This is a genomic window from Streptomyces sp. RKAG293 (assembly GCF_023701745.1).
In the GTDB taxonomy this organism is placed as follows: Bacteria; Actinomycetota; Actinomycetes; order Streptomycetales; family Streptomycetaceae; genus Actinacidiphila.
In genome coordinates this window covers 5109090-5566212 of the sequence record NZ_JAJOZB010000001.1, presented here as the reverse complement: position 1 = coordinate 5566212, position 457123 = coordinate 5109090, and the positions used below count along the sequence as shown (strand labels likewise).

The 457123-nt window shown below is 70.7% G+C and carries 426 protein-coding genes, 4 tRNA genes, 3 rRNA genes, 7 pseudogenes and 2 riboswitches (2 of these 442 only partly in view); of the genes and pseudogenes, 157 read left to right on the top strand and 283 right to left on the bottom strand.

Annotated elements, in window-relative coordinates:
* The 7 genes from pstA to LNW72_RS24955 all read right to left on the bottom strand — a co-directional run.
* Positions 1-1223, bottom strand: partial view of a phosphate ABC transporter permease PstA gene (gene pstA, locus LNW72_RS24980; RefSeq protein WP_250977415.1) — the 5' portion only. Its footprint begins 79 nt before the window's first position; only the first 1223 of its 1302 coding nucleotides appear in the window; its start codon is at positions 1221-1223; the stop codon falls past the left edge of the window.
* 10 nt (positions 1224-1233) lie between these two features.
* Positions 1234-2256, bottom strand: a complete 1023-nt coding sequence (gene pstC, locus LNW72_RS24975) for a phosphate ABC transporter permease subunit PstC (RefSeq protein ID WP_250977414.1) — start codon at positions 2254-2256, stop codon at positions 1234-1236.
* A 92-nt stretch (positions 2257-2348) separates the two neighbouring features.
* Positions 2349-2762, bottom strand: a complete 414-nt coding sequence (locus LNW72_RS24970; RefSeq protein WP_250977413.1) for a hypothetical protein — start codon at positions 2760-2762, stop codon at positions 2349-2351.
* Between the two features lie 176 nt (positions 2763-2938).
* On the bottom strand, positions 2939-3259 hold the full coding sequence (locus LNW72_RS41730) for an NUDIX domain-containing protein (RefSeq protein WP_308402148.1): 321 nt from the start codon (positions 3257-3259) through the stop codon (positions 2939-2941).
* A gap of 3 nt (positions 3260-3262) precedes the next feature.
* On the bottom strand, positions 3263-3481 hold the full coding sequence (locus tag LNW72_RS41725) for a hypothetical protein (RefSeq protein ID WP_308402026.1): 219 nt from the start codon (positions 3479-3481) through the stop codon (positions 3263-3265).
* 5 nt (positions 3482-3486) lie between these two features.
* The gene (locus LNW72_RS24960; RefSeq protein WP_250977412.1) at positions 3487-4608 is read right to left on the bottom strand and encodes an NAD(P)-dependent oxidoreductase; all 1122 of its coding nucleotides are present in this window, start codon (positions 4606-4608) and stop codon (positions 3487-3489) included.
* An 88-nt stretch (positions 4609-4696) separates the two neighbouring features.
* On the bottom strand, positions 4697-5152 hold the full coding sequence (locus LNW72_RS24955; RefSeq protein WP_250977411.1) for an ATP-binding protein: 456 nt from the start codon (positions 5150-5152) through the stop codon (positions 4697-4699).
* Positions 5153-5301: 149 nt separating this feature from the next.
* On the opposite strand from LNW72_RS24955, the gene LNW72_RS24950 reads away from it, so the two are divergent.
* Complete coding sequence (locus LNW72_RS24950; RefSeq protein ID WP_250977410.1) at positions 5302-5844, top strand: UTRA domain-containing protein; 543 nt, start codon at positions 5302-5304, stop codon at positions 5842-5844.
* A 3-nt stretch (positions 5845-5847) separates the two neighbouring features.
* Entirely contained in the window at positions 5848-6609 is a 762-nt protein-coding gene (locus tag LNW72_RS24945) for a GntR family transcriptional regulator (protein ID WP_250977409.1), read from the top strand.
* A gap of 26 nt (positions 6610-6635) precedes the next feature.
* Here the strand turns inward: LNW72_RS24945 and LNW72_RS24940 are convergent, their stop codons facing one another.
* Positions 6636-7277 carry a PH domain-containing protein gene (locus tag LNW72_RS24940; protein ID WP_250977408.1) on the bottom strand — a complete coding sequence of 214 codons (642 nt, stop codon included), beginning with the start codon at positions 7275-7277 and terminating at the stop codon, positions 6636-6638.
* A gap of 348 nt (positions 7278-7625) precedes the next feature.
* Here LNW72_RS24940 and deoC point away from each other — a divergent pair, with 348 nt between their 5' ends.
* The 4 genes and pseudogenes from deoC (at position 7626) to LNW72_RS24920 (ending at position 12654) form a co-directional block, all read left to right on the top strand.
* Positions 7626-8618 carry a deoxyribose-phosphate aldolase gene (gene deoC / locus LNW72_RS24935; RefSeq protein WP_250980300.1) on the top strand — a complete coding sequence of 331 codons (993 nt, stop codon included), beginning with the start codon at positions 7626-7628 and terminating at the stop codon, positions 8616-8618.
* A 5-nt stretch (positions 8619-8623) separates the two neighbouring features.
* The gene (locus LNW72_RS24930; protein ID WP_250977407.1) at positions 8624-10054 is read left to right on the top strand and encodes an aldehyde dehydrogenase family protein; all 1431 of its coding nucleotides are present in this window, start codon (positions 8624-8626) and stop codon (positions 10052-10054) included.
* Positions 10047-10951, top strand: a pseudogene (locus LNW72_RS24925) (aldehyde dehydrogenase). Before LNW72_RS24930 ends, LNW72_RS24925 begins: the two are co-directional and overlap by 8 nt.
* 188 nt (positions 10952-11139) lie before the next feature.
* Positions 11140-12654, top strand: a complete 1515-nt coding sequence (locus tag LNW72_RS24920) for a hypothetical protein (RefSeq protein ID WP_250977406.1) — start codon at positions 11140-11142, stop codon at positions 12652-12654.
* Here the strand turns inward: LNW72_RS24920 and LNW72_RS24915 are convergent.
* Entirely contained in the window at positions 12607-12999 is a 393-nt protein-coding gene (locus LNW72_RS24915; protein ID WP_250977405.1) for a hypothetical protein, read from the bottom strand. The genes LNW72_RS24920 and LNW72_RS24915 overlap by 48 nt on opposite strands.
* A gap of 203 nt (positions 13000-13202) precedes the next feature.
* Between LNW72_RS24915 and LNW72_RS24910 the strand changes: the two genes are divergently transcribed.
* Positions 13203-13853 (top strand): uridine kinase, encoded by a 651-nt coding sequence (locus LNW72_RS24910; protein ID WP_250977404.1) that lies wholly within the window; start codon positions 13203-13205, stop codon positions 13851-13853.
* Positions 13854-14058: 205 nt separating this feature from the next.
* On the opposite strand, the gene LNW72_RS24905 is transcribed toward LNW72_RS24910, so the two are convergent.
* Complete coding sequence (locus LNW72_RS24905) at positions 14059-14832, bottom strand: SigE family RNA polymerase sigma factor (protein ID WP_250977403.1); 774 nt, start codon at positions 14830-14832, stop codon at positions 14059-14061.
* A gap of 233 nt (positions 14833-15065) precedes the next feature.
* Here LNW72_RS24905 and LNW72_RS24900 point away from each other — a divergent pair, with 233 nt between their 5' ends.
* The 5 genes from LNW72_RS24900 (at position 15066) to LNW72_RS24880 (ending at position 18741) form a co-directional block, all read left to right on the top strand.
* On the top strand, positions 15066-15743 hold the full coding sequence (locus LNW72_RS24900) for a response regulator transcription factor (protein ID WP_187144990.1): 678 nt from the start codon (positions 15066-15068) through the stop codon (positions 15741-15743).
* Positions 15740-17236, top strand: coding sequence for a HAMP domain-containing sensor histidine kinase (locus LNW72_RS24895; RefSeq protein ID WP_250977402.1), 1497 nt, complete (start codon positions 15740-15742; stop codon positions 17234-17236). The genes LNW72_RS24900 and LNW72_RS24895 overlap by 4 nt, the downstream gene beginning before the upstream one ends.
* A 5-nt stretch (positions 17237-17241) precedes the next feature.
* A complete protein-coding gene (locus tag LNW72_RS24890) occupies positions 17242-17898 on the top strand; it encodes a hypothetical protein (RefSeq protein ID WP_250977401.1) in 657 nt (218 codons plus the stop codon).
* Positions 17899-17951: 53 nt separating this feature from the next.
* Complete coding sequence (locus tag LNW72_RS24885) at positions 17952-18449, top strand: VanZ family protein (protein WP_250980299.1); 498 nt, start codon at positions 17952-17954, stop codon at positions 18447-18449.
* 91 nt (positions 18450-18540) lie between these two features.
* Positions 18541-18741 carry a PspC domain-containing protein gene (locus LNW72_RS24880; protein WP_250977400.1) on the top strand — a complete coding sequence of 67 codons (201 nt, stop codon included), beginning with the start codon at positions 18541-18543 and terminating at the stop codon, positions 18739-18741.
* Here the strand turns inward: LNW72_RS24880 and LNW72_RS24875 are convergent.
* The 3 genes from LNW72_RS24875 to LNW72_RS24865 all read right to left on the bottom strand — a co-directional run bounded on the left by LNW72_RS24875 (position 18725) and on the right by LNW72_RS24865 (position 21197).
* The gene (locus LNW72_RS24875; protein ID WP_250977399.1) at positions 18725-19447 is read right to left on the bottom strand and encodes a hypothetical protein; all 723 of its coding nucleotides are present in this window, start codon (positions 19445-19447) and stop codon (positions 18725-18727) included. The genes LNW72_RS24880 and LNW72_RS24875 overlap by 17 nt on opposite strands.
* A 131-nt stretch (positions 19448-19578) precedes the next feature.
* Complete coding sequence (locus LNW72_RS24870) at positions 19579-19926, bottom strand: ATP-binding protein (protein ID WP_250977398.1); 348 nt, start codon at positions 19924-19926, stop codon at positions 19579-19581.
* Positions 19927-20030: 104 nt separating this feature from the next.
* A complete protein-coding gene (locus LNW72_RS24865; protein ID WP_250977397.1) occupies positions 20031-21197 on the bottom strand; it encodes an adenosine deaminase in 1167 nt (388 codons plus the stop codon).
* 100 nt (positions 21198-21297) lie between these two features.
* On the opposite strand from LNW72_RS24865, the gene LNW72_RS24860 reads away from it, so the two are divergent.
* A complete protein-coding gene (locus LNW72_RS24860) occupies positions 21298-22074 on the top strand; it encodes an alpha/beta hydrolase (RefSeq protein ID WP_250977396.1) in 777 nt (258 codons plus the stop codon).
* Between the two features lie 4 nt (positions 22075-22078).
* Here LNW72_RS24860 and LNW72_RS24855 read toward each other — a convergent pair whose 3' ends face one another.
* Together LNW72_RS24855 and LNW72_RS24850 are read right to left on the bottom strand one after the other, a co-directional pair.
* Entirely contained in the window at positions 22079-22459 is a 381-nt protein-coding gene (locus tag LNW72_RS24855; RefSeq protein WP_250977395.1) for a DUF6247 family protein, read from the bottom strand.
* A 317-nt stretch (positions 22460-22776) separates the two neighbouring features.
* Positions 22777-23763 (bottom strand): LysR family transcriptional regulator, encoded by a 987-nt coding sequence (locus LNW72_RS24850; RefSeq protein WP_250977394.1) that lies wholly within the window; start codon positions 23761-23763, stop codon positions 22777-22779.
* A 92-nt stretch (positions 23764-23855) separates the two neighbouring features.
* On the opposite strand from LNW72_RS24850, the gene LNW72_RS24845 reads away from it, so the two are divergent.
* Positions 23856-25199, top strand: coding sequence for an MFS transporter (locus LNW72_RS24845; RefSeq protein ID WP_250977393.1), 1344 nt, complete (start codon positions 23856-23858; stop codon positions 25197-25199).
* Between the two features lie 166 nt (positions 25200-25365).
* On the opposite strand, the gene LNW72_RS24840 is transcribed toward LNW72_RS24845, so the two are convergent.
* Complete coding sequence (locus LNW72_RS24840; protein ID WP_250977392.1) at positions 25366-25794, bottom strand: ATP-binding protein; 429 nt, start codon at positions 25792-25794, stop codon at positions 25366-25368.
* Positions 25795-26057: 263 nt separating this feature from the next.
* On the opposite strand from LNW72_RS24840, the gene LNW72_RS24835 reads away from it, so the two are divergent.
* Together LNW72_RS24835 and LNW72_RS24830 are read left to right on the top strand one after the other, a co-directional pair.
* The gene (locus tag LNW72_RS24835) at positions 26058-26942 is read left to right on the top strand and encodes a helix-turn-helix transcriptional regulator (protein WP_250977391.1); all 885 of its coding nucleotides are present in this window, start codon (positions 26058-26060) and stop codon (positions 26940-26942) included.
* Positions 26943-26947: 5 nt separating this feature from the next.
* Positions 26948-27166, top strand: a complete 219-nt coding sequence (locus tag LNW72_RS24830) for a DUF397 domain-containing protein (RefSeq protein WP_250977390.1) — start codon at positions 26948-26950, stop codon at positions 27164-27166.
* Positions 27167-27309: 143 nt separating this feature from the next.
* On the opposite strand, the gene LNW72_RS24825 is transcribed toward LNW72_RS24830, so the two are convergent.
* The 11 genes from LNW72_RS24825 to LNW72_RS24775 form a co-directional block, all read right to left on the bottom strand.
* A complete protein-coding gene (locus tag LNW72_RS24825; RefSeq protein ID WP_250977389.1) occupies positions 27310-28587 on the bottom strand; it encodes a thymidine phosphorylase in 1278 nt (425 codons plus the stop codon).
* An 11-nt stretch (positions 28588-28598) separates the two neighbouring features.
* Entirely contained in the window at positions 28599-29063 is a 465-nt protein-coding gene (locus LNW72_RS24820) for a cytidine deaminase (protein ID WP_308402024.1), read from the bottom strand.
* Positions 29060-30337 carry an ABC transporter permease gene (locus LNW72_RS24815; RefSeq protein ID WP_374117319.1) on the bottom strand — a complete coding sequence of 426 codons (1278 nt, stop codon included), beginning with the start codon at positions 30335-30337 and terminating at the stop codon, positions 29060-29062. The genes LNW72_RS24820 and LNW72_RS24815 overlap by 4 nt, the downstream gene beginning before the upstream one ends.
* Positions 30334-31446: an ABC transporter permease gene (locus LNW72_RS24810; RefSeq protein ID WP_250977388.1), complete on the bottom strand. Its 1113-nt coding sequence runs from the start codon at positions 31444-31446 to the stop codon at positions 30334-30336. The genes LNW72_RS24815 and LNW72_RS24810 overlap by 4 nt, the downstream gene beginning before the upstream one ends.
* Positions 31443-33008 carry an ABC transporter ATP-binding protein gene (locus LNW72_RS24805; protein ID WP_250980296.1) on the bottom strand — a complete coding sequence of 522 codons (1566 nt, stop codon included), beginning with the start codon at positions 33006-33008 and terminating at the stop codon, positions 31443-31445. The genes LNW72_RS24810 and LNW72_RS24805 overlap by 4 nt, the downstream gene beginning before the upstream one ends.
* 183 nt (positions 33009-33191) lie before the next feature.
* On the bottom strand, positions 33192-34226 hold the full coding sequence (locus LNW72_RS24800; RefSeq protein WP_250977387.1) for a BMP family ABC transporter substrate-binding protein: 1035 nt from the start codon (positions 34224-34226) through the stop codon (positions 33192-33194).
* A 153-nt stretch (positions 34227-34379) separates the two neighbouring features.
* A complete protein-coding gene (locus tag LNW72_RS24795) occupies positions 34380-35513 on the bottom strand; it encodes an amidohydrolase (RefSeq protein ID WP_250977386.1) in 1134 nt (377 codons plus the stop codon).
* 321 nt (positions 35514-35834) lie between these two features.
* Positions 35835-36950 carry a hypothetical protein gene (locus LNW72_RS24790; RefSeq protein WP_250977385.1) on the bottom strand — a complete coding sequence of 372 codons (1116 nt, stop codon included), beginning with the start codon at positions 36948-36950 and terminating at the stop codon, positions 35835-35837.
* 92 nt (positions 36951-37042) lie between these two features.
* Positions 37043-37993 carry an N-acetylneuraminate synthase family protein gene (locus LNW72_RS24785; protein WP_374117318.1) on the bottom strand — a complete coding sequence of 317 codons (951 nt, stop codon included), beginning with the start codon at positions 37991-37993 and terminating at the stop codon, positions 37043-37045.
* A complete protein-coding gene (locus LNW72_RS24780) occupies positions 37990-39279 on the bottom strand; it encodes an acylneuraminate cytidylyltransferase (RefSeq protein ID WP_250977384.1) in 1290 nt (429 codons plus the stop codon). The genes LNW72_RS24785 and LNW72_RS24780 overlap by 4 nt, the downstream gene beginning before the upstream one ends.
* A gap of 23 nt (positions 39280-39302) precedes the next feature.
* Positions 39303-40619: a DUF6716 putative glycosyltransferase gene (locus tag LNW72_RS24775; protein ID WP_250977383.1), complete on the bottom strand. Its 1317-nt coding sequence runs from the start codon at positions 40617-40619 to the stop codon at positions 39303-39305.
* A 187-nt stretch (positions 40620-40806) separates the two neighbouring features.
* Here LNW72_RS24775 and LNW72_RS24770 point away from each other — a divergent pair, with 187 nt between their 5' ends.
* The 5 genes from LNW72_RS24770 (at position 40807) to LNW72_RS24750 (ending at position 46167) form a co-directional block, all read left to right on the top strand.
* On the top strand, positions 40807-41790 hold the full coding sequence (locus LNW72_RS24770; protein WP_250977382.1) for a glycosyltransferase family 2 protein: 984 nt from the start codon (positions 40807-40809) through the stop codon (positions 41788-41790).
* On the top strand, positions 41790-43160 hold the full coding sequence (locus tag LNW72_RS24765) for an alpha-2,8-polysialyltransferase family protein (protein ID WP_250977381.1): 1371 nt from the start codon (positions 41790-41792) through the stop codon (positions 43158-43160). The genes LNW72_RS24770 and LNW72_RS24765 overlap by 1 nt, the downstream gene beginning before the upstream one ends.
* Positions 43157-44302: an acyltransferase gene (locus tag LNW72_RS24760; RefSeq protein WP_250977380.1), complete on the top strand. Its 1146-nt coding sequence runs from the start codon at positions 43157-43159 to the stop codon at positions 44300-44302. Before LNW72_RS24765 ends, LNW72_RS24760 begins: the two co-directional genes overlap by 4 nt.
* Before the next feature lie 80 nt (positions 44303-44382).
* Positions 44383-45912 (top strand): FAD-dependent monooxygenase, encoded by a 1530-nt coding sequence (locus LNW72_RS24755; protein ID WP_250977379.1) that lies wholly within the window; start codon positions 44383-44385, stop codon positions 45910-45912.
* A 123-nt stretch (positions 45913-46035) separates the two neighbouring features.
* Positions 46036-46167 carry an SCO1431 family membrane protein gene (locus tag LNW72_RS24750; protein ID WP_138352233.1) on the top strand — a complete coding sequence of 44 codons (132 nt, stop codon included), beginning with the start codon at positions 46036-46038 and terminating at the stop codon, positions 46165-46167.
* Between the two features lie 38 nt (positions 46168-46205).
* On the opposite strand, the gene LNW72_RS24745 is transcribed toward LNW72_RS24750, so the two are convergent.
* Positions 46206-47804: a methylmalonyl-CoA mutase family protein gene (locus tag LNW72_RS24745; RefSeq protein WP_250977378.1), complete on the bottom strand. Its 1599-nt coding sequence runs from the start codon at positions 47802-47804 to the stop codon at positions 46206-46208.
* A 221-nt stretch (positions 47805-48025) separates the two neighbouring features.
* Between LNW72_RS24745 and LNW72_RS24740 the strand changes: the two genes are divergently transcribed.
* Entirely contained in the window at positions 48026-48916 is an 891-nt protein-coding gene (locus LNW72_RS24740; protein WP_374117317.1) for a L,D-transpeptidase family protein, read from the top strand.
* Between the two features lie 37 nt (positions 48917-48953).
* Here LNW72_RS24740 and LNW72_RS24735 read toward each other — a convergent pair whose 3' ends face one another.
* The 3 genes from LNW72_RS24735 to LNW72_RS24725 all read right to left on the bottom strand — a co-directional run bounded on the left by LNW72_RS24735 (position 48954) and on the right by LNW72_RS24725 (position 53204).
* Entirely contained in the window at positions 48954-51275 is a 2322-nt protein-coding gene (locus LNW72_RS24735; protein WP_250977376.1) for a HEAT repeat domain-containing protein, read from the bottom strand.
* 366 nt (positions 51276-51641) lie between these two features.
* The gene (locus tag LNW72_RS24730; RefSeq protein ID WP_250977375.1) at positions 51642-52616 is read right to left on the bottom strand and encodes a hypothetical protein; all 975 of its coding nucleotides are present in this window, start codon (positions 52614-52616) and stop codon (positions 51642-51644) included.
* A gap of 9 nt (positions 52617-52625) precedes the next feature.
* The gene (locus LNW72_RS24725; RefSeq protein WP_308402022.1) at positions 52626-53204 is read right to left on the bottom strand and encodes an RNA polymerase sigma factor; all 579 of its coding nucleotides are present in this window, start codon (positions 53202-53204) and stop codon (positions 52626-52628) included.
* 164 nt (positions 53205-53368) lie between these two features.
* Between LNW72_RS24725 and LNW72_RS24720 the strand changes: the two genes are divergently transcribed.
* Complete coding sequence (locus LNW72_RS24720; protein WP_250977373.1) at positions 53369-54154, top strand: DUF4253 domain-containing protein; 786 nt, start codon at positions 53369-53371, stop codon at positions 54152-54154.
* A 15-nt stretch (positions 54155-54169) separates the two neighbouring features.
* Here the strand turns inward: LNW72_RS24720 and LNW72_RS24715 are convergent, their stop codons facing one another.
* On the bottom strand, positions 54170-55696 hold the full coding sequence (locus LNW72_RS24715) for a glycoside hydrolase family 20 protein (protein ID WP_250977372.1): 1527 nt from the start codon (positions 55694-55696) through the stop codon (positions 54170-54172).
* 152 nt (positions 55697-55848) lie between these two features.
* On the opposite strand from LNW72_RS24715, the gene LNW72_RS24710 reads away from it, so the two are divergent.
* From LNW72_RS24710 to LNW72_RS24690, 5 genes are all read left to right on the top strand, one after another.
* On the top strand, positions 55849-56379 hold the full coding sequence (locus tag LNW72_RS24710; protein WP_250980294.1) for a 2-oxo-4-hydroxy-4-carboxy-5-ureidoimidazoline decarboxylase: 531 nt from the start codon (positions 55849-55851) through the stop codon (positions 56377-56379).
* A gap of 256 nt (positions 56380-56635) precedes the next feature.
* On the top strand, positions 56636-57016 hold the full coding sequence (gene sdhC / locus LNW72_RS24705) for a succinate dehydrogenase, cytochrome b556 subunit (RefSeq protein ID WP_138352242.1): 381 nt from the start codon (positions 56636-56638) through the stop codon (positions 57014-57016).
* Between the two features lie 2 nt (positions 57017-57018).
* Positions 57019-57486 (top strand): succinate dehydrogenase hydrophobic membrane anchor subunit, encoded by a 468-nt coding sequence (locus LNW72_RS24700; RefSeq protein WP_250977371.1) that lies wholly within the window; start codon positions 57019-57021, stop codon positions 57484-57486.
* Between the two features lie 27 nt (positions 57487-57513).
* Entirely contained in the window at positions 57514-59268 is a 1755-nt protein-coding gene (sdhA, locus tag LNW72_RS24695) for a succinate dehydrogenase flavoprotein subunit (protein ID WP_250977370.1), read from the top strand.
* Positions 59268-60050: a succinate dehydrogenase iron-sulfur subunit gene (locus LNW72_RS24690; RefSeq protein WP_250977369.1), complete on the top strand. Its 783-nt coding sequence runs from the start codon at positions 59268-59270 to the stop codon at positions 60048-60050. The genes sdhA and LNW72_RS24690 overlap by 1 nt, the downstream gene beginning before the upstream one ends.
* A gap of 66 nt (positions 60051-60116) precedes the next feature.
* On the opposite strand, the gene LNW72_RS24685 is transcribed toward LNW72_RS24690, so the two are convergent.
* Positions 60117-61049 carry a hypothetical protein gene (locus LNW72_RS24685; RefSeq protein ID WP_250977368.1) on the bottom strand — a complete coding sequence of 311 codons (933 nt, stop codon included), beginning with the start codon at positions 61047-61049 and terminating at the stop codon, positions 60117-60119.
* 235 nt (positions 61050-61284) lie between these two features.
* Here LNW72_RS24685 and LNW72_RS24680 point away from each other — a divergent pair, with 235 nt between their 5' ends.
* Positions 61285-63420 carry a M4 family metallopeptidase gene (locus LNW72_RS24680; protein WP_250977367.1) on the top strand — a complete coding sequence of 712 codons (2136 nt, stop codon included), beginning with the start codon at positions 61285-61287 and terminating at the stop codon, positions 63418-63420.
* Between the two features lie 123 nt (positions 63421-63543).
* Here LNW72_RS24680 and LNW72_RS24675 read toward each other — a convergent pair whose 3' ends face one another.
* Together LNW72_RS24675 and LNW72_RS24670 are read right to left on the bottom strand one after the other, a co-directional pair.
* Positions 63544-64392, bottom strand: a complete 849-nt coding sequence (locus tag LNW72_RS24675) for a carboxymuconolactone decarboxylase family protein (RefSeq protein WP_250977366.1) — start codon at positions 64390-64392, stop codon at positions 63544-63546.
* Between the two features lie 29 nt (positions 64393-64421).
* Positions 64422-64973: a MarR family transcriptional regulator gene (locus LNW72_RS24670; protein ID WP_250977365.1), complete on the bottom strand. Its 552-nt coding sequence runs from the start codon at positions 64971-64973 to the stop codon at positions 64422-64424.
* A gap of 77 nt (positions 64974-65050) precedes the next feature.
* Between LNW72_RS24670 and LNW72_RS24665 the strand changes: the two genes are divergently transcribed.
* Positions 65051-66313, top strand: a complete 1263-nt coding sequence (locus tag LNW72_RS24665; protein WP_250977364.1) for an MFS transporter — start codon at positions 65051-65053, stop codon at positions 66311-66313.
* A gap of 7 nt (positions 66314-66320) precedes the next feature.
* Here the strand turns inward: LNW72_RS24665 and LNW72_RS24660 are convergent, their stop codons facing one another.
* Both LNW72_RS24660 and LNW72_RS24655 read right to left on the bottom strand, forming a co-directional pair.
* Positions 66321-67766, bottom strand: coding sequence for a HAMP domain-containing sensor histidine kinase (locus tag LNW72_RS24660; RefSeq protein WP_250977363.1), 1446 nt, complete (start codon positions 67764-67766; stop codon positions 66321-66323).
* Positions 67767-67957: 191 nt separating this feature from the next.
* Positions 67958-68659 carry a response regulator transcription factor gene (locus LNW72_RS24655; protein ID WP_250977362.1) on the bottom strand — a complete coding sequence of 234 codons (702 nt, stop codon included), beginning with the start codon at positions 68657-68659 and terminating at the stop codon, positions 67958-67960.
* Between the two features lie 180 nt (positions 68660-68839).
* Here LNW72_RS24655 and LNW72_RS24650 point away from each other — a divergent pair, with 180 nt between their 5' ends.
* The 4 genes from LNW72_RS24650 to LNW72_RS24635 all read left to right on the top strand — a co-directional run bounded on the left by LNW72_RS24650 (position 68840) and on the right by LNW72_RS24635 (position 73697).
* A complete protein-coding gene (locus LNW72_RS24650) occupies positions 68840-71563 on the top strand; it encodes an MMPL family transporter (RefSeq protein ID WP_250980293.1) in 2724 nt (907 codons plus the stop codon).
* Positions 71564-71744: 181 nt separating this feature from the next.
* On the top strand, positions 71745-72155 hold the full coding sequence (locus LNW72_RS24645; RefSeq protein ID WP_250977361.1) for a hypothetical protein: 411 nt from the start codon (positions 71745-71747) through the stop codon (positions 72153-72155).
* A gap of 5 nt (positions 72156-72160) precedes the next feature.
* Positions 72161-72790, top strand: coding sequence for a DCC1-like thiol-disulfide oxidoreductase family protein (locus LNW72_RS24640; RefSeq protein ID WP_250977360.1), 630 nt, complete (start codon positions 72161-72163; stop codon positions 72788-72790).
* A gap of 133 nt (positions 72791-72923) precedes the next feature.
* A complete protein-coding gene (locus tag LNW72_RS24635; protein ID WP_374117419.1) occupies positions 72924-73697 on the top strand; it encodes a TetR family transcriptional regulator in 774 nt (257 codons plus the stop codon).
* Here LNW72_RS24635 and LNW72_RS24630 read toward each other — a convergent pair.
* Both LNW72_RS24630 and LNW72_RS24625 read right to left on the bottom strand, forming a co-directional pair.
* Positions 73683-74981, bottom strand: coding sequence for a metallophosphoesterase (locus tag LNW72_RS24630; protein ID WP_250977359.1), 1299 nt, complete (start codon positions 74979-74981; stop codon positions 73683-73685). The two genes, LNW72_RS24635 and LNW72_RS24630, sit on opposite strands and share 15 nt — an antisense overlap.
* Positions 74981-75295, bottom strand: coding sequence for an SCO4848 family membrane protein (locus tag LNW72_RS24625; protein WP_250977358.1), 315 nt, complete (start codon positions 75293-75295; stop codon positions 74981-74983). Before LNW72_RS24625 ends, LNW72_RS24630 begins: the two co-directional genes overlap by 1 nt.
* 138 nt (positions 75296-75433) lie before the next feature.
* On the opposite strand from LNW72_RS24625, the gene LNW72_RS24620 reads away from it, so the two are divergent.
* Positions 75434-76693 carry a D-alanyl-D-alanine carboxypeptidase family protein gene (locus LNW72_RS24620; RefSeq protein ID WP_374117316.1) on the top strand — a complete coding sequence of 420 codons (1260 nt, stop codon included), beginning with the start codon at positions 75434-75436 and terminating at the stop codon, positions 76691-76693.
* Positions 76694-76754: 61 nt separating this feature from the next.
* On the opposite strand, the gene LNW72_RS24615 is transcribed toward LNW72_RS24620, so the two are convergent.
* Genes LNW72_RS24615 through LNW72_RS24600 form a run of 4 tightly spaced genes read right to left on the bottom strand, consistent with a single transcriptional unit; the run spans position 76755 to position 79731 of the window.
* Positions 76755-77687: a YihY/virulence factor BrkB family protein gene (locus LNW72_RS24615; RefSeq protein WP_250977357.1), complete on the bottom strand. Its 933-nt coding sequence runs from the start codon at positions 77685-77687 to the stop codon at positions 76755-76757.
* Positions 77688-77721: 34 nt separating this feature from the next.
* The gene (locus tag LNW72_RS24610) at positions 77722-78213 is read right to left on the bottom strand and encodes a GtrA family protein (RefSeq protein WP_250980290.1); all 492 of its coding nucleotides are present in this window, start codon (positions 78211-78213) and stop codon (positions 77722-77724) included.
* Positions 78214-78224: 11 nt separating this feature from the next.
* Positions 78225-79196 (bottom strand): decaprenyl-phosphate phosphoribosyltransferase, encoded by a 972-nt coding sequence (locus LNW72_RS24605; RefSeq protein WP_374117315.1) that lies wholly within the window; start codon positions 79194-79196, stop codon positions 78225-78227.
* Positions 79189-79731 carry a phosphatase PAP2 family protein gene (locus tag LNW72_RS24600; RefSeq protein WP_250977356.1) on the bottom strand — a complete coding sequence of 181 codons (543 nt, stop codon included), beginning with the start codon at positions 79729-79731 and terminating at the stop codon, positions 79189-79191. The genes LNW72_RS24605 and LNW72_RS24600 overlap by 8 nt, the downstream gene beginning before the upstream one ends.
* A gap of 250 nt (positions 79732-79981) precedes the next feature.
* On the opposite strand from LNW72_RS24600, the gene LNW72_RS24595 reads away from it, so the two are divergent.
* Together LNW72_RS24595 and LNW72_RS24590 are read left to right on the top strand one after the other, a co-directional pair.
* A complete protein-coding gene (locus LNW72_RS24595; RefSeq protein ID WP_250977355.1) occupies positions 79982-81346 on the top strand; it encodes an FAD-binding oxidoreductase in 1365 nt (454 codons plus the stop codon).
* Between the two features lie 80 nt (positions 81347-81426).
* Complete coding sequence (locus tag LNW72_RS24590; RefSeq protein WP_250977354.1) at positions 81427-82182, top strand: decaprenylphospho-beta-D-erythro-pentofuranosid-2-ulose 2-reductase; 756 nt, start codon at positions 81427-81429, stop codon at positions 82180-82182.
* A 46-nt stretch (positions 82183-82228) separates the two neighbouring features.
* Here LNW72_RS24590 and LNW72_RS24585 read toward each other — a convergent pair whose 3' ends face one another.
* Positions 82229-82813: a 2'-5' RNA ligase family protein gene (locus LNW72_RS24585; RefSeq protein WP_250977353.1), complete on the bottom strand. Its 585-nt coding sequence runs from the start codon at positions 82811-82813 to the stop codon at positions 82229-82231.
* 184 nt (positions 82814-82997) lie between these two features.
* The gene (trpS, locus tag LNW72_RS24580) at positions 82998-84011 is read right to left on the bottom strand and encodes a tryptophan--tRNA ligase (RefSeq protein WP_250977352.1); all 1014 of its coding nucleotides are present in this window, start codon (positions 84009-84011) and stop codon (positions 82998-83000) included.
* 180 nt (positions 84012-84191) lie between these two features.
* On the opposite strand from trpS (LNW72_RS24580), the gene rocD reads away from it, so the two are divergent.
* Positions 84192-85397 carry an ornithine--oxo-acid transaminase gene (rocD, locus tag LNW72_RS24575; RefSeq protein ID WP_250977351.1) on the top strand — a complete coding sequence of 402 codons (1206 nt, stop codon included), beginning with the start codon at positions 84192-84194 and terminating at the stop codon, positions 85395-85397.
* A gap of 174 nt (positions 85398-85571) precedes the next feature.
* Positions 85572-86417 carry a hypothetical protein gene (locus LNW72_RS24570; RefSeq protein WP_250977350.1) on the top strand — a complete coding sequence of 282 codons (846 nt, stop codon included), beginning with the start codon at positions 85572-85574 and terminating at the stop codon, positions 86415-86417.
* On the opposite strand, the gene LNW72_RS24565 is transcribed toward LNW72_RS24570, so the two are convergent.
* A complete protein-coding gene (locus LNW72_RS24565; RefSeq protein ID WP_250977349.1) occupies positions 86414-86800 on the bottom strand; it encodes a carboxymuconolactone decarboxylase family protein in 387 nt (128 codons plus the stop codon). The two genes, LNW72_RS24570 and LNW72_RS24565, sit on opposite strands and share 4 nt — an antisense overlap.
* Positions 86801-86935: 135 nt before the next feature.
* Here LNW72_RS24565 and LNW72_RS24560 point away from each other — a divergent pair, with 135 nt between their 5' ends.
* Positions 86936-88390 (top strand): PLP-dependent aminotransferase family protein, encoded by a 1455-nt coding sequence (locus LNW72_RS24560; RefSeq protein WP_250977348.1) that lies wholly within the window; start codon positions 86936-86938, stop codon positions 88388-88390.
* On the opposite strand, the gene LNW72_RS24555 is transcribed toward LNW72_RS24560, so the two are convergent.
* The 6 genes from LNW72_RS24555 to LNW72_RS24530 form a co-directional block, all read right to left on the bottom strand.
* A complete protein-coding gene (locus LNW72_RS24555) occupies positions 88391-89341 on the bottom strand; it encodes a hypothetical protein (protein WP_250977347.1) in 951 nt (316 codons plus the stop codon).
* 13 nt (positions 89342-89354) lie between these two features.
* Positions 89355-89927, bottom strand: a complete 573-nt coding sequence (locus LNW72_RS24550) for a hypothetical protein (protein ID WP_250977346.1) — start codon at positions 89925-89927, stop codon at positions 89355-89357.
* Positions 89924-91531: a hypothetical protein gene (locus tag LNW72_RS24545; protein WP_250977345.1), complete on the bottom strand. Its 1608-nt coding sequence runs from the start codon at positions 91529-91531 to the stop codon at positions 89924-89926. The genes LNW72_RS24550 and LNW72_RS24545 overlap by 4 nt, the downstream gene beginning before the upstream one ends.
* 190 nt (positions 91532-91721) lie before the next feature.
* A complete protein-coding gene (locus LNW72_RS24540; RefSeq protein ID WP_250977344.1) occupies positions 91722-92711 on the bottom strand; it encodes a malate dehydrogenase in 990 nt (329 codons plus the stop codon).
* 181 nt (positions 92712-92892) lie between these two features.
* Positions 92893-93333, bottom strand: coding sequence for a DUF3017 domain-containing protein (locus tag LNW72_RS24535; RefSeq protein WP_250977343.1), 441 nt, complete (start codon positions 93331-93333; stop codon positions 92893-92895).
* Positions 93323-94189 carry a bifunctional methylenetetrahydrofolate dehydrogenase/methenyltetrahydrofolate cyclohydrolase gene (locus LNW72_RS24530; RefSeq protein WP_250977342.1) on the bottom strand — a complete coding sequence of 289 codons (867 nt, stop codon included), beginning with the start codon at positions 94187-94189 and terminating at the stop codon, positions 93323-93325. The genes LNW72_RS24535 and LNW72_RS24530 overlap by 11 nt, the downstream gene beginning before the upstream one ends.
* A 205-nt stretch (positions 94190-94394) precedes the next feature.
* Between LNW72_RS24530 and LNW72_RS24525 the strand changes: the two genes are divergently transcribed.
* Positions 94395-95027: an RDD family protein gene (locus LNW72_RS24525; protein WP_250977341.1), complete on the top strand. Its 633-nt coding sequence runs from the start codon at positions 94395-94397 to the stop codon at positions 95025-95027.
* Positions 95028-95082: 55 nt separating this feature from the next.
* Here LNW72_RS24525 and purH read toward each other — a convergent pair whose 3' ends face one another.
* A complete protein-coding gene (purH, locus tag LNW72_RS24520) occupies positions 95083-96645 on the bottom strand; it encodes a bifunctional phosphoribosylaminoimidazolecarboxamide formyltransferase/IMP cyclohydrolase (RefSeq protein ID WP_250977340.1) in 1563 nt (520 codons plus the stop codon).
* Positions 96642-97265 carry a phosphoribosylglycinamide formyltransferase gene (gene purN / locus LNW72_RS24515; protein WP_138359403.1) on the bottom strand — a complete coding sequence of 208 codons (624 nt, stop codon included), beginning with the start codon at positions 97263-97265 and terminating at the stop codon, positions 96642-96644. Before purN ends, purH begins: the two co-directional genes overlap by 4 nt.
* 241 nt (positions 97266-97506) lie before the next feature.
* On the opposite strand from purN, the gene LNW72_RS24510 reads away from it, so the two are divergent.
* Positions 97507-98232 carry a hypothetical protein gene (locus tag LNW72_RS24510; RefSeq protein WP_250977339.1) on the top strand — a complete coding sequence of 242 codons (726 nt, stop codon included), beginning with the start codon at positions 97507-97509 and terminating at the stop codon, positions 98230-98232.
* A 536-nt stretch (positions 98233-98768) separates the two neighbouring features.
* Here the strand turns inward: LNW72_RS24510 and LNW72_RS24505 are convergent.
* Positions 98769-100334, bottom strand: a complete 1566-nt coding sequence (locus LNW72_RS24505; protein WP_250980288.1) for a DUF6350 family protein — start codon at positions 100332-100334, stop codon at positions 98769-98771.
* 809 nt (positions 100335-101143) lie between these two features.
* Here LNW72_RS24505 and LNW72_RS24500 point away from each other — a divergent pair.
* Positions 101144-102028, top strand: coding sequence for a hypothetical protein (locus LNW72_RS24500; protein ID WP_250977338.1), 885 nt, complete (start codon positions 101144-101146; stop codon positions 102026-102028).
* 127 nt (positions 102029-102155) lie between these two features.
* Here the strand turns inward: LNW72_RS24500 and sucD are convergent, their stop codons facing one another.
* The 5 genes from sucD to LNW72_RS24475 form a co-directional block, all read right to left on the bottom strand.
* Positions 102156-103040: a succinate--CoA ligase subunit alpha gene (sucD, locus tag LNW72_RS24495; protein ID WP_250977337.1), complete on the bottom strand. Its 885-nt coding sequence runs from the start codon at positions 103038-103040 to the stop codon at positions 102156-102158.
* 19 nt (positions 103041-103059) lie between these two features.
* On the bottom strand, positions 103060-104235 hold the full coding sequence (sucC, locus tag LNW72_RS24490) for an ADP-forming succinate--CoA ligase subunit beta (protein ID WP_250977336.1): 1176 nt from the start codon (positions 104233-104235) through the stop codon (positions 103060-103062).
* 210 nt (positions 104236-104445) lie between these two features.
* Positions 104446-105639 carry a VWA domain-containing protein gene (locus LNW72_RS24485; protein WP_250977335.1) on the bottom strand — a complete coding sequence of 398 codons (1194 nt, stop codon included), beginning with the start codon at positions 105637-105639 and terminating at the stop codon, positions 104446-104448.
* Positions 105636-107993, bottom strand: coding sequence for a DUF5682 family protein (locus tag LNW72_RS24480; protein WP_250977334.1), 2358 nt, complete (start codon positions 107991-107993; stop codon positions 105636-105638). The genes LNW72_RS24485 and LNW72_RS24480 overlap by 4 nt, the downstream gene beginning before the upstream one ends.
* Positions 107990-109105, bottom strand: a complete 1116-nt coding sequence (locus tag LNW72_RS24475; RefSeq protein WP_250977333.1) for an AAA family ATPase — start codon at positions 109103-109105, stop codon at positions 107990-107992. Before LNW72_RS24475 ends, LNW72_RS24480 begins: the two co-directional genes overlap by 4 nt.
* 127 nt (positions 109106-109232) lie before the next feature.
* On the opposite strand from LNW72_RS24475, the gene LNW72_RS24470 reads away from it, so the two are divergent.
* Positions 109233-110549 (top strand): SWIM zinc finger family protein, encoded by a 1317-nt coding sequence (locus tag LNW72_RS24470; protein ID WP_250977332.1) that lies wholly within the window; start codon positions 109233-109235, stop codon positions 110547-110549.
* A 54-nt stretch (positions 110550-110603) separates the two neighbouring features.
* Positions 110604-112220, top strand: coding sequence for a DUF5691 domain-containing protein (locus LNW72_RS24465; RefSeq protein WP_250977331.1), 1617 nt, complete (start codon positions 110604-110606; stop codon positions 112218-112220).
* A gap of 52 nt (positions 112221-112272) precedes the next feature.
* On the opposite strand, the gene LNW72_RS24460 is transcribed toward LNW72_RS24465, so the two are convergent.
* Positions 112273-112686: a cobalamin B12-binding domain-containing protein gene (locus tag LNW72_RS24460; protein WP_138352976.1), complete on the bottom strand. Its 414-nt coding sequence runs from the start codon at positions 112684-112686 to the stop codon at positions 112273-112275.
* A gap of 302 nt (positions 112687-112988) precedes the next feature.
* On the opposite strand from LNW72_RS24460, the gene LNW72_RS24455 reads away from it, so the two are divergent.
* Both LNW72_RS24455 and LNW72_RS41720 read left to right on the top strand, forming a co-directional pair.
* On the top strand, positions 112989-113900 hold the full coding sequence (locus LNW72_RS24455; RefSeq protein WP_250977330.1) for a triacylglycerol lipase: 912 nt from the start codon (positions 112989-112991) through the stop codon (positions 113898-113900).
* 128 nt (positions 113901-114028) lie between these two features.
* Positions 114029-115576, top strand: coding sequence for a M23 family metallopeptidase (locus LNW72_RS41720; RefSeq protein ID WP_250977329.1), 1548 nt, complete (start codon positions 114029-114031; stop codon positions 115574-115576).
* Between the two features lie 54 nt (positions 115577-115630).
* Here LNW72_RS41720 and pcrA read toward each other — a convergent pair whose 3' ends face one another.
* A complete protein-coding gene (gene pcrA, locus LNW72_RS24445; RefSeq protein WP_250977328.1) occupies positions 115631-118084 on the bottom strand; it encodes a DNA helicase PcrA in 2454 nt (817 codons plus the stop codon).
* Between the two features lie 234 nt (positions 118085-118318).
* Positions 118319-118493: riboswitch (cyclic di-AMP (ydaO/yuaA leader) on the top strand.
* Between the two features lie 6 nt (positions 118494-118499).
* Here pcrA and LNW72_RS24440 point away from each other — a divergent pair.
* From LNW72_RS24440 to LNW72_RS24400, 9 genes are all read left to right on the top strand, one after another.
* On the top strand, positions 118500-119648 hold the full coding sequence (locus LNW72_RS24440) for a C40 family peptidase (RefSeq protein WP_250977327.1): 1149 nt from the start codon (positions 118500-118502) through the stop codon (positions 119646-119648).
* Between the two features lie 204 nt (positions 119649-119852).
* A riboswitch (cyclic di-AMP (ydaO/yuaA leader) is annotated at positions 119853-120018 on the top strand.
* Entirely contained in the window at positions 120016-121068 is a 1053-nt protein-coding gene (locus LNW72_RS24435) for an NlpC/P60 family protein (RefSeq protein WP_308402019.1), read from the top strand. It overlaps the preceding riboswitch by 3 nt.
* Before the next feature lie 4 nt (positions 121069-121072).
* Positions 121073-122068, top strand: a complete 996-nt coding sequence (locus LNW72_RS24430) for a DUF4129 domain-containing protein (protein ID WP_250977325.1) — start codon at positions 121073-121075, stop codon at positions 122066-122068.
* Positions 122065-122550: a hypothetical protein gene (locus LNW72_RS24425; protein ID WP_250977324.1), complete on the top strand. Its 486-nt coding sequence runs from the start codon at positions 122065-122067 to the stop codon at positions 122548-122550. Before LNW72_RS24430 ends, LNW72_RS24425 begins: the two co-directional genes overlap by 4 nt.
* A gap of 190 nt (positions 122551-122740) precedes the next feature.
* Positions 122741-123766, top strand: coding sequence for a MoxR family ATPase (locus LNW72_RS24420; RefSeq protein ID WP_250980287.1), 1026 nt, complete (start codon positions 122741-122743; stop codon positions 123764-123766).
* On the top strand, positions 123763-125178 hold the full coding sequence (locus LNW72_RS24415; protein ID WP_308402018.1) for a DUF58 domain-containing protein: 1416 nt from the start codon (positions 123763-123765) through the stop codon (positions 125176-125178). The genes LNW72_RS24420 and LNW72_RS24415 overlap by 4 nt, the downstream gene beginning before the upstream one ends.
* A complete protein-coding gene (locus LNW72_RS24410) occupies positions 125175-125798 on the top strand; it encodes a hypothetical protein (RefSeq protein WP_250977323.1) in 624 nt (207 codons plus the stop codon). The genes LNW72_RS24415 and LNW72_RS24410 overlap by 4 nt, the downstream gene beginning before the upstream one ends.
* Before the next feature lie 293 nt (positions 125799-126091).
* Complete coding sequence (locus LNW72_RS24405) at positions 126092-127165, top strand: C40 family peptidase (protein WP_250977322.1); 1074 nt, start codon at positions 126092-126094, stop codon at positions 127163-127165.
* 270 nt (positions 127166-127435) lie between these two features.
* Positions 127436-127939 (top strand): hypothetical protein, encoded by a 504-nt coding sequence (locus LNW72_RS24400; RefSeq protein ID WP_250977321.1) that lies wholly within the window; start codon positions 127436-127438, stop codon positions 127937-127939.
* A 60-nt stretch (positions 127940-127999) separates the two neighbouring features.
* On the opposite strand, the gene LNW72_RS24395 is transcribed toward LNW72_RS24400, so the two are convergent.
* Entirely contained in the window at positions 128000-128671 is a 672-nt protein-coding gene (locus LNW72_RS24395; protein WP_250977320.1) for a response regulator transcription factor, read from the bottom strand.
* Entirely contained in the window at positions 128668-129948 is a 1281-nt protein-coding gene (locus LNW72_RS24390; protein WP_250977319.1) for an ATP-binding protein, read from the bottom strand. Before LNW72_RS24390 ends, LNW72_RS24395 begins: the two co-directional genes overlap by 4 nt.
* 187 nt (positions 129949-130135) lie before the next feature.
* Between LNW72_RS24390 and LNW72_RS41260 the strand changes: the two genes are divergently transcribed.
* Positions 130136-131440, top strand: a complete 1305-nt coding sequence (locus LNW72_RS41260; protein ID WP_285369724.1) for a PspC domain-containing protein — start codon at positions 130136-130138, stop codon at positions 131438-131440.
* Positions 131441-131559: 119 nt separating this feature from the next.
* Here the strand turns inward: LNW72_RS41260 and LNW72_RS24380 are convergent, their stop codons facing one another.
* From LNW72_RS24380 to guaA, 3 genes are all read right to left on the bottom strand, one after another.
* Positions 131560-132105 (bottom strand): DoxX family protein, encoded by a 546-nt coding sequence (locus tag LNW72_RS24380; protein ID WP_250977318.1) that lies wholly within the window; start codon positions 132103-132105, stop codon positions 131560-131562.
* Between the two features lie 139 nt (positions 132106-132244).
* On the bottom strand, positions 132245-133063 hold the full coding sequence (locus LNW72_RS24375; RefSeq protein ID WP_250977317.1) for a class II aldolase/adducin family protein: 819 nt from the start codon (positions 133061-133063) through the stop codon (positions 132245-132247).
* A gap of 138 nt (positions 133064-133201) precedes the next feature.
* Complete coding sequence (gene guaA, locus LNW72_RS24370) at positions 133202-134797, bottom strand: glutamine-hydrolyzing GMP synthase (protein ID WP_250977316.1); 1596 nt, start codon at positions 134795-134797, stop codon at positions 133202-133204.
* Positions 134798-135104: 307 nt separating this feature from the next.
* On the opposite strand from guaA, the gene LNW72_RS24365 reads away from it, so the two are divergent.
* Both LNW72_RS24365 and LNW72_RS24360 read left to right on the top strand, forming a co-directional pair.
* Positions 135105-135416, top strand: coding sequence for a chorismate mutase (locus LNW72_RS24365; protein WP_250977315.1), 312 nt, complete (start codon positions 135105-135107; stop codon positions 135414-135416).
* Positions 135417-136040: 624 nt separating this feature from the next.
* The gene (locus LNW72_RS24360) at positions 136041-137039 is read left to right on the top strand and encodes an LPXTG cell wall anchor domain-containing protein (RefSeq protein ID WP_250977314.1); all 999 of its coding nucleotides are present in this window, start codon (positions 136041-136043) and stop codon (positions 137037-137039) included.
* Positions 137040-137120: 81 nt separating this feature from the next.
* Here the strand turns inward: LNW72_RS24360 and LNW72_RS24355 are convergent, their stop codons facing one another.
* From LNW72_RS24355 to LNW72_RS24325, 7 genes are all read right to left on the bottom strand, one after another.
* A complete protein-coding gene (locus LNW72_RS24355; protein ID WP_250977313.1) occupies positions 137121-138908 on the bottom strand; it encodes a GMC family oxidoreductase in 1788 nt (595 codons plus the stop codon).
* 61 nt (positions 138909-138969) lie between these two features.
* Positions 138970-140580 carry a succinic semialdehyde dehydrogenase gene (locus tag LNW72_RS24350; protein ID WP_250977312.1) on the bottom strand — a complete coding sequence of 537 codons (1611 nt, stop codon included), beginning with the start codon at positions 140578-140580 and terminating at the stop codon, positions 138970-138972.
* 131 nt (positions 140581-140711) lie between these two features.
* Positions 140712-142331: a serine/threonine-protein kinase gene (locus LNW72_RS24345; protein ID WP_250977311.1), complete on the bottom strand. Its 1620-nt coding sequence runs from the start codon at positions 142329-142331 to the stop codon at positions 140712-140714.
* Positions 142332-142460: 129 nt separating this feature from the next.
* Positions 142461-144428, bottom strand: coding sequence for a protein kinase (locus LNW72_RS24340; protein ID WP_250977310.1), 1968 nt, complete (start codon positions 144426-144428; stop codon positions 142461-142463).
* A 116-nt stretch (positions 144429-144544) separates the two neighbouring features.
* The gene (locus LNW72_RS24335; protein WP_250977309.1) at positions 144545-146449 is read right to left on the bottom strand and encodes a serine/threonine-protein kinase; all 1905 of its coding nucleotides are present in this window, start codon (positions 146447-146449) and stop codon (positions 144545-144547) included.
* Between the two features lie 71 nt (positions 146450-146520).
* Entirely contained in the window at positions 146521-148167 is a 1647-nt protein-coding gene (locus tag LNW72_RS24330) for a serine/threonine-protein kinase (RefSeq protein ID WP_250977308.1), read from the bottom strand.
* A gap of 26 nt (positions 148168-148193) precedes the next feature.
* Positions 148194-149900 (bottom strand): glycerol-3-phosphate dehydrogenase/oxidase, encoded by a 1707-nt coding sequence (locus tag LNW72_RS24325; protein ID WP_250977307.1) that lies wholly within the window; start codon positions 149898-149900, stop codon positions 148194-148196.
* Between the two features lie 221 nt (positions 149901-150121).
* Here LNW72_RS24325 and LNW72_RS24320 point away from each other — a divergent pair, with 221 nt between their 5' ends.
* Complete coding sequence (locus LNW72_RS24320) at positions 150122-151378, top strand: nucleotide sugar dehydrogenase (RefSeq protein WP_250977306.1); 1257 nt, start codon at positions 150122-150124, stop codon at positions 151376-151378.
* A gap of 144 nt (positions 151379-151522) precedes the next feature.
* On the top strand, positions 151523-152128 hold the full coding sequence (locus tag LNW72_RS24315; RefSeq protein WP_250977305.1) for a hypothetical protein: 606 nt from the start codon (positions 151523-151525) through the stop codon (positions 152126-152128).
* Between the two features lie 119 nt (positions 152129-152247).
* Here the strand turns inward: LNW72_RS24315 and LNW72_RS24310 are convergent, their stop codons facing one another.
* The 4 genes from LNW72_RS24310 to LNW72_RS24295 all read right to left on the bottom strand — a co-directional run bounded on the left by LNW72_RS24310 (position 152248) and on the right by LNW72_RS24295 (position 156555).
* The gene (locus LNW72_RS24310) at positions 152248-153369 is read right to left on the bottom strand and encodes a GuaB3 family IMP dehydrogenase-related protein (RefSeq protein ID WP_250977304.1); all 1122 of its coding nucleotides are present in this window, start codon (positions 153367-153369) and stop codon (positions 152248-152250) included.
* A gap of 114 nt (positions 153370-153483) precedes the next feature.
* Positions 153484-154986: an IMP dehydrogenase gene (gene guaB / locus LNW72_RS24305; protein ID WP_250977303.1), complete on the bottom strand. Its 1503-nt coding sequence runs from the start codon at positions 154984-154986 to the stop codon at positions 153484-153486.
* Between the two features lie 113 nt (positions 154987-155099).
* Positions 155100-155729 (bottom strand): sigma-70 family RNA polymerase sigma factor, encoded by a 630-nt coding sequence (locus tag LNW72_RS24300; RefSeq protein WP_232484674.1) that lies wholly within the window; start codon positions 155727-155729, stop codon positions 155100-155102.
* A 214-nt stretch (positions 155730-155943) separates the two neighbouring features.
* On the bottom strand, positions 155944-156555 hold the full coding sequence (locus LNW72_RS24295; RefSeq protein WP_003948568.1) for a response regulator transcription factor: 612 nt from the start codon (positions 156553-156555) through the stop codon (positions 155944-155946).
* A 508-nt stretch (positions 156556-157063) separates the two neighbouring features.
* Between LNW72_RS24295 and LNW72_RS24290 the strand changes: the two genes are divergently transcribed.
* The gene (locus tag LNW72_RS24290) at positions 157064-157372 is read left to right on the top strand and encodes a WhiB family transcriptional regulator (RefSeq protein WP_138352947.1); all 309 of its coding nucleotides are present in this window, start codon (positions 157064-157066) and stop codon (positions 157370-157372) included.
* 232 nt (positions 157373-157604) lie between these two features.
* Here the strand turns inward: LNW72_RS24290 and LNW72_RS24285 are convergent, their stop codons facing one another.
* Positions 157605-158510 (bottom strand): LysR family transcriptional regulator, encoded by a 906-nt coding sequence (locus LNW72_RS24285; protein WP_138352946.1) that lies wholly within the window; start codon positions 158508-158510, stop codon positions 157605-157607.
* Between the two features lie 84 nt (positions 158511-158594).
* On the opposite strand from LNW72_RS24285, the gene LNW72_RS24280 reads away from it, so the two are divergent.
* The 5 genes from LNW72_RS24280 (at position 158595) to LNW72_RS24260 (ending at position 162861) form a co-directional block, all read left to right on the top strand.
* Complete coding sequence (locus LNW72_RS24280; RefSeq protein WP_250977302.1) at positions 158595-159674, top strand: aminotransferase class V-fold PLP-dependent enzyme; 1080 nt, start codon at positions 158595-158597, stop codon at positions 159672-159674.
* A 298-nt stretch (positions 159675-159972) separates the two neighbouring features.
* Positions 159973-160638 carry an MOSC domain-containing protein gene (locus LNW72_RS24275; RefSeq protein WP_250977301.1) on the top strand — a complete coding sequence of 222 codons (666 nt, stop codon included), beginning with the start codon at positions 159973-159975 and terminating at the stop codon, positions 160636-160638.
* Positions 160639-160648: 10 nt separating this feature from the next.
* The gene (locus LNW72_RS24270; RefSeq protein WP_250977300.1) at positions 160649-161299 is read left to right on the top strand and encodes an MOSC domain-containing protein; all 651 of its coding nucleotides are present in this window, start codon (positions 160649-160651) and stop codon (positions 161297-161299) included.
* Positions 161300-161308: 9 nt separating this feature from the next.
* A complete protein-coding gene (locus tag LNW72_RS24265) occupies positions 161309-162082 on the top strand; it encodes an SDR family oxidoreductase (RefSeq protein WP_250977299.1) in 774 nt (257 codons plus the stop codon).
* 77 nt (positions 162083-162159) lie between these two features.
* The gene (locus LNW72_RS24260; RefSeq protein ID WP_250977298.1) at positions 162160-162861 is read left to right on the top strand and encodes an ester cyclase; all 702 of its coding nucleotides are present in this window, start codon (positions 162160-162162) and stop codon (positions 162859-162861) included.
* Between the two features lie 96 nt (positions 162862-162957).
* Here LNW72_RS24260 and groL read toward each other — a convergent pair whose 3' ends face one another.
* Both groL and groES read right to left on the bottom strand, forming a co-directional pair.
* Positions 162958-164583 carry a chaperonin GroEL gene (gene groL, locus LNW72_RS24255; RefSeq protein WP_250977297.1) on the bottom strand — a complete coding sequence of 542 codons (1626 nt, stop codon included), beginning with the start codon at positions 164581-164583 and terminating at the stop codon, positions 162958-162960.
* 107 nt (positions 164584-164690) lie between these two features.
* Positions 164691-164999: a co-chaperone GroES gene (gene groES, locus LNW72_RS24250; protein WP_138352939.1), complete on the bottom strand. Its 309-nt coding sequence runs from the start codon at positions 164997-164999 to the stop codon at positions 164691-164693.
* A gap of 228 nt (positions 165000-165227) precedes the next feature.
* Between groES and LNW72_RS24245 the strand changes: the two genes are divergently transcribed.
* The gene (locus tag LNW72_RS24245) at positions 165228-166403 is read left to right on the top strand and encodes a class I SAM-dependent methyltransferase (protein ID WP_250977296.1); all 1176 of its coding nucleotides are present in this window, start codon (positions 165228-165230) and stop codon (positions 166401-166403) included.
* Between the two features lie 117 nt (positions 166404-166520).
* Positions 166521-168071 (top strand): serine/threonine-protein kinase, encoded by a 1551-nt coding sequence (locus tag LNW72_RS24240; protein WP_250977295.1) that lies wholly within the window; start codon positions 166521-166523, stop codon positions 168069-168071.
* A 4-nt stretch (positions 168072-168075) separates the two neighbouring features.
* Here the strand turns inward: LNW72_RS24240 and LNW72_RS24235 are convergent, their stop codons facing one another.
* From LNW72_RS24235 to tsaB, 5 genes are read right to left on the bottom strand one after another with little or no spacing between them, the layout of a single operon-like run.
* Positions 168076-168918, bottom strand: a complete 843-nt coding sequence (locus LNW72_RS24235) for a polysaccharide deacetylase family protein (RefSeq protein ID WP_250977294.1) — start codon at positions 168916-168918, stop codon at positions 168076-168078.
* A 9-nt stretch (positions 168919-168927) separates the two neighbouring features.
* A complete protein-coding gene (locus tag LNW72_RS24230; RefSeq protein ID WP_250977293.1) occupies positions 168928-169179 on the bottom strand; it encodes a hypothetical protein in 252 nt (83 codons plus the stop codon).
* A complete protein-coding gene (gene tsaD / locus LNW72_RS24225; RefSeq protein WP_250977292.1) occupies positions 169179-170297 on the bottom strand; it encodes a tRNA (adenosine(37)-N6)-threonylcarbamoyltransferase complex transferase subunit TsaD in 1119 nt (372 codons plus the stop codon). The genes LNW72_RS24230 and tsaD overlap by 1 nt, the downstream gene beginning before the upstream one ends.
* The gene (gene rimI, locus LNW72_RS24220; RefSeq protein WP_250980285.1) at positions 170290-170805 is read right to left on the bottom strand and encodes a ribosomal protein S18-alanine N-acetyltransferase; all 516 of its coding nucleotides are present in this window, start codon (positions 170803-170805) and stop codon (positions 170290-170292) included. The genes tsaD and rimI overlap by 8 nt, the downstream gene beginning before the upstream one ends.
* Positions 170806-170822: 17 nt before the next feature.
* A complete protein-coding gene (gene tsaB, locus LNW72_RS24215) occupies positions 170823-171485 on the bottom strand; it encodes a tRNA (adenosine(37)-N6)-threonylcarbamoyltransferase complex dimerization subunit type 1 TsaB (protein ID WP_250977291.1) in 663 nt (220 codons plus the stop codon).
* 185 nt (positions 171486-171670) lie between these two features.
* Here tsaB and LNW72_RS24210 point away from each other — a divergent pair, with 185 nt between their 5' ends.
* Positions 171671-172228 (top strand): hypothetical protein, encoded by a 558-nt coding sequence (locus tag LNW72_RS24210; protein ID WP_250977290.1) that lies wholly within the window; start codon positions 171671-171673, stop codon positions 172226-172228.
* A 64-nt stretch (positions 172229-172292) separates the two neighbouring features.
* Here LNW72_RS24210 and LNW72_RS24205 read toward each other — a convergent pair whose 3' ends face one another.
* The 7 genes from LNW72_RS24205 to glmS all read right to left on the bottom strand — a co-directional run bounded on the left by LNW72_RS24205 (position 172293) and on the right by glmS (position 179519).
* Positions 172293-172505 carry a hypothetical protein gene (locus tag LNW72_RS24205; RefSeq protein ID WP_250977289.1) on the bottom strand — a complete coding sequence of 71 codons (213 nt, stop codon included), beginning with the start codon at positions 172503-172505 and terminating at the stop codon, positions 172293-172295.
* 184 nt (positions 172506-172689) lie between these two features.
* Positions 172690-173265: a tRNA (adenosine(37)-N6)-threonylcarbamoyltransferase complex ATPase subunit type 1 TsaE gene (tsaE, locus tag LNW72_RS24200; RefSeq protein ID WP_250977288.1), complete on the bottom strand. Its 576-nt coding sequence runs from the start codon at positions 173263-173265 to the stop codon at positions 172690-172692.
* Positions 173266-173295: 30 nt separating this feature from the next.
* A complete protein-coding gene (locus LNW72_RS24195; RefSeq protein WP_250977287.1) occupies positions 173296-174528 on the bottom strand; it encodes an alpha/beta hydrolase in 1233 nt (410 codons plus the stop codon).
* A 10-nt stretch (positions 174529-174538) separates the two neighbouring features.
* Positions 174539-175696, bottom strand: a complete 1158-nt coding sequence (gene alr / locus LNW72_RS24190) for an alanine racemase (protein ID WP_250977286.1) — start codon at positions 175694-175696, stop codon at positions 174539-174541.
* Positions 175697-175799: 103 nt separating this feature from the next.
* Entirely contained in the window at positions 175800-177269 is a 1470-nt protein-coding gene (locus LNW72_RS24185; RefSeq protein ID WP_250977285.1) for an NAD(P)H-hydrate dehydratase, read from the bottom strand.
* A gap of 37 nt (positions 177270-177306) precedes the next feature.
* Positions 177307-177675 carry a holo-ACP synthase gene (locus LNW72_RS24180; protein WP_138352926.1) on the bottom strand — a complete coding sequence of 123 codons (369 nt, stop codon included), beginning with the start codon at positions 177673-177675 and terminating at the stop codon, positions 177307-177309.
* On the bottom strand, positions 177672-179519 hold the full coding sequence (gene glmS / locus LNW72_RS24175; RefSeq protein ID WP_250977284.1) for a glutamine--fructose-6-phosphate transaminase (isomerizing): 1848 nt from the start codon (positions 179517-179519) through the stop codon (positions 177672-177674). The genes LNW72_RS24180 and glmS overlap by 4 nt, the downstream gene beginning before the upstream one ends.
* Positions 179520-179617: 98 nt before the next feature.
* On the opposite strand from glmS, the gene coaA reads away from it, so the two are divergent.
* A complete protein-coding gene (gene coaA / locus LNW72_RS24170; protein WP_138352993.1) occupies positions 179618-180613 on the top strand; it encodes a type I pantothenate kinase in 996 nt (331 codons plus the stop codon).
* A 75-nt stretch (positions 180614-180688) separates the two neighbouring features.
* Here the strand turns inward: coaA and glmM are convergent, their stop codons facing one another.
* The 4 genes from glmM to LNW72_RS24150 all read right to left on the bottom strand — a co-directional run bounded on the left by glmM (position 180689) and on the right by LNW72_RS24150 (position 185098).
* Complete coding sequence (glmM, locus tag LNW72_RS24165) at positions 180689-182047, bottom strand: phosphoglucosamine mutase (protein ID WP_250977283.1); 1359 nt, start codon at positions 182045-182047, stop codon at positions 180689-180691.
* Between the two features lie 117 nt (positions 182048-182164).
* Positions 182165-182713, bottom strand: coding sequence for a 30S ribosomal protein S9 (gene rpsI / locus LNW72_RS24160; RefSeq protein ID WP_250977282.1), 549 nt, complete (start codon positions 182711-182713; stop codon positions 182165-182167).
* A gap of 42 nt (positions 182714-182755) precedes the next feature.
* Entirely contained in the window at positions 182756-183199 is a 444-nt protein-coding gene (gene rplM / locus LNW72_RS24155) for a 50S ribosomal protein L13 (RefSeq protein ID WP_250977281.1), read from the bottom strand.
* Positions 183200-183478: 279 nt separating this feature from the next.
* Positions 183479-185098, bottom strand: coding sequence for an ABC-F family ATP-binding cassette domain-containing protein (locus tag LNW72_RS24150; RefSeq protein ID WP_250977280.1), 1620 nt, complete (start codon positions 185096-185098; stop codon positions 183479-183481).
* Between the two features lie 124 nt (positions 185099-185222).
* On the opposite strand from LNW72_RS24150, the gene LNW72_RS24145 reads away from it, so the two are divergent.
* Positions 185223-186455 (top strand): hypothetical protein, encoded by a 1233-nt coding sequence (locus LNW72_RS24145; protein WP_250977279.1) that lies wholly within the window; start codon positions 185223-185225, stop codon positions 186453-186455.
* Between the two features lie 46 nt (positions 186456-186501).
* Here the strand turns inward: LNW72_RS24145 and truA are convergent, their stop codons facing one another.
* The 32 genes from truA to rpsJ all read right to left on the bottom strand — a co-directional run bounded on the left by truA (position 186502) and on the right by rpsJ (position 204492).
* Entirely contained in the window at positions 186502-187347 is an 846-nt protein-coding gene (gene truA, locus LNW72_RS24140; RefSeq protein WP_250977278.1) for a tRNA pseudouridine(38-40) synthase TruA, read from the bottom strand.
* A 106-nt stretch (positions 187348-187453) separates the two neighbouring features.
* Complete coding sequence (rplQ, locus tag LNW72_RS24135; RefSeq protein ID WP_138352919.1) at positions 187454-187972, bottom strand: 50S ribosomal protein L17; 519 nt, start codon at positions 187970-187972, stop codon at positions 187454-187456.
* 152 nt (positions 187973-188124) lie between these two features.
* Entirely contained in the window at positions 188125-189147 is a 1023-nt protein-coding gene (locus tag LNW72_RS24130) for a DNA-directed RNA polymerase subunit alpha (RefSeq protein ID WP_033177813.1), read from the bottom strand.
* 117 nt (positions 189148-189264) lie between these two features.
* Positions 189265-189891: a 30S ribosomal protein S4 gene (gene rpsD / locus LNW72_RS24125; RefSeq protein ID WP_138352918.1), complete on the bottom strand. Its 627-nt coding sequence runs from the start codon at positions 189889-189891 to the stop codon at positions 189265-189267.
* 26 nt (positions 189892-189917) lie between these two features.
* On the bottom strand, positions 189918-190322 hold the full coding sequence (rpsK, locus tag LNW72_RS24120; protein ID WP_138352917.1) for a 30S ribosomal protein S11: 405 nt from the start codon (positions 190320-190322) through the stop codon (positions 189918-189920).
* Between the two features lie 99 nt (positions 190323-190421).
* Positions 190422-190802: a 30S ribosomal protein S13 gene (rpsM, locus tag LNW72_RS24115; protein ID WP_138352916.1), complete on the bottom strand. Its 381-nt coding sequence runs from the start codon at positions 190800-190802 to the stop codon at positions 190422-190424.
* Between the two features lie 173 nt (positions 190803-190975).
* Positions 190976-191089: a 50S ribosomal protein L36 gene (gene rpmJ / locus LNW72_RS24110; protein WP_003956441.1), complete on the bottom strand. Its 114-nt coding sequence runs from the start codon at positions 191087-191089 to the stop codon at positions 190976-190978.
* Between the two features lie 59 nt (positions 191090-191148).
* Complete coding sequence (gene infA / locus LNW72_RS24105) at positions 191149-191370, bottom strand: translation initiation factor IF-1 (protein ID WP_014047798.1); 222 nt, start codon at positions 191368-191370, stop codon at positions 191149-191151.
* Between the two features lie 181 nt (positions 191371-191551).
* Entirely contained in the window at positions 191552-192388 is an 837-nt protein-coding gene (gene map / locus LNW72_RS24100; protein ID WP_250977277.1) for a type I methionyl aminopeptidase, read from the bottom strand.
* Positions 192389-192478: 90 nt separating this feature from the next.
* The gene (locus tag LNW72_RS24095; RefSeq protein ID WP_250977276.1) at positions 192479-193138 is read right to left on the bottom strand and encodes an adenylate kinase; all 660 of its coding nucleotides are present in this window, start codon (positions 193136-193138) and stop codon (positions 192479-192481) included.
* Positions 193138-194451, bottom strand: coding sequence for a preprotein translocase subunit SecY (secY, locus tag LNW72_RS24090; RefSeq protein ID WP_250977275.1), 1314 nt, complete (start codon positions 194449-194451; stop codon positions 193138-193140). The genes LNW72_RS24095 and secY overlap by 1 nt, the downstream gene beginning before the upstream one ends.
* A gap of 316 nt (positions 194452-194767) precedes the next feature.
* The gene (gene rplO, locus LNW72_RS24085; RefSeq protein ID WP_138352912.1) at positions 194768-195232 is read right to left on the bottom strand and encodes a 50S ribosomal protein L15; all 465 of its coding nucleotides are present in this window, start codon (positions 195230-195232) and stop codon (positions 194768-194770) included.
* Position 195233: 1 nt separating this feature from the next.
* Positions 195234-195416 (bottom strand): 50S ribosomal protein L30, encoded by a 183-nt coding sequence (rpmD, locus tag LNW72_RS24080; protein WP_138352911.1) that lies wholly within the window; start codon positions 195414-195416, stop codon positions 195234-195236.
* Positions 195416-196018 carry a 30S ribosomal protein S5 gene (gene rpsE, locus LNW72_RS24075; RefSeq protein ID WP_138352910.1) on the bottom strand — a complete coding sequence of 201 codons (603 nt, stop codon included), beginning with the start codon at positions 196016-196018 and terminating at the stop codon, positions 195416-195418. The genes rpmD and rpsE overlap by 1 nt, the downstream gene beginning before the upstream one ends.
* A 43-nt stretch (positions 196019-196061) precedes the next feature.
* Positions 196062-196445: a 50S ribosomal protein L18 gene (rplR, locus tag LNW72_RS24070; RefSeq protein WP_138352909.1), complete on the bottom strand. Its 384-nt coding sequence runs from the start codon at positions 196443-196445 to the stop codon at positions 196062-196064.
* A gap of 2 nt (positions 196446-196447) precedes the next feature.
* On the bottom strand, positions 196448-196987 hold the full coding sequence (rplF, locus tag LNW72_RS24065) for a 50S ribosomal protein L6 (RefSeq protein ID WP_138352908.1): 540 nt from the start codon (positions 196985-196987) through the stop codon (positions 196448-196450).
* A gap of 21 nt (positions 196988-197008) precedes the next feature.
* A complete protein-coding gene (gene rpsH / locus LNW72_RS24060) occupies positions 197009-197407 on the bottom strand; it encodes a 30S ribosomal protein S8 (RefSeq protein ID WP_138352907.1) in 399 nt (132 codons plus the stop codon).
* 219 nt (positions 197408-197626) lie between these two features.
* Positions 197627-197812: a type Z 30S ribosomal protein S14 gene (locus tag LNW72_RS24055; protein ID WP_073492416.1), complete on the bottom strand. Its 186-nt coding sequence runs from the start codon at positions 197810-197812 to the stop codon at positions 197627-197629.
* A gap of 2 nt (positions 197813-197814) precedes the next feature.
* Positions 197815-198372 carry a 50S ribosomal protein L5 gene (gene rplE, locus LNW72_RS24050; protein WP_138352906.1) on the bottom strand — a complete coding sequence of 186 codons (558 nt, stop codon included), beginning with the start codon at positions 198370-198372 and terminating at the stop codon, positions 197815-197817.
* The gene (gene rplX, locus LNW72_RS24045; protein WP_138352905.1) at positions 198372-198695 is read right to left on the bottom strand and encodes a 50S ribosomal protein L24; all 324 of its coding nucleotides are present in this window, start codon (positions 198693-198695) and stop codon (positions 198372-198374) included. Before rplX ends, rplE begins: the two co-directional genes overlap by 1 nt.
* Before the next feature lie 3 nt (positions 198696-198698).
* Positions 198699-199067, bottom strand: coding sequence for a 50S ribosomal protein L14 (rplN, locus tag LNW72_RS24040; RefSeq protein WP_073492414.1), 369 nt, complete (start codon positions 199065-199067; stop codon positions 198699-198701).
* Between the two features lie 106 nt (positions 199068-199173).
* A complete protein-coding gene (gene rpsQ, locus LNW72_RS24035; RefSeq protein ID WP_138352904.1) occupies positions 199174-199458 on the bottom strand; it encodes a 30S ribosomal protein S17 in 285 nt (94 codons plus the stop codon).
* Complete coding sequence (rpmC, locus tag LNW72_RS24030) at positions 199458-199685, bottom strand: 50S ribosomal protein L29 (protein ID WP_138352903.1); 228 nt, start codon at positions 199683-199685, stop codon at positions 199458-199460. Before rpmC ends, rpsQ begins: the two co-directional genes overlap by 1 nt.
* Positions 199685-200104, bottom strand: coding sequence for a 50S ribosomal protein L16 (rplP, locus tag LNW72_RS24025; RefSeq protein WP_138352902.1), 420 nt, complete (start codon positions 200102-200104; stop codon positions 199685-199687). Before rplP ends, rpmC begins: the two co-directional genes overlap by 1 nt.
* Positions 200105-200108: 4 nt before the next feature.
* Positions 200109-200948 carry a 30S ribosomal protein S3 gene (rpsC, locus tag LNW72_RS24020; protein WP_138352901.1) on the bottom strand — a complete coding sequence of 280 codons (840 nt, stop codon included), beginning with the start codon at positions 200946-200948 and terminating at the stop codon, positions 200109-200111.
* On the bottom strand, positions 200948-201295 hold the full coding sequence (gene rplV / locus LNW72_RS24015) for a 50S ribosomal protein L22 (protein WP_138352992.1): 348 nt from the start codon (positions 201293-201295) through the stop codon (positions 200948-200950). Before rplV ends, rpsC begins: the two co-directional genes overlap by 1 nt.
* Positions 201296-201338: 43 nt before the next feature.
* On the bottom strand, positions 201339-201620 hold the full coding sequence (gene rpsS / locus LNW72_RS24010) for a 30S ribosomal protein S19 (RefSeq protein WP_138352900.1): 282 nt from the start codon (positions 201618-201620) through the stop codon (positions 201339-201341).
* 12 nt (positions 201621-201632) lie between these two features.
* A complete protein-coding gene (rplB, locus tag LNW72_RS24005; protein WP_138352899.1) occupies positions 201633-202469 on the bottom strand; it encodes a 50S ribosomal protein L2 in 837 nt (278 codons plus the stop codon).
* Between the two features lie 39 nt (positions 202470-202508).
* Complete coding sequence (gene rplW / locus LNW72_RS24000) at positions 202509-202844, bottom strand: 50S ribosomal protein L23 (RefSeq protein ID WP_250977274.1); 336 nt, start codon at positions 202842-202844, stop codon at positions 202509-202511.
* The gene (rplD, locus tag LNW72_RS23995) at positions 202844-203521 is read right to left on the bottom strand and encodes a 50S ribosomal protein L4 (RefSeq protein WP_138352897.1); all 678 of its coding nucleotides are present in this window, start codon (positions 203519-203521) and stop codon (positions 202844-202846) included. Before rplD ends, rplW begins: the two co-directional genes overlap by 1 nt.
* Positions 203522-203525: 4 nt before the next feature.
* Positions 203526-204170 (bottom strand): 50S ribosomal protein L3, encoded by a 645-nt coding sequence (gene rplC / locus LNW72_RS23990; RefSeq protein ID WP_164297319.1) that lies wholly within the window; start codon positions 204168-204170, stop codon positions 203526-203528.
* A 13-nt stretch (positions 204171-204183) separates the two neighbouring features.
* A complete protein-coding gene (gene rpsJ / locus LNW72_RS23985; RefSeq protein WP_138352895.1) occupies positions 204184-204492 on the bottom strand; it encodes a 30S ribosomal protein S10 in 309 nt (102 codons plus the stop codon).
* A gap of 480 nt (positions 204493-204972) precedes the next feature.
* Between rpsJ and LNW72_RS23980 the strand changes: the two genes are divergently transcribed.
* On the top strand, positions 204973-206553 hold the full coding sequence (locus tag LNW72_RS23980) for a N,N-dimethylformamidase beta subunit family domain-containing protein (protein ID WP_250977273.1): 1581 nt from the start codon (positions 204973-204975) through the stop codon (positions 206551-206553).
* A gap of 28 nt (positions 206554-206581) precedes the next feature.
* Here LNW72_RS23980 and LNW72_RS23975 read toward each other — a convergent pair whose 3' ends face one another.
* On the bottom strand, positions 206582-207601 hold the full coding sequence (locus tag LNW72_RS23975) for a hypothetical protein (protein ID WP_250977272.1): 1020 nt from the start codon (positions 207599-207601) through the stop codon (positions 206582-206584).
* Entirely contained in the window at positions 207598-208896 is a 1299-nt protein-coding gene (locus LNW72_RS23970) for an MFS transporter (protein WP_250977271.1), read from the bottom strand. Before LNW72_RS23970 ends, LNW72_RS23975 begins: the two co-directional genes overlap by 4 nt.
* Before the next feature lie 129 nt (positions 208897-209025).
* Here LNW72_RS23970 and LNW72_RS23965 point away from each other — a divergent pair, with 129 nt between their 5' ends.
* A complete protein-coding gene (locus LNW72_RS23965; protein WP_250977270.1) occupies positions 209026-211119 on the top strand; it encodes a PIG-L family deacetylase in 2094 nt (697 codons plus the stop codon).
* Between the two features lie 109 nt (positions 211120-211228).
* On the opposite strand, the gene tuf is transcribed toward LNW72_RS23965, so the two are convergent.
* The 14 genes from tuf to LNW72_RS23895 form a co-directional block, all read right to left on the bottom strand.
* Positions 211229-212422 (bottom strand): elongation factor Tu, encoded by a 1194-nt coding sequence (gene tuf / locus LNW72_RS23960; RefSeq protein WP_250977269.1) that lies wholly within the window; start codon positions 212420-212422, stop codon positions 211229-211231.
* Between the two features lie 180 nt (positions 212423-212602).
* Positions 212603-214738, bottom strand: a complete 2136-nt coding sequence (gene fusA / locus LNW72_RS23955; RefSeq protein WP_250977268.1) for an elongation factor G — start codon at positions 214736-214738, stop codon at positions 212603-212605.
* A 38-nt stretch (positions 214739-214776) separates the two neighbouring features.
* Positions 214777-215247: a 30S ribosomal protein S7 gene (rpsG, locus tag LNW72_RS23950; RefSeq protein ID WP_138352889.1), complete on the bottom strand. Its 471-nt coding sequence runs from the start codon at positions 215245-215247 to the stop codon at positions 214777-214779.
* 2 nt (positions 215248-215249) lie between these two features.
* The gene (rpsL, locus tag LNW72_RS23945) at positions 215250-215621 is read right to left on the bottom strand and encodes a 30S ribosomal protein S12 (protein ID WP_138352888.1); all 372 of its coding nucleotides are present in this window, start codon (positions 215619-215621) and stop codon (positions 215250-215252) included.
* Between the two features lie 292 nt (positions 215622-215913).
* Positions 215914-216444, bottom strand: a complete 531-nt coding sequence (locus LNW72_RS23940; protein WP_308402015.1) for a DUF1707 and DUF4190 domain-containing protein — start codon at positions 216442-216444, stop codon at positions 215914-215916.
* A 140-nt stretch (positions 216445-216584) separates the two neighbouring features.
* Positions 216585-220484 carry a DNA-directed RNA polymerase subunit beta' gene (locus LNW72_RS23935; protein WP_250977267.1) on the bottom strand — a complete coding sequence of 1300 codons (3900 nt, stop codon included), beginning with the start codon at positions 220482-220484 and terminating at the stop codon, positions 216585-216587.
* Between the two features lie 95 nt (positions 220485-220579).
* Entirely contained in the window at positions 220580-224065 is a 3486-nt protein-coding gene (rpoB, locus tag LNW72_RS23930; RefSeq protein WP_250977266.1) for a DNA-directed RNA polymerase subunit beta, read from the bottom strand.
* 535 nt (positions 224066-224600) lie between these two features.
* A complete protein-coding gene (rplL, locus tag LNW72_RS23925; protein WP_250977265.1) occupies positions 224601-224978 on the bottom strand; it encodes a 50S ribosomal protein L7/L12 in 378 nt (125 codons plus the stop codon).
* Positions 224979-225063: 85 nt separating this feature from the next.
* Positions 225064-225624 (bottom strand): 50S ribosomal protein L10, encoded by a 561-nt coding sequence (gene rplJ, locus LNW72_RS23920; RefSeq protein WP_250977264.1) that lies wholly within the window; start codon positions 225622-225624, stop codon positions 225064-225066.
* Positions 225625-226043: 419 nt separating this feature from the next.
* A complete protein-coding gene (gene rplA, locus LNW72_RS23915) occupies positions 226044-226766 on the bottom strand; it encodes a 50S ribosomal protein L1 (protein ID WP_250977263.1) in 723 nt (240 codons plus the stop codon).
* Positions 226767-226843: 77 nt separating this feature from the next.
* On the bottom strand, positions 226844-227278 hold the full coding sequence (gene rplK, locus LNW72_RS23910) for a 50S ribosomal protein L11 (protein WP_250977262.1): 435 nt from the start codon (positions 227276-227278) through the stop codon (positions 226844-226846).
* A 145-nt stretch (positions 227279-227423) separates the two neighbouring features.
* Positions 227424-228338, bottom strand: coding sequence for a transcription termination/antitermination protein NusG (gene nusG / locus LNW72_RS23905; protein ID WP_250977261.1), 915 nt, complete (start codon positions 228336-228338; stop codon positions 227424-227426).
* Positions 228339-228409: 71 nt separating this feature from the next.
* Positions 228410-228688 carry a preprotein translocase subunit SecE gene (secE, locus tag LNW72_RS23900; protein WP_138352880.1) on the bottom strand — a complete coding sequence of 93 codons (279 nt, stop codon included), beginning with the start codon at positions 228686-228688 and terminating at the stop codon, positions 228410-228412.
* 97 nt (positions 228689-228785) lie between these two features.
* Positions 228786-228858: transfer RNA gene (locus tag LNW72_RS23895), tRNA-Trp, on the bottom strand.
* A gap of 182 nt (positions 228859-229040) precedes the next feature.
* On the opposite strand from LNW72_RS23895, the gene LNW72_RS23890 reads away from it, so the two are divergent.
* Both LNW72_RS23890 and LNW72_RS23885 read left to right on the top strand, forming a co-directional pair.
* Positions 229041-230279, top strand: coding sequence for a pyridoxal phosphate-dependent aminotransferase (locus tag LNW72_RS23890; protein ID WP_138352879.1), 1239 nt, complete (start codon positions 229041-229043; stop codon positions 230277-230279).
* Positions 230280-230395: 116 nt separating this feature from the next.
* Positions 230396-231415, top strand: a complete 1020-nt coding sequence (locus LNW72_RS23885) for an adenosine deaminase (RefSeq protein WP_250977260.1) — start codon at positions 230396-230398, stop codon at positions 231413-231415.
* Between the two features lie 109 nt (positions 231416-231524).
* Here the strand turns inward: LNW72_RS23885 and LNW72_RS23880 are convergent, their stop codons facing one another.
* From LNW72_RS23880 to LNW72_RS23840, 9 genes are all read right to left on the bottom strand, one after another.
* A complete protein-coding gene (locus LNW72_RS23880; RefSeq protein WP_250980283.1) occupies positions 231525-232688 on the bottom strand; it encodes a hypothetical protein in 1164 nt (387 codons plus the stop codon).
* Positions 232689-232871: 183 nt separating this feature from the next.
* Positions 232872-233927, bottom strand: a complete 1056-nt coding sequence (locus LNW72_RS23875; protein ID WP_250977259.1) for a UDP-N-acetylmuramate dehydrogenase — start codon at positions 233925-233927, stop codon at positions 232872-232874.
* Between the two features lie 165 nt (positions 233928-234092).
* Complete coding sequence (locus LNW72_RS23870) at positions 234093-235559, bottom strand: MFS transporter (RefSeq protein WP_250977258.1); 1467 nt, start codon at positions 235557-235559, stop codon at positions 234093-234095.
* A 114-nt stretch (positions 235560-235673) separates the two neighbouring features.
* Positions 235674-236276 (bottom strand): TetR/AcrR family transcriptional regulator, encoded by a 603-nt coding sequence (locus LNW72_RS23865; protein WP_250977257.1) that lies wholly within the window; start codon positions 236274-236276, stop codon positions 235674-235676.
* Positions 236277-236367: 91 nt separating this feature from the next.
* Positions 236368-236802, bottom strand: coding sequence for a MaoC family dehydratase (locus tag LNW72_RS23860; protein ID WP_250977256.1), 435 nt, complete (start codon positions 236800-236802; stop codon positions 236368-236370).
* Positions 236803-236807: 5 nt separating this feature from the next.
* The gene (locus LNW72_RS23855) at positions 236808-237260 is read right to left on the bottom strand and encodes a MaoC family dehydratase N-terminal domain-containing protein (protein ID WP_250977255.1); all 453 of its coding nucleotides are present in this window, start codon (positions 237258-237260) and stop codon (positions 236808-236810) included.
* A gap of 163 nt (positions 237261-237423) precedes the next feature.
* On the bottom strand, positions 237424-237588 hold the full coding sequence (gene rpmG, locus LNW72_RS23850; RefSeq protein ID WP_004571794.1) for a 50S ribosomal protein L33: 165 nt from the start codon (positions 237586-237588) through the stop codon (positions 237424-237426).
* 93 nt (positions 237589-237681) lie between these two features.
* Positions 237682-237754 (bottom strand) — tRNA-Met (locus tag LNW72_RS23845).
* Positions 237755-237799: 45 nt separating this feature from the next.
* Positions 237800-237872 (bottom strand) — tRNA-Thr (locus LNW72_RS23840).
* 284 nt (positions 237873-238156) lie between these two features.
* Between LNW72_RS23840 and LNW72_RS23835 the strand changes: the two genes are divergently transcribed.
* Entirely contained in the window at positions 238157-239428 is a 1272-nt protein-coding gene (locus LNW72_RS23835) for an amidohydrolase family protein (RefSeq protein WP_250977254.1), read from the top strand.
* Between the two features lie 137 nt (positions 239429-239565).
* Entirely contained in the window at positions 239566-240228 is a 663-nt protein-coding gene (locus LNW72_RS23830) for an SDR family oxidoreductase (RefSeq protein WP_250977253.1), read from the top strand.
* 81 nt (positions 240229-240309) lie between these two features.
* Here the strand turns inward: LNW72_RS23830 and LNW72_RS23825 are convergent.
* Positions 240310-240391, bottom strand: a tRNA-Tyr gene (locus LNW72_RS23825).
* A 185-nt stretch (positions 240392-240576) separates the two neighbouring features.
* Between LNW72_RS23825 and LNW72_RS23820 the strand changes: the two genes are divergently transcribed.
* Positions 240577-241065 carry a YajQ family cyclic di-GMP-binding protein gene (locus tag LNW72_RS23820; protein ID WP_138352869.1) on the top strand — a complete coding sequence of 163 codons (489 nt, stop codon included), beginning with the start codon at positions 240577-240579 and terminating at the stop codon, positions 241063-241065.
* 95 nt (positions 241066-241160) lie between these two features.
* Here LNW72_RS23820 and LNW72_RS23815 read toward each other — a convergent pair whose 3' ends face one another.
* Positions 241161-241955 carry an AraC family transcriptional regulator gene (locus LNW72_RS23815; RefSeq protein ID WP_250977252.1) on the bottom strand — a complete coding sequence of 265 codons (795 nt, stop codon included), beginning with the start codon at positions 241953-241955 and terminating at the stop codon, positions 241161-241163.
* Positions 241956-242025: 70 nt separating this feature from the next.
* On the opposite strand from LNW72_RS23815, the gene LNW72_RS23810 reads away from it, so the two are divergent.
* Together LNW72_RS23810 and LNW72_RS23805 are read left to right on the top strand one after the other, a co-directional pair.
* Complete coding sequence (locus LNW72_RS23810) at positions 242026-242883, top strand: phytanoyl-CoA dioxygenase family protein (RefSeq protein ID WP_250977251.1); 858 nt, start codon at positions 242026-242028, stop codon at positions 242881-242883.
* Complete coding sequence (locus LNW72_RS23805; protein ID WP_250977250.1) at positions 242880-243221, top strand: hypothetical protein; 342 nt, start codon at positions 242880-242882, stop codon at positions 243219-243221. Before LNW72_RS23810 ends, LNW72_RS23805 begins: the two co-directional genes overlap by 4 nt.
* A 44-nt stretch (positions 243222-243265) precedes the next feature.
* Here LNW72_RS23805 and LNW72_RS23800 read toward each other — a convergent pair whose 3' ends face one another.
* From LNW72_RS23800 to LNW72_RS23745, 12 genes and pseudogenes are all read right to left on the bottom strand, one after another.
* The gene (locus tag LNW72_RS23800) at positions 243266-243658 is read right to left on the bottom strand and encodes a YccF domain-containing protein (RefSeq protein WP_250977249.1); all 393 of its coding nucleotides are present in this window, start codon (positions 243656-243658) and stop codon (positions 243266-243268) included.
* Positions 243655-244514, bottom strand: a pseudogene (gene htpX / locus LNW72_RS23795) (zinc metalloprotease HtpX). Before htpX ends, LNW72_RS23800 begins: the two are co-directional and overlap by 4 nt.
* A 117-nt stretch (positions 244515-244631) precedes the next feature.
* Entirely contained in the window at positions 244632-246275 is a 1644-nt protein-coding gene (locus LNW72_RS23790) for an NADH-quinone oxidoreductase subunit N (protein WP_250977248.1), read from the bottom strand.
* The gene (locus LNW72_RS23785) at positions 246275-247843 is read right to left on the bottom strand and encodes an NADH-quinone oxidoreductase subunit M (protein WP_250977247.1); all 1569 of its coding nucleotides are present in this window, start codon (positions 247841-247843) and stop codon (positions 246275-246277) included. The genes LNW72_RS23790 and LNW72_RS23785 overlap by 1 nt, the downstream gene beginning before the upstream one ends.
* Positions 247844-247846: 3 nt before the next feature.
* Entirely contained in the window at positions 247847-249844 is a 1998-nt protein-coding gene (locus LNW72_RS23780; RefSeq protein WP_250977246.1) for an NADH-quinone oxidoreductase subunit L, read from the bottom strand.
* Positions 249841-250227 (bottom strand): NADH-quinone oxidoreductase subunit NuoK, encoded by a 387-nt coding sequence (gene nuoK, locus LNW72_RS23775; protein WP_250977245.1) that lies wholly within the window; start codon positions 250225-250227, stop codon positions 249841-249843. The genes LNW72_RS23780 and nuoK (LNW72_RS23775) overlap by 4 nt, the downstream gene beginning before the upstream one ends.
* The gene (locus LNW72_RS23770; RefSeq protein WP_250977244.1) at positions 250227-250790 is read right to left on the bottom strand and encodes an NADH-quinone oxidoreductase subunit J; all 564 of its coding nucleotides are present in this window, start codon (positions 250788-250790) and stop codon (positions 250227-250229) included. The genes nuoK (LNW72_RS23775) and LNW72_RS23770 overlap by 1 nt, the downstream gene beginning before the upstream one ends.
* Positions 250787-251410, bottom strand: a complete 624-nt coding sequence (locus LNW72_RS23765) for an NADH-quinone oxidoreductase subunit I (RefSeq protein WP_250980282.1) — start codon at positions 251408-251410, stop codon at positions 250787-250789. The genes LNW72_RS23770 and LNW72_RS23765 overlap by 4 nt, the downstream gene beginning before the upstream one ends.
* Positions 251407-252369 carry an NADH-quinone oxidoreductase subunit NuoH gene (nuoH, locus tag LNW72_RS23760; RefSeq protein ID WP_250977243.1) on the bottom strand — a complete coding sequence of 321 codons (963 nt, stop codon included), beginning with the start codon at positions 252367-252369 and terminating at the stop codon, positions 251407-251409. The genes LNW72_RS23765 and nuoH (LNW72_RS23760) overlap by 4 nt, the downstream gene beginning before the upstream one ends.
* Positions 252366-253427 (bottom strand): NADH-quinone oxidoreductase subunit C, encoded by a 1062-nt coding sequence (locus LNW72_RS23755; protein ID WP_250977242.1) that lies wholly within the window; start codon positions 253425-253427, stop codon positions 252366-252368. Before LNW72_RS23755 ends, nuoH (LNW72_RS23760) begins: the two co-directional genes overlap by 4 nt.
* Entirely contained in the window at positions 253424-254083 is a 660-nt protein-coding gene (locus LNW72_RS23750) for an NADH-quinone oxidoreductase subunit B family protein (RefSeq protein WP_250977241.1), read from the bottom strand. The genes LNW72_RS23755 and LNW72_RS23750 overlap by 4 nt, the downstream gene beginning before the upstream one ends.
* Positions 254074-254442: an NADH-quinone oxidoreductase subunit A gene (locus tag LNW72_RS23745; protein WP_138359465.1), complete on the bottom strand. Its 369-nt coding sequence runs from the start codon at positions 254440-254442 to the stop codon at positions 254074-254076. The genes LNW72_RS23750 and LNW72_RS23745 overlap by 10 nt, the downstream gene beginning before the upstream one ends.
* A gap of 190 nt (positions 254443-254632) precedes the next feature.
* Between LNW72_RS23745 and LNW72_RS23740 the strand changes: the two genes are divergently transcribed.
* From LNW72_RS23740 to LNW72_RS23720, 5 genes are all read left to right on the top strand, one after another.
* Positions 254633-255853: a sensor domain-containing protein gene (locus LNW72_RS23740; RefSeq protein WP_250977240.1), complete on the top strand. Its 1221-nt coding sequence runs from the start codon at positions 254633-254635 to the stop codon at positions 255851-255853.
* 104 nt (positions 255854-255957) lie between these two features.
* On the top strand, positions 255958-257271 hold the full coding sequence (locus tag LNW72_RS23735) for a sensor histidine kinase (protein WP_250977239.1): 1314 nt from the start codon (positions 255958-255960) through the stop codon (positions 257269-257271).
* A gap of 250 nt (positions 257272-257521) precedes the next feature.
* Complete coding sequence (locus tag LNW72_RS23730) at positions 257522-258181, top strand: response regulator transcription factor (protein ID WP_308402147.1); 660 nt, start codon at positions 257522-257524, stop codon at positions 258179-258181.
* Between the two features lie 324 nt (positions 258182-258505).
* Entirely contained in the window at positions 258506-260443 is a 1938-nt protein-coding gene (locus LNW72_RS23725; protein WP_250977237.1) for a 2-oxoacid:acceptor oxidoreductase subunit alpha, read from the top strand.
* Positions 260436-261536 carry a 2-oxoacid:ferredoxin oxidoreductase subunit beta gene (locus LNW72_RS23720; protein WP_250977236.1) on the top strand — a complete coding sequence of 367 codons (1101 nt, stop codon included), beginning with the start codon at positions 260436-260438 and terminating at the stop codon, positions 261534-261536. The genes LNW72_RS23725 and LNW72_RS23720 overlap by 8 nt, the downstream gene beginning before the upstream one ends.
* A gap of 171 nt (positions 261537-261707) precedes the next feature.
* On the opposite strand, the gene LNW72_RS23715 is transcribed toward LNW72_RS23720, so the two are convergent.
* Positions 261708-262124: a helix-turn-helix domain-containing protein gene (locus LNW72_RS23715; RefSeq protein WP_138357539.1), complete on the bottom strand. Its 417-nt coding sequence runs from the start codon at positions 262122-262124 to the stop codon at positions 261708-261710.
* Positions 262125-262243: 119 nt separating this feature from the next.
* Here LNW72_RS23715 and LNW72_RS23710 point away from each other — a divergent pair, with 119 nt between their 5' ends.
* The 9 genes from LNW72_RS23710 (at position 262244) to LNW72_RS23670 (ending at position 269186) form a co-directional block, all read left to right on the top strand.
* Positions 262244-263101: an SDR family oxidoreductase gene (locus tag LNW72_RS23710; RefSeq protein ID WP_250977235.1), complete on the top strand. Its 858-nt coding sequence runs from the start codon at positions 262244-262246 to the stop codon at positions 263099-263101.
* Positions 263102-263251: 150 nt separating this feature from the next.
* Positions 263252-264199: an EamA family transporter RarD gene (gene rarD, locus LNW72_RS23705; RefSeq protein WP_250977234.1), complete on the top strand. Its 948-nt coding sequence runs from the start codon at positions 263252-263254 to the stop codon at positions 264197-264199.
* 86 nt (positions 264200-264285) lie between these two features.
* Complete coding sequence (locus tag LNW72_RS23700) at positions 264286-265047, top strand: class I SAM-dependent methyltransferase (protein WP_250977233.1); 762 nt, start codon at positions 264286-264288, stop codon at positions 265045-265047.
* 161 nt (positions 265048-265208) lie between these two features.
* Positions 265209-265397 (top strand): hypothetical protein, encoded by a 189-nt coding sequence (locus tag LNW72_RS23695; RefSeq protein ID WP_250977232.1) that lies wholly within the window; start codon positions 265209-265211, stop codon positions 265395-265397.
* A complete protein-coding gene (locus LNW72_RS23690; RefSeq protein ID WP_250977231.1) occupies positions 265394-265702 on the top strand; it encodes a hypothetical protein in 309 nt (102 codons plus the stop codon). Before LNW72_RS23695 ends, LNW72_RS23690 begins: the two co-directional genes overlap by 4 nt.
* Positions 265702-266190 carry a hypothetical protein gene (locus LNW72_RS23685; protein ID WP_250977230.1) on the top strand — a complete coding sequence of 163 codons (489 nt, stop codon included), beginning with the start codon at positions 265702-265704 and terminating at the stop codon, positions 266188-266190. The genes LNW72_RS23690 and LNW72_RS23685 overlap by 1 nt, the downstream gene beginning before the upstream one ends.
* On the top strand, positions 266187-267164 hold the full coding sequence (locus LNW72_RS23680; RefSeq protein WP_250977229.1) for a hypothetical protein: 978 nt from the start codon (positions 266187-266189) through the stop codon (positions 267162-267164). The genes LNW72_RS23685 and LNW72_RS23680 overlap by 4 nt, the downstream gene beginning before the upstream one ends.
* 10 nt (positions 267165-267174) lie before the next feature.
* Positions 267175-268266: a serine hydrolase domain-containing protein gene (locus LNW72_RS23675; protein ID WP_250977228.1), complete on the top strand. Its 1092-nt coding sequence runs from the start codon at positions 267175-267177 to the stop codon at positions 268264-268266.
* Positions 268267-268628: 362 nt separating this feature from the next.
* Entirely contained in the window at positions 268629-269186 is a 558-nt protein-coding gene (locus LNW72_RS23670; protein ID WP_250977227.1) for an NAD(P)H-dependent oxidoreductase, read from the top strand.
* Positions 269187-269299: 113 nt separating this feature from the next.
* On the opposite strand, the gene LNW72_RS23665 is transcribed toward LNW72_RS23670, so the two are convergent.
* From LNW72_RS23665 to LNW72_RS23655, 3 genes are all read right to left on the bottom strand, one after another.
* Positions 269300-270199, bottom strand: a complete 900-nt coding sequence (locus tag LNW72_RS23665; RefSeq protein ID WP_250977226.1) for an ABC transporter permease — start codon at positions 270197-270199, stop codon at positions 269300-269302.
* Positions 270186-271223 (bottom strand): ABC transporter ATP-binding protein, encoded by a 1038-nt coding sequence (locus tag LNW72_RS23660; protein WP_250977225.1) that lies wholly within the window; start codon positions 271221-271223, stop codon positions 270186-270188. Before LNW72_RS23660 ends, LNW72_RS23665 begins: the two co-directional genes overlap by 14 nt.
* A gap of 66 nt (positions 271224-271289) precedes the next feature.
* Complete coding sequence (locus tag LNW72_RS23655) at positions 271290-272579, bottom strand: DUF2092 domain-containing protein (protein WP_250977224.1); 1290 nt, start codon at positions 272577-272579, stop codon at positions 271290-271292.
* A gap of 502 nt (positions 272580-273081) precedes the next feature.
* Between LNW72_RS23655 and LNW72_RS23650 the strand changes: the two genes are divergently transcribed.
* The 3 genes from LNW72_RS23650 (at position 273082) to LNW72_RS23640 (ending at position 275039) form a co-directional block, all read left to right on the top strand.
* Positions 273082-273678, top strand: a complete 597-nt coding sequence (locus tag LNW72_RS23650) for a hypothetical protein (protein ID WP_250977223.1) — start codon at positions 273082-273084, stop codon at positions 273676-273678.
* A 114-nt stretch (positions 273679-273792) separates the two neighbouring features.
* A complete protein-coding gene (locus tag LNW72_RS23645) occupies positions 273793-274284 on the top strand; it encodes a sigma-70 family RNA polymerase sigma factor (RefSeq protein WP_250980281.1) in 492 nt (163 codons plus the stop codon).
* Complete coding sequence (locus LNW72_RS23640; RefSeq protein WP_250977222.1) at positions 274281-275039, top strand: zf-HC2 domain-containing protein; 759 nt, start codon at positions 274281-274283, stop codon at positions 275037-275039. The genes LNW72_RS23645 and LNW72_RS23640 overlap by 4 nt, the downstream gene beginning before the upstream one ends.
* A gap of 70 nt (positions 275040-275109) precedes the next feature.
* Here LNW72_RS23640 and LNW72_RS23635 read toward each other — a convergent pair whose 3' ends face one another.
* Both LNW72_RS23635 and LNW72_RS23630 read right to left on the bottom strand, forming a co-directional pair.
* Entirely contained in the window at positions 275110-277110 is a 2001-nt protein-coding gene (locus tag LNW72_RS23635) for a CocE/NonD family hydrolase (protein ID WP_250977221.1), read from the bottom strand.
* 70 nt (positions 277111-277180) lie between these two features.
* The gene (locus LNW72_RS23630; protein WP_285369705.1) at positions 277181-278734 is read right to left on the bottom strand and encodes a peptide MFS transporter; all 1554 of its coding nucleotides are present in this window, start codon (positions 278732-278734) and stop codon (positions 277181-277183) included.
* A 150-nt stretch (positions 278735-278884) separates the two neighbouring features.
* Between LNW72_RS23630 and LNW72_RS23625 the strand changes: the two genes are divergently transcribed.
* Complete coding sequence (locus LNW72_RS23625) at positions 278885-279904, top strand: polyprenyl synthetase family protein (protein WP_250977219.1); 1020 nt, start codon at positions 278885-278887, stop codon at positions 279902-279904.
* Between the two features lie 77 nt (positions 279905-279981).
* On the opposite strand, the gene tgmC is transcribed toward LNW72_RS23625, so the two are convergent.
* The 5 genes from tgmC to LNW72_RS23600 all read right to left on the bottom strand — a co-directional run bounded on the left by tgmC (position 279982) and on the right by LNW72_RS23600 (position 283562).
* The gene (gene tgmC / locus LNW72_RS23620; RefSeq protein WP_250977218.1) at positions 279982-281130 is read right to left on the bottom strand and encodes an ATP-grasp peptide maturase system methyltransferase; all 1149 of its coding nucleotides are present in this window, start codon (positions 281128-281130) and stop codon (positions 279982-279984) included.
* Positions 281120-282058, bottom strand: coding sequence for an ATP-grasp ribosomal peptide maturase (gene tgmB / locus LNW72_RS23615; RefSeq protein ID WP_250977217.1), 939 nt, complete (start codon positions 282056-282058; stop codon positions 281120-281122). Before tgmB ends, tgmC begins: the two co-directional genes overlap by 11 nt.
* A 34-nt stretch (positions 282059-282092) precedes the next feature.
* Positions 282093-282344 carry a putative ATP-grasp-modified RiPP gene (tgmA, locus tag LNW72_RS23610; protein ID WP_250977216.1) on the bottom strand — a complete coding sequence of 84 codons (252 nt, stop codon included), beginning with the start codon at positions 282342-282344 and terminating at the stop codon, positions 282093-282095.
* A gap of 163 nt (positions 282345-282507) precedes the next feature.
* Positions 282508-282702, bottom strand: coding sequence for a DUF397 domain-containing protein (locus LNW72_RS23605; RefSeq protein ID WP_250977215.1), 195 nt, complete (start codon positions 282700-282702; stop codon positions 282508-282510).
* Positions 282703-282713: 11 nt separating this feature from the next.
* Positions 282714-283562, bottom strand: coding sequence for a helix-turn-helix transcriptional regulator (locus LNW72_RS23600; protein ID WP_250980280.1), 849 nt, complete (start codon positions 283560-283562; stop codon positions 282714-282716).
* 273 nt (positions 283563-283835) lie between these two features.
* Between LNW72_RS23600 and LNW72_RS23595 the strand changes: the two genes are divergently transcribed.
* On the top strand, positions 283836-284300 hold the full coding sequence (locus tag LNW72_RS23595) for an ATP-binding protein (RefSeq protein WP_250977214.1): 465 nt from the start codon (positions 283836-283838) through the stop codon (positions 284298-284300).
* A gap of 63 nt (positions 284301-284363) precedes the next feature.
* On the opposite strand, the gene nuoN is transcribed toward LNW72_RS23595, so the two are convergent.
* From nuoN to LNW72_RS23525, 14 genes are read right to left on the bottom strand one after another with little or no spacing between them, the layout of a single operon-like run.
* Positions 284364-286010 (bottom strand): NADH-quinone oxidoreductase subunit NuoN, encoded by a 1647-nt coding sequence (nuoN, locus tag LNW72_RS23590; RefSeq protein WP_250977213.1) that lies wholly within the window; start codon positions 286008-286010, stop codon positions 284364-284366.
* Positions 286007-287602 carry an NADH-quinone oxidoreductase subunit M gene (locus LNW72_RS23585; protein ID WP_250977212.1) on the bottom strand — a complete coding sequence of 532 codons (1596 nt, stop codon included), beginning with the start codon at positions 287600-287602 and terminating at the stop codon, positions 286007-286009. Before LNW72_RS23585 ends, nuoN begins: the two co-directional genes overlap by 4 nt.
* Before the next feature lie 6 nt (positions 287603-287608).
* The gene (gene nuoL / locus LNW72_RS23580; RefSeq protein ID WP_250977211.1) at positions 287609-289504 is read right to left on the bottom strand and encodes an NADH-quinone oxidoreductase subunit L; all 1896 of its coding nucleotides are present in this window, start codon (positions 289502-289504) and stop codon (positions 287609-287611) included.
* Positions 289505-289516: 12 nt separating this feature from the next.
* Positions 289517-289816, bottom strand: coding sequence for an NADH-quinone oxidoreductase subunit NuoK (gene nuoK / locus LNW72_RS23575; RefSeq protein WP_138357554.1), 300 nt, complete (start codon positions 289814-289816; stop codon positions 289517-289519).
* Positions 289813-290652 (bottom strand): NADH-quinone oxidoreductase subunit J, encoded by an 840-nt coding sequence (locus LNW72_RS23570; protein WP_250980279.1) that lies wholly within the window; start codon positions 290650-290652, stop codon positions 289813-289815. Before LNW72_RS23570 ends, nuoK (LNW72_RS23575) begins: the two co-directional genes overlap by 4 nt.
* Entirely contained in the window at positions 290652-291275 is a 624-nt protein-coding gene (nuoI, locus tag LNW72_RS23565; RefSeq protein WP_250977210.1) for an NADH-quinone oxidoreductase subunit NuoI, read from the bottom strand. The genes LNW72_RS23570 and nuoI overlap by 1 nt, the downstream gene beginning before the upstream one ends.
* A complete protein-coding gene (gene nuoH / locus LNW72_RS23560) occupies positions 291268-292596 on the bottom strand; it encodes an NADH-quinone oxidoreductase subunit NuoH (protein ID WP_250980278.1) in 1329 nt (442 codons plus the stop codon). Before nuoH (LNW72_RS23560) ends, nuoI begins: the two co-directional genes overlap by 8 nt.
* A 26-nt stretch (positions 292597-292622) precedes the next feature.
* A complete protein-coding gene (locus tag LNW72_RS23555) occupies positions 292623-295112 on the bottom strand; it encodes an NADH-quinone oxidoreductase subunit G (RefSeq protein WP_250977209.1) in 2490 nt (829 codons plus the stop codon).
* A complete protein-coding gene (gene nuoF / locus LNW72_RS23550; RefSeq protein WP_250977208.1) occupies positions 295109-296449 on the bottom strand; it encodes an NADH-quinone oxidoreductase subunit NuoF in 1341 nt (446 codons plus the stop codon). Before nuoF ends, LNW72_RS23555 begins: the two co-directional genes overlap by 4 nt.
* Positions 296446-297321, bottom strand: coding sequence for an NADH-quinone oxidoreductase subunit NuoE (gene nuoE, locus LNW72_RS23545; RefSeq protein ID WP_250977207.1), 876 nt, complete (start codon positions 297319-297321; stop codon positions 296446-296448). The genes nuoF and nuoE overlap by 4 nt, the downstream gene beginning before the upstream one ends.
* Positions 297318-298652, bottom strand: coding sequence for an NADH-quinone oxidoreductase subunit D (locus LNW72_RS23540; RefSeq protein WP_138357560.1), 1335 nt, complete (start codon positions 298650-298652; stop codon positions 297318-297320). Before LNW72_RS23540 ends, nuoE begins: the two co-directional genes overlap by 4 nt.
* Positions 298652-299386 carry an NADH-quinone oxidoreductase subunit C gene (locus LNW72_RS23535; protein WP_138357561.1) on the bottom strand — a complete coding sequence of 245 codons (735 nt, stop codon included), beginning with the start codon at positions 299384-299386 and terminating at the stop codon, positions 298652-298654. Before LNW72_RS23535 ends, LNW72_RS23540 begins: the two co-directional genes overlap by 1 nt.
* Complete coding sequence (locus tag LNW72_RS23530; protein ID WP_138357562.1) at positions 299383-299937, bottom strand: NADH-quinone oxidoreductase subunit B family protein; 555 nt, start codon at positions 299935-299937, stop codon at positions 299383-299385. Before LNW72_RS23530 ends, LNW72_RS23535 begins: the two co-directional genes overlap by 4 nt.
* A gap of 18 nt (positions 299938-299955) precedes the next feature.
* Complete coding sequence (locus LNW72_RS23525) at positions 299956-300315, bottom strand: NADH-quinone oxidoreductase subunit A (RefSeq protein WP_164296559.1); 360 nt, start codon at positions 300313-300315, stop codon at positions 299956-299958.
* Between the two features lie 595 nt (positions 300316-300910).
* Between LNW72_RS23525 and LNW72_RS23520 the strand changes: the two genes are divergently transcribed.
* From LNW72_RS23520 to LNW72_RS23510, 3 genes are all read left to right on the top strand, one after another.
* Positions 300911-301795 (top strand): C40 family peptidase, encoded by an 885-nt coding sequence (locus LNW72_RS23520; protein ID WP_250977206.1) that lies wholly within the window; start codon positions 300911-300913, stop codon positions 301793-301795.
* A gap of 308 nt (positions 301796-302103) precedes the next feature.
* Positions 302104-302412, top strand: coding sequence for a helix-turn-helix transcriptional regulator (locus tag LNW72_RS23515; RefSeq protein WP_250977205.1), 309 nt, complete (start codon positions 302104-302106; stop codon positions 302410-302412).
* 879 nt (positions 302413-303291) lie between these two features.
* A complete protein-coding gene (locus LNW72_RS23510) occupies positions 303292-303642 on the top strand; it encodes a hypothetical protein (RefSeq protein ID WP_250977204.1) in 351 nt (116 codons plus the stop codon).
* Positions 303643-303681: 39 nt separating this feature from the next.
* On the opposite strand, the gene LNW72_RS23505 is transcribed toward LNW72_RS23510, so the two are convergent.
* The gene (locus LNW72_RS23505) at positions 303682-303879 is read right to left on the bottom strand and encodes a DUF397 domain-containing protein (RefSeq protein ID WP_250977203.1); all 198 of its coding nucleotides are present in this window, start codon (positions 303877-303879) and stop codon (positions 303682-303684) included.
* An 11-nt stretch (positions 303880-303890) separates the two neighbouring features.
* Positions 303891-304781: a helix-turn-helix transcriptional regulator gene (locus LNW72_RS23500; RefSeq protein ID WP_250977202.1), complete on the bottom strand. Its 891-nt coding sequence runs from the start codon at positions 304779-304781 to the stop codon at positions 303891-303893.
* A gap of 222 nt (positions 304782-305003) precedes the next feature.
* Here LNW72_RS23500 and LNW72_RS23495 point away from each other — a divergent pair, with 222 nt between their 5' ends.
* Together LNW72_RS23495 and LNW72_RS23490 are read left to right on the top strand one after the other, a co-directional pair.
* Positions 305004-305435: an ATP-binding protein gene (locus tag LNW72_RS23495; protein ID WP_250977201.1), complete on the top strand. Its 432-nt coding sequence runs from the start codon at positions 305004-305006 to the stop codon at positions 305433-305435.
* Between the two features lie 82 nt (positions 305436-305517).
* Positions 305518-306021, top strand: a complete 504-nt coding sequence (locus tag LNW72_RS23490; protein ID WP_250977200.1) for a peptidylprolyl isomerase — start codon at positions 305518-305520, stop codon at positions 306019-306021.
* Between the two features lie 79 nt (positions 306022-306100).
* Here LNW72_RS23490 and LNW72_RS23485 read toward each other — a convergent pair whose 3' ends face one another.
* The 7 genes from LNW72_RS23485 to LNW72_RS23455 all read right to left on the bottom strand — a co-directional run bounded on the left by LNW72_RS23485 (position 306101) and on the right by LNW72_RS23455 (position 314553).
* The gene (locus LNW72_RS23485; protein WP_250977199.1) at positions 306101-307387 is read right to left on the bottom strand and encodes a geranylgeranyl reductase family protein; all 1287 of its coding nucleotides are present in this window, start codon (positions 307385-307387) and stop codon (positions 306101-306103) included.
* Between the two features lie 113 nt (positions 307388-307500).
* On the bottom strand, positions 307501-309501 hold the full coding sequence (locus LNW72_RS23480) for an MSCRAMM family adhesin SdrC (RefSeq protein WP_250977198.1): 2001 nt from the start codon (positions 309499-309501) through the stop codon (positions 307501-307503).
* A gap of 253 nt (positions 309502-309754) precedes the next feature.
* A complete protein-coding gene (locus LNW72_RS23475) occupies positions 309755-310453 on the bottom strand; it encodes a demethylmenaquinone methyltransferase (protein WP_250977197.1) in 699 nt (232 codons plus the stop codon).
* 127 nt (positions 310454-310580) lie between these two features.
* On the bottom strand, positions 310581-311840 hold the full coding sequence (locus LNW72_RS23470; protein ID WP_250977196.1) for an ABC transporter permease: 1260 nt from the start codon (positions 311838-311840) through the stop codon (positions 310581-310583).
* A gap of 14 nt (positions 311841-311854) precedes the next feature.
* The gene (locus LNW72_RS23465) at positions 311855-312562 is read right to left on the bottom strand and encodes an ABC transporter ATP-binding protein (RefSeq protein WP_308402012.1); all 708 of its coding nucleotides are present in this window, start codon (positions 312560-312562) and stop codon (positions 311855-311857) included.
* The gene (locus LNW72_RS23460) at positions 312552-314150 is read right to left on the bottom strand and encodes a peptidoglycan-binding protein (protein ID WP_250977195.1); all 1599 of its coding nucleotides are present in this window, start codon (positions 314148-314150) and stop codon (positions 312552-312554) included. The genes LNW72_RS23465 and LNW72_RS23460 overlap by 11 nt, the downstream gene beginning before the upstream one ends.
* Complete coding sequence (locus LNW72_RS23455) at positions 314143-314553, bottom strand: hypothetical protein (protein WP_250977194.1); 411 nt, start codon at positions 314551-314553, stop codon at positions 314143-314145. Before LNW72_RS23455 ends, LNW72_RS23460 begins: the two co-directional genes overlap by 8 nt.
* 134 nt (positions 314554-314687) lie before the next feature.
* Between LNW72_RS23455 and LNW72_RS23450 the strand changes: the two genes are divergently transcribed.
* The 3 genes from LNW72_RS23450 to LNW72_RS41715 all read left to right on the top strand — a co-directional run bounded on the left by LNW72_RS23450 (position 314688) and on the right by LNW72_RS41715 (position 316760).
* A complete protein-coding gene (locus tag LNW72_RS23450; protein WP_250977193.1) occupies positions 314688-315092 on the top strand; it encodes a peptidase inhibitor family I36 protein in 405 nt (134 codons plus the stop codon).
* Between the two features lie 109 nt (positions 315093-315201).
* Entirely contained in the window at positions 315202-316191 is a 990-nt protein-coding gene (locus LNW72_RS23445) for a hypothetical protein (protein WP_250977192.1), read from the top strand.
* A 53-nt stretch (positions 316192-316244) separates the two neighbouring features.
* Positions 316245-316760 (top strand): helix-turn-helix transcriptional regulator, encoded by a 516-nt coding sequence (locus LNW72_RS41715; RefSeq protein WP_308402011.1) that lies wholly within the window; start codon positions 316245-316247, stop codon positions 316758-316760.
* Positions 316761-316855: 95 nt separating this feature from the next.
* On the opposite strand, the pseudogene LNW72_RS42130 reads toward LNW72_RS41715, so the two are convergent.
* Positions 316856-316960: pseudogene (locus tag LNW72_RS42130) on the bottom strand (hypothetical protein); the annotation flags it as partial.
* The gene (mqnC, locus tag LNW72_RS23430) at positions 316961-318148 is read right to left on the bottom strand and encodes a cyclic dehypoxanthinyl futalosine synthase (protein ID WP_138355183.1); all 1188 of its coding nucleotides are present in this window, start codon (positions 318146-318148) and stop codon (positions 316961-316963) included.
* Positions 318149-318500: 352 nt separating this feature from the next.
* On the opposite strand from mqnC, the gene LNW72_RS23425 reads away from it, so the two are divergent.
* The 5 genes from LNW72_RS23425 (at position 318501) to LNW72_RS23405 (ending at position 326768) form a co-directional block, all read left to right on the top strand.
* A complete protein-coding gene (locus tag LNW72_RS23425; protein ID WP_250977190.1) occupies positions 318501-320642 on the top strand; it encodes a fibronectin type III domain-containing protein in 2142 nt (713 codons plus the stop codon).
* A gap of 37 nt (positions 320643-320679) precedes the next feature.
* Positions 320680-321672 carry a MoxR family ATPase gene (locus LNW72_RS23420; protein WP_250977189.1) on the top strand — a complete coding sequence of 331 codons (993 nt, stop codon included), beginning with the start codon at positions 320680-320682 and terminating at the stop codon, positions 321670-321672.
* Positions 321672-322874, top strand: coding sequence for a DUF58 domain-containing protein (locus LNW72_RS23415; protein ID WP_250977188.1), 1203 nt, complete (start codon positions 321672-321674; stop codon positions 322872-322874). Before LNW72_RS23420 ends, LNW72_RS23415 begins: the two co-directional genes overlap by 1 nt.
* Positions 322871-325150: a transglutaminaseTgpA domain-containing protein gene (locus LNW72_RS23410; protein WP_250977187.1), complete on the top strand. Its 2280-nt coding sequence runs from the start codon at positions 322871-322873 to the stop codon at positions 325148-325150. Before LNW72_RS23415 ends, LNW72_RS23410 begins: the two co-directional genes overlap by 4 nt.
* 91 nt (positions 325151-325241) lie before the next feature.
* Positions 325242-326768: a serine/threonine-protein kinase gene (locus LNW72_RS23405; protein WP_250977186.1), complete on the top strand. Its 1527-nt coding sequence runs from the start codon at positions 325242-325244 to the stop codon at positions 326766-326768.
* A 42-nt stretch (positions 326769-326810) separates the two neighbouring features.
* On the opposite strand, the gene LNW72_RS23400 is transcribed toward LNW72_RS23405, so the two are convergent.
* From LNW72_RS23400 to LNW72_RS23385, 4 genes are all read right to left on the bottom strand, one after another.
* Positions 326811-328424: a serine/threonine-protein kinase gene (locus LNW72_RS23400; RefSeq protein ID WP_250977185.1), complete on the bottom strand. Its 1614-nt coding sequence runs from the start codon at positions 328422-328424 to the stop codon at positions 326811-326813.
* Between the two features lie 97 nt (positions 328425-328521).
* A complete protein-coding gene (locus tag LNW72_RS23395) occupies positions 328522-328818 on the bottom strand; it encodes a WXG100 family type VII secretion target (RefSeq protein WP_250977184.1) in 297 nt (98 codons plus the stop codon).
* Between the two features lie 85 nt (positions 328819-328903).
* On the bottom strand, positions 328904-329557 hold the full coding sequence (locus LNW72_RS23390; RefSeq protein WP_250980276.1) for a hypothetical protein: 654 nt from the start codon (positions 329555-329557) through the stop codon (positions 328904-328906).
* A 20-nt stretch (positions 329558-329577) separates the two neighbouring features.
* Positions 329578-329853, bottom strand: coding sequence for a hypothetical protein (locus LNW72_RS23385; protein WP_250977183.1), 276 nt, complete (start codon positions 329851-329853; stop codon positions 329578-329580).
* A 247-nt stretch (positions 329854-330100) separates the two neighbouring features.
* Between LNW72_RS23385 and LNW72_RS23380 the strand changes: the two genes are divergently transcribed.
* Positions 330101-334510 carry an FtsK/SpoIIIE domain-containing protein gene (locus LNW72_RS23380; protein ID WP_250977182.1) on the top strand — a complete coding sequence of 1470 codons (4410 nt, stop codon included), beginning with the start codon at positions 330101-330103 and terminating at the stop codon, positions 334508-334510.
* 89 nt (positions 334511-334599) lie between these two features.
* Here the strand turns inward: LNW72_RS23380 and LNW72_RS23375 are convergent, their stop codons facing one another.
* The gene (locus LNW72_RS23375) at positions 334600-335451 is read right to left on the bottom strand and encodes a menaquinone biosynthesis protein (RefSeq protein ID WP_250977181.1); all 852 of its coding nucleotides are present in this window, start codon (positions 335449-335451) and stop codon (positions 334600-334602) included.
* A 256-nt stretch (positions 335452-335707) separates the two neighbouring features.
* Between LNW72_RS23375 and LNW72_RS23370 the strand changes: the two genes are divergently transcribed.
* Positions 335708-335911: a cold-shock protein gene (locus LNW72_RS23370; RefSeq protein ID WP_250977180.1), complete on the top strand. Its 204-nt coding sequence runs from the start codon at positions 335708-335710 to the stop codon at positions 335909-335911.
* Positions 335912-335983: 72 nt separating this feature from the next.
* Here LNW72_RS23370 and LNW72_RS23365 read toward each other — a convergent pair whose 3' ends face one another.
* Entirely contained in the window at positions 335984-337978 is a 1995-nt protein-coding gene (locus LNW72_RS23365) for a long-chain fatty acid--CoA ligase (RefSeq protein ID WP_250977179.1), read from the bottom strand.
* A 116-nt stretch (positions 337979-338094) separates the two neighbouring features.
* Here LNW72_RS23365 and LNW72_RS23360 point away from each other — a divergent pair, with 116 nt between their 5' ends.
* Both LNW72_RS23360 and LNW72_RS23355 read left to right on the top strand, forming a co-directional pair.
* Positions 338095-339120, top strand: coding sequence for an AraC family transcriptional regulator (locus LNW72_RS23360; RefSeq protein ID WP_250977178.1), 1026 nt, complete (start codon positions 338095-338097; stop codon positions 339118-339120).
* Between the two features lie 166 nt (positions 339121-339286).
* Positions 339287-340507, top strand: coding sequence for a lipase family protein (locus tag LNW72_RS23355; RefSeq protein ID WP_250977177.1), 1221 nt, complete (start codon positions 339287-339289; stop codon positions 340505-340507).
* A gap of 111 nt (positions 340508-340618) precedes the next feature.
* Here LNW72_RS23355 and LNW72_RS23350 read toward each other — a convergent pair whose 3' ends face one another.
* Both LNW72_RS23350 and LNW72_RS23345 read right to left on the bottom strand, forming a co-directional pair.
* Positions 340619-342520: a long-chain fatty acid--CoA ligase gene (locus LNW72_RS23350; protein WP_374117314.1), complete on the bottom strand. Its 1902-nt coding sequence runs from the start codon at positions 342518-342520 to the stop codon at positions 340619-340621.
* 178 nt (positions 342521-342698) lie between these two features.
* Positions 342699-344009 carry an acetyl-CoA C-acetyltransferase gene (locus tag LNW72_RS23345; RefSeq protein ID WP_250977176.1) on the bottom strand — a complete coding sequence of 437 codons (1311 nt, stop codon included), beginning with the start codon at positions 344007-344009 and terminating at the stop codon, positions 342699-342701.
* Positions 344010-344092: 83 nt separating this feature from the next.
* Between LNW72_RS23345 and LNW72_RS23340 the strand changes: the two genes are divergently transcribed.
* Both LNW72_RS23340 and LNW72_RS23335 read left to right on the top strand, forming a co-directional pair.
* Positions 344093-345406 (top strand): 3-oxoacyl-ACP reductase, encoded by a 1314-nt coding sequence (locus LNW72_RS23340; RefSeq protein WP_250977175.1) that lies wholly within the window; start codon positions 344093-344095, stop codon positions 345404-345406.
* Between the two features lie 60 nt (positions 345407-345466).
* On the top strand, positions 345467-346414 hold the full coding sequence (locus LNW72_RS23335) for a MaoC family dehydratase (protein WP_250977174.1): 948 nt from the start codon (positions 345467-345469) through the stop codon (positions 346412-346414).
* Here LNW72_RS23335 and LNW72_RS23330 read toward each other — a convergent pair.
* Positions 346377-346970: a TetR/AcrR family transcriptional regulator gene (locus LNW72_RS23330; protein WP_250980274.1), complete on the bottom strand. Its 594-nt coding sequence runs from the start codon at positions 346968-346970 to the stop codon at positions 346377-346379. The genes LNW72_RS23335 and LNW72_RS23330 overlap by 38 nt on opposite strands.
* Before the next feature lie 220 nt (positions 346971-347190).
* Between LNW72_RS23330 and LNW72_RS23325 the strand changes: the two genes are divergently transcribed.
* The 3 genes from LNW72_RS23325 to LNW72_RS23315 all read left to right on the top strand — a co-directional run bounded on the left by LNW72_RS23325 (position 347191) and on the right by LNW72_RS23315 (position 349372).
* Positions 347191-347736, top strand: coding sequence for a DUF1707 and FHA domain-containing protein (locus LNW72_RS23325; protein WP_250977173.1), 546 nt, complete (start codon positions 347191-347193; stop codon positions 347734-347736).
* A 48-nt stretch (positions 347737-347784) separates the two neighbouring features.
* Positions 347785-348267, top strand: coding sequence for a hypothetical protein (locus tag LNW72_RS23320; RefSeq protein WP_250977172.1), 483 nt, complete (start codon positions 347785-347787; stop codon positions 348265-348267).
* A gap of 367 nt (positions 348268-348634) precedes the next feature.
* Positions 348635-349372, top strand: coding sequence for a DNA-binding protein (locus LNW72_RS23315; RefSeq protein WP_250977171.1), 738 nt, complete (start codon positions 348635-348637; stop codon positions 349370-349372).
* Between the two features lie 169 nt (positions 349373-349541).
* Here the strand turns inward: LNW72_RS23315 and LNW72_RS23310 are convergent, their stop codons facing one another.
* From LNW72_RS23310 to LNW72_RS23280, 7 genes are all read right to left on the bottom strand, one after another.
* Positions 349542-350075: an NUDIX hydrolase gene (locus LNW72_RS23310; protein WP_250977170.1), complete on the bottom strand. Its 534-nt coding sequence runs from the start codon at positions 350073-350075 to the stop codon at positions 349542-349544.
* A gap of 138 nt (positions 350076-350213) precedes the next feature.
* Positions 350214-351539: a dicarboxylate/amino acid:cation symporter gene (locus LNW72_RS23305; RefSeq protein WP_250977169.1), complete on the bottom strand. Its 1326-nt coding sequence runs from the start codon at positions 351537-351539 to the stop codon at positions 350214-350216.
* A 201-nt stretch (positions 351540-351740) separates the two neighbouring features.
* Entirely contained in the window at positions 351741-352028 is a 288-nt protein-coding gene (locus LNW72_RS23300) for a DUF4229 domain-containing protein (RefSeq protein WP_138355162.1), read from the bottom strand.
* Between the two features lie 29 nt (positions 352029-352057).
* Complete coding sequence (locus LNW72_RS23295; RefSeq protein WP_250977168.1) at positions 352058-352576, bottom strand: GNAT family N-acetyltransferase; 519 nt, start codon at positions 352574-352576, stop codon at positions 352058-352060.
* A gap of 118 nt (positions 352577-352694) precedes the next feature.
* A complete protein-coding gene (gene mqnE / locus LNW72_RS23290; RefSeq protein WP_138355160.1) occupies positions 352695-353858 on the bottom strand; it encodes an aminofutalosine synthase MqnE in 1164 nt (387 codons plus the stop codon).
* A 75-nt stretch (positions 353859-353933) separates the two neighbouring features.
* The gene (locus LNW72_RS23285; protein ID WP_250977167.1) at positions 353934-354389 is read right to left on the bottom strand and encodes an Lrp/AsnC family transcriptional regulator; all 456 of its coding nucleotides are present in this window, start codon (positions 354387-354389) and stop codon (positions 353934-353936) included.
* 93 nt (positions 354390-354482) lie between these two features.
* Positions 354483-355157, bottom strand: a complete 675-nt coding sequence (locus LNW72_RS23280) for a UbiX family flavin prenyltransferase (RefSeq protein WP_250977166.1) — start codon at positions 355155-355157, stop codon at positions 354483-354485.
* A gap of 223 nt (positions 355158-355380) precedes the next feature.
* Between LNW72_RS23280 and LNW72_RS23275 the strand changes: the two genes are divergently transcribed.
* Positions 355381-355917 carry a rhomboid family intramembrane serine protease gene (locus LNW72_RS23275; protein ID WP_250980273.1) on the top strand — a complete coding sequence of 179 codons (537 nt, stop codon included), beginning with the start codon at positions 355381-355383 and terminating at the stop codon, positions 355915-355917.
* A gap of 166 nt (positions 355918-356083) precedes the next feature.
* Positions 356084-357214, top strand: a complete 1131-nt coding sequence (locus LNW72_RS23270; RefSeq protein WP_250977165.1) for a hypothetical protein — start codon at positions 356084-356086, stop codon at positions 357212-357214.
* Positions 357215-357308: 94 nt separating this feature from the next.
* Here LNW72_RS23270 and mqnP read toward each other — a convergent pair whose 3' ends face one another.
* Together mqnP and LNW72_RS23260 are read right to left on the bottom strand one after the other, a co-directional pair.
* Positions 357309-358232, bottom strand: coding sequence for a menaquinone biosynthesis prenyltransferase MqnP (gene mqnP / locus LNW72_RS23265; RefSeq protein WP_250977164.1), 924 nt, complete (start codon positions 358230-358232; stop codon positions 357309-357311).
* Positions 358229-359689 (bottom strand): menaquinone biosynthesis decarboxylase, encoded by a 1461-nt coding sequence (locus LNW72_RS23260; protein WP_138355154.1) that lies wholly within the window; start codon positions 359687-359689, stop codon positions 358229-358231. Before LNW72_RS23260 ends, mqnP begins: the two co-directional genes overlap by 4 nt.
* An 88-nt stretch (positions 359690-359777) precedes the next feature.
* Between LNW72_RS23260 and LNW72_RS23255 the strand changes: the two genes are divergently transcribed.
* Positions 359778-360056, top strand: coding sequence for a PLD nuclease N-terminal domain-containing protein (locus tag LNW72_RS23255; RefSeq protein WP_250977163.1), 279 nt, complete (start codon positions 359778-359780; stop codon positions 360054-360056).
* 55 nt (positions 360057-360111) lie between these two features.
* Here the strand turns inward: LNW72_RS23255 and ccsB are convergent, their stop codons facing one another.
* The 7 genes from ccsB to hemL all read right to left on the bottom strand — a co-directional run bounded on the left by ccsB (position 360112) and on the right by hemL (position 368047).
* Complete coding sequence (gene ccsB / locus LNW72_RS23250; protein ID WP_250977162.1) at positions 360112-361185, bottom strand: c-type cytochrome biogenesis protein CcsB; 1074 nt, start codon at positions 361183-361185, stop codon at positions 360112-360114.
* The gene (locus LNW72_RS23245; protein WP_250977161.1) at positions 361182-362993 is read right to left on the bottom strand and encodes a cytochrome c biogenesis protein ResB; all 1812 of its coding nucleotides are present in this window, start codon (positions 362991-362993) and stop codon (positions 361182-361184) included. The genes ccsB and LNW72_RS23245 overlap by 4 nt, the downstream gene beginning before the upstream one ends.
* 3 nt (positions 362994-362996) lie before the next feature.
* Positions 362997-363683, bottom strand: a complete 687-nt coding sequence (locus LNW72_RS23240) for a cytochrome c biogenesis protein CcdA (protein WP_250980272.1) — start codon at positions 363681-363683, stop codon at positions 362997-362999.
* Between the two features lie 52 nt (positions 363684-363735).
* Positions 363736-364347: a TlpA disulfide reductase family protein gene (locus tag LNW72_RS23235; RefSeq protein WP_250977160.1), complete on the bottom strand. Its 612-nt coding sequence runs from the start codon at positions 364345-364347 to the stop codon at positions 363736-363738.
* A 139-nt stretch (positions 364348-364486) separates the two neighbouring features.
* Positions 364487-365773, bottom strand: coding sequence for a hypothetical protein (locus tag LNW72_RS23230; protein ID WP_250980271.1), 1287 nt, complete (start codon positions 365771-365773; stop codon positions 364487-364489).
* A 256-nt stretch (positions 365774-366029) separates the two neighbouring features.
* Positions 366030-366713 (bottom strand): histidine phosphatase family protein, encoded by a 684-nt coding sequence (locus tag LNW72_RS23225; protein ID WP_250977159.1) that lies wholly within the window; start codon positions 366711-366713, stop codon positions 366030-366032.
* 26 nt (positions 366714-366739) lie between these two features.
* A complete protein-coding gene (gene hemL, locus LNW72_RS23220; RefSeq protein ID WP_250977158.1) occupies positions 366740-368047 on the bottom strand; it encodes a glutamate-1-semialdehyde 2,1-aminomutase in 1308 nt (435 codons plus the stop codon).
* A 106-nt stretch (positions 368048-368153) separates the two neighbouring features.
* On the opposite strand from hemL, the gene LNW72_RS23215 reads away from it, so the two are divergent.
* Positions 368154-368723, top strand: coding sequence for a hypothetical protein (locus LNW72_RS23215; protein ID WP_250977157.1), 570 nt, complete (start codon positions 368154-368156; stop codon positions 368721-368723).
* A 120-nt stretch (positions 368724-368843) separates the two neighbouring features.
* Positions 368844-369167, top strand: coding sequence for a hypothetical protein (locus LNW72_RS23210; RefSeq protein ID WP_250977156.1), 324 nt, complete (start codon positions 368844-368846; stop codon positions 369165-369167).
* A gap of 82 nt (positions 369168-369249) precedes the next feature.
* Here LNW72_RS23210 and LNW72_RS23205 read toward each other — a convergent pair whose 3' ends face one another.
* The 3 genes and pseudogenes from LNW72_RS23205 to LNW72_RS23195 form a co-directional block, all read right to left on the bottom strand.
* On the bottom strand, positions 369250-370551 hold the full coding sequence (locus LNW72_RS23205) for a family 10 glycosylhydrolase (protein ID WP_250980270.1): 1302 nt from the start codon (positions 370549-370551) through the stop codon (positions 369250-369252).
* Positions 370552-370560: 9 nt separating this feature from the next.
* Positions 370561-371106, bottom strand: a pseudogene (locus LNW72_RS23200) (polysaccharide deacetylase family protein); the annotation flags it as partial.
* A gap of 94 nt (positions 371107-371200) precedes the next feature.
* A complete protein-coding gene (locus tag LNW72_RS23195) occupies positions 371201-371968 on the bottom strand; it encodes a polysaccharide deacetylase family protein (RefSeq protein ID WP_250977155.1) in 768 nt (255 codons plus the stop codon).
* 112 nt (positions 371969-372080) lie between these two features.
* Here LNW72_RS23195 and LNW72_RS23190 point away from each other — a divergent pair, with 112 nt between their 5' ends.
* Together LNW72_RS23190 and LNW72_RS23185 are read left to right on the top strand one after the other, a co-directional pair.
* Positions 372081-372953, top strand: coding sequence for a polysaccharide deacetylase family protein (locus LNW72_RS23190; protein WP_250977154.1), 873 nt, complete (start codon positions 372081-372083; stop codon positions 372951-372953).
* 240 nt (positions 372954-373193) lie between these two features.
* Positions 373194-373358, top strand: coding sequence for a hypothetical protein (locus LNW72_RS23185; protein WP_250977153.1), 165 nt, complete (start codon positions 373194-373196; stop codon positions 373356-373358).
* A gap of 36 nt (positions 373359-373394) precedes the next feature.
* On the opposite strand, the gene LNW72_RS23180 is transcribed toward LNW72_RS23185, so the two are convergent.
* Entirely contained in the window at positions 373395-374366 is a 972-nt protein-coding gene (locus LNW72_RS23180) for an esterase family protein (protein WP_250977152.1), read from the bottom strand.
* A gap of 287 nt (positions 374367-374653) precedes the next feature.
* On the opposite strand from LNW72_RS23180, the gene LNW72_RS23175 reads away from it, so the two are divergent.
* Positions 374654-375769, top strand: coding sequence for an esterase family protein (locus LNW72_RS23175; RefSeq protein WP_250977151.1), 1116 nt, complete (start codon positions 374654-374656; stop codon positions 375767-375769).
* A 396-nt stretch (positions 375770-376165) separates the two neighbouring features.
* Here LNW72_RS23175 and LNW72_RS23170 read toward each other — a convergent pair.
* A pseudogene (locus tag LNW72_RS23170) lies at positions 376166-376789 on the bottom strand (glycosyltransferase 87 family protein); the annotation flags it as partial.
* Positions 376790-377237: 448 nt separating this feature from the next.
* Here LNW72_RS23170 and LNW72_RS23165 point away from each other — a divergent pair.
* Together LNW72_RS23165 and LNW72_RS23160 are read left to right on the top strand one after the other, a co-directional pair.
* Positions 377238-377993: an SDR family oxidoreductase gene (locus LNW72_RS23165; RefSeq protein WP_250977150.1), complete on the top strand. Its 756-nt coding sequence runs from the start codon at positions 377238-377240 to the stop codon at positions 377991-377993.
* A 210-nt stretch (positions 377994-378203) separates the two neighbouring features.
* Positions 378204-378404 (top strand): annotated as a pseudogene (locus LNW72_RS23160) (hypothetical protein); the annotation flags it as partial.
* A gap of 87 nt (positions 378405-378491) precedes the next feature.
* Here the strand turns inward: LNW72_RS23160 and LNW72_RS23155 are convergent.
* The gene (locus tag LNW72_RS23155; protein ID WP_250977149.1) at positions 378492-379685 is read right to left on the bottom strand and encodes an RtcB family protein; all 1194 of its coding nucleotides are present in this window, start codon (positions 379683-379685) and stop codon (positions 378492-378494) included.
* A gap of 196 nt (positions 379686-379881) precedes the next feature.
* Here LNW72_RS23155 and LNW72_RS23150 point away from each other — a divergent pair, with 196 nt between their 5' ends.
* The 3 genes from LNW72_RS23150 to LNW72_RS23140 all read left to right on the top strand — a co-directional run bounded on the left by LNW72_RS23150 (position 379882) and on the right by LNW72_RS23140 (position 382887).
* The gene (locus LNW72_RS23150) at positions 379882-380679 is read left to right on the top strand and encodes a hypothetical protein (RefSeq protein ID WP_250977148.1); all 798 of its coding nucleotides are present in this window, start codon (positions 379882-379884) and stop codon (positions 380677-380679) included.
* A 101-nt stretch (positions 380680-380780) separates the two neighbouring features.
* Positions 380781-381470 carry a DUF3558 family protein gene (locus tag LNW72_RS23145; RefSeq protein ID WP_250977147.1) on the top strand — a complete coding sequence of 230 codons (690 nt, stop codon included), beginning with the start codon at positions 380781-380783 and terminating at the stop codon, positions 381468-381470.
* A 106-nt stretch (positions 381471-381576) separates the two neighbouring features.
* The gene (locus tag LNW72_RS23140; RefSeq protein WP_250977146.1) at positions 381577-382887 is read left to right on the top strand and encodes a DUF2637 domain-containing protein; all 1311 of its coding nucleotides are present in this window, start codon (positions 381577-381579) and stop codon (positions 382885-382887) included.
* 55 nt (positions 382888-382942) lie between these two features.
* Here LNW72_RS23140 and lysS read toward each other — a convergent pair whose 3' ends face one another.
* Positions 382943-384694, bottom strand: a complete 1752-nt coding sequence (gene lysS / locus LNW72_RS23135) for a lysine--tRNA ligase (protein WP_250977145.1) — start codon at positions 384692-384694, stop codon at positions 382943-382945.
* 93 nt (positions 384695-384787) lie between these two features.
* On the opposite strand from lysS, the gene argS reads away from it, so the two are divergent.
* A complete protein-coding gene (gene argS / locus LNW72_RS23130; protein WP_250977144.1) occupies positions 384788-386548 on the top strand; it encodes an arginine--tRNA ligase in 1761 nt (586 codons plus the stop codon).
* Positions 386549-386613: 65 nt separating this feature from the next.
* Here argS and LNW72_RS23125 read toward each other — a convergent pair whose 3' ends face one another.
* Entirely contained in the window at positions 386614-387549 is a 936-nt protein-coding gene (locus LNW72_RS23125; protein WP_250977143.1) for a hypothetical protein, read from the bottom strand.
* A 202-nt stretch (positions 387550-387751) separates the two neighbouring features.
* Between LNW72_RS23125 and LNW72_RS23120 the strand changes: the two genes are divergently transcribed.
* Together LNW72_RS23120 and LNW72_RS23115 are read left to right on the top strand one after the other, a co-directional pair.
* Positions 387752-388576, top strand: coding sequence for a helix-turn-helix transcriptional regulator (locus LNW72_RS23120; protein WP_250977142.1), 825 nt, complete (start codon positions 387752-387754; stop codon positions 388574-388576).
* Complete coding sequence (locus LNW72_RS23115) at positions 388573-388812, top strand: DUF397 domain-containing protein (protein ID WP_250977141.1); 240 nt, start codon at positions 388573-388575, stop codon at positions 388810-388812. Before LNW72_RS23120 ends, LNW72_RS23115 begins: the two co-directional genes overlap by 4 nt.
* A gap of 7 nt (positions 388813-388819) precedes the next feature.
* Here LNW72_RS23115 and hemB read toward each other — a convergent pair whose 3' ends face one another.
* The 7 genes from hemB to LNW72_RS23080 form a co-directional block, all read right to left on the bottom strand.
* Positions 388820-389815, bottom strand: a complete 996-nt coding sequence (gene hemB, locus LNW72_RS23110) for a porphobilinogen synthase (RefSeq protein ID WP_250977140.1) — start codon at positions 389813-389815, stop codon at positions 388820-388822.
* Between the two features lie 285 nt (positions 389816-390100).
* Entirely contained in the window at positions 390101-391717 is a 1617-nt protein-coding gene (locus tag LNW72_RS23105; protein ID WP_250977139.1) for a uroporphyrinogen-III synthase, read from the bottom strand.
* Positions 391714-392703, bottom strand: coding sequence for a hydroxymethylbilane synthase (hemC, locus tag LNW72_RS23100; protein WP_250977138.1), 990 nt, complete (start codon positions 392701-392703; stop codon positions 391714-391716). Before hemC ends, LNW72_RS23105 begins: the two co-directional genes overlap by 4 nt.
* The gene (locus LNW72_RS23095; protein ID WP_250977137.1) at positions 392700-394025 is read right to left on the bottom strand and encodes a glutamyl-tRNA reductase; all 1326 of its coding nucleotides are present in this window, start codon (positions 394023-394025) and stop codon (positions 392700-392702) included. The genes hemC and LNW72_RS23095 overlap by 4 nt, the downstream gene beginning before the upstream one ends.
* On the bottom strand, positions 394022-394732 hold the full coding sequence (locus LNW72_RS23090) for a redox-sensing transcriptional repressor Rex (RefSeq protein WP_138355129.1): 711 nt from the start codon (positions 394730-394732) through the stop codon (positions 394022-394024). Before LNW72_RS23090 ends, LNW72_RS23095 begins: the two co-directional genes overlap by 4 nt.
* 132 nt (positions 394733-394864) lie before the next feature.
* Entirely contained in the window at positions 394865-395599 is a 735-nt protein-coding gene (locus LNW72_RS23085; protein WP_250977136.1) for a 3'-5' exonuclease, read from the bottom strand.
* A gap of 88 nt (positions 395600-395687) precedes the next feature.
* Positions 395688-395969, bottom strand: a complete 282-nt coding sequence (locus tag LNW72_RS23080; RefSeq protein ID WP_250977135.1) for a glutaredoxin family protein — start codon at positions 395967-395969, stop codon at positions 395688-395690.
* Between the two features lie 128 nt (positions 395970-396097).
* On the opposite strand from LNW72_RS23080, the gene LNW72_RS23075 reads away from it, so the two are divergent.
* The 3 genes from LNW72_RS23075 to LNW72_RS23065 all read left to right on the top strand — a co-directional run bounded on the left by LNW72_RS23075 (position 396098) and on the right by LNW72_RS23065 (position 399632).
* A complete protein-coding gene (locus LNW72_RS23075) occupies positions 396098-397006 on the top strand; it encodes an HAD-IB family hydrolase (RefSeq protein ID WP_250977134.1) in 909 nt (302 codons plus the stop codon).
* Positions 397007-397372: 366 nt separating this feature from the next.
* The gene (locus LNW72_RS23070; RefSeq protein WP_138355125.1) at positions 397373-398167 is read left to right on the top strand and encodes an ECF subfamily RNA polymerase sigma factor, BldN family; all 795 of its coding nucleotides are present in this window, start codon (positions 397373-397375) and stop codon (positions 398165-398167) included.
* Between the two features lie 232 nt (positions 398168-398399).
* Entirely contained in the window at positions 398400-399632 is a 1233-nt protein-coding gene (locus LNW72_RS23065; protein ID WP_250977133.1) for a DUF5667 domain-containing protein, read from the top strand.
* Between the two features lie 85 nt (positions 399633-399717).
* On the opposite strand, the gene LNW72_RS23060 is transcribed toward LNW72_RS23065, so the two are convergent.
* The 11 genes from LNW72_RS23060 to LNW72_RS23010 form a co-directional block, all read right to left on the bottom strand.
* Positions 399718-400944 carry a lysophospholipid acyltransferase family protein gene (locus LNW72_RS23060; RefSeq protein WP_250977132.1) on the bottom strand — a complete coding sequence of 409 codons (1227 nt, stop codon included), beginning with the start codon at positions 400942-400944 and terminating at the stop codon, positions 399718-399720.
* A 26-nt stretch (positions 400945-400970) separates the two neighbouring features.
* Positions 400971-402014: an NAD-dependent epimerase/dehydratase family protein gene (locus tag LNW72_RS23055; protein WP_250977131.1), complete on the bottom strand. Its 1044-nt coding sequence runs from the start codon at positions 402012-402014 to the stop codon at positions 400971-400973.
* 225 nt (positions 402015-402239) lie between these two features.
* The gene (locus LNW72_RS23050) at positions 402240-402338 is read right to left on the bottom strand and encodes a 30S ribosomal protein bS22 (RefSeq protein ID WP_003948845.1); all 99 of its coding nucleotides are present in this window, start codon (positions 402336-402338) and stop codon (positions 402240-402242) included.
* Positions 402339-402453: 115 nt separating this feature from the next.
* The gene (locus LNW72_RS23045) at positions 402454-402666 is read right to left on the bottom strand and encodes a helix-turn-helix domain-containing protein (RefSeq protein ID WP_164297503.1); all 213 of its coding nucleotides are present in this window, start codon (positions 402664-402666) and stop codon (positions 402454-402456) included.
* A gap of 128 nt (positions 402667-402794) precedes the next feature.
* Entirely contained in the window at positions 402795-403610 is an 816-nt protein-coding gene (locus LNW72_RS23040; protein ID WP_250977130.1) for a phosphatase, read from the bottom strand.
* A gap of 124 nt (positions 403611-403734) precedes the next feature.
* A complete protein-coding gene (locus LNW72_RS23035; protein WP_250977129.1) occupies positions 403735-404910 on the bottom strand; it encodes an acetoin utilization protein AcuC in 1176 nt (391 codons plus the stop codon).
* A complete protein-coding gene (locus LNW72_RS23030) occupies positions 404879-406078 on the bottom strand; it encodes an MFS transporter (protein ID WP_250977128.1) in 1200 nt (399 codons plus the stop codon). Before LNW72_RS23030 ends, LNW72_RS23035 begins: the two co-directional genes overlap by 32 nt.
* A gap of 55 nt (positions 406079-406133) precedes the next feature.
* Positions 406134-406778: an HAD family hydrolase gene (locus tag LNW72_RS23025; protein WP_250977127.1), complete on the bottom strand. Its 645-nt coding sequence runs from the start codon at positions 406776-406778 to the stop codon at positions 406134-406136.
* Between the two features lie 80 nt (positions 406779-406858).
* Positions 406859-406975, bottom strand: a 5S ribosomal RNA gene (gene rrf / locus LNW72_RS23020).
* Between the two features lie 78 nt (positions 406976-407053).
* A 23S ribosomal RNA gene (locus tag LNW72_RS23015) occupies positions 407054-410177 on the bottom strand.
* Between the two features lie 290 nt (positions 410178-410467).
* A 16S ribosomal RNA gene (locus tag LNW72_RS23010) occupies positions 410468-411990 on the bottom strand.
* The 16S, 23S and 5S rRNA genes sit together here, the layout of an rRNA operon.
* An 832-nt stretch (positions 411991-412822) precedes the next feature.
* On the opposite strand from LNW72_RS23010, the gene trpS (LNW72_RS23005) reads away from it, so the two are divergent.
* Entirely contained in the window at positions 412823-413812 is a 990-nt protein-coding gene (gene trpS, locus LNW72_RS23005) for a tryptophan--tRNA ligase (RefSeq protein WP_250977126.1), read from the top strand.
* 71 nt (positions 413813-413883) lie between these two features.
* Here trpS (LNW72_RS23005) and proC read toward each other — a convergent pair whose 3' ends face one another.
* The 3 genes from proC to LNW72_RS22990 all read right to left on the bottom strand — a co-directional run bounded on the left by proC (position 413884) and on the right by LNW72_RS22990 (position 416421).
* A complete protein-coding gene (gene proC / locus LNW72_RS23000) occupies positions 413884-414693 on the bottom strand; it encodes a pyrroline-5-carboxylate reductase (protein WP_250977125.1) in 810 nt (269 codons plus the stop codon).
* 115 nt (positions 414694-414808) lie between these two features.
* Positions 414809-415624 (bottom strand): ABC transporter permease, encoded by an 816-nt coding sequence (locus LNW72_RS22995; RefSeq protein WP_250977124.1) that lies wholly within the window; start codon positions 415622-415624, stop codon positions 414809-414811.
* Positions 415621-416421 (bottom strand): ABC transporter ATP-binding protein, encoded by an 801-nt coding sequence (locus tag LNW72_RS22990; RefSeq protein ID WP_250977123.1) that lies wholly within the window; start codon positions 416419-416421, stop codon positions 415621-415623. The genes LNW72_RS22995 and LNW72_RS22990 overlap by 4 nt, the downstream gene beginning before the upstream one ends.
* A 197-nt stretch (positions 416422-416618) precedes the next feature.
* Here LNW72_RS22990 and LNW72_RS22985 point away from each other — a divergent pair, with 197 nt between their 5' ends.
* A complete protein-coding gene (locus LNW72_RS22985) occupies positions 416619-417080 on the top strand; it encodes a hypothetical protein (RefSeq protein WP_138354139.1) in 462 nt (153 codons plus the stop codon).
* A 15-nt stretch (positions 417081-417095) separates the two neighbouring features.
* Here the strand turns inward: LNW72_RS22985 and LNW72_RS22980 are convergent, their stop codons facing one another.
* From LNW72_RS22980 to LNW72_RS22955, 6 genes are all read right to left on the bottom strand, one after another.
* Complete coding sequence (locus tag LNW72_RS22980; protein WP_250977122.1) at positions 417096-417854, bottom strand: class I SAM-dependent methyltransferase; 759 nt, start codon at positions 417852-417854, stop codon at positions 417096-417098.
* A 52-nt stretch (positions 417855-417906) separates the two neighbouring features.
* Positions 417907-418455, bottom strand: coding sequence for a hypothetical protein (locus LNW72_RS22975; RefSeq protein ID WP_250977121.1), 549 nt, complete (start codon positions 418453-418455; stop codon positions 417907-417909).
* Positions 418456-418592: 137 nt separating this feature from the next.
* Positions 418593-420434, bottom strand: a complete 1842-nt coding sequence (gene ilvD, locus LNW72_RS22970; protein WP_250977120.1) for a dihydroxy-acid dehydratase — start codon at positions 420432-420434, stop codon at positions 418593-418595.
* Positions 420435-420584: 150 nt separating this feature from the next.
* Positions 420585-421262 (bottom strand): TetR family transcriptional regulator, encoded by a 678-nt coding sequence (locus tag LNW72_RS22965; protein ID WP_250977119.1) that lies wholly within the window; start codon positions 421260-421262, stop codon positions 420585-420587.
* Positions 421259-422071 carry a sugar phosphate isomerase/epimerase gene (locus LNW72_RS22960; RefSeq protein WP_138354157.1) on the bottom strand — a complete coding sequence of 271 codons (813 nt, stop codon included), beginning with the start codon at positions 422069-422071 and terminating at the stop codon, positions 421259-421261. The genes LNW72_RS22965 and LNW72_RS22960 overlap by 4 nt, the downstream gene beginning before the upstream one ends.
* Before the next feature lie 109 nt (positions 422072-422180).
* Positions 422181-423149: a Ppx/GppA phosphatase family protein gene (locus tag LNW72_RS22955; protein ID WP_250977118.1), complete on the bottom strand. Its 969-nt coding sequence runs from the start codon at positions 423147-423149 to the stop codon at positions 422181-422183.
* A gap of 89 nt (positions 423150-423238) precedes the next feature.
* Between LNW72_RS22955 and LNW72_RS22950 the strand changes: the two genes are divergently transcribed.
* Positions 423239-424048, top strand: coding sequence for a hypothetical protein (locus LNW72_RS22950; protein ID WP_250977117.1), 810 nt, complete (start codon positions 423239-423241; stop codon positions 424046-424048).
* A 180-nt stretch (positions 424049-424228) separates the two neighbouring features.
* Here the strand turns inward: LNW72_RS22950 and LNW72_RS22945 are convergent, their stop codons facing one another.
* Positions 424229-425881 (bottom strand): hypothetical protein, encoded by a 1653-nt coding sequence (locus LNW72_RS22945; protein WP_250977116.1) that lies wholly within the window; start codon positions 425879-425881, stop codon positions 424229-424231.
* A gap of 192 nt (positions 425882-426073) precedes the next feature.
* On the opposite strand from LNW72_RS22945, the gene radA reads away from it, so the two are divergent.
* Both radA and disA read left to right on the top strand, forming a co-directional pair.
* Entirely contained in the window at positions 426074-427459 is a 1386-nt protein-coding gene (gene radA, locus LNW72_RS22940; protein WP_250977115.1) for a DNA repair protein RadA, read from the top strand.
* Positions 427460-427560: 101 nt separating this feature from the next.
* Positions 427561-428685 carry a DNA integrity scanning diadenylate cyclase DisA gene (gene disA / locus LNW72_RS22935; RefSeq protein WP_250977114.1) on the top strand — a complete coding sequence of 375 codons (1125 nt, stop codon included), beginning with the start codon at positions 427561-427563 and terminating at the stop codon, positions 428683-428685.
* A 71-nt stretch (positions 428686-428756) separates the two neighbouring features.
* Here disA and LNW72_RS22930 read toward each other — a convergent pair whose 3' ends face one another.
* Positions 428757-429578 carry a hypothetical protein gene (locus tag LNW72_RS22930; protein WP_250977113.1) on the bottom strand — a complete coding sequence of 274 codons (822 nt, stop codon included), beginning with the start codon at positions 429576-429578 and terminating at the stop codon, positions 428757-428759.
* A gap of 132 nt (positions 429579-429710) precedes the next feature.
* Between LNW72_RS22930 and LNW72_RS22925 the strand changes: the two genes are divergently transcribed.
* The 5 genes from LNW72_RS22925 (at position 429711) to LNW72_RS22905 (ending at position 433833) form a co-directional block, all read left to right on the top strand.
* A complete protein-coding gene (locus tag LNW72_RS22925; protein ID WP_250977112.1) occupies positions 429711-430607 on the top strand; it encodes an A/G-specific adenine glycosylase in 897 nt (298 codons plus the stop codon).
* A gap of 178 nt (positions 430608-430785) precedes the next feature.
* A complete protein-coding gene (locus tag LNW72_RS22920; RefSeq protein WP_138354128.1) occupies positions 430786-431316 on the top strand; it encodes a SigE family RNA polymerase sigma factor in 531 nt (176 codons plus the stop codon).
* Complete coding sequence (locus tag LNW72_RS22915; protein ID WP_250977111.1) at positions 431304-431912, top strand: hypothetical protein; 609 nt, start codon at positions 431304-431306, stop codon at positions 431910-431912. The genes LNW72_RS22920 and LNW72_RS22915 overlap by 13 nt, the downstream gene beginning before the upstream one ends.
* A complete protein-coding gene (gene cseB, locus LNW72_RS22910; RefSeq protein ID WP_138354127.1) occupies positions 431905-432588 on the top strand; it encodes a two-component system response regulator CseB in 684 nt (227 codons plus the stop codon). The genes LNW72_RS22915 and cseB overlap by 8 nt, the downstream gene beginning before the upstream one ends.
* Positions 432589-432594: 6 nt before the next feature.
* Positions 432595-433833 carry a HAMP domain-containing sensor histidine kinase gene (locus tag LNW72_RS22905; protein WP_250977110.1) on the top strand — a complete coding sequence of 413 codons (1239 nt, stop codon included), beginning with the start codon at positions 432595-432597 and terminating at the stop codon, positions 433831-433833.
* Between the two features lie 71 nt (positions 433834-433904).
* On the opposite strand, the gene LNW72_RS22900 is transcribed toward LNW72_RS22905, so the two are convergent.
* Positions 433905-435491: an MDR family MFS transporter gene (locus tag LNW72_RS22900; protein ID WP_250977109.1), complete on the bottom strand. Its 1587-nt coding sequence runs from the start codon at positions 435489-435491 to the stop codon at positions 433905-433907.
* Between the two features lie 178 nt (positions 435492-435669).
* On the opposite strand from LNW72_RS22900, the gene LNW72_RS22895 reads away from it, so the two are divergent.
* Positions 435670-436245: a TetR/AcrR family transcriptional regulator gene (locus LNW72_RS22895; protein ID WP_138354125.1), complete on the top strand. Its 576-nt coding sequence runs from the start codon at positions 435670-435672 to the stop codon at positions 436243-436245.
* A 39-nt stretch (positions 436246-436284) separates the two neighbouring features.
* On the opposite strand, the gene LNW72_RS22890 is transcribed toward LNW72_RS22895, so the two are convergent.
* Positions 436285-436989, bottom strand: coding sequence for a M23 family metallopeptidase (locus LNW72_RS22890; protein ID WP_250977108.1), 705 nt, complete (start codon positions 436987-436989; stop codon positions 436285-436287).
* 480 nt (positions 436990-437469) lie between these two features.
* Here LNW72_RS22890 and LNW72_RS22885 point away from each other — a divergent pair, with 480 nt between their 5' ends.
* Positions 437470-437814 carry a trypco2 family protein gene (locus tag LNW72_RS22885; protein ID WP_250977107.1) on the top strand — a complete coding sequence of 115 codons (345 nt, stop codon included), beginning with the start codon at positions 437470-437472 and terminating at the stop codon, positions 437812-437814.
* Positions 437815-437819: 5 nt separating this feature from the next.
* The gene (locus LNW72_RS22880; RefSeq protein WP_250977106.1) at positions 437820-441107 is read left to right on the top strand and encodes an NACHT domain-containing protein; all 3288 of its coding nucleotides are present in this window, start codon (positions 437820-437822) and stop codon (positions 441105-441107) included.
* Positions 441108-441192: 85 nt separating this feature from the next.
* Here LNW72_RS22880 and LNW72_RS22875 read toward each other — a convergent pair whose 3' ends face one another.
* The gene (locus LNW72_RS22875; protein WP_250977105.1) at positions 441193-443727 is read right to left on the bottom strand and encodes an ATP-dependent Clp protease ATP-binding subunit; all 2535 of its coding nucleotides are present in this window, start codon (positions 443725-443727) and stop codon (positions 441193-441195) included.
* Positions 443728-444156: 429 nt separating this feature from the next.
* Here LNW72_RS22875 and LNW72_RS22870 point away from each other — a divergent pair, with 429 nt between their 5' ends.
* A complete protein-coding gene (locus LNW72_RS22870; protein ID WP_250977104.1) occupies positions 444157-444738 on the top strand; it encodes an SCO3374 family protein in 582 nt (193 codons plus the stop codon).
* Here LNW72_RS22870 and LNW72_RS22865 read toward each other — a convergent pair.
* The 10 genes from LNW72_RS22865 to LNW72_RS22820 all read right to left on the bottom strand — a co-directional run bounded on the left by LNW72_RS22865 (position 444669) and on the right by LNW72_RS22820 (position 452467).
* Complete coding sequence (locus LNW72_RS22865) at positions 444669-445007, bottom strand: Lsr2 family protein (protein WP_138354121.1); 339 nt, start codon at positions 445005-445007, stop codon at positions 444669-444671. The two genes, LNW72_RS22870 and LNW72_RS22865, sit on opposite strands and share 70 nt — an antisense overlap.
* A gap of 122 nt (positions 445008-445129) precedes the next feature.
* On the bottom strand, positions 445130-445648 hold the full coding sequence (locus LNW72_RS22860) for an amino-acid N-acetyltransferase (protein ID WP_138354120.1): 519 nt from the start codon (positions 445646-445648) through the stop codon (positions 445130-445132).
* Between the two features lie 9 nt (positions 445649-445657).
* Positions 445658-446053, bottom strand: a complete 396-nt coding sequence (locus LNW72_RS22855; RefSeq protein WP_138354119.1) for a BlaI/MecI/CopY family transcriptional regulator — start codon at positions 446051-446053, stop codon at positions 445658-445660.
* Positions 446054-446092: 39 nt separating this feature from the next.
* Positions 446093-446272: a hypothetical protein gene (locus LNW72_RS22850; protein WP_138354118.1), complete on the bottom strand. Its 180-nt coding sequence runs from the start codon at positions 446270-446272 to the stop codon at positions 446093-446095.
* Positions 446273-446286: 14 nt separating this feature from the next.
* Complete coding sequence (locus LNW72_RS22845) at positions 446287-447018, bottom strand: hypothetical protein (RefSeq protein ID WP_250977103.1); 732 nt, start codon at positions 447016-447018, stop codon at positions 446287-446289.
* Between the two features lie 90 nt (positions 447019-447108).
* Complete coding sequence (locus LNW72_RS22840) at positions 447109-447906, bottom strand: type III pantothenate kinase (protein ID WP_250977102.1); 798 nt, start codon at positions 447904-447906, stop codon at positions 447109-447111.
* Between the two features lie 7 nt (positions 447907-447913).
* Positions 447914-448951, bottom strand: a complete 1038-nt coding sequence (nadC, locus tag LNW72_RS22835) for a carboxylating nicotinate-nucleotide diphosphorylase (RefSeq protein WP_250977101.1) — start codon at positions 448949-448951, stop codon at positions 447914-447916.
* Positions 448948-450711: an L-aspartate oxidase gene (locus LNW72_RS22830; protein WP_250977100.1), complete on the bottom strand. Its 1764-nt coding sequence runs from the start codon at positions 450709-450711 to the stop codon at positions 448948-448950. Before LNW72_RS22830 ends, nadC begins: the two co-directional genes overlap by 4 nt.
* Entirely contained in the window at positions 450708-451571 is an 864-nt protein-coding gene (gene panC, locus LNW72_RS22825) for a pantoate--beta-alanine ligase (protein ID WP_250977099.1), read from the bottom strand. Before panC ends, LNW72_RS22830 begins: the two co-directional genes overlap by 4 nt.
* Positions 451568-452467, bottom strand: a complete 900-nt coding sequence (locus tag LNW72_RS22820; protein ID WP_250977098.1) for a Rossmann-like and DUF2520 domain-containing protein — start codon at positions 452465-452467, stop codon at positions 451568-451570. The genes panC and LNW72_RS22820 overlap by 4 nt, the downstream gene beginning before the upstream one ends.
* Before the next feature lie 186 nt (positions 452468-452653).
* Between LNW72_RS22820 and LNW72_RS22815 the strand changes: the two genes are divergently transcribed.
* Positions 452654-453787: a beta-eliminating lyase-related protein gene (locus tag LNW72_RS22815; protein ID WP_250977097.1), complete on the top strand. Its 1134-nt coding sequence runs from the start codon at positions 452654-452656 to the stop codon at positions 453785-453787.
* Positions 453788-453842: 55 nt separating this feature from the next.
* Here the strand turns inward: LNW72_RS22815 and LNW72_RS22810 are convergent, their stop codons facing one another.
* Positions 453843-454046, bottom strand: a complete 204-nt coding sequence (locus LNW72_RS22810; RefSeq protein ID WP_250980494.1) for a hypothetical protein — start codon at positions 454044-454046, stop codon at positions 453843-453845.
* On the opposite strand from LNW72_RS22810, the pseudogene LNW72_RS22805 reads away from it, so the two are divergent.
* A pseudogene (locus tag LNW72_RS22805) lies at positions 453997-454200 on the top strand (ArsR/SmtB family transcription factor); the annotation flags it as partial. The gene LNW72_RS22810 and the pseudogene LNW72_RS22805 overlap by 50 nt on opposite strands.
* A gap of 92 nt (positions 454201-454292) precedes the next feature.
* Here the strand turns inward: LNW72_RS22805 and LNW72_RS22800 are convergent.
* The 3 genes from LNW72_RS22800 to cdgB form a co-directional block, all read right to left on the bottom strand.
* Positions 454293-454982: a response regulator transcription factor gene (locus LNW72_RS22800; RefSeq protein ID WP_138354110.1), complete on the bottom strand. Its 690-nt coding sequence runs from the start codon at positions 454980-454982 to the stop codon at positions 454293-454295.
* 90 nt (positions 454983-455072) lie between these two features.
* Positions 455073-456275 (bottom strand): histidine kinase, encoded by a 1203-nt coding sequence (locus tag LNW72_RS22795; protein WP_250977096.1) that lies wholly within the window; start codon positions 456273-456275, stop codon positions 455073-455075.
* A gap of 249 nt (positions 456276-456524) precedes the next feature.
* Positions 456525-457123 carry the 3' end of a diguanylate cyclase CdgB gene (gene cdgB / locus LNW72_RS22790; RefSeq protein ID WP_250977095.1) on the bottom strand. 1033 nt of this gene lie beyond the right edge of the window, so only the last 599 of its 1632 coding nucleotides appear in the window; its start codon lies off the right edge, out of view; the stop codon is at positions 456525-456527.

Sequence of the window (457123 nt, the reverse complement as noted above, 5' to 3'; positions counted from 1 at the left end):
TCGGCCTGTTTCTCGGCCCGTGCGGCGAACCGGGCCGCGTCGCGGCGCGAGGCCAGCACGCGGCGGTGTTCCTGGCGGCGGGTCAGCCGGCCGGGGCCGCGCCCGCCGATCACCCGGGCGGCGACGAACAGCAGCAGGACGAGCGCCATCAGCACCGCGGCCGTGCCGAATCCGCGGGCGATCATCGTCGGCTCGGGCGACTTGATGAACTCGAACGTGGCCAGCGGCAGCGAGATCTGCGGCCCCGACAGCGGATCGGTGTTGGTGACGGCGGTGAAGCCGGCGGTGAGCAGCACCGGCGAGGTCTCGCCGATGCCGCGCGCGGTGCCGAGGATCACGGAGGTGGTGAGCCCGGATCTGGCGGTGGGCAGCACCACGTGCCACACCGTCCGCCAGCGCGAGGTGCCGAGCGCGTACGCGGCTTCGCGCAGCGGGCCCGGCACCAGCCGGATGACGACGTCGGCGGCGCGGATGATGATCGGCAGCATCATCACGGAGAGCGCGAGGGCGGCGGCCAGTCCTGAGCGGTCGAGACCGAGGGTGAGGATCGCGGTCGCGTAGATGAACAGGCCCGCGACGATCGACGGCAGGGCCGTCATCGCCTCCACGATGGTCCGCACGAAGCGGGCGAACCGGCCCGGCACCTCGTTGAGGAACACCGCGCACAGCAGCCCGGTCGGGACGGTGACCACCAGCGCGATCCCGATCTGTTCCAGCGTGCCGGTGATCGCGTGCAGGATGCCGCCCGCCGACAGCGGGTCGAGCGGCCCGGCCGACGCCATGTCCTGCGTGTAGAAGTTCAGGTGCGGCAGCGCCTTGCGGCCCTCCCACAGGGTGTAGACGACGACGAAGGCGAGCGCGGCGAGCATCAGCAGGCCCAGGCTCTGGGCCAGGACGGCCGCCACCCGGTCGCGGACGGCGGGACCGTCCTCGTCGAAGGAGACCAGCAGCGCGTACAGCCCGAGGAAGAGCCCGTACGCGATCAGCGTGAAGCCGAGCCCGCCGCTGAACGGCAGCAGCCGGGTGAAGAGCAGCGCGGTGATACTCAGCGAGGCCGCCGCGGCGCCCAGCACCGCGTACACATCGGTGGCGCGCAGCAGCGCGAGCCGGCGGCGCGGCTCGCGGGGGCTCTCGGCGGCGGGAGGCGTCGGGGGAAGGGTGGTGCGCGGGGAGTTCCGGGCACTCATGGCGCTGTCTCCGCGCGGCGGGGCGACGAGGGTCATCGGGCCTTCCTCAGGAGTCGCTGGCCGCGCCGGAGCGGCTGCGGGCGACGATCGACGATGCGGCGAAGTTGACGACGAGGGTCATCAGGAAGAGCGCGAGGCCCGCGGCCATCAGCGCGGACATGCCGAACTCGCTGGCCTCGCCGTACCGCAGGGCGATCAGCGAGGAGACGGAGCTGGAACCGTTCTGCAGGATGTGCGGCTGGACGGCGAAGACCGGCGAGATGATCAGGTACACGCCGATGGTCTCGCCGAGCGCCCGGCCCAGGCCCAGCATCGTGCCGCCGATCATGCCGCCCTTGCCGAAGGGCAGCACGACGCTGCGGATCATGCCCCAGCGCGTCGCACCCAGCGCGTAGGCGCCCTCCCGCTCCCCGACCGGCGCCTGCGAGAAGACCTCACGCATCACCGAGCAGGCGATCGGCGCGACCATCAGCGCGACGACGATGCCCGCGACGAACGTGGAGGAGGTGTAGACGGTGGCGGTCGCGAGCGGATCCGACGGGTCGGCGCCGTCGACCTTGAACAGCGGGAACCAGCCGAAGTACCGGGCGATCCAGCGCGCCGTGCCCAGCACGTGCCCCTGGAGGAAGAACAGCCCCCACAGCCCGTAGACCACCGAGGGCACGGCGGCCATCAGGTCGACCAGACTGATCAGCGTCTGCCGCAGCCGGGGCGGCGAGTACTCGCAGATGTAGAGCGCCGTGCCGATGGCGAGCGGTACGGCGAAGCAGATCGCGACGAGCGCGATGAGCACGGTGCCGGTGAGGACGGCCGCGATGCCGAAGTTCCCGGCGTCGGGCTCCCACGCCTCGGTGGTGAGGAACGAGAAGCCGGCCTTCGACAGCGCTTGCCACGCCCGGTAGAGCAGGAACCCGCCGACCAGCAGCATCACCGCCAGCACGAACCCCCCACCGCCCCGGGCCACCGCGCGGAAGACACGGTCGGGCAGCCCGGGATCCGCGTGCAGCCGCCTCGGTACATCCTCGGCGGCGGCTGCCGCGGGTGGTCGGTCATGCGGTTCCGTTGTCACATGGCTGACGTTCACGGGGTGCGGTGGACGCGTGCGCAAGCCGATGTGAACGAGGGGCCCCGTAGAGGCAACTTCGGTTCACCCGGCGCCACTTACCGAACTTCGACCCCTTCGGAGGCGTCCTCCGTGGGGTGCGCGGATGTCTCCGCGGCACCGATCTCGGAAAGCAGCGCGCGGAAGCGGTCGTAGGCGGTCTGACAGGTCGAGTGCCGCTCGTAGGCCCGCGACGAGACGGCCACCGGCTGCCCGTCCGCACCGCGCAGCCGCCACACCCAGCCGTTGCTGTCGGCGGCGTGCTGCACTCCCCCGGGCAGCCCCTCCGACCCGGCGCACAACCGCTGGAACGCCCGCAGGCACTCCCCGTAGTCCGGGTAAGCGGTTGCGCCGACCGCCACCGTCCGCCCGTTCTGGGCGGTGAGCCGCCAGGAGTGAAATCCCTCGTCGTCGATGTCTATCCGACAGCGCGCACCGACCCCGGCCGCGCCCCCCATGTCCCCTGCTGCCATCCCCCACCCCTGCTGGCCGTCTCAAGGAAGGCTGCATATGCGGCAGACATGCAGCACACGCAATGTAATGAGACTGCGCAGACAAAGGGCGTACTCACAGGAGCACCACAGCATGCCTTCACCACGAAGTTGCCCCTCGTTCACCCCACCCGAGCAAGCGCTCTCCGCCGCCCGGTTCAGCGGATCCCGGAGCGGACCCGCTGACGAAGCCGCTCGTCGGCAAGGGTCAGCGCGTCACGCCAAGCGAAGTCGGTCACCTCTTCGACCTGGAGTTCCCTCACATCGGCCGCGGTACGGAAGAGGAACCGGAAGTCGATGTGCTGGTGGCCGGGTTCACCTTTGGCGTCGTTGGCCGGGATCGGATGAGTGTCGATATGAACGGGCCGGCCGCTGACCGAGGTGACCGATTCCCTGGCGATACCCGTCTCTTCGGTGAGTTCCCGCAGTGCCGCGTCATGCAGCGTGGCGTCCTGCGGTTCGAGGTGGCCGCCGGGCAGCAGTCACTTGTCCAGAGCCAGGTGGTGAATGTGCAGGACCTCACCGCCCTGGTTGAGGAGAACCGCGCCGGCCGTGGCATGCCCGCGGAACTCCTTGCGGCTGCTGAGGTCGGCCCCGTCGTCGAGCAGCCCGAGCACGACGGACAGCGCGTCCTTCTCCTCAGGATGTGCGTCGAGGTACGCGTCGACTGTGGCGCGGATGTGTTCGGACGTGATGGCCAAGTCGATCACCTGTTGAAGTAGTTGAGCCAGATCGCCGCGATGGCGGCGCGGTCGGTCGCGCTGACCTCGTGCATACCGGATTCGAGGTCACCGCGGGTGAGCATCCTGATGGCCGCCAGGATCTCGGCCTGTACCAGGAAGATGAAAGGCCCCACGCTGGCGCCGTGCAGAAAGTTGACGGCGTTGCCGCCGTTGGCCAGATAGAAGTAGTGGCCCGTGGTCCGGTAGCGGGTCACGTGCTCGCTCACCGTCGCTCGTGTGTAGACGTCCGGTAGTCCGAGCAGTTCCAGTTCATCCTCACTGCTGGTCACGGTGGCGACGTACGCTCCATTGCGCAAATGCGGGAAGTCCTCCCCGCGTAACGAGATCGCGCCCGTGGCGCAGAGCACCAGCACTGCCCCGTTCAGCGCGCTCTCACGGTCCCGGGCGACGGCGAAGCCCTGAGAAAGCGCCTGGGTCCGTCGGACAGGGTCGATGTCGAAGACGGTCACATGAACGCCCTTGGACTGCAGCAGGCGGGCAATGCTTGATCCGAGCTTGCCGAACCCGATCACGAGGGCCGGCCGCCCGTGCAGGATGTCGCCGCGCCCGCGCATCACCGCCTCGGTGGAGAAGACCACGGACTGGCCGACGAGGAAGTCTTCGGGGTCCTTCAACGGTGAGCGGGCGACCGAGACGACCGGGCACGGCAGTTTGGCCAGATCCTCGTACCTCCGGTGTCCGTTCTCGGTGTCCTCGATCACCCCGACGAGACGACCGGAGAAGCGCTCCTGGAGATGCGGAATCGTCGGAGCGAAGTAACCACCGACATCAAGGAGCGCGACCGTCTCTCCTGCGGCCCGTGACTCGAAGTACTCCAGCGCGCTGTCGGCGACCGCGAACACTTCTCGGGAGAGAACGTCACAGGCGAAGCTCCGCTCCACCTCTCGCCGGGCCGAATGATTCACGGACTTCGGCTTGGGCAGCACAGCACGTAACCGGGACATCGCGCCCACCGCCCGCACGAACGCGGGCCTCTCGGGCAGCAGGTGCGTCACCAGGAAGGACGTCGCCAAGTCGTCCGGGGCGAACCGGGCGGCAATCTTGGCGAAGTAGGCGTCCAGGCGAGCTCGTTCGAAGGATTCCATGGCAGCCTCGATCAATTCGGGTGGGGTGGGTACGAGCTGGATACGTCGCCGGGGCAGAGCGTCAGGCTCGGGTACGCGGTCAGGCGTCCTATGCGGATCGGCCGCAGTCGTCGCCCGTCGGCTCCGCCGTGGATTCGGCCCTGAATCGCGACCAGACGACCTTGCCGATCGGTTCGTGCTCCTCGACGCCCCAACCGTCCGACAGCTCATCCACGATGTGCAGCCCCCGCCCGGAGACATCCGTACCGATGGAACGCCGAAGGTGCGGCACTGTCTTGCTGCTGTCGTGGACCTCAATGCGGACCCATCCGCCGACAGCGGCCACTCTCACGAGGAATCCGCGGCCGGGGGCAGCACCATGCGTGAGGGCATTGGAGGCGAGCTCCGACACACAGAGCCGCACATCGTCGGTTCGTCCTGTCAGGCCCCAGGCCACCAGAGTTGTGGTGGCGAAGTCGCGGGCTATGGCGATCGATGCCGGCACAGCGTCGAAGAATCGTTGCGCAGTCCCCGACGGGACGGGCTCGGAATGCATTGGGTCCATCGATCCCCCTGCAGCAGTGCCTCGCAAGGGTGTTGCGAAGCTCACAGCAAACCTTAAGGCGAATCGACTTAAGGTTGCAAGATGTCAGCAACCCCGCCTCCACGGTCCCTGGCGATACGTTGGAGGTCCGCCGATGGAAGGGATGGCCCTTGACGAACGAGGAATGGGAGAGCGAATCCACGCGGTACTTGACCCCTCGCGGGCAGGGCCGGTCGGACGCGTGGACGGAGGAGGCCGCAGAGAACAACCGTCGCGGTGGGCAGCGACTTCTCTCCGCGGGGATGGTCGTACCTCCACCTGAAGTCGCCCGGGCCCTGCGCCTCCCGGAGGGCGAGCAGGTGGTCGTACGACGACGCCTGATCCTGCTCGATGGCCTGCCCGTGGAGCTCGCGGACTCGTACTACCCGGCCCGCATCGCGGCCGGCACCGAGCTCGCCGAGCAGAAGAAAGTGCCTGGAGGAGCGGTCACGCTGCTCGCCCGGCTCGGCCACGTGGCGGGCCGCGTCGAGGAAGCGGTCACCGCACGTATGCCCACCGAAGCGGAACGGGAAGCTCTTCAACTCGGCGAACAGGACCCGGTGATCCTCCTGTCGCGGCTTATCCTCTCCGGTGACGATCAACCGATGGAGGCCTGCGTGATGACCATGACCGCAAGCGATCGCGTGCTGCGCTACCGGCTCCGGCTCGGCTGACGCATGCCCCACTGGAACGACACCCGGCCCGCCCATCAGCAGATCGCCGCGGAGCTGCGCGACCGGATCATGGCGCGCCGTTTGGAGCCGGGCAGCAAGCTGCCCTCCACGCAACAGCTGATGACCGAGTTCGGCGTGGTCGGCACGACCGTCCAGAAGGCGCTCCAGATCCTGAAGGCCGAGGGCTTCGCCGTCGGGCAGCCCGGAAGAGGGGTCTTCGTCCGCGAGCGGCCGAACCACACCATCGTCCCGGCCTCGTACATCGCCCCGTCGGAGAGCGGCGCGCCGTATCGGTGGATGGAGCGGGCGGCGGCCCGTTCGCGGACCGGAGCGACCCGGATTCTCGATGTCGCGGAGGTTCCGGCCCCACACGATGTCGCCGAAGCGCTCGGGCTGGCGGACGGCGGGACCGCCGTACTCCGGTCCCGGCTCATGCTGCTCGACGACGAGCCGGCGGAGCTCGTGCGCTCCTATTACCCGGTCGAACTGGCCCGCGGCACTCGTCTCACCGACCGCCGGCGCATCCCCGGTGGATCACCGACGCTCCTCGCCGAGCTGGGGCTTCCACCCCGGGAGTTCGTCGACCGGGTCTCGGCGCGTCCCCCGACGTCCGAGGAGTTCACCGTGCTGGAGCTGCCGGCCGAGGTGTGCGTGCTGCGCACTTTCCGGGTCGTCCACTCCGACGGGGGCCGGCCCATCGAGGTCTCCGTGATGGTGAAGGCAGGCCACCTGTACGAGCTCGAATACCGCCTGCCCGTGCTCTGACCACCGGCCATCGGAACGACCCGGGGTCAGCCGATGGCGAGGAGGACGGCCAGGACGATGGCGCCGGTCACGATCGGGGCGATGACCTCGTAGGCCCAGCGGACGCTGACCTCGCCCTGGGCGCCGGGCTTGGCGGCGTTGGTTTCGGCGAGGTCGCGGAGTTCGTCGACGGCCTGGTCGGACCAGGCGCGGGCCGGGACCTCCGGGGCGTTGAGGAGGGAGGACTGCCGGGCCGTCGCGGTGGCGGCGCGGGCGGTCTGGCGGGCTACGCGCTTGCGGGCGCGCAGGGAGACCGGGATCGCCCAGAGCTGGAAGCGCTGACCGCCCGCGACGACCTCGGTGGAGTAGCCGGCCCGCAGGTGTTCCACGGCCGCCCACGGCACGGTGATCGTCCGGAACGGGTTGCGGATGCGGAGCCGTTCCTCGCCCGCGTAGACGGCGGGCCGGATCGTGAAGGCCGCCAGCAGGGGCAGCGCCGCCAGGAGCCCGGCGAGGGTCAGCCACGGGGTGCGTCCCGAGCCGTGGAACACCGCGTCGCCGCCGAGCCACAGGGACAGCGCGATCAGCAGCACGCCGGTGACGATGCCGGCCACCGACCGGTAGGAGCGGTCGTCGTACTTCGGCCGGTCGGGCTGCGGGGTCGGCGTGGGGTCGTCGGAACTCGTCATAAGGCCCGATTCTGCCTGACGGGTGCCGCGCGACCGGTCGCGCACAGGTTGCGGTACGGCATCGGGATAGATCGGTACGGCATCGGCGTGGATCGGGGAGGACTGAGCGGCGGAAGGAAATGGGGACGGCCACCCTGCCCGACACCGGTAGGAAAGGGGCCGGCCACCCCGTCCGGCCGCCCCCTCCGCCCTTGCGGCGCGGGCCCTGTGGGTCCGCAGCCCCCATGACCGGCACCGCGGGCCGAGGCGCCCGCCCGCCCCACCCAGGACGGCCCCGGGTGTGGCGAACGCATCAGGGGGGTGGTGGTGACAGGTCGCTACGCGCGTAGATATGCTCATGTGGTGACCATGCCCACTGTTCCCGCTTTCGGCCCAGAAGCCGCGGCCCGGCTGGCGACGATGGCGGACGTGACCGCCTCGGACACCGCACTCCGCCGCTTCCTCCACGGACTGCCCGGTGTCGATGCCGTCGGCCTCGAAGCCCGCGCCGCCATGCTCGGCACCCGTTCGATCAAGACGACGGCGAAGTCCTACGCCATCGACCTGGCGATCTCCATGATCGATCTGACCACGCTCGAAGGCGCGGACACCCCCGGCAAGGTCCGGGCTCTGTGCGCCAAGGGCATCCATCCGGATCCCACCGACCGCACGGCCCCCAAGGTCGCCGCGATCTGTGTCTACCCGGACATGGTGAAGACCGCGAAGGAGGCACTGCACGGAACCGGCATCAACGTCGCCTCCGTCGCCACCGCCTTCCCGGCCGGCCGCACCGCGCTGCCGGTGAAGCTCGCCGACACCGCTGACGCGGTGGCCGCGGGCGCGGACGAGATCGACATGGTCATCGACCGTGGCGCCTTCCTCTCCGGCCACTACCTGCAGGTCTTCGAGGAGATCCGCGCCGTCAAGACCGCCTGCCGGCGGCCGGACGGATCGACCGCCCACCTCAAGGTGATCTTCGAGAACGGCGAGCTGGCGACGTACGACAACATCCGCCGCTGCTCCTGGCTCGCGATGCTCGCGGGCGCCGACTTCATCAAGACCTCGACGGGCAAGGTCGCCGTCAACGCGACCCCGCCGAACACGCTGCTGATGCTGGAGGCCGTCCGCGACTTCCGCGACGCGGTGGGTGTACAAGTGGGAGTGAAGCCGGCCGGCGGCATCCGCACCACGAAGGACGCCATCAAGTACCTGGTGATGGTCAACGAGACGCTCGGCGAGGAGTGGCTGTCCCCGCACTGGTTCCGATTCGGTGCGTCCAGCCTGCTCAACGATCTGTTGATGCAGCGCCAGAAGCTCAGCACCGGGCGTTACTCCGGTCCCGACTACGTGACGGTGGACTGACCGACATGGCATTTGAATACGCACCCGCACCCGAGTCCCGCGCGGTCGTCGACATCGCGCCGTCGTACGGGCTCTTCATCGACGGCCAGTTCTCCGATGCCGCCGCCGGCAAGGTCTTCAAGACCGTCTCGCCCTCCTCCGAGGAGGTCCTCTCCGAGGTCGCCCAGGCCGGGGCCGAGGACGTGGACCGGGCGGTGAAGGCGGCCCGCAAGGCGTTCGAGAAGTGGTCCGCGCTGCCCGGCGCCGAGCGCGCCAAGTACCTGTTCCGGATCGCCCGCATCGTCCAGGAGCGCTCCCGCGAGCTGGCCGTGCTGGAGTCGCTGGACAACGGCAAGCCGATCCGCGAGACCCGCGACACCGACCTGCCGCTCGTCGCCGCGCACTTCTTCTACTACGCGGGCTGGGCCGACAAGCTCGGCCACGCCGGCTACGGCGCCGACCCGCGCCCGCTGGGCGTGGCCGGCCAGGTCATCCCGTGGAACTTCCCGCTGCTGATGCTCGCGTGGAAGATCGCCCCGGCGCTCGCCGCGGGCAACACGGTGGTGCTCAAGCCCGCCGAGACGACCCCGCTCAGCGCCCTGTTCTTCGCGGACATCTGCCGCCAGGCCGGGCTGCCCAAGGGTGTCGTCAACATCATCACGGGCGACGGCGCCACCGGCGCGGCGCTCGTGGAGCACCCGGACATCAACAAGGTCGCCTTCACCGGCTCCACCGAGGTCGGCAAGGCCATCGCCCGGTCCATCGCCGGCACGGACAAGAAGGTCACGCTGGAGCTGGGCGGCAAGGCCGCCAACATCGTCTTCGACGACGCGCCGGTCGACCAGGCCGTCGAGGGCATCGTCAACGGCATCTTCTTCAACCAGGGGCACGTCTGCTGCGCCGGCTCCCGCCTCCTGGTCCAGGAGTCCGTGGCCGAGGAGGTGCTGGACGCGCTCAAGCGCCGGATGCAGACGCTGCGCGTCGGCGACCCGCTGGACAAGAACACCGACATCGGCGCCATCAACTCCGCCGAGCAGCTGGCCCGCATCACCGAGCTCACCGAGGCCGGCGAGGCCGAGGGCGCCGATCGCTGGGCCCCGGCCTGCGACCTGCCGTCCGCCGGCTTCTGGTTCCGCCCGACGCTCTTCACGAACGTCACCCAGGCGCACCGGATCGCCCGCGAGGAGATCTTCGGCCCGGTGCTGTCCGTGCTGACGTTCCGCACCCCGGCCGAGGCCGTCGAGAAGGCCAACAACACGCAGTACGGCCTGTCGGCCGGCATCTGGACGGAGAAGGGCTCGCGCATCCTGTGGATGGCGAACCAGCTCCGCGCGGGCGTCGTCTGGGCCAACACGTTCAACAAGTTCGACCCGACCTCGCCCTTCGGCGGCTACAAGGAATCGGGCTTCGGCCGCGAAGGCGGCCGTCACGGCCTGGAGGCGTACCTCGATGTCTGAGAAGTCCGAGAAGTCCGAGAAGACTGAGAAGTCCGAGCGGCTCAGCGTTTTCAAGACGTACAAGCTTTACGTCGGGGGCAAGTTCCCCCGCAGCGAGAGCGGGCGGGTGTACGAGGTGACCGACTCCAAGGGCAACTGGCTCGCGAACGCGCCGCTGTCGTCGCGCAAGGACGCGCGGGACGCGGTCGTCGCCGCCCGCAAGGCGTTCGGCGGCTGGTCGGGCGCGACCGCGTACAACCGCGGCCAGGTGCTCTACCGCGTCGCCGAGATGCTGGACGGACGGCGCGAGCAGTTCGCCACCGAGGTCGCGGCCGCCGAGGGCATCTCCAAGGCCAAGGCCGTGGCGCAGGTGGACGCGGCCGTCGACCGCTGGGTCTGGTACGCGGGCTGGACCGACAAGATCGGCCAGATCGTCGGCTCGGCGAACCCCGTCGCCGGACCGTTCTTCAACCTCTCCACCCCGGAGCCGACCGGCGTCGTGGTCGTCCTCGCCCCCAGGCGTCGTCGTTCCTCGGTCTGGTCTCGGTGATCGCCCCGGCCATCGCCACCGGCAACACGGTGATCGTCGTGGCGAGCGAGAAGTCGCCGCTGCCCGCGCTGGCGCTGGGCGAGGTGCTCGCCACCTCGGACCTGCCCGGTGGTGTCGTCAACATCCTGTCCGGGCGGACGGCGGAGATCTCCCCGTCGCTCGCCTCGCACCAGGACGTCAACGCGATCGACCTGACGGGCGCGGACGACGGCCTGGCGAAGGATCTGCAGATCGCGGCGGCCGACAACATGAAGCGCGTCCTGCGCCCCCGCGGCGCGAAGGACGGCGACTGGTCCGCCGACCCCGGCCTGGACCGCCTCAAGGCGTTCCTGGAGACGAAGACCGTCTGGCACCCGATCGGCGTCTGACCGGCCTGCGATCAACCCCGGACGGAGACCTCGCTCACGCCGGTGCTCACGCTCGTGTGAGCAAGGTCTCCGCCCACCGGCACCCCTCGCGGGGCAGGCTTGACCCGCGGGGGGTGTTGCGTTTCAGGTACCTGTCCACCGCGCCGCCGCGTCCCCCCGCGTCAGTGCGCCACCGTCGGAGGATCCCTGTGTGGGACGGCTTCACCGGGGTTCTTCCCTATGTCGCCTTCAGCGCGTTCCTGTGCTTCCTGGTGCCGTCCGTCCCGGTGTGGCTCGGGCGCCGCAAGGTCCGCGCGGTCGCCGCGGGCCGGCCGATACGGATCCGCAGCCGGCTGCGCGTCGACGAGCCGCCGTCCGCATCCCCTGACACCCGCCCGTCCAGCACGTCCGAGCGCGGCGAGCTGGTGGTGCTGCCCGGCGGGCCGCTGTACTTCCTGTCGCCGGACGGCCCGCCGCTCGAACTGCCGCCCGGCGGCACCCTCGAACGCACCCTCTATGCCCGCGCCGGCTCCGCGCCCGGCTCGGGCCGCCGGATCGTGCGGACCGCGCTCGTCCACCGCACCCCGTCGGGCGGCAGCCTGCGCGTCGAGACCGCCCGCGGCGACAGCCGCGCCCTGCGGGCCGCCCTCCAGGCGCCCGCCACCGGCCGGCCGGCCCCGCGCGCCCTGCCGGCCCGGCTGCCGGTCTGGTGCGCCGTCCTGGCCGTCCTGGCGCTGCTCGGTGCCGTGCCGGTGGCCTCGATCGCCGTGTTCGGCCAGCGGGTCACCGCCCATGTCACGTCGAACACCGGGGACGACTACTGCGGGGTCGGCTGGGCCGACCCCTGGGACGGCTCCCGCAGGGACGCCGAGGTCGACTGCATCCGGGCGGACGACGGGCACTACCGGCGCGGCGAGCCCATCGACGTCGTCGCCCTGCCCCGGCCGCTGCGCGGCAACGCCTTCGACACCGACAGCCTGCCGATCCTCGGGGTGCTCTGCGCCGCCGAACTGCTGGTGAGCGCGCTGGGGTTCGGGCTCTCGCAGCTGCGCTGGAGCCGCCACTGGCGGCCCTCGGAGGCCGTCCCCGCCACCGTCACGAAGCCCGAGCGGCCCGAACGGCCGTCCACCGACCCGGTGCTGTCACTGGCCCGGCCCCTCGACCGGCTGCTGGCCCGCCGTCTCCATCTGCCGCCGGACTTCCACGACTCGCCCTGGTGGCGGGTTTCCGTACTGCGGAAGCTGGCCATCCGTGACGGCGTCTCGTTCGGCGGTCTGACGCTCCTCGGCCTGGCCCTGGTGCTGCTGCGCGACCTGGGGACCCACGACAGCGACGCCACCGTCTGGATCGTCGTGACGGCGCTCACCGCCCTGGGGGCAGCCGCGCGCGTCGTGCACCGCGCCGTGCAGGCCACCCGCGTCGTCCGCACCCTGCTGCGCGCCGTCCGCTCCGGCGACCCGCAGGAGGTCCGCTACGCCCTGCTGTACGTCGCGGAGGCCGCCGACACCAGCTGTCTGTGCCCGGAGGACGCCGACGGCCGGCGCGCGGAAGTGGCCGTCGCGACGGCCTCGATCGGCATCGCGATCCCGGCCGCGGCCGTGCCGAAGGCCAGAACCGGAACGGAAGCGGCGACCGGACCCGGCCCGCAGGGGGCGGCGTACGTGGAGGAGGGTTCCTCAGCCGGGCAGGAGCCCGGACAGCTGGCCCACGAGCGGCAGCTCTGACACCGAGTCCCCCTGGGAGAGCGGCCCGGTCACGGCGCCCGTCGACACCGGCTTGAAGTCCGCCACCTGCGGGGCGACCACGTTGTCCAGCGGGTCCGTGCCGGTGTTCGCCAGCGGGTTGATCGTCAGGTGCTTGACCGGGCCCAGCGCGTACCCCAGGGCCGAATCGGAGCCCACCGTCGAGCCGACGGCCGAATCGGAGCCGAGGGCCGAGTCGGTGAGGGCCGGCGCCGAGCTGGCCGACGCCGAGCCGCTCGCCGCGAGGGCGGCGGCCGCCGCGGCCACGGTGACGGTGGCCGCGGTGCGCAGCAGGGAGTTCAGCTTCGGACGGGCGTGCTTCGGCATGGCCACCTGCTTGGCATAGAAGTGCGGTGATCTGCTGGAACTCTGGTGGAACACGGCACGGGGACGTGTCCCGGCGACACTTCACGGCGCGGCACCGCGAAGGATCGCCATTCGACTACACAAGGTAGTTGGACGAGTGCACAGCGTCCAAACCTCCGACCAGGGGGTCACCCGGTCGGCGCAATGCCGCACACTGTTCTCTCGTGAGTTCCTCTCCGTCCACCGCGCGTGTGATCCTGCTGGCCGGCCCTTCCGGGTCCGGCAAGTCGTCCCTGGCCGCCCGTACCGGACTGCCGGTGCTGCACCTCGACGACTTCTACAAGGAGGCCGACGACCCGACCCTCCCCCAGCTGGCGCACGGCGCCGGCACGGACTGGGACTCGGCGCTGTCCTGGGACGCGGACGCGGCGGTGACGGCGATCGGCACGCTGTGCGCGACCGGGAGCGCCTCGGTGCCCGAGTACGACATCGCGTCGAGCTCCATCACCGGCGAGATCCACGTCGAACTGACCGGCTCCCCCCTCTTCGTCGCCGAGGGCATCTTCGCGGCCGACATCACCGACCGGTGCCGCGAACTGGGGCTGCTGGCGGACACCCTGTGCCTGCGCGGCCGTCCGGCCGTCACGGCCTGGCGGCGGTTCCGGCGTGATCTGGCCGAGGGCCGCAAGTCGGTGACGGTCCTGCTCCGCAGGGGCTGGCGGCTGATGCGCGGCGAGCGGGCGATCGTGGCCCGGCAGACGGCCCTGGGCGCCTACCCGTGCGGCCAGGACGAGGCACTGCGCCGGATCACGGCGCTGCCGTTGTCCGCACCGCGCGGGGCGGACCGGCCGACCGACATACCGGTGGACGCGTAACCGACCAGGCAAAGAACAGGTGCGGGACCACGCAGTCCCCCCGGACTGCCCAGCCCCGCACCCACCGCGCTCCCCCGACCGCGGCTTTTCCCCCGTACCCCCCGGTTTTTCCCCCGCTCCCCGTTCCCCCGTATCCCCCGTTCCCCCCGCTTCCCCGTTCCCCCCACCGGTCCCCCGACCGGCGTTCTGTGGACGGTCCGGATCGTCAGGCCACCAGCTCGCCGAACGACTCCTCCTCGTCGCGGCCGAAGCTCAGCGCCTCGTCCTCGCGCATCCGGCGCAGCGAGCGCCAGATGCTGCTCTTCACCGTGCCGACGCTGATGCCGAGGATGTCGGCGATCTCCGGGTCGGTGCGGCCTTCGTAGTAGCGGAGCACCAGCATGGTGCGCTGGGTCTCGGGAACCTTGGCCAGCGCCTGCCACAGCACGGCGCGCAGTTCGGTGCCGCCCATCGCGTCCGACTCGCCGACCGTCTCCGGCAGTTCCTCGGTCGGGTACTCGTTGAGCTTGCGGCGGCGCCAGGCGCTGATGTGCAGGTTGGTCATGGTGCGGCGCAGGTAACCGCCGACGGCCGCCTTGTCGCTGATCCGGTCCCAGGCGCGGTAGGTGGAGAACAGGGCGCTCTGCAGCAGGTCCTCGGCCTCGTAACGGTCACCGGTCAGGTGGTAAGCGGTGGCGTAGAGGGAGGCGCGGCGCTCCTTGACGTAGGCGGTGAACTCCGCCTCCGCCAGGCTGTCGTGCCGCGGTGCCGGAATGGTGGCCGTGGCCGTGGCGGCCGGTGCACCGGCGCCGCCCTCGATCGCCGTCATGTACGGCGGCCGGTTGCGGGTCACCTGGCCGGTGCTCTGTGCCGTCTGTCGTCCGGTGCCGCGAGCGCACCCCCGTCCGTTCGCGGCACCGGACTTCCCGTCGTTCCGGCCGGCGGTGTGCTGGCGCGGCTGAAGGACTGCGGTGGTGGTGGTGCTGTGCAGTGCGTTCATGTCGCGCCCCCGTCGGTGGAACCGTCTTGGTGATATTCGGCGTCGGTCTCCGTGTGGATGCCGCTGCCTTAGGTCCATAAGACTGCCGGGCCAGTTTCATGGCGCTGTCCGCCGAGTGTCACAGGCCCGTCACAGAGACTTCCGGTACACGCAGAGTGAGCCGGAGGCCGATCCTTGAGGTGAGATCCCCCCGTGCTCGATACATGGGCTTCCGGTAGGTCACAATGACCGGCGTGCCTTTCCTGTTGCTTATCGAGGATGACGACGCCATCCGTACCGGCCTCGAACTCGGCCTGTCCCGCCAGGGCCACCGTGTGGTTGCCGCGGCGACGGGCGAGGACGGCCTGAAGCTGCTCAAGGAGCAGCGCCCCGACCTGATCGTGCTGGATGTGATGCTGCCGGGCATCGACGGTTTCGAGGTCTGCCGCCGGATCCGCCGCACCGACCAGCTGCCGATCATCCTGCTGACCGCCCGCAGCGACGACATCGACGTCGTGGTGGGGCTGGAGTCGGGGGCCGACGACTACGTCATCAAGCCCGTCCAGCCCCGGGTGCTCGACGCCCGCATCCGCGCCGTGCTGCGCCGCGGTGAGCGCGACAGCACGGACTCCGCGGCCTTCGGCTCCATCGTGATCGACCGTTCGGCGATGACGGTGACGAAGGACGGCGAGGATCTGCAGCTGACGCCGACCGAGCTGCGGCTGCTGCTGGAGCTGAGCCGCCGGCCCGGCCAGGCCCTGTCCCGACAGCAGTTGCTGCGGCTGGTGTGGGAGCACGACTACCTCGGTGACTCGCGGCTGGTCGACGCCTGTGTGCAGCGGCTGCGCGCGAAGATCGAGGACGTTCCGTCGTCACCGACCCTCATCCGTACGGTCCGCGGTGTCGGATACCGCCTGGACACGCCGCAGTGACGGACCGGTTCTTCGGCTGGGCCACCGGCCTGCTGCGCTGGACCAGCCTGCGGCTGCGGCTGGTCGCGGTGTTCGCCGCGGTGGCGCTGACCGCCGCGGTGTCGGCCTCCGGGATCGCGTACTGGCTGAACCGTGACGCGGTGCTGACCCGTGCGCAGAACTCCGCGCTCAACGACTTCCGCGACTCGCTGCAGCGCAACGCGGCCTCGCTGCCGGTCAACCCGCCGTGCGAGGGGCTGAAGGACGCCGCCGACGAGATGGGCGGCCCGGGCAGCTACGCGGTGCTGCTCATCGACAGGACCCCGGACAACGGGCCGTGCGCGGCGCCCTCCAGCCGGGACGTCTTCACCCTGGACGATGTGCCGAAGGCGCTGCAGGACGCGGTGAACACCCGGCACAAGCAACAGGACAACAAGTACCACCTGCACTGGCTGCGGATCTCGCTGCACGGCACGCCGTACCTGGTGGCCGGCGCGAAGATCATGGACGACGGCCCGACCGGCTACATGCTCAAGTCGCTGGACGCCGAACGCAAGGACCTCAACTCGCTGGCCTGGTCGCTGGGGATCGCCACGATGCTCGCGCTGATCGGCTCCGCCCTGCTGGCCCAGGCGGCCGCCTCCACGGTGCTGCGGCCCGTCCAGCGGCTCGGCGTCGCGGCGCAGCAGCTCGGCGAGGGACAGCTCGGCACCCGGCTCAAGGTGTCGGGCACGGACGAGCTGGCGGAGCTGTCCAGGACGTTCAACAAGGCGGCGGAGGCCCTGGAGACGCGGGTGGAGGAGCTGAGCGCGCGGGAGGCGTCGAGCCGCCGCTTCGTCGCCGACATGTCGCACGAGCTGCGCACCCCACTCACCGCGATCACCGCCGTCACGGAGGTGCTGGAGGACGAGGCCGACTCCCTCGACCCGATGATCGCGCCAGCCGTGCGCCTGGTGGTCAGCGAGACCCGCCGGCTCAACGAGCTGGTGGAGAACCTGATGGAGGTCACCCGCTTCGACGCGGGCACCGCACGGCTGCTGCTCGACGAGGTCGACGTGGCCGACATGGTGACCGCATGCATGGACGCGCGGGCCTGGCTGGACTCCGTCGAGCTGGACGCGCCGCGCGGCATCTTCGTGCGCCTCGACCCGCGCCGGCTCGATGTGATCATGGCGAATCTGATCGGCAACGCCCTCAAGCACGGCGGCTCCCCGGTCCGGGTGTCGGTGCGGACCGCCGAGGACCAGCTGGTCATCACCGTCGCGGACAACGGTCCCGGCATCCCCGAGGACGTGCTGCCGCACGTCTTCGACCGTTTCTACAAGGCGGACGCGTCCCGCGCCCGTTCGGAGGGCAGCGGGCTCGGCCTGTCGATCGCGATGGAGAACGCGCACATCCACGACGGCGACATCACCGCCGCGAACGCGCCGGGCGGCGGCGCCGTCTTCACCCTGTACCTGCCGGTGCGGCCCGCCGAGGCACTGCCCGACGGCGACGAGGACGGCCGACCGTGACGACCATGACGTCCCTCCTGAGGAACGGCGTCCGCTCCTCGCGGGCCCGTACGATCCGCACCGCCGCGCTGCTCGCGGCGCTCATCACCGCCACCGCCTGCGGCTGCGGCATCCGGACGACCACCGTGCCGGTGGACGCGGGACCCGCGCCCACCCGGGTGTCGTGCGCCGTGCCCCCGGCGACCGTCCCGCCGGAGACGCCCGGCGCCACCGTCGTGAAGGTGTACCTGGTGTGCAGCGCGCTGGCCGCGCAGGTCACCCGGACCGTCACCACCTCCGACATCAGCGGGGCGCGCCCCGCTCCGGTGAGCCGGCTGGCCGCCGCCCATGAGCTGCTCGGCCAGCTGCAGCGCCGGCCGTCGGCCGGGGAGGCGGAGGCCGGGTTCGCCACCGAGGTGCCCGGCAACCTGGGCATCACCGGCCCCAGGCCGGGTGATCCGAAGGACGCGCTGCGGCTGAACCTGTCGCTGGACGAACTGCCGTCCTTCGCGCTGGCCCAGCTGGTGTGCACCTTCACGGCCGCGCCCGGTGTCGGCCTCGCGGACCGCTCCGTACTGCTCGGCGGTCCGGATGCCGCGGACCCCGTCAAGCGCTACCTCTGCACGTCCGCACTGCGCACCAGGCCGGACGCGGCGGACACGGCGGGAACCGTCGTCAAGTGAATGGCGTCATTCCCCTCGTGCAGCCTGAAGCTCCGATCCTGAAGGCACGCGCGATGGGCCTGGTGCTCACCGCCGTGCATCTGTCCCTCGTCGGATGGCTGATGCTCAGGCCGCACTACGTTCCCTGGGTGTCGGCGCCCAATCTGCGACCCTTCGGCACCATCCACGCCGACCTGGCCATGAGCCCGTTCGAGGCCGCCCGGCGGATCCTCGCGGGGCTGCTGCTGCTCGCCCCGCTCGGTGTCCTGCTGCCGATGACGGGCGGCCGGATCCGCACCCCCGGGATCGGCTCCTTCGCCCGCACGGTCTTCGCCGGGCTGATGGTGTCGCTGTCCGTGGAGTTCCTGCAGACGGTGGTGCCGGGCCAGATCTTCGACATCGACGCGCTGCTGCTGAACACCGCGGGCGTCGCGCTGGCGTATCTGGCGGTCGTCCCCGCGGCCCGGCGGCTGCTGCGCCGCCGCGGGTTCGGTGCGCTCACCCGGAGCGGACCCCGGGCCCGGCCTCAGGGATCGTCCCCGACGACTCCCAGGGTCGGGATCGCCCCGTAGAGCGATGATTCGACGGGGTATGTACTCGTAGCGTTGGAGACATCGGAACACCGGAACCGTCCGGCATCCGACCTTCCGACAGGAGTACGAGATGAGCAGCCTCGCCCGCCCCAGCCACGGCCGCATGATCGGTGGCGTCTGCGCCGCGCTGGCCAACCGGTTCGGCACCTCCGCCACGACGATGCGGGTGATCTTCCTGCTGTCGTGCCTGCTTCCCGGCCCGCAGTTCCTGCTGTACATCGCCCTGTGGGTGATGCTCCCGGCGGAGAAGTCCGCTACCGCCGCTTGGTGACCGGCGCGCCCAGCTTCTTCAGCTGCGCGGTCACCACCGCGGCCGGCACGTCGTAGCTCTTCGCCAGGGTGACGTCCGCGCCGCGGAAGATGCTGACGGTCGAGCCGGTACGGATCACGACGAAGTCCTGCCGTGCGCCGCTGCCGCCCGCCGCGAAGCCGAGCGCGAACCGCAGATCGTCGTCGCCCAGCTTGAGCGCGGGGCGCGGGGCGACCGCCACAGGCACACCGGTGACGCCCCCGATGACCGGCTTGAACCCCGCCGCGCACGCGTGCACCGCGGTCCGCAGGGCCGTGACCGCCTTCTGCGCTCCCCCGCCGCCGTAGCCGGAGAGCGTGACGGTGACGCCAGCGCCGGGCATCTTCTGGCCGGCCGGGGCGAGCGCCCTCGGGACGGTCTCCTTGGCACCGGCCGGCGGACGCCCGGAGAGCAGATCGGCGAGCGGCTGGCACGCGCGCTTGTCGGCCACCGTCGCGTCGGCCGCCGCACCTGCGGCGTCGCCCGCGGTCACCGTGAAGCCCGGCACGTCCCCCGGCACGAGCGCCGTCCGCTCCAGCGCGGTGCGCGCGGGCAGCGCGGCCGGCGTGGTGGCGCCGGGCCCGGTGGAGGCCCCGGCCGTGTCGCCGCCGGCCGATCCGCTGCAGGCCGTGACGAGCAACAGCGGTGCGAGCAGCGCGAACCCGGCGATCTTCTGGGGAATGTGCACGCGCGGAGCGTAGCAAGAGCGACGGACCGTACTCCGCCGGGAAGGCAGGGTACGGCCCGTCGCCGCGTCACGATGCGCTGAGCGGTCGCTGGTCGGTCCGCGGCTGGGCACCGCGGGGTGGGTGTGGAGGGTCAGCCGAGCAGGCCGCCGGGCAGCGCGTTGCTGGAGATCGGGCCGGTCGGCAGCTGCTTGCCCCCGACCGGCAGACCGCCGAGGAGGCCGCCGACCGGGTCCTTCTGGGCCTCCGGCAGCGTGGAGCCGCTTCCGGTGAGCACCGTCTTGGTGGACTCGGTGGCCGTGCTGAGACCGGGCAGGGCGTCGGTGACCTGGCCGGTCGGCAGCTGGCCGGCCAGCTGGCCCACCGTGCCCAGGGCGTCGACGGCGGGGAGGGCGGCGGCCGAGGCGGAGCCTGCGGCAGCGGCGGCGAAGGCGACGCCGAGAGCGGCGGCACCAAGGGTCTTCATGGTTCGGGTCGTCATGGCTCCGGAACGTAGTCATGACATCACGAAGGGTGCAAGCGGGGAAAATATGTACGGGCGTGGCCGTAACCCGGGGGTCACGGCCACGCCCGAAGGTTTCCCGATCAGCCCTGCGGCGTGGCAGAACCGCTGGCCAGCGCCGGTGTGGCGGCGGCCTGCTGGAACAGCCACTCCGCCTTCAGTTCGGCGTATCCGGGCTTGATTACGTCATTGATCATCGCGAGACGTTCATCGAAAGGGATGAATGCTGATTTCATCGCATTGACCGTAAACCACTGCAGGTCATCGAGGGAGTACGCGAAAGCCTCGACCAGGTGCTCGAACTCACGGCTCATGCTCGTGCCGCTCATCAGCCGGTTGTCGGTGTTCACCGTGACCCGGAAGTGCAGCCGGCGCAGCAACCCGATGGGGTGCTCGGCGTACGAGGCGGCGGCCGCCGTCTGCAGGTTGGACGACGGGCACATCTCCAGCGGGATCCGCTTGTCGCGGACGTAGCTGGCGAGCGGGCCCAGCTTGACCGCACCGTCCTCGGCGACCTGGATGTCGTCGATGATGCGCACCCCGTGCCCGAGCCGGTCGGCGCCGCACCACTGCAGCGCCTGCCAGATCGACGGCAGCCCGAAGGCCTCGCCGGCGTGGATCGTGAAGTGGTTGTTCTCCCGCTTGAGGTACTCGAAGGCGTCCAGGTGCCGGGTGGGCGGGAAGCCCGCCTCGGCGCCCGCGATGTCGAAGCCGACGACGCCGTGGTCCCGGTAGCGGTTGGCGAGTTCGGCGATCTCCAGCGAGCGGGCCGCGTGCCGCATCGCGGTCAGCAGCGCGCCGACGCGGATGCGGTTGCCGTCCTCACGGGCCCGGCGCTCGCCCTCACGGAAGCCCTCGTTGACCGCTTCGACGACCTCTTCGAGGGTCAGTCCGGCTTCGAGGTGCTGCTCGGGGGCGTAGCGGATCTCCGCGTACACGACACCGTCGGCCGCGAGGTCCTCGGCACACTCGGCGGCGACCCGCACCAGCGCCTCGCGGGTCTGCATGACCGCGCAGGTGTGGGCGAACGTCTCCAGGTACCGCTCCAGGGAGCCGGAGTCGGCGGCCTCGCGGAACCAGGTGCCGAGCTTGTCCGGATCGGACTCGGGGAGACCGGTGTATCCGGTTTCGCGGGCGAGATCGACGATCGTGCCGGGGCGCAGCCCGCCGTCGAGGTGGTCATGGAGGAGCACCTTGGGCGCGCGACGGATCTGGTCCGGGGTCGGGGTGCTCGTTTTCTGGCTCTGCATTCACGAACGATACCGCCTACGCGCGTAGATCACCTCCCGGGACGGATTATTTTCCGCACGGACATGTAGCGCACACCCTTCCGTCTGCCATCGTTGGGCCATGGCTTCGCAAGCATTAACGGCGCGGGGTGCCCGGCTCGGCCGGCCGGTCGCGCCGGGACTCGTTCCCGCCCCACGGCGCGAGACCGCGGAGACGGTCCGCGCCGTCGTCCTCGTCCTCCCCGGCGGCGACGCCACCAGCACCCGCCGCCGCTCCCCCCTCGCCGCCGCCCTCATGTGGCCGCTCGCCCGCCACCTGGTGCGCGAGGGCCGGGCCGACGGTCTCGCCGCCCATGTCGTCCACTACCGCTACCGCGGCTGGAACGGCGGCAACGCCCACCCGGCGGAGGACGCCACATGGGCCGTCGGCGAGATCGTCCGCCGCTACGGCGATGTCCCGGTCTGCCTCGTCGGCATGGACATGGGCGCCCGCGCGGCCCTGCACGCGGCGGGCCACCCCGCCGTCAACTCCGTTGTGGCGCTGTCCCCTTGGCTGCCGCCCGGCGAGGAACCCGATCCGGTGAAACAGCTCATCGGCCGCCAGGTCCTCATAGCCCACGGCACCGACGACTTCGCCACCGATCCCGAGCTCTCCTACCTCCTCGCGGAACGCGCCAAGAAGGTCAACCGCGACGTCTGCCGCTTCGAGGTCCACACCGACGGCCACACCCTCCACCAACACCGCGCCGAAATCTTCGCCCTCACCACCGACTTCACCCTGGGCGCCCTCCTCGACCGCCCCTTCGCCCGCCCCATCGCGGACGCACTGGCGGCTCCACCGCCGCTGGGCCTGCGCATGCCACTCGCCTCCGGCTTCGGCCAGTCCCTCCGGGCGTGAGCGTTCACGCCTGGGGATCTGCCACGTCAACGTAGTTCTTGATCTCCCGCTCCACCTGCCGCAGCATCGCGCCGATCTCCGCAGTCGCCGCCCTCCGCGCGGCCCGCTCCTCGGACTCCGCGAAGATCCGCTCGCATTCATGCAACCGAGCTACACGGGCGGGGTAGCGGTTGATCGCCACCCACACCCCCCACTTCCGCAGGAAGGCATGCATGGGCGCCAGGCTGGAAGTCTGGATCGCCGTCTCCCAGGCGGTCCGCATTTCCCCTTCGAACTGGACCCCGTTGGGCAGACTGAGGTGATTCACTGCCACCCTCAGTGAAGCCTCCGTCAGTGGCGGCAGCGGGATGAGCGGCTCGTCATCCTCTGGGTATTGCGCGGTCACAGGTCCTCCTTCACAAGAGCCCAGCCGACGAAGCGACCAGAGCCTGACTTGCCGTTGCACGCTACCCGCCGAGGGTTCCGCACAGAGGCTCCGCGCCGCTGGGACTGCGGATGCCGCTGGCGTCAGGGCTCGGACAGTCCCTTCGGGCCTGACGCCTTCGCGCCGGGCCGCAGGGGCACGAGTGGTCGTGACGTGAGGGGGACGGGTCCGCAGGGGTGGGGTTTCGAAATGCTGCCGAGCTATTTGTGGGCGGCCACGCCCGTAAATAGTCGATTTCGAAGCCCCGCCCCGGAGGACCCGGCCCCCGCACCCCCCACCTACCGCGGCAGGAGCTGGCCCCGGCGCGACAGCAGGAACTTCTTGAACGCCGCCACCGGCGCCGTGTCCGGATGGCCGTCCAGCCACGCCACCCCGATGTACCGCACCGCGCGCGGCGCCGACACCGTCAGCTCGACCACGCCCGGCCGCGGCACCGCGGGCGGCGGCAGCAGCGCCACGCCCAGCCCCGCCGCCACCAACCCCCGCAGCGTCTCCGCCTCCTCGCCCTCGAACGCGAGCCGCGGCACGAAGCCCGCCTCGGCGCAGAGGTCGTCGGTGATCCGGCGCAGTCCGTAGCCCGGTTCGAGGGCGACGAACAGATCGCCCGCGGCCTCGTCGAGCCGGACCCGCTTGCGCGTCGCCAGCCGGTGGTCGGCGGGGACCACCAGCCGCAGCCGCTGCTCGTCGAGCCGCCGGACCACCAGGTCCGGGGCGTCGGGCGGCGGCGACGTCAGGCACAGGTCCAGCTCGCCGGCGCGCAGCCGCTCCAGCATCGCCTCCGCGTAGTTCTGCACCAGCTGGAACTGCACGCGCGGATAGTCCGCCCGGAAACCCCGCAGCAGGGACGGGACGGTCTCGGACCCGAGCGTGTGCAGAAAGCCGAACGCGACCTTGCCCGTGTGCGGATCGGCGTCCACCCGTACCGCCTCGGCGGACCGCTCCACCTCGCCGAGCGCGCGCTCGGCCGACGCCAGGAACGTGTGACCCGCGCGGGTCAGCTGGACGTTGCGGCCCCGGCGGGCGAACAGCGCGACCCCCAGATCCTGTTCCAGCCGGACCATGGCACGGCTCAACGTCGACTGCGGCATCCCGAGTTGCTGCGCGGCGCGCGTCACATGCTCATGCCGCGCCACAGCGGCGAACTGCGCGAGGCGGGGCGCCAGCACCGCCGCCCAGGACTCGCCGTCCAGGTCCGCGACGGTCGGCACCGCGACCGGCGGCCGCCCTGTTACGGAAGTGTCTTTTCCGTTGCGGGGCGATGACATCGACCCCGCTGACCTCTGCTCATGCGTCACAGCATCAATACTGCACCGTTTGTGCATTGGACGCATAAAAGTGGCGGTCCTAGATTCAAGGCATGCCTCCCGCCGATACGGAGGCGTCCGCCGCACAGCGCGCGGGCGCCTCTGCTCCGCCGTCCCCCGACACCACCGCCAAGCTCAGCCCCGGCAGCCCCGGCTACCGCCGCGCCAACTTCGCGCTCTTCGCCGCCGGTCTGGCCACGTTCGCGCTCCTGTACTCCACGCAGGCGCTGCTTCCCGCGATCTCCACCGACCTCGCGCTGACCCCCGCCCAGGCGAGCCTCACGGTCACCGCCACCACCGCCGCGCTCGCCATCGCGCTGCTGCCGGTGAGCGCGCTCAGCGAGAAGTACGGCCGTACGGCGGTCATGACCGCGTCCGTCTTCAGCGCGGCCCTCCTGGCCCTCGTGATCCCGTTCGCCCCGGACCTCACCACGCTCGTCGCGCTGCGCGCCGTACAGGGCGTAGCCCTCGCCGGCCTCCCCGCGACCGCCATGGCGTACCTCGCCGAGGAGATCCACCCCAAGGCGGTGGCCTCCGCGATCGGCCTGTACGTGGCGGGCAACAGCATCGGCGGCATGAGCTCGCGGGTGTTCTCCGGAGCGGTCTCCCAGGCACTCGGCTGGCGCACCGCGCTCTTCGTCGTCGGCCTCATCGCGCTCGCCTGCGCGGTCGCGTTCCGCCTCCTGGTCCCGCCGGCCCGGAACTTCCAGCCCGGCCCGGTCAACCCGGCCGCCCTCCTCCGCACCGTCACCGGCCACCTCGGCAACGCGCTGCTGCGCAGGCTCTACGCGATCGGCCTGCTCTTCATGGCCGTGTTCGGCGCGGTCTACACGGTCCTGGGGTACCGCCTGATGGCCGAGCCGTTCGGGCTCTCGCAGACCGCGGTCGGCCTGATCTTCCTCGTCTACCTGGTCGGGACGGCGGCATCGGCGGGCTCCGGCGTGCTCCTTGGCCGGGTCGGCCGGCGGGGGGCGCTGTACGTGGCGGTGAGTTTGGCGGCGGCCGGGCTTCTGCTGACTCTGTCGACGTCGCTGGTTCTCGTTCTGGCCGGGCTGGTGCTGATCACCGGTGGTTTCTTCACCGGCCACGCCGTGGCGTCGTCCTCCGTGAGCCGGACGGCGACGACGGGCCGGGCGCAGGCCTCGGCGCTGTACCTGACGGCGTACTACATAGGGAACAGCGTGGGCGGAACGGTGGGCGCGTCCGCGTTCCACGCGGCGGGCTGGGACGGAACGGTGGCTCTGAGTCTTTCGGCGCTGGTGGGGGTGGCGGGGATCACCCTGTACGCGACGCGGCGCGCTGTGCTTACTGCTCGGGCCGGTGGTGGGTCGGGCGCCGGGCCTTCCGGTGCAGGGGTCCGAAATCGACTATTTACGAGCCTGGCGGCTCACAAATAGCTCGGCAGCATTTCGGACCCCTACACCTCCAGCCCCGTCCCCCTTCCGTCCAAGCCACAGCGTCGGCTGAGCCCGGCACTCAGCCGACCGGGAACGATCCGGTCTCCAGCGTGATCCCGAACGGCGCGGGCAGCTCGATCGGATCGCCGAACTTCACCGCAAGGTCTCATCGGGGGTGCGTGCCGTCGGTGGTGAGCTGGGCCCAGACGAGTTTGCCGACGCCCTGGCGGGTGTTCACGCCCCAGCATCCGCGGGTGAGCTCCTGCACCAGCGCGAGGCCGCGGCCCCATTCGTCGTCCTCGGACGGCTGCCGCATCTCCGGGCGCTTCCCGTTCGCGTCATGCACCTCGATGCGCACGCCGCCCGCCAGTCGAATGACCCGCGTCTCGACCCGCCGCCCCGGCACCCGCCCGTGCACCACGGCATTCGTCATCAGTTCGGAGATGACGAGCACAGCCGGTTCGACGAGGCCTGCCAGCCCCCAGTCGTTGAGCGTTTCCTCCAGCAGGTGCCGGGCCTGGCCGACCGAGCGGGGTGAGGGCGCCCACCGCGTCGTCACCACGGCCGTTTCGCGGCTGCGCGGTACTTGTTGCATCGTCGTGCCTCCGTCATCCCGGAGCCGTTACTCTCGGCGAAGTCGTGCGTGCTCTATGTGAGCAACCGCATGCAAGCGTGGCACTCCCGGCGCTACGGTGATAGCGCTCCAGCGGAATTCTGCCGTCAACTTTTCGCGTGAACTTGCTTGTCCTACCAGGGAGTTCACACCCCACGACGACATCTCCCGCTGTGGCGCAGAAGGTTCCTTGCACGCGCGGAACCTTCCCCCACACACTGGAACACTGCGCGGAGGAGAAGCAGATGATCACAGACGTGGAGGCGGCAACGCCCGCTCTCTGCCGTCTCCAGTTAGGCAGCGAACTGCGCCAACTGCGGCTGGCCGCCGGCCTCAAGGGTGCCCAAGTGGTCAAGAAGCTGATCTGGAGCCCGTCGAAGCTCACCCGGCTCGAAACCGGGGAGAATTCGTCCGTCGAGACCCCTGATGTCATGGCCCTGTGCGAGATCTACGGAGCGGATCCGGAGACCCGGGCCCGGCTGCAGGGATACGCGGGCGTCACGAAGACGAAGAAGGACTGGTGGCTGACGCCGGAGTACCGGCCGGTCATCGGCCCCGGCTTCAAGGCGTTTCTGGACCTTGAGGCCACGGCGACCGCGCTCCAGAACTACGAGTCCGAGTTCGTCCCCGGTCTGCTCCAGACCGAGGCGTATGTGCGCGTGATCCACCAACGGGCCCACCAGGGGCGCTCCACCGAGGACATCGACCGTTTGGTGACCGTCCGGACCACCCGGCAGGCCGTTCTCAGCCGCCAGGGCTCGCCCCTGAAGTTCACCGCGATCATCAACGAGGCGGTGTTGCACCGACAGGTGGGCGATCCGCCCGTCATGCGTGATCAGCTGCGCCACATCATCGACGTGGCGGAGTCCCGGCCCAACGTGAACGTGCAGGTCGTCCCGTTCCGCGCTGGCGCCCACCCGGGAATGAACGGGTCGTTCTTCGTCATCCAGTTCCCCGAGCGGCTCGCGCTCAAGCCGATGGTCTACCTGGAAAACCTGGCGGACGCGTGGGTCAAGCGCGGCGATAGTGATGTCGAACGGTACGGAGACGCGTTCTCCGACCTCCGAGCCCTTGCCCCGGGACCACAGGAGTCCCTGAGCATGATCAAGGAAGCGATCAAGGAGCATTGATACCGATGACGACCAAGGCTGAAGCCCTCAACAGCGCCAACTGGTTCACGTCGAGTTACAGCAACGACCAGGGCGGCGCATGCGTCGAGGGCGCCCGCCTCGCTGACGGCTCGATGGCCGTCCGCGACTCCAAGGACCCGCACGGGCCCGCGCTCGTCTTCACCGCAGACGCCTGGCGGTCGTTCGCGGCCGCAGTCGGGTACGGCGAGTTCCCAGACGCCTGAGTACGGACGGAGGGGGACGGGGGCGGAGGGGGTGGGTTTCGAAATGCTGCCGAGCTATTTGTGGGCCGCCAGGCCCACAAATAGTCGATTTCGAAACCCACCCCCGGAGTCACCGGCCCCCGGCCGGTCCACGCACCCGCAGGTCAGGCGATCCGGTCCAGAACAATCGGCTTGGGCTCGAACGTCGCGCCCGGCGCACCCACCAAAATGCCCCCGTGCAGCGCCTCCAGCGCGTACGCGAACTTCTCCGGCGTGTCCGTGTGCAGCGTCATGAGGGGCTGGCCCGCCACGACGGAGTCGCCCGGCTTCGCATGAAGCTCAACGCCCGCGCCGAGCTGCACCACGTCCTCCTTGCGCGCGCGGCCCGCACCGAGGCGCCACGCCGCGATGCCGACGGCGTACGCGTCGAGGATCTCCAACACACCGCTCGTCGAGGCGTGCACGACGTGCTGTTCCCGCGCCACCGGCAACGTGGCGTCGGGGTCGCCGCCCTGGGCGGCGATCATGCGGCGCCAGACGTCCATCGCGGAGCCGTCCGCGAGGGCCTTCGCCGGGTCGGCGTCGGGGAGACCCGCCGCGTCGAGCATCTCGCGCGCCAGCGCCAGCGTCAGTTCGACAACATCCGCCGGGCCCCCGCCCGCCAGCACCTCGACCGACTCCCGCACCTCCAACGCGTTACCGGCCGTGAGGCCAAGCGGCGTGGACATGTCCGTCAGCAGCGCGACGGTGCGCACGCCGTGGTCCGTGCCCAGGCCGACCATGGTGGAGGCGAGCTCACGCGCGTCCTCGATCGTCTTCATGAAGGCGCCGGTGCCCACCTTCACGTCGAGCACGAGCGACCCCGTGCCCTCGGCGATCTTCTTCGACATGATCGAGGAGGCGATGAGCGGGATCGCCTCGACGGTGCCGGTGACGTCGCGCAGCGCGTACAGCTTCTTGTCCGCGGGGGCGAGGCCGTCGCCCGCGGCGCAGATGACCGCGCCGGTGCCGCGCAGCACGTCGAGCATCTCGGCGTTGGAGAGCGACGCGCGCCAGCCCGGGATGGACTCCAGCTTGTCGAGGGTGCCGCCGGTGTGGCCCAGGCCGCGGCCGGAGAGCTGCGGGACGGCCGCGCCGCAGGCTGCCACGAGCGGGGCCAGCGGCAGCGTGATCTTGTCGCCGACGCCGCCGGTGGAGTGCTTGTCGGAGGTGGGGCGCGGGAGCGAGGAGAAGTCCATCCGCTCACCGGAGTTGATCATCGCGGCGGTCCAGCGGGCGATCTCGGCGCGGTCCATGCCGTTGAGGAGGATCGCCATGGCGAGCGCGGACATCTGCTCGTCGGCCACGGCACCGCGCGTGTACGCGTCGATGACCCAGTCGATCTGCTCGTCGCTGAGGCGGCCGCGGTCGCGCTTGGTGCGGATGACGGAAATGACGTCCATGAGGGGTTTCCTTAGCGGTTCAGGTCTTCGGAGCCGAAGGCGTCCGGCAGGACTTCGCTCATCGGGACGACGCCGCGCGGCGTGTCGACGAGGAGGCCGGGGCCGCCGTTCTCCCACAGCAGCTGGCGGCACCGGCCGCACGGCATCAGCAGGTTGCCGCGCAGGTCCACGCAGGTGAAGGCGGTGAGCTTGCCGCCGCCGGAGGCGTGCAGCGCGGAGATCAGTCCGCATTCGGCGCAGAGCGCGACGCCGTAGGCCGCGTTCTCGACGTTGCAGCCGACGACGACACGGCCGTCGTCGACGAGGGCGGCCGCGCCGACCGGGAAGTGCGAGTACGGGGCGTAGGCCCGGGACATGATGTCCCGGGCCTGCTTCCGCAGGCCCTCCCAGTCGACGGAGTCGACGGTCCCGGAGCCGGCGCCGGCACTCGAGCCGGCGCCGGCAGCGTCGAAGCCCTCGGCAGGAGGATTCGTCACTTGCCCTGGCCCTTCCGGTACGGCTGGCCGTCGGCCGCCGGCATCCGCAGTCGCTGCGAGGCGAGTGCGAGCACCAGCAGGGTGACGATGTACGGCGTGGCACCGACGAGCTGGTCGGGCACCGTGTCCGTGAGGGAGTACCAGACCACCAGCAGCAGGGCGACGGCGCCGCCCACCACGGCCGGCAGGTACTTCTTCTGGTAGAGCCGCCAGGCGGCCAGCGCGGCCAGGCCGACCGCGAGGGCGAGCAGCAGGGCGTGCACGGTCTCGCCGCCGTTGCGCAGCTGGAGGCTGTCGGAGTAGCCGAACAGGCCCGCGCCCATGGCGAGCCCGCCGGGCCGCCAGTTGCCGAAGATCATGGCGGCGAGGCCGATGTAGCCGCGGCCGCCGGTCTGGCCCTCGTTGTAGATGTGCGAGGGGACGATGGCGAGGAACGCGCCGCCGAGGCCGGCGAGGCCGCCGGAGGCGATGACCGCCAGGTACTTGTACTTGTAGACGTTGACGCCCAGCGACTCGGCGGCGATCGGGTTCTCACCGCAGGAGCGCAGCCGCAGACCGAACGCGGTCCGCCACAGGACGAAGAACGTGGCCACGAAGAGCGCCGCGGCCAGGAGGGTGAGCGACGACAGGTCCGTGACGAGGCCGCCGATGATCCCGGCGATGTCCGAGATCAGGAACCAGTGGTGGCCTTCGAGGGTGTGCATCCAGTCGGAGAGGCCGGGGACGGTGAACGACTTGATGTCGTCCATCGGCGGCGACTGCTTGGGACTGCCACCCGCGGCCGCGGCCTTGCCCATGCTGAACCAGATCTTGGCCAGGTACTGGGTGGTGCCCAGCGCCAGGATGTTGATCGCCACACCGGAGACGATGTGGTCGACGCCGAAGGTCACGGTCACGACGGCGTGGATCAGGCCGCCGGCCGCGCCACCGAGGATGCCGGCGAGGACGGCGAGCCACGGGTTGGTCTGCCAGCCCGCCCATGCCCCGAAGAACATGCCGAGCATCATCATGCCCTCGAGGCCGATGTTGACCACGCCGGCCCGTTCCGACCACAGGCCGCCGAGGCCGGCGAGGCCGATCGGCACGGCCATGGTCAGGGCGCCGGAGATCTGTCCTGAGGACGTCATGTCGTTGGCGCCGGTGATGGCGCGGACGGCGGAGATGAGGACCAGCGCGCCCGCGATGATCAGCAGCACACGGGAGAACGTGAGCTTGGCGCGGATCTTCGCCGCGGGGCTCTTGGCGGTCTTGCCGGGGGTAGCCGTGGCGCTCACGCTGCCGCCTCCTGCTTGCTCTTACGGGCCTGGGCGGCGAGTTCTTCGCCGACCTTCTGTTGCTGGCGTTTGATGCCGTAGCGGCGGACGACCTCGTAGGCGACGACGACGCAGAGCACGATGATGCCCTGCATGACGCCGACGATCTCCTTGTCGTAGTCCTCGAACTCCAGCTTGTTGGAGGCGATTTCCAACCAGCCCCACAGCAGCGCGGCCAGCGCGATGCCGATCGGGTGGTTCCGGCCGAGCAGCGCCACGGCGATACCGGTGAAGCCGATACCGGCCGGGAACTCGGTGCTGAACTGGTGCGCGTCGTTGAGCAGCACCGGCATGCCGACGAGCCCGGCGATGGCGCCCGACAACAGCATGCTGGTGATGATCATGCGCTTGACGTCGACCCCGCTGGCCCCGGCCGCGGACTCCGACTGGCCGACCGTCCGCAGGTCGAAGCCGAAGCGGGTGCGGGAGAGGCCGAACCAGTAGAGGACGCCGACCAGGGCGGCGATGACGATGAAGCCCCAGATCGTGCCGTCCGTGCCCATGTCGAAGCCGAAGAAGTGGCCCGAGGAGGGGAGTTCCTTGGTGGAGACCGAGTTGGTGTCCGCGTGCAGCTGGGCGAGCCGGCCGGGGATCATGAAGTAGCCGATCACCGCGGTGGCGATGGCGTTCAGCATGATCGTGGTGATGACCTCGCTGACCCCGCGGGTCACCTTGAGCACACCCGCGATGCCCGCCCACATCGCACCGACGAGCATCGCGGTGAGGATGATCAGCGGGATCTGGATGAAGGAGGGCAGGTTCACCGCGCCGCCGACGACGGCCGCGAAGAAGGCCGCGAGGCGGTACTGGCCGTCGACGCCGATGTTGAACAGGTTCATCCGGAAGCCGATGGCCACCGCGATGCCGGCGAGGTAGTACGGCGTCGCCTTGTTGAGGATGAAGACCTGGCTGTCGCTCGTCAGGCCCTTGTCGAACATCACGTTGAACGCGTGGAACGGTTCCTTGCCGGTGGCCAGGAGCACGAGCGCGGTGAGGACGAAGGCGGCGACGATCGCGAGTACGGGCGCGGCCAGGCCGAGGATCAGCCGATCCTTGTCGAACTTCTTCATCGGTCCTCTCCTTCGGCGTCCGTGTGCTCGAGGTGGCCGGAAGCGGCGCCGGTCATGGCGGAACCCAGCTCCTCAGGAGTGATCGTGGCGGGGTCGGCGTCGGCGACCAGGCGGCCGCGGTACATCACCCGCAGGGTGTCGGACAGGCCGATCAGCTCGTCCAGGTCGGCGGAGATCAGCAGCACGGCGAGGCCCTCGCGGCGGGCCTGCCGGATCTGGTCCCAGATCTGCGCCTGCGCGCCGACGTCCACACCACGGGTCGGGTGCGCGGCGATCAGCAGCTTGGGCAGGTGGCTCATCTCGCGGCCGACGATCAGCTTCTGCTGGTTGCCGCCGGAGAGGGAGGCCGCGGTGACCTCGATGCCGGGCGTACGGACGTCGTACTCCTTGACGATCCGTTCGGTGTCGCGGCGGGCCGCGGTCAGATCCAGCAGCGCGCCGCGGCTGTTGGGCTTCTCGGTGACGTGGCCGAGGATGCGGTTCTCCCACAGCGTGCCTTCGAGGAGCAGGCCGTGCCGGTGGCGGTCCTCGGGGATGTACCCGATGCCGTCCTCGCGCCGCTTGCGGGTGGGGGCGGTGGAGATGTCGGCGCCGTCCAGGGTGATCACCCCGGCGTCGGGGGTCCGCATCCCCATGATGGCCTCGACCAGTTCGGCCTGGCCGTTGCCCTCGACCCCGGCGATGCCGAGCACTTCGCCCTTGTGGATCGTCAGGCCGACGTCGCCGAGCACGGTGCGCTCGACGCCCTCGGCGTCGACGGCGGCCAGCTTCAGCCCCTTGACCTCCAGCAGGACCTCGCTGGTCACCGTGGACTCGCGGGTCTCCGGCGACGGCAGTTCACTGCCGACCATGAGCTCGGCGAGCTGCTTGACGGTGACCGACTTCGGGTCGGCGTCGCCGACCGTCGTGCCGCGGCGGATGACCGTGATCGCGTCGGCGACCGAGAGCACCTCGCCCAGCTTGTGCGAGATGAAGATGATGGTCAGGCCCTCGGACTTGAGCCCGCGGAGGTTGGCGAAGAGCGCTTCGACCTCCTGCGGCACGAGGACCGCGGTCGGCTCGTCCAGGATCAGGGTGCGGGCGCCGCGGTAGAGGACCTTGAGGATCTCCACGCGCTGCCGGTCGGCGACTCCGAGGTCCTCGACGAGGAGGTCGGGGCGGACGCCGAGGCCGTAGGCGTCGGAGAGCTCCATGATCTTGGCGCGGGCCTTGCCGCCGATGCCGTGCAACTGCTCGGCGCCGAGAACGATGTTCTCCAGCACGGTGAGGTTGTCGGCCAGCATGAAGTGCTGGTGCACCATGCCGATGCCGAGCCGGATGGCGTCGGCCGGGGTGTGCAGGTCGGCCTTCTCGCCGTCGAGGGTGATGGTCCCCTCGTCGGGGCGCTGCATCCCGTAAAGGATCTTCATGAGGGTCGACTTGCCCGCGCCGTTCTCGCCGACCAGGGCGTGGACGGTGCCACGGAGCACGGTGATGTCGATGTCGCGGTTGGCGACGACGCCGGGGAAGCGTTTGGTGATGCCGCGGAGTTCGACGGCGGGGGGACTGCTGGACGCGTTGATGACGCACTCTCCTCGCGGGGCAGAGCGGAGCGATGGGGGTGAACGTATCGCGAGGATCGGACTCTACGCGCGTAGCGGCGCCAGATCCACAGTTGTCGCGGGATACATACGGCACGGTGGCCGCACAAGGCACGAGGCCCGGCAGGGAACGTCACGCTCCCTCGCCGGGCCTCGCGTCGGTGATCAGCTGGTCGGAGTCGTCCGGACCGTCAGCGTGCCGTCGGTGATCTTCTTCTTCGCGGCGTCGAGCTGGGCCTGGATGTCGTCGATGTAGCCACCGGAGGTGGCCAGGCCGACGCCACCCGCCTTGAGGTTGTAGATGTGCGTGCCGGTCAGCGGCTTGCCGTCCTTGACGCTCTTGATGACCTCGTAGACCGCACCGTCGACGTTCTTGACGGCGGAGGTCAGGATCGCGGTCTTCCACTGCGCCAGGCCCTTGTCCTGGTACTGGTCGCCGTCGACACCGATCGCCCAGGTGCCCTTCTTGCCCGCGACGGCCTCGATGGCGCCGGCGCCGGAGCTGCCCGCGGCCGCGTAGATCACGTCGATGCCACGGTCGAGCATGCCCTTGGCCTTGGCCTTGCCCTCAGCCGGCTTCGCGAAGCCGGAGAAGTCGCCGCCCTGGGTGATGTACTCGATGTCGACCGAGACGTCGGGCTTGGTGTCCTTGACGCCCTGCTGGTAGCCGGCCGCGAACTTCTTGATCAGCGTGGTGTCCACGCCGCCGATGAAGCCGACCTTGTTGGTCTTGGTCTTCAGCGCCGCGGCGACACCCGCGAGGTAGGAGCTCTGCTCCTCGGTGAAGTTGATGCTGTCGACGTTCGCGCCCTCGACCACGGAGTCGACGATCGCGAAGGTCGTCTTCGGGAACTTCTTCGAGACGGCCTTCACCGAGTCGGCATAGGCGAAGCCGACACCGATGACCGGGTTGTAGCCCGCACCGGCGAGGTCGTTGAGCTTCTGCTCGCGGTCCGCCTCGGTGTCGGTGTTCTTGGCGGTGAGCTCCTTGCTGCCCAGGCTGAACTCGGCCTTGGCCTTGTCCAGGCCCTTGGCCGCGGAGTCGTTGAAGGAGTGGTCGCCTCGGCCGCCGACGTCGTAGGCGATGCCTACGCCCTTGTCCTTGCTGTCGTCGGAGCTGCTGCTGCCACACGCGGTGGCAGTGAGGGCGAGGGCCGCGGACGCGACTCCCGCGGCAACGATCTTGGTAACCCGGCGCACGAGGGTCCCCTTCATTCGAAAGCGCCCCGTCCGGCGCTGGCTAAGCGGGAGCTTAACGCGCGTAGATGTCAGGTAAAGGCTGAATGAAGACCTGTTATCGGATCGACGCATTTCGGCCAGGTGAACCACCCGTGAGCGTCACGCCACCCACCGTCAGACCAGCAGCGCAGCCCCTGCGAGCAGCTCCGCGCCGATCACGACCGGGTCCTCGGCGTCCTCGGATTCACCCGGATGGACGCCGTGTCGCGGCGACCCGTCGGCGGGTCGCAGACCGAGCCGGGCGAGCGCGCCCGGCACCTGCTCCAGGTACCAGGCGAAGTCCGCGCAGCCGAGGCTCTGGCCGGTGTCCTCGACGGCGTGCGCACCGCGGCTCAGCGTCATCGCCTCGCGCAGCAGCTCCGTCGACTCCACCTCGTTGACGACCGGGGGGACGACGCGCTGGTAGCGGATCTCGCACTTCGCGCGGTACATGCCGGCCACCTGGTCGATCACCTCGTGCACCAGGTCGGGCGCGTCGTTCCAGGCCGCCAGGTCCAGGCAGCGGACGGTGCCCTCCAGCTCCGCGTGCTGCGGGATCACGTTGCAGGCGTGGCCGGCCTCGATGCGGTCCCACACGACCCGGACGCCGGAACGCGGGTCCATCCGGCGGGCCAGCACGGCCGGCAGCTCGGTGGCCATCTTGGCGGTGGCCATCACCAGGTCGGTGGTCAGATGCGGGCGGGCGCTGTGGCCGCCCGCGCCGTCGAGCTTCAGGACCAGCCGGCCGACGGCCGCGGTGATCGGGCCCTGTCGCAGGCCGATCCGTCCGGCGTCGGTGTCCGGGTCGCCGTGCACGGCGAGGATCCGGCCGACGCCCGCCAGCACCTCCGCCTCGATGGCGCCGAGCGCGCCGCCCGGGGCCGCCCCGTCCGCGGGCTGCAGGATCAGCCGCACCGTGCGCGGCAGCCGGCCCTCGCGTTCCAGGGCGGCGAGCGCCAGAGCGGCGCCGAGCAGCACCGCGTCGATGTCGCTGTGCAGTGCGAGGCGGGGGCGCGCGGGGTCGGTGGCGCCGATGTCACAGACGATTCCGGTCCCGCCGGGCAGTGCCCGCGGCCGTAGACCGTCCTGCTCCAGCCGGGCCAGCACGGCCGCGGCGGCGGCCCCGGCGTCGTGGGAGTCCGGCCGGCCCGTTGCGGGGCGGCGGCTCAAGTCCCTGCGGAACGCGATCAGTTCAGCACGCAGCCCGGCGGGCAGCGCGCCGGATGGCACTGCGGGTGAGTCGTTCACCTCCGACAGCGTAGGCCCCATGGGAGATCCTCCAGCGTTGATCGAGAGAAATTCATTCCTGTTGAAGGAGAAGAAATCACCCGATCGGCGCATACCCAATCCCTCTGGGGGGTATCACGGCCTCTTGGGCCTTCACCACCCATCCCATCCTCGCTCAACGATCCATCGATCGCGAGGCAACGGCTCCGGCGCAGGGGGTGTCCCGTGCCACACCGGGGTCCGGTGGCCCGGAGCGTAGGGGCGGGGCATCGCGGCCCGCTGGATCCGCCGGGCGGATCCGGGCCCGGGGCGGGCCCCTATGCCGTCGCCGTGGCGGAGGTCGGGCCGTCGCCGTGGCCGAGGTCAGGCCGTCGCCGTGGCGGAGGTCAGGCCGTGCAGGTCTCTGGCGGTGCCGGTGATGCCGGAGAGGAAGCCCTGCGCGCGGGGTGAGGCGGTGTGGGTGAGCCAGCCGTCGTCGATGTCGCGGACGACGACCTTGACCCCGGTGCCGGCCAGCGCGAGCGGCAGCGTGTGGACGACCGTGGAGGGGAAGCTGAGCACGGTGTGCCCGATCGGTCCCCGGCGTGCGACGAGTTCCAGCGGCAGGTCGGGGCGGACGATCTCCAGTCCGGTCTCGACGGCGAGCCGGTGCAGCTTGGCCGTGTCCTCGCGGCGGTGCGCGAAGTAGCGGGTGGCGCCGTGGGATTCGGCGAGGGCGGCGACCGCCGCGAGGTAGCGGTCGAGGTCGACGACCCCGGTCTCGACGAGGGACGTGCCGATGATGTCGGTGCCGGCGGTGATGCGCGGCGGTCCGAAGCGCGACCGCGTCCACGCGAACCGGTTGGCGCGCAGCGCCATCCCGGCCGGCGGTGTCGCGGGCATCGCGCTGAAGAGTTCGACGGTGCGGCGGCGGCCGGGGGTCAGCCGGCGGCGGGCGGCCGAGGCGAAGATCGCGAAGGCGGCGTCGACGGGCGACCGGCGGCCGGCGCGGTGCCAGCGCACCAGACGGCCGCCCCGGCTCAGGATCTCGGTGAACTCCATGGTGGCGGTGCCGTCGTCGACGACGGTGATCTCCCGGGTCCGGCACAGCGGCAGCAGCACCTGCACCAGCCGGGAGAACGGATCGCCGATGACGAGGTGGCGTACGCGCAGCAGCAGCGGCGCCAGGGTCATGGCGGTGCGCAGCAGGCCGAGCCGGTTGCTGCGGGCCTCGAACCAGCGGACGGTGACGCCGTCGTCCCGGGCGAGCTCCGCCATGCGGCGCAGCTGCCCGCGGCTCATCGGGTCGCGGGGCGAGAGCACCACGACGGTGAGCGGGCCGGTGACCGGGCCGCCGCCCGGGGCGGCAGGTGCCGCCCCGGGACGCGATGCGGCGACCGCGGTCGGGGGGTGTATGTGCGACCACTCCAGGACGTTGAGGAGTTGGACAGGGGACTCGACCAGTGCGAGCGGTCCCCGGCCGGATGCGGGCGCGGTCATCCCGGTGCTCCTCGTTCTCATGGTTCGCGGTGCCCTCGGGTCATGGGGGCGTGCGCGGGGCCCGGCCGCGTGGGCCGGGGTGGCGCGGTCCGTCAGACGGAGGCGGTGGCGCGGTCCGCGCCGGACGCCTCGGCCTCGGCGACGACGCCGGGGACGCGGCGGAGCTTCTTCATCGGGCCGAGCTCGCCCTCGTAGACCTTCTTGACGCCGTCGCCGAGCGAGGTCTCGATGATGCGGATGTCGCGGACGAGGCGCTCCAGGCCCTGGGACTCGACGGAGGCGGCCTGGTCGGAGCCCCACATGGCGCGGTCCAGGGTGATGTGGCGCTCGATGAAGACCGCGCCGAGGGCGACGGCGGCCAGCGTCGTCTGGAGGCCGACCTCGTGGCCGGAGTAGCCGACGGGCACGTTCGGGTACTCGGCCTGCAGGGTGTTGATCATGCGCAGGTTGAGCTCTTCGTGCTTCGCCGGGTACGTGGACGTGGCGTGGCACATCACGATGTTGTCGCTGCCGAGCACCTCGACGGCGTGCCGGATCTGCTTCGGGGTGGACATCCCGGTGGAGAGGATGATCGTCCGGCCGGTGGCGCGCAGCGCGCGCAGCAGGTCGTCGTCGGTGAGGCAGGCGGAGGCGACCTTGTGGGCCGGGAGGTCGAACTTCTCCAGGAACGCGACGGACTCGACGTCCCACGGGGACGCGAACCAGTCGATGCCGCGCTTGCGGCAGTAGTCGGAGATGGCGTTGTAGTCGTTCTCGTCGAACTCGACGCGGTGCCGGTAGTCGATGTACGTCATGCGGCCCCAGGGGGTGTCGCGCTCGATCTCCCACTGGTCGCGCGGGGTGCAGACCTCGGGGGTGCGCTTCTGGAACTTCACGGCGTCGCAGCCGGCCGCGACCGCGGCGTCGATGAGCGCGAAGGCGTTCTCCAGGTCACCGTTGTGGTTGATGCCGATCTCGCCGGTGACGTAGACGGGCTGCCCGGTGCCGATGTAACGGGTGCCGACCGGACGGAGGTTCTTCGGGGTCAGGGGGGTGCTGGTCACTGGGAGAGGTCCTTTGCGGAGAGAGGTGCTGAGGGGACTGCTGTGAGGGGTGCGTAAGGAGGGTCGGTAGGAGGGGCGGCCAGATTCGGGCCGAGGATCCACCCGGCGATCTCGCGGATCGCGCCGCGGCCGCCCGGGGTGGAGGTGATGAAGCGGGCCGAGGCCCGTACGACGTCGTGGGCGTTGGCCACGGCGACGGGCCAGCCGGCGAGCGCGAAGCAGGGAAGGTCGTTGACGTCGTTGCCGACGTACAGGACCCGCTCGGGGGCGATCGTCTGCTCCTCGCACCACTGCTTGAGGGCGAGGTCCTTGCGGGCGATGCCGTGGAGGACGGGCACCTGGAGCTTCCTGGCCCGTGCCGCGACGACCGGGTTGGTCTCCGAGGACAGGATCAGTACGGGCAGCCCGGCGCGGCGCAGTGCCGCGATGCCGAGGCCGTCGCCGCGGTGCACCGCGACGGTCTCCCGTCCCTGGGCGTCGACCAGCACCGTGTCGTCGGTCTGGGTGCCGTCGAAGTCGAGTACCACCGCGTCGATGTCGCCGAGGGTGGGGGTGGAGCCGGCGTCGAGGAGCGGCGCGAGGGCGCGGGCCCGGACGAGGTCGTCCGGCTCGTCGATCTCCAGGACACGGGCCGGATCGGTGCGCACCAGCGCGGTGCGGCCGAAGAACCGGTGGCCGGCGGCGCGGAAGCCGGGGGCGCGCATGGCGTACGCGGCGCCGGTCTCCAGCAGGTCCTGGGGTCGGTCCTGGCGGCGCGGGCGGGTGGCCTTGTCGTGGTTGACGCCGTGGCCGCCGTCGGCACCGTCCCCTTCGCGCCAGACGAAGCCGTGGAAGGGGGCGACGGTGTGCGCGGTGTCGGCGCCGTCCTCGATGACGGCGGCGGCGACGCCGTCGACCTCCTCGCGGGTGAGGAAGGGGCTGGTGCACTGCACGAGCAGGACGACGTCGACGGCGCCGCCGCGCATCGCCTCGTAGGCGTCCATCGCGTGCAGGACGGCGGCCTCGCTGCTCGCCGTGTCGCCCGCGATGGCCGCGGGCCGCAGGACGACCTCGGCGCCGGCGGCGCGGGCCGCCTCGGCGATGGCGGGGTCGTCGGTGGACACGGCCACGTCGGTGACGAGCCGCGCCGCGAGGCATTCGCGCACCGCCCGGGTCACCAGCGGGACGCCGCCGACGGGCGCGAGGTTCTTGCCGGGGACGCCCTTGGAGCCGCCCCGGGCGGGGATGACGGCGAGGACGCGGGCGCCCGCGGGGACGGGAGTGGGCGCGGACAGTGGGGTGGTCACGGGTGCTCCGGTCGGTCGGTTCGTCACAGCTGGCCCCAGCGGCGGATGACGGGCGCGACGCGCTGCACGCCCTGCCGGTAGGCGGTACGTGCGGAGTTGCGCGCCGCGTCCCGCAGCACCCGGCGCAGGGCGCTGGGCTCCCGCTCGGCGACCGCGCCGGGCAGCGGCTCGCCCTTGGCGTCGAGGCCGTGCCGGGCCAGCACGCCGGGCAGATAGCCGGGGGCGGTCAGCAGGGTGTAGTACGGCGCGGGCGGCGGCAGTTCGCCGGCCGCGGCAAGGGTGGTGACGCGCTCACGCAGGGCCCCGAAGGGGTCCTGCGCGGCGACCCCCTGGGCGGCGAGCCAGTCGGCGTCGGCCCGCGGGACGTGGCCCTCGTCGAGCTGGTCCCAGGAGGCGAAGCAGCCCGAGCCGAGGAAGTGGTGGTTGCCGAGGGCCTCGCGGATGCCGAGGTCGGTCAGGACGGCGGTGGGGATGGAGCGGTGCAGGGACTCCAGGGCCGCGGTGGAGCTGACGGTCACCAGGAGGTCGGTGCGGTCCAGCACCTCGCCCATGTGCCCGTAGACCAGCCGCAGGTTGTCGGGCGGGCCGAGCTTGGCGACGAGCTTCTGGTACGGGTGCTCCTCGATGTGCGTGGTGTGCTCGCCGGGCTTGCTGCGCAGCTTGACCAGCACCTCGCGCTCCGGGTGCCGCCGGGCGTGCTCCACCGCGCGGCGGGCCAGGTAGGTGCGGTCGGTGCGCCCTTCGGGTGCGGACGGCTGCACGGCGAAGGTGACGGTGAACGGCCGTTCGTCGGACGGCCGGTAGGGCGCGCCCTCCAGGAACGGCAGCGCGGTCTCGACGATGCCAGCGGTGTCCGCGCCGACACCCGCGTAGGTGTCGCGGAACCGCCGGGCGTCGTGCGCGCTGTTGGCGAGCACCACATCGGCGCCGGCCCGCAGCAGCAGGCCGTCGGCGAGCTTCTCGTAGACCACGCCGACGTATCCGGTGACGACCACCGGACGGTGGGCGCTGCCCTCCCAGGCGCGGGCCAGTCCGTGCAGCATGGCCTGGACGGTGCCGCCGACACAGGCGAGTACGACGACGTCACAGCCGCCCCCGGCGGCCCGGCCGTGGCCGGCCTCGGTCAGGAACTCGGCGGCGGTGACCTCGCGCATCGACTCCGCGGGTATGCCGATCTCGGCGAGCTGGCGGCTCGTCGGAGTGGCCCGGCCACGGAGCAGACGGGCATCGAGCCGGACATCGGGTGAAATACGGCGCGCTGTCAGCGCACCCCATTTCCAACGGGTGTCCGAATCGGCGAGAACGGTGATCCGCAACGGATCGGAAGAACTTTTCTGCACGACGCAGACGCTAGGAATCCGTTCCGAGCAGCGTTCCAACGTTGAGCCAACGGACGGTAAACAGCGTGCCGCGAATTGCCCAACCATGCTTAAGGGGCGGCTGCTTCATGGTCCCGACATGTGCCGTTCACCCGAGGGTCCGCGCAATGTCGGCCGCCGAGTCCGGTCGGCCCCTAACGTTCAGCAGGTGGTCAAGCTCTCCGTCATTGTGCCGTTTTACAACGTGCAGGCATTCGCACCCGACATGCTCCAAAGTCTTCGTGCGAACTCCCGTCCGGATTTCGAATTCATCCTGGTCGACGACCGTTCTACGGATGACACACCGAAAATCCTGGAGCGGGCGACACGCACCCTTCCCGGCTCCGTTCTCGTGGCGCGCGAGACCAATGGCGGCCTGGCCACCGCCCGCAACACCGGAATCGACGTGGCGCGCGGCGAGTTCCTCACCTTCCTCGACGGCGACGACTGGCTGGCCCCCGGCTATCTGTCCCAGCTGCTCGCGGCCATCGAGGAGCTCGGTACCGACTTCGTCCGTACCGACCATGTGCAGTGCACCGACCGGGTCCGCGTCATCACGCATGTGCCGCACGGCCGTCGCGGGGTGGTGCTGAACCCGCGCGAGGCGATCCTGCCCGCCGCCCGGCCGACCTCCGTCGACTATCCCTTCGCCTGGGCCGGGATCTACCACCGCCGGCTCGCCGACGCGGGGCTGCTGCACTTCCCCGACGGGCTGCGGACCGCCGAGGACCGGCCGTGGATCTGGCGGCTGCACCGGGAGGCGGCGTCCTTCGCGGTGGTGGGCCTGCTCGGGGTCTTCTACCGGCGCGGCATCGCCACCTCGCTCACCCAGATCGGCGATGTACGCCAGCTGGACTTCATCCGCTCCTTCGACCAGGTGCTCGCCGAGACCGCCGCCGACCGGGACGCGGACCGCTTCCTGCCGAAGGCGGTCCGCACCTACTGCGCGATCATCGCCCACCACCTCAACTCCATCGAACGCTTCGAACCGCAGGTCGCACGCCAGTTGAAGACGATGAGCGCCGCCGCCCTGAAGCGGATGCCGCAGGACATCCTCATGGAGGCGCTGGACTCGATGGGTGTCGACCGCAGCGTCCCGCTCCGCCGCCTGCGAAGGCGGCTCGCCTCCTCGACCGGGACGGTGGCCGCCTGATGGCCCGCGCACGCACCCAGATCCATGTGGCGTCGACGCTGTACGGCGCCGCCACCATCGCGGCCGCCCTGGACGCCGGGCTGTTCGGCCCCGCGGACCGGCGGCTGCTGCTGATCAGCAACAACTCCGCCGTTCCGGAGACCACGCCCGCCGTCGACGAGGCCCCCGGCTTCGGTGCGCTGCGCGGCAGGTTCGACCGGGTGCTGTCGTGGAACGAGACCATCGCGCCGATGCACCCCAGCGACTGGGCGCCGCGGCCGGAGGACGTCCCGATGTGGGAGCGGTATCTGCGGATGCTGTGGGACCTCGGTGACGACGATGTGGCACTGATCGTCGAGTCGATTCAGGTCAAGCCCGCCGCCGCGCTGGTCCGGCTCTTCCCGGCCGCGCCGATCGAGGTCTACGCGGACGGCCTGATGTCGTACGGCCCGACCCGCGACAAGCTCGAACCGCTGGTGACCACCCGCATCAACCAGCTGCTGCACCTCGACCTGGTGACCGGACTGCGGCCGCTGCTGCTGACCGAGTACGGCATCGAACCGCGGATCGTGCCCGCCGCGGAGTTCACCAAGGTGCTGGCGGAACTCGCCGACGCGAGCGGCGGGCAGGACGAGGCCGAGCTGTCCGCGGTCCCCGAGGACGCGGCGCTGCTGCTCGGCCAGTACCTGTCCGCGCTGGGGATCCTCACGGCCGCCGAGGAGGAGGAGCTGCACCTGCGGATGCTGCGCGGCGCGGCGGCCCTCGGGCACCGGCGGATCGTCTTCAAGCCGCACCCCATCGCGCCCGCGCACTGGTCGGAGCCGCTGGAGCGGGAAGCCGCCGCCCTCGGTGTGGAGCTGACCGTGCTGGACTCCCCCGTGCTGGCCGAGGTGCTGTACCAGCGGGCCCGTCCGGCGCTGGTGGTCGGCTGCTACTCGACGGCGCTGCTCACCGCCTCGGCGTTCTACGGGATCCCGGTGGCGCGGACCGGTACCGAGATGCTGCTGGAGCGGCTGTCGCCGTACCAGAACAGCAATCGCGTCCCGGTGACCATCGTCGACTCCCTGCTGCCCGATCTCGACGACGCCGAAGCCGTCCGCACCTGGTCCCCGCCGGCCCCCGAACGGATCGCCGGGGACCTCACGCCGCTGCTGCGCGCCGTCGGGTTCTGCATGCGGGCCGAGCTGTACCCGGAGCTGCGCGAGGAGACCGTCGCCTATCTGTCGAAGCAGCTGAACGCCCGTACCTGGCGGTACTTCAAGCGCCGCCGGCTCGCTTCGCTGGCCCTGCCGGGCGTGGTCCCGGCGCAGCTGGCGTTCCTGCCCCGCAATCCCCTGCTCCGTCGCGTCGCCCGCCGCGCACGCGCCTTGAAGAAGGCTGCCATCGGATGAGTCTCCAGCTCCAGCAGGTCACCGCTCAGGACCCCGCACCGGACGCGGTGGCGGCCGCCGCACCGCGGGCCGGCCGGCTGCGGGCGCTCGACGGGCTGCGGCTCGTGGCCGCGCTCATGGTGTGCTTCTACCACTACGCGGGGCGCGGCGGTGATGCCTGGAAGGCCTGGGGGCAGACGCCCGCACTGGTCTTCCCCGAGCTGTCGAAGGTGGCCGTCTACGGGCCGCTCGGCGTCCAGATCTTCTTCGTCATCAGTGGGTTCGTCATCTGCATGAGCGGCTGGGGGCGCACCCTCAAGGGCTTCGCGGTCTCCCGGGCGACCCGGCTGTACCCGGCCTACTGGGCGGCCGTCCTGCTGGTCACCGCCGTGTTCGCGCTGCCCGGCGTCGTCTGGAAGACGGTGTCGCCGAGCGATCTGCTCACCAACATGACGATGCTGCAGATGCCGGTCGGGGCGGACCGGGTGCTCGGTGTGTGCTGGACCCTGTGGGCGGAACTGCGCTTCTATCTGCTGTTCGCGCTGGCCGTCGTGTGGCCGGGCGCCACCCGCCGCCGGGTGCTGGCGTTCTGCGGGCTGTGGACGGTGGGCGCGGTGCTCGCCGACGCGTCGGGCGAGGCGTTCCTCAAGACCGTGCTGATGCCGGAGTACGCGCCGTTCTTCATCGGCGGCATCGGGATCTACCTGGTCTACCGGTTCGGCAACGACCCGCTGTCCTGGGGTGTCGTCGCGGTCGGCTGGCTGTTCGGCCAGCACTACGCCGTCAAGGGGCTGATACCGAACGCGCATGCCGCGCACGTCTTCCAGCACCGCTCCGAGTCGGTGATCATCCTCATCGTGACCCTCGGCTTCGCGGCGGTGGCGGCGGTCACCCTGCTGCCCCGGGTCACGGGCGTCGACTGGCGCTGGCTGACGACGGCGGGAATCCTGACCTATCCCTTCTACCTGGTCCATGAACACCTGGGCTGGGTCGTCATCTTCCAGCTGCACCAGCGCCTGCACATGCCGTCGTACGCGGTACTGCCGCTCACCGGCGCGTCGATGCTGGTGCTGGCGTGGCTGTTGCACCGGTTTGTCGAACGTCCGCTGGCGCCCCGGCTCAAGCGCTTTCTGACGATGGTCCCGAAAGCTCCCGTCCGCTGACCGCGCCCTGATGGATATGCCCAAGTACCGGTAGGGCGTGGGGTCTTGGAGCTCGGGCCCGACCGGTACACGCTGTCCGCATGGCACTCAACAGCGTCCAGGACGTGGACGTACTCATCGCCGGAGCAGGCCCCACCGGTCTGGCGCTCGCGGTCGACCTGGCCCGCCGGGGGATATCCGCCCGCCTCGTCGAACAGTCGGACCGGCTCTTTCCGGGATCCCGCGGCAAGGGCTTGCAGCCGCGCACCCTGGAGGTGCTCGACGACCTCGGCGTGATCGACGCCGTCATCGCGTCCGGCGGACCGTACCCGCTGATGATGGGCTGGCAGGACGACCGGCGGCTCGGCGAGTGGGACCTGCTGGAGCGCTTCGCGCCGACGCCGAGGTCCCCGTACGGCGAGGTCTGGATGCTCACCCAGTGGCGCACCCAGGAGATCCTCCACGAGCGGCTGCGGGAACTCGGCGGCGGCGTCGAGTTCGGGACCGCGCTCACCGGCATCACCCAGGACGATGACGGGGTCGACGCGGCGCTGGCCCTTCCCGACGGCACGGCGGGCACCGTCCGGGCCCGCTTCCTGGTGGCCGCCGACGGCGGGCGCGGCACCGGCCGCCGGGCGCTCGGCGTCGGGATGACCGGCGAGACCATCGACCCGCACCCGATCCTGATCGCCGATCTGCTCCTCGGCGGCATCGACCGCGACCACTGGCACGTCTGGCCCAAGGCGGCGGGCGGCACCGTCATGCTGTGCCCGCTGGCCGGCACCGACCACTTCCAGCTGCTCGCCCAGTACACGGACTCCGGCACCGAGCCGGACGGCTCCGTCGAGGGGATCCGCGCGCTCATCGCCGCCCGGACCCCGATCGGCGCCGAGCAGGTCCACGAGGTGCTCTGGTCCTCCGCGTTCCACCCCAGCGCGGCCATGGCCGACCGGTTCCGCGTCGGCCGGGTGTTCCTCGCCGGCGACGCCGCGCACATTCACTCGCCGGCCGGCGGGCAGGGCCTGAACACCAGCGTCCAGGACGCGTACAACCTGGGCTGGAAGCTCGGCCAGGTGCTGCGGCACGGTGCGGGGCACGGGCTCCTCGACAGCTACGAGGAGGAGCGGCTGCCGATCGCCGCCGACGTCCTGGGCCTCAGCACCCGGCTGCACGGCGCGACCCGTGACGGCGACGACACCGGCGCCCGGCAGCGCGGCACCGACACCCACGGCCTGGAGCTGAACTACCGCGGCGGGCCGCTCACCCGGGAACTCCGGCCCGCCGCACTCCCCGGGGGAACGCTGCCCGAGGAGGCGCCGCGCGCGGGCGACCGGGCCCCGGACGCGCCGCTGGCCGGCGGCGGCCGGCTCTTCGACCTGTTCCGCGGCCCGCACTTCACCCTGCTCGCCCTGGGGACCGCCCAGCTGCCGCCCGGCCTGGGGGCGGACCCGGAGGCGGACCCGGGCCTGGTGCACGCGCACCGGATCGACGACGCCCCGGAGCACGGCGCGAACAGCGCGTACGCGGTCTACGGCGACGGCCTGTTCGTCGTCCGTCCCGACGGCTATCTCGGCCTGGCCACCGAGGATCCGGCCGATGTGGCCGGGTACCTCGCCCGCTTCACCGGCTGACCCTGCGGTGAAATGGGTCACGATCCGCCATAAAGGTGAGTTTGCCCCTGTACAGCGGGCGAAAGGCCCCCGCATCCTGGGCAGCTGCGGGGGGCTTCTCATCGGCGGACGACAGGACTGGCAATGGCGGAGATCGCAGCGGCGCGTACCGGTACCGGCGGGCCCCAGGAGGGCCGGAAGATCGTCGAGCACATCGTCGGCTGGACGCTCTGCATCGTCGTGGCGATGCTGATCACGCAGCTCCACCTGCTCTGACCGGCGGCCGGTCCGCTGAGCACGGCCGGCCGGCCGGCTCAGAACGCGTCGGTCGGGACGTACGTCCCCCAGACCTCGCGCAGCGCGTTGCAGACCTCCCCGACCGTGGCCCGCGCGCGCAGCGCGTCCTTCATCGGGTACAGGACGTTGTCCGTGCCCCGGGCCGCCTCCTGCAGCTCCGCCAGCGCCGTGTCGACGGCGCCCTGGTCCCGGGTGGAGCGCAGCGTCGCCAGCCGCGCGGCCTGCTGGGCCTCGATGGCCGGGTCGACGCGCAGCGGGTCGTACGGATCCTCCTCGTCGAGCTGGAAGCGGTTCATGCCGACCACCACGCGTTCGCCCGCGTCCTGCTCCAGGGCGATGCGGTACGCGCTGCGCTCGATCTCGCCCTTCTGGAAGCCGTGCTCGATCGCGTTGACGGCGCCGCCCAGGTCCTCGACCTTCCGCATCAGGTCCAGCGCGAGGGCCTCGACCTCGTCGGTCATCGTCTCGACCACGTAGGAGCCCGCGAACGGGTCGACGGTCGCGGTCACATCGGTCTCGTAGGCGAGCACCTGCTGGGTGCGCAGCGCCAGCCGGGCCGACTTGTCGGTGGGCAGCGCGATGGCCTCGTCGAAGGAGTTGGTGTGCAGCGACTGCGTGCCGCCGAGCACCGCCGCCAGGCCCTGGATGGCGACGCGGACGAGGTTGACCTCGGGCTGCTGCGCGGTGAGCTGCACGCCGGCGGTCTGGGTGTGGAAGCGCAGCATCTGCGACTTGGGGTTCTTCGCGCCGAACTCGTCCCGCATCACCCGCGCCCAGATCCGGCGGGCGGCGCGGAACTTCGCGACCTCTTCGAGGATGGTCGTGCGCGAGACGAAGAAGAACGACAGGCGGGGCGCGAAGTCGTCCACGTCCATGCCCGCGGCGACGGCGGTGCGGACGTACTCGATGCCGTCGGCGAGCGTGAAGGCGATCTCCTGCGCGGGCGAGGCGCCGGCCTCGGCCATGTGGTAGCCGGAGATCGAGATCGTGTTCCACTTCGGGATCTCGGTGCGGCAGTACTTGAAGATGTCGGCGATCAGCCGCAGCGACGGCTTCGGCGGGAAGATGTACGTGCCGCGCGCGATGTACTCCTTGAGCACGTCGTTCTGGATGGTGCCGGTCAGCCGGTCGGCCGGGACGCCCTGCTCCTCGCCGACGAGCTGGTACATCAGCAGCAGCAGCGCGGCGGGTGCGTTGATCGTCATCGACGTGGACACCTTGTCCAGCGGGATGTTCCCGAAGAGCACCTTCATGTCGTCGACGGAGTCGATGGCGACGCCGACCTTGCCGACCTCGCCGCTGGAGATCTTCGCGTCCGAGTCGTGGCCCATCTGCGTCGGCAGGTCGAAGGCGACGGACAGGCCCATCGTGCCGTTGGCGATCAGCTGCTGATAGCGGGCGTTGGACTCGACCGCCGTGCCGAACCCGGCGTACTGCCGCATGGTCCAGGGCCGGCCGGTGTACATGGACGGGTAGACGCCGCGGGTGAACGGGTACGCGCCCGGCTCGCCGAGCTTCTCCGCGGGATCCCAGCCGTCGAGCGCCGCGGGCCCGTAGACCGGCTCGATGGGCAGTCCACTCTCGGTGGACCGGGCGGTGTCCGTCTCGCGCGCCATGGTTCACGCCTCCGCATCAGTGTCGCATTACTGGTGGGTAATATCCTGTCTCCGGCACGGACTGTAGTTGCGGGCATGCGAGCCGTGGAGGGGCCCGGGCTGGGACCTTCCTCACAGTCCGGTCTCTCCGATGTCACGAAACAGTCTTGCTCCGGATCCGTGCAACTGCACGGGCGGGTGGAGTGTCTAGCCGGGTAACTGCAGATTCTGGGGGGCAAAGGGTGACTGTCTTGCGTACGAAGAGAACTCCGATAGCGATCGTGGTGGCCGCTCTGGCGGCAGCGGCTCTGGTGGGCTGCGGCCCGCAGGACAAGCCCACCTCGGGCGCCAAGCCGACGCCTGCCGCGTCGACCACCGCGAGTCCCACCGACTCCGCGAGCCCGAGTGACTCACCCTCGCCCTCGGCGTCGAGCTCGACATCGGCCTCGCCCTCCACGACCCCCAGCGCTTCCGCGACCACGTCCAAGCCCCCGGTCGTGCCCGCCGTCATGAAGCAGGGCTCCACCGGCACGCAGGTCCGTGAGCTGCAGGCCCGGCTGGGCCAGCTCAACCTGTTCAGCCGTACGCCCACCGGCACCTACGGCTCGGTCACCGCGAACGCCGTGAACGACTTCCAGGAGCGTTACGGCCTGCCGATGACCGGCAGTGTCTCCGCGCAGACCTGGACCAAGCTGCGCGGCGTGACCAAGCAGCCGACGCACGCGGCGATGTACCCGCCCACCACCCAGCCGGCCAGCGCCAAGCTCGACCCGCGCTGCATGACCGGCCGCGTGCTGTGCATCAGCAAGACCTCCCGGTCGCTGTCCTGGGTGATCGACGGCAAGGTGCAGACCACGATGGACGTGCGCTTCGGCTCCCAGTACACCCCGACCCGCGAGGGCCAGTTCAAGGTGGACTTCAAGAGCCGTGACCACGTCTCGACGATCTACCACACGTCCATGCCGTACGCGATGTTCTTCAGTGGCGGCCAGGCCGTGCACTACTCGTCCGACTTCGCGGCCCGCGGCTACGCCGGCGCCTCCCACGGCTGTGTGAACGTGCGCGACAAGGCCGCCATCGCCTCCCTCTTCAACCAGGTCAAGGCCGGCGACAAGGTCGTCGTCTACTGGTGACCCCGGGCCGGCCTGACGTGAGGTCCGTCCACAGGACCTAGTGGCCGCCGTCCACGACGGGCTCTGTTCCGGATATCCGGGACAGGGCCCGTCGGCATGCCCGGAGCAGTTTCTCGTCGGCGCACACATCGAGCGTGCCGTAGTGGTCGCCCTCGTTGTTGTGCCGGCGGACGGCCGCCAGTTCGTCGCGCAGCAGCGGGGCGGCGCCGGCCGCGGCCGGACCCAGCTCCGCGAGACAGCCGGCGATGACCGCGCGGGTGTGCACGTTCTCCGCCCAGGCGGACCGCAGGACCGGCAGCACAGGACCGGCCTCGCCGGAGACCCGCCACAGCGCGACCGCGGCGTCCACCCGCATCCACACCGCGGGGTCCGCGAGCAGCTCCCGCAGCCGCGGCGCCGCACCGGCCGCCGCGGGGCCCAGCTCGCCGAGCGCCTCGGCCGCCGAACGCCGGGTGTGCGGGCTGTCGCTGTCCAGGTGCGCGAGCAGCACCGGCAGGACCGCGGGGTTCCGCTCGATCGCCCAGAGCGCGGACGCGGCCTCCAGCGCGATACAGGAGCCGGGGTCGGCCACCAGCGCGCGCAGATCGGGCAGCGCGTCGCGGGCCGCGTCCCCGAACCGGGCGAGCGCGCGGATCGCCGAGCACAGCAGCCAGTCCCGGCGGGCCTTCGGCGCCCCGCGCAGAATCCGCAGCACCTCGGGGAACGCCTCGGCGGCCGCGATGGCTGCCACTCCCCTGAGCAGCGGCTCCGCCTGGTCGTACGCCTCCTCGTCGTTCAGCGTCACCTCGGCGAGCCGGCGGCGCAGCAGGGGTGCGAGCGGCACCGCCGCCGCGCCCAGGTGCTCGATGGCGAACCCCAGGTCCTGGGGTATGTCGGGCCGGTCAAGGGCCGAGGCCAGCGCGGGCAGCGCCCGCGGGTCGCCCAGCCGGGCGAGGGTCTTGACCATGCCGCCGAGGCTCGGCCGCCCCTGCGACCACTCCTGGACCCAGCTCCCGGGATCCGCCGCGACCGCCGCGGCGAGGGCGTCGGCGGCGGGTGCGGCCAGTTCGTACAGGTTCTCCAGCACCGAGGCGGCCCCGTCGCGCAACCGCTCCTCGGGGTCGGCGAGCTGCTGCCCGAGCAGCACGACCAGCTCCTCGTACGGGCCGCGCCAGCCGCGCACCAGGCCGCCGCTCATCCACACGGCGTCGATCCGCCGGCCCCAGTCCGGGCTGCGCAACTGGTCGATGACGAGCGCGAGGCGGTCGGCGACCCGGTCGTCGAGCGCGGTGTGCAGCGTACGGAGCAGGTCGGCGGCCCAGGGCGCGGAGCGGCCCGCCTCGGCCCGCTCGCGCAGCTCCCGCAGATGGCCGACGAAGGTGGCGGGCACCTGGCGCTCGGCGGACACCTCCAGGGAGGGCCGGCTGCCCGCCTCCTCGCCGCGCACCGCGCGGAGCAGGGCGACGGCGGTCGGCACGATGTCCGCCGGCAGCCGTTCGGGCGCGCAGCGGGCGAGTTGGGCGAGCGCGGCCAGCCGCAGCCCCGGGTCGGCGGAGAGCGACCGGCCGTCGGACGAGCGGTCGGCGGGGCCGTCGACGCGGTTGCCGGCGAGCCGGACCAGCCAGTCGGCGGCCTCGGCGGCCGGGCCGCCCGGCCGCAGCGCGAGAGTGCCGACGGCCTCGACGAGGGCCAGCCGGGTCTCCGTGTCCCGCTCCACCGGCAGCCGGTCGCGCAGGACGTCGAGTATCCGCGCGGTCTCCCCGTGCAGCGCGCCGAGCGCCACCGGGACCGCGCGCCGCACATCGGGATCGGGGTCCGCGACGAGCTCGGTGAAGACTTCCGCCTGGGCCCGGACGGCGGTGACGGCCATCGCGTAGTTGGCCCGCCAGGCGGCCGCCTCCCCGTCCTCGGCGGCCGCGGCCCCCTCGGCGTCCAGCAGGCCGAGGATGTCCCCGTCGTCCAGGGCGTCCGCCGCGTCGCCCCGCCCGCCGGAACCGGCGACGGGAGCGTTTCCGGAACCGTCCCCCAGCGCGCTCCACGAACCTCCCGCGACCGGGCCCCCGGCCTCGATCACGATCTCGTCCAGGTACTCCTCCGCGACCTCGTCGCCGCCCCCGATGCTGGTCAGCAGGACGACGATCCGGCCCCGGTCCCGCACCGCCGGATCCGCCACCAGCTCGAAGAGAAAGGGAATGCAGGCGAGCGTCGAGTCGTACACATCGCCCTGGTGATGAACGGCCCCGTACATCGCGTCGAGGGCGGCCTCCCGCTCCCCCGCGTCCGTAGAGGCCAGCCCCCGCAGAAGTTCGGGGACCTCCTCCGCCGATCCGTAGGCATGCCCCATAGCCGCCCAGTCGATCTCGTACAGTCCTGCCAACATGGCGTACCTCCCCCGGTTTTGCTCTCCCAACCGAGTCTGCACCACGGCACGGACATTCGGCCGGGAGTTATCGGCCGTCCGGCAGGACCCGCCACCGGCCGCCGCCGACCGCCACCGGCCACTTCCGGCCACCGCCGTGGAACGCCCGGCGGGCGCGGCCGGGTAGGGGGAATGCACCCGGCCGCGCCCTGGGCGCGGACCCACCCGGCACGGGGAGCACCGGGGTCCGCCGGGCCGATGACCAGTCGACCCATTACTTAAAGCGTCAACCAGCTGGAAAGTGTCACCGGCCTCCTCCGGGCCCGCAGGTCAGACGGTCCGGAGACGCGGGAATACGGTTGCCGCAGAACCGGCGGAACCTAGGGCCTAGTCGTGCCGGCCGTCGCCCTTGCCGTGACCGCCGCTCGTGCCACCCGACTTGCCGCCGTCAGCGTTTCCGGCACCGCCGGATCCGGACAGGTAGGCGGCGGCCAGTACCCGCGCGCAGTACTTCGGTACGTCCCGCTTGCTGCCCGCCGCCGCCACCAGCCGGTCGGACGACGCGTCGTCCAGCCGTCCGCCCGCCTTGATGTAGGCACGGCACAACTCCACGTTCTGCCGGTCGCGTTCCCCGTGCGTCCCCTGGGGTGCGAGCGAGTGGGAGGACGGCGGCGGCGTCGCGGACGGGTTCGCGGGCGAGGCCGGCCGGCCGGGGGACGGAGTCGTCCCGTGCCCCGGTTCCGACGACGCGCCCTTTCCGGGCGGCGAGTCCGCCGTCCCGCCGGTGAGCGGTGAGGACCCGCCGTCCGGGCCCGCGGTGCCGGAGCCGTCCGGCGTGGCGGAGCGCGGGGTGCCGTCGTGCACCGGCGCGGAACCGACGTTGTCGCCGTCGAACGGCAGCGGCAGGAGGCCGGGACTCGCGGCGAGTACCGCGGCGCACAGGGCCATGGCGACCACCAGCGCGCCGGCCGACGCCTTCAGGGACTTCGGCGCCCCCGCCGTCCTTACGGTCCGCCCGGCCCTGGCGGTCAGTGCCGGGCCCGGCACGGTGCCCGGCCGGCCCAGCCGGACCACCGACAGGAAATCGGAGTCCCCTGAACCCTGCTCGGCACCAGCGCCGGAACCTTCCAGGGGGCCCGCCTCCGGAGCCGCGTCGCAGCGCGTCAGGAATGCGGCGACCGCCGCCTCCTCGCGCTCCGGATCGGCCGCCGCCGGCGCGGCTGCGGCCGTCAGCAGCCGGGCCAGCCGGGCCGCCGCGGCACCGCCGGACATGACGGACTCGCCGCGCAGGAGCCGCTCCGCGGCCTCCTCGTCGAGCCAGTCGTCGTCACGATGTCCGTCGCATCGCCGGTTTTCCGTCATCTCATATCCTCAAAGCGTCTTCGCCGCCGAAAACGTCACACCCGCGGTGCGGCTCTCGTCGTCCAGCAGTTCCGCGAGCCGGCGCAGCCCCCGGTGGGTGGCCATCCGCACCGACCCGGCGCGCTTGCCCAGCACCTGCGCCGCGGTGCTGGCGTCCAGCCCCATGACGACCCGCAGCAGGACCGCCTCGGCCTGTTCGCGCGGCAGTGTCGCGATGGCCGCGAGCGCGCGGTCGGTGGCCACCGCGTCCAGGGCCTCGCCCGCGGTGTCGGTGTGGGCCGGCATGTGCAGCAGGGCGTCGACACCGGCCGCGGTGACCGGCCGGCGGCTGCGCGCCCGCAGGTGGTCCAGCGCCCGGTTGCGGGCGATCCGAGCGGCCCAGCCGCGCACCGCGTCGCCGTCGCCGCTGAAGCCCGGCAGGTCGCGGGCGATCTGCAGCCACGCCTCCGACGCCACGTCCTCGGCCTCCGCCGGTCCGACCAGGGTCCTCACGTACTGCAGCAGTTGTGGCTGCACCGCCCGGTACAGCACCCGGAACGCGGCGTCGTCGCCCTCCTGCGCGGCACTGACCGCGGTCCCCAGATCCACCGCTCGCTCCACCCCCTCGAACACCCGCACCATCCTGCCCCATCGCCGCGGTGACACTTCCGGCGCCCGCGACGCTGTAATAGACGGCGGCCGGGGACGCTCCTGTGGGGGGAGGCGGCCCCCGGCCGTCTCAGCTCGTGCCCCCACACCGATGGAGCCCACCGATGCCCCTGGCCCGTCTCCCCGACGGCCTTCCGCCCGGCCGGTTCCTGCCCGGTGACTCCCCCGGGTTGTGGCTCTCCTACGAACCCGTCGTCGCTCCCGGCCGGCTCTGGGCCCGCTTCCAGGCACAGCAGGACGAAACGGGCTGGTGCCCGGTCCTCATGGCCTGGCCGTGCGCGACGGGCCGCGGCCACCGCACCGAGGACATCGACGGCGTGGACGTCGAAGCCACGATGACTGATTCCTGGCGGTCGTACCAGGATTTGCGCTCATTGCGGCCGCCGCATCCGGCGATCGACGAGGTCCGGCCCGCGGACGTCGCCCTGCTGCTCGACGACCCGGGCCCGCCGTTCACCCGCTGGCCCGGCCTCGCCCGCACCTCCCCCGCGCACCCGGGGCCCCCGCCGGACGCGGTCGCCCGCCAGACGGTGGGTCAGATGCTGCACTACTTCACCACCCGCTTCATCGCGCACATCGCGCTGGTCCCGACCCGCCGCAGCGCCGACGTCCCGGCCCTCCTCGGGTGGGAGTCCGACGCGCCCGCCCTGGAGTTCTCCGCGCTGCTGCGCACCTGGGAGACGCGGTTCGGCGCCCGCGTCATCGGCTTCGAGGGCTCCTCCGTCTTCCTCTCCGTCGCCTCCCCGCCGCTGACGTCGGAGCACGCCGCGCACGTCGCCCTCGAACACGTCCTCACCGGCGCCTCCCACCTCAACGACGGCACCTTCCCCTTCCCCGACTACGCGGAGGCGCTGAGAGGTGAGCGGCTGTGGTCCTTCTGGTGGGACTGACAACGGGAGAACCTGTCAGCCCACTTTGTCGGCCAGCGCCTTGAAGGCCGGCCAGGAGAGGGGCGGCGTCCCGGGGTACCAGAGCTTCTGCGCCACCGCGTTCAGCGGGAGCCGGATGCCCCGCGCCACCTCGTCCTGCGACTGCGCGTCCGCCTGGTCGCACCAGACGGCGAACCGGCCGCCGAGCACCCGGTCGGGCGTCGCCAGCGAGGGGGCGACCGCGCTGGTGCCGCGCAGGACGGCGGGGGTCCACTCCTTGTAGATGCGCTCGCCGGTCGGATAGGTGAAGTCGTTCGGCTCGCCGAGCACGTAGTAGAGGTACTCGTCGTTGAGGTTGACGACCTTGCGGCCGGCGTCGAGGTACTCCTGCGGCTCGCGGGCGCCCAGCTCCTTCCCCGTCCAGTACTCGACCTCGCGGTCGCGGTCGGGCACGGCGCGCGGGGTGGAGATGAATCCGTCGTTCCACGCCTTGGTCCGCTTGCCGAACTTCTTCGCCACCGCCTCGCGGTCGTTGAGCCAGCGGGTCGTCGCCTCCGCGACGGTCCCGCCCGGCGGGACGAGCTGCGGGTACGAGGTCTCCGGGTCGCTGACGACCAGCGCCTGGTACTCGTCGCCGCCCAGGTGCCAGTACGGGCCGGGGAAGAGCGGCGCGAACTCCCGGGTCAGATCGTCGACCATGCGGGCCGAGGCGGCCTTCGAGATGTCGATCGCCCCGGGCAGCGCCCTGCCGGAGGCGTTGAACAGCTGAAGGTCCGGGTGCGCCCTGATGACGGCGCCGAGGTGCCCGGGGCTGTCGATCTCCGGGATGACGGTGACGTGGCGCTGCGCGGCGAGGTCGATGATCGCTCTGAGGTCCGCCTTGCTGAGATGGTCCCGCGACACGATCTCCGGGTGGCTGCTGCTCTCGATGCGGAAGCCCTGGTCGTCGCTGAAGTGCAGATGCAGCTGGTTGAGTTTGAGGTCGCCGAGCTGCCGGATCCGGTCCTCGATCCAGTCGCGGGTGAAGGGCTTGCGCGCGATGTCGAGCAGCAGGCCGCGCTGCGGCCGGTCCGGGGCGTCCTTGATGACGCCTTCGGGCATCCCGGTGCCGGCGCGCAGCGTCTGCAGGAGGGTGCGGGTGCCGTAGAACGCCCCCGCGTCGGTGGGCGCGTCGATGGTGACCTGCCCGTTCCGTGCGGTGAGGACGTACGACTCGTTCACGTCGGCGGCGTTCTTCGTGGTCCCGGCGCCGGGACCGTCGATCCGCAGCGTGATGTCCCCGGTCCCGGCCGGCCCGTCCCCGTCGCCCTTGGCGTCGTCGAACCCGAACGGGACCTGCAGCTGTCCGGCGAGCAGCCGCGCCTCGTCCTCGGCGGCGCTGCCGCGGCCGGCGCGGACCCGGGTGCCCGGACCGAGGTGGAAGACGCCGGATCCGGCCGGCTGGAAATCCCGCACCGAGGGGATGACCGGCAGTGTCCGGGGCGCCGGTGCCTCGTTGGGTGTGCCGACGGCCGGTGTGAGTGCGGCGAGCGACAACGCCAGCCCTGCCCAGATTTTCCCCATACCGGACGTTATGGCAGATCATCCCCGTTCGCTCGTCCACTTCGTGACATATTTCGATCCCGTACGGGTGAAATCCACTCATCCGTCGGACGGAGTCGAACAAGCCCCACTAACGTGTAACGCTTCCCCGCTTTTCCGACAGGAGTTCAGCGCTGTTCCCCGACACTCCGGCCCAGGGGCCCGTCCTCGCCGCCGGGCTCGCCCGGCTCAACGAGGCCCCCTTCGGCGCTGCGGAAGCCGCCCTGCGCGACTGCTGCGGAAGCCACCGCTGGGCCCGCCGGATGGCCCTGCACCGCCCGTACCCGGATCTTGAGTCGCTACTCGCGGCGGCCGACGAGGCGGCGTACGACCTCACCCCCGGCGACCTCTCCGAGGCGCTGGCCTGCGAGGCGGCCACCCCGCTGCCGCACCGCGGCGGCCTGGCCACGCACACCGCACTGAGCGCCGCGCAGGCCGCGTACGAGAACAAGTTCGGCAACGTCTTCGTCATCGCCCTCAAGGGCGACGACCCGGCCAGCCTCCTCAACCAGGTGCTGACCGGAATCCGCGCCCGGCTGGCGAACGACGAGGACGAGGAACGGGTCGTCACCGCCGACGAGCTGCGCCGCATCACCCGGGCGCGGCTCGCCCGGCTGGTCGCGGAACGATCGAACGCGCAGAGCACGGCGGAACTGCACCGCTAGCTCCGCGGAACACCACCTCCGCAGGCGTCTGCGCCCGTACGCCCACCGGCCTTTGACCCTTACGTCCGGTCGCCCGTTCATTCGTAGGTTCCCCCAGACGTTCACCCAGTCGTGCGGGATCAATCACACCTGGCCTACCCGGGCATACGGAGCCGACAACGCGTCGCTACGATGGCCAGGGCCGGTGGACCGTACCCGGCCGGGCCCGTCCGACACCGAAGCCGGCTGGCCCCAAACCGCTCCCGGAGGGTTTTCCGTGCCGGCAGGAACGCTGTACCGCGGCCGGGAAGGCATGTGGTCATGGGTGGCTCATCGAGTCACCGGTGTCCTCATTTTCTTCTTCCTGTTCGTCCATGTCCTCGACACCGCACTCGTGCGGGTCTCCCCCGAGGACTACGACAAGGTCGTCGCGACCTATAAGACCTGGCCTGTCAGCCTGCTGGAGTACGGCCTCGTAGCGGCCATCCTCTTCCACGCTCTCAACGGGCTGCGCATCATCGCCGTCGACTTCTGGTCCAAGGGCCCGAAGTACCAGAAGCAGATGCTGTGGTCCGTCCTCGGCGTCTGGATCGTGCTGATGATCGGGGCCATCTACCCGGTTCTCGGGCACGCCGCACGCATTCTGTTCGGGAGCTGAGCATGTCTACTGACTCCGTGGAGCTCAGCTCCTCCAGCACCTCGTTCGACCCGGACAACCCGGCGCCGCTCATCGAGGCGCCGCGCGCCCGCACCAAGCGCTCTCCGCGTGCCACCCGCACCAACTTCGAGCTGTACGGCTGGCTGTTCATGCGCCTGTCCGGTGTCGTGCTCGTCGTCCTGGTGCTGGGCCACCTGCTGATCCAGCTGGTCCTCGACGGCGGCGTGACCAAGGTCGGCTTCGCCTTCGTGGCCGGCCGCTGGGCCTCGCCGTTCTGGCAGGGCTGGGACCTGGTCATGCTGTGGCTGGCCATGCTGCACGGCGGCAACGGTCTGCGCACCGTCATCAACGACTACGCCGAGCAGGCGAACACCCGGTTCTGGCTGAAGACGCTGCTGTTCACCGCAACGGCGTTCACGATCGTGCTCGGCACGCTGGTGATCTTCACCTTCGACCCGAACATCCGCTAGGCCAGGGACGGACAGGGAAACAACCCCATGCAGATCCACAAGTACGACACCGTCATCGTCGGCGCCGGCGGCGCCGGAATGCGCGCGGCCATCGAGTCGACGAAGCGCAGCCGCACCGCCGTGCTGACGAAGCTCTACCCGACCCGCTCCCACACCGGCGCCGCCCAGGGCGGCATGGCCGCCGCCCTCGCGAACGTCGAGGAGGACAACTGGGAGTGGCACACCTTCGACACGGTCAAGGGTGGCGACTACCTGGTCGACCAGGACGCCGCCGAGATCCTGGCGAAGGAGGCCATCGACGCGGTCCTCGACCTCGAGCGGATGGGCCTGCCCTTCAACCGGACGCCCGAGGGCAAGATCGACCAGCGCCGGTTCGGCGGGCACACCCGCAGCCACGGCGAGGCCGCCGTGCGCCGCGCCTGCTACGCGTCGGACCGCACCGGCCACATGATCCTCCAGACGCTCTACCAGAACTGCGTCAAGGAGGGTGTGGAGTTCTTCAACGAGTTCTACGTCCTGGACCTGCTCCTCACCGAGGTCGACGGGGTCCAGCGGACCGCCGGCGTCGTCGCGTACGAGCTGGCCACCGGCGAGATCCACATCTTCCAGGCGAAGGCCGTCATCTTCGCCTCCGGCGGCACCGGCAAGTTCTTCAAGGTGACCTCCAACGCGCACACCCTGACCGGTGACGGCCAGGCCGTCGCGTACCGGCGCGGGCTGCCGCTGGAGGACATGGAGTTCTTCCAGTTCCACCCGACGGGCATCTGGCGCATGGGCATCCTCCTCACCGAGGGCGCCCGCGGCGAGGGCGGCATCCTCCGCAACAAGGACGGTGAGCGCTTCATGGAGAAGTACGCGCCCGTCATGAAGGACCTCGCCTCCCGCGACGTCGTCTCGCGCTCCATCTACACCGAGATCCGTGAGGGCCGCGGCTGCGGTCCCGAGGGCGACCACGTCTACCTCGACCTCACGCACCTCCCGCCGGAGCAGCTGGACGCCAAGCTGCCCGACATCACCGAGTTCGCGCGGACGTACCTCGGCATCGAGCCCTACACGGACCCGATCCCGATCCAGCCGACCGCGCACTACGCCATGGGCGGCATCCCCACCAACGTCCAGGGCGAGGTGCTGAGCGACAACACCACCGTCGTCCCGGGCCTGTACGCCGCGGGCGAGGTCGCCTGCGTCTCGGTGCACGGCGCCAACCGCCTCGGCACCAACTCGCTGCTCGACATCAACGTCTTCGGGCGCAGGTCGGGCATCGCGGCCGCCGAGTACTCGGCGACCACGGACCACATCGAGCTGCCGGCGGACCCGGCCTCCCGGGTCGTCGCCCAGGTCGAGGGCCTGCGCAACAACACCGGCACCGAGCGGGTCGCGGACATCCGCAAGGAACTGCAGGAGTGCATGGACACCAACGTGATGGTGTTCCGTACCGAGCAGACGATCAAGACGGCCGTCGAGACGATCGGCGCCCTGCGCGAGCGCTACAAGAACGTGTCCGTCCAGGACAAGGGCAAGCGCTTCAACACCGACCTGCTGGAAGCCATCGAGCTGGGCAACCTGCTCGACCTGGCCGAGGTCATGGCCGTGTCCGCGCTGGCGCGCAAGGAGTCCCGCGGCGGTCACTACCGCGAGGACTACCCCACCCGCGACGACGTCAACTTCCAGCGGCACACCATGGCGTACCGCGAGACGGACTCCGCCGGCAACGAGTCGATCCGTCTCGACTACAAGCCGGTCGTGGTGACCCGCTACCAGCCGATGGAGCGTAAGTACTGATGAGCACCCCGACGCTCGACAAGTCCTCCGGACACTCGGAGGCCCTGGACGCCGCCGAGGCCGCCGCCGGTCACCTGATCACGGTCACGATGCGGATCCGCCGGTTCAACCCGGAGGTCTCCGACGCGGTCGATTGGGTCGACTACCAGTTCCCGATCGATCCCAAGGAGCGCGTCCTGGACGCCCTCCACAAGATCAAGTGGGAGCTGGACGGCACGCTGACGTTCCGGCGTTCCTGCGCCCACGGCATCTGCGGTTCGGACGCCATGCGCATCAACGGCCGCAACCGGCTGGCGTGCAAGACCCTGATCAAGGACCTCAACCCGGAGAAGCCGATCACGGTCGAGCCCATCAAGGGCCTGACGGTCCTGAAGGACCTGATCGTCGACATGGACCCGTTCTTCCAGGCCTACCGCGACGTCATGCCCTTCCTGATCACCAAGGGCAACGAGCCGACGCGCGAGCGTCTGCAGTCCGCCGAGGACCGTGAGCGCTTCGACGACACCACCAAGTGCATCCTGTGCGCCGCGTGCACGTCGTCGTGCCCGGTGTTCTGGAACGACGGCCAGTACTTCGGCCCGGCCGCGATCGTCAACGCGCACCGCTTCATCTTCGACTCGCGCGACGAGGGCGGTGAGCAGCGGCTGGAGATCCTGAACGACAAGGACGGCGTCTGGCGCTGCCGCACGACGTTCAACTGCACCGACGCATGCCCCCGCGGCATCGAGGTCACGAAGGCCATCCAGGAAGTGAAGCGCGCGCTCATCACGCGCCGTTTCTAGGACGTCCCGCAGCTGAGGGCCCTCTCCGCCACGGCGGACGGGGCCCTCGGCCGTTCCCGCTCGCGGTTACTCCCACTCCCAGCGCAGCGCCTGGAAACCGGGCTGCGGGTCCTCGACGGAGAACAGCGCCCGGCCCGACGCGCTGATCCAGACCGGTTCGACCGCGGGCAACGGGCCGCCGCCGGTGGTACCGACGCAGCGGTGGCTGCGGAACGGGACGGCGTCCGGGTGGAACTGCACTTCGAGCGTGTAGAGCCGGACGGGCACCGGAAAGCCGCGCCCGCACTCGGTGGTGCGGGCGCCCACGGTCGGCATGCGGTAGGTGTACTCGACGACCTCGGTCTCACCCTTGCCGAGCACCCGGTCCAGCAGCAGTTCGGCGACGACCAGTGGTACAGAGCCGTCGATCCGGACCCGGCCGGGGCGGGCGTTGCGCACCCCGGTGAGGACGGGCAGCTCCCGGGCCGGGTCGTCGCCGCGGGTGATGATCATGCAGCGGTCCACCCGCTCGCGCTCGGCCCGCAGGACCATGGTCGTCGTCCAGGTCCGCTCGCAGCCGTTCGCGTCGATCTCGTACCGGTCGTGCACCGCCAGCCGGGCGAGCCCGTCGTCGGTGGAGCCCATCTCGCCGAGCAGTCCCGGCAGGCTCTCGTACTCCTGCCAGAGGCGGGCGGCGTCGAGGTTGGCGGGCGGGCGGTTGACCCAGCGGCCGCGCGGGCGCTGCGGTCCGAGCAGGGAGACCAGGGAGTCGGAGGGGAGGGCGAGCAGCTCCTCCAACAGGCGTACGGCCTGCCGGGACTGGGGGCGCTCGGGCCGGCTGCGGCCGCGGCGCCAGTAACTGAGCGTGGTGACGCTCACCTGGACGCCCCGGGTGTCGAGCCGGTGCCGGATACGTTCCATGCTGAGTCCGCTGGCCCGGACGGCGGCGTCGAGGGCGGCTTCGAAGGGGCCGGTGCGCAGCGCATCGGCGATTTCTGGAGGCAGCGGTCTATAGGTCACAGGGGGTGGTCATCCGTCCTGCGTGCCGGGTGTGGGGGAGGCACATGTTAGCGACCGGCCGGGAAACGGCCGGTGACGCGCATCACGCTGTGAACAGTCTTACCCAAAGATTTAGCGTTCACAGACGTTGCACAGCTTGTGGGAGATGCTTTAACGAGTTGTTGTAACTCCCGCAATTAAACAGAGTTGGGAGTCCGTTGCCCCGGGTCATCGGCCGCCGCCATGCTCCCTGGCCATGAAACGATCTGTACTCGCCAGCACCCTCACCCTCGCGGTCAGCGGGCTCCTGATAGCCGGGGCGGGCACCCCCGCCAGCGCCGCGAAGAACCCCCGGCCCATCCCGCCGAAGGCGAGCGAAGCTCAGGCACTGCGCGACGCGAACTCCGCCGTCGCGGCTCACCCGCAGCTGGTCAAGGCCGGCGCTCACGACGTGTTCACGTCACGCGACGTGACCGTCGACGCCGACGGCTCGCGCCATGTGCACCTCGACCGCACCTACCAGGGCCTGCCGGTCCTGGGCGGCGACGTCGTCGTCCACTCGGCTCCTGACGGCACCGCGCGCGACGCCTCGCTGACGCTGGCGGCGCCGCTGAACCTGTCGGTCACGCCGAAGATCACCGCCAAGCAGGCCATCGCCACGGCCGCCAAGAAGTTCAAGGGCGTCAAGCACGGCAGCACGGCCCAGCTGGTGGTCGACGCCACCACGGCCACGCCGACGCTGGTCTGGCAGGTCGTCACCAACGGCACCGCCCCCGACCAGTCGCCGAGCCACCTGCACGTCCTGGTGAACGCGCAGACCGGCGCCGCCGGCCAGTCGTGGAACAGCTTCATCAGCACGGTCGCCGCGGGCCGGACCCAGGCGACCGCGCCCGCCACGTCCGTCGCGGGCGCCGCCGCCTCCGGCACCGGTCACGGCTACCAGGTCGGCGACGTCACGCTGGGCACCACCAGCGTCAGCGGCGGCTACCAGCTGCTGGACCCGACCCGCGGTAACGGGGAGACGCGGGACGCCCAGAACAAGACCGTCCTCAACGACTCGCCGCCGGCCGGCTGGGGCGCCGCGTTCACCGACACCGACAACGTCTGGGGCGACGGCACCCTCAACAACCGCGCCACCGTCGCCGTCGACGCCCACTACGGCATCCAGGCCACGTGGGACTACTACAAGAACGTCCACGGCCGCAACGGCATCAAGAACGACGGTGTCGGCGCCCGCTCCTTCGTCCACTACGGCGTCAACTACGGCAACGCCGGCTGGGACGACGACAGCTTCTCCATGATCTACGGCGACGGCGAGGTGGGCGACAAGCCGTTCACCGAGCTGGACGTGGCCGGCCACGAGATGAGCCACGGCGTCACCGCCGCGACCGCCGGCCTGAACTACTTCGGCGACGCGGGCGGCCTCAACGAGTCCACCAGCGACATCTTCGGCACCCTGGTCGAGTTCAACGCCAACAACCCGGCGGACAAGCCCGACTACCTCATCGGCGAGAAGATCAGCTCCACGCCGCTGCGGTACATGGACGACCCGAAGAAGGACGGCGTCTCGCAGTCCTGCTGGACCACCGGCACCAAGAACCTCGACCCGCACTACTCGTCGGGCGTCGGCAACCACTTCTTCTACCTGCTGGCCGTCGGCTCCGGCTCCTCCTCGTACGGCAACAGCCCGACCTGCGGCGGCGCTCCGGCCGTCACCGGCATCGGCAACGCCGACGCGGGCAAGATCTGGTACCGCGCGCTCTCCACGTACATGACGGCCGCCACCGACTACCCGGGCGCCCGCACCGCGAGCATCAAGGCCGCCAAGGACCTCTTCGGCGGCACCAGCGCGCAGTGCGCCGCGGTCGAGAAGGCCTGGACGGCAGCCGCCGTCGCCGCGACCTCCACCACCTGCGGCGGCACCGGCACCAACCCGCCGACCGGCACCAACCTGCTGGCCAACCCGGGCTTCGAGTCGGGCGCGACCAGCTGGACGCAGACCAGCGGCGTGATCACCAACGCCACCGGCGCCCACGCCGGCTCGTACTTCGCCAAGCTGGACGGCTACGGCACCACGCACACCGACACCCTGTCCCAGTCGGTGACGGTCTCCGCCACGGCGGCGGCCCCGAAGCTCAGCTTCTGGCTCGGCATCACCACCAAGGAGTCCGGCTCCACGGTCTACGACACCCTGAAGGCCCAGGTCGTCTCCGGCACCACGACGACCACGCTGGCCACGTACTCCAACGCCACCCCCGGCGGCTACGCCCAGCGCACGCTCGACCTCTCCGCCTTCAAGGGCAAGACGGTCACCATCAAGTTCGTCGGTGCCGAGGACTCCTCCCTCGCCACCAGCTTCCTGATCGACGACACCGCCGTCACCAACGGCTGACCCACCTGCCCCCCACGGGGTGGCGGCCCGGACGGAACGGCATAGGCCTTCCGCCCGGGCCGCCGCCGTTTCCGCGTCCGGCGGGCGGGCGGGCGAGCGGCGGGCACCTGACGAACGGCGCGTTCAGTGCTCCGGGTCGTTCTCCGCTCGGTCGGCGAAGACCGCGCGGGCGGCGGCGATGGCGTTGAGGGCGGCGGGGAAGCCTGCGTAGCCGGCCATCTGGGTGATGATCTCGACGGTCTCGTCCTCGGTGCCGCCGACGTTGAGGAAGCCGTGGATGTGGACGCGGAGTTGGGGGTCGGCGGTGCTCAGGGCGGTGCACATGGCGACGCTGGCGAGTTCGCGGGACTTGAGGTCGAGGCCGGTGCGGGAGTAGATGTCGCCGAAGGCGTACTCGATCAGGTAGCGGGCCAGGTCGGGGGCGATGTCCTCGAGGGAGGCGACGACCGCCTCGCCGGCGTGGCCGTCGATGCGGGCCAGCGCCTCCAGGCCGCGCTCGTAGCGGGTGGTGCCCGGCTCGCTGGGGGTGGCCGGGGCGACGGGGCCGGCGTCCGTGTCGCCGGGCTCCTTGCGCGCGGCGAACGCCTCGCGGGCGACCGTGAGGGCGTTGAGGGCGGCCGGGAAGCCGGCGTAGACGCTGGCGTGGATGAAGGTCTCCACGATCTCCCGCCGGCTGATGCCGATGTTGAGCGCGCCGTCGACGTGGAAGCGCAGCTGCGGGGCCGCGTTGCCCATCGCGGCGAGCGCCGAGATGGTGGCCAGCTGGCGCTGCGGGAGGGTCAGGCCGGGGCGGGAGATGATGTCGCCGTAGCCGAACTCGACGGTGAACCGGGCCAGGTCGGGGGCGATGTCGGCGAGGCTGTCGAGGACGGCGGGCCGCTCGGTGCCGGCGATCTGCTGCAGTACCGCGAGGCCGCGCGCGTAGCGCTCGGAGGGGGCGTCGGCGGCGGTGTTCTTGTCTGTGGTGGCCATGGCATCGAACGTACGGGTTGGAGTGAGCTCTAACGCAAGCTTTGTACGTCCTCCGCCGCCAGCAGGATCCGGCGGAGCAGGTCGGACAGCGTCCGGCGTTCGTCGGCGTCGAGCGCGCCGAGCAGCCGGTACTCCTCGTGGCCGAGCACGTCCATCGAACCGAGCCAGGTCGCCCGGCCCTCCTCGGTCAGTTCGATGTCGACCCGGCGGCGGTCCGTCGCGGAGGGGGTGCGGCGGACGAAACCGCGATGGGCGAGCGTGTCGAGCCGGCCGGTGACGGAGGCGGGCGCCATGTCCAGGTCGTTGGCGAGCTCGGAGGGGCTGGCCTTGCCGCCGCGGCCCGCGAGCGCGTGCAGGGTCTCGAACTCGTGCCGCTGGAGGTCGTAGTCGGCGAGCGACTGGTCCCGGAAGCGGCGCAGGTGGTGGGCGATCATCTTCATCCGGGTGACCGCGCCCTCGATGTCGGGGTCGAGGTCGGGGAGGACGGGCAGCCAGCGCTCGACGTGCTCGTCGGTCCGGTCCCGGCCGCGGTCCTGGCCGCCACCGCCACCGCCACTGCCACTGCCGTCGCTAGGGCTCATGCCGTCACTCTACGCCCGTTCCGTCGGCATCGAATTATTCGTTGACGAAAGGTTCGGCACCGAAATACATTCTCCGCGTGACCCTACCGACGCCCGCGCCACCCACGCACCCCCTCCGGCTGCCCGCCTTCCGCCTGCTCTTCATCGGCCGCACCCTGTCCGCCCTCGGCGACGCCGTCGTCCCCGCCGCGCTGGCCATCGCCATCACCCGGGCCACCGACGGATCGGCCACCGCGCTCGCCGTCGTCCTCGGCTGCTCGATGGTCCCGAAACTGCTGCTGCTCCCCCTCGGCGGCGTGTTCGGCGACCGCTTCGACGTCCGCAAGGTCGCCCTGGCCACCGACCTCGTCCGGTGCGCCGCCCAGCTCTTCGTCGGCGCCGAACTCATCGGCAGCGACCCGCAGCTGCTCCACATAGCCGCCGCCGAGGTGGTCGGCGGCATCGCCTCCGCGTTCGCCATGCCGACCGCCTCACCGCTGATCACCGGCACCACCGAAGGACCGGAACGGCAGAAGGCCAACTCCCTGATGGCCGCGGCCCGCAACGCCGCCTTCTTCGGCGGGCCCGGCGTCGCCGGGCTGCTGGTGTTCACCGCGGGGCCCGGCTGGGCCTTCGTGCTGGACGCGGCGACCTTCGCGGCCAGCGCGGCGCTGCTGACCGCGATCCGCGTCCGGCGCACGCCCATCCCCCGCCGCTCGATGCGCGCCGACCTGGTCGAGGGCTGGTCCGAGGTGCGGTCCCGTGACTGGTACTGGACGAGTCTGATCGCGCACGCCACCTGGAACGGCGCCGCCGCGGTCCTCGCCACCCTCGGACCGATCGTCGCCCGCGACCGGCTCGGCGGGGACGACGTCTGGATCTACCTGCTCCAGGCGGGTACCGCGGGCCTGGTCGTCGGGTCCCTGCTGGCGAGCCGCGCCAAGCTCTCCCGCCCCGTCCTGGTGGCCAACCTCGGCCTCGCGACGTACGCACTGCCGCTGATCCTGCTCGCGCTGGCCGCGCCCGCCCCGCTGCTCATCGCCTCCTACGGCCTCGCCCTCTGCGCGCTCGGCTTCCTCAACCCGGTCTGGGAGACCACCGTCCAGCAGGCCGTCCCGGCCGGGGTGCTGGCCCGCGTCACGTCCTACGACTGGCTGCTCTCGCTGGCCGCGATGCCGGTCGGCTACGCCGCCGCGCCGCTCGCCGCCAACGCGTGGGGAACGGCGACCCCGCTGGCGGTCGCGGCCGGACTGGTGGCGGCCGCCTGCCTGGGGACGGCGCTGGTGCCGGGGGTGCGGCGGGTCGGCCGGACGCCCGTAGCCGCCACGCCACCGGTCCCCTCGACCGCCGGCCGGGCCTGAGCGGGCTCTAACGTCCCGGAACCGCGTCGCTCTCCACCACGAGTTCGGCCGGCCGGGCCGACGGGAGGGTGACATGGACCGTGAGGCCGGTGCCCGGGGCCGTGTCGAGGCGGACCGAGCCGTGATGGGCGTCGACGGCGGCCTGCACGATCGACATGCCGAGGCCGGCGCCACCGGTGTCCCGGGCCCGGTCGGGGTCGGCGCGGAAGAACCGGTCGAAGGCGCGGGCGGCGTCCTGCGGGGAGAGGCCGGGACCGGAGTCGGTGATCCGCAGCAGGACGTCCTCGTCCCGGCGGACGACCTCCACGGTCACCGGGGAGTCCGCGGGGGTGTGCACACGGACGTTGCTGAGCAGGTTGCCGAGGATCTGCCGCAACTGCGCCTCGTCCCCCAGCACTTCCACACAGCCCGGCAGCACCAACGCGACGGGCCGCTGCGGCTGCTGCATGGCGAGATCGGCGATACCGTCCCTGACCAGCTGCGAGAGGTCGACGGGGCGCGGCGCGAGCGCCGGCCGGTCCTCCAGCCGGGCGAGGGCGAGGAGTTCGTCGACGAGGCGGCTCATCCGCAGCGCCTCGGCGGAGACCCGGGTCAGGGCACGGTCCTTCTCGTCGGGGTCGAGCATGCCCTTCTCGTAGAGCTGGAGGTAGCCGCGCACCGAGGCGAGCGGCGTGCGCAGCTCGTGGGAGGCGTCGGCGAGGAACTGGCGGAGCTGGGCGGTGGCGCGCTCGCTGCTGGTGAGCGCCGTCTCGATCTGCTGGAGCATGGCGTTGAGGGCCGCGCTGAGCTGCTCGACCTCGGTGCTGCCGTGCGAGGCGGTGGCGATCCGCCGGGAGAGGTCGCCCTCGGAGATGGCGGAGGCCGTCTCGACCATGTCCTCCAGCGGTTGCAGCCGCCGGCGGGCGGCGGTCAGCGAGCCCATGGCGAGCAGGCCGAGCAGCACGACGCTGTCGATGACCTCGACGATGAAGAGATGGCCGACCGCGCGCCGCACCCCGTTGAGCCGCATCCCCTTGACGACCATGGTGCCGTCGCCGAGCCGGGAGACCACCACCCGGTAGTAGCTGCCGCCGCTGTGCACGGTCGCGGCGTCCTTGGAGTCCGCGAGGGCCTTCGGGTCCGGCATGGCCGCCGCGAGACTGCGGCGCTCGTCGCCGAGGTTCGCCACGTTGCCCTCGCACACCGTGGAGATCCGGCCGTGCGAGTCGAGTACCAGGAAGAGGTCCTGGTCGAAGGCCTGGGCGACGACCTTGTTCCCGTCGTTGGTCTGCAGCATGCCGGCCATCGTGCACAGCTGCTGCAGCCCGCCACTGGTGAACGGCGTGGAGGACAGCGCCCTCTGGGAGGTCTTCAGCGAGTCGTCTATCTCGCCGATCAGCATGGTGTACATGCCGATGAGGCTGGCGGAGCCCGCCATCACCAGGCCGATGGCGAGGAAGGTGACATTGGCCATCGTGAAGCGCCCGCGCAGCGAGCGGGGGCGCGGCCAGAAACAGCGTTTGCCGTCCGGGCGCGGCTTTCCGCCGCCCCGTCCAGCGCCCCGTCCACCACCGATTCCAGCGCCGGTTCCACCGTCGTACGTGCCGTATCCGCGCCGCGATCCGGCGGCGCCCGCGCCGAACCCGAACGTCCCGAACCCGAGCCTCATGCCAGCGCCCGCAGCCCGTAGCCGATGCCGCGGCGGGTCTCGATCAGCGGCGGCCCGAGCCGGTCGAGCTTGCGCCGCAGGTAGCTGATGTACGTCTCGACGACGGTCGATTCGACGACCGTGTCGTACTGCCAGACGTGCTGCAGCAGTTGCTCCTTGGTGACGATCCGCCCGGCGTTGCGCAGCAGGTGCCGCAGCAGGTTGTACTCGGTGGGGGTCAGATCGACGGGCTCGCCGGCGCGGCGGACGGTGAACGTCGTCTCGTCCATCTCCAGGTCACCGTGGCGCAGCACCGGGTCGACGGCCTCCGGTTCGCGCCGGGTCCTGCGCAGCACGGCGTGCACCCGGGCGACGACCTCGTCCACACCGAACGGCTTGGTGATGTAGTCGTCGCCGCCGAGGGCGAGCCCGCCCACGACGTCGCGCGGCGCGTCCCGGGCGGTCACGAAGATCACCGCGAGGTCGTCGCGTTCGGCGCGCAGCGTGCGGCAGACCTCCCAGCCGTTGCCGTCCGGCAGCATCACGTCGAGCAGCACCAGATCGGGCCGGTGCTCGCGGGCGGCGATGACGGCCTGCCGGCCGGTGGCGGCGGTGTACACCGTAAAGCCGTGGTATTTCAGGGTAATTCGGAGAATGTCCGCGATGCCCGGCTCATCCTCGACAATCAGCACGGTGGCCGGGCTCTCTGGGTTCTCCATGACTCGATTATCAGCAGGGATGCCCCACAGACCCACTGGAGACAACTTGGGAGTTCCCTGAGAGATCCCGATTCACCTTGTGAACGCCCGGTCCTGACACAGAGGCTGAACAGACTGCGGGAGATCCAACTCCGGCGGTGGACGTCGGCAGCGAGTGAAGGAGCTGGGACCGTGGCCTCATTGGCACGATGGTGCTTTAGGCGCAAGTGGCTGGTGATCGGGTTGTGGGTGCTCGTCATGGCCGGCTTCGGCGGCGCGGGCGGCGCCGCCGGGAGCGCCTACGCCAACGTCTTCGAGCTGCCGGGTACCGAGTCCGCGCAGGTTCTGAAGCTGATGGACAAGGCCTTCCCCGCTCAGGCCGGTGAGACCGACAACGTCGTCTGGCACGTGGACCAGGGCTCCGTGCGGGACGCCGCGGTCCAGCAGAAGATGACCGCGACCCTGCAGAAGATCAAGAGCGGCGTCGCGGACGTCGGCACGATCGCGAGCCCGTACGCGCCCGAGGGCGCCGCGAAGATCAGCAAGGACGGCAGGACCGCCTACGCGGCCATCACCTTCACCAAGCTCGGCAACGAGCTGGACAAGGAGGAGGTGAAGAAGCTGGTCGACATCGTGCACGACGCGGGGGGCAGCGGCCTGGAGGTCGAGGCCGGCGGCCAGGCGATCCAGATGGCGGAACAGCCTCCGCAGGGGCTGAGCGAGCTGGTCGGTGTCGCGGCCGCGGCCGTCGTCCTCTTCCTCGCGCTCGGTTCGGTCTTCGGCATGCTGATGCCGATCATCACCGCGCTGTTCGCCATCTTCACCGCCTCGTCCGCGATCCTGCTGCTCAGCCACGGCATGGCGGTCGCCGACTTCGCACCGGTGCTGGCCATGCTCGTGGGCCTGGGCGTCGGGATCGACTACGCGCTGTTCATCGTCACCCGGCACCGCAAGGGCATCCTGCGCGGGCTGACCCCGGAGGAGGCCGCCGTGACGGCGGTCAACACCTCGGGGCGCGCCGTGCTGTTCGCGGGCGGCACGGTCTGCATCGCGCTGCTCGGCATGTTCGCGATGGGCCTGAGCTTCCTCAACGGCGTCGCCATCGCCGCCTCGCTGACCGTCGTCCTGAGCGTGGCCGCGGCCATCACCCTGCTGCCCGCGATGCTCGGCGTCCTCGGCAACCGCGTGCTCTCCCGCCGCCAGCGGCGCAAGCTGGCCGCCAACGGCCCGGAGGCGAAGCTGGCCACCGGCGCCGCCGCCCGCTGGTCGTCGTTCGTGGAGCGGCACCCGCGGGTGCTCTCCGTGATCGCGATCGCGATGATGGCCACGCTGGCCGTGCCGGTGCTCTCCCTGCGTCTCGGCTCCTCCGACCAGGGCAACAACAAGGACACGACGACGACCCGCAAGGCGTACGACCTCCTCGCCGACGGGTTCGGTGCGGGCTTCAACGGCCCGCTGACGATCCTCGCCGAAGTGAAGTCGGACACCGACAAGGCCGCCGTGCAGACCCTGGTCGGCAAGCTCAACGCGACCAAGGGCATCACCTTCGCCGCCGCGCTGCCGATGCAGCCGGGCGCCGACATCGCCGTCATCCAGGCGGTGCCGGACACGTCACCACAGGACAAGGCGACCTCGGACCTGATCGACCGGCTCCGCTCCGACGTCGTACCGGCCGCCGAAAAGGGCAGCACGATGCAGGCGTACGTCGGCGGCCAGACGGCGATGTACAAGGACTTCGCCTCGGTGCTGATGGGCAAGCTGCCGGTCTTCGTCGCGGTGATCATCGCGCTGGGCTTCGTCCTGCTGATGATCGCCTTCCGCAGCATCGTCGTTCCCCTGACGGCCGCGGTGATGAACCTGGCCGCCGCCGCCGCGTCCTTCGGCGTCCTGGTCGCGGCCTATCAGTGGGGCTGGGGCGGTGATCTGCTGCTCGCCAGCCGCGAGGGGCCGATCGAGGCCTTCCTCCCGGTGATCATGCTGTCGCTGCTCTTCGGCCTCTCCATGGACTACCAGGTCTTCCTGGTCAGCCGGATGCACGAGGAGTGGGTGCACACCAAGGACAACGCGCGGGCGGTACGGGTCGGCCTGGCCGAGACCAGCCGGGTGATCAACTCGGCGGCCGTCATCATGATCTGCGTCTTCGTCGCCTTCGTCCTCAACGGGGAACGCGTCATCGCGATGTTCGGCGTCGGCCTCGCGGGGGCGGTCGCGCTCGACGCGTTCATCCTGCGGACCGTGCTCGTCCCCTCGCTGATGCACCTGTTCGGCAACGCCAACTGGTGGCTGCCGGAGTGGCTCGACAAGCGGCTGCCGCACCTGGCGGTCGAAGGCGCGCCGGACGAAGCCCCCGACGCTGCCCCCGACGCTCCGGCAGCGGGTGTCGTCGTCCCGCTGCAGAAGGCCGGCGGCCCGTCCGTGCGCGGCACGGTCCGCGGGTCCTCAGGGCTGCCGATCCCGCGCTCGGAGCTCACCCTGATCGCCGCCGACGGCCGCCAGGTCGGCCGGATCACGGCGGAGGACGACGGTACGTACAGCCTGCCGACGCCCGGCAGCGGTTCGTACGTCCTGGTCGCCAACGCCGACGGGCACCACCCGCAGACGGCGAGCGTCATGACGTCCGACCGGCCGGTCGAGTGCGATCTTCGGCTCAGCGGCACCGGGACCCTCACCGGCACGGTGCGCACCGCGAACGGCGAACCCGTCGACGACGCGCGGGTCGTGCTCCAGGACGCGGACGGCAAGGAGGTCGGCGTCGTCCACACGGGCAAGGACGGCGGCTACGCCTTCGCCAACCTCTACCCGGGCCGCTACACCCTGCTGACGATGGGCTACCCGCCCTTCCCGGCCACGGTCACGGTGGGCAGTGGTGAGGACGGCGACGGCGACGACAACCTCGACCTGGAGCTGAGCCACTCGCGCGACTGAGCGGCTCCTCTCCCCTCTCGCCCAACCTCTCCGCCGAACGCCGGGCGGGCCTGATTCCTCAGGCCCGCCCGGCGTTTTCCGTTGCGCTGGAACTTGTGGTTGAACACGTTCAAAAAGAGGTCTAGAGTCATGTCCGTCAGAAGTTTTGAACACGTTCAAGTCTCTCGCAAAGGGATGGACCATGGACCTCACGGTCGTCGCGTACGTCGTCTACCTGCTCATCAGCATCGGGCTGACCATCTGGGTCGCGCGCACCCTCAGCACCAACGGGCGGGTCTTCCTCGCCGATGTGCTGCACGGCAACGAGAAGCTCGCCGACGCCGTCAACCACCTTCTGGTGGTGGGCTTCTACCTCGTCAACTTCGGATTCGTCGCCCTCTACCTCAAGGCCGCCGACGCGGTCGAGGACGCCCGCGGGCTCTTCGAGGCACTGTCGGTCAAGCTCGGGGTCGTCCTGCTCGTCCTCGGTGTCCTGCACCTCGGCAACGTCTTCATCCTCAACAAGATGCGCCGCCGGGGCATCATGGACAAGGAGCAGATCCCGCCGGTGCCGCCGCAGGGCTGGGCCACCCCCGCCACCCCGGCGCTCTGAACACCATGACCGCCGACGCCACGCACGCCGCGGGTGCCGCCCCTCAGGGGGCGGCGGTACCCGCACCGGCCCACCGGGACCCCCGCGTCCCGGTCCGCCGGCTGACCGTCCTGTACGACGCCGACTGCAGGCTCTGCACCTTCGTACGCGGCTGGCTCGCACGCCAGCGCCAGCTCGTCCCGCTGGACCTCGTCCCGGCCTGCTCCCCCGAGGCGCGCGGCCGGTACCCGGACCTCGACCACGCCTCGACCCTGAGCCGGATCACCGTCATCGGGGACCAGGGGCAGCTCTACACGGGCGACGCCGCCTGGATCGTCATCCTGTGGGCGCTCGCCGAGTACCGGCCGATGGCGCACCGCTTCAGCACCCCGGTCGGGGCGCCGCTCGCCCGTGCCGCGGTCCTGGCGGCCGCCAAGTACCGGGCGGCGACAACCCCGTACGCCGGCTGGGGCACCGCCCCGGACGACCGGGCCCCGGGCCCCGGTCCCGGTCCCGCCCAGAACGGCTGGGGACCGGCCAGGACCGCCTGGGCACCGCCCCGGACGGGCTGGGAGCGGGCCCAGTACCCCAGCACCGGAAGGCCGGTCATGCCGGCCCACGAGGACTGCGGCGATGCGTGTCGGCACGGCGGTTAGGCTCACCCTCGTGGAAGAAACTGACCGCCGCCCGTCCGACGACGCCGCCCCGGCCGCCGAACTGCCAGGCGGCCGGGCGCGACCGAAGACCGACAAGAGCGAGCTGACCCGGGCGCTCATCCTGGACACCGCGATGCGGATGTTCCAGGAACGGGGCTACAACAAGACGACGATGCGGGCGATCGCGACCGAGGCCGGGGTGTCGGTCGGCAACGCCTACTACTACTTCGCGTCGAAGGAATACCTGATCCAGGGCTTCTACGACCGGATGACACACGAGCACGCAGCCGACGCCCACGCCAAGATGGCCGGCGTCACCGACTTCTCCAAGCGCCTGGAGATCGCCCTCACCTCGTGGGTGGACTGCGCGGCGCCGTACCACGAGTTCGCGTCGCAGTTCTTCCGCACGGCGGCCGACCCGGACAGCCCGCTCAGCCCGTTCTCGAACGAGTCGCACCCGGCCCGCGCCACCGCCGTCGCCATCTTCGACGAGGTGCTGAACGGCTCGGACCTGGCCCCCAAGCTCGACGCCGAACTGGCCGAACTCCTCCCGGACCTGCTGTGGCTGCACCTCATGATCGTGGTGCTGTACTGGGTCTTCGACCGCACCGACGACACCGAACGCACCCGGAACTTCGTCAAGCGGTGCACCCCGCTGGTGGCGAAGGTCGTCAGCCTCTCCCGCTACCGGGTGTTCCGGCCGCTGGTCAGGGACGCCAAGGGACTCATCCACGACTTCATCCTGCCGACGTTCATCTCGGCCCAGAAGCCGTCGGGCGGGGGCGGGGACGCGAAGTCGTCCGGTATGGCCGGCGCCGAGGCTCCCGCGGCCGTGGAACCCGTCGCGAAGGCCCCCGTCAAGCGGGCGGCGAAGCGCGCCGCGAAGCGCGCGTCACGCGCGCAGTGACACCAGCTTCACGATGGTGATGTCCGACGGCGCCCCGACCCGCACCGGCGGGCCCCAGGCGCCCGCGCCGCGGGTCACGTACAACTGGGTGTCGCCGTACCGGTCGAGACCCGCCACCGTGGGGTTCGCCAGCTCCGCGATGTAGTTGCCCGGCCAGAGCTGGCCGCCGTGCGTGTGTCCGGAGAGCTGCAGGTCCACGCCGTGCTTCACCGCTTCGTGGATCATCACCGGCTGGTGCGCCAGCAGGACGGCGGCCCGGGTGCGGTCCCGGTCGCCGAGCGCCTTGCCGTAGTCCGGCGCGGCGTGGTGGTCCGCGCCGGAGATGTCGTTGACACCCGCGAGATCGAAGCCGGGCAGCTCCACACGGGCGTTCTCCAGCGGGTGCACGCCCAGTTCCCGGACGAAGTCGACCCACGGCGCCGCGCCCGAGAAGTACTCGTGGTTGCCGGTGACGAAGTACGAGCCGTGCCGGGACCGCAGCTGGGCGAGCGGCTCGGCGGCCGGCCCCAGATCGGCCACGGTCCCGTCGACCAGGTCGCCGACGATCGCCACCAGGTCGGGGCGGGCGCCGTTGATCGTGTCGACGATCCGCTGGGTGTGCGCCCGCCCCAGGATCGGGCCGAGGTGGATGTCGCTGACCACCGCGATCCGGTAACCGTCCGCCCGTGCGGGCAGCTTCGCGAGCGGCACGGTCACGTTCTTCAGCCGGGGGCCGCGCAGGACGCCGTACATGCCGTAGCCGACGGTCCCGGCGGCCGCGGCACCGGCCGCGACGGCGACGGTGCGGGCGACGAACTGCCGCCGGGTGGCGGCGGCGGGGTCTTCGGTTGCCGCGGGGACCGGCGGTGGAGCGGTCGGCGGGGATGCGGCCGAAGTTGCCGTCGCTTCCGGTGCTGGTGCCGTCGCCGTTGCCGTTGCCGGAACTGCTACCGGAACGGCTTCCTCCGGATTCCCCCGGGTCGCCGCCCGGCGGTCGAGTGCGCGCCGCAGCAGGGGCCGTACCGCCTCGCCCACCAGCAGCGCGAAGGTCAGATAGATCAGCACCGCGAGCCACAGGTAGCCCGGCCAGGCCAGCCACCGTTCGCCCGCCAGCGGCAGTGCACGGCCGCCGATCAGCGCGCCCAGGCTGATCAGCGGGAGGACGAAGGCGAGCACCGTCCCGATCCGCCGGTACCAGCCGCGGGGCGCCGACACATCGCGGACCAGGCGCCGCCACAGGTAGCGGTGCAGGACGGCGAAGAGCGCCAGGACGGCCAGCCCGCCCAGGACGAAGACGACGACCACTAAACGGCGGCCGTGTCGGAGGGGTGCCGCTCGGCCCCGGCGGCGGTACCGGCATCGGTCCCTGCCGGGGTCCCGGCGGCTTCGCGCTTCAGGACCCGCAGCGACCGCAGCCCGAGCGCGCCGATCGCCGTTCCCAGCAGGAACGAGGTGATCGCGAGCGTCAGATGCACCCAGAAGTACGCGGTCGGGGAGCCGTTGTCGAAGGCGAGCCCGCTGACGTCCTTCCACAGGTTCTTGACGAAAGTGGTCCAGACGATCCAGGACCACACACCGAACGCGACCAGGAACCAGGAGACGGGGCGGTTGAGCTTCATACCTCCAGTATGGAGACTCCCGCACGGCAACGGCCGACGGGGTCCGGATGGTTCCACGTCGGGGGCGTGCGAATCCTCACTCGTCCGCAGGACAACCGAAGGGCGCGCGTTCCGCCACCAGGACTGTACGTTCGCCTGGTGTCCAAGCCTGCACCCGTCTTCCGCCGTTCCCTGCTGGCCCTGTGCGCCGCCGCACTCGTGTCCGGCCCGCTCCTCGCGTCCCCTGCCCACGCGGACGGCAGAACGAAGGAGCCGGTGCCTCCGGCCACCATGTCGAAGGTCGGCGGCGACCGGCTCGGGGTGCCCGGCACCCAGGTGCAGCCGGACGCCGGCACCCCGCCGCTGCCGAAAATCACCGCGCGTTCGTGGATCGTCGCGGACGCGAAGACCGGTGAGGTGCTCGCCGCGCACAACGCGCACTGGCAACTGGCGCCCGCCAGCACCCTGAAGATGCTGTTCGCCGACACCGTGCTGCCCCGGTTCGAGAAGACCCAGCTGCACACGGTCGCCGACTCCGACCTGAGCGGCATGGGCGAGGGCAGCAGCCTCGTCGGCATCAAGGAGAAGCTCAGCTACACGGTCCACGACCTGTGGCTCGGGGTCTTCCTGCACTCGGGCAACGACGCCGTGCACGTCCTCGCCACGATGAACGGCGGCGTCGACAAGACCGTGCAGGAGATGAACGCCCAGGCCAAGGAGTTGCAGGCCGACGACACCCATGTCGTGTCGCCCGACGGGTACGACATGCCGGGCCAGGTCAGCAGCGCCTACGACCTCACGCTCTTCGCCCGGTCGGGGCTGAAGAACCCGGACTTCCGCGAGTACTGCGCGACGGGCAGCGCCCAGTTCCCCGGCGACTACACGAAGGACAAGGCGGGCAAGCCGACGAAGGTGCGCGGCACGTTCGGCATACAGAACACCGACCGCCTGCTGACCGGCGCCGACGGCGTGCGCCGCTACCCCGGACTGCTCGGCGTGAAGAACGGTTACACCACCAACGCGGGCAACACCTTCACCGGCGCCGCGGAACGCGACGGACGCACCCTGCTGGTCACCGTGATGCACCCGGCCGCGGGCAGCAGCGAGGTCTACAAGGAGACGTCCGCCCTGCTGGACTGGGGCTTCAATGCCGCCCCCACCGTGAAGCCGGTCGGCACCCTGGTCCCGACCCGGAGCGCCGCCAAGGCCAACCCTCCCGCCCCGGACACCAAGGGCCCCGCGCAGGCCACGGTCTCCGGCACGTCCAGCTCGCACGGCATGTGGACCTACGCCGGCATCGGCGCCGGCGCACTGGCCCTCATCGCCGCCGCCGTCCTGCTGGTACGCCGCCGCCGCACCACCCCGGCCCTGACCCTCCCGGACGACTCCCTCCCCTCCCGCCCCTCCCGGCGCAAGTAGCGCGCCGGAGCCACCGGCCGACCGGACCCGGACCGACGGCACCCGGACCGACGGGCCCGGTTCAGGCGGGGTGGACGGCTCCCGGGTGGTCTTCCGTGGGTTCCGGCTCGGTGGCGGGTTCCGGGGCGGCCGCCGCCTCCGGGTCGTCCTTGGGCGGGACCGCAGTCCAGGCGGCGCAGAAGAGGAGCAGCTTGGCCATGAAGTTGAACCAGAGCAGCAGGGCGACGGGGACGCCGAAGGCGCCGTACATGCTCTTGGCCGCGACGTTCTGCAGATAGCCGCTGAGGACCAGCTTGAGGATCTCGAAGCCGAAGGCGCCGATGAGGCCCGCGACGACGACCCGGCGGCGCGGGGGTTCGACGCCCGGCAGCAGGGTGAGCAGGACGACGATGAGCACGAAGTCCGCGACGACGGCGATGCAGAAGCCCGCGGCGGTGAGGACGAACCGGCCGGGGGTGCTGTGTTCGAGGCCGAGGTGGTCGGCGGCCCAGCCGACGGCGGCGGTCGCGAAGGCGGAGGAGGCCAGCGACACGATGGCGGCGGCGCCGAGGCCGAGCAGGATCCCGCCGTCCTTGAGCCGGCCGATGACCGGGTTCTCGTCCTCGTCGTCCTTCTCCCAGACCGCGCGCAGGCAGTCGCGGAGCGAGGCCACCCAGCCCAGGCCGGTGAAGAGCAGCAGCGCGCCGGCGATGAGGCCGACGGTGCCGGCGTTGTCGACCAGGCCGTTGATGTTCAGCTGGTCGGAGATGCCCGGGACCTGCTCGGAGACCTGCTTCTGGATGTCCTGGAGCTGCTCGTCGGAGAGCAGGGCCGCGCCGACCGCCGCGGCGACGGTGATCAGCGGGAAGAGCGAGAGGAAGCTGGTGAACGTGACGGCCGCGGCCAGCCGGCTCCAGTGCACCTCCTGGAGGTGCTCGAAGGAACGCCAGGCGTGGGTGCGCATCAGCCGGGCGATCCACGGGCCGATCCACCGCAGTCCCGTCAGCCACTCCATGCGATCCACTCCATGTCTGCGCGCCTACCCGCCGTCAGCGCGCGCATTCCCGGGGCGGGGCCGGGGACGGTCCCGGTCGTCCGAAGACGAAGGTCCTCGTCCCCCAGAACCGCAGCGCGGTGGCCAGTGCCATGCCGATGCCGGCGCCCGAGATCACGTCCGCGCGCGGGGTGGTGAGCCCGAGGAGGTAGTGCGACAGGGCCAGGCACAGGAGCTGTACCACCGCGCCCGCCACGTTGAACGCGAAGAAGATGCCGTACTGGCGGGCGCGGCTCACGGAGGGCGCGCGGCCGCGGTAGGTGCCCAGCGCGTTGCCGGCGTAGGCGACCGTGCAACCGGCGAGGAAGGACAGCGCCTTCGCGGTGAGCGGGCCGAAGCCGCCGGGGCCGCGCAGCCAGATGAACAGCCCGAGGTCGACGGCGTAGGCGGCGGCGCCGGCCAGCGCGAACCCGAGGATCTCGGAGCGCAGGGCGGACCCGGTGCCGCGCTCTGTGCCGCGCTCGGTCGCCTGCTCCGCCCCGCGCAGCGGCCCGTCCGTCACAGCTCGGCCACCGCGAGGGCGTAGAGCGCCGCCCAGCCCAGGGCGATGACGAGCATCGGGCGGTCGTGCAGCACCACGTCCTCCGGCGCGCCGGCCGCGCCCGCGTCGGCGAAGACGGCGTAGCGGAGCACGGAGAGGATGAACGGGATCATGGACAGCTGCCGCCAGGGCAGCGAGCCGGTGGCGGCGGCGCCGGTCTCCATCGCCCACATGCCGTACGCGAGGACCGCGACCCCGGCCGCGAGTTGCCAGACGAACCGCAGATAGCCGGTGGTGTACGCGGTGAGCAGGGACCGGGAGGCGCCGGCCTCGCCCTCGGTGCCGGACATCAGGATCAGTTCGGAGTAGCGCTTGGCGGCGACCATGAAGAGCGCGCCGAACCCCGAGGTGATCAGGAACCAGCGGGACAGGTCGATGTCGAGGGCGAAGCCGCCGGCCATGGCGCGCATGAGGAAGCCGGTGGTGACGACGACGAGGTCCACGACGAGGACGTGCTTGAGCCGCAGGCAGTACGCGAGCTGCATGACGAGGTACGCGGCGAGCAGTCCGGCGGTCGCCGCGTTGCACAGCACGTACGCGGCGACCGGTGCGAGGACGCCGAGCAGCGCGCCCGCCGCGTAGGCGACCGGCACCGGCAGCCGGCCGCTGGCGACGGGGCGGTGGCACTTGACGGGGTGCGCCCGGTCGGCGTCGGCGTCGCGTGCGTCGTTGACCAGGTAGACGGCGGACGCGCAGGCGGTGAAGAGCACGAAGACGATGCCGAGCTGGATCAGCCCGTGGTGCGACAGCAGCCGTCCGGCGGCGACGGGGGCGGCGAGCACCAGGCCGTTCTTGACCCACTGCCGCGGCCGGGCCGTTCGGACCAGCCCGCCCGGCAGGCCCGCCACGGTACGGAGCATCCCGGCGGCGGGGACGGCGCGCGGCGGCAGGGGTACGTCGTCGAGTACCACCGAGGTGGGCTCAGCCATCGAGTCCTCCGCCCCGCAGCGACCAGGCCCGGCCCATCCGGGCGGTGGCGGCGCCCAGCATCGCGCCCGCGGCGACATCGCTCGGGTAGTGCACGCCCACGACCAGGCGTGACGCGCACATCCCGGCGGCCAGCGGCGGGAACGGGCCGAACAGGCGGAACGGGCCCGGCAGCAGCGCGCCGAAGGCGACGGCCGCGGCGGCCGACGACGCCGCGTGGGAGCTGGGGAAGCTGTGCCGGCCCGCGGTGTTCACCAGGGGCCGCGCGCCGGGCAGTCGGGGGCGGGGGCGGCGGACGACCCGCTTGACGCCCATGCTCGCGACGTGCGCGGCGCCCACTAGGGCGGTGGCCCGCAGCCAGGCGCGGCGGCGCGACCGGTCCACGGACGCGCCCGCGAGCCCGGCGGCGAGCCACAGCGCGGCGTGCTCACCGCTCCAGGACAGGACCCGCGCGGTGCGGGCGACCCGCGGTCCTTCACCGCACCGCCGCAGTACGGTGAGCAGTCGGCGGTCCGCTTCTGACGCACGTCGGGACACACGCTCCGACGCACGTTCCGGCACTCGTTCCGGCACTCGTTCTGACGCAGGTTCGGGCGCACGTGACGCGGCGGAGTCCGGAGTTCGCACCGGCGGTTCTCCCTCGTTCGTGGTTCGCCCCCTCAGAACAAAAGGGACAATGAGTTAATATGCCCGCAATCTCCTTCTGACTCACCATCAGTCACCCGTTTCAGTGAGAGAACCGGCATATACGGGCAATCAACCCCTCTCGGGCGATACCGTCACCCGTATGCCTGCTCCCTCCGCCCTGACCACCCCCGTCTCCGGCTGGGGCCGCACCGCGCCCACCACCGCGCACGTGTTCCGCCCGCGCACCTACGAGGAGGCCGCGGAAGCGGTCCGCGACTGCGGGGGCCGCGGCGCCATCGCCCGCGGGCTCGGCCGGGCGTACGGCGACGCGGCGCAGAACGCCGGCGGCTCCGTCCTCGACATGACGGGCCTGGACCGGATCCACGAGATCGACGCCATCAACGGCCTGGTGGTCTGCGACGCCGGGGTGAGCCTGCACCGGCTGATGCAGGTCCTGCTGCCGCTCGGCTGGTTCGTCCCCGTCAGCCCCGGGACCCGCTACGTCACGGTCGGCGGGGCCATCGGCACCGACATCCACGGGAAGAACCACCATCTGTCGGGGTCGTTCACCCGCCACGTACGCGCCATCGAGCTGCTGACGGCGGACGGCGGCACCCGCCTCGTCACCCCCGAGGACGAGCCCGAGCTGTTCTGGGCGACGGCCGGCGGCATGGGCCTGACCGGCGTCGTGCTCGCCGCGACGATCCAGCTGCTGCCCGTGGAGACCTCGCTGATGAGCGTCGACACCGAACGCGCCACCGACCTCGACGACCTGATGGCCCGGCTGACCGCGGGCGATCACCGCTACCGCTACTCGGTCGCCTGGATCGACCTGCTCGCGCGCGGCGCGAAGACCGGCCGCGCCGTCCTGACCCGCGGCGACCACGCCCCCCTCGGCGCCCTGCCGCCGCGCGCCCGCCGCGCCCCGCTCGACTTCCGGCCCGGCCGGCTCCCGGGCGCCCCGAACTTCGTACCGGAAGGGCTGCTCGGCCGCGGCAGCGTCGGGCTGTTCAACGCCCTCTGGTACCACAAGGCGCCCCGCGAACGGCACGGCGAGCTGCAGAAGATCTCGACGTTCTTCCACCCGCTCGACGGGGTGCCGGACTGGAACCGGATCTACGGGCGCAGCGGCTTCGTCCAGTACCAGTTCGTCGTCCCCAACGGGCAGGAGAGCGCGCTGCGCCGCATCGTGGAGCGGATCAGCCGCCGCGGCATCCCGTCGTTCCTCGCCGTGCTCAAGCGGTTCGGCGAGGCCGACCCGGGCTGGCTGTCCTTCCCGATGGCCGGCTGGACCCTCGCCCTCGACATCCCCGCGACCATGCCGGGCCTGGCCACCTTCCTCGACGTCCTGGACGACGAGGTCGCCGCCGCCGACGGCCGCGTCTACCTCGCCAAGGACTCCCGGCTGCGCCCGGACCTGCTGCCCGGCATGTACCCGCGGCTCGACGCCTTCCGGCGGCTGCGCGCCGAGCTCGACCCCCGCGGGGTCTTCACCTCGGACCTCGCCCGCCGCCTCGCCCTCTAGGCCGTGTCCGACGATTCCCGCCCGGCCCGTCAGGCCGTCCCAGGCCCTCCAGGCCCGCTAGGCCCACCAGGAGCTCCGCAGTGAAAGACGCCTTCGGCACCCCCCAGTCGCTGCTGATCCTCGGCGGCACCTCCGAGATCGCGCTCGCCACCGCCCGCCGCCTCATCGGCCGCCGCACCAGGACCGTCTATCTGGCGGGCCGCCCCTCCCCCGCCCTCGACGCCGCCGCCGAGCACCTGCGGTCGCTGGGCGCGGACGCGCACGCCGTTCCCTTCGACGCGCTGGACACCGCGTCCCATGAGGAGGTGCTCGGCAAGCTCTTCACGGAGGGCGACCTCGACATGGTGCTGCTCGCCTTCGGCGTGCTGGGCGACCAGACGCGCGACGAGCAGGAGCCCCTGTCGGCCGTCCATGTCGCGCAGGTCAACTACACCGGGGCGGTGTCCGCGTCCCTGGTGTGCGCGAACGCGCTGCAACGGCAGGGGCACGGCTCGCTGGTCGTGCTGTCCTCGGTGGCCGGCGAGCGGGCCCGGCGGAGCAACTTCATCTACGGGTCGAGCAAGGCGGGCCTGGACGCCTTCACCCAGGGCCTCGGCGATGCGCTGCACGGCTCCGGTGTGCACGTGATGGTCGTCCGGCCCGGCTTCGTGCGCACGAAGATGACGGCGGGACTGCCGGAGGCGCCGCTGGCCACCACTCCCGAGGCGGTCGCGGAGGCCATCGAGACGGGTCTGCGGCGGCACGCGGAGACGGTGTGGGTGCCGGGCGCGCTGCGCTTCGTGATGTCGGCGCTGCGGCACGTGCCGCGCGCGCTCTTCAGGAAGCTGCCGGTCTGAGGGTCGGCGAGCTCTTCAGGGGACCAGGGGACCCGGGGGCCAGGGGTCAGGGAATCAGCGGGGCGTCATGGATGGCGCGGGCGCCCTGCTGGTGCGGAACGGCACCACAGGTGTCGACGCCGAAAGGGTATTCACGCATCTTCCGCCAGACCCCGTCCCCGCCCTGCTCGTACAGGGCGAATCCGGTGGCCGTCCAGGTCGCCTTGAAGTCCGCGAGCGCCGCGTGGGCCCGGTCCATCGCCTCCTCGGCGATGCCGTGGGCGACGGTCACATGCGGGTGGTACGGGAACTGCAGCTCGCGCACGACCGGCCCCGAGCGCACCTCGCCCTGCAGCTCGGTGCACTCACGGGTGCCGTCCGCCAGGTGCACGTAGACCACCGGGGACAGCGGGCGGAAGGTGTCCGTGCCGTCCAGCCGCATCGGGAACGGCCGGCCGGCCGCCGCGACCTTCGCGAGGTGCCGGCGCAGCGCGGGGAGGTCACCGGAGTCGATCTCGGTCGGCGGCAGCAGCGTGACGTGCGTGGGAATGGCGTACGCGGCCGGGTCGCCGAAGCCAGCACGCGCCTCCTGGAGCAGGCGGCCGTAGGGCTCCGGGACCGCGATCGAGACTCCGATCGTGCTGGTCCCCACTGCGTTCACCCCTCTTCCCCGGATCACGGGCGCCTCGCCGGCGCTGTTCGGTCTGCTCTCAGTGTGACGCGTAGGCGGGTCGCGCCGCGAGCGTCGTCGGACACACTCTGCCGGGACCTCGGACACTGGTACCGCCCCGGCCGGACCCTTCCGGTACGGCGCTGCGCCGGTGCTCCGGTGCGTTTCAGTGCTTCGCGGGCAGGAAGCCGATCCGGTCATACGCGCTGGCCAGGGTCTCGGCGGCCACGGCGCGCGCCTTCTCCGCACCCTTGGCCAGGACAGCGTCCAACGTCTCCGGGTCGCCCAGGTATTCCTGCGTGCGCTCCCGGAACGGTGTGACCCACTCCACAAACTGCTCCGCGAGGTCCGTCTTCAGCGCACCGTAGCCCTTGCCCGTGTACCGCTGCTCCAGTTCCGCGATTCCGGTACCGGTGAGAGTGGAGTAGATGGTGAGGAGATTGCTGATGCCCGGCTTGTCCTTCTCGTCGAAGCGCACCACGGTGTCGGTGTCGGTGACCGCGCTCCGGATCTTCTTCGCCGAGACCTTCGGCTCGTCGAGCAGGTTGATCAGGCCCTTCGGGGACGACGCCGACTTGCTCATCTTCGCCGTGGGGTCCTGGAGGTCGTAGATCTTCCCGGTCTCCTTGACGATGTGCGGCGCCGGGATGGTGAACGTGTCGCCGTAGCGGCTGTTGAAACGCGCCGCCAGGTCGCGGGTCAGCTCGACGTGCTGCCGCTGGTCCTCACCGACCGGCACGGCGTTCGCCTGGTACAGCAGGATGTCCGCGACCTGCAGGATCGGGTACGTGAACAGGCCGACGGTCGCCCGGTCCGCCCCCTGCTTCGCCGACTTGTCCTTGAACTGCGTCATCCGGCCGGCCTCGCCGAAGCCGGTCAGGCAGTTCATCACCCAGCCGAGCTGCGCGTGCTCCGGCACGTGGCTCTGGATGAAGAGCGTGCAACGGTCCGGGTCCAGGCCCGCGGCCAGCAGCTGCGCCGCCGCGAGGCGGGTGTTGGACCGCAGCTCGGCGGGGTCCTGCGGCACCGTGATGGCGTGCAGGTCCACAACCATGTAGAACGCGTCGTGGGTCTCCTGGAGCGCCACGTACTGGCGGATCGCACCCAGGTAGTTCCCCAGGTGGAAGGAGCCTGCGGTGGGCTGGATACCGGAGAGCGCGCGCGGACGGTGGTTGGCCATGCCGCCATTCTCTCAGGTCCCCCGGCCCCGATCATCCCCCTCCCCGACACCGCCGGGGAGGCGCGCCCCGAACAGCGGACGCCGCAAGGTTTCATCGCATTGCGGCCGACCGACGATAGAAAGGGGCGTCACCCCGCCCCGAGGCAACAACTCCCGACGCACCACGAACGGAGCACGTACGTGACGACAACGGACACCAGCATCGCCGCCGCAGAGGCCCACAGCGCGCACAACTACCATCCGCTGCCGGTCGTCGTCGCCACCGCGGAAGGCGCGTGGATGACGGACGTCGAAGGCCGCCGGTACCTGGACATGCTGGCCGGCTACTCGGCGCTCAACTTCGGGCACGGCAACCGGCGGCTGCTCGACGCCGCCAGGGCCCAGCTCGACCGTGTGACGCTGACCTCACGCGCCTTCCACCACGACCGGTTCGCCGACTTCTGCACGCAGCTCGCCGAGCTGTGCGGCATGGAGATGGTGCTGCCGATGAACACCGGCGCCGAGGCGGTCGAGACGGCGGTCAAGACCGCCCGCAAGTGGGGCTACAAGGTGAAGGGCGTCCCGGACGGACGCGCGAAGATCGTCGTCGCGGACGGCAACTTCCACGGGCGCACCACCACGATCATCAGCTTCTCGACGGACGAGGAGGCGCGGGCCGACTTCGGGCCGTACACGCCCGGGTTCGAGATCGTTCCGTACGGCGACCTCGCCGCGATCGAGGCGGCCGTCGACGAGCACACGGTCGCCGTCCTGCTGGAGCCGATCCAGGGGGAGGCGGGGGTGCTGGTGCCGCCGCCCGGCTATCTGGCGGGCGTGCGGGCGCTCACCCGGGAGCGGAACGTCCTGTTCATCGCCGACGAGATCCAGTCGGGGCTCGGACGGACCGGCCGCACCTTCGCGTGCGAGCACGAGGGTGTCGTGCCCGACATGTACGTCCTCGGGAAGGCGCTGGGGGGCGGTGTGGTGCCGGTGTCGGCGGTCGTGTCGTCCGCGGCGGTGCTGGGCGTCTACCGGCCCGGCGAACACGGGTCCACCTTCGGTGGGAACCCGCTGGCCTGCGCGGTGGCGCTGGAGGTCATCGCGATGCTGCGCACCGGCGAGTACCAGCAGCGCGCCACCGAACTCGGCGACCACCTGCACCACGAGCTCGGCCTCCTCACCGGTTCCGGCCCGGTCGCGGCGGTGCGGGGGCGCGGGCTGTGGGCGGGGATCGACATCGCCCCGGGGCACGGGACGGGGCGCGAGGTGTCGGAGCGGCTGATGGACCGGCGGGTCCTGGTGAAGGACACGCACGGGTCGACGATCCGGCTGGCGCCGCCGCTGGTGATCTCGAAGGAGGACCTGGACTGGGGGCTGGAGCAGCTGCGAGCGGTTCTCGCGGGCTGAGGTCCGCCCCGGCCGGTTCGTGGGTCGGGGGCCGGGCCCTCCGGGGCGGGGCTTCGAAATCGACTGTTTACGGGCGTGGCCGCCCACAAATAGCTCGGCAGCATTTCGAAACCCCACCCCTGCGGACCCGTCCCCCTCACGTCCAAGCGCCGCCTGCGGATCTAGGGTCAGCGCATGGTCGTGGGAATGCTCTGCGCGCTCGGCGCAGCCGTTTGTTTCGGGATTGCCTCGGTGTTCCAGGCCGTCGCGGCGCGGGCCGCCACGCCCGGGAGCGGGTCCGGGGTGGATGCCCGGCTGCTGATGCGGGCGCTGCGGCAGTGGCGGTACGTGGCCGGGCTCGGGCTCGACACCGCCGGGTTCGCGCTCGAGCTCGTGGCGCTGCGGGTGCTGCCGATCTACGCCGTCGGCGCCGCGCTGGCGGCCAGCCTGGCCGTCACCGCGGTCGCCGCCGCGCGGATGCTGAAGGTGCGGCTGAGGGGCGTCGAGTGGGCCGCGGTGGCCGCCGTGTGCGGCGGGCTGGGAATGCTGGGGCTCGCGTCGGGGCGGGAGGGCGACGGAGTCGGGAGCACCGCGCTGCGGTGGGGCGTGCTGGCCACCTCGTTCGCCGTGCTGGGGCTCGGCGTGATCGCCGGGCGGCTGCCGGACCGGGCGCGGGCCGCCGCGCTGGGATTCGGCGCGGGGATCGGGTTCGGGGTCGTCGAGGTCTCCGTGCGGCTGGTCGACGATCTGTCGCCGGGCGCCGTGCTCACCAATCCGGCGGCCTACGCGCTGCTCATCGGCGGCGGCGCCGCCTTCCTGCTGCTGACCTCGGCCCTGCAGCGCGGCTCGGTGACCGCCGCCACCGCCGGAATGGTGATCGGCGAGACCGTCGGGCCGGCCCTGGTCGGGGTGATCGCGCTCGGCGACCGCACCCGGCCGGGGCTGGCACCGCTGGCGTTCGCCGGCTTCGCGCTCGCGGTGCTCGGCGCGCTGGCCCTGGCCCGGTTCGGGGAGGGCGGCGCGCCGCCGGAGAGCGCTTAGCGGGCGGCGGGCGAGAGGCGGGTGGTGACGCCGATCCGGTTCCAGGCGTTGATGGTGATGCACATGGCGATCAGCCGGGCCAGCTCGGCCTCGTCGAACTGCCGGGCGGCCTCGTCGAAGACGTCGTCCGGGACGCCGTGCTCGCCGAGGCGGGTGACGGCCTCGGAGAGGGCGAGGGCGGCGCGCTCGCGGGCGGTGAAGAAGGGCGTCTCGCGCCAGACCCCGATGCCGTGGAGCTTCTGCTCGGACAGACCGAGCTTGCTCGCGTCGTGGGTGTGCATGTCCAGGCAGAAGGCGCAGCCGTTGAGCTGGGACGCGCGGATCTTGACCAGCTCGGCGACGACCGGGTCGAGGCCGTGGGCGGCGGCCTTGTTGAGCGCCACGATCGCCTCGTAGACGTCGGGGCGGCCTTCATCAGGTTGATGCGCTGGGCGGGAGCGGGGACGGGGGTCTGGTCGTTCGAAGTCATGGCTCCACGCTAAGCGGACAGTGGCCCCGTCGCATGGTCCACTTGGAGGATGAACGACTGGGCCATTTCCGGGGTCGACCTCCATCTGGACCTGACCGCAGGCACCGGTGCGCGGGCCGGTCTGGAGCGGGCGCTGCGCGAGGCGGTACGGGACGGCCGGCTCGCCGCGGGGACCCGGCTGCCGTCGTCGCGGGCGCTGGCCAAGGATCTCGGTCTGGCCCGCAACACGGTCGCCGACGCGTACGGCCAGCTGGTCGCGGAGGGCTGGCTGGCCGCCCGGCAGGGCTCCGGCACGCAGGTGGCGGGCAGTGCGCCGCCACCCCGCCCGGCCCGCCGCCGGGCCGTGCCCGAGCAGGCGGGGCTGCTGCTGCTGGGGAATCCGGCCGCCGACGGCTACCCGTACGATCTGCGGCCCGGCAGCTCCGACCTGTCGGCGTTCCCGCGCGGCGCCTGGCTCGCGGCGGCCCGCCGCGCCATGGCCGCGGCGCCCAACGAAGCCTTCGGCTACTCGGACCCGCGCGGGCGCCCCGAGCTGCGGGCGGCGCTCGCGGAGTATCTGGCGCGGGTGCGCGGGGTGCGGGCCGATCCGGAGCTGATCCTGGTCTGCACGGGGTTCGTCCAGGGGATCGGGCTGCTGGCCCGCGCGCTGCGCGACCGCGGCGCCCGCCGGATCGGCGTCGAGGAGCTCGGCTTCCCCGACACCCGCCGGATCCTGCGCACGGCGGGCCTCAGCACCGTCGAACTGCCCGTGGACAGCGGCGGCGCCCGGCTCGACGGGCTCGGCCCGCACGACCGCCCGGCGGCGGACGCGGTGCTGCTGACGCCGGCGCACCAGTTCCCGGCCGGCGCGTCGCTCTCGCCCGAGCGGCGCACCGCGGTGGTGGAGTGGGCGCGGGCCACCGGCGGGACCGTCATCGAGGACGACTACGACGGTGAGTTCCGCTACGACCGCCAGCCGGTCGGCGCGCTCCAGGGGCTCGCCCCCGGCCAGGTCGTCTACGCCGGGACCGCCAGCAAGAGCCTGGCGCCCGGCATCCGGCTGGCCTGGCTCGTCCTCCCGCCGACGCTCCTCGACGCGGTGGTGGCCGAGAAGCGGTCCGCGGACCGCCACTCCCCCGTCATGGACCAGCTCACGCTCGCCGAACTGATCCGCTCGGGCGGCTACGACCGCCATGTGCGACGGATGCGGCTGCACTACCGCGGGCGCCGCGACCGGCTGGTCGCGGCGCTCGCCGCGCACGCCCCCCGGGTGCGGGTGTCGGGCATAGCGGCGGGGCTGCACGCCGTCCTCGAACTGCCGCCCGGCTCAACGGCGATGAGCGACCTCGTCGCCCGCGCGGGCCGGGCGGGCCTCGCCCTCGCGGGGCTCGACGCCTACAACGGCCCGGCGGACGGTCCCGGCGCCCTGGTCGTCGGCTTCGGCACCCCGCCGGAACACGCCTTCAACGGCGCGCTCGACGCGCTGTGCGCGCTGCTCGCCGGAGCGACCGGCGACGGCCGCTGATCATCCGCCGGACGGGCAGTGGCCGGTCGTGCAGAACGACGACAGCAGGTTCCTGAAGACCTCCTGGTGCGCGGTCCAGTCACCGTCCGGGCCCGCCACCAGCAGCGCGTACTGGACGGTGCTGGGGTCGGTGAAGGCCTGGACGACGACGTGCCGGACGGTGCCGTCGGCACGGATGTAGCTGTATTCGAGCTGGGCGGGGTCGCCTGCACCCGATCCGAGCTGCTGCAATCCGATCCGGTGGTAGCCGGGGTTCTTCGACACCGTCACCTCCGTCGCCACCAGGGACTCGTACGGCGTCGTCTCGGGACCCCGCAGCGCGAACACCTGGATCAGGCTGTTGCCGTCCGCCGTCTTGTAGAAGACGCTGTCGCCCTCCGTGCTGCGCTGCCGGCCCTCGGGAACGTCCAGGGTGAAGCCGGCCGGGTCGGACGTCCGGACGTAACCGGCCGGCGCCGTGCTCCGGCCGTCCGTGCTCGGGCTGTACGAAGGCGAGTCGGTGGTCGACTCCGACGGGGTCCCCGGATCGGTCGTGCCGTCGGTCGGGCCGTCCGTCGACGGCTCGTCGAAGGGCGGTGAACTCGACCCGGGCTGGGCGCCCTTGTTCCCGTCCTGGTGGCGCAGCAGCGCCCAGCCGCCGAATCCGAGGCCGGCCACGAGCACCACGGACGCGACGACGGCCGTCAGCACGGTCGCGCGCGACCAGCCCGGCGGCGGTCCCGGTGGCGGGCCCGGGGGCAGGCCGGGCGGCGGGCCGAACGCGGGCCCCAGGACCGGTTCGTACCGCGTCGCGTCGTGCGTCGTCGGCCGGTAGACCGGCGGCGGCGGGTACACCGGAGGCTCGTAGGGCTCCTCCCGTGGGTACACCGGAGGCTCGTACGGCTCCTCCGGTGGCTGCCCGGTCTGTGGGCCCCGCACCCACTGCTGCCGGTCCGCGTCCCAATGGCTCATGTCGGCCCCCTCCTCATCCGAGCAGCTGGGCGATGGCCTGGACGACGGCGAAGGCCGACGCCAGTCCGCCGGCCGCGGTGCTGCCGCTGATCAACAGCGACCGCAGCCGCTCCAGCCGGCCGCGCTCGGCCCGCCCGGTCCGGTCGATCGCGCCCGCGACGTCCGCGAGCTCCCCCTCGACCTCGTCGAGACCATCGTCCTCCGTCCGGGCCAGCAACGGCAGTTGTGCGCGCAGGAGTCTGACGGCCGTCATCAGTTCGGGGGACGCGGAGATCAGCTGCCGTGACGCGTCGACGGCGCTAGCCTCCCGGCCGGCCGCGACCGCGCCGCCGGTCATCGTCCCGACGCTGATCCCGCCGGGGCCGGGCGGCGGCACCGCCGGGGCGGCCGCGGGACCGTCGTCCGGCGGGGGTGATCCGATCCGCTCGGAGCGGTCCTCGGCCGAGGACCGGTAGCCGCTGGCCACCGCCCCGCCCGACAGCCGCCCGACGGAGACCCCGCCACCGGCGTCCCGCGCGTCACCCGCCGCCGGCTCCGGTGCCTCGTCGTCCTCGGCGGGCTCGTGCCCGCCCCGGTCCGTCGTCATTTCCCGTCTCCCCCCGTCGTGTTGCGTGCCTGCGCCCCGCTGCCGGCGGCCACCGCGCCGCCGCTCATCGACCCGATGTAGACGCTGCCGTCGCTCACCTGCACGATCTGCTGCTCGAAGCGGTCCGTCTCGTACCCCTGGCCGCTCAGCGCGTCCCGCACCCCGCTCGCGATCCGGTCCTGGATCGTCTTCACGTAGCGGCTGATGTCCATCTCCTGGAAGAGCGAGACCTCCTGCGAACTGCCCATCTCCCGCACCGAGGTCGTGGGCCCGTCCGGCAGCGCGCGCTGCGCGTCGGCCAGCCAGGTCCTGAACACGGCCGTGAGCGTACGGACGCTGGAGACCGCGGCGGCGAAGCTGGCGGTGGGGCCGGTCAGCAGGGCGCGCACGCCGTCGCGGAGCACGTCCTCCGAGCCGCGCCCGGCGATCACGTCGACCGCCCGGTACTCCGGTCGGATCGGGCTCAGGATGTGCGGCGCGACCTCCAGGACGAGCATCCCGCCCTGGGTGTGCACCCGGACCAGCAGGGACACCACGACCTGCTCGTCCCAGGCGCCCACCCGGATCCGCAGGAAGTGCCGGCGGGCCTCGCCGCCCTCGTCGACCGCGTCGGCCAGGTGGCGGCTGACGACCTGCTGCTCGTAGGAGACCTCGCCGCGCGGCACCCCGACCGGCAGATAGACGAACTCCTCGATCTCCAGGTCCTTGAGCCGGTCCCTGCTGGTCTCGGCCGCCGACTGGCGCAGTGCTTCCAGCCGGGGCCGGATCAGCTCGATGATCGTGCGGCTGGTGAGCGGGGGCAGCTCCGGGTCCGCCGACGGCCGCCGCTTCAGCTCCAGCGCGAACGACCAGGGCTCGTACGGGGATCCCGCGCCGATGAACGGCCGGAAGGGGTCGTAGATGGTGAGCCCGGCGTGCTGCTCGCGCTCGATGGCCGCCCCGATGCGCCGGTAGGCGTCGCTGGTGGGCAGCTGGGCGCGGGGCAGGACGGCGAACCGCCCGCGGGCCAGTTCATGGCGCATCACGCCCGAGACATGGGCGCGGTGCATCCAGATCGGCACCACGAGCAGCAGCGGGAAGAAGACCGCCGGCCAGTCGGCCGCGCCGGTGGTGAAGAACACCGTCAGGGCGGCGATCCAGTAGACCGCCAGCAGCAGCCGCGGCCCGAGGGGCACCAGCTTGGTGAGCCGCCCGCGGCGGCCTATCAGGGCCTTGCGCAGGGTGGTGCGGTCCAGGGTGTAGACGGCGGTGCCCAGGCCGGTGGCGGCCCGCGCCGACCACAGCACCATGCACAGCAGCGCGTAGGCCAGCGCCCACGCCATCGGCAGACCCGGCACCGGACCGCCGGCGCCGAAGTCGACGGCGAGGAACAGCGCCCACCCGAAGAGCAGCAGCAGCGACGTCTGCACCTCCTCGCTGCGGGCGCGCAGCGCGTACGCCAGGACCGGGACGGCGTCGACGCCCAGCGACGGCGCGACCGGCCGCTCCTCGTGCTGGACCAGCTGCTCGATGACCTGGCTGCGGAAGTCGATGTCGAGATAGACCCCCGCGCACAGCAGGCGGGTGGCCTCCGTACGGGAGTCACGGTGCACGGGAACGGACATTCGGCCCCCGATCGTCGAACTCATGTCTGAACAACGCGAGTTGAGCGCAATCCGGAGTTCTCAGGATAAAGGACACGACCGCTGCCCGAATGGTTCCGGAGTCATATTCCCGTGCAACGCGACGGCCCGCCGCCGGTCCCTCTCGGGGACCGGCGGCGGGCCGTCGGGTGCTGTGCGTGAGGCGCTGGGCTCAGATGAGGCCGAGGGCGCGGACCGCGTCGCGCTCCTCCTCGAGCTCCTTCACCGAAGCGTCGATGCGGGCGCGGGAGAACGCGTTGATGTCCAGGCCCTGGACGATCTCGAAGGCGCCGTCCTTGGTGGTGACCGGGAAGGACGAGATCAGACCGGCCGGAACGCCGTAGGAACCGTCGGAGACGATGCCCATCGAGGTCCAGTCGCCGGCCGCGGTGCCGTTGACCCAGGTGTGCACGTGGTCGATCGCGGCGTTCGCGGCCGAGGCGGCCGAGGAGGCGCCACGGGCCTCGATGATCGCGGCGCCGCGCTTGGCGACGGTCGGGATGAAGGTGTCGGCGAGCCACTGCTCGTCGTTGACGACCTCGGCGGCGTTCTTGCCGGCGACCTCGGCGTGGAAGATGTCCGGGTACTGGGTCGCCGAGTGGTTGCCCCAGATGGTCAGGCGCTTGATGTCGGAGACCGTGGTGCCGGTCTTCTTCGCCAGCTGCGAGAGCGCCCGGTTGTGGTCCAGGCGGGTCATCGCGGTGAAGCGCTCGGCCGGTACGTCCGGGGCCGCGGCCTGCGCGATGAGCGCGTTGGTGTTGGCCGGGTTGCCGACGACGAGGACCTTGATGTCGTCCGCGGCGTTGTCGTTGATCGCCTTGCCCTGCGGCTTGAAGATGCCGCCGTTGGCGGAGAGCAGGTCACCGCGCTCCATGCCGGCGGTCCGCGGGCGGGCGCCGACGAGCAGGGCGACGTTCGCACCGGCGAAGGCGACGTTCGGGTCGTCGGTGATCTCGATGCCGCGCAGCAGCGGGAACGCGCAGTCGTCGAGCTCCATGGCGGTACCCTCAGCGGCCTTGAGACCCTGCGGGATCTCCAGGAGGCGGAGGTTCACCGGCACGTCCGAGCCGAGCAGATGGCCCGACGCGATGCGGAAGAGCAGCGCGTAGCCGATCTGGCCCGCCGCTCCGGTGACGGTGACGTTGACGGGGGTGCGAGTCATTGCCTTCTCCTGGCCTTTTCCTGCGGGAAATCTGGCCGCCCCGGCAGCGTCCCTAGCCCCGGAACGTGGGTCTCTCGGCATCAAGAGACCCGCCGTCAGGCTATCGCGCCACGGCGGAACAGTTGACCCGCCCCGGTGTGGCCCCGGTCACCGCCGCGCGATTTCCGGGCCGGCACCGGGATCAGCGCACCGAGAAGCGGATGATGTCCTCGAGGAACGGGACGTCCAGGATCGGATCCGGCTGCACCATCAGCGCCAGCAGCACGATGCCGGTACCGAGCACCACATACGTGATGACGTCGGTGAATCGGCTGCGCACGGCCAGCATGCCGACCGACGGCAGCGTGAACCGCAGCGCACCGCCCACCAGCAGCGCCGCGCCGACGAGCACCGTTCCCGCCCGGAAGTGATCGGCCGCGGTCAGCACCAGGCCGAGCGCGACCCCGCCGAGCACCACCAGGATCGGCCACTGCCGGGCCGGCGCGGAGGCGTCCCGGCCGGCCGCGCGGCCGCCGCCCTCGGGGCGGGCGGTGGTCCGCGTCCACAGCGCGTACCGGTGCGGCCGGGGAGCGGCCGCCGCCTCGCCCGCGGCCACCTCTCCGGGCTCCGGCTCAGCCGCCATGGCCCGCAGCCGCGCGCTCGGCAGCCTCGACGACATTGGCCAGCAGCAGCGCGCGGGTCATGGGGCCGACACCGCCGGGGTTCGGGGAGATCCAGGCGGCGACCTCGGCCACGCCCGGGTCCACATCGCCGACGATCTTGCCTTCGCCGTCGCGGCTGACACCGACGTCCAGCACGGCCGCGCCGGGCTTGACGTCCTCCGGCTTGACCAGGTGCCCGACTCCCGCCGCCGCCACGATGATGTCCGCCTGGCGCAGCAGCCCGCTCAGGTCGCGGGTGCCGGTGTGGCACAGCGTCACGGTGGCGTTCTCGCTGCGGCGGGTCAGCAGCAGGCCGATCGAGCGGCCCACGGTGATGCCGCGGCCGACGACGACCACATGCGCGCCGTTGATCTCCACCTTGTGGTGGCGCAGCAGCTGGACGATGCCGTTCGGGGTGCACGGCAGCGGGCCGGTCTCGTTGAGCACGAGGCGGCCGAGGCTCATCGGGTGCAGCCCGTCGGCGTCCTTCTCCGGGTCCATCAGCTCCAGGACCCGGTTGGTGTCGATGCCCTTGGGCAGCGGGAGCTGGACGATGTAGCCGGTGCACTCCGGGTTCGCGTTCAGCTCCCGGACGACCGCCTCGATCTCCTCCTGGGTGGCGGTGTCGGGCAGTTCGCGCTGGATGGAGCCGATGCCGACCTGCGCGCAGTCGCGGTGCTTGCCCGCGACATACCATTTGCTGCCCGGGTCCTCACCGACCAGCAGGGTGCCAAGACCGGGCACGATGCCCTGGGCCTTGAGCGACGCCACGCGGGACGTGAGATCGGACTTGATCGCGGCTGCGGTGGCCTTGCCATCGAGAATCTGGGCGGTCATGACCCCATCTTTCCGGATGGGGGGTCCCGCCGACGAATCCGGGCCTCGGATCGTTATCCGATCCCCGCCTCCGGCCGCGTCTTGACGCGCCCTTGACCCCGTGGCCGATCCGCCGCCACCGCGCGCCTTGCGCTGCCGCCACCGCGACCACGACGATGTGCCCCTCGTCCCCACGCTCCACGTCCCCGCTCGGAGGAAACCGCACGTGAGCTATCCGCCCGGCCCCAACAACCCTTACGGCCAGCCGCAGCAGCCGCCCCAGTCCCCGCAGGGGTACGGCTACCCGCAGCAGCCGCCGCAGTTCCCGCAGCAGAACCAGGGCCAGTACGGGTACCCGCAGGGCGGCCTGCCGCCGGGGATGCCGCCGCTGGCGAGCTGGGGCGCACGGGCCGGCGCCACGCTGCTGGACTTCCTGATCGTCGGCCTGGTGCCGACCGTCCTGCTCGCCGTGGGCTACATCAAGTTCCTCAAGGTGTTCGTCGACGCGGTCGACAAGTGCGACGCGGCCAACACCGACACCTGCCCCGTACCCCCCATGCCGGGCAGCTCCCTCGCGATGATCGCCATCGGCGGCATGCTGAGCCTCGCCGGCACCCTGTGGCTCTGCTACCGGGAAGGCTCCACGGGTCAGACCCCCGGCAAGAAGATCGCCGGCATCCACCTGCTGCGCGAGGCCGACGGCCAGGTGCTGGGCTTCGGGATGGCGTTCGTCCGCCGGCTGTGCCACGCCCTCGACGGGATGGCCTGCTACATCGGCTACCTGTGGCCGCTGTGGGACGAGAAGAACCAGACCTTCGCCGACAAGATCATGCACACCGTCGTGGTGAAGCGCCCGTAGAACGGCGACGGCCCGCACCCCCGAGGGGGTGCGGGCCGCTCCGCGTCTCCGCCGGTCAGTGGAAGAAGTGCCGGGTCCCGGTGAAGTACATCGTCACGCCGGCCTTCTTCGCCGCCTCGGCGACCAGCTCGTCACGGACCGAACCGCCCGGCTGGACCACGGCCTTGACGCCCGCCGCGAGCAGGATCTCCAGCCCGTCGGGGAACGGGAAGAAGGCGTCGGAGGCCGCGTACGAACCCCGCGCCCGCTCCTCGCCGGCCCGCTCCACCGCGAGCTTCGCCGAGTCCACCCGGTTGACCTGCCCCATGCCGACGCCGACGCTGGCGCCGCCCTTGGCGAGCAGGATCGCGTTGGACTTCACGGCGCGGCAGGCGCGCCAGGCGAAGGCCAGGTCCGCCAGCTCGGCGGCGTCCAGCGCCTCGCCGGTCGCCAGCGTCCAGTTCGCCGGGTCGTCGCCCTCGGCCTGCAGCAGGTCCTTGACCTGGACCAGCGCCCCGCCCTCGATCGGCCGGTACTCGCCCGAGCCGCTCGGCGCGTCCGCGCAGCGCAGCACCCGGATGTTCTTCTTGCGGGACAGCACCTCGACGGCGCCGTCCTCGTACGCCGGCGCGACGATGACCTCGGTGAAGATCTCCGCGACCTGCTCGGCGAGCTCCACGCTCACCGGACGGTTGACCGCGATCACCCCGCCGAACGCCGACAGCGGGTCACAGGCGTGCGCCTTGCGGTGCGCCTCCGCGACATCCGCGCCGACCGCGATCCCGCACGGGTTGGCGTGCTTGATGATCGCGACGCACGGCTCCGTGTGGTCGTACGCGGCCCGGCGCGCCGCCTCGGTGTCCGTGTAGTTGTTGTACGACATCTCCTTGCCGTGCAGCTGCTCGGCGCCCGCGAGGCCCTTGCCGCTGCCGTCGCTGTAGAGCGCGGCGGGCTGGTGCGGGTTCTCGCCGTAGCGCAGCACGTGCTGCCGGGTGAGGGCGACGCCGGTGAAGTCCGGGAACGGGCTCTCGTCGGCCGCGTACCCCTCGGCGAACCAGATCGCCACCGCCAGGTCGTACGACGCGGTGTGCTGGAACGCCTCGGCGGCGAGCCGCTTGCGCTGCGTCAGGTCGAACCCGCCGTCCTTGACGGCCGCGATGACGTCCGCGTAGTGCCCGGGGCTGGTGACGACCGCGACCGAGGGGTGGTTCTTGGCGGCGGCGCGGACCATCGAAGGCCCGCCGATGTCGATCTGCTCCACGCACTCGTCGGGCGACGCGCCCGAGGCGACCGTCTCCTTGAACGGGTACAGATTCACGACCACCAGCTCGAACGGCTCGATGCCGAGCTCGGCCAGCTGCCGCTGGTGGTCCTCAAGACGCAGGTCCGCGAGGATCCCGGCGTGCAGCTTGGGGTGCAGGGTCTTGACCCGGCCGTCCAGGCACTCCGGGAAGCCGGTGACGTCCTGGACCGGCGTGACGGGCACCCCGGCGGCGGCGATGCGCGCGGCGGTCGACCCGGTCGACACCAGTTCGACGCCCGCCTCGTGCAGTCCGCGCGCCAGCTCCTCCAGCCCGGTCTTGTCGTACACACTCACCAGCGCGCGGCGGATCGGCCGCTTCGTACCTTCGGCGCTCATGCCGGAATCAATACCTTTCGTCCCTCAATGCGATACCCGTCGCGAGCCAGCCGCCCCACGACGTCGACGAGCAGCCCTCGCTCGACTTCCTTGATGCGCTCATGGAGCGCTTCCTCCGTGTCATCCGGCTCGATGGCCACCACCCCCTGGGCGATGATCGGGCCGGTATCGACGCCGTCGTCGACGAAGTGCACGGTGCAGCCCGTCACCTTCGCGCCGTACGCGAGCGCGTCCCTGACGCCGTGGGCGCCCGGGAAGCTCGGCAGCAGCGCGGGATGCGTATTGACGAACCGTCCCCCGAACCGCGCGAGGAACTCCTTCCCCACGATCTTCATGAAGCCTGCCGAGACCACCAGGTCCGGCCGGTGTTCCGCCGTGGCCTCCGCGAGCGCGAGGTCCCACCCCGCCCGGTCGGCGTAGTCCTTCACCTTCACCACGAAAACCGGCAGCCCGGCCCGCTCCGCCCGCTCCAGACCGGCGATCCCGTCCCGGTCGGCACCGACCGCCACGATCCGCGCGCCGTACGCGGGATCGCTCTCGATGACATCGAGCAACGCCTGCAGATTCGTCCCGGAACCGGAGACGAGAACGACTAGACGAGCCGGGGTTTGCGCAGCCACTGGCGGGGCTCTCTCTCGAGACCGTGCGGATTTGGAGGATCGTATGAGCCGACGGATCCCGCGATTCGGGGAACCCTACGAGGCCGTCGGCCGTCAGCAACGATACCGGCACGCGAAGGTCCCCCCACGGGACGGGGGAGCGCGCGGACGGTAGCGTCTTCCGCAGGAACAGCAATCGCGCGCCCTGCGCGTGACGCATACGACATGAGGAGTCGACGGCAAGGGGATGGCGCTACCAATCATGAGCAGCGGACAGATCACTATCGCGCTGCGTGCGCCCGAGGGCGATCAGCAGGACAACCCGTTCGCCCCGCCGCCCGAAGGCGCCCCCGAACAGCCCTGGCAGCCGCGGCGCCCCGAAGGCACGCCCGAGGACGACGACAGCACCCCGCCGCCTCCGCCGCCGCCCGGCTGGGGCGGCCAGTGGAGCAACCAGCAGCCCGGCCGCCAGGACGGCTTCGGCAATCGCCCCAGCGGCCCCGAAACCCCGCCGCAGCCCACCGGCTCACGCTTCGACCCCACCGACCCCGCCCAGCGCCGCTCCCGCTACGCGCTGGTCTGCGGCGGCTGGGCCCTGATCTTCGCGATCCTGCACTGGACCGAGATCGGCCTGCTGCTCGGCGCCCTCGCCCTCTACTGGGGCATCAGCGCCCTGCGCATGAAGCCCGAGACCCGCGCCGCCGCCCGCGCCGAAGCGGCAGCGGCCCTCGCCGCGTCCGGCGCCGACACCCCCCGCCCCAACCCCTCAGCGAACCCCGCCTCCCAGCGGTCCTTCGCGGCGGCGGCCTGGAGCGGCATCATCACGAGCGCGGTCGCCCTGGCGATCGTCGCCGCGAGCTTCACCCTCCAGTTCGTCTACAACGACTACTACACCTGCAAGCGCGACGCCCTCACCGCCCCGTCGAGCGAATCCTGCAAGGACCTCCTCCCGAAGCCGGTCCGCTCTTTCCTGGGCAACGACGGGTAGCCCTCCGGACGGGCCCTTCCCCCCCCAACCTCCCGCCGGATGCCCCCACCTCTCGCCTGCCGGCGGGGGCGGGGTACGCCGCCGCCACCGCCACGCCTGCGGCGGGCTCTTCCCCACCCACCTGCCCTTTGCCCTACCGGCGGGGGGACGGGCGCTGCGCCCCGCGATACGCCCGTCGGCAGGGGTGAGGGCACATCGACACCCGCCCCACCGTTGCGCCTGCGGCGGGCTTTCCCCCACCCTCCCGCCCTTTCGCCTGCCGGCGGGGGTACGGGCGCTGCGCCCCGAGATACGCCTGCCGGTGGAAGCGGTCGGTGGCACATCGCCCCCCGCCCGCCCTTTCGCCTACCGACGGGACCGGACTCCTGCGGGCCCGCGGCCGGAGCGGGCTTGGCGCCCACCCCGGGGCTGTGACGTGAGGGGACCGGGGCCGGAGGGGTGGGGTTTCGAAATGCTGCCGAGCTATTTGTGGGCCGCCAGGCCCGTAAATAGTCGATTTCGAAGCCCCACCCCGCAGGACCCGGGCACCGACCCGCTCACTCCGCCGGCGGAACCACCGGCGGCACCACCGGCATCGGCGGCATTTCCGGAACCTCAGCCACCGACTCCGGCACCGGAACCGGCACCGGCACCGGAACCGGAACCGGAACCAGCACCGGCACCGACCGAGACCACGACCACCGCCACCGAAAAACCCCCCGCACCTTCCCCCACCGCTCCCCCCAAGACACCGGCTCCGCCGGAACCGGCACCCGCACATGCCACCACCGCACCCCCACCGCACCCGCCACCCCCACCACCAGCGTCCACCCCAGCGCCGCACCCCCCGCCGCCCACCACCTCGGCCCGAAGTCCGCGAGGACGGCCGAGCCCATCGGGCCCGCCGACCAGCCGGCGAGGAGCCCGGTGGCCGCGCCGCAGCCGAGGGCGGCGAGGGCGGCGACCAGCGCGGTGCGGGCGGGGCGCCAGGAGCCCGCCGCGGCGGCGCCGCCCACGAGCCAGGCCGCACAGAGTCCGGCCAGCACCGGAAGACCCAGCACCGCCCAGCTCAGCGGCGTCGCACCAGGCGCGGGAAGGGCCCCGAGCAGCGGAAAGTTCGGCACGGCATCAGGCCAGGAGGATCCGGGCCCCGGCCCGGACGCGCCCAACCCTGCCGGAGCCACGACACTCCCGGCGCCCACCGCGAACCCCGGCCCCAGCGCGTACGACGCACCCCACACGGCCATGTTCGGCACCAGCGCGAGAGCGACCAGCAGCACCGCACACCGCCCCGAGAGCGGAGCACTGAGCTGCGCGAACGAATGTCCGACCAATCGTTCATGCCAGACGAGCGAGGCCCCGCCCAGCAACGCGCCGCCCCCGACGAGCACGGCGGTGGAAGCGGCGGCGGCACGGAGGGCGGCCGGCAGACCGCCCGCCGGAAGCGTCAGCCAACGCGGCAGCGAGAGTTCGTCGAGCCACCGGCGTACCGCCCGGGGAAGCGCGACCGCAGGTCGCCCGCACCCGGACCACGCGCCGGCCCCGGCCGCGAGAACGGCCACGACCGGCAGATGGAGCAGCGCGCTGAGCGGATCGCTGCGCACCTGCCCGTAGGAGGTGTAGAGCACGGCGCCGACGCCGACCAGCAGATATCCGGCGACGAGCCAGCCCGCGGCGGCAGCCGCGACCCGAGGCTCCGTCGGCCCACCGGAACCACGGGAACCACGGGAACCACCGGAACCGTCACCACCCTCGACCGCCCCCTCCCCCTCCCCCTCGGGAGGAGAAACCGCATGGGCCGCGGCCCGGTACAGCAGCCACCCGGGCAGCACCGTGAGCAGCAGGGGCGTGACGCCGACCGGCGCGGGCAGCCCGGACAGCGTGTCGGTCCGCAACAGGCTCGCGCCGTGGGCCAGCAGCCACAGGTCGGCGGCGATCCGCAGGGCCCCGTCGAGGCCGCTGTCCGGGAACGGTGCGCTGATCCACAGGAAGAGAACGGTGACGGCGAGGGCCCCGAGCCCGAGACCGGCCGCGACCACCCCGCCACTGAACGCGGCGGCCGCCGCGGAGGCGCGGCGGGCGTCCGCGGCACGCTCGGGCAGGCTGGGGAAACCGTCCGTCATGTGGGTCACGTCGACCCATGGTGCCAAGAACACACCGATTTGAGCGGGTAGCGGGCGAACGCCCGTCGTGTCGCGCAATATGACTTTATGCGTCTTTTCACACAATCGTGCGTACGGGGATTCGAAGGCGGTCGGAGCGGCTGTGTGAGGTCGGGCACGTGACGGCGCGGAAGGCGGCGAAGCAGGCCTCTACCGCCAAGAAGGCCGCGAAGACGGTGAAGACCTCGGCCGAAGAACGTCCCAAGCGCGCCAGGACCCGCACACGCGCCGGCTCACCAGCGCCGAAGCCCCAGGCGAAGCCCCAGCCCAAACCGGAGCCCAAACCGCAGCCGAAGCCAGATCCCCGGTCCGAGTCCCAGCCCCGGTCCGAGTCCCAGCCCCAGCCGCCCCAGTCCCAGCGGTCCCCGTCCCAGCCCCGGCGCGCCTCTCCGTCCCCCACCCCACCTCCACCCCAGACGAACGCTCCCGAATCCTCACACCTCGTCACCCGTGCGGCCCGGCCCGCTGTTTCCCCGGTCGAGCCGGCTCCCATCGCGCCCCTCCCCGAGCGCCCGGAAGTCGCCGTCAAGCGCGCTCCCAAGCCGGTCAACACCCCCCAGCGGCGCGTGAAGCCACGCCCTCCGGCGATCCCCGTAGCGGCCGACCCGACGCCACCGCCACCGCCGGCGCCACCGCGGACACCGAAGCCCAAGCCGTCACCACCCCCGCCACCCGCACCGACCGCACCGCATCCACCGGTCGCACCGACCGCACCGACCGACCCCACGCCGTGGCCCGAGGCCGCCTTCGACCGTCTGTACACGCACAGCGTGAGCGGCATCGTGCGGCAGGTGGACCTGATCACCGGGAATCCCGGCTTCGCGCGGCATGCCGTGCACCGCGCGTTCGATCTCGCGTGGCAGCGGTGGCCGGAGGTCGCGGCGGATCCGGATCCGGTCGGCTGGGTGCGCGCGGCGGCGTACGAGTACGCGCTCGCGCCCTGGCAGCAGTGGGTGCCGGGGCGCCGTACGCATCCACGGGCCGCCGCGCGGACGCTGCGCGGCTCCGAACGGGACGGCGCGGTGCGGGCGGCCGTACTGCGGCTGTCGCCCTCGCAGCGGCAGGCGCTGGTGCTCTACGACGGGCTGGGGCTCGATCTGCCCGTGGCCGCCGCCGAGAGCGAGGCGAGCACGGTCGCGACGGCGAGCCGGATCACCCAGGCGCGGGCGGCGCTGAGCGCGGCCGTCCCGGAGCTGGGCGACGAGGCACCGGCGCGGCTGAAGGCCATCCTCGCGGACCCGGACCCGGAGCCTGCCCCCGGAACAGACCTCGGAACAGACCCTGGAGCGGGAACGGCCATCACTCCGGAGGTCCCGGAGGTCCCCGCCGCCCGGGTGCGCGATGCGAGCGAGCGCGGCGTGCGCCGCAGGACGCTGTCCGCGGTGGCGCTGACCGCGCTGATCGCCGGGGCGACGGGCGCCGCGCTGGTGGTGACGTACGACCGCGTCGGCGAACTGCCGCACCGTGCCCGGCCGACATCGGTGACCGCGCCGCCCTCCGCCACTCCGAGGCAGGGCGTGCCGGAGGCCGGCCGCATCGGCCGGCCGGGCCCCGCGAAGCCCACCCAGCGGACGACCGCACCCATGAAACCCGTCAAGCCCGTCAAACCCGCCGCACCCCCCGCACAAGCACCCCGGTTGCCCCCTGAGCGCTGAGAGGCACAGGGCCCCACCGGCCGCACAAAGCAAACGCGGGCCCGTCCCCCGAAGGGGACGGGCCCGCGTCGTCACGTGTGACGACCTCTCAGCCGTCAGCAGACGAACGGCCGTCAGCAGACGGACATCAGCCCGCGAGGATGGCGCGCGCCAGGCGAGCCGTCTCCGACGGGGTCTTGCCGACCTGGACGCCGGCGGCCTCCAGGGCCTCCTTCTTCGCCTGGGCGGTGCCCGACGAACCGGAGACGATGGCGCCCGCGTGGCCCATGGTCTTGCCCTCGGGGGCGGTGAAGCCCGCGACGTAGCCGACGACCGGCTTCGTCACGTGGGCCTTGATGTAGTCCGCGGCCCGCTCCTCGGCGTCGCCACCGATCTCACCGATCATGACGATCAGGTCGGTGTCGGCGTCCGCCTCGAACGCGGCCAGCGCGTCGATGTGGGTGGTGCCGATGATCGGGTCGCCACCGATGCCGACGGCGGACGAGAAGCCGAGGTCACGCAGCTCGTACATCATCTGGTACGTGAGCGTGCCGGACTTCGAGACCAGGCCGATGCGGCCCGGCTTCGTGATGTCGCCCGGGATGATGCCGGCGTTGGACTGACCCGGGGTGATGAGACCGGGGCAGTTCGGGCCGATGATGCGGGTCTTGTTGCCCTTGGCGCCGGCGTGCGCCCAGAACGAGGCGGAGTCGTGCACCGTGATGCCCTCGGTGATCACGACGGCCAGGCCGATCTCGGCGTCGATGGCCTCGACGACGGCGTCCTTCGCGAACTTCGGCGGCACGAAGATGACGGTGACATCGGCACCGGTCTTCTCGATCGCCTCGGCGACGGAGCCGAACACGGGCACCTCGGTGCCGTCGATGTCGACGCTGGTGCCGGCCTTGCGCGGGTTGACGCCGCCAACGATGTTGGTGCCGTCGGCAAGCATGAGCTTGGTGTGCTTCATGCCCGTGGCGCCGGTCATCCCCTGGACGATGACCTTGCTTTCCTTGGTCAGGAAAATAGCCATGGTGTGGTGACCTTGTCCCTTACTTCGCAGCCGCGAGCTCGGCGGCCTTGTCGGCCGCGCCGTCCATGGTGTCCACACGCTGCACGAGCGGGTGGTTGGCGTCGGTCAGGATCTTGCGACCCAGCTCCGCGTTGTTGCCGTCGAGACGCACGACCAGCGGCTTGGAGACGTTCTCGCCGCGCGAGGCCAGCAGCTCCAGCGCCTGGACGATGCCGTTGGCGACCTCGTCGCACGCGGTGATGCCACCGAAGACGTTGACGAAGACGGACTTGACGTCCGGGTCGCCGAGGATGATCTCCAGGCCGTTCGCCATGACCTCGGCGGAGGCGCCGCCACCGATGTCGAGGAAGTTGGCGGGCTTGACGCCGCCGTGCTTCTCACCGGCGTACGCGACGACGTCGAGGGTGCTCATGACGAGACCCGCGCCGTTGCCGATGATGCCGACCTCACCGTCGAGCTTGACGTAGTTGAGGTTCTTGGCCTTGGCCGCGGCCTCCAGCGGGTTGGCGGCGTCCTTGTCCTCAAGGGCCGCGTGGTCCGGCTGGCGGAACTCGGCGTTCTCGTCGAGCGAGACCTTGCCGTCGAGCGCGATGATCTTGCCGTCGCCGGACTTGATCAGCGGGTTGACCTCGACGAGGAGGGCGTCCTCCTTGATGAAGACGGTCCACAGCTTCTGCAGAACGTCGGCCACCTGGTCGGCGATCTCGGCCGGGAACTTGGCCGCGGCGACGATCTCGGCGGCCTTCTCCGGGGTGCAGCCCTCGTTGGCGTCGACCGGAATCTTGGCCAGCGCGTCCGGGTTCTCCTCCGCAACGATCTCGATCTCCACGCCGCCCTCTACGGACGCCATGGCGAGGAAGGTGCGGTTGGTGCGGTCCAGCAGGAAGGAGACGTAGTACTCCTCCGCGATGTCCGCGGTCTCGGCAAGCATCACCTTGTGGACCGTGTGGCCCTTGATGTCCATGCCGAGGATCGCGTCGGCCTTCGCGACCGCGTCTGCGGGGTCGGAGGCGAGCTTCACGCCGCCGGCCTTGCCTCGGCCACCGACCTTGACCTGCGCCTTGACGACCGCACGGCCACCCAGACGTTCGGTCACCTCACGAGCCGCCTCGGGCGTCTCGATGACTTCACCGGCCAGCACCGGTACACCGTGCTTGGCGAAGAGATCCCTCGCCTGGTACTCGAACAGGTCCACGCGCGTCCGTCCTTGGTGATCGCGGTTTGTTTTCTACGCGAACGTGCCGATACGGGAAGCGTGACTACGCGGTCACAAGGAGGGCGCACACGGTCACCGAAGTACGCGGCATGTCCGTCTCGCAGGTTATCCCCGTGGGACGTAGGTCCCTAAATCGCAGGTCACATGTGAGCGGTGAGAACGGTCACAGAGCGCGTTGTCAGGCTCGCGTCAGGCTTCTGGTACGGGCAGCGCCCGTTTCTCTATCGCGGCGGCCATCACCTCGGGAAACAGGTCCGGTGTGCAGGCGAAAGCGGGCGCTCCGAGCGCGGCCAGCGCGGCCGCGTGCTCGCGGTCGTAGGACGGCGCACCCTCGTCGGACAGCGCCAGCAGGGCCACGAACTGCACTCCCGCACCCTTCATGGCCGCCACCCGTTTGAGCATCTCGTCCCGGATCCCGCCCTCGTAGAGATCGCTGATGAGGACGACCACGGTGTCCGCCGGCCGGGTGAGCAGGGACTGGCAGTACGCCAGAGCGCGGTTGATGTCGGTGCCGCCGCCGAGTTGTGTGCCGAAGAGCACATCCACCGGATCGTCCAGCTGGTCCGTCAGATCGACCACCGCGGTGTCGAAGACGACCAGTTTGGTGTCGATGCTCCGCATCGAGGCCAGCACCGCCCCGAACACCGAGGCGTAGACGACGGAGGCGGCCATCGAACCGGACTGGTCGATGCAGAGCACCACGTCCTTCTTCACCGCCCGCGACGCCCGGCCGTACCCGATCAGCCGCTCGGGCACGATCGTGCCGTGCTCCGGGAGGTAGTGCTTGAGGTTGGCGCGGATGGTGCGGTCCCAGTCGATGTCACGGTGCCGGGGGCGGCTGATCCGCGCCGACCGGTCGAGGGCGCCGGTCAGGGTCGCGCGGGTGCGGGTGGCGAGCTTCTTCTCCAGGTCCTCGACGACCTTGCGGACCACGGCCCGCGCCGTCTCCTTCGTGGTCTCCGGCATCGCCTTGTTCAACGACAGCAGCGTGCCGACGAGATGGACGTCGGCCTCGACGGCCTCCAGCATCTCCGGCTCCAGCAGCAGCGCCGACAGCCCGAGCCGGTCGATCGCGTCCCGCTGCATCACCTGGACGACGGAGGACGGGAAGTACGTACGGATGTCGCCGAGCCACCGGGCGACCTGCGGCGCGGAGCCGCCGAGACCGGCCGCCCGGCCGCCCTTGCCGTCCGCGCCGCTGCCCCCACCTCCGTAGAGCGCGCCGAGGGTGCGGTCCATCGCCGCGTCGCGCCCGGTGAGTTCGCGGCCGGTCCCGTCGGCGGCCCCTCCGCCGAGCACCAGCCGCCAGCGGCGCAGCCGTTCATCGGCGGCCGTCGTCATGCCACCGGTCGTCGTGTCGTGGACCCGCGTGTCGTCGGTCATCCGTTCTCCCCCGTCGCGTCGAACCCGTCCCCTGGGTGCCCCAGCAGCAGCCGCAGCACCGGCAGCGCCGCCGCCACCCGCTCCTCGTCGAACCCGGCGCCGAAGCCCGGCACCGTCTCCCCCGCCGCGGTCTCGGGCCGGCCCGCGCCGCCGCGCCTGACGAGCTCGCCGACGGTGCGGCGGACACCGGACTCGAACTCGCCGAACGTGCGCCGCAGCAGCGGCAGTACGTCGTTGAACGCGGCGGCCGGTACCGCGGCGAGCCAGCAGTCGACCAGCGCGAGCAGCCGCTCGTCGTGGATGAGGAGCATGCCGCCGCCCGCCAGGAAGCCCTCCAGCCAGGCCGCGGCCTCGGCCGACGGCGTCCCCGGTGACAGGGCGAGCGCCATCAGCCGGGCGGCCGACTCCTCGTCGAGCCGTCCGTCGTCCATCAGCAGCCGGGTGGCGCTGCCGCGCAGCAGCCCCGGTATCGCCCCGTCGCGCTCGGCGATGCCCCGCAGCATCACCGCCCACCGGTCGAGGAGGCCGTCGGCCTGCAGGAGACCGATCGCCCGGTGCGCCGCCTCGGCGTGGCCGCGCATCTCGGCGGCGCCGTCCGCGTCCAGCCCGACGCAGGCGGGCGGCAGCCCGATGCAGACCCGCTCCGCCAGCCCCTCGGCGACCTTGTGGAGCGCCTCGGAGTCCGTACCGCGCACGTCGCCGTAACGGGCGGACCGTACGAGGGCGGGCAGCGCCCGGGCGAGATGGCCGACGTCGGTCTCCAGGGCGGCCCGGTCGGCCAGCACCGTCATCACCACCGGCAGCGCGTCCGGGAGCCCCGCCACCAGGCAGCGTTCGGCGAGCGCCGTCACGTCGGCGAGCGCGGCGGCGTGCACCGCCCCTTCCTCGGCCTTCGCCGTCGCCGCGGCGAGCAGCGTCGTGCCCCAGATCCCGGCCTCGGCGACCCGGATCGCCAGTTCCGGCTCCCAGCGCAGCCGCCAGCTCTCCCGGAACGTCCCGGTCCCGGCGCGCGAACGGACCTGCTTCCCCCAGTCGACGCCCAGCAGCCGCAGCCGGTGCAGCAGCCGGCTGCGGCCCGCGTCGGTCTCCTTGCGCAGGTCCAGTTCCAGCTCGCGTTCCAGCGCTTCTGGCTTGAGCCGCAGCCTGCGCTGTTCCCGGGTCAGGTCCCTGGCCAGCGGCACGGCGGGCGCGCTGTCCGGCACTTCGCCCAGGACGTCCCCCACGACGAGTCGGTCCCTGATCAGGGCGAGCGGTACGTCCGAGCCGTCGCACATGACCGCCCGTATCGCGTCCGTCGTCTCGCTCAGGCCGGCGAGCGGGCGGCCGCGCATGGCCGCGAGGGTGTCGGCGAGCCGCACGGCCTCGATGACATGCGCGGAGGAGACCGGCAGGTCCTCGGCACGGAGCAGCCCGGCGACCTTGGTCATCCACCGGGTGACGGGCCGGTCCCGCGCCCCGAACAGATGCCCGTACCAGCCGGGTGAGTCGATCCCCGCGCCGTATCCGCTGTGCCGCGACAGCCGCCGGTGCGTCCACGGCACCCACGTCATCTCGACCTTCACCTTGGGCAGCCCCTTGAGCAGCTGCCGGTCCGCGGTGGCGGTCGCCGGCCGGGCGAGCGCCGGGACGTGCCAGGCCCCGCAGACCACCGCGACCCGGTCGTGCGTCCGCCGGGCGTCCCGGATCCGCAGCCGCATATGGGCCTCGCGCGCCGGGTCGTCCTCCTGGCCGCCGTCGCCGTACATCTCGCGCAGCGCGCCCATCGCCTCGGCGAGCGCGGCGAACGGCGCCAGCGGGTCGTCACCGCTGCTGCTCCGGTGTTCGACCGCGTCCTCCCACCAGCGCTCCGGGTCGTCGTACCCGGCGGTTTCCGCGAGCACGGCCAGCGGGTCGATGCGCAGCGCCTGAGCCGCCTCGCCGCCGTCCGGCGATCCCTCCGCCGGAGCTTCGTCCTGCTGATCCGGTGTCGTGCGCAGGGCGAGGGAATGTGCGGCGGGCAGGTCGATGAAGGCGACCGGTACGCCGTGTCCTGCGGCCCACTGGATCGCCACCCATTCCGGCGAGAACTCCGCGAAGGGCCAGAACGCGGCCCGCGCCGGGTCGTCCAGGACGTGCGCGAGCAGCGCGACCGGCGGCCGCATGCCGTCCTCGGCGGCGAGCCCGACGAGCGGGTCGGCCTCCGGCGGCCCCTCGATCAGCACCGTCCCCGGCCGGTACGCGTCGAGCGCGGCGCGCACCGCCCGCGCGGAGCCGGGACCGTGGTGCCGCACCCCCAGCAGGGCGACCCCCGACGGCCCGCCGGCGGGCGGCACCGCGAGGGGTGCGGCGGGTGTCACGACGTCCGGCGTACTCATGCGCTCGCCTCCCGGCAGGCGCGGTAGAAGTCCTTCCAGCCCTCGCGCTCGCGCACGACCGTCTCCAGGTACTCCTGCCAGATCACCCGGTCGGCGGCCGGATCGCGGACGATCGCGCCGAGGATGCCGGCCGCGATGTCGCCCGCCCGCAGCACGCCGTCGCCGAAGTGCGCCGCGAGCGCCAGGCCGTTGGTCACCACCGAGATCGCCTCGGCCGTCGACAGCGTGCCGGACGGCGACTTCACCTTCGTCCGGCCGTCGGCGGTCACCCCGCCGCGCAGCTCCCGGAAGACGGTGACGACCCGGCGGATCTCGTCGGCGCCCTCGGGGACGGCCGGGAGGTCCAGCCCGCGGCCGAGCTGGTCGACCCGGCGGGTGACGATGTCGATCTCGTCCTCCGCCGAGGCGGGCAGCGGCAGTACGACGGTGTTGAACCGGCGGCGCAGCGCGCTGGACAGTTCATTGACGCCGCGGTCGCGGTCGTTGGCGGTGGCGATCAGGTTGAAGCCGCGGACGGCCTGGGTCTCCGACCCCAACTCCGGTATCGGCAGGGTCTTCTCGGACAGGATCGTGATGAGGGTGTCCTGCACATCGGCCGGTATCCGGGTCAGCTCCTCGACCCGGGCGATCCGGCCCTCGGCCATCGCCCGCATGACCGGGCTGGACACCAGGGCCCTGCGGCTCGGGCCGTTGGTGAGCAGCTCCGCGTAGTTCCAGCCGTAGCGGATGGCCTCCTCCGGCGTGCCGGCCGTGCCCTGGACCAGCAGCGTCGAGTCACCGCTGATCGCGGCGGCGAGATGTTCCGACACCCAGGTCTTGGCGGTGCCCGGCACACCGAGCAGCAGCAGCGCCCGGTCGGTGGCGAGGGTGGTGACGGCGACCTCGACGATGCGCCGGGGGCCGACGTACTTGGGCGTGATGATAGTGCCGTCGGGCAAGGATCCACCGAGCAGATAGCGGGCCACCGCCCACGGCGAGAGATTCCAACGGGACGGCCGCGGACGGTCGTCGGCCGCCGCGAGGGCCTTCAGTTCATGGGCGAAGGCCTCCTCCGCGTGCGGCCGCAGAGCACCTTCCGGAGCATCCTCGATGTCGGTGGGCATGACTGCCATGAATCCCCCTGTCCAGTGCCGCGGAACCCCTCGGTCCCGCGGTGATCTCCACCATGCACCACGCCACTGACAACGGGTGAAGCCGCAGGTCGGACGCATTGTCAGTGGCGGCACCTACGGTCGTGTCATGGAGGAACGGTGGACTACGGATCAGGTGCTGGCGCTCGCTCCTGACGCAGCGTCACGGAAGGCCGGGGCCAGGCTCGCGATGCCCGCGTCCTGGTCCGGTACGGGTACGGCGGAAGCCGCGGTGTGGGGCCTGTGCGCGGGCAGCGGCAGCAAGCCGTACCAGACGGTCGTGGACACGAAGGGCCCCGGTTACCAGTGCAGTTGCCCGAGCCGCAAGTTCCCGTGCAAGCACGCGCTCGGGCTGCTGCTCCTGTGGTCCGAGGCGTCGGGCGGGGCCGTCGGGCCCGCGGTGGCGCCCGATTGGGTGACCGAGTGGCTCGACAGCCGGCAGGAACGGACCAGGGCCGCCGCGGCCGGGCCGGCGAAACCCGCCGACCCGCAGGCCGCGCGGCGGCGGGCCGAGCGGCGCGCCCAGCGGGTGACGGCGGGTGTGACGGAGCTGGAGCAGCGGCTGACCGACCTGCTGCGCGGCGGTCTGGCCGGCGCCGACCGGGAGGGTTACCAGAAGTGGGACGAGATCGCGGCCCGGATGGTGGACGCCCAGGCACCGGGACTGGCCACCCGGGTCAGGGAGTTGGGCGCCGTCGCCGCCGGGGGCGGTGACTGGCCCTCTCGGCTGCTGGAGGAGTCCGCGCTGCTCCATCTGCTCACCCGCGGATACCTCGGCGAGCAGCGGCTGCCGGGCCCGCTGGCCGCCACGGTGCGCTCCCGCGTCGGGTTCACCACGGACACGGCCGAGCTGCTGGCCGGGCCCACCGTCCGGGACCGCTGGCTGGTGCTCTCCCAACTCGACACGTCGGACGACCGGCTGACCACCCGTCGGATCTGGCTGCACGGCGCCCGGTCCGGCCGGGTCGCGATGCTGCTCTCCTTCGGCGCCGCGGGCCGCGCACCGGAACTGGCGCTCCCGCTCGGGCTGAGCCTTGACGCCGAGCTCGCCTTCCACCCCTCGGCCCGGCCGCTGCGCGCCGTGCTCGGCGAGAGCCACGGCCCGGCCGCACCCGGCGCGGTACCGGCCGGTGTCCCGGTCGGCCCGGCCCTCGCCGCGTACGGGGCCGCCCTCGCGGACGACCCGTGGCTCGACGCCTGGCCGGTCGTCCTGTCCGGGGTCGTCCCGATACCCGGCTCCGATGCCGGCGGCTGGCAGCTCGCCGACGCCGACGGCCAGGACGCACTGCCGATCGCGGGCCGCGGCCCCTGGCGGCTCGCCGCCGTCTCCGGCGGCCACCCCGTCACGCTCTTCGCCGAGCTCGGCCACACCGGTGTCCGCCCCCTCACCGCCTGGGGCCCGGACGCCACCCCCGTCCCGTTGTAGGGCCTGACCGGGTCCGGGCCCAGGACGGGCGCCATCGAGGAGGAACGCGGAGGAATGATGAACGCCAGCTGGACCGACCTGGTCGGAAGCGCACTGCTCGGCACGGACCGCCGCAGACCGGCGGCGTCCGGGGGCCCGCACCCGGCCCTGGACCCGGCGACGGAGCTGCTCGACGCGGCGGCGATCGGCACCGTGAGCCGCCGCGCGGGCCTGCGGCCGGCCATGGCACGGGAGCGGCCGGTGCCCGCCGCGCCGGACGGGCGGCCGGTGCTGCCCGAGGCGGCACGCCGCAGGCTGGGGCTGCTGCTGGCGGACCGTTCAGCGGGCGGCGGCTCGTCGGGGAGACGCGGCACGACCCCCAACCTCGCCGAGCTGCTCCCGCAGTGGCTCACCGCGGCGGGGCGGTACGGCTATGCCGCGCCGCCCGCCCTGCTCCCCGACCTGCTGGACGCCGCCCGCGCCAGAACCGATCTGCGGGCCGACGCCCTGACGCTGGCCGGGCCCCGCGCGCTGTGGCTGGCGGAGCTGAATCCGGACTGGCGGTTCGCTCTGCGGGCCGGGGTCAGGGGTCTGGAGCCGGCGGCCGGGGATCCGGCGGCGATCCGGCAGCTGTGGGACGAGGGCCTGTTCGCCGAAAGGGTGGCGCTGCTGACCCGGCTGCGCGGCCAGGACGCCGGGGCCGCGCTCGCGCTGCTGCGGTCGACGTGGACCGGTGAGCGGGCCGAGGACCGGCTGATGTTCCTCGATTCGCTGCGCGCCGGGCTGTCACCCGCCGACGAGCCGTTCCTGGAACAGGCGCTGACCGACCGCAGCCGCAATGTCCGGGCGACCGCGGCCGAGCTGCTGTCCGCGCTGCCCGGCTCCGCGCTGGCCGCCCGGATGGCCGAACGGGCCCGCAGCTGCGTCTCGCTCGGCGCCGGGGAGAACGTGGCGGGGATCGGCGTCCTGGTGGAGGCGCCGTACGAGTGCGACGCCGCGATGGAGCGGGACGGTGTGGCCCCGCATCCGCCCAGCGGTCGCGGCGAGCGTGCCTGGTGGTTCGGTCAGCTCGTGGAGGCGGCGCCGCTGGCCACCTGGACCGTCCGGTTCGGCGGCCGGAGCCCCGAGGAGATCATCGCGCTGCCCGTGGCGGACGACTGGCAGCCCGATCTGCACGCCGCCTGGTGCCGGGCCGCGGTGCGCCAGCGCGACCCCGCGTGGGCCCGCGCCCTGCTCGGCCCCCCGCCGGCGCCCGCGGCACCGGTCGCGGCGGTCGGCGACCCCGCCAAGCTGCTCTCCATCCTGCCGGAGGAGGAGCGCGCGGAGTGGGTGGCCCGGTTCATCGCCACCCACGGCCTGTCCGAGGCGTTCCAGATGCTCGGCGTCTGCGCCGTCCCCTGGGCCGGGCCGCTGGGCCGGGCCGTGGTCGACGCGCTCGACATCGCGCGGGACGCCGGCAGCTATCCGTGGAGTTTCAGCGGGGTGATGGGCCTGGCCGAACGGTGTCTGGACCCGGCGGAGGCCGAGCGGCTCACCGTACTGACCGCCGCGACCGACGAACCGGACGACGGATCGCCCGGCGCGGGCAGCTACTGGGCGGAGGCGTTCCAGCGACTGGTCGGCACGCTGCGGCTGCGGGCCGTGATGCTCGCGGAGCTCGAACCCCCGGCGCCGGCCGCCCCGGCCTCATGATCCGGCCGGGGGGCGGAGCGGTGGGGGTTCCGGGAGCCGCCCCCGGGAGGGATCAGGCTTCGGCGCCCTGGCGGACATTGGCCCGGACCCAGGCCACGGCGTCGGTCGTGGGAGTACCGGGGGTGAAGATCTCGGCGACGCCGAGTTCCTTGAGGGGGGCGATGTCCGCCTCGGGGATGATGCCGCCGCCGAAGACCTTGATGTCCAGGGCGTCACGGTCCTTCAGCAGGTCGAGGACCTTCGCGAAGAGCGTCATGTGCGCTCCCGAGAGGATGGAGAGCCCGATCGCGTCGGCGTCCTCCTGGATCGCGGTGTCGACCACTTGTTCGGGGGTCTGGTGCAGGCCGGTGTAGATGACCTCCATACCGGCATCACGCAGCGCCCTGGCGATGACCTTGGCCCCGCGATCATGACCGTCGAGACCCGGCTTGGCCACCACCACGCGGATCGGACCGGACACTCCCATCACTGCCTCCATGACATTGCCGGCGTCATCGCCGGCCGAGCGGGACCTCAAGTGGGACCGAGTGTGAACGAACGTTATCTCCAGCATCCCGCACCGGACAGTTTCGCGGTGCGGAGCGAGGGGGAAATCACACGGTGGGACACGTTCGCGACACGTTGGGCCCGGCGCCGCCCTCCGTTCCACCGGAGGTGGCCGGCGGGTCCGATGCGTTCCCGGGGAGCCGGGGCCCGCTGTACGGCTCTCCGGACTAGGGCACACGGGGGACGGAGCTGTCTCCCGTCGTGCCGCACGGGAGGTGGGCCATGAGCGCCCTGTCGTTCGGAGCCGTCGCCACGGGCCGCTGGCTGCGCAGCACAGCGGTCATTCGCGCGGCGGTTTTCGAGCTCGTCATCCTGACCGGCCATCTCTTCCTCTATCCGACCGGCATCCTCCCCGAGCGCGACCGGCCCGGCCCCGGTCCCTCCACGGACACGGACACGGACACGGACGCGGACACCGACACAGATCCCCACAATCCCTCGCACACCGGCTCGCACACGGAAACGGATGCGAGTTCCGGTACGGCGCGACTGCGGGCCGTGGCGGCCGCACATCGTCCCGTTCTGCTGCTGCACGGCTTCGTCGATAATCGTTCGGTATTCACCCTTCTCCGCCGCTCCCTGCGAAAGCACGGCTGGACGCACGTCCAGGCTCTGAATTACTCCCCGCTGAGCTGCGACATCCGTACGGCCGCCGCACTGCTCGGCCGCCATGTCGAGCAGATCTGCGAACAGACCGGGCAGCGCCAGGTGGACATCGTCGGCCACAGCCTCGGCGGCCTGATCGCCCGCTACTACGTGCAGCGCCTCGGCGGAGACACCCGGGTCCGCACGGTGGTGACGCTGGGCACCCCGCACTCCGGCACCCGCGCCGTCCCGCTGCTGACGCCGCACCCGATCGTGCGGCAAATGCGCCCCGGTTCCGATCTCATGAACGAATTGACGGAACCGGCCCCCGGCTGCCGCACGCATTTCGTCGCCTTCTGGAGCGACCTGGACCAATTGATGATCCCGGTGGAAACCGCCCGCATCGACCATCCCGACCTGGTGGTACACAATGTGCAAGTCGCGGGAATCGGGCATCTCGCACTGCCGGTGCACGCCGCCGTGGCGGCCGGAATCCGGCAGTCGCTGACCGGCGAGGAGCTCGCGGTGGGCGCCGAGAACGCGGCATAGCCGTCGAATTCAATTCGAACACAACGCATTGTACGGATCCGGAACCTGCCGAAGATTGTCGCCGTCGGGGGTAGGGGGCTACAGTCACCGCTAATTCTCCTGCTGCCGAGGCGAAAGAGAAGTAGGCGGTGAACGATCGTCACCCGTCGGGGTACGCCCCCGACTACGGTGCTTACGGCTACGACCCCTATTCGACGGGCTCGTACCAGAACATCGGCACCACCTTCGCGGACGGCGATCCGCTCTTCGGAGCGATGACCGGCACCGCGGACACGGGCGCCACGGGCAGCTACGCGTTTGTCCCGCAGCCGGCGCAGCACGGCTACGACGCGTCCGTCCACGAGACGGGCAGCTACGACGCGAGCGGCTTCTGGCAGGCCCAGACCGGCAGCTACCCCACGTACCCCGAGCAGTCCCAGCAGCCGCACGTCCCGTCCCAGTCGCAGCCGCAGTTCCACCAGCAGGAACAGCAGCAGCCGCAGCAGAACTGGGACTCCGGCCAGTACCCGGCGTACGGCTACAACGCCCCCGGCCAGGACACCGGCAGCTACCCGACCGGCACCTACGACGCGATGTCCTGGGACACCGGCGTCCACACCGTGCCCGCGCAGGCCGCGCCCGTCGAGCACAGCTACACACCGGAGCCCGTACCCGGATACGCCGGCCCCTCGGCCGACGCACCGCACTACGGGAACGAGTACGGGAACGAGTACGGCGCCGACTACACCACTCAGTTCGCGTACGAGCCGGAACCGGCGCCCGCGCACGAGTCCGGACCCGACGCCGACCACCTCGGTCACGACCTGCACCTCGACCACGACCTGGACCCCGCACTCGACCTCGGCTCCGAGACCGGTTCCGAGACGGGCTCCGAGACCGGTTCCGAGACCGGTTCCGAGTCCGAGATCGACGTGGCCCACGTCCCGGCGGCCCCGCGCGGCGGTGGGAGCGGCTGCCGCCGCAAGCGGCCCGCGAAGCGCTCCGCGCTCCTGACCATCGCGGTACCGTCCGTCGCCGTCATGGGTGTGGCGGCCTGCGCCGCCGCGGCCATCAGCGATGTGCCCGGCGCCCATGCGACGACGAAGACCGAGGCCTCCGAGAAGACCGCCACGAACGCGCCCGTCTCGAAGCTCGACACCCAGCTCGCCGGAGTCACCTCCGACGCGGACGACTTCGCCACCCGCGCCAGCCGTACGCAGGAGCGGATCGACCTCAAGGACCGCGAAGCCGCCGCGAAGAAGGCGAAGGCCGACGCGGCGTCACGCAAGGAGGCCCTGCGGCCGAAGTTCCTGCTGCCGGTGTCGGCGCGCGGACTGAGCGCGTACTACGGCCAGTCCGGCGTCAACTGGATGGCGCTGCACACCGGCATCGACTTCCCGGTCGACACCGGCACTCCCGTGTCGGCCGTGACCGACGGCACCATCCGCACGCAGTGGAACAACTCCTACGGCAACATGGCCATAGTGACCGCCGCCGACGGCACCGAGACCTGGTACTGCCACCTCAGCAGCACCAAGATCCGCTCCGGCACGGTCAAGGCCGGCCAGGTCATCGCGTATTCGGGCAACACCGGCAACACCACCGGCCCGCACCTGCACCTCGAGGTCCGGCCGCACGGCGGTACGCCGATCGACCCGCTGCCGTGGCTGCTGGCGCACGGGCTCGACCCCCGCTGACAGCGCTCCCCCGACCCGCCTCCGGCCCTCGCCGGAGGCGCGCGAGCCCCGCCGTCAGAGCTTCTCGACCGGCGCGTACCGCAGCAGCAGCCGCTTCGGCTTCTCCTCGCCGAAGTCGACCGTCGCCTGCGCGTCGGAACCGGTACCGCTGACCCCGACGACGGTCCCGAGGCCGAACTGGTCGTGCGTGACCCGGTCCCCGACCGTCAGCGCGATCACCGGCCGGTCCGTCGCCCGCCGGGTCGCGAAGCCCTTGGGGCCCGCCTTGGCGCGCGAGGACGACAACGACGACGCGGCGGCGGACATCGCGGCCCCCGGCGCGGCCACCGGGCCGGTCCGCTTCCAGTCGATCAGCGTGGGCGGGATCTCCTCCAGGAAGCGCGAGGCCGGGTTGTACGAGGGCTGGCCCCACGCGCTGCGCATCGTCGACCGCGTCACGTACAGCCGCTCGCGCGCCCGCGTGATGCCGACGTACGCCAGTCGCCGCTCCTCCTCCAGCTCCTTGGCCTGGCCCAGCGCCCGCATGTGCGGGAAGACCCCGTCCTCCATGCCGGTGAGGAAGACCACCGGGAACTCGAGGCCCTTGGCGGTGTGCAGCGTCATCAGCGTTATGACGCCGCCCCCCTCCTCGTCGTCCGGGATCTGGTCCGAGTCGGCGACCAGCGCGACGCGCTCCAGGAACTCGGAGAGGGTGCCGGGCTCCGCGTCCTCGGCGGCGGCCCGCTCCTGCTCGAACTCCAGGGCGACGGCGGCGAGTTCCTGGAGGTTCTCGATGCGGGTCTCGTCCTGCGGGTCCGTGGAGGCCTGGAGCTCCGCGAGATAGCCCGTGCGCTCCATCACCGCTTCGAGGACGGTCGCGGGACCGGCCCCCGACTCGACGATGGTGCGCAGCTCCTCCAGCAGCTCGTTGAACTTCCTGACCGCGTTGGAGGAGCGGGCGGCCATGCCGTACGCCTCGTCGACCCGGCGCAGTGCCTGCGAGAAGGAGATCTTCTCGCGCAGCGACAGGGCGTCGATCATCGCCTCGGCCCGGTCGCCGATACCGCGCTTGGGCACGTTCAGGATCCGGCGGAGCGGGACGGTGTCCTCGGGGTTCGACAGGACGCGCAGGTACGCGAGGATGTCGCGGACCTCCTTGCGCTCGTAGAAGCGCACCCCGCCGACGACCTTGTACGGCAGCCCGACGCGGATGAAGACCTCTTCGAAGACACGCGACTGGGCGTTGGTCCGGTAGAAGACGGCGACGTCACCGGGGCGGGAGTCACCCGCGTCCGTCAGCCGGTCGATCTCCTCGGCGATGTACTGCGCCTCGTCGTGCTCGTGGTCGGCGACATAGCCCGTGATGATCGGGCCGTCGCCGGCGTCGGTCCACAGGTTCTTGGCGCGGCGGCCTGCGTTGCGCTCGATGACGGCGTTGGCGGCCGTGAGGATCGTCTGCGTGGAGCGGTAGTTCTGCTCCAGCAGGATCGTCGTCGCCTGCGGGTAGTCCTCTTCGAACTGCAGGATGTTGCGGATGGTGGCACCGCGGAAGGCGTAGATGCTCTGGTCCGCGTCACCCACCACGCACAGCTCGGCCGTGTGGTCGCCGGTGCCGACCAGCTCGCGCACCAGCGTGTACTGGGCGTGGTTGGTGTCCTGGTACTCGTCCACGAGGACGTGGCGGAACCGGCGCCGGTAGTGCTCGGCGACGTCGGGGAACGCCTGGAGCAGGTGCACCGTGGTCATGATGATGTCGTCGAAGTCCAGGGCGTTGGCCTCGCGCAGCCGCGCCTGGTAGAGCGCGTACGCCTCGGCGACGTGCTTCTCGAAGGGGTTCTCCGCCTGCCGGGCGTAGTCCTCCTCGTCGATCAGCTCGTTCTTGAGGTTCGAGACCTTCGCGCTGAACGCCTTCGGCGGGAACTGCTTGGGGTCGAGGTCCAGGTCCCGGCAGACGAGCGCCATGAGCCGCTTGGAGTCGGCGGCGTCGTAGATCGAGAAGCTGGAGGTGAAGCCGAGCTTCTTGCTCTCGCGGCGCAGGATCCGCACGCACGCGCTGTGGAACGTCATGACCCACATCGCGTTGGCGCGCGCGCCGACGAGGTCGCCGACGCGTTCCTTCATCTCGCCCGCGGCCTTGTTGGTGAACGTGATCGCGAGGATCTCGCCTGGGTGCACCCCGCGGGTGCCCAGCAGATGGGCGATGCGGTGCGTCAGCACCCGCGTCTTGCCCGATCCGGCGCCCGCGACGATGAGCAGCGGCCCGCCCGCGTGCACGACGGCGGCGCGCTGCTGCTCGTTCAGCCCCTCCAGGAGCTGCGCGGGGTCGACGACGGGGCGGGCGGCCCCGTCCCGGTAGTACGCGTCCCGGCCACCGTGCGGGGGCTCGTTGAAGCGCCCGCCGAAGAGGTCGTCCGCGGCATCGTCCGGCCGGTGCGCGGACCCGTGCTCCGGGGGCGGCGGGACGGATTCCGACGCGTGGTCGGGGGCCTGGAGGTCGGCCAGGAAGCTGTCGTCAAAGAGGCTGCTCATCGCTTCCCGAGTCTAGGCGCCCCCACTGACACCTCACACTCCGCTTGGCGGAGTCCGTCCGGACGTGGACCGGGCCTGAAAGATTCGTCACTCTCCGCGACCGGATCCGACCACCGAGCACAGATCACGAAATGGTTTCGGGCCTATCGGACACCGGTCTTCCCACCGGACACGAGAGTTGGCTACCGTGCCGGACCAGGCGGTCCGTCCTCCACCTCGGCAACACGCCGTCACGGACCGTCTCCGCTGAGTGCGGCCGAGAGGCCGCAGCCGGGGACCCACTGGCATCACTGGGGTGAATCGGTCCGCACGGGATGTTCCGCAGGGGACGTTCCGCACGAACCGTAGGGCGACCTTCCGACAGCCCGAACCCGACAGCTAACCCGGTAAGCGGTTTACGGAAGGATTTCCCGCCTTGGCGTCGCACCGCAAACCCCGCCCCGGCATACGCGCCGGCCTGCTCACCACGACCGGCCCCCGCGCGGCCGTCGGATTCACGGCGGCGGCACTGGCCACCGTCACCCTGCTGGGCGAGACCGCGAGCGCGGCGCCCGCGCAGCCGCAGCCGCCCTCCATCGAAGAGGTCCAGGCGAAGGTCGACGCGCTCAACCACGACGCCGAGGTCGCCACCGAGCGCTACAACGGCGCGAAGGAGCAGGCCGACCAGCAGAGCTCCAAGGTCGAGGCGCTGTTGAGCCAGGTCGCACAGCGGACCGAGTCGCTCAACGACGCGCGGCGCGTCCTGGGCCAGTACGCGGCCGCCCAGTACCGCAGCGGCGGCGTCGAGGGGACGAGCACGTTCCTGCTCTCCGCCGATCCGCAGCAGTTCTTCGACCAGACGCACCAGATGAAGCGGATGACCGGCAACCAGAAGGAAGCGGTCGAGAACTTCCGCACCCAGCAGGCCACGACGACGCAGAAGCGCACCGAGGCGGTGAAGAGCCTCGGCGCGCTGACCTCGGCGCAGACCAAGCTGCAGACGGAGAAGACCGCCGTCCGGCAGAAGCTCGCGGCGGCGCAGACGCTCCTCAACTCCCTCACCGCGCAGGAGAAGGCCCGGCTGGAGGCGCTGGTGGCCAAGAAGGAGGAGCAGGCTCGCAAGCTGGCCGCGGAGGTCGCCGCCAAGGAGAAGGCCGCACGGGAGGCCGCCGCCAAGGAGGCCGCGAAGACCGGCGCCGGGACGGGCACCGGCGGTTCGGGTTCGAACACCACCTCGTCGAAGGCGGCGAAGGCCATCGCGTTCGCCCGCGCTCAGCTCGGGGATCCGTACGGGTGGGGTGCGACGGGTATGGACTCGTGGGACTGCTCAGGGCTGACGCAGGCGGCCTGGAAGGCGGCCGGCGTCACCCTGCCGCGCACCACCTGGGACCAGGTGAAGGCCGGCGAGCGCGTCTCGATGTCGGACCTGCGGCCCGGCGACCTGATCTTCTTCTACGACGACATCAGTCATGTCGGCCTCTACATAGGGGACGGCAACATGATCCACGCGCCGCACACCGGCACGGTCGTCAAGATCGCACCGATCACCCAAATGCCGGTTTACGGAGCTTCTCGCCCGTCCTGAAGTTCACCGTCTCGAATGTCGCGGATCGACAGGCGGCCCGACAGGGCCCGACTGTCGGCCCGCCATTCGGACGGACGGTCACAATAGGTAAGGTAACGAAGCGATTTCGCTCACCTTCTGATGGAAACTTCCCAAGAGTCACTCAAGTTGACTACGGTGGCCCGCTAGGCAGCTCGTTCCACAAGCCGGCGCAGTGCCGACGGCGAGCTGCCTCCGCTGAATCCGACCGCGAGGCCGGAACCGGGGACCCACACGCAGGACTTGGGGTGAATCGGGGCGAACGTCCGCACAACGGACGTGAGCACCGTAGGGCAGCCTTCCATCGCCCGAACCCGTCAGCTAACCCGGTAAGCGGTCCACGGAAGGAATGTCTGCCTTGGCGTCGCACCGCAAACCGCGCCCCCGAATACTCGCCTCCACCGGCCCGCGTGCCGTGGTGGGCCTGACGACGGTGGCGCTGGCCACTGTGACTCTGCTGAGCGAGTCCGCGAGCGCCGCGCCCGCGAAGCCCTCCATCACCGAGGTCAAGGCGCAGGTCGACGACCTCCGCGAAAAGGCCGAAGCCGCCACGGAGCACGTCAACGCGGCGAAGGAGAAGACCGACCAGCAGCGCGCGAAGGCCGATCTGCTGCTCGCCGAGGTCGCGAAGAAGACCCAGAAGCTGAACGAAGCGCGGGAGACCCTGGGCCAGTTCGCCGCCGCCCAGTACCGCGAAGGCGGCGTCGACCAGACCACCGCCCTGCTGCTCTCCGACAACCCGGAGAAGTACCTTGAGCAGTCCCACCTCGTGGACCGTGTGTCGGCCACGCAGGAAGAGGCCATCAAGGAGTTCCGCACCCAGCAGGCGGCCGCGACGACCGAGCGCACCAAGGCCGCCGCGAGCGTCGCGGACCTCGCCGCCGCACAGACCAAGCTGGCCGCCGAGAAGAAGACCGCCGCGGCCAAGCTCGCCGACGCGCAGAAGCTGCTCAACAGCCTCACCGCCGAGGACCGCAAGAAGGTCGCCACGCTGGACACCCAGCAGTCCGGCAGCGCCGACAGCGCCAGCTACACGTACAACGGCCCCGCCAGCGGCCGTGCCGCGCAGGCCATCAGCTTCGCGCTCGCGCAGCGCGGCAAGGCGTACGTCTCCGGTGCCACCGGCCCGAACTCGTACGACTGCTCCGGTCTCACCCAGGCCGCGTACCGCTCGGCCGGCATCAGCATCAGCCGCACCACGTACACCCAGATCAACGACGGCACGCGCGTCTCGCAGTCCGAGCTGCGCCCCGGCGACCTGGTGTTCTTCTACTCCGGCATCAGCCACGTGGCCATCTACCTGGGCAACGGCGAGATCGTGCACGCCCCGCACCCCGGTGGCGTCGTCGAGGTCGGCAAGATGAGCTGGATGCCGTTCGCCGGCGCTGTGCGACTCGCCTGACACCTTGGCCCGGATCACCGGTCGGCCGGTCCTCCTGCTCGCCACCGCCGCGATCGGCGGTCCGGTCCTCGCGGCCGGTGCGCTGCGAGCGGGTGGCGGCCGGTCGGTGCTCGATCCGCCGGACGGCTCGGGCCCGCTCTCGTACCACGGCGGGTACCTTCTGCTGCTGGCCCTGGCGTGCGTGGTGGGCGGCGCGCTGCTCGCCGCGCGCTACCGCCGGGCCGTGCAGCACGTCGACAGCCCGGACCCGGTGGCCGAACGGCTCAAGGACGCGGCGCTCCTGCTGCTGACCGCCGCCACCGCGGTGGTGCCCGTCGCCGTGCTGCTGAGCCACCGGAGCAACCCGACCGGCACGGAGCCGCGGAACGACGCGAGCCTCCCCACGGAGACGGCGAGCGGGCCGCCCGCCACCGAGGCACCGGCGCAGCCGCCGTCCTCCACCGGGCAGGCGACCGCCGGTTCGTCCTTCGATCTGTTCCATCTGCTGCTCGTCGTCGGAGCGGTGCTGGCCGCGGTCGTGGTCGTCGTCGCGCTCGTCCGCTGGCTGCGCTGGTACCTGGCGGGCACGGCGGGACCCGGCCTCCAACTGATCCCCGGCAGCCCGGACACCGCCGAGAGCGCGCTGGCCGGCGCCGTCGACTCGGGGCGCCGCGCGCTGCACGGCGAGGACGCCCGTGCGGCGGTGATCGCCTGTTACGCGGCGATGGAGACCACCCTCGGCCGGTCCGGGGTCGCCCGGCTCGACTCCGACAGCCCCACGGACCTGCTGCACCGCACGGTCGCCGGCGGGACGCTGACCGGGACGGCGGCCGCGGACCTGACCCAGCTCTTCCGTGAGGCGCGGTACTCCAGCCACCCGATGGACGACGGCCATCTGCGGCGGGCCGGCGCCGCCCTCGACACGATCGCGGCCCAACTGGCCGCCGTGGAAGCCCCGGAGGCCGTGGCAGCCGTAGGAGTAGCGACCCCGGGCACCCGGGCCCCGGCGGGCGACCGGTGACCCCCGGCTCCACGCGCCACACGCTGCTCGTGCTCGGCACGGTCGCGGCCGGCACCGAGGCCGCCCTCGCCCTGGCCGGCGGATTCGCGGCGGCCGGCACCGGTGCGGTGCTCATCGCGGCGGTCGCCCTGCTCACCGCCCGCTACGCGACGGGCTTCGACTCCCAGGACCACGGCTACCGCAGACCGGTCCGGCTGCTGGGCAGCAGGACGCCCCGGCTGGGCGACTGGGGCCGCGCGGTCGCCCAGGGGATGTCGTCCGAGGACGGTTTCACCCACACCCTGCGACCGGGCCTCCAGCGGCTGTACGCGGCCCGGCTCGCCGAACGGCACGGGATCTCGCTGCGCGCCCAGCCCGACCGGGCCGCCGCCGTCGTCGGCCCCGAGCTGTGGCCCTGGATCGATCCCCGCCGGCCCGCCCCGGAGGGCACCATCCCGCCACAGGTCCTGCGGGCCGTCGTCGACCGTCTCGACGAGCTGTAACGGTGACCGACGACCCCCTTGGAACCACTGAACCGCCGAACGTCCTTCCAGGAGCACCGTGACGACCATTCAGCCGGCCCAGCCCCCCGTCGCTCAGCCCACCTCCGTTCAGCCCACTTCCGGTCGGGTACCCGCCCCTCAGGTTCCCGCTCAGGCATCCGCCGCTCAGTCCGCCACCGCGCCCCCGGTCCTGACGCCGCGCGAGGCCGGGGAACGCGCCCGCCGGGTGCTCACCGAGATCGAACGCGCCGTGGTCGGCAAGCCCGACTCCCTCGAACTGGTCATGCTCGGCGTCCTCGCCGGCGGCCACATCCTCATCGAGGATCTGCCGGGACTCGGCAAGACCCTGCTCGCCCGCTCCTTCGCCACCGCGCTCGGACTCGACTTCCGCCGGATCCAGTTCACCCCCGACCTGCTGCCGTCGGACGTGTCCGGAGCGCCCTTCTACGACCAGCGCAGCGGCGAGATGGTCTTCCGGCCGGGACCGCTCTTCACCCATCTGCTGCTCGCCGACGAGATCAACCGCACACCGCCCAAGACCCAGGCGGCGCTGCTGGAGGCGATGGCCGAGGCGCAGGTCTCGGTCGACGGCGTCACCCGGCGGCTGCCCGAGCCGTTCGTGGTCATCGCCACCGCCAACCCGATCGAGTACGAGGGCACGTACAGCCTCCCCGAGGCCCAGTTGGACCGCTTCCTGCTGCGCGTCAGGATGGGCTACCTCCCGCCCCGCGACGAGGCGTCGATGCTCCGCATCCGGCTCGACCGGGCCGCCCCCGAAGCCGTGCTCAACACCCTGAGCACGCCCGCCGAGGTGCTCGCCATGCGGGCCAGCCTGGAGAGCGTCGAGGTCGACGACGACCTGATCGCGTACGTCGTCGCCCTCATCGGCGCGACCCGTGCCCATCCGCAGATCCAGGTCGGCGCGTCACCGCGCGGCGGACTCGCGCTCGTACAGCTGGCCCGCGCCCGCGCGGTGCTCGACGGCCGTGACTACGTCACCCCGGAGGACGTGAAGGCCCTGGTCGTCCCGGCCCTCGCGCACCGCGTCACGCTGCGGCCCGAGTTGTGGGTGCGGCAGATCAACGCCGACGACGTCATCGCCGAACTCGCCCGGTCCGTACCGGCGCCGCAGACCCTGCCCGACGACCAGCGCTCCGACGACCGGCACTCCGAGGACCAGCAGGGCGCGTTCCGGCGGCCGGCAGCGCGGCCGTGACCGCGGGCCGACAGCCGCCGGGCCGGCCCGCCGCCCGCCCGGCCGCCGTCCCCGCACACATCGCGCGGGCGCTGGGCGGCCCACCGGACGCCACCGCCGACGAGGCGGCGGAACCGGCCGAGCCGCCGTCCCCGCCGCCACCCGGCTGGCGGGCCGGCGAACGCGCCCTGCGGCTGCTCACAGTGGCCGCCGTGGCGGCCGCCGCCGCGCTGCTCACCGGCCACGCGTGGCTGCTGGCGCTGGCCGCGGGCCCGGTGGTGCTGCTCGTACTGGCCGGACCGGGAGCGGTGACGGGAGCTGCGATGACGTCCGGCCGACCGAGCCGGCTGAGCGCCGCCGTCGAGACCGGACCGGGCCGCTGCTTCGAGAACGAGGACATCGCCGTCCGCGTCCGGCTCGACTTCGACGGCGCCGCGGGCTGGATCGACCCGGGCATCACCCTCGGGCCGGGCGTCGAGCTGACCTCGCTCGCCGTGGCCGGCCCGGTCGTCGAACTCGCCCTCACCGCCCGCCGCTGGGGCCGCTGGAGCCTGGGCACCGTCGATGTGGACGTCTACGACACCGGCGGGCTCGCCCGTCGCACCGTGCGGGCCGAACTCGGGGAGATCCAGGTCTTCCCGGTGCCCACCCAGGCCTCCCTCACCCCCATCCCGGTCCGGCTGCCCGACCGCCTCGGCGAGCACACCGCCCGGCAGAACGGCGACGGCATCGAGGTCGTCGGGGTGCGCCCGCACATCTGGGGCGAACGGCAGCGGCGCATCCACTGGCCCTCGACCACCCGGCGCGGCAGCATCCAGATCAACCAGTTCGCCGCGGAACGCACCGCCGACACCGTCGTACTGGTCGACGCGCTCGTCGACTTCATCGACCCCGCGACCAGGGCCTCGGGACTCGACGAGACGGTGCGCGCCGCGGCCGGCCTCACCCGCGCCTATCTGCGCAGCCACGACCGGGTCGGCCTGGTGTCGATCGGCGGCACGCTGCGCTGGCTGCAACCGGGCTCCGGCGGGGGCTACTTCTACCGGATCGTCGAGAGCGTGCTGGAGGTCCGCAAGGACCTCGGCTACTCCGTCCCCGCCCTCCAGCGCCTCCCCCCGCCCGCGCTGCCCCGCGGCGCGCTCGTCTACGCGATCACCCAGCTCGCCGACGAGCGGATCCTCGAGGTGCTGGGCGATCTCGCACAACGCGGCAACCCCCTCGTCGTCATCGAGATCCCGACCGGCGCCCCGTACATCGCGCCCGGCGACACCGTCGGGCACCTGGCCCGGCGGCTCTGGCTCGCCGACCGGGCGGCGATGCGGTTCGCGCTGCGGGAACGCGGCATCCCGGTCGTCGCCCAGTCGGCCGGCAAGAGCCTCGACCTCGCCCTCGCGCCGCTGCTCCGCACCCGAATCCAGGGCAGGACCCGATGACCCCTTCCCTGCCTCCAGAACCCGCCACGGTGTCCCCGTCCTCCGCCATGTCCCTCCCCCAGGTCCCGGTCTGGCCGGTGCGCGGCCTCGGTGTCGCGCTGGCCCTCGCGGCCTGCGACCCGGTCGTCACCAGCTCCCCCGGCATGGGCGACGTGCTGACGCCGCTCGCCGCGGTCGTGCTGGCCTGGTGGGCGGCCCCGCCGCTCGTCCGGCGCCCGGTCCAGTACTCGGCTCGCAAGACCGCGCTGCTGTCCCAGCACCGCAACACGGTCTTCGCCGTCGGCTGCGTCGGCCTCGCCGCGTTCAGCACGCCGCCCGTCTGGCTGGCGTCATGCGTCACGGCCCTGCTGCTGACCTATCTCCTCATCGTCGACGCCTGCGCCGCCGGCCCGGCGGGCATCCGCCAACTGCGCTCGCGCCACATCCCGCTGACCGCCTACGGCGCGAGCGGCCTGGTCCTCGTCGCCGCGTTCGCCCCCTCCGACGGCAGTGCCTGGGGCCCGGCGGTCGCGGCCGCCGCCGTGTGCGCCACCGCGTACGCGGTCGGGACGGCTCTGTGGCCGCGCAGGCCCCGGAGATCGAGCACGCCCCGTAGCAGGGACGAGTCGCCCACGGAGTGACAACTGCCCCAACGGTCAAGGCCGTTCGGCGAGTGGCCATTTCACCCGTCGAACACTGATCAATGACGATCACCCAACGGCCGATTGGGACCAGACCTGCTCTACGCCGTGCTCCTGCGCACCCGCCAGGTTTAGCGTCCTCCTCCAGGTGGCCGAACCCCACTGCCGTCGGACCCCGACAGCACGGCCACCCCCGCCGAAGATCCGGCGGTGTTCCGCTTCCCCGTGCGGACGCCGCCGGATCGAGGTCCCAGCAGGCGGGCACCCGCTAGGCACAAAGGAGTGACGGCCGCGTGGCGTCGCACAGAAAGCCCAAGCAGCGCTCACTCACCGGAACCACCGCACGAACCGCGGCCACCCTCGCCATGGCGGGAGCCGCGTCGGTCACCGCCTTCGGCGAGACCGGCCACGCCGACCCGCAGCTCAGCGTCGGCGAGGTCAAGACCCAGGTCGACGCCCTGTACGAGCAGGCGGAGCAGGCCACCGAGCAGTACAACGGCGCCAAGGAGGCGGCCGACGACGCCCGCGCCGACCTGGGCAGGCTCCAGGACGAGATGGCCCGCAAGACCGCCCGGCTCAACGTCACCCGCGACCAGATCGGCGCCATCGCCGCCGCGCAGTACCGCTTGGGGGGCATCGACCCGGCCATGCAGCTCGCCCTGGACTCCACCCCCGACACGTATCTCGAACGTGCCGCCCTCATCGACCAGGTGAGCGGCCGCGAGGCCGACATCCTGCGCACCCTCGGCGAACAGCAGCGGGAGATCGGCACGACGCACGACGCGGCGGACGCCAAACTCGCCGCCCTCAGCGAAGCCCAGACGAAGCTCGCGGAGCACAAGCGCACCATCGAGACCAAGCTCCATGACGCCCAGGTCCTCCTGGACCGCCTCACGGCCGCCCAGCGGGCCACTGCGGACGACGGCGGCGACGACACCGGGACGGCATCCGGCACTCAGCACGCCGACCGCTCCACCGACCGCGTCCCGATCGCCCCCGGCGGCATCCAGGCCCCCTCCGCCCGCGCCGCCCAGGCCGTCGCCTTCGCCTACAGCGCCCTCGGCCTCCCGTACGTCTGGGGCGCCACCGGACCGTCCTCCTACGACTGCTCAGGCCTCACCCAAGCCGCCTGGAAAGCCGCGGGCGTCTCGCTCCCCCGCACCACGTACACCCAGATCAACGCCGGCCAGCGCGTTTCCGAGTCCCAACTCCAACCCGGTGACCTGGTCTTCTTCTACTCCGGCATCAGCCACGTCGGCCTCTACATCGGCAACGGCCAGATGATCCACGCCCCCCACCCGGGCGCCCCGGTCCGCATCGCCCCGATCAACGAGATGCCCTTCTCGGGGGCGAGCCGGCCGTCATGAGTCCGGGACGATCGACCGGCTGACTCCTCGGGGCCGAGCACCCAGGCCCGACGCGGCGTGTCCGGGCTCGTACCACCGGCCGTGCGGGTGGTTCTGACAGTGACTCAGCCTGGGGTGCGCGGAAACCGTTCTTCCCTTGGGCCGCACGGAGATGTCCATCCGTCTGCGCGGGTCCGCGGCCCGGTCGCACCCGAATGGGCACTACCGGAGGGCTGTGACGTGCTGCTTCAGTGCCGTGTCCCCTTCAGCTCATTCCCAGGGAGTTTCCGCATGTTCCACCGTACGAAGCTGCGCAGCGCCGTGATCGGCGCCTGCACCGCCGCACTCGTAGTCGGCGCCGGCCTGTTCATCCTCCCCGCACAGGCTCAGGCACAGGCGCCCAGCCAGCAGGCGGTGTCCGCCGCGACCGCGCGGATGTCATCGCGCGCGGAAATGCAGGTCGCCAGCTTCTTCCAGGACTACCAGGACGCCGTGCAGGGCATCGAGCACGGCGGCAAGACCCCGGTCCAGGTCCGCGAGGAGTACCTCACCACCGAACTCGACGACGCACTCACCGCCTGGGCCTCCGAACACCAGACGGACCCGGTCCTGCGCAAGCAGGAGCTCCCCAAGACCTGGTCGACGACGGAGAGCACCAGCACCGCCACCCACACCAAGATCATCATTACTGAGCGGTGGGCCGACGGCACCAGCCAGGACGTCTGGTACCAGGTCCGACTCTCCGACATGGTCATCGACAGCCTCACGGACCCGACCCCGGCCCCGGCCGCCTGAGCCGTAGGCCCGCGCCCGCGCCGAGGCCGTTGAACCCGACGGCCTCGGACCCGCCGGCCCTCAGACCAGGCGCCGTGCCGTCGCCCATCGCGTCAGCTCGTGCCGGTTGGAGAGCTGCAACTTCCTGAGCACCGCCGAAACATGCGATTCGACGGTCTTCACCGAGATGAAGAGCTGCTTGGCGATCTCCTTGTAGGCGTAGCCGCGCGCGATGAGCCGCAGGACCTCGCGTTCGCGCACGGTGAGGCGGTCCAGGTCCTCGTCGACCGGCGGGGCGTCCGTCGAGGCGAAGGCGTCGAGGACGAAGCCGGCCAGCCGCGGGGAGAAGACGGCGTCGCCGTCGGAGACCCGGAAGATCGAGGAGACCAGATCCGGGCCGGTGATGGTCTTGGTGACATAGCCGCGCGCGCCGCCGCGGATGACGCCGATGACGTCGTCGGCGGCGTCGGAGACCGACAGCGCCAGGAAGCGGACGGGCCGCTCCGCGTCGCCCATGAGCGGTGCGCAGCGCCGCAGCACTTCGACACCGCCGCCGCCGGGGAGGTGCACGTCCAGGAGGACGACCTCGGGGCGGGTCGCGGTGATGACCGTGACGGCCTGGTCCACGTCGGCGGCCTCGCCGACGACCTCGACGCCCGTCCGTTCGGTCTCGCCGATCTCGGCCTGTACACCGGTCCTGAACATCCGGTGGTCGTCGACGAGCACGACCCTTACGCGTCGGTCCTCAGTCATGACGCCACCCTCTCCATTTCGAGTTCCACTTCCGTGCCCCCGCCCGGTGCGCTGCGCAGTCGCGCCTCGCCGCCGTTCCGCTGCATCCGGCCGATGATCGACTGCCGGACGCCCATGCGGTCGTCCGGCACCTGGTCGAGGTCGAATCCGGGCCCCCGGTCCCTCACGGACACGAAGACCTTGCGCTCCTCGACCTCGGCGTACACCTGAACCGCTTCGTCGCCACCGTACTTGGCCGCGTTCACCATTGCCTCGCGTGCGGCTGCCATCTGTGCGACCAGATTGTCGTCCAGCGGGCAGTCGCCGACGCAGACGACCTCGACGGGCACCCCGTGGGCGTCCTCCACCTCGGCGGCGGCCTTGCGTACGGCGTCGGCGAAGTTCGTGGGCTCGTCCTCCTTTCCCGTTCCCTCCGGCCGGTAGAGCCAGGCCCGCAGCTCACGCTCCTGAGCACGGGCGAGGCGGGCGACCTCGCGCGGGTCCTCGGCGTTGCGTTGGATGAGGGTGAGGGTGTGCAGTACGGAGTCGTGGACGTGCGCGGCGACTTCGGCACGCTCCTGAGCCCGGATGCGCATCAGCCGCTCGGCGGACAGGTCCTGGGTCAGGCGTACGAGGTACGGTCCGGCGATCAGTGCCACCCCGACCAGCACGGCGAGCGCCGCCTGCAGGATGCCGCCGAGGTGGCTGCCGGAACTGCGCACCACGAGGAAGCCGGTGACCCCGGCCCCGACCAGCAGCACGCCGGCGGCACCACGGGCGATCGGCCAGAACCGCTTGCCCTGGCTCATTTCGACCCAGCGGCTGCGGCGGGCGTTGTCGGCCTGCCGCCAGACGAGGGCGACGCCGAGGCCGATGACGAGCAGCGGCCAGATCGCCGCGTTGGCCGCGCCCAGGTTCAGGTTGCTGACGAGGACGCCGAGGCCGATGAACAGCGCGATGAGCGCAAGGATCTGGCCCTTGTCGGGCCGCCGCCCGGCCAGCCAGGACTTGGCGTCGCGCGGTTCCTTGGCCTCGCTCACCCCGCCGACGCCGAGCGGCACGAAGAACCAGAAGAGCGCGTAGAGCAGGATGCCGAGGCCGTTGAACGTCGCGAGCACCACGAACACCACACGCACCCACGACACCGGCAGCCCGAGGTGCCCCGCGAGCCCGCGCGCCACTCCGCCGACCATCCGGCCCTCGGAGCTGCGGTAGAGCTTGCGCGCCGGCGGGTCCGCCGGGTCGGGCGGCTTCAGGTAGGACGCGCCCGTCGCAGGAGCAGGGGTGGTGGCTGGCATACCCCGATCGTCACACGCCGGGGCCGCTCCGGGCATCAGGGTTCCTCCCGGAGGTCACCCTGACCCCCTGGGACCAGGGGCCCGGGTGCCCAGGGGCCCCACCGACCCGGCCCCTGGGGGTCGGCTCAGGGATCGGCCAGGGTTGCACCTGGTGCCGGAGAGCGGCCGGGGCCGCCACCATGGAGGCATGACGCAGGACAGCAGGCCGGCCTTCGAGGCCGAGGCCGACGCCACCCCGGACCTTCCGGACGCACCGGAACCCCCGGCCCGGCGCCGCATCGTTCGCAGCCGCCGCCGGGTGGTCGCGGGTGTGTGCGACGGCGCGGGCCGCTACTTCGAGCTCGATCCGGTGATCTTCCGGATCGTGCTGGCCGTGCTGTCGCTCACCGGCGGTATCGGCCTGATCGTCTACGGCATGGCCTGGCTGGTCATCCCGCAGGAGGGCGAGGACCAGAGCGAGGCGCACCGGATGCTGTCCGGCCGGGTCGAGGGGACGGCGCTGACCGCCGTGCTCGTCGCGCTGGTCGGCTGCGGCCTGTACGCGTCGATGCTCGGCAACGGCACCGACCAGGGGTTCTCGATCCTGCTGCTGGCCGCCGTGGTGGGTGCCGTCTACTGGTCGCAGCAGCGCCGCCGCGCCCAGCTCGACGGCGAGGCGAGCGCGGTGGCGGCCGGACCGGCCGCCGACGCCCCGCCGGCCGCGCAGGCGCCGCCGAGCCCCGTGACCCCGTCGTGGTGGCGCGATCCGCTGACCAAGGACTTCTCGGCCGGCGTCAGTAGCTCCACGGGCTACCTGTGGGGGCCGGACGACGGCCCGTACGAGGAGCAGGACCGCAAGGCCTGGCGGGCCAGGAAGTCCGCGGCCCGGCGGGAGTCGTCCTGGCTGGGCGTGCTGGCGTTCTTCGTGGCGCTGATGGCGGGCGCGGTCGGTACGGCGGCGTCCTGGCACGGGCACCCGCTCGGCACGGCACTGGAGATCGGGCTGGCGTCCGCGCTGGCCGTCTTCGGCCTGGCCTTCGTCCTCAGCGCCTGGACCGGCCGGGCGAGGGGCGGTACGGCCTTCTGGGCCGTGCTGACGATCGCGCTGCTGGTGGGCGCCGCCGCCGTCCCCAAGAGCATGACCACGGACTGGGCGACGACGGACTGGCGGCCGGTGGCCGCCTCCGAGGTCCAGACCCACTACGAGCAGGGCAGCGGGCACGGCCTGCTCGACCTGACCGCGCTGCCGCTCGGCGGGAAGACCGTCACGACCAAGTTGGAGGTCGGTGCGGGCCGGGCCGAGGTCCGGCTGCCGAGGAACGCCACCGTACGGCTCGACTACACGATGGGCTTCGGCGAGATTCAGCTCCCGGGCAAGGTCAACCACGGGGTGCGCATCCAGTCGGACGAGCACAGCCAGGTGGTCTTCGAACCGGACGCGGGCGTCCCGTCGACCGGCACGATCCAACTCGACGTCGAGGTGGGCGCGGGACAGCTGAGGGTGGTCCGGTGAAACGGCATGGATTCGAGCCCGCGTCCCTCGTGATGGGACTGGTACTGCTGGGCCTCGCGACGGTGTTCCTGCTGGACGCCGCCGGCGGCTGGGACCCGTCCCGGCCGCTGACGGTGGCCCTAGCGGCGGGCGGTCTGGCTTTCGCCGCGGTGACGTCGGTGATCAGCCGCCTGGTCCGGCGGCGGGAGCGGCGTGACGGCGGACCGGCGGCGTGAGGCGATGAGCCCGTCGGCGGACAGCAGCGGGGTCCCGGCGAGGACCAGCGGCAGCCAGGCCATCAGGTACACCAGGTCGTTGCCGTAGTAGTAGGGATCGGTGGCCCAGCTGACCGTCAGCCACAGGCTGAGCGAGATCGCGGCGCCGCCGAGCGCGGCGAGGCGGCCGAACAGGCCGATCAGGATGCCGATGCCGACGGCCAGCTCACCGAAGGCGATGGCGTACCCGAAGGCGTGCGGCGCCTTGAGCGCGAGATCGACCATCGCCGGGATCGCGGCGCTGTCGCGCACCCCGTGCAGGGTGCCGACCAGCGATCCCGGCGCGGAATCGGTGAAGAACACGGAGCCGGTGAGCTTGTCGAGCGACGCGTAGATGAAGGTCACGCCGAGGAAGATCCGCAGCGGCATCAGCGCATAGCGCGACGCGGCCTCCCGCCAGGTTCGGAGCATGATGTCCCGCCTCTCCCGCCGTACGCGTCCCCCCCAGGAATGGAAACGATTCTTCACGTACGGCTCTCTCATGGGGAGATACGTACACCGCTGGGATCCGACTCAGTTCCCGGCGAATCGAGCCGCGGCCGGACAGGTCCTAGCCGAAGAGATCGGGCTCGCTGCGCGAGATCTGCTGGTAGAGCGGCTGATAGTTGATCCAGGCGACGAGATCGTTGCCCAGCTGGCCACGGGTGTGGACGGCGCTCTCGTGGTCGATCAGCACCGGCTTCCCGGCCGCCCGGGCGGTCAGCTGCACCTGGCAGGACCGCTCCATCGTGATGAACCACCACGCCGCCGCGTCGACCGAGTCGCCGACCGTCAGCAGCCCGTGGTTGCGCAGGATGACGGCCTTGTGCGGACCGAGCGCCTCCGCGATCCGGCGGCCCTCCTCCTCGTCGACCACGACGCCCGTGTAGTCGTCGAACAGCGCGTGGTCCTCGTAGAACGCGCAGACGTCCTGGGTGATCGGGTCCAGCAGCTCCCCGAGCGACGACAGCGCCCGCCCGTACGTCGAGTGGCTGTGCGCGGCGGCGATCACGTCGGGGCGCGCCTGGTGCACCTGCGCGTGGATCGCGAAGGCCGCCTGATTGACGTGGAAGCGGCCCTCGACGACCTGGCCCGCGTGATTGACCAGGATCAGATCGCTGACGGTGACGAGCTTGAAGCTCATCCCGAACGGATTGACCCAGAAATGGTCGGTGAACTCCGGGTCGCGCGCCGTGATGTGCCCGGCCACGCCCTCCTCGAACCCGAACCGCCCGAACAGCCGCAGCGCGGCCACCAGCCGTTCCTTGCGGTGCTGCCGCTCGTCGTCGGTGGTGGTGAACGTCTGCGGCAGCGCGAAGTGCAGCTGCTCGGTGGGTATCGGCTGCGGCGGCGTGCGCCCTTGTGCGGGCTGCGGGAGGAAGTCGGCCATGCAGCGGAAGCTACCGCGCGGTAGGCGAGAAGAACAGAGTGCGGAGCGAGTCCGGGAACGACGGCGCCGCCCCTCCCAGCAGGCAGGAGGGGCGGCGCGGCGACCGTGCGACGACACGGCCCGGGGCTCAGCGGGAGGTCACTCCCACTCGATGGTGCCCGGCGGCTTGCTCGTCACGTCGAGGACGACGCGGTTGACGTCGGCGACCTCGTTCGTGATGCGGGTGGAGATCTTGGCGAGGACGTCGTACGGCAGCCGCGACCAGTCGGCGGTCATGGCGTCCTCCGAGGAGACCGGGCGCAGCACGATCGGGTGACCGTAGGTGCGGCCGTCGCCCTGGACGCCGACCGAGCGGACGTCGGCGAGCAGGACGACCGGGCACTGCCAGATCTCCCGGTCGAGGCCGGCCGCGGTGAGCTCCTCGCGGGCGATGAAGTCCGCCTCGCGCAGCAGGTCCAGGCGCTCCTTGGTGACCTCGCCGACGATGCGGATGCCCAGGCCGGGGCCGGGGAACGGCTGGCGCTGGACGATCTCCTCCGGCAGGCCCAGCTCCTGGCCGACCATCCGGACTTCGTCCTTGAAGAGCTGGCGCAGCGGCTCGATCAGCTCGAACTCGATGTCGTCGGGGAGCCCGCCCACGTTGTGGTGCGACTTGATGTTGGCGGTGCCGGTGCCGCCGCCGGACTCGACGACGTCCGGGTACAGGGTGCCCTGCACCAGGAAGGCGACGTCCTCGCCGGCCGCGCCCGCCTCGGCGACGAGCTCGGCCTGGGCCTGCTCGAAGACGCGGATGAACTCGCGGCCGATGATCTTCCGCTTGGTCTCCGGGTCGGTGACGCCGGCGAGCGCGGTCAGGAAGCGCTCCTCCGCGTCGACGACCTTCAGCTGCACGCCGGTGGCCGCGACGAAGTCCTTCTCGACCTGCTCGGACTCGCCCTTGCGCTGCAGCCCGTGGTCGACGTACACGCAGGTCAGCTGGGAGCCGATGGCCTTCTGCACGATGGCCGCGGCCACCGAGGAGTCCACACCGCCCGAGAGCCCGCAGATCGCGCGCTTGGTGCCGACCTGGGCGCGGATCGCCGCGACCTGCTCCTCGACGACGTTCGTCGTCGTCCAGTCCGGCGCGATGCCCGCGCCGCGGTACAGGAAGTGCTCCAGGATCTGCTGGCCGTGCGTGGAGTGCAGCACCTCGGGGTGGTACTGGACGCCGTACAGCTTGCGCGCGTCGTCCTCGAAGGCGGCGACCGGCACCACGTCGGTGGAGGCGGTGACGGCGAAGCCGGCGGGCGCCGCCGAGCACGCGTCGCCGTGCGACATCCACACGGACTGCTCGGTGGGGGTGCCCTCGAAGAGCGTCGAGCCGGGCTTGCTCACGGACAGCGCGGTGCGGCCGTACTCACGCGCACCGTTGTCGTCGACGGTGCCGCCGAGCGCCACCGCCATCAGCTGGAAGCCGTAGCACATGCCGAAGACCGGGACCCCGGCCTCGAAGATCGCCTTGTCGAGCGAGGGGGCGCCCTCGGCGTAGACCGACGACGGACCGCCGGAGAGGATGATCGCCTTCGGGTTCTTCGCGAGCATCTCGTCCACCGGCATGGTGCTGGGGACGATCTCGCTGTAGACCCGGGCCTCGCGGACGCGTCGGGCGATGAGCTGGGCGTACTGCGCTCCGAAGTCCACTACCAGGACGACGTCCGGGGTGTGGTCGGGGGCGGCTGGGGTCGCTGATGCCACGGGCGGCCTTCCGGCGTTATGTACGAGGGATCGGACCCTGATTCTACCGTTTCCACGAGGGCGCTCCCGTCTCACCATCCGGTCGGCGGCTGGCTACCCGGCGTGCCCGTCGCCATACTGGTCCGCATGTCCTCGAGCACGCACTCCGCGATCTTCGCGTTTACCTATGGCACCGGCTGGTCCGGCTGCCATGGTCGTGCTGCTTGAGCTACTGACAAGCGACTTCCCAGGCGCCCCGGACCTTTCGGTCCGGGGCGTCTGTCGTCTCCGGGCCCGGTCCGGCCCAGTCATCACAGGAGACCTCACGATGAGCACCCAGTCAGCAGCAGTCGCCACCGCCCCGGCCCCCGCCGAAACCGGAGCACGCACGGACGAGGCGGTGGCCCTCATCACGGGGGCGCGCGGCCGGATCGACGATCTCGACACCCGGATCATCGCGCTGGTCACGGAACGGATGGCCGTCTCGGCGGAGATCCAGCGGGCCCGCATCGGCTCGGGCGGCCGGCGGGTGAACCTGTCCCGCGAGATGGAGGTGCTGAACCACTTCAGTGATGAGCTCGGCCGGCCCGGGACGACCCTCGCGATGACCCTGCTGGAGCTGTGCCGCGGCCGCGTGTGACGTTTCTGCGGATCGCCCGTTCGGGCGGCATCACCCGTACGGCACGTGACCGGCCCGGGGGCCCCTTCGTTGGATGGGGTGTCCGTGCCAGCCAGGGGCGGTCGACCACAACCACGCGTGGACGAACAGGATGCCGCTCAGACGCAGCTGAGCGGGGTATCAATGCGGAGCGATGAGGCCTGCCCATTCGTGCGGCAGGCCGTGGGACCTCGCTCCGTGCTCCGTGACCGGGCAGCAGGGGACAGCTGCTCGGTCGCAACTCCAAAGAGGCGGTCGGCTCCCAGGACGCTGGGATCCGGCCGCTCTGCGAAACCCACCCTACTCATCCGCACCCCCGGAATCGTTCCTCCGACCCCCGATCGGAGTACGGCCTGTCCCGTCCCCATCGCCCGGCCACCCCTGCCGAAGCGGCATGACATACGTCACAGCGAAATCCCGGCAAGCGTGGGCAACTGCCAAAGTTTGCGCCGATCTGTCCGGTGCCGACCTCTCCCTCAGCGGTTCCGCGTTATCGAAATGGCACACCTCTCGGCTCTGACCTGGTCATACGATCAGCGCAGCCGTCCTGCGTGACCCCTCCCGCGGCGGCTTCTCCAGCTCTTTTTCAGACCCGAGAGGTCTCGCATGAAGCTCCGCCGCACTCTGGTGACCGTCGCCGCGACCGCTGTCATAGCGCCCGCCGCACTTCTCTCCGCCACCAGCGCCTTCGCCGACACCACGGTCCCCGGCGCTGACGCGTCCGCGACCGCCTCGGCCACCCCGGACGCCACCGCCACGCCGACGGCGACCCCGACGGCCACCCCGACCGCGACCGCCACGGCCACCGCGACGGCCACGGCATCGGCCAAGCCGACCACCTCGGCCACGCCGAGCCCCTCCAACTCGCCGACGGTCCCGACGACCCCGGGCAAGTGCACGGACACCAGCGACGGGTCCTCCGATGACCTGCCGGTGGACAAGACGTTCACCACGACCCTCAGTGGCCTGCCCTCGAAGATCGTCGCGGGCAGCGGCTGGCACGGCCTCACGATCGACATCGCGAACAACTCCGCCAAGAGCTACAAGCGCGTCGACTTCGGCGCCTTCGCCGCCGCTGCCAGCGGCAAGGACTTCTCGGACACCTCCCGGCACCTGAAGCTGGAGTTCAAGAACCCCGGCACCGGTGTCTGGCAGAACGTCTCGCTCAACGACACGAACCCGGACTTCGGCGGCCTGGGCTGGACCGATGTCCGCGCCCACGAGAAGTTCAAGCTGAGCCTGCGCATCGCGGCCGACGCCTCGACCCCCGCGGGCTTCGGCTTCGTGATCGCCATCGGCGCCTACGCCGACGGCAAGGGCGACTGCGTCTTCTCCAGCGGTAAGAACTTCTACGAGTTCAACATCCTGAAGGCCCACACCAAGCCGGGCCACGTGCCGGACTCCAAGCCGCAGACCGGTGGCTCGAAGCCGCTTCCCGCGGTGAAGCCCGCCAACACCACCCAGGTGACCCCGGAGGGCCGCCTGGCCGCGACCGGTTCCTCCTCCGCCATGCCGCAGCTCGCCCTCGCGGGCGGCGCGGCCGTCGCGGTCGGCGTCGGCGCGATGTTCGTCGTGCGCCGCCGCAAGGCCGGCTCCACCGTCTGAACCGTATGACCGGCTGAGTCCCGGAGCCGTGTGAAGGGCCGCACCCCGGTCGGGGTGCGGCCCTTCACGTGTCCGAGGGGGTCAGACCTGCTTCGGCGGGATCGGCGGCACGGGCAGCAGAGGCAGGCGCAGTGCGGCGAAGGCGTCCTCCGGGACGGCCGGGGTCCGCGGTTCCACCGCCGGCAGGCGTACGTAGGCCTCGCCCTGGGTGGGGCGGGTGTCCTCGTCGCCGTTGTTGGGCCAGAACGACATCGCCCGCTCGGCCTGGGCGGTGATCGTGAGCGACGGGTTCACCCCGAGGTTGGCGGAGACGGCGGCGCCGTCGACGACATGGATGCCCGGGTGCCCGTAGAGCCGGTGGTACGGGTCGATCACACCGTGCTCGGCGTCCTCGCCGATGGCGCAGCCGCCGAGGAAGTGGGCGGTCAGCGGCGTCCCCATGAGCTCGCCCACGTTGCTGCCCGCGAAGCCGTTGATCTCCTCGGCGATGAGCCGGGCGGCCTCGGCGCCCTCGGGGATGTGCTCGGGGTTGGGCGCGCCGTGGCCCTGCTTGGCGGTGAGCAGTCCCTTGCCCAGGCCCTTGGGCTTGCGGTACGTGGTCAGCGAGTTGTCCAGCGACTGCATGACCAGGCCGATGATGGTGCGCTCCGACCAGCGGCGGTTGGACAGCGAGCGCAACGTGAGCATCGGGTGGCGCGCGCAGGCCGCGGCGAAGGCGAGCGCCTTGGGGGCGCGGGTGTCGTGCGGGATCTGGAGGATGGTGAGGGCGCCCATGGAGTTGGAGCCCTTGCCGTAGCGGACCGGCTCGATGTGGGTGTTGGCGTCGGGGTGGATCGAGGACGTGATCGCGACGCCCTTGGTGAAGTCGACCTTCGCCGCGCCGTGCGCCTTGCGGTAGCGGCGGTTGTCGGTCTGGGCGCCGACCAGCGCCTCGGAGTTGGTGCGGGTGAGTTCGCCGAGCCGGGCGGAGATGCCGGGGAGTTCGCCCGCGTCGCGCATGGTGTGCAGCAGCGTCTGGGTGCCGTACGTGCCGGCGGCGACGACGATCTGCCGGGCGCGCAGCACGCGCCGCTTGCCCTTGCGCTTCTTGTCGGTCGGCGCGGTCGCGACGCGGTAGCCGCCCGCGGGGTCCTCGGAGAGGCCGACGACCGTCGTCATGGGGTGGATGACGGCGCCGGCCTTCTCGGCGAGGTGCAGATAGTTCTCGTTGAGGGTGTTCTTGGCGCCGTGCCGGCAGCCGGTCATGCACTCACCGCACTCGGTGCACGCGCGCCGCGACGGGCCGGCGCCGCCGAAGTACGGGTCGGCGACCTCGCCGCCCGGCTCGGCCTTCGCCTCGCCGCCGGCGTCCTGGCCGTCCCCGAAGAAGACGCCGACCGGCGCCATGTGGAAGGTGTCGCCGACGCCCATCTTCTCGGCGGCGGCCTTCAGATGCACGTCGGAGGGGGTGAGCGTGGGGTTGAGCCGGACGCCGAGCATGCGCTGGGCCTGGTCGTAGTACGGCTTGAGCTCCGCCTGCCAGTCGGTGATGTGGCCCCACTGGCGGTCGTCGAAGAAGGCCTTCGGCGGCACGTACAGGGTGTTGGCGTAGTTCAGCGATCCGCCGCCGACGCCCGCGCCGGCCAGCACGAGGACGTTGTTCAGCAGGTGGATGCGCTGGATGCCGTAGAGGCCGAGCGACGGCGCCCAGAGGAAGTTGCGGACGTCCCAGGAGTTCTTGGGCAGCGTCTCGCGCGTGAAGCGGCGCCCGGCTTCGAGGACGCCGACGCGGTAGCCCTTCTCCGTGAGGCGCAGCGCGGACACCGAGCCCCCGAAGCCGGAGCCGATGACGATGACGTCGTAGTCGTAGCCGGACAGGTCACGCGACACAGGTTCCTCCGTAGCGGATGTTGCCTTCGAACTGCCTTCACAAGCGCCGCCCTCGGTGGGATCAGCGCAGCCGGAACACCTTCATCGCGCGCAGCGAACGGCTCATGAAGGCGGCGTACTTCTCGTCGTCCATGCCCATCGACGGCGCCATCGGCAGCAGCCGCTGCGTCGCGACGGTCTGTGCCTCGGTGAACTTGAGGATGCCCTCGGAGCCGTGCCGGCGGCCGAGTCCGGAGTCCTTCATGCCGCCCATCGGGGCCTGGACGCTGCCGTACGCGGGGGCGTAGCCCTCGTTGACGTTGACGGTCCCGGAGCGCAGCCGGGCGCCGATGCGGCCGCCGCGGCGGGTGTCCTTGGTCCAGACGGACGAGTTGAGGCCGTACGGGGTGGCGTTGGCGCGCTCGACGGCCTCGTCCTCGTCGCGGAAGCGGTAGACGGAGACGACCGGGCCGAAGGTCTCCTCGGTGCAGACCGACATTGGCGACTCGACCCCGTCGAGGATCGTCGGCTCGTAGACGTAGGGGCCGATGTCCGGGCGGGCCCGGCCGCCGGTCAGGACGGTGGCGCCCTTGGAGCGGGCCTCGTCGACGTGCCGGCTGACGGTCTCCAGCTGGCGCTCGCCGGCCAGCGATCCCATGCCGGCGCCGAAGGCGAGGGCGGTGCCGAGCTTGAGCGCCCTGGTGCGGGCGGTGAACTTCTCCAGGAAGGCGTCGGCGACGGACTCGTCGACGAAGAGCCGCTCGATGGAGACGCAGAGCTGACCGGCGGAGGCGAAGCAGGCGCGGACGGCACCTTCGGCGGCCTTGTCGAGGTCGGCGTCGCGCAGCACCAGCATGGCGTTCTTGCCGCCGAGTTCGAGGGAGACGCCGATCAGCCGGGCGGCGGCGCGCTGGGCGACCTCGCGGCCGGTGCGGGTGGAGCCGGTGAAGGAGACGTAGTCGGCGTGCTCGACGAGCGCAGGGCCGATGACCGGGCCGTCGCCGATCACGATCTGCCACACGTCGGCGGGCAGCCCGGCCTCGATGAGCTGCTCGCGCGCCCACAGCGCGGTGAGCGCGGTCTCGGTGTCGGGCTTCATGACGACGGCGTTGCCTGCGGCGAAGGCGGGGAGCGCGTCACCGACCGACAGCTCGAACGGGTAGTTCCAGGGCGCGATCTGCCCGACGACGCCGCGCGGCTGGCGCAGCTCGACCACCTTGGTCAGGACGGGAACGGCACCGCCGTGGCCCTTGGGCCTGAGGTACGCGGGGGCCCGGCGCCCGTAGTGGCGGGCGGACATGACGACGGCCTGGACCTCTTCGTGGGCGTGCAGCCGGGCCTTGCCGGTCTCCAGCTGGATGAGGTCGAGGACCTCGCTCTGCCGGCTGAGCACCAGGTCGTGGAAGCGCAGCAGCACGGCGGCGCGCTGCCGTACCGGCGTGGCGGCCCAGGCGTGCTGGGCGGCGCGGGCCCGCTCGAAGGCGGTGCCGACCTCGTCAGGAGTGGCCTCCGGGAGGTCGGCGAGCTTCTCGCCGGTGAGCGGGGTGTGGTTGCTGGTGCGGCCGCTGCCGATGACGCCACGCGTGAGCCGCGCGACGAGGTCGGGGGTGACGACGTCCTGGGCTCCTCTGGCGGTGGTGGGTGCCGCCGGGTTGCCGTCGGTGGGGCGCGTGGTGCCGAGCGAGTCCGTCATATCGGCGAGATTACGGCTGATGGGCGCCTCTGGGTACCCATCAGTAGCTACTTTTCACCTGACGAGCACAATTAAGCCAGCAATCGCTGGCGCGATCTTGATTTCCGCAGCTCAGAGCATGCCCCGCCCGGTCAGCGCGGTGTGAACGTGTTCCGCGCCGTGTCAAAGGTCTGACGTCCCTGCTCCGACTTCTCCACCGGCGACGAGACCCAGATGTCGTACTGCCGGCCGTTCTCCGTCCAGCACAGGTCGAACGTCCGGCGCGCGCCACCGCCCGGGTAGCCGTCCCAGGTGAACTCCCAGAGCGCGGCCGGCCCGCCGTCCTTCGTCGTCCCGGTGACGAACCCGTCCCGGTACCCCTTGTACGCGCCGGCGCCCGCGCGGTGCTGCGCGGTCATCACCGCCATCGGGCCGTTCGGGTCCGGCTTCTCGTTGCGGACGCCGAACCGGAACTCCTTGCCGGGCGAGTAGTAGTAGATCCGCGGCGGATCGACCGACCGGTCGTAGCCGGTGGGGAGCACGACGGAGAAGCCCGACGTGTCGGTGACGGTACGGAATCCGGCCGGGACCGGGGTGGGGCTCGGGGTGACGGGCGGCGTCGTGTGCGGGGCCGACGGCGGCTGCGATGAGGGCTTCGTCGCGGTGTTCGCACTGCCGTCGGCACCGTTCATCGTCAGCACGGCGGCCGCCACCCCACCCCCGATGACCAGTGCGAGCAGCGCGCCCGCCAGTACTCCCCTGCGGGACTTCCGGCCCTTGGAGGACCCGGGGAAGGCGGCGGGGAACGGCGAAGGGGTCAGCGGCGGCGTCGGGTCCTGGGCCGGTTCCAGGACGGGATCCGGCGGGACCACGGTGTCCTGGGTGACGGTCGGGACGTGTCCCGTCTCCGTCGCCTCGCCGGTCTCGGCGTACGTGCGCAGCCACAGCTCCGCCGCCGGCGCTCCCATCCGGCGGCCGGTGTCACGTTCGAGCAGCGCGCTGACGACCGGCAGCAGCGGGCCCGCGCTCGCGGGCGGCCGGATCTCGTCGTAGACGACGGCGTGCAGCACCCCGCCGATCGAATCGCGGCGGAACGGCGAGTGCCCGTCGACGGACGCGCACAGCAGCACACCCACCGACCACAGATCGGACTCCGGCCCCGCCACCGCCCCGGACATCCGCTCCGGCGAGGTGTACTCGGGCGAACCGACGAACACCCCGGTCTCGGTCAGTGTCGTCGTTCCCGACACCCGCGCGATCCCGAAGTCGGTGAGCACGACCCGCCCGGTCTCCCGCTCGATCAGGACGTTCGCCGGCTTGATGTCCCGGTGCAGCACCCCGCGCTCGTGCGCGGCGTGCAGCGCGCCCGCCACCGCTGCGCCGATCCTGGCCGCCTCGCGCGGCCCCACCGGGCCGTCCTTGGCGAGCACGTCGGACAGCGAGCGGCCGTCGATCAGCTCCATCACGATCCACGGCCGGCCGTCCTGCTCGACCACGTCGTGCAGGACGACGACATGCGGGTGCCGGATCTGCGCCACACTCCGGGCCTCACGCAGCGCGCGGTCCCGGTACAGCTGCTGCTCGGCCTCGGACAGGTCCTCGTTGAAGTGCAGCTCCTTGACCGCGACCTGCCGGTCCAGCAACTCGTCGGTCGCCCGCCACACGGTGCCCATACCGCCGCGGCCCAGCCGCCCGGTGATCCGGTAACGGCCGGCGATCGGCCCGGGCATCCGCGGGGCCGAGGGCGCGGCGTATCCCCCGTCGTTCGCCATGCGCCCATCATGCCGCACGGGCCGGCGGCCTTGTCCGCGGACCGACAGGTCAACGGAACCGCTGCGGCAGCCGGCCTTCCTCCCACAACGCGTCCAGCCTGCGCAGAAACGCGTCGAAATCCCGCGCCGTCAGTCCGCCGGACGGTAGGTCTCGGCGGCCTTGTCGAAGATGCGCTGGACGTCGGCCCGTTGATCGTCCGGGCCGATCACCAGGACCAGGTGGTACCTGCCGTCCTGGAGCACCGCGAGATTGCGGGCGTAGACCTGGTGGCCGTTGCCGTCCCGCCAGCTGTACTCGCCCTCCGCCGCGGGCGATCCGCCCACATCGAGCGTCCGCAGCGCGCCGGCCGAGGCCCACTGCGAGGCACGGAACGGCGCCAGCTCGGGTTCGTTGGACTGGTACGCCATCGGGTCAGTGCCCGCGTCGGACGCCGCGTCGCGGCCGGGGACCACGATCAGCTGGAAGTCCCCGCCGGTGTACCGGACCTGGTCCTGGGCGTTCTTGCCCTGCCGCTGCCAGCCGGTGTGCACGGCGACCGCGAAGCCCGCGTCGTCCGTGCGCAGCGCGAAGTCGCCGCCGAGATCGGTGGCCGGCGGTGCGCTCGTCGCCGGGGGCCGGGTGGTGGGCGGCGGCTTCGCGGACGTCGGGGCGGTGGTCGGCGCCTTGCCGCTGGTCTTGTCGTCCGAGCCGGAGCCCGGCATCTGCGCCGGGACCGTCCGGGTCGTCGCACCTGCCTGGCTGCCGTCGTCGGTGGTGTTGCGCGGCATCATCACCAGCGCGTACACCACCACCGCGACCAGCAGGAGCAGCACGAGGATGAGCAGGCGGGCGCCCAGACTGCGCGGCGCCCGTTCCCTCGACGCCTTCTGCTGCGGCCCGTTCGTCCGGGTCGACTGCGCCTGGTTCACCTGCCGGGCCGACCGCTCCTGCTTCGCCCGCGCATGGCGCCGGTGGGTCGCCCCGGAGAGCCCCTCGGCGGAGGCGGAAGCGGCCGCCGCGGCCGCCGCGGACCTGCGGCGGCGGACCAGCTCGCCCCTGCGCCGGACGATCGGCAGCTTGCGGGGATCCGTCGGGACCGGCACCGTCCGCAGGCCCAGGTCGGGCTCGGGCGCGGACCGGATCAAGGAGCGCAGCCAGCCCTCCAGTTCGTCGAAGTCCGGGCGCTCCTCGGGGTCGGGGCGCAGCAGCGACTCGACGATGGGCCGCAGCGGTCCGCTCTCCTCGGCGAAGGCGGGCGGTTCCGCGCAGACCAGCTGGACGAGCTCCGGAGTGCTCTCCTCGGGAAACGGCGGGTGGCCCTGGACGCTGCGGAAGAGCAGCGAGCCCAGCGCCCACAGGTCGGCCGCGGGGCCGACGGGCGGCGCCAGCTGCCAGTTCTCATGGACGGGGGTGGCCTGTTCCGGCGCCCAGCGCTCGGTGACCGGGCCGACGACGGTGATGCGGGCCTGCCGGGCCCGCTCCTGCTCCAGCGCGGAGTCCGGTCCGCCCCAGCCGGCGCCGTTCCCTCCGGCCATCACCTCGGCCGGGACCGGGTCGTAGCCGCAGAGCGCCTCCTGCGCGGCACCGGCCGCCAGGCCGGACAGCATGGCGCGGCCGTCGTCGCAGACCAGGACGGTGCTGGCGGTGACGTTGCGGTGGGTCCAGCCGTAGGCGTGCAGGACGCGCAGCGCGACGAGCACGTCCGAGGCGACCTCGGCGGCGCGGTAGTGGCCGAGCCGCTTGTCGACGAGTAACGACGCGAGCGGCCGGGCGTTGACCAGCTCGCTGGCGATCCACAGGCTGCCGTCCTCGACGAAGATGTCGAAGACCTGCACCAGGCGCGGGTGATCGGGTATCGCGGCGGCGGCCCGCGCGGCGTCCAGCGCGCGCTGCGCGCTGTCGCTCGTACGGTCCTGGCCGTGGCCCGGCTGGTCACCGTACTGCCCCGGGCTCATCAGTTCCGCGCTGACGATCTCCGGCAGCAGTACCTGGCGGACCAGGACCTCCTGGCCGCTGTACGTGTCGAAGGCGCGCGTTTCGACCAGTTCGTACTCGTCCGCGGGTGGCCGGGGCAGGCGGTAGCGGTCGGCGAGTACGCGACCCGCGTATTCGTCCACGACGCCTCCCCAAAAGCGTCAGATCCGGTCCGGTCCGGATGCAATCTGGCTGCGGACAGTCCGCGAGCTTTCACGATACGTGCCGGAGGCATGCCTCGTGACCCGCTCTGCGCAGATCAGTTGGCCGGCTTGAAGGTGGCGAAGAACGTCTGGCGCATCTGCGCGATGGCGGGCGTGTCCCACTGGTCGGCGGGCGCGGAGAACATGATGGCGAAACCCTGGTGGTCGTTGACGACGAACCCGCGGTTCTGGACGCGACCCTTGATGCCGCCCTTCTCGGTCCGCTCGAAGATCCAGTCGGCGGCGGTGGGGTAGCCGTTGAAGGCGACATTGGCGATCGACAGCCGGTGGTAGCCACTGCTCGCGGAAGCCACCGAGCCTTCGTTCGCGAACCAGGCGGCCGCCGCGTTCTTGCCCGGCTCGTCGGTGAAGTCGATCTGCACACGCGGGAAGCCGCCGTCGGCGCTGAATATGAAGCTGTCGGCCCCCGCGCTGCCGGTCTTCTTCCAGCCCGCCGGCAGCGCGATCGAGAAGTGGCCCGCGGTCACGACGTTGAAGCCGGCCGGCACCTTGTTGTCCGTGCCCGCCGGCGGGTTCGCGGCGCCGCCCGTGCCCGCGGTGGTGCCCGCGGTCGTGCCGGCGGTGGTGCCCGCGCTCGTCCCCGCGCCCGGGTTCGTCGACGGCTGCTGTCCGGTGCCGCCGGGGCTCCCCTTCGGGGTGCCCGGTGTCTTGCCGTCGCCCACCTTGCCCGGGGCGGAGGACGCGGAACCCGGCTTGGAGTCGGGCGCGTTGTCGCCGTCCCCGCCGCTGGCCAGCGCGAAGCCGATCGCGGTGCCGAGGACGGCGAGGGCGACGGCGACGAGGGCGATGATCAGCACCCGGCGCGGTACGACATCGGTGATCGGCGCGCGCGGCGCCTTCGGCTTGGTGTCGGGCTCCCCCGGCTCCGCCGCCGGTCTCGGCTTCGCGGCCTTCGCCGCCTTGGCGGCGGTGGCGGCGGTGGCGGAGCCGGCGGCCGCGGCGGCGCCGCGCACCGAGCGCAGCGCGTTGCGGACCCTGGCCTGGTCGGCGGCGGCCTTGCGGGCGGCGGGCGGTGCGTCGGTCGGGGTGGGCTGCGGGTCCGGCGGCAGCGCGACGACGCGCGTCGCGGAGTTCCCCAGGTCCTCGGACGCCGGAGCGACCGGATGCTGCGGCGCGTTGGCGACGCGGGTGAGCAGGGTGCGGACGCCCGCGTCGTCCAGGCGCTCCGCCGGGTCCTTGATGAGCAGGCCGTGGATGGCGTCGGCGAGCGCGCCCGCGTTCTCCATCGGGCCGACCGGCTCGGTCATGACGGCGGTCAGGGTGGCGATGGCCGAGCCCTTGTCGTAGGGCGGGCGGCCCTCGACCGATGCGTACAGCAGGGCGCCGAGCGACCACAGGTCCGCCGGCGGGCCCGGCTTCTGGCCGCGGGCGCGCTCCGGCGAGATGTACGAGGGGGCGCCGACGAGCATGCCGGTCGAGGTGACGGAGGGGTCGCCGTCGATCTGCGCGATGCCGAAGTCGCTGAGCACGACGCGGCCGTCGTCGGCGATGAGGACGTTGGACGGCTTGACGTCGCGGTGGAGGATGCCCTCCTTGTGCGCGGCCTTCAGCACGTCGAGCACCACCAGGGCCACCTCGGCGGCGCGCTTGGGCGTCAGCGGGCCGTCCTCACGGATGGCGTCGGACAGCGAGCGGCCCTCGACCAGTTCCATGACGATCCACGGCCGGTCGTCCTCCTCGACGACATCGAACACGGTGACCGCGCCGGTGCCGCGGATCCGCGCGGTGGCCTTCGCCTCGCGCAGGGTCCGGGTGATCAGCCGGCGCTTCTCGTCCTCGTCGACATTTCCGGGGAAGCGCAACTCCTTGACGGCGACGGTCCGGCCGAGGGTTTCGTCCTCCGCGCGCCAGACCGTTCCCATGCCGCCCTTGCCGAGGACCTCGCCGAGCCGGTACCGGTCGGCGAGGAGACGTCCGTCGGTGCCTTGCGCCTGGCCCATGAATTCCCCTGCGGTCACTGGTGATGTGGGTCCCATCATCGCCGACCGGAGGCCCCGGAAGCGAACCCGGCTTACTGCGCGGACGGCCGGAAACCGGCCACGGCGTTGTCGAACACCGGCTTGTACTCGTCCCATTGGGACTTGGGAGCGGAAAGGTAGATGGCGTACTCGCGTTCGCCTTCCTTGCCGAATCCCAGATCTATGGCCCGATAGTCGCGTTTACTGCCTTTGAACGTGAACTGCCAAATGGCGGCGTTCTGTCCGAATACGGTCGTCGGCTGCATGCGCTCCTGGTGATAGCCGGCCAGGGTGTCGCGCACCTTGGTCTCCAGGGACTTGAAGTGCGCGAGGTGGTCGGGTCCCGCGTAGTCCAGGACGCTGAACTTGAGGCCCACGAGCCCGGTGGGATCGATGTAGTTGACCTCACCGTCCGCCACCGTGCGCCGCCAGCCCTTCGGCACCGGCACGGCGAAGCCCTTGGCGGCCTCGGTGACGAGCCGGTAGTTCTTCGGGAGCGGCGGCGGCTCCGCGGTCGTGGACGGCGAGGGGCTGGGCGTCGCGGTATCCGGCGGCGGGGTGTGCGTCTTGGACGCGGTGGGGCCGCCGCCGTCGTCCCGGAAGTACGCGAAGGCCGCGGTCCCGCCGCCCGCGACGGCGGCCGCGGTGAGCACCGCGACGACCCACCGGGCCCGGCGCCGCGGCCGGGGTGCGGCGGCCGGCGTGCCACCGGGAGGAGTCGTGGAGGCTTCGGGGACCGGCTCGGCGCCGTGGCCGACCGTCACCTGGGCGGTCGCGCGGGCGGGTTCGGCCGGCCGGCCGGATCCGGACCCGGCGGGCGTGACGGTGGTCGACGCGGTGCCGCCGCGCTCGAAGCGCGTGGTGTCCGTACCGGCGGCCGGCAGCCGCAGCAGCCGTTCGGCCTCCTCCGCCGACATCCGCTCGCGCGGATCCTTGGCGAGCAGCCCGGCGATGACGTGTTCCAGCGGCCCGGCGTTGGCGGCGGGCAGCACCGGGTCCTCGGAGATGGCGTACGCGGTCTCGATCGCGGTGTCCCGGCGGAACGGCGAGTTCCCCTCCACCGCCTGATAGAGCGTCGCACCCAGCGCCCACAGGTCGGCCTCCGGGCCGGGCGACTGGCCCTTGATGCGTTCCGGCGAGAGGAAGTCGATGGAGCCGATCAGCTCGCCGGTGCGGGTGAGCGTCGAGGTGCCGGACGCCTGGGCGATGCCGAAGTCGGTCAGCACCACGCGGCCGTCCCCGCCGAGCAGGACGTTGCCCGGCTTCACGTCGCGGTGCAGCACCCCGGCGCGGTGCGCGGCCCGCAGCGCGGCGACCATGCCGCGGCCGATCCGCGCGGCCTCCACGGGCGCCAGCGCGCCGTGTTTCTTCAGCGCTTCGCCCAGCGTCATGGACGGCACGTACTCCATGACGATGGACGGCAGGCCCTCGTCGTCCACCACGTCGTGCACGACGATGACGTTCGGGTGGCTGATCCGGGCGGCGGCACGGGCCTCCCGGCGGGTGCGCTCGAAGATGGTGGCCAGTTCGTCCTCGTGCAGATGGGGCTGCGGGGGATGCAGCTTCTTCACCGCGACCTGGCGGCCGAGCAGTTCGTCCTCCGCGCGCCAGACCGTGCCCATGCCCCCGCGGCCTATCCGCTCCACCAGCCGGTACCGGCCGGCCACGAGTCGCCCCGCCTCCGCGTGATCAGACACCATGCGCCCCTCTGCTCCCCCGTCGGTCCCTAGAGAGGCACGATATCCGGCGCGCCCAGCCGTGCCGCGTCCGCGGTCGTGTCGTCGGGCTGGCGCTGCGACTCGCGCTCCGCCTCGACGCGCTTCTGGTAGTGCTCGACCTCCTTCTCGATCTGCCCCTTGTCCCAGCCCAGGACGGGCGCCATGAGCTCGGCGGCCTCGCGGGCGCTGAGGGTGCCGCGGTCGAACGTCTCGATCGAGATACGGGTTCTGCGGGTCAGCACGTCGTCGAGGTGCCGGGCGCTCTCGTGCGACGCCGCGTACACGATCTCGGCCCGCAGATAGTCCTCGGCGGCGGGCAGCGCGTCCCCCAGCGACGGATCCTCCACGATGAGCTGCAGGACCTCCTCGGCGAGCGCGCCGTACCGGTTGAGCAGGTGCTCGATCCGGGCGACGTGCAGCCCCGTGCGGGCGGCGAGGCGGGCCCGGGCGTTCCACAGCGCGTGGTAGCCCTCGGCGCCGACCAGCGGCACCTCCTCGGTGATGCACTCCGCGACCTTGTGGTCCAGCCCGTGGACGGCCTCGTCCACCGCGTCCTTCGCCATCACCCGGTACGTCGTGTACTTGCCGCCCGCGACGACGACCAGCCCCGGCAGCGGGTGCGCCACGGTGTGCTCGCGCGAGAGCTTGCTCGTCGCGTCCGACTCACCGGCCAGCAGCGGCCGCAGCCCGGCGTACACGCCCTGGACGTCGTCCCTGGTCAGCGGGACGGAGAGCACCGAGTTGACGTGTTCGAGCAGATAGTCGATATCGGCGCTGGACGCGGCCGGGTGCGCCTTGTCGAGGTCCCAGTCGGTGTCGGTGGTGCCGACGATCCAGTGCCGTCCCCACGGGATCACGAAGAGCACGCTCTTCTCGGTCCGCAGGATCAGCCCGGACGACGAGTGGATCCGGTCCTTCGGCACGACCAGGTGGATCCCCTTGGACGCCCTGACGTGGAACTGTCCGCGTTCGCCGATCAGCGCCTGGGTGTCGTCCGTCCACACCCCGGTCGCGTTCACGACCTGCTTCGCCCGGACCTGGTACTCGCCGCCGCCCTCCACGTCCTGCACCCGGGCGCCGACCACGCGTTCGCCCTCCCGCAGGAAGCCGACCACCCGCGCCCGGTTGGCGACCTGGGCGCCGTACGCCGAGGCGGTCCTGACCAGCGTCGTGACGTAGCGCGCGTCGTCCATCTGGGCGTCGTAGTACTGCAACGCGCCGACCAGGGCGTCCTTCTTGAGGGCGGGGGCGACCCGCAGCGCGTGCTTACGCGTCAGATGGCGGTGCACGGGCAGCCCGCGGCCGTGCCCGGACGAGAACGACATGGCGTCGTACAGGGCGACGCCCGAGCCGGCGTAGAACCGCTCCCAGCCCTTGTGCTGCAGCGGGTACAGGAACGGCACCGGCTTCACCAGGTGCGGGGCGAGCCGCTCCAGCAGCAGGCCGCGCTCCTTGAGCGCCTCGCGCACCAGGGCGAAGTCGAGCATCTCCAGATAGCGCAGACCGCCGTGGATCAGCTTGCTGGAGCGGCTGGAGGTGCCGGAGGCCCAGTCCCGCGCCTCGACCAGGCCGGTCGACAGCCCGCGGGTCGCCGCGTCGAGCGCCGTACCGGCCCCCACGACGCCGCCGCCCACGACCAGGATGTCGAGCTCCTCGTCCGCCATCCGGGCGAGTGCCGCCTCGCGCTCGGCCGGGCCCAGTGTTGTCGTCCGCATTCGTGCCTCCTGTTGTGGAGCAGGTGCGTGCGCCCCGTCACTCGATAGTGACCGCCACAGGGGCCGACAGCCACCTTTGCAGACCCGGACACCCCCGGACCGGCGCCGGATCCGTGGACGAGTACCCCGGAGTTCCGGCGCGCCGTGCGGTCATATCAGCCTTATGTCTGGTTAGCCTGTTTTGAAGCCATTCGTGGCTGCTAGGGAGAGGACTGACCCCCATGCCCGCAGACCTCGCCGTCATCGGACTCGGCCGCGCCGGGATCCTCCTCGCCCAAGCGGCCGCCGCCGCCGGAATCGGCGTCATCGGATACGACGCCGACGAGAACACCGCCGCCGACATCAACGCCGGCCGCGTACCGGCCGGCTTCCTCGCCGCCGCCGACATCCGCCGGATGCTCGCCACCGGATTCCGCGCCACCTCCGACCCCTCCGTGCTCGGCCGGGTCAGAACCGCCGTGATCTGCGCCCCGACCCCGCTCGGCGCCGACCGCGCCCTCGACCTCAGCGCCGTGGCGGCCGCCGCACGGGCGCTCGCCACGCATCTGCGGGCGCACACCACCGTGGTGCTCGAATCCACCGCCTACCCCGGCACCACGGAGGAATTCCTCCTCCCGATCCTGGAGGAGTCCGGCCTGCGGGCCGGCCGCGACTTCCATCTCGCCTACTCCCCCAGCCGCGTCGACCCCGGCAGCCGGGACCACCACATCCCCAACACCCCCAAGGTCATCGGCGGTTACACCTCCGCCTGCACCGAGGCCGCCGCCGCGTTCTACGGACGCTTCGTCGAACGCGTCGTCCGCGCCCGCGGACTGCGCGAGGCCGAGACCGTCAAGCTGCTGGAAACCAACTACCGGCACGTCAACATCGCCTTCGCCAACGAGATGGCGGTCTTCTGCCACGACGTCGGCGTCGACCTGTGGGACGTCATCCGCTGCGCCGAGACCAAACCGTTCGGCTTCCAGGCCTTCCGGCCCGGCCCCGGCGTCGGTGGACCGGGCGTCGCCCTCGACCCCAACTACGTCGCCACCCGGGCCCGCACCCCCGGCTACCCGCTGCGCATCGTCGAGCTGGCCCAGGAGGTCAACGGACGCATGCCGCGCTACGTCGTCCAGCGCGCGGCCGCCCTGCTGAACGAACACGGCAAGTCACTGCGCGGCGCCCGCGTCCTGCTGCTCGGCGTCACGTACAAGGCCGACCTGGCCGACCAGGAGAACGCCCCCGCCCGCGAGATCGGCTCCCGTCTGATCGAACTGGGCGCCCAGATCTGCTACCACGACCCGTACGTTCCGGAATGGCGCGTCCTGGACCGGCCCATCCCCCGCGCCGACTCCCTCTGGGAAGCCGCCGCCGACGCCGATCTGACGCTCCTGCTGCAGCACCACCGCACCTACGATCTCCAAGGCCTCGCCGTCAAGGCCCAGTTGCTCCTCGACACCCGCGGCGCCACCCCGGTAGGAGCCGCGGCCCGCCTGTAGCGGACCGGTAGCGGTCACGTAACGGCCCGCTGAAACGTCTTGTCGCACTGTCATATCCGGCTGCTAGCCTTCGGGGCCATCGCTCGCACGCCACACTTCTGTGCTCTGTGCGATTTCAAACCTTCCAACCCCGGGGGACCCACCATGAGCCAGTCGTACCCACCGCCGCAGCCGCCGCAGGGCGGCAACCCCTACGGCCAGCAGCCGCCGCAGTACGGCGTCCCGCCGCAGGGTGGCAACCCGTTCGGCCAGCAGCCGCAGCAGCCGGGCGGCTTCGGCGGCGGCTACCCGCCCCCGGCCCCGCTGCCGCCGGCCCGCGACAATGTCGGGCTGGGCATCCTGGTGGGCTTCGGCGCGATGCTCGTGGTCGCCCTCGCGTACGGCGGCATCCTGCGGGCGCTCGCCAAGGACGACGGCAGCACCTACGAGATCCGCTACGTCGCGCTCGGCGTCGGTCTCCTGGTCGGCTTCCTCGTCGGCAAGACCGGTGGCCGCAACGTCCTGCTGCCGTTCTTCAGCATCGTGTTCGCGCTGCTCGCCGTCTTCCTGGGCGAGATCTTCGGCTCCGCCCTGATCGCCAGCCACTACGTCTCCCAGCAGGGCGGCGACCTGTCGCTGACAGAGATCTTCTTCCACCACTTCGGTGACCTGGTGGACGGTTGGAAGCACGACTTCGACTTCAAGCGCGCGATCGTCCTGATCTTCGCGGGCGTCGCCGCCTTCGGCGTCACCAAGCGCGTCGGGGACTGACCCGCAGGCAGCCTGTGACGCGAGGGGGCCCCGTCCCCCGACCGCACGACAAACGTGAAGGGGCCCGGACCGCTGCACCGCAGCGGTCCGGGCCCCTTCAACGTCAGACCGTCAGCACGTCAGCGACGATGCGCCGGCGAAACCGTCACCTCGACCCGCTGGAACTCCTTCAGGTCCGAGTACCCCGTCGTCGCCATCGAACGGCGCAGCGCCCCGAAGAAGTTCATCGAGCCGTTCGGCGCGTGCGACGGGCCGAGCAGGATCTCCTCGGTGGTGCCGGCCGTGCCCAGGTTCATGCGCTTGCCGCGCGGCAGCTCCGGGTTGACCGCCTCCATGCCCCAGTGGAAGCCGCGGCCCGGCGCGTCCGTGGCGCGGGCCAGCGGGGAGCCCATCATCACGGCGTCGGCGCCGCAGGCGACCGCCTTCGGCAGGTCGCCGCTGGAGCCGAAGCCGCCGTCCGCGATGACGTGCACGTACCGGCCGCCGGACTCGTCCATGTAGTCGCGGCGGGCGGCCGCGACGTCGGCGACCGCGGTCGCCATCGGCACCTGGATGCCGAGCACGGCGCGCGTGGTGTGCGCGGCGCCGCCGCCGAAGCCGACCAGCACACCGGCGGCACCGGTCCGCATCAGGTGCAGCGCCGCGGTGTACGTGGCGCAGCCGCCGACGATGACCGGCACGTCCAGCTCGTAGATGAACTGCTTCAGGTTGAGCGGCTCGTGCGAGCCCGAGACATGCTCGGCCGACACGGTGGTGCCGCGGATCACGAAGATGTCCACGCCCGCGTCCACGACGGCCTTGGAGAACTGCGCGGTGCGCTGCGGGGAGAGCGCGGCGGCGGTCACGACACCGGCGTCCCGCACCTCCTTGATGCGCTGCCCGATCAGCTCTTCCTTGATCGGCGCCGAGTAGATCTCCTGGAGGCGGGCGGTCGCGGCCGTCTCGTCCAGTTCGGCGATCTCCGCGAGCAGCGGCTCCGGGTCCTCGTACCGGGTCCACAGACCCTCGAGGTTGAGCACGCCCAGGCCGCCCAGGTTTCCGATGCGGATCGCGGTCTCGGGCGAGACCACGGAGTCCATCGGGGCGGCGAGGAAGGGGAGCTCGAAGCGGTAGGCGTCGATCTGCCAGGCGATCGAGACCTCCTTCGGGTCCCGGGTGCGGCGGCTGGGGACGACGGCGATGTCGTCGAATGCGTACGCCCTGCGGCCGCGCTTGCCCCGCCCGATCTCGATCTCAGTCACTGTTGGCCCTTCTTCGCTGGTCTACCCGCCCAGTATCCCCGAGCGGGCAAGCGGAAGCCCGCAGACCATCGGCCTGCGGGCTTCCGCTGACGTTCTCCCGCAGGTCAGCGCAGGTCAGCGCCCGTGATAGTTCGGCGCCTCGACGGTCATCTGGATGTCGTGCGGGTGGCTCTCCTTGAGGCCGGCGGAGGTGATCCGCACGAAGCGCCCCTTGGTCGCCATCTCGTCGATGCTGGCGGCGCCCACGTAGCCCATGGTCTGGCGCAGGCCGCCGACCAGCTGGTGCAGCACCGCGGAGAGCGGGCCGCGGTACGGGACCTGGCCCTCGATGCCCTCGGGGACGAGCTTGTCGTCCGAGGAGACCTCGGCCTGGAAGTAGCGGTCCTTGGAGTAGGACAAGCCCTGGCCGCGGGACTGCATCGCGCCGAGCGAACCCATGCCGCGGTACGACTTGAACTGCTTGCCGTTGATGAAGAGCAGCTCGCCGGGGCTCTCCTCGCAGCCGGCCAGCAGGCTGCCGAGCATCACGGTGTCGGCGCCGGCCGCGAGGGCCTTGCCGATGTCGCCGGAGTACTGCAGGCCGCCGTCGCCGATGACCGGGACGCCCGCGGCCTGGCAGGCCACCGCCGCCTCGTAGATCGCGGTGACCTGGGGGACGCCGATGCCTGCGACCACGCGGGTGGTGCAGATGGAGCCGGGGCCGACACCGACCTTGACGCCGTCGGCGCCCGCGTCGATCAGGGCCTGGGCGCCGTCACGGGTGGCGATGTTGCCGCCGATGACATCCACCGAGACGCTCGACTTGATCTTGGAGATCCAGCTCAGCGCGTTGCTGTTGTGACCGTGCGAGGTGTCCACGATCAGGAAGTCCACGCCGGCCGCGACCAGGCCCTGGGCGCGCTCCAGCGCCTCGGGGCTGGCGCCGACGGCCGCGCCGACCAGCAGCCGGCCCTCGGCGTCCTTGGCGGCGAGCGGGTACTTCTCGGCCTTGACGAAGTCCTTGACGGTGATCAGACCCTTGAGCCGGCCCTCGTCGTCGACCAGCGGAAGCTTCTCGATCTTGTGGCGGCGCAGCAGGCCGATCGCGTCCACGCCGGAGATGCCGACCTTGCCGGTGACCAGCGGCATCGGCGTCATGACCTCGCGCACCTGGCGCGAGCGGTCGCTCTCGAAGGCCATGTCGCGGTTGGTGACGATGCCGAGCAACTTGCCCGCGGCGTCGGTGACCGGGACACCGCTGATGCGGAACTTGGCACAGAGCGCGTCCGCCTCGGCGAGCGTCGCGTCCGGGTGCACGGTGATCGGGTCGGTGACCATGCCGGACTCGGAGCGCTTCACGAGGTCGACCTGGTTGACCTGGTCCTCGATGGACAGGTTGCGGTGCAGCACGCCCACGCCGCCCTGCCGCGCCATGGCGATGGCCATCCGCGCCTCGGTGACCTTGTCCATGGCGGCGGACAGCAGCGGGATGTTGACCCGGACGTTGCGGGAGATCCGGGAGGCGGTGTCGACCTGGTTCGGGAGCACTTCGGAGGCGCCCGGCAGCAGCAGCACGTCGTCGTACGTGAGGCCGAGCATCGCGAATTTCTCGGGTACCCCTGCGGCGTTCAGAGTCATGACACCTTCCCAATGGTCTTGCCCGGCGAGTTGTTCAATGCTAGTGGACTCCACGGGCATTCCCGGCGACGAAGCCGGGACCCCGGGGAGCACCACTGGCGCTGGGACGGGCTCTACGCGCTGAGACCTCGGGGATCGCCGCCGGTCGAAGCCTCCGCGGACTCCTCCGCGATGGCGCGCAGCCTGCTGAGGGCACGGTGCTGGGCGACCCGGACGGCTCCGGGCGACATCCCCAGCACCTGCCCGGTCTCCTCGGCGCTGAGGCCGACCGCGACCCGCAGCAGCACCAGTTCCCGCTGGTGCTCGGGAAGGTTGGCGAGCAGCTTCTTGGCCCAGGCCGCGTCACTGCTGAGCAGCGCGCGCTCCTCGGGGCCGAGCGAGTCGTCCGGCTTCTCCGGCATCTCGTCGGAGGGCACGGCGGTACTGCCCGGGCCGCGCATGGCGGCCCGCTGCAGATCCGCGACCTTATGGGCGGCGATGGCGAAGACGAAGGCCTCGAACGGCCGCCCCTGGTCGCGATAGCGCGGCAGCGCGCACAGCACGGCGAGGCAGACCTCCTGGGCGAGGTCGTCCACGAAGTGACGAGCATCACCGGGCAACCGGGACAAACGGCCGCGGCAATACCGCTCGGCCAACGGGTGCACCAGGGCCAGCAGGTCATGGGTCGCCTGCTCGTCACCATCGACCGCACGGCGGACGAGGGCGCCGAAGGCTGCGTTGTCGCCGTTGGCCTCGTCTCGCATCGGTCCATGGTGCATGGCCGCAGGACGTTCTGCCGCATCGCGTGAGTCCTTGTGCACCGAAGCGTTATGCGCGGGGGCGTCGGCCGCCTTCACGGCGTCCCCCCGCTGCCCCGCCCGCCGATCCCCGAGGAAGTCCATACGTCAAGCATGCGTCCTCGCTCGGGAAACCGGTACGAGCGGGGCGGCTCCACCCGTAAGCCCACCGCGCATGGCCCTAGCGGACCAGGCCCCAGCGGAACCCGAGCGCCACGGCGTGGGCCCGGTCCGATGCACCGAGTTTCTTGAACAGCCGCCGGGCGTGCGTCTTGACGGTGTCCTCGGAGAGGAACAGCTCGCGGCCGATCTCGGCGTTGGACCGTCCATGGCTCATGCCTTCGAGCACCTGGATCTCGCGCGCGGTCAGGGTCGGCGCGGCGCCCATCTCGGCGGAGCGCAGCCGGCGCGGGGCCAGCCGCCAGGTCGGGTCGGCGAGCGCCTGGGTGACGGTGGCCCGCAGTTCGGCGCGCGAGGCGTCCTTGTGCAGGTACCCCCGGGCACCGGCCGCGACGGCGAGCGCCACGCCGTCCAGGTCCTCGGCGACGGTGAGCATGATGATGCGGGCGCCCGGGTCCGCCGAGAGCAGCCGGCGCACGGTCTCGACACCGCCGAGGCCGGGCATCCGGACATCCATGAGAATGAGGTCCGAGCGGTCGGCGCCCCAGCGGCGGAGGACTTCCTCGCCGTTGGCCGCGGTCGTTACACGCTCGACGCCGGGCACGGTCGCGACCGCGCGGCGCAGGGCCTCTCGGGCGAGCGGGGAGTCGTCACAGACGAGGACGGAAGTCATGCCCGCCCTCCGCAGCTGAACCGCGTCACGTTGAGCCTCCAGGCTGTACGAAACTTCACCGTTGGGGCTGACGGCGTCGGGCACCTGCCCGAATCGTTCGTCCGCCAACCACTTCCGCACTCTCAACGACCCTCACTCGAAAGAGTTACGGAGTTTGGCTGCCATAGCCAGCACTCTACGTGAGGGAACGAATACGGATCAGCCGCATCGCAGGTCCAGAGGGCGCACTGGGATCGGACCCGGAAGCACTTCGCGCGCCCACTTGCCGGACACGCATCCCGCCGAACGGGTCCTATGTCGGAGTTTGCACTATTCGGATGCTCTTTGGCGCATTGCACGGTGTTCGCGGCTAAATTTGTGATGAGTCATATTTACATCTACTTAGACAGTAGATGTACGGTCGAGAGCACCTGGAGCGTGTCCAGCCGGCAGCGACCGGCCTCGGACGGTCCGGGCATCGACCGGACAGGACCCTGGCTCCTCAACACACCCTTCGAGGGGATGAGCAATGGCAGACTTCTCCCGCCTTCCGGGCCCGAACGCCGATCTATGGGACTGGCAGCTCGTCGCGGCTTGCCGCGGCGTCGACAGCTCCCTGTTCTTCCACCCAGAAGGCGAGCGCGGCGCCGCCCGAAGCGCCCGCGAGGCCTCCGCGAAGGAGGTCTGCATGCGGTGCCCGGTACGCGCGGAGTGCGCGACGCACGCGCTGGCCGTCCGGGAGCCCTACGGAGTGTGGGGCGGGCTGACGGAGGACGAGCGCGAAGAGATGATGGGCCGCTCGCGGCACCGGCTGCTCACCATGCAGCCGACGAACTGAAGAATCGTTTCTTCGGCGCGTCTTGGGCGCGTCTTCGGCGCGTCTCGCGCCTCTTCGGCGCCTATGGTGCGCGGCTTCCGCACTCGTCCGCGCGGCTTCCGCAGTTCTCCGCGCGGCTACGGGCACAGCTGTGCCTGCCGGGCCGGGCAGGGCAGGTGGCCGGGCAGGGCAGGTGGCCGGGCCGGGCAGGGCAGGGCAGGTGGCTGGGCAGGGCAGGTGTGACGCCCTGCACCTACCGCAGGCCCGCCCGCGCGAGCCGGCCGAGCATCATGTCCACGGCCGGCACATGGGCCAGGTCGGGCAGCGTGAGGGCCACCACCTCACGCTGCACGGCCGGAAGCACCTCCAGCACCGCGACGCCCTTGGGGCGCACCGCCTCCAGCGCCAGCTCGGGCAGCACCGCCACCCCGAGCCCGGCCGCGACCAGACCCACCACCGCCGGGTAGTCGTCCGTCGCGAAGTCGATGCGCGGGGTGAACCCGGCGCGCTCGCACACCTCCACCAGATGGCGGCGGCAGCGCGGGCAGCCCGCGATCCACTCCTCCTCCGCCAGTTCCTCGATGCGCACCGGCCGGTCCCCGGCCGCGAGCCGGTGCCCGGCGGGCACCAGGCCGACCAGCCGGTCGGTCAGCAGCGGCCGGACGACCAGGTCGTCCCACTGCTCCTCCGCCGGCGTCGGCAGATCCACGTACCGGAACGCCAGCGTGATGTCGCAGTCCCCCGCACGGAGCATCTCCACGGACTTCGGCGGCTCCGCCTCGACCAGCGAGATCTTCGTGCCGGGGTGCGCCGCGCGCATCCCCGCGACCGCGGTGGGCACCAGCGTCGAACTGCCCGACGGGAACGACGACAGCCGCACCCGTCCCGCGCGCAGCCCCGCGATGGCCGCGACCTCCTCCTCGGCGGCCGTCAGGCCCGCCAGGATCCCGGCCGCGTGCCGGACCAGCGCCTCGCCGGCCTCCGTCAGCCGCATCTCCCGGCCGGTCCTGATCAGCAGGGTGGTCCCGGCGGACAGCTCCAGCGCCTTCATCTGCTGGCTGACTGCGGGCTGGGTACAGCCCAGCTCCCGGGCGGCGGCGGAGAACGAACCGGTCCTGGCCACGGCGCGGAGCACCCTGAGATGACGTGCCTCGATCATCCTCCAACCATAAGCGATGCTTGGAGATACCTGGAAGTTATTGGTCGTGGACTTTGAGAGCGGAGCGCGGCAGGCTCAGGAGGCATGGACTCCCTACCGAACGCCGGGCCGGCCGGCGACGCGTTCTCCGCGATCGCGCCGGGCATCACGTACCTCAACACCGCCACCATGGGGCTGCCGCCCACCCGGACGGCCGAAGCCCTGCGCACCGCCGTCGACGACTGGGCCGCCGGGCGGCCGCCCCTCGACCGGTACGAGGCCGCGGTCGGCGCCGCCCGCGCGTCCTTCGCCCGGCTGCTGTCCACCTCCGTCGAACGGGTCGCCATCGGCTCGACCGTCTCCACGAGCGTCGGCAAGATCGCCGCGGCGCTGCCGTCAGGCGCCGAAGTGCTCGTCGCCGACGGCGACTTCAGCTCCCTGGTGAACCCGTTCGCCGGCCGCGGCGACCTGGCCCTGCGCTCCGTCCCGCTGGCCGGCCTGGCGGCCGAGGTGCGGCCGGGCACGGCGCTCGTCGCCGTCAGCGCCGTCCAGTCGGCCGACGGCCGCGTCGCCGACCTCCCGGCGATCCGCGCCGCGGCCGCCGCCCACGGCACCCGCACCCTCGTCGACGCCACCCAGGCGGCCGGCTGGCTCCCCCTGCGCGCCGACGACTACGACTACCTCGTCTGCGGCTCCTTCAAGTGGCTCCTCGGCGCACACGGCGTCTCCTTCCTCACCGTCCGCCCCGGCACGGAAGACGGCCTCTCCCCCGCGTTCGCCGGCTGGTACGCGGGGGACGACCCATGGGCCGAGTGCTACGGCCCGATCGCCCGACTGGCGACGACGGCACGGCAGTTCGACGCGTCGCCGGCGTACCTGGGATTCGTGGCGGTGGCGGAGTCGCTGACGCTGATCGAGGAGGTGGGGGTGGAGGCGATCTTCCACCACGACGTGTCGCTGGCTACGGCGTTCCGGGACGGGGTGGCGGAGTTGGGGTTCCCGGCGATCGGGGAGGGCGGGTCGGCGATCGTGTCGGTTCCGGGGTTGCCGGGCGGGGTGGCGGAGCGGTTGGTGGAGGCGGGGGTGGAGTTGGCGGCGCGGGCGGGGAGTCTGCGGTTCGCGTTTCACTTGTACAACGCGTCTGCTGATGTGGAGCGGGTGCTGGGGGTTCTGCGGGCGGGGTGACGGGGGTCGGGGGCCGGGTCCTCCGGTGGGGGGTTCGAAATCGACTATTTACGAGCCTGGCGGCTCACAAATAGCTCGGCAGCATTTCGAACCCCCCACCTGCGGCCCCGTCCCCCTCACGTCACAACCGGCCCGCAGGTGCCGATGTACGTCCGCCCCTGCCGGCAATGGGCGGGTGGGTGGGGAAAAGCCCGCCCGCAGGCGCAACGGTCTGCTGCGGCCCACGTACCCGCACCCCCGCCGGCAGGCGTGTGGCGGGGGCTGACGTATCCGCGTCCCCGGCGCATATCGTCGAAGGATGCTGCTGCTCTCTGTCAACGTCGGCCGGCCGCAGGCCAATCCCTGGAAGGGGATCGCCTCCACCGGCATCGACAAGCGTCCCGTGACCGGTCCGGTGGCCGTGGTGGCGCCCGGGGCCAAGGGGACCGGGGCCGTGGGGCTGGCCGGGGACCGGGTCTATGACGTGAAGCATCACGGGGGAAACGATCAGGCCGTGTACGCGTACGCCCGGGAGGATCTCGACGGGTGGGAGGAGGAGCTCGGGCGCGAGCTGCCCAACGGGGTGTTCGGGGAGAACCTCACGACGTCCGGGGTGGATGTGAACGGCGCGCTCATCGGGGAGCGGTGGCGGGTGGGGGGCGGGGTGGTGCTGGAGGTGTCGTGTCCGCGGATTCCGTGTGTGACGTTCGAGGGCTGGCTGGACCGGCCGGGATGGCTCAAGCGGTTCACCGCCGCCGCGGTGCCCGGGGCGTATCTGCGGGTCGTCTCGGCGGGCGAGATCAGTGCGGGGGACGCGGTGGAGGTCGTCGGGCGGCCGGAGCACGAGGTGACGGTCGCGCTGGCGTTCCGGGCGCTGACCGCCGAGCCGGAGCTGCTGCCGCGGCTGGTCGTCGCGGACGCGCTGCCCGCCGGGGATCTGGAGCGGATCCGCCGGAGGGTCGCCGGGCGGGGGCCGCGAACGTAAGGTGCTTTCCATGTCGCGACTCCTGTCACTCAACATCGGCCGTCTGATGGCCGTCGACTACTCGGACCGTGGGACGACCGGGATCGACAAACGGCCCGTCGACGGCCCGGTGGCGGTGGCCGACCCCGGGCCGCAGGGCGTGGCGGGCAGCGGTGTGGCGGGCGACGACATCATCGACCGGCGGTTCCACGGCGGGGACGACCAGGCCGTGTACGCGTTCGCGCGGGAGGATCTGGACCGCTGGGAGGGGGTGCTCGGGCGGGAGCTGCCCAGCGGGGTGTTCGGGGAGAACTTCACGACGGCCGGGGTGAAGGTCAACTCCGCGGTGATCGGGGAGCGCTGGCGCGTCGGTGAGGTGGTGCTGGAGGTGACCTCGCCGCGGATACCGTGCCGCACCTTCGCCGGGTGGATGGACGAGAAGGGGTGGGTCAAGCGCTTCACCCAGGACCGCCGGCCCGGTGCCTTCCTGCGGGTCGTCGAGCCGGGTGCGGTGCGGGCGGGTGACGGGATCACCGTGCTGTCGCGGCCCGATCACGAGGTGACCGTCGAGTTCCTGTTCCGGGCGATGACGACGGAGTCGGAGCTGCTGCCGCGGACGCTGGTGGCGATCGATCTGATCAACAGGTCGTACGCGGAATCGATCCGCAAGCGGCTCGGCTAACTTCATGGCATGACGACTTCACTGATCACCGGCTCGACGGCAGGGATCGGCGCCGCCTTCGCGCGCCGGCTCGCGGCTGACGGGCACAACCTGGTGCTGGTGGCCCGGGACGCCGAGCGGCTGCGTAAGCAGGCGGCCGAACTGCACGACCGGCACGGCATCGAGGCGGAGGTGCTCTCCGCCGATCTGTCGCGGGACGACGGGATCGCGGCCGTCGAGGCACGGCTCGCGGACCGGGCCCAGGCGGTGGATCTGCTGATCAACAACGCCGGGTTCGGCAACAAGGGGCGCTATCTCGAGGTCTCGATGGCCGATGAGCTGACCATGCTCAAGGTGCACTGCGAGGCCGTGCTGCGGCTGACGAGCGCGGCGGCGGACGGCATGCGGGAGCGGGGACGTGGCGGCGTGGTGAACGTCGCGTCGGTCGCCGCCTTCGTGCCGCGCGGGACGTACGGGGCGAGCAAGGCGTGGGTCGTGCAGTTCACGCAGGGCGCGTCGAAGGATCTGGCGGGGACCGGCGTACGGCTGATGGCGCTCTGCCCGGGCTTCGTACGGACCGAATTCCATGAGCGTGCCGGGATGGGGACGGACAACATCCCGGGCTGGATGTGGCTGGACGCGGACAAGCTGGTCGCGGCGGCGCTGAAGGACCTGGCTCGCGGCAGGACGCTGTCCGTGCCGGACCCGAGGTACAAGACGCTGATGGGCCTGGTGAAGCTGGCGCCGCGCGGCCTGCTCGGCGGGGTCACCTCCAGGACGGGCCGCAAGTACGGGCCGCAGTAGCCGCTGCCCGGCGGCAGCTGCGGAAGGCGCATTTCTTACTAAAATGGAGGTATTCCACCCGGCTCGGGAGGTACACCATGCATTTCACCCAGATCATCGACTTCAAGACCGAGCAGTTCGACGACATGAACCAGCTCATGGACCGCTGGGTCGAACAGACCAAGGGCAAGCGGACCGCGAGCCACAGCGTCATCGGCAAGGACCGCGCCGACGCGTCCCACTATGTCGAGATCGTGGAATTCCCGTCGTACGAAGAGGCGATGAAGAATTCCCAGCTTCCGGAGACGGAGCGGATCTTCCAGGAGATGGTGGCGCTCTGCGACGGGGTGCCCACGTTCACGGACCTGGACGTGGTCCGGGACGAGCAGCTCAACAAGGCGGCCTGCCGCCGGTTCTTCGAAGAAATCGCCAATGACGGCGATCTGGACGCCATCGACGAGATCTTCGCGGCCGGTTACCGCGATCACGACCCCGGCAAAGAGGCGGACACCGTGGGAACCGCAGCCCTGCGCGCGGACGTCGCCGGATACCGGGCGGGGTTCGACTTCCGGTTCACGATCGACGACCAGCTCGCCGAAGGGGACTGCGTGGCGAACCGGTGGACCTGGACCGCCACCCACGTCGCGGAGTTCCGCGGCATGCCGGCCACCAACCGGCAGGCCCAGATGACCGGCCAGACGGTCTTCCGGTTCCAGGACGGGATGATCGCGGAAGGCTGGTGGAACCACGACCTGCTCGGCCTGCTGACCAAGCTCGGCGTGATCGAAATGCCGCACTAGCGGGCGGTACCAGTAGCGGGTGGCACGGCGAAAGGCCCCTGCTCCCGCCGGGCGGCGGGAGCAGGGGCCTTCGTGCGACAGAGCGCGGCTACAACGTCAGTGCGAGTGGCCGTGGCCGCCGTGGCCGGCGTCGCCCTCGTCCTCGGCCGGCTTCTCGACGACCAGGGTCTCGGTCGTGAGCAGCAGGGCCGCGATGGAAGCGGCGTTCTCCAGCGCGGAGCGGGTGACCTTGACCGGGTCGATGACGCCGGCCTTCACGAGGTCGCCGTACTCGTTGGTGGCGGCGTTGAAGCCGTGACCGGCCTCCAGCTCCGCGACCTTGGCGGTGATGACGTAGCCCTCGAGGCCCGCGTTCTCCGCGATCCAGCGAAGCGGCTCGACGGCGGCGCGGCGGACGACCGCGACACCCGTGGCCTCGTCGCCGGTCAGGCCGAGGTTGCCCTCGAGGACCTTGACGGCGTGGACGAGAGCGGAGCCACCGCCGGAGACGATGCCCTCCTCGACCGCGGCGCGGGTCGCCGAGATGGCGTCCTCGAGACGGTGCTTCTTCTCCTTGAGCTCCACCTCGGTGGCCGCGCCGACCTTGATGACGCAGACGCCGCCGGCGAGCTTCGCGAGGCGCTCCTGGAGCTTCTCGCGGTCCCAGTCCGAGTCGGTGGCGGCGATCTCGGCCTTGATCTGGCCGACCCGGCCGTCGATCTCGGCCTTGTCACCGGCACCGTCGACGATGGTGGTGTCGTCCTTGGAGATGGTCACGCGGCGGGCGGTGCCCAGCAGGTCGAGACCGGCCTGGTCGAGCTTGAGGCCGACCTCTTCGGCGATGACGGTCGCACCGGTGAGGGTGGCGATGTCGCCGAGCATGGCCTTGCGGCGGTCGCCGAAGCCCGGGGCCTTCACCGCGACGGCGTTGAAGGTGCCGCGGATCTTGTTGACGACGAGGGTGGAGAGCGCCTCGCCCTCGACGTCCTCGGCGATGATCAGCAGGGGCTTGGACGCGCCGGCCTGGATGACCTTCTCCAGCAGCGGCAGCAGGTCCTGGATCGAGGTGATCTTGCCCTGGTGGATCAGGATGTACGGGTCGTCGAGGACGGCCTCCATACGCTCCTGGTCGCTGACGAAGTAGGGCGACAGGTAGCCCTTGTCGAAGGCCATGCCCTCGGTGAAGTCCAGCTCCAGGCCGAAGGTGTTGGACTCCTCGACGGTGATGACACCGTCCTTGCCGACCTTGTCCATCGCCTCGGCGATGAGCTCGCCGACCTGCTTGTCCTGGGCGGACAGCCCGGCGACGGCCGCGATGTCTTCCTTGCCCTCGATCGCGCGGGCGGTCTTCAGCAGCTCCTCGGAGACAGCCTTGACCGCGGCGTCGATGCCCTTCTTCAGGGAGGCGGGGGAAGCGCCGGCGGCGACGTTGCGCAGGCCCTCGCGGACCAGTGCCTGGGCCAGCACGGTGGCGGTGGTGGTGCCGTCACCCGCGATGTCGTTGGTCTTGGTCGCCACCTCCTTCACGAGCTGGGCGCCAAGGTTCTCGTACGGGTCGTCGAGCTCGACCTCACGGGCGATGGTGACACCGTCGTTGGTGATGGTCGGCGCGCCGAACTTCTTGTCGATGACGACGTTGCGGCCCTTGGGACCGATCGTCACCTTCACGGTGTCGGCAAGCTTGTTGACGCCACGCTCAAGGGCGCGACGGGCGTCCTCGTCAAACTTAAGGATCTTCGGCACTGCGTCCTACCTCGTCTTTTCCTCGTCAAAGACCAAACCCCGGGCGCCGGGTCAGTAGACACGGATACCCGGGGAAGGTCACGGCTGCTGCTAGTGGTGAAGCAGACCTACTTCTCGATGACCGCGAGAACGTCGCGGGCCGAGAGGACGAGGTACTCCTCGCCGTTGTACTTCACCTCGGTGCCGCCGTACTTGCTGTACAGCACGACGTCGCCGACGGAAACGTCGAGCGGAAGACGGTTACCGTCCTCGAAGCGGCCCGGGCCCACGGCCAGGACGACGCCCTCCTGGGGCTTCTCCTTGGCGGTGTCCGGGATGACCAGGCCGGAGGCCGTGGTCTGCTCAGCCTCGAGCGCCTGGACCACGATGCGGTCCTCGAGCGGCTTGATGGCAACCTTGCTGCTGGCGGTCGTCACGTTCCGACCTCCCCCTTCAAAGGGCTAACGGGAGTGTCTGTCTGGGTGGCGACCTGGTAGGCCCGTCGTCGCGGGTGCCGGACCTGCCCGTCGCTGTTGTGCTGGCACTCGGCAGTGCTGAGTGCCAGCACCGAGACTAGGACGGCTTTAGCACTCGGTCAAGCGGAGTGCCAACGGAGCGCCGCCGGAACGGTGCCGGACGCCTCCGGCCTGGAGGACAATCGAAGCGTGGATCTTGACGCGTTCTCCTACCTGCTGACCCCCGCCGGGCAGGCCCTGCTGGGGTCGCTGCGCGACTACGACCCCGCCCGCGAGCTGGCGGAGGCGACCCGGCTGCGGCGTGAACACCCCGCGGAACTGGTGTCGGCGGCGCTCGGCCAGGCCCGGCTGCGGCAGCGCGGGGAGGCGAAGTTCGGGGCGGACGCGTACCGGATGTACTTCACCCCCGTCGGGGTGGAACAGGCCACCCGCACCGAGGTGGCGGAGTACCGGGCGGAGTGCTTCAAGGCGCTGGGCGTACGGCGGCTGGCCGATCTGTGCTGCGGCATCGGCGGGGACGCCATCGCGCTCGCCCGGGCCGGCGTGGCGGTGCTGGCGGTCGACCGGGACCCGCTGACCTGCGCGGTCGCGCGGGCCAACGCGGAGTCGCTGGGCCTCGCCGACCTCATCGAGGTGCGCTGCGCCGATGTGACCGAGATCGCCACCGACGGCTACGACGCGGTCTTCGTGGACCCGGCGCGGAGGGGAGGGCGTGGGCGGATCTTCGATCCGGAGGCGTACTCGCCGTCGCTGTCCTGGGCAATCGGGGCGGCCCGCCAGGTGCCGGTGGCGGCCCTGAAGGTCGCGCCGGGCATCCCGCACGAGGCCGTCCCCGACGACGCCGGGGCGGAGTGGATCTCGTACCGCGGTGACGTGAAGGAGGCCGTGCTGTGGTTCGGGAAGAACCCCGGCTCGGTGAGCGCGACCCTGCTGCCGTCCGCGGGCACCCTGTGGACCGGCGCCCCGCTCCCCGACCCGCCGGCCGGCCCGGTCGGCCGGTACCTCTACGAGCCGGACGGCGCGGTGATCCGCGCGCACCTGGTCGCGGAGGTCGCGGAACAGGTCGGCGGGCGGCTGATCGACGAGACGATCGCGTACATCACCGCCGAGGAACTGCGCCCGACGCCGTTCGCGACGGCGTACGAGATCACCGACGTGCTGCCGTTCGGCCTGAAGAAGCTCAAGGCGCTGCTGCGGCAGCGCGGTGTGGGCGTCGCCGTCATCAAGAAGCGCGGCTCCGCCATCGAACCGGAGGAGTTGCGCAGGAAGCTGAAGCTGGAGGGCCCGCACTCCGTCACGGTCTTCCTGACCCGGGTGGCGGGCGCGCCGTCGATGCTGCTGGGCCAACCGGTCAACACCCCGTAGGACGGCCGGGGGACGCGCCGCGGGCCGACCGGTGTCCGGCGGCACCGGACATCGCCTGACGCGGCATCATCCGCGCCGATAACCTGCTGCCGAGGGCTGGTGAACCGGGGGGCCGGGATGGACGAACTGAGGCCGGACGACCCGCGCAGGGTCGGACCGTACGAGTTGCTGAAGCGGCTCGGCGCGGGCGGTATGGGCGAGGTGTACCTCGGCAGGTCGCGCAGCGGCCGGGCGGTCGCCGTCAAGCTCGTCCGGGCCGAGATCGCCGCGGATCCCGGCTTCCGCAGCCGGTTCCGCCGGGAGGTGGACGCGGCCCGCGCGGTGTCCGGCTTCTGGACGGCGTCGGTCGTGGACGCCGATCCGGAGGCGGACCGGCCCTGGGTGGCCAGCCAGTACCTGGAGGCACCCGACCTCGGGGTCCTGGTGCAGCGCGACGGGCCGCTGCCGGAGGCCGCGCTCAGGGCGCTGGGCGCGGGCCTGACGGAGGCGCTGGCGTCGGTGCACGCGGCCGGCCTGGTGCACCGCGACCTCAAGCCGGGCAACGTCCTGATGGTCGCCGACGGACCGCGGGTCATCGACTTCGGGATCTCCAAGGCGCTGGACGGCGCCACGATGCTCACCGGGACGGGCGCGGTGATCGGCACGGCGGGGTTCATGTCCCCCGAGCAGGCCGTCGGCGGGCGGGTGGGCACGGAGAGCGACGTCTTCTCGCTCGGCTCGGTCCTGGTGTTCGCGGCCACGGGCCGGGCGCCGTTCGGGACGGGGACGGTTCCGGCGCTGCTGTACCGCGTGGTGCACGACGAGCCGGACCTCGGCGGCGTGCCGGCCGCCCTGCGGCCGGTGGTCGCCGCCTGCCTCGCCAAGGACCCCCGGGAGCGCCCGGGGACGGATGCCCTGATCGACACGCTGACCGCCGCCCGCGAGGACCCGAGGGCGCACCGGCCGACCGTCGTCGCGCCGGCCGCCGCCCCACCGGCGACACCCGCCGCACCCACGCCCGCACCCGCCGTCGTCGCCTTCACCGCCGCCGCGCCGACCGCCACCGCGCCGCCGGTCGCGGCTCCAGCTCCGATGGCGGCTCCGGTCGCGGCCCCGGGCAGGTATGAACTCGCGCAGCGGGCACCGGTGTCCGGCGGCCTGGGCCTGGCGGGCAGTGCGGGGATCTTCACGATCGCGCTGGTCCTGTCCTCGGTGGCCGAGGTGGGCCTGATCGGCAACAAGGTGACCACGACGAGCCTCATCGTGGTCGCGCTGTTCACCACCGTCCTGACATGGGCGCTGCGCGCCCTGATCAGGGCTCGGCGCACGGCCGACGTCTCGGTCGGCCTGGACGCGGCCGGGCTGCGACTGCGGCACGGCGGCGCCGAATGGTCCCGGCCGTGGGCCGAGGTGCAGGAGGTCGCGCTTTTCCATGCCCATGGCGCAGCCGGGCGGCGCGGGTGCTTCCTCCTGCGGGCGACCGTTCCGGCCGGCAGCCTGCGGGCCGTCCCGCCGAAGGAGTTCGGCGTGAGATCCGGGTCCGTGGGCGTCACCTCCGCCACGGCGCGGCGCAGCGCGGGCCTCGTTCTGCGGCTGGACGCGGCCGGGGAGCGGAAGCTGTCCGCGGCGCTGGAGCGGTACGCCCGCCGCGCCTACCGGCAAGGGCCGGCGAGCACGGGCACGGGCTGACGGCTCAGACGTAGTCCTCCAGGCGCGCCACGGTGAAGCCCTGCTCGGAGATCATGCGCAGCAGGTTGGCGGTCATCTCCGTCATGGAGGTGCCCTTGAGCTCCGAGGGGCCGCGGAAGTGGGCGAGGATGATGTCGCCGGGGTGCAGTTTCTTGTCGGCGCGCTGGTACTGCATGCCCTTGATCTGCATGGACTCGCGCCACAGGATGAGCGCCTGGAGTCCGCAGGACTTCGCGGCGGTCTTGGTGGCCTCGTTCAGGTTGCCGTAGGGCGGCCGGAAGAGGCGGGGTGTGGTGCCGTACTCGGCTTTCAGCTTCGTCTGCTGGGTGCATATCTCGTGACGCTGGGCGGACTCCGACTCGGTCCGCAGGTTCGGGTGCGTCAGCGTGTGGTTCTGTATCGGGTTGCCGAGCTTCTGGAGCGGCTTGAAGTAGCCGTAGTCGCTCCGGATGATGTCGTCGGTCAGGAACATCGTGAAGGGGATCTTCAGCTCGCCCATCATGGTGACGAACTTCGGGTCCTTCTCCGCGCCGTCGTCGAAGGTGACGAAGACGATCTTCTCCTTGGTGGGGATGTCGCTGACCACCGGCGGCGTCCCGGAACCGGTCTTCACCGGCTTCACCTTGGGCGGCGCCGGAGCCGGCGCCATCGGCTTGATCTTCCACTTGCGGAACGCGGCGGCGGTGTCCGCGCCCTCGCCGGGCGCGGTGCTCCCGTCCGACGAGGGAGCGGCGGCAGGGCCCGTCCCGGAAGCGGCCGGTGCGGCCTTCGGCGAGGACGCGGCCGTGGAGCACCCGGTGACGAGCAGGAGACCGGAAACGATCAGTCCCGCCGCTTTTATGTGCATATGTAAGCCCTATGCTGTTCGTTCAAAACGCCATCTGTGTACTGAACGATGCAGAAAAGCGGCCGGGGGTTCCGCCAGCTCGGGCAACTCGGCCTCGTAGGGCGCGTCCCACCAGGTGATGACGAGCACCCGGTCACCGGGTGCGGAGAAGTGCTCGCGGCGCAGCGGGGCCGGTGCCAGCTGCTGGGCGCGGACCCATTCCAGCAGCTCGGCGCCCCGCCCCTCGGCGGCCCGCGCCTCCCACATCAGGGCGACGGTCATCAGTACAGGTTGTCCTTGCTCAGCTCGTGCACATGGTCGTGCGAGTGGGCGTGCTCCTCCGGGTGCGGGTGCGAGTGGCCCGGTACGGAGACCTCGGTGACGGGCAGTGAGGAGTCGGCCGGCAGGTCCCAGGTCGACGACGGCCGGTTGCGCGCCACCATCTCCGCGCCGAGCGCCGCGACCATGGCGCCGTTGTCCGTGCACAGTTCCCGGCGCGGCACCCGCAGCACGATGCCCGCGTCCTCGCAGCGCTCCAGCGCCAGCGAGCGCAGCCGCGAGTTCGCCGCGACCCCGCCGCCGATCATCAGGTGGTCCACGCCGTTCTCCTTGCAGGCCCGGATCGCCTTACGGGTCAGCACGTCCACCACCGCCTCCTGGAACGACGCGGCCACGTCCGCCACCGGCACGTCCACGCCGTCCCGGCGCTGCGCCTCGACCCAGCGCGCGACGGCCGTCTTCAGCCCGGAGAACGAGAAGTCGTACGGCGCGTCGCGCGGGCCGGTCAGGCCGCGCGGGAACCTGATGGCCTTCGGGTCGCCGTCGCGGGCGTGCCGGTCGATGGCCGGGCCGCCGGGAAAGCCGAGGCCCAGCACCCGGGCGACCTTGTCGAACGCCTCGCCCGCCGCGTCGTCGATCGTCGAGCCCAGCGGCCGCACATCACTGGTGATGTCCGGTGCGAGCAGCAGCGACGAGTGCCCGCCGGAGACCAGCAGGGCCATCGTCGGCTCGGGCAGCGGGCCGTGCTCCAGCTGGTCCACGCAGATGTGCGACGCGAGGTGGTTGACGCCGTAGAGCGGCTTGCCGAGCGCGTAGGCGTACGCCTTGGCGGCGCTCACGCCCACCAGCAGCGCGCCCGCGAGCCCGGGGCCCGCGGTGACGGCGATGCCGTCGAGGTCGCTCGCGGCGACCCCCGCCTCCTTCAGGGCGCGCTGGATCGTGGGGACCATCGCCTCCAGATGCGCCCGGCTGGCGATCTCGGGGACCACGCCGCCGTAGCGCGCGTGGTCGTCGACGCTGGACGCCACCGCGTCGGCGAGCAGGGTGTGCCCGCGGACGATGCCGACACCGGTCTCGTCGCAGGAGGTCTCGATGCCGAGGACAAGCGGCTCGTCAGCCATCAGTTGTGGTTCCTTGTACGGAGGAGGGTTCGGTCATACGCATCACGAGGGCGTCGACGTTGCCCGGTTGGTAGTAGCCCTTGCGGAAGCCGAGCGGCTCGAAGCCGAAGCGCTCGTAGAGCCGTTGGGCGCGGAGGTTGTCGACCCGGACCTCGAGCAGCACCTCGTGGCACTCGAAGGCGGTGGCCTGGTGCATCAGGTCGGCGAGCAGCCGGGCGCCGAGGCCGGTGCCCCAGTGGTCGCGGGAGGCGGCGATGGTCTGCACGTCGCCGGTCCCGGCGATCGCCGCGAGCCCCGCGTAGCCGACCAGCCGGCCGCCACCGCCAGTGTCTGCGGCAGCGTCCCCGGCGACCTCTCCGGCGACGTCCTCGGCCACGATGTAGTGCCTGGTGGCCAGCGGGTGCCGCGCGTCGGCCAGCTCGGACCAGAACATGCCGCGCGACCAGGCGTCCTCGGGGAAGAGCTCCAGTTCCAGCTCCATCACCCGGTCCAGGTCCCACCAGCGCATCTCGCGCAGTGTCACCGTCACTTGGGCAGGACCGCCTTGTAGCCGGCCGGCACCTGCGCGTCGGGCCGCCGCAGGTACAGCGGCAGCGGGGGCGCGAACTCCGCGCCCTCCGCGAGCCGTACGGCGCCGAGCGCGGCCAGCGCGCCGGCGGACTGGTGCTCAGGAGCCCGTACGTCCGTGAAGACCTCCGGGTACAGGGCTGCTCCCGCGCCGACGGCGGGCAGCCCCGCGACCCTCTGCGCGATATCGGCGGGACGGTCGACGGCGGGCTCGGTCACCCGCTCGCGCGGGCTGGCGTAGCGGGCCCAGTAGACCTCTTTGCGGCGGGCGTCGGTGGCCACCACGAAGGGGCCGCCGAGTCCGGCGAGACCGGCCGCGTACGCGATCCCGTCGAGGGTGCAGATGCCGTGCACGGGCACCCCGAGCGCGTCGCCGAACGCGGCGGCGGTCACCAGGCCGACCCGCAGCCCGGTGTACGGCCCGGGGCCGGTCCCGACGACGATGCCGGTGACGTCGCCGATCGCCGCCCCGGCCTCGCTCAGCACCCGGTCGACGGCCGGCATGAGCAGTTCTCCGTGCCGCCGGGCGTCGACGACCGTCGATTCGGCGAGCACCCGCCCGCCGTCGTGGAGCGCGGCGGTCACAGCGGGCGTAGCGGTGTCAAAAGCAAGCAGAAGCACGGTGACACCCTACGGCCCCGCCCCATCCCCCGGGCCGGCCGCGGCAGCGGTGGGGGCGGTGGCCCGGGCCACCGCACCGGTCACAACACCCGGCCGCCCGGCGCCCGCTCGCGCGGTCATCGGGCGGGCCCCGGCTGCTAACGTCGACCACAGCCCGCAAACCCCTCCGGAGGAGCGAACCAACCGTGCCAAGGATCGGGTCGGGGACCCTCGTGACAGGCCTCACCGCTGCCGCGCTCGCCGTCATCGCCGTACTGGCCGTCCAGGCCTCCGGTTCCGCGGCGGACCACCCCGTGACGGCCCGCCCCTCGAGCCCGGCCGCCACCGCCCCCACGGCCAAGGTGCCGCCGGTCACCAAGGTGCCGGCGCTGCCCGCGAACACCGGCAGCGGCAAGCGCGTGGTCTACGGCCTGGCGGCCAAGCGGGTCTGGCTGGTGAACGGCGCCAACAAGGTGCTGCGCACCTACGTCGTCGCGCCGGGCAGCGTCGATCCGACCCCCGGCCGCTACAAGGTCACCTCGCGCACCGCGCGCGGCACCGGCGGTGACGGGATCGCGATCGAGCACGTCGTGCGGTTCGCGACCGTCGGCAGCACCGTCATCGGCTTCAGCGCGGCGGTGGACGCCTCGATGCCCAGCCCGGACCCGCAGAAGAAGACCGGCGGCATCCGTGAGACGCCCGCCGACGGCGACGAGCTCTGGAAGCTCGCGGTGATCGACACGAGGATCGTCGTCGTCCGCTGATCGCTCACGCGATCAAGCGATCAAGGACGCGGATTCCACCGTACGAGTGAGTGGCGGCCGGCTGCTACGCGGCGTCGCGGCGTTCCCCGTCGTGCTCGTCCGGCGGGGTGGACACGGCCGTCGCCGCCGCGCCCGCGGCCAGCAGCTCGCTCATCGACGGCAGTGCGGGGATCGCGGGACGGGTGGGGACGGCGGGAACGCCGGGGACCACGGGGGCAGCCGGGACCGCGGGGACTGCGGCGGGCTTCGGCGCGTCCGAAGTGCCATGAGCCGGCATGCGTGCCTCCTGAGGGAATGTAGGCAGCCTCGACCAACATCTGCACTCCCATGCGACCACGCCGGGCCACCCGCGCGCAACATCTTCCCGACACGTTGTCGGAACGCCTCCCCGCCGGCTGGGCGCCGAGCTAGGGTCTGTCGTCTGGATCTCCGCGACGCCGCGGAGATCCAGACGACAGGCCCTAGCCGCCGAGCGGCGAAAGGTCCTGGTTGACCCAGCGCGGCCCGATACCGGTGACGGTCACCTCGCGCACGTCATCGACGTCGCTCTCGCCGTCGGCGTCGATGTCAGTGCCGGTGTCGGTGCCGTGGTGACCGGCCTCGCCGAGCGTCCGCGAGATGACGACCTGCAGCCGGGCCTCGGACAGCTCCTCGACCTTGCCCTCGCCCCATTCGACGACCACCACCGATTCGGGCAGCGAGACGTCGAGGTCCAGGTCCTCCATCTCGTCGAGCCCGCCGCCCAGCCGGTACGCGTCCACGTGCACCAGGGCGGGCCCGCCGCTGAGCGACGGATGCACCCGGGCGATCACGAAGGTCGGCGAGGTCACCGCCCCCCGCACCCCGAGGCCCTCCCCCAGGCCACGGGTCAGCGTCGTCTTGCCCGCGCCCAGTTCGCCGCTGAGCAGCACCAGGTCACCGGGAAGCAGCAGACCGGCGAGAGCCCGGCCCAACTCCCGCATACGGTCGGGGGTCCTGACCGTGAGACGGACGGATACGGGGTCGTCAGCGGTGCGCTGACCGTGCAGCGGTTCCATGTCCGCGAATGCTACGCGGCGTGGCGGACGCTATGCCTCCTGTGCCGCCTGCTGCGTCTCCGGGAGCAGCCCCAGTTCTCTGACCGTCAGCGGCAGCGGGGCCTGGACGGCGTCCGCCGCGCGGGCCAGCAGGGCGGCCAGATGGGCGTTCACCAGTTCCGGGTACTCCAGCATCACCAGGTGACCGGCGTTCTCGACGATCACCAGTTCCGCGGCCGGCAGCCGCTCCGCGATGTCGGCGCTGTGGTCGCTCGGTGTGAGCAGGTCCTTGTCCCCGGCCAGCACGAGCGCGGGCTTTCCGTCCAGGACGGCCAGCGCGTCCGCCTTCTCGTGCTGGATGAACGCCGGGTAGAACTCGGCGACGACGTCGATCGGCGTCCCCTCGATCAGCCGCTCGGCGAACCGGCCCACCGACGCGTCCACGTCGGAGGCGAACGAGTACCGCTTCACGATGCCCGCGAAGAGGTCCGCGGTGGCCCGCCGGCCGCGTTCCACCAGGTCGACCTGGGTGCCGAGGATCCGCAGCACGCCCGGCGCCAGCGCCCGGAACGCCCGCGCCCCGGCGGCCGGCAGCCCCATCGTCATGGCCGCCAGCTTGCCCGCGGACGTGCCGATGAAGGCGACCCCGGCCACCCGTTCCGTCACCAGCTCGGGGAACTGGTCGGCCAGCGCCATGATCGTCATGCCGCCCATCGAGTGCCCGACGAGCACCAGCGGCCCGTTCGGCGCGGCGGCGTCCAGCACCGCCTTGAGGTCACGGCCGAGCTGGTCGATCGTGGCGGGCTCGCCCGCGAGCTGGTCACGGCCGCGCTCGGAGCGCCCGTGGCTGCGCTGGTCCCAGTAGACGGCCCGGACGCTGCCGCGCAGGGCCGCGCGCTGGAAGTGCCAGGCGTCCTGGTTGAGGCAGTAGCCATGGCAGAAGACGACGGTGAGCGGCTGCGGCTCGGCCCCGCCGCCCCGCTTGAAGAGGCCCGTCCAGCCGCGCCGCTGCACCGTCACCGGCTGCTCCACGACGTCCTCGACCTCGTAGTACAGCTCGGTGCCGTCCTCCGCGGCCACCGAACCCGGTGTGCCGCGCAGCGCTCCGTACGGCCCGGCCGCGTCCAGCGCGAGCCGCGCCTTCCTGCGGATGCCCCGGCCGACCGTGAGCCGCTCCAGCGCGACGCCCGCGGCGGCGCCCGCCGCCACCACGCCGATCGCCGCACCGACGAAGCCGGCGCTCTTGCCGGCCCGCTCCCACTTCGCTCCGCTGTCCATGGTCATCGTGTTCCCGCTACTCCCCTGGTACGCGTCTCCCGTTGTCGACATAGACGCGCGGCACCCGGGTCCCGATCCGCGTGACGATCTCGTAGGCGATGGTGCCCGCGGCCAGCGCCCAGTCCTCCGCGGTCGGCTCGCCCCGGTCACCCGGCCCGAACAGTACTGCCTCGTCGCCCGGTTGGGCGGCGTCGCCCCCGAGGTCGACGACGAACTGGTCCATCGCGACCCGGCCGGCGACCGTCCGCCACTTGCCGGCGACCAGGGCGGGCCCCGAGCCCGACGCGTGCCGGGGGACGCCGTCCGCGTAGCCCAGCGGGACGAGCGCCAGGGTGGTCTCGCCCGGGGTGACGTAGTGGTGGCCGTAACTGACCCCGTGCCCGCCCGGCACCCGCTTCACCGACGCCAGCCGCGCGACCAGCGTCATCACCGGCCGCAGCCCGAAGTCGGCGGGGCCGCCGACCTGCGGCACCGGCGAGATCCCGTACATCGCGACGCCGGGACGCACCAGGTCGAAGTGCGACTCCGGAAGGGTCAGGGTGCCCGGCGAGTTCGCCATGTGCCGCACCTCGGGGTCGAGGCCGGCGGCCGCCGCGCCCGCCAGGGCGGTGTGGAACGCCGCCAGCTCGGCGGCGATCGACGGATGGCCCGGCTCGTCGGCGCAGGAGAAGTGCGACCAGATGCCGGTGACCTTGATCAGCCCGTCGGTCTCGGCCGCCCGTGCCGCGGCGGTCAGCTCCGGCCAGTCGGCCGGCTGGCAGCCGTTGCGGCCCAGGCCGGTGTCCGCCTTCAGCTGCACCCTCGCCGTACGGCCCGCCTCCCGGGCCGCCGCGCACACCTCGCGCAGCGCCCACAGGGCGCTCACCGTCACATCGATGTCGGCCTCGACCGCGGCGCGCCACGGGCCGCCGGGCGTCCACAGCCAGCACAGCAGCCGGCCGCCCACCCCCGCCGCGCGCAACGCCAGCGCCTCCTCGGGCGTGGCGGTGCCGAGCCAGGTCGCCCCGGCCTCCAGCGCGGCCCGCGCGCACGGCACCATGCCGTGCCCGTAGGCGTCCGCCTTGACCACGGCCATCAGCCCGGCGCCGGGGGCGCAGGCCCGCAGCGCCGTCACATTCGCCCGGAGCGCGGTCAGATCGATCTCCGCCCAGGCACGCATCGCAGTGTTGTCCATCGAGCCCAGTCTCTCAGGCCGGTGGCTCCGCCCCGCGCCTCCGCCCCGCGTGACCGGCGGAACGGGCCCGCGACCGGGCCGTCCTCCGGCGTGAGGACGGGGTTCAGCCGCCCGTCACCTGGCGCCAGGCGGCCGGAAGGGTGGCCGCGATGTCCTGGGCCGAGACGGGCGCGCCGACGCCGGCGGCGGAGCCCGAGGCCAGCCGGGCGGCCAGGCCGTGGAGGTGGGCGCCGACGGACGCGGCGTCGCGGGGGGTGAGGCCGGCGGCCAGCAGGGAGCCGGTGAGGCCGGACAGGACGTCGCCGCTGCCGGCGGTGGCGAGCCAGGACGTGCCGGTCGGGTTGACCCGCACCGGCACCGCCCGGTCGGGATCGGCCACCAGGGTCGTCGAGCCCTTGAGGAGCACCGTGGCGCCGTACTGCTCGGCGAGCTCCCGCACGGACGCCAGCCGGGCCGCCTCGACCTCCTCCCGGGACCGCCCGAGCAGCGCCGCCGCCTCACCCGCGTGCGGGGTGAGGACGGTGGCCGCGGTGCGCGCCCTGACCTGCTCGCGGGTGATCAGGCGCAGCCCGTCCGCGTCGACGAGGACGGGCACCCCGGACGCGAGGACGTCATCGACCGACCGCCGCGCCTCCGTGCCGTCGCCGAGACCGGGACCGACCACCCAGGCCTGGACGCGGCCCGCTTCTGACGGCGGGCCGGTCGTGACGAGCGTCTCGGGGAAGCGCGCCAGCACGGCTTCCGCGCCGTGCCCGGCGTACCGCACGGCGCCCGCGCCGCCGCGCAGCGCGCCCGCCACCGCGAGGACGGCCGCGCCCGGGTAGCGGTCCGACCCGGCGACCACGCCGACGACCCCGCGCCGGTACTTGTCGCTCTCGGTGGCCGGCACCGGCAGCAGCGCCGCGACCTCCGCGAACTGCAGGGCTTCGAGCGCCGGGGCCGGGAGATCGGGGCCGAGGCCGATGTCGATCAGGCGCGGGGCACCGGCGTGCCCGGCCGCCGGGTCGATCAGCAGGCCCGGCTTGTAGGTGCCGAAGGTGACGGTGACATCGGCGTGCACGACCGGGCCGGTGACCTCGCCGGTGTCGGCGTCGACACCGCTCGGCAGGTCCACGGCGACGACGGTGGCGCGGGAGTCGCGCGCGGCCCGCGCGAGCGGCACGGCCGCCGGCCGCAGACCGCCCTTGCCGCCGATGCCGACGATCCCGTCCAGGACGAGGTCGGCACGGCCGATCAGCGGCAGTGCCGCGGCGTCGTCGGCGGTCACCGTACGGCCGCCGGCGGCCTTCAGGTCCGCCAGCCCGCCGCCGTGCGTACGGTCCGGCGCGAGCAGCACGGCGGTGACGGCGGCCCCGCGCCGGGCGAGCCTGGCCCCCGCGTAGAGGGCGTCACCGCCGTTGTCACCGCTGCCGACGAGCAGGACGACGCGGGCGCCGTAGACCCGGCCGAGCAGCCCGGCACAGGCGGCCGCCAGCCCGGCGGCGGCCCGCTGCATGAGCGCGCCCTCGGGCAGCCGCGCCATGAGGGCGCGCTCCGCCGCCCGTACGGTCTCGACGGTGTGTGCGTGCCGCATCCGTTGTCCTCTCGTTTCCCGCCCGCGGGCGGACGGTTCACCCCTCGGCGATCACCACGGCGGAAGCGATCCCCGCGTCATGGCTGAGCGAGACGTGCCACCCCCGCACCCCCAGCTCCGCCGCCCGCCGGGCGACCGAGCCCGTGACGGTGAGCCGTGGCTGGCCGGTGTCCTCGGTCGTCACCTCGGCGTCCAGCCAGACCAGCCCCGCCGGGGCGCCGAGCGCCTTGGCGAGCGCCTCCTTCGCGGCGAAGCGGGCGGCGAGCGAGGCGATGCCGCGGGGTTCGCCGCCGGGCAGCAGCCGCTCGTTCCTGGTGAAGAGCCGGTCGGCGAGGCCCGGGGTGCGTTCCAGGGACGCGGCGAAGCGCTCGATCTCGGCGACGTCGATCCCGACCCCGATGATCATTCGACGGTCACCGACTTGGCGAGGTTCCGGGGCTGGTCGACCTCGTTGCCCCGGGCGGTGGCCAGCTCGCACGCGAAGACCTGCAGCGGCACGGTGGCCACCAGCGGCTGCAGCAGCACCGGGGTGCGCGGGATGCGGATGATGTGGTCCGCGTACGGGACGACCGCCTCGTCGCCCTCCTCGGCGATGACGATGGTGCGGGCGCCGCGGGCCCTGATCTCCTGGATGTTGGAGACGATCTTGTCGTGCAGCACCGACCGCCCGCGCGGCGACGGCACCACCACGACCACCGGCAGGTCCGGCTCGATGAGCGCGATCGGCCCGTGCTTGAGCTCGCCCGCCGCGAAGCCCTCGGCGTGCATGTACGCCAGCTCCTTGAGCTTCAGCGCGCCCTCCAGGGCCACCGGGTAGCCGACGTGCCGGCCCAGGAACAGCACGGTGTTCTTGTCCTTCAGCGAGCGCGCGAGCGCCCGCACCGGCTCCATCGTCTCCAGCACCTGCCCGACCTGGGTGGAGATCTCCGACAGCTCACGGATCACCCCGGTGATCTCGTCGCCCCACTTGGTGCCGCGCACCTGCCCCAGGTACAGCGCGACCAGGTAGCAGGCGACGACCTGCGTCAGGAACGCCTTCGTCGAGGCGACGGCGACCTCCGGCCCGGCGTGCGTGTACAGCACGGCGTCGGACTCGCGCGGGATCGTCGAGCCGTTGGTGTTGCAGATGGCGAGCACCTTGGAGCCCTGCTCACGGGCGTGCCGCAGCGCCATCAGGGTGTCCATCGTCTCGCCGGACTGGCTGATCGCGACGACGAGCGTGCGCTGGTCCAGGATCGGGTCCCGGTACCGGAACTCGCTCGCCAGCTCCACCTCGCACGGCATCCGCGTCCAGTGCTCGATCGCGTACTTGGCGATCATCCCGGCGTGGAACGCCGTCCCGCACGCGACGATCACGACCTTGTCGATCTCCCGCAGCATCCGGTCGGGCATCCGCAGCTCGTCGAGCGTCAGCCGGCCGTCCGTGCCGATCCGCCCCAGCAGCGTGTCGGCGACCGCCTTCGGCTGCTCGGCGATCTCCTTGAGCATGAAGTAGTCGTAGCCGCCCTTCTCGGCGGCCGAGACGTCCCAGTCCACGTGATAGGGCCGCACCTCGGCCGGCTTGCCCTCGAAGTCGGTGACGGTGACGCTCTCCCGGCGCAGCTCGACGACCTGGTCCTGGCCCAGCTCGATCGCCTCACGGGTGTACTCGATGAACGCGGCGACGTCCGACGCCAGGAAGTTCTCGCCCTCGCCGACGCCCACCACCAGCGGCGAGTTGCGGCGCGCCCCGACCACCACGTCCGGCTCGTCCGCGTGCACCGCGACCAGCGTGAACGCCCCGTCCAGCTGCCGGCACACCTGCCGCATCGCCTCGGCCAGGTCCGCCGACGAGGAGAAGTGCTCGGCGAGCAGATGCGCCACGACCTCGGTGTCGGTCTCGGACTCCAGCGCGTGGCCGCGCTCGGCCAGCTCCGCCCGCAGCGCGGCGAAGTTCTCGATGATGCCGTTGTGCACCACCGCGACCCGTCCGGCGTTGTCCAGGTGCGGATGCGCGTTCACATCCGTCGGGCCGCCGTGGGTCGCCCACCGCGTGTGCCCGATCCCGGTCCCGCCGGCCGGCAGCGGCTGCTGCTCCAGCAGCGCCTCCAGATTGGCGAGCTTGCCGGCTTTCCTGGCCGCGGCCAGACCACCGTCGGCCAGCACGGCGATACCCGCCGAGTCGTAGCCCCGGTACTCCAGCCGCCGCAGCCCGGCGACAACGACATCGAGAGCGGACCGGCCGCCCACATACCCCACGATTCCGCACATGCCCGCCACCCTATGGCCGTACCGGCCCGCCGTCCCAGAGGCCGTCCGGACGGGCCCTCGTGCCCCCCGAGGTGAACCGGGCGCGGCACGGCAGCACAATGGGGCGTGTGCCGACCACCGATCAGCAGCAGCGCCGACGCGCCGAGATCAGCCCCTACGTGGACCTCAGCCGCGCGGAGTGGAGCGCGCTGCGGGAGCGGACGCCACTGCCGCTGACCGCCGACGAGGTGGAGCGGCTGCGGGGCCTGGGCGACGTCATCGACCTGGACGAGGTCGTGGACGTGTACCTGCCGCTGTCCCGGCTGCTCAATCTGTACGTGGCCGCCCACAGCGGCCTGCGGGGCGCCCTGAACACCTTCCTGGGCGACGCGGGCAACGGCCAGGGCGAGCAGCCCGGCACCCCCTTCGTCATCGGGGTGGCGGGGAGCGTCGCGGTCGGGAAGTCGACCACCGCCCGTATTCTGCGCGCACTGCTGGCCCGCTGGCCCGAGCACCCGCGGGTCGAGCTGGTGACCACCGACGGCTTCCTGCTGCCCAACGCCGAACTGCACCGCCGCGACCTGATGTCGCGCAAGGGCTTCCCCGAGTCCTACGACCGGCGCGCGCTGACCCGCTTCGTCGCCGACGTGAAGGCGGGCAAGGACGAGGTGACCGCACCCGTCTACTCGCACCTGATCTACGACATCGTCCCCGGGGAACGCCTGACGGTGCGCCGGCCCGACATCCTCATCGTCGAGGGCCTGAACGTGCTGCAGCCGGCGCTGCCCGGCAAGGACGGCCGCACCCGCGTCGGCCTCGCCGACTTCTTCGACTTCAGCGTGTACGTCGACGCCCGTACCGAGGACATCGAGCAGTGGTACCTCGGCCGGTTCCGCAAGCTCCGCGAGACGGCGTTCCAGAACCCGTTCTCGTACTTCCGCAAGTACACGCAGGTCTCGGAGGCGGAGGCGATGGAGTACGCCCGGCTGATGTGGCGGACCGTCAACAAGCCCAACCTGCAGCAGAATGTGCTGCCGACGCGCAGCCGCGCCACGCTCGTGCTCCGCAAGGGCCCGCAGCACAAGGTCCAGCGGCTGTCGCTGCGCAAGCTCTGAACTCACCGTGAACGCGACGCGCGCCGCCCGCCCGGATTCCCGGGCGGGCGGCGCGCGTTCGGCTGTGGAGAGGTACTAGCCGAGGACGGACTTCACGACGTCGGCCAGCCGGCCCGCGACCGCGCGGGCGTGGTCGATGTCGGCGGCCTCGACCATGACGCGGACCAGCGGCTCGGTGCCGGAGGAACGCAGCAGGACCCGTCCGGTGGTGCCCAGTTCGCGCTCGGCCTCGGCGACCGCGGCCGCCAGCTCGGGAGCGGTGTTGACCCGGCTCTTGTCGACGTCCGGCACGTTCACCAGCACCTGCGGGAGCCGCTGCATGACGCCGGCCAGATCGGCCAGCGTGCGGCCGGTGGCGGCGACGCGGGCGGCCAGCATGAGGCCGGTCAGCGTGCCGTCGCCGGTCGTGGCGTGGTCCAGGATGATGACGTGGCCGGACTGCTCGCCGCCCAGCGCGTAGCCGTGCTCCTTCATCGACTCCAGCACGTAGCGGTCACCGACCGCCGTCTCGACGAGGTGGATGCCCTCGCGTTCCATCGCCAGCTTGAAGCCGAGGTTGGACATGACGGTGCCGACCACGGTGTTCTCCCGCAGCCCGCCCCGCTCGCGCAGGTCCAGCGCCAGCACGGCCAGGATCTGGTCGCCGTCGACCTCGTTGCCGTCGGCGTCGATGGCCAGGCAGCGGTCCGCGTCGCCGTCATGGGCGATGCCGAAGTGCGCGCCGTGCTCGACGACGGCGGCCTTGAGCAGTTCGAGGTGCGTGGAGCCGCAGCCGTCGTTGATGTTCAGACCGTCGGGCTGGGCGCCGATCGTGACGATCTCCGCGCCGGCCCGGGAGAACGCCTCGGGCGACACCCAGGCGGCGGCGCCGTGCGCCTCGTCCAGGACGATCTTCAGTCCGTCGAGGCGGTTCGGCAGCACGCCCATGAGGTGCGCGACGTACTGGTCGAAGCCCTCGGTGTAGTCCTTCACCCGGCCGACGCCGGAACCGGTCGGCCGGTCCCAGGGCTCGCCCGCGCGGTGCTCCTCGTAGGTCTTCTCGATGCGCTCTTCGAGCTCGTCGTCGAGCTTGTGGCCGCCGCGGGCCAGGATCTTGATGCCGTTGTCCGGCATCGCGTTGTGGCTGGCGGAGAGCATCACGCCGAGGTCGGCACCCAGCGCACCGGTGAGATACGCCACCGCGGGGGTGGGCAGCACACCGACCCGCAGGACGTCCACGCCCGCGCTCGCGAGGCCCGCCACGATGGCGGCCTCCAGAAACTCCCCCGAAGCACGCGGATCGCGCCCGACCACGGCCACCGGCCGATGACCCTGGAACGAGCCCGCCTCAGCCAGCACATGAGCCGCCGCGACGGACAGGCCGAGCGCCAGCTCGGCGGTCAGGTCCGCGTTGGCGACGCCGCGCACGCCGTCCGTGCCGAAGAGTCGTCCCACTGTTATTCCTCCGAGTATGGGAACCATGGGCGTTACCGACAGATATACGCCCTGGGCACTAAAAAGCGAACGCCCCGGAGGCGCACAAAGTGCCTCCGGGGCGAACGCCGAGCGTGATTAGCGCTTGCTGAACTGCGGCGCCTTACGGGCCTTCTTCAGACCGGCCTTCTTGCGCTCGACCGCACGGTCGTCACGCGTCAGGAATCCGGCCTTCTTGAGGGCGGCGCGGTTGTTGTCCGTGTCCGCCTCGTTCAGCGCACGGGCAACACCCAGGCGCAGCGCACCGGCCTGGCCGGAGATGCCGCCGCCACCGATACGCGCGATGACGTCGTAGCGGTTGTCCAGCTCGAGGAGCTTGAACGGCTCGTTGACTTCCTGCTGGTGCACCTTGTTCGGGAAGTAACCCTCAAGGGTGCGACCGTTGATCTTCCACTTGCCAGAGCCCGGCACGATGCGGACACGGGCGATGGACTGCTTGCGGCGGCCGGTGCCGGCTGCCGGCTGCGGGTCGCCGAAGCGGCCCGCGAGCGACTCGGAGGTGTACTCCTCCGGAGCGTCCGACTCCGAGGTGTACTCCGTAGGAGCCTCCTCGGACCCGAAGGCCTCAGCGGTCTCAGTGGTGTCGTCAGCCTCGACGACGGGGGCCTCGGTAGTGGTCTCAGCCACGATTCTCCTCAGATGCTTTCTGCTGGTAGCTGGTGGCCGGGACTACTGCGAGACCTGGCTGATCACGAACGGGACCGGCTGCTGCGCAGCATGCGGGTGCTCGGAGCCCGCGTAGACCTTGAGCTTCGAGAGCATCTGACGGCCCAGGGTGTTCTTCGGGACCATGCCCTTGATGGCCTTCTCGACGGCCTTCTCGGGGTTCTTGTCGAGCAGCTCGTCGTAGCGGACGGAGCGCAGACCACCCGGGAAGCCAGAGTGGCGGTAGGCCATCTTCTGGGACTTCTTGTTGCCGGACAGGTGAACCTTGTCGGCGTTGATGATGATGACGAAGTCACCGGTGTCAACGTGCGGGGCGTACACAGGCTTGTGCTTGCCCCGGAGAAGGTTCGCGGCCTGAGAGGCCAGACGGCCCAGGACAACGTCCTGCGCGTCGATGACGTGCCACTGGCGAGTTACATCGCCGGGCTTGGGGCTGAACGTACGCACGGTCGTAGCCTTCGCTTCTTCAGAGAGTGGAGTCCTGACAAGGCCACCCGGACGATCACGACAGCCCTGGCGGTACTCGGGGACGCAACCCGGTACTGCCGCTGGTGTTCGGCCCGGCGGACCGGCGTAAGGGCCTCTCACGTGAGAACGAGCAAGCCAATACGCATAACGAACTCGCAGAATACCCGGCTTCGACCGTACGGGTCAAAACGCGGCCCAATGCCCTGGTCAGGACCTTGTCGTCAGCCGTCCGTCACCTGACCGTCACCGCCCGCGGCCCTAGCGTTTGCGCTCCACCCGCCGCTCGTCCCAGACCGGCTCCGCCGACTCGCGGACGACACCGTCCGAGCCGAAGACCAGATAGCGGTCGAAGGAGCGGGCGAACCAGCGGTCGTGCGTCACCGCGAGCACCGTGCCGTCGTAGGCCTCCAGGCCCTCCTGGAGGGCCTCGGCGCTCTCCAGGTCGAGGTTGTCCGTCGGCTCGTCCAGCAGGAGCGCGGTGGTACCCGCCAGCTCCATCAGGAGGATCTGGAACCGGGCCTGCTGGCCCCCGGAGAGGCTGCCGAAGTTCTGGTCGCCCTGCCGTTCCAGTTCGTAGCGGCGCAGCACGCCCATCGCCCGGCCGCGGTCGTGCGCGTTCTCGGTCCACAGGATGTCGACCAGCGAGCGCCCCTCCAGCTCCGGGTGCGCGTGGGTCTGCGCGAAGTGGCCGGGCACCACCCGGGCGCCGAGCTTCCAGGAACCGGTGTGCCGGACGTCCTGGCCGGCCAGCAGCCGCAGGAAGTGTGATTTACCCGACCCGTTGGAGCCGAGCACCGCGACCCGCTCGCCGTAGTAGATCTCCAGGTCGAACGGCTTCATCAGGCCCGTGAGCTCCAGCCCCTGGCAGGTCACCGCCCGCACCCCGGTACGGCCGCCGCGCAGCCGCATCTTGATGTCCTGCTCGCGCGGCGGCTCCTGCGGGGCCCCCGCGTCCTCGAAGCGCTTCAGCCGGGTCTGGGCCGCGTGGTAACGCGACGCCATGTCCGGACTGATCGCGGCCTGCTGGCGCAGCCGGAAGACCATCTGCTTGATCTTGGTGTGTTCTTCCTCCCACCGGCGCCGCAGCTCCTCGAACCGCGCGAAGCGGTCCTTGCGCGCCTGGTGGTACGTGCCGAAGCCACCGCCGTGCACCCAGACGTCGGAGCCCGCGGGCCCCGGCTCGACGCTGACGATCCGCTCGGCGGAGCGGGCCAGCAGCTCCCGGTCGTGCGAGACGAACAACACGGTCTTCTTGGTCTGCGCGAGCTGTTCCTCCAGCCAGCGCTTGCCGGGCACGTCCAGATAGTTGTCCGGCTCGTCCAGCAGCAGCACCTCGTCGGTGCCGCGCAGCAGGGCCTCCAGCACCAGGCGCTTCTGCTCACCGCCGGAGAGCGTCTTGACCTCGCGCCACTGCGCCCGCTCGTACGGGACGCCCAGCGCGGACAGGGTGCACATGTCCCACATGTTCTCGGCCTCGTAGCCGTGCGCCTCCGCCCAGTCGCTGAGCGCGTGGGCGTAGGCCATCTGGGCCGGTTCGTCGTCCTGCGCCATGATCGCCAGCTCGGCCGCGTCCACGGCCTTCGCGGCCGTCCTGATCCGCGCCCGCGATACGGAGACCAGCAGGTCCCGGACCGTCCGGTCGTCCCGGACCGAACCCACGAACTGCGGCATGACACCGAGCCCGCCGCTGATGGTCACCGAGCCGCCGTCCGGCTTGAGCTCCCCCGAGATCAGCCGCAGCAGGGTCGTCTTGCCCGCGCCGTTCGCCCCGACCAGAGCGACCTTGGCGCCTTCTCCCACCCGGAACGAGACGTCGCCGAGCAGCACCCGTCCATCCGGAAGGTAGTACTCCAGGTGTGCCGCCTCTACATGTCCCATAGCTCAGGATTCTCGCCCCTGCCAGGGCCCCGGCCCAAACCGATTTCCAGCACCCGGACACCGGGGCCCCGGACCGCCCGGATCGGGCGTCCGCGTCACCCGTTCGCCGAATATGATGCGCGTCATGACTGATGGGCCCACGCCTCCCCACGACCCGCGCCAGGGCTTCACGGCGCCCACCCCGCCCGAGTCCGAGGGCGAGGGCCGGCGCGAGGTGCTGGAGGGGCGGGTCATCCCGTCCCGGCCGCTCCCCTACCAGGCCGGACCGCCCGCGGCGGGCGCCCCGCAGCCACCGCGGATACCCGGGGGCACCGCTCCCGACGGCACCGCCCCGCAGGCGCAGCCGGACCCGTACGGCCCCGGAGCGCAGGCCTGGCCCCCGGCCGGCGCCCAGCAGTCCGACCGGGACCGGCAGCAGCCCCAGCAGCCCGCGCAGGGCGGCCCCGACACACCGCAGGCTCCCGCCTGGGCCCCGCCGACGAGCGGCCTCGGCGCCGGCGGCGCCCCGCCGTCCTTCCCCCAGCAGTCGCAGGGCCCGGCGGCCGGCCCCGGCGCCTTCCCGCAGTCCCCGCAGACCAACGCCCCCGACTGGGGAGCACTCGCCGCGCAGCGCGAGGCCGCGGCGAAGCGCCGCAAGCTGTTCATGGTCGGCGGCGGAGCGCTCGCCGCGGTGGCCGTCGCGGGGATCGTGGCGGCCGCCGTCGTGGCGTCCAACAAGACCGACGGCAAGCCGAAGGCCGGCCCCACCACCACGGCGCCCTCCCAGCCGCTGCCGCCCGAGCCGTCGTTCTCCTCGGTCGCGCCGCCGCCCCCGAAGAACCCCCTCGACTACATCTCCACGGCCAAGAAGGACACCGCCCCCGTCAGCGCGGAGACCCTCTTCCCCGGCAAGCTCATGACGATCGCGGGCCGGACGTACACCAGGACCGCCGGCACCCAGACGACGAGCTGCGCCGCGGCGGCCACCGACGGCCTCGCGACGGCGCTGCCGCAGAACCACTGCCGCCAGGTGATCCGGGCGACGTACGTGCTGGGCGGCTCCGCGGTCACCGTCGGCGTCGCGGTCTTCGACGACAAGGCGCCGGCCCTCAAGGCCAAGGCCACCCCGCGGTTCCTGCTGCCGCTGAACGGCGGCGGAGTCAGTACGTTCTGCCACAACGTGTCCTGCTGGACGACCTCCAACGCGGTCGGCCGCTACGCCTACTTCACGATCTCGGGGCCGAAGAACGGCACGACCGCCACCGCCGCCGACACCGCCTCCAAGCAGGCCGGGACCGACGCGTCGAACTTCGCCTTCGAGCGGATCGTGCAGCGGGGCAAGGACGCCGCGGCGCGCGACACGGCCGCCGGGAACTAGGAAGACACGACCGGCGGGGTCCCTGGACCCCGCCGGACCCGGCCGCTCAGAGGCAGCCGGGCAGCGTCCGCAGATTGCGGGCCAGCAGGTTGCGGGCCGCGAGCTGGTCGTCCGCGGGGTAGCCGACCTCCTCCAGCGTCAGCCCGTGCGGGCGCACCACATTGACCGCGGAATTGCGGACCCCGCCGGCCAGCACCTCGCCGGGGAACTCCGCAGGCCGGTGCCCGTCCCCGACCAGCAGCATGGAGCCGACCAGCGCCCGCACCATGTTGTGGCAGAACGCGTCGGCCCGCACGGTCGCGACGGCGATCCCCTCGGGCGTGCGCTCCCAGTGCAGATCGAGCAGCTTGCGGATGGTCGTCGCACCCTCGCGCTTCTTGCAGTACGCCGCGAAATCGTGCTCACCGAGCAGCTTCCCGGCCGCCTCGTTCATGAGGTCCACGTCCAGCGGCCGGTCGTGCCACAGCACGTGCCCGCGCAGCAGCGGGTCGACCCCGGCCTGCTGGTCGCCGACCCGGTACGCGTAACGCCGCCAGATCGCCGAGAACCGGGCGTTGAAGGCCCGCGGGGCCACGGCGACCCGCCACACCCGCACGTCCTGCGGGAGCTTCCCCGCGAGCCGCCTGAGCAGCTTCTCGCCGTGCTCGGCCCACACGTCCTCGGCCAGGTCCAGGTGCGCGACCTGGCCGCGCGCGTGCACCCCCGCGTCCGTACGGCCCGCCACGGTCAGCGAGACCGGCTCCCGCAGCCGCATGACGGTCTGCAGCGCCGCCTCCAGGTCGCCCTGCACGGTGCGCCGGGTCCGCTGCTTCGCCCAGCCGGAGAATTCGGCCCCGTCGTACGACAGGTCCAGCCGCACCCGTACGAAACCGGGCTCCACCTCGTCGCTCACCGTGCGGTCCTCTCGTGCCGATGGTGCTGATCATGCCGTGCATGCGGAACGGGCCCGCCCCCAGAAGCTGGGAGCGGGCCCGTCCGTAGTACGCCGAACGCCTGGATCAGGCGTCCTTCGACTCCTCGTCGGCCTTCTCGGCCGGCTTGGCGTCCTCGACGACCTCGTCGGACTTCGCCTCGACGGCGTCGTCCTTCTTGAGGGTGTCTTCCTTCACCGCGCGCTTCGTCGCGGCTTCGGCCTCACCGGTGGCGGCCTGGGCCACGGTCAGGGCCTCGACCAGCTCGATGACCGCCATCGGGGCGTTGTCGCCACGACGGTTGCCGATCTTGGTGATACGCGTGTAGCCACCGGGGCGGTTCTCGTAGCGCGGGCCGATCTCCGTGAAGAGCGTGTGCACGATGCTCTTGTCGGTGATGGTGGCCAGCACCTGGCGACGGTTGTGGATGTCGCCCTTCTTCGCCTTGGTGATGAGGCGCTCCGCGACCGGACGCAGACGACGCGCCTTGGCCTCGGTGGTGGTGATGCGGCCGTGCTCGAACAGCGCCTTCGCAAGGTTCGCGAGCAGGTGACGCTCGTGCGCGGCGCTGCCGCCCAGACGGGCACCCTTGGCGGGCTGAGGCATGGTCTTTCTCCTTCTTTTCTGCACCGGCCGGATCAGGTACCGGTGTCAGTGTCCGACGGGCGTGTGCCTGCCAGAAGTCCTTGCCGAACCGCGCGGGGGCGGGGACCGGCGGGGTGAACCGCGGTCGCGCCCGCCTCCGCGACGGAGTCGGATCAGTACTGCTCGGTCTCCACGAAGCCGGCGTCCACGTCGTCGTCGGCGCCGAAGGCGTCGGCGGCGGCGGTGGGGTCGAATCCGGGCGGGCTGTCCTTGAGGGCCAGGCCCATGCCGGCCAGCTTCGCCTTGACCTCGTCGATCGACTTCGCACCGAAGTTGCGGATGTCGAGCAGGTCGGCCTCGGAGCGGGCGACGAGCTCACCCACGGAGTGGATGCCCTCGCGCTTGAGGCAGTTGTACGAACGAACGGTGAGCTCGAGCTCCTCGATCGGCAGCGCCAGATCGGCGGCCAGAGCGGCGTCCGTCGGGGACGGGCCCATGTCGATGCCCTCGGCGTCGACGTTGAGCTCGCGGGCCAGGCCGAACAGCTCGACCAGGGTCTTGCCGGCCGACGCCATGGCGTCGCGCGGGCGCATGGCCTGCTTGGTCTCGACGTCGACGATCAGCTTGTCGAAGTCGGTGCGCTGCTCGACACGGGTCGCCTCGACCTTGTACGTGACCTTGAGCACCGGGCTGTAGATGGAGTCGACCGGGATACGGCCGATCTCCTGGCCCTGCTGCTTGTTCTGGACGGCGGAGACGTAGCCGCGACCGCGCTCGACGGTCAGCTCCATCTCCAGCTTGCCCTTGGCGTTCAGGGTGGCCAGAACCAGGTCGGGGTTGTGCACCTCGACACCGGCCGGGGGCGCGATGTCGGCGGCGGTGACGACACCCGGGCCCTGCTTGCGCAGGTACATCACGACGGGCTCGTCGTGCTCCGAGGAGACGACGAGCTGCTTGATGTTGAGGATGACGTCGGTCACGTCCTCCTTGACGCCCGGCACGGTGGTGAACTCGTGCAGAACGCCGTCGACCCGGATGCTGGTGACAGCGGCGCCGGGGATCGAGGAGAGAAGCGTGCGGCGAAGGGAGTTTCCGAGGGTGTAGCCGAAGCCCGGCTCCAGCGGCTCGATCACGAACCGGGAGCGGAATTCGTCGACGACCTCTTCGGTCAGCGACGGACGCTGAGCGATAAGCATGATGTTCCTCCAGTCATCGGCATCCGCTATTTGATGCCGAGGGGTACTGCAAGGGTACGGGCGGTACGGCCCCAGGGGTCCCCCCGAGGTCGTACCGCCCGTATCGCTGAGCCACTACTACTTGGAGTAGAGCTCCACGATCAGCTGCTCCTGGACCTGCGTGTCGATAACAGGCCGCTCGGGCAGCGAGTGCACGAGGATCCGGAGCTTCGACGGGATCGACTCGAGCCACGCGGGCACGGTCTTCTCGCCGGCCTCGGCGGCAGCGACCACGAACGGGGTCATCTGACGCGAGGACTCACGAACCTCGACGATGTCGTTCACAGCCACGCGAGCCGACGGGATGTCGGTCTTGCGGCCGTTCACGGTGATGTGTCCGTGACGAACCAGCTGACGGGCGTGGTCACGGGACTTGGCGAAGCCGGCCCGGTAGACCACGTTGTCGAGACGGATCTCAAGGATGCGCAGAAGGTTCTCACCGGTCTTGCCGGACTTCTGGTTCGCTTCCTTGTAGTAGTTCACGAACTGCTTCTCGAGTACACCGTAGATACGGGCACACTTCTGCTTCTCGCGAAGCTGAAGGAGGTACTCGCTGTCCTTGGTGCGCCCGCGGCCGTGCTCACCCGGGGGGTAAGGACGGATCTCGATCGGGCACTTTGCGCTCTCGCACTTGCTGCCCTTGAGGAACAGCTTCTGCTTCTCCCGACGGCAACGCTTGCAGTCGGCCCCGGTGTAACGCGCCATATTGTCTTGTCTCCTACTTCAGGTGGTCAGACGCGGCGGCGCTTGGGCGGGCGGCATCCGTTGTGCGGAGTGGGGGTGACGTCCTGAATCGAGCCGACCTCGAGGCCAGTGGCCTGGAGGGAGCGGATCGCGGTCTCACGGCCGGAGCCGGGACCCTTGACGAAGACGTCGACCTTGCGCATGCCGTGCTCCTGCGCGCGACGGGCAGCCGATTCGGCGGCCATCTGCGCGGCGAACGGAGTCGACTTGCGCGAGCCCTTGAAGCCGACATGGCCGGCAGAGGCCCAAGCGATCACGTTGCCCGAGGGGTCCGTGATCGAGACGATCGTGTTGTTGAACGTGCTCTTGATGTGGGCGTGCCCATGAGCGACGTTCTTCTTTTCCTTGCGGCGCACCTTCTTGACTGCGCCCTGACGGCCCTTCGGAGGCATGTATTACTCCCGTGGAGGTGGTCGGTCCTGAGCGAACCGCTTTCTTCTGCGGAGATCCGGGGTCGCCCCCCGGCGGCACCGCAGTTGCGTCCGCTAGGACTACTTCTTGCCCGGCTTCTTCTTACCGGCGATGGCGCGACGCGGACCCTTACGGGTACGAGCGTTGGTGTGCGTGCGCTGACCGTGGACCGGAAGGCCACGACGGTGACGCAGACCCTGGTAGCAGCCGATCTCCACCTTGCGGCGGATGTCGGCCTGCACCTCGCGACGGAGGTCACCCTCGGTCTTGAAGTTGGCGTCCACGTAGTCGCGGAGCTTGACGAGGTCTTCCTCGGCAAGGTCGCGAACGCGGATGTCGGGGTTCACACCAGTGTTCTTCAGGGTCTCCTGGGCACGGGTGCGACCGATGCCGAAGACGTAGGTGAGGGCGATCTCCACGCGCTTCTCACGCGGGAGGTCAACGCCGGAAAGGCGTGCCATTCATGGCTCCTGTTGATTCGGAGGTCTTCCGCAGTACCGTTCCCGGCCGCCGTACGAGGTACGTTCCGGGTCCTCGGCCCCCGCCGAAGGTGTCGTCCCGGCGTACCGGGACGGGTGACTGCGTAATTACTGTGTGTGCGTCGCGGGAAGAACTGCGAGTTGCAGGTCGTGCGTCAGCCCTGGCGCTGCTTGTGGCGCAGGTTGTCGCAGATGACCATGACCCGACCGTGACGGCGGATCACCTTGCACTTGTCGCAGATCTTCTTGACGCTCGGCTTGACCTTCATGTGATGTCAGGTTCTCCGGGTCGTGCCATCGCCCCACGGGAGCGGGGCAGCAGCGAGATCTACTTGTAGCGGTAGACGATCCGTCCGCGCGTCAAGTCGTAGGGAGACAGCTCCACAACGACCCTGTCATCGGGAAGGATGCGGATGTAGTGCATACGCATCTTGCCGCTGATGTGCGCGAGGACCTTGTGACCGTTCTGGAGCTCTACCCGGAACATCGCGTTCGGGAGAGACTCGATCACGGTGCCCTCGATTTCGATGGCACCTTGCTTCTTGGCCACGCTTCGCCCTTCGAATCGGCTACCTTGATCGGCTCAGGTAAATCACGCAGACATGCGGGTATACATGAGCCGACGTGTCAGTCTACGGCAGGCACCCCGGAATGACGAATCCGGGGTAGATGCCCACGTTGGGTGATCGTTACTCCACCCGGCCCAACAGCATCCGACGACCCTCCGCGGCTCACGCCAGCGGGTCGGGGGCCGCCGTGATCCCGTACTCCGCCAGCTTCGCCTTGCCGCCGTCGACGGCGGTGAGCACCAGCGGGCCCTGCTCGGTCAGCGCGATCGAGTGCTCCCAGTGACTGGACCAGGACCCGTCGTCGCTCTTGACCGTCCACTCGTCCTCGAGGACGTGGGTGTGCGGGGTGCCGAGGGTGACCATCGGCTCGATGGCCAGGCAGACGCCCGGCACCAGCTTCATGCCCCGGCCGCGCTTCTTGTTGACGTAGTTCAGCAGATGCGGGTCCATGTGCATCTCGGAGCCGATGCCGTGGCCGCCGTACTCCTCGACGATGCCGTACTTGCCGGAGGCCGGCCGCGGCTGGCGGCGGATGTACCCCTCGATCGCCGCCGAGACGTCGGAGAGCCGGTTGCCCTTCTTCATCGCGGCGATACCGGCCCACATGGACTCCTCGGTCACCCGGCTCAGCTCGATGAGCTCCGGAGCGTGACCGGTGCCCACGAAGGCCGTGAAGGCCGCGTCGCCGTGCCAGCCGTCGATGATGGCGCCCGCGTCGATGGAGATGAGGTCGCCGTCCTTCAGGACGGTCTCCCGGTCCGGGATGCCGTGCACCACGACATCGTTGACCGAGGTGCAGATGTTGCCGGTGAAGCCGCCGTATCCGAGGAAGTTCGGCTTGGCACCGTGCTCGGCGATCACCTTCGCGGCGATCTCGTCGAGCTCCTTGGTGCTCACGCCCGGAACCGCGGCCTCGCCGCACGCCCGGTGGATGGCCGCGACGACCAACCCCGCCTCGCGCATCTTGGCGATCTGCTCCGGGGTCTTGATCTCGACCATGCCTGTGGCCCTCTCTGAAAAAGTCGTCACTCAAACAGTACGGCCGCGGTGCCACCTGGGCACCGCGGCCGACCTGTGTACGTGTGGGTACTACGCGCTCTTGTTGCTCTTCAGTGCGTCCATCGCCCGCTGGGTGACTTCCGCGACCGGACCGAGCGCCGAGATCGTCGCCACCAGGTCCTGCTGCTTGTAGTAGTCGATGATCGGCTCGGTCTCGCGGTGGTAGACGGCGAGGCGGTTGCGCACGGTCGCCTCGGAGTCGTCGTCCCGCTGGTAGAGCTCGCCGCCGCACTCGTCGCAGACGCCCTCGACCTTGGGCTGCTTGTACGTGATGTGGAAGGTGTGCGCCGAGTCGAGGCGGCAGGTACGCCGGCCGGCGATCCGCTTGACGACCTCGTCCTCCGGGACCTCCAGGTCCAGGACCCCGTCGAGCGCGATACCGCGCTCGACCAGATAGGCGTCGAGCGCCTCGGCCTGGTGCACGTTGCGCGGGAATCCGTCGAGCAGGAAGCCGCCCTCGGTGTCCGGCTCGTCAAGCCGGTCCTTCGCCATCCCGATGGTCACTTCGTCGGGCACCAGGTTGCCGGCGTCCATGTAGGACTTCGCCTGCTTGCCCAGGGCGGTGCCCTGGCTGATGTTCGCGCGGAAGAGGTCGCCCGTCGAGATGTGCGGGATCGACAGGTTCTTGGCGAGGAACGCAGCCTGCGTACCCTTGCCGGCCCCAGGCGGCCCGACGAGGACGATTCGCATCAGCGGAGGAACCCTTCGTAGTTGCGCTGCTGGAGCTGGCTCTCGATCTGTTTCACGGTCTCCAGGCCGACACCCACGATGATCAGGATGCTGGTCCCGCCGAACGGGAAGTTGGTGCTGCCGTTGAACAAGGCGATGGCAACGGTGGGAACGAGAGCGATGAGCCCCAGATACAGCGATCCCGGCCACGTGATCCTGTTCAACACGTAGCTCAGGTATTCAGCAGTAGGTCGACCGGCCCGGATACCCGGGATGAAGCCACCATACTTCTTCATATTGTCGGCGACTTCCTCGGGGTTGAACGAGATCGCGACGTAGAAGAAGGCGAAGAAGACGATCAACAGGAAGTAAGCGGCCAGGTAGGCGGGGTGATCGCCCTTGGTCAGGTTGACGCTGACCCACTGGGCCCACGGTGCTGTCGACCCGCTGAACTGAACGACAAGGGCCGGAATGTAGAGCAACGACGAGGCGAAGATGACGGGAATCACACCCGCCTGGTTCACCTTGAGCGGGATATACGTGGACGTTCCGCCGTAGGACCGCCGGCCGATCATGCGCTTCGCGTACTGCACCGGGATCCTGCGTTGCGCCTGTTCGACGAAGACCACAAGGGCCACCATCACCAGGCCGATCAGGATGACGACGAAGAACTCGAACCAGCCGCCCATGATCTTGCCGGAGCTCTTGATGGACCACAGGGCGCCCGGGAAGCCGGCCGCGATCGAGACGAACATCAGGATCGACATACCGTTGCCGATGCCGCGGTCGGTGATGAGCTCGCCGAGCCACATGATCATCACGGTACCGGCGGTCATCGTGACCACCATCGTGACGGTGGTGAAGATCGACTTGCTGGAGATGATGTCGTAGCGCTGGGTGCAGCTGGAGAAGAGGCTGCCGCCGCGGGCGGTGGCCACCAGGCCGGTGCCCTGCAGGATCGCCAGCGCCACGGTCAGGTATCGGGTGTACTGCGTGATCTTCGCGGTGCCCGCCTGGCCCTCCTTCTTGAGGGCTTCGAGGCGTGGGATCACCACGGTCAGCAGCTGCAGGATGATGCTCGCCGTGATGTACGGCATGATCCCGAGCGCGAAGATGGTCAGCTGGAGCAGTGCACCACCGCTGAAGAGGTTGACCAGGCTGAAGAGGCCCTGCCCGCCGCCCGCGTCCTTGATGCACGCGTTGACGACCTTGTAGTCCACCCCTGGCACCGGGACGTGCGCCCCGAGCCGGAACAGCACCATGATGCCCAGCGTGAACAGCAGCTTCTTGCGCAGGTCAGGCGTTTTGAACGCCTGGGCGAACGCGGTGAGCACGGTGCCTCCTGCACCTTCCGCGCAGCAGGGCGGAAGGGTCGGTCGAGATGGTCTGTCACGGACGGCGGATCACCGGCCGGGATGGGGCGCGAGGACAGTCTGCGGGCAGTTTCGCCAGTCGACCCAACGGACTCTAACAGCGCGTGGCGGTCCGTATGAAGCGCGTGTCTCCCCCAGTTGGCGATCGCCACCCGGTAGAGACACGACAGAGTCGTACTTGCGCGGTATGTCCTTGGGTGCCCGCTACCGAATCGGGCCCGTCCCTCCGAGGAGGAACGGGCCCGATTCAGTCGCTGTCAGCAGCAGTCGCCGAGACTCAGATGAGCTCGGTGACGGTGCCGCCGGCAGCAGCGATCTTCTCCTTGGCGGAGCCGGAGACGGCGTCAACCGAAACCTGCAGCGCCACGGTGATCTCGCCGGTGCCGAGCACCTTGACGAGCTGGTTCTTACGTACCGCGCCCTTGGCGACCAGATCGGCCACCGTGACCTCTCCACCCTCGGGGTAGAGGGCGGTGAGCTTGTCCAGGTTCACGACCTGGAACTCGACGCGGAACGGGTTCTTGAAGCCCTTGAGCTTCGGCAGGCGCATGTGGAGGGGCATCTGCCCACCCTCAAAGCGAGCCGGAACCTGGTAACGGGCCTTGGTGCCCTTGGTACCACGACCAGCGGTCTTACCCTTGGACGCCTCGCCACGACCCACACGGGTCTTGGCGGTCTTGGCACCCGGGGCGGGACGCAGGTTGTGGACCTTCAGCGGGTTCTGCGGGTTCTCAGCACCCATGTCAGTCAACCTCCTCGACCGTGACGAGGTGGCGGACGGTCTGGACCATTCCGCGAATCTCCGGACGGTCCTCCTTGACCACCACGTCGTTCAGGCGCTTGAGCCCGAGCGAACGCAGGGTGTCACGGTGGTTCTGCTTGCTACCGATGTAGGACTTGATCTGCGTGACCTTGAGGCGAGCCATCAGGCACCCACCCCGGCACGTGCACGCAGCAGAGCTGCGGGCGCGACGTCCTCCAGCGGCAGGCCACGACGGGCGGCGATCTCCTCGGGGCGCTGAAGGCCCTGAAGCGCGGCCACCGTGGCGTGCACGATGTTGATCGCGTTGTCCGAGCCGAGGCTCTTGGACAGCACGTCGTGGATACCGGCGCACTCGAGTACGGCGCGCACCGGGCCACCGGCGATAACACCGGTACCGGGGGAAGCAGGCTTGAGCAGAACGACGCCCGCGGCCTTCTCGCCCTGGATCGGGTGAGGAATGGTGCCCTGGATGCGGGGAACCTTGAAGAAGTTCTTCTTCGCTTCCTCGACACCCTTGGCGATGGCGGCCGGAACTTCCTTGGCCTTGCCATAACCGACACCGACGGTGCCGTCACCATCGCCCACCACGACCAGCGCGGTGAAGCTGAAGCGACGACCACCCTTGACTACCTTGGCGACGCGGTTGATCGCGACAACACGCTCGACGTAGGCGGTCTTCTCGGCCTGCTGGCCGTCCCGCCCAGACTTACGGTCACGCCGCTCGCCGCCACCGGCACCGCTGCCGCGGCGCTGGGGTCCAGCCATTGGAATTACCTCTCTTCGTTGATCCGCTAGCTGCGGGACGAACTCAGAACTCGAGTCCGGCTTCGCGGGCGGCGTCCGCAAGGGCGGCAATGCGCCCTGCGTACTGATTGCCGCCACGGTCGAATACGACAGTCTCAATACCCGCGGCCTTGGCACGCTCGGCCACGAGCTGGCCGACCTGCTTCGCCTTGGAGGACTTGTCGCCTTCGCCGCCACGGATGGACGGGTCGAGGGTCGACGCCGACGCGAGGGTGTGCCCCGCGAGGTCGTCGATGACCTGCGCCACGATGCCGCGGTTGGACCTGGTCACGACGAGACGCGGACGCGCCTCCGTGCCCGAGATCCGCTTGCGGACGCGGATGTGGCGACGCTTGAGAGCCGCGCCCTTGTAAGCCTTGCCCTTGGCGATTTTTACACCGTATGCCATGGCTACTTACCAGCCTTTCCGACCTTGCGGCGGATGACTTCGCCCGCGTACTTAACACCCTTGCCCTTGTACGGGTCGGGCTTCCGCAGCTTGCGGATGTTCGCGGCTACCTCGCCGACCTTCTGCTTGTCGATTCCCTCGACACTCAGCTTGGTCGGCGACTCCACCTTGAACGAGATGCCCTCCGGCGGCTCGATCACGACGGGGTGGCTGTAGCCCAGGGCGAACTCCAGATTGGAGCCCTTCGCCTGGACGCGGTAGCCGACGCCGTTGATCTCGAGCGCCTTGCTGTAACCCGCGGTCACGCCAGTGATCATGTTCGCCACCAGCGTGCGGGACAGGCCGTGCAGGGCCTTCGAAACACGCTCGTCGTTAGGACGCGACACGATGAGCGTGCCGGTCTCGTCCTTGGCGACATCGATCGGGGCAGCGACGGTGTGGGAGAGGGAACCCTTGGGGCCCTTCACCGAGACCGTACGGCCGTCGATGGTGACGTCCACGCCGGCGGGAACCGGGATGGGCAGCTTGCCGATGCGCGACATTGCAATGCCTCCTGTTCCCGATTACCAGACGTAGGCGAGGACTTCCCCACCTACGCCCTTCTTGCTGGCCTGCTGGCCGGTGAGGAGACCGTGGGACGTGGAGATGATCGCCACGCCCAGGCCGCCGAGCACCTTGGGCAGATTGGTGGACTTTGCGTAGACCCGAAGGCCCGGCTTGCTGATGCGCTTGATGCCGGCGATCGAGCGCTCACGGCTCGGACCGAACTTCAGCTCGAGGATGAGGTTCTTGCCAACCTCGGCATCCTCGACCTTCCAGCCGGTGATGTAACCCTCCTGCTGGAGGATCTCCGCGATGTGCGACTTGATCTTGCTGAACGGCATCACGACGTCATCGTGATACGCCGAGTTCGCATTACGCAGACGGGTCAGCATGTCTGCGATGGGGTCGGTCATGGTCATGAGTTGGCCCTAGGCCTCTCTCGCCGGGGTTTCCATTGCGCCATCCTTCTCCCCGAGCAATGTCGGGACGGGTGCGGCGCGGGGACCTACGGCGTAGTAAGTCGGTCATGGGCGCCAGGCGCCCAACCCCTCTACCTTACGGCAGCGGGAGCCGGGCTCCTGACGTCCAGATGCTTACCGAGAGTTCCTGGTCACCGGATTCCCCGAAGGGAACCGGATCTACCAGGAGCTCTTGGTCACGCCCGGCAGCTCGCCACGGTGAGCCATCTCACGAAGGCACACGCGGCAGAGGCCGAACTTGCGGTAGACAGAGTGCGGCCGGCCACAGCGCTGGCAGCGGTTGTAACCGCGCACAGCGAACTTGGGCTTGCGAGCGGCCTTAGCGATCAGAGCCTTCTTCGCCACGGTCACATCTCCTTGAACGGGAAGCCGAGGTGACGAAGCAGGGCACGACCCTCGTCGTCGTTGGTCGCCGTGGTAACCACGGTGATGTCCATGCCCCGGACCCGGTCGATCTTGTCCTGGTCGATCTCGTGGAACATGACCTGCTCCGTGAGACCGAAGGTGTAGTTGCCCCGGCCGTCGAACTGCTTCGGCGACAGGCCGCGGAAGTCACGGATACGCGGCAGTGCGAGTGACAGCACGCGGTCCAGGAACTCCCACATACGGTCACCGCGGAGGGTGACGTGGGCGCCGATCGGCTGGCCCTCACGCAGCTTGAACTGCGCGATGGACTTGCGGGCCTTGGTGACCTGCGGCTTCTGGCCGGTGATCGTGGCGAGGTCGCGAATCGCGCCCTCGATCAGCTTGGAGTCGCGGGCGGCGTCGCCCACACCCATGTTGACCACGATCTTGGTCAGACCCGGGATCTGCATGACGTTCTCGAAAGAGAACTCCTCGTGCAGCTTGCCCGAGATTTCCTCGCGGTAGCGCGTCTTCAGACGCGGCGTGGTGGTGGCAGTCATCAGATGTCCTCACCCGTCCGCTTGGCAACGCGGATCTTGTTGCCTTCGTCGTCGAAGCGGTAACCGACGCGGGTAACGACCTTCTTGCCGTCCTTCTCCACGATCAGCTGAACGTTGCTGATGTGAATCGGGGCCTCGGTCGTGATGATCCCACCGGTCTTGCTACCGCGGTCGGACTGGCCGGCCTTGGTGTGCTTCTTGACCCGGTTGACACCCTCGACGAGGACACGGCTCTCAGTGGGGTAGGCCACAATGACCTTGCCCTGCTTGCCGCGGTCCTTACCGGTGATGACCTGGACCAGGTCGCCCTTCTTGATCTTCATCGGTTACAGCACCTCCGGCGCGAGAGAAACGATCTTCATGAACTTCTTCTCGCGCAGCTCACGGCCCACCGGGCCGAAGATACGGGTGCCGCGGGGGTCGCCGTCGTTCTTCAGAATGACGGCGGCGTTCTCGTCGAACCGGATGTACGAGCCGTCTGCGCGACGGCGCTCCTTGACGGTCCGGACGATGACCGCCTTGACGACCTCGCCCTTCTTCACGTTGCCACCGGGGATCGCGTCCTTGACGGTGGCAACGATGACGTCACCGATTCCCGCGTAGCGGCGACCCGAACCACCGAGAACACGGATGCAAAGGATTTCCTTCGCACCAGTGTTGTCGGCGATCCGCAGTCGCGACTCCTGCTGGATCACGTCTATCTCCTGTTTGTCGCGTCGGTTCCCGGCGGGGGCTCCGTAAGTCGCCTTACGGAGCCCCGCCGAGCCTGACGGAACGGTCCTGAGGGGGAGCCCTCAGGGATTACTTGGCCTTCTCGAGGATCTCCACGACGCGCCAGCGCTTGGTGGCAGAGGTCGGCCGGGTCTCCATGAGGAGGACACGGTCGCCGATGCCGGCAGCGTTCTGCTCGTCGTGCGCCTTGAGCTTGTTGGTGCGCCGGATGACCTTGCCGTACAGGGCGTGCTTCACACGGTCCTCGACGGCGACCACTACGGTCTTGTCCATCTTGTCGCTGACCACAAGGCCCTCACGGGTCTTGCGGAAGCCGCGCTGCTCGGAGGTCTCAGTCACATTCTTCTCGCTCATCAGGCGCTCTCCACCGTCTCGATGCCCAGCTCGCGCTCGCGCATCAAGGTGTAGATCCGGGCGATGTCCTTGCGGACTACCTTGAGCCGGTTGTTGTTCTCGAGCTGTCCCGTGGCCGCTTGGAAGCGGAGGTTGAACAGCTCCTCCTTGGCTTCGCTCAGCTTGGCGAGGAGTTCCTCGTCGCCCAGCGTGCGCAGCTCGGTGGCCTTAGTGGTGCCGGCCGCCATCACGATTCACCTGCCTCGCGCCGCACAATGCGGCACTTCATCGGAAGCTTGTGGGCGGCGCGGGTGAGCGCCTCCTTGGCAACCTTCTCGTTCGGGAAGGACAGCTCGAACATCACCCGACCGGGCTTGACGTTCGCGATCCACCACTCCGGCGAACCCTTACCGGAACCCATGCGGGTCTCAGCAGGCTTCTTGGTCAGCGGACGGTCCGGGTAAATGTTGATCCAGACCTTGCCGCCGCGCTTGATGTGACGGGTGATGGAGATACGAGCGGACTCGATCTGCCGGTTCGTCACATAGGCCGGGGTAACAGCCTGCAGGCCGTACTCACCGAACGCGAGTTCGGTGCCGCCCTTGGCCATGCCCGAGCGCTTCGGGTGGTGCTGCTTGCGGTGCTTGACCCTGCGGGGGATCAGCATTGGGTCAGGCCTCCGTTCCGGGAGTGTCCGCAGCCGGAGCCTCGACAGCGGCGGGGGCCTCGGCCTTGGGAGCCGAACCGCCGTCCGTCTGGGGCTTACGGCCGCGGCCGCCGCGCTCGCCACCGCGGCGCTGCGGACGGTCGGTTCCACCGGCGCCGGGACCACGCGACGGGCGGTTGCCCGCACGGGCCGCGGCGTTGTCGGCGCGAACCTCTGCGATGTTCTTGACGTTGCCCTTGTAGATCCACACCTTCACACCGATGCGGCCGAAGGTGGTCTTGGCCTCGAAGAAGCCGTAGTCCACATTGGCGCGCAGGGTGTGCAGCGGCACACGGCCTTCGCGGTAGAACTCGGAGCGGGACATCTCGGCGCCGCCGAGACGGCCACCACACTGGATCTTGATGCCCTTGGCGCCGGCCTTCATGGTGCCCTGCATGCTCTTACGCATGGCACGACGGAAGGAGACACGCGAGGAGAGCTGCTCGGCGACGGCCTGGGCCACCAGCTGAGCGTCCATCTCGGGGTTCTTGACCTCGAGGATGTTCAGCTGCACCTGCTTGCCGGTCAGCTTCTCCAGGTCGCCGCGGATGCGGTCGGCCTCGGCACCACGACGGCCGATGACGATGCCGGGACGCGCGGTGTGGATGTCCACACGCACACGGTCACGGGTGCGCTCGATCTCAACCTTCGAGATGCCGGCGCGCTCCATGCCCTGCGTCATCATCTTGCGGATGGCGACGTCTTCCTTGACGTAGTCCTTGTACAGCTTGTCGGCGTACCAACGAGACTTGAAGTCCGTGGTAATTCCGAGCCGGAACCCGTACGGGTTAACCTTCTGGCCCATTACCGGGTCCCTTCCTTGCTGCTGACGACCACGGTGATGTGGCTGGTCCGCTTGCGGATCCGGTAGGCACGGCCCTGGGCACGCGGACGGAACCGCTTCAGGGTCGGACCTTCGTCGACATACGCCTCAGTGATGACGAGAGACTCGGCATCGGAGTGGTCGTAGTTGTGCGCGGCGTTGGCAATGGCGCTGTCAAGCACCTTGCCTACCGGCACGCTCGCGGCCTGCGGGGCGAAACGCAGGACCGCCTGAGCCTCCGTGGCATTCATGCCACGGATGAGGTCCACCACGCGGCGGGCCTTCATGGGCGTGACGCGGATGTACCGCGCCTGGGCCCTGGCTTCCATGGTTGTCCCTTCGGTGTCAGTCATAGTCTTCGCACTCCGCCGATCAGCGACGCTTCGTCTTGCGGTCGTCCTTGACGTGGCCGCGGAACGTGCGGGTCGGCGAGAATTCGCCGAGCTTGTGGCCGACCATGGACTCGGTGACGAACACCGGGACGTGGATCTTGCCGTTGTGCACCGCGATCGTGTGGCCCAGCATCGCCGGAATGATCATGGAGCGGCGGGACCAGGTCTTGATGACGTTGTGGGTGCCTGCCTCGTTCTGTACGTCCACCTTCTTGATGAGGTGGTCGTCGACGAAGGGCCCCTTCTTGAGACTGCGCGGCATCTAAACCTGCTCCTAGCGCTTCTTGTTCGTCTTGCGGCGGCGGACGATGTACTTGCTGCTTGCCTTCTTCGGCGAGCGAGTACGACCCTCCTTCTGACCCCACGGGGAGACCGGGTGGCGACCACCGGAGGTCTTACCCTCACCACCACCGTGCGGGTGGTCGACAGGGTTCATCGCGACACCGCGGACGGTCGGGCGGACGCCCTTCCAGCGCATACGGCCGGCCTTGCCCCAGTTGATGTTCGACTGCTCGGCGTTGCCGACCTCGCCAACAGTGGCGCGGCAGCGGACGTCGACCAGGCGGACCTCACCGGACGGCATACGAAGGGTGGCCATGGAGCCCTCCTTCGCCAGCAGCTGGACCGAAGCACCCGCGGAACGGGAGATCTTCGCGCCGCCGCCGGGACGCAGCTCGATAGCGTGGATGGTCGTACCCACCGGGATGTTGCGCAGCGGGAGGTTGTTGCCCGGCTTGATGTCGGCCGTGGGGCCGTTCTCAACCCGGTCGCCCTGGCTCAGCTTGGCCGGGGCAATGATGTAGCGCTTCTCGCCGTCTGCGTAGTGCAGCAGCGCGATGCGTGCGGTGCGGTTCGGGTCGTACTCAATGTGAGCGACCTTCGCCGGAACGCCGTCCTTGTCATGACGACGGAAGTCGATGACTCGGTAAGCACGCTTGTGACCGCCACCCTGGTGGCGAACAGTGATGCGACCCGAGCTGTTACGCCCGCCCTTGCTGTGCAGGGGGCGGACCAGCGACTTCTCCGGCGTGGACCGCGTGATCTCGACGAAGTCGGCGACGCTGGAGCCACGACGGCCCGGCGTCGTCGGCTTGTACTTGCGGATACCCATTTCTCAGTCCTCGTCCGATATCGGACGACACGGACTCCGTTAGGAGACCGGGCCGCCGAAGATGTCGATTCGGTCGCCCTCAGCGAGGGTCACGATGGCGCGCTTGGTGTCCTTGCGCTTGCCGAAACCGGTCTTGGTGCGCTTGCGCTTACCCTGCCGGTTGATCGTGTTGACCCCGGTGACCTTGACCGAGAAGACCGCCTCGACGGCCTGCTTGATCTGGGTCTTATTGCTGCCCGGCGCGACGATGAACGTGTACTTGTTCTCGTCTAGGAGCGCGTAGCTCTTCTCGGAAACCACCGGCTTGACCAGGATGTCACGGGGATCCGTGAAGGTCTTGCTGGTGACGACCGCGGCGATCTTGGTCTCACTCATCAGGCGTCGTTCCCTTCGAGCTCATCCTCGGAGGCAACGGCCTTGGCGGACGCGGCGGGACCCGCCACGAAACGCTCGAAGGCATCCTTCGTGAAGACCACTTCGTCGGAGACGAGCACGTCGTAGGTGTTCAGCTGACCGGCTTCCAGGATGTGTACCTGGGGCAGGTTTCGGGCGGACAGCCACGCGGCCTCGTCAGCGCGCTCGACGACCAGGAGCACGTTCTTACGCTCCGAGATCTTGCCGAACAGCGTCTTGGCGGACTTCGTGGAAGGCGTCGTGCCCTCGATCACGCCGGAAACGACGTGAATGCGGGAGTGACGCGCCCGGTCGGTCAGGGCGCCGAGGAGGGCGGCCCGGATCATCTTCTTCGGCGTCCGCTGGGAGTAGTCACGCGGCTTCGGACCGTGGACGACGCCACCGCCCGCGAACTGCGGAGCGCGGGTCGAACCCTGGCGGGCGCGGCCGGTGCCCTTCTGGCGGTAAGGCTTGCGCCCACCACCGCGGACCTCGCCGCGACGCTTGGTGCTGTGCGTGCCCTGGCGGGCGGCAGCGAGCTGCGCCACGACGACCTGGTGGATCAGCGGAATGCTGACCTTGGCGTCGAAGATCTCGGCGGGAAGCTCAAGGCTCCCGGTCTTGTCGCCCGCGGGCGACAGGATGTCAATGGTGCTCATATCCTCAAGCCCCCTTGGCCGCGGTACGGACCAGGATGAGGCCGCCGTTCGGACCAGGTACCGCTCCCTTGATGAGGAGCAGGCCCTTCTCCGCGTCAACGGCGTGGACGGTCAGATTCTGTGTGGTCACACGCTCTCCACCCATCCGGCCGGCCATCTTCATGCCCTTGAAGACACGACCCGGGGTGGCACAGCCACCGATGGAGCCGGGGGAACGGTGCTTGCGCTGAACGCCGTGACCGGCGCCGAGACCCTTGAAGTTGTGACGCTTCATGACACCGGCGAAACCCTTGCCCTTGCTGGTGCCGGTCACATCGACCTTGACACCGGACTCGAAGGTCGCAGCGGTGATCTCCTGGCCCAGCGTGTACTCGCTGGCGTCAGGCGTACGAAGCTCCACCAGGTGGCGGCGCGGGGTTACGTCGGCCTTGGCGAAGTGACCCTTGAGGGGCTTGTTCACCTTGCGCGGGTCAATCTCGCCGAAGGCGATCTGAACCGACTCGTAGCCGTCGACGTCGTTGGTGCGGACCTGGGTCACGACACACGGGCCGGCCTTGATGACGGTCACCGGCACAATGCGGTTGTTCTCGTCCCAGACCTGCGTCATGCCGAGCTTCTCGCCCAGGACGCCCTTAATGCTCTTAGCCATCTCGCGCGTCACCTCAGAGCTTGATCTCGATGTCGACGCCAGCCGGGAGGTCGAGACGCATCAGCGAGTCAACCGTCTTCGGCGTGGGGTCGAGAATGTCGATGAGCCGCTTGTGGGTGCGCATCTCGAAGTGCTCGCGCGCATCCTTGTACTTGTGCGGCGACTTGATGACGCAGTACACGTTCTTCTCAGTGGGCAGCGGCACCGGGCCTGCGACGTGCGCACCAGTACGCGTCACCGTTTCGACGATCTTCTTCGCCGACGAATCGATGACCTCGTGGTCGTACGCCTTGAGCCGGATGCGGATCTTCTGTCCCGCCATGGCTACTCCGTAGTCCTTTGTCTCGTAACGCTCTGGAACCCGGCAGGTACTGACTCTCCGCCGACCCACGCGGTCGGGCGTGTCGCACCCCTTCTCATAAATTTCCGCAAGCGGAAATCCCTCGGAGAAGGAAGCGCGGCGCTCTGACCGCAGGATGTGGTGAAAAATCCCACCGGGTGCCTGATCGGAACCGCACTAACGCTTCCCGGAAGATTCCCGTACGTCCGTCAGACCACCAAGAGGCGGATCATGACGACGAGTACTGTGGGACTCGCTTCCGGTCCTCCCGACGGGAGGCGCGCAGCATCGGCGCTCGACCGAGCAACTTGGCTAGTGTGCCATATGGGGCACACTCCACGCCAATCGAGCCGGTGACAGTACCACCTGGGCGGGCGGAGCAACCAAAGGCTCCCCCGGACGGTCCTCATCTGCGGAGTTCCCTGACATGGCGGGGACCCGTCGGACGAGAAAGAGTGTTCGTTGAAGAGGCTGCCCCGTCTGGTACTGCTCACGGTCGTCCTCGCGCTGTTCGCCGGCGCGTGCGGCACCCCCGGCGACGGCCCGGTGACCCCGCCCGCCAGGACCCCCAAGGCCGCACCGCCGCTCGACATGGACACCTGGTCGGTGACGGAGGAGAACCGGCGGCCCGGCAGCACCGGTTGGCGGCTGCGCGACCCGGGACCGTCCGACGCGATCGAGGGGTACGCCGACCATGTCAGCGTCACCTCAGGAGAATCGTTTCGGCTGTTCGTCTCCACCACCGCGAAGAGCTTCCACGTCGAGGCGTACCGGATGGGCTGGTACCAGGGGAAGCAGGGCCGCAAGGTCTGGTCGTCGGCCGCTCAGCACGGCGAGCGGCAGGCGGGCCCGAAGACGGTGCCCGGCATATACCTGATCAGCGCGCCCTGGAAGCCGTCCCTGACGGTGAACACCGAGAACTGGCCGCAGGGCAGCTATCTGCTGAAGCTCGTCTCCAGCCAGGGCCACGACCGCTGGGTGACGCTGACGATCCGCTCCACCTCCACCGTCGGCCGCACCGTGTTCGTGAACGCCGTCACCACCTGGGCCGCGTACAACAAGTGGGGTGGCGGCACCAACGTCTACGGCGACTCCCGCGGCACCTCGGGACCCGGCTACGCCAAGCGCTCGCGCAAGGCCAGCTTCGACCGGCCGTACGACGGCAAGGGCTCGCCCTTCAACTGGTACGAGCTGCCGATGCTCAGCATCGCGGAGCGGATGGGCATACCGCTCGCCTACGAGACCGACACCGACCTCGACAACTCGGCCGAGCTGTTCCGCGGCGCCCGCTCGGTGATCTTCCCCGGGCACGACGAGTACTGGTCGGCGGGGATGCGCGACAACACCCTCAAGATCCGCGACGCCGGCGTGAACATCGCCTTCTTCTCTTCCAACGCCGCCTACCGGCACATACGGCTGGAGCCCAGCTCGCTGGGCAAGGACCGCGTGGTGGTGGTCTACAAGGATCCGTCGGAGGACCCGATGATCCTCAAGGACCCCAGCCAGGCCACCCAGCAGTGGCGGCTGCCGCCCGACCCGCGCCCGGAGAGCGTCCTCACCGGCGTGCTGTACGAGTGCAACCCGGTCTACGCGCCGTTCGTCGTCACCGACCCGGACGCGTGGATGTTCCGCGGCACCGGCGCCAAGGCCGGCAGCAAGTACATCGGGCTGGTCGGCGTGGAGTCGGACCGGCTGATGGCCGGCGTCCCGGTGCCGCGCCCGATCCAGGTCGTCGGGGACTCCCCGCTGACCTGCCGCGGCGCGAAGACCCGGGCCAACGCCGCCTACTACACGGTGCCTTCGGGCGCCGGGGTCTTCGCCACCGGCACCATGAGCTGGGCCTGCAGCGTCTACGGCAACACCGGCTGCCGGGACCAGGGCGGCGAGCAGCGGGTGCCCGAGGCGTCCGGGGAGTTCGCCCGCCAGGTCTCCGAGAACATCCTGCGGGTCTTCGCCGCCGGGCCCGCCGGCCGCACGTACCCGGCGCGGGACAACTACGCCCGGTACGTCTCACCGCCCAGCACGATGTCCTTCGCCCACTAGAGCCCCGCTCCGGCCGGGCGGGGAGCGCTCAGCGCACCACGCTCGGCCCGTAGGCGCCCGACACCATCAGCTGCGGCCGGCCCGAACCGTCCGCGGGCTGCTTCCACACGTCGAAGGCGCTGCTGCCGGTCGGCAGGGAGTAGGCGATGGTGCGGTCGTCCAGCCAGTCGCCCTGGTCGTCCACGCTGCGGGTCTCGGCGAGCGCCGTCTCCCGCAGGGTCGCCAGGTCCAGCACGTACAGCCGCCAGGGCTTGGACGGGTCGTCGGAGACCTTCTTCTTGAAGACCAGCCGGGTGCCGTCAGGGGAGAGCGACGGGCACTCCACGTTCTGCCGCAGCACGGTCATCGTGCGGGCCGCGAAGTCGCCGCGGACCAGGAACGTGCCACCGCTGGAGGAGCTGCCCAGCGTCGCGTAGAAGGTGTTGTCGTCCTTCAGGAACGACACCCCCCAGAAGTTCCGGTCCGGCGGTGTGAAGTCCTTGCCGTCCCGGCGGACCTCGAACGTCTCCAGGGACGGCACCAGCGTGTCGGTGCGCGAGTCGTAGATGCCGGTGCGGGTGGAGAAGCCGGCCGAGGTGTACGAGTCCCCGTAGACGAACGCCGTCCAGGCCGCCATCCGGCCGTCGGCGGAGAGCCGGGCGCGGCTGGGCAGGCCGGGCAGCTGGATCCGCTTGAGCAGCTTCATACCGCTGTCGCGCAGCTCCGCGTAGTGGTGCACGACCAGGCCGTTCTGGCCGGCCAGACAGAGCAGCCGGCCGGCCGCCGCGTAACTGCGCTCACAGGCCTGTGTGTCGACCTTCCGGCCGCTGCCGGGGCTGCCGATCGGCACCTCGGCCAGCCGGCCGAAACCGGGGCCCTTGGCGGTGTCGCGGAATATCAGCCGGGCGCTGCCGCCCGGGGCGAGGTCGACGGCTCCGGCGACCGGGCGCACCCCCTCGCCGCCCTCGGCGCGGGCCTTGTCGCGCTGCAGGGCGTACACGGTGTACCCGATGGCCACCGAGGCCAGCACGGCCACGCACACCGCGAAGACTATGATCCGGTTCTTCATACGTCGGCCACCTCGGGGCCGTGGGCGGCACCCGGCCGCAGCAGCACCATGCACAGCAGCACGGCGGCCGTCAGAGCGACGGTGAATCCTTGAATGGTGTTCTCCGGGCCCCAGCGCATCCAGGCGGCGCCGAACGCCACGGAGGAGACGGAACGGCCCAGGGTCTGGGTGGTCTGCAGCACGGACAGCCCGCTGGTGCGCAGCTCCTCGGGGATCAGCGGCCCGGCGTGCGCCATCAGGACGCCGTCGGTCGCCGCGTAGAACAGCCCGTGCAGGGCCAGGACGACGAGGATCAGGGCGGTGCCCCGCAGGTCCAGGACGCCGCCGATCAGCAGATAGGCGGCGATCAGGCAGGCGTGCCCGGCCAGGAAGATCTTCCAGCGGCCGATCCGGTCGGCCAGCCCGCCCAGCGGCACCGCCGCCAGCAGGTAGACGCCGGTCGTGCCCAGCGGCAGCAGCGGGAACCAGGAGATCGCCAGGTCGGTGCGGTTCTGCAGCGCCAGGTAGACGAACGCGTCGGACACCGTCGCCAGGCCGAGCAGGCAGGCCCCGATGCAGGCCCGCCGGAACGACGCGTTGCCGAGCATCCCCAGCCCGGCGCGCAGCGAGACCGCGACCCGGGCGGTCTTCTTCCGCGTGAACGGATCCCGGACGAACAGCGCGAGGGCCACCACGCCGATCGCGCCGATGCAGAAGCTCACCACGAACACGGCGTCGTACGCGGTGCCCAGCGAGGTGCTCATCATCGACATCAGGGCGAAGGCGATGACCGGGCCGATGAAGGCGCCGACGGTGTCCATCGCCCGGTGCACGCCGAACGCCCGGCCCTGCGACTCCGGCGGGGTGGACAGCGAGATCAGCGCGTCACGCGGGGCGGTTCTGATCCCCTTGCCCGCCCGGTCGACGGCCATCATCATCCCGATGCCCGGCACCGAGGAGCCCACCAGGGGGAATCCCAGCTTGGTCACCGCCGACATGAGGTAGCCGGAGCCCGCCACGGCCTTGCGTGCGGTGAACTTGTCCGCGAGATAGCCGCCGACGATCCGCAGCAGCGCCGTCGACCCCGAGTACACGCCGTCCAGGAAGCCGAACTGCAGCATGCTCAGACCGAGTCCGGTGACCAGGTACACGGGAAGGACCGCGGTGACCATCTCCGAGGAGATGTCGGTGATCAGGCTCGTCATCCCGAGCGCGAAGACGTTCGCCGACACCAGACCGCGCAGTCCCCGGCGGCGGCCCGGCCGTTCGCCCTCGGACCGGGCCTTGTCGCTGGCCCGGGTCTCCGACAGATACACGCATCGCTCCCTTAACGCCCTGGTAACCCGACGGACCACCCTAGGTCAGCCGGCGTGCAGGTTTTCGCACGCAACCTCGGAGCCGTCCGAACGCTCCTATCTGTTGTGAGCGTCTCTACGAGGCGAAGGTTGTCCCGCAGGGAACTACTTGTCGCCACAGCCATAGCAACCGCGGCCGCCGCGGCCGGCTGCACCAGCACGCCGTCCGACGCGAAACCGGTCACCGGTTCCGACCCGAGCGCCGTCCAGGCCTACCGGCCCGGCGCCAAGCCGCTGCTCCTCCAGGTCCTCGCGCACCCGGACGACGACCTGTACTTCATGAACCCCGACACCCTGCACGCCGTGCGGAGCGGCGTGCCGGTGGTCTCGGTCTACGTGACGGCCGGCGAATCCGTGGGCGTGAACCACGCGCCGCGCACCCCCACGCCCAAAGCCAACCGGCAGGCGTACTCCTCCGCCCGCCACCAGGGGCTGCGCCAGGCGTACGCGACCATGCTCGGCCTCGACAAGTTCACTCCGTGGCGCCATTCCGCGCTGCGGCTCACCGGCGGTCTCACCGTCGAGCTCGACCAGCTGGCGAACGGCGAGCGCCGGGCCGATCTGGTCTTCGTGAACCTGTCGATGGGTGAGGGGAACCCGAACCTGATGGGACTCCCCCACCTCTGGGCGGTCCCCGGCATCACCCTGGACACCGTGGTGGCCACCGGCTCCCCCGTCGCACGGTCCACCAAGGTGAGCCACCGGACCCTGGTGGACTCGCTGGCCGCGCTGCTGGAGCGCTACCAGCCGACCCTCGTACAGACCCTGGACCCCGATCCCGACATCCAGGTGCACGACGCGGCCCACCACCAGAACAGCGACCAGAACGGCTACTCCGACCACCGCGACCACACACCCGCCGCGCTCTTCGCCTGGAAGGCGCTCGCCCAGTGGGTGGCCGACAGCGCCGAGGCGGACGGCGACGTGCCGCGGTTCGTGACCACCGCCTACCGCGGGTACTACAACCAGCGCTGGCCCCGCAATCTCCCGCAGTCCGTGGTCCGGGAGAAGAACCAGTACCTCCTCCCGTACGGCGGGGATCCGGACTGGGACTGCGGCAACGACGCCGGCTGCGGGGACTACGGCGTCGGCCAGAACACCCCGCTCACCAATCCGAAGGGCTGGGTGCGTTCCACCCACTACCGCTACTCCGGCGCCCGGCCCGCGGCGTTCGCCGGCGCCGACGGCCGGCTGGAGGCGTTCAGCGTGCTCGGCACCCGGGCCGTGCGCTGGCAGGAGAGCGCCGCCGGCAGCGGCCAGTGGAGCGATCCCCAGGACCTCGGCGGCGGGCCGCTGGCCCCCGCTCTGGCCGCCGTGAAGGACAGCACGGGCCGCCGGCTGCTCTTCGCCCTGCGGTTCTCCTCCCTGCAGGGCCAGGGCGGGCACAACTCACGCGAGATCGTCCTGCTGGAACAGAGCTCCCCCGACGGCGCGTTCCGGGCCTGGACCGGCATGGGCAACCCCGAGCGCACCGAGGACAACGGCCGCCGGATCGGCTGCCCGGTCGCGATGGCCACCCCCGACGGGCGGGTCCACCTCTTCGTCCGCAGCGCCGCCAAGGGCGTCTGGACCAAGGTCAGGGAGCCCGACGGGAAGTGGGGCGCCTGGCGCGACCTCGGCGGCGACGAGGTGCAGGACGGCCTGGCGGTGGTGCTCGACGGCCGGGCCCGGATCCACGTCTTCGCCGCCGGCCGCGACACCGTCCACCACTGGACGCAGCCCGCGCCCGGACAGCCGATGGCGTTCCAGGCGCTGAAGGGCATGCCGCAGCCCGGCGAGCCCCCGTCCGCGGCGCTCGCCCCCGACGGCTCCCTCACGGTCGCCTACCGGCGGCCGGTGACCGGGGAGTTGGTGCTGCGCACCGTCGACGGCACCGCGTCACGGGACAGCGTGCTGACCCCCGCCCAGCTGAGCGGGTACGGCGGCTACGCCGACGTCGCGGTCGGCGCCGCGCCGGCCCGCAGCGGGCACCGCGGCCTGCTGCTGCTCGGCAAGGAGCTCGACGGCACCGTCAAGCTCGTGGACACCACGCAGCCCGGCCGGCCGCTCAAGCGGCCGCCCTTCGCGCTCCCGGTCGGCACCCCCACGCTGCTGCACGGCCCCGACGGCCGGGCGTACGTCGTCGGCCTGGACTTCGCCGCGACCCCATGGGTCTGGCGGGCCGGGACGGAGTCCACGGCGTAGCCGCGGGGGACCCCTCCCCCGCGGAAGGTCCCAGGGAAAAGCCGAGGGCCCTGCCCCACCGCGAACGGTGGGGCAGGGCCCTCGGTGTGTTGCTCGCTAGAGCGTCAGATCACTTGGTGATCTTGACGACCTGGCCGGCGCCCACGGTGCGGCCACCCTCGCGGATGGCGAACTTCAGGCCCTCTTCCATGGCGATCGGCTGGATCAGCGCGACCGTCATGGCGGTGTTGTCGCCCGGCATGACCATCTCGGTGCCCTCGGGGAGGGTCACAACGCCGGTCACGTCGGTCGTCCGGAAGTAGAACTGCGGACGGTAGTTGTTGAAGAAGGGGGTGTGACGGCCACCCTCGTCCTTCGACAGGATGTAGGCCTGGGCCTCAAACTCGGTGTGCGGCGTGACCGTACCCGGCTTGATGATGACCTGGCCGCGCTCGACGTCCTCGCGCTTGATGCCACGGAGGAGCAGACCGACGTTCTCGCCCGCCTGGCCCTCGTCGAGCAGCTTGCGGAACATCTCGATGCCCGTGACCGTGGTGGTGGTCTTGGTCTCCTTGATGCCGATGATGTCGACAGTCTCGTTGACCTTGAGCACACCGCGCTCGATACGACCGGTGACGACGGTGCCACGACCGGTGATCGTGAAGACGTCCTCGATCGGCATGAGGAACGGCTTCTCGACGTCACGAGCCGGGGTGGGGATGTTCTCGTCGACAGCCTTCATCAGACCGAGAAGCTTCTCGCCCCACTCCTTGTCGCCCTCGAGCGCCTTGAGTGCGGAGACGCGGACGACCGGGAGGTCGTCACCGTCGAAGTCGTACTCGGAGAGGAGCTCACGGACCTCGAGCTCGACGAGCTCCAGGATCTCCTCGTCGTCCACCATGTCGGCCTTGTTCAGGGCGACGACGATGTACGGAACGCCGACCTGGCGGGCCAGGAGCACGTGCTCCTTGGTCTGCGGCATCGGGCCGTCGGTCGCGGCGACAACGAGGATGGCGCCGTCCATCTGCGCCGCACCCGTGATCATGTTCTTGATGTAGTCCGCGTGACCGGGGCAGTCGACGTGCGCGTAGTGACGCGACTCCGTCTGGTACTCGACGTGCGCGATCGAGATCGTGATACCGCGCTGGCGCTCCTCAGGAGCCTTGTCGATCTGGTCGAAGGCCGAGGCCTCGTTCAGGTCCGGGTACGCGTCATGCAGCACCTTGGTAATCGCCGCGGTCAGCGTCGTCTTACCGTGGTCGATGTGACCGATGGTGCCGATGTTGACGTGCGGCTTAGTCCGCTCGAACTTCGCCTTCGCCACTGGGGTCCTCCTGGGAGTGGTTCTGTACGCCTTGCTTCATCGGCGCCAGGTGATCTTTGCTGGAATGCGGGCTGCCGGGGCATCCGCCACGCTACTCGGGACCGAAGCCCTGTGGATTGTGGCGAATGCCCCGATGCCTGCTGTCAAGCCTAAGGGTTGAGCAACACTGCGAATTGAGCGCTACTCGCCCTTGGCCTTCGCGATGATCTCCTCAGCGACGTTCCGCGGAACCTCGGCGTAGGAGTCGAACTGCATCGAGTAGCTTGCGCGACCCGAGGTCTTGCTGCGGAGGTCTCCGACGTAGCCGAACATCTCCGACAGGGGCACGAGACCCTTGACGACACGGGCGCCGCTGCGCTCCTCCATGGCCTGAATCTGGCCACGGCGGGAGTTCAGGTCGCCGATGACGTCGCCCATGTAGTCCTCGGGCGTGGTGACCTCAACGGCCATCATCGGCTCGAGCAGTACGGGGCTCGCCCTGCGAGCACCCTCCTTGAACGCCTGCGAACCGGCGATCTTGAAGGCGAGCTCGGAGGAGTCAACCTCGTGGTAGCCACCGTCGAGAAGGGTGATGCGAACACCCACCATCTCGTAACCGGCCAGGATGCCGAACTTCATGGCTTCCTGTGCGCCCGCGTCCACCGAGGGGATGTACTCACGGGGGATGCGGCCACCGGTGACCTTGTTCACGAATTCGTACGAGGCGTCGCCGCCCTCGATGGGCTCCATCGAGATCTGTACCTTCGCGAACTGGCCGGTGCCACCAGTCTGCTTCTTGTGCGTGTAGTCGATCCGGTCGACAGTCTTGCGGATCGTCTCGCGGTATGCGACCTGGGGCTTGCCGACGTTCGCCTCGACGCGGAACTCGCGCTTCATGCGGTCGACGAGCACCTCGAGGTGAAGCTCGCCCATACCACCGATGATGGTCTGGCCGGTCTCCTCGTCGGAGTGCACCTGGAACGAGGGGTCCTCTTCAGCGAGACGCTGAATGGCGACGCCCAGACGCTCCTGGTCACCCTTGGACTTGGGCTCGATCGCGACCTGAATGACCGGGGCCGGGAAGTCCATGGACTCCAGGATGACCGGCTTCTTCTCGTCGCACAGCGTCTCACCGGTGGTGGTCTGCTTCAGGCCCATGACGGCGATGATGTCGCCGGCGCCCACGGCCGCGATCTCCTCACGCTTGTTCGCGTGCATACGGTAGATCTTGCCGATGCGCTCCTTCTTGCCCTTGACGGAGTTCAGCACCGAGGTGCCGGTCTCCAGGCGGCCCGAGTAAACCCGGACGAAGGTGAGCTTGCCGAGGTGCGGGTCGCTCATGATCTTGAATGCAAGACCGGAGAACGGCTCGTCCTCGGAAGGCTGGCGCTTCACGACGATCGAGGGGTCCTTGACGTCGTGGCCTTCGATGGCCTCGATGTCCAGGGGGGAGGGCAGGTAACGGACGACGGCGTCGAGCAGGGGCTGAACGCCCTTGTTCTTGAACGCGCTGCCACAGAACACCGGCGTGAAGGTCGGCTTGCCCTGGTGCTCCGAGTCGGTCGAGGCGATGGTGGCGCGACGGATCGCGGCCATCAGCTGCTCTTCGCTGGGCTCCTGGCCCTCGAGGAACAGCTCCATCATCTCGTCGTCGTGCTCCGCGATGGTCTCGAGGAGCTTGCCACGCCATTCCTGGGCGGCTTCGACGTGCGAGCTCGGGATGTCGACGGTGTCGTACATCTCGCCCTTGGTGGCCTCGGCGGACCACACCATCGCCTTCATGGCGACGAGGTCGACGACACCCTTGAAGTCCATCTCAGTGCCGATGGGCAGCTGCATGACCAGCGGAACCGCACCGAGGCGGTCCACGATCATGTCGACGCAGCGGTGGAACTCGGCACCGGTCCGGTCGAGCTTGTTGACGAAGCAGATGCGCGGCACGCCGTAGCGGTCCGCCTGACGCCAAACGGTCTCGGACTGCGGCTCAACACCGGCAACACCGTCGAACACCGTGACGGCACCGTCGAGGACGCGGAGCGAACGCTCCACCTCGACCGTGAAGTCGACGTGCCCCGGGGTGTCGATGATGTTGATCGTGTGATCGACATCGTTCAGCGGCCAGTGGCAGGTCGTCGCGGCCGACGTGATCGTGATGCCGCGCTCCTGCTCCTGCTCCATCCAGTCCATGGTGGCTGCGCCATCGTGGACTTCACCGATCTTGTAAGAGACACCGGTGTAGAACAGGATCCGCTCGGTGGTCGTCGTCTTGCCCGCGTCGATGTGGGCCATGATCCCAATGTTGCGGACCTTGGCCAGGTCAAGCGAAGTGGTGGCCATTAGGCTCAGTCTTCTCTCGGTCTCGATGTGGGTAGTGACTACCAGCGGTAGTGCGCGAAGGCCTTGTTCGACTCGGCCATCTTGTGCGTGTCTTCACGACGCTTGACCGAGGCACCGAGACCGTTGCTGGCGTCCAGCAGTTCGTTCATCAGGCGCTCGGTCATGGTCTTCTCACGGCGGGCGCGGGAGTAACCCACGAGCCAGCGCAGCGCGAGCGTGGAAGCACGGGCGGGGCGAACCTCGACCGGCACCTGGTAGGTCGCACCGCCGACGCGGCGGGACTTGACCTCCAGAGTCGGCTTGATGTTCTCAAGAGCGCGCTTCAGGGTGATGACCGGGTCGGTACCGGTCTTCTCCTTGAGGCCCTCGAGGGCGCCGTAAACGATCCGCTCGGCGGTGGAACGCTTGCCGTGCAGGAGGATCTTGTTGACCAGCGAGGTCACCAGAGGAGATCCGTAGACCGGGTCGATGATGACCGGGCGCTTCGGGGCAGGACCCTTACGAGGCATGCTTACTTCTCCTTCTTGGCGCCGTAGCGGCTGCGGGCCTGCTTGCGGTTCTTGACGCCCTGGGTGTCCAGGGAGCCGCGGATGATCTTGTAGCGAACACCCGGCAGGTCCTTCACACGACCGCCACGCACGAGCACGATGGAGTGCTCCTGGAGGTTGTGGCCCTCGCCCGGAATGTAGGCGGTGACCTCAATCCCACTGGTCAGACGCACACGGGCCACCTTGCGAAGCGCCGAGTTCGGCTTCTTCGGGGTGGTCGTGTACACACGCGTGCAAACACCGCGACGCTGAGGGGAACCCTTCAGCGCGGGTGTCATATTCTTCTTGACCTTGTCCTGCCGGCCGTTCCGGACCAGCTGCTGGATCGTAGGCACCGTTTCTCCGGTTTCTGTGTGCCGATCTCGATAAAACTAACCTGGGGCACCGACCCACGCGGTCGGGTGTGTCGCGGACCCCGCACGTCCCCGTGGAGCAGGGAACGTACGTATGTCGGGTGTCGCGGCCTCGGTGTCCCCGTGCGATATCGGTAACCTCCCGGCCAGAGGCTGGGGGCACGCGCAAGGACCCGGGCACACCCCAGGCACAAGGTCAGATCGTACCTATCGCATCGGCTCCGGTCAAAACAAATGCATCAGCGCAGGACACGCCGCCCGTCCGGGCCGGCGCTCAGCCGGAACCGGAGACCATGCCGAGCATCACGAAGAGCATGATCAGACCGAGGAAGCCGGACACGATCCAGCCCAGCACCAGGCCGGCGACCGCGAACCCGTCCCCCGCCTCGCCGCTGTGGCGGATCTCCTTGCGGGCCTTGTGCCCGAGGATCACCGCCGGGATCGCCGTCACGAGGGTGAAGGTGCCCGCCAGCCCGCACACGAACGAGGCGATGGCGGAGGTGTTCGTCCGCGGCGGGGCCGGCAGGAACGTCCGCGGCACATAGCCCATCGGCGGGGACAGCTGGGCCGACATCGGCGAAGGGCCCTGCGGGAGGTCCCGCACCAGCAGCTGCAACTCACCGTAGGTACGCGCCTGGTAGGCGGTGGACATCCGGTGCTCGTACTCCTGCTGCTGCAGCCGCCCCTCCGCGAACGCGGCCTTCAGCACGTCCACCGTGCGCTCACGGTCGGCGTCGGCCGCCAGCATGCCGGGCACCTGGCCGGACTGCGGCAGCCGCCCGTTGCCCCACGGATCGAGTGACACGCGCGACACCTCCCCGCCTAGGAATGGTCTCTCCATACTGACGGACGCACGGCGAGCGTGCGAAGTTCCGCGAAAAGCCGCAAGGCGGCCATCCCGGGAGGGGACGGCCGCCTTGCGGATCAGACTCTGTGGGACACGACTCAGCCGTTGTAGGGGCCGTAGTCGTAGTCCTCCAGGGGAACGGCCTGGCCGGAGCCGGTGCCGAAGGGCGAGTAGTCGATGTCGTCGTAACCGACGGCCGAGTACATCGCTGCCTTCGCCTCTTCGGTGGGCTCCACCCGGATGTTCCGGTAGCGGGCGAGGCCCGTACCGGCCGGGATGAGCTTACCGATGATGACGTTCTCCTTCAGGCCGAGCAGCGAGTCCGACTTGGCGTGGATCGCCGCGTCGGTCAGCACTCGGGTCGTCTCCTGGAAGGAGGCGGCCGACAGCCAGGACTCGGTCGCCAGCGAGGCCTTGGTGATACCCATCAGCTGCGGACGACCGGAGGCGGGGTGACCGCCCTCGGAGACCACACGACGGTTCTCGGTCTCGAAGCGGCCGCGCTCGACCAGCTCGCCGGGCAGCAGCTCGGCGTCGCCGGACTCGATGATCGTCACACGGCGGAGCATCTGCCGGATGATGATCTCGATGTGCTTGTCGTGGATCGACACGCCCTGGTTGTTGTAGACCTTCTGCACTTCGGCCACCAGGTGGATCTGAACCTGGCGCTGGCCGAGGATACGCAGCACGTCGTGCGGGTTGGTGGCACCCACGGTCAGCTTCTGGCCGACCTCGACGTGGTCGCCCTCGCCCACCAGCAGACGGGACCGCTTGGAGATCGGGTAAGCGATCTCCTCGCTGCCGTCGTCCGGGGTGACGACGAGCTTCTTCGTCTTCTCGGTCTCCTCGATGCGGACCCGGCCGATGGCCTCGGAGATCGGGGCGACACCCTTGGGGACACGAGCCTCGAAGAGCTCGACGACACGCGGCAGACCCTGCGTGATGTCGTCACCCGCCACACCACCGGTGTGGAAGGTACGCATCGTCAGCTGGGTACCGGGCTCACCGATCGACTGGGCCGCGATGATACCGACGGCCTCACCGATGTCCACCAGCTTGCCGGTGGCCAGCGAGCGTCCGTAGCAGAAGGCACAGGTGCCGACCGTGGACTCGCAGGTGAGGATCGAGCGGGTCTTGACCTGCTCGACACCGTGCTGGATCAGCTGGTCGATGAGCACGTCGCCCAGGTCCACGTTGGCCGGCGCGATCACCTTGCCGTCGATGACGACGTCCTCGGCGAGCATGCGGGCGTAGACGCTGGTCTCGACGTCGTCCGTCTTACGAAGGACGCCGTCCTCGCCGCGCGCACCGATCTGCAGCTTGAGGCCGCGCTCGGTACCGCAGTCCTCCTCGCGGATGATGACGTCCTGCGAGACGTCCACCAGACGACGGGTCAGGTAACCCGAGTCGGCGGTACGCAGGGCGGTGTCCGCGAGACCCTTACGGGCACCGTGGGTGGAGATGAAGTACTCCAGCACGGACAGGCCCTCACGGAACGAGGCCTTGATGGGACGCGGGATGGTCTCGTTCTTCGCGTTCGACACCAGACCACGCATACCGGCGATCTGACGCATCTGCATCATGTTTCCTCGGGCACCCGAGTCAACCATCATGAAGATGGGGTTCGTCTTGGGGAAGTTCGCGTTCATCGCCTCGGCAACCTCGTTGGTCGCCTTGGTCCAGATCGCGATGAGCTCCTGCGTGCGCTCGTCCTTGGTGATCAGGCCGCGCTCGTACTGCTTCTGGACCTTCTCGTCCTGCTCCTCGTACCCCTTGACGATGGCCTTCTTGGCCTCGGGGACGACGATGTCCGTGACGGCCACGGTGACGCCGGAACGGGTGGCCCAGTGGAAGCCGGCCGCCTTCAGGTTGTCGAGCGTCGCCGCCACGATGACCTTCGGGTACCGCTCGGCGAGGTCGTTGACGATCTCGGAGAGCTGCTTCTTGCCGACCGCGTAGTCGACGAACGGGTAGTCCTCGGGCAGCAGCTCGTTGAAGAGCGCGCGTCCCAGGGACGTCCGCAGCCGGAACGTGTCGCCGACCTGGTAACCCTGCTCGCCCTCTTCCTGGACGGGCGGGGTCCAGCCGCGCGGCGGGACGGTGCCGACCGGGAAGCGGATGTCGACCTTCGACTGCAGCGAGAGCTCGCGGTTGTCGAACGCCATGATCGCTTCGGCGGTGGAACCGAACGCCCGGCCCTCGCCGATGAGCACGCGCTCTTCCGGCTCGGTGGTGAGGAAGAACAGACCCAGCACCATGTCCTGGGTCGGCATGGTGACGGGACGACCGTCGGCCGGCTTCAGGATGTTGTTCGAGGACAGCATCAGGATGCGGGCCTCGGCCTGCGCCTCTGCCGACAGCGGCAGGTGCACGGCCATCTGGTCACCGTCGAAGTCCGCGTTGAACGCGGTGCAGACGAGCGGGTGGATCTGGATGGCCTTGCCCTCGACCAGCTGGGGCTCGAAGGCCTGGATGCCGAGGCGGTGCAGGGTCGGTGCACGGTTCAGCAGCACCGGGTGCTCCGCGATGACCTCTTCGAGGACGTCGTAGACGACGGTGCGGCCGCGCTCGACCATGCGCTTGGCCGACTTGATGTTCTGCGCGTGGTTCAGGTCCACCAGGCGCTTCATCACGAACGGCTTGAAGAGCTCCAGCGCCATGGCCTTCGGCAGACCGCACTGGTGCAGCTTGAGCTGCGGGCCGACGACGATGACCGAACGGGCCGAGTAGTCGACTCGCTTGCCGAGCAGGTTCTGACGGAAACGACCCTGCTTGCCCTTGAGCATGTCGCTCAGGGACTTCAGCGGGCGGTTGCCGGGACCGGTGACCGGGCGACCACGGCGGCCGTTGTCGAACAGCGCGTCGACGGCCTCCTGCAGCATCCGCTTCTCGTTGTTCACGATGATCTCGGGGGCACCGAGGTCAAGGAGACGCTTGAGGCGGTTGTTACGGTTGATCACGCGGCGGTACAGGTCGTTCAGGTCGGAGGTCGCGAAGCGGCCACCGTCCAGCTGCACCATCGGACGCAGGTCCGGCGGGATGACCGGGACGCAGTCCAGCACCATGCCGTTGGGCTTGTTGGTGGTCTGCAGGAACGCCGAGACGACCTTGAGGCGCTTGAGCGCACGGGTCTTCTTCTGGCCCTTGCCGGTACGGATGATCTCGCGGAGACGCTCGGCCTCCTCCTCGAGGTCGAAGGACTCGAGACGCTTCTGCAGCGCCGCGGCACCCATCGATCCGGAGAAGTACGTACCGAAGCGCTCGCGCAGCTCGCGGTAGAGCAGCTCGTCGCCCTCGAGGTCCTGGACCTTGAGGTTCTTGAAGCGGGCCCATACCTCGTCGAGGCGGTCGATCTCGCGCTGGGCGCGGTCACGGAGCTGCTTCATCTCACGCTCGGCACCTTCGCGCACCTTGCGGCGCACGTCGGCCTTGGCACCCTCGGCCTCCAGCTCGCCGAGGTCCGCTTCGAGCTTCTTCTGCCGGTTCTCGACATCGGAATCCCGGCGGTTCTCGACCTGCTGGCGCTCGACGGAGACCTGCGCCTCGAGGGAGGGCAGATCACGCGTACGGCGCTCGTCGTCGACCCACGTGATCATGTAGGCGGCGAAGTAGATGACCTTCTCGAGGTCCTTCGGGGCGAGGTCGAGCAGGTAGCCCAGCCGCGACGGAACGCCCTTGAAGTACCAGATGTGGGTCACGGGAGCGGCCAGCTCAATGTGGCCCATCCGCTCACGACGCACCTTGGCGCGAGTTACCTCGACGCCACAGCGCTCGCAGATGATGCCCTTGAAGCGGACACGCTTGTACTTACCGCAGTAGCACTCCCAGTCCCGGGTCGGACCGAAGATCTTCTCGCAGAAGAGCCCGTCCTTTTCCGGCTTGAGGGTGCGGTAGTTGATGGTCTCCGGCTTCTTCACTTCGCCGTGGGACCAGGTCCGGATGTTGTCCGCGGTGGCAAGGCCGATCCGCAGCTCGTCGAAGAAGTTGACGTCGAGCACTTGTCGTCAATCCCTCTTTCAGGGTCGAGTGTCAAACATGGTCTGAACGGTCCGGGGCGGCCGGGACTCCGGTGAGGGAGTCCCGACCAGGCCCGTCAGACCTCTTCGACGCTGCTCGGCTCACGCCGGGACAGGTCGATACCGAGCTCTTCCGCAGCGCGGAAGACATCCTCGTCCGTGTCGCGCATCTCGATGGACATACCGTCCGAGGACAGCACCTCCACGTTGAGGCACAGCGACTGCATTTCCTTGATGAGCACCTTGAAGGACTCGGGAATGCCGGGTTCGGGGATGTTCTCGCCCTTGACGATGGCCTCGTAGACCTTCACACGGCCGAGGACGTCGTCGGACTTGATCGTCAGCAGCTCCTGGAGGGCGTAGGCGGCACCGTATGCCTCAAGAGCCCACACCTCCATTTCACCGAATCGCTGGCCACCGAACTGCGCCTTACCACCCAGCGGCTGCTGCGTGATCATGGAGTACGGACCGGTGGAGCGGGCGTGGAGCTTGTCGTCCACCAGGTGGTGGAGCTTCAGGATGTACATGTAGCCGACCGAGATCGGGTCCGGGAACGGCTCGCCGGAGCGGCCGTCGAACATCCGGGCCTTGCCCGAGGGCAGCACCATCCGGTCGCCGTCGCGGTTCGGGATCGTGGCCTCGAAGAGGCCGGTGATCTCGTCCTCGCGCGCACCGTCGAACACCGGGGTGGCGACGTTGGAGCCCGGGGGCACCTTGTCGGCGCCGATGGACTCCAGCCGGCGGGCCCACTCGGTGCTGATCCCGGAGGTGTCCCAACCCTGCTGGGCGAGCCAGCCGAGGTGGATCTCCAGGACCTGTCCCGGGTTCATTCGGGACGGGACACCCAGCGGGTTGAGGATGATGTCGACCGGGGTGCCGTCCTCCAGGAACGGCATGTCCTCGACCGGCAGGATCTTCGAGATGACGCCCTTGTTGCCGTGCCGGCCGGCAAGCTTGTCACCGTTGTTGATCTTGCGCTTCTGCGCGACGTAGACGCGGACCAGCTGGTTCACGCCCGGCGGCAGCTCGTCGCCCTCTTCGCGGTCGAAGACGCGGACGCCGATGACCTTGCCGGTCTCGCCGTGCGGCACCTTCAGCGAGGTGTCGCGCACTTCGCGCGCCTTCTCGCCGAAGATCGCACGGAGCAGGCGCTCCTCCGGGGTCAGCTCGGTCTCGCCCTTCGGCGTGACCTTTCCGACCAGGATGTCGCCGGCGACGACGTCGGCACCGATGCGGATGATCCCGCGCTCGTCGAGGTCCGCGAGGACCTCCTCGGAGACGTTCGGGATGTCCCGGGTGATCTCCTCCGGGCCGAGCTTGGTGTCACGGGCGTCGACCTCGTGCTCCTCGATGTGGATCGAGGAGAGGACGTCGTCCTGGACCAGCCGCTGGCTGAGGATGATCGCGTCTTCGTAGTTGTGGCCTTCCCACGGCATGAATGCCACGAGGAGGTTCTTGCCGAGGGCCATCTCGCCCTCGTCGGTGGAGGGGCCGTCGGCCAGGACCTGGTTGGCGACGACGCGAGCGCCCTCGTCGACGACGACCTTCTGGTTGAAGGACGTGCCCTGGTTCGAGCGGCTGAACTTCGCCACCCGGTACGTGGTGTAGGTGCCGTCGTCGTTGGCGACCGTGACGTAGTCCGCGGAGACCTCCTGGACCACACCGTCCTTCTCGGCCTTGATGACGTCACCGGCGTCGACCGCGCAGCGGTACTCCATGCCGGTGCCGACCAGCGGGGCCTCGCTCTTGATGAGCGGCACCGCCTGGCGCATCATGTTCGATCCCATGAGCGCGCGGTTGGCGTCGTCGTGCTCGAGGAACGGGATCATCGCGGTCGCGACCGACACCATCTGGCGCGGCGAGACGTCCATGTAGTCGACGTCGGCGCCGGGGATGTAGTCGATCTCGCCGCCACGGCGGCGGACCAGGACGCGGGCCTCTTCGAAGTGGTTGTCGTCCGTCAGCGGCGCGTTGGCCTGCGCGATGACGAAGCGGTCCTCCTCGTCGGCCGTCAGGTAGTCGACGTCATCGGTGACGATGCCCTCGACGACCTTGCGGTACGGGGTCTCCACGAAGCCGAAGGCGTTGACCCGGCCGTAGGACGCGAGCGAGCCGATCAGGCCGATGTTCGGGCCTTCCGGGGTCTCGATCGGACACATGCGGCCGTAGTGCGACGGGTGAACGTCACGGACCTCGAAGCCGGCGCGCTCACGGGACAGACCACCCGGGCCCAGCGCGGACAGACGACGCTTGTGGGTCAGGCCCGACAGCGGGTTCGTCTGGTCCATGAACTGGGACAGCTGGCTGGTGCCGAAGAACTCCTTGATGGAGGCGACGACCGGCCGGATGTTGATCAGGGTCTGCGGCGTGATCGCCTCGACGTCCTGGGTGGTCATCCGCTCGCGGACGACGCGCTCCATACGAGCCAGGCCGGTACGGACCTGGTTCTGGATGAGCTCGCCGACGTTGCGCAGACGGCGGTTGCCGAAGTGGTCGATGTCGTCGGTCTCGACGACCAGGTTGCGGCCGTCCTCCCCGACGGTCTCGGTCTCACCGGCGTGCAGCTTGACCAGGTACTTGATGGTCGCGAGAACGTCGGCCGTGGTCAGCACGCCGGCGTCGAGCGGCTTGTCGCTGCCGAGCTTCTTGTTCACCTTGTAGCGGCCGACCTTCGCGAGGTCGTAGCGCTTCGGGTTGAAGTAGAGGTTCTCGAGCAGCGTCTGCGCGGCCTCGCGGGTCGGCGGTTCGCCCGGACGCAGCTTGCGGTAGATGTCGAGCAGCGCGTCGTCCTGGCCCTGGGTGTGGTCCTTCTCCAGGGTGGCGCGCATGGACTCGTACTCGCCGAACTCCTCGAGGATCTGCTCGGTCGTCCAGCCGAGAGCCTTGAGGAGCACGGTGACCGACTGCTTGCGCTTGCGGTCGATGCGGACACCGACCATGTCGCGCTTGTCGATCTCGAGCTCGAGCCAGGCACCGCGGGACGGGATGACCTTCGCCGAGAAGATGTCCTTGTCGGACGTCTTGTCGATCGAGGAGTCGAAGTAGACGCCCGGCGAGCGGACCAGCTGCGAGACAACGACACGCTCGGTGCCGTTGATGCAGAAGGTGCCCTTGTTGGTCATGAGCGGGAAGTCGCCCATGAAGACCGTCTGCGACTTGATCTCGCCGGTCTCGTTGTTGGTGAACTCGGCGGTGACGAAGAGCGGAGCGCCGTACGTGAAGTCGCGGTCCTTGCACTCGTCGATCGAGTTCTTCGGAGGCTCAAAACGGTGGTCGCGGAAGGTGAGCGACATCGACCCGGAGAAGTCTTCGATCGGAGAGATCTCCTCGAAGATCTCTTCCAGACCCGACTTCCTGGGGACGTCCTGGCCACTTTCCAGAGCCGCCTCGACACGAGCCTTCCACGCGGCGTTGCCGAGCAGCCAGTCAAAGCTCTCGGTCTGCAGCGCGAGGAGGTTCGGTACCTCGAGGGGTTCCTTGATCTTCGCAAAAGAGATGCGCAGCGGTGAAGTGCTGGCACCGTTGTTCGTATTGGCAGTCGAGGCGTTGCGCGAGGCGGCCAAGAGGGGGTCCTTCCGAGGGCTCGGACTCACTACGCGCATACCGGTGTCCGCCCCCGAGCACACGGGGATGTCCACAGACGGGACATCTCTTCATTCCGTGCTCAGGCTTGGGGCTGTCCCTGGTGACGGGCCAGGCTACAGCTAACAGGCAGCGCAAAGGGTCAGTGTAGCCACTCGGCACACTGATGTCCAGGCAGAGATTCGGAGTACCGAATCATTGCCCCCTCGCCACTGTTGTCGACCCGGTCTCGGCACCGGATCTGTGCTTGACGCTAGGCATTCCCGCATCGCGCTCGATCCATGCCTCGGACCCCGGATCGAACTTACGACGCGTCCTGAGAATTGCGCGCCGCGTCCGGTTCGTCAAGGCCCCAGCCCCCCGGAGATCCGCACGGCCCCCCTGGCCCGGCGGGGATGATCACCTTACCCCCGGGCGGCTACAGGCCCCCTGGAGGACCCCGGGAACGACCGAGGGCGGCCACCCTTTCGGGTGGCCGCCCTGCGGCTGTTCAGCCCCTTGTGGAGGGGCTGGGACTTACTTGACCTCGACGGACGCGCCAGCGGCCTTGAGGGACTCGGCAGCCTTCTCGGCGGCCTCCTTGGCGACCTTCTCGAGGACCGGCTTCGGAGCGCCGTCGACGAGGTCCTTGGCCTCCTTCAGACCCAGCGAGGTGAGCTCACGCACAACCTTGATGACCTGGATCTTCTTCTCGCCGGCGCCGGTGAGGACGACGTCGAACTCGTCCTGCTCCTCAGCGACCTCGGCGGCGGGGCCGGCGGGGCCCGCGACGGCGACCGGGGCGGCAGCCTTGACGTCGAACTTCTCTTCGAAAGCCTTGACGAAGTCAGAGAGCTCGATGAGGGTCAGGGTCTCGAACTGCGCGAGCAGCTCGTCCTGGGACAGCTTCGCCATGATGGCGTCCTTCCACTATTCGGCAGGTGCCGGGTGTACATGAAGGCGGGCGTGAGGCGCCCGCTGCGACCAGGGGGGCGGAGGGTTACTCCGCCACCTCGGCCTCGGCGGGAGCCGGCGTACCGGCACCGCCCTGCTCGACCTTGGCGCGAAGCGCGTCCGCGGTGCGGACGAACTCCGTGAGCGGGGCCTGGAAAGTCGCCGCGGCCTTGGCCATCGACGCCTTGATGCCACCGGCCACCTTGGCGAGCAGAACCTCGCGGGACTCGAGGTCCGCGAGCTTCTTGATCTCATCAGCGGTCAGCGCCTTACCGTCAAGGACACCGCCCTTGATGATGAGGTTGGGGTTGTCCTTGGCGAAGTCACGCAGACTCTTCGCCGACTCCACCGGGTCACCGGTGATGAAGGCAACCGCCGTCGGACCCGAGAACAGGTCGTCCAGCGTGCTGATCCCGGCCTCGTTGGCCGCGATCTTGGTCAGCGTGTTCTTCACCACGGCGTACTGAGCGTTCTCACCGAGCGAACGGCGCAGCGTCTTGAGCTGCGCCACGGTGAGACCGCGGTACTCGGTCAGCATTGCGGCATTGGAGCTGCGGAACTTGTCCGTCAGCTCGGCAACCGCAGCAGCCTTATCGGGCCTCGCCATGAGTCTCGGCCTCCTTCCGGGTGATTCGGACCGCACGGAAGGGGCTGGGCAACACGAACGCCCCGGCGCAGGCGCACGGGGCGTTACTCAACCAGAATGAATTCCAGGAGTTCTTCCACAGCAACCTGAGCGGGTCGTCCGCAGCTAGCGGATCCTTCGGCCGCCGCGCTCCTCAACGAGGGCACAGCAGCGACCAGCGGTCTTTGGCTTCTTCGGTAGCGTACGCGAACGGGTCGCGATACACCAAATCGCCTCAACGGGCCGCTCAGCGGCCGTACTCGGGCCGGAACGCCGGGTGGGGCGCCGGCGGCCCCGTCCGGGCGGGACAGGGGCGTACAGGCCCGGGACAGCTGACAGGCCGGGCCCCGCTCCGAAAGGAGCGGGGCCCGGCCCGAGTCGCGTACGCGGCGTCGTCAGAATCAGACGGCGGCCGGGTCCTCCTCGACGAGGAGGTTGCGGGTACGGCTCTGGTCCAGGGGGATACCCGGGCCCATCGTCGTGCTGATGACGGCCTTCTTGATGTACCGGCCCTTGGAGGCGGACGGCTTCAGACGAAGGAGCTCGTCCAGGGCCGCGCCGTAGTTCTCGACCAGCTGCGCGTCATCGAACGACACCTTGCCGATGATGAAGTGCATGTTCGAGTGCTTGTCGACGCGGAACTCGATCTTGCCGCCCTTGATCTCGGTCACGGCCTTGGCCACGTCCGGGGTCACGGTGCCGGTCTTCGGGTTCGGCATCAGGCCACGGGGACCGAGCACGCGGCCGAGGCGGCCGACCTTGCCCATGAGGTCCGGGGTGGCGACGACGGCGTCGAAGTCGAGGCGGCCCTTGGCCACCTCTTCGATGAGCTCGTCGGAGCCGACGATGTCGGCGCCGGCGGCACGCGCGGCCTCGGCACGGTCACCGGTCGCGAAGACCAGGACCCGGGCGGTCTTGCCGGTGCCGTGGGGGAGGTTCACGGTGCCGCGGACCATCTGGTCGGCCTTGCGCGGGTCCACACCCAGGCACATGGCGACCTCGACGGTCGAGTCGAACTTCGTCGCTGCGGTCTCCTTGGCGAGACGGACGGCCTCGAGCGGGGCGTAGAGCTTGTCCCGGTCGATCTTCGCGTCCGCAGCGCGGAGAGTCTTGCTGCGCTTCACTGCTGCTCCTCAATGGTGAGTGGAGTCGTGGTACGGACCGCGCGCGGCCCTTCCACAGACGTGCTTCGGGGTGGGTGTCAGCCCTCGACCGTGATGCCCATGGAACGGGCGGTGCCGGCGATGATCTTCGACGCGGCGTCCAGGTCGTTGGCGTTCAGGTCCGGCATCTTGAGGGTGGCGATGTCACGCACCTGAGCGGCGGTGAGCTTCGCGACCTTCTTGACGTGCGGCTCGCCGGAGCCCTTCTCCACGCCCGCGGCCTTGAGGATCAGCTTCGCGGCCGGCGGAGTCTTGGTGATGAAGGTGAAGGAGCGGTCGTCGTAGACCGTGATCTCCACCGGCACGACCATGCCACGCTGCGACTCGGTCGCGGCGTTGTAGGCCTTGCAGAACTCCATGATGTTGACGCCGTGCTGGCCCAGTGCGGGGCCGACGGGCGGGGCGGGGTTGGCCGCGCCCGCGTTGATCTGGAGCTTGATAAGCCCCGTGATCTTCTTCTTCTTGGGAGGCATTGCTCTCTCCGGGTCCTAGTGAGAGTTGTTTCGCCTGCTAACAGGCATACCGCACCACGATAACGGGTATCGCGGTGTGGCCTGAAACCAAACAGGCCAGACCGGCGATGAAATCCGGTCTGACCTGGTCGGACGTGTAAAAAACTCAGTTCTTCTGGATCTGGTCGAAGCTGAGCTCGACCGGGGTCTCGCGGCCGAAGATCTCGACGAGGCCCTTGATCTTCTTCGAATCCGGGTTGATCTCGTTGATCGTCGCCTGCAGCGTCGCGAACGGGCCGTCGGTGACGGTGACCGAGTCGCCGACCTCGAAGTCCAGCACCTGGACCTCGATCTTGCGGGCCGGACCCGTGCCGTCCGCGGCAGCGGCGGCCTCGGCGGCCGCCTCGACCTCGGGAGCGAGCATCTTGAGGATCTCGTCCAGCGTCAGCGGGTACGGGTCGTACGCGTTGCCCACGAAGCCGGTGACGCCCGGGGTGTTGCGGACGACGCCCCACGACTCGTTCGTCAGGTCCATGCGGACGAGCACATAGCCGGGAAGCTTGTTCTGCTTGACCGTCTTCCGCTCGCCGTTCTTGATCTGGGCTACTTCTTCCTGGGGCACTTCTGCCTGGTAGATGTAGTCCTCGACGTTCAGCGAGACGGCGCGCTGCTCCAGGTTGGACTTCACGCGGTTCTCGTAGCCGGCGTACGTGTGGATGACGTACCACTCGCCCGGCAGGGTGCGGAGTTCCTCGCGGAAGGCGGCGACCGGGTCGATCGGCTCCGGCTCCTCGACGGGCTCGGCGTCCTCGGCCAGCTCGGCGTCGGCCTCGGCAAGCACCGCGTCGGCCTCTTCGTCGACGACGGCCTCGGTCTCGCCGGTCTCGTCCTGGGCGTCCTCGGCGACTGCCGCACCGGTCTCGTCGATGACGTGGACGGCGGCCTGCTCGGCGGCTTCGCCCGCGGCTTCATCGGCAGCTTCGGCCTGGTCGATGTCGCCGTCGGCTGCCTCGACGATGTCGAGCGCAGTGTCGTCGCCCTCGACGGACTCGTCGGCGTCGTACACGTTCGGGTCAGACACGGTGACTGCTTCTTCCTGACTTCAAGGGGTGGAACATGCGGAAAGGCGCCGCAGGGGCGTCGTCCGCAGGATCATCCGAAGACGTACGAGACGAGCTTCGCGAAGCCAAAGTCAATCACGGACACAAGCCCGATGACGACGACAACGAAGACAATTACGACGCTCGTGTACGTCGTGAGGTCGTGACGCGAAGGCCAGACGACCTTGCGGAGCTCGGCGACGATCTGCCGGTAGAAGAGGCCGAGACGGGCCAGGGGGCCCTTCTTTCCGCGCTTACCTCCGCGGCGGGCCTTCTTGTCCTGGGATGCGTCAGGCTCAGGGACCTCGATGGAGTCCGTGATTTCAGTCACTCGTCTTCACCTGACTCCGGGTCGTGGCCATACCGCGCCCGTCGCGCGGTACGGCGAGTGCAATTACCTGCCCGCATCCTGGTGAGGACGCGTGTAGCAGGGCCGGAGGGACTTGAACCCCCAACCGCTGGTTTTGGAGACCAGTGCTCTACCAATTGAGCTACGACCCTTTGAAGACGCCCCTCAACGTACCGCAGTTCGCGAGAGGGCCATCGACGGATGAGTGTACGTGTTCACAGGCCGGTCGTCGAACGGCTCCGCCGCAGGCCCCGCCGTCCACTCCGTAAACACCGGGGTGTCCACTCCGCAAACCGCGGTGCCGGGGCGGTACGCCGTCTGGGAGCATGCACTCATGACCGCTGCCACTCCCCCCGTACAGTCCCCCTCCGACCGTCGGGTGTCGGCCCGCGTCGGGTCGATCTCCGAGTCCGCGACACTCGCCGTGGACGCCAAGGCGAAGGCCCTCAAGGCCGCCGGGCGTCCGGTCATCGGCTTCGGTGCCGGCGAACCCGACTTCCCGACCCCCGACTACATCGTCGAGGCCGCGGTGGAGGCGTGCCGCAACCCGAAGTTCCACCGCTACACCCCGGCCGGCGGGCTGCCGGAGCTCAAGGCCGCCATCGCCGCCAAGACGCTGCGCGACTCGGGCTACGAGGTCGACGCCTCCCAGGTGCTGGTCACCAACGGCGGCAAGCAGGCCATCTACGAGGCCTTCGCCGCGATCCTCGACCCGGGCGACGAGGTCATCGTCCCGGCGCCGTACTGGACCACCTACCCCGAGTCGATCCGGCTCGCGGGCGGCGTGCCCGTCGACGTCGTCGCGGACGAGACGACCGGCTACCGGGTGACGGTCGAGCAGCTGGAGGCGGCCCGCACCCCGCGGACGAAGGTCGTCCTCTTCGTCTCGCCGTCCAACCCGACCGGCGCCGTCTACAGCGCGGCCGACGCCGAGGCGATCGGCCGCTGGGCCGTCGAGCACGGCCTGTGGGTGCTCACCGACGAGATCTACGAGCACCTCGTCTACGGCGACGCGACCTTCACCTCGCTCCCGGCCGTCCTTCCCGAGCTGCGCGACAAGTGCATCGTGGTGAACGGCGTCGCCAAGACGTACGCCATGACCGGCTGGCGCGTCGGGTGGATGATCGCCCCCAAGGACGTCATCAAGGCCGCGACGAACCTGCAGTCGCACGCCACCTCCAACGTCAGCAACGTCGCCCAGATCGCCGCGCTGGCCGCGGTCTCCGGGAACCTGGACGCGGTCGCCGAGATGCGCACCGCCTTCGACCGGCGGCGGCAGACCATCGTGCGGATGCTGAACGAGATCGACGGTGTGGTCTGCCCCACTCCCGAAGGCGCGTTCTACGTCTATCCGTCGGTGAAGGAGCTGCTCGGCAAGGAGATCCGCGGCAAGCGCCCGGCGTCCTCGGTCGAGCTGGCGGCCCTCATCCTGGACGAGGTCGAGGTCGCCGTGGTCCCGGGTGAAGCCTTCGGCACCCCCGGCTACCTGCGGCTTTCCTACGCACTGGGTGACGAGGACCTGGTCGAGGGCGTCTCCCGGATCCAGAAGCTGCTCGGCGAGGCCCGCGACTGACCGCGCTCTTCCGACGGGCCCCCGGCTGCTGCCGGGGGCCCGTTCTTGTTTTCGGGCAAGCGCCCGTTCGGTGAAAGCGGTACCGGACAGCGTCACCCGTACGGCAGGATCTTCGGATGGCACGTGATGTCCGTCTGCTCCCCAAGGCCCATCTCCATCTGCACTTCACCGGCTCCATGCGGTCCGAGACCCTGCTGGAGCTCGCGGACCTGCACGGTGTGCACCTCCCCGAGGCGCTGACCTCGGGCGAGCCCCCGAAACTACGGGCCACCGACGAGCGGGGCTGGTTCCGCTTCCAACGGCTCTACGACAGCGCGCGCTCGTGTCTGCGCACCGCCGAGGACATCCAGCGGCTGGTCCACGAGGCCGCCGAGGAGGACGCCAGGGACGGCTCCGGGTGGCTGGAGATCCAGGTCGACCCGACGTCGTACGCACCCCGGCTGGGCGGCCTCATCCCGACCATGGAGATCATCCTGGACGCGGTGGCGACCGCCTCCCGGGACACCGGCGTGGGGATGGCCGTCATCGTCGCCGCCAACCGCATGAAGCACCCGCTGGACGCCCGCACCCTCGCCCGGCTCGCGGTGCGCTACGCCGACCGGGGCGTCGTCGGCTTCGGGCTGTCCAACGACGAGCGCCGCGGGCTCGCCCGCGACTTCGACCGCGCCTTCGCCATCGCCCGGGACGGCGGGCTGCTGGCCGCCCCGCACGGCGGTGAGCTCGCCGGGCCCAGCAGCGTCCGCGACTGCCTCGACGACCTGCACGCGGGGCGCGTGGGGCACGGCGTACGGGCCGCCGAGGACCCGCGGCTGCTGAAGCGGCTCGCCGAGCGGCAGATCACCTGCGAGGTCTGCCCGGCGTCCAATGTCGCGCTGGGCGTCTACGAGAAGCCGGAGGACGTGCCGCTGCGCACGCTCTTCGACGCGGGCGTACCGATGGCGCTGGGCGCCGACGACCCGCTGCTCTTCGGCTCCCGGCTCGCCGCGCAGTACGAGATCGCCCGGGACTCGCACGCCTTCACCGACGAGGAGCTGGCGGAGCTGGCCCGGCAGTCGGTACGAGGCTCGGCGGCGCCGCCGGAGGTACGGGAGCGGCTGCTGTCCGGCATCGAGGACTGGCTGGCGCTGCCGGCCTGACCCCCCGCCGGACGGCGTCCGCGGCCGCGCACCTGGACGCGGCCGAGCTGACCGTCGTCGCGGCGGCCTTCACCGTCGCGGCGACTGCCGGCGCTGCTGATAGCCGCCCTCAACGTCCTCGCATGGGAGCGGGTGCGCCGCGCCGGCTCCCTGTGCCGGCGGCGCGCCGGCCGCCCGCCCGGGATCTCGTCCGCTTCTTCAGGGGCCACAGCAGCACGTACGCCGCCGACACGGCCGCGAACGAGAGCCGGATCAGCCCCTGGGCCGACTCCGACGGGACCAGCAGCGCGCTCCCGTACAGCGAGAGCAGCGCGATCCAGCTCCACCAGGGCACCAGGCGGCGCTGCCCCACGGCGTCCCACAGCAGCGTCCCGAGCAGGATCGACGCGCTGTAGTACGTGTAGACGCTCGGGTCGAGGGCGATCCTGGCGTCCGCGCCGAGCAGCACGACGGCCGGCCAGCGGCCGCGCAGCACCGCCACCGTGCCGAGCCCGAGGCCCAGCAGGGCCTGCGCGGGACGGTCCCAGCCGGGGGTGACGGCGTCGGCCACCCCGAACCAGCGCAGTGCCGACGCGGGCTGGTTGGGGATCGCGAACTGCGCGGCGGCGGCCGAGCCGAGGTGGGTGACGTAGAACGGCAGCCAGGCCACCGCGACCAGGGCCACCAGCCAGCAGGCGGCGCGGCGCCAGTGCGCGCGGGGCAGCGCCAGCAGCAGCGGGAGGAAGGACAGCGCCCAGGGCTTGGAGTCCACGGCCAGTGCCAGCAGGATGCCGACGGCGGCCGGCCGGCCGCGGACCAGGGCGCGCACCGCCAGGGTGGTGAAGAACAGCGCCAGTACGTCGTCCAGGTGCGCGAACCGCACCGAGACCTCCACCCACATCGGGATGAAGGCCAGCCCGGCTATGAGCACCCGCTGCTGCAGCCGGCGGTGGTTGATGCCGGTCCCGGCGTAGAAGTCCGCGGCCGTGCGGCCCACCACGACCAGCATGTACAGGCCCAGGCCCGACATGAACGCCTCGGCCAGCCGCTCCCCCACTCCCGGCGGGAAGGGCTCGAAGAGCGCGGCGGTCAGAAAGCTGACCGGGCCGATCTGCAGCTCCGGGTGGTTCTGGTAGATCGCGAGCCCGCCGCCCGGCCCGCCGTCGGTCAGCAGCTGCCCGCCGGTCCTCAGGTAGTGCCAGGAGACGCCGCCGTTGCGGGAGGTGACCACGAACCAGCAGACGGTCCAGAGCGTGAGGGCCACGGTGTGCCGGCGGACGGGCCACCGGCCGATCCACGCCGCCGGCCCGTCGGTGGCTCCGGTCGCGGCCCTGCTCGTCCCCGCCCTGCGCACATTCCGCCCTTACCGTCAGCTTCCGTCAACGACCGTTCGCCGGGGCGGCAATTCCCTCGCTCGGACCTCGTCACCAGCCCGCGCGGAAACCGCCGGGAGGTCTCTCCGAGACTCTTCCCCGCCTCAAAGACGGGCTCCGACCATGACCGGTTCATTGACGAGCGTGACTCCGAAGGCGGATCGCACACCGTCGCGGACCTCACGGGCGAGGGCCAGCAGGTCCTCCGTCTTGGCCTGGCCGCGGTTGGTCAGCGCCAGGGTGTGCTTCCCGGAGATCCGGGCCGGGCCGTCCCCGTACCCCTTGGCGAACCCGGCGCGGTCGATCAGCCAGGCCGCGGACGTCTTCCGCAGGCCGTCCCCCGCGGGATAGGCGGGCGGTTCGGTGTCCGCGCCGAGCCGGTCGTGCACCCGGCTCACGAACTCCGCGAACTCCCGCTCCGTCAGGATCGGATTGGTGAAGAACGAACCCGCCGACCAGGTGTCGTGGTCGGCCGCGTCCAGCACCATCCCCTTGCCGGCGCGCAGCGCCAGCACCGTCGTCCTGGCGGTGGCCACCGGGACCCGGTCGCCGGCCTCGACGCCCAGGGCGCGGGCCACTTCCGCGTACTTCACCGGCGCCGACAGCCCGCCGGCGTCCTCCAGGCCGAAGCGCACCCGCAGGACGACGTACCGCTCCGGGTCGGCCTTGAAGCGGCTGTCGCGGTAGGCGAAGCCGCAGTCGGCGGCGGGGACCGTCACCGTCCCGCCACTGCGGCGGTCGTACGCGACGACCTCGGTGACGGTCGCCGAGACGTCCTGCCCGTACGCCCCCACGTTCTGGATCGGCGTCGCCCCGGCGGATCCGGGGATGCCCGCCAGGCACTCGACGCCCGCCAGGCCGGCCTCGACGGTCCGGGCGACCGCGTCGCTCCACACCTCGCCGGCCGCCAGTTCCAGCGCGGTGCCGTCGAGGGTGAAGCCGGTGGTGGCGATGCGCAGCGCGGTGCCGTCGAATCCGGCGTCCCCGATGACGAGGTTGCTGCCGCCGCCGATCACCAGGAGCGGCGTGCCGGCGCGGTCCGCCGTACGGACCACCTCGACGACTTCGGCGTCGGTGGTGGCCGTCACGAGGCGGGCCGTGGGGCCGCCGAGCCGGAACGTCGTCAGGGGGGCGAGGGGGGTGTCGTGGGTTACGTGCACGCCGTCCACCCTACGGGGACACCCCCTGGTGACCGGTCGGCCGGTCCCCAGGGGGTGTTCTCGGTGTTCTCGGTGTGCTCGGTGTTCTCGGTGTGCTCCCGGTGTGCTCGGTGCGCTCCCGGTGTGCTCCTCGCCGGTCAGGCGACGAGCGTGCTCTTCCGCCGGTCAGGCGACCGGCTCCAGGGTGCGCTGCGGCTGGGCGTCGGCCGGGGTGGCCGTCGCCTTGCGCCGCCTCGGGATGATCACCGCGGCGACCGACGCGAGGCCGACCGCGACCGCGCCGACCCACAGTGCGGGCACCAGGCCGTCCACGTAGCGGCCGGCGGACTCGTAGCCGCCCTGGGAGGAGAAGACGGAGGCGAGGATCGCGACGCCGAGGGCGCCGCCGAGCTCACGGAACGCGTTGTTGGCGCCGGAGGCTATGCCCTGTTCCTCGGGGCGCACGCTGGACATCACGACGTTGGCGGTGGGTCCGAAGTACATCGCCATCCCGATACCGCTGATGATCAGCGCGGGCAGTTGGGCCGCGTAGGAGACGTCCGTCGTGACGACGAGTGCGAAGTACGCGAGGCCCACGGCCTGGAGCGCCAGCCCGGCGGCGATGATCGGGCGGCCGCCGATGCGGTCGGAGAGGATGCCCGAGATGGGCGAGACGATCATCGGCATGGCCGTCCAGGGGAGCATCCGGACGCCGGCTTCCATGGGCGAGTAGCCGGACACGTTCTGCATGAACTGGCTCAGCAGGAAGATCGAGCCGAACATGCCCAGGAACATCAGCAGGCTGGCCGCGTTCACCGCGCTGAAGGCGCGGTTGCGGAAGAGCCGCATCGGCAGGATGGGGTGCGCGGCCCGGTTCTCGTAGGCGACGAACGCCACGATGAGCGCGGCGCCGGCGATCAGGCCGGTCAGGACGGAGGGGCTGGTCCAGCCGTCGGCGTTGCCGCGGATGAGGGCGTAGACGATGCCGAAGAGGCCGGCGCTGGCGAGCGCGGTGCCGGGGACGTCCAGCCGGGAGTTCGGGCCGCGGCTCTCGTTCAGGCGGAGCCGGGCGAGGGGCAGCAGGAGCAGCCCGATCGGCACGTTCAGCCAGAAGATCCACTGCCAGGAGAAGTGCTCGGTGAGGGTGCCGCCGATGAGCGGGCCGGTGGCGACGGCGAGACCGTTGACCGCACTCCAGATGCCGAATGCCATACCGCGGCGCTCCGGCGCGACGGTGGCGGAGAGCAGGGTGAGGGTCAGCGGCATCATGATCGCGGCGCCGACGCCCTGGGCGGCGCGGGCGGCGATGAGCTCACCCATGCCGGGGGCGAGCGCGGCGGCGGCGGAGGCCACGGTGAACAGCCCGAGGCCGACGGTGAAGAGCCGGCGGCGGCCGAACCGGTCACCGAGGGCGGCGCCGAACATCAGGAGGACCGCGAAGGTGAGGGTGTAGGCGCTCACCGTCCATTCGAGGTCTTCGAGCGCCCCGCCGAGGTCCTTCCGGATGGAGGGCAGCGCGGTGGTGACAACGAGGTTGTCGAGGCTCGCCATGAAGCCGGCGAGGCTGGTGATGATCAGGGCCCATACGGCGGTACCGCGCCGGGGTCCCTTCTCCTGTCCTGCCTCTTGCTGCTGGTGCTCCTGCTCCTGCATGACCCCTCCCGGGGATTAGTTATCAGTCACTAACTTATGCGGGTACACGTATGCGGCGATCTGCGCTGATCCTCTGCCGTCCGCCGGAGGCCCGGGCCCCGGCGGGCGGGGGTGTCAGGGGGCCGGCTCGGTCGGCCCGCTCGGCCCGGTCGGCTCCGCCTGCTCCGTCGACTCTTCGAACGGGAAGCCCAACCAGCAGCGGTCGTCCGAGGGGATCCCCAGCGACACCAGTGTGTTGATCAGCATCCCGGTCGAGAAGAACTTGTTCATCCACTCGTCGTCGAGACCGGTACGGGCGCGCACCATGTCCCACATGCCGAGCCACCGGCGGCGGACCAGCTCGGCCACGTCACCGTCACCCGACGCCGCGGCGGCGACGTAGAGCTGCATCTGCATGAGCAGGACATCACGGTCCTCCTCGATCATCTCGCCGTAGGCCTGCCCCATGGCCGCCAGCGCGTCCTCCCCCTCCAGGCCCTCCGCGGCCTGCTCGAAGGTGGAGATGGTGCGGTCGAAGCAGCGGTTCGCGGCGGCCTTGAAGAGATCCACCTTGGTGGGGAACAGCCGGAACAGATACGGCTGCGAGACCCCGACCCGGCGGGCGATCGCTTCTGTGGACGTTCCGAAATAGCCGCCCTTGGCGAACTCGGTCATCGCGGCACGGGTGACGCTCTCACGCCGGTCCTCCGCACTCATCCGCATGCTCGTCTTCGCCATGCCCCTAAGGTAGTGACCACTAACTAACTTCGTCAAGCAGAAAACGGGGGGACTTCCTTTCTGAGGAAGTCCCCCCGTTTTCGGAGTCTGCTCAGGCCAGTCGGACGACGGCGCGGGACAGGCCCAGCACCTTCTGGCCGGCGGCGGTGGCCACCAGGTCCACGCGGACCGTGCGGGCCTCGTCGTCCAGCTTGATCGCGACCTTGGCCGTGACCTCGATCACCGCGCCCTTGTCGTCGTCCGGGACGACGACGGGCTTCGTGAACCGCACGCCGTACTCGGCGACCGCACCCGGGTCGCCGACCCAGTCGGTGACCACACGGATCGCGGCGGCCATCGTGAACATGCCGTGCGCGATGACGTCCGGCAGTCCGACCTCCTTCGCGAACCGCTCGTTCCAGTGGATCGGGTTGAAGTCACCGGACGCACCCGCGTACCGCACGAGGGTGGCGCGGCTCACAGGAAACGTCTGCGCCGGGAGCTCGGTGCCGACCTCGACCTCGTCGTAGGAGATCTTCGCTGCCATCCGGATCACACCCCTTCCTGCGCGCGGGCCACGAGCATCGTGTACGCCGTCACGACATGCTCACCGTTCTCGTCGTGCACCTCACCGCGGACCGACAGGACGTCGTTCCCCGCGAGGGACTTGATCGAGTCGATGTGCGAGACGACCGTGAGCCGGTCCCCGGCCCGCACCGGGCGCGAGTGGACGAACCGCTGGTCGCCGTGGACCACCCGGCTGTAGTCCAGCCCCAACTCGGGGTCCTGGACGACCATGCCGGCCGCCTTGAACGTGATCGAGAACGCGAACGTCGGCGGCGCGATCACATCCGGGTGCCCGAGCGCCCTGGCGGCGTCGGGGTCGGTGTAGGCGGGATTGAGGTCGCCCACCGCTTCGGCGAACTCGCGAATCTTCTCCCGGCCCACCTCATAGGGGGCGGTGGGCGGATAGCTCCGCCCGACGAAGGACTGGTCCAGTGCCATCGGTACCTCCGGCTACGGGATGCTGATCAGGGTGGCGGTCATCATCATGGCGGGCGTGGTGACGACGCTGACGTCCGGGGTCTCATGCCGCGGGCGGGCGGATCAACGCCACGAGGCCGCCCCCAGAAATGGGGGCGGCCTCGTAGTGTGTTACGGCCTGTTGTTAGCGCGTTTCGCGGTGCGCGGTGTGCGCGTTGCAGCGCGGGCAGTGCTTCTTCATCTCAAGACGGTCCGGGTCGTTACGCCGGTTCTTCTTGGTGATGTAGTTCCGCTCCTTGCACTCCACGCAGGCCAGCGTGATCTTCGGGCGGACGTCGGTGGCGGCCACGTGAGTGCTCCTTGACGAACGGATGGGTACATGAACACAACGAGAGTAGCCGATTGAAGGACTAAACCCACAATCGACTACGACTACGCAGGGTAGCGGTGACCGGACTTGAACCGGTGACACAGCGATTATGAGCCGCTTGCTCTACCAACTGAGCTACACCGCTGCGATGAACTGACCTCCACCAAGCGGCGGGTGGCCGATCCATCAGAGCCCCAATGCGGAATCGAACCGCAGACCTTCTCCTTACCATGGAGACGCTCTACCGACTGAGCTATTGGGGCGAGCGAGGAAGACATTACACGGTCCGAAGCCGAAGGTGAAATCCATATCTCACGACACACTTCGGGCTCTTCCGTAGCTCTTCCGGGGCCCGTCCGGAGCTCGTTCCGACCCCCTCCGAGTGCGCCGCGAGGCTCCCCCGAGGAGCCCGCGGGACAGCCTCGATCGACCACGCCAGTACGACTATTGGCCTCCTCCCGGACCCTGCGTGAGCTGCCCCATAGGCTCGCCCCGTCCCTGCGTGATCTTGCCTCCCACCCGAGAGCCGCAGTACCGGAGGAGCGCGATGACCGAGAACCAGCGCGGCACCGCCGCCGAGACCACCACGCTGCTGCTGTGTGGTGCGCATCTCACCGACGGCCGCACGGTCGACGTGCGGCTGAGCGGCACCCGTATCGAAGCCGTCGGCACCGCCGGCAGTCTCACCGCCGCCCCCGACCACAGCGACGCCGACGGGACCCGCATCGACCTGCGCGGTTACCTGCTGCTGCCGGCACCCGCCGAACCGCACGCCCACCTCGACGGCGCGCTCACCGCCGACGCGAGCGTCGCCTCGGGCCCGCCCTCGTACGAACCCGAGGACGTGCAGCGGCGCGTCACCGAGGCCGCGCTCCTCCAACTCGGCCATGGCGCAACGGCCATCCGCACCCATGTCCGGATCGGCGACATCCAGGGACTCGGCACCCTCGCCGCCGTGCTCCAGGCCCGCCGCGCGCTGCGCGGGCTCGTCGATCTGCACGCCGTCGCCGTCCCCCGTCTCCTCACCGGCGTGGCCGGCGCCGACGGGCTCTCCGCGCTGCGCGACGCGCTCAAGATGGGCGCCGGCGTCGTCGGCGGCTGCCCCGACCTCGACCCGGACCCGAGCGGCTACGCAGAGGCCGTCCTCGCGGTCGCGGCCGAATTCGGCCTCCCCGTGGATCTGCACACGCAGGGTGACGATCCGGCCCGGCTGGCCCGGCTCGCCGCCATGGCCGGCGGGCTGCGCCCCGGCGTCGTCATCGGCCCCTGCAACGGCCTCGCCCGCCTCCCGCAGGCTGCCGCCACCCGCGCCGCGGGCCAGCTCTCCGCGGCCGGCGTCTCCGTGGTGGCCCTGCCGCAGGGCGGCTGCGGCGCGCTGGAGTCCTCCCGGCGCGGCGCGGCGGGGCTGCTCGCCCCGGTACGCGAACTGCGCGCGGCCGGCGTACGCGTCGCGGCGGGCAGCGGCTCACTGCGCGACCTGGCCAACCCCGTCGGACGCGGCGACCCCCTGGAGGCCGCCTTCCTTCTCACCTCCTACGGCGAATGCGGTGCGGCGGACGCCTACGACGCGGTCAGCGGCCAGGCGCGGGCGGTCCTGGGGCTGCCCGAGATCCGGGTGGAGGCGGGCTTCCCCGCCGAACTGCTCGCCGTACGCGGGGAACGGATCGAGGGCGTGCTCTCCCTCGCGTACAGCCGCATCGTCATCCACCGCGGCCGGGTGGTCTCCCGCACCAGCGCCGTCCGCGAGTACTGCGATTCGGCGACCACCGCCGCCCTCGACCTGCCCCGCCAGTCACGGAGCGACGGCGGCCTCGCCTGACGCCTTCTGACGATGCGCCAGCCCCCCGGGGCAGGCCGCCATCGCGAGCGCGACAGACGATTCCGGGCGTCACCCGATGGTGAGCCGTTCACGCCGTGCACGCGCGCGGGACGCCCGGCGGGCGTAGCGTCGCCATCATGCGCATTGTGATCGCAGGTGGACATGGAAAGATCGCGTTGCGGCTGGAGCGACTGCTCGCCGCCCGCGGAGACGACGTGGCGGGCATCATCCGCAAACCCGAGCAGGCCGACGACCTGCGGGCCGCCGGCGCCGAGCCGATCGTCTGCGACCTGGAGTCGGCCACCGTCGACGAGGTCGCGGCGGCCCTGCGCGGCGCGGACGCGGCCGTCTTCGCGGCGGGCGCGGGACCGGGCAGCGGCCCGGAGCGCAAGCACTCCGTCGACCACGCCGCGGCCGTGCTCTTCGCCGACGCGGCCGAGCGGGCCGGGGCCCGGCGCTACATCATCGTCTCGTCGATGGGCGCGGGAGCCGAGCCGGCCCCCGGCACCGACCCCGTCTTCGCCGAGTACCTGCGCGCCAAGACGGCGGCCGACGTCGACCTGAGCGCCCGCGAGAACCTCGACTGGACGATCCTGCGCCCGGGCGCCCTCACCGACGACCCCGGCACCGGCCGTGTCCAGCTGGCGGCCAGGACCGGCCGCGGCCCCATCCCCCGCGACGACGTGGCCGCCGTCCTCGCCGAACTCCTGGACACCCCGTCCACGGCCGGCCTCACCCTGGAAGTCATCTCGGGCCCCACCCCGGTCCCGGTCGCGGTGAAGGACATCTCCGGCAACTGACCCCGGACGAACCCCACCCGAACGAACGAAGAAGGGCCCCCCGATCCGCGTTTCCGCGGTCCGAGGGACCCTTCTTTACCGTGGCGGCGCCAGGGTTCGAACCTGGGTAGGCTGAGCCGGCAGATTTACAGTCTGCTCCCTTTGGCCACTCGGGCACACCGCCAGGGAAGCCGCCGCAGGTCACTTTTGAGGGTGGTCTGTGGCAACGACGTAAACGATACCTGATGCGCGGGGGTGGTTCGCCACCTGATGGATCAGTGTTCGGGGCGGGCGCGGTGGCTAGGCTGGGAGGGCGGCCCGGGGACGGGTCGCGGTACTGACGGATCACAGCCAAGGAGCCAACTCAAGATGGCCGACTCCAGTTTCGACATCGTCTCCAAGGTCGAGCGGCAGGAGGTCGACAACGCCCTCAACCAGGCCGCGAAGGAAATCTCGCAGCGCTACGACTTCAAGAACGTCGGGGCCTCGATCGACTGGTCGGGCGAGAAGATTCTGATGCAGGCGAACTCGGAGGAGCGCGTCAAGGCGATCCTCGACGTTTTCGAGACCAAGCTGGTCAAGCGGGGAATCTCGCTCAAGTCGCTGGACGCCGGTGAGCCGCAGCTCTCCGGCAAGGAGTACAAGATCTTCGCCTCGATCGAGGAGGGGATTTCGCAGGACAACGCCAAGAAGGTCGCGAAGATCATCCGTGATGAGGGCCCGAAGGGCATCAAGGCGCAGGTCCAGGGCGACGAGCTGCGGGTCAGCTCGAAGAGCCGGGACGATCTGCAGGCCGTTCAGGCGCTGCTGAAGGGCAAGGACTTCGACTTCGCGCTGCAGTACGTGAACTACCGCTGACCCGCTGGGGGGAAGCGGTGGAGTGGTGAAGTGGATGAGGGCGGCCGCCGGGACAATCCCGGTTGCCGCCCTCACCGCGTTTCTCACCGCGTTCCTCACCGCGTTCCGGAGCCGCCGTGCCCCGGCGGGCCCTGCCGGACGGCGCGTGGGGAGGCGCCGAGTTCGCGGCGGCAGGCCTTGTTGAAGGCCTGGAGGTCCGCGATGCCGACCGAGGTGGCGACGGCCGGGATGGAGAGCGTCGACTCGACGAGCAGATGCCGGGCGCGTTCCAGGCGGCGGCGCCGGATGTAGGTGACGACGGTGTCGCCGGTCGCGGCGCGGAACAGCCGGGTGAGGTGGTTGTGCGAGACGCCCGCCGCGCGGGCGATGCCGGGGACCGTCAGCGGGTCGGCGAGGTGCGACTCGATGTGCGCGATGGCGGCGGCCACGGCGGGGTGCGGGCCGTCGGACGCGGCGGGGGCCGTGAGGTGGGCGACGCGCCACAGGACGGCCCATATCTCGGCCGCCGTCCTGGCGGGGCTGCCGGGCTGGGCGGCCACCGCCTGCAGCATCAGGGCGGAGAGCATGGGCAGTTGTGCGCCCGCGTCCTGGATGACGGGGACGCTGCGGGGCTCGCCCGCCTCCGGGATGCGCAGATGGGCGTAGAGGTGTTCGGAACGGCCGCGGTAGCGGTATCTGACGGTCGCCCCGGGCGGGACGAGGCTGACGCGGCCGGGCCGGATGGCGTGCGGGGTGCCGTCGACGGTGAGGTCTGCCGTGTAGCGGTAGAGGTGCAGTTGCCACAGGTCCGGGAGCCGGAAGACATCGGTGTGGCCGGCGGGGCCGTGGACACCGACTCCGAGGTTCACCACCCGGGGTGGCTCGTCGAGGTGGAGGGCGACGGCATCCATGGTGAAAACGTACCAGTAGTGGTGAGTGTGACCCACGCGCTGCCAGGGGATTCCTCTTTACCGTTGCCGCATGGAAACCAGCACTGGGACCAGCACGGAGACCAGGAGCCTGTTGAGCTCCGTCCAGATGGCGCACTTCGTGGCGCACGGCTCGCTGCGCATGGACGCGGTCGTACCGGAGGAGATGAACGAGCGGGCGATGGGCGTCCTGGCGGCCGGGATACCGGAGGTGCCGTACGGGACGCCGCTGGAGGAGGCGTACGAGCGGGGGTCCTTCGCCCGCGACCTCGTCGAACTCCCGGTGGTGGCGGGAGCGTTGCGCAGCCTCGTGGGCCCCGGGCCGGCCGTCGACCATCACGCGGTGCACATCCGCCGGCCCCGGGACGGGCAGGCGCAGCCGCTGCACGCCGACGCGATCATCGACGTACGGCCGGACGCGTTCGACGTACAGCTCATGTACTACCCGCAGGCGGTGACGCTGGAGATGGGCGGCACGCTGAGCGTGCCCGGCAGCCATCTGCGGCGTACGAACGAGAGCGACACCGGCCGGTACCAGAACCTGCGCGGGCAGACCCGGCTGGTGTGCCCGGCCGGGACCGTGGTGTTCCTGCACCACGGGATCTGGCACGGCGGCCGGCGCAACGACAGCGACGTCCCGCGCTACATGTTCAAGATCCGGTTCAATCCGGTGGTGCGGCAGCTGCGGCTGTGGGACACCGGCGATCTCGCCGACCCGGCGGTCGCCGCCGAGCTGGGCACGCGCTTCCCCTGGTACGAAGCGGCCGCCGCCCGGCTGGAGTTCCACAACCGGATCAAGCTGTGGCGGGCGCTGACCGGCGACAGCACGTACGACCTGGACCACTGGATGACGCGCGTCGCCAACCGGCCGCAGCGCGTCGTCCCCGCATACCCGAGGAGCGAGGCATGAGCACCGTGGACACCGACACCGTGAAGGCCTTGAGCGCCACGAGCACCCTGCGGCAGCGCGTACTGGTGCTGTACCTGACCACGTCGGCGCTGGACTCCGAGGTCGTGGGGTGGTCCGCCTACGACGGGACGGGCGCCACGTCGCCGACCACCGGGGACGGCGACGAACCGCCGTACGGGACGGGGGTGGCCGCGCTGTGCGACGGCTGGCGGCTGTTCCAGGCGGCTCAGCTGATCCCGCCGTATCCCGGGCACGAGTACGACACCTCGTTCCTCAAGCACGAGTTCTTCTTCGAGAAGCTCGTCGACACCGTGGACACCATCGGCCAGGGCGGTTGAGGAGGCTGAGGGTCTGAGGGTCTGAGGGGAGCTGAGGCGGTCGCTCAGCGCGTGGCGAACGGCCGGTCGGTCGGGACGATCTCCCGGCCGAGCGGCACCAGCGAGAGCGGGATCATCTTGAAGTTCGCGATGCCGAACGGGATGCCGATGATCGTCAGGCACAGGGCGATCCCGGTCACGATGTGGCCCAGCGCCAGCCACCAGCCGGCGAAGACGATCCAGATGATGTTGCCGATGAGGGAGCCCGCGCCCGCGTCGTGCCGTTCGACGGTGGTGCGGCCGAAGGGCCACAGGGCGTAGTTGGCGATCCGGAAGGAGGCCACGCCCCACGGGAACGTGATGATGAGGATGCAGCAGATCAGGCCGGCGATGGCATAGGCCATCGCCATCCAGATGCCGCAGAGCACGAGCCAGATGATGTTCAGGATCGTCTTCATGGGCGGTGTCCTGCCATCTGTTCGAGGCGCGCGATGCGCTCGGCCATCGGGGGTGGGTGGAGAACAGTTTCGACGTGGTGCCGGGCCGGAACGGGTTCGCGATCATCATATGGCTGGCGGTCTCGAGGCGCGGCTCGGGCGGCAGCGGCAGCGCCTTGGTGCCCGCGTCCAGCTTGCGCAGCGCGCTGGCCAGGGCGAGCGGGTCGCCGGTGAGGCGGGCACCGGAGGCGTCGGCCTCGTACTCGCGGGAGCGGCTGACGGCGAGCTGGATGACGGAGGCGGCCAGCGGGCCGAGGATCATCAGCAGCAGCATGCCGAGGATGCCGGGTCCCTCGTCGTCGTTGGAGCGGCCGACGGGGATCAGCCAGGCGAAGTTGACGAGGAACATGACCACGGAGGCGAGCGCGCCGGCGACCGACGAGATGAGGATGTCGCGGTTGTAGACATGGCTCAGCTCGTGGCCGATCACGCCGCGCAGCTCGCGTTCGTCGAGGATCTGCAGGATGCCGTCGGTGCAGCAGACCGCCGCGTTGCGCGGATTGCGCCCGGTGGCGAAGGCGTTGGGCGCTTCGGTGGGTGAGATGTACAGCCGTGGCATGGGCTGGCGCGCGGCCGTGGAGAGCTCGCGGACCATGCGGTAGAGGGCTGGGGCCTCGAACTCGCTGACGGGGCGGGCGCGCATCGCGCGTAGAGCCAGCTTGTCGCTGTTCCAGTACGCGTAGGCGTTGGTGCCGATCGCGATGACGAGCGCGACGATGAGCCCCGTCCGGCCGAAGAAGCTGCCGATGACGAGGATGAGTGCGGACAGACCGCCGAGGAGTACGGCGGTCTTCAGCCCATTGTGCCGGCGGTGCACGGTGCGCCCTCCAAGGTGTGCGGCGAGGGAACCTTCTCCCCTCTTAGGAGAACCTCCTGTACTGGTCAACGCCACCGGAAGGCCGCTAGTTCCCTTGTGCACACGCCCTGGGCGGGGTCAGAGCAGCGCCCCCGAGGCGTAGCGGAGGACCAGCTGGGGGACGCCGGAGAGCACGATCCCGGCGATCGCGGTGAGGGCGATGGCGGCGGTGAGCGGGGCGGGCGCCCTGGTGGCGGGCAATCCCACGGCGACCGCACCGGCAACCGCACCGGCGACCGTTCCGGAGACCGTTGCGGTGCCTTCCGCGGCGCCGGTGTCCGTCGCCGGCCCGGCCTCCGGCTTCGCGAACAGGAGCGCGGTCCAGCGCAGGTAGTAGACGAGCGCGATGACCACGTTGACGGCCATGACGACGGCCAGCCAGACCGGTCCCGTACCGACGATCGACGAGAAGACCGCCACCTTGGCGAAGAGCCCGATGACGCCCGGCGGCAGCCCGGCCAGGCAGAGCAGGAAGAACGCCAGCGCGAGGGCCGTCAGCGGGCGGCTCGCGTAGAGCCCCCGGTAGTCGGTCAGGCGGTTGGCGGGGGCCGTTCGGGCGACGAGGGCGGCCACCGCGAAGGCGCCGAGGTTCACGGCCGCGTACATCAGGGCGTACGCCACGGTGGTGCCGATCTGGTGCTCCGGGTCGTCGGAGTACGCGGCGGCCGCGATCGGCACCAGGAGGTAGCCCGCCTGGCCGATGGAGGACCAGGCCAGCAGCCGGACCGCGCTGTGCGCGTACCCGGCGCGCTGGCGCAGCGCGGCGACGTTGCCGACCGTCATCGTCAGGGCGGCCAGTACGGCGACGACCGGGCCCCAGACGTCGGCGTACGGCTCGAACGCGATCACGGTGATGAGGATGAGGCCGGAGAAGCCCGCGGCCTTTCCGACGACGGAGAGGTACGCGGCGATCGGCAGCGGCGCGCCCACGTAGGTGTCGGGTACCCAGAAGTGGAAGGGCGCGGCGGCGAGCTTGAAGGCGAAGCCCACGAGGGTGAGGACCGCACCGACCTTGGCGAGCGTCGCGAGTTGCGGCTGTACGTCGCCGAGCCCGTCCGCGATGGACGCCAGGTGGAGGGTGCCGGTGGCGGCGTACACGAAGCTGACGCCGAGCAGGGTGACGGCGGTCGCCGCCACGGAGGAGAGGAAGAACTTCAGCGCGGCCTCGGAGGAGAGCCGGTCGCCGCGTTTGATGCCGACGAGCGCGAAGGCGGGCAGCGTCGTGACCTCGAGGGCGACGACCAGGGTCGCCAGGTCCCGGGAGGCGGGCAGCAGCGCGGCTCCGGCGGCCGAGGACAGCAGCAGGAACCAGTACTCGCCGGCCGGGTACTTCTCCATGTCGTGCATCGAGAGCAGCGCCGTCAGCAACGCGCCGCCGAGGACGAGGAGTTGGATGACGACGGTGAAGTGGTCGGCCGCGTAGGAGCAGTCACCGGCGTCGGTGGTGAGGCAGAACGTCTTGCGGTGGCCGGCCCGCAGCGGGCCCAGGGCCAGCCCGGCCAGCGCGAGGCCGGCGATGGTGACCCAGCCCAGCAGGGCCTTCTTCTCCTTGGGGAGGAAGAGGTCGGTGACCAGGACGACGAGCGCGACGGCCGCGGGGATCGCCGCCGGGGCGATGGCGATCCAGTCCACGGACTGCACGAGGGAGCCGACCGCGTCCGCCGCGAGCGTTCCGGTTCCATGGGAGGAGGCGGCATGGGAGCCGGTGACGGGGATGCTCATCAGCTGCCTCCGAGGAGCGAGCGCACGGCCGGGTCGGTGAGGCCGAGGAGGGCCGCGGGCCACAGGCCGGCGAGGACGGTGAGGGCGGCGAGCGGGGTCCAGGCGGCGAACTCGTAGCCGTGGACGTCGGACAGCACCGGCTGCCCGGACTCCGCGGTGCCCTTGTCCCCCATGCAGACGCGGCGCACGACGGCCAGCAGGTACGCGGCGGTGAGCAGGGTGCCGAACGCGGCGACCGCCGTGAACACCAGGTAGGTGGGGCGGCTGAGCCCGTCGGCGGGTTTGAAGGCGCCGAACATGGCGAGCATCTCGCCCCAGAAGCCGGCCAGCCCCGGCAGGCCGAGGGAGGCGACGGCGGCGAAGGCGAGCAGACCGCCGAGGCGGGGGGCCCTGCCGTACAGGGCCGCGCCGTTCTCCCCGGTGAGGCGGTCGAGGTCGCTCGTTCCGTAGCGGTCCTTGATGGCGCCGACCAGGAAGAACAGCAGGCCGGTGATGAGGCCGTGGGCGACGTTCGCGAAGAGCGCGCCGTTCACACCGGTGGGGGTGAGGGTCGCGATGCCGAGCAGCACGAAGCCCATGTGGCCGACGGAGGAGTACGCGATGAGGCGCTTCAGGTCGCCGCCGGCTCCCTTGCGGGCCAGCGCGAGACAGGCGAGGGACCCGTAGACGATGCCGACGACGGCGAACGCGGCCAGGTAGGGCGCGAAGGTGTGCATGCCGTCCGGGGCGACGGGCAGCGCGATACGGACGAATCCGTAGGTGCCCATCTTGAGCATCACGCCGGCCAGCAGCACGGAGCCGACGGTGGGCGCGGCGGTGTGGGCGTCCGGGAGCCAGCTGTGCAGCGGCCACATCGGGGCCTTGATCGCGAAGCCGATACCGATGGCGAGGACCGCGAGCAACTGCGTGGAGTGACTGAGCGACGACCCGTTGTCAGTGGCGAGTGCCACCATGTCGAATGTGCCCGCTTTCAGCCCGATGAGCAGCAGGCCGAGCAGCATGATCACGGAGCCGAGGAGGGTGTAGAGGATGAAGCGCAGCGAGGCCGCCTCGCGGCCGGCGCCGCCCCAGCGCGCGATGAGGAAGTACATCGGGATGAGGACGGTCTCGAAGGCCAGGAAGAAGAGCATCAGGTCCAGCACGGCGAAGGTGCTGAGGGTGCCCGCTTCGAGGACGAGGAGCAGGGCGACGAAGGCCTTGGGGGACGGGCCCGCGGGCATCTTGAAGTAGCTGTAGAGCGCGCAGAGGAAGGTCAGCAGCGCGGTCAGGACGAGGAGGGGGAGCGAGATGCCGTCGACGCCGAGATGGATGTGGATGTTGAGGGCGGGGATCCACGTGAGGTCGGTGCTGGCCTGCATCGTCGCCGGGTGGTCGTGGTCGAAGCCGGCCGCGAGGACGATCGCCAGGATCAGTACGGCGCCGGTGACCGTGACGCCGTGGCGGAGCACGGCCTGGTCCGGGTCACGCCCCCGGAGGCCGGGCGGTGCGGGGAGCAGGGCTCCGACGGCGCCGAGCAGGGGCAGGACGACGATGCCTGCGAGCACGTACTGGAGGGCGGTGTCGTTCACGGCTCACGCTCCGACGGCGACGAGGACGGCGAGTACGACGGCACCGGCCAGCAGCGCGCTGAGATAGGTCTGGACATTTCCGGTCTGGGCGCGCCGGACGGCCGCGCCGAGCAGGCGCGGCACCGCGCCCGCTCCCCGTACGTAGGTCTCGACGACCTCGCGGTCGAGGAAGCGGACGAGGTTCGCGGCGGCGAGCACCGGTCGGACGAAGAGCACCGTGTAGACGGCGTCGAGGTGGAAGCCGCTCGCCGCGTGGCGGTGCAGGCGGCCGAGGAGCAGCCGGCCAGGGTCGGCCGGGTCGTCGGACGACGCGATGTCGCCGTAGACGGCGGTGTGCGCGGCGATGGCGGTCGCCTCGGCCTCGGCGGGTTCGGCGCCGGAGTCGGCGCCGATCGCGCCGAGCGGGGCGGCGGACCGGCGGGCGGCACCGGCGGTCCAGGCGCCGTAGGTGACGAGGACGCCGACGAGGGCGAGGCCGATGCCGAGGACGGAGGTGAGGAGGGTCGGGGTGAGCTCGGTGCCGTCGAACCACTTCGGGAGGTCGAAGACCGACGGGACGAGGGCGATCATGCCGAACGCGACGCTGGGGACGGCGAGCACCCACAGGACGGCGTTCATGATCGCGGGCTCGCGGCCGTGGTCGGCGGCGCGCGGGCCGCTGCCCCGGAAGGCGAGCAGGAAGAGCCGGGTGGCATAGCCGGCGGTGAGCACGGCGGTGATCAGCCCGGCGGCCAGCACGGTCCAGCCGACCGCCGACGGCACGCCGTCGGTGTGGCCGCCGGAGGCGTGCTCGGCGGCGCGCAGCACCGATTCCTTGGAGAAGAAGCCGGAGAAGGGGGGCAGGGCGGCGAGGGCCGCCAGGGCGATTCCCATCGTCCACATGGCGTCCGGGGCGCGCTTGCCGAGGTCGCCCATGCGGGACATCGCGGACAGCGAGTTGGTGCCGGCCGCGTGGATGACCACGCCCGCGCCGAGGAAGAGCAGCGCCTTGAAGGCGCCGTGGGACAGGAGGTGGAAGACGGCGGCGCTGCGGTCGCCGACGGCGAGCGCGCCGGCCATGTAGCCGAGCTGGCCGATCGTCGAGTAGGCCAGTACCCGTTTGATGTCGTCCTGGGCGAGGGCCGCGAGACCCGAGCCGATCATGGTGACGGCGGCCATGACGGCGAGGACCGCCAGCGCGGCCGCGCTGGCGGTGAAGACGGGCAGCAGCCGGGCGACGAGGTAGATGCCGGCCGCGACCATGGTCGCGGCGTGGATCAGCGCGGAGACCGGGGTCGGGCCGGCCATCGCGTCGGGCAGCCAGGTGTGCAGCGGGAACTGGGCGGACTTGCCCGCGACTCCGGCGAGCAGCAGCAGCGCGACGATCGTCGGGTGCTGGAGCTGGCCGTGGGTGGCGGCGGTGAGGATCCCGTTGATGCGGAAGGTGCCCGCGTCGGTGGCGAGCGCGAAGACGCCGATGATGAAGGGGACGTCACCGAGCTTGGTGACGAGGAACGCCTTCATGGACGCCGCGCGGGCGACCTCGGTCTCCCAGTAGTGGCCGACCAGGAAGTACGAGCAGATGCCCATGATCTCCCAGCCGACCAGCAGCACCATCAGGTCGCCGGAGTAGACGACCAGGAACATGGCGGCGGTGAAGAGGGAGACCAGGGCGGCGTAGGAGGGGTAACGGGGATCGTCGCGCAGGTACGCCGTCGAGTAGAGCTGGACGCAGGTCGCCACGAGGCCGACGAGCACCGCGATCAGGACGGCGAAGCCGTCCAGGTGCAGGGCGAGGTCGATGGGGACCGAGCCGGTCGGGGTGAGCCGGGTCGCGGCGTCGGTGGGCGCGCCGCTGCCCTGCCGCACGGCGACGACCGCGGCCAGCACGAAGGCCGCCGCGGTCGGCAGTACGGCGAGCGGCCGGACGAATCCGGGGGCCCGCCGGCCCAGCAGCAGTCCGGCGGCCGCGCCGAGGAACGGGAGCAGGGGGACCAGCGCGGCAAGGGTCGTGAGGGTCACGCGGTGGCCTCTGCCTTCTCGTCTGCCGCCGCGTCCGGCGTGCTGCCCGCGCCGGCCGGACCGGTTCCGGCGAGGCCGTTCTCGGCGAGGTCGGTGAGCTTGTCGACGTCGGAGCTGCCGCGGTTGCGGTAGACGAGCAGCACGATCGCCAGGCCGATGCCGATCTCGGCGGCGGCGATGGTGATCGTGAAGAGCGTCAGCGCCTGGCCGGCGTGCAGGGTGTCGCGCAGCCAGACGTCGAACGCGACGAGGTTGAGGTTGACCGCGTTCAGCATCAGCTCGACGGACATCAGGACGAGGATCGCGTTGCGGCGGCCGAGGACGCCGTAGAGCCCGATGGAGAAGAGGAGGACCGCGAGCACGGCGGGATAGGCGAGGTGCATCAGCTCTCCTTGTCCTGGTCCTGGTTCTTGCGGGACAGCACGATGGCGCCGACGAGGGCGGCGAGCAGCAGCACCGACAGCGCCTCGAACGGCAGCACCCAGTGCTGGAAGAGGGTCTGCCCGGTGACCTTGGTGGAGCCCTGGACCGGACCGTCCAGATCGATCCACGTGGTGCGGAACGCGTCGACGACCACCCAGACCAGGGTGATCGCGGAGGCGGCCGCCACGGTGACCGCGACCCAGCGGTTGTCGGAGTCCGCGTCCGGGGAGCGGCCGATGGGCGCGCGGGTGAGCATCAGCCCGAACAGGATCAGGACCACGACGGAACCGACGTAGATCAGCACCTGCACCCAGGCGATGAACTCCGCCGTCAGCAGCAGGTACTCGACGGCGAGCCCGCCGAGCGCGACCACCAGCCACAGCGCGGCGTGCACCAGCTGCTTGGTGGTGACGGAGATCAGCGCGGCGCCGAGGGTCGCGATACCGACGAGGACGAAGGCGATCTCGACCCCGGTCGGGGAGAGGAATCCGGAAGGGGCCGCGGCGGCGGCTGCGAGGCTCATGCGCTGCTCTCCGGTGGTGCCTGCTCGGCCTGTCCCGCCTGTTCGGCCGACTGGGCCTGCTCGGCCTGTCCCGCCTGTTCCGCTTGCTGCGCCTGCTGCGCGGCGATGAGCTTGTCCGCCGCCTTGCGGGCGGCGGCGATCTCCTTGGGCTCCTCGGCACCGGGGTCGAGTGCCGGCGGGGCCGGCACCGTCCACATCCAGTCGCGGAGCTTGTCGCGCTCATGGGTCAGTTCGAGGATGTCCGTCTCGGCGTACTCGAACTCCGGCGTCCAGAACAGCGCGTCGAAGGGGCACACCTCGATGCAGATCCCGCAGTACATGCAGAGCGAGAAGTCGATGGCGAAGCGGTCGAGCACATTGCGGCTGCGCTCCCGCCCGCCGGGCGCGGTGGCGGGCGTCGTCTCCTTGTGGGAGTCGATGTAGATGCACCAGTCGGGGCATTCGCGCGCGCACAGCATGCAGACCGTGCAGTTCTCCTCGAACAGTGCGATGACGCCGCGGCTGCGCGGCGGCAGGTCGGGCTGCACGTCGGGGTACTGCGCGGTGACGGAACGGCGCGTCATCGCCTTGAGGGTGACGGCAAGGCCCTTGGCCAGGCCGTGGCCGGGAATGGGCATCAGGAGATCACCACCTTGACGACGCCGGTCAGCGCGATCTGCGCCAGGGCGAGCGGAATGAGGACGGTCCAGGCGAGCTTCTGCAGCTGGTCCTCACGCAGCCGCGGATACGTGACCCGGAGCCAGATGACGACGAAGGCGAGCACCGCGGTCTTGAGCAGCGTCCACACCCAGCCGACGCTGTCGGCCCACGGACCGTGCCACCCGCCGAGGAACAGCACGGTGGTCAGCCCGCACAGCACGACGATGCCCGCGTACTCCGCCAGCAGGAACAGCGCGAAGCGCAGACCCGTGTACTCGGTGTACGCGCCGAAGATGATCTCCGAGTCGGCGACCGGCATGTCGAACGGCGGGCGCTGGAGTTCGGCCAGGCCCGCGATGAAGAAGACGAGGGCGCCGATGATCTGCCACGGCGTCCACCACCACTGGTACGCGTCGACGATCCCGGGGAGCGAGAGCGTGCCCGCGGCCATCGCGACGGAGGCCGCCGCCAGCAGCATCGGCAGTTCGTAGGCCATCAGCTGGGCGGCCGTACGCAACCCGCCGAGCAGCGAGAACTTGTTGGCCGACGCCCAGCCGGCCATCAGCGAACCCAGCACCCCGATGCCCATCACCGCGAGCACGAAGAACAGCCCCGCGTCGATGGCCTGTCCCACGAAGCCGTTCGGGCCGACCGGAATGGCGATCAGCACCAGGAGATAGGGGAGCAGCGCGACGGCCGGCGCCAGCTGGAAGATCCGCCGGTCGGCCTCGGCCGGGACGATGTCCTCCTTCTGCGCGAACTTCACCCCGTCGGCGACCAGCTGGGCCCACCCGTGGAAGCCGCCCGCGTACATCGGGCCGAGCCGGCCCTGCATATGGGCCATCACCTTGTGCTCGGCCTGGCCGATGATGAGCGGGAACGTGAGGAAGACGACGAGAACGGCGACGAGCCGCAGCGCGACATCGAGGATGTCGTTCACGGGGTCGGTCCTCCCTCGGTGTCGGGGGTCTCCGGCGGGGTGGCCGGGGCGGGTTGAACGGGCGGAGCGGGCGGAGCGGTCTCAGCAGGCAGTGCGGGTTCCGCGGGCGGAGCGGTCTCCGGAGCGGGAGCCGTAGCCGGACCCGGAGCCGGTTTCTCGACCGGCGCGGGTTTCTCCGCCGGGGCCTGCTGCCAGGGGGCGTCGGGCTGGTCGCTCGCCGGGCGGGGCCGGCGGGCCGGCCGCTCGGCGGCAGCACCCGCACCCGCACCGGCAGCGGCCGCACCACGTGCGGCACCGGCCGCGCCCGCCGCACGCGGGGTGCGGGCCGGGCGGGCCGGGGCCGGCGGGAGCTGGCCCTTGAGCGGGCCCCATTCGTTCGGGTCAGGGACGCCCGGCGGGAGCATCGTCCGGCGCTTGGGCCCGCCGTGCTCCGATTCGCCCGGCTCCTTGGCGCCGGGCCACGCCTTGGCGACGCGGGCGGCGAGGACGAAGTCCTTGCGCAGCGGATGGCCCTCGAACTCGTCGGGGAGCAGCAGCGGCACCAGGTGCGGGTGGCCCGTGAAGTCGATGCCGAACATCTCGTGCGTCTCGCGCTCGTGCCAGCCCGCGCCAGCGAAGACGTCGACGGCGGTGGGCAGCACGGCCGCCGAGTGCGGGACCGTGGTGCGGACGAGCAGCCGCCGCACCATGCGGCCGTCGGCCGCGGCGCCGGGCAGCGACACCAGATGCGCGCAGACCCGGAAGCCCGCGGCGGCCTCGTCGACGGCGCTCAGCCAGTCGAAGTAGGTGCAGCCGAGCTTGTCCCTGGCGATCTCCAGCGCGGCGATCCACGAGCCGACCGGAACGTCCACGGTCAGCAGACCGAACGCCTCCACCGCCGTGGCCTCGGCCCCGAAGATCTCCGCCGCGCCACCGGGCAGCCACCCGACGGCCGGCTCGGCGGGAACGGGCGCGACAGCCGACGCTTCGCCTGCGGCCGCTTCGCCCGCGCCCGGCTCAACGCCCGGATCATTGCCCGGCTCTGCCTCCGACTCCGCACCCGGTTCCGGGGTCGTCATCGCTGGTCCTCCCCCGGCGTCGGCGGTGCGGCGATCAGCTTGCTGCTCAGGGCCGCCACGGACGGGCGGGCCACCGGGCCGTCGGCGTACCGGTCGGCGAGGGACTCGCGGGCGATCTTCTCCTGGAGCTTGAGGATCCCCTGGAGCAGCGCCTCCGGCCGCGGCGGGCAGCCGGGGACGTAGACGTCGACGGGGATGATCTGGTCGACGCCCTTGGTGACCGAGTACGAGTCCCAGTACGGGCCGCCGCAGTTGGAGCAGGCGCCGAAGGAGATGACGTACTTCGGCTCGGGCATCTGCTCGTAGAGCCGCCGGACGGCCGGCGCCATCTTGTCCGTGACGGTGCCGGAGACGATCATCAGGTCGGCCTGCCGGGGGCCGGGGGCGAACGGGATGACACCGAGCCGGATGAAGTCGTGCCGGGCCATCGACGCCGCGATGAACTCGATCGCGCAGCAGGCGAGTCCGAAGTTGAAGACCCACAGGCTGTAGCGGCGGCCCCAGTTCAGGATCACCTTCATCGGTTCCGGCGCGAGCCGGGCGAGGGTGCCCAGCCGGCGCGGCTCCGGCAGGTACTGGACCTCACTCCCGTCCGGCCCGGAAGCACCGGAAGCATCAGGACCGGACGTCGCGGGAGTCACAGGGGTCACGTCCATTCGAGGACGCCCTTCTTCCAGGCGTAGAGCAGGCCGACGGCCAGGAAGCCGATGAAGACGAACATCTCCACCAGCGTGGTCGCGCCGAATCCGGGCGCGGCGAAGACCGTCGCCCAGGGGAACAGGAAGATCGTGTCCACCGCGAAGATGACGTAGAGGAAGGAGTACACGTAGTAGCGGATCTGGGTGTGCGCCCAGCCCTCGCCGACGGGGTCGACCCCGCACTCGTACGTGAGCATCTTTTCCTGCGTCGGCACGACCGGCCGCAAAAGCCGCCCGGCGCCGAAGGCCACGGCCACGAAGAGCACCCCGACCACCGCGACCAGACCGACGACCGAGTAGCCGTGGAAGTAGTCCACGTCCGTCCGCCCCTCGTTCCCTCGTTGTCCAGCGATCCCAGTGGATCTTTAGACGATCTATACGGAGGGAGTCTAGGCCCTGACTTGAGCGCGGGAAGCGGCCGTGCAGGCCTCAGGGGGGTTAACCCCACCTTGTCCCGCCCTATGAACCCCATGGCGCTCCGGCCGCCCCTACCGGCAGGCTGGAAGCATGAGCCCGAGTCCTGCTGTCCCGACCTCCGCCGAACCCGCCCCGCTGCCGCCACCGCGGCTCGCGTACGGCGCGGTGACCTGGAAGGAAGTCGGGTACCTGCTGCTGAACCTGCCGATCGTGATCATCGGCTTCGTCTTCGTCGTGACGATGCTGGCGATCGGTATCGGGCTGTCGGTCACGGTGATCGGACTGCCCCTGCTCGCGGGCGGGCTCATCGGCTGCCGGCTGCTCGGCAGACTTGAGCGGGCGCGCGCCCGCGAGATGCTGGGGGTGGTGATCGACGATCCCCGGCCGCTGCGGCCGAGCACCTTCGGCTTCCTGCCGTGGCTGTGGGCGACGCTCAAGGACCCGGTCGCCTGGCGGCACGCGCTGTACTTCGCCATCCGGCTTCCCTGGGGCATCCTCACCTTCACCCTCACCTTCGCCTCGCTCTTCGTCGCCTGGCCCGCGCTCGGCTTCATCGCACGCGGGCTGACCACCGTGGACCGGGTGATGGTGCGGGGGCTGCTGCAACCGTCGGACGAGCTGGAGCAGCGGATCGCCGAGCTGGAGTCGGACCGCGGGGTCGTCGTCGACCACGCGGCGGCCGACCTGCGGCGCATCGAGCGCGATCTGCACGACGGGGCTCAGGCCCGGCTCGTCGCGCTGGCGATGGACCTCGGCCTGGCCAAGGAGAAGCTGCTGGAGGACCCGGAGGCGGCGGCCAAGATGGTGGGCGAGGCGCACGGCGAGGTGAAGATCGCCCTCCAGGAGCTGCGCGATCTGGCCCGCGGCATCCATCCCGCGATCCTCACCGACCGCGGTCTGAACGCGGCGCTGTCGTCGGTCGCCGCGCGCTGCACGGTGCCGGTCCAGGTCGGTGTCGACCTGAACGCCCGGCCCGCGGCGGCGATCGAGGGCATCGCGTACTTCACCGTGTCCGAGCTGCTGCAGAACATCAGCAAACACAGCGGCGCGCGCACCGCCGGCGTCGACCTGTGGCGTTCGCAGGATCGGCTGATGATCCAGGTCAGGGACGACGGGAACGGCGGAGCCGGAACCACCGGCGGTACGGGTCTCGCCGGGCTGACCGAGCGGCTCGACTCCGTCGACGGCCTGCTCGTGGTGGACTCCCCCGTCGGCGGCCCGACGACCATCACCGCGGAACTCCCCTGGCGCGACCGCGAGCAGGCACCGCCCAGGACCGGGTCCGCGCGCCAGGGCCACCTGGCGGGGTAGGGATATCCCCTCCCGAACACGCCGATCCGCACCATGGGCGGGAAAGCGCCGTTCGACCAGGCTGTATGTCATAGGGGAGCAGAAACCAGAGGACGGACGGAACCATGGCTTACGACTTTTCGCCGGCACCGCGCGAGCACCGCGTCCCAGCGGTGCTTCGCGCGCCGTTCGAGGCGAGGACCTGGCGTGAGTTGGCCTACCTGCTGCTGAACCTGCCCATGGGCATCCTCAGCTTCGTCTACGTGGTGACGATGCTCTCGGTCGGTGCCGGCCTCCTCATCACCTTCCTCGGACTGCCGGTCCTGGCCGCGGGCCTCGCGGGCTGCCGGGGCATCGGCATCATCGAACGGGCCCGGTCCCGCGCACTGCTGCGTCACGACGTGCCCGAGCCGGGCCCGGTCCGCGCCGCCAAGGGCGGCTTCATGGGGTGGCTCGGCGCACAGCTCAAGAGCGGCGTCTCCTGGCGGCACGCCCTCTACTGCTTCCTGCACTTCCCGTGGGCGGTCTTCAGCTTCTGCGTCTCGCTCACGTTCTTCTTCTACGGCTGGGGCTTCCTGACCTACCCGCTGTGGCGGTGGATCTTCCCCGTCTACCTCGGCCAGTCGGGGCTGCAGCTGTACGGCGACAAGGACGGCGGCGGCTGGTACCTGCACACCGCCGGCGACATGGTGCTCACCTCCAGCGTGGGCCTGGTCCTCGTCCTCGCCGCCCCGTGGATGTTCCGCGGCATGGCGCACGTCGACCGGCTGATGGTGTCGGGGCTGCTCGGCCCGTCGAAGCTGGCCACCCGGGTCACCGAGCTGGAGTCCGACCGAGGAGTCGTCGTGGACCACGCGGCGGCCGACCTGCGGCGCATCGAGCGCGATCTGCACGACGGCGCCCAGGCCCGGCTCGTCGCCCTGGCCATGGACCTCGGGCTGGCCAAGGAGAAGCTGCTGGAGGACCCGCAGGCCGCGGCCGTCATGGTGGGCGAGGCGCACGGCGAGGTGAAGATCGCCCTCCAGGAGCTGCGCGATCTGGCCCGCGGCATCCATCCCGCGATCCTCACCGACCGCGGTCTCGGCCCGGCCCTGTCGTCGGTCGCCGCGCGCTGCACGGTACCGGTGAGCGTGACCGTGGACCTGCCGGCCCGCCCGGTGCCCGCGATCGAGGGCATCGCGTACTTCACGGTCTCCGAGCTGCTGCAGAACATCAGCAAGCACAGCGGGGCCTCCAAGGCCCAGGTCGACATCTGGCGGTCCGCGGACCGGATGATGCTGTACGTCTCCGACAACGGCGTCGGCGGCGTCGACACCTCGGCCGGTTCGGGGCTGGCGGGGCTGATGGAGCGGCTGGACGCCGTCGACGGTGTGCTGGCCGTCGACTCCCCCGCCGGCGGCCCGACCCGGATCACCGCCGAACTCCCCTGGCGGGTGTGACACCCAGCGGGTTCCCCGGCACCGGCCGGGCCCGCCCCGGGCGTACCCGCCGCCCCTGGAACGCCCCGGTTTCCGCGCGACCTCCACCCGCTGGAACCGCCCCCACCCCACGCCCCTCGTCGCCGGCCGGACCCGGAAATCCTGATCCGTCCGGCGATTGGGGGCGGCAGGCTCCCCATCCCGGGTCCGGATACTGAAATGCTGGGGTGGTCACATCGAATGTGGGGGGCTGGAAAACGTGGGAGACAGGGTGCGGGTCGTCATCGCCGAGGATTCGGTACTGCTTCGGGAGGGCCTGACCCGGCTGCTGACCGACCGGGGTCACGATGTCGTCGCGGGAGTGGGCGACGCCGTGGCACTGATCAAGGTCATCGGAGAAATGGCGGACGAGGGCGATCTCCCCGATGTGGTGGTGGCGGACGTCAGGATGCCGCCCACCCATACGGACGAAGGTGTGCGGGCCGCCGTTCAGCTGCGCCGGGAGCATCCCGGGGTGGGTGTGCTGGTGCTGTCGCAGTACGTCGAGGAGCAGTACGCGACGGAGCTGCTGGCCGGCAGCAGCCGTGGCGTCGGCTATCTGCTCAAGGACCGGGTGGCGGAGGTCCGCGAGTTCGTGGACGCCGTGGTCCGGGTGGCCCAGGGCGGTACCGCGCTGGACCCCGAGGTCGTGGCGCAGCTGCTGGGCCGGAGCCGGAAGCAGGACGTTCTGGCGGGGCTCACGCCGCGCGAGCGCGAGGTGCTGGGCCTGATGGCCGAGGGCCGGACGAACTCCGCGGTGGCCGCTCAACTCGTGGTGAGCGACGGCGCGGTGGAGAAGCACGTGAGCAATATCTTCCTGAAGCTGGGGCTGGCACCGAGTGGCGGGGATCACCGGCGGGTGCTGGCCGTACTCACCTATCTCAATTCATGATCATCTGACAGAGTGTCAGATGCTGGCATGGCGCACCGGCCGTTCGGGCACGGCGCACCACACACCGGTACGGAGCAGCACGCACTGGCATTGAGTCCCACTCATGCGCGCGGTCGTAGAACTGAAGCACCACGCGACAGCGTCGTACGAGTGAGGGCTTGGGGGGCGATCGAACTGTGACACAACGTGGCAGAGAAAAGCTCAGCGCGACGTGCAGGAAGCGGTCAAACCCCAGGAAGGTGACCCTTACCCCCGTAGCATGTGGGTGGGATCAACGGTCATGACCGTGTCCGTGAGCCGCCGCCTCGAAGGAGGTCCGATTCAGTGACCAGCCAGGTCAGCAGCCCAGCCGTAGGACAGCCGCTGCTCGGTGAACAGCGCAAACCGGCCAAGGAGGTCCAGCGGCTGGACCGGGTGATCATCCGGTTCGCCGGGGACTCGGGTGACGGAATGCAGCTCACGGGTGACCGGTTCACCTCGGAGACGGCGTCGTTCGGGAACGACCTCTCCACGCTGCCGAACTTCCCCGCCGAGATCCGGGCACCCGCGGGAACCCTGCCGGGTGTGTCCAGTTTCCAGCTCCACTTCGCCGATCACGACATCCTCACGCCCGGCGACGCGCCCAACGTGCTCGTCGCGATGAACCCGGCCGCGCTGAAGGCGAACATCGCCGATCTGCCGCGCGGCGCGGAGATCATCGTCAACACGGACGAGTTCACCAAGCGGGCGATGGCGAAGGTCGGTTACGCGGCCAGCCCGCTGGAGGACGGCTCGCTGGAGGCGTACGCGATCCATCCGGTGCCGCTGACGAGCCTGACCGTGGAGGCCCTGAAGGACTCGGGGCTGGCGCGCAAGGACGCGGAGCGCGCGAAGAACATGTTCGCGCTGGGCCTGCTGTCGTGGATGTACCACCGGCCGACCGAGGGAACCGAGAAGTTCCTGCGGAAGAAGTTCGCGAACAAGCCCGATATCGCCGAGGCCAACGTCGCGGCGTTCCGGGCCGGCTGGAACTTCGGGGAGACCACCGAGGACTTCGCGGTCTCCTACGAGATCGCCCCGGCCTCCGCCGCCTTCCCGGCCGGCACCTACCGCAACATCTCGGGGAACCTGGCGCTGTCGTACGGCCTGGTCGCCGCGAGCAAGCAGGCCGACCTGCCGCTGTACCTGGGCTCGTACCCGATCACCCCGGCCTCCGACATCCTGCACGAGCTGTCGAAGCACAAGAACTTCGGCGTGCGGACGTTCCAGGCCGAGGACGAGATCGCGGCCATCGGCGCGGCGCTCGGCGCGGCGTTCGGCGGGGCGCTGGCCGTCACCACCACCTCGGGACCCGGTGTGGCGCTGAAGTCGGAGACCATCGGGCTGGCGGTGTCGCTGGAACTGCCGCTGCTGGTGGTGGCGATCCAGCGCGGCGGCCCGTCCACCGGACTGCCGACCAAGACCGAGCAGGCCGACCTGCTGCAGGCGATGTACGGGCGCAACGGCGAGGCGCCGGTGCCGATCGTGGCCCCGGCCACCGCCGCCGACTGCTTCGACGCCGCCATCGAGGCGGCCCGGATCGCCCTCGCCTACCGCACCCCGGTGTTCCTGCTGTCCGACGGCTACCTGGCCAACGGCAGCGAGCCGTGGCGGATCCCCGACATCGACGAACTGCCGGACCTGCGGGTGCAGTTCGCCACCGGCCCGAACCACACGCTGGACAACGGCGACGAGGCGTTCTGGCCGTACAAGCGCGACCCGCAGACGCTGGCCCGCCCCTGGGCGGTGCCCGGCACGCCCGGTCTCGAACACCGGATCGGCGGCATCGAGAAGCAGGACGGCACGGGCAACATCTCCTACGACCCGGCCAACCACGACTTCATGGTCCGCACCCGCCAGGCGAAGATCGACGGCATCGACGTACCGGACGTGGAGGTCGACGACCCGAGCGTCGTCGACGGACAGCCGCACGCCCGCACGCTGGTGATCGGCTGGGGCTCGACGTACGGTCCGATCACCGCCGCGGTACGGCGGATCCGGGCCGGCGGCGGCCAGGTCGCGCAGGCCCATCTGCGCCACCTCAACCCGTTCCCGAGGAATCTCGGAGAGGTTCTGAAGCGTTACGACAAGGTGGTGGTCCCCGAGATGAACCTCGGCCAGCTCGCCCACCTGCTGCGGGCGAAGTACCTGGTGGACGCCCGCTCGTACAACCAGGTCACCGGCCTCCCGTTCAAGGCCGAACAGCTCGCTCACGCCATCATGGAGGAGGGCGCAGATGTCTGAGGCAACCATCGCCGACCACCCCACGCCGGGGCTCCCGGCCCTGTCGTTGGTCCCCAAGTCCGACACCAAGCAGTCGATGAAGGACTTCAAGACGGACCAGGAGGTGCGCTGGTGCCCCGGCTGCGGTGATTACGCGGTCCTCGCCGCCGTCCAGTCCTTCATGCCCGAGCTGGGACTCGCCCGCGAGAACGTCGTCTTCGTCTCCGGCATCGGCTGCTCGTCGCGCTTCCCGTACTACATGAACACCTACGGGATGCACTCCATCCACGGCCGCGCCCCGGCCATCGCCACCGGACTCGCCTCGTCCCGGAGGGACTTGAGCGTCTGGGTGGTCACCGGCGACGGGGACGCGCTGTCCATCGGGGGCAACCACCTCATCCACGCGCTGCGCCGCAACGTCAACCTCAAGATCCTGCTGTTCAACAACCGGATCTACGGTCTGACGAAGGGCCAGTACTCGCCCACCTCCGAGGTCGGCAAGATCACCAAATCGACCCCGATGGGCTCACTGGACGCGCCGTTCAACCCGGTCTCGCTCGCCATCGGCGCCGAGGCCGGTTTCGTGGCGCGCACCATCGACTCCGACCGCAAGCACCTGCAGTCGGTACTGCGCGAGGCCGCCGCCCACCCGGGCACCGCACTCGTGGAGATCTACCAGAACTGCAACATCTTCAACGACGGCGCCTTCGACGCGCTCAAGGACCAGCAGACGGCGCAGGACGCCCTGATCCGGCTGGAGCACGGGCAGCCGATCCGGTTCGGCGCGCCGGCCGAGGACGGTCTGGGCTCCAAGGGCGTCGTCAGGGACATGGCCACCGGCGAACTCAAGGTGATCGACGTGACCGTGGAAGGGACGGCAGGGGTGCTCGTCCACGACTCCCACGCCGCGTCGCCCACCACCGCCTTCGCCCTGTCGCGCCTCGCCGACACGGACACGCTGCACCACACCCCCATCGGGGTGCTGCGCAGCGTCGAACGGCCGGTCTACGACGCCGACATGTCGGACCAGCTGGAGCGGGCCGTCGAGGAGAAGGGCAAGGGCGACCTCGCCGCGCTGCTCGCCGGCCAGGACACCTGGACGGTCGTCGGCTGACGACCGGCACACCACCGCACAGCACCACACCGGCACAGCGCCACACCAGCGCACCGGCACACGACGGAGCGGTCCACGCGGATGCCCGCCCGGGGAGTTCGACGACTCCCCCGGCGGGCATCGCCGTTCAGCGGGCCGGATCGTTCAGCGCTCGTTCGCGGGCCGGTTCGTTCAGCGCGCGGCGTCGTACGTCGCGCGCGCCTCGAACACGTCCGGCAGTGAGCCGCCGATCCAGCAGGCGAGCTCCCAGACGCGCCGCGCGGCGCCCTCACCGAGCGGGGTGAGGGAGTACTCGACGCGCGGCGGGATCACGGGGTACGCCTCGCGGTGCACGAAGCCGTCCCGCTCCAGCGCCTGGAGCGTCTGGGCGAGCATCTTCTCGCTCACCCCGCCCACCTGCCGGCGCAGCGCGCTGAACCGGTGCGTCCCGTCGATCAGCGCGGCGAGGACGAGCACGCCCCAGCGGCTGGTGACGTGCTCCAGCACCACCCGCGAGGGGCAGTCCGCAGAGAAGACGTCGGGAACATCCCGTGGGGGCCCACTGGCGACCAGCTGCTCCAGTGCACTGGGCTCGATACTTACGCTCATGGCAGTACCTTACCTCAAAGTGGGTACTTACGATTAGTTAGTGCAGGTCTTAGGGTGAGTGCATAAGCCGATCCGGCGCGGTCACCCGGCCGAGCCGCTATTACAGGGGAGCACTCACCATGAGCATCGTTGTCACCGGAGCCACCGGACAGCTCGGCCGCCTCGTCATCGACGAGCTGCTGGAGCGCGTGCCCGGCGACCGCATCGCCGCCGTGGTCCGCGACGCGGACAAGGCCGCCGACCTCGCCGCCCGCGGCGTCGAACTGCGGACGGCCGACTACAACAGCCCGGAGACGCTCAAGGCCGCCTTCCGCCCCGGCGACTCCGTGCTGCTGATCTCCAGCAACGATCTGCACGGCCGGGTGGCGCAGCACACCGCGGTGATCGACGCCGCCAAGGAGGCCGGGGTGGCCCGGCTCGTCTACACCGGCATCCTCGGCGGCCCCGAGGCGGACTTCCTGCTCGCGTCCGCCCACCGCGAGACGGAGCAGCTGATCCTCGCGTCCGGGCTGCCGTACACGTTCCTGCGCAACGGCTGGTACACCGAGAACTACACGGGCCGGCTCGACACGGTGCTGGAGCACGGCGCCGTCGTCGGCAGCGCCCGCGAGGGCCGGGTCGCCACCGCCGCCCGCCGGGACTACGCCGCCGCGGCCGCCGTCGTGCTGGCCGGGGACGGTCACGAGAACGCCGCCTACGAGCTGAGCGGCGACAGCGCCTGGACCCTGGCCGAGTACGCCGCCGAAGTGGCGAAGCGCTCCGGCAAGGAGATCGTCTACACCGACCTGCCCGCCGAGGACTTCCGCGCGCTGCTGACCGGTACGGGAATGCCCGCGGACTTCGCCGAGATCTTCGCCGACGTGGACGACGCGATCTCGCGCGGCCGCCTCGCCCTCACCACCGGCGACCTGGCCCGGCTGATCGGCCGCCCGACCACCCCGCTCACGGTGACGCTCGCCGAGGCGCTGAAGGTCTGACCCGCCCGCCGGCCGCACCGCTCCGACCTGCGGATCCCGGACCGGCATCTGTTAAGCCCCGCCTGTCATGACCGTTAAGCAAGACGGCCATGACAGGCGGGGCTCGTCGGCGCTACCTTCGAGCATTGGCGTCTGCCGGAGGAGCATCCGTTGTCGCAACCAGTGAACGAGCACCGCGCGGGCCTTGCGTACGGATTCGGCGCCTATGGACTCTGGGGCGCCTTCCCGCTCTTCTGGCCGCTTCTCGAACCCGCCGGAGCGCTGGAGATCCTCGCCCACCGGATGGTCTGGTCGCTCGCCGTCGTCGCGGTGATCCTGCTGGTCATGCGCCGCTGGGCCTGGATACCGGAGCTGCTGCGGCAGCCCAAGCGGCTCGGCCTGCTCGCGGTCGCCGCCACCGTGGTCTCGGTCAACTGGGGCCTCTACATCTGGGGCGTCAACTCCGGCCATGTCGTCGAGACCTCGCTCGGCTACTTCATCAACCCGCTGGTCACCATCGCCATCGGCGTCCTGGTGCTGCGCGAACGGCTGCGGCCGCTGCAGTGGACCGCGGTCGGCATCGGCGTCGCCGCCGTACTCGTCCTGGCCATCGGGTACGGGCGGCTGCCGTGGATCGCCCTCACCCTCGCCTTCTCGTTCGCCACCTACGGCTTCATCAAGAAGAAGGTCGGCATGGGCGGGCTGGAGTCACTGGCCGCCGAGACCTCCGTGCAGTTCCTGCCCGCGCTCGGCTATCTGATCTTCCTCGGCGCCCAGGGGAACGCCACCTTCACCTCCGAGGGCCCCGGCCACGCCACCCTCCTCATCGCCTGCGGCCTGGTCACCGCCGGCCCGCTCATCGCCTTCGGCGCCGCCGCCATCCGGCTCCCGCTCAGCACCATCGGGCTGCTGCAGTACCTCGCCCCGGTCTTCCAGTTCCTCCTCGGACTCGTCTACTTCCACGAGGCCATGCCGCCCGAGCGCTGGGCCGGCTTCGCCCTCGTCTGGGCCGCCCTCGTCCTCCTCACCTGGGACGCCCTGCACAACGCCCACCGCACCCGCACCGCGGCCCGCGACGCCGCGACGGCGATGGCGGCGAAGGCGTCGGCCCCGGCGTAACCCCGCCCGGTGCCCGCGGCGCGACCCGCCCGGCGCCCCGGGAAATCCGCTGGCCCGTGCCCTGGCGCGGTGTCAGGGTGGGGGGCATGATGCGCAGCTTCGAGGAACTGGTGGCCGAGGCCGAGACCGTGTCCGTCGACGGCTGGGACTTCTCCTGGCTCGACGGGCGGGCGAGCGAGGAACGGCCCTCCTGGGGGTACGCGCGGGCCATGGGTGAGCGGATGGCGCGGGCCACCGCGGCGCTGGACATCCAGACCGGGGGCGGGGAGGTGCTCGCCGGGGTGCCTCGGCTTCCGGCGCTGACGGTCGCCACGGAGTCCTGGCCGCCGAACGTCGCCAAGGCCACCGGGCTGCTGCATCCGCTCGGGGCGGTCGTCGTCGCCGACGAGGACGAACCGCCGCTGCCGTTCGGCGACGCGGCGTTCGACCTGGTGGTGAGCCGCCATCCGGTGACCACGTGGTGGAACGAGATCGCGCGGGTACTGCGGCCGGGCGGAACGTACTTCTCGCAGCAGGTCGGCCCCGCGAGCGTGTTCGAGCTCGTCGAGTACTTCCTGGGCCCGCTGCCCGCCGGGGTACGGCGCGGACGGCATCCGGACGACGCCCGGACCGCGGCCGAGGCCGCCGGGCTGGAGATCCTCGATCTGCGGATGGAGACCCTGCGCACCGAGTTCCACGACATCGGCGCGGTGATCTACTTCCTCCGGAAGGTCATCTGGATGGTCCCGGGCTTCACCGTCGAGCAGTACCGGACCGAGCTGAAGGCGCTGGACGAGCAGATCCGGACGGACGGATCTTTTGTCGCCCATACCACTCGTTTCCTCATCGAAGCCCGCAAAACCTTCTGACGCCGACGCATCCCGATACACCTTCGTCGTGCATCACGCATCCCACAATGACCCCAAATGGGTCATCTGCTGCAAATGGTGCCAACCGCCCATTCTCCTCGTACGGTAAGGGGGTTGAGCATCACTGGGAACAGTGGTGACGTCTATTTGAGGAGGCAACCATGCTTGCTCAGACCTTGCACTCACCCGTTGTCGCACCAGACCCGACGGCACTCGGCCTCGCGATGATGGAGCCCGAGACGGCCCTGAGCGATGCCCCGGTCTACTCGCCGCAGGCCATCGGCGGCGGGATCCTCCTCCTCGGGCTGCTGCTTTCGCCGTCGCAGCCGAAGGAGCCGAAGGACAAGTGAGCTCCGATCGGTCGCGGACGGCGTACGCCGACTCGGCGGCCGACCTGGCTCGCAGTGCCCTCGACGCCCTCCACGGCGCCGGGGGCACGGCCATGGTCGCCGCCCACGTCGAAGGAGCCGAGGACGGTGCGGCGGCGCTCGCCGCCGTCCGGGTCGTCGGGGCGGACACCTTCGCCCCCATCTGCTCACCGGCGCCGCCCTGCACCCCCTGGACGCGGCGGCCGTGGCACGGTCCTTCACCGTCCTCCCGCCCCCGCAGGGCGTTCCCCAGTCGCCGCCCGCCGGGCCGGCCGAGCCGTGGGTGATGGCATGGCGGGACTGGGCCACCGGATCGATGCTGGCGCGCTTCGCCGCGGAGGGCGCGGCGGCCGAGGTGGTGTCGCGGTACGCCGCGCGGCCGGCCGAAGCGCCGCTGCTCGCGCGGCGCGTCGGGCTCCGCCCGGCCGAGGCGCCGTCCCCCGGTCCCGCGCGTGACCTCGGGTGGGCCGAATGGTCCGTGCGGATGGGGCAGTTGTCCTCGCTGGCCCTTCCCGGTCTTGACGGACCCGTGCACGCGGCAGCCCGCCAGGCGCCGTTGGCGCTCGCGCGCGGTGCGACACGTTCGCTGCTGCGCCGCGACTACCCCACGGCGGCACGGATCGCCCGGTGGCTGGCGCTCCTCCAGCACGAGGGGGTGGCACTGCCCCTCGACCCCGTCCCGCTGGTCACGCATCTGCGGATGCTCGGCAACGGACCCCGGCTCGCCCTCGACACCGCGATCGCCGGCAACCTACTCGGACTGGAGCCCGTATGACGGCGTCGGTGACAGCGACCGCCCACCAGGTGAGCACGAAGGCACTGGGCTGGCTGCACGAACACCACCGGCGCGGCGCACTGCCGGAAGGCACCGGCACCGATGTCTCCGACCCTCCCGGCGTCTACAAGGCGATCGGCGAACTGGCCCTCGCCGCCTCCCTGGTGGTGCGCGAGTCCGTGTCCGGCGCGACCGGACTGCGGCAGGCCCGCGACATGATGGACCACGCCTGGGGGCAGTTCGGCGAGGGCGACCTGCTCTACGCGCGGCTGCTGGGGTACCCGCTCATGACGGACTCGCTGGAGACGTACGCGCACCTCGCCCGCGGCGGCTACCGCCATGAGCCGATGCAGCAACTGCTCCGGCAGATCACCGGATTGCGGTCGGTGCGCAGCGTGGAGCACCATCCCAACCGTGCCCTCGCCGTCGCCAACGCGGCGCGCGTCACCGGTCTCGAAGGCACCGGGCGGGCGGGTGACTGGGAGGAGCTGATCCGCGCCACCTGGCTCGGGAACACTCCGGAACCCTGGCTCATCGACTGGCTGACCGGCTACAGCATGACGCACACGGTCTTCCATGTGACCGACTGGGGACGCAGACCGGAGGACCTCCCCGACGACATCGGCGACTACCTCGCCGCGTGGCTCCCGGCCTGGATCGACATCTGGGCCGAGGTCGGCGAGTGGGACCTGCTGGGCGAGCTGATGATCGTCGGCAGCTGTCTGAAGGAGCCGTACCTCGACCCGGGGGCCTGGGAGCTGATGGCCGGCATCCAGCACGAGGACGGCCTGGTGCCACGCGACGCGTCCGCCGTCTCCGACGACCCCGACGACCGGTTCGCGGACCAGCAGCACACGGCGGTCGTCGCCGCGATCGCCGGCACCCTGGCGGTCTCCCGCACCCTCGACGGCGGTTCCGGCGGCGGTTCCGGCGGCGCTTCTCCCGACGCCGACGGCAGTCCGGTTCAGCCGTGACGCGGTGGCGATGACCCGGTGGGCGGCGGAGGCGGCCGCCCCGCTGCTCGGCACCCGTTCCGGGGCCAGTGGCACCGTCGTCGCCCTGCGGCTCGGTGACGAACGGGTGTTCCTCACCGAAGGACGTACGGCCCACGTCGGCGGCGACCCGGTCGACGCCGACACCCGGTTCGAAATCGGCTCGCTCACCAAGGTTCTGACGGCCCTTCTGCTCGCGGAGCAGGCGGCCCGCGGCGAGGTCGCCCATGACGATCCCGTCTCCCGCTTCCTGCCGCCCGGAACCGGTCCGCGCCCCCGCGGCGCGCCCATGACGCTGCTGCATCTCGCCACCCACACCTCGGGACTGCCGCGACTGCCGCCCGGCCTGCTGGTCTCCGGCCGCGCGCGCTGGCTGACCAATCCCTATGCCGCGTTCTCGCACGACGACCTGCTGCGCGCGGTGCGGCGCACCCGGCCGCGCTTCGAGCCCGGCTCCCGGTTGCGCTACTCCAACTTCGCCGTCGGCCTGCTCGGACACCTGCTGGTACGCGCCGCCGATGCCGCCGACGCCCAAGCCGCCGACCCCCATGGCACCGACGCCTACGGCACCGGCGCGGCCTGCTGCTACGAAAGCCTGCTCACCGCCCGGGTGTTGCACCCCCTCGGCCTGCTCAGGACGGACTGCGCCGACGGCCTCCCGCAGGCCACCGGCTACTGGCACGGCCGCGCCCGGCCCGCCTGGCGGATCCCGGGCCTGCCCGCGGCGGGGGCGGCGCGCTCCAGCGGACGGGACCTGCTCCACCTGCTGGACGCGCTGATCGACCCCGGCACGGCGGCCGGGCCGTCGTTGCAGGCCGGGCTCGCCGACGTGATCCGCCCCCGGCTCGCCGTCCCGCGCGGCACCCGGCGCCTCGGACTGATCTGGAACATCCAGCCGCGCCCCGGCCACGATCTCTACCACCACTCCGGCGGCACCCGCGGCTTCTCGTCCTTCGCCGGTTTCAGTCCGCAGTCGGAGGTGGCCCTCGTCGCCCTGACCAACACCGCTCCGGCCATGAACAGCACCTTCATCCAGCGCGCGTACGACGCACTGGGTGCACTGGCGCTCCTGCGAACCCGCTGACGCCTCCCACCGGATTCCGGCACCTTTCGGCGTGCTGAGCCAGTCGAGTGGCCATCAACCGGATACCTTCATCAGCGACATGGTGATTGGTGACAAATGTCTGGTACATCCCACTAGCATGTGAAGGAATGGATGCGCCTCCCGGGCGATTGATCACAACCTGTCCAGTCCGCCGACTCCGGGTCGCCACGAAGACCACCGCACCTCAGCGCGGCAGGGTCACGTTCAGCGGCCCGCAGATGACAGCATCTGCGGGCCGCAGCCCAACACCCCACCCACCTCCGGCCTCGTCCCATCCCCCTGCCGGTCCACATCGACCGAACGGCCTTGACGAGAATTACATGCGCGTGCAATAAATGCGTATGCACACTCAGCGGACGTTCCTCTTCGTTCTCGGCAGCCCTCGCGCGGACGGCAACACCGAACTGCTGGCGCGCCACGCCGCCGAACAACTGCCCCCCGGCGCCGAGCAGCAGTGGCTGCGGCTGGCGGATCTGCCACTGCCGGACTTCGAGGATCTGCGCCACGCGGGCGACGGCCGCTACCCGGCGCCCACCGGCCACGGCAAGGTCCTGCTGGACGCCACCCTGGGCGCGACCGACCTCGTGATCGCCTCGCCGCTCTACTGGTACAGCGTCTCGACCGCCACCAAGCGCTACCTCGACCACTGGTCGGGCTGGATGCGCGTACCGGGCGTGGACTTCAAGCCCCGGATGGCCGGACGCAAGCTCTGGGGCATCACCGCTCTGGCGGGGCAGGACCCCGCCGACGCCGACGCCCTCGCGGGCACGCTGGAGAAGACGGCGAACTACCTGACGATGGAGTGGGGCGGCGTGCTGACCGGCAACGGCAGCGAGCCCGGCGACGTACTGAACGACACCGCGGCGCTGGGCCGGGCGAAGGAGTTCTTCACGGAATGACGGTGCTCCGCGGAATGACGGTGCTCCGCGGAACGATGGTTGCTCCGCGGAACGATGGTTGCTCCGCGGCACGACGGTGCCGCACCGGGCGGCCCGGCCTCACCCGCCGAGGTTCACGCGCTGATGTCCCGCGAGGTGAAGCGCGCCCACGCGGCGGAGCCGAACACCGCCGCGTACAGCGCCTGCAGACCGAGGTTCTTGACGATGTCGTCCCAGTAGACCGGGGCTCGCAGAACGTCCGCGAAGCTCAGCCAGTAGTGCGGGAAGAGATACGGCTGGACCACGTGCAGCTGCGGGATCGTGTCCACGATCTGCACGGTGATCACCAGACCCACCGTCGCCGCCATCGCGCCGATACCGCTGTTGGTGAGGGTCGAGATGAACAGCCCGATCGCGGCGACGCCCACCAGCGAGGCCGCGACCAGCGCCGCGATCATCAGGGCGCGCAGCAGGCCGTCGGAGAACGAGATGGTCGTGCCCGACAGCAGCGTCACGTCCCCCAGCGGGAAGAACGCCGCGCCGACCGCCAGTGCCGCGCCCGCCACGACCAGCGTCGCCACCGCGCAGAAGACGGCCACGGCGGTGAACTTGGCGAGCAGCAGCCGGGTCCGGCCGGCGGGGGCCACCAGCAGATAGCGCAGCGTGCCGGAGCTCGCCTCGCCCGCGACGGAGTCACCGGCGATCACGCCGACCGCCATGGGAAGGAAGACCGGCAGGGTCGCGGCGAGCGACGCGAAGCTCAGGAACAGGCCGTTGTTGCTGACCTGCGAGATGAACGCGGGACCCGCTCCCTCTCCCCCGCCGCCGCCCCGGCCGGCCGAACCGCCGTCCCGGGTCTCGATCTTCACCGCGATCCCGACCAGCAGCGGCACGGCGGCGAGCACCGCCAGCAGCGCCACGGTCCGCCAGCGGCGGAAGACGATCGTCAGCTCGCTGCGGAACAGCCCCAGCGACCAGAGGGCGCTGCTCAGGGGGCGGACGACGGGGACCGCCTCGGCCTCAGCCCGCGACATCGAAGCCCTCCCCGGTCAGCGCCACGAACGCGTCCTCCAGCGAGGCCCGTTCGACCCCGAAGCCGCGGACCCGCACCCCGGCGGCCACCAGGGCCGCGTTGAGGTCCGCGAGGTCCAGCGGTTCCGCCGCTTCCGCCGATGTGGACCTTTCCGCCGCATCCGGCGGGTCGGGTGGCAGTTCGCCGGTGACCTTGTCGTCCAGGACGATCAGATCCGTCACGCCGTGCTCCTTGAGAATCCGTACCGCGTCCGCCGGATCGGGGGTCGTCACGGCGAGCCGGCCACGCGTACCGGCCGCCAGTTCCGCGACGGTCCCCTGGGTGATGAGCCGGCCGCGCGCCATGACGGCGACGTGCGAGCACACCTGCTCGATCTCGTCGAGCAGATGCGAGGAGAGGAACACGGTCGTGCCGTCGGCCGCCAACTCCCTGATCAGGGACCGGATCTCGCGCATGCCCTGCGGGTCGAGACCGTTCGTCGGCTCGTCCAGCACCAGCAGCTCGCGCGGTTGCAGCAGCGCGGACGCTAGGCCGAGCCGCTGCTTCATGCCGAGCGAGTACGCCCGGGCCTTCTTGCCCGCGGCGGCGGCGAGACCGACCCGGTCGAGCGCGTCCCCGACCCGCGCGGTGCGCGTGCGGGGGTCCGCCGTGGGATCGGCGGAGTCGTAGCGCACCAGGTTGTCGCGGCCGGAGAGAAATCCGTAGAGCGCCGGTCCCTCGATCAGCGCGCCGACCTTCGGGAGCACCGTGCGTCCGGCGCGCGGCATCGGACGGCCCAGCACCGCGGCCGTCCCGGCCGTCGGCTCGATCAGGCCCATCAGCATCCGGATGGTGGTCGTCTTGCCCGAGCCATTGGGCCCGAGGAAGCCGAAGACGCTGCCGCGCGGCACCCGGAGATCCAGGCCGTCCACGGCGAGCGTCCCCCGGTACTGCTTCGTCAGACCACGGGTCTCGATCACGGCCTCGACCACGGCCTCGGCATCGGCCGCGGTCCCGGGTCCGGCCGCGGCGGACGGCTCTTCCATCGCACTTCCTCTGCAGGAGGACAAGAGCCCGCCCGGCCGGTGACACGGCCGGGCGGACGAAGGGGCTTACTTGGCAGCCGAGTTGGCGGCCTTGAGCAGGGCGTCCTGGTTGACGGCACCGACGTACACGGTGCCGTTGTCGGTGATCAGGGCGTTGACGAGCCGGGTCGAGAAGACCGTGCCGGAACCGAACTTTCCGGTGACGTGCTTGCCGAAGCTGTCGATCAGCCCCTGCACGTTCTTGTCGTTCCGGCCGCGCCCGGACTGCGATCCGGCGTCGGACCCGGGCAGGGCGCCCTTGGGCACCTTGATCTCGGCGACCGAATTCCAGTCCGCGCCCAGGACGTTCAGGCCTTCGAGAGCGGCCGCGCCGTCCTTGTCCGCCCTCTTGTCGTTCAGCGCGGTCCGGTCGGCCTTGTCCTCCGTCACCTTGGCGCCCTTGGGCGGGGTGAACTGGAAGGTGCTCGCGTCGGGCTTGCCGAAGTCCACCTTGGTGAAGCCGATGTCGATCGCGGCCTTGCCACCGGTTTTCGGCGTCAGCGTGAACTTCAGCGGCACCCCGGTCGACGCGTCCACCGCGACACGGATCGTGCCGACCGTGGAGTCGCCGCCCTTGGGCTGGACGAGAAGCTGGTAGGCGTTGCGCCCGGCGACCTTCGCCGTGCCGTCCACGGAGACGGACGTGTTGGGGCCCGCCGCCTTGAGCGCCTGCTGGGCCGCGGCCTGCGGGGTGCTCGGGAAGTCGTCGGGCAGCTGCTTGGCGTGGTCCGTGCCGGCCTTGCCTGCGGACTTCGGCAGCGTCGAGTGGTACGCCTGGTTGGACGAGCTGTCGTACGCCCAGACCTGGTCACCGTTGTGGATGACGCTGTACTCGGCGGCCTTCTCGATGATCGAGACGCGCTGCTTGTCCGGTCCGTCGGCCGCGATGTGCAGCGTGTGGCTGCCGGCCAGCAGCTGGGTGAGCTGCGCCTTGGGGTCGGCGGCGGAACCGCTGCCCTTGCGGCCCTTGCCGCTGTCGTCGCCGCCCGCGCCGCCGAAGGGGCTGCCGCCGCCGGTGGCGCCGCCCAGGAAGGACGGCAGCCCGAGGTCTGTGGTGATCTTGACCGAGCCCGAGACCGTCTGGGTGTCGGACGCGGCTATCTTCGTCAGCAACTGCTCTGCCGTGATCTTCGGCAGATCGGGGTTACCGGAGTCGGCGAGCGCCGGGACGAGGCTGATGGTCGCCGCCGCCACCCCCGCCACCGCGACAGGGACCGCGTACCGCATCGCCTTGCGGCGACCTGGACCTCTGCCCTCTCCCCCGGTGTCTCCGGTGTCTCCCGCTTCCGGGACCTGCGTCGGTTGGATCCGTGCCATTGCGTTCCTACCTCCGTCGTCAGCGGCGGCCACGATGCCGTGCACTCGTCCACCTCTCGGGTCCATTGTCACCCGATCCGCCCCTGAGGTGGTGATATCAATCCCACCAAACCGGGAGCCCCAGCACATCAGCCGCCGGGAGCAACCCTGTGTACGCCCCCGGGATGACGAACCCCGAGGACGTACACGGGTCGGTGGAAGCCCCGGAGGTACCGGAGAGCCCGCCGGGGGCCCGTTTCGGAGGCATTCGGACCCCTTCAGCCGGGTTCGGCCGTCCCCCGGCGCTCAGGGGCAACCCTCACGTGCGGTGAGAATCACGGCTCGGACGTTGAGTCGGACGGGCACCGTTTGCGTATACCGCACAATCGCCAGTCCAGGGTGGGTTGTTGAGCGAATCTCCCAAAACTTTTTTCGCGGATCGTTGAGTGGGCCGGCGCGGCCGCTGCGTATGGAAGGACGCGAACGTCGCACCGTCCACGCACTGCCACCAGGGGGAACCGTCATGTCCAAGCCCATTCGCACCAGCCGTACCCGTCTCTTCGCCGCCTCCGGAATCGCGGTTCTGGCGCTCGCCGTCACCGCCTGCGGCCCGACGGACTCCGACGCGTCGGGCGCGCAGGACCAGCCCTCGACGCCGCCGGCCACCTCGCAGCCGGCCTCGCAGCAGCCCGCGGGACAGCCCGCGGCGCAGTTGCCCGCGCCCACCGGCGCCCTGATCGCGGCGAAGACCCCGGCCTTCGCCGCGATGGTCACCGACGACCAGGGCCGCACGCTCTACCGCTTCGACAAGGACACCGCGCACCCGTCGGCGTCGAACTGCGCGGGCGACTGCGCCGTCAAGTGGCCGCCGGCCCTCGCCAAGGACAGCGTGACCGTGACCGGCATCGACAGGAGCCTGGTGGCCACCGTCACCCGCGCCGACGGCAGCAAGCAACTCACCCTCGGCGGCTGGCCGCTCTACCGCTTCGCCAAGGACACCAAGGCCGGCGACACCCTCGGCCAGGGCGTCGGCGGAACGTGGTTCGTGAGCAGCCCGCAGGGCAAGAAGGCGGCGAGCGGCGCCGGCACGAGCACCGGCGGCGACACCTCCGGATACTGATCCGGATTCTGATCCGAATTCTGATCCGCTGTTGATCAATCCCCAGACGGTCTCGACCTGGAGGATCGGGTGCGGAAGGATTCGCCCGTGGCCACGGAACCGAGCGAAGAGCTGATGCGGACGCTCTACAAGGAGCACGCGGGACCCCTGCTCGCCTATGTACTGCGGCTGGTCGCGGGGGACCGGCACCGGGCCGAGGACGTTGTGCAGGAGACGCTGTTGCGCGCCTGGCGCAACAGCGACCAGTTGGAGCGCGCCACCGGATCCGTCCGTCCCTGGCTGGTGACGGTGGCGCGCCGGCTGGTCATCGACGGCCATCGCAGCCGGCAGGCCCGCCCCCAGGAGGTCGATCCCGGCCCCCTGGACCTGCTGCCGGCCCAGGACGAGATGGACAAGGTGCTCCGGCTCATGACCATCTCCGACGCGATGGCCGACCTGACGGCCGCCCACCGGCAGGTGCTCGCCGAGACCTATCTGCGGGGGCGCACGGTCGAGGACGCCGCCGCGGTGCTCGGCATACCCGCGGGAACGGTGCGGTCGCGGATCTTCTACGCGCTGCGCTCGCTCAAACTCGCGCTCGAGGAACGAGGAGTGACGACATCATGACGTCGCCGCAGGAGCAGCACGCGGACGTCGGGGCGTACGCCCTCGGACTCCTCGACGACGCGGACGCCACCCGGTTCGAGACGCATCTGGCCGGTTGTGAGCTCTGCATGGCCGAACTCGACTCGCTCGCGGGCCTCGAACCACTGCTCGCCGAGTACGCGGCGGCGACCCCCGACCCCGGCGCCTTCCTTTCCGTTCCCGACCGCTCCGATGACGCGCTGCTCGGCCGGCTGCTCGACGAGGTCGCCGAGGTCCGCGCCAGGACGCGGCGCCGCCGGATGGTCCTGGTCGCGGCCGCCGCCGTCCTGATCATCGGCGGCCCGCTGATCGCCGTCCAGGCCACCTCGGGCGACACGACCTCGGCGGTCGCCGACCATGCCCCCGGCGGGCCCGCCGAGGCCGCCTTCGATCTGATACCGGCCTCCGCCAAGGTCTCCGGCACCGACCCCGCCACCAAGGTCAGCGCCACCATCGGCGTCGAGAAGAAGGCCTGGGGCAGCCACGTCGTCCTGGAACTCGGCAACGTGAAGGGCCCGCTGCGCTGCAGCCTCGTCGCCGTCGGCAAGAACGGCGACCAGCAGACCGTCACCACCTGGGCGGTCGGCCCCTGGGGCTACGGCATCCCGGACAGCCCCCACGACACCGCGCGCACCCCCCTCTACATGCACGGCGGCGCAGCCATGCAGCCGAACGAGGTCGACCACTACGAGGTGCGGACCCTGGACGGCAGAACACTGGTGGACGTCAAGGCCTGAGATCCCCTCGCGGGGTCAGTACGGGGACGGCCGTCGAACGCTTCAGGCGTTCGGCGGCCGTTCGCCGTTTTCAGCCCGCCGTCCGCGGGATGCGGCGGTTCCAGGTGCGGTGGAAGACGGTCTCGTCGCCGGAGTGGCAGGTCACCTCGTTGAAGGTGACGAAGTGCGTGGCGTCCGCCTGGATCTCGGACCGGGTGTCGATGCTGACGTCCCAGCCCAGGTCCGGACGGCGCAGCCGGACGTGCCACAGGGAGCGGGTGGCGGCGGAGAGCGGGTCGCCGGATTCGATGCGGTAGGTCTCCAGGGCGTCCTCGGTGAATTCGAGGCCGTCGGGGTAGATCCGGGTACCGCCGTAGCGCGGGTCGACGTCCAACTGCCAGGCGCCGGTGGCGACATCGCGGGTGACGACCCGCTCGGGGCGCGGCTCGGGCGCGCCGGGGAAGACCACCGGGAGCGGCGGGGCCTGTTCCGGTTCCTCGAAGTGCAGCGGGATCGCGGACGGCGACGGGGCCCGGACCGGCAGGTCGAGCGCGCTTTCGGCGGCCTCGATGGTGAAGCCTGAGGCGTTCTCGGGCTGCGCGTGCGGCCAGATCCACGGCCAGTAGGCGGAGGACAGCGCGAGCCGGATGCGGTGGCCGTGCGGGAACGCGTGGCCGATGCCGTTGAGCTCGAACGTGATGTCCTCGGTCTCGCCCGGGGTCCACTCCACCGCCCGGTCCCGGCCGTGCCGCGCCAGGAGGTTGAGGACGCCACGGGTGACGAGCGTGGAGGAGCCGTCCGGTGCCACGTCGCAGACCCGGGCGATGACCTGGCCGCGCGGCGCGTCGCAGCGCAGCCGCAGCCGGACCCGGGGGCGACCGAGGACCTCGACGCGGTCGGTGAGCGGCGCGGAGTCGAAGCAGACCGAGCGGCCGTCCTCCTCGCGCTGCTCCGGCGGCAGGTCGGCGTCGTTGCCGAACGGGAAGAAACGGCCGGCGTCGACCCCGGTGTGCTGCGGGGAGTCGACCCGCACCGGGCCGCCGGGCAGCGCGTACGGCGTGTAGGTGACGGCGGGCGACGGCCAGCTGTCCTCACCGACCCAGCGGCCCGGCAGTTCCTCGTAGACCGTGGCCGGCGGGTGCGACTCGCTGATCCAGGCGCGCAACAGGGGATCGTCCATCACCCCCGTGGGCTTGTCCTTCAGCCAGTGGTCCCACCAGCGCAGCGTCTCCTGGAGGAAGCCGATGGCGGGCCCGGGCGGCAGGCCCCGGTCGGGGTACTGGTGGGACCAGGGGCCGATCAGCCCGCGGACGGGGGCGTCCAGCTGCTCGACGAGGCGCAGCACGGTGTCCCGGTACGGGTCGTGCCAGCCGCCGACGGCGAGGACGGCCGCCTTGACCGCGGAGTAGTCCTCGCACACGCTGCCGTGCTGCCAGTACGCGTCACGGCTCTGGTGGCCGAGCCACGTATGGATGAACGGATCGACGACTTCGAGCCGTTCCAGCCACATCTGCCGCCAGCTGTCACCGACCGCCGTGGGATCGGGCGGCCGGCAGACGAAGGCGAGCATCGTCGCGGCCCAGGCGTGCATGTCGACTGCGAGGACCGAGCCGCCCATGTAGTGCACGTCGTTGTCGTAGCGGTCGTCGGTGGAGCAGACGGTGACGACGGCCTGGAGGGCCGGTGGCGCGAGCGCGGCGATCTGCAGGCTGTTGAAACCGCCCCAGGAGATGCCGAACATCCCGACCCGGCCGGTGCACCAGGACTGCGCGGCCAGCCATTCGACGACCGCGACGCCGTCCGCCAGCTCCGCGGCGTCGTACTCGTCGCCCGGCAGCCCCTCGGAGTTGCCGTGGCCGCGCACGTCCACCCGCACGGAGGCGTAGCCGTGGCCCGCGTACCAGGGGTGCCGCTGCGAATCGCGCGGCGCCGTCCAGTCGTAGAGCCGGTACGGGAGGTACTCCAGCAGCGCGGGCACCGGTTCGTCGGCGTACGGCCGCCAGATGCGCGCGTACAGCCGGGTGCCGTCGGGCAGCGGGATCCGGACGTCCTCGACGAAGGTCGTGTAGGGGAATTCGGTACGGATGCGCATCGGCGAGGCTCCCTACGACGTCGGCGGCGGGTCAGTGGACGGAGTCGGTGGACGGGATCGGTGGACGGGTTCAGTGGACGGGGTGCATCGTGCGGCGCAGCCAGGGCGCGGCGGCGACCACCGCGAGCCCGGCGAGTACGGCGACGGCGCCGTTGACACCGAAGTAGGCGACGTTGGAGACCGTGCCGTAGACCTTCACGGTCTGTGCCTGGATGCCGTTGGCGAGGGCGAGCGACAGGAACCACAGCGCCATCGTCTGGCTGGCGAAGGCCCGGGGCGCGAGCTTGGTCGTGGCCGACATGCCGGAGGTCTCCAGCAGGATGTCGCCGAGCCCGAGCAGCAGATACGAGCCGACGATCCACCAGACGGCCATCTGGTACGTGTCGTCGCTGTGCCCGGACGTGGGCAGCACCATGAGCAGGAAGGACAGCCCGCCGAGGATCACCCCGAACGCGATCTTGTTGGACGCGTGCGGCTGCCGGGGCCCCATCCGCGACCACACCGCCGCGACGACGGGCGCGAGCGCGACCTCGAAAGCGCCGAGCGCGGAGGCGTACCAGCTCGCCGGGAAGTGGAAGCCGAGGATCTCCGTGCGGGCGTTGGTCGAGGCCAGCAGCATCATCGTCGAGTACGCCTGGAACAGGATGAAGTTGAATACCACGGACGCCAGGAACAGCACGACGTACGGGCGCAGCCGGCCGCGCTCCTCGTCGGTCACCCGGGGGCTCCGGAACATCACGGCGAAGTAGGCGACCGGCGCGATCACCGAGACCACCGTCAGGACGTCGACGAAGCGGTCCATCGTCAGCCAGCCGGCCAGCGCCAGCGCCGTGGCCAGGACGGCGACGGCGAGCAGCCCGGCGACGATCAGCCGGACGGCACGGCGCATGGCCCGAGGCGACAGCTCGAATTCGGCGGAGGCCTTGCGGCCGGCCAGGTGACGGCGGCCCGCGACGTACTGGATCAGGCCGAATGTCATGCCGATCGCGGCGGCCGAGAATCCCCAGTGCCAGCCCTTGTGGTCGCCGAGCCAGCCGGTGATCAGCGGGCCGAGGAAGGCCCCCACGTTGATGCCCATGTAGTACAGCGCGAAGCCGGCGTCCCGGCGCTCGTCCTCGGTGCGGTAGAGCTTGCCGACCATGGTGGCCACGTTGGGTTTCAGCAGGCCGGTGCCGGCGCTGATCAGCCCGAGGCCCGCCCAGGTCATGGCGGGGGTCGGGAAGGCCATCGAGTAGTGGCCGACGGCGATGAGGATGCCGCCCCACAGCACCGCCCGGTACGAGCCGAGGATGCGGTCGGCGAGCCAGCCGCCGCCGACCGAGACCAGGTAGACCATCGTTCCGTACGCCGCCGAGACGGAGGCGGCGGTGCCCGGGTTCATGCCCAGGCCGCCGCCGGCGACCGAGTCGGCGAAGTACAGGACGAGGATCGCCTGCATGCCCAGGAAGGAGAACCGCTCCCAGACCTCCAGGCCCGACAGCGTCAGCAGCCCACGTGGATGCCCGAAGAACGCGTGGTCGTCGGACGCGGGCGGCTCCGGATCGGCCGCTTCGTCGGTCAGCGTGTCGGTCACCGGCGGCCGGCCTCCCGATCGGTCGGAATAAAAGGCATCAATGCGGATCATATGAGGCAAGATCCCGAACGGCCTGATGTGGATGACCTGTCCCGGCCATATAGGGGCGATGCCCCGGCAAAGATCGAGAGGGGACCGGCTACGCTGCCCGTGTAAGCAGTGCCACCCCTCAGACGCATCTCAGCGAATGGAGTACCCCTCGTGAACGTCGTCGGGCCGTTCGGGTTGAGCGTGCGGGACGAGGCTCTCGAAGCCGACGTCCAGGCCGGGCTGTTTGCCGTGGAAGAGGGCCTCCTGGAGGCCACCAAGAGCGACGTCCCCTTCATCGCCGGCGCCGCGCGCCATCTGCTGCGGGCGGGCGGCAAGCGATTCCGGCCGCTGCTGGTGATGCTGGGCGCCCAGTTCGGCGACCCGCACGCGCCGGGCATCGTGCCCGCCGCGGTGGTCGTGGAGCTCACCCACCTCGCGACGCTTTACCACGACGACGTGATGGACGAGGCGGACGTGCGCCGCGGCGTCCCCAGCGCGAACGCCCGCTGGGACAACTCGGTGGCCGTCCTCACCGGCGACTTCCTGTTCGCCCGCGCCTCGCACATACTGGCCGACCTCGGCCCCGAGGCCGTCCGCGTCCAGTCCGAGGCCTTCGAGCGGCTGGTGACCGGCCAGATCCTGGAGACCGCGGGCCCGGCCGACGGCCGCGACCCCGTCGACCACTACCTCGACGTCATCAGCGGCAAGAGCGGCTCGCTCGTCGCGGTCTCCTGCCGCTTCGGGGCCATGATGTCCGGCGCGGACGAGTCGGTCGTCGACATCCTCACCCAGTACGGCGAGCGCATCGGCACCGCCTTCCAGCTCGCCGACGACATCCTCGACATCGCCAGCGACAGCCACGAGTCGGGCAAGACCCCCGGCACCGACCTGCGCGAAGGCATCCCCACCCTCCCGGTGCTCCATCTGCGCACCCGGGTCGCCGCGGCCAACGGCTCGGCCTCCCCGGCCGACCGCCACCTCTGCGACCTCCTCGCCGGCGACCTCACCGACGACCACCGGCACGCCGAGGCGCTGCGCCTGCTGCGCGCCCACCCCGCGCTGGAGCAGGCCCGCCGCGACACCGTCCGCTACGCCGACGAAGCCCGCGCCACCCTCGCCCCGCTCCCGGACTGCGCCGCGAAGCAGGCCCTGGAGGGCCTGTGCGACGCGGTGGTGTACCGCGCGGGCTGACCCCCCGCACCTTCGGCCGACAGAGCCGGACCTACTGCGGCCGATCAGCCGCACCGGCTTGACGGCCGCAGTTCCGGTCAGGCCGGCAGCCGCCAGGAGGGGCCCTCCGGATCACCCATCCAGACGGACTGCTGCATATCCGGCGTGACCGTCACACCGAAAGCGGACAGCGGCGGCGAGCCGGTCTTCTGCCACCCTGCGAGAGCCGTCTCCACCTGGTCCCACAGGCGCAGCGGCCCGTACTGATGGACGCTCCATCCGTCCCCGCTCGCCGCCGCCTCCGTCCAGGCCAGCGAGCCGGTCGCCACATCGAGGAGGGTGACCTCGTCCCCGGAGCCGAGCAGTTCGGCGGAGGGTGCCGCGAGCTGTGCGACGAGGTGGGCGGCCCGGTCGTCCAGCAGGACCGGGTTCACCCGGCTGGGGCGGACCTCCCCCTCGTGCCGGAAGAAGGTGGGGCGCGGCGGATGGCCGTGCGGGCGGGCGAGCATGTAGGAGATCGGTTCCCCGGTGAAGCTGCCTTGCGCGCCGCCGTCCTCACCGACGGTGAGGCGGAGCAGGCCTGACGCCATCATCCAGCCGCTGAGCGTGACAGCGATGGTGCCGCCGGCCCGCACCTGCCACAACCAGGAAGTCGGGATGGAACGCACGGAGCACGTGGCCACGAGGCGATCGAACTCCGTCTCCTCGTCGCGCCAGTCGAGTCCGTCATCGACGATCAACCGTGGGACGTAGCCGGCGGCGGCGAGATGTGCGGCAGCACGCGCGGCCAGTGCGCGGTCGACCTCGACCGAGGTGACGTGCTTCTCGCCCAGGCGATGACTCAGTAGAGCGGTCGAATAGCCCGTGCCCGTCCCGATCTCCAGCACCCGGTCCCCGTCCCGGATGCCCGCCGCCTCCAGTGTCCGGACGACCAGGGACGGAAGCGTTGACGAGGAGGTCGCGTCCCCCGCCGCGACAACTCCGGCACTCCAGTCGGCATCGGCGCCGTCGATCTGTGTCACCCAGGTGCTGTCCTCGTAAACGAGGGCCAGCCACTCGTCGTCTCCGATCAGCGCCTGAACGACCGGTTCCCATTCCGTTCCCCGTCGGCCCTGTCGCGCGCGGTAGAAGGCGCCGTCGAAGAACAACTCGCGGGGAACCGCCTCCACAGCCGCGCGCCAGGCGGGATCCACGGCAGGGAGCCGTCCGGCCAGAGCACTGCGGAGCTGTGCGGCGTCAACAGGCATGGGATTCTCCGGACCTCTGGAGCTGATCGGCGATGGCGGAGGCAATTCGGGCGGATATCGCCTCGGGGAACCATGCCCACTGCCCGTTCGGATTGCACTCGTACATCCACCACCGGCCATCGGTGTCGAGCCCGAAGTCAAAGGCGCCGAAGACCAGCCCGAACGCCTCAAGGAACGCGCGCACACCCTTTTCCACCACTCCGGGCGTCTCGACCAACCGGTAGGAGAGAGCGTCGTAGTCCCGGCGCCAGTCCAAGAACGAAGAGCCGTCGATCCGCGCGGCGAACAGTTCGTCGCCCACGATCGTCAGTCGCACATCGGCCAACTTGTCGACCCGCTGTTGGAAGGTATGCAAGGTCTGCGCCACGCCGGGGCCGATGTCCTCCGGAGGAACCTCTTCCACCCAGACCGTGTTGGCCCGGCCGTCATCGTCGACGAAGTCGGTACTGCGCAGCAGCTTGTAGACCACCGGACCGTGGTCCCGGGCGAACCGGCGGGCCCGATCCACATCGTTCGTCATGAGCGTCGGCGGCACCGCCAGGCCGCAGCGCGCCGCGACTGCCAGCCGCGCGGGCTTGTGCTCGGCATCCTGATTACGCCACGGATGGTTCACGTAGTGGGCGCCGCGCAGCGACCCCAGAATTCCGCCGAGGCCGTACCGGGACTGCTCGACGGACCAACGTGCCACCTGGTCGGACGCGTCGTGGCGGTACGGGCTCGGGCGCCGCCAGTACACGGACCGTACGCGTTCCAGATCCAGCACACGGCTGGCAGTCCGCACACTGCCGGCAGAGTTCCTGCAGCCGAACAGCGCATTCACCTGAACCGAAACGGGGAAGTCGCCGGGATCAAGACGGACCACCGGGACTTCCCGACGATTCAGCTCGGCGATCACGATGTCGGCGGTCGGGTCATCGAGCCGGGTCACCACGAGGACTGGGCAGGCGTCCCCGTGCTCCGCCTCAGTCACTGTCGCCGGACTGGTCACTGCCCTGATCAGGGGTGCCGTCAAGACTCGTCTTGGTCGACGTCTCCTTCGACGTCTCGGACTTCTTGTGCTGCGACCACGCCGAGATCTCGACACCGTCCGTATCCAGCCACCGCGCTCTCTGAGTACGGGTGTCCAGAACGATCCGAGGGGCCGGCGCCGGCGTGTCGCCGGGAAACGGTGCCATGCGGGTCAATCCCCATGGCATTGAGGCGCGTTCGGGCATCACGGCTCCTCGCGTTCTCGCATGCTGCGACAGTCGATTGATCGCTCTCCGTGACGCTAGCGTCACGGAGGTGACTGACACAAGAGGAGCGGCGCATGGATGTGCCGCCACGCCTCGTGCGGCTCGCCATGGATCAGCGAGGAAGCGCCCCGCGGACGGATGCTCAGAGCAGGTGGTCGAACTCGCCCGCCTTGATGCCGGACACAAAGGCGCGGAGGCGGGCAGGGGTGGTGCTGATCACCTCGTCGGGGCGGTCGCTCTCGCGGACGAGTATGCCGCCGAGGCCCATAGCAAGCTCAACGCAGTTACCGTTCCCCTCCGAAAAAGAGGACTTCTGCCATGTGATGCGTGTGACCATCGCCGGTTCTCTCACAATTCTTGTGCGATGTGATGGATGAGGTCTCTGGACTTTCCGATATCGAGGGCCATGCCCTCCACCGCAGCGTAGATGACCCGGTATTTGTCCAACTGGGCCTCGGCGTCCAGGAATACGGAACCCGCCACGCTGTCGAGCTGGACCGTGTCCAGTTCAGGGACCGCGCCGCAGGCATAGAGCATCCCCTGTGCCGATACCGCGAGTTCGGACGTGAACGGGATGACACGGATGGTGACTGAGTCCCACTCGGAAGCAGTGCTCAGGAAATCCAGCTGTTCGCGCGCCACCTTGCGCCCACCGAAGCGCATACGCAGGGCAGCCTCGTGGATGATCGCGCTGAACGGCAGCGGCGCCTCTCGCTCGAAAACGACGCGTCGGCGCACGCGGTGCTCGATTCGCGATCCGATCTCCTCGGAGGGGAGCGGGGGAACCACTGCTGCAAACATGGCGCGCGCGTAGTCTTCGGTCTGGAAAATTCCAGGGACCGTGACGGTCTGCACCGTACGCATGAGGGTCGCGTGATGCTCAAGCTCGGCGATGTCACGAAAGTCAGCCGGAAGGGCCTCCCGGTACTCGTCCCACCATCCCTTCCCGCGTTCGTCGGCCATGCCCACCAAGGCTGCGACCAAGTCCGCGTTCCCGGCCGAGTAGTGACTGGTGAGAATACGCACCCGGTCGCCGCTGACTCCCCAGCGACCGGACTCGATGTGGCTGATCTGAGCCTGATTCCCACCGAGTCGCTCCCCCGCCTCCCGGGCGGTCATCCCGGCATGCTCGCGGAGCTTGCGCAGCTCCGCCCCCAGGCGCCGCTGTCGCGCCGTGGGATAACTCCTCGGTGGCATCCGTTCATCTCCCTTGAAGGCAGGCCGGGCATATCGCATGGGCGTAGCGCGGCCTCACCGAACCCGCGCCAGCTTACGTCTCATGCTTGTGCCGTCTCATGCATGTGCCCTACCGTCTGTGTTGCTTCGATCACACCGGGGCGCAGGTGGCATCCCGCCGCTCGCACCCCTATTTTGCGCTGCCCGTAAGCCGGAAGTGCACCCCTTGCGATGAGGGGCGTGGCCACCGCACGTCGGCGCACATGCATCAGCCCTCCCGTTTCTGGAGATTCCATGATCACAACGAAACCCGTACCGCAACCACCTCACCCCGACGCCCCGTGGGACTACTGGCTCCAGATTCCGCATGACCTGCGTGGAGCGGGAGTTGCGCGCGGCACTTTGCGCTCCGTCCTCGACGCCCACGAACTGATCCCGTTGCTGGACACCTCCGCGCTGCTCACATCGGAGTTGGTCGCCAACGCTCTGGAGTACTCCGACGGTCCGGTGTCGTTACGACTCCACTGGCGGGCGGAGCGTCTGAGGCTCGCGGTGTGGGACAACAACCCGAAACCACCCGATTGCCTGTCCGTACGGGAGGACTCCGAGCGCGGTCGAGGGCTGTACCTGGTCGAGCTCCTCTCCGAGGAATGGGGTTACTACCTGACCGGGGAGGAACACTTCGGGCTGTCGGGCAAGCTGGTGTGGTGCGACGTGGCAGCCGGGAAAGCGGCCACCGTGTGGAATGCGCACTCGTGAGAGAACGCGAACGGCCGCCGAACGCCTGAAGCGTTCGACGGCCGTTTCCCGTGGTGCCGTTGGTCAGCGGACGAAGACGCCCGCCTTGTCGGCGAGGTCCAGGAAGTACTGCGGCATGACGCCCAGCACGAGCGTCACCGCCACGCCGATGCCGATGGCCGTGGAGGTCCAGGCGCTCGGGACGGCGACGGTGGGGCCGTCGGGCTTCGGTTCGCTGAAGAACATCAGCACGATGACGCGGATGTAGAAGAACGCGGCGATGGCCGAGGAGAGCACACCCACGATGACCAGCGGCATCGCGCCGCCCTGGGCCGCCGCCTTGAAGACCGCGAACTTTCCGGCGAAGCCGGAGGTCAGCGGGATGCCCGCGAAGGCCAGCAGGAAGACCGCGAAGACCGCCGCGACGAGCGGCGAGCGGCGGCCGAGGCCGGCCCAGTGGGACAGGTGGGTGGCTTCGCCGCCCGCGTCGCGGACCAGGGTGACGACGGCGAAGGCGCCGAGCGTCACGAAGGAGTACGCCGCGAGGTAGAAGAGCACCGACGAGACGCCGTCCGGCGTGGTGGCGATGACACCCGCGAGGATGAATCCGGCGTGCGCGATGGACGAGTACGCCAGCAGTCGCTTCACATCGGTCTGGGTGACGGCGACGATCGCGCCGACCAGCATCGTCAGGATCGCGACGCCCCACATCACCGGCCGCCAGTCCCAGCGCATGCCCGGCAGGACCACGTAGAGGAGTCGCAGCAGCGCGCCGAAGGCGGCGACCTTGGTGGCGGCGGCCATGAAGCCGGTCACCGGGGTCGGGGCGCCCTGGTAGACGTCCGGGGTCCACATGTGGAACGGCACGGCGCCGACCTTGAACAGCAGCCCCATCGCGACCATCGCGGTGCCGATGAGCAGCAGCGCGTCGTTGCCGGTGGTGGCGGCGAGCGCCGGGGTCATCTTGGCGGTGCCGTCGACGACGGCGGCGATGCCGGAGTACGAGACGGTGCCCGCGTACCCGTAGAGCAGCGCGATGCCGAACAGCAGGAAGGCCGACGAGAAGGCTCCCAGCAGGAAGTACTTCATCGCGGCTTCCTGCGACATGAAGCGCCGGCGGCGGGCCAGCGCGCAGAGCAGGTACAGCGGCAGCGAGAAGACCTCCAGCGCGACGAAGAGCGTCAGCAGGTCGGACGCGGCCGGGAAGATCAGCATGCCGCCGACCGCGAAGAGCAGCAGCGGGAAGACCTCGGTGGTGGTGAACCCGGCCTTGACCGCGGCCTTCTCGGCGTCGCCGCCGGGAACGGCGGAGCCCTGGGCGGCGAAGGAGTCGACCTTGCGGCCGTGCGCCTTCGGGTCGAGCCGGCGTTCGGCGAAGGTGAACACCGCGACCAGCCCGACCAGCAGGATCGTGCCCTGCAGGAAGAGCGCGGGGCCGTCGACGGCGACCGCTCCCATGGCCGCGACATGCGCCTTGGTGGTGCCGTAGCCCCTGGCCGCCAGGGCCACGACGGCGGCGAAGGCGGCGGCGAGGCCGATGACGCTGACCGCGATCTGCCCCAGGTAGCGGGACTTACGGGGCAGGAACGCCTCGACGAGGATCCCGACGACCGCTGCCCCGAAGACGATCAGGACGGGCGACAGCTGGGTGTACTCGATCTTCGGGGCGGGGATCTTGTCTGCGGCGGGGGCCGCCATTGTCCACAGGCTGTGGACGGCTGTTCCGCTCACTTGGTCGCCTCCAGCGCGGGCTTGGGGTCGGTCTTGTGCACGTCGGAGAGCGTCTGGCCGACCGCGGGATTGACGATGTCCGTGAGCGGCTTCGGGTACACGCCGAGGAAGAGCAGCAGCGCGATCAGCGGGACCACCACGGCGACCTCGCGGACCCGGAGGTCCCGCATTCCCTCGATGCCCTCCTTCACCGGCCCGGTCATCGTCCGCTGGTACAGGACGAGGACGTAGAGCGCGGCGAGCACGATGCCGACGGTGGCGATGATGCCGAGCGCCGGGTAGCGGCTGAACGTGCCGACGAGCACCAGGAATTCGGAGACGAACGGGGCGAGCCCCGGCAGCGACAGGGTCGCCAGTCCGCCGATCAGGAAGGTGCCCGCGAGCACCGGCGCCACCTTCTGCACCCCGCCGTAGTCGGCGATGAGCCGCGAGCCGCGCCGGCTGATCAGGAAGCCGGCCACCAGCAGCAGCGCGGCGGTCGAGATCCCGTGGTTGACCATGTAGAGCGCGGCGCCGCTCTGCCCCTGGGTGGTCATCGCGAAGATGCCCATGATGATGAAGCCGAAGTGCGAGATGGACGCGTAGGCGATCAGCCGCTTGATGTCGCGCTGGCCGACGGCCAGCAGGGCACCGTAGATGATGCTGATCACCGCGAGCACCAGGATCACCGGCGTCGCCCACTTGCTGGCCTCCGGGAAGAGCTGGAGGCAGTAGCGCAGCATCGCGAAGGTGCCGACCTTGTCGACGACCGCGGTGATCAGGACGGCGACCGGCGCGGTCGACTCCCCCATCGCGTTCGGCAGCCAGGTGTGCAGCGGCCACAGCGGCGCCTTCACCGCGAAGGCGAAGAAGAAGCCGAGGAAGAGCCACCGCTCGGTGGAGGACGCCAGGTCGAACTTGCCGGCCGCGCGCGCCTGGAGGATCTCCTGGAGCGAGAACGTGCCGTGGCCGAGCTGGTCGGCGCTGGCCGCGTACAGCCCGATGACGGCGGCCAGCATGACGAGCCCGCCGACCAGGTTGTAGAGCAGGAACTTCACGGCGGCGTACGAGCGCTGCTTGGCCGCCTCGTCGTCGCCGTGCTCGTGCGCCTGGTCCCCGAAGCCGCCGATGAGGAAGTACATCGGGATGAGCATGGCTTCGAAGAAGATGTAGAAGAGGAAGACGTCGGTGGCCTCGAAGGAGACCACCACCATCGCCTCGACGGCCAGGATCAGGGCGAAGAAGCCCTGGGTGGGCCGCCAGCGGCGGTTGGGGTTCTTGTCCTCGAGGGGGTCGGCGTCGTGCCAGCCCGCCGCGATGATGAACGGGATCAAGAGGGCGGTCAGCGCGACCAGCGAGACGCCGATGCCGTCCACGCCGAGTTCGTAGCGGACCCCGAAGTCCTTGATCCACGCGTGGGACTCGGTGAGCTGGTAGCGCTCACCGCCCGGTTCGAACCGGACGAGGACGATCACGGCCAGCACGAACGTCGCGACCGAGAAGCCCAGCGCCGACCACTTGGCGACAGTGCGCTTCGCGGCCGGTACGGCGGCGGTGGCGATCGCGCCGACCGCCGGGAGGGCGGCCGTGACGGTAAGGAGGGGAAAGGACATGAGTTATCAGACCGCCCTCATCAGGAGAGTCGCGGCGACCAGGACCGCCGTGCCACCCAGCATCGACACCGCGTACGAGCGGACATAGCCGTTCTGCAGCTTGCGCAGGCGGCCGGAGAGGCCGCCGACCCCGGCGGCGGTGCCGTTGACCGCACCGTCCACCAGGGAGTGGTCCAGGTAGACCAGGCTGCGGGTGAGGTGTTCGCCGCCGCGCACCAGCACGACGTGGTTGAAGTCGTCCTGGAGCAGGTCGCGCCGGGCGGCGCGGGTCAGCAGCGAGCCGCGCGGAGCGACGGCCGGCACGGCCTTGCGCCCGTACATCAGCCAGGCCAGGGCGACCCCGATGACCAGCACGACCATCGTGCCCGCCGTCACCGTCGTGGCGCTGAGGGGCGAGTGCCCCTCCTCGTGCCCGGTGACCGGCTCCAGCCACTTCAGGAAGGAGCTGTTCAGGCTGAACAGCCCGCCCGCGAAGACCGAGCCGAAGGCCAGCACGATCATCGGGATGGTCATGGACTTGGGCGACTCGTGCGGGTGCGGCTCGTGGCCTTCCGCGTCCGCCTCCCAGCGCTTCTCGCCGAAGAACGTCATCAGCATCACGCGCGTCATGTAGAACGCGGTGATCGCGGCGCCCAGCAGGGCCGCGCCGCCGAGGATCCAGCCCTCGGTGCCGCCCTTGGCGAAGGCCGCCTCGATGATCTTGTCCTTGGAGAAGAAGCCGGACAGACCCGGGAAGCCGATGATCGCCAGATAGCCGAGGCCGAAGGTGATGAACGTGACCGGCATGTACTTGCGCAGGCCCCCGTACTTCCGCATGTCGACCTCGTCGTTCATGCCGTGCATGACCGATCCGGCGCCGAGGAAGAGTCCGGCCTTGAAGAAGCCGTGGGTGACCAGGTGCATGATCGCGAAGACATAGCCGATCGGGCCGAGCCCGGCCGCCATGATCATGTAGCCGATCTGCGACATCGTCGAGCCCGCCAGGGCCTTCTTGATGTCGTCCTTCGCGCAACCGACGATCGCACCGAACAGCAGCGTGACCGCGCCGACCGTGACCACCGCGACCTGCGCGTCCGGGGCGCCGTTGAAGATCGCGCCGGACCGGGTGATCAGATACACGCCCGCCGTCACCATCGTCGCCGCGTGGATCAGGGCCGAGACCGGGGTCGGGCCCTCCATCGCGTCGCCGAGCCAGGACTGCAGCGGCACCTGGGCGGACTTGCCGCAGGCGGCGAGCAGCAGCATCAGGCCGATGGCCGTCAGCTTGCCCTCGCTCGCGTCGCCCGCGTGCGCCAGCACCGGCTGGAAGCTGAACGTGCCGAAGGTCGTGAACATCAGCATGATCGCGATGGACAGACCGACGTCACCGACGCGGTTGACGAGGAACGCCTTCTTCGCCGCCGTGGCCGCGCTCGGCTTGTGCTGCCAGAAGCCGATCAGCAGGTACGAGGCGAGGCCGACGCCCTCCCAGCCGACGTACAGCAGGAAGTAGTTGTCGGCGATGACCAGCAGCAGCATCGCCGCCACGAACAGGTTCAGATAGCCGAAGAAGCGGCGGCGCCGCTCGTCGTGCTCCATGTACCCGATCGAGTAGATGTGGATCAACGTGCCCACACCGCTGATCAGCAGCACGAAGGTCATCGACAACTGGTCGAGCTGGAAGCCGATGTCGGCCTGGAAGCCGCCGACCGGCACCCAGCTGAACAGGTGCGAGTACATCGTGCGGTCTTCGCCGCTCTTGCCGAGCATGTCGAAGAAGAGCACGGCGCCGATACCGAAGGACACCGCCGCGAAGAGCGTGCCGAGCCAGTGGCCGACACGGTCCAACCGGCGGCCGCCGGTCAGCAGGATCGCCGCGCCCAGCAGTGGTGCCGCGACGAGCAATCCGATGAGGTTCTCCACTGTCGCTACCCCTTACAGCTTCATCAGATTGGCGTCGTCGACCGAGGCCGAGTGCCGGGAGCGGAACATCGTCACGATGATCGCGAGCCCGACCACGACCTCGGCGGCGGCGACCACCATCGTGAAGAAGGCGATGATCTGGCCGTCGAGGTTGCCGTGCATCCGGGAGAAGGTGACGAACGCCAGGTTGCAGGCGTTCAGCATCAGCTCGACGCACATGAAGACGATGATCGCGTTGCGCCGGATCAGCACCCCGGCGGCGCCGATGGTGAACAGCAGCGCGGCCAGGTACAGGTAGTTGACCGGATTCACTTGCTCGCCTCCTCTGGCGCCGTGACCTCGGGCGCGGACCGTTCCAGCCAGCTCTCCGAGCGCTGTTCCAGCTCGGCGAGATCGGCCAGGGCCTCGTTCGACACATCACGGATCTGACCGCGGTCCCGCAGCGTGGCGCTGACCGACAGGTCCGAGGTGGTGCCGTCCGGCAGCAGGCCGGGGACGTCCACCGCGTTGTGCCGGGCGTACACACCGGGGGCGGGCAGCGGCGGCACCTGGGTGCCCGCGCGGACCCGCGCGATCGACAGCTCGCGCTGCGTGCTGCGCTCCTCGGTCCGCTCGCGGTGCGTCAGCACCATCGCGCCGACGGCCGCCGTGATCAGCAGCGCGCCGGTGATCTCGAAGGCCCATACGTACTTGGTGAAGATGAGCCGCGCCAAGCCCTCGACGTTGCCGCCCGCGTTCGCCTGGCCGAGGCCGGCGAACGAGTCGAGCGAGGCGTTGCCGATGCCCGCGATCAGCAGGATCCCGAAGCCGAGACCGCATCCCGCGGCCAGCCAGCGCTGACCCTTCAGCGTCTCCTTCAGCGAGTCGGCGGCGGTGATGCCGACCAGCATGACGACGAAGAGGAAGAGCATCATGATCGCGCCGGTGTAGACGACGATCTGGACGACGCCGAGGAAGTACGCGCCCTGCGCCATGTAGAAGACAGCCAGGATGATCATGGTTCCGGCCAGACAGAGCGCGCTGTGCACCGTCTTCTTGCTCAGTACCGTGCCCAGCGCACCCAGCACGGCGACGACCGCGAGGATCCAGAACTGGAACGCCTCCCCGGTGGACGTCGCGCCCACCGTGGCGGCGGTGAAGGTGGACATCATGCCTCGGCCCCCGTTCCCGCGGGCTTGCCGCCGCCGGGGGCGGCCACGGGCACCGCGTCCTCCGGCGGCTTCTCGCCCTTGGAGACCGCCACCTGGCGCTCGGTGCCGGGAGCGGCCTCCGTCACCAGACCGCGGTAGTAGTCCCCTTCGTCCATGCCGACGAAGATCGAGTGCGGTGCCTCGACCATGCCCTCGTCCAGGCCGGCGAGCAGCTGCTCCTTGGTGAAGATCAGCGACTCGCGGCTGCTGTCGGCGAGTTCGTACTCGTTGGTCATCGTCAGCGCCCGGGTGGGGCACGCCTCGATGCACAGCCCGCACAGGATGCAGCGGGCGTAGTTGATCTGGTAGACGCGGCCGTAGCGCTCACCCGGGGAGTAGCGCTCCTCCTCGGTGTTGTCCGCGCCCTCCACGTAGATCGCGTCGGCCGGGCAGGCCCACGCGCACAGTTCGCAGCCGACGCACTTCTCCAGCCCGTCCGGGTGCCGGTTGAGCTGGTGCCGGCCGTGGAAGCGCGGCGCGGTCGGCTTCTTCTCCTCGGGGTACTGCTCGGTCAGCCGCTTCTTGAACATGGCCTTGAAGGTCACGCCGAAGCCCGCGACCGGGCCCAGGAACTCAGGCATCGTCGGCCTCCTTGTCATTGTCCGGGGCGTCCGGGGCGCCGACGAGCTGCGGCTCGCCAAGACTGCGGCTGCGACGGCGCGGCACCGGTGGCAGCGTCTGCCCCGGCAACGGCGGTACGGGGAAGCCGCCCGCCATCGGATCGAACGGTTCCGGCGGTGCCGCGGCGGCTTCCGCCTCGTCCTTCTTCCGCCCGCGGTCGCGGAACACGTCGACCACGAGGGAGATCAGCAGCAGGCCGACGACGGCGCCGCCGACGTACAGCACGATGTCGCGCAGGCCGTAGTTCTCGTTCCGCATCGCCCGGACGGTCGCGACCAGCATCAGCCAGACCATCGAGACCGGGATGAGGACCTTCCAGCCCAGCTTCATGAACTGGTCGTAGCGCACCCGCGGCAGCGTGCCGCGCAGCCAGATGAAGAAGAACAGCAGCAGCTGGACCTTGATCGTGAACCAGAGCATCGGCCACCAGCCGTGGTTCGCGCCCTCCCAGAAGGTGCTGATCGGCCACGGGGCCCGCCAGCCGCCCAGGAAGAGGGTGGTCGCCACCGCCGAGACCGTCACCATGTTCACGTACTCGGCGAGCATGAAGAGCGCGAACTTGATCGACGAGTACTCGGTGTTGAAGCCGCCGACCAGGTCGCCCTCGGACTCCGGCATGTCGAACGGGGCGCGGTTGGTCTCACCGACCATCGCCACGATGTAGATCAGCAGCGAGACCGGCAGCAGCACCGCGAACCAGCGGTCGTGCTGCGCCTCGACGATCGCCGAGGTGGACATCGACCCGGAGTAGAGGAAGACCGCCGCGAAGGACAGCCCCATCGCGATCTCGTAGGAGATCATCTGGGCCGAGGCGCGCAGGCCGCCGAGCAGCGGGTATGTCGAGCCGGAGGACCAGCCCGCGAGCACGATGCCGTAGATGCCGACGGACGCGGTGGCCAGGATGTACAGGACGCCGATCGGGAGATCGGTGAGCTGCAGCGCGGTGCGGGTGCCGAAGATCGACACCTCGTTGTCGGCCGGGCCGAAGGGGATCACCGCGAAGGACATGAAGGCGGGGATCGCCGCGACGATCGGCGCGAGGATGTACACCACCTTGTCCGCGCGCTTGACGATGATGTCTTCCTTCAGCATCAGCTTGATGCCGTCGGCGAGCGACTGGAGCATGCCCCACGGGCCGTGCCGGTTGGGGCCGATGCGCAGCTGCATCCACGCCACGACCTTGCGCTCCCAGACGATCGAGAACAGCACGGTCAGCATGGCGAAGGCGAAACAGAAGACCGCCTTGAGGAGGACCAGCCACCACGGATCGGTGCCGAACATCGACAGATCTTCGGCGGAGAGGTTGTTCACTGGGCCACCTCCGTGGCAGCGGCGCCGACCTTGACGACCTGGCCGGGCAGCGCGCCGGTATCGCTGGCGACGCCCCCGCCCGTGGAGTTCAGCGGCAGCCAGACCACCCGGTCGGGCATCGGAGTGATGCGCAGCGGCAGCCGTACCGAACCTGCGGGTCCGGAGACCTCGGTGAGCGCGCCGTTGGCGAGCCCGGCCTCCGCGGCGGTCGCGGCCGACAGCCGCACCACCGCCTCGTGCCGGGTGCCGGCCAGCGCCTCGTCGCCCTCCTGGAGCTTGCCCTGGTCGAGCAGCAGCCGGTGGCCGGCGAGCACCGCCTCGCCCGCGGCGGGCACGGGCAGCGTCTTCGACGTCTCCAGCGGCTGCGAGGCGTGCGGCCCGTCGTACGGGGCGAGCCGGTTCAGTTCGGTGCGGGCGGCGCGGACGTCGCCCAGTCCGAGGCTGACGCCGAGCGCGTCGGCGAGCATCGTCAGGACCCGGGCGTCCGGCAGCTGGTGCCGGTTGACGACCTGGTCCGGCTTGATGGCCGCGTCGAACAGCCGCGCCCTGCCCTCCCAGTTGAGGAAGGTGCCGGCCTTCTCGGCGACCGCGGCCACCGGCAGGACGACGTCCGCCCGGTCGGTGACCTCGGAGGGCCGCAGTTCCAGGCTGACGACGAAGCCGACCGCGTCCAGCGCGAGCCGGGCGCGGGCCGGGTCCGGCAGGTCCGCGACCTCGACGCCGCCGACGACCAGCGCCGCCAGCTCGCCGTTCGCGGCCGCCTCGACGATCTGGCCGGTGTCCCGCCCGAAGCGGTGCGGGAGTTCGGCCAGGCCCCAGACCCGGGCGACCTCGTCGCGGGCCCGCGGGTCGGTGACCGGCCGGCCACCGGGCAGCAGCCCCGGCAGCGCGCCCGCCTCGACCGCTCCGCGCTCACCCGCGCGGCGCGGGATCCAGGCGAGCTGCGCGCCGCTCGCGGTGGCGAAGCGGATCGCCGCGGTCAGCGCGCCGGGCACGGCGGCCAGCCGTTCGCCGACCAGGATCACCGAACCGTCCGCGCGCAGCGCCTCGGCGGCCTTCTCGCCCGCCTCGTCGAGACCGACACCGCCGGCGAGCGCGTCCAGCCACTCGGGCTCGGTGCCGGGTGCGGCGGGCAGCAGCGTGCCGCCCGCCTTCGTCAGGCCACGGGTCGCGAACGGCGCCAGTGCGAAGGTCCGCTGGCGCCGCTTCTGGTTCGCTTTGCGAAGCCGGAGGAAGATCCCCGGAGCCTCCTCCTCGGCTTCGAGCCCGACGAGCAGGACGGCCGGCGCCTTCTCCAGCGTCGTGTACGTGATGCCGACGCCGTCCAGGTCCCGGCCGCGTCCCGCCACCTGCGAGGCCAGGAAGTCGGCCTCCTCGGCGCTGTGCACGCGGGCCCGGAAGTCGACGTCGTTGGTGTCGAGGGCGACCCGCGCGAACTTGGCGTAGGCGTAGGCGTCCTCGACGGTCAGCCGGCCACCGGCCAGGACCGCGGTGCGGCCGCCGGCCGCCGCGATCCCGGCGGCCGCGGCCGCCAGTGCCTCGGGCCAGCTCGCCGGCTCCAGCTCGCCGGTCTCCTTGTTACGGAGCAGCGGATGCGTGAGGCGGTCGGGCCGCTGTGCGTAACGGAAGCCGAAGCGCCCCTTGTCGCACACCCATTCCTCGTTGACCTCGGGGTCGTCGGCGGCCAGCCGCCGCATGACCTTGCCGCGCCGGTGGTCGGTGCGCGTCGCGCAGCCGCCCGCGCAGTGCTCGCAGACCGACGGCGACGACACCAGGTCGAACGGCCGGGACCGGAAGCGGTACGCCGCCGAGGTCAGCGCGCCCACCGGGCAGATCTGGATGGTGTTGCCGGAGAAGTACGAGGCGAACGGGTCGCCGTCGCCGATCCCGACCTGCTGGAGGGCGCCGCGCTCGATGAGCTCGATGAACGGGTCGCCCGCGATCTGCTCCGAGAACCGGGTGCAGCGCGCGCACAGCACACAGCGTTCCCGGTCCAGCAGCACCTGCGTGGAGATCGGCACCGGCTTCTCGTACGTGCGCTTCTTGCCCTCGAAGCGGGTGTCCGCCTGGCCGGTGCTCATCGCCTGGTTCTGCAGCGGGCACTCGCCGCCCTTGTCGCAGACCGGGCAGTCCAGCGGGTGGTTGATGAGCAGCAGCTCCATCACCCCGCGCTGCGCCTTCTCGGCGACCGGCGAGGTGAGATGGGTCTTGACGACCATGCCGTCGGTGCACGTGATCGTGCAGGACGCCATCGGCTTGCGCTGGCCCTCGACCTCGACGATGCACTGCCGGCAGGCGCCGGCCGGGTCGAGGAGCGGGTGGTCGCAGAACCGCGGGATCTCGATGCCCAGCAGCTCCGCCGCACGGATCACCAGGGTCCCCTTGGGGACCGAGAGCGCGACGCCGTCGATCGTGACGGCGACGAGATCCTCCGGCGGAACCGCCGCCTCTCCCCCTCCGGAGGGGGCAGACGTGGTGACTGTCATGCGTTCACCTCCAGGTGAGACGTTCCGGCGTCGGCCCATACGGTCGAGGCGGCCGGGTCGAAGGGGCAGCCCTTGCGCTCGATGTGCTCCTCGTACTCCTCGCGGAAGTACTTGAGGGAGGAGAAGATCGGGCTGGCGGCGCCGTCGCCGAGCGCACAGAAGGACTTGCCGTTGATGTTGTCGGCGATGTCGTTGAGCTTGTCGAGGTCGGACAGCTTGCCCTTGCCGGCCTCGATGTCGCGCAGCAACTGGACCAGCCAGTACGTGCCCTCACGGCACGGCGTGCACTTGCCGCAGGACTCGTGGGCGTAGAACTCCGTCCAACGCGTCACCGCCCGCACGACGCACGTCGTCTCGTCGAAGCACTGCAGCGCCTTGGTGCCGAGCATGGAGCCGGCGGCGCCCACGCCCTCGTAGTCGAGCGGTACGTCCAGGTGCTCGTCGGTGAACATCGGGGTCGACGAGCCGCCGGGGGTCCAGAACTTCAGCCGGTGGCCCGGCCGGATGCCGCCGCTCATGTCGAGCAGCTGGCGCAGCGTGATGCCGAGCGGGGCCTCGTACTGGCCGGGGCTGACGACGTGCCCGGACAGCGAGTACAGCGTGAAGCCCGGGGACTTCTCGGTGCCCATCGACTTGAACCACTCCTTGCCGCGCTGCATGATCGCGGGCACCGAGGCGATGGACTCGACGTTGTTGACGACGGTCGGGCAGGCGTACAGGCCCTCGACCGCCGGGAACGGCGGGCGCAGCCGGGGCTGGCCGCGGCGTCCTTCGAGCGAGTCCAGCAGCGCCGTCTCCTCGCCGCAGATGTACGCGCCGGCCCCGGCGTGGACGGTCAGCTCCAGATCGAAGCCGCTGCCCTGGATGTTCTTGCCGAGGTAGCCGGCCTCGTACGCCTCGCGCACGGCCTCGTGCAGCCGGCGCAGCACGGGGACGACCTCGCCGCGCAGATAGATGAAGGCGTGGTTGGAGCGGATCGCGTGGCAGGCGATGACCATGCCCTCGATGAGCGAGTGCGGGTTCGCGAACAGCAGCGGGATGTCCTTGCAGGTGCCCGGCTCCGACTCGTCGGCGTTGACGACCAGGTAGTGCGGCTTGCCGTCACCCTGCGGGATGAACTGCCACTTCATACCGGTCGGGAAGCCGGCGCCGCCGCGGCCGCGCAGTCCGGCGTCCTTCACGTACGCGATGACGTCGTCCGGCGGCATGGCGAGGGCCTTGCGCAGGCCCTCGTAGCCCTCGTGACGCCGGTAGGTGTCGAGCGTCCACGACTGCGGGTCGTCCCAGAAGGCCGACAGGACGGGGGTGAGCAGCTTCTCGGGCGACACGGTCATCATTTGCCCTCCTCGCTCTCAGGTCCTGCCGGGTTGGCGGGGTCCGACACGGCGGTCTCCTGCGGTGCGTCGTGCGAGCTGGCGTGCTCGGCGGGGCTGGGCTGCCCGGGGGTGCCCGACGGCGCGGCCGGGGTCTCGCCCTGCGGCGGTACGGACGACCGGCGGGCCGGCTGTCCGGCGCCCGCGGCGGGCAGTTCCTCGCCGCGCGACAGCCGCAGTCCCGCGAGCGAGGCGGGGCCGGCTCCGCCGGTGGCCTCGACGGCGCCGGGGCGCTCGTCGGGGAAGCCGGCGAGGATGCGGGCGGTCTCCTTGTACGTGCAGAGCGGCGCGCCACGGGTCGGCCGCACCTCGCGGCCGGCGATGAGGTCGTCGACCAGCCGCTTGGCGGAGTCCGGCGTCTGGTTGTCGAAGAACTCCCAGTTCACCATCACCACCGGCGCGAAGTCGCAGGCCGCGTTGCACTCGATGTGCTCCAGCGTGACCTTGCCGTCCTCGGTGGTCTCGTCGTTGCCGACCCCGAGGTGCTCCTTCAGCTCGTCGAAGATGGCGTCGCCGCCCATCACCGCGCAGAGCGTGTTGGTGCAGACCCCGACCTGGTAGTCCCCACTGGGCTTGCGCCGGTACATGGAGTAGAAGGTCGCGACCGCGGTGACCTCGGCGGTGGTGAGGTCGAGCTGCTCGGCGCAGAACCGGACGCCGGTGCGGGTGACGTACCCGTCCTCGGACTGCGTCAGGTGCAGCAGCGGCAGGAGCGCGCTGCGGCTGCCGGGATAGCGGGCGATGATCTCCTTCGCGTCCGCCTCCAGCCTGGCGCGTACATCGGCCGGATAGTCGGGCGCGGGCATCTGCGGGATGCCCAAAGACACGTCGGTCATCGGTCGACGCCTCCCATCACGGGGTCGATGGACGCCACGGCCACGATGACGTCGGCGACCTGGCCGCCCTCGCACATCGCCGCCATGGACTGCAGGTTGGTGAAGGACGGGTCGCGGAAGTGGACCCGGAAGGGGCGGGTGCCGCCGTCGCTGACGACATGCACGCCCAGCTCGCCCTTGGGCGACTCCACCGCGGTGTACGCCTGGCCCGGCGGAACCCGGAAGCCCTCGGTCACCAGCTTGAAGTGGTGGATCAGGGACTCCATCGAGGTGCCCATGATCTTCTTGATGTGGTCCAGGGAGTTGCCGAGGCCGTCCGGGCCGAGCGCGAGCTGCGCGGGCCAGGCGATCTTCTTGTCCTCGACCATCACCGGTCCTGGGGCCAGCTTGTCCAGGGCCTGCTCGACGATGCGCAGCGACTGCCGCATCTCCTCCAGGCGGACCAGGAAGCGGCCGTAGGAGTCGGCGGTGTCGGCCGTCGGGATCTCGAAGTCGTAGTTCTCGTAACCGCAGTACGGCTGCGCCTTGCGCAGGTCGTGCGGCAGGCCGGCGGCGCGCAGGATCGGGCCGGTGGCGCCGAGCGCCATGCAGCCGGCCAGGTCCAGGTAGCCGACCTCTTCCATCCGGGCCTTGAAGATCGGGTTGCCGGTGGCGAGCTTGTCGTACTCGGGAAGGTTCTTGCGCATCTTCTTCACGAGCTCGCGGATCTGGTCCACCGCGCCCGGCGGCAGGTCCTGGGCGAGGCCGCCCGGCCGGATGTACGCGTGGTTCATCCGCAGCCCGGTGATGAGCTCGAAGACGTCCAGGATCAGCTCTCGGTCACGGAACCCGTAGATCATGATCGTGGTGGCGCCGAGTTCCATACCGCCGGTGGCGATGCACACCAGGTGCGACGAGAGCCGGTTGAGCTCCATCAGCAGCACGCGGATGACGCTGGCCCGGTCCGGCACCTGCTCGGTGACGCCGAGCAGCTTCTCGACCGCGAGGCAGTACGCCGTCTCGTTGAAGAACGGCGTGAGGTAGTCCATGCGCGTCACGAACGTGGACCCCTGGGTCCACGTCCGGTACTCCATGTTCTTCTCGATGCCGGTGTGCAGGTAGCCGATGCCCGACCGGGCCTCGGTGACCGTCTCGCCGTCGATCTCCAGGATCAGCCGGAGCACACCGTGGGTGGACGGGTGCTGCGGCCCCATGTTGACGATGATGCGCTCGTCGTCGGACCTGCCGACCGTCTCGGCCAGCTCGTCCCAGTCACCGCCGGTGACGGTGAAGACCCGGCCTTCGGTGGTGTCGCGTTCTTCCGCCTGAGCGGGTGCGTGGTGAGTGCTCATCAGGAGTACGACCTCCGCTGGTCGGGAGCCGGGATCTGGGCGCCCTTGTACTCGACGGGGATGCCGCCGAGCGGGTAGTCCTTGCGCTGCGGGTGGCCGGGCCAGTCGTCCGGCATCATGATCCGCGTGAGGGCCGGGTGGCCGTCGAAGACGATGCCGAAGAAGTCGTACGCCTCACGCTCGTGCCAGTCGTTCGTCGGGTACACCGGGACGATCGACGGGATGTGCGGGTCGCTGTCGGGGGCGCTCACCTCCAGCCGGATCAGCCGGTTGTGCGTGATCGAACGCAGGTGGTAGACGGCGTGCAGTTCGCGGCCCTTGTCCTCGGGGTAGTTCACCCCGCTCACGCCCGTACAGAGCTCGAAGCGCAGCGCCGGATCGTCGCGGCAGGTCTTGGCGACCTGCACGAGGTGCTCGCGGGCGATGTGGAAGGTCAGCTCGTCGCGGTCGATGACGGTCCGGTCGATCGCGTTGGAGGGGAGCAGTCCCTGCTCCTCCAGCGCGCCCTCCAGCTCGTCGGCCACCTCGTCGAACCAGCCGCCGTAGGGGCGGTGGGCCGGTCCTGGCAGCCGGACGGTCCTGACGAGGCCGCCGTAGCCGGAGGTGTCGCCACCGTTGTTGGCACCGAACATGCCCTTGCGGTGACCGATGACCTCGCCGGCGTCGTCGCGCTGGCCGGGGAGGTTGTCGGTCTGCAGGTCGCGGTCGGGGTTGGTGCCGTTGGCGTCTGTCACCGCAGCAGCCCCTTCATCTCGATCAGCGGGAGCGCGTTGAGAGCGGCGGACTCCGCTTCGCGGGCCGCCTCCTCACGGTTCACGCCGAGCTTCTCGCCCTGGATCTTCTGGTGGAGCTTGAGGATGGCGTCCATGAGCATCTCGGGCCGGGGCGGACAGCCGGGCAAATAGATATCAACGGGGACAATATGGTCAACACCCTGCACAATGGCGTAATTGTTGAACATTCCACCCGAAGAAGCGCAGACCCCCATGGAGATGACCCACTTGGGATTCGGCATCTGGTCATAGACCTGCCGCAGCACCGGCGCCATCTTCTGGCTGACCCGGCCGGCCACGATCATCAGGTCCGCCTGCCGCGGCGAGCCGCGGAAGACCTCCATACCGAAACGGGCCAGGTCATAGCGCCCGGCCCCGGTCGTCATCATCTCGATGGCACAGCAGGCCAGGCCGAAGGTGGCCGGGAAGACCGACGCCTTACGCACCCAGCCCGCGGCGGACTCCACCGTGGTCAGCAGAAATCCACTCGGCAGTTTTTCTTCGATACCCATGCGTTGGCCCCTTGTCCCCTAGTCCCATTCCAGGCCGCCGCGCCGCCACACGTATGCGTAGGCGACGAAGACGGTGAGCACGAAGAGGAGCATCTCCACGAGCCCGAAAATCCCCAGGGAGTCGAACGTGACGGCCCAGGGATAGAGGAAGACGATCTCGATGTCGAAGACGATGAAGAGCATCGCCGTCAGGTAGTACTTGATGGGGAAGCGCCCGCCGCCGATGGGCTGCGGAGTGGGCTCGATGCCGCACTCATAGGCTTCCAATTTGGCCCGGTTGTACCGTTTTGGTCCGACGATCGAGGCCGTGATCACGGAGAAGATCGCGAAGCCGGCCCCGAGGCCGCCCAACACGAGGATGGGCGCATAGGCGTTCATCGTCCCCCGCTCCTTCCAGTCGCCGATGACTGCGTGGGGGTCCCCCCGCCGGGGGAGGGACCATGCGCTCGGGTCGTGTCCGGCTCACGAAGATCGCGTTCATGTGAAGATCGCGTCTATGTGAGGCAGTTCACAAGCCCAAGCCGCCTGCATCTTATGCCCGGCGGTCTGTGATCTGCGACACGGGGTGGGCCAACGGCTTTGTGATCTCCACCACCTGACGAATGATCATGAAGGCTGATGAGCGGTGATCTTGCACCGCATGCGGCACAAACAATCACTTGACGTCACATTCACTCGCGTTACCCCTGGTCACAGCGACGCGCGCATTATCAAGGCCCCCTCGCGGTAGGCAAATTCGCCCTGGACCGAATGGCGTGATAGCGACGGTCGCCCCCTTAGGGGTGAACGGGACGAAGGTCCCGCTGACGCACGTGAACCGACTCACGAGCGCTCCGCGGCGACTCCGGAACGAGTCGGACATATGGTCCTGGTGAGCAAGATCCAAATAAGGACATTCGACCGTGCACACGACAACTGTGTCGCATCCCACCTTTGTTGAACGGAACCGGCGCATCCTGATAGCCAGGACCACATGTCCCCAAACCTCATCCGGACGACCAAGTCCGAATCGCATATACGCCGCCGACGGCACGCCGCTCCCGGTAACCCGAACTGGGTCCGCCGGGCCGGAATCGTCGGCGGCGTCGTCAGTGCGCTCGCGCTCAGTGGCGCGGCCGCTCCGGCCATGGCCGATCACTCGAACCACACGCCCGCTCCGGTCGGAACCGCGACGACCGCCGAGCAGACGCCCGCACTGAGCACCACCGCCTCCGCCGCGCAGGCAGCCGCAGCCATCGACCAGACGGTCGTCCAGCTGAAGCTGCAGGCCGCCGAGGACAGCGCCGCCGCCGCGGCCAAGAAGGTCGCGGCCGCGACGAAGCAGGCCGAGCTGAAGAAGGCCGCCGACGCCAAGGCTGCCGCCGCCCAGGCCGCTGACGAGCGCGAGGCCGCCTCCCAGGCCGCGTCCCGCTCCTCGGAGCGCACGAAGCTCTCGGTGTCGTCCTCGTCCTCGTCGTCCGGCTCCTCGTCCTCGAAGGTGTCCTCCGCCGCCTCCAAGGCGAGCGGCAGCATCGCGAGCGTCATCAGCTTCCTGCAGGCCCAGGTCGGCAAGCCCTACGTCATGGGCGGCACCGGCCCGACCTCGTACGACTGCTCGGGCCTGGTCCAGGCGGCGTTCAAGACGATCGGCGTGGAACTCCCCCGCACCTCCCAGGAGCAGTCGAACAGCGGCACCCCGGTGTCCATCAGCTCCCTCCAGGTCGGCGACCTGGTCTTCTGGGGCGGCCAGGGCAGCGCGTACCACGTCGGCGTCTACATCGGCGGCGACCAGTACCTCGACGCCGCGAACCCGGAGACGGGCATCGGCGTCCACGACATGAGCTGGTCCACCCCGGACTTCGCCACCCGCGTGGCCTGACGTCCAACCCCCCAGCTCCCCCGCTTCCCCCCACGTAGGGCCGCCGTCCCCCGCTCGGGCCGGCGGCCCTTCCGTATGTACGAGTTTGGGGTTATACGGATTGAGTTGATACGTATTGATGCGAGTCGAAGTGGGATGAGGTGTGTGGGCCGGACCCCCGCAATGGGGAGTGCTGCGGACCGGCCCCGCTGACAGGCGCACAGCTGCCAGGACCCCCGCGCGCACCGGCCTTGAGCTGCACGGGAGCGGACAGTCTGTGACAGCGAGCATCATGGGCCTGTGAACGAGTCGTACGAGCGGGAGGCGTAATGGCAGGCCGGCACACCCGCTGGGTTCCCTCCAGTCTTGACGCGGAGGATCCCGAGCGGATCGCGATCCGAGAGTCCCTGGCGTTCGGCAAAGCGCTCTACGACCGACGCGTGGCCCTCAGCCTCAGCACGGCGGAGCTGGCGGAACGGGCCGGGGTGACACAGGACGCCATCGAGTGCATCGAAGAGGGTGGCACCGAGCCGACGATAATGCTGCTCCGTACGCTGGCCGCTGCATTGGACTCCGACGTTCGCCTCACCCCGGGACACGAACTAGGTTCGCTGTGGTTCGAGGCACACGCCGCGTAACGACCCCTGGGCCGGCGGTGGCTGAGCAGAGATCGCGGAGTGGTTCTTCTGCGGCGCTGCGCACCTTGACCGGGCGGAGGGGGAGGCACGGCGCTGCGCGCCCGCCAGCGCAGCGGTCCGCTGCGCGGCCCGGTGAAGCGGAGGGAGTCCGGTCCGCTGCGCTCCCCGAGCAGGACGGGGGCTCGGATGCGGACGGTGGGGCGGCTCGGCTTCGGGGCGGGGCGCGAGCTCCAGCCCGGGGCGCAGCGGGATGCCGATCGAGACCCGGCTCTCGAACCGCGCCACACCTTCAAAGCGATCAACCTGTGTGGCCGGACCCCCGCCATGTTGAGTTCTGGCCGACCTTAGTGCTCCGCAGCCCCCAAAGGACCGCTCCTCAGGGCCCGGAGGGCATACCCAGTCACACCAGCACCACATCGCGGCGAGGATGGCGGGCCAGAACTCCACCCCTGCACGGGCGCACCATTCGCGGGGCAGCGCTGTGCCGAACAACGACGCCGTCCCGCGATGGGCAGAGCGGGGGCAACCCCGCCAGGCCCACCCCTCGCAGAGCATCGCGAGCTCAACCGCCCGCTACGTGGCAAAGGGCAGCGCAGCGGACTGCCTCGCCGGCGAACACCACCCCCGGGGCCCCAGGGCCCCGCCCCGGCAAGGGGAGCGCAGCGAGCCGCTCTCGCTGGCAGGCGCGCAGCGCCGGGCCTCCCCTCCGCCCGGTCAAGGTGCGCAGCGCCGCAGAAGAGCACTCCGTGATCCCTTGCCTCAGCCACCGCACCGCCCGCAGCGGACCGCCCAACTTGGCACCGCTTGAAACCCAACCACCCGCTCCGCAGCAGATCGCGGGGTGGGAACCGGTGGGGTCGGCCGGTCGTCAAGCAGGGCATGCCTTCTGCTCTCGTGCTCGGTTTCGATCCGCTCGCAGTGCCAGGTATGGACGGGGGTGCCCTGCGCGCCCTCCTGGACAAGGAGCTGGCCCGTTTTGGCGATCACGCCATCGATGCGTCCATGGCGCTCATCGCGCCGGACGCATCCGCCGAGTCCATGGTCGTCGCCGCACTGTCCGAACGCGCCTGGGACGTCGTCGTCATCGGCGGTGGGATCCGCAAGCCCGAGCCCCTGCTGACGTTCTTCGAGCAGGTCGTGAACCTGGTCCGGCTGCACGCGCCCGGAGCCGCGATCGCGTTCAACGCCAGCGGCGGCGACAGCGTCGAGGCGGCCCAGCGGTGGCTGTGACCCCCGGCCCCCGCCCCCCGCCCCCCGGGATTGAGCCGATTACGACGGGCCGGCTTCGCCGGTCTTGATCGCGCGGAGGAACGCCGCCCAGTGGGCGGGGGTGGTGGTGAGGACCTCGCTGGGGCGGTCGCCCTCGCGGAACAGGATGCGGCCGGTGGGGTCCGCCGTCACTTCGAGGCAGCTGTCAGACATTCCCGTGCCACTGAAGCTCGACTTCTGCCATATCCGATCCGTCATCGATCTCCCCTTCACATGCGATAGAGCAGGTGCTGCACCAGCCCCAGGGAGTCCTTCCGCGCGTGGAACTTGGACTCGGGTTCGGGGTCGAGCGGTGGCAGAGCCACCGTACTCAGTTGTTCGAACGCCTCGGTGAACCGGGTCAGGTGTGCAGGATCCCCGAGATAGAGCGGAGCAACGGGATGCTCCAGGTGCACAGTTCCCAACTCGGGAGCGGATGAATCGAACAGAGCGAAGGGGGTTCCGAAGCCCGCCGGGTAGGTCTGGGCGGTGAAGGGCAGGATCTGGATCCCGACATGGGGCAGCCGCGACAGGTCCACGAGGTGCTCGATCTGGCGGCGCATGATCTCGGCGCCGACGAATTGCATGTGCAGCGCAGCCTCATGAATCACCATGTGCAGAACCAGCGGCGTATCGCCCTTGAGGATCTCCTGGCGACGGAGCCGGAAGTCGACGGCCCGGTCGAGCTCATCGGGACTGGCGTCGCGGTTGCCGATCTCGAACAGCGCACGCATGTACTCGGGCGTCTGCAGCAGGCCGTGCACGTACACCCACTCGAAGTTCCGGAGGGCTGTGCTGCTCGCCTCCAATTCGGCCAGATCGAGCACCGAAGCGGAGAGAGAATCCTGGTACTCCGTCCACCATCCCTTGCCTGTCGAGCGCCCCATCGCGACCAGCGCGTCGACCAGCGCCTGACTGTTGCAACCGTAGGCGTGCGCCAGCGCGCGTAGTTTCTCCTCGGGAATGGCGGTTCGGCCCATTTCGATGTGGCTCATGTGGGCGCGCCCCAGCCCGGCGAGGGCTCCGGCGTCGGTGGCGGACATGCCGCTCAGCTCGCGAAGCCTGCGCAGTTCCGCACCCAAGCGGCGTTGCCGTTGCGACGGGTTGGACCTCAGGCCCATCACTACCTCCTCGACGGATCATGGGCAGTCTGCCCGTCGGTCGGGGGCGCGGTCCACTCGTTCGGAGCAGTTCCGGCGATTGGGTTGCAATCGCTACACGTGGGTCTCTACCGTCAAGAATGACCAGCCCACCCCTTGCGAAACGGAAGCACCGCTTCTCCAGGGTGAATTGACCCTGCGTCAATACATTGAGGGCAACCGGACACCCGGAGGCATCACGTCATGCCAGGACCCGACTTTTCCCTAGTCTTCCCGCCCGACCCCGTCTGGGTGCGGTCCGCTCGTGAAGCCGTTCGTGCGCTCCTGCGGAGTGCGCGGCGGGACGATCTCACTGATACGGCGCTGCTGTTGACGTCCGAGGCCGTGACGAACGCGGTCAACGCGTGTCACAGCAGCGGCTGTTCGATACCCGTGACGCTTTCGGCCGAGTGGACCGGGCGCCGCACGGCGACCGACACCGACACCGGCCGCGACGCCTGCGAGACGCTGCGCGTCCTCGTGCACGACTTCGCGCCGGGGCTGCCTGCCGGGCGGGCGGCCGAGGGGGGTGACGAGTCGGGGCGGGGGCTGGCGCTCATCGGGGACTGTGCCACCGACTGGGGGGTGCGGCCGACCGACGCGGGGCCGGGGAAGTCCGTCTGGTTCGAGCTGTGAAAGGCCAGGTCAGAGCAGTTGTGACGCGTGCCGGACCCCCAGGAATCGGCCCATAGGGGCTCGGGGTGTCAGGATGGGGGGCATGACGATCAGCGTGTACTTCGACATCACCATCGATGACGCCCCCGCCGGGCGCATCACCTTCAACCTCTACGACGACGTGGCCCCCAAGACCGTGGAGAACTTCCGCGCGCTCGCCACCGGCGAGCAGGGCTTCGGCTACGAGGGGTCCTCGTTCCACCGCGTCATCCCGGGCTTCATGCTCCAGGGCGGCGACTTCACCCGCGGTGACGGCACCGGCGGCAAGAGCATCTACGGCGCGAAGTTCGCGGACGAGAACTTCACCCGCAAGCACACCAAGCCGGGCCTGCTGTCGATGGCGAACGCCGGGCCGAACACCAACGGCTCGCAGTTCTTCATCACCACCGTGGCGACGCCGCACCTCGACGGCAAGCACGTCGTCTTCGGCGAGGTCGCCGACCAGGCCAGCCAGGACCTGGTCACGAAGATCGAGGGCTACGGCTCCCGGAGCGGCAAGACCTCCGCGAAGGTCACCATCTCCGGTTCCGGAGTCGTCGGCGCCTGACCAGGCATGACGGACGCGCCGGGAGGGCGGGGAACCGCCTCCCGGCGCGCGTCGGCACCCACCTGCCAGGAGCCTCGCCTCAGGAGTTCGGGGCGACCTTGCTCAGGCCGTTGATGATGCGGTCCATCGCGTCGCCGCCGGTCGGGTCCGTGAGGTTGGCGAGCATCTTGAGGGTGAAGCGCATCAGGACCGGGTGGGTGAGACCGCGCTCGGTGATGACCTTCATGACCCGCGGGTTGCCGATGAGCTTCACGAAGGCGCGGCCCAGCGTGTAGTAACCGCCGTACGTCTCCTTGAGGATGCGCGGGTAGTTGTGCAGCGCCAGTTCGCGCTGGGCGGGGGTCTGGCGGGCGTGGGCCTGGACGATGACGTCGGCGGCGATCTGACCGGATTCCATCGCATAGGCGATGCCCTCGCCGTTGAACGGGTTGACGAGGCCGCCGGCGTCGCCGACGAGCAGCAGGCCCTTGGTGTAGTGCGGCTGGCGGTTGAAGGCCATCGGGAGGGCGGCGCCGCGGATGGGGCCGACCTGGTTCTCCTCGGTGTAGCCCCAGTCGGCGGGCATGGAGGCGCACCACGTCTTGAGGACCTCGCGCCAGTCCAGCTCCCGGAAGGCCTTCGACGAGTTGAGGATGCCGAGGCCGACGTTGCTCGTGCCGTCGCCCATGCCGAAGATCCAGCCGTAGCCGGGCAGCAGCCGGTCCTCGGTGCCGCGCTTGTCCCAGAGTTCCAGCCAGGATTCGAGGTAGTCGTCGTCGTGGCGGGGCGAGGTGAAGTACGTGCGGACCGCGACGCCCATCGGGCGGTCCTCGCGGCGGTGCAGGCCCATGTGCAGGGACAGCCGCGTCGAGTTGCCGTCGGCGGCCACGACCAGCGGGGCGTGGAAGGTGACCGGGGTCTTCTCCTCGCCGAGCTTGGCCTCGACGCCGATGATGTGGCCGGTGCGCTCGTCACGGATCGGGGCGCCGACGTTGCAGCGCTCGTGCAGCCGGGCGCCGGCCTTCTGGGCCTGGCGGGCGAGCAGCTCGTCGAAGTCCTCGCGCTTGCGGACGAGTCCGTAGTCCGGGTACGAGGCGAGGTCCGGCCAGTCGAGCTGGAGGCGGACGCCGCCGCCGATGATGCGCAGCCCCTTGTTGCGGAGCCAGCCGGCCTCTTCGGAGATGTCGATGCCCATGCCGACGAGCTGCTTGGTGGCGCGCGGGGTCAGCCCGTCGCCGCAGACCTTCTCGCGCGGGAACGCGGTCTTCTCCAGGAGGAGGACGTCGAGTCCCGCCTTGGCCAGGTAGTACGCGGTCGTCGAACCGGCGGGCCCGGCGCCGACGACGATCACATCGGCGCTGTTCTCGGACAGGGCGGTGTCGGTCACGGTGGGCTCTCCGGTCTCGGCGAGGGGTCTTGGCTCCTACCGAGTCTATGAGGCCGCCGCCCGGGTGCGGGCGGCGGCTCTCGGTGCGGGACGCTCCGAGCTCCCCGGGTTCCTCAGACGGCGCTGCTCGGGAGGCCGGCCGGGGAGTCCGACGGGCTGCCGAACGGATCGTCGGTCGGGGTCTCGGACGGGGTGTCGGAGGGGCTGTCGGAGGGGCTCGGCTCGTCGGACGTGCTGTCGGACGGGCTCGGCTCGTCGGACGGGCTGTCGTCGCCTGGGGACGGGGACTCGGCGCACAACTCCGTGCTGTCCCCGGAGGAGGCGGGCGCGGACGGGCAGGAGGACGGAGTCGCCGGCTTGTCGTCGTTCCGGTTGAACATGATCACGCCCGCGGTGGCCACGCCCCCGATCGCGAACGCGCCCAGCATGATCAGCCCGACCACGAGCAGCCGGTTGCGGGGCGCCCGGCCCGGCTTCCCGGCCGGGGCGTTGAGGTTCAGCAGCAGCTCGGGTTCCGTGAAACCGCCGGCCGACGGCGCGTCGTACGGCTGCCCGCCGTACGACGGGAGGTCCTGCGCCGGCACGTCCTGCGCCGGCACGAACCCCGGCTGTGAGGGCTGCGAAGGTTGCAAAGGCTGTGAGGGCTGCCCGTAGCCCGGCGGGTAGGCGGGCGGGTATCCGGGCGTGCCGCCCGGACCTCCCGCGCGCACCCGCAGGATGAACGTCACGGCGAGCACCCCGCCGAAGGCCCACAGCAGCCCGAAGAGCAGCGCTTCCGGAACGCTGGAGGCGGCCTCCACCGTCGCGGACCTGGTGCCCTCCGCGTACGTGCCCTTCGTGCCGCCGATCGCGATCAGCAGGACGAAGAGCCCCGCGTAGAAGCCGGCCGCCAGCCACTGCTCGCGCCGGTCGGCGCAGCGGCGGACGGCCACCACGCCGAGGATCAGCGCGCAGACCACACCGGCGGCGAGGGCGCCGGGAACGGCCCAGCCGTCACCGAACTTCCCCAGGTCGGAGAGGCCGAGCCGCTCGCTTTCGTAGCCGGATCCCGACCGGGTCGCTTCGACCGGCACTCCCCAGGCGAGGCCCAGGGCCGAGAGCCCCGCGTTCACGATCAGCAACGAGATGCCCATCCAGGACCCGTTGTCCATCTCGTCGGAGTGATCGGCCACGACGATCAGGACGATGAGCGCGCACCCGCCCACCCCGATGCCGAGCGCCAGGATCGCGGCCCGCAGGGCGCGGGTCGCGGCGGCCAGTCCCGGGCTGGTCGACAGGTGTCCGTCCAGCCGGTCGCGGCACAGCACGAACAGGCCCACCAGCAGGCTGAGCACGAAGGTCCACAGGAGCACGGTGAACGGGCCGGACGTGATGTCGATCCGGTCCCCGGACTCCCCGTCCGTCACCGTGAGACTCGGCTGGGCGACGAGCGCCAGGACGAGTGCGGCGGCCGTGCACACCGCCGCCACCCGGATCGCCGCCTCGGCGCCGGTCTGCGTGCGGCGCAGGTGGCGCAGGGCCAGGACGAGGGCGAGGGCCCACAGGATGGTGACCACCAGCGGCACGATCGACAGGGTGAAGGTGTCCTGGGTCGACGAGCGCAGGAAGGGGGCGGCGGTGCTGCCGTCGTAGTCGTCGGAGGACGAACCGCCGTCGCCCGGCGTGATCTTGGCGCCGAAGATGCCGCCGACGCCCTGGAGGACCATCGCGAGGTAGCCGCGCAGCCGGTCGCCGTAGCCGAGGTCGGCCTCGTCGGTCTGCCGGTTGGACTGCGTCGCCAGCAGTGCGGCCAACGCCAGCAGCACGGCGGTGGGCCACAGGCCCGCCTTGAGCGGTCCCGTCCAGTCGCCGGAGAAGGTGCGGCGCAGGAACAGGGCGATGGGCGAGGGCCCCTGCGGCACGGGGGCGTACGCGGTAGGGGCGTACGCGGTCGGGGCGTACGGCGGTGGCGCGTAGGCGGGCGGGGCGTAAACGGGCGGCCCGGACGCGGGCGGACCGTAGGGCGGCCCGCCGTACGTGGGCGGTGCGGTCGGCGGGGCCGGCGGCTGACCCGGAACGGGCGGCTGTCCCGGAACCGGCGGCTGTCCCGGGACGGGCGGCGCCTGGCCGCTCACCGGCGATTCCTGCCCCTCGGGCGGCGGCTCCTGCCCCTCGGCCGGCGGCCGCCCCGGTATCGGGGGCGCCCCCAGTTCACGGCCGCATCTCATGCAGAAACGTGCATCGTCCGACGACGCGTTGCCGCAGGCGGGGCAGAACGGCATGGGGCACTCCGGGTGTCGGGATCGTGTGTCGGGGAACGGCCGTCGGGGAACGGCCGTCCTCGTTCAGACCCCGGAGTTTATTGTCACCGACCTCACAACTGCCCGGTTATTGACCGATCTTCGCTGCCCTGTGCAGCGCGACGACACCGCCGGTGAGGTTGCGCCAGGCGACCTTGGCCCAGCCGGCCTCCTGCAGCCGGGAGGCGAGCGCGGCCTGGTCGGGCCAGGCGCGGATGGACTCGGCGAGATAGACGTACGCGTCCGGGTTGCTGCTCACCGCGGTCGCGACCGGCGGCAGGGCCCGCATCAGGTACTCGGTGTAGACGGTGCGGAACGGCTTGAACGTCGGGCTGCTGAATTCGCAGATCACGACGCGGCCGCCCGGCTTGGTGACGCGCAGCATCTCGCGCAGCCCGGCGTCCGTGTCGTGCACGTTGCGGAGCGCGAAGGAGATGGTGACCGCGTCGAAGACTCCGTCGGCGAACGGCAGCCTGGTCGCGTCGCCCGCCGTGAGCGGCAGGGTCGGGTGGCGCTTCTTGCCCTCGCGCAGCATGCCGACGGAGAAGTCGCACGGGACGACCTGGGCGCCCGCCGCGACGAAGGGCAGCGAGGAGGTGCCGGTCCCGGCACCGAGGTCGAGGACGCGCTCGCCGGGCCGGACGTCGAGGGCCTGCGCGACGGCCTTGCGCCACAGCCGGGCCTGGCCGAGTGACAGCACGTCGTTCGTCAGGTCGTACTTGGCGGCTACGTCGTCGAACATCGCGGCGACTTCGTGCGGCTGCTTTTCCAGGGAGGCTCGGGTCACGGGCCCATTCTCCACCCCGCGCCCGCCACTCCGGCCCGGGGTCGCCTGCGGACCGTCGTTTCCCCGCCGGATCAGCCGACGATTCCCCGCCGGTTCCCCGACGGTTCCCCGACGGATCAGCCGACGATCAGCGGCGGAGCGCCTCCGCCGGCTGGATGCGCGACGCCCGCAGGGCCGGGTAGAGGCCGGCGAGCAGCCCCGTGAGCAGCCCGATCACCGGGGCGGACGCGATCGTCAGCGGATGGACGACCGGCGTCCAGTCCCGTACGAGGGCGACGATCACGACCGTGAGGCCGCCGAGGCTGGTGCCCACCAGCCCGCCCAGCGCCCCCAGGGCGCCGGACTCGGCCAGGAACTGGGCGGTGATGTGCCGGCCCCGCGCGCCCAGGGCGCGGCGCAGCCCGATCTCGGCGGTGCGTTCCAGGACCGCGACCAGGGTCGTGTTGGCGATGCCGACGGCGCCGATGACCAGGCAGATCGCCGCGAGGAGGAGGAACAGCTGGTTGAGGTCGCCGGTGACGGTGCCGCGCAGCGTACGGGGGTCGGGCGGCGGGACGGCCTTCAGGTATTCGGGGTGGTCGGGGCGGAGCGCGGTGGGGGCCTCATGGGCGATCTGTCCGGCGGCGCCGACCCTGGTGGCGATCAGCATCCTGGCGTCGCCGCCCCTCGGCGGCCCCCAGACCCGCTCGGCGGTGGTGCGCGGCACGATCACCGACAGCAGGAAGTCCGCCTTGCGGCGGGTGTCGTCGATGATCCCGACCACGGTGAACGGCTGATCGCCGATGAAGACCGCCGGATACGTCTCCAGGGTGGTGATGCCGAGGCGGGCGGCGATGCCCGAGCCGATCACGGCGACCGGCTGCGCGCTCCGCGACAGGTAGCCGTCGTAGAGCCTGCCCTGCGCGAGGTGCGGGTCCGCCGCGAGGAGAGCGCCGGGTGACGCGGCGACGATGCCGATCTCCTCGCCGCCGGAGTCGGCGCCCACCGGCGAGGAGCGGACGGTGGAGCTGCCGGCCGGGTGCACCGTCCAGTACACGCCGGCGTGCTCCACGCCGCCGAGCCGGCCGACGCGTTCGTCGGCGTCGGCCGGGAAGGCGGGCCCGGCGAACGCGTTCTGCTGGACGCTGGTGTCCTCGACCGTCACCTCGGTCGCGGTGAGCAGGTCGAAGCGGGAGTCGATCTGCGAGGACGTGGTGGCCGTCAGCCCGAGGATCGCCACGAACGTGCCGACGCCGAGGACGGTGCCGAGCGCGGTGAGCGCGGAGCGGCCGGGGCGCTGCAGCATCCCGGCGAGCGACTCGGAGAACAGCTCGCGCAGCGGGAGGACGGACGGCTCGACGGGACGCCGCGCGCCCTTCCCGCCGGCCCCGCGCCACCGGAACCCCATGCCGGACCGGAACCTCACACCGTGGCCCGTTCGGTCAGCACGCCGTCGCGGATCGAGACGGTGCGCGCGCCGCGGGCCGCGACCAGCGGGTCGTGGGTGATGACGACGATCGTCATGCCGTCGGCGTGCAACTCGTCGAGCAGGCCCAGGATCGCGCCCGCGGTGGCGGTGTCGAGGTTGCCGGTCGGCTCGTCGCAGAGCAGCAGCGACGGCCGGGAGACCAGGGCGCGCGCGATGGCCACCCGCTGCTGCTCGCCGCCGGACAGCCGGGTGGGCGCGGCGTCCAGCCGGTGGCCGAGACCCACCCTGGCCAGCGCCTCGCGGGCCCGCTCGTGGGACGCGGCGCGCGGCACGGCGCCGTACAGCAGGGCGAGCCGGACGTTCTCCACGGCGCTGCGGTACGGCAGGAGGTGGAAGGACTGGAAGACGAAGCCGATGCGCCGGCCGCGCAGCGCGGTGCGGTCGGCGTCCTTGAGCGCGCCGGTGTCGATGCCGTCGAGCAGGTAGCTGCCGGAGGTGGGCACGTCCAGCAGGCCCACGATGTTCAGGAAGGTGGACTTGCCGGAGCCGGACGGGCCGACGACGGTCACGAACTCGCCCGCTCCCACCGTCAGATCGCAGGCGGTGAGCGCGGCGACCGGCGGCGGGCCGGGATAGGTGAGCCCCGCCTGACGCAGTTCGATGACCGCGGGGGCCTCGACCGCGGGGAGGTCAGCGACCACTGGACGCGTCCTTGGAGCCGGAGGCGTCCTTGGAGCCGGACGCTTCCTTGGACGGGCTTCCGGGGGAGGTGTCCCTGACCCCGGTGACGACCCGGTCGCCTTCCGCGAGCACGCCGTTCCCCAGCGGGACGACCTCCACGAAACCGTCCCCGGTGGTGCCCGGTCTGACCTCCACCCGGCGCTGCGCGCCTCCCTTCGCGACGACCGTGACGACCGTGACGACCGTGCGGCCGTCCGCGCCCGCCGAGATCGCGGTGACGGGGACGACGAGCGCGACCCCGTCCGTGGAGGCCGCCTCCACGGTCAGGCGGACGTCCTGACCCGCGAGTTGTGGATCCAGCGGGAGGTCGGGGCGGACCACCATCGGATATCCGCGCGGCCCGGCGGCCCCGCCCTGGTCCCGGTCCTGGCTCTGCCCCTGATTCTGTCCCTGGTCCTGGTCCTGCTGCTCCTCCGACGGCTGCCCCTGCGCCTGCCCGCCGTCGACGGACGTGGCGACCGAGGCCACCGTCGCCGCCGCGGTCACCCCGCTGACCTCCGACAGGATCTGGACCCGCTGCCCCGGCCGTACCAGGCCCTTCTGGTACTCCTGCAGCGTGCCCCGCACCACCAGCGCGCCGGCCGAGACGGTCATGACCGCGGCTCCCGACACCTTCGATCCCACGTGCGCGGGTATGGAGTCCACCCGGGCCGGAAAGCCGTCCAGGTAGACCACTTCGGCGGCCGGCAGCATCGGCCCGCCGGTGGCGAGGACCGCGGCGAGGTCCGTCCGCGCGCTGCCGAGATCCTCCCGGGCCCGCTGCACGGCGCGCTTCGCGGCCTTGCTGGTGGCGGGTTTCCCGGCCGGCGGATTGCCGGCCGGCGGATTGCCGGTCGTGGGGCCGCCGGTGCCGGGCTTCCCTGTCGGGGACAGGAACGGCTCGTTCGCCGCGTCCATCTCGTCCTGTGCGTCCTGCGCGTCCTGGAGGGCGCGTTCGGCCGCGGTCACCGCGTCCCGGGCCGCCTTCAGCGCCTCGCCGCCGTCCGCGTGGGCCGGCAGCGGGTCGTAGCCGATCGAGGCGTAGAACCCCGTCAGCGCCGCCTTCGTCCCGGGCCCGAAGGTCCCGGGCGGGTCGTCGCCCGACCGGTGGCCCAGTTCGCCGAGCGAGCGCTGCAGTTGGGCGACGTCGTCACCGGTCGCGCCGGGCTTCAGGTCCCGGTACACCGGCAGCGCGCCGCGCAGCGCGAACACCGGCCGCCCGGACACCTCCAGCAGCACCTTGCCGTCGGTCACCGTCGCGCGGGGGGCCACCAGCAGCTTCGTCACGACCGGTGTGGCGGCGCCCTCCCCCGCCGTGACGGAGGGCGAGACGTCCACCGACTGGCCGGCCCGCACCGTGCCGCGCAGGATCACCGAGTCCTTGAGGACCCGGCGCTCCACCGGCGCGGTCAGCAGGTCGGGAGCCGGCGCCGCACGCTCCGCTGCGGCCTGGGCGGGCGACTTGATGACCAGCGACGCCCCGGCGGCCGAGCCCGACAGCGCCAGCGCGCCCACCGCGACGGCGATCACCCAGATCCGGCGCCGTGCGAGGACCGGTGCGTCAGCCACCCTGGATCCCGTCGCCGCCGGACTTCGCCTGGCAGGTCTGCCAGATGGCGGCGGTGGACGGATCCTGCTTCAGGCGCTTCCCCAGCTCGGCCGGGTACTGGAACTCACCGGTCGCCGGGCTGGGGTCGGGATAGTCCGTGATCCCGTGCTCACGCATGCACTTCGTCTCCTGCCGCATCGCTTCCAGGAACGCCGCGGGGACCGGGTCGACCGTCGTGGTGTTGTTCTTGACCTGCTCGCTCCCGCCGGAGTTCCCTGGCGTCCCGGGCCCGGAGTCCACGGAACAGCCACCGGCGCCCAGCGCCGCGGCCAGCAGCGCGGGCAGCAGCAGCGGGATCGGGCGGTGGAGGGTGCGAGGGGTTCGGAACGGGGTACGGGACGGGGTCCGGTCTGCGCTGTGCACGATCGATCAGCGTAGCCGCGGTCGAACAGCCGCTCTACTGTCCCAAAGGACAGTAGATACAGCGACATTCCCTCTGGTCGCATAGTGCGCCGCCGTCGCGGCTTCACGCACCACGCATCAGGGAGGAACGCCGCATGACGCACGTCGACCGCACCACTCTCCGCCGCACTCTCGCCACGACCCTGGCCCTGGCCGCGCTCGGCACCGCCTCGCTCGTCTGCGCGGGACCGGCCGACGCGCTGGGCAAGGACGGCAACCTGGAGCCGGGCGAACTGGGCCTGTACTACGCCCAGAACCGCACCAACCTGCTGTTCGACCTGTTCTACGCGGGTAACAACTTCGCCGGTGACCGGTACGCCGCCAACTTCAGCATCTCGCCCAACGACAACACCGAGTCGTACTGGAACCGCGACGCGCAGACGTGGAGCGTCTGGACGGACGCGTACCGCGCCGGGGTGCACGGGTGGATCCCGGCGTACACGTGGAGCAACGCCAGCACCAACTTCAAGAACAAGATCTCGTCCGCCAACCCCGGCTGATCCGCGGCCCCGCCGCTCCGTCCGCACCGCGGGAGGGGGCGGCGGAGCCCGTGCGCCGACCCGCGCCGATCCGCGCCGCCCGCTCCCCCGCGTCCCCCGGAGTCCGCCGATGCCCAGCCGCCGTGCCGCCGCCCCCGCTGCCTGCCTCGCCCTGCTCGCCCTTCTCCTGACGGGCCTCACGGGCTGCGGATCCGCCTCCGGCGCGGGTTCCGCGGAGGCGAAGTCCGGTGCGCCGGGGGACCGGGCGGAGCCGGCGGTCGGCGCGACGCCCGCGCTCCTCGACAGCAACGGGCTGACGTTCCCGATGGACGACTACCTCGTCCCGGCGGAGCAGCGGCAGGAGTTGCAGAAGGCCCAGGACGTCCTCATCGACCAGTGCATGCGGCGCTACGGCTTCCGCTACACCGCACCGGCACCGGCCGTCGGCACGGACGTCTACGGCGAGAACGGCCGCCGCTACGGCGTGTCCAGCCCGTCCCTGGCCGCCAGGTACGGCTACGGCGACCCGCCGCAGCAGGCCCCGGTCCGCGCCCCGCGCCCGGCCAGGGGGACCAACGAGTCCCTCGTCCTGGACGGCCCGCCGGACCTGGACCCCAAGTCCCTCCCCGCGAACCTGGAGGAGGCGGAGAAGGCCAGGACCTCCGACAAGAACACCGGGGTCGTCAACGGCGTCAAGATCCCCGTCGCGGGCTGCACGGGCGAATCGGGGCTCAGGCTCTACGCGCCCGACGCCGCCGCCGTCGACATCACCTTCCCGCAGAACCTCAACGCCGAGGCCAACGAGCGCTCCCGGCAGGACTCCCGGGTGGTGCGGGTGATCCGGGACTGGGCGGCGTGCATGGCCGGGCACGGCTACCGCGTCCCGTCGCCGCTGGGGGTGCCGGCGGCGCTGGGTCTGACCGATCTGTCGGGTGCGCGGGCGGTCACCACCGCCACCGCCGACGTCGCGTGCAAGCAGCAGGTGAACCTGGTGGGCGTCTGGTACGCCGTCGAGTCCGCCTACCAGAAGGCGCTGATCGAGAAGAACGCGGAAGTCCTCAAGAACTTCAAGGATCAGCAGCAGGCGCGGATGCGCCTGGCCGATTCGCTGTCCGGTTGAGTCGGGCTGATATAGCCTTCCGTTGCTCAAGTCCAGGCTTCCGGGGGGAATCCGTGCATCTGCTCTGCCCGGTGTGCGAGGTCTGCGGGACCGGACTACGCGACGATCCCCACCCCCACGGCAGCGCGGTCCTGGCGGGGCTGCGGCTGATCCCCGATCTGACGGGCCGTGAGCACGAGGTGCTGATGAGCCTGCGGGACGGCGCCTCGAACCGGGAGCTCGCCGAGGAACTCGGCATCACAGAACGTACGGTGAAACTGCACGTCGCGAGCCTGCGCTTCAAGCTCGGCGGCGTCTCACGGCTGCAACTCAGCCTGATCGCGCTGGTGCACCACGCCCGCGGCGGTCATGCCCGCCGGTGCACGAGCCGTCCGCCGACCACGGTGGCCACACAGGCGCCGCCGGCGTCGAACACCGCCAGGTCCGCCCGGCCGCCGGGAACGAGCGCGGGCGGCACGGATCCGGTGGGCACCCGCGTCAGACCGCCGCGGGCGGCGGCGGCCCGCAGGGCGGGATCCGTCAGATACCCGTCCACGACCGCTGTCGCCCCGAGCCGCAAGAGGGCGTGAATCCGCTCCCGCGGACTCGGCGCGTCCGGTACCGGTGCCGCGTGCACCAGCGCGGGGCCCAGGGCCCCGTGCCATTCCCGCACCCTCGCCTGCGGAAACTGCACGCGTAGCTCATCGGCCGTGCCGACCGCCGTGATCCGGTCGCCGGAGACCGCGACCGCCCGTCCGGTGCCACTGTCTCCGCTGTGGATCGTGAGCATTCAGTTGGCGGCGAGCAGCTTCAGCTCGGGGTGCGCCGTGCCGCCCTCGATCGCCGTCGACGACAGGTGCGAGACGGCGTGGTCGTTGACCGGGTCGTTCGCCGGGTCGTCGTGCACGACGAGGTGCTCGTAGGTGGTCGCGCGCTGCGCGGGCACCCGGCCGGCCGAGCGGATCAGCTGGATGATCTCCATCCGGTTCGAGCGGTGCTTGGCGCCGGCCGAGGAGACCACGTTCTCCTCCAGCATGATCGAGCCGAGGTCGTCCGCCCCGTAGTGCAGTGAGAGCTGGCCGACCTCCTTGCCCACGGTGAGCCAGGAGCCCTGGATGTGGGCGACGTTGTCCAGGAAGAGCCGGGCGACCGCGATCAGCCGCAGGTACTCGAAGATCGTGGCCTGCGTCTGTCCCTTCAGCTTGTTGTTCTCCGGCTGGTAGGTGTACGGGATGAAGGCGCGGAAGCCGCCCGTACGGTCCTGCACGTCACGGATCATGCGCAGGTGCTCGATGCGCTCGGCGTTGGTCTCGCCGGTGCCCATCAGCATCGTGGACGTCGACTCGACGCCCAGGTTGTGCGCGATCTCCATGATCTCCAGCCAGCGCTCGCCCGACTCCTTGAGCGGCGCGATGGCGGTACGCGGCCGGGCCGGGAGCAGCTCGGCGCCCGCGCCCGCGAAGGAGTCGAGGCCCGCGGCGTGGATCCGCCGGATCGCTTCCTCGGCCGTCACCCCGGAGATGCGGGACATGTGCTCGATCTCGGACGCGCCCAGCGAGTGGATGACCAGCTGCGGGTACGCCTTCTTGATCGCGGCGAAGTGCTCCTCGTAGTACTCGACGCCGTAGTCCGGGTGGTGGCCGCCCTGGAACATGATCTGGGTGCCGCCCAGCTCGACGGTCTCCGCGCAGCGGCGCAGGATGTCCGCGATGTCGCGCGTCCAGACCTTGTCGCTCTGCGGCGCGGCGTAGAACGCGCAGAACTTGCACGCGGTGACGCACGAGTTCGTGTAGTTGATGTTCCGCTCGATGATGTACGTCGCGATGTGCTCGGTGCCCGCGTACCGGAGGCGGCGCGCGGCGTCGGCGGCCGACCCGAGGGCGTGCAGCGGGGCGGAGCGATACAGGTCCAGCGCCTCCTCCGGGGTGATGCGGCCGCCGGCGGCGGCGCGATCGAGGACGGCTGCGTAATCGCTCACCGGTGCTGTCCCTTCCGAAGGGGTACAAGACGGACCAGCTCAGCGTACGCCAGACCCCGGACGGGCCCCTGGCCGGGCCGCCGGGTGTCCGGAGCGTCACATGCTTGTCACGGGGTGCCCTGCGCCCCTGACATCGCCCTCGCGGGCCGGATAATCTGCAGTCTCAAGACAAATGCTCGGTGACGACGGCTTGTGGTGCGGGACGGGGTTGGATATGGCGGGGGCCGGATCGACGAGGGGACTGCGTCCGCGCAGGCTCAGCGAAGAGACACTCGCCGCGGCGCCGGCGCCGGGCCGCGGGGCGGTCCTGAGACAGCGCGCGGGCTCCGCCGCCACCACCCTCTGGGCGACGATGCGCCCCACCCGCAACCGCAGTACCGGCTATCTCGCGATCGGCGCGGTCGGCGCCCTCATCGCCACCTCCGTCGCGGTCGGGGTCGGCGCCGCGGGCTCGATCCCGCAGCTCGCGGACATCGGCGCCTGGCTGGGCAGCAGCGGTTCCGGCGAGGCCGCGCACGCCAACGGTCTGACGGGTGACGTGGACGGCAAGGTCAAGCTGCCGGGCATGAACGGCCACTCCGTGACGATCGCGCAGGACGGCAGGACCGTCCTCGTGCTGGACCGGAAGACCGGCAAGGTCGTCCGGATCGACCCCTCGCAGCTCACCGCCGAGCAGTCGACGAACTACGGCACCAGCGGACTGCAGCTCGTCTCCGGCGGCACGTACGCGTATGTGGTGGACGCCGCGAAGGGCACGGTCCAGCGGATCGACCCGGCGCTGACCACCCCGACCGGGGACAAGGTCCAGCTGGGCCCGGGGCTCGGCACCGCGGCCGTCGACTCGCAGGGCACGCTCTGGGTTCCGCAGCCCGCCAAGGGCACCGTCGTCCCGTTCGTGAACGGGGCGAAGAGCGCCGAGGTCAAGGTCGCCGCCCCGGACCACGACCTGGTCCTGACCCTGGCGCAGGGCCGGCCGGTGGTGACCGACCGGACGGACGCCGTCACCAAGGTGCTGACCGTCGCCGGTACCCAGCAGACCTTCAACCTGCAGGGCGGCATCAACGACTCCGCCCCGCTGAAGATCCTGGTGCCCGCCACGACCGACAGCCCGATGGTGCCGATCCTCGCCTCCGACAGCGGCGCGCTCGCGCTCGTCGACGTCACCAGCGGCCAGTCCATCAACGCCAAGGTCCCGATCCAGGGGCACGCGCTGGGCGCGCCGCAGGTGCTGGGCAAGAAGGTGTACATCCCGGACGGGACCACCGGCAGCCTGCTCGTCTACGACACCGCGACCTCGGCGTTCCAGGACTCGGTGAACGTGACGAGGAAGCCGGGCAACCTGGAACTCTTCGTCCGCAACGGCCTGCTGTGGGTCAACGACCAGAACAACAACTCCGCCGCCGTCATCAACGCGGGCGGCGACGTCCACACCATCGGCAAGTACACGGACAAGGTGCCGACGGCCCGGAAGAAGAACGACAAGCCCGTCGAGGACAACGTGCCGTCCTCCCGGCCGACCCACCAGGCGCAGCAGCCGACCCGCCCGGGCAAGGGCCAGGGCGGCAACACCCGGCCGCCGACCCAAGCGCCGGCCACCACGCCGCCGCCGACCCAGGCGCCGCCGGCCACCCCGACGAAGAACTGCGCCATCAACTGGGAGGCGGGCTGCCCCGAACCGCAGACCCCCGGCACCCCACAGGCCCAGTCAGGCGACGGTTCCATCACCCTGACGTTCCAGCCGGCCTCCGGGCTCACCCCCAAGCGCTATCTGCTCAAGGGGGTGGGCAGCGGCCAGACCGCGACGCCGTCCGAGGTCGGCCCGAACGGGCCCTTCACCTTCCAGGTCGACGGCGGCGCCTGCGGTACGGAGTTCAGCTACACGGTCGTCGCGGAGTACGCGGGCGGCGCGGCGAGCAAGGAGTCGAAGTCCTCGGCCCCGGTCCGCCCCTGTGTCGCCCCCGGCGCCCCGCAGAGCCTCAAGATCAGCGACAACGGCGGCGGGCACGGCGCGAAGGTCAGCTGGAAGGCGCCCTCGGGCGCGTCCGGTGTCACCTACAAGGTGACCTGGCCGGGCGGCAGCCAGTCGACGCAGAGCACCAGCCAGTCGGTCACCGGTCTGGAGAACAGCAAGCAGTACGACGTCTCGGTGAGCACCAGCAACGCGGCGGGCTCGGGCGCGGCCACGAGCGGCACGATCGACCTGACGCCGCCGGACGTGACGATGAACATCACGCACAACAGCAACGACCCGGACCCGCTGGCGATCCGCTCCGACCCCAGTACCCAGACCGGCACCCGGGCGGGCAAGTTCCCCTCGAACTACACCGGAGCCGTCACCGTGCACTGCCGGACGACGGGCAGCTCGGAGCGCCAGCCGTACGACAACGTCACCAGCAACGTCTGGGGCAAGATCTCGTCCGGCTACGGAAACGGCTACGTCGCCGACATCTACCTGGACTCACGCTTCAACTCCGCCGTCTGGGAATGCCAGTGACCCCTCCCCCCTCCCACAACCGAAGTGCGAGCACGTCATGAGCGTTCCCCCGCAGTACCAGCAGAACGACGCCGTCGCGCTCTTCGCCCAGTGCTTCCACGCGCTCGGGGACAACATCGAGCGGGTCGTCAAGGGCAAGCGCGACACCGTCGAGCTGGCGCTGACCTGCCTGTTCGCGGAGGGGCACCTGCTCATCGAGGACGTGCCGGGGACGGGCAAGACGACGCTGGCGCGCTGCCTGGCCGCGTCGATCGAGGCGAACTTCGCGCGGGTGCAGTTCACCCCGGACCTGCTGCCGTCCGACATCACCGGCGTGACGATCTACCGGCAGAACACCGGGACGTTCGACTTCCTGCCCGGCCCGGTCTTCGCGAACATCGTGCTCGGTGACGAGATCAACCGCGCCTCGCCCAAGACGCAGTCGGCGATGCTGGAGGTCATGGAGGAGCGCCGGGTCACCGCCGACGGCAAGACCCACCCGGTGCCGCGCCCCTTCATGGTGCTCGCCACGCAGAACTCCGTGGACATGGGCGGTACCTACGCGCTGCCCGAGGCGCAGCTGGACCGCTTCCTGATGCGCGTCACGGTCGGCTACCCGGACCACGCCTCGGAGGTCGCGGTGCTCACCGGCTCCGCCGCCAACACCTCGCCCGACTCCCTCTCGACGATCGCCACCTCGCACCACATCGCGGAGTTCATCCAGGTCGCGACGCAGGTGCAGGTCGCCGAGCAGCTCTACGACTACATCGTGCGGGTCGTCGCGGCGACCCGCACGCTGCCCGACGTCCGGCTGGGCGCGTCCCCGCGCGGATCCGTCGCGCTGCTGCGCGCCATCCGGGTGCGGGCCGCCTCCCAGTCGCGCGGCTACGCGCTGCCCGAGGACGTCAAGGCGCTCGCCGTGCACGTCCTCGCGCACCGGCTGATCCTGACCCCGGAGGCCGAGTTGAGCGGCCGTACCGGCGCGGACGTCATCGCCGAGGTGCTGGCGACGGTGCCGGTGCCGCAGGCGGCCGGCGGGGCGCGGATCTGATGCCCGCGGCCGACGCCACCGCCCGTTCGGGCGCCGGCCCGCTGTCCGCCACCGGCTGGGGCACCCTGCTGGCCGGTGCCGCCCTGCTGGCCGCCGGCTACGGGTACGGGTACGGAGAGGCCGCGGCGCTCGGGCTGACCTGCCTGGCCGCGGTCGTCACGGCCGTGGTCTGGACGGTGCCGAAGCCGCAACTGGCCGCGGAACGCCGGATCGCGCCGCGCAAGGTCGGCCGGGGCGACCGGGCGGACGGCATCGTCACGCTCACCAACACCGGCACCCGCACCCGGCGCGGGCTGCGCGCCACCGACATGTGCGGCGACCAGCCGCTCACCATGGACGTGCCGGTGCTGCGCGCGGGCGGCTCGCAGGAGCTGCACTACGCGCTGCCGACCGCCCGGCGGGGCAGGATCACCGTCGGCCCGCTGCGGCTGGAGCGCACCGACCCGCTCGGGCTCGCGCGCCGGATCCGTTCCTACGGCTCCGCCGACACCCTCGTCGTCCGGCCGCGCATCTGTCTGCTGCCGGTGCTGCCGTCCGGCAAGGCGCACCATGTCGAGGGCCCGACCTCGGACACCGCCGACGACGGGTCGCTGACCTTCCACGCGCTGCGTGAGTACGTGCTCGGCGACGATCTGCGCCGGGTGCACTGGCGGTCCACCGCCCGCACCGGCACGCTCATGGTGCGGCAGATGGTCGACGTGTCGCTGCCGCACACCACGCTGGTGCTGGACACCCGGCCCGGCGCGTACGTCTCGGACGACGACTTCGAGCTGGCCGTCGACGCGGCCGCGTCCATCGCGTACGCCGCCGCCCGCTCCAACTTCCCGGTGCACGTGCTCAGCGAGGCGGGCCCGATCCTGCACACCGACGGTTCCGGCAACGACGCCGACGCGCTCCTCGACCGGCTCGCGCTCATCGGCCGCTCCGACCGGAAGTCGGCCGCGTCGGCCTTCGACGGGCTGGAGCACCACCGGGGCGGCGGTTCGCTGGTCGTCGTCACCGGCACCGGCGACACCGACGGGCTGACGGCGCTCGGCCGGGTCAGACGGCGCTTCGACCGGGTGACGATGCTGCGCACCGGCCAGGACATGGCCGCGCCCGACGCGCAGGGCGTGTCCAGCGCCACCGTCGACGTACCGCAACTGCACATCGCGTCCCTGGACGCCCTGCTGGCCGGCTGGCGCTGGGAGGCGGTCCGTTGAGCGCCACCACGCGTCCCGCGCGCACCGCGCCGCTGCCGCCGCAGGGCGGCGGCCCGAACTGGGACTGGGCCGCGCCCGCGCCCACCGGGCCGAGCGCCGAACGTCCGAAGACCCCGGTCACGACCCGCGGCGACGGCCTCGGGCGCGCCCGCCGCCTGTGGTCGCTGCTGCCGGTCGCGGCACTGCTCGCCGTCTCCGGCCTGGGCTGGCACCGGGTGTTCAGCACCCGCGACCTGCTGCCGGTGCTCGCGGTGTCCGTCCTCGCGCCGATCGCCCTGTCCGCGCTGCTGTCGGGCGCCCTGTCCCGCAAGGGCCGCACCGGCCCGCTCTGGCCGTCCGTCCTGCTGACGGTCGCCGCCTGGACCGGCACGGTCTGGCTGACGATGTTCCGGGACGGCGGACCGCGCGCCATCTGGCCCGCGCTGCTCGACGCCCCGCACGCCGTCCTGACCACCATCCTTCCCGTCCCCGGCGAAGCGCGGCTGCTGGTGCTGCCGCACGCGGTGCTGTGGCTCGCCGCGTTCGCCTCCGCCGAACTGGCGCTGCGCACCCGCACCCCGCTGCTCCCGGCGCTGCCCGCGGTGCTCGCCTTCGGCTTCCCGCTGGTGCTCGGCGTGGACGGCCCGGGGTCCAACTACCCGGTGGTCGCCGCGCTGGCCGCGCTCACCGCGCTGCTGGCGCTGATCCGGTCGCGGGTGAGCCTGTCCGTCCGCGGGCTGGTGCTCGGGCTGCCGGTGGTTCTCGGCCTGACCCTCATCGCATCGCTGGCCGGGACCGGCCTGCCGGGGATGGGCGCCGCGTACGACCCGCGGGACGCGATCACCCCGCCCACCGTCCGTCCGGAGTCCATCAGTCCGCTGGACCAGGTCGCGGCGCTGATGCGCAGCGGCGACGCCAAGGTCTTCACCGTCCGCACCGCCGCCGAGACCAACTACCGGCTGGCGGTGCTGGACGCGTACAACGGCACCACCTGGTCCAGCACCGCCAAACTGGCCCGCACCGGCGGCCGGGTCCCCGCGGAACACGGCGTCGATCCGGGCAAGCGGCAGGAAGTCACCCAGCGCTTCACCGTCCAGTCGCTGCCCGGCATCTGGCTGCCGGCCGCCGACCGGCCCTCGGCCGTGACGCTGCCGGACCACACGGAACTGTCGGTGGACCCGGCCGCCGGTGTGCTGGCCACCGACCGGACGGCGCCCACCGGCTTCAGCTACACGGCCGTGTCCCAGCTGCCGGTCTACGACGTGCAGCGGCTGCAGTACGCGCCGGCCGCCGACGACCCGGCGCTCGTCGAACTCCCGCGCACCGACGCGGCCGACCAGCCGATCCCGTCCGTCGCGTCCTTCACGAAGATCGCCGCGAAGGCCACCGAAGGGAGCTCGTTCCCGTACGAGCAGGCCGTGAAGCTCGCCGACTGGCTGCGCGCGTCCTACCAGTTCGACCCGCGGGCCATCCCCGGCCACACCTACCGCGGCCTGGAGTTCTTCCTCACCGACGGCAAGCGCGGCACCTCCGAGCAGTTCGCCGCCTCATTCGCGGTGCTCGCCCGCACCCTGGGGCTGCCCTCCCGGGTGGTGGTCGGCTTCCGGCCCGGCACGAAGACCGGCGCCGACACCTGGCAGGTGACGGGCAAGGACGTACTGGCCTGGCCCGAGGTGGAGTTCAAGGGCATCGGCTGGGTCCCCTTCTACCCGACCCCGGGCACCACGTCGAAGGACGGCAGTTCGGTCGCCCCGGCCGGCCAGCCGAAGGACCGCAAGACGGTCGACCAGCAGATCACCGACCAGCCGCGGCCGTCCGCACCGCCCAAGGCCGCCGGCACCCCGCGGCCGACGGCCGCACCGGCCGCCGGCACCCCCTGGTGGATCTACGCCCCGGCCGGCGCCCTGCTGCTCGTCCTCGGCTATCTGCTCTACGCGGCCTGGCTGCCCTGGCGGCGGCGGGCCAGGCGGCGCGGCGCCGCCGACGTACGGCAGCGGGTGCTCGGCGCCTGGCAGCAGATCGTCGACCGGCTCACCGAGATCGGGCTGCCCGCCACCGGGGCGCACACCGCGGAGGAGGTCGCCGCGTTCGGGGCGACCCGGGTGGGCGGCGCCGCCGGCGAGCATCTCCCGGATCTCGCCCGCCTGGTGAACGAGGTCGGCTACGCCGGCCGCACCCCCGACCCGGCGTCGGCCGACGCCGCCTGGGCCCACTGCGACGCCATCGAACGCGTCGTGCTCCGCACCATCCCCAGACGCGACCGGATCGGCCGCGCGCTGCGGCTCCGGAGGGGTTGACCGCCTCCGGCCAGAGGGCGCATGCGCCGACCCGGCGGGCTGCGGGAGGCGGTAGGTTGTCGTGAGACGCGTGAGGCACGGGAGGACAACGGTGGACCGGACGCCGGGAAGGCGCGGGCAGGGCGCGACGGAGAACCCGGAGGGTGACGAGGGTTCCGTCGCCGTACCCCAGCAGACGTCGGCGGAGGGATACCGCCTCCCGCCGGGCTACAAGCTGCTCCGGCAGGCCGGCACCGGCCGCCACAGTTCCGTTCTGCTGTGCGCCGAGGAGGCGACCGGCGCCGAGGTGGCCGTCAAGCTGCTCGCCGTCACGGTCGACGACGAGAGCACCCGGCTCGCCGCGCACTCCGAACTCCTGTCCGCTGGCGCCGCCGCCCGGCACCCCTGCTCGGTGACCGTCGAGGACGCCGGCTTCACCGCCGACCACCGCCCGTACCTGGTGGAGCAGTTCTGCCGTGGCGGCAACGCGCAGGCGAAGCTCGCCAACTCCGGGCCGTTCCCCGTCGACGAGACGATCGTCATCGGCACCCGGCTGGCGCTGGCGCTGCACTCCGCGCACCGCCGCGGGGTGCTGCACCTGGACGTCCGCCCGGCGAACATCCTCTTCGACGAGAACGGTGACGCGCTGCTCGCGGACCACGGTCTCGCGCGGGTCCTGCAGCGCTCCGCGCCGCAACTGGGCGCGGTCTTCGACCCGATGTTCGTGCCGCGCGAGCTGTTCGGCTGGGAGAAGCCGGGCCCGGCGGCCGATGTGTACTCCCTCGGCGCGACGCTGTACGCGCTGCTCAACGGCGAACCGGCGTACGCGGACGCGGGCCGCACCTCGTGGTCCGCGCTCTACGCGGAGGTGCTGCGCGGCGAACTGCCGTACCCCGCCCACCGTCACGACATACCGGACCCGCTGCTGATCCTGGTCCGCAGGATGATGTCGGCGAACCCGGAAGGGCGCCCGCCGCTGACGGAGGTGCACCGCTCCCTGCGGTCGCTGCTGTCGCCGTCGGCCGCGACGAAGGTGCCGGCGCTGGAGCCGGAACCGGCGATGGAGTCGCCGCTGCCGGGCTGGGACCCGGCGGACGATCTGACGCCGGAGGAGCAGGCGGCCGTCGAACAGGCGGGCGCGCGGGCGCAGGACGAGGCCAAGCGGCAGTCGCGCAAGCGGCTGATCGCGGCGACCACGGCGCTGGTGGTGTTCGCCGCGGCGGCGACCACGGCCACGCTGGTGCTGCGCGACCGCAGCTCGAAGCCCCAGCCGAAAGCTTCCTCCAGCGCTTCCACGGCTCCCGGCCCGACGTCGAGCGCCGCCCCGGTGCAGGTGCCGGCGGACAAGCTGCCGGGTCTGATGCCGCAGAACGTGCAGGCCGTGAAGGCCAACGGAAATGTGCAGATCACGTGGAAGCCTCCGACGCAGGCCGCGCAGGTCGCCGGCTATGTCGTGCGGGCCGTGGTGCCGGGTGGCGGCGAGCCGCTGCAGAAGACGCCGAACGGCAATGAGCCCGCGGTGGTGTTCACGGCCGGGTCGGTCACGGCCGATACGTGCTACACCGTCAACGCGGTGATCTCGGTGGACGGGAAGTTCCAGTTCGCGCCGTCCAAGGAGCTGTGCAAGACGGCCGGCTGAGTACCGTTCGGCCCCCGCGGCGACCTGCGACCACTTGATCCTCTACTTGATCTTCTTCAGGTCGCCGCTGGGGTGGCCGGCCGCCGCGTCGTTGGTGGTGTAGGTCAACGTCAGGGCGTCCTTGAGGGTCAGCCGTTCCGCCGTGGCGCCCGGCGAACAGCCGCTCGTCGCGCCCGGATCACCGGCCGTCGAGTCGAAGACCAGCACCCTGGTGGTTGCGGACACCAGCTTCCACGTGCCTCCGCAGTGCAGGACTCCCAGCAGGTCCACGGTGCTCTCGGCGACGATCCCGCCGACCCGTCCCGCCTTGACGGTGACCGTCAGGACCCCGTTGGGAACGCCGTTGGTGGAGACGGTGCCGCCCTGCCACGTGCCGATGAACACGGCGGGCACGGACCCGGTGGCCGCGCCGGTGTCCGTGGCCGGGGTGCCGGTGGACGGGGTGCCGCTGCCCGGCCCGCCGCCGGCGGTACCGCCCGGCTGGTCCTCCGGCCGCAGCAGGACCACCACGGTCGCGGCGACGGCGGCGACCAGCAGCACGGCCACCGCGGCCAGCAGCCTGCGGCGCCCGCGGCGGACGGGAGGCTGCTCCGGCGCGGAACGCGCACCCGGGTTCGGGGCGCCCGGTACCGCGTCGCGCGGCCCCGACGTCTCCATGCCGAAGGAGTGCGAGGTCGCGGGCGGCGGCCCGAACGAGCCGTAGGCCGAACCGAGGTGCGCCCCCGCGGGCGTCACCTCGGAGCGCGTCGACAGCGGAGCCGCCTCCAGGTCCAGCAGTTCGACCATATGACGGCCGAGCTGCGCCATCAGCGGCCGGGAGAGCCAGCCCTGGCGCACCAGCGCGGCGGCCCCGTCGGGCGACAGCCGGGCCGCGAGCTGGGCGGGAGTGGGGCGGACGGCCGGGGCCTTGGCGAGGCAGGACTCCACCACGTCGCGCAACTCGGGTGGCACACCGTCGAGTTCCGGTTCCTCGTGGGCGACCTTGTAGAGCAGCGAGGCGGCGCTGTCGCCGCTGAACGGGCCGTGTCCGGTCGCCGCGAAGGCGAGCACGGCGCCGAGTGCGAAGACGTCGGAGGCCGCGCCGAGCGGCCGGGCGAGCACCTGCTCGGGCGACATGTAGCCCGGCGAGCCGACGACCACCCCGCTGCCGGTGACGGACGCGCCGGAGGCGTCCATGGCGCGCGCGACACCGAAGTCGATGAGCACAGGACCGTCCAGCGAGAGCATCACGTTGGACGGTTTGATGTCCCGGTGCAGCAGGCCGAGCCGGTGCACCGCGTCGAGCGCCTCGGCGAGCCCGGCACCCAGCGTCCGCACCCCGCTCGGCGGCAGCGGCCCGAACTCGGTGACGGCGTCGGCGAGGGTGGGTCCCGCGATGTAGCCGGTGGCGATCCACGGCACCGGCGACTCGGTGTCCGCGTCGAGCACCGGAGCGCTCCAGGCCGCGCCCACCAGCCGGGCGGCGTCCACCTCACGGCGGAAGCGGGTGCGGAACTCGGTGTCCTCGGCGAGCTCGGAACGGACCACCTTCACCGCGACCGTGCGCCCGCCGGGGCTGCGGCCGAGATAGACCCGGCCCATCCCACCCGCTCCGAGCCGTCCGAGCAGACGGTACGGGCCGATCGACGACGGATCTGTCGTAGCCAACGGCTGCATCAGAGCCTCCTCTGAGCGGAGTGTGCCCCCGGGCGGCGCCCGTGACGCACGATGCGCCGCAGCGGTGATCCGCTGCGGCGCATCCGTTGCCGCCCGATCAGTGGCCGAGGCCCTTGGCGAGCTCCTCGTCCGCGGACTGGAACGCGTGCGCGGCGCTCTCGAGGAACTTGCCCATGCCCTCAAGACCCTCGATGGTCTTGGTCGCACCGGTGTTGAACTCGGTGTACGACTGGTCGAACTGCTTCGAGGAACGGTCGGTCACATAGCCGCCGTTCACCAGGCCCTGAACAAACTTGTGCAGCGTGTTCAGCTTCTCGGTGATCTCGGCCTGGCCCGTCTTGAGCTTGCTGGCCGCGTCACGCATGTCCTGGTATGTAACGTTCACATTAGACATAGAGGAATACCTTCCATTGGCCTTGCCGCAGGGCCGACCCCCGTGGCCTTCGAGTCGCAGATTGATGTGATGGTCTGCGGAAGCCTCAGCTTACGGGTGAGGACGGCGCGGGTGCAGTCTGCGGTTCCCGGTAGCGGAACGTCGAGGTCACAGCGTCGAATACGTCGAAGAACGAGTCCGCGAGATCGAGGATCGGACTGCTGCAGGCGACCAGCGCGACCCGGTCCCCGCCGCCCGGCAGCGGGATGAATGTCTGCATCAGCACCGTGCGTACGGTTCTGCTGTCGCCGGGGATCTCGATGTCCTCGATCCCGTACGTACGGGCGGCGGCTCCGGTCTCCGGGATCTCCACCGTCGTCACCTTCCGCCACGCGTCCCCCTCGCGCCGGGCCGGCTTCTCCCGCAGCCCCGCGACGATCGACGCGGGATCCGTGGCCAGCAGTTGGCCCTCGGGCGTCCGCGCGCCGACCAGCGACACGGTGACGGACGCGGTCAGCGGCATCCCGCCGAAGTTCTGCGCCATGCAGCCGATGTACACCGCCCCGCTGTCGTACGCCTCACGCGCCGCCCTGCGCAGGAACTTGGCGAGCACGTCACGGTGCTCCCCGATCGCCGGGTTCTCCTGCACCCGCTGCGCCATCAGCTTGCGGATGCTCTCGTCCCGGCTGGCCGGGTGCAGGTCGAACTCCCACCATGTCATCGGCACGGTGAGCGAGAAGCCCTCCCGCTCGACCGGCATCACCCGCGGAGTCGCACTCACTACTTGTCGCCCTCACCCTTTGCCGCTTTCGCCAGGTCGTCGGCGAGTTGCTTGTCGGCCTTCCGGATCTCGCGCACCGCGGTGTTGGCCATCTTGGCCAGCCCCTCCAGGTGCCCGTCGATCTCCTTCCGGCCGTCCTTCCAGTTGTGCTCGAAGCTGTCCAGCGCGTCGGCGACCTTCCCGGAGCCGAGCTTCGCCTCGTAGGACTCGAAGAGCTTGCGCGTGCCGTTCATCGTGGTCCGTACGGCATCGAGGTTGGAGGCAAAATCCTCCAAACCGCCGAGATCCACCTTCAATCGGTCAGGACTACCCATACTTCCCCCGTCGGTTCTGCCGCCGCCCGCCGCTCACGGCTTCCGCGTCCAATGCCCGCCAATTCTCTCACTCTTGACCCACCGAGCGTCAGGACACCTTCTGCCATGGGCCCGGTTCCGGCCCATGCGGCCGGTGCGTTGTCGGGGACCTGTTGCATGATGGTCAACAGCAAATACCAGTAGTGCTCAGTGGTGCAGGGGGACGGCAGTGGAACTCCAGCTCAGCGTGATCGACCCGGTCCGTGACGACCGTGCGGACATGCTGGTCGACGCCGACCCCGCGGCGCCCGTCGGCGCGCTCGCGGCGGAGATCGGCCGGCTGCTCGGACGTCCGGACGACGGACAGGGCCCGCCCACCCTGCACATCAACGGCTTCCAGATCGACCCCGAGCTGAGCCTGGACGCCTCACCGGTGCGCGACGGCGCGGTGGTCAGCGTCGCCGCGCCGGACGCCTGCCCGGCGCCCGACGCCCAGGGGACGGTGGAAGTCCGGATCGTGGGCGGCCCCGACGCGGGCGGCGTGCACCGGCTCGGTCCCGGCGTCGCCGTCGTCGGCAGCGGGCCCGACGCGTGGATCCGGCTCAACGACCCGGCGCTGCCGCACTCCGCGGTGGAGGTGGACGTCGCGGTCGACGGGACGGTCACCGTCCACCCGTCCTTCGGCAGCTCCGCCACCATCGACGGCAAGCCGCTCAACGACGCGAGCCCCTGGCGGCCGCGCAGCGTCGTCGCCGCCGGACAGACCCTGCTGGAACTGAGCCTGCCGAGCTTCCCCGACACCGCGCTGAAGCCCTCGGAGGACGGCACCGGTCTCGACTACAACCGGCCGCCGCGCATCACCCCGCCGCCGCGGCCGACCAAATTCCAGCTGCCGAGCAAGCCCAAGCAGTCCGAGAACCGCCCCATGCCCTGGCTGATGGCGGTCGTGCCGCTGTTCGGCGCGGTGATCATGGCGATGATGATGCACCAGCCGCGCTTCCTCTTCATGGCGGTGCTCAGCCCGATCGCCATGGTCGGCAACTACATGAACGACAAGAAGCACGGCAAGAAGTCGTTCCGCCAGACCAACGCCGACTACGAGACGCACAAGGAGTCGATCGAGCGGCAGGCCCGCAAGGCCATGGCCGCCGACACCGCCGCCCGCCGCACCCAGGCGCCGGACCCGGCCGAGGTGCTGGTCGCCGCGACCGGACCGAGCCAGCGGCTGTGGGAGCGGCGGCGCTCCGACCCGGACTACGGGATGCTGCGCGTCGGCACCGGCACCCTCCCCACCGAGGTCCAGGTCGCGGACCCGGCCCAGGAGGAGCACAAGCGCAACGAGGCCCGGAAGCTGTCCGACGTTCCGGTGACCGTCCCCATGCAGCAGCACGGCGTGCTCGGCGTCGCCGGCCGCGGTGAACTGCCGCGCGCCATCGGCCGCTGGCTGGTGGCCCAGGCCGCCGCCCTGCACTCCCCCGCCGACCTGCAGATCTGCGTACTCACCGACCCCAGCGGCCGCGAGGGCTGGGAGTGGGTGCGCTGGCTGCCGCACGCCAGGGCCCGCGAGGGACAGTCCGCGCTGGCCCTGATCGGCACCGACGCCGACAGTGTCGCCCGCCGGATCAGCGAGCTGCTCGCCCAGGTCACCTCCCGCCAGGACGCGGCCCGCGAGGCCGGCTCCCAGCCCAACCAGGCCTGGGGCGGCCCCACGATCCTCGTCGTCCTCGACGGCTCCCGGCGGCTGCGCGCGCTGCCCGGCCTCACCCAGGTGCTGCGCGACGGCCCCCGCGTCGGCATCCACCTCATCTGCCTCGACGCCGACCGCCGGCTGCTCCCCGAGGAGTGCCGCGCGCTCGTCGAGGAGGACTACTACGGGCTGCTGCAGGTCTCGATGGCCGGCATCGAGCCGGTCTCCGAGGTGCGGCCCGACTGTGTGACCGCCGCGTGGGGCGAGCAGATGGCCCGGGCGATGGCCCCGATCCGCGACGTCAGCGGTGACGAGGGATCGGCCCTGCCGGACTCCTGCCGGCTGCTCGACGTGATCGAGATGGAGCCGCCCACCGTCGGCGGGATCGCCGCCCGCTGGAGCATGGGCGGCCGCTCCACCCAGGCCGTCGTCGGCTCGTCCTTCGACGGCGCGTTCGCCATCGACCTGGTCCGCGACGGGCCGCACGGCCTGGTCGCCGGCACCACCGGTTCCGGAAAGTCCGAGCTGCTGCAGACCATCGTCGCGTCGCTGGCGGTCGCCAACCGGCCGGACGCGATGACGTTCGTCCTCGTCGACTACAAGGGCGGCGCGGCCTTCAAGGACTGCGTGAAGCTGCCGCACACCGTCGGCATGGTCACCGACCTCGACACGCACCTGGTGGAACGGGCCCTGGAGTCGCTCGGCGCCGAACTGCGCCGCCGCGAGCACACCCTCGCGGCAGCCGGCGCCAAGGACCTCGAGGACTACATCATCGCGATGCGCACCAACCCGGGGCTCGCGGCGATGCCCCGACTGCTCATCGTCATCGACGAGTTCGCGTCCATGGCCCGTGAGCTGCCGGACTTCGTCACCGGCCTGGTCAACATCGCCCAGCGAGGCCGTTCGCTCGGCATCCACCTCATCCTCGCCACCCAGCGACCCTCGGGTGTGGTCTCCCCCGAGATCCGCGCCAACACCAACCTCCGCATCGCGCTCCGCGTCACCGACGCCAGCGAATCGTCCGACGTCATCGACGCCCCCGACGCCGGATACATCGCCAAGTCCACCCCGGGCCGGGCGTATGTGCGGCTCGGCGCGTCGTCGCTGCTGCCGTTCCAGTCCGGACGCGTCGGCGGCCGGCGGCCCGGCCAGGTCGCCACGAAGGCGCCCGCGCCGTGGACCGTGCAGATCAGCTGGGACGGCCTCGGCCGCCCGGTCCCGGAACGGCCGGCCGGCCCCCGCACCAACGACGACGACCTGCTGACCGACCTCGCCGTCCTCGTCGAGGCCATCCAGGGCGCCAACGAGCAGCTGGGGCTGCCGCCGCAGCACAGCCCGTGGCTGCCCGCGCTCACCGAACGCATGGTCATCGACGAGCTGGAGACCCCGGTCAACGTCTCCCGCGACGGCCTGCTGCCGGCCCCGTACGCGGTCGACGACCTGCCGAGCGAGCAGGCGCGGCGCACCGCCTCCATCGATCTGACGACCTTCGGTCACCTGATGATCGCGGGCGCCCCGCGCATGGGCCGCTCGCAGACGCTGCGCACCATCGCCGGCTCGCTGGCCCGCTCCAACTCCTGCGCCGATGTGCACCTGTACGCGCTGGACTGCGGGAACGGCGCGCTCCTGGCGCTGTCCGCGCTGCCGCACTGCGGCGCCGTGGTCCGCTCCAACGAGGCGGACCGCGCGGTCCGGCTGATCGGCAAGCTCGCCGCCGAGGTGCAGCGCCGGATGGCGCTGCTCGGCGAGGGCGGCTTCACCGACATCAACGAGCAGCGGACCGGCGTCGCCGAGGCGGACCGGCTGCCGCACATCGTGCTGCTGCTGGACCGCTGGGAGGGCTTCACCCCCTCGCTCGGCGATCTGAACAACGGCTCGCTGACCGACACGATCTTCCAGCTGATGCGCGAGGGCGCGTCCGTCGGCATCCACGTGATCATGACGGGCGACCGGTCGCTGCTGCTCGGCCGGATCTCCACCCTCACCGAGAACAAGATCGCGCTGCAGCTCAGCGACTCGGGCGACCTGTCCCTCATCGGCCTCAACCCGCGCAAGATCCCCGCGAAGATCCCGCCGGGCCGGGCGTTCCGCGCCCAGGGCGCCACCGAGACCCATGTGGCGCTGCTCACCGAGGACCCCAGCGGCCAGGCCCAGTCCGCGGCCCTGCACGCCATCGGCGCCGCGGCCAAGGACCGGGACAGCGCCGTACCGCGGTCCCGGCGGCCGTTCCGGGTCGATGTGCTGCCCGCCCGGATCTCCTTCGAGGAGGCGTGGGAGATGCGCGACCCGCAGGAGATGCAGGCCATGCGCGGCGGCGGCCGGCTCTGGTCGATGGCGGCCATCGGCGGCGACCAGCTGACCGTGCTGGGCCCGAACCTCGCCGAGGGCACGCCCGCCTTCGTCATCGCGGGCCCCGCCCGCTCCGGGCGCAGCACCGCGCTGCTGACGATGACGCGCTCGTTCCTCACCGCCGGCACCCAGATCATCCTGGCCACCCCGCGCCGCCAGTCGCCGCTGCGCCGTCTCAAGCACGCCCCGGGCGTCGTGGGCTTCTTCGGCACCGACGAGATCACCACGGCCGAGCTCCAGGAGGCGCTGGCCCGCTTCAGCGGCCCCGGAGTGATCATCGTGGACGATGCGGAGCTGCTGCGTAACTGCGAGGCGGGGGACGTCTTCCAGTCCGTGGTCCGCAACGCGACCGGCAAGGACATCGGCCTGGTCATCGCGGGCGACGCGGACGACATCTGCGGCGGCTTCAACGGCTGGCAGGTCGAGATGAAGAAGGCCCGCCGCGGCCTTCTCCTGTCCCCGCAGAACATGTCGGACGGCGACCTGGTCGGCGTCCGGCTGCAGCGCGGCTCCATCGGCCAGGCCATCCAGCCCGGCCGCGGCCTGCTGCACCTGGGCGACGGCGAGGTCCGTACCGTCCAGGTCCCGCTGACCTCGCTGTAACAGCGGTCGCGCGGGGAGCACCGGTCACTCCGGGCGGCAGCGGTCACTCCGGAACGACAGCGGTCGCTCCGGTCCCGGGGGGCGCGTGGTCAGAGCAGTTCGACGCGCGCCTCCGCGGGAAAGCCGACGCGCCGGGCGAACTCGGCGATGCCGGTGAGCTGCCCGGCGCCGAGGGAGAAGTCGAGCGTCGTGAAGTACCGGCTCAGCAGCTCGGAGTCGAAGGACTCCCAGCGGGCGGCCTGCTCGGCGACCTTGTCGACCTCTTCCAGCGAGAGGTCACGGGAGGCGAGGAACGCGCGGTGCACCTCGCGGACCGCCTCCGGCTCGCGCTCGAAGTAGTCGCGGCGGGTGGCCCAGACGGCGAAGACGAACGGCAGCCCCGTCCAGTCCTTCCACATCTGGCCCAGGTCGTGCACCTGCAGGCCGAGCCGGGGCGCGTCGTGCAGGGAGGCCCGCAGGGCCGCGTCACCGATGAGCACGGCGGCCTGCGCCTCCCGCATCATCAGCGACAGGTCGGGCGGGCAGCTGTAGTAGTCGGGGCGCACCCCGTACCGCTCGGTGAGCAGCAGCTCGGCGAGGCGCACGGAGGTCCGGCTCGTGGAGCCGAGGGCGACCCGCTGACCGTCGAGCTGGTCGAGCGGCAGCTGGCTCACGATGACGCAGGACATGACGGGGCCGTCGCAGCCGACGGCGATGTCCGGGAGCGCCACCAGTTCGTCGGCGTGCCGCAGGTACTCCATGAGCGTGACGGGAGCGACGTCCAGGTCCCCGCGCACCAGCTGGGCGCTGAGTTTCTCCGGGGTGTCCTTGGTGAGTTCCAGGTCGAGGAGGGCTCCTGTCCTGGCAAGCCCCCAGTACAGGGGCACGCAGTTCAGGAACTGGATGTGGCCGACCCTGGGACGGGTCCGGCCGCTTTCGGCGTCAGGTGCAGATTTGTCCACATCAGGAGGCTAGTCCTGGTCCTTGCGGATCTTGTGGGCGGGCGGCGGAACAGCCCCTGGACGGGCCTCGAAAGGCCGATCTTGAGACCCTTCCCCACCCCTGAACCTGCGTGCTACTCTCCTCGCAAGTTGCAGTTTGGTTTCCCTTGCAGTACAGAGCCTGCGGAGCATGTGACCCCGTAGGCTTTTGTAGTTTTCAGACTTCGCAGTTGCAGGTTCTGGAGCAGGGCAACCCTTTGGGCCCAAGGAGGGCTTTATGGCTACCGGAACCGTGAAGTGGTTCAACGCTGAAAAGGGCTTCGGCTTTATCGCCCAGGACGGCGGGGGCCCCGACGTCTTCGTTCACTACTCCGCGATCAACGCCGCTGGGTTCCGCTCCCTCGAGGAGAACCAGCAGGTCAACTTCGACGTCACCCAGGGCCCGAAGGGCCCCCAGGCGGAGAACGTAACCCCGGCCTGATCGACGGGATCGCCTCACAGCATTGCCAAGGAGCCCCGCACCGGTTGTGCGGGGCTCCTGCCTTTCCCGCCGCTACCGCGGGCCCGGCACGGGTTCCGGAGTTTCCCGGCCTTCTCCGCTTTCATCGCGTTCGACGCGTTCCGTACTTTCCCCGTGTTCCGGGTGTTCCGGGTGTTCCACGTGTTCCGGGCGTTCGGCCAGCTCCGCGTAGAGCGCGTCGATCCGGTCCCGGTACCGCTCCGCGACGACCGAGCGGCGGAGCTTCAGCGTCGGTGTGAGCTCTCCCGCCTCCACCGACAGGTCCTCGTCGAGGATCACGAACGCCCGGATCCGGGCCGGCCGGGCGACCTGCTCGTTGGCCGCGTCCACGATCTCCTGCACCAGGGCGTGCACCGCCGGGTGCCGGGTCGGGCGGGCGCCCAGGATCTTCTGGGTGCGCGAGGCCCAGCCGATGATCTCGTCCGGGTCCAGGGTGAGCACCGCGACCGGGTACGGGCGGCGGTCGCCGATCATCACCGCCCGCGAGACGTAGCGGGACTGCTGGATGGCGAACTCGATCTGGGTCGGGGTGAGGTTCTTGCCGGCCGAGGTGATGACGATGTCCTTCTTGCGGCCGGTGATCTTCAGATAGCCGTCGGCGTCGAACGCGCCGAGGTCCCCGGTGTGCAGCCAGCCGTCGGAGTCCAGTGCCTCGGACGTCGCGTCCGGGTCGCCGTGGTAGCCGGGGAAGACGTTGGCGCCCCGGGCGAGCACCTCCCCGTCGTCCGCGATCCGCACCTCGCAGCCGTCGATGGGCCGGCCGACGGTGCCGTGCCGGAAGTCGGTGGCGTGGTTGACGGCGATGATGCCGCCGGACTCCGTCATGCCGTACCCCTCCAGGACGGCCAGCCCGCAGGCCCGCAGGAAGTCCATGGTCTGCGGGGCGATGGGCGCGGCTCCGGTGGTCGCCCAGCGCAGCCGGCCGCCGAAGACGGCGCGGACCAGGCTGAAGAGCTCGGCGTCCGCCGCGTCGTAGGCCTCGCGCAGCTCCGCCGGCAGCTCCTCGCCCCGGTCCCGCAGCTCGGCCGCCCGCACACCGAGCGCGACGGCCGCCTCGAACCGTTCCCTGCCGCCCTCCTGCGACTCCGCGAGCGACAGCACCTGGGAGTGCACCTTCTCGAACAGCCGCGGTACGGACGGCAGATGGGTGGGCCTGACCTCGGCGAGCTCGGCGACGATGCTCTCGATCCGCCCGCCGAAGAAGCACAGCGCCCCGCCGACCAGCAGCGTCGTGAACTGGATCAGCTGGGCCAGCATGTGGGCGAGGGGCAGATACAGATACGTGGTGTCGCCGGGGAGGCCGCCCTCGATGTGCGGCACGGTGGCGTCCTGCACGGCGCCGAAGTTGCCGTGGGTGAGCCGGCACCCCTTGGGCATCCCGGTGGTGCCGGAGGTGTAGACGATGGACGCCAGGTCCTCGGGCTTGCGCGCCCCGGCACGGGCCAGCAGCTCGGCGAGCAGGTCGTCGTCCAGCGGGGCGGCCGTCCCGGCCGAGCCCTCCGCCGCCGAGCCTTCCGGCGCCGTGCCTCCAGCCGCCATGTCCGCCGACGGGTGGCCTTCCGCCGCGGTGCCCGCCGCCAGCCCGTCGAGGGCGCTGAGCACCAGGACCCGCCGGAGCTGCGGCAGCCGGTCCCGCAGCCGCTCCACCTTGGCGGCCTGCCGGTCGTCCTCGCAGAGGATCACGGAGGTACCGGAGTCGCTCAGCACCCAGGCGACCTCCTCGTCCCCGGCCGTCGGATAGACCGGCACGATGACGGCGCCCGCCGCCAGCGCGGCGAGGTGCGCGTACGTCCACTCCGGCCGGGTCTCGGACAGGATCGCCAGCCGGTCACCGGGCTCGACGCCGAGCGCGACGAGCCCGCAGCCGGCCCGCCGTACGGTGTCGCGCAGTTCCGTGTAGGTGATGTCGCGCCAGCCGCCGCCGGCGCGGAAGCGCAGTGCGGGACTGTCGCCGTGCCGTTCCGCCACCCATTCCGCTGTCAACGCCAGCGTCCCTGGCCGATCGGTCTGCGGTGCCATGGTGCCCATCGCGCGCCTCCCTTGGTCGTGTAGCCATGACGCTATGAAGCACGAGGCCCCACGAAGATGACACGAACCGTCACACGGGTTGACCCTGCCGCTCAGCGGGAGCACCGTTGAGTGTCATGGGCACGCATACGATCACGGTGCACCGGGTCAGAGCGGCGTTACGCGGTGCCCAGCGGCTCGGCATCGACACCGCCCCGCTGCTCCAACGAGCCCAGATCGCCCCCCTGTTGCTCGGCGACGACCGGGCCCGGGTGACCGACGCCCAGTTCACCTGCCTCGTCAAGGAACTGCACCGGGCCACGAACGACGAGTTCCTCGGCCTCGGTCCCGCGCCCAGCCCGCGCGGCACCTTCGCCATGATGTGCTGCACGGCGCTGGGCGGCCGTGACCTGGGCGCCGCGCTGGACCGGGCGGTGCGGTTCTACGGGCTGTTCCCGAGCGGCCCCGCCCTCGCCGTCCGCGCGTCGGGCGCCGTCGCGCGCTTCACCGTGCGCGGCGAGCTCACCGACGATCCGGACCACTTCCTCTCCGAGTGCCTGGTCGTCATCTGGCACCGGCTCTCCAGCTGGCTCGTCGGCAGCCGCATCCCGCTGCTGTCCGCCGAGTTCGCCTATCCGGCGCCGCCGCACCGGGCCGAGTACGACCTGCTCTTCGGCTGCCCGGTCCGCTTCGGCGCGGAGCACACCGGCGCCTCCTTCGACGCGCACTGGCTCGACGCCCCGCTCATCCAGGACGAGTCGGCGCTCGGTGAACTGCTGCGCCGGGCCCCCGCCGACCTGCTCAGCCGGCGCGACTACGGAACCACCGTCACCGAACAGATCCGCCGCACCATGGCCCGCGCCCTGATCACCCGCACCCGGCTGCCGGAGGCCCCGGAGATCGCGGCGCGGCTCGCGGTCAGCCCCGCGACGCTGCGGCGCCGGCTGACGGCGGAGGGCACGTCCTTCCAGCGGCTCAAGGACTCGGTCCGCAGGGACGCGGCCATCGCCGGGCTCAGTGAGGGGCACGAGCCGATCGCCCAACTCGCGGCGCGGCTCGGATTCTCCGAGGACACCGCCTTCCACCGGGCGTTCCGCCGCTGGACCGGGACCACCCCCGGCGCATACCGCCATGCGGCCCTCGGGCTGCATCCCTCGGAGTGAAGGCCTCGCACCGGATCCCCGGCATCGAGCCTCCGGAGTGAACCCCTTGGAGTGAATGCGGTTCCGGGTCAGCAAAGGTGAGCGGCGTGGTCAACGCCGGGGCTACCCGCAAGTCACTACGGTCCCTGTACCCCACACCTTCCACCGTATTGATGGGAGAGCCGCAGTGCAGAGCACCGTACGACGCATCCGGCACACCGTCCTGGCGGCCCTGGCCGCCCTGGCACTGACGACCGCACTGACCGCCGCCGCGGCCCCGGCCGAGGCCTCGGCTCCGGCCGAGGCCTCGGCTCCGGCCGCCGCCGCGTCCGCCACGTCCGCCACGTCCGCCGGGCAGCCCGGCGACATCGTCAGCGCCCAGCCGAGCCGCTTCATGCCCAACCCCCTCGTACTCACCAGCACCAGGGCCTGGAAGATCCGCTACCGGTCCACCACCGCCACCGGCGCACCGAACGTCGTCTCCGGAACCGTCCTGGTCCCCAACGACGGCAGGACCGGACAGCGCCCCCTCGTCACGTACGCCGTCGGCACCGTCGGTCTCGCCGACAGCTGCGCGCCCTCCCGCGGCTTCCCCACCGGGACCACCGCCGAGGGCAGCCTCATCTGGCAGGCGCTGCTGCGCGGCTGGGCCGTCGCCGTCACGGACTACGAGGGGCTCGGCACCCCCGGCACCCACACGTACACCGTCGGCCGGGCCGAGGGGCAGGCCGTGCTCGACGCGGCCCGCGCCGCCGAACGGCTGCCCGGCACCGGCCTGAACGCCGACACGCCCGTCGGCATCATGGGCTACTCGCAGGGCGGCCAGGCCTCCAGCTGGGCCGCCGAGATCCATGACTCCTACGCACCCGACCTGAACGTCAGGGGCACCGCCACCGGCGGCGTCCCCGCCGACCTCCTCAAGGTCGCCGACTTCAACAACGGAGGCGTCGGCGCGGGCCTGATCCTCGCCGCGGCCGTCGGCCACGACGCCGCGTACCCGGCGCTCGACCTCGCCAAGTACCTGAACGACAAGGGCCGTTCGGTGGTGAACATCGTCAAGACGCAGTGCGTCGCCATAGACGCCATCGCCGGTCTCTTCCAGCGCATCGACCAGGTCACCGTCAGCAACCCGCTCTACCAGGCCGACTGGCAGAGCGCGCTGCGCGCCGACACCCTGGGCACCCACGCGCCCGACGCCCCGGTCTACCTCTACCACGGCGTCATCGACGAGCTGATCCCCTACACCGTGGGGCAGCAGCTGCGCACCGACTGGTGCGCGAAGGGCGTCGACGTCCAGTGGCAGTCCATGCCGCTCGGCCACATCACCGGAGCCATCGCCGGATCCCCCTTCGCCATGGCCTGGCTCGCCGACCGCTTCGCCGGCCACCCGACAGCAGGCAACTGCTGACCGGGGTCGTTCAGCACATGGCGCCGGCCGGACTGGGGAACCGGTCCGGCCGGCGTCGGCGTATCACCGCGGCTACCACCACAAACGTCACCGCGACCGTCACCGCGGCCGTCACCGCTTGCGGTAGAGGTCCTCGATCTCCTTCGTGAAGTCCCTCACAACCGCCGCCCGCCTGAGCTTCATCGACGGCGTCAGATGCCCCGAATCCTCCGTGAACTCCACCGGCAGCACCCGGAAGCGCCGTATCGACTCGGCCCGTGACACCGAGTCGTTCGCGTCGTCGACGGCGTGCTGGATCTCCGCGAGGAGCTCCGGGTCCTCGGCGAGCTGCGCCGGGCGGACGCCGTCGCGGTGGTGCATCCGGCGCCAGTGGCTGAGGCCGTCGGGTTCGAGGGTGATGAGCGCCGCCACGTAGGGGCGGTTGTCGCCGACGACCATGCACTGGCCCACGAGGGGATGCGCCCGGAGCCGGTCCTCCAGCGGAGCCGGGGCGACGTTCTTGCCGCCCGCGGTGATGATGATCTCCTTCTTGCGGCCGGTGATCGTCAGATAGCCCTCGGCGTCGAGTTCCCCGATGTCACCGGTGGCGAACCAGCCTCCGTTCACCGGGTGATACGCCCCGACCCGGCCGTTCCAGTAGCCGCCGAACACCATGCCGCCGCTGAGCAGCACCTCGCCGTCGTCGGCGATCCGGACGGCGGCACCCGGCAGCGGCCAGCCGACGGTACCGAGCCGGGGCCGCAGCGGCGGGGTGACGGTGGCGGCGGCCGTGGTCTCCGTCAGCCCGTAGCCCTCGAAGACCACGACGCCCGCGCCCGCGTAGAACGCGGCGAGGCGGCGGCCGAGCGGTGAGCCGCCGCAGATCGCGTAGCGGACCTTGCCGCCGAGGGCGGCGCGGATGCGCCGGTAGACGAGCGGGTCGTAGAGCGCGTGGGCGGCCCGCAGTCCGAGCGAGGGCCCGCGCCCGGTTCCGGACTGCTGTGCCTCCAGGGCCTCGCCGTACCGCCGCGCGATCGTGGCGGCCCGGTCGAAGGAGGCGGCCCTGCCCATGGACTCGGCGGTGGCGCGGCCGGTGTTGTAGACCTTCTCGAGCACGTACGGGATCGCGAGCAGGAACGTCGGCCGGAAGCCCGCGAGGTCGGCCAGCAGGTCATCGGTGGCGATGCTGGGCGCGTGGCCGAGCTTGACCCGGGCCCGCAGACAGCCGACGGCGACCATCCGGCCGAAGACGTGCGACAGGGGCAGGAAGAGCAGCGTCGAGGCGGGCTCCTCGCTCACCGACTTGAAGACGGGGTGCAGCAGTTCGATGGAGTTGTCGACCTCGGCGAAGAAGTTGCCGTGCGTGAGGATGCAGCCCTTGGGGCGTCCGGTGGTGCCCGACGTGTAGATGAGCGTGGCGACGCTGTCGGGTCCGAGGCCGCCGCGCCGCCCCTCGATGAGGATGTCCGGCAGCTCCCGCCCCTCGGAGATCAGCTGGGAGATGCCGCCCGCGTCCAGCTGCCACAGATGCCGCAGCCCGGTCAGTTCGCGGCGCCGCCCGCTGACGAGCCGGGTCTGTTCGACGCTCTCCACCGCGCAGGCCACCGCCCCGGAGTCCGCGAGGATCCACGCGGCCTGCGAGGCGGAGGACGTCGGGTAGATGGGCACGGTGATCAGGCCCGCGGCCCAGGCCGCGAAGTCCAGCAGCGTCCACTCGTAGGTCGTCCGCGACATGATCGCGAGCCGGTCACCCGGGCGCAGCCCGGAGGCGATCAGCCCCTTCGCCACCGCGACCACCTCGTCGCGGAACGCCGCGGCCGTGATGTCGCGCCAGGCCCCGCGCTCGTCCTTGCGGCTGAGGACGGCCTCCCGCGGAGCCTCCGCCGCGTTGCGGAACGGGATGTCCGCGAGGCTTCCGGCGCTCTCGGGCGGTACGAGAGCCGGCACGGAGGCCTGCCGGACCGAACCGCCCGATACGACGAGATCCGGTTCCACGGCGACGAGTTGGGACGGCATCGGGCTCTTACGGGACATCAGGGGCTCTCCTGGTTCGCGGAATCGTACGGCGGCTCGCGCTACGCGGATCGGCGGCGTTCAGGGCGGCATCGGGCGGGGACGAGAGCGGACGGGGGTTCGGTGCGGGCGGGGTTCGGTGCGGGCGGGGCCGGGGTGGGCGGGGCCGGGGTGGCTCGGACGGATCAGGTGGTGCCGGTCACGGGCGTTCGAGCACGGCCGTGACCCCCTGGCCGCCCGCCGCGCAGATGGAGACCAGCCCGCGCCCCGGGCCGCCGCGCTCGGCGAGCAGCGTGGCGAGGGTCGCGACGATGCGGGCGCCGGTCGCCGCGAAGGGGTGCCCGGTGGCGAGCGACGAGCCGGCCACGTTCAACCGCTCCCGGTCCACCGTGCCCAACGGGCCTTCCAGGCCCAGCCGTCCGGTGCAGAAGTCCTTGTCCTCCCAGGCGGCGAGGGTGGCCAGCACCTGCGAGGCGAACGCCTCGTGGATCTCGTAGAGGTCGAAGTCGCCGAGGGCGAGGCCGGCCCGTTCCAGCATGCGCGGCACGGCGTACGCGGGCGCCATGAGCAGCCCTTCCTCCTCGCCCATGGGGTTGCCGACGAAGTCGACGGCGGCCGTCTCGTACGCCGTGAGGAAGGCGAGCAGCTCCAGCCCGTGACCGTCAGCCCATTCCTCGCTCGCCAGCAGGACGACGGCCGCGCCGTCCGTGAGTGGTGTCGAGTTGCCGGCCGTCATGGTGGCGCCGCCCTCCCCGACGCCGAAGACCGGCCGCAGCCGTGCGAGCCGCTCGGCCGTGGAGTCCGGGCGCAGGTTCTGGTCGCGGTCCAGGCCCCGGAAGGGCGTCACCAGGGCGTCGAACAGGCCGCGTTCGTACGCCGCGGCGAGCCGCTGGTGGCTGGCGGCGGCCAGGACGTCCTGCGCCTCGCGCGCGATGCCCCACCGCTTGGCGGTGTGCGCGGCGTGCTCGCCCATCGACAGTCCGGTGCGCGGCTCGGCGTTGCGCGGGATCTCCGGTACGAGATGACGTGGGCGGATGCGCGCCAGCGCCCTGGCGCGCGCACCCGTGGACTTCGCGCGGCGCGCCTCCAGCAGGATCCGCCGCAACTGGTCGTTGACGCCGAGCGGCGCGTCGCTCGCGGTGTCGGCGCCGCCCGCGATGCCGCAGTCGAGCTGGCCGAGCGCGATCTTGTTCGCGACGGCGATGATCGCCTGCAACCCGGTGCCGCACGCCTGTTGGATGTCGTAGGCGGGGGTGGCGGGGTCGAGCGTGCTGCCGAGCAGGGTCTCGCGGGCGAGGTTGAAGTCACGGCTGTGCTTGAGGACGGCCCCGGCGACGAACTCCCCCACGCGCTCACCGGCCAGCCCGGTTCTCTCCACCAGTCCGGCCAGCGCCGCGCCCAGCATGTCCTGGTTGGACGCGGTGGCGTACGGGCCGTCGGAGCGGGCGAACGGTATGCGGTTGCCCGCCACCACCGCGACCCGGCGCGGACTGTCCCTGCGATCACTCATCGGCTGGCTCTCCCCTTTGCTGGGCGCTGACTCACCAGTAGCCTTACCGGCGGTAAACTTACTCCAGAGTAAGGAGAAGGCCAATGGCCGATCGCTATCTCCGTTTCACGGGTACGGCCCCCGGCCGCTTCCTCTCCGGCCGCCTCGGCCTCCCCCAGCCCACCGCGCTGCGCCGCTGGTCCCCGGAACACCCCGACCTGGTCGGACCGGTCCTGCGCCTGACGGCCGGCGCCCCGCGACCGGACGACGCGACCGGTACGGAGCCGGTGCCCGGCGCACCCGACGCGCCTGCGGCCGCCGCCCCTGCCGCTGTCGTTCTGGACGCCACAGACGTCTGCGAACCGGCCGCGCTGCACGACGCGTACGCGGCACTGCACCCCGTCGTCCGCACGCTCGCGCCCTGCGGTCGGGTGGTCGTTCTCGGCGCCGTCCCGGACCCGGCCGACCCTCACCAGGCCGCCGCCCAGCAGGCACTCGAAGGCTTCGTCCGCTCCCTCGGGAAGGAGATCGGCCGCGGCCGTACCGTCCAGCTGCTGCGCCTGGCGCCCGGCGCGGCCGCCGAGTCGACGCTGTGCTTCCTCCTCTCCCCCAAGTCCGCGTACGTGAGCGGCCAGGTCATCGAGATCGGCCCGGCCGCCCCGGTCGTTCCGGCCGTTTCCACTGCTGCCTCCGGCACGCGGATCGCCCTGGTCACCGGCGCCGCGCGCGGCATCGGCGAGTCCGTCGCCGCCACGCTCGCCCGCGACGGCCACCATGTCGTCTGCCTCGACGTCCCGCAGGCCGAAGAGGCCCTGGCCGACGTCGCACGGCGGCTGGGCGGCACCGCCCTCGCCCTGGACATCACCGCGCCGGACGCCGGGGAACGCATCGCCGCCGCACTCCCCGACGGCCTGGACGTGCTGGTCCACAACGCCGGGATCACCCGCGACCGGAAGCTCGCCAACATGGCCGCCGACCGCTGGGACTCCGTCCTCGACGTCAACCTCGGCAGCGTCGTCCGCACCACCGACCACCTGCTGAAGTCCGGCACGTTGAACGACGGCGGCCGGATCGTCGCCACCGCCTCGATCAGCGGCGTCGCGGGCAACGCCGGCCAGACCAACTACGCCGCCTCGAAGGCCGGCGTCATCGGCTTCGTCCGCGCGCTCGCGACGGATCCGCGCACGACCGGGCACGGCATCACCGTGAACGCCGTCGCGCCCGGCTTCATCGAGACGAAGATGACCGCCGCGGTCCCGCTGTTCATCCGCGAGGCCGGCCGCCGGATGAACTCCCTCGGCCAGGGCGGGCTTCCGGTCGACGTCGCCGAGACCATCGCCTGGTTCGCGGACCCCGGATCGGGCGGCGTCACGGGGCAGGTCGTGCGCGTCTGCGGCCAGAGCCTGCTGGGCGCGTGACCCGCACGTTCTCCCTCTCCAGCCACCCCGAGCCACCCCGCATCGAAGGGACGACCCGACGTGCCCACCCGCACCCTCGCCGCACCACCGCGGCTGCCCCTGGTCCTGGCCCGGGGCGCGCTCGGCTCGCGCCGCAAGCGCGGGCGGCCGCGCGACAGCGCGGCGCCCACCGACCGGCTGGTCCTGCCCGCCGTACGCATCGACCCGGGCCGGCTCGCCGCGTACGCACGGGTCTGCGGCTTCACCCAGGACGGGCGTGACGCGGCGCCTGACGCGGTACCGCCGACCGGCGCCGTACCGCTGACCTACCCGCACATCCTCGGATTCCCGCTGGCCGCGCAGCTGATGGCCGACCGTGCGTTCCCGTTGCCGCTGCTCGGCCTGGTGCACACGTCGATCGAGATCACCCAGGTGCGCGCCCTGCGCGCGACCGACCGTCCCGAGCTGACCGTCCACACCTCGGCCCTCCGCCCGCACCACCGCGGCACCGAGGCCGTCCTCGTGACCGAGGCCCGCCTCGACGGCGAACTCGTGTGGTCCGACCGCAGTACGTACCTCGCCCGGCACGGCGGCGCCACCGGCCCGCGCCCCGACGAGGCGCCGGAGCGCGCGGGGTCCGCGCTGCCCGCCGTCGCCACCTGGCGGCTCACCGCGGACCTGGGCCGCCGCCATGCGCGGGTGTCCGGCGACTACAACCCGATCCACCTCTACCCCTGGACCGCCAAGCCCCTCGGCTTCCCCCGCGCCATCGCCCACGGCATGTGGACCGTGGCCCGCTGCGCCGCCGAGACGGTCCCCCTGAACGCCGGCCGGATCACCCTGCGGGCCGTGTTCCGAGCACCGGTGCTGCTCCCCGGCACGGTGACCTACGCGGCCGGGACCGCGGCCGAGAGCACTCCTGGGACCGCTCCCGGGACCGCTCCCGGGACGGGATCCCGCTTCGAGCTGCGCGGCGACGGCCGCGTCCACCTCACGGGCGAGGTGGTTCCCAGCGCCGGCCGTTCATGAGGTTGTCCAGGCCGGCCCAGGCGAAGTTCATCAGCGTCGCCGCGGTGTCCTTCCCCGACTGGCCGGGCTGCTCGCAGCCCCAGCCCGCCAGCGACTCCGCCGCGCCCACCAGGGCGTGCGCCAGCGCCGTGACCTCCCGCTCGGCGAGCTCGCCGTCGCAGTCTGCCTCCCGGGCCGCGGCCGCGATCAGCTCCCTGACGAACTCGGCGATCTCGGCGCGCATCTTCGCGACCTCGTCCGCGAACGGCTCCCCCTGGGTCCGCGCCTGCTGATACAGCACGGTCCACCCGTCGGGGCGTTCCGTCGTATGCGTGAAGAACGCCCGCAGCCCGCACCACAGTTGCCGGTCCGGCGCCGCCCCCGGCTCCACTCCGGCCATCACCGCCTCGGTGAGCGCCGCCGCCTCCCGCCGGATGCACGCGGTGAACAGCTCTTCCTTCGAGTTCAGATACAGATAGACGAGGGGTTTCGACACCCCCGCCAGCTCGGCGATCTCATCCATCGAGGCCGCCCGGTACCCCCGCCGCGCGAACGTCGCGACCGCCGCGTCGAGCATCTGCTGCTCCCGCACCTGCCGCGGCACCCGCTTGGTCTTCCCGCCCACCCCGTGCCACCTCTCCCGTAGCGCTGCCCGCTACCCGCTACCCGAAAGTAAGCCTACGGGTCGGGTCCCCGCCCGGCCCGCCGCCCGCGACAGGGTCCCCGGCGGCTTCCGGACAACCGGCCACCCCCCGTGAATCTGGACAGAGTCCTACTGACGGGCCGACAATCCCACCATGACGTCCCCCGAGTTCCGCGCCCAGGGCGTACGGCCGTCGGAGAACGAGCGGGACCACGCACTCGACGTGCTGCGCGCCGGGACCGGCGACGGCCGGATCTCCCACGACACCTTCATGCACCGCATGCACATCGTGCTCACCGCCCGCAGCCGCGACGAGGTCGACGGCGCCCTCGCCGACCTCCCCTCCCGCGGCCGCGCCCCGCAGCTCCTGCTGCGCACCGTCGCCCGCCTCTCGGCGCTCTCCGTAGGCCTGCGCGGCAGTTGGCGCACCGAACAGCTCCCCGGCCTGCGACTGCCCGAGCCCGGCCCCCTCCCCCTGCGCATCGGCCGCGCCCCCGTGTGCGACCTCCGCCTCGGCCACGACTCCGTCTCCCGCACCCACGCCGAGCTCCGCTACCAGGACAACGCCTGGCTCCTCTCCGACCTCGGCTCCCTCAACGGCACCCACGTCAACGGCCTGCGCATCACCGGCACCGTCCGCGTCCACCCCGGCGACCACGTCGCCTTCGGCAGCCTCAACTTCCGCCTCGCCACCGGCTGACCCGGCCCGCGCTGCCGCCCGGTTGCGGCTCTTCGTATCGTGGTCGCCATGGGATGGGTGACTCTGGTCGGCACATTGAGCGGTGCGGTACTCGGCGTGGGCTCGTCCATGCTGATCGAGGGCCTCCGGGCCCGGCGGGATCGCGGCAACCGTCTCGAAGAGGTCCGCCGCGAGGCCTACGTGAAGTTCCTGACCGCCCTCACCGAGACCGAGACCGCCCTGCAGACCCTCGCCCTGAGCCGTCCGACACCCGTCGACCCAGGCGACGTGATCACCGCCTACCGCTCCCAGCGCATACTGCCGACCTTCTACGAACTCCTCATGGTCGCCCCACCCGTGGTCTCCGAAGCCGCGGAAAACGCGTACCAGGGAATGCGGAGCATCCGCGACGGCATCACCACTCTCGCCCTGGTGGACCAGGGCTCCGACCCATGGCAAGAGGTCCATCTCCCCTACCGCCACGCGGTCCGCCGGCTGCGCCAGGTCATGCGCGACTCCATCCAGGGCGGCGCACCGAGCAACGCACGTTGATGGGTCGCCGCGCCTGAGCCCGTTCCTAGGAGAGCAAATCGGGCGGGCCTTCAGACACGGCAACCGTCACACGGCACGCGTAGCCGGGAGCGCTGCCGACCGCGGCCGGGACGGGGTGCCAAAGACGGCCTGCAGCGAGGGAGGGAGGGGCCGGTTGCGCTCGGTCGATCCTCCGGCGGCTCCGTGTGGTGGGACGCCGTACCCCAGCCGTCACGCATGACGGGCGCGCGAGGCGACCGCGCCACCGGGAAGGGGCGGGGCGGGGAGCAGCTGCTGCCGCGATACGGCTGAGGCCGGTGCTGTCGCTCCGCTTCGTGCTGGTTTCGTCGGGGCATACGAGCATGCCGCGCTCGATCTCCTGGTCGACGTGTACAGCTGCGCGTACACCGTGGCGCATCGCCTGGGTTACCCCGACCTTGCCGAATTGATCGTCGCGCGGCAGCAGTGGGCCGCCACCCGGACATGGTCACCCATCGCGCAGGCAGCGAGCGCATGGACGGAGGCAGGCACGTTCCAAACGGCGGGTGACTACGACGGGGGCATGGGCGTTATCGAACGCGCCATCGTGCTCTTGTCCGCCGCACCCAGTAACAACCAACAAGCGATTGTCGCGGCCGGCAGCCTGCATCTCCGCGCGATCACTCTCGCCTCACGGGCCCGAAACACCGCCGCAACCGCTGAGCACATCCGGCACGCCTCCACGCTGGCAGACCAGCTCGGAGACGCAGACATGCTCTGCCACAATCTGACGTTCGGCAGAGGCAATACCCGGCTCCACCAAATGGCCTCATGGATTGAACTCGACAAGCCCCACGAGGCTGTAGGCATGGCCGAGGACCTGACGCGCTCCGGGGCAGAGCTTCCAGGGCTGACGCCCACCAGGATCGGCCACCTCCACATTGACGCCGCTCGCGCGCATCTGGCGGCAGGTAACCGGGACGGGGCCTTGGAGTCGCTGTTGGAGGCACGCAGGGTGGCGCCGCAGATGGCACGCATCCACCCAATGGCACGCGAGGTACTGCGAGTGTTGGTATCTCTGCACAGACGCGCCAAACCAGAACTGACGACGTTGGCGCGATGGGCCGGGCTTCACCAAGATCCGTAAGCCATCAGCAGCAGAGAACAGCAACACGCCGGAGGCCCCTCTGCTGGGCCCACGATGAGCACGGCGGGGAGGCGCTGTGCGCAGCCGTGTTGGGGCAGCCCCATTACGTCGTCGGTCCGATCAAGGACGCAGTTTTCGACCTGCGGTCACGCGAGATGTTGCGCTGAGCTCAGCGGATCGCTTCATCCATCAGCACGTACAGCAGACCCACGAGCGAACCGCTACTGACGATCTCCCGGCGGTCGATCATGCCGCGCACCCGGTCCAGGGGGATCCACTCGATGCGGTCGGACTCGTTCTTCTCCGTCGGTGGGCCGATCTGCGTGGCCCCATCGGCCCGGAACACGTAGTGCTGCGAGTCCGTGATCCCGTTGGCCGGTTCGGCGTATATGAGCGGCTTCATCGGCGCGGGGCGCCAGCCCGTCTCCTCTTCCACTTCGCGCGCAGCCGCCACGTCGGGGGTCTCGCCCTCTTCGATGAGCCCCATCGGCAGTTCCCAAGCCCATGAGTCCGTGATGAAGCGATGGCGCCACATCATCAGGATCTCGCGCTGGTCGTTCACCACAGCGGCCACGGCCAAGTGGCGCATCCGCACCACGTGATGCTCCCAGCGCCGGCCGTCCGGTTGCTCGACATCGACGAGGAACAGGTTCACCCATTGGTTGGCGTAGATCTGACGCTCGCCGTGAGTCTTCCACCGCATGCAGGCCGCCCCTCTCGCAGGTGCTTCCAGCATCCCAGAGAGCAACGCGGCGTCAGCTTTGAGGACTCCAACCAGCGTGCCAGTGCCCCCGGGCCCCTCGGCGGATGCCGGGGATCGGGGGCACTGCCGCATATACGACTACGCGGCGACCGGGACGCGCTCGTCGCGGTTCGCGTTCGCGTCGTCTTCCATCAGGCTGTCGAGGTCCGCGCCGTGGGCTGTGGCGTATTTGTCGCGGTCGAGGATGTTCTCGCGGGCGGCGACGATGATCGGGATGACGGACTGGCCGGCGACGTTCGTGGCGGTTCGCATCATGTCGAGGATGGGGTCGATGGCGAGGAGGAGGCCGACGCCTTCGAGGGGGAGGCCGAGGGTGGAGAGGGTCAGGGTGAGCATGACGGTGGCGCCGGTGAGGCCTGCGGTGGCGGCGGAGCCGATGACGGAGACGAAGGCGATCAGGAGGTAGTCGCCGATGCCCAGGTGGACGTCGAAGACCTCGGCGATGAAGATCGCGGCGAGGGCCGGGTAGATCGCGGCGCAGCCGTCCATCTTGGTGGTGGCGCCGAACGGGACGGCGAAGGACGCGTACTCGCGCGGGACGCCGAGGCGTTCGGTGACGCGCTGGGTGACCGGCATGGTGCCGACCGAGGAGCGCGAGACGAAGGCGAGCTGGATGGCGGGCCAGGCGCCGCGGAAGAACTGCAGCGGGCTGACCTTGGCGACGGTGGCGAGCAGCAGCGGGTAGACGCCGAACAGGACGAGGGCGCAGCCGACGTAGACGTCGGCGGTGAAGGTCGCGTACTGCTTGATCAGGTTCCAGCCGTAGGTGTTGATGGCGTTGCCGATCAGGCCCAGCGTGCCCAGCGGGGCGAGCTTGATGACCCACCACAGGGCCTTCTGCAGCAGTTCGAGAACGGCGGAGCTGAGGGTGAGGATCGGCTCGGCCTTCTCGCCGAGCTGGAGCAGCGCGATCCCGACGACGGCCGCCATGAAGACGATCTGCAGCACGTTCAGCTCGGTGAACGGCGAGATGACGTCGGTCGGGATGATGCCGGTGAGGAAGTCCAGCCAGGAGCCGGTGTGCTTGGGCTTGGCGCCGTCGGCCGGGGTGAGGCCGCTGCCGGAGCCGGGGTTGGTGAGCAGGCCGATCGCGAGGCCGATGGAGACCGCGATCAGCGACGTGATCATGAACCAGAGCAGCGTGCGGGTGGCCAGCCGGGCGGCGTTGGAGACGTTCCGCAGGTTGGTGATGGAGACCACGATGGCGAAGAAGACCAGCGGGGCGACGGCCAGCTTGAGCAGCTGGACGAAGATCGAGCCGATCTCGTCGAGGGCCTTGCCGAGCCAGGCGATGTCGCCACTGCGGGCGATCCAGCCGAGACACACACCGAGGACGAGGCCGCCGAGGATCTGCGCCCAGAACGGGATCTTGGGTATGCGTACGCGACTGGATGTAGGAGACATGTTCCGGACGCTAACACTGGAGCTTTGAGAAACTCAAAGTCATTCTTTGGGTTCTCATGACGTGGACGCCCGGAATCGGCCAGGGCCGGCACGCGGACAGCACAAAGCCCCGCCGGGAACGGGGTGTTCCGGCGGGGCATGGCGAAGCGTGTGACGAGGGTTACCCACCGACCCCCGGGCGGTCCTGCGGCCGGACTGGCGCTACGCGGTGCGCGCGGCGTCGTCCGCCGCGTCCTCCGCGCTCTGGCTCTTGGCGAAGTTCGCCCGGCTGCGCTCGACGCGCGCGGAGACCTGGGCGGACGCGGCATCGCGGGCACCGCGCAGCAGCACGAAGCTCAGCGGCGCGGAGATGACGAGCGCGAGCAGCGCAACCCACAGGAGGTTGGAGCCACCGAGCCCGGCCGGCAGGATCCGCAGGGAGACCAGACCCCAGATGACCGCGAAGCAGCCGACGAAGAGGCCAAAACGCATGGCGGTGTAACGGAACATGCTTCCAGTGAAGCACGGCCCGCCGACGATCAGTGCAGGGGGAGCCACATAGTGATGTCGTCGCGGAAGTCGTCCGCGGCGACGCGGATCGCGTCCGGTACGCGGCCGACTTCCTTGAAGCCGCAGGCGGCGTAGAAGGCGTCCACGCCGGTGCCGCCGCGCACCCCGAGCCGGAGCGCGCCGAAGCCCAGGTCGCGGGCGAAGCCGACGGCCTCGGCCAGCATCTGCCGGCCGCGCCCGCCGCCCTGGAGGACCGGGTCGACCATGACGGTGACCAGCGTGCACCAGTGCCGCATCAGCCGGTGGGTGTTGAGCTTCAGGAAGACCGTGCCGACCGCCCGCCCGTCCTCGTACGCGACGAGCAGCCGCTGGGTCCCCGCGCCGACCGCCTCGAACTGCCCGTTTGCGACCGGGCGTACGTCCTCGGCCGTGACCGGCGGGACGAAGCCGACCGCGCCGCCGGCGTTGGAGGCGTCGGTCCAGATTCGGAGGATCTCTTCGCGGAGGCCGGTGGACAGCTCGGGGTCGCGCGCAAAGGTAAGGGTCATAGGCCGATGGTAGCCATTACTTCTGGCGTTCGGCAACGGGCTTCCGCATCCCGGACAACGCGAAGGCCCCGGCAGCACGCACACGCGTGCTGCCGGGGCCTTCGGCGAACCAATGACGTCAGAGGCGCATCGGCTGCGGGGACTCGCGCCGCTCGGCGTTCGGCCCCGGGTACTCGCGGATGATCTCGTAGCGCGTGTTGCGCTCCACCGGGCGGAACCCGGCGTCACGGATCAGTTCGAGGATGTCGTCCCGGTTCAGCTTGTTCGGCGTGCCGAAGTCGTCCGCGTCATGGGTGATCTTGTACTCGACGACCGAGCCGTCCATGTCGTCCGCGCCGTGCTGCAGCGCCAGCTGGGCGGTCTGCACCCCGTGCATCACCCAGAAGACCTTGACATGCGGCACGTTGTCGAAGAGCAGCCGGGAGACGGCGAACGTCTTGAGCGCGTCCGCGCCGCTGGCCATCGTGGTGCGGGCCTGCAGCGTGTTGCGGATCTTGCCGTCCTTCATGTCCACGAAGTCGTGCTGGTACCGCAGCGGGATGAAGACCTGGAAGCCGCCGGTCTCGTCCTGCAGCTCGCGCAGCCGCAGCACGTGGTCCACCCGGTGCTTCGGCTCCTCGATGTGCCCGTAGAGCATCGTCGAGGGGGTCTTGAGACCCTTGGAGTGCGCGAGGCGGTGGATCCGGGACCAGTCCTCCCAGTGGGTGCGGTGGTCCACGATGTGCTGCCGGACCTCCCAGTCGAAGATCTCGGCGCCGCCGCCGGTCAGCGACTCCAGGCCCGCGTCGATCAGCTCGTCCAGGATGTCGGAGGCCGACAGACCGGAGATCGTCTCGAAGTGGTGGATCTCGGTCGCCGTGAACGCCTTCAGCGAGACGGACGGCAGCGCCTCCTTGAGGGCCTTCAGCGAGCGCGGGTAGTAGCGCCACGGCAGCGTCGGGTGCAGGCCGTTGACGATGTGCAGCTCGGTGAGGTTCTCGCCCTCCATCGTCTTCGCGAGACGGACGGCCTCCTCGATGCGCATCGTGTACGCGTCCTTCTCGCCCGGCTTGCGCTGGAACGAGCAGTAGGCGCACGACGCGGTGCACACGTTCGTCATGTTGAGGTGCCGGTTGACGTTGAAGTGAACGACATCGCCGTTCTTCTTCGTCCGTACGTGGTGTGCGAGACCACCCAGCCAGGCGAGGTCGTCGGACTCGTAGAGGGCGATTCCGTCCTCACGGGTCAGCCGCTCACCCGCGTAGACCTTCTCCTCCAGCTCACGCTTGAGTCCAGCGTCCATGCCTGCCGCCTCCTAGTTGCCGTTCCGACCCGATCAAAACTACTCCCCCGGATCCCGCCCGCGAGCAGGCCCCACTCACGCCTCTTCGGGGAGCGAGCCGACCCGGTTCTCCCACTTCGTGGAGAGCACGATCGTGGTCCGGGTACGGGCCACGCCCTTCGTTCCTGACAGCCGGCGGATCGTCCGCTCCAGGCCGTCCACGTCGCCCACCCTGACCTTGAGCATGTACGAGTCGTCGCCGGCGATGAACCAGCAGTCCTCGATCTCGTCCAGGTCGCGCAGCCGGTGCGCCACGTCCTCATGGTCCGCCGCGTCGCTGAGCTGCAGCCCGACCAGGGCGGTCACGCCGAGGCCGAGCGCCACGGGCGCGACGGTGGCCCGGTAGCCGGTGATCACCCCGGCCTGCTCCAGCCGGTTGATCCGGTCGGTGACGCTGGGCCCGGAGAGCCCCACCAGCCGTCCCAGCTCCGCGTACGAGGCCCGCCCGTTCTCGCGCAGCGCCTGGATGAGCTGCCTGTCCACCGCGTCCATATGCCTGGACCCTCCCGTTCATGCATCGATTGCGCCGTGCGAACAAGAATCTAAGGCATCCGCGACCCTGCGGCCTGCGCATCAGCGCGCCGGTCAGGCGGAAGCGGCCGATCCGAGCTCGCCTTCCCACCTGCGGTACAGCTGGTGGGGCACCGCCGCCGCGTCCAGCACCCGCCCGGCGACGAAGTCCACCAGGTCCTGGATGTGCCGGGCGCCCGCGTAGAAGGCGGGTGACGCGGGCAGCACGACCGCGCCCGCCTCGTCGAGCGTCACCAGGTGCTTGAGGGTCTGGCCGTTCAGCGGTGTCTCGCGGACCGCGACCACCAGGGTCCTGCGCTCCTTGAGGGTGACGCTCGCCGCCCGCTGCAGCAGGTCCTTCGACAGTCCGAGCGCGACGCCCGCCACACAGGCGGTACTGGCCGGCACGATGAGCATCCCCTTGACCGGGTACGAACCGGAGGACGGTCCGGCCGCGAGATCGCCCGCGGCCCAGAACCGCACGTCCGCCAGGTCGGCGTCCGGCACATCGAACTGGCCGTCCTTGCCGTCGGCGCCGCGCGCCAGCCAGGTCCGCAGGTCCTCGCGCCAGTGCGCGTCCCGGAACGCGTGGCCCGTCTCGTCGAGCAGCGTCAGCCGGGCGGCCCGGCTGACCACCAGGTCCACCGCCTCGCCGGCGCTCAGCAGCCCCCGGAGCACGGCGGCGGCATACGGCGTCCCGGATGCTCCGGAGACCCCGACGATCCAGGGTTTGCGCAGGCTCGTGTCCACCCCGCGAGCCTATCCGGCCGCCCGGAACGGCCGGCGGCGGGAGAGGGCTCTCGCCGGGAACCACTCCGGATGTCGGTGGCGTTGTCTACGGTAGGGACACATGGATCTGAGGGGGGCCTCGGTGAGTCACAGCTACGAACCGACCGCGGACCGTTCCGCGCAGGCGAGTATCGGTCTCGCTCCGCTGCGCAGCGGGGCGAGAGTCACGGCTGCCGCCGCGCTCATGCTGGCGTGGGTGGGGCTGCTGTGGCTGCTCGAAGCCGTGGACGTGGCGACCAACCACTCGCTCGACACCTTCGGCATCGTGCCGCGCGAGACCGGTGAGCTGCGCGACATCATCCCGGCCGCGTTCATGCACTTCGGCTTCGCCCATGTCGCGGCCAACAGCCTGCCGCTGCTCGTGCTGGGGTTCATCGCCGCGCTGCGCGGCATCCGCCGCTTCCTCAGTGTGTCCTTCGTCATCATCCTGTCCAGCGGCCTCGGCGTCTGGCTCGTCGCGCCCGCCCACACCAACACGGCGGGCGCCTCCGGCGTCGTCTTCGGCCTCTTCGGCTATCTGCTGGTGCGCGGGTTCGTGGACCGGCGGCTGCTGGACATAGCCGTCGGGCTCGGCGTCGCGGTGCTGTACGGGTCGATCCTGTGGGGCGTACTGCCCACCGCTCAGGGCGTGTCGTGGCAGGGCCACCTCTTCGGGCTCCTCGGCGGCGTCGCCTCCGCCTTCTTCTTCCGCGCGCGCACGCCCGACGGATTGATGCGATGACGGATCCGATGCGATGGAACGGACCGATGCGATGACCGAACGATGCGCCCTGCCGGATCCGTCCGACGACGGGTCGATCCGCCGGAAAACCCGTTCGGGCCGAGCGGCATCCACAGCTAATCTTCAGACCTCACCCGGCGTCGAAGGCCACCGGCCGAAGGCCCGCTTGTTCTACGGGAGTCACCACATCAGCACCGCACACAAGGGTCTGGCCGCCATCGGCTGCGTCGCCCTCATAGCCGGCGCCTCCGCGGCCTGCGGCACCGTCCAGCAGGCCGGCGCGGCGGCGAAGGTCCAGAACGCCGTGGAGAAGCTCGGCGAGCAGAAGGCGGTCACCGCGACCGTCTCCTTCGACGCCACCGCGGACCAGATCTGGACCGCGATGAAGGGCTCGGACGGCTTCACCCAGGACACCGCGAAGATGCTCGCGGGTCTGCACGCCAAGCTCGGGCTGAGCTCGGACAAGCCGCTCAAGGACGCCGCGGCCGCCAAGGACGCGAAGGACGCCGCGAGCGGCACGTCCTCCTTCTCCTTCCAGCTGTCCTCGGACGCCGAGGGGAAGCAGAACCTGATCGAGGTCAGGTCCGTCGGCAAGAAGATGTACCTGCGGGCCGACGTCAAGGCGCTGACCGCGCTCGGCGGCGCCGCCAAGGGCGGTGGCCACCCGCCGCTCGACCAGCTCATCCCCAAGGCGGACGAGCTGCCGTCGTCGCTCGGTGTCGTCAAGGACGCGCTGGCTGGCAAGTGGATCTCGATCGACCCGACGGCGTTCGCCGATCTCGGCAAGACCCTCGGCGGTGACAAGGGCCTCGGCAAGTCGCCGCTGCCGGTGCCCATGCCGGGTGCGTCGTCCCTCGACGCCAAGACCCAGCAGCAGCTGATCGACGCGGTGAAGAGCGCGGTCGCGCACAACGCGAAGTTCACCGACAAGGGCAGCAGCAACGGCGTGGACCACGTCACGATGACGGTCCCGGCGGGTCAGACGGCCAAGGAGCTCGCCAAGGGCTTCGCCCCGCTGGAGAAGCAGATCCCGGGCTTCAAGGCGCCGGACGTCAGCAAGGTCCCGGCGAAGGATCTCGCCGTCGACCTGTCGATCAAGGACGGCATGCTGTCCGGGATCGGCCTGGACGTCTCCCAGCTCGACGAGAAGGCCCACGGCAAACTCCCGCTCGTCATCGGCCTCCAGGGCGGCAGCGACCCGGTGACGGCCCCGGCCGGCGCGCGGGTGCTCACCCCGCAGGACCTCATGGGCCTGTTCATGTTCGGCGCCATGAACATGAAGGACCCCAGCGCGTAACGCACGCGGCAGCAGTCGTAGTCGTCGTAGCGAACGGCCCGGCCCCGGTATCCCTCTCGGATACCGGGGCCGGGCCGTGCTGTCGGCCGCGCTCTCAGATACCGAGCCCGCGGACCGCGAGGTCCAGCAGCGCGCACACGAACAGCGCGATGCCGATGAACCCGTTCACCTGGAAGAACGCCCGGTTCAGCCGGCTCAGATCGTTCGGCCGCACGATCGAGTGCTCGTACAGGAACGCACCCGCGACGATCGTCAGACCCACCCACCAGAACGCGCCCGCGCCGGTGGCGACCCCGTACCAGGCCAGCAGGACCGTCGTGACGACATGGCAGCCGCGCGCCCCGTACAGGGCGGCGGCGACGCCGAAGCGGGCCGGGACGGACTTCACGCCGTCCGCCCGGTCGGCGGCGACGTCCTGCGACCCGAAGATCAGGTCGAAGCCGCCGATCCACACCCCGACGGCCAGCCCGAGGATCACCGCGTGCCACGACCACTCGCCGGTGACCGCGAGCCACGCGCCGACCGGGCCCATCGCCTGCGCGAGGCCGAGGATCGCGTGCGGGAAGTTCGTGAACCGCTTGCCGTACGGGTAGACCACCATCGGGATGACGGCGATCGGCGCCAGCGCCAGGCACAGCGGATTGAGCAGCGCCGCGGCGCCCAGGAAGATGACCACGGCCACCAGCGCACCGGTCCACGCGGAGCGCACCGACACCGCCCCGGTGACCAGTTCGCGCTGGGCGGTCCGCGGATTGCGGGCGTCGATCTCCCGGTCGATGATCCGGTTGCACGCCATCGCGAAGGTGCGCAGCCCCACCATCGCCACGGTGATGAGGACGAGCCGCCACCAGTGGACGGAGCCGTCCAGGGCGAACATCGCGCTGAGCGCGGCGATGTAGGCGAAGGGCAGCGCGAAGATCGAGTGCTCGATCATGACGAGCCGCAGGAACGCCCTGATCCTGCCGGGCGGCGCGGGCTCCGGCGCGAAGAGGTCCGGGGTTGCGGAATCCGTGGTCACGAGAGGCCGTACTCCTTCCAGCGCCGGTCGACCTTCGCGGCCGTCTCCGGATCGGAGACCACCATCTCGGGCCAGCCGCCGTCGCGCGTGTACCCCTCCTCGGGGAGCTTACGAGTCGCGTCGATACCCGCCTTGCCACCCCAGAACTGCTGGTAGGAGGCGTGATCGAGGTGGTCGACCGGCCCTTCGACGACCGTCAGGTCGCGGCCGTAGTCGGTGTTGCCGAGCGCCCGCCAGGCGACCTCGTGCAGATCGTGCACATCGCAGTCGGCGTCCACGATGATGATCAGCTTCGTCAGCGACATCATGTGCGCGCCCCAGATCGCGTGCATCGTCTTCTGGGCGTGCTTCGGGTACTTCTTGTCGATCGAGACGATCGCGCAGTTGTGGAAGCCGCCCGCCTCCGGCAGGTGGTAGTCCACGATGTCCGGCACGATGATCTTCAGCAGCGGCAGGAAGAACCGCTCGGTGGCCCGGCCCAGCGGACCGTCCTCCGTCGGCGGCCGGCCCACCACGATCGACTGCAGCAGCGGCCGCTTCCGCATCGTCACACAGTCGATGGTCAGCGCCGGGAACGGCTCCTGCGGGGTGTAGAAGCCGGTGTGGTCGCCGAACGGCCCCTCGGGAAGCGTCTTCCCGGGCTCCAGCCAGCCCTCCAGCACGACCTCGGCATTGGCCGGGACCTGGAGCGGGACGGTCTTGCAGTCCACCATCTCCACCCGCTTGCCCTGCACGAAGCCCGCGAACAGGTACTCGTCGATGTCGCCGGGCAGCGGCGCGGTCGACGCGTACGTCACCGCGGGCGGGCAGCCGAAGGCGATGGCGACCGGCAGCCGCTCACCGCGCCGCTCGGCCACCTTGTAGTGGTTGCGGCTGTCCTTGTGGATCTGCCAGTGCATCCCGATGGTGTTCCGGTCGTGCCGCTGCAGCCGGTACAGCCCCAGGTTGCGCACCCCGGACTCCGGGTCCTTGGTGTGCGTCAGCCCGAGGTTGAAGAACGAGCCGCCGTCCTCCGGCCAGGTGAACAGCGCGGGCAGCGCGTCCAGGTCCACGTCGTCGCCCCGCAGCACGACCTCCTGCACGGGCGCGTCGCCGGACTTCACCTTCTTCGGCGGCACGTGCGTCATCCCGGCGAGCTTGCCGAACGCCTCCCGCACGCCGGTGAAGCCGTGCGGCAGCTCCGGCTTCAGCAGCCCGGCGATCTTGTCGCTGATGTCGCTGTACGCCTGCAGCCCGAGGGACTTCAGCATCCGCCGGTCGGTCCCGAACACGTTCATCGCGAGCGGCATCGACGACCCGCGCACGTTCTCGAAGAGCAGCGCCGGGCCACCCGCCTTGTTCACGCGGTCGGTGATCTCGCCGACCTCCAGATACGGGTCGACCTCGGCCTTGATCCGCTTGAGGTCGCCGTCCTTCTCCAGGGCCCTCAGGAAGGATCGAAGATCGTCGTAAGCCATAGGGTCCAGTATCCGCCACGCACTACTCTGTATCCGTCACCGGGCCCCTGTCGCGGCCCGTCTTCCGGCTCAGGGGGGCTCTCCCACCATGGTCAGGTATCTACCGTTCCTGCTGGTGCTCGCGCTGTGGATCTACGCGTTCATCGACTGCCTGAACACTCCGGAGGAGGAGGTCCGCGGACTGCCGAAGGTGGTGTGGGTGATCATCATCCTGCTCTTCGGCGAGGTCCTCGTCGGACCGATCGCCTGGCTCGTCGCGGGCCGCAACCGCCGCCGCGCGCCCGCCCGCTCGCAGTGGGTCGCGCCGGACGACAACCCGGACTTCCTCAAGGGCCTCAAGGACGACACCCCGCCGTCCGGCGGCTGAGCGCCGGCCGGACCGCCCCGGGGGGAGCGGCCGGCCGGTCCCGCGTCCTACGGCGTCAGACCCCGGCGTACGAGTGCTTGCCGGTGATGAAGATGTTCACGCCGTAGTAGTTGAAGATGAAGCACGCGAAGGCGACCAGCGCCAGCGCGGCGGCCTTGCGGCCCTTCCAGCCGGCGGTCGCACGGGCGTGCAGGTAGCAGGCGTACGCGACCCAGGTGATGAACGACCAGGTCTCCTTGGGGTCCCAGCCCCAGTACCGGCCCCAGGCGGCCTGCGCCCAGATCGAGCCCGCGATGACGGTGAACGTGTAGAGCGGGAAGACCAGCGCGTTCATCCGGTACGCGAACTTGTCGAGCGTCGCCGCGGACGGCAGCCGGTTCATGATGTTGGCCCAGGTCGGGTTCACCGCACGGCCGGCGGTCAGGGCCGCCTCGTAGAAGTCCCGGAAGAGGAACAGGAACGTTCCGACGGCCGCGAGGTAGAAGACCGCGCCGGAGATGATCGCGCACGAGACGTGGATCCACAGCCAGTACGAGTGCAGCGCCGGGACCAGCTGGTCGCTGTCGGTGTAGAGCACCGCGACGGCCAGGCCCAGGTCCAGCAGCACCGAGGTGACGAGGAAGAGCCCGATCCAGCGGACCCGCTTCTTCAGCGCCAGCAGGGCCAGGTACATGCCGACCGCGACCATGCCGAACGTCGTCGAGAACTCGTACATGTTGCCCCACGGCACCCGCTGCACGGAGGCGGCGCGGCACGCGACGGCGGCCAGGTGGAACACGAAGGCGAGCACGGTCAGCGAGACCGCGATCCGCCCGTACTTGTCGCCGTCCGGGTCGGTACCGGCGGCGCCGGGGCCGTCCGGGATGCCGCGGTCGCTCGCCGTGGAGCGGGTGACGACCTTGGGACGCTCCAGGGTGGCGGTGCCGCCGCCGCGCTGGACGACCTCGATCGCGGGGGCCGCCGCGGGTGCGGTGAGCGCCGCCGCGGTGATCGCGACCCGGCTGCGGCTGCCGAACACCCACTCGGCCATGTGCGCGAGGAAGGCGAGTGTGTAGACCGTCATGGCCGAGTAGATCAGGTAGTTGCTGTAGTTCGCGAAGTTCTCATTGACCGCGGCCGCGATAGTCACGCGCGCGCTCCTTCGTCTGGCAGGAGAGGTTCTTCCGAGGGGTCTGTGGCTGTGCCGCCGCCGGGGCCGCTGGGGTCCGGTAGCTGGGGCGCGTCGGGCAGCAGCTGGTAGGCGAGGTCCCCGAGCTCGTCGGCGATCTTCGCGGACTCGCTGCGGCCGAGTCCGGCCAGCTCCACGACGGTCACCCCGTCCGCGCCCGGGGTGGCCCGGATCCACACCCGGCGGCGCTGGATGAACAGCGAGCCGGCCAGACCCAGGATCGCGGCGACCGCGCTGCCGAGCGCCCAGCCGTTGCCGACCTGGTGGGAGACCTGGAAGCTGGCCCAGGTCTTGACGCCGTCGAAGGTGATGGAGCCGCCGCCGTCCGGCAGTTGCAGGACCTGCCCGACGGCCAGCACCTGACGGAGCGGCTGGCCGTTCGCGGCCTTGTACTGCTTCATCTTCTTGTCGTTGAGCTGGTACACGTTCTGCGGCAGGCCGCTGTCCATGCCCAGGTCGCCGTGGTACGCGGTCAGGATCAGCGCGGGGCGGTCGAGTGCGGGGAAGACCGAGTGCGGCCCCTGGACGTCGTCGATCACCATCGTCGGGGCGAAGATCCCGCTGAACGCCAGCTGGTCCTTGGCACCCGCCTTGTCGCGGTAGTTGTCGGTGACCTTCACGACGCCGCGCGAGGTGAGGCTGCCGTCACTCGGCAGGAACGGCGTCGGGCCCTGGTAGACGACGGTGCCGCGGGCGTCCTTCACGGTGACGACCGGCGCGTAGCCGTGCCCGATCAGGTAGACCGTCTCACCGTCGATCTCCAGCGGCTTGTTCACCTCGATCGAGGACTTGACCGGCTTGCCGTCCGCGCCCTTCCAGTAGTGGATGTTGGCGCGGAACGTCCGCGGGGTGCCCTTCTGCGGGCCGGTCCGCGCGTAGGTGGCCTCGAAGCTGTCCAGCGAGAAGCCGAAGGGGTCCAGGTCGTCGGCGGTGTAGAACGTGCCGGGCTTGAAGTCGTCGTACTGCGTGAGGTTGTTGGAGAAGCCGCCGCCCTCGACGATCAGCTTGCCGCCCTCGCCCTTCCACAGCGAACCGACCGCGAAGGAGATCAGCAGCCCGAAGAGCGCCAGGTGGAACATCAGGTTGCCGGCCTCGCGCAGGAAGCCCTTCTCGGACGCGACCGCGCCGCCGACCCGGTGGGTACGGAACCGGCGGCCGCGCATCAGCTTCTGCGCGGCGTCCAGCACCTCGTCCTCACCCGCCGCGGTGCGCCAGGTCGTGTACGCCGGCAGCCGGGTCAGATTGCGCGGCGCGGCCGGCGGCCGGGAGCGCAGCTGCCCGACGAACTGCCAGCTGCGCGGCAGGATGCAGCCCGCCAGCGAGATGAACAGCAGGATGTAGATCGCCGAGAACCACGGCGAGCTGTAGACGTGGAACAGCCCGAGCGCCTCGTAGACCGGGGTGGCGTTGGGGTGCACGTCCTTCCACATGTCCGCCTTGTTGGAGTCGACGCTGGTCTGCGGGACCAGCGAGCCGGGGATCGCGGCCACGGACAGCAGGAACAGCAGGATCAGGGCGATCCGCATCGACGTGAGCTGCCGCCACATCCAGCGCACCCAGCCGGAGCACTCGCGCAGCGTCCAGCCGACGGTGCCGCGCCAGCCGGGCCTGCGCACACCGCCGAAGGAGCCGGGCACCACCTGGCCGAGTTCCTCGACCGGCGCCGTCGACAGCTGCGCGCCCGCCGCATCGCGTTCTTCGACGTCACGCTCCTCGACGTCACGCTCCTCGGCGCCGCGGGCGGCCTTCGGCCCGGATTCCGTACTCATGAATCAGACCCCAGGGGTGAAGTTGGTGGACCAGGTCTGCAGGGAGAAGACCATGTCGTCCCATACGCCGGTGAGCAGCAGCACGCCGACGACGACGAGCATGCCGCCGCCGAGCCGCATGACCCACACATAGTGCCGCTTGACCCAGCCGAACGCGCCCAGTACGCGGCGGAACGCCACGGCGGCGACGATGAACGGCAGGCCGAGACCCACGCAGTAGAAGACGGTGAGCAGCGCCCCGCGCCCCGCGCTGGCCTCGTTGAAGGCCAGCGCCTGGACGGCGCCCAGCGTCGGGCCGACGCACGGCGCCCAGCCGACGCCGAAGAGCACGCCGAGCAGGGGCGCGCCGACCAGCCCCATCGCGGGCTTGCGGTGGAAGCGGAGATCACGCTGGGTCAGACCGCCCAGTATCCCCATGAAGGCGAGGCCCATGAGGATCGTGACGACGCCGAGCACCTGGGAAATGATCTCCTTGTGCTCCTGCAGCCGCAGCCCGAAGTAGCCGAAGAGCGCCCCGCCGGAGACGAAGACCGCGGTGAAGCCGAGGACGAAGAGCGACGCGCCGGCGACCATCCGGCCGCGCTTGGCCTCGGCCAGGTCGGCGCCGGACGTGCCGGTGACGTAGGAGAGGTAGCCGGGCACCAGCGGCAGGACGCACGGGGAGAAGAAGGAGACCAGGCCGCCGAGCATCGCGATCGGGATCGCGAGGAGCAGCGCCCCGGAGGAGACCGTTTCGGTCACGTCACTTCTCCGCGACGATCGGGTCGAGCGCCTGGCGCAGGCTGTCCTCGCCGACGGCCTTGAGGATCCGTACGGCGATCCGGCCGTCCCGGTCGATGATCAGGGTGTTCGGGATGCCCTGCGGGTTGAGGCTGCCCTTGGGGAACTTCAGCATGAGCTTCCCGTTCGGGTCGTAGAAGCTCGGGTACGGGATGTCGAACTGCGTCTCGAAGCCGTTCGCGTTGACCTTCGTGGCGTCGCGCATGTTGATCCCGAGGAACTCGACGCCCTCGGCCTTGGTGGCGTTGGCCACCTTGACCAGGTGCGGAGCCTCGGCGCGGCAGGGGTCGCACCACGAGCCCCAGACGTTCAGGACGACGACCTTGCCCTTGTAGTCGGCGAGGTTCAACTGCTTGCCGTCGACCGACTCCCCGGAGATGGCGGGGGCGGCGAGCCGGTCGCCCTTGGCCACCCGGGAGATCTCACCCGAGCCGCCGACGAAGTTGGTACCGCTGCCGCCGGAGGCGGAGCCGCTGCTGGAACAGGCCGAGAGCGCCAGCGCCAGCGCGGCGACTCCTGCCAGTGCCGCGGCACTGCGGAGCGGGCGGCGTCGGCGGGCACGCGTAGGACTCATGTGAAAAGTTTCGCATGCGTCGTCCGGCGATCTTTCCCGCCCCCGACACCGACGCCAAAAGCGGCAATTGCCCCAAGTAAGGATCAGGTAGCAGGAGCGGCCGCACTCTCGGCCGCGCCCCCCGACCCCCGCGCACCGCCTAGGTGGTGGCGGCCGTCGTCGGGGAGCCGGGGGTACCGGCCGCGCCCTCCGGCGCGAGGTACGACTTCCAGCCGCCCGCCGGCTTCTGCCCGACGTCCAGCCGGCGCAGCTTCCCGAGCACCTTCGGGTCCTGCGCGTCGAGCCAGTCCACGTACTGCCGGAAGGAGACCAGCCGGACGTCCTTCTTCTCCTGGCCCGCGATGTGCTTGAACGCCTCCTCGACGGCGTTCATGTAGATGCCGCCGTTCCACTTCTCGAAGTGGTTGCCGATGTAGAAGGGCGCGCGGTTCGTCTCGTAGGCCCGCTGGAAGCCGGCGATGTACGAGGCGGCGGCCTGCCGCTGCCAGCCCGGGTAGTTGCCCGGGTCGCTCTGGGTGGCGTTCTTCGACTGGTTCGCGAGCATGTTGTAGTCCATTGAGAGGACCTCGAAGGAGTGGCCGGGGAACGGGATGAGCTGCAGCGGCAGGTCCCAGAGCCCGCCACGCTTCTCGGGCCAAACCTGTCGGCCGCCCGGCGAGCTCGCGTCGTAGCGCCAGCCGAGCTTGTGGGCGGTCGGCAGCAGGTTGTCCTGGCCGAGCAGGCACGGCGTGCGGGCGCCGACGAGTTCCTTGTCGTAGTCGAACGGCAGCGGGGCCTCGTCCTTCAGCCCGGTGTTGGTCTTCCAGTTCTTGACGAACGACTTGGCCTGGTCGATCTCGCTCTGCCACTGGGTCGGCGTCCAGTTCCCGACGGTGCCGCGGCCCGAGCAGAAGTGCCCGTTGAAGTGCGTGCCGATCTCGTGGCCCTCGGTCCAGGCCTCACGGATGTTGTCCAGCGTCATCTTGACGTGCTCGTCGGTGAGGTAGCCGATGTCCGACGCGCCCAGGTTGTTGTTCGGCGGGTCGTAGAGCCGCTTCTTCGACTCGGGCAGCAGGTACAGCCCGGACAGGAAGAACGTCATCGACGCGCCGTTGTCCTTGGCGAGCTTGCGGAAGCGCGGGAACAGGCCGTTGCCGACCTCGCCCGCGCCGTCCCACGAGAAGATCACGAACTGCGGCGGCGTCTGGCCCGGCTCCATCCGCTCCGGCTTCGGCTGGCCCGGCTGGGGTCCGGTGTTCGCGGTGGAGCCGTCCCCGATCAGCTGAACCGTTTTCTCGGGTTCCTTCTGGCCGGTGGCCCCGCCCGGCTTGGTCCCGTTGCCGCCGGTCTTGCCTCCGTCGCCCCCCGAGGAGCATCCGGCAGCAGCCGCACCGACCGCGACTCCGGCAGTGGCGGAGAGCAGACTCCTACGGGTCATGGCGCGCATGTACATCCCCATTTCTCGGGCCTCATGGATGGCGATCACGAAAAAGGTGGCCACCATCCATGACGGCTGTCACAGCCGTACGGTTACCGAAAAGTCAGAAAAATCCCACCGGTTAGCTCAATTGGCGCACGTAAGCGCCCTCAGGAACACCGGATTGACCCATTGGATCGACCTTCCCGGCCAATCCAACAGGCCGACCCGGCGGATGGCCAGGCCGCGGCACCGCCGGCCCGTTCCCGATCGGCCCGCGAGATCGCTAAGCCCCGAATCCCTTCGATCCGCCCTTCACCGGCTTCGCGCCCGCCAGCAGGTGCGAGGGCACCAGATCGCGGGCCGGTTCCGCGTAGCCGACCGACACGATCTTGTCCCCCTGGTATGTGAAACTCGTCACACTGGCGAGGGTGCACTGCCGCTTGCGCGGGTCGTGCCACAGCCGGCGCCGTTCGACGAAGCTGCGGGTGATCCAGATCGGCAGCTGGTGGCTGACGCAGACCGCCTCGTGCCCCCGCGCCGCGTCCCGGGCCGCGCCGAGCGCCGCCATCATCCGCACGACCTGGTCGACGTACGGCTCGCCCCAGCTCGGCTTGAACGGGTTGGTGAGGTGCTTCCAGTTCGACGGGTTCTTCAGCGCCCCGTCGCCGACCCCGAAGGTCTTGCCCTGGAAGACGTTCTCCGCCTCGATCAGCCGCGGGTCCGAGGCGATCTCCAGCCCGTGCGGGGCCGCGATCGGCGCCGCCGTCTCCTGCGCCCGCTCCAGCGGGGACGACACGACGTACGTGATGTCGCGGCCCGCCAGGTGCTCGCCGACCCGGTCGGCCATCTTCCGGCCCAACTCGGACAGGTGGTAGCCGGGCAGCCGCCCGTAGAGCACACCCGACGGGTTCTCCACCTCGCCGTGCCGCATCAGGTGGACCACGGTGATCTCTGTGTCGTCAGTCATGCCGCTCATCTTTCCGTCGTCCCCGCTCATTCCGTCGCCTCGGCCGCGGCGCGCGCCGCGGCCGGCAGCGCGGCGGCGATCCGCTCGATCGCCGCGTCGTCGTGGGCCGCGGAAACGAACCACGACTCGAAGGCCGACGGCGGCAGGTAGACGCCCTGCGCCAGCATCGAGTGGAAGAACCCGGTGAAGCGGAACGCCTGCTGCCGCTTCGCCTCGTCGTAGTTGGTCACCTGCTCGTCGGTGAAGAACACCGAGAACATGTTCCCGGCCTTCTGCAGCCGGTGCGCGACACCCTCCTTGGTGAGCGCCTCGCTGACCAGCGACGACACCCGCTCGGACACCGCGTCCACGGTCGCGTACACCGCGTCGTCGCAGAGCCGCAGCTGGGCCAGGCCCGCCGCGGTCGCCACCGGGTTACCCGACAGGGTGCCCGCCTGGTAGACCGGCCCGGCCGGTGCGAGGTGGCCCATGACGTCCGCGCGGCCACCGAACGCGGCGGCCGGGAAGCCGCCGCCCATGACCTTGCCGAAGGTCATCAGGTCGGGTTCGACACCGTCGAGCCCGAACCAGCCGGCCTTCGAGACGCGGAAGCCCGTCATCACCTCGTCGGAGATGTAGAGCGCGCCGTTCTCCGCGCACAGGCTCTTCAGCCCGGCGTTGAAGCCGGCCGCCGGCGGCACCACGCCCATGTTCCCGGGCGACGCCTCGGTGATCACACACGCGATCTCGCCGGGGTGCGCGGCGAACGCCGCCCGCACCGCCTCGAGATCGTTGTACGGCAGCACGATCGTGTCGCCGGCCTGCGCGCCCGTCACCCCGGGCGTGTCCGGCAACCCGAACGTGGCGACACCGGAACCGGCCGCCGCCAGCAGCGCGTCCACATGACCGTGGTAGCAACCAGCGAACTTGACCACCTTGGCCCGGCCCGTGAAACCGCGCGCCAGCCTGATCGCCGACATGGTCGCCTCGGTCCCGGACGACACCAGGCGGACCTGCTCCACCGGGCCGATCCGCGCCACGATCTCCTCGCCCAGCAGCACCTCCCCCTCACCGGGGGTGCCGAAGGACGTACCGCGCGTCACCGCCGCCTGTACGGCGCCGATCACCTCGGGGTGCGCGTGGCCGAGGATCATCGGACCCCACGAGCACACGAGGTCGACGTACTCCCTGCCGTCGGCGTCCGTGAGGTACGGACCCTTCCCGGACACCATGAACCGGGGCGTACCGCCCACCGCGCGGAAGGCGCGGACCGGGGAGTTCACACCTCCGGGCGTCACGGCGGCAGCTCGGTCGAACAGAACCTGCGAAACTGGGGCTTCGTACGGATAGCTCACAGGCACATGCTCTCAAACGCCGGGCGTTGCGCGCGCAGGTCTCGACCCGGCATCTGAGACGATGATCGGGTTGCGCGGTTGGGTCTGTGAATGGTCGGGTAGTGAAATGCAGCGCGGTGGCGAACTGGGCGAGGGAACGGGCGACCATGAGCCCAACCACGCCCGCCCCACCGGCAGGCGCCGTCGGTCCGCCGATCGCGATCGCAGAGCAGCCGCGGAGAGTGGAAGCAGGGGTGGCCGAGTGGGGGTGACCTACAAGTACTTCGGGGCACCCGATGGCGCCACAGCCGCCCGGGTCCCGATCTCCATGCGCCCCGAGGAGCTCGGCGGTGACGAGCTCGGCAACGGCATGTACACCAAGGTCAAGCCGGAGACCATGGCCGCCATGGTGCTCACCGGCATCGAGGGCATACCCCCGGCCAAGGTCCCGCCGCTGGAACTCGTCGTCCTCCACCCGGACTACGCCGTCGTCAAGCTCCCCATGAGCGTTGTGGAACCCCTCCGCAAGGCTGGCGAAGAAGAACTCGGCGCCGCCGCCTTCATCTGGTCCACCGTCCCGGACCGCCGCGGCCCCCGAGATGCCTTCGTCATCTACCAGATGCTCCATGAATGGCAGGGCTTCGCGTCCCGCTGCCATGAAGCCGGCCACCAGCTGTACTGCCTGGTCTGGCCCTGACGGGTCGCACTTCGCCCGATTTCCCGACGCTCCCCCAAATGGGGCACTTTCGGGATGCATATGCGTCTGTGGTCGCGCTACGTTCGACTCCCCTAACTAGGAGTCACAGTGCGATCACGCATGGTTACCGTTCTGGGCGCTCTCGCCTCTGCCGCCCTGCTCATGGTGGCGGTACCCGGTTCCGCCCAGGCGGCCACCGGCACCCTGACGATCAACGGCGTCGACCACGTCGACCCGAAGGGCTGCTTCAACCTCACGCCCCCGGACTCCTCCATCAACGGCGAAGTGACGCCGGACGACATGATCGTCAAGAACAACACCGACAAGACCGTCGTGGTCTGGGACAGCTGGGACTGCAGCGCCGACGGAAACAACCAGGACTCGACCATCGCACCCGGCGCGGAGGCCTCGGTCCACGCGGACGACAGCGTCTCGGTCGAGTAGCCGGCGTCTTCGTCCCGGTCGTCCAAGGACGCCCGAGGCGACCCGGCGATCGCGCGGACCGCTTCGAAGCCGGTCCGCGCGATCATCGTTCGTACGGTCGGCGCGGGGTGCGTACCGGGGTCGGATAGTGGTCGGCGACCACGCGCCGCATGGCCCCGATCCGGTCGGCGGCGACTTCCTTCGCGGCGAAGAAGATGTTGCCGCGCACCTCGGGGAAGCGGTGGCCGAAAGTGAGATGCCGGGAGAGTTCCGCCGGATCCTGCCAGGCGCTGAACTGCGCCGGGTCGCCCGATTTGTAGAGAGCCTCACCAATGTACAGATGCGTGTTCGTGCCACGGCAGGTTTCCGCCCACCAGGCGACAAGCCGGGCATAGTCGGCGACATCGTTCCCGATGTGCCAGTAGACCATCGGCGCGATGTAGTCGATCCACCCCCGCCGCACCCACGTACGCGTATCGGCGTAGATGCCGTCGTAGGACTCGGCCGCGCCCTGGGTGTCGGAGCCCTCGGGATCCGTCGTCCGGTTCCGCCAGATCGCGAACGGGCTGACGCCGAAGCGCACCTGCCGCAGGCGCGGCGAACCGCCCGTCAACAAAGACCGGTTCAACTCCGCGATCCGCTGCCCGGTCTCGCGCACCAGCAGGTTGATGTTGTCACGCCGCCACGCGGCCCGGTCGGGGAAGTCCGCGCCGTACCGCGCGTACGCGGCGTCGTCGTCGAAGGTCTGCCCGGGGATCGGATACGGGTAGAAGTAGTCGTCCCAGTGCAGGCCGTCGAGGTCGTAGCGGGCGACCGCGTCGAGCATCGCGTCCTGGACGAAGCGGCGCACCTCCGGCAGCCCGGGGTCGTAGAACAGCGCCTTGCCGTACGGCACCACCCACTCGGGGTGCAGCCGGGCCGGGTGGGTCGCCGCCAGCCGGGCCGGGTCGGGGTTCGTGGCGATCCGGTACGGGTTGAACCAGGCGTGCAACTCCAGCCCGCGCAGGTGCGCTTCGCGCACCGCGAAGTCCAGCGGGTCCCAGCCCGGATCGCGGCCCTGTACGCCGGTGAGGCACTTCGCCCAGGGCTCGTACGGCGACGGCCACAGCGCGTCCGCCAGCCCTCTGACCTGGAGGACGACCGCGTTCAGCCGTCGTTCCACCGCGATGTCCAGCAGACCGGTCAACTCCCGCCGCTGCTCCGCCGGGGACCGCCCCGGGGACGGCCAGTCGCGGTTGAAGGCGGTGGTCAACCACATGCCGCGGAACTCCCGTCGCCCGTCCCGCACTTGAGTCGGGGCGCTGGACGCGGCGTGCGAAGTGGCGGAGCCGAGGGTGACGGAACCGGCCGTCACCGCCGCGGCCGCGGCCGCCGTGGTCAGGGTCCTGCGGGAGATCTGGCCCACTTCCCTGACGCACTCCCGGGTGGCGCGCCCGAAGGGGAAGCGGAACAGCCCTTCGGACGGCCTGCCGATGGCCGTCTCGATCGCGTCGGCCGCCGCCCGGACCTCCTCGGCACGCTGCTCAGGGGTGAGGTGGGGAAACGCCGGGTGCGTCATGGAGTGGTTGCCCACCGGGTAGCGGTCCGCGATGTGCCGGGCCAACGCCGGGTTGTCCGCGGCGAAGCGCCCGGTCATGAAGAACGTCGCCGGCACCCGCCGGGCCCACAGCGTCCGCAGGATCGCCTCGGCGCCCTGCGTGCCCGCACCGCAGTCGATGGTCAGCGCCGCCTTCTGCTCCGTGATGGGCAACGACCTGATCTCATGACCCGCGAAGGCCCCGGTCACCGCCGCACGGGGAAACCCGCCGTGCGGACGGGCCGGCGGAACGTCGGCACGCGCCGAACTCCGCCCCGCGAGGCCGAGCGCGGTCGCCGCGACCACGCCACCCGCCAGCCCCCGCAGCAGCTGCCGCCTCCCCGGCCGAGCGTCGTGGATCCCGTCAACCGGTGTCGCAGCCATACCCGTCGCGCCCTTCGTCCCAGTCCATCCGCATATGCCTCGACCAGCAACGTAGTGCGCCGCTCCACGGCGGTTCACGCCCAGGACGGGACAGTCACACGAATGGATCAGTCCGCCGGGCGGGGGTCGTGAACCGGTAGCCGCGGTCGAGCAGTTGCGGAAGATAGCGGCGCAGGGCCGCGATGGTCTGGGAGCGGTCGGCGCGGCCTTCGTGCTCGGGGACGGCGGAGCGGCTGAGGGAGCCGTCGTGGTGCAGGACGATCGATCCGGTTCCGGCGCGGCTCAGCACCGCGTCGGCGATGCGGTCGACGCCGGGGTTCGTCCAGTCGGCGGTGTCGATGGACCAGCGGATCGGACGGAGTCCGAACTCCGCGCACGCTCGCAGGGCGGCGGGGACGAAGCGGCCGCCGGGCGCACGGAAGAGTGTCGGGGGCCGACCGCCGCCGGTGCGGGCGAGTACGTCGTTGGTGCGTTGGATCTCGTCGCGGACCGTTGCCGGCGTCAGGAGGCGGAGGGTGGGGTGGGACCACGTGTGGTTGCCCAGCGCGTGCCCCTCCTCGACGACCTGGCGCACCACCCACGGGTACTTCTCGGCGTTGGCGCCGAGCATGAAGAAGGTCGCGGTGACGCCGTAGCGGCGCAGGACCGCGAGGACCCGTGGGGTGTAGATCGGGCTGGGACCGTCGTCGAAGGTGAGGGCCAGCGCCATCGGGCCGCCCTGCACCAGCCGTTCCACCTCAGGCGCCGGTCCTGGTACATCGGCGGCGGCGTCGGCCCTGGTCACGGTGACGGGACAGAGCAGCGACATCCCGGCCGCGAGGAGGAGCCGCCGGCCCGGCAGGGCGTTCCGATCGTTGATCACCGTCTCAGCATCGGCCCCGCGTGCCCCGGGATGGGCCACCCCGGCGAACGACACGCGCCCCGGCTCGTGCCGTCCTGTCCCCCGGGCCGGACGCTCCTACGCTGACCGCGATATGAACCAGCGCACCGCTCTCCAGAGCTCACAGTCGCCCCGGATCCTCGGCCGGGTGCTGACCACCGTCGTCGCCATGGCCGCGCTCGTCGCGTCGGCCGCCGCCCCCGCGACCGGCCTGGCTCCCCCCGACCGGCCCGACCGGCTCGCCGTCGTGGCAGCCGCGGCGCCCGCGGCCGCCGTATGCCCGACCGGCAGGACTTCGCTTCCCGCTCCGGCGAACCTGCTCGGCCGGACGATCCGCACGATGCCCACCGAGCGGAAGGTGGTCGCGCTCACGTTCAACTCGGCGTGGGACGAGACGGGCCTGGACACCGTCCTGAAAGTGCTGCACGACTACAAGGCGACGGCCACGTTCTTCCTCACCGGCCAGTTCGCCGAACTGCACCCGGCCGCGGCCCGGTCGATGGCGGCGGCCGGCAACGGCATCGCCAGCCACAGCTACAGCCACCCGCACTTCGGCGACCTGGACTGCGCGGGCCGGGAGCGCGAGGTGCGGCTCGCCGACCAGGCCCTGCGCACGGCGATCGGGACGGCGCCGCTGCCGTTCTTCCGGTTCCCCTACGGCGAGACCAACGCGCAGCAGGTCGCCGAGGTCAACGCGATGGGCTTCGCGAACATCGAGTGGACCGACGACACCAACGGCTACCTCGGCACGGCGGGCGGCATGACCGTGCAGAAGGCCGTCGACCGCGCCCTCAAGTCCCTGACGCCGGGCGAGATCATCCAGATGCACGTCGGCGACCCGAACGGCCGCGGCCCCATCCTCGACGCCCTGGCCCTCCCGCTGATCATCGACGCGGTCCGCGCCCGCGGCTACGAGATCGCCGACCTGCGCACCCTCCTCCCCACCCCGGCGGCGCCCACCGCGTAACACCCGGCAACCACCGGGGGCCCGCCCACGTCACCATGTCCTGTGAGCACAGAGCCCCCGGTGACGCCGCTGCCCCAGCAGCCGCAAGCAACGCGGACCCCCCAGGCGCCCGTGCGGCCGTACTGGTGAAAGCCAAGGCATATCTGGCCGCGCGCGGCGAGTAACGCCCATCGGAATGCATTGGCGCGGTTCGGGTGCGTCTGGCACGACAGGGGCCGGACCAGTCGCTACCGTCCAAATATGGCTACATTTCCGACATCCAGCACGATGGCGACCGGTCGTCAGCTCACCGCCCCGCCGTTCGCCCGGCCCGTGCTGGCACTCGCCGCCGCCGCCGGATTCGCCCTGGACGCGTACTGGCGGGCCGCCGCACTGCTCCGGCGCGTCCTCGCCTTCCGGCGCTGAGCCGACCGCCCGGACCAGGCCGGACGGACAGCGCGGTCACGCCGCCGGTGTCGGGGCCCGCAGGTGGTCGCTGATCCACTTCATGGAGCCCTGCCCCATGCCCCGCAGGTAGGAGAGCCCGTCGTGGCCACCGCCCACTATGACCTGGAGGCGGGTCCTGACCGGGCCGTGCCCGTAGCCGGCGATGAACTGCTTCACCTTCGCCAGCTCCCCGCGGCTCTCCTTCGTCCCCACCTGGAACGCGAGGTACACCTCGGGCCCGTGCCGGTCGATCAACCGCTGCGCCAGGGCCTGCGGGTTGTTCGCCTGCTTCTCCTTGAGGTGATCGCGCCACAGGGACGAGTCCGGCACTATGTCGGGGCCGCTCACTATCGCCGCCTTGAACGTCTCCGGATGCTGGAGCACGCTCTTCAGCGCGCAGAAGCCGCCCGACGACGAGCCCATGAACGCCCAGCCGTCACGGTCCTTGAACGTCCGGAAGTTCGCCCGGACCAGGTCCGGGACATCGCTCGTCATCCAGGTCCCCATCTTCTGCTGACCCGGAATGTCACTGCAGTCGTGATAGTGCGGCCCGGGATTCATCACCGGCATGACGATGATGAACGGCAGGCTGCTGCCCTGCGCCGTCCACCGCGCCACATCCTCCTGCAGCCCCAGGTCGCCACGGATCCAGTAGTTGTACGGATAGCCGTAACTGCCCGGCAGCGCGATCAGCACCGGGAACGCGCTCTTCGCGTACTTCGGGTCGTAGTACTGCGGGGGCGCCCACACCCAGACCTTGCCCGTGAAACCGGACTTCTTCCCCCGGTACGTCGTCATACCGATCTTGGTACCGCCCGCCAGCGTCGTCCGCTGCTCGGTGAACGGCGCGTGCGAGCCGGTCAGGACCGACGCGGCCGTCCCCGCCGAACCGTGCGGGAACTCCGGGCCGCCCCGTCCGCTGAACACAACGGGCCGGGAGCCGTAGCCGACGAAGAGGAGCAGCACCAGGACGGCCACCGCTGCCATGGGCCAACGTTTCACGGGGTGTCCCCCTCTTCATCCGGCCCGACAGGGCGAAGCGACGCTTACGCCTGTTGAGATTCCGGATCCCTACCCACCGTTCCGGCCCGTCAAGGTGCCGTGGATCACACCGCGACCGTTGCCCCTGACCGGAGTGACCCTCGTCCCAATTACCGGGGAGAAGCCGGGCAACCCAGACAGCCCGAAATCCGTCTCGTCATGGCGAGAGGCTCACACGCGGGCGGAACGCTGGGCCGGGGCACTGCGCCCAAGATTGGGAATCGAGAATTCTGATGAGCCTGACGGGGACCCCCTTCTTCCTGTGCACGATTCTCTTGGTGCTGGTCGCCCTGGCGCTGCCGCTCACCCTGTGGAGCCGGCTGCGCGGGCCCCGGGCCGTACGGCACGCCGCCAGGTTCGGCATGCTGCTGCTCTGCCAGGTGACGTCGGTGCTCATGGTCTTCGTGATCGTGAACAACTCCAACAACCTGTACGACAATTGGGAAGACCTCCTCGGCACCGGCACCCACGTCCAGGCCACCGCCGACCTCGGTCCCGACGGCGGCGCGGCGCAGGCCAAGCGCGAGCCGAAGATCGAGCAGAAGTTCCAGCAGGCCAAGGGCCCGAACATGGGCGACGTCCAGCAGGCCGACCTGAAGGGCCGGGTGTCCGGCGTCCAGGGCGAGGTCTACGTCTGGCTGCCGCCGCAGTACAACGACCCCGCCTTCAAGGACAAGCAGTTCCCGGTCGTCGAGATGCTCCCCGGCTACCCCGGCTCCGCCAAGGCCTGGTACGGCACCCTCAAGGTCCAGTCGCAGCTCAAGCCGCTGATGCAGAGCGGCAAGGTCGCCCCGTTCATCCTCGTCTCACCGCGCACCACACTGCTCGGCGGCCAGGACACCGGCTGCGCCAACATCCCCGGCAAGGTCAACGCCGACACCTGGCTGAGCGTCGACGTCCGCCGCATGGTGAGCGACAACTTCCGCGTCCAGAACGACGCCGCGGGCTGGGCCGTCGTCGGATACTCCGCCGGCGCCCACTGCGCCGCGCGCCTCGCCATCGAGCACCCCGACCGCTACGCGGCCGGCGTCAGCCTGTCCGGTTACAACAACCCCGCCGCCGAGCAGGACTCCCTCACCGCCAAGGACCCGGTGCTGCGCGAGAAGGCCAACCCGCTCTACATGCTGCAGCACGCCGCGCACCCGCCGCACACCTCGCTCTACATCTCCGGCGCCTCGGGCGACGGCTACCAGGACGGGGTGGCCCTGCGGAAGGCCGCGAAGACGCCGACGAAGGTCAAGGTGGTCCAGATCGCGGAGGGCGCCGGCGGCCACGGCACCGCCGTCTGGAAGTCCCAGGTCCCCGACGTCTTCCGCTGGCTCACCGAACAGGGCTTCAAGGTCCGCTGATCCTTCACGGGAGCGGTGGCGGGAGCGGGGCGGGGCCGGGGGCGGGAGGGCCGGGAGCGGGACCGTGCCCCGCCACAGCCGCACCGCGGACAGCACCGCCGCCCCCAGCAGGATCAGATCGCGCGCCGCCAGCAGCAGCGCCGCCGGGACCGAGCCGCTGAGCAGATCCCGGAACAGGTACGGGAAGACCGCCGTCGTCAGCACGCACGCGCCCAGCACCAGCCACGCCACCGGCCGCTGCGTCGTCGCCCGGTGCAGCAGACACACCGCGGCCAGACCCACCAGCCACACCATGTACTGCGGGCTGATCACCCGGCTCGTCACCACGAACAGCAGAACGGCCGTCAGCGCCGCGTCCGGCAGCACCCAGACCTCCGTACGCCCCGCCCGCGACCGCACCCGCCACAGCAGCAGCCAGCCGAACGCGACGACCGTCAGGGCCGCACTCACCCGCGCCACCACCTGCACATACGGGCCGATGAACTCCATCGAGCCGTCATGCGGCGCCCAGTGCCCCGACCAGCCGAAGTGCCGCGCCAGATGGAACGGCAGCGCGCCGAGCGACTCCACCTCGATGCCGCGGTCCCCCTGATACGTCAGGAACGACAGGGCGCCCGGCATCGCCAGCAGGAAGACCACCGTCACCAGCACCGCCGACACCACCGCCGCCACCCACGAGTGCCGGGTGCGCCGACCGCGCGCCGTGCCCACGAGCAGCAGCACCGGCCACACCTTCACCACCGCGCCGATCCCGACCAGCACCCCGAACACCCGGTCCGCCCACACCCGCCGCGTACCGGCCGCCAGCAGCGCCCCCACCGCGACCGCCGTCACCATCACGTCGAACCGGCTCCACGGCACCGTGCTCAGCAGCGGCAGCCCCACCACCCACATCCACGGGCCGGCGACACTGCGCCGGCCGTCCGGGTACCGGGCCGCGTACACCAGCGCCGCCAGCACCGCCGCGTCGCACACCGCGCACAGCACGATGAACGCGTGCGAGTAGTCCAGGAAGGGCACCAGCCGCGGGGCGAGAATCGGCAGCGCGGCGCCCGGCGGGTACTGCCAGGACACGTCGTCGTGCGGAAAGCTGCCGGAACTCAGCACGTCGTACCAGCCGCGGTACACCTTCGACACCGAGACGTCCGGGCCGTCCTTGCTGCTGAACGGGCCGAGCCGCAGCGCCGCCGACACCAGCACCAGCCGGGTCAGCAGCCAGACCCCCACCGGCCACAGCAACCGCCGCCGCGACGGGCCCGCTCCCGCTTCCGCGACCTGTGCCGAAGCGGCGTCCGTGCCCGTGCCGACCACTGAACTGATTCCTCCATGAACGATCCGGCCCGGCCGGAACACCCGGGCACCACCATGGTCACGATGCTAATGAAGATCCGATCCGGACGGCGGACGCCACCGACCCGCCACTTATGCTCGGTGGGCAAGCCATCCCGCAGTCGAAAGGCGCCGTGACATGAGCATCCGTACCGCAGTGGTCACCGGGGCGAGCAGCGGCATCGGTGCCGCGACCGCCCGCAAGCTCGCCGCCGCCGGCTACCACGTGCTGCTCACGGCCCGCCGCGCCGACCGCCTCGAAGCGCTCGCCAAGGAACTCGCCGCCGCGGGCCACTCGGCCGCCGCGCGCACCCTGGACGTCACCGACCGCGCCGCCGTGGACGCCTTCGCCGCGTCCCTCGACCGCTGCGACGTCCTCGTCGCCAACGCGGGCGGCGCCCTCGGCGCCGACACCATCGCCACCTCCGACCCCGCCGACTGGCGCGCGATGTACGAGGTCAACGTGCTCGGCGTCCTCAACATCACCCAGGCGCTGCTCCCGGCCCTCACCTCCAGCGGCGACGGCACGGTCGTCGTGCTCTCCTCCACCGCCGGCCTGGGCAGCTACGAGGGCGGCGGCGGCTACGTGGCCGCCAAGCACGGCGCGCACGTCATCGCCGAGACCCTCCGCCTCGAACTGTGCGGCGACCCGGTCCGCGTCATCGAGATCGCGCCCGGCATGGTGAAGACCGACGAGTTCGCCGTCACCCGCTTCGGCGGCGACGCCGACAAGGCCGCCAAGGTCTACGCGGGCGTCGCGGAACCCCTCTCCGCCGACGACGTCGCCGACACCATCGCCTGGGCCGTCACCCGCCCCGCGCACGTCAACATCGACCTCCTCGTCGTCCGCCCCCGCGCCCAGGCCTCCAACTACAAGGTCCACCGAGAGCTCTGACCAGGACATGCCGGCCCGCCACGAGCGGCGGGCACCACCGGGCTCCTTCGTACGAGTGAACGCGCCCCCATCACCCGCTCGACAAACGAACCTCCGACCCAGGCTCACCCCACAACCGCACACAGAACGGCCCCCGGTCAGGACGGCAATCCCGACCGAGGGCCTCACCACCACGGAATTGGAGCTTCCCGGTGGTTGAACACGAGTCGGTGTTCCCTGGAGGCCCGAACACAGCTCAACCAGCTCGGCCTGCCGTACGGCAAGAAGTCGGTGAAGGTCGCGCCTCCGCGCGTCCCGTTCTCCCGCCGCGACTATCTGCGGGGCGTCATCGACGCGGACGGAGCAGTCGGTTACACCGGTCAAGGGTTCCCGTTCATCTCCCTCGCCACGGCGAGCACAGCTCTGGGGGCCGCCTCCCGAATCGCCAGCACTCTGACGCACTGAATGGCGGGTTACGGGAATTCACCGTAGCCCGCCATTCACGTTGGCAAACGCGCCTCAGCCCTTGACGCAGACGACCTGCTTCAGCTTGGCCACGACCTGGACCAGGTCCCGCTGCTGCTCCATGACCTTTTCGATCGGCTTGTACGCGCTCGGGATCTCGTCGATGACGCCGGAGTCCTTCCGGCACTCCACACCGCGCGTCTGATCCTCCAGGTCACGGGTCGTGAACCGCTTCTTCGCCGCACCCCTGCTCATCCGGCGGCCGGCGCCGTGTGAGGCGGAGTTGAACGCGTCGGCGTTGCCGAGGCCCTTCACGATGTACGAGGACGTACCCATGGAGCCCGGGATGATCCCGAACTCGCCGGAGCCGGCCCGGATCGCGCCCTTGCGGGTGACGAGCAGGTCCATGCCGTCGTAGCGCTCCTCGGCGACATAGTTGTGGTGGCAGGAGATCTCCGGCTCGAAGGCCACCTTGGCCTTCTTGAACTCCCTGCGGACCACGTCCTTGAGTAGCGTCATCATGATCGCGCGGTTGCGCTTGGCGTACTCCTGCGCCCAGAAGAGATCGCGCCGGTAGGCCGCCATCTGCGGGGTATCGGAGATGAAGACCGCGAGGTCCCGGTCGATCAGACCTTGGTTGTGCGGAAGCTTCTGGGCCTCTCCGATGTGGTGATCGGCGAGTTCGTTGCCGATGTTCCGGGAGCCCGAATGGAGAGTGAGCCATACCGCGCCCTCTCCATCAAACAAAATTTCGATATAATGATTTCCGGTTCCGAGCGTTCCCATCTGCTTCATGGCACGTTCGCGACGAAATCTGACCGTTTCCGCGAGGTCGTCGAAACCCGCCCAGAACTCGTCCCACCCCGTCGCCGACACTCCGTGCATGCCTCGCACGTCGACCATCTCCCGGTGCATGCCACGCCCGACCGGGATCGCCTGCTCGATCTTCGAGCGGAGCCGGGACAGATCGCCCGGCAGGTCGTTGGCCGTGAGGGAGGTCTTCACCGCGCTCATGCCGCAGCCGATGTCGACGCCGACCGCCGCGGGGCAGACCGCGCCGTGCAGGGCGATGACGGAGCCGACCGTCGCGCCCTTGCCGTAGTGGACGTCCGGCATCACGGCGAGGCCCTTGATCCAGGGCAGCGACGAGACGTTGCGGAGCTGCTGCATCGCGCCGTCCTCGACGGAGGCCGGGTCGGTCCACATGCGGATCGGCACCCGGACGCCGGGCACCTCGGTGTAGGACATCTCCAGCCCCCTTCTCGAACGGACAAATTGGCACAACGAAATCACGCCGTGCCGACATCAATAATGTGGACGAAACGCCCGATAGCCACAGGCGGCCACGCAGCCGCATCAGCAGGTGCGGTAGACATTGTGTCCACGGCACGCATGCGCGCGCCAAGGGATTTCGGGGCACCCCCCGGCGGAAGGAGCCTGGCCAGTGCAGCCATCGCGAGGACTGCTGGGCATCGTCTGCGCGGCCGTACTGGCCGTCTCGGGGCTGAGTGCCTGCACCGCGGACGGCGATACGGACCCGGCGGCGGTGGACGCGAAGTCCGCGACCGGTGACCAGAAGGTCGCCCCCGCGCCGCCCGGCAAGTACCGCAAGCTGCCGGAGCCGTGCGGCGCGCTCGAACCCGACACGCTCAAGAAGCTGGTGCCGAACGCACCGGACTACACGGGCGACGCCGAGCTCACCTACGACACCAACCGGCGGGTCGGCTGTACCTGGACCGGTGAGACGTCGCAGGGGAACCGCTATCTGCAGATCGACTTCGAGCGCGTCGTGTCGTACGACCCCGGGGTGAGCGACGAGGCGCAGGCGGAGTCCGACTACGACGCCAAGGTGCTGCAGGCCGACATTCCGACGACCCCGGGCACTCCGGGCGCCCCGGCGACGACGCCGCCCGTGGCGCCGCCCGGCAGCCCGGCCGGTCTGCCGGGCCAGACTCCCACCACCGCGCCGACCACCGCGCCGGCCACCTCTCCGGCGACCTCCCCCGATCTCGCGCCGCGGCTGCTCGCCGACGTCGGCGACGCCGCTTTCCTCGATGACGAGCTGATGACCCGTGACTCGGGGGTGCACCGTGACATCACTCTCGTTTTCCGCACGGCGAATGTCCTCGTGACGGTCTCGTACGCGCAGTGGTCGGCGGACAAGGCCACCGCCCCGCAGAGCGCTGACCTGCAGCAGGGCGCGGAGCAAGTCGCGGATGTGCTCGTCAAGACGATCAAGTGACGGCGGATCGTCCGATAACGGACGCCCCGTAGGCTGTCCGTTTCCCGGCCCCCCGGCCGGCCCACCGCCCTGTCGGGAGCAACGAAGTGAGCGAAGGACCCATGCACCGTTCAGCACCGCGAATCGCCCGAGTTCTCGCCTGTGCCGCCGTGCCGGTACTGGTCGTCGCCGGCTGCTCGTCGGGGTCGGACTCGTCCAAGAAGCCGGACGGCGCGGGCTCGGGCAAGACGTCCGCCTCGGCGGCTCCCGCCGCGGCGAAGTTCGCGAAGCTGCCGGACCCCTGCAAGTCGGTGACGCAGTCCACCGTGGGGCGGCTCGTCCCGAAGGTGAAGGACGCGGCGGGCACGGCGGCGCAGTCGCCGGTCCAGAACCAGCGCGGTGGCTGCTCCTGGAACGGGCTCGACGGCTACCAGTTCCGCTGGCTGGACGTGGCCATGCAGCGCTTCGACTCGGCCGGCGGTGTCGGCAGCGGTGAGGAGCAGGCCAGGAAGCGCTTCACGGAGCAGGTCGCCGCGGCGGCCCAGATCAAGGGCGCGACGTCCGTGAAGGCCGACGGCGTCGGCGACGAGGCGACCCTGGTGAGCGCGCTGGTGGAGAAGGACAAGCTGAACTACCAGGACGAGACGGTCGTCGTGCGGACCGGCAACGTCATCGTCGTCCTGTCCCACAACGGGGCGGGCTTCGAGGGCGCGAAGACCCCGGCGGCCGATCAGCTGCAGAAGGACGCGCTCGCGGCGGCGAAGGAGGCCGTGGCTTCGGTCGCGGCGGCGAACGCGGCGGCGAACACGTAACAACTCGGGTCGCACCTGCACCGGTTTCAGCACCTTTGTACGACCTGGCCGCACCCCCATATGACAGGCTGGGCCGTCCAGTTGCCGAGGGTGGGAGGGGTCGCGGGTGCCCGCGATACGTTTGACCCGGACGCACCGGATTCTTGTCGGTGTGGTGGTCGCCGGTGCGGTGGTGATCGCCGCGATCGGTTTCGCGGGATCGTATGCCGCGGTGCGGGAGCTCGCCCAGAACAAGGGCTTCGGCTGGTTCGCGAACGTGTTCCCGATCGGTGTGGACGCCGGGATCGTGGTGCTGCTGGCGCTGGATCTGCTGCTGACGTGGATGCGGATCCCGTTCCCGCTGCTGCGGCAGACCGCGTGGCTGCTGACCGCGGCGACCATCGCGTTCAACGGTGCGGCCGCCTGGCCCGATCCGGTCGGGGTCGGGATGCACGGCATCATCCCGGTGCTGTTCGTGGTCTGTGTCGAGGCCGCCCGGCACGCGGTGGGCCGGGTCGCGGACCTGACCGCCGACAAGCACATGGAATCGGTCCGCCTCACCCGCTGGCTGCTCGCCCCGTTCCCCACCTTCAAGCTGTGGCGCCGCATGAAGCTGTGGGAACTGCGCTCCTACGACCAGGTCATCCGCCTCGAGCAGGACCGCCTCGTCTACCAGGCCCGCCTCCAGGCCCGCTACGGCCGCGCCTGGCGCCGCAAAGCACCCGTCGAAGCCCTCATGCCCCTGCGGCTCGCCCGCTACGGCATCCCCCTCGCCGAAACCGCCGCCCTCGGCCTCGCCGCCGCCGGCATCATCGTCCAGGAGCCGGTACCGGCGCCGGTACCGGCGCCGGTACCGGCGCCCGCACCCGTGCCCGCGCTGGCCCTGGAGCCGGTGCACCCGGCCGAGCAGCCGGAGCCGCGGCCGGAGCAGGCACCGGAGCCCGCGCCGCAGGTTCGGCAGGCACCGGAGCCCGCGCCGGTCCGCGAGCCCGCACGTGCCCGCATACCGGCGCCGGTCCAGGAACCCGCGCCGGTACCCGACGCCCGCCCCACGATCCCCGTCTCCCCCGGCCGCGTCCGCACCCTCGCCAACGGCTACGGCTCCGTGCAGGTCAGCGCCTACGCCCCGGAACCGGAACCGGACCCGGACCCGGAACCCGAACCCGAACCCGAGGCCGAGCCGGAACCCGCCCTGCACCGCCCGCCGCACATCGAGCCGGACGTGCCGCGCGAGGAGCAGTACTACGGGGCGTTCCGCCGCTACGTCGTCGAGGTCAACGAGTTCCCCAACCCGCGGCAGTTCGGCCGCTATCTGCTGGAGAACTACGGGGTCACGGGCCGTACCGGCGGCCCGCTCAGCGAGGGGACGCTGCGCCGCTATCTGACGGAGTTCGAGTCGCAGTACCGGACCGAGTGGGACTCGGAGCAGGTCCCGTAAACGCCTGATCCCCCGGCCGCCGGAGAATCCGGCAACCAGGGGATCGTCGTGACCGTCAGGCGCCCAGCAGCGTACGGACGCGGTCCGCGCCCACCGCGAGCAGCAGGGTGGGCAGCCGGGGGCCGGTGTCCCGGCCGACGAGCAGCTGGTAGAGCAGCGCGAAGAACGACCGCTGCGCGACCTTGAGTTCGGGCGTGGGCTTGGCGTCGGCGTCCAGGCCGGCCTGGAGCTTGGGCACGGCGTAGACGAGGGTCGTCAGGCCGTCCAGCGACCAGTGGTCGTCGAGTCCGTCGATGAGCAGGTCGAGCGCGGCCCGGTCGGTGGCCGGGAGGGCGCCGAGGGTCTCGGTGTCGGGCTCGGTGCGGACCCGGGTGCGCTGGTCGGCGGGGACGTGGGTGGTGATCCACGCCTGAGCGCGGTCGAGCCGCGGCCGGGTCGCGTCGAGGGACGTGACGGGGTTGGCGGGGTCGAGGTCGCGCAGGATGCGCAGGGTCTGCTCCTCGTCGCCGGTGGTGATGTCGACGACGGAGGCGAGCGTCCGGTACGGCAGCGGGTGCGGGGTCCGCGGCAGTTCACCGGCGGCGGTGCGGGTGGCCCGGCTGTACGCGGCGGCGTCGGCGGCCTGCACCGAGCCGTCGGCGATCTTGCGCTCCAGCGCGTCCCACTCGTCGTAGGTGCGCTGGATCTCCTGGTCGAAGGCGATCTTGAACGACTGGTTGGGGCGGCGGCGGGCGTAGAGCCAGCGCACCAGCGGCGCCTCCATGATCTCCAGCGCGTCGGACGGCGTGGGGACGCCGCCGGCCGAGCTGCTCATCTTGGCCATGCCGCTGATGCCGACGAAGGCGTACATGGGGCCGATGGGCTGCTCGCCGCCGAAGATCTCGCGGACGATCTGGCCGCCGACGACGAAGGAGGAGCCCGGCGAGGAGTGGTCGACGCCCGAGGGCTCGAAGATCACGCCTTCGTAGGCCCAGCGCATCGGCCAGTCGACCTTCCAGACCAGCTTGCCGCGGTTGTGCTCGGAGAGCTTCACGGACTCGGCGTGGCCGCAGGCGCAGGTGTAGGAGAGCTCGGTGGTCTCGTCGTCGTAGGACGTGACCGTGGTGAGGTCCTTGTTGCAGACCGAGCAGTACGGCTTGTACGGGTAGTAGCCCGCGCCGCCGGTGCCGTCGTCCTCGTCGGCCGCGCCGGAGCCCGCGGCGGCTTCGACCTCGGCCTCGTCGAGCGGCTTCTGCTGCTTCTGCTGCGGCTTCTTGCCGGTCGCCGGCTTGTCCTTCGTCCGGTACCGGTCGAGGATCGCGTCGATGGCGGCACGCTCGCGCATCGCGAAGAGGATCTGCTCGCGGTAGGCGCCGGCCGTGTACTGCTCGGTCTGGCTGATGCCGTGGAACTCGATGCCGAGCTCGGCGAGCGCGGCGATCATCGGCGCCTTGAAGTGCTCGGCCCAGCTGCCGTACTCGCTGCCCGCCGGCGCCGGGACCGCGGTCAGCGGCTTGCCGATGTGCTCGGACCAGGACGGGTCGATGCCGTTGGGCACCTTGCGGAACCGGTCGTAGTCGTCCCACGAGATGATGTGGACGCACTCCCGGCCGCGGCGGCGGATCTCGTCGGCCACCAGGTGTGGCGTCATGACCTCGCGCAGGTTGCCGAGGTGGATCGGGCCGGACGGGCTGAGGCCCGATGCGCAGACGATCGGTTTGCCGGGGGCGCGACGGTCCGCCTCGGCAATGACCTCGTCCGCGAAACGGGAGACCCAGTCGGTCTCGGGGCTCTGAGCCACGATCGGCACTTCCTTCCTCGACAGCATGTCGCACCCATTCTCACAGACCGAAAAGGGGATGCGGTCCCGTGGGATACTCGAAGGGTTTCCCACTCCCCCAACCGGAATGGCACCCACCCCATGGCCTCGGTCGCATCCCTTTCCGCCTCTGTCCAGCAGCGTGTCTCGGCCGCCCTGGCGGCCGCCGTGCCGTCGGCCGTCGATGCCGACCCGCTGCTGCGCCGAAGCGACCGGGCCGATTTCCAGGCCAACGGCGTGCTGGGCCTGGCGAAGAAGAACAAGGCGAACCCGCGGGAGCTCGCGGCCCAGGTCGTCGCCGGCCTGCCCGCCGACGAGCTGATCTCGGAGATCGAGGTGTCGGGCCCCGGCTTCCTCAACATCACCGTCTCCGACGCGGCGATCACCACCACGCTGGCCGCCCGCGCCGCCGACGACCGGCTCGGCGTGCCGCTGACCGCGGACCCCGGCACCACGGTGATCGACTACGCGCAGCCGAACGTGGCCAAGGAGATGCACGTCGGCCATCTGCGGTCGTCCGTGATCGGTGACGCCATCGCCAAGATCCTCGAGTTCGAGGGCGAGACGGTGATCCGCCGGCACCACATCGGCGACTGGGGCACCCAGTTCGGCATGCTCATCCAGTACCTGATCGAGCACCCGCACGAGCTGGACCACGCGGACGCCGACACCGACGGCGAGGCGTCGATGTCCCGCCTCAACCGGACGTACAAGGCGGCCAGGACGCTCTTCGACGCCGACGAGGCGTTCAAGGACCGGTCCCGCAAGCGGGTCGTGGACCTGCAGGCCGGGGAGCCGGAGACGCTCGCGCTCTGGCAGCGGTTCGTCGACGAGTCGAAGATCTACTTCTACTCGGTCTACAACAAGCTCGACATCGCGATCCAGGACGACGACATCGTCGGCGAGTCCGCCTACAACGACATGCTCGTCGAGACCTGCCGGATCCTGGAGGACACCGGCGTCGCGGTGCGCTCCAACGGCGCGCTCTGCGTCTTCTTCGACGAGATCAAGGGCAAGGACGGCGAGCCGGTCCCGCTCATCGTGCAGAAGGCGGACGGCGGCTTCGGCTACGCGGCCACCGACCTGTCGGCGATCCGCGACCGGACCGGCAACCTCAAGGCCGACACCCTCCTCTACGTGGTGGACGCCCGGCAGGCACTGCACTTCCGCATGGTCTTCGAGACCGCCCGGCGGGCCGGCTGGCTCACCGAAGAGGTCACCGTCAAGCACCTGCCGTTCGGCACGGTGCTGGGCAAGGACGGCAAGCCGTTCAAGACCCGTGAGGGCGAGACCGTCCGGCTGGTCGACCTGCTCGACGAGGCCGTCGAGCGGGCCACCGTCGTCGTCCGGGAGAAGAACGAGGAGCTCTCCGACGAGGAGGTCGCGGAGCGCGGCGCCGAGGTCGGCATCGGCGCGGTCAAGTACGCGGACCTGTCCACGTCACTCGGCCGCGACTACGTCTTCGACCTGGACCGGATGGTGTCCCTGACCGGCGACACGAGCGTGTACATCCAGTACGCGTTCGCCCGGACCCAGTCCATCCTCCGCAAGGCCGGAGCAGCCCGGGCCGTCGCCCGCCCGGAGCTGCCGCTGGCCCCGGCCGAGCGCGCGCTGGGCCTGCTGCTGGACGAGTTCGGTGACGCCCTCGCGGGTGTCGCGGACACCTACGAGCCGCACAAGCTGGCGTCCTACCTGTACGCGGTCTCCTCAGCCTTCGCGACGTTCTACGAGCAGTGCCCGGTCCTCAAGCCCGAGACTCCCGACGACGTCCGCGAGAACCGGCTCTTCCTCTGCACCCTGACCGGCCGCACGCTGCGCCAGGGAATGACCCTGCTGGGCATCCACACCCCTGACCAGCTCTGACCGCACGCAGAGGGGCCCGCCGGACGATCGTCCGGCGGGCCCCTCTGCGTATCCGGCGGAGCCGGTCAGGCGTTGTAGTGGATCGTGCCGCGCAGGGCGGGCGTGCCGCCGTCGCAGTGCTGGACGAACGTCGCGGCGAGGGCGGTGACGTTGCCCGCCGTGTCGGTGACGAGCTTGCTGATGGTGAACGTGCCGGTCGCCGTGCAGGCGCGTCCGTCGCCGAAGATCATCATGGCTGCGTCGCCGTTCACGCCCGTCGCCTGGTACGTGGTCCCCGCTGTGAGCTGCTGCCCACTGGGCGCGTCGAACAACGCGGTCCAGTAGTCACGCTTGCCCGACACCCCGTATTGCAGCCGGCTGGTGGACCCGCTGAGGGTGAAGGTGCTGGTGGAGCCGGTGTAGGAGGTGCTCTTCCCGCCGCCGATCCACTCCCCCTCGTCGCTGGAGTAGGAGTAGGACAGCGGAAAGGCGTGGTACTTGACGGTCCCCGTGAGCGCCGGCGCGGACGCCTGCTCGCAGTTCTGCGTGAAACTCGCGTCCAGGAGCGTCACCGCGCCCGAGGCGTCGGTCGCGATCTGGTTGACGGTGAACTGGCCGTACACCTCGTTGCAGCCGCGTCCGTCACCGCCGACGTCGAGTCCGGGTGACCGCCCGGTCCGGAACGGCGCGCGCTCCGCGCCCCGGTAGACGCCCGGCCGCAGGGTGTCGCCCTGGGGCGCGGCGAGTTCGACCCTCCAGTCGTCTCCCCCGCCGACGACGCGCACCGTCAGGTCGGCGCCCGTCCCCATGACCGTGACACCGGCCGCCGGAGCGGAGTACGAGGCGGTCCTCCCCTGGCCTATGTAGTCGCCCGCCGCGCTGGCGAACCGGTACGAGGTCGCCGCCACCGGCGCCGTCGCGGCCTGAGCAGGAGTGATGAGAGCACCGATCAGCCCGGCCGACGCCAGCAGACCGGTGAACAGCGCGCGGATGGCCCGACGGCCCCCGTTTTGTGCGTGCACAGATGAATTCCTCTCCAGGGAGGGCGAGTTGACCAACTCAACCTGCCCACCCACAACAGAGCTCGAACCTACTTTCGAAAAAGCCGCCCCTCAGCGGGCCCGCCGCGGCGGACGCTGCGCCAGGGCGCGTACGGCCCCGTACGGATTGCGCGTACGGGTTTGTTCGAGGTCAGGTACGGGCCCCGGTGGGAAGTTGGCCACCATGTGCGCCTGGCAGAAGCCGAAGAAGAACGCCTCAGCGGTACGACTGGTAGGCGCCCAAGTGGCCTTGTTCCGCAGGGTCGCCCGCCTCACCCAGCGCGAACTGGCCGAACGCCTGTGTCTCGCCGAGGAGTCCGTCGCGTCGATCGAACAGGGCAGACGCCCGCTCAAGCCGGACCTGGCGGAGCAGTTGGACCGGGTCCTGGAGACCAAGGGCGCGCTGGCGGTCGCGGTGCAGAACCTGCCGGAGATGGACAGGTACCCGGTGTGGGCGGAGGAGTTCATGGACCGCGAGCGGGAGGCGGTCGCCTTGTCGTCGTACGAGAACCAGGTGCTTCCGGGCCTGCTCCAGACGGAGGGGTACGCGCGGGCGACCTTCCGGAGCAACATCCCGGCGCTCAGTGAAGAGGAGATCGACCACCGGGTCGCGGCACGCAGCGAACGCCAGGATCTCCTGCACCGTAAAGAACCACCAAGCGCCAGCTTCATCATTGCCGAAGCCATCCTGATGGACCGCCTAGGCGGCGAAGTGGTGTTCCAGGAACAGTTGCGGCAGCTGCGCGAGCGTGCGGATCTCCCCGGACTCTGCCTCCAGATCATGCCGTTCGGCCGTCAGACCCATGCAGCACTCGCCGGCCCCTTCGTCCTACTGGAAACACCTGACCACGATCACCTGGCGTACACCGAAGCCCAGCGCGGCAGCCACCTCATCTCCGACCCCGATGAGGTCAGCATCCTGGCGCGGAAATATGCGATGCTGCGGACACAGGCCCTCAACCCAGAGGAATCCAAGGGCCTGTTGGACCGGCTGCTAGGAGATCGATGAACACCGCACCGACGTGGTTCAAGTCCAGCTACAGCGGCAGCGACGGCGGCAACTGCCTCGAAGTCGCGTACGCGTGGCGCAAGTCCAGCCACAGCAGCGACGAAGGCGGCAACTGCGTCGAGGTCGCCACCCACCCCGCCGCCGTGCACGTCCGCGACTCCAAGGACCCCGACGGCCCGGCCCTCACCTTCACCCCCGACGCCTGGGCCGCCTTCACCGCCTACGTCGCGTCGTAGGACGGCATCAGCCCTCGCGGCCCAGCCGCTGCGCGACCTCGGTCGCCCAATACGTAAGGATCATGTTCGCCCCGGCCCGCCGCACACACGTGAGCGTCTCCAGGATGGTGCGGTCACGGTCGATCCACCCATTGGCGGCGGCCGCCTCGACCATCGCGTACTCGCCGCTGACCTGGTACGCGGCCACCGGAACGTCGACCGTGTCGGCGACCTTCCGCAGCACGTCCAGATAGGGCAGCGCCGGCTTGACCATCACCATGTCGGCGCCCTCGGCGAGGTCGAGTGCCAGTTCGCGCAGCGACTCGCGGAAGTTCGCCGGGTCCTGCTGGTAGGTCTTGCGGTCTCCCGTCAGCGACGAGTCGACGGCCTCGCGGAAGGGCCCGTAGAAGGCCGACGCGTACTTCGCCGTGTACGCCAGGATCGACACGTCCTCATACCCGACCGCGTCCAACGCGTCGCGAACGATGCCGACCTGACCGTCCATCATCCCGGACGGCCCCACCACATGAACGCCCGCGTCGGCCTGCACCTGCGCCATCTCGGCGTAGCGCTCCAGCGTCGCGTCGTTGTCGACCCGGCCCTGCGCGTCGAGCACTCCGCAGTGGCCGTGGTCGGTGAATTCGTCCAGACACAGATCGGACATCACCACAACGGCGTCCCCGACCTCGGAGACCACGTCACGGATGGCGACCTGCAGCACGCCGTCCGGCTCGGTGCCCTGCGTGCCGAGCGCGTCCTTCACCGCCGGCACACCGAACAGCATGATCCCGCCGACGCCCGCCTCGGCCGCCTCCAGGGCCGCCTTACGGAGCGTGTCACGGGTGTGCTGGAACACGCCGGGCATGGAGGAGACCGCCACCGGCTCCCGGATGCCCTCGCGGATGAACATCGGCAGGATCAGCTCAGCGGGGTTCAGCCGGGTCTCGGCGACCAGGCGCCGCATCGCCGGACTGGTGCGCAGCCTGCGGGGGCGCGCTCCGGGGAAATCACCGTAGCCAGTCATGTCCGTGCCTTCCTCCAACACCGGAGCCATTCCAGACGTCCACGCTACGCCCGGTCCCAGCATGCTCTTCCCGACTACACGTCGGCCGGAGCGCAGGATGACCACGGACAGGGGGCACGCCCACCCACTGACCGGAGGGGACGTGGCGGGGTGTCCCCGCAGGACAGCGAACGAATCCGACCGTCACTTCGAAGCCGGCACGAGCGTTCGCTGTCCGAGGAGTCACCCCGGCGCGGCCCCGCCCGTCAGAGCGGACCCGCACCGAACATCACCCACAAACGGCCGTCAGACCCTGGCCCGCCGCCGCGACCCAGGCCGCCGCTCACTCGGCCGCGTCACAGGATCGCCCGCGTCCTCCGCCGCCAGCCGCCGCGCCGTGCCGAAATCGGCCAGCGCCTGCGCCAGCGCATGCACGGACGGCTCCGGCGACATCACGTCGACCCGCAGCCCGTGCTCCTCCGCCGTCTTCGCCGTCGCGGGACCGATGCACGCGATCACCGTGACGTTGTGCGGCTTGCCGGCGATGCCGACCAGGTTCCGGACCGTGCTCGACGACGTGAAGAGCACCGCGTCGAACCCGCCGCCCTTGATCGCTTCCCGAGTGTCCGCGGGCGGAGGCGAGGCCCGCACCGTCCGGTAGGCGGTGACGTCGTCGACCTCCCACCCGAGCTCCACCAAGCCCGCCACCAGCGTCTCGGTGGCGATGTCGGCGCGCGGCAGGAAGACGCGGTCGATCGGGTCGAAGACCGGATCGTACGGCGGCCAGTCCTCCAGCAGTCCGGCCGCGGACTGCTCACCGCTCGGCACGAGATCCGGCTTCACGCCGAACTCGACCAGCGACTGGGCGGTCTGCTCGCCGACCGCGGCGACCTTGATCCCCGCGAAGGCGCGGGCGTCGAGCCCGTACTCCTCGAACTTCTCCCGCACCGCCTTCACCGCGTTGACCGACGTGAACGCGATCCACTCATAACGCCCGGTGACCAGGCCCTTGACCGCCCGCTCCATCTGCTGCGGGGTGCGCGGCGGCTCGACGGCGATCGTCGGCACCTCGTGCGGGACCGCGCCGTACGAGCGCAGCTGGTCCGACAGCGAGGCGGCCTGCTCCTTGGTGCGCGGCACCAGGACGCGCCAGCCGAACAGCGGCTTGGTCTCGAACCAGGACAGCTGGGCGCGCTGCAGACTGCGCTGCCCCACCACGGCTATCGCCGCGATCGGGCCCTCCGGTGTCGGCAGGGCCTTGGTGGCCTTGAGCTCGGAGGCGATCGTGGCCAGGGTCGCGGTCCAGGTGCGCTGCCGGGTCGTCGTACCGGCGACCGTGACCGACAGCGGGGTGTCGGGCTTGCGGCCCGCCGCCATCAGTTCGGCGGCGGTGGCGACCACGGTCTGCAGCGTGGTGGTGAGGACCAGCGTGGCGTCGCTCGCGCCGACCTCGCTCCAGCAGCGGTCGGAGGCGGTGGCGGCGTCGACGAAACGGACGTCGGCGCTGAGCGGGACCCCGGCGTAGGCGGGTACGCCCATGGCCGCGGAGACGCCCGGTACGACCTCGAAGGGGATGCCGGCCGCCGCGCAGGCGAGCATCTCGCTCGCCGTGCAGTTGTCCAGGCCGGGATCACCCGCTACCGCACGGACGACCCGCTTGCCGGTGCGTGCGGACGTCATGACAAGCTGGGTGGCGGCAGCGGAGGCGTCCAACGCGCCCTCGCCTGCCGCTGGTTCAGCCGTGCCCACATCTGCTCGGGCGTGCGTACGCACGACCTCCAGCACGTGCGGCTCGCCGACCAGCATGTCGGCATGAGCCAGCGCCTCGACGGCGCGCAGGGTCAACAGCCCGGGATCACCGGGCCCGGCACCGAGGAAGGTGACGTGGCCGAGGCCGGAGTGATTGACGGCGGTGGGGCTCAAAGTTCGCGCTCCCCCATAAGACCGGCTGCGCCCTTGGCGAGCATCTCGGCCGCGAGTTCGCGACCGAGAACCGCGGCGTCATCCGCGGACTCAGGGGTTGCACCAGTGATGGACATCTGCACCAGCTGGGTGCCGTCGGTCGTGCCGACGACCCCCCGCAGGCGCAGCTCGGAAATCTGCCCGTCGGCCACCAGGTCGGCGAGCGCGCCCACAGGGGCGGAGCAGCCGGCCTCAAGGGCGGCGAGCAGTGATCGTTCCGCGGTGACGGCGGCCCGGGTGAACGGGTCGTCGAGCTCCGCGAGCTGTGCGGCCAGTGCCAGTCCCGCCGGGTTACCGGCGGCACATTCGACGGCCAGCGCCCCCTGTCCGGGGGCGGGCAGGACGGCTTCGACGGGGATCAGCTGGGTCGCCTCACCGAGGCGGCCGAGACGGCTGAGCCCGGCGGCGGCCAGGACGACGGCGTCGAGTTCGCCGGAGGTGACGAAGCCGATGCGGGTGTCGACGTTGCCTCGGATCGGCACCGTCTCGACCGCTCCGCCCAGGCTGTGGGCCCAGGCGTTCAACTGCGCCATCCTGCGCGGCGATCCGGTGCCGACGCGGGCCGGCCGGCCCAGCGCGGCGGCGGCCGCCACGAGTTCCTCGAACGTCAGCCCGTCGCGGGCCACGAGCGCGTCGCGCGGGTCCTCGCGGACCGGGATCGCGGCGAGCGTGAGGCCCTCGGCGGGAGTCGTCGGCAGGTCCTTGAGCGAGTGCACGGCGAAGTCGATCTCACCGGCGAGCAGCGCGTCCCGCAGCGCGGAGACGAAGACTCCGGTGCCGCCGATCTGCGCGAGCTGCTCGCGGGAGACATCCCCGAACGTGGTGATCTCGACGAGCTCGACCGGTCTGCCGGTCAGCTGGCGCACCTGCTCCGCCACCATGCCGGACTGCGCCATGGCGAGCTTGCTGCGCCGGGTGCCCAATTTCAATGCGGTGGGGCCGTTCATGGCCGCCCTCGATTCGGGTCGTCGGCCCTGCTGACGGCGGCGACCGCCTGCGGGTCGAGGTCGAAGAGTTCACGCAGCGCGTCGGCGTACCCGGCGCCGCCGGGTTCGCCCGCGAGCTGCTTGACCCGCACGGTGGGCGCGTGCAGGAGCTTGTCGACGACGCGGCGCACGGTCTGGGTGATCTCCGAGCGCAGCTTGTCGTCCAGGTCGGGGAGCCGTCCGTCGAGCCGGGTGAGTTCACCGGTGACGACATCGGCGGCCATCGCGCGCAGCGCGACGACGGTGGGGGTGATGCGGGCGGCGCGCTGGGCGGCGCCGAAGGCACCGACCTCGGCGGCGACGATCTTGCGGACCTCGTCGACGTCGGCGGCCATCGGGGCGTCCGCGGAGGCCTCGGCGAGCGACTCTATGTCGACCAGGTGGGCGCCTTCGAGGCCGTGCACGGCGGCGTCGACGTCGCGCGGCATGGCCAGGTCGAGCAGGGCCAGCGGTGCGGCGCCGGCGCCGGTCGCGGTGCGGGTGGCGACGGCGGCGGCGACGGTGGCGTGGTCCAGGACCAGCCCGGTCGCCCCGGTACACGACACGACGAGGTCGGCCGAGGCCAGTTCGCCGGCGACGGCGTCGAAGTCGGCGGCCCGGCCGCCGAGCTGGGCGGCGAGCCGCTCCGCGCGGTCGGCGGTGCGGTTGGCGATGACGAGTTCGGTGACGCCCGCGCGGGCCAGGGTCGCGGCGGCGAGCGAGGACATCGAGCCCGCGCCGACCACCAGCACGCGCTTACCGGCCAGCGGGCCGGTGGTGGCGGCCAGTTGGTCGAGGCCGAAGGTGACGAGGGACTGCCCGGCCCGGTCGATGCCGGTCTCGCTGTGGGCGCGCTTGCCGACCCGCAGGGCCTGCTGGAACAGGTCGTTGAGGAGCCGTCCCGCGGTGTGCAGCTCCTGGCCGAGGGCGAGCGCGTCCTTGATCTGGCCGAGGATCTGGCCCTCGCCGACCACCATGGAGTCCAGGCCGCAGGCGACCGAGAACAGGTGGTGGACCGCCCGGTCCTCGTAGTGCACATAAAGATAAGGAGTGAGCTCTTCGAGGCCGACGCCGCTGTGCAGCGACAGCAGCATCGACAGCTCGGCGACGCCCGCGTGGAACTTGTCCACGTCCGCGTACAGCTCGATGCGGTTGCAGGTGGCGAGCACCGCCGCTTCGGTCGCGGGCTCGGCGGCCAGCGCGTCCTGCAGCAGTTTGGCCTTGGCCTCATCCGTGAGCGCGGCCCGCTCCAGCAAGCTGACCGGGGCGCTGCGGTGGCTCAGGCCGACGACGAGAACACTCATGCCGGCATCACGGCGGGCACGTCCCCGTCCGGGCCCTGGCCCTGCTCGCCGGCCTTGCGCTGCTCGTGGAACGCGAGGATCTGCAGTTCGATGGAGAGGTCGACCTTGCGGACGTCGACGCCCTCGGGGACCTGCAGCACGGTCGGCGCGAAGTTCAGGATGGAGGTGACGCCCGCGGTGACGAGGCGGTCGCAGACCTCCTGCGCGGCGCCGGCCGGGGTCGCGATGACACCGATCGACACCTGGTTGTCCTCGACGATCGCTTCCAGCTCGTCGATGTGCCGGACCGGGAGTCCGGCGACCAGCTTCCCGGCGAGGGCCGCGTCGGCGTCCATGAGGGCCGCGACGCGGAAACCACGGGAGGCGAAGCCGCCGTAGTTGGCAAGAGCGGCGCCGAGGTTGCCGATACCGACGATCACGACCGGCCAGTCCTGGGTGAGGCCCAGTTCACGGGAGATCTGGTAGACGAGGTACTCGACGTCGTAGCCGACGCCGCGGGTCCCGTAGGAGCCGAGGTAGGAGAAGTCCTTGCGCAGCTTCGCGGAGTTGACGCCCGCGGCGGTCGCGAGTTCCTCCGACGACACCGTGGGCACCGAACGCTCGGAGAGCGTGGTGAGAGCCCGCAGGTACAGCGGAAGCCTGGCGACGGTGGCCTCGGGGATACCTCGGCTGCGGGTCGCCGGTCGGTGAGAACGGCTAGTTGCCACGATGCTCCTGCGGATAGAGCGTAGACGTCCAGGGACCACAGTCCCCGGGGCCGCCCCGTGCATGCCAGGCTATGTCTTTGTGAACGCGTGCACAAAGATAGTGTCCGCTTTGTCCAGGGGAAGTGACCGGCATCACGCACTCCCATTCCGGACATTAGGAACCATTTGCTGTGCCGAATCGTTCCACCCCTTCGGGTCGTTCGATATTTCCGCCGACCGGTCCGCCGGACGATCAGCGGAGCGCCGCCCCAGCCAGAGCGCGTCGGCCGCCGGCAGATGCGCGATCACCGGCCACTCCACTCCCGCCGCGGCCTCCACCGCTCCGGGCACGCCGGCCCGGTCCGGTGCGTCCGCCGCGTAATGGGCGAACAGCCGCGCGGTGGCCCGTGCGTCACCCAGCGCCGTGTGCGCCGCCCAGTCACCCAGTCCGGCGTCCGCTACGCAAGCCCCCAGCGAGAATCCGCGCGGAGCGGGCACCCGGGAGATCGCCATCCGCATGGTGCACAACTCCGGCACGGCCGGCAGCGTCACCCCGAGCCGCGCGTACTCCGCGGCCAGGAACGCCCGGTCACAGCCCACGTTGTGCCCCACCAGCACCCTGCCGCGCAGCAGCCCCAGCAGTTTCGGCGCGATCCCCGCGAACGTCGGCGCGCCACCGAGGTGGTGCCCCTCGATGCCATGGATGTGGGTCGGGCCGACCGGCCCCTCGGGATCGATCAACGTACTGAACTCACCCTGCGGGAAGCGCTCCCGGTCGAGCAGCACGACCGCCACCTCGACCACCCGGTGCCGCCGTGAACTGGACCCGGTGGCCTCCAGGTCCACGACGGCATAGCCGCCAGACCCCTGGAACCGTCCGGAGAGCACGCGCCCACACTCCTCACGCCTAGCCCCCGGGTGTACAAAACGAACTCGATGGTAATCGAATACGCGCACCACGAGTAACGCGCGCAAATCACCTGCCGGTCAGGGCGGTCCGCAGCCGCTGCTCGTCGACCCGCCAGAAGTCGTGCTGCTCGCCGTCGACCAGCACCACCGGAATCTGCTCCCAGTACTTGCGGTACAGCTCCTCGTCCTGCGTGATGTCCCGCTCCTCGACCCGGGAACCGAGCTCCCCCGCGACCTTCTCGATCACGGCGCGGGCGTCGTCGCACAGATGGCAGCCGGGCTTGCCGATCAGCGTCACGGTGCGGTCGGCGGGATCCTTGCGGGCGCCACGGCGCAGGAGAGGACTCATTCGAGACATTGTGCCCCCGACCGCTTCCGGTGGACCCGCCCGGCGGGTAACACGTACGTCGCGAGGAGTTCACGCCTTCGCTCCTTACCCGGCAAGGACCGGCCGAACAGAATGGCTATGCTCGCCGCATGGCCGCTTTGCAATGGCTCACCCCCCGTAGGCGCTCCGCCACCGCGCGCAGCGTGCTGGCAGGCGAGGCCGCGGCCGAGGCCGCACTCGCGGCGCCGGAGAAGGAACCCGCCGCGCCCGACTTCCCCGTCGTGGGGGATCCGCACGCCGCCGCCTTCTTCGACCTCGACAACACCGTGATGCAGGGCGCCGCGATCTTCCACTTCGGCCGCGGACTGTACAAGCGGAAGTTCTTCCACAAGCGCGAGCTCGCCCGCTTCGCCTGGCAGCAGGCCTGGTTCCGGCTCGCCGGGTCCGAGGACCCCGAGCACATGCAGGACGCGCGGGACAGCGCGCTGTCGATCGTCAAGGGGCACCGCGTCGAGGAGCTCATGGCGATCGGCGAGGAGATCTACGACGAGTACATGGCCGAGAAGATCTGGCCGGGCACCCGGGCGCTCGCCCAGGCCCACCTCGACGCGGGCCAGCGGGTCTGGCTGGTCACGGCCGCGCCCGTGGAGACCGCGACGATCATCGCCCGCCGGCTCGGCCTGACCGGCGCGCTGGGCACCGTCGCCGAATCCGTCGGCGGCGTCTACACCGGCCGGCTGGTCGGCGAACCGCTGCACGGCCCGTCCAAGGCCGAGGCGGTCCGGGCGCTCGCCGCCGCCGAGGGACTGCAACTGTCCCGCTGCGCCGCGTACAGCGACTCGGCGAACGACATCCCGATGCTGTCACTGGTCGGACACCCGTACGCGATCAACCCCGACACGCGGCTGCGCAAGCACGCCCGCGCCCAGGGCTGGCGGCTGCGCGACTACCGCACCGGCCGCAAGGCCGCGAAGATCGGCATCCCGGCCGCGGCCGGAGTGGGCGCCGTCGCCGGCGGCGCGGTCGCCGCGGTCGCGATCCACCGACGCCGCCGCTAGCTCCGGGGCGCCGGCACGGTCGGCGCGGGCCGCCGGACCGTCCCGACACGGCCGGCGCGCCACGTTCCGGCGGTCCGTCGTACCCCCTCTGGACCCACCGCAGTCGCAGCACTGCCACACAGCCACAACACGCACTCCCCGCGAGCAATTCACGAACAGATACGGTCAACTTCGTTTCAATGTTCGATAATTGATCGATCACCAATGCACCAAGGAACCGACGTAACCGGCGATTTAGGCAACACGGTGTAGCGCCGCCTGTACGAAGCGTTATTCTCCTCAGACGCAATCGGAACCCACACGTCGACCACGGCGGGTGCACGGTCCCGTACTGCACGTGATGGAAGTTCTGCCTCTGGGAGTCCCGTGTACCCACACGACGGGGTTGACACCTCCGGCCTGGCAACGCTGCGCGCATTGGTGAACGACTGCCTGCGTGTCGTCCCCGCGTTCGCCGAGCCCGCCCTCGCCACGCCCTTTCCCGCCGGCCCCGCGTACGCACTGGCCGAAGTCAGCACCGCCGCAGGCAGACGCACCCGGAACAACCCTCAGAGCGGCTCCGGCAGCAACGCCGCCGGAGGACCGACCGCTCGCCGTCCCGCCGCGGACAGTGACAGCGGCCGGATGATGGACCTCGTCGAGCGGGCCCAGGCCGGCGAGACCGAGGCCTTCGGCCGGCTCTACGACCACTACTCCGACACCGTCTACCGCTACATCTACTACCGCGTCGGCGGCAAGGCGACCGCCGAGGACCTGACCAGTGAGACGTTCCTGCGCGCCCTGCGCCGGATCGGCACCTTCACCTGGCAGGGCCGCGACTTCGGCGCGTGGCTCGTCACCATCGCCCGCAACCTGGTCGCCGACCACTTCAAGTCCAGCCGCTTCCGGCTCGAGGTCACCACCGGCGAGATGCTCGACGCCAACGAGGTCGAGCGCAGCCCCGAGGACTCGGTGCTGGAATCGCTGTCCAACGAGGCGCTGCTCGTCGCCGTCAGGAAACTCAACCCCCAGCAGCAGGAGTGCGTGACGCTGCGCTTCCTGCAGGGCCTGTCGGTCGCCGAGACCGCACGCATCATGGGCAAGAACGAAGGGGCGATCAAGACCCTTCAGTACCGCGCCGTGCGAACCCTGGCCAGACTTCTCCCCGAAGACGCCCGGTGAGACTGAGTTGTCCCTTTTTCCCCACCCTCTCCGGCCTTTTTTCCGGCCGCTCCGGTCCGATCATCATGACCGCGTAACCCAACTGGCGCGGCGCTCGTTGCACCACATGCAGACACCTCTCTGCCGCGCTCTGGCCGCTTCCAGTCACTCGATTGGGTGGACAGAAACAAGGAATGCAACCTTCCGGGCGGCTTCGGGAGTCGAGTGTGGATGACGAGAGGAGGTGCCGCCCATGATCGGACAAGCAACGGCACACCGTCGGGCGAACGCCTTCGCCCAGGCCCTTGAGACTGCCGGTTTTCCGGGGGAAGACCCCCGGAACTCCGACAGCCCACCCCAGGAGCCCGCCGGCGAACACGGCGCCCATGCCACGGACCGGCACGCCGACCCCGATCAGGGGCAGCTGCTGGCTCTGGTCGGCGCCATCGGCAACCGGCAGCCGCCGGTGCTGAGCGCCGAGGCGAAGACGGTGCAACGTGCCCAACTGATCGCCGCGATGGAGACCGCGCTCGCCGACGGCAGCCTTGAGGTCTCCCCCAAGGTCCCCGAGCAACGCACCGGCGGCGCCCACCGCGCCACCGGGCTCGGGAAACTCAGGCCGCGTTCCCGCTGGTCCCGCCGGCTCGCCGCCGGCGGGCTCTCCGTGGGCGTCGCGGCCGGGGCCCTCGGCGGAGTCGCGGCGGCCAGTACGAACGCACTGCCAGGGGACACCCTCTACGGCCTCAAACGGGGCATGGAGGATCTCAAGCTGGACATGGCCAACAACGACGCCTCCCGAGGAAGCGTCTATCTGGACATGGCGGCGACCCGCATGCAGGAGGCCAGGCGCCTCATGGAGCGCGGTCGCTCGGGCGAGCTCGACAGTGAATCGGTCGGCGAGGTCCGCCGGGCGCTCTCCGGTATGCACCAGGAGGCCGCGGAAGGCCACCGGCTGCTCACCGAGGCGTACCAGCGGGACGGCTCGCTGCAGCCGATGGAGCTGCTGAACGAGTTCAACGCCTCGCACCGCGAAGGCTGGAGCCAGCTGCGCGACCGGCTGCCCAGTCAGCTCGGTGATGTGAGCAGTCAGGTGACGTCGGTCTTCGACGCCATAGAGCACGATGTCGCGCCGCTGGCCGGCAAGCTCCCGAAACCCCAGGGCAGCGAAGGCCCCGCGCACCGTCAGACCGGCAAACCCGGTTCCGTCGGTACCGGGCACAGCGGCACAGCGACGCCGGCGCCGCACGCCCCCGCCACCGCGGAAGGCCACAGCGGCACACCGGGCACCACCGACAGCCCGAGCGCCGGCGCCGACAAGGACCATCTGCTCGGCGGTACGGACGGACTGCTTCCCCCGTCACCGGGCACCGGCGGCGAGAAGCCGTCCGACCCGGCGGCCTCCACCCCGCCGTCCGTCAACCTGCCCCCGCTGCTCCCCGGCCTGCTCCCGGGCCTCGGCCTCGGGGCGGAGGACGCCAAGGAGTAACCGGCGGTCGTGCATCGGAAAGGGGGGTCCGGGCCAATGGCCCGGACCCCCCTTTCCCGTCCGAACGAGCAGGTCTCAGCAGAACTCAGAAGAACACGGACCGCCGCTGCACCAGGAGCTTGTACAGCGTGTGCTGGATCGTCTCCCGCACCTGGTCCGTCAGGTTGAAGACCAGCATCGGGTCCTCCGCCGCCTCCGGCGGGTAGTGGTCGGTCCTGATCGGCTCGCCGAACTGGATCGTCCACTTCGTCGGCAGCGGCACCAGGCCCAGCGGCCCCAGCCAGGGGAACGTCGGCGTGACCGGGAAGTACGGCACGCCCAGCAGCCGCGCCAGCGTCTTGGAGTTGCCGACCATGGGGTAGATCTCCTCCGCGCCCACGATCGAGCACGGAATGATCGGCGCCCCGGTCTTCAGCGCCGTCGCGACGAAACCGCCGCGCCCGAAGCGCTGCAGCTTGTAGCGGTCGGCGAAGGGCTTGCCGAGGCCCTTGAAGCCCTCCGGCATCACCCCGACGACCTCACCGCGCTCCAGCAGCAACTGGGCGTCCTCGGTGCAGGCCAGCGTGTGGCCCGCCTTACGGGCCAGCTCGTTCACCACCGGCAGCACGAAGACCAGGTCGGCGGCGAGCAGCCGCAGATGGCGGCCGGCCGGGTGGTGGTCGTGGACGGCGACCTGCGCCATCAGCCCGTCCAGCGGCAGCGTCCCGGAATGGTTCGCGACCACCAGGGCCCCGCCCTCGGCCGGGATGTTCTCGATGCCCTTGACCTCGACCCGGAAGTACTGGTCGAAGAACGGCCGCAGCACCGACATGAGCACCTGGTCGGTGAGCTGCTCGTCGTAACCGAACTCGTCGACCTCGTAGTCGCCGGTGATCCGGCGCCGCAGGAACGACAGCCCGTGCGCGACCTTCCGGTCCCAGCGGGCGCCCATCAGCCGCTCGGCCGCACCGCCGAGCACATCGCCCAGGGCCTCGGCGACCCCCGACGCCGGCGCCGTGCGCGGCGCGCCACCGCCGTCGGTGACTCCGGTGCCTCCCGTCGCCCCCGGGGCACCCGCGAGGCCGTCCTGGCCCTGCTGCACGCCCTCAGGGGCCCTCGCGGGCGGGCCCGCGGGGTCGGCGTCGTCGCGCGGAGCGCGCGGCTCCGGTGCGCCGGCCGGTTCGTTCGGGAACTCCGCCGGGACGGCGGACAGCGGTGTCGCCGACGCGGCCCCTTCGTTCTTCTTGCGGGACCCCGCCCGTCCGCGCGGCCGGCCCGGCCCCCGACGGGCACGGGTGTCCTCGTCGAACGGGATGACCTTGGCGTCCGCCATGCTGCGGCTCCTCCTCGTCGGTGCTCTCACGTCCGGTTGGCGCCCGCGGGAAGTGCGGCGGCGATCGCGTCGACCGTGCGGGCCAGCCGGTCGGGCGGCAGCAGGCCGGGGCCACGGCTGCGGGCGAAGTCGCAGAAGGTCTCGGCCGTCGTGTACCGCGGCACAAAACCGAGCGTCTCACGCATCTGTGTGGTGTCCACCACTCTGCCGTGCGTCAGCAGCCGGATCTGTTCCGGCGAGAAGTCGGTGACCCCCGCCGTGCGCAGCATCTGCCCGACCCAGGTGACGGCGGGCAGCAGCACCGGGACGGTGGGGCGGCCGAGCCGCCTGGCGGTCTGCGACAACAACAGGACGCCGTCGCCCGCGATGTTGAACGTGCCGCTGTTGAGCGTTCCGCGGCGGGCGTCGAGGGAGGCGAGGACCAGCACGTCGGTCACATCGTCCTCGTGCACGAACTGCAGCCGCGGGTCGTAGCCGAACACGGTGGGCAGCGCCGGCAGCGAGAAGTACTCCGCGAGCGGGGAGTCGGCCTGCGGGCCGAGGATGTTGGCGAACCGGAGGACGGCGACCGCCACGTCCGGCCGGCGGCGGGCGAAGCCACGCACATAGCCCTCGACCTCGACCGCGTCCTTGGCGAAGCCACCGCTGGGCAGCGACTTCGGCGGCATGGTCTCGGTGAACACCGCCGGGTCGCGGGGCGCGGAGCCGTAGACGCTGGTCGTCGACTTCACGACGAGGCGGCGCACCGTCGGGGCCTTCTGGCACGCGCCCAGCAGCTGCATCGTGCCGATGACGTTGGTCTCCTTGACCTGCGCCCGGCCGCCGGAGCCCAGCGGGGTGCCGCTGACGTCCATGTGGACGACGGTGTCGACGGCGTGCTGGGCCAGCACCTTGGCGATCATCGGGTGCCGGATGTCCGCCCGGACGAATTCCGCGCTGCCCAGCTGGTGCTCGGGCACCTCGGCGTCCACGCCGATCACCCGGTCGACCTCCGGATCATGCTGGATCCGGCGGACGAACCGGCCGCCGAGCTTTCGCGCGACTCCGGTGACGAGCACCACCTTGCCCACGATTCAGCGCCTTCCGTCAGGGATGTACGCACCGTATCGGTTCGATGTTGCGCTGTGATGACGGCCTCCGGGCCGTTGGCCACGGCTGCTGCACCGGAACGCCCCCCGTACGGCGGGCGTCCCCGCCCCTTCGGCTACCCCCGGGTACCCCGGAAACGCAGCTGCCCTCCCACCACCGTGCGGTGCACGGTGGTGGGAGGGCAGGAAGTGCAGCGAGTGGCTCGCTTACTTCTTGTTGCGACGCTGCACACGCGTACGCTTCAGCAGCTTGCGGTGCTTCTTCTTGGCCATACGCTTGCGCCGCTTCTTGATGACAGAGCCCACGACTACCCTCGCTTCGTTTTCACTCGGTGCGGGGCGTCCGAGCCCACACGACCTACGTCGGCCAAGCCTACCCGCCCCGAGGGGGCGGGTAGAACCGAGGCGGCCGAGGAGGCCGTCAAGCAGATTCCCCCACCCCTACGTAGGACTCACGCAGATAGTCGTGGACGGCTTGTTCTGGCACCCGGAAGGACCTGCCCACCCGGATCGCCGGCAGATGGCCGCTGTGTACCAGTCGGTACACGGTCATCTTGGACACACGCATCACTGAGGCGACCTCCGCCACAGTCAGGAATACGACCTCGTTGAGAGGCCTGTCGCTAGCAGCCATGACACACCTGAACCTTCCGCACATGACGGCCACCGGCTTCCCCTCCGGTGACTCCAGCAGGCACGTGCGCTCCTCCCCAGATTAGGTGCGGGTGATGCAAGTGGGGAAGAGGAGTTGCGATCGGTTGACTACTGTGACAGACACGCTCGATTGAGTACATAGCGTGTAAGCGGCCGGTAGTAATCGGACCGCACAGCGTCATCAAGCGGAACGGCGACGGAAACCCGCCCCTCCGCCTCGGCCACGAAGACCGCCGGATCGTCGGCGTCCGCCAGCCCGATCGCCTCGATGCCCAGCTGACCAGCCCCGCAGACCCACCCGTGATCACCGACCACGAGCCCCGGCAGCTGTCCCCCACGACCGGCCGCGGCGGCCAGTGCGGTACGAACCGGGAGGGGGGAGTGCGTGTGCGCCCCGGGCTCACCCGAGGTGGGGAGCGCATCCACGGTGCGGACCATCGCGACTCCGCCTACGTACCAAAGGTTGTGCTGGCGTAGCCCGAATCGGGTCGGAATGTCGATAGGTCGACCATGCGCGGAGGTGAGGACAGGACATCCCGCCGCCGACAAGGCGGCGGCCAATCCGGCGTAGAAGCCCAGGAGTCGGTGCGGATGACCCGTTCCGATCAGCACCGGAACCCGGTCAACGGCCGCCCGCGCCAATCGTTCCGCAAAAGCGTCGAGCGCCGCCACCGTGCAGTCGGGGTCGATCACATCCTGCCCCGAAGTGTGTCCGGGATCCGGTGAAACCCCGCATCTTTCGGCCATCAGCCGCAACAACTCCGCCGTCCCCCACGCCCCTTCGGGGTCGAGGCCGAGCGTCTGGCGCGGATCCCGTGCCGCGAACATCCGATAACTGAGCAGACTTTTCTCCCGCGGCGTCGCCACGGGACCGGCCAGCCGGGCCGCCAGCAGATGCGCGCGCAGCGCGCCGACACTCAGCACGCCCCCGATACTGCCGTCTATGCCCGCGTCATCCACCCGAAACCGGAAAACGCACCCCTTGCGGGTGATTGGTGCGCAATACCACCCATCCCGCTCGCTCCTCCTGCCCGCACCTGCCGACGGCTCAGGCCAGCAGGCCGTGCAGCGGGAACACCGCCCGCCGGGTCGCCAGAACCGCCTGGTCGAGGCGGTCCGCCGGGTCATACCCCGACTCCTCGAAACTCCGCCAGACGACCGGGTGACGGCCGTCCGTCATCCGCGCGGGCGCCACCGCCCGCGCCGCCCGGTACACCTCGTGCCGCCACGGCTCGGGCGTCTCGGTGGCGGGATCGATCGGCTTGCCCGCGGCGATCGCCACCAGATGCGTCCAGGAGCGCGGTACGACGTCCGTCACCGCGTAGCCGCCCCCGCCGAGCGCCACCCAGCGGCCCTCCGCGTGCTCGTGCGCCAGCTCGTGACAGGCCTCGGCGACGACGCGCTGCGCGTCCAGGCTCACCGCGAGATGCGCCAGCGGGTCCTCGAAATGGGTGTCGGCGCCGTGCTGCGAGACGACGACCTGCGGCCGGAAGGCCGCGATCAGCTCCGGCACGACGGCGTGGAACGCCCGCAGCCACCCCGCGTCGCCCGTCCCGGCCGGCAGCGCGATGTTCACCGCCCCACCCTCGGCGCCGGCGCCCCCGGTCTCCTCCGGCCACCCGGTCTGCGGGAACAGTGTCCGCGGGTGCTCGTGCAGCGAGATCGTCAGAACGCGCGGATCGTCCCAGAAGGCGGCCTGCACCCCGTCCCCGTGGTGCACATCGACATCCACGTAGACCACGCGCTCCGCACCGAGCTCCAGCAGCCGCGCCACCGCCAGCGCCGCGTCGTTGTAGACGCAGAAGCCCGCGGCGGAGCCCGGCATCGCATGGTGCAGGCCGCCGGCGAAGTTCACCGCGTGAGCAACGTCACCGCTCCACACCGCCTCAGCCGCCCCGACGGACTGCCCGGCGATCAGCGCGGAGGCCCGGTGCATCCCCGCGAAGGCCGGGTTGTCCTCGGTACCGAGGCCGTAGTCCAGCTCCACCGAGTGGGGATCGGCGGAGACCCGCCGTACCGCGGCGACGTAGTCGGCGCGGTGCACCAGCCCGAGCGTGGAGTCCCCGGCGGCCGGCGCGGAGGTCACCTTGAGCGCCTGGTCCAGCCCGAAGGCCTCGACCAGCCGCATCGTGAGCGACAGCCGCACCGGGTCCATCGGATGCCCGGGGCCGAAGTCGTAGCCTGTTACCTGCTCATCCCACATCAGCTGTGCGCGGCCGCTCATGGCCGACACGGTATCGGGCCTCACCGGTGTCGAACGACTTGGCATAGAGGAGAGTCGCCAGCACCAGCACCATCGGGATCAGCATCGCGCCCCGGTAGCTCCACGCGTCACCGATCGCACCCACCAGCGGGGCGCCGATCAGGAAACCGACGTAGTTGAAGATGTTCAGCCGCGCGATGGCCGTGTCCGAGGCCCCGGGGAACAGCCGCCCCGCCGCCGCGAACGTCGTCGGCACGATGACGCACAGCCCGAACCCCAGCAGCGTGAACCCGAGCATCCCGGCCCACGGGCCCGGCGCCACCGCGACCACCCCGAACCCGACCGCGGCGAGCACCGTCCCGGCCCGCACCACCGCGGCCCCGCCGAAGCGCCGCACACCGAGGTCCCCGGCCGCCCGGCCCAGCAGCGTCGTCACCATGTAGATGTTGTACGGAACGGTGGACAGCTGCTCCGAGCTGCCGAGCGTGTCCTGGAGGTACTTCGCGCTCCAGTTGGAGACCGTCGAGTCCCCGATGTACGCGAAGGCCATCACCAGGCAGAGCGGCAGCAGCAGCCGCATCACCACGGGTGTCGCCACCGGGGCGGCCGCGCCTTCGGCCACCGGCTCCGGCCGCTGGTCGACGTACCAGCGGCTCGCCATGAGGACGAGCGGGATCAGGACGACGGCGACCGGCGCGTAGAGCACCGCGAGTGACAGATGCCAGTGCGCTCCGGCCCAGGCCAGCGAGGCACCGGTGATGCCGCCGAGGCTGTAGGCGGCGTGGAAGCCGAGCATGATGCTCCGGCCGTAGGTGCGCTGCAGGCTCACACCCAGCATGTTCATGGAGGCGTCGAGCCCGCCGACACAGATGCCGAACAGGCCCAGCGCCACGGCTATCTGCCACATCGCGTTCCCGGAACCCGCCGCGACCAGGACCAGCGCGACCAGCGGCTGGACCCACCGCAGTACGACACTGGGCCGCACCCGCTTCACCAGGTGCTCGGTCGCCACGCTGCCCGCCCCGGCCAGGATCGGCACGGCCGCGAGGAAGACCGGCAGCAGCCCGTCACTGATGCCGTAGCGATCCTGGATCGCCGGGATACGGGTCACGAGCAGAGCGAAAACCACGCCCTGGCTGAAGAAGCTGACCGCCAGCGAGGCCCGGCCATGCCGCAGAGATGCGTCCATGAGCGAGCAGCGTAGATCCCGAAGCTACGGATGAGTAGGTGTTGCGGGTCACAAGTTAGACGATCAGATCCAGGAGCTCGTGCATCTCGCTGAACAGGGCATTGGCGTCCCCGAGCTTGGCCGCGGAAGTCATCGCGGTGAACCCGTATACGTCCATCCCGGCCGCCACGGCCGCCTGCACTCCCAGCGGGCTGTCCTCGACGACCGCGCACCGCCCGGGAGCGACTCCCATCACCTGTGCCGCGTGCAGGAAGAGGTCGGGCGCCGGCTTCCCGCGCCCGACGTCCTGCGAACTGAAGATGCGCTCCTCACCGAAGTGCTCGAAGAGCCCGGTCTTGTGCAGCGCCACCCTGATCCGCTCATGGCTCCCCGACGAGGCGAGGCAGTACGGCACCCCCTCCGCCGCCAGCTTCCCCAGGACGTCCGCGACACCGGGCACCGGCTGGAGGTCCCGCCGGAACGCCTCGAAGACCCGCGCGTGGAAGACGTCGTTGAAGTCCTCCGGCAACTTCTGCCCGGACCGCTCCAGCACCAGTTCATGGACCCGGTGCATCGCGGAGCCCATGTAGTCGCGGATCGACTCCTCGTACGACGTGGGGTGGCCGAGTTCCGTGAGACAGCCGGCCAGGATCCGGTTGGAGATCGGCTCACTGTCCACGAGGACGCCGTCGTTGTCGAAGATGATCAGGTCATAGCGCATGGCACCACTGTAGGGAACGCCGGTCCCGACAACGCAAAGAAGCCCCCAGGCAATAGCCTGGGGGCTTCTTCTCAAAAATTGTTCGGCGGCGTCCTACTCTCCCACAGGGTCCCCCCTGCAGTACCATCGGCGCTGAAAGGCTTAGCTTCCGGGTTCGGAATGTAACCGGGCGTTTCCCTAACGCTATGACCACCGAAACACTATGAAGTTAACCAACCGGATGTTATCACGGTTCGTTACTTCAGAACTACACAGTGGACGCGAAGCAAAAATAGTTAGACAAGCCCTCGGCCTATTAGTACCAGTCAGCTCCACCCGTTACCGGGCTTCCACATCTGGCCTATCAACCCAGTCGTCTACTGGGAGCCTTAACCCCTCAAAGGGGGTGGGAATACTCATCTCGAAGCAGGCTTCCCGCTTAGATGCTTTCAGCGGTTATCCTTTCCGAACGTAGCCAACCAGCCGTGCCCTTGGCAGGACAACTGGCACACCAGAGGTTCGTCCGTCCCGGTCCTCTCGTACTAGGGACAGCCCTTCTCAATATTCCTGCGCGCGCAGCGGATAGGGACCGAACTGTCTCACGACGTTCTAAACCCAGCTCGCGTACCGCTTTAATGGGCGAACAGCCCAACCCTTGGGACCGACTCCAGCCCCAGGATGCGACGAGCCGACATCGAGGTGCCAAACCATCCCGTCGATATGGACTCTTGGGGAAGATCAGCCTGTTATCCCCGGGGTACCTTTTATCCGTTGAGCGACGGCGCTTCCACAAGCCACCGCCGGATCACTAGTCCCGACTTTCGTCCCTGCTCGACCCGTCAGTCTCACAGTCAAGCTCCCTTGTGCACTTACACTCAACACCTGATTGCCAACCAGGCTGAGGGAACCTTTGGGCGCCTCCGTTACTCTTTAGGAGGCAACCGCCCCAGTTAAACTACCCACCAGACACTGTCCCTGATCCGGATCACGGACCGAGGTTAGACATCCAGCACGACCAGAGTGGTATTTCAACGACGACTCCACCATGGCTGGCGCCATGACTTCACAGTCTCCCACCTATCCTACACAAGCCGAACCGAACACCAATATCAAGCTATAGTAAAGGTCCCGGGGTCTTTCCGTCCTGCTGCGCGAAACGAGCATCTTTACTCGTAGTGCAATTTCACCGGGCCTATGGTTGAGACAGTCGAGAAGTCGTTACGCCATTCGTGCAGGTCGGAACTTACCCGACAAGGAATTTCGCTACCTTAGGATGGTTATAGTTACCACCGCCGTTTACTGGCGCTTAAGTTCTCAGCTTCGCCACACCGAAATGTGACTAACCGGTCCCCTTAACGTTCCAGCACCGGGCAGGCGTCAGTCCGTATACATCGCCTTACGGCTTCGCACGGACCTGTGTTTTTAGTAAACAGTCGCTTCTCGCTGGTCTCTGCGGCCACCCCCAGCTCAGGAAGCAAGTTCCCTCACCAGTTGTGGCCCCCCTTCTCCCGAAGTTACGGGGGCATTTTGCCGAGTTCCTTAACCATAGTTCACCCGAACGCCTCGGTATTCTCTACCTGACCACCTGAGTCGGTTTAGGGTACGGGCCGCCATGAAACTCGCTAGAGGCTTTTCTCGACAGCATAGGATCATCCACTTCACCACAATCGGCTCGGCATCAGGTCTCAGACTCAATGTGTGACGGATTTGCCTATCACACGTCCTACACCCTTACCCCGGGACTACCACCGCCCGGGCTGGACTACCTTCCTGCGTCACCCCATCGCTTACCTACTACAGAATCGGGTCGCCGGCTCCACCACTCCCCTCAACTCCGAAGAGATCAGGGCGGCTTCACGGGCTTAGCATCCTCTGGTTCGATACTGGGCGTTTCAAAGCGGGTACCGGAATATCAACCGGTTGTCCATCGACTACGCCTGTCGGCCTCGCCTTAGGTCCCGACTTACCCTGGGCAGATCAGCTTGACCCAGGAACCCTTAGTCAATCGGCGCACACGTTTCCCACGTGTGTATCGCTACTCATGCCTGCATTCTCACTCGTGTACCGTCCACGACTGGCTTCCGCCGCCGCTTCACCCGGCACACGACGCTCCCCTACCCATCCCCGCACCCGTTAGGGCTTCGCACGGGAATGACACGACTTCGGCGGTACGCTTGAGCCCCGCTACATTGTCGGCGCGGAATCACTTGACCAGTGAGCTATTACGCACTCTTTCAAGGATGGCTGCTTCTAAGCCAACCTCCTGGTTGTCTCTGCGACTCCACATCCTTTCCCACTTAGCGTACGCTTAGGGGCCTTAGTCGATGCTCTGGGCTGTTTCCCTCTCGACCATGGAGCTTATCCCCCACAGTCTCACTGCCGCGCTCTCACTTACCGGCATTCGGAGTTTGGCTAAGGTCAGTAACCCGGTAGGGCCCATCGCCTATCCAGTGCTCTACCTCCGGCAAGAAACACGCGACGCTGCACCTAAATGCATTTCGGGGAGAACCAGCTATCACGGAGTTTGATTGGCCTTTCACCCCTAACCACAGGTCATCCCCCAGGTTTTCAACCCTGGTGGGTTCGGTCCTCCACGAAGTCTTACCTCCGCTTCAACCTGCCCATGGCTAGATCACTCCGCTTCGGGTCTTGGGCGCGCGACTCATTCGCCCTATTCGGACTCGCTTTCGCTACGGCTACCCCACACGGGTTAACCTCGCCACACACCGCAAACTCGCAGGCTCATTCTTCAAAAGGCACGCAGTCACGAGATACCAGCAAGCTGGTATCCGACGCTCCCACGGCTTGTAGGCACACGGTTTCAGGTACTATTTCACTCCGCTCCCGCGGTACTTTTCACCATTCCCTCACGGTACTATCCGCTATCGGTCACCAGGGAATATTTAGGCTTAGCGGGTGGTCCCGCCAGATTCACACGGGATTTCTCGGGCCCCGTGCTACTTGGGTGTCGTACAAGCAAGCCGTACAGATTTCAGCTACGGGGGTCTTACCCTCTACGCCGGACCTTTCGCATGTCCTTCGCCTATCCATACGGTTTCTGACTCGCCCAACAGTCGGCAGACTGCTGAAGTACGATCCCACAACCCCGCATACGCAACCCCTGCCGGGTATCACACGCATACGGTTTGGCCTCATCCGGTTTCGCTCGCCACTACTCCCGGAATCACGGTTGTTTTCTCTTCCTGCGGGTACTGAGATGTTTCACTTCCCCGCGTTCCCTCCACATACCCTATGTGTTCAGGTATGGGTGACAGCCCATGACGACTGCCGGGTTTCCCCATTCGGACACCCCCGGATCACAGCTCAGTTGACAGCTCCCCGGGGCCTATCGCGGCCTCTCGCGTCCTTCATCGGTTCCTGGTGCCAAGGCATCCACCGTGCGCCCTTAAAAACTTGCCTTACAGATGCTCGCGTCCACTATGTAGTTCTCAAGCAACGAACCCTCCCCCACACAGCTCCACCCAATGGTGAAGTGTTGTGAGGCCGGCGTCGAGAAGGAACTTTCGTTCCCTCAGGACCCAACAGCGTGCCCAACCCGGTCAACCCATTCTGATTTCCACGCCGAAGCAGTACTCACAGAACAAACAAACCGTGCCGAATAGTCAACGTTCCACCCATGAGCAACCACCGCCGAACAGATGCCGGCGTAATGGCCCTGGACCGTCAATGACGGTCTAGATGCTCCTTAGAAAGGAGGTGATCCAGCCGCACCTTCCGGTACGGCTACCTTGTTACGACTTCGTCCCAATCGCCAGTCCCACCTTCGACGACTCCCTCCCTTGCGGGTTGGGCCATCGGCTTCGGGTGTTACCGACTTTCGTGACGTGACGGGCGGTGTGTACAAGGCCCGGGAACGTATTCACCGCAGCAATGCTGATCTGCGATTACTAGCAACTCCGACTTCATGGGGTCGAGTTGCAGACCCCAATCCGAACTGAGGCCGGCTTTTTGAGATTCGCTCCACCTTGCGGTATCGCAGCTCATTGTACCGACCATTGTAGCACGTGTGCAGCCCAAGACATAAGGGGCATGATGACTTGACGTCGTCCCCACCTTCCTCCGAGTTGACCCCGGCGGTCTCCTGTGAGTCCCCATCACCCCGAAGGGCATGCTGGCAACACAGAACAGGGGTTGCGCTCGTTGCGGGACTTAACCCAACATCTCACGACACGAGCTGACGACAGCCATGCACCACCTGTACACCGACCACAAGGGGGGCCGTATCTCTACGGCTTTCCGGTGTATGTCAAGCCTTGGTAAGGTTCTTCGCGTTGCGTCGAATTAAGCCACATGCTCCGCTGCTTGTGCGGGCCCCCGTCAATTCCTTTGAGTTTTAGCCTTGCGGCCGTACTCCCCAGGCGGGGAACTTAATGCGTTAGCTGCGGCACCGACGACGTGGAATGTCGCCAACACCTAGTTCCCAACGTTTACGGCGTGGACTACCAGGGTATCTAATCCTGTTCGCTCCCCACGCTTTCGCTCCTCAGCGTCAGTAATGGCCCAGAGATCCGCCTTCGCCACCGGTGTTCCTCCTGATATCTGCGCATTTCACCGCTACACCAGGAATTCCGATCTCCCCTACCACACTCTAGTCTGCCCGTATCGAATGCAGACCCGGGGTTAAGCCCCGGGCTTTCACATCCGACGTGACAGACCGCCTACGAGCTCTTTACGCCCAATAATTCCGGACAACGCTCGCACCCTACGTATTACCGCGGCTGCTGGCACGTAGTTAGCCGGTGCTTCTTCTGCAGGTACCGTCACTTGCGCTTCTTCCCTGCTGAAAGAGGTTTACAACCCGAAGGCCGTCATCCCTCACGCGGCGTCGCTGCATCAGGCTTTCGCCCATTGTGCAATATTCCCCACTGCTGCCTCCCGTAGGAGTCTGGGCCGTGTCTCAGTCCCAGTGTGGCCGGTCGCCCTCTCAGGCCGGCTACCCGTCGTCGCCTTGGTAGGCCATTACCCCACCAACAAGCTGATAGGCCGCGGGCTCATCCTTCACCGCCGGAGCTTTTAACCCACCCCCAGGAGGAGGAGAGTGTTATCCGGTATTAGACCCCGTTTCCAGGGCTTGTCCCAGAGTGAAGGGCAGATTGCCCACGTGTTACTCACCCGTTCGCCACTAATCCACCCGAAGGCTTCATCGTTCGACTTGCATGTGTTAAGCACGCCGCCAGCGTTCGTCCTGAGCCAGGATCAAACTCTCCGTGAATGTCTCCACGCAAGAGCGGCACCACCGGCCGGAATAAGGCCCGTGGTGCACAGCGTCCTCGCTGTGTAATTGCCTCCCACCAGTTCCCGTCCCGAAGGACCGGAGGGCGGAAGGACTTTTTCAAAGGAACCACCAAACGAAACCCGAATGGGTTCCGCCCGGGGTGTTTTAAGTCTGGCGTTGACTTTTGGCACGCTGTTGAGTTCTCAAGGAACGGTCGCTTCCTTTGGTGCCGTTTCACCGGCGCCCTCCGGGCTTCCCTTCGTGTTTCCGACTCTATCAGACGCTTTCGCGTCCGATTCCCAGTCAGCGGGTTCCGCCTTCTGCGCTTTCGCGCTTTCCGGCGATTCCGACTCTATCAGAACCTTTCGGGCCTGACTCCCAGTCAGCGGGGCTTGCCATCCGGGCCGTTGAGCCCTTCCGACGAGTGAAACTTTAGCGGAACTTCGGCATCCGATCCAATCGGCTGCTTTCTGTTCCCATTCCGAAAACGCGCACGAAAACAAAACGACTGAGCGTCGTTCGTTCGAATGGCTGTCATCTGGAGTGGCTGCCTCGGGACCGACTCGCGTCGGCGTTCACCGGCGGGCAACTCGGAGAACACTACGCACGCGACCCACCTTCGTCAACTCCATGCCGAGGACACCACCCGGGGGTACCCTGAGCCCCATGACGACGCATGCGCACACCCAGCTCTGGTGGGCCGCCTGAAGGCGGCCGACCCCTGCAGCGCATGCACCCAACGGCCGCCGCTTCGGCGGCCGTTCGCGTATCTCGACCTTGACGCCCGGCCGGCGACCGCGGCGGCCATGACAAGGAAGAAGTCTCTGAGATGACGCGGATCTTCAGCGGAGTGACACCGTCGGGGCACCTCACCCTGGGGAACTACCTCGGCGCCATCCAGCGGTGGGTCTCGGTCGACCAGCACCAGAGCCCGCACCAGGAAGACGCCCTCTTCAGCATCGTCGATCTGCACGCCCTCACCGTCGAACACGAACCGGCCCGGTTGCGACGGCTGACGCGGCAGACGGCGACCCTCCTGCTGGCAGCCGGGCTCGACCCGAAGGTGTGCACGGTATTCGTACAGAGCCACGTGGACGAGCACACCCGGCTGTCGTACGTACTGGAGTGCATCGCCACGGACGGCGAACTGCGGCGCATGATCCAGTACAAGGAGAAATCCGCGAAACAGCAGTCGGTGCGGGTCTCCCTGCTCACCTATCCGGTGCTGATGGCGGCGGACATCCTGGCGTACCGGACCGATGAGGTGCCGGTCGGCGACGATCAGGCGCAGCACGTCGAGCTGTCGCGTGATCTGGCGGTCCGTTTCAACCAGCGGTACGGGCACACGTTCACCGTGCCGCGTGCCGTGGTGCCGCCGGTGGCCGCGCGGGTGATGGATCTGCAGGAGCCGGCTTCCAAGATGAGCAAGTCCGCGAGCGCGACGACCGGGACCATCTCCCTGCTCGACGAGCCGGCGGTGATCCGCAAGAAGGTGATGCGGGCGGTGACGGACAGCGCGTCCGATGTGGAGTACGACCGGGTGGAACGGCCGGGGCTCGCGAATCTGCTGGAGATCCTGGCCGCCTGCACCGGTGGCGAGCCGGCGGCGCTCGCCGCGGGGTACGACTCGTACGGCGCGGTGAAGAAGGACGTGGCGGAGGCGGTCGTCGAACTCCTGCGGCCGTTGCGGGAACGCCACGCCGTGCTCTGCGCCGATCCCGGCTTTCTCGACGCGGTGCTGCGGGACGGCGCCGAGCGGGCGCGCGCCCTCGCGCGGCCGACGGTGGACGCCGCGTACCGGGCGATCGGGCTGCTGTGAGAGGAAGGGGCGGGCCCAGGTGGCCCGCCCCTTCGGAACGTCCGGAGTCCGGAGTCCGGAGTCCGCTGCCCTCAGCCGTTGCCGGAAGCCAGCTCGCGGCTGCGGTCGCGGGCCGCTTCGAGGGCGGCGATCAGCGCGGCGCGCACCCCGTGGTTCTCCAGCTCGCGGATGGCGCTGATGGTGGTGCCGGCCGGTGAGGTCACCGCCTCACGCAGCTTCACCGGGTGCTCGCCGCTGTCGCGCAGCATCACGGCCGCGCCGATCGCCGACTGCACGATCAGGTCGTGCGCCTGGGCGCGCGGCAGTCCGAGCAGGATGCCGGCGTCGGTCATCGCCTCGACCAGGTAGTAGAAGTACGCGGGCCCCGAGCCGGACAGCGCGGTGGCGGCGTCCTGGTGCTTCTCGGGGACGCGCAGCGTCTTGCCGACCGGCTTGAAGATGTCCTCGGTGCGGACGAGATGCGCCTCGGTGGCGTGGCTGCCCGCGGAGATGACGGACATGCCCTCGTCGACCAGCACCGGAGTGTTCGGCATGACGCGGACGACCGCGAGGCCCTCCGTCAGCCGCTCCTCGAAGAACGCGGTCGGGATGCCGGCGGCCGCGCTGATGACGAGGCGGTCGGCGGCGACGTGCGGCGCCAGTTCGTCGAGGAGGGCACCCATGTCCTGCGGCTTCGCCGCGAGGATGAGGGTGTCGGCGGCCTTCGCCGCCTCCGCGTTGCTGACGGCCTCGACGCCGTACCGGGCCCGCAGCTCCTCCGCACGCTCCGGGCGCCGCGCGGTGACGAGCAGGTCGTCGGGCGACCAGCCGGCCCGGATCATGCCGGAGAGGAGGGCCTCGCCGATCTTGCCGGTGCCGAGTACGGCGACTTTCTGGGTCATGGCGTCACCTTCGAGCGGTACGGGGGCTTTCGCCGCCATCCTCGCACCAGGTGCGCCGCCCGCGGCTTTTCGGTCCAACTGCCGGTACGGACCGCGTGAGGCGGTAGGGGCCGCGTCAGGTGGTGCGGCGGCGGAGGGTGGCCGCCCCCAGGGCCAGGGCCACCAGGGCGCACGCGGCGACGACGGCCAGGTCGCGGACGAAGTCGCCGGTGACTCCGGTGTGCTGGACGACCTGCGTCATGCCGTCGACCGCGTACGACATGGGCAGCACGTCGGAGGCGGCGGCGAGCACCGGCTGCATGGTGTCGCGCGGCACGAGGAGCCCGCACATCAGCAGCTGCGGGAGGAGCACCGCCGGCATGAATTGGACGGCCTGGAACTCGCTGGCCGCGAACGCGCTGACGAAGAGGCCGAGGGCGATGCCCAGGAACGCGTCGGCGAGGGCGATGACGAGGAGCAGCCAGGGCGAGCCGACGACGTCGAGGCCCAGCCCCCAGACGGCGAGCCCGGTGGCGAGGCAGGCCTGGACGACGGCGACGCCGCCGAACGCGAGGGCGTAGCCGCCGAGCAGGTCGGCCTTGCCCAGCGGCATGGACAGCAGCCGCTCCAGCGTGCCGGAGGTGCGTTCGCGGAGGGTGGCGATCGAGGTGACCAGGAACATCAGGATGAGCGGGAAGATGCCGAGGAGTGACGCTCCGACCTGGTCGAAGGTGTGCTGCTTGCCGTCGTATACCCAGCTCAGCACCGCGAGCAGCACGCAGGGGACGACCAGCATCAGGGCGATGGTGCGGGGGTCGTGGCCGAGCTGGCGCAGGACCCGGCGGGCGGTGGCGAGGGTGCGCGGGAGGGAGAAGGCGCGGGGAGCGCGTCCGGCCGGAGCCTGGGTGGGGTCCCTCGGAAGAGTGGTGGCGAGTGTCGGGTGGGCGTTCATTTTGCCTGCTCCTGGCGGGTGTCGGGGAGGGTGACGACGTTCGTGCGGTGGCCGGAGCCGGCGTTGGCCGCGTCCACGAGGTGGAGGAAGGCCTCCTCGACGGTTGCGGAGCCGGTGGACTCGCGCAGCCCGTCGGGGGTGTCGTCGGCGAGGATGCCGCCCTCGCGCATGAGGAGCAGGCGGTGGCAGCGTTCGGCCTCGTCCATGACGTGCGAGGAGATCAGGACGGTGGCGCCGCGCTCGTCGGCGAGGCGGTGGAAGAGCTGCCACAGGTCGCGGCGCAGGACGGGGTCGAGGCCGACGGTGGGTTCGTCGAGGACGAGGAGTTCGGGTTCGCCGAGCAGGGCGACCGCGAGGGAGACCCGGCCGCGCTGGCCGCCGGAGAGGTTTCCGGCGAGCGAGTCCGCGTGGGATTCGAGGTCGACGTCGGTGAGGGCGCGGTTCACGTGCTCGCGGCGGGCGGCGCGGGTCAGGCCGAGGACGGACGCGTAGTAGTCGAGGTTCTGGCGGGCGGTGAGGTCGGTGTAGACGGACGGCGCCTGGGTGACGTAGCCGACGGCGGAGCGGAGCCGGGGATGGCCGGCGGCGAGGCCCAGGACGTCGAGGGTGCCGGTGACGTGCGCCTGGGTGCCGACGATCGCGCGCATGAGGGTGGATTTGCCGCAGCCGCTGGGGCCCAGCAGACCGGTGACCTGACCGCGCGGGACGGTGAACTCGAGGCCGTTCAGGACGGTGCGGCTGCCACGGACGACGGTGAGTCCGTCGGCCCGTACCGCCGGTTCAAATTTATTCATCATGTGATGAATATCCTCCGCCGACGGGTGCCCGTCAAGCACCCGGCGGGAGATCGTCGAGGTCCGGACGGGAGCTCGTCGAGCAGCGGTGTCCGGTCGTCGCGCACCGGTGCCCATGGGGGCGGGGGGCCGGGTCGGTCGGGGTCTGCTCAGGGTCATCCCCTATGGCGTTCAAGAGGCGGCCGCAGGACCGTGGCGGTATGAGGCGTTCATCCCGCGACATCGATGTGACCAGGTCCGAGAAGCGGCAGCTGGCCGTGGCCTCGGCGACGCTCGGGCCCTGGCGGCCCGCCGCGGCCGTGGGAGCGCTGGGCGGCGGAGTCTCGCTCGCGCTCCATGCCATCGGGGGCGACTTCGGACTCGGCATGGTCGTCAGTGCGCTGTCCGTCGCCCTGATGCTGTTCTTCCTCGTCGGCGGCGCCGGCGCGGTGCTCGGCACCAGCGCCAAGGCCGACCGCCGGATCCGCCGCTGGGCGCGCGCGCATCCCTGGCAGGTGGCGGTGGTGCCGGCCGGGCTGCTCTTCGTCTCCGACTTCGTGATGCGGCAGATCCTGAGCAGCGAGGGCTTCTTCGGCAGCCTGTGGGACGGCCTGTGGCGTGGCGCGATCGTGGCCGCGGTGGTGGGTTCCGTCGGCGCGGTGGCGGCTTCGCGCCGCAGTTGATCCTGGCGGGGGGGCTCAGGCCCGGAGGGCCACCGTCACATCCGTGACGTACGGCTCGTCGAGCACGCCGTCGGGGAACAGTGCGAGCAGTTCCTCGCGCTCCGCGCGCAGGACCGGCTCCGCTTCCGCACCCAGTACGGCGAGGAACGAGTGGGTGCCGAGGGTCCGGAGCCGGTCGTCCACGGTGATCCGGCGCGACCACCGGACGGAGCGCGTCCCGGTGCGGACCGCGAAGGGCGCGAGCAGGCCGGAGGCGGTGTGCGAGAAGCCCGGCGCCCGGTAGCCGGGGCAGCGTTCGGCGAGCCGCGCCTCCTGGTCGGCGACCCAGCCGTGGCTCAGGTCGGGCACGTTCCACCAAAGGGCCAGCGCGCCGTCACGGCGCAGTACGCGCAGTGCCTCGGGGACCGAGCGGGCCGGCTCCGTCCAGTGCCAGGCCTGGGCGTACGTCACGAAGTCGGCGGCGCCGTCCGCGAAGGGCAGCGCGTTGCCGTCGGCCCTGACGAGCGGGACGGCGGGCAGTGCGGCGCGGAGCTGTGCGGCCATGCCCTCGCCGGGTTCCACCGCGGTGACGCGCGCGCCGCGCTCCCGCAGCAGACGGGTCCCGATGCCGGTGCCCGCGCCCACGTCGATGACCGAGGCCCCCGTCAGCGAGCGGCCGGCGAGCTCCTCGACGGCGTCGAACAGCGCGGGCGGATAGCTGGGGCGGGCGGCCGCGTACTCGGCCGCGATCGCGTTGAACGACCTGGCCAGTTCGGTGTGCGACGACGACGTCATACGAACTCCCCGGCTACCGCTGGGCGGTGCCCCCAGATCGGCCGGACATACCCTAGCCGCGCTTGCGCTTCTTGGCGGCGGCGCGGGCGGCCGGGTTGCCGGTGCGGGTGCCGCGGCGGCGGGTGTGCTGTTCGCGGGCGCGCTCGTACTCGGCGCGGTGGAGTTTCTCGCCGGGGGCCTCGATGAGGGCGCGGACGCAGTAGGCGAGCAGGGTGCCGATGAAACCGATCAGCAGAATGCCCTGCGCGGAGCTCGCCGCCGCGTCGGAACCCCGGCCGCCGGGCTCGGGGCGGCGGATGAAGCCCTCCCAGGTCTTGCGGAAGGCCAGCGCGCTGCAGACGGCGAACGCCACGACGACGAGCAGTCCGACGAAGGTCCCGACCTTCGCGATGCTCAGGCCCTGGAAACCGAAGCGGAGCACGAACGCACCGGCCGCGGCGGCGGCCAGCGCGCCGGCGGCGACGCCGGCGCGGCGCAGGGCGTAGCCGCCGTCGTGGTGCACCCAGGTCGTGCCGAAGAAACGCAGGGGCTCGGGCTGGGGGCCGTCGGACGCCGCGGGTTCCGGCTGGTCGTGCGGCTTGGTCTGGGGGTCGTCGTCCACGGTTCGATTATCGCCGAACGACACGGCCTCCGGAGACCACAAAGGGACGTATCGGAAAAACCACCCCTGACGCACCGCTGCCCCGGCCGGTCGGGATGATCGACCGGTCGGGGCGGCGGAAGGGCTCCTGCTGCGTTCTAGCCTTCGAGCTTGCTGACGTCGCGGACCGCGCCCTTGTCCGCGCTGGTCACCATCGCGGCGTAGGCGCGCAGGGCCGGCGAGACCTTGCGCACGCGGCCCTTGGGGGCGTAGACGCCGCCCAACGCCTCGCGGCGGGCGGCGAGTTCCTCGTCGGGAACGATGAGGTTGACGCCGCGGTTCGGGATGTCGATGCGGATCAGGTCGCCGTCCTCGACGAGGGCGATGGTGCCGCCGGACGCCGCTTCCGGGGAGCAGTGGCCGATCGACAGCCCCGAGGTACCGCCGGAGAAGCGGCCGTCGGTGATGAGCGCGCAGGCCTTGCCCAGACCGCGGCCCTTGAGGAACGAGGTCGGGTAGAGCATCTCCTGCATGCCGGGGCCGCCCTTGGGGCCCTCGTAGCGGATGACGACGACGTCGCCCTCCTTGACACGCTTGGTGAGGATCGCGTCGACGGCGGCCTCCTGGGACTCCACCACGACGGCGGGGCCCTCGAAGGTCCAGATCGACTCGTCGACACCGGCGGTCTTCACGACGCAGCCGTCCACGGCGAGGTTGCCGTACAGGATCGCCAGGCCGCCCTCGGTGGAGTAGGCGTGCGCGGCGTCGCGGATGCAGCCGTTGGCGGCGTCCGTGTCGAGGGTGTCCCAGCGCTCGGACTGCGAGAAGGCGGACGCGGAGCGGACGCAGCCGGGGGCGGCGTGGAAGAGCTCGACGGCCTCGGGCGACGGGGAGCCGCCGCGGATGTCCCAGCTCTTGAGCCAGTCGGCGAGCGAGGGCGAGTGCACGGTGTGCACGTCCTCGTTCAGCAGGCCCGCGCGGTACAGCTCGCCGAGGATGGCGGGGATGCCGCCGGCCCGGTGCACGTCCTCCATGTAGTAGTCGCCGTTCGGCGCGACCTTCGACAGACAGGGCAGTCGGCGCGAGAGCGCGTCGATGTCCGCCATGTCGAAGTCGACCTCGGCCTCCTGCGCGGCGGCCATCAGGTGCAGGATCGTGTTGGTCGAGCCGCCCATGGCGATGTCGAGCGCCACGGCGTTCTCGAAGGCGGCACGGGTCGCGATGTTGCGCGGCAGGACGGTCTCGTCGTTCTGCTCGTAGTACCGCTTGGTGATGTCGACGATGGTCCGGCCGGCGTCCTGGTACAGCGCCTTGCGGGAGGTGTGGGTGGCCAGCACCGAACCGTTGCCGGGCAGCGCCAGACCGATCGCCTCGGCGAGGCAGTTCATCGAGTTGGCGGTGAACATGCCGGAACACGAGCCGCAGGTCGGGCAGGCGTTCTCCTCGATGCGGAGGATGTCCTCGTCCGAGACGTTCTCGTTGACCGCGTCGGAGATCGCGTTGACCAGGTCGAGCTTGCGGACGGTGCCGTCGACGAGGGTGGCCTTGCCGGCCTCCATCGGACCGCCGGAGACGAAGACGACCGGGATGTTGAGGCGCAGGGCGGCCATCAGCATGCCGGGCGTGATCTTGTCGCAGTTCGAGATGCAGATCAGCGCGTCCGCGCAGTGCGCCTCGACCATGTACTCGACGGAGTCGGCGATCAGGTCGCGCGAGGGCAGCGAGTAGAGCATGCCGCCGTGGCCCATCGCGATGCCGTCGTCGACCGCGATGGTGTTGAACTCACGCGGGACGGCGCCCGCCGCCAGGATCGCCTCGGAGACGATCCGGCCGACCGGCTGAAGATGGGTGTGACCCGGTACGAACTCGGTGAAGCTGTTGGCGACCGCGATGATCGGCTTGCCGATGTCGGCGCTGGCCACACCGGAAGCGCGCATCAGAGCGCGGGCCCCCGCCATGTTCCTGCCGTGGGTGACCGTTCGTGACCTCAGATCGGGCACGGTAGCTCCACTCCCTCAAGTTCGTCCTCGGATCCTTCCGACACTACGCCGAGGTTCCACGCTCTGGACAGCCTGTCCGGAATGCGGGACGAACGGGTCATATCCCGGTCACGGTGCGGCCGTGGCACGGCCAGGCCCCGCCACGTCCGGTCACGCCTCGGTCAGGTAGCGCTGCAGCGTAGGCGCCACCAGCGCGACGATGTCCTCGACATCGGCCGAGGCCAGCGGCTCCACCTTGATCACGTAGCGCAGGATCGCGATCCCGACCATCTGCGAGGCGGCCAGCTCGGCCCGCAGCTTCGGCTCCGGCACCCGCAGGTCCTCCGCGATGCGCTCCAGCAGCATGCGCAGCAGGAACCCGCGCAGTACGGCCGCCGCCGTCTCGTGCGTCAGCGCGGACCGGACCACGGCCAGCAGCGGACCGCGCGTCGCCGGGTTCTCCCAGACGCCGAGGAAGTAGCGGGCGAGCCGCTCACCGATGCCGTCGGGGCCCGGCCCCACCACGTCGGGCACCTGCAGCGCGGGCTCGAAGGACGTCTCGATCGCCGCCGCGAAGACCTGCTCCTTGGTGCCGAAGTAATGGTGCACCAGCGCCGGGTCCACCCCCGCCGCCTTCGCGATCGAACGGACCGACGTCTTGTCGTAGCCGCGCGCCGAGAACTCGGCGCGGGCGGCGGACAGGATGCGGTCCCGCGAGCCGGTCGCCCCGGCCCGCGTCCCGCTGGGACGCCCACGCCGACGCGGCTCGCCCTTCGGTGCGGCCTGCGATCCGGCTCCGGAGACGTGGTCCGGCCCGGCCGGCGGGTCGCCCTTCGCGCGGGACGTCACGCGCCGGGGACCCTGGCCGCCGTGGCCAGGTGGAGCCGGGTGAAGGCCAGCGCCTCGGCGAGATCCGCCTCACGTTCGGCGGCGGACATCGCCCGCCGCGTGTTGACCTCGACGACCACATGGCCGGTGAACCCGCTCAGCGCGAGCCGTTCCAGCAGCTCCGCGCAGGGCTGGCCGCCACGGCCCGGCACCAGGTGCTCGTCCTTGGCCGAGCCGTTGCCGTCGGCGAGATGGACGTGCGCGAGCCGGTCACCCATCCGGTCGACCATGTCCAGGGCCGCGCTGCGGGACGTGGAGGCATGCGACAGGTCCACGGTGAAGTGCCGGTAGTCGTCCTTGGTGACGTCCCAGTCGGGCGCGTATGCGAGCATCTCGCGATCGCGGTACCGCCACGGGTACATGTTCTCGACGGCGAAGCGGACATCGGTCTCGTCCGCCATCCGCCAGATGCCCCGGACGAAATCGCGCGCGTAGTTGCGCTGCCACCGGAAGGGCGGATGCACGACGACGGTCGACGCGCCCAGCGTCTCGGCCGCCGCGCGCGCCCGCTGGAGCTTGATCCAGGGGTCGGTGGACCACACCCGCTGGGTGATCAGCAGGCACGGTGCGTGCACGGCGAGGATCGGGACGTGGTGATAGTCCGAGAGCCGGCGCAGCGCCTCTATGTCCTGGCTGACCGGATCGGTCCACACCATGACCTCGACGCCGTCGTAGCCGAGCCGGGCCGCGATCTCGAAGGCCGTCGCCGTGGATTCCGGATAGACGGAGGCCGTGGACAGCGCGACCTTCGCGTCCGGCACCCGGACCACATGTCCGGGCGCGGGAACGCCGTACGCCTGCCGGTCCGCGTACGCCTTATGGTCCGCTCGTTCAGCCACGGGAGACAGCGTACGGCGACGGGTCAGCCGAACGGCACTCTCATCTGCGCCGACGTGACACGGTCAACATGGATCCGCGCTCATTCCCCATAAGGTCGAGTTTGCGGAGAATCACCCCTTCACGCAGCGCCCACGGACAGATCTCCAGCTCCGCGACCCCGAAGAGGTCCATCGCCGCCTCCGCCACCAGCGCCCCCGCCAGCAGCTGGCCCGCGCGGCCCTCGGAGACCCCCGGCAGCTGCGCGCGCTCGGCCCGGCGCATGGTCGTCAGCCGGGGCACCCACTCCTCCAGCGACCTGCGGGTCAGCGACCGCTGGGTGTACACGCCGTCGGCGCTGCGGGCGGCGCCCGCGATCCGTGCGAGCTGCTTGAACGTCTTCGACGTGCCCACCGTGTGGTCGGGGCGGCCGAGCCGGGAGAACTCCGCGACCGTGCGGGCGATCTCGGCCCGCACATGCTTGCGCAGCGCGCGCACGTCATCCGTGGCGGGCGGGTCGCCGGGCAGCCAGGTGCTGGTCAGCCGGCCCGCGCCGAGCGGCAGCGAGACCGCCGCGTCCGGGTCCTCGTCCATGCCGTAGCCGACTTCGAGGGAACCGCCGCCGATGTCCAGAACCAGCAGCCGGCCCGCCGACCAGCCGAACCAGCGGCGCACCGCGAGGAACGTCAGCCGGGCCTCGTCCTCGCCGGACAGCACCGTGAGCGTCACACCGGTCTCGGCGGCGACCCGGGCGAGCACCGCCTCGCCGTTGGCCGCCTCCCGGACCGCCGAGGTGGCGAACGCCAGCACGTCCTCGGCGCCCTTGTCCTCCGCGACCCGCAGCGCCTGCGAGAGGGTCGCCACCAGCCGGTCGACGCCCTCCAGGCTGATCGCACCCCGGTCGTCGAGCAGTTCCGCCAACCGCAGATCCGCCTTGTGGGAGTAGGCGGGCAGCGGGCGCGCGCCCGGGTGCGCGTCCATCACCAGTAGGTGAACGGTGTTGGAACCCACGTCGAGCACTCCGAGTCGCATGGGACAGACGCTAGCGCCCATCCGCGCCGCACATGGTGCGGGGGGCGCCACAGACGTTGTCGGGGCTCCCGGCGATCTACCCTGGCGGCGTGGCGAAGAACGTGGCAAAGAAGCTCAAGCAGTCCAAAAAGTCCCAGCAGCGGTCCGTGCCCGACGAGGTCGGTCCGGACTTCGCCCGCGCCTGGGTCGAGTTCCCCGACCCGGCCGACGACGAACAGCTGTTCCGTTGCGACCTCACCTGGCTCACCTCCCGCTGGACCTGCATCTTCGGCCAGGGCTGCCAGGGCATCGTCGCCGGCCGGGCCGCCGACGGATGCTGCTCGCTGGGCGCGCACTTCTCCGACGAGGAGGACGAGCAGCGCGTCGCCGGCCACGCCGCCCGGCTCACACCCGAGACCTGGCAGTTCCATGACCTCGGCACCAAGAAGGACGGCGCCTGGGCCATGGTCAACGAGGACGGTGAACGCCAGACCCGCGTCGTCGACGGCGCCTGCATCTTCAGCAACCGGGCCGGCTTCGCCGGCGGGCAGGGCTGCGCACTGCACGCCCTCGCGCTGCGGGAGGGCAAGGAGCCGCTGGAGACCAAGCCGGACGTGTGCTGGCAGCTGCCGATCCGGCGTACGTACGACTGGGTGGACCGGCCGGACGAGACGCGGGTGCTGGTCGTCTCGATCGCGGAGTACGACCGGAGGGGGTGGGGGCCGGGGGGGCATGACCTGCATTGGTGGTGCACGAGTGCTACGTCGGCCCATGGGGCGGGGGATCCGGTGTACGTGTCGTACCGGCCGGAGCTGACGGAACTGATGGGTGCGGCGGGGTATGGGCGGCTGGTGGAGCTCTGTGAGGAGCGGCTGGCCGCGTTGTTGCCGATGGCTCCGCATCCGGCGGACCCCGCGTAGCGCGTCGCGTCGTTTGTGGGTCGGGGGCCGGGTCCTCCGGAGGAGGGGTCCGAAATCGACTATTTAGGGCCTGGCGGCCCACAAATGGCTCGGCAGCATTTCGGACCCCTCCTCCTCCGGCCCCGGCCCCCTCGCGTCACAGCGCCCGCGCCGTTCTCACACCGCCCGTGGTCCCGGCGCTCAGCTCGTTGCTGGGGCTGAGGACGACTCGCTCGGCGTCGGAGTCGGAGTCGGCCCCGGTGTTGTCGTGGTCGGGGTGGGGGTTGGGGGCTCCGTGTGGGTCGGGGTCGGGGTGGGGGGTTTGGTGTGGGTGGGGGGTGTGGAGTTGCCTCGGACCGTGACCACTGCTCCGGAGGGGTTCAGGACGATGCGGGCGGTCCAAGGGCCTGAGGGTTCCGTGGAGTGGTCGATCGTGACGGTGAGGGTGGTCGACTCGCCGGGGCGGAGGTCTCCGGTGGTGGCGCTCAGGGTCATCCAGTAGGCGGGGGTGGAGGCGGTCCAGTGGACGGGGGCGTCGCCGGTGGCGGTGAGGGTGATGAGGGTGGTGCCGCCGTGGGATCCGGCGGTGACGGTGAGGTGGCCGGGGGCGCCTGGGGTGGGGGTGCCGGGTGGGGTGGACGGTGCGGCGGAGGTGTCGACGCTGACCGTTGTTCCTGGCGTTCGGGGGGTCGCCGAGTGGCGGGTGTCGTTGGAGCCGGTGCTGCCCGCCTTCTCGTACGGGTGGCCGTCGATGCCGTCGGCCCCGTCCCGTTCGCTGGCGGAGATGCCGCCGCCCGGCTGGTCGGTGCCGATCGGCGCGCCCCGGTAGGCGGCCCAGAGGGCGAGTACCGGGGCCGCGACGACGGCGGCGACGACCGTGGTGGTGACGGCGCGGTGCCGCAGCTGGGCCCGGCGGGCCGCGCGGTCCTTGTGGTCCAGGGGGAAGCCGCGCCGGTCGAAGCGCGGGGTGCCCTCGCGGCTGCGTCCTGCGCCGTCGCGCATGGAGTGCATGAGGGCGGCGTACGCGGCGGACCGTGGTGCTTCGAGCATGGTGAGCACGGCGGTCGCCGCGGTGGTGGCGGCGCCGGGCCAGGGGCCTCCGACGACGGCCCGCTCGGCGGTGAGCCGGCACTCCGGGCAGTCGTCGACATGGCGGACGAGTTCCCGGCGCAGGGCCGTGCCGAGCAGCACCTGGGTGTCACCGGCCAGCCGCGCGACGGCCGCGCAGGTGCCGACCTCGACGACGGCGAGCGCGGCGCGGGTGCGTTCGACCTCGCAGGCGGCGCGGGCGAGGAGCGCGCGGGCCGCGTCCGCCTCGATGCCGAGAACGTGGCCGACCTCGTGCGGTGGGAGCTGGTGGCGGACCGCGAGTTCGAGGGCCTCGCGCTGCTCGGGGGTGGTGCCGGCGGCCTCCGGCCAGGCGAGGGCGGCGAGCTGGCCACGGCGCTCGGTGGCGACCGCCTCCGACATGCGGGGCAGATCGGGCCGGCCGGCCGCTAGGCGGCGGCGGCAGGACCAGCGGGCGAGGGCGTAGAGCCAGGGGCGGCGCAGCCCGGCGTCGCGGAGCCGGCCGCGCTGCCGTTCGGCGAGGGCCAGCACCTCGCCGAGCGCGGCCGCGGCCGCGTCGTGCTCGCAGAGGACGGCGAGGCAGTAGGTGAACAGCCCGTCCAGATAGGGCTCGTAGTGGGCCGGGGGCTGCATCGGCAGCGTGCCGTGCGGGCGCCGGTCCTTGCGGTCGCGCTGTTCCGGACGCGGTTCGGGGCGCGTCCGGGACGCCGTCGCCCGGTGCTTGCGGTGCGTACCGGTGCGAGGGCCGGTACCGGCGTCCTGGGGGTGGGTCTCCTGCCTGCTCATCACCTGGCGACGGTAGGGCGGCGGGAGCACAAGTCTCAGGCGTCCCCGTGAGCGTTAACCCGTATGGGTGGTGATGCCGCTCAAAAGGGGACACCTCGTTAACTCGTACGAGTGCCCAGGGGAATGCGAGTGCGGGCGCTGTCACGGTCCACCGGGAACGCGTTGTCGGACCCTGCCACTACGGTGAACCCCATGCCTCCCCGCAAGACCGCTACGAAGGACCGACCGTCCTACCGCTGCACCGAGTGCGGCTGGACCACCGTGAAGTGGCTCGGCCGCTGCGGGGAGTGCCAGGCCTGGGGCACCGTCGAGGAGTTCGGCGGCGCGCCCGCCGTCAGGACCACCGCGGCAGGACGGGTGACGACGGCGGCCAAGCCGATCGGCCAGGTGGACGTCAGCCAGGCGACGGCCCGCTCGACGGGCGTGCCCGAGCTGGACCGGGTGCTCGGCGGCGGGCTGGTGCCCGGCGCGGTCGTGCTGGTCGCGGGCGAGCCCGGCGTCGGCAAGTCGACGCTGCTGCTGGACGTGGCGGCGAAGGCGGCGACCGCCCAGGGCCCCACGCTCTACATCACCGCCGAGGAGTCGGCGTCACAGGTCCGGCTGCGCGCCGACCGGATCGGCGCGCTCTCCGACCATCTGTACCTGGCGGCCGAGACGGACCTGTCGGCGGTCCTGGGCCATCTCGACGACATCAAACCGGCGCTGCTGATCCTGGACTCGGTGCAGACCGTGGCGTCCCCGGAGATCGACGGCGCGCCCGGCGGCATGGCGCAGGTCCGCGAGGTCGCGGGCGCGCTGATCCGGGCCTCCAAGGAGCGCGGTATGTCGACGCTCCTGGTCGGCCATGTCACCAAGGACGGTGCCATCGCGGGCCCCCGTCTGCTGGAGCACCTGGTGGACGTGGTGCTGAGCTTCGAGGGCGACCGACACGCCCGGCTGCGGCTGATCCGCGGCGTCAAGAACCGGTACGGAGCAACGGACGAGGTCGGCTGCTTCGAACTGCACGACGAGGGCATCACGGGACTGGCCGATCCCTCCGGGCTCTTCCTGACCCGCCGCGACGAACCGGTTCCCGGTACGTGTCTGACGGTCACGCTGGAGGGCAAGCGCCCGCTGGTGGTCGAGGTCCAGGGGCTCACCGTCGACACCCAGATCCCGTCCCCGCGCCGCACGACCTCGGGTCTGGAGACGTCCCGGGTCTCGATGATGCTCGCCGTGCTGGAACAGCGCGGCCGGATTCAGGCGATCGGAAAGCGCGACATCTACACGGCGACGGTGGGCGGTGTGAAGCTCACCGAGCCCGCCGCGGACCTGGCCGTGGCGCTCGCGCTGGCCAGCGCGGCGATCGACACACCGCTGCCCAAGAACCTGGTCGCGATCGGCGAGGTCGGCCTCGCGGGCGAGGTCAGACGGGTCACGGGGGTGCAGCGCCGGCTGTCCGAGGCGGCCCGGCTGGGGTTCACCCATGCCCTGGTGCCGCCGGATCCCGGGAAAATCCCGCCGGGCATGAAAGTGGTCGAGGTGGCCGACATAGGAGACGCCCTGCGGGTGCTCCCGAAGCGCGGCTCACGGGCCTAGAGAGGGTCCGAACAGCGGTCGCTGGCCCATTGCGGAGCGAACGTCAGTAAACTTTGCCCTGGTCTCGCCCTTTGGGCATCCGTAGCGACCGGAGGATTGCAGTGGCAGCCAACGACCGGGCAGCAGCTCCCGGCAAGTCCGGCGGGAGTTCCGCTGCTGATGCCCTGATGCGCGCCTCGCTCAGCGCGGTCGCTCCCGGCACCGGCCTGCGTGACGGACTCGAACGCATTCTGCGGGGCAATACGGGCGGTCTGCTCGTCCTCGGCATGGACAAGACCGTCGAGTCGCTCTGTACCGGCGGCTTCGTCCTCGACGTCGAATTCACCGCGACCCGGCTGCGCGAACTGTGCAAGCTCGACGGCGCGCTGATCCTCGACAAGGACCTCACGAAGATCCTGCGGGCCGGTGTGCAGCTGGTCCCCGACTCCAACATCCCGACCGAGGAGACCGGCACCCGGCACCGCACCGCGGACCGGGTGAGCAAGCAGGTCAACTTCCCGGTCGTCTCGGTCAGCCAGTCGATGCGGCTGATCGCCCTGTACGTCGACGGGCAGCGCCGGGTCCTGGAGGACTCCGCCGCGATCCTGTCGCGGGCGAACCAGGCGCTGGCCACACTGGAGCGCTACAAGCTGCGCCTGGACGAGGTGGCAGGCACGCTCTCCGCGCTGGAGATCGAGGACCTGGTCACCGTCCGGGACGTCAGTGCGGTCTCGCAGCGGCTGGAGATGGTCCGCCGGATCGCCACCGAGATCGCCGAGTACGTGGTCGAGCTCGGCACCGACGGCCGGCTGCTGACACTGCAGCTGGACGAGCTGATCGCGGGCGTCGAGCCGGAGCGCGAGCTGGTCGTCAGGGACTACGTGCCGGAGCCGACCGCGAAGCGGAACCGGACCGTGCCCGAGGCGCTCGTCGAACTGGACGCGCTGCCGCACGCCGAGCTCCTCGAACTCACCACCGTCGCCCGCGCCCTGGGCTACACCGGCTCCCCCGAGACGCTGGACTCCGCGGTCTCGCCGCGCGGCCACCGGCTGCTGGCGAAGGTGCCGCGGCTGCCGAACACGGTCATCGAGCGGCTGGTCGAGCACTTCGGCGGCCTGCAGAAGCTGCTCGCCGCGAGCGTCGACGACCTGCAGACGGTGGACGGGGTCGGGGAGGCGCGGGCGCGTTCGGTGCGGGAGGGCCTGTCCCGGCTGGCGGAGTCGTCGATCCTGGAGCGGTACGTGTAGGACTCGGTCCAGGTTCTGAGCTGGGTGAGGGGGCGGGGCCGCGGGCCCCGCCCCCTCATGCGTGCTTCTTCCTAGTCGGCCTTCAGGACGAACGACACCTGCTTCGGTGTGAAGCCCTGGAGCCTTGCCTCGACGAGGTAGGTCGTGCCGACAGCCGCCTGCTGGCCCTTGGGGGTGGCGCAGTCGGGGGAGCTGGTCTGGCGGTTCCACTCGATCGTGTACGTCGTCGAGTTGTGCGCCGGAACCTGCAGCAGGTAGGCGCCGCGGCCGGCCGGGCAGTCGTCGGTGGCCCATACGTGCTTGTTGCCGGTGGTGTTGGTGATGGTGACGATGGCCGCCATCGAACCGAAGTCGATTTTGCAGGCCGTCGCGGCGGAGTTGGCCGCGGTCAGCTCGAACTTCGGCTTCTGGCCGGGCGCATAGAAGTTCTGCGTGCTGCGCAGCGTCAACTGGACGTCGGAGACGGCGCAGTCGGCGAGCGTCGAGCCGGCCGGGAGCTGACCGCTGGAGCCGCCGGAGGCCGCTCCGCCCGAGGAGGCGCCGTTCGAACCGCCGCCGGACACACCGGAGTCGGTGCCGCCGGAGGGCGAGCCGGAGGAGCCGCCGGACGAAGTGCCGTCGGAGGAACCGCCGCTGCCGCCGCCCCCGCTGGTGTCCCGGCCGCCCGGGCGGCCGGGTAGGTGCGGTCCGCTGGGGGTGGGGCCGGGCGTGATGGAGGTCGCCGGGGTGTGACCGTCGGGTCCCTTCGCGCCGGTGCCGCCGCTGGAGCCGCCGGAGTTGACCACCCACACGGCCAGCACGGCGAGCAGTGCGACCAGGCAGAGCACAACAGCCCGCCGTCGCCAGTAGATGGACGACGGAAGAGGTCCGATCGGATTGCGCACAGAGCCCACACGCGAACTCTAGGGGAGATCGGCCGCGCACCGTCGCAACACCCGCCGCACCGGGCGCGGTCTTTCCCGATCATCACGTTTTCCCGCCGCGAGCGGTCACTGTCAGTGGCATGTGCGAGGATCGACGACGCTATGAGCACAGACACCCGCGCCACCGCCCACCACGATCTGCACGCACCCGTCATCGACTGGTTCGACGAGCATGCCCGGGACCTTCCGTGGCGCCGCCCGGAGGCTGGTGCGTGGGGCGTGATGGTCAGCGAGTTCATGCTGCAGCAGACCCCGGTCAGCCGCGTCCTGCCGGTGTACGAGCAGTGGCTGGCGCGCTGGCCGCGGCCCGCCGACCTCGCCACGGAACCCGCGGGCGAGGCCGTCCGCGCCTGGGGGCGGCTCGGCTATCCGCGCCGCGCGCTGCGGCTGCACGCGGCGGCGACCGCGATAGCGCTGAGCCATGGCGGTGAAGTCCCGCGCGACCACGCCAAGTTGCTGGCCCTGCCCGGGGTCGGCGAGTACACCGCGGCCGCCATCGGCTCGTTCGCGTACGGGCAGCGGCACTCCGTTCTGGACACCAACGTCCGCCGGGTCTTCGCCCGCGCCGTCACCGGCGTCCAGTACCCGCCGACCGCGACGACCGCCGCGGAGCGCCGTACCGCGCTGGCCCTGCTGCCCGACGACAAGGGGACGGCGGCCCGCTGGGCGGCGGCGACGATGGAGCTGGGCGCGCTGGTGTGCACCGCGCGCGGGCCCGAGTGCGTCCGCTGCCCGATCGCGGCGAGCTGCGCCTGGCGGCTGGCCGGCTCCCCCGCGCACACCGGCCCGCCGCGCCGCGGCCAGACGTACGCGGGCACCGACCGCCAGGTACGCGGAAAGCTGCTGGCCGTGCTGCGGGACGCCGTCGATCCCGTGCCGCAGTCCGCGCTCGACGCGGTGTGGGAGGAGCCGGTGCAGCGGGCCCGCGCGCTGGACGGCCTGGTCGCGGACGGTCTCGTCGAGCCGCTGGCCGACGGGGTCTACCGACTGCCGGTTTAAACCCCTTCGGGACGTTGGTCCTGAGGCTGTTACATAACCGACGGCTTCCTGTGAGTCCTCTGTGCGCCCACGGTGGCAAAAGCCCAACATCCCCTCCGTAGCGTCGTCCTCGTCGGAACGGTTGGCACCTCAGCGCAACAGTCGACAGGGCGGGACAGCACGGGACGGAGGGCGACCCATGGCGGCGAACGGCACGGTTCTGGAGTTCGAGGAGTACGTGAGGACCCGGCAGGACGCACTGCTGCGGAGCGCACGGCGGCTCGTCCCCGACCCGATCGACGCCCAGGACCTCGTCCAGACCGCGCTGGTGCGCACCTACCCGCGCTGGGACGGCATCGCCGACAAGACGCTCGCGGACGCCTACATGCGCCGCGTCATGATCAACACGCGGACCGAGTGGTGGCGGAACCGCAAGCTCGACGAGATCCCCACCCAGGAGCTGCCGGACGCCAGTGTCGACGACGGCGCCGATCAGCGCGCCGACCGCGAGATGCTCCGCGACGCACTGCAGGTCCTCGCGCCCAAGCAGCGCCAGGTCGTGATGCTGCGCCACTACGGCCAGCTGTCCACGGAGGAGACCGCCCGCGCACTGGGCATGTCGACGGGTACGGTGAAGAGCACCCTGCACCGGGCACTGGCCCGGCTGCGCCATGAGCTGGAGCACGGCCGCTACGGCTACTCACGGATGGAGGGCGTGTGCGCCGCCTAGCAGCGCTGACCGCGGTCGCAGTGGCTCTGTGCCTGCTGACCGCGCTTGCAGGCTGCAGGACCGGCACCGGGGCACGCCGTGAGGGCCCCGCACCGCTCCAGACGCTGAAGGCGGAGCCCAGCCCGGCGCCGTCCATCGCCGGTGACCCGGCGGCGCTGGCGAAGCTGGTGAAGAAGGACACGCGGAACGTCAGCCAGGAGGTGCGCGAGGATCTCGCGCCCTGTGCCGGTGACGAGTACCCGGTGGACACCTCGTCCGGCGATCTGACCAGCGGCGAAGGACCCGATCTGATCGTGAACGTCGCCACCTGCGGCGACGGCATGGGGATCGCGAGTTATGTGTACCGGATGATCGACGGGCAGTATCAGAACGTCTTCGCCGATGAGCAGCCGCCGGTCTACGGCAGTGCGGACAACGGCAAGCTGGAGATCATCCGTCAGGTGTACAAAGGCGACGACCAGGTCTGCTGCCCCACCGGGCAGGAGGCCCTGACGTACGTCTGGAAGGACACCAGGTTCGTCCAGGTGGAGCGCACGTACACCGACTACGGGGACGCGCTCCCCACCCCCAAGCCGGAAAAGAAATCGAATGGCTGAAACACACGTCCTGTTCGTCGAGGACGACGACGTCATCCGCGAGGCGACCACGCTCGCGCTGGAGCGCGACGGCTTCAAGGTGACGGCGGTCGCCGACGGACTGGCCGGGCTGGAGGCGTTCCGCGCCGAGCAGCCCGATCTCGCGCTGCTCGATGTGATGGTGCCGGGCCTGGACGGCGTCAGCCTGTGCCGGCGGATCCGGGACGAGTCGACCGTGCCGGTGATCATGCTGTCCGCGCGCGCCGACTCCATCGACATCGTGCTCGGCCTGGAGGCCGGCGCCGACGACTATGTGACGAAGCCCTTCGACGGGGCGGTGCTGGTCGCCCGGATCCGGGCGGTCCTGCGCCGTTTCGGCCACGCCTCCTCCGGTGACGAACCGGCGGAGGCTGCCCTGCTGTCCTTCGGCGACATCGAGATCGACCCCGAGGGCCTCGAGGTGACCCGCGGCGGCGAGCGGCTCGCCCTGACCCCCACCGAGATGCGGCTGCTGCTGGAGTTCTCCGCGGCGCCCGGCGCCGTGCTCTCCCGTGACCGGCTGCTGGAGCGGGTCTGGGACTATGAGTGGGGTGGCGACACCCGGGTCGTGGACGTCCACGTCCAGCGGCTGCGCGTCAAGATCGGCCAGGACCGGATCGAGACGGTGCGCGGCTTCGGTTACAAGCTCAGGGCCTGACAGACGATGCCGTTGTTCCCCCGCTCCAGTCTGCGCTGGAAGCTCAGTGCCGCCATCGCCTTCGTCTCGGTGCTCGTCGCCGTGGCGCTGAGCCTCGTGGTGCACAACGCCGCCCGCGTCAGCATGATCGACAACTCCCGTGACGTACAGGACGAGCGGGTGCAGTCCGCACTGCGGATCTACGAGGTCACCGGCAAGAAGGTCTTCTCCGCCCAGCTCGACGACCCGGCGCTGCCCAAGCCGCTGAAGGAGTTCGCGGCCAGGGGCGAACGGGCGACGTACGTCCAGGACAGTGGCGGCGCGCCGATCGTGTGGGCCGAGACGCCGACCAACGACGGCCGCATCCTGTCGCTGCGCACCACCTTCAAGGACCGCTACTCGGTCCTCGTCGACCTCGACCAGGCCCTGATCGTCGGCTCGCTCGCGGTGGTGGTGGGCGGCACCGCGCTCGGCGTGCTGATCGGCGGCCAGATGTCCCGGCGGCTGCGCAAGGCCGCTGTCGCGGCCCGCAAGGTGGCCGACGGCAATCCCGAGGTGCGGGTGCGCGACGCGATCGGCGGCCGGGTCCGCGATGAGACCGACGAGCTGGCGTCCGCCGTGGACGCGATGGCCGACGCCCTGCAGGACCGGCTGGAGGCCGAGCGCCGGGTCACCGCCGACATCGCCCATGAGCTGCGCACCCCGGTGACCGGGCTGGTCACGGCGGCCGAGCTGCTGCCGCCCGGCCGCCCCGCCGAGCTGGTGCGGAACCGGGCCCAGGCGCTGCGCACCCTGGTCGAGGACGTGCTGGAGGTGGCCCGGCTGGACGGGGCCGCGGAGCAGGCCGATCTGCAGGAGGTCGCCCTGGGCGACTTCGTGCGCAGGCGGGTGCTGGCGCTCGATCCCGATGCCGTGGTGACCGTGATCGAGGACGCGGTCGTGCACACCGATCCGCGCCGGCTGGAGCGCATCCTCGGCAATCTGCTGGCCAACGCCGCCCGGCACGGCAAGCCGCGGACCGAGGTGAGCATCAACGGGCCGTTCCTGCGGATCCGCGACCACGGTCCCGGCTTCCCCGACGACCTGCTGCGCGAGGGCCCCAGCCGCTTCCGTACCGGCAGCTCCGACCGGGCGGGCGGCGACCACGGCCTCGGCCTCACCATCGCCACCGGCCAGGCCCGGGTGCTGCGCGCCCGGCTCACGTTCCGCAACGCCCCCGCCTCCGACGGCGGCGGCGCGGTCGCGCAGCTGCTGCTGCCCAGGTAGAGGTGCCCGTACGACGACGGCCCCCGGCAGGAGCTGCCGGGGGCCGTCGTCGTCGGTGCGCTACGCGGGGGTCAGATCGCCTCGACCGGGTGCAGCGCCTCGGGGGCCTCGGCCTTGTCGGCCTTGTCGCCGTCGCCGGGGGCCTGCGGAGCACCGCGCAGCGGGATCTCCTTGACGAACCAGGCCGCCACGAAGCCGACGATGCTGATCACCGCGCCCCACATGAAGACGGTGTGCGTGCCGTTGGAGACGGCGTGCAGATAGGCGTCCCGCACCTCCGCCGGCAGGTGGGCGATGCGCGCGGGGTCGAGCTGCGCGCCGCCGCCGATCGCCTTGCTGCCCGCGGCGCCACCGAGCTCCGTCATCGTGTTCTGCACGTGGTGGGTGAAGAGCGCCCCGAAGAGCGAGACACCGAACGAGCCGCCGATGGTGCGGAAGAGCGTCGCGGACGAGCTGCCGACGCCGATGTCCTTCATCTCGACGCTGTTCTGCGCGACGAGCATGGTGATCTGCATCAGGAAGCCCATGCCCGCGCCGAGCACGGCCATGAAGACGCCGGACATGAAGCGGGTGGTCCCGGTGTCCATGGTGGACAGCAGGTACAGCCCGACGGTGATCAGGCCGCCGCCGATGATCGGGAAGATCTTGTAGCGGCCGCTCTGGGTGGTGACCCGGCCGGCGATCAGCGAGACCACCATCATCGCCAGCAGCATCGGCAGGAGCAGCAGGCCGGAGTTGGTGGCCGAGGCGCCCTGGACGGTCTGCTGGTAGAGCGGCAGGAACGTCATCGCGCCGAACATCACGAAACCGACCAGGAAGCCGATCAGGGAGATCAGCGAGAAGTTGCGGTTGCGGAAGATGTGCAGCGGCATGACGGGCTCTTTGGCGCGGGTCTCGGCCCAGATGAAGGCCGCGATCGCGACCACGCCGAGGACGAGGAGCCCGATGATCTGCGCCGAGGCCCAGCCGTACTGGGTGCCGCCCCAGGTGGTGAGGAGCACCAGCGCGGTGATGCCGACGGTGAGCAGTCCGGCGCCGAGGTAGTCGATACGGGCCTGGACGCGCTTCTTCGGCAGGTGCAGCACGATGTAGATCATCGCGAGCGCCACCGCGCCGAGCGGCAGGTTGATGTAGAAGCTCCAGCGCCAGCCCCAGTTGTCGGTGATGGTGCCGCCGACGAGCGGTCCGCCGATCATCGCGAGCGCCATGACGCCGGCCATCATGCCCTGGTACTTGCCACGTTCCCGTGGCGGTATCAGGTCACCGATGATCGCCATCACGCCGACGATCAGACCGCCGGCGCCGAGGCCCTGGATCGCGCGGAAGGCGATCAGCTGGTCCATCGACTGGGAGAGGCCGGAGAGCGCGGAACCGGCCAGGAAGAGCACGATCGACGTCATGAAGATGCCCTTGCGACCGTACATGTCGCCGAGCTTTCCCCAGATGGGCGTCGAGGCGGCGGTCGCGAGCGTGTACGCGGTGACCACCCAGGAGAGGTGGTTGAGGCCGCCGAGCTCCCCTACGATCGTCGGCATCGCGGTACCGATGATCATGTTGTCGAGCATCGCGAGCAACATCGCGATCATGAGCCCGAGCAGAACCACACGCACACTGCGCTGAGGAGCCGCTTCGGGTGGCGTTTCTGCGGTCTGGGACATGACCGGTGCCTCCCCTGGATGGGGCGGCCCGCTCGCGCTTTTGGTACTTACTTGCCGCCCGGCTAGTTCGCTACGATACTGAAGGTAAGGCGCAGCTAGCCGGTCGTCAAGTAAGTACATTACGTTTGACCAAAGCCATACCGGCCATTCGGACGGTCAACGCAGGAGAGCGGTAGCCATGGGCACTTCGCAGGCACGTCGCGGTGACACCCGCCACCGCATCCAGGACGTCGCGCTCGAACTCTTCGCCGAGCAGGGGTACGAGAAGACCTCGCTGCGCGAGATCGCCGAGCACCTCGAGGTGACCAAGGCCGCGCTGTACTACCACTTCAAGACCAAGGAAGACATCCTCACCAGCATCGTCGAGGACATCGGCCGGCCGGTCGACGAGCTGATCACCTGGGCCGAGGCGCAGCCGCGCACCCTGGAGAACAAGCAGGAGATGCTGCGCCGCTACAGCGCCGCCCTGTGGGGCGCCTCCGCGCTCTTCCGCTTCATCCAGGAGAACCAGGCCACGGTCCGCGAGCTGAGCATCGGCGAGCAGTTCAAGAGCAAGATGCTCGCGCTGAACGGCCTGCTGAAGGAGCCCGAGTTCTCGATGGCGAGCCAGGTCCGCTGCATCACCGCGCTCTTCGCGATGCACGCCGGGATGTTCGCCGTGCAGAACATCGAGGGCGACCCCGAGGAGAAGCGCGAAGCCATCCTCGAGGTCGCCCTCGATCTCATCGCCCAGGCTCACCGGAACCTGGACTGATCACCGCTGATGCGGGTGTGGGTCACCTGACGGTGTGGGTCACATGTTGACGCCGTGCTTGTGCAGGAACGACAGCGGCTCCATGCCCGAGCCGTAGACCGGCGTGGTGCGGGCCTCGAAGTGCAGGTGCGGGCCGGTCGAGTTCCCGGTGCTGCCGGACTTGCCGATCTCCTGGCTGGTGCTCACCGTCTGGCCGACCGAGACCTCGATCTTCGACAGGTGGCCGTACTGCGTGTACGTGCCGTTCCCGTGCTTGATCACGATGTTGTTGCCGTAGGCGCCGCCCCAGCCGGCGTCGACGACGGTGCCGCCGTGCACGGCCCTGACCTGGGTGCCGGTCGGCACCACGAAGTCCTGGCCGGAGTGCTTGTGCGCCCAGTGCGCGCCGGCCTGCGCGAAGCCCGCGCCGATCGTGTAGCTGGTCACCGGCTTCACCCAGGCGTTCAGGCGCGCGCTACGGTCCGCGGCGGACTTCACGGCCGCCCGCTTCTTGGCGTCGGCCTTCGCGGCCGCGGCCTTCGCGCTCGCCGCGGCGGCCTTCTTCTGTCCGTCGGCCTGCGTCTTCACCGCGTCCGCGATGCTGTTCGCCGACGCGGTCCCGAAGAGACCCGCGTCCTGCGAGTCGGCGGCCATGGCCGCCGTAGAGCCCAGCGCGAGTGCCACGCACACGCCGCCCGCCACCACGGCCGCACGACCACGCATGACGGACTTCGGGGCGTGGTTCTTCGTCGAGTTCTTAAGCATGCAGGGTTACCTCACTGAATGGGGGGTATGAAGCAAGAGCGACTGTGGGCCGCTCCGGCCATTCAGTGGTAACGCGCTTCGCTGTGCCCGCACAAGGTGCGCTACTACTAACTCCGGCCGTAGCGAAAGCAAGGACGAAACGCCTCTTGCCACGCCGGTTCCGGCTACCGGAAGAGCCCCTCGCACCCCGCCCGACCAGCCAAAACAAGGGACCAGCAGCGTTCTGCGCACGGTTCCGGCGCCCAGTGCGGAACGGCCTTCCGCGCCCTGGAAGCATCGACTATTCCGCCTAGTAAGCTCGGAATGGCGCGTGTGCCATGTCACCACGCAATAAGATCCAATCGCTTTCCCGCGGGACCTTGCGCCATTCACCCGGGCCGAAAGTCCTGTGACCGCCGCCACTCAATTCCCCGGAAAGCATGGCGGCGCCCGCCCCGGCTGCCCTACCGTTGCCCCATCGACAGGGCGGGGGCGCACACGATGGCGGCGGACGAGTACCTGAACGACATCGAGCTGGCGGATGCGGTCGAGGCGGTCCGTGCGGGCCTGGCCACCGCTGCCGCGCGCGGCACCGGGAAGGCCGTCCGCTTCGAGGTCGGCGACATCCACATGGAGTTCACCGTCGAGATCCGCCGCGACGTGACCGGCAAGGGCGGCGTCAAGGCCTGGGTCGTGGACGCCGGGGTGGAGGGCACCCGCTCCCGGGGCCGCACCCACACGGTCTCCTTCACCCTCAAGCCGAAGAACGCCGCCACCGGCGGCCATCTCGACATCCATATGGACGACGAGGGCGACAGCAGCCACTTCACCGACGCCGGCAGCTGACCGCCGTGGCCGCCGGGCCAGGGGGCCACGGGGCAGGGGCCGACGGCCCCCGGCGGAACCGGATCGCGGCGGTCTTCTCGGGCGGCCGGCAGGGCAGCGGCTATCTGCTGAGCCCCCGGGTGGCGCTGACCTCCGCCCACGTCATCGGTGACGGCACGGACGTCCGGATCGCCGTACCCGGCGGCCCGGGCGAAGTGCGGTGCCGCGTCGTGTGGCGGCCGCACGAGATCGAGCGCGAGATCGACGTCGCCCTCATCGAGGCCCCCGTCGACCTGATCCCGGCCACCGCGCCGATCCGGCTGGGAATGGTGGGCTCCCTCTCCCCGGTCCGGGACTGCCAGGCGATCGGTTTCCCGTACGTCCAGCGGGGCGGCCCGGAAGGGAAGTCCCTCGACAGCGAGCAGGTGACCGGCACCCTCAAACCCGGCTCCGGGATGCTCAAGCGCCGGTACGTACTGGACAGCGACCACGCCCCGCCCTCCGTACGGCAGGACGGCGGGTCGGCGTGGGCCGGGATGTCCGGCGCGGCCGTCTTCTCGGACGATCTGCTGATGGCGGTGGTCTGCGGTGATCCTCACGGCTGGCCGGGCAGCCGGCTCGTCACCGTCCCCGTGGCCGAGCTCGTGCGAAACCCGGGGTTCATGGGCGCACTCGATGCCACCAGCTGCAGCTACACCTTCATCACCCGGCCGGCCGACCCGGACGCGGCGTTCACGTCCCACTACGCGGCGTACGTCGCCAGGCGGTACTCCACCCTCACCATCTTCGGGATCGACCTCAGCGACCGCTCCCGGGCCGTCTGGCCGCTCGACGCGGCCTACCTCAGCCTGGAGGTCACCGAGCCGGACCGCGGCGCACCGGGGAGCCCGCTGCCGGGCGGCGGGGGCTCGGTGCGCGCGGAGCAGACCTTCGCCGGGCGCGAGCGCGTCCTGCTGCGCGGTCTCGCCGGATCCGGGAAGACCACGCTGGTGCAGTGGCTCGCGGTGTCCGCCGCCCTGGAGGAGCCGGACGCCGGAAAGCACCATCTGCGGGACCGCGTCCCCTTCGTCCTGCCGCTGCGCACCCTCATCCGTCACGGCGAGCTGCCGCTCCCCGCCGACTTCCTCCACTCCGCGAACGTCCCGCTGACCGCGCCGGACGGCTGGACCGAGCGGATCCTCCAGGCGGGCCGGGGTCTGCTGCTCGTCGACGGGCTGGACGAGATCGGCGAGCGGGAACGCGACCGCGTCCGCGACTGGCTGCGAAATCTGCTGATCGCCTTCCCCGGCAACCTGTGGCTCGTCACCTCGCGCCCTTCCGCCGTCTCGGACGCGTGGCTGGCGGGCGAGGGCTTCGCGGAACTGGTGCTCTCCCCCATGGGCCGTGACGACGTCGGCGCGTTCATCACCCGCTGGCACGACGCCGCCCGCACGACGGCCACCGACCCCGAGGAAACGGCCAGGACCGACGGCTACGAGCACTCCCTGCTCGACGCCGTCCGCACAAAGCAGGACCTCGCCCGCCTCGCCACCAACCCCCTGATGTGCGGACTGATCTGCGCCCTGCACCACGACCGCCGCGGCTATCTGCCGCACAGCCGCAAGCAGCTGTACGACGCCGCGATGTCCATGCTCCTGGGCCGCCGCGACCGTGAACGCGACATCGACGTCCAGCTCACCGAGGAACCCCAGATCCAGCTCCTCCAGAAGCTCGCCTACTGGATGATCCGCAACGGCCAGGTCGAGATGGACCAGACCGACGCGGTGGACCGCATCGCGGCCGCGCTCCCGGCGATGCCGGCGGTGGCCGCGACGGGTGACGCGACGCGGGTCTTCCGCCGTCTGCTGCTCCGCAGCGGTCTGCTGCGCGTGCCCGCGGAGGGCACCGTCGACTTCATCCACCGCACCTTCCAGGACTACCTGGGCGCGAAGGCGGCGGTGGAGGAGCGCGACTTCGCGTTCCTCGTCCGCAACGCCCACGACGCCCAGTGGGAGGACGTCCTGCGCATGGCGGTGGCCCACGCCCGCCCGGACGAGCGCGCCCGGCTCCTGAACCAGCTCGTCGCGCGGGGCGACCGCACCAAAAGCCACCGCTCACGGCTCCATCTGCTGGCGATGGCCTGCCTGGAGCAGGCGGTGGAACTGGACGCGGTCGTCCGGACCGCGGTGGAGGAGCGGGCGGCGGCCCTCATTCCGCCGTGCTCGGACGAGGAGGCCGACGCGCTGGCCGCGGTCGGCCCCGTCGTCCTGGAACTGCTGCCAGGACCCGCCGGCCTCTCGGTGCACGAGGCGGCGGCGGTGGTCCGCACCGCCGGGAGACTCGGCACGGATCCGGCCATGGCCTTCATCGGCAGGTTCACCCGGGACGAACGGTCGCAGGTGCAATTCAGCATTGTCGAGGCGTGGGACCACTTCCCCGTCGACGCCTATGCGGAACAGGTACTCCAGCACGCGGTTCTCAACTCATGGGTAACCATCGACAGCGCGGCCAAACTCCGGGCCCTGCCTTCGCTGGCCCACGCCAGGCTCCTCTGGTGTGTGGGAGCGCTGCCTCCTGAAGAGCTATTGCCGCCGTCCCGAAGCGTGAATCTGCAACGCCTCAACATCAAGGACAATCCGCTCCTGGACAGCCTCGGGCGGGTTTCAGCCGCTCCTGAACTGGAGTTGTTCGGTATCGACAACTGTCCGGCCGTCACCGACCTCGAGGATCTGCGGAACAACACGTCCCTCAGGCACCTGAACCTCTGCTCCGCGCCGCATCCGCTGGATCTCGGGCCGCTGGAGAGCATGGGGGCATTACGCGGGCTGGGACTCTCCACGAAAGTGGACTGGTCCAATTTCCACCACGCGCCGGAGCTGTCCCAGCTGACCAGTCTTTGGCTGGGCCCGAACGCGAGCGTCCGCAGCCTTCTCGGAATCGGGAAATGGCGAAACCTGGAGACCATGGCGATCGACCATCCGGACACGGTGGACGATTTATCGGATCTCGCCCTGCTTCCGCGTCTCAAGCTATTGGAGCTGCGTGATGTCAGGCACCACATCACCGAGGCTCTGGTAACCATGCCGACCGTGCAAACGCTGGAGCTCCTCGACCCGTCACCGGTCGTCGATCTGCTGTCGCTGGTACGCCTCCTGCCCGGCCTGACGACTCTGCGGTTCGGTTACTCCGCCACGTCGGCCGACAGGACGCTCGACCTCACCGCACTCCGCGGCGTCGAAGGAATCCGTCTCACCGTGGAGAACGCGGCCCGGGTGATCGGCGCCGAATTGTTCCCGCAGCACCGGCTGCACATCACCCCGTACCGGCGTGACTGATCCGCGTCCTCCGAGCGCGCAAATGGGGCCGGCCCCGAAACCTTCTGGTTTCGGGGCCGGCCCCATGAATGCCGAGCAGCAGGCGCTACGCGTCCTTGGACAGGTTCGGCGCGGCTCCGCCGGAACCCGCGGCCTCGATCGGCGGGGTGTCCGCGACCGTGACCTTCTCCTCGCCGCGGAAGGTGAACTTCTTCTCTTCACCCTCGCCCTCGGTGTCGACGACCACGATGTGACCGGGGCGCAGCTCACCGAAGAGGATCTTCTCGGAGAGGATGTCCTCGATCTCCCGCTGGATGGTCCGGCGCAGCGGCCGGGCGCCCAGGACGGGGTCGTAGCCCTTCTTGCCGAGCAGCTTCTTGGCCTCGACGCTGAGCTCCAGGCCCATGTCGCGGTCCTTGAGGCGCTCGTCCACCTTGGCGACCATGAGGTCGACGATCTGCATGATGTCTTCCTCCGTCAGCTGGTGGAAGACCACGACGTCGTCGACACGGTTGAGGAACTCGGGACGGAAGTGCTGCTTGAGCTCCTCGCCGACCTTCGCCTTCATCCGCTCGTACCCGGTCTTGGCGTCACCCGTGGCCGCGAAGCCGAGGTTGAAGCCCTTGGAGATGTCCCGGGTGCCGAGGTTGGTCGTCATGATGATGACCGTGTTCTTGAAGTCCACGACCCGGCCCTGGGAGTCGGTCAGCCGACCGTCCTCCAGGATCTGCAACAGGGAGTTGAAGATGTCGGGGTGGGCCTTCTCGACCTCGTCGAAGAGCACGACGGAGAACGGCTTGCGGCGCACCTTCTCGGTGAGCTGGCCGCCCTCTTCGTAGCCGACGTAGCCGGGAGGCGAGCCGAAGAGCCGCGAGACGGTGTGCTTCTCGCTGAACTCCGACATGTCGAGCTGGATGAGCGCGTCCTCGTCGCCGAAGAGGAACTCGGCGAGCGTCTTGGACAGCTCGGTCTTACCGACGCCGGACGGGCCGGCGAAGATGAACGAGCCACCGGGACGCTTCGGGTCCTTGAGGCCGGCACGGGTGCGCCGGATGGCCTGGGAGAGCGCCTTGATGGCGTCCTTCTGGCCGATGACGCGCTTGTGGAGCTCGTCCTCCATGCGCAGCAGGCGCGAGGACTCCTCCTCGGTGAGCTTGAAGACCGGGATGCCGGTGGCCGTGGCCAGGACCTCCGCGATCAGCTCCTCGTCCACCTCGGCGACGACGTCCATGTCGCCGGCCTTCCACTCCTTCTCGCGCTTGCCCTTGGCGGCGAGGAGCTGCTTCTCCTTGTCGCGGAGCGAGGCGGCCTTCTCGAAGTCCTGCGAATCGATCGCGGACTCCTTCTCACGGCGCACATCGGCGATCTTCTCGTCGAACTCGCGGAGGTCCGGCGGTGCGGTCATCCGGCGAATGCGCATCCGGGAGCCGGCTTCGTCGATCAGGTCGATCGCCTTGTCCGGGAGGAAGCGGTCCGAGATGTAGCGGTCGGCCAGGGTGGCGGCGGCGACCAGGGCGGCGTCGGTGATCGACACACGGTGGTGTGCCTCGTACCGGTCGCGCAGACCCTTGAGGATCTCGATGGTGTGGGGCAGCGACGGCTCGGCGACCTGGATGGGCTGGAAGCGGCGCTCAAGGGCCGCGTCCTTCTCCAGGTGCTTGCGGTACTCGTCGAGCGTCGTGGCACCGATGGTCTGCAGCTCACCTCGCGCCAGCATGGGCTTGAGGATGCTCGCGGCGTCGATCGCGCCCTCGGCGGCGCCCGCACCCACCAGGGTGTGGAGCTCGTCGATGAACAGGATGATGTCGCCGCGGGTGCGGATCTCCTTGAGGACCTTCTTCAGGCGCTCCTCGAAGTCACCGCGGTACCGGGAACCGGCGACGAGGGCGCCGAGGTCCAGGGTGTAGAGCTGCTTGTCCTTGAGCGTCTCGGGAACTTCACCCTTGACGATCGCCTGGGCGAGGCCCTCGACGACGGCGGTCTTGCCGACGCCGGGCTCGCCGATGAGGACGGGGTTGTTCTTGGTGCGGCGGGACAGCACCTGCATGACCCGCTCGATCTCCTTCTCGCGCCCGATGACCGGGTCGAGCTTGGTTTCACGGGCGGCCTGCGTCAGGTTGCGGCCGAACTGGTCCAGGACCAGCGAGGTCGAGGGCGTGCCCTCGGCCGGGCCGCCGGCGCCCGCCGACTCCTTGCCGCCGCCGGAGTAGCCGGACAGCAGCTGGATGACCTGCTGCCGGACCCGGTTCAGGTCGGCGCCGAGCTTCACGAGGACCTGGGCGGCGACGCCCTCGCCCTCGCGGATGAGGCCGAGCAGGATGTGCTCGGTCCCGATGTAGTTGTGTCCGAGCTGAAGGGCCTCGCGGAGCGACAGCTCCAGGACCTTCTTGGCACGGGGGGTGAAGGGGATGTGCCCGGACGGGGCCTGCTGGCCCTGACCGATGATCTCCTCCACCTGCTGGCGGACCGCCTCGAGCGAAATCCCGAGGCTCTCCAGGGCCTTAGCGGCGACACCCTCACCCTCGTGGATCAGGCCCAGGAGGATGTGCTCGGTGCCGATGTAGTTGTGGTTGAGCATCCGGGCTTCTTCCTGAGCCAGGACGACAACCCGCCGCGCGCGGTCGGTGAACCTCTCGAACATCGTTAATCGCTCCTCAGAGCGGTCGGGCAGTTAGGGGGCGGTCCCCTCCCTGTCCTTCCGCATGCTAGTCCCGACAGCGGGGCAGCTCACTTCAACCGTAGACACCCACCTGGGCCCTTTAGTCCCACGCAGCCGACAACAGCTCCAACCTGATGGTGCGAGACGATGTTCCCGCAGGCCAGGTGAATAGACCTTTATCGAGTACGCCGATGGCGAACGCGCGCCCATCCGCCGCGGCCGCCGTCCCGTCCCACTAGGACTTTCTTACCCGCCGGCACCGACATTCCATGCCGCGCGGGGCCAACGGGTGCGCTAAGGGCGAACAACCTTGCGCTCATCGGCCGCACCCCGGGCACCCCCGGCCGCCACGGAGCGTATCCGGAGCGCCACCGCTCGTAACCCTTGTGCCCCGCGGGAGTTGCATACGGCATGGGCTGGTACGAGCACGAGCTGGGTTGGCCGATCGCCGGTACGACGCCTCCGCACCTGGTCACCGGTGCACGCTTCGACGCGCTGGAGGTTCCCGCCAAGGTGGGCTTCGCCGCACTGACACGCTTCCCGCGGCCCGGCGAACTGGGACCCGTCGCGCTGGACGGACGGCGGGTCCTGCTGCTGGTGGCGGCGGGTACGGCGGAGGAACTTCCCGGGCTGCTGGAATGGCTGGAATGGAGCGGAATCCCGCTCGATCTGACCGCCCTGGGTGCGGGCGATCTGATGCGGGCGCCGGCTCACCCCGAATGGGGACGCCGGGAGGCCGCCTACGACCGGACGGCGCCGGTCTGGCTGCGGCCTCCCCAACCGGGCTGCGAGGTGGAACCTACGGTGCCCGCGATGTGTTTCACGGGCCGCTCCGGTACCGATGGTGTGGGGGGACCCATCGGCCTGGTGGCGCTGGTCTCCGCTCTCGCGACGGCCTGCCACCGGGTCCGGCTGCTGGAGAATCAGCCGTGTTCCTTCTCGTACGCCTCGCGAATGGACGCGGGAACACGGCCGCGGTCATTGACCTCATAGCCCTTGTCCTTGGCCCACGCGCGAATCTTCGCGGTGTCCTGGCTCGCCGAGCCGCCCCGCACGACCTTGGGACCGCGGCCGCGGCCGACCCGTCCACCGGTCCTGCGACCGCTGTCCAGGTACGGGGTGAGCAGCCCGCGCAGCTTGTCCGCATTGGCAGTGGTGAGGTCGATCTCGTACGTCACTCCATCGAGTGCGAACGTGACGGTCTCATCCGCCTCGCCGCCGTCGAGGTCGTCAACAAGAAGGACCTGAACCTTCTGTGCCACCGGCTTCCCTTTCATCGAAAACGGATTAACGGTAAAAGCAAAGCGCCTTTTACGGAAAAACACAAACCCCTTGCGCGAAGCTGAGCAAGATGCCGGTGCGCGTACCGGACATACCGGGACCCTCAGAGTTGCAGCAGCATGCGGCTGTTGCCCAAGGTGTTCGGTTTCACTCGCTCGAGGTCGAGGAACTCGGCCACTCCCTCGTCATTGGAACGCAGCAGCTCGCCGAAGACATCACCGTCCACCGGTGTCTCGCCGATCTCGACGAAGCCGTGCTTGGCGAAGAAGTCGACTTCGAAGGTGAGGCAGAAAATCCTGCGGACTCCGAGCCAGCGCGCGGTCTGCAAGAGCTTGGCCAGGACTTGATGTCCGACACCCTTCCCGCGCTGTCCCGGATGAACCGCCAGCGTGCGGACCTCTGCCAGGTCCTCCCACATCACATGAAGTGCGCCGCAGGCCACGACGGCGGCGTCCTCGTCGCGTTCGGCGACCCAGAACTCCTGGATGTCCTCATAAAGAGTCACCGTGGGCTTGTCCAGCAGGATGCGGTCACGGACATATGAGTCCAGCAGGCTGCGGACGGCCGGCACATCACTGGTCCTGGCCCGGCGGATGGTGACGTCATTTGATACGAGGGGCATGGCCGGACGCTATCGTTCGTCGGGCTCGGGAGGCGCAGAGGGGTCCACGGACTGGACTACGCGCATTGCGTCCCTGAGGGCTTCCCGCTGTTCCGGCGACATCATGCCGAAGAAGTGCACGAGGGCCGCGGCCGGGTTGTCGCTCGCCGCCCATGCTTCGTTCATCAGTGCGGCCGAGTAAGCGGCTCTTGTGGATACCGCCTCATAGAGATAGGCGCGGCCTTCCGCCTCACGGCGCAGCCAGCCCTTCTGGTGCAGGTTGTCCATTACGGTCATGACCGTCGTGTACGCGATGGAACGGTCCTGCTGCAGGTCTTCGAGCACTTCGCGAACGGTGACCGGGCGATTCCACTGCCACACCCTGGTCATCACTGCGTCTTCGAGGTCTCCCAGTGGACGGGGCACTCTCGAATACTAGTGACATTTGCCGGAAATGCCGGTTATTTAGCGAACCTCGTCGGTTCCGGCCTGCTGGACCGCCTCGGCCTTGGCGAACGCGGCGTCGACCGCCGCGTCCTCCTTGGCCTTGTTGGCCCCGCCCTGGTTCTTGATGATCGTCACGACGAGGCCGATGAAGAAGACCGCCATGACGAACGGCGGCACGAGCGCGGATACGTAGTCCATGCCGTCCAGCGTAGTCAGGCCGAGCGGGCTTCCTCGTCCGGGGGCGTGGCGCGGTGGTGTCCCGGGGGGAACACCTCGGCCGGCGTGGGGACCCGGCGGCCGGGGTCGGGGGCCGCGGGGCCCCTGGACGGCGCCGGGGCCGGAGCGGGCACCTGAGCGGGCCGTGCGGGCTTCTCCGAGGGCTTGCCCGACATGTCCGCCCGGTCGGGCGCGGAGCCGAACAGGAGGGCCGGCACGGGCGATTCCGTGCGGCCGCCGGGCAGCGAGAGCAGCCGTCCGCGGTCGGCGATCGTGGAGCGTCGGCGCGACGTGGGCATATGGGCCTCCAGGCGGGCTCGTAGATCGTTTTCGGCCAGGTCCTCGCAGCGCCGCAGCAACACGGTGCGGCGGCGGTGCTCGACGGTGCCACAGGGGTGACTCCGCAGCCGCCGCAGCGCCGCGAGGTCGTCGGGGCCCGGCAGGTAGCCGGTGTCGAGGGCGTCCCTCAGCCGCGCGAGATAACCGGCGGCGCTGCCCGGGAGTGCCTCGCGGTAGCGGGTCAGCTCGGCGAGGAGGAACGTCCGGAGCCGTCCGGCCTCGCTGACCGCTTCGTCCAGGGCCTCGGCGAGCCGGAGGTACTCCTGGAGGTCGTCGGGGACGGATGTCGTGGTGGCGGGTCGGAGGGCCGCTGCGAGGGCGCGCCGGAACACACGCAGTTCGTCCGCGCTGAACGCCATGCCGCCCCGGGACCCGTGTGGCGTGGGCATGAGACGACTTTAAGTGCTAAACGGACAAAATTCCCGTAACGACATGGCTGGATCTGGAGCCGTACCGCGGATGCACGCCGCGCGTCGGGGTCAGGTCGTCGAGACGTTCCGCTCGTAGACCAGCCGCAGCCCGATCAGCGTCAGCCACGGCTCGTGCACATCGATGATCGACGCCTCGCCGAGGACGAGCGGCGCGAGACCGCCGGTGGCGATCACCGTGACGTCGTCCGGGTCGTCGGCGAGTTCCCGGGCCATCCGCTCCGCGACACCGTCGACCTGGCCGGCGAAGCCGTACAGGATGCCGGACTGCATCGCCTCGATGGTGTTCTTGCCGATGACGCTGCGCGGACGGGCCAGCTCGATCTTGCGCAGCTGGGCGCCGCGCACCCCGAGGGCGTCCACCGAGATCTCGATGCCCGGGGCGATGGCGCCGCCCATGTACTCACCGCGCACGGAGACCGCGTCGAAGGTCGTCGCCGTACCGAAGTCCACGACGATGCACGGACCGTTGTACAGGTGCATGGCCGCCAGGGAGTTGACGATCCGGTCGGAGCCGACCTCCTTCGGGTGGTCCACCAGGATCGGCACACCCGTCTTGATGCCCGGCTCGACGAGGACCGACGGGACGTCCCCGTAGTAGCGCCGGGTGACCTCCCGCAGCTCGTGCAGGACCGCCGGCACCGTCGAGCAGATCGCGATGCCGTCGATGCCGTCACCCAGCTCCATGCCGAGCAGCGGGTGCATGCCCATCAGGCCCTGCAGCAGGACCGCCCACTCGTCGGCGGTACGGCGCGAATCGGTGGAGATCCGCCAGTGCTCGACGATCTCCTCCGCGTCGAAGAGGCCGAGGACGGTGTGCGTGTTGCCGACGTCGATGGTGAGGAGCATGCGGGTCTCAGACTCCCGAGCGCAGGTCGAGGCCGATGTCCAGGATCGGCGAGGAGTGCGTGAGCGCGCCCACCGCCAGGTAGTCGACGCCGGTCTCCGCGTAGGCGCGGGCGGTGTCGAGGGAGAGCCGGCCCGAGGACTCCAGGACGGCGCGGCCGGCGACGTACGTGACGGCCTCGGCGGTCTGCTCCGGGGTGAAGTTGTCCAGCAGGATCAGGTCGGCGCCCGCCGCGAGGACCTCGCGCACCTGGTCCATGGTGTCGACCTCGACCTCGACGGCCAGGTCGGGGAACTCGTCGCGGACCAGCTTGAACGCCTGCGCGACACCGCCGGCCGCGATCACGTGGTTGTCCTTGACCAGCGCCGCGTCCGACAGCGACATCCGGTGGTTGACGCCGCCGCCGCAGCGCACCGCGTACTTCTCCAGGGCGCGCAGCCCCGGCGTCGTCTTGCGGGTGTCACGGACCTCCGCCTTGGTGCCCTCCAGCAGGTCCGACCAGGCGCGGGTCGCGGTGGCGATACCGGACAGCCGGCACAGCAGGTTGAGCGCGCTGCGCTCACCCGTCAGCAGGTCACGGGTGCGGGTGCGGACCGTCAGCAGCACCTGGCCGGGCTCGACGCGGTCGCCGTCCTCGACATGCCGCTCGACCTCGAACTCGTCGGTGCAGACGACCGACAGGACCGCCTCGGCGATCCGCAGGCCCGCGACGGTGCCGGCCTCGCGGGCGGTGAAGTCACCGGTGGCGAAGGCGTCCTCGGGGACCGTCGCGACGGTGGTGACGTCCACGCCCTGGTCGAGGTCCTCCTCGATCGCCATGTGCGCGACGTCCTCGACCTGGACGGGGTCGAGCCCCGCGTCGACGAGCAGCTGCGCCAGATCGGCGTCCAGACCGCACTCCAGCGGGTCGTGCTCGTACAGCTCCTCGTCGCCGCCGCAGCCGCACGCGTCACCGCAGCCGCCCGGGCCCTCGTCGGGCAGGCCGACGGGCAGGCCGAACTGCGGCAGCGGAAGAAGGACGGGCTGAGGACGGTCCGGGGTACTCACGAGGGCTCCTTGAGGGCTGCGAGGGTCGTCCCCCGCGGGGTTTCTGCGGTCACCGGCAGGCTGTCGAGCGGTGCCTCTTCATTGCGCACCGGCGGGAAGTCCGCCGTGTCGGTGGTGTGGACGGCCAGCGTCCCGTTCGGCGTCAGGCGGACGACGAGGTGCCGGCGCCACTGGGCATCGTCCCGGTCCGGCCGGTCCTCGCGCCAGTGGCAGCCACGAGTCTCCTCCCGGCGGCGGGCGGCCGCGACCAGGACCCGGGACACCAGGCTCAGATTGGCCGCCTCCCACGTCTCGACGCACGGCTCGGCGGTCTTGCCGTCGCGCTCCAGATCCTCGACCGAGGCGGTGTGGAGGCGCTCCAGCGCGGTGGCCGCGCCCGCCAGGCTGGCGGCGCTGCGCAGCACGCCCGCGCCCGCCGTCATGATCCGCTGGATCTCGTAGCGGGCCTCGGAGGCCGGCAGCGGGGTGCGGGCCGGCGCGGGGACGACGGGGGCGCCCGGCGCGGTCGGGTCGGCGATGATGTCGGCCGCGATGCGCTCGGCGAAGACCAGGCCCTCCAGCAGCGAGTTGGAGGCGAGCCGGTTGGCGCCGTGCACACCCGTGCAGGCCACCTCACCGCACGCGTACAGGCCCGGCACGGTCGTCCGGCCCAGCAGGTCCGTCCGGACGCCGCCGCTCGCGTAGTGGGCCGCGGGAGCCACCGGGATCGGCTCGGTGACCGGGTCGATGCCGTGCGAACGGCAGGCCGCGAGGATCGTCGGGAAGCGCTCGGCCCACATCTTCGCGCCGAAGTGCCGGGCGTCCAGGAACATGTGCTCGGCGCCGGTCTCCTGCATGCGCCGGGTGATGCCCTTGGCGACGATGTCGCGCGGCGCCAGCTCGGCCAGCTCGTGCTGACCGGTCATGAACCGGACGCCCTCGGCGTCGACCAGGTACGCGCCCTCGCCGCGGACCGCCTCCGACACCAGCGGCTGCTGGCCCTCGGCGTCCGGGCCCAGCCACAGCACGGTCGGGTGGAACTGCACGAACTCCAGGTCGCTGACCTCGGCGCCGGCCCGCAGCGCGAGCGCCACGCCGTCGCCGGTCGAGACGGCCGGGTTGGTCGTCGCGGAGAACACCTGGCCCATGCCACCGGTCGCGAGCACCACGGCCTTGGCGTGCACGGCGCCGACGCCGTCGCGCTGGCCCTCGCCCATGACGTGCAGCGTGACGCCCGCGGTGCGGCCCGCCTCGTCGGTGAGCAGGTCCAGGACGAGCGCGTTCTCCACGGTCTCGATACCGGCGTCGCGGACCGCCTCCACGAGGGCGCGGGAGATCTCGGCGCCCGTCGCGTCGCCGCCGGCGTGCGCGATCCGGCGACGGTGGTGGCCGCCCTCACGGGTCAGCAGGATCTCGCCGGTCTCGTCGGACGTGTCGAACTGCGCGCCGGTGGAGATGAGCCGGCGCACCGCGTCCGGGCCCTCGGTGACCAGCGCCCGCACGGCCGGCTCGTCGCACAGCCCGGCGCCCGCGACCAGGGTGTCGTCCAGGTGCTGTTCCGGGGTGTCGCCCTCGCCGAGCGCGGCCGCTATGCCGCCCTGGGCCCAGCGCGTGGAGCCGTTGTCCATCTGCGCCTTCGTCACGACGACGACCTTCGCCCCGGCGGCGGCGCAGCGCAGCGCGGTCGTCAGGCCGGCGACGCCGGACCCGACGACGATCACGTCGGCGGCGATCGCCCAGCCGGGGGCGGGGGCGTGCAACCGTATGCCGGTTCCGTTCATCGGGCGGCTCCGAATTCCAGGGGGATGTTGTCGATCAGACGGGTCGTGCCGACCTTCGCGGCGACGGCGAGGATCGCCGGTCCGGTGTGGCCGGGCGGCGCCTCGGTGAAGTCCGCGGCGTCGACGAGGGCCAGGTAGTCGACGGCCGGGCCGCCGTCCCCCGTCCGCTCCAGTACGGTGCGCGCCGCCGCTCGTACGGCGTCGGGGCCCGCCTGGACCGCGTCCCGGCCGGCGAACAGCGCGCGCGACAGGGCGAGCGCCGCCGGGCGGTCGGCGTCCGAGAGGTAGCGGTTGCGGCTGGACAGCGCCAGCCCGTCGCCCTCGCGGACCGTCGGGACGCCGACGATCTCCGCCGGGAAGTTCAGGTCCGTCGCCATCCGGCGGATCAGCGCGAGCTGCTGGGCGTCCTTCTGCCCGAAGAACGCGACGGCCGGGGCGGTGAGGTGCAGCAGCTTCGCGACGACGGTGAGCATGCCGTCGAAGTGGCCGGGGCGGGAGGCGCCCTCGTAGCGCTCCCCCATCGGGCCGGCCGTGATCCGCACCTGCGGTGCGCCGCCGGGGTAGACCTCGTCGGCCGCGGGCGCGAACACGTAGTCCGCGCCGGCGCCCTCGGCGATCTTCACATCGGCGTCCAGGGTGCGCGGATAGCGGTCCAGGTCCTCGCCGGGGCCGAACTGCAGCGGATTGACGAAGACGGTGGCGACGACCTCGCCGGCCGCCCCCACGTGCTCGCGCGCGGTGCGGATCAGCGTCGCGTGCCCCTCGTGCAGCGCGCCCATCGTCATCACCACGGCGCGCGGGCGGCCGTCCAGGGCGGCCGCCCGCAGCTCCGCGGCCGTCGCCAGCAGGTGCGTGGTCATCGGGGTCCCCCGTCCGCGAGGACTTCGAGCAGTGCCTCGGCGAATTCCGGCTTGAGCATTCCGTTGGCGATCGCGCGGTCCGCGGTGGCCCGCGCCATCGCCAGATAGGAGGCGACGGCCTGCGGGGAGTGCTTGCGCAGCTCCGCCAGGTGGGCGGTGACCGTGCCCGCGTCGCCGCGCGCGACCGGGCCGGTGAGCGCGCCGTCGCCGGCCCGCAGGGCGTTGTCGAGCGCGGCGCCGAGCAGCGGCCCGAGCATCCGGCCCGGCTCCTCGACGCCCGCCTCGCGCAGCAGCTCCATGGACTGGGCGACCAGGGTGACCAGGTGGTTCGCACCGATCGCGAGACCGGCGTGGTAAAGCGGGCGGGCCGCCTCGTCGATCCACTCGGGCTCGCCGCCCATCTCGATGACGAGGGCCTCGGCGGCCATCCGCAGCTGCTCGGGGGCGGTGACGCCGAAGGAGCAGCCGGCCAGCCGCTGCACGTCCACCGCGGTGCCGGTGAAGGTCATCGCCGGGTGCAGCGCGAGCGGCAGGGCGCCGGCCCGCAGCGCCGGTTCGAGCACGCCCGTGCCGTACCGGCCCGAGGTGTGCACGATCAGCTGGCCGGGGCGGACGGCGCCGGTCTCGGCGAGGCCGGTGACCAGGCCGGGCAGCGCGTCGTCGGGGACGGTCAGCAGGACGAGGTCCGCGCGGGCGAGCACTTCCTTGGGCTCGACCAGCGGCACGTCGGGCAGCAGGGTCGCCGCGCGGCGCCGTGAGAGGTCGGAGACCCCTGACGCGGCCACCGGCCGGTGACCCGCGAGCTTGAGGGCGGCGGCGAGCGCCGGTCCGACCCGGCCCGCGCCGACGACGCCGACGGTGAGACGGGCGGGGCGCGCCTCCGCTTCGGAGGGCATGGGGCCCGGGGTATGCGATGCGTTCACGCTGCGCTGGCCTTCCGTTCCAGTCCTGAGCGGTACCGGACGTTCTCGTCAATGCTACGCGAATGCTTCCCGGCCTCCCCGGGGGTCCATGGGATGGACGCCCGGCAGCCGGGAAATCCCCCTCGGCAGAAGGGGTCCCCGTGGGGCAGGATCGGTGCCATGGGCAATGCGATCGACGACGAGAAGGCAGCGCGACTGGCGGCTGTACGGGCTTGTGACCGGGTGCTGTCCGGCGGCAAGCGGCCGCTGATGCGCGAACGGCTGGAGCGCCTGGTGGCCGAGAGCGCGGCCGCGTACGACCTGGACCTTCCGCTGGACATGTACGGCGACGGCGTCGTCGCCACGCTGGAGCAGCGGGTGGCGGAGCTGCTGGGCCTGGAGGCCGCGGCGTTCTTCCCGACCGGCACGATGGCGCAGCAGGTGGCCCTGCGGTGCTGGGCGGGCCGGACGGGCAACCCGTCGGTCGCGCTGCACCCGCTGGCCCATCCGGAGGTGCATGAGCGCGACGCCCTCTCGGTGGTGAGCGGGCTGCGCACCGTCCATCCGACGACCGCGCCCCGGATGCCGACCGCGGAGGAGATCAGGAACCTCGACGAACCGTTCGGCACGCTGATGCTGGAGCTGCCGCTGCGCGACGCGGGCTTCCAGCTGCCCACCTGGGAGGAGCTGACCGCGACGGTGGCCGCCGCGCGCGACCGGGACGCCGTGGTGCACTTCGACGGCGCCCGGCTGTGGGAGTGCCCGCCGCACTTCGGACACTCCCTGGCGGAGATCGCGGACCTCGCGGACAGCGTCTACGTGTCGTTCTACAAGTCGCTCGACGGCATCGCGGGCGCGGTGCTCGCCGGCCCTGCGGACCTGATCGCGGAGGCGAAGGCCTGGCGCCACCGGTACGGCGGGCTGCCGTTCCAGCAGTTCCCGACGGTGCTCGCCGCGCTGGCCGGACTGGACAACGAACTGCCGCGGCTGCCCTCGTACGTGGCGCACGCGAAGAACGTCGTGGAGGGGCTGCGGGACGGCCTCGAGGGCGCGGTGCCGTTCTTCCGGATCAACCCCCCGGTGCCCTTCACCCACCAGTTCCAGGTGTGGCTGCCGTACCCGGCCTCGGTACTGGACGCGGCCGGGCTGCGGCAGGCCCTGGAGACGAAGTCCGTCGTGTTCGGCAAGTGGTTCGACAGCGAGGTGCCGGGGATGTCGGTGACCGAGGTGACGGTGGCCGCGTCGGCGCTGGAGTGGACGGTGGACGACGTCGCGGAGGCGGTGCGGGCGTTCGTGGAGCGCCTGGACGCCTGACGGCGGCCGATCCCCGCTGCCGCACGCGCCCCGCCGCCGGCAGGCCTCCCGCGCGTCATTCCCCCGCGACGCGCGGCAGCAGCTTGCCGGTGGTGGTGCGGGTGTCCATGAGCCGGTGCGCCTCCGCGGCCTGCCGCGACACGACCCCGTAGACCGCGCCCGCCCCACCGAGCCGGGCGACCTGCCCGGCGACCGTGCCGACTCCGCCGGCCGGCGACTGGGAGCGGACCTGCGGAACCTTCGACGTGCCCGTCGGCAAGGCCGCGCTCAGCCACCACTTCGCAGTACTGCGCACGGCCGGGCTGATCGAGCGGCGCGACCAGGGACCCAAGCGCGTCAACCGGCTGCGCCGGGCGGAGTTCGACCAGCGCTTCCCGGGGCTGCCGGCGCTGGTCCTGCGCGACGACGGCTGACGACAGAGCTGGAGCCGCGGGCTACGGCGACCAGGCGGCTAGGGCCTGTCGTCTGGATCTCCACGGCGTCGCGGAGATCCAGACGACAGACCCTAGTGGCCGCCGGTGCCGGCGCGCACCAGGCCCGTCTCGTAGGCCAGCACCACCGCCTGGACGCGGTCGCGCAGATCGAGCTTGGTGAGGATCCGGCCGACGTGGGTCTTCACCGTCGCCTCGGACAGCACCAGCTTCCGCGCGATCTCACCGTTCGACAGCCCCTGGGCGACGAGCAGCAGCACCTCGCGCTCGCGCTCGGTCAGCCGGTTCACCGCCGTGTTGTCCGGGGCGCCGGAGCTGGGCAGCATCGGCGTGAAGCGGTCCAGCAGCCGGCGGGTGGTGCTCGGGGCGACGACTGCGTCCCCGCTGTGCACGGAACGGATCGCGCCCAGCAGCTCGTCCGGCGGGACGTCCTTGAGCATGAAGCCGCTGGCGCCCGCCTTGAGCGCCGAGAAGGCGTATTCGTCCAGGTCGAAGGTGGTGAGGATGAGCACCCGCGGGCCGCCGTCGTCCGGCTTGCGGTCCGGGCCGCCGCAGATCTGGCGGGTCGCCTCGACACCGTCGAGGCGCGGCATGCGGACGTCCATCAGCACCACGTCCACCTTGGTGGAGCGCAGCACCTCGATCGCCTCCGCGCCGTCGCCCGCCTCCGCGACGACCTCCATGTCGGGCTGGGCCTGCAGCACCATGCGGAAACCGGTGCGCAACAGCACCTGGTCGTCGACGAGCATTACGCGGATCGCCATCGTGTTCTGGTCCTCTTCTGCTGGAAATCGGCTTCTGGGAGTCGGCGGGGATGACCCGGTGGGGCGGGACGGCGGGGGGCGCCGGGTGCGTCAGCGTCCCGTCTTGAGGGGCAGCACCGCGCTGATCCGGAAGCCGCCGCCGGGCCGTGGCCCGGCCTCCAGCGTGCCGCCGATCATGCCGATGCGCTCGCGCATCCCGATCAGGCCCTGACCGAGGCCGTCCTGGCCGCCGTCCTCGTACAGCTCGTGCTGGGAACCCCGCCCGTCGTCCTCGATGAGCAGGTCCAGTTCGGCGTCCGCGAAAACGAGCTGGACGGTGGCGGTGGCGTCCATGCCGCCGTGCTTGCGGGTGTTGGTCAGCGCCTCCTGGACGATGCGGTACGCGGTCAGCTCCACGCCGCTGGAGAGCGGGCGGGCCTCGCCGGTCACCTCGAAGCGGACCGGCAGACCGGCGCCGCGCACCTGCTCGACGAGCTCGGCCAGCTGATCGACACCGGGCTGCGGCACGTACTCGCCGCCGCTGTCGTCGCCCGCCCGCAGCAGGCCGAGCAGCCGGCGCATCTCGGCGAGCGCCTGGCGGCCGGTGCTGGAGATCGTCGACAGCGCCTGCTTGGCCTGCTCGGGCGAGGCGTCCAGCACATAGGCGGCGCCGTCCGCCTGCACCACCATCACCGACACGTTGTGCGCCACCACGTCGTGCAGCTCCCGCGCGATCCGGGCCCGCTCGGCGGCGACCGCGGCCTTGGACTGCGCCTCGCGCTCCCGCTGGAGCCGGGCGGCCCGCTCCTCCAGCTGGAGGTAGTAGGCACGGCGGGTGCGGAGGCTGTCGCCGATGACCCAGGCGAGCGCGAAGGGGACGGACACGAAGATCACTTGGGCGATGCCGACCCAGGTGCTGGAGTACGGGTTGTCGTCCGGCCAGCGCAGCGTCGAGATCGGCGAGGCGCTCAGACCGCCGACGAGGGCGAGCCGCGAGGCCCAGCGGGCGCCGTTGGCGGCGGCGGTGTAGACGGCGACCAGCATCGCGAAGTCACCGGGATTGACCCGGACGTCCAGCACGATCTGGGCGATGCCGAGGGCGATGACCAGCAGCAGCGTGTTCTCCGGCGACCGGCGGCGCAGCGCGACGACGGCGCTCAGCCCGATCGCGATCGGGACCGCGGCCAGCCGGGAGAACGGCGACAGCTGGCTGTCCTCCATCACGAACAGCGCGCTGATCCCGAGCAGGACGAGAGCCCAGAAGCTGTCGACCCACGTCGGGTGTCTGCGGAGGAAGGAGTAGAGGCGCTGCACATTACCCAGCGTATGCAGGGGAATGGCGGTCCGGGGTCAACCGCCAGATCGATCTCGGGTACTCCGCAAGGTGGAGGGAACCCCCGTGAACCCGGCATTGGTCCCGTTGCGGTCCGGCTTTGGTCCCGTTCCGCCCCGGTATCGACCCTCAACGGGCTCAGGGGGTCACCAACCGATCACCGGGGGCCGTCCGATCCCACCCCTGCGGACCTGCGGACCGGTCCCGCCCGGTCCCGCCCGGCCCCGGGGTCAGCCCGCGCGGCGGTGGTTGCGCGAGCGGGAGCGCTTCTCGATGTACATGCGCTGGTCCGCGGAGTGCAGGATCTCGTCGGCGGTCATACCGCAGCCGGCCCAGCCGATGCCGAAGCTGGCGCCGACGCGTACCGCCCGGCCGTCGACCCGGATCGGCGGGATGATCGCGTTGCGCAGCCGCACCGAGAGGTCCTGCGCGTCGGCCGGACCCAGGCCGTCGGCGAGGACGACGAACTCGTCGCCGCCGAGCCGGGCCACGGTGTCGCCGTCCCGGACCACGCTCGCCAGCCGGCGGGCGACCTCGATCAGGACGGCGTCGCCCGTGTGGTGACCGAACCGGTCGTTGATCGACTTGAAGCCGTCCAGGTCGCAGAAGAGCACGGCCAGGCCCTTGCTGCCCGAGTCCACGCTCTCGTCCGGCGCGGTGGTGTGGGTGTGCAGGTCGTAGCCGCCGACCGCCCCCATGGGGCTGGCCATCTCGTCCGGGCCGAAGCCGTAGCTGAACGCGAACTCGTCGGGTGCGGCGTCGGACACCGCGTCGTCCGGCCGTTGACAGAGCCGGCTGGAGAGCCGGGCGCGCAGCTCCGCGCTGTTCG

Bases quoted from the DNA above. Each gene is read 5' to 3' on its own strand.
- LNW72_RS24970 (WP_250977413.1), bottom strand. From the start codon at position 2,762: ATGGCAGCAGGGGACATGGGGGGCGCGGCCGGGGTCGGTGCGCGCTGT.
- LNW72_RS24960 (WP_250977412.1), bottom strand. From the start codon at position 4,608: ATGGAATCCTTCGAACGAGCTCGCCTGGACGCCTACTTCGCCAAGATT.
- LNW72_RS24955 (WP_250977411.1), bottom strand. From the start codon at position 5,152: ATGGACCCAATGCATTCCGAGCCCGTCCCGTCGGGGACTGCGCAACGA.
- LNW72_RS24945 (WP_250977409.1), top strand. From the start codon at position 5,848: ATGCCCCACTGGAACGACACCCGGCCCGCCCATCAGCAGATCGCCGCG.
- LNW72_RS24940 (WP_250977408.1), bottom strand. From the start codon at position 7,277: ATGACGAGTTCCGACGACCCCACGCCGACCCCGCAGCCCGACCGGCCG.
- deoC (WP_250980300.1), top strand. From the start codon at position 7,626: ATGCCCACTGTTCCCGCTTTCGGCCCAGAAGCCGCGGCCCGGCTGGCG.
- LNW72_RS24930 (WP_250977407.1), top strand. From the start codon at position 8,624: ATGGCATTTGAATACGCACCCGCACCCGAGTCCCGCGCGGTCGTCGAC.
- LNW72_RS24915 (WP_250977405.1), bottom strand. From the start codon at position 12,999: ATGCCGAAGCACGCCCGTCCGAAGCTGAACTCCCTGCTGCGCACCGCG.
- LNW72_RS24905 (WP_250977403.1), bottom strand. From the start codon at position 14,832: ATGAACGCACTGCACAGCACCACCACCACCGCAGTCCTTCAGCCGCGC.
- LNW72_RS24890 (WP_250977401.1), top strand. From the start codon at position 17,242: ATGACGTCCCTCCTGAGGAACGGCGTCCGCTCCTCGCGGGCCCGTACG.
- LNW72_RS24885 (WP_250980299.1), top strand. From the start codon at position 17,952: ATGGGCCTGGTGCTCACCGCCGTGCATCTGTCCCTCGTCGGATGGCTG.
- LNW72_RS24880 (WP_250977400.1), top strand. From the start codon at position 18,541: ATGAGCAGCCTCGCCCGCCCCAGCCACGGCCGCATGATCGGTGGCGTC.
- LNW72_RS24870 (WP_250977398.1), bottom strand. From the start codon at position 19,926: ATGACGACCCGAACCATGAAGACCCTTGGTGCCGCCGCTCTCGGCGTC.
- LNW72_RS24865 (WP_250977397.1), bottom strand. From the start codon at position 21,197: ATGCAGAGCCAGAAAACGAGCACCCCGACCCCGGACCAGATCCGTCGC.
- LNW72_RS24860 (WP_250977396.1), top strand. From the start codon at position 21,298: ATGGCTTCGCAAGCATTAACGGCGCGGGGTGCCCGGCTCGGCCGGCCG.
- LNW72_RS24850 (WP_250977394.1), bottom strand. From the start codon at position 23,763: ATGTCATCGCCCCGCAACGGAAAAGACACTTCCGTAACAGGGCGGCCG.
- LNW72_RS24845 (WP_250977393.1), top strand. From the start codon at position 23,856: ATGCCTCCCGCCGATACGGAGGCGTCCGCCGCACAGCGCGCGGGCGCC.
- LNW72_RS24840 (WP_250977392.1), bottom strand. From the start codon at position 25,794: ATGCAACAAGTACCGCGCAGCCGCGAAACGGCCGTGGTGACGACGCGG.
- LNW72_RS24835 (WP_250977391.1), top strand. From the start codon at position 26,058: ATGATCACAGACGTGGAGGCGGCAACGCCCGCTCTCTGCCGTCTCCAG.
- LNW72_RS24830 (WP_250977390.1), top strand. From the start codon at position 26,948: ATGACGACCAAGGCTGAAGCCCTCAACAGCGCCAACTGGTTCACGTCG.
- LNW72_RS24825 (WP_250977389.1), bottom strand. From the start codon at position 28,587: ATGGACGTCATTTCCGTCATCCGCACCAAGCGCGACCGCGGCCGCCTC.
- LNW72_RS24810 (WP_250977388.1), bottom strand. From the start codon at position 31,446: ATGAAGAAGTTCGACAAGGATCGGCTGATCCTCGGCCTGGCCGCGCCC.
- LNW72_RS24795 (WP_250977386.1), bottom strand. From the start codon at position 35,513: ATGGGGCCTACGCTGTCGGAGGTGAACGACTCACCCGCAGTGCCATCC.
- LNW72_RS24790 (WP_250977385.1), bottom strand. From the start codon at position 36,950: ATGACCGCGCCCGCATCCGGCCGGGGACCGCTCGCACTGGTCGAGTCC.
- LNW72_RS24765 (WP_250977381.1), top strand. From the start codon at position 41,790: ATGGCCCGCGCACGCACCCAGATCCATGTGGCGTCGACGCTGTACGGC.
- LNW72_RS24760 (WP_250977380.1), top strand. From the start codon at position 43,157: ATGAGTCTCCAGCTCCAGCAGGTCACCGCTCAGGACCCCGCACCGGAC.
- LNW72_RS24755 (WP_250977379.1), top strand. From the start codon at position 44,383: ATGGCACTCAACAGCGTCCAGGACGTGGACGTACTCATCGCCGGAGCA.
- LNW72_RS24750 (WP_138352233.1), top strand. From the start codon at position 46,036: ATGGCGGAGATCGCAGCGGCGCGTACCGGTACCGGCGGGCCCCAGGAG.
- LNW72_RS24745 (WP_250977378.1), bottom strand. From the start codon at position 47,804: ATGGCGCGCGAGACGGACACCGCCCGGTCCACCGAGAGTGGACTGCCC.
- LNW72_RS24735 (WP_250977376.1), bottom strand. From the start codon at position 51,275: ATGTTGGCAGGACTGTACGAGATCGACTGGGCGGCTATGGGGCATGCC.
- LNW72_RS24730 (WP_250977375.1), bottom strand. From the start codon at position 52,616: ATGACGGAAAACCGGCGATGCGACGGACATCGTGACGACGACTGGCTC.
- LNW72_RS24720 (WP_250977373.1), top strand. From the start codon at position 53,369: ATGCCCCTGGCCCGTCTCCCCGACGGCCTTCCGCCCGGCCGGTTCCTG.
- LNW72_RS24715 (WP_250977372.1), bottom strand. From the start codon at position 55,696: ATGGGGAAAATCTGGGCAGGGCTGGCGTTGTCGCTCGCCGCACTCACA.
- LNW72_RS24700 (WP_250977371.1), top strand. From the start codon at position 57,019: ATGTCTACTGACTCCGTGGAGCTCAGCTCCTCCAGCACCTCGTTCGAC.
- sdhA (WP_250977370.1), top strand. From the start codon at position 57,514: ATGCAGATCCACAAGTACGACACCGTCATCGTCGGCGCCGGCGGCGCC.
- LNW72_RS24690 (WP_250977369.1), top strand. From the start codon at position 59,268: ATGAGCACCCCGACGCTCGACAAGTCCTCCGGACACTCGGAGGCCCTG.
- LNW72_RS24680 (WP_250977367.1), top strand. From the start codon at position 61,285: ATGAAACGATCTGTACTCGCCAGCACCCTCACCCTCGCGGTCAGCGGG.
- LNW72_RS24675 (WP_250977366.1), bottom strand. From the start codon at position 64,392: ATGGCCACCACAGACAAGAACACCGCCGCCGACGCCCCCTCCGAGCGC.
- LNW72_RS24670 (WP_250977365.1), bottom strand. From the start codon at position 64,973: ATGAGCCCTAGCGACGGCAGTGGCAGTGGCGGTGGCGGTGGCGGCCAG.
- LNW72_RS24660 (WP_250977363.1), bottom strand. From the start codon at position 67,766: ATGGCCAATGTCACCTTCCTCGCCATCGGCCTGGTGATGGCGGGCTCC.
- LNW72_RS24655 (WP_250977362.1), bottom strand. From the start codon at position 68,659: ATGGAGAACCCAGAGAGCCCGGCCACCGTGCTGATTGTCGAGGATGAG.
- LNW72_RS24645 (WP_250977361.1), top strand. From the start codon at position 71,745: ATGGACCTCACGGTCGTCGCGTACGTCGTCTACCTGCTCATCAGCATC.
- LNW72_RS24640 (WP_250977360.1), top strand. From the start codon at position 72,161: ATGACCGCCGACGCCACGCACGCCGCGGGTGCCGCCCCTCAGGGGGCG.
- LNW72_RS24635 (WP_374117419.1), top strand. From the start codon at position 72,924: ATGCGGATGTTCCAGGAACGGGGCTACAACAAGACGACGATGCGGGCG.
- LNW72_RS24625 (WP_250977358.1), bottom strand. From the start codon at position 75,295: ATGAAGCTCAACCGCCCCGTCTCCTGGTTCCTGGTCGCGTTCGGTGTG.
- LNW72_RS24615 (WP_250977357.1), bottom strand. From the start codon at position 77,687: ATGGAGTGGCTGACGGGACTGCGGTGGATCGGCCCGTGGATCGCCCGG.
- LNW72_RS24605 (WP_374117315.1), bottom strand. From the start codon at position 79,196: ATGGCTGAGCCCACCTCGGTGGTACTCGACGACGTACCCCTGCCGCCG.
- LNW72_RS24595 (WP_250977355.1), top strand. From the start codon at position 79,982: ATGCCTGCTCCCTCCGCCCTGACCACCCCCGTCTCCGGCTGGGGCCGC.
- trpS (WP_250977352.1), bottom strand. From the start codon at position 84,011: ATGGCCAACCACCGTCCGCGCGCGCTCTCCGGTATCCAGCCCACCGCA.
- LNW72_RS24570 (WP_250977350.1), top strand. From the start codon at position 85,572: ATGGTCGTGGGAATGCTCTGCGCGCTCGGCGCAGCCGTTTGTTTCGGG.
- LNW72_RS24560 (WP_250977348.1), top strand. From the start codon at position 86,936: ATGAACGACTGGGCCATTTCCGGGGTCGACCTCCATCTGGACCTGACC.
- LNW72_RS24555 (WP_250977347.1), bottom strand. From the start codon at position 89,341: ATGAGCCATTGGGACGCGGACCGGCAGCAGTGGGTGCGGGGCCCACAG.
- LNW72_RS24550 (WP_250977346.1), bottom strand. From the start codon at position 89,927: ATGACGACGGACCGGGGCGGGCACGAGCCCGCCGAGGACGACGAGGCA.
- LNW72_RS24545 (WP_250977345.1), bottom strand. From the start codon at position 91,531: ATGTCCGTTCCCGTGCACCGTGACTCCCGTACGGAGGCCACCCGCCTG.
- LNW72_RS24540 (WP_250977344.1), bottom strand. From the start codon at position 92,711: ATGACTCGCACCCCCGTCAACGTCACCGTCACCGGAGCGGCGGGCCAG.
- LNW72_RS24535 (WP_250977343.1), bottom strand. From the start codon at position 93,333: ATGGCGGCTGAGCCGGAGCCCGGAGAGGTGGCCGCGGGCGAGGCGGCG.
- LNW72_RS24530 (WP_250977342.1), bottom strand. From the start codon at position 94,189: ATGACCGCCCAGATTCTCGATGGCAAGGCCACCGCAGCCGCGATCAAG.
- purH (WP_250977340.1), bottom strand. From the start codon at position 96,645: ATGAGCGCCGAAGGTACGAAGCGGCCGATCCGCCGCGCGCTGGTGAGT.
- LNW72_RS24510 (WP_250977339.1), top strand. From the start codon at position 97,507: ATGAGCAGCGGACAGATCACTATCGCGCTGCGTGCGCCCGAGGGCGAT.
- LNW72_RS24505 (WP_250980288.1), bottom strand. From the start codon at position 100,334: ATGACGGACGGTTTCCCCAGCCTGCCCGAGCGTGCCGCGGACGCCCGC.
- sucD (WP_250977337.1), bottom strand. From the start codon at position 103,040: ATGGCTATTTTCCTGACCAAGGAAAGCAAGGTCATCGTCCAGGGGATG.
- LNW72_RS24485 (WP_250977335.1), bottom strand. From the start codon at position 105,639: ATGACCGACGACACGCGGGTCCACGACACGACGACCGGTGGCATGACG.
- LNW72_RS24480 (WP_250977334.1), bottom strand. From the start codon at position 107,993: ATGAGTACGCCGGACGTCGTGACACCCGCCGCACCCCTCGCGGTGCCG.
- LNW72_RS24475 (WP_250977333.1), bottom strand. From the start codon at position 109,105: ATGGCAGTCATGCCCACCGACATCGAGGATGCTCCGGAAGGTGCTCTG.
- LNW72_RS24470 (WP_250977332.1), top strand. From the start codon at position 109,233: ATGGAGGAACGGTGGACTACGGATCAGGTGCTGGCGCTCGCTCCTGAC.
- LNW72_RS24465 (WP_250977331.1), top strand. From the start codon at position 110,604: ATGATGAACGCCAGCTGGACCGACCTGGTCGGAAGCGCACTGCTCGGC.
- LNW72_RS24460 (WP_138352976.1), bottom strand. From the start codon at position 112,686: ATGGGAGTGTCCGGTCCGATCCGCGTGGTGGTGGCCAAGCCGGGTCTC.
- LNW72_RS24455 (WP_250977330.1), top strand. From the start codon at position 112,989: ATGAGCGCCCTGTCGTTCGGAGCCGTCGCCACGGGCCGCTGGCTGCGC.
- pcrA (WP_250977328.1), bottom strand. From the start codon at position 118,084: ATGAGCAGCCTCTTTGACGACAGCTTCCTGGCCGACCTCCAGGCCCCC.
- LNW72_RS24435 (WP_308402019.1), top strand. From the start codon at position 120,016: ATGTCTGCCTTGGCGTCGCACCGCAAACCGCGCCCCCGAATACTCGCC.
- LNW72_RS24410 (WP_250977323.1), top strand. From the start codon at position 125,175: ATGACCCCTTCCCTGCCTCCAGAACCCGCCACGGTGTCCCCGTCCTCC.
- LNW72_RS24400 (WP_250977321.1), top strand. From the start codon at position 127,436: ATGTTCCACCGTACGAAGCTGCGCAGCGCCGTGATCGGCGCCTGCACC.
- LNW72_RS24395 (WP_250977320.1), bottom strand. From the start codon at position 128,671: ATGACTGAGGACCGACGCGTAAGGGTCGTGCTCGTCGACGACCACCGG.
- LNW72_RS24390 (WP_250977319.1), bottom strand. From the start codon at position 129,948: ATGCCAGCCACCACCCCTGCTCCTGCGACGGGCGCGTCCTACCTGAAG.
- LNW72_RS41260 (WP_285369724.1), top strand. From the start codon at position 130,136: ATGACGCAGGACAGCAGGCCGGCCTTCGAGGCCGAGGCCGACGCCACC.
- LNW72_RS24380 (WP_250977318.1), bottom strand. From the start codon at position 132,105: ATGCTCCGAACCTGGCGGGAGGCCGCGTCGCGCTATGCGCTGATGCCG.
- LNW72_RS24375 (WP_250977317.1), bottom strand. From the start codon at position 133,063: ATGGCCGACTTCCTCCCGCAGCCCGCACAAGGGCGCACGCCGCCGCAG.
- LNW72_RS24365 (WP_250977315.1), top strand. From the start codon at position 135,105: ATGAGCACCCAGTCAGCAGCAGTCGCCACCGCCCCGGCCCCCGCCGAA.
- LNW72_RS24360 (WP_250977314.1), top strand. From the start codon at position 136,041: ATGAAGCTCCGCCGCACTCTGGTGACCGTCGCCGCGACCGCTGTCATA.
- LNW72_RS24350 (WP_250977312.1), bottom strand. From the start codon at position 140,580: ATGACGGACTCGCTCGGCACCACGCGCCCCACCGACGGCAACCCGGCG.
- LNW72_RS24345 (WP_250977311.1), bottom strand. From the start codon at position 142,331: ATGGCGAACGACGGGGGATACGCCGCGCCCTCGGCCCCGCGGATGCCC.
- LNW72_RS24335 (WP_250977309.1), bottom strand. From the start codon at position 146,449: ATGGGCCAGGCGCAAGGCACCGACGGACGTCTCCTCGCCGACCGGTAC.
- LNW72_RS24330 (WP_250977308.1), bottom strand. From the start codon at position 148,167: ATGGTGTCTGATCACGCGGAGGCGGGGCGACTCGTGGCCGGCCGGTAC.
- LNW72_RS24325 (WP_250977307.1), bottom strand. From the start codon at position 149,900: ATGCGGACGACAACACTGGGCCCGGCCGAGCGCGAGGCGGCACTCGCC.
- LNW72_RS24320 (WP_250977306.1), top strand. From the start codon at position 150,122: ATGCCCGCAGACCTCGCCGTCATCGGACTCGGCCGCGCCGGGATCCTC.
- LNW72_RS24315 (WP_250977305.1), top strand. From the start codon at position 151,523: ATGAGCCAGTCGTACCCACCGCCGCAGCCGCCGCAGGGCGGCAACCCC.
- guaB (WP_250977303.1), bottom strand. From the start codon at position 154,986: ATGACTCTGAACGCCGCAGGGGTACCCGAGAAATTCGCGATGCTCGGC.
- LNW72_RS24300 (WP_232484674.1), bottom strand. From the start codon at position 155,729: ATGCGAGACGAGGCCAACGGCGACAACGCAGCCTTCGGCGCCCTCGTC.
- LNW72_RS24295 (WP_003948568.1), bottom strand. From the start codon at position 156,555: ATGACTTCCGTCCTCGTCTGTGACGACTCCCCGCTCGCCCGAGAGGCC.
- LNW72_RS24290 (WP_138352947.1), top strand. From the start codon at position 157,064: ATGGCAGACTTCTCCCGCCTTCCGGGCCCGAACGCCGATCTATGGGAC.
- LNW72_RS24285 (WP_138352946.1), bottom strand. From the start codon at position 158,510: ATGATCGAGGCACGTCATCTCAGGGTGCTCCGCGCCGTGGCCAGGACC.
- LNW72_RS24280 (WP_250977302.1), top strand. From the start codon at position 158,595: ATGGACTCCCTACCGAACGCCGGGCCGGCCGGCGACGCGTTCTCCGCG.
- LNW72_RS24275 (WP_250977301.1), top strand. From the start codon at position 159,973: ATGCTGCTGCTCTCTGTCAACGTCGGCCGGCCGCAGGCCAATCCCTGG.
- LNW72_RS24270 (WP_250977300.1), top strand. From the start codon at position 160,649: ATGTCGCGACTCCTGTCACTCAACATCGGCCGTCTGATGGCCGTCGAC.
- LNW72_RS24265 (WP_250977299.1), top strand. From the start codon at position 161,309: ATGACGACTTCACTGATCACCGGCTCGACGGCAGGGATCGGCGCCGCC.
- LNW72_RS24260 (WP_250977298.1), top strand. From the start codon at position 162,160: ATGCATTTCACCCAGATCATCGACTTCAAGACCGAGCAGTTCGACGAC.
- LNW72_RS24240 (WP_250977295.1), top strand. From the start codon at position 166,521: ATGGACGAACTGAGGCCGGACGACCCGCGCAGGGTCGGACCGTACGAG.
- LNW72_RS24235 (WP_250977294.1), bottom strand. From the start codon at position 168,918: ATGCACATAAAAGCGGCGGGACTGATCGTTTCCGGTCTCCTGCTCGTC.
- LNW72_RS24230 (WP_250977293.1), bottom strand. From the start codon at position 169,179: ATGACCGTCGCCCTGATGTGGGAGGCGCGGGCCGCCGAGGGGCGGGGC.
- tsaD (WP_250977292.1), bottom strand. From the start codon at position 170,297: ATGGCTGACGAGCCGCTTGTCCTCGGCATCGAGACCTCCTGCGACGAG.
- rimI (WP_250980285.1), bottom strand. From the start codon at position 170,805: ATGCGCTGGTGGGACCTGGACCGGGTGATGGAGCTGGAACTGGAGCTC.
- LNW72_RS24205 (WP_250977289.1), bottom strand. From the start codon at position 172,505: ATGCCGGCTCATGGCACTTCGGACGCGCCGAAGCCCGCCGCAGTCCCC.
- tsaE (WP_250977288.1), bottom strand. From the start codon at position 173,265: ATGGAACCGCTGCACGGTCAGCGCACCGCTGACGACCCCGTATCCGTC.
- LNW72_RS24195 (WP_250977287.1), bottom strand. From the start codon at position 174,528: ATGACCATGGACAGCGGAGCGAAGTGGGAGCGGGCCGGCAAGAGCGCC.
- alr (WP_250977286.1), bottom strand. From the start codon at position 175,696: ATGGACAACACTGCGATGCGTGCCTGGGCGGAGATCGATCTGACCGCG.
- LNW72_RS24185 (WP_250977285.1), bottom strand. From the start codon at position 177,269: ATGCGGCACGCACACACCGTCGAGACCGTACGGGCGGCGGAGCGCGCC.
- LNW72_RS24180 (WP_138352926.1), bottom strand. From the start codon at position 177,675: ATGATCATCGGGGTCGGGATCGACGTCGCCGAGATCGAGCGCTTCGCC.
- glmS (WP_250977284.1), bottom strand. From the start codon at position 179,519: ATGTGCGGAATCGTGGGGTATGTGGGCGGCCGGTCCGCTCTCGATGTC.
- coaA (WP_138352993.1), top strand. From the start codon at position 179,618: ATGGGGCGTGTGCCGACCACCGATCAGCAGCAGCGCCGACGCGCCGAG.
- LNW72_RS24150 (WP_250977280.1), bottom strand. From the start codon at position 185,098: ATGGGACATGTAGAGGCGGCACACCTGGAGTACTACCTTCCGGATGGA.
- LNW72_RS24145 (WP_250977279.1), top strand. From the start codon at position 185,223: ATGACTGATGGGCCCACGCCTCCCCACGACCCGCGCCAGGGCTTCACG.
- rplQ (WP_138352919.1), bottom strand. From the start codon at position 187,972: ATGCCTCAGCCCGCCAAGGGTGCCCGTCTGGGCGGCAGCGCCGCGCAC.
- LNW72_RS24130 (WP_033177813.1), bottom strand. From the start codon at position 189,147: ATGCTTATCGCTCAGCGTCCGTCGCTGACCGAAGAGGTCGTCGACGAA.
- rpsD (WP_138352918.1), bottom strand. From the start codon at position 189,891: ATGGCGCGTTACACCGGGGCCGACTGCAAGCGTTGCCGTCGGGAGAAG.
- rpsK (WP_138352917.1), bottom strand. From the start codon at position 190,322: ATGCCTCCGAAGGGCCGTCAGGGCGCAGTCAAGAAGGTGCGCCGCAAG.
- rpsM (WP_138352916.1), bottom strand. From the start codon at position 190,802: ATGGCACGCCTTTCCGGCGTTGACCTCCCGCGTGAGAAGCGCGTGGAG.
- rpmJ (WP_003956441.1), bottom strand. From the start codon at position 191,089: ATGAAGGTCAAGCCGAGCGTCAAGAAGATCTGCGACAAGTGCAAGGTG.
- map (WP_250977277.1), bottom strand. From the start codon at position 192,388: ATGGTCGAGATCAAGACCCCGGAGCAGATCGCCAAGATGCGCGAGGCG.
- LNW72_RS24095 (WP_250977276.1), bottom strand. From the start codon at position 193,138: ATGCGAATCGTCCTCGTCGGGCCGCCTGGGGCCGGCAAGGGTACGCAG.
- rplO (WP_138352912.1), bottom strand. From the start codon at position 195,232: ATGGGTGCTGAGAACCCGCAGAACCCGCTGAAGGTCCACAACCTGCGT.
- rpmD (WP_138352911.1), bottom strand. From the start codon at position 195,416: ATGGCTCGCCTCAAGGTCACGCAGATCAAGTCCTACATCGGTAGCAAG.
- rpsE (WP_138352910.1), bottom strand. From the start codon at position 196,018: ATGGCTGGACCCCAGCGCCGCGGCAGCGGTGCCGGTGGCGGCGAGCGG.
- rplR (WP_138352909.1), bottom strand. From the start codon at position 196,445: ATGGCATACGGTGTAAAAATCGCCAAGGGCAAGGCTTACAAGGGCGCG.
- rplF (WP_138352908.1), bottom strand. From the start codon at position 196,987: ATGTCGCGCATCGGCAAGCTGCCCATCCCGGTTCCCGCCGGCGTGGAC.
- rpsH (WP_138352907.1), bottom strand. From the start codon at position 197,407: ATGACCATGACCGACCCCATCGCAGACATGCTGACCCGTCTGCGTAAT.
- rplE (WP_138352906.1), bottom strand. From the start codon at position 198,372: ATGACTGCCACCACCACGCCGCGTCTGAAGACGCGCTACCGCGAGGAA.
- rplX (WP_138352905.1), bottom strand. From the start codon at position 198,695: ATGAAGATCAAGAAGGGCGACCTGGTCCAGGTCATCACCGGTAAGGAC.
- rpsQ (WP_138352904.1), bottom strand. From the start codon at position 199,458: ATGAGCGAGAAGAATGTGACTGAGACCTCCGAGCAGCGCGGCTTCCGC.
- rpmC (WP_138352903.1), bottom strand. From the start codon at position 199,685: ATGGCGGCCGGCACCACTAAGGCCACCGAGCTGCGCACGCTGGGCGAC.
- rplP (WP_138352902.1), bottom strand. From the start codon at position 200,104: ATGCTGATCCCCCGCAGGGTCAAGCACCGCAAGCAGCACCACCCGAAG.
- rpsC (WP_138352901.1), bottom strand. From the start codon at position 200,948: ATGGGCCAGAAGGTTAACCCGTACGGGTTCCGGCTCGGAATTACCACG.
- rplV (WP_138352992.1), bottom strand. From the start codon at position 201,295: ATGGAAGCCAGGGCCCAGGCGCGGTACATCCGCGTCACGCCCATGAAG.
- rpsS (WP_138352900.1), bottom strand. From the start codon at position 201,620: ATGCCGCGCAGTCTCAAGAAGGGGCCCTTCGTCGACGACCACCTCATC.
- rplB (WP_138352899.1), bottom strand. From the start codon at position 202,469: ATGGGTATCCGCAAGTACAAGCCGACGACGCCGGGCCGTCGTGGCTCC.
- rplW (WP_250977274.1), bottom strand. From the start codon at position 202,844: ATGAGTGAGACCAAGATCGCCGCGGTCGTCACCAGCAAGACCTTCACG.
- rplD (WP_138352897.1), bottom strand. From the start codon at position 203,521: ATGAGCACCATTGACATCCTGTCGCCCGCGGGCGACAAGACCGGGAGC.
- rplC (WP_164297319.1), bottom strand. From the start codon at position 204,170: ATGGCTAAGAGCATTAAGGGCGTCCTGGGCGAGAAGCTCGGCATGACG.
- rpsJ (WP_138352895.1), bottom strand. From the start codon at position 204,492: ATGGCGGGACAGAAGATCCGCATCCGGCTCAAGGCGTACGACCACGAG.
- LNW72_RS23975 (WP_250977272.1), bottom strand. From the start codon at position 207,601: ATGAAGAACCGGATCATAGTCTTCGCGGTGTGCGTGGCCGTGCTGGCC.
- fusA (WP_250977268.1), bottom strand. From the start codon at position 214,738: ATGGCCACCACTTCGCTTGACCTGGCCAAGGTCCGCAACATTGGGATC.
- rpsG (WP_138352889.1), bottom strand. From the start codon at position 215,247: ATGCCTCGTAAGGGTCCTGCCCCGAAGCGCCCGGTCATCATCGACCCG.
- rplL (WP_250977265.1), bottom strand. From the start codon at position 224,978: ATGGCGAAGCTGTCCCAGGACGAGCTGCTCGCGCAGTTCGAGACCCTG.
- rplJ (WP_250977264.1), bottom strand. From the start codon at position 225,624: ATGGCGAGGCCCGATAAGGCTGCTGCGGTTGCCGAGCTGACGGACAAG.
- rplK (WP_250977262.1), bottom strand. From the start codon at position 227,278: ATGCCTCCCAAGAAGAAGAAGATCACGGGGCTTATCAAGCTCCAGATC.
- LNW72_RS23890 (WP_138352879.1), top strand. From the start codon at position 229,041: ATGACCGCTGCCACTCCCCCCGTACAGTCCCCCTCCGACCGTCGGGTG.
- LNW72_RS23885 (WP_250977260.1), top strand. From the start codon at position 230,396: ATGGCACGTGATGTCCGTCTGCTCCCCAAGGCCCATCTCCATCTGCAC.
- LNW72_RS23870 (WP_250977258.1), bottom strand. From the start codon at position 235,559: ATGCAGGAGCAGGAGCACCAGCAGCAAGAGGCAGGACAGGAGAAGGGA.
- LNW72_RS23865 (WP_250977257.1), bottom strand. From the start codon at position 236,276: ATGGCGAAGACGAGCATGCGGATGAGTGCGGAGGACCGGCGTGAGAGC.
- LNW72_RS23860 (WP_250977256.1), bottom strand. From the start codon at position 236,802: ATGGCAGCGAAGATCTCCTACGACGAGGTCGAGGTCGGCACCGAGCTC.
- LNW72_RS23855 (WP_250977255.1), bottom strand. From the start codon at position 237,260: ATGGCACTGGACCAGTCCTTCGTCGGGCGGAGCTATCCGCCCACCGCC.
- LNW72_RS23835 (WP_250977254.1), top strand. From the start codon at position 238,157: ATGACCGAGAACCAGCGCGGCACCGCCGCCGAGACCACCACGCTGCTG.
- LNW72_RS23830 (WP_250977253.1), top strand. From the start codon at position 239,566: ATGCGCATTGTGATCGCAGGTGGACATGGAAAGATCGCGTTGCGGCTG.
- LNW72_RS23820 (WP_138352869.1), top strand. From the start codon at position 240,577: ATGGCCGACTCCAGTTTCGACATCGTCTCCAAGGTCGAGCGGCAGGAG.
- LNW72_RS23815 (WP_250977252.1), bottom strand. From the start codon at position 241,955: ATGGATGCCGTCGCCCTCCACCTCGACGAGCCACCCCGGGTGGTGAAC.
- LNW72_RS23810 (WP_250977251.1), top strand. From the start codon at position 242,026: ATGGAAACCAGCACTGGGACCAGCACGGAGACCAGGAGCCTGTTGAGC.
- LNW72_RS23805 (WP_250977250.1), top strand. From the start codon at position 242,880: ATGAGCACCGTGGACACCGACACCGTGAAGGCCTTGAGCGCCACGAGC.
- LNW72_RS23800 (WP_250977249.1), bottom strand. From the start codon at position 243,658: ATGAAGACGATCCTGAACATCATCTGGCTCGTGCTCTGCGGCATCTGG.
- LNW72_RS23790 (WP_250977248.1), bottom strand. From the start codon at position 246,275: ATGAGCATCCCCGTCACCGGCTCCCATGCCGCCTCCTCCCATGGAACC.
- nuoK (WP_250977245.1), bottom strand. From the start codon at position 250,227: ATGCACCTCGCCTATCCCGCCGTGCTCGCGGTCCTCCTCTTCTCCATC.
- LNW72_RS23770 (WP_250977244.1), bottom strand. From the start codon at position 250,790: ATGAGCCTCGCAGCCGCCGCCGCGGCCCCTTCCGGATTCCTCTCCCCG.
- LNW72_RS23755 (WP_250977242.1), bottom strand. From the start codon at position 253,427: ATGACGACCCCGGAACCGGGTGCGGAGTCGGAGGCAGAGCCGGGCAAT.
- LNW72_RS23750 (WP_250977241.1), bottom strand. From the start codon at position 254,083: ATGGACGTGACCCCTGTGACTCCCGCGACGTCCGGTCCTGATGCTTCC.
- LNW72_RS23740 (WP_250977240.1), top strand. From the start codon at position 254,633: ATGAGCCCGAGTCCTGCTGTCCCGACCTCCGCCGAACCCGCCCCGCTG.
- LNW72_RS23735 (WP_250977239.1), top strand. From the start codon at position 255,958: ATGGCTTACGACTTTTCGCCGGCACCGCGCGAGCACCGCGTCCCAGCG.
- LNW72_RS23720 (WP_250977236.1), top strand. From the start codon at position 260,436: ATGTCTGAGGCAACCATCGCCGACCACCCCACGCCGGGGCTCCCGGCC.
- LNW72_RS23715 (WP_138357539.1), bottom strand. From the start codon at position 262,124: ATGAGCGTAAGTATCGAGCCCAGTGCACTGGAGCAGCTGGTCGCCAGT.
- LNW72_RS23710 (WP_250977235.1), top strand. From the start codon at position 262,244: ATGAGCATCGTTGTCACCGGAGCCACCGGACAGCTCGGCCGCCTCGTC.
- LNW72_RS23700 (WP_250977233.1), top strand. From the start codon at position 264,286: ATGATGCGCAGCTTCGAGGAACTGGTGGCCGAGGCCGAGACCGTGTCC.
- LNW72_RS23695 (WP_250977232.1), top strand. From the start codon at position 265,209: ATGCTTGCTCAGACCTTGCACTCACCCGTTGTCGCACCAGACCCGACG.
- LNW72_RS23685 (WP_250977230.1), top strand. From the start codon at position 265,702: ATGGCATGGCGGGACTGGGCCACCGGATCGATGCTGGCGCGCTTCGCC.
- LNW72_RS23680 (WP_250977229.1), top strand. From the start codon at position 266,187: ATGACGGCGTCGGTGACAGCGACCGCCCACCAGGTGAGCACGAAGGCA.
- LNW72_RS23675 (WP_250977228.1), top strand. From the start codon at position 267,175: ATGACCCGGTGGGCGGCGGAGGCGGCCGCCCCGCTGCTCGGCACCCGT.
- LNW72_RS23670 (WP_250977227.1), top strand. From the start codon at position 268,629: ATGCACACTCAGCGGACGTTCCTCTTCGTTCTCGGCAGCCCTCGCGCG.
- LNW72_RS23665 (WP_250977226.1), bottom strand. From the start codon at position 270,199: ATGTCGCGGGCTGAGGCCGAGGCGGTCCCCGTCGTCCGCCCCCTGAGC.
- LNW72_RS23660 (WP_250977225.1), bottom strand. From the start codon at position 271,223: ATGGAAGAGCCGTCCGCCGCGGCCGGACCCGGGACCGCGGCCGATGCC.
- LNW72_RS23655 (WP_250977224.1), bottom strand. From the start codon at position 272,579: ATGGCACGGATCCAACCGACGCAGGTCCCGGAAGCGGGAGACACCGGA.
- LNW72_RS23650 (WP_250977223.1), top strand. From the start codon at position 273,082: ATGTCCAAGCCCATTCGCACCAGCCGTACCCGTCTCTTCGCCGCCTCC.
- LNW72_RS23645 (WP_250980281.1), top strand. From the start codon at position 273,793: ATGCGGACGCTCTACAAGGAGCACGCGGGACCCCTGCTCGCCTATGTA.
- LNW72_RS23640 (WP_250977222.1), top strand. From the start codon at position 274,281: ATGACGTCGCCGCAGGAGCAGCACGCGGACGTCGGGGCGTACGCCCTC.
- LNW72_RS23635 (WP_250977221.1), bottom strand. From the start codon at position 277,110: ATGCGCATCCGTACCGAATTCCCCTACACGACCTTCGTCGAGGACGTC.
- LNW72_RS23630 (WP_285369705.1), bottom strand. From the start codon at position 278,734: ATGATCCGCATTGATGCCTTTTATTCCGACCGATCGGGAGGCCGGCCG.
- tgmC (WP_250977218.1), bottom strand. From the start codon at position 281,130: ATGCCTGTTGACGCCGCACAGCTCCGCAGTGCTCTGGCCGGACGGCTC.
- tgmA (WP_250977216.1), bottom strand. From the start codon at position 282,344: ATGCCCGAACGCGCCTCAATGCCATGGGGATTGACCCGCATGGCACCG.
- LNW72_RS23605 (WP_250977215.1), bottom strand. From the start codon at position 282,702: ATGGTCACACGCATCACATGGCAGAAGTCCTCTTTTTCGGAGGGGAAC.
- LNW72_RS23600 (WP_250980280.1), bottom strand. From the start codon at position 283,562: ATGCCACCGAGGAGTTATCCCACGGCGCGACAGCGGCGCCTGGGGGCG.
- LNW72_RS23595 (WP_250977214.1), top strand. From the start codon at position 283,836: ATGATCACAACGAAACCCGTACCGCAACCACCTCACCCCGACGCCCCG.
- LNW72_RS23585 (WP_250977212.1), bottom strand. From the start codon at position 287,602: ATGTCCTTTCCCCTCCTTACCGTCACGGCCGCCCTCCCGGCGGTCGGC.
- LNW72_RS23570 (WP_250980279.1), bottom strand. From the start codon at position 290,652: ATGTCCACCTTCACCGCCGCCACGGTGGGCGCGACGTCCACCGGGGAG.
- nuoI (WP_250977210.1), bottom strand. From the start codon at position 291,275: ATGCCTGAGTTCCTGGGCCCGGTCGCGGGCTTCGGCGTGACCTTCAAG.
- nuoH (WP_250980278.1), bottom strand. From the start codon at position 292,596: ATGTTCGGCACCGATCCGTGGTGGCTGGTCCTCCTCAAGGCGGTCTTC.
- LNW72_RS23555 (WP_250977209.1), bottom strand. From the start codon at position 295,112: ATGACAGTCACCACGTCTGCCCCCTCCGGAGGGGGAGAGGCGGCGGTT.
- nuoF (WP_250977208.1), bottom strand. From the start codon at position 296,449: ATGATGACCGTGTCGCCCGAGAAGCTGCTCACCCCCGTCCTGTCGGCC.
- nuoE (WP_250977207.1), bottom strand. From the start codon at position 297,321: ATGACCGACGTGTCTTTGGGCATCCCGCAGATGCCCGCGCCCGACTAT.
- LNW72_RS23540 (WP_138357560.1), bottom strand. From the start codon at position 298,652: ATGAGCACTCACCACGCACCCGCTCAGGCGGAAGAACGCGACACCACC.
- LNW72_RS23530 (WP_138357562.1), bottom strand. From the start codon at position 299,937: ATGGGTATCGAAGAAAAACTGCCGAGTGGATTTCTGCTGACCACGGTG.
- LNW72_RS23525 (WP_164296559.1), bottom strand. From the start codon at position 300,315: ATGAACGCCTATGCGCCCATCCTCGTGTTGGGCGGCCTCGGGGCCGGC.
- LNW72_RS23520 (WP_250977206.1), top strand. From the start codon at position 300,911: ATGTCCCCAAACCTCATCCGGACGACCAAGTCCGAATCGCATATACGC.
- LNW72_RS23515 (WP_250977205.1), top strand. From the start codon at position 302,104: ATGGCAGGCCGGCACACCCGCTGGGTTCCCTCCAGTCTTGACGCGGAG.
- LNW72_RS23510 (WP_250977204.1), top strand. From the start codon at position 303,292: ATGCCTTCTGCTCTCGTGCTCGGTTTCGATCCGCTCGCAGTGCCAGGT.
- LNW72_RS23505 (WP_250977203.1), bottom strand. From the start codon at position 303,879: ATGACGGATCGGATATGGCAGAAGTCGAGCTTCAGTGGCACGGGAATG.
- LNW72_RS23500 (WP_250977202.1), bottom strand. From the start codon at position 304,781: ATGGGCCTGAGGTCCAACCCGTCGCAACGGCAACGCCGCTTGGGTGCG.
- LNW72_RS23495 (WP_250977201.1), top strand. From the start codon at position 305,004: ATGCCAGGACCCGACTTTTCCCTAGTCTTCCCGCCCGACCCCGTCTGG.
- LNW72_RS23490 (WP_250977200.1), top strand. From the start codon at position 305,518: ATGACGATCAGCGTGTACTTCGACATCACCATCGATGACGCCCCCGCC.
- LNW72_RS23470 (WP_250977196.1), bottom strand. From the start codon at position 311,840: ATGGGGTTCCGGTGGCGCGGGGCCGGCGGGAAGGGCGCGCGGCGTCCC.
- LNW72_RS23450 (WP_250977193.1), top strand. From the start codon at position 314,688: ATGACGCACGTCGACCGCACCACTCTCCGCCGCACTCTCGCCACGACC.
- LNW72_RS23445 (WP_250977192.1), top strand. From the start codon at position 315,202: ATGCCCAGCCGCCGTGCCGCCGCCCCCGCTGCCTGCCTCGCCCTGCTC.
- LNW72_RS23425 (WP_250977190.1), top strand. From the start codon at position 318,501: ATGCGCCCCACCCGCAACCGCAGTACCGGCTATCTCGCGATCGGCGCG.
- LNW72_RS23420 (WP_250977189.1), top strand. From the start codon at position 320,680: ATGAGCGTTCCCCCGCAGTACCAGCAGAACGACGCCGTCGCGCTCTTC.
- LNW72_RS23415 (WP_250977188.1), top strand. From the start codon at position 321,672: ATGCCCGCGGCCGACGCCACCGCCCGTTCGGGCGCCGGCCCGCTGTCC.
- LNW72_RS23400 (WP_250977185.1), bottom strand. From the start codon at position 328,424: ATGCAGCCGTTGGCTACGACAGATCCGTCGTCGATCGGCCCGTACCGT.
- LNW72_RS23395 (WP_250977184.1), bottom strand. From the start codon at position 328,818: ATGTCTAATGTGAACGTTACATACCAGGACATGCGTGACGCGGCCAGC.
- LNW72_RS23390 (WP_250980276.1), bottom strand. From the start codon at position 329,557: ATGCCGGTCGAGCGGGAGGGCTTCTCGCTCACCGTGCCGATGACATGG.
- LNW72_RS23370 (WP_250977180.1), top strand. From the start codon at position 335,708: ATGGCTACCGGAACCGTGAAGTGGTTCAACGCTGAAAAGGGCTTCGGC.
- LNW72_RS23365 (WP_250977179.1), bottom strand. From the start codon at position 337,978: ATGGGCACCATGGCACCGCAGACCGATCGGCCAGGGACGCTGGCGTTG.
- LNW72_RS23360 (WP_250977178.1), top strand. From the start codon at position 338,095: ATGGGCACGCATACGATCACGGTGCACCGGGTCAGAGCGGCGTTACGC.
- LNW72_RS23350 (WP_374117314.1), bottom strand. From the start codon at position 342,520: ATGTCCCGTAAGAGCCCGATGCCGTCCCAACTCGTCGCCGTGGAACCG.
- LNW72_RS23345 (WP_250977176.1), bottom strand. From the start codon at position 344,009: ATGAGTGATCGCAGGGACAGTCCGCGCCGGGTCGCGGTGGTGGCGGGC.
- LNW72_RS23340 (WP_250977175.1), top strand. From the start codon at position 344,093: ATGGCCGATCGCTATCTCCGTTTCACGGGTACGGCCCCCGGCCGCTTC.
- LNW72_RS23330 (WP_250980274.1), bottom strand. From the start codon at position 346,970: ATGCTCGACGCGGCGGTCGCGACGTTCGCGCGGCGGGGGTACCGGGCG.
- LNW72_RS23325 (WP_250977173.1), top strand. From the start codon at position 347,191: ATGACGTCCCCCGAGTTCCGCGCCCAGGGCGTACGGCCGTCGGAGAAC.
- LNW72_RS23320 (WP_250977172.1), top strand. From the start codon at position 347,785: ATGGGATGGGTGACTCTGGTCGGCACATTGAGCGGTGCGGTACTCGGC.
- LNW72_RS23310 (WP_250977170.1), bottom strand. From the start codon at position 350,075: ATGCGGTGGAAGACTCACGGCGAGCGTCAGATCTACGCCAACCAATGG.
- LNW72_RS23305 (WP_250977169.1), bottom strand. From the start codon at position 351,539: ATGTCTCCTACATCCAGTCGCGTACGCATACCCAAGATCCCGTTCTGG.
- LNW72_RS23300 (WP_138355162.1), bottom strand. From the start codon at position 352,028: ATGTTCCGTTACACCGCCATGCGTTTTGGCCTCTTCGTCGGCTGCTTC.
- LNW72_RS23295 (WP_250977168.1), bottom strand. From the start codon at position 352,576: ATGACCCTTACCTTTGCGCGCGACCCCGAGCTGTCCACCGGCCTCCGC.
- mqnE (WP_138355160.1), bottom strand. From the start codon at position 353,858: ATGGACGCTGGACTCAAGCGTGAGCTGGAGGAGAAGGTCTACGCGGGT.
- LNW72_RS23285 (WP_250977167.1), bottom strand. From the start codon at position 354,389: ATGGACGCGGTGGACAGGCAGCTCATCCAGGCGCTGCGCGAGAACGGG.
- LNW72_RS23275 (WP_250980273.1), top strand. From the start codon at position 355,381: ATGCTGGCGTGGGTGGGGCTGCTGTGGCTGCTCGAAGCCGTGGACGTG.
- LNW72_RS23260 (WP_138355154.1), bottom strand. From the start codon at position 359,689: ATGGCTTACGACGATCTTCGATCCTTCCTGAGGGCCCTGGAGAAGGAC.
- LNW72_RS23255 (WP_250977163.1), top strand. From the start codon at position 359,778: ATGGTCAGGTATCTACCGTTCCTGCTGGTGCTCGCGCTGTGGATCTAC.
- LNW72_RS23245 (WP_250977161.1), bottom strand. From the start codon at position 362,993: ATGAGTACGGAATCCGGGCCGAAGGCCGCCCGCGGCGCCGAGGAGCGT.
- LNW72_RS23240 (WP_250980272.1), bottom strand. From the start codon at position 363,683: ATGCTCGGCGGCCTGGTCTCCTTCTTCTCCCCGTGCGTCCTGCCGCTG.
- LNW72_RS23235 (WP_250977160.1), bottom strand. From the start codon at position 364,347: ATGAGTCCTACGCGTGCCCGCCGACGCCGCCCGCTCCGCAGTGCCGCG.
- LNW72_RS23230 (WP_250980271.1), bottom strand. From the start codon at position 365,773: ATGCGCGCCATGACCCGTAGGAGTCTGCTCTCCGCCACTGCCGGAGTC.
- LNW72_RS23225 (WP_250977159.1), bottom strand. From the start codon at position 366,713: ATGACTGACGACACAGAGATCACCGTGGTCCACCTGATGCGGCACGGC.
- LNW72_RS23215 (WP_250977157.1), top strand. From the start codon at position 368,154: ATGCAGCGCGGTGGCGAACTGGGCGAGGGAACGGGCGACCATGAGCCC.
- LNW72_RS23210 (WP_250977156.1), top strand. From the start codon at position 368,844: ATGGTTACCGTTCTGGGCGCTCTCGCCTCTGCCGCCCTGCTCATGGTG.
- LNW72_RS23190 (WP_250977154.1), top strand. From the start codon at position 372,081: ATGAACCAGCGCACCGCTCTCCAGAGCTCACAGTCGCCCCGGATCCTC.
- LNW72_RS23185 (WP_250977153.1), top strand. From the start codon at position 373,194: ATGGCTACATTTCCGACATCCAGCACGATGGCGACCGGTCGTCAGCTC.
- LNW72_RS23180 (WP_250977152.1), bottom strand. From the start codon at position 374,366: ATGGCAGCGGTGGCCGTCCTGGTGCTGCTCCTCTTCGTCGGCTACGGC.
- LNW72_RS23175 (WP_250977151.1), top strand. From the start codon at position 374,654: ATGAGCCTGACGGGGACCCCCTTCTTCCTGTGCACGATTCTCTTGGTG.
- LNW72_RS23165 (WP_250977150.1), top strand. From the start codon at position 377,238: ATGAGCATCCGTACCGCAGTGGTCACCGGGGCGAGCAGCGGCATCGGT.
- LNW72_RS23155 (WP_250977149.1), bottom strand. From the start codon at position 379,685: ATGTCCTACACCGAGGTGCCCGGCGTCCGGGTGCCGATCCGCATGTGG.
- LNW72_RS23145 (WP_250977147.1), top strand. From the start codon at position 380,781: ATGCACCGTTCAGCACCGCGAATCGCCCGAGTTCTCGCCTGTGCCGCC.
- lysS (WP_250977145.1), bottom strand. From the start codon at position 384,694: ATGCTGTCGAGGAAGGAAGTGCCGATCGTGGCTCAGAGCCCCGAGACC.
- argS (WP_250977144.1), top strand. From the start codon at position 384,788: ATGGCCTCGGTCGCATCCCTTTCCGCCTCTGTCCAGCAGCGTGTCTCG.
- LNW72_RS23120 (WP_250977142.1), top strand. From the start codon at position 387,752: ATGTGCGCCTGGCAGAAGCCGAAGAAGAACGCCTCAGCGGTACGACTG.
- LNW72_RS23115 (WP_250977141.1), top strand. From the start codon at position 388,573: ATGAACACCGCACCGACGTGGTTCAAGTCCAGCTACAGCGGCAGCGAC.
- hemB (WP_250977140.1), bottom strand. From the start codon at position 389,815: ATGACTGGCTACGGTGATTTCCCCGGAGCGCGCCCCCGCAGGCTGCGC.
- hemC (WP_250977138.1), bottom strand. From the start codon at position 392,703: ATGAACGGCCCCACCGCATTGAAATTGGGCACCCGGCGCAGCAAGCTC.
- LNW72_RS23095 (WP_250977137.1), bottom strand. From the start codon at position 394,025: ATGAGTGTTCTCGTCGTCGGCCTGAGCCACCGCAGCGCCCCGGTCAGC.
- LNW72_RS23080 (WP_250977135.1), bottom strand. From the start codon at position 395,969: ATGAGTCCTCTCCTGCGCCGTGGCGCCCGCAAGGATCCCGCCGACCGC.
- LNW72_RS23075 (WP_250977134.1), top strand. From the start codon at position 396,098: ATGGCCGCTTTGCAATGGCTCACCCCCCGTAGGCGCTCCGCCACCGCG.
- LNW72_RS23065 (WP_250977133.1), top strand. From the start codon at position 398,400: ATGATCGGACAAGCAACGGCACACCGTCGGGCGAACGCCTTCGCCCAG.
- LNW72_RS23060 (WP_250977132.1), bottom strand. From the start codon at position 400,944: ATGGCGGACGCCAAGGTCATCCCGTTCGACGAGGACACCCGTGCCCGT.
- LNW72_RS23045 (WP_164297503.1), bottom strand. From the start codon at position 402,666: ATGGCTGCTAGCGACAGGCCTCTCAACGAGGTCGTATTCCTGACTGTG.
- LNW72_RS23035 (WP_250977129.1), bottom strand. From the start codon at position 404,910: ATGAGCGGCCGCGCACAGCTGATGTGGGATGAGCAGGTAACAGGCTAC.
- LNW72_RS23030 (WP_250977128.1), bottom strand. From the start codon at position 406,078: ATGGACGCATCTCTGCGGCATGGCCGGGCCTCGCTGGCGGTCAGCTTC.
- LNW72_RS23025 (WP_250977127.1), bottom strand. From the start codon at position 406,778: ATGCGCTATGACCTGATCATCTTCGACAACGACGGCGTCCTCGTGGAC.
- trpS (WP_250977126.1), top strand. From the start codon at position 412,823: ATGACGCGGATCTTCAGCGGAGTGACACCGTCGGGGCACCTCACCCTG.
- proC (WP_250977125.1), bottom strand. From the start codon at position 414,693: ATGACCCAGAAAGTCGCCGTACTCGGCACCGGCAAGATCGGCGAGGCC.
- LNW72_RS22995 (WP_250977124.1), bottom strand. From the start codon at position 415,624: ATGAACGCCCACCCGACACTCGCCACCACTCTTCCGAGGGACCCCACC.
- LNW72_RS22990 (WP_250977123.1), bottom strand. From the start codon at position 416,421: ATGATGAATAAATTTGAACCGGCGGTACGGGCCGACGGACTCACCGTC.
- LNW72_RS22985 (WP_138354139.1), top strand. From the start codon at position 416,619: ATGAGGCGTTCATCCCGCGACATCGATGTGACCAGGTCCGAGAAGCGG.
- LNW72_RS22980 (WP_250977122.1), bottom strand. From the start codon at position 417,854: ATGACGTCGTCGTCGCACACCGAACTGGCCAGGTCGTTCAACGCGATC.
- LNW72_RS22955 (WP_250977118.1), bottom strand. From the start codon at position 423,149: ATGCGACTCGGAGTGCTCGACGTGGGTTCCAACACCGTTCACCTACTG.
- LNW72_RS22945 (WP_250977116.1), bottom strand. From the start codon at position 425,881: ATGAGCAGGCAGGAGACCCACCCCCAGGACGCCGGTACCGGCCCTCGC.
- radA (WP_250977115.1), top strand. From the start codon at position 426,074: ATGCCTCCCCGCAAGACCGCTACGAAGGACCGACCGTCCTACCGCTGC.
- LNW72_RS22925 (WP_250977112.1), top strand. From the start codon at position 429,711: ATGAGCACAGACACCCGCGCCACCGCCCACCACGATCTGCACGCACCC.
- LNW72_RS22920 (WP_138354128.1), top strand. From the start codon at position 430,786: ATGGCGGCGAACGGCACGGTTCTGGAGTTCGAGGAGTACGTGAGGACC.
- cseB (WP_138354127.1), top strand. From the start codon at position 431,905: ATGGCTGAAACACACGTCCTGTTCGTCGAGGACGACGACGTCATCCGC.
- LNW72_RS22905 (WP_250977110.1), top strand. From the start codon at position 432,595: ATGCCGTTGTTCCCCCGCTCCAGTCTGCGCTGGAAGCTCAGTGCCGCC.
- LNW72_RS22900 (WP_250977109.1), bottom strand. From the start codon at position 435,491: ATGTCCCAGACCGCAGAAACGCCACCCGAAGCGGCTCCTCAGCGCAGT.
- LNW72_RS22895 (WP_138354125.1), top strand. From the start codon at position 435,670: ATGGGCACTTCGCAGGCACGTCGCGGTGACACCCGCCACCGCATCCAG.
- LNW72_RS22890 (WP_250977108.1), bottom strand. From the start codon at position 436,989: ATGCTTAAGAACTCGACGAAGAACCACGCCCCGAAGTCCGTCATGCGT.
- LNW72_RS22885 (WP_250977107.1), top strand. From the start codon at position 437,470: ATGGCGGCGGACGAGTACCTGAACGACATCGAGCTGGCGGATGCGGTC.
- LNW72_RS22875 (WP_250977105.1), bottom strand. From the start codon at position 443,727: ATGTTCGAGAGGTTCACCGACCGCGCGCGGCGGGTTGTCGTCCTGGCT.
- LNW72_RS22870 (WP_250977104.1), top strand. From the start codon at position 444,157: ATGGGCTGGTACGAGCACGAGCTGGGTTGGCCGATCGCCGGTACGACG.
- LNW72_RS22860 (WP_138354120.1), bottom strand. From the start codon at position 445,648: ATGCCCCTCGTATCAAATGACGTCACCATCCGCCGGGCCAGGACCAGT.
- LNW72_RS22850 (WP_138354118.1), bottom strand. From the start codon at position 446,272: ATGGACTACGTATCCGCGCTCGTGCCGCCGTTCGTCATGGCGGTCTTC.
- LNW72_RS22845 (WP_250977103.1), bottom strand. From the start codon at position 447,018: ATGCCCACGCCACACGGGTCCCGGGGCGGCATGGCGTTCAGCGCGGAC.
- LNW72_RS22840 (WP_250977102.1), bottom strand. From the start codon at position 447,906: ATGCTCCTCACCATCGACGTCGGCAACACGCACACCGTCCTCGGCCTC.
- LNW72_RS22830 (WP_250977100.1), bottom strand. From the start codon at position 450,711: ATGAACGGAACCGGCATACGGTTGCACGCCCCCGCCCCCGGCTGGGCG.
- panC (WP_250977099.1), bottom strand. From the start codon at position 451,571: ATGACCACGCACCTGCTGGCGACGGCCGCGGAGCTGCGGGCGGCCGCC.
- LNW72_RS22820 (WP_250977098.1), bottom strand. From the start codon at position 452,467: ATGCCCTCCGAAGCGGAGGCGCGCCCCGCCCGTCTCACCGTCGGCGTC.
- LNW72_RS22815 (WP_250977097.1), top strand. From the start codon at position 452,654: ATGGGCAATGCGATCGACGACGAGAAGGCAGCGCGACTGGCGGCTGTA.
- LNW72_RS22800 (WP_138354110.1), bottom strand. From the start codon at position 454,982: ATGGCGATCCGCGTAATGCTCGTCGACGACCAGGTGCTGTTGCGCACC.